389 protein-coding genes, 5 tRNA genes, 1 rRNA gene, 2 pseudogenes and 1 riboswitch (1 of these 398 only partly in view) are annotated in these 461,373 nt (G+C 60.4%); of the genes and pseudogenes, 220 read left to right on the forward strand and 177 right to left on the reverse strand.

What is annotated here, in order from left to right; genetic code table 11:
* Positions 1-144: 144 nt before the first annotated feature.
* A 5S ribosomal RNA gene (gene rrf / locus HFK74_RS12175) occupies positions 145-260 on the forward strand.
* 102 nt (positions 261-362) lie between these two features.
* Here rrf and HFK74_RS12180 read toward each other — a convergent pair.
* Positions 363-1,073 (reverse strand): GntR family transcriptional regulator, encoded by a 711-nt coding sequence (locus HFK74_RS12180; protein WP_180203727.1) that lies wholly within the window; start codon positions 1,071-1,073, stop codon positions 363-365.
* Positions 1,074-1,266: 193 nt separating this feature from the next.
* Here HFK74_RS12180 and lapG point away from each other — a divergent pair, with 193 nt between their 5' ends.
* Positions 1,267-1,959 (forward strand): cysteine protease LapG, encoded by a 693-nt coding sequence (gene lapG / locus HFK74_RS12185; RefSeq protein WP_180203728.1) that lies wholly within the window; start codon positions 1,267-1,269, stop codon positions 1,957-1,959.
* 14 nt (positions 1,960-1,973) lie between these two features.
* A complete protein-coding gene (lapD, locus tag HFK74_RS12190; protein WP_180203729.1) occupies positions 1,974-3,920 on the forward strand; it encodes a cyclic di-GMP receptor LapD in 1,947 nt (648 codons plus the stop codon).
* Positions 3,921-3,995: 75 nt separating this feature from the next.
* Here the strand turns inward: lapD and HFK74_RS12195 are convergent, their stop codons facing one another.
* From HFK74_RS12195 to bcsE, 10 genes are all read right to left on the reverse strand, one after another.
* Entirely contained in the window at positions 3,996-4,361 is a 366-nt protein-coding gene (locus HFK74_RS12195) for a tryptophan synthase subunit beta (protein ID WP_180203730.1), read from the reverse strand.
* Positions 4,362-4,475: 114 nt separating this feature from the next.
* On the reverse strand, positions 4,476-8,030 hold the full coding sequence (gene bcsC / locus HFK74_RS12200) for a cellulose synthase complex outer membrane protein BcsC (RefSeq protein WP_257230309.1): 3,555 nt from the start codon (positions 8,028-8,030) through the stop codon (positions 4,476-4,478).
* Positions 8,018-9,142 carry a cellulose synthase complex periplasmic endoglucanase BcsZ gene (gene bcsZ, locus HFK74_RS12205; RefSeq protein ID WP_180203731.1) on the reverse strand — a complete coding sequence of 375 codons (1,125 nt, stop codon included), beginning with the start codon at positions 9,140-9,142 and terminating at the stop codon, positions 8,018-8,020. The genes bcsC and bcsZ overlap by 13 nt, the downstream gene beginning before the upstream one ends.
* Positions 9,132-11,432, reverse strand: coding sequence for a cellulose biosynthesis cyclic di-GMP-binding regulatory protein BcsB (gene bcsB, locus HFK74_RS12210; RefSeq protein WP_180203732.1), 2,301 nt, complete (start codon positions 11,430-11,432; stop codon positions 9,132-9,134). The genes bcsZ and bcsB overlap by 11 nt, the downstream gene beginning before the upstream one ends.
* On the reverse strand, positions 11,429-14,023 hold the full coding sequence (gene bcsA / locus HFK74_RS12215; RefSeq protein WP_180203733.1) for a UDP-forming cellulose synthase catalytic subunit: 2,595 nt from the start codon (positions 14,021-14,023) through the stop codon (positions 11,429-11,431). The genes bcsB and bcsA overlap by 4 nt, the downstream gene beginning before the upstream one ends.
* A complete protein-coding gene (gene bcsQ / locus HFK74_RS12220; protein ID WP_180203734.1) occupies positions 14,020-14,739 on the reverse strand; it encodes a cellulose biosynthesis protein BcsQ in 720 nt (239 codons plus the stop codon). Before bcsQ ends, bcsA begins: the two co-directional genes overlap by 4 nt.
* The gene (gene bcsR / locus HFK74_RS12225; RefSeq protein ID WP_180203735.1) at positions 14,736-14,999 is read right to left on the reverse strand and encodes a cellulose biosynthesis protein BcsR; all 264 of its coding nucleotides are present in this window, start codon (positions 14,997-14,999) and stop codon (positions 14,736-14,738) included. The genes bcsQ and bcsR overlap by 4 nt, the downstream gene beginning before the upstream one ends.
* Positions 14,969-16,612: a cellulose biosynthesis protein BcsG gene (bcsG, locus tag HFK74_RS12230; protein ID WP_180203736.1), complete on the reverse strand. Its 1,644-nt coding sequence runs from the start codon at positions 16,610-16,612 to the stop codon at positions 14,969-14,971. Before bcsG ends, bcsR begins: the two co-directional genes overlap by 31 nt.
* Positions 16,599-16,799 (reverse strand): cellulose biosynthesis protein BcsF, encoded by a 201-nt coding sequence (bcsF, locus tag HFK74_RS12235; protein WP_180203737.1) that lies wholly within the window; start codon positions 16,797-16,799, stop codon positions 16,599-16,601. The genes bcsG and bcsF overlap by 14 nt, the downstream gene beginning before the upstream one ends.
* Entirely contained in the window at positions 16,796-18,340 is a 1,545-nt protein-coding gene (gene bcsE, locus HFK74_RS12240) for a cellulose biosynthesis protein BcsE (protein ID WP_180203738.1), read from the reverse strand. Before bcsE ends, bcsF begins: the two co-directional genes overlap by 4 nt.
* Before the next feature lie 673 nt (positions 18,341-19,013).
* Between bcsE and HFK74_RS12245 the strand changes: the two genes are divergently transcribed.
* The 4 genes from HFK74_RS12245 to HFK74_RS12260 are packed head-to-tail and all read left to right on the forward strand — an operon-like array spanning position 19,014 to position 22,709.
* On the forward strand, positions 19,014-19,910 hold the full coding sequence (locus tag HFK74_RS12245; RefSeq protein WP_180203739.1) for a TauD/TfdA family dioxygenase: 897 nt from the start codon (positions 19,014-19,016) through the stop codon (positions 19,908-19,910).
* Between the two features lie 18 nt (positions 19,911-19,928).
* On the forward strand, positions 19,929-20,954 hold the full coding sequence (locus tag HFK74_RS12250; RefSeq protein WP_180203740.1) for an ABC transporter substrate-binding protein: 1,026 nt from the start codon (positions 19,929-19,931) through the stop codon (positions 20,952-20,954).
* A gap of 5 nt (positions 20,955-20,959) precedes the next feature.
* Positions 20,960-21,820, forward strand: a complete 861-nt coding sequence (locus HFK74_RS12255; protein ID WP_180203741.1) for an ABC transporter ATP-binding protein — start codon at positions 20,960-20,962, stop codon at positions 21,818-21,820.
* Between the two features lie 22 nt (positions 21,821-21,842).
* Positions 21,843-22,709, forward strand: a complete 867-nt coding sequence (locus HFK74_RS12260) for an ABC transporter permease (protein ID WP_180203742.1) — start codon at positions 21,843-21,845, stop codon at positions 22,707-22,709.
* 83 nt (positions 22,710-22,792) lie between these two features.
* On the opposite strand, the gene HFK74_RS12265 is transcribed toward HFK74_RS12260, so the two are convergent.
* Positions 22,793-23,812 carry an RHS repeat-associated core domain-containing protein gene (locus HFK74_RS12265; protein ID WP_180203743.1) on the reverse strand — a complete coding sequence of 340 codons (1,020 nt, stop codon included), beginning with the start codon at positions 23,810-23,812 and terminating at the stop codon, positions 22,793-22,795.
* 173 nt (positions 23,813-23,985) lie between these two features.
* Between HFK74_RS12265 and HFK74_RS12270 the strand changes: the two genes are divergently transcribed.
* The 4 genes from HFK74_RS12270 (at position 23,986) to HFK74_RS12285 (ending at position 29,317) form a co-directional block, all read left to right on the forward strand.
* Positions 23,986-24,912, forward strand: a complete 927-nt coding sequence (locus HFK74_RS12270; protein ID WP_180203744.1) for a LysR family transcriptional regulator — start codon at positions 23,986-23,988, stop codon at positions 24,910-24,912.
* A gap of 210 nt (positions 24,913-25,122) precedes the next feature.
* Complete coding sequence (locus tag HFK74_RS12275) at positions 25,123-26,658, forward strand: MFS transporter (RefSeq protein ID WP_180203745.1); 1,536 nt, start codon at positions 25,123-25,125, stop codon at positions 26,656-26,658.
* A 26-nt stretch (positions 26,659-26,684) separates the two neighbouring features.
* Positions 26,685-27,749 carry an HlyD family secretion protein gene (locus HFK74_RS12280; RefSeq protein ID WP_180203746.1) on the forward strand — a complete coding sequence of 355 codons (1,065 nt, stop codon included), beginning with the start codon at positions 26,685-26,687 and terminating at the stop codon, positions 27,747-27,749.
* Entirely contained in the window at positions 27,746-29,317 is a 1,572-nt protein-coding gene (locus tag HFK74_RS12285; RefSeq protein WP_180203747.1) for an efflux transporter outer membrane subunit, read from the forward strand. The genes HFK74_RS12280 and HFK74_RS12285 overlap by 4 nt, the downstream gene beginning before the upstream one ends.
* Position 29,318: 1 nt before the next feature.
* Here the strand turns inward: HFK74_RS12285 and HFK74_RS12290 are convergent, their stop codons facing one another.
* Entirely contained in the window at positions 29,319-30,077 is a 759-nt protein-coding gene (locus HFK74_RS12290; RefSeq protein WP_180203748.1) for a slipin family protein, read from the reverse strand.
* Between the two features lie 2 nt (positions 30,078-30,079).
* A complete protein-coding gene (locus tag HFK74_RS12295) occupies positions 30,080-30,613 on the reverse strand; it encodes an NfeD family protein (RefSeq protein ID WP_180203749.1) in 534 nt (177 codons plus the stop codon).
* Between the two features lie 196 nt (positions 30,614-30,809).
* Here HFK74_RS12295 and HFK74_RS12300 point away from each other — a divergent pair, with 196 nt between their 5' ends.
* The 9 genes from HFK74_RS12300 to HFK74_RS12340 all read left to right on the forward strand — a co-directional run bounded on the left by HFK74_RS12300 (position 30,810) and on the right by HFK74_RS12340 (position 39,293).
* Positions 30,810-31,271 carry an aminoacyl-tRNA deacylase gene (locus HFK74_RS12300; RefSeq protein WP_180203750.1) on the forward strand — a complete coding sequence of 154 codons (462 nt, stop codon included), beginning with the start codon at positions 30,810-30,812 and terminating at the stop codon, positions 31,269-31,271.
* 130 nt (positions 31,272-31,401) lie between these two features.
* Positions 31,402-31,647, forward strand: coding sequence for a DUF2789 domain-containing protein (locus HFK74_RS12305; protein ID WP_180203751.1), 246 nt, complete (start codon positions 31,402-31,404; stop codon positions 31,645-31,647).
* Positions 31,648-31,763: 116 nt separating this feature from the next.
* A complete protein-coding gene (locus tag HFK74_RS12310; RefSeq protein ID WP_180203752.1) occupies positions 31,764-32,192 on the forward strand; it encodes a MarR family winged helix-turn-helix transcriptional regulator in 429 nt (142 codons plus the stop codon).
* Positions 32,189-34,261 (forward strand): FUSC family protein, encoded by a 2,073-nt coding sequence (locus HFK74_RS12315; protein WP_180203753.1) that lies wholly within the window; start codon positions 32,189-32,191, stop codon positions 34,259-34,261. The genes HFK74_RS12310 and HFK74_RS12315 overlap by 4 nt, the downstream gene beginning before the upstream one ends.
* Positions 34,258-34,467: a DUF1656 domain-containing protein gene (locus tag HFK74_RS12320; RefSeq protein WP_008059581.1), complete on the forward strand. Its 210-nt coding sequence runs from the start codon at positions 34,258-34,260 to the stop codon at positions 34,465-34,467. The genes HFK74_RS12315 and HFK74_RS12320 overlap by 4 nt, the downstream gene beginning before the upstream one ends.
* The gene (locus tag HFK74_RS12325) at positions 34,464-35,351 is read left to right on the forward strand and encodes an HlyD family secretion protein (RefSeq protein WP_180203754.1); all 888 of its coding nucleotides are present in this window, start codon (positions 34,464-34,466) and stop codon (positions 35,349-35,351) included. Before HFK74_RS12320 ends, HFK74_RS12325 begins: the two co-directional genes overlap by 4 nt.
* Complete coding sequence (locus tag HFK74_RS12330) at positions 35,348-36,796, forward strand: efflux transporter outer membrane subunit (protein ID WP_180203755.1); 1,449 nt, start codon at positions 35,348-35,350, stop codon at positions 36,794-36,796. Before HFK74_RS12325 ends, HFK74_RS12330 begins: the two co-directional genes overlap by 4 nt.
* Before the next feature lie 93 nt (positions 36,797-36,889).
* Positions 36,890-37,528: an NADH:ubiquinone oxidoreductase subunit N gene (locus HFK74_RS12335; RefSeq protein WP_180203756.1), complete on the forward strand. Its 639-nt coding sequence runs from the start codon at positions 36,890-36,892 to the stop codon at positions 37,526-37,528.
* Positions 37,529-37,781: 253 nt separating this feature from the next.
* Entirely contained in the window at positions 37,782-39,293 is a 1,512-nt protein-coding gene (locus HFK74_RS12340; protein ID WP_180203757.1) for a YdgA family protein, read from the forward strand.
* A gap of 103 nt (positions 39,294-39,396) precedes the next feature.
* On the opposite strand, the gene HFK74_RS12345 is transcribed toward HFK74_RS12340, so the two are convergent.
* Positions 39,397-40,920 carry an apoptosis inducing factor family protein gene (locus tag HFK74_RS12345; protein ID WP_180203758.1) on the reverse strand — a complete coding sequence of 508 codons (1,524 nt, stop codon included), beginning with the start codon at positions 40,918-40,920 and terminating at the stop codon, positions 39,397-39,399.
* 140 nt (positions 40,921-41,060) lie between these two features.
* Here HFK74_RS12345 and HFK74_RS12350 point away from each other — a divergent pair, with 140 nt between their 5' ends.
* The 5 genes from HFK74_RS12350 (at position 41,061) to HFK74_RS12370 (ending at position 44,951) form a co-directional block, all read left to right on the forward strand.
* Positions 41,061-41,624, forward strand: coding sequence for a YbhB/YbcL family Raf kinase inhibitor-like protein (locus HFK74_RS12350; RefSeq protein WP_180203759.1), 564 nt, complete (start codon positions 41,061-41,063; stop codon positions 41,622-41,624).
* Between the two features lie 87 nt (positions 41,625-41,711).
* Positions 41,712-43,424 carry a VWA domain-containing protein gene (locus HFK74_RS12355; RefSeq protein WP_180203760.1) on the forward strand — a complete coding sequence of 571 codons (1,713 nt, stop codon included), beginning with the start codon at positions 41,712-41,714 and terminating at the stop codon, positions 43,422-43,424.
* A complete protein-coding gene (locus tag HFK74_RS12360) occupies positions 43,424-44,035 on the forward strand; it encodes an RNA polymerase sigma factor (protein WP_180203761.1) in 612 nt (203 codons plus the stop codon). The genes HFK74_RS12355 and HFK74_RS12360 overlap by 1 nt, the downstream gene beginning before the upstream one ends.
* A complete protein-coding gene (locus HFK74_RS12365; RefSeq protein ID WP_180203762.1) occupies positions 44,032-44,661 on the forward strand; it encodes a hypothetical protein in 630 nt (209 codons plus the stop codon). The genes HFK74_RS12360 and HFK74_RS12365 overlap by 4 nt, the downstream gene beginning before the upstream one ends.
* A gap of 20 nt (positions 44,662-44,681) precedes the next feature.
* On the forward strand, positions 44,682-44,951 hold the full coding sequence (locus HFK74_RS12370; RefSeq protein ID WP_180203763.1) for a hypothetical protein: 270 nt from the start codon (positions 44,682-44,684) through the stop codon (positions 44,949-44,951).
* A gap of 79 nt (positions 44,952-45,030) precedes the next feature.
* Here HFK74_RS12370 and HFK74_RS12375 read toward each other — a convergent pair.
* A tRNA-Arg gene (locus HFK74_RS12375) sits at positions 45,031-45,107 on the reverse strand.
* 347 nt (positions 45,108-45,454) lie between these two features.
* Here HFK74_RS12375 and gabD point away from each other — a divergent pair.
* The 3 genes from gabD to HFK74_RS12390 all read left to right on the forward strand — a co-directional run bounded on the left by gabD (position 45,455) and on the right by HFK74_RS12390 (position 49,713).
* Positions 45,455-46,897 carry an NADP-dependent succinate-semialdehyde dehydrogenase gene (gabD, locus tag HFK74_RS12380; protein ID WP_180203764.1) on the forward strand — a complete coding sequence of 481 codons (1,443 nt, stop codon included), beginning with the start codon at positions 45,455-45,457 and terminating at the stop codon, positions 46,895-46,897.
* Between the two features lie 186 nt (positions 46,898-47,083).
* Positions 47,084-48,361 (forward strand): 4-aminobutyrate--2-oxoglutarate transaminase, encoded by a 1,278-nt coding sequence (gene gabT, locus HFK74_RS12385; RefSeq protein ID WP_008055411.1) that lies wholly within the window; start codon positions 47,084-47,086, stop codon positions 48,359-48,361.
* 137 nt (positions 48,362-48,498) lie between these two features.
* Entirely contained in the window at positions 48,499-49,713 is a 1,215-nt protein-coding gene (locus tag HFK74_RS12390) for a response regulator (RefSeq protein ID WP_180203765.1), read from the forward strand.
* Between the two features lie 116 nt (positions 49,714-49,829).
* Here HFK74_RS12390 and HFK74_RS12395 read toward each other — a convergent pair whose 3' ends face one another.
* Together HFK74_RS12395 and desA are read right to left on the reverse strand one after the other, a co-directional pair.
* The gene (locus tag HFK74_RS12395) at positions 49,830-50,816 is read right to left on the reverse strand and encodes a sensor domain-containing diguanylate cyclase (protein ID WP_180204142.1); all 987 of its coding nucleotides are present in this window, start codon (positions 50,814-50,816) and stop codon (positions 49,830-49,832) included.
* A 148-nt stretch (positions 50,817-50,964) separates the two neighbouring features.
* A complete protein-coding gene (desA, locus tag HFK74_RS12400) occupies positions 50,965-52,149 on the reverse strand; it encodes a delta-9 fatty acid desaturase DesA (protein ID WP_180203766.1) in 1,185 nt (394 codons plus the stop codon).
* A gap of 147 nt (positions 52,150-52,296) precedes the next feature.
* Between desA and dibA the strand changes: the two genes are divergently transcribed.
* The 6 genes from dibA to HFK74_RS12430 all read left to right on the forward strand — a co-directional run bounded on the left by dibA (position 52,297) and on the right by HFK74_RS12430 (position 58,568).
* Positions 52,297-54,201, forward strand: coding sequence for a phosphodiesterase DibA (gene dibA / locus HFK74_RS12405; RefSeq protein ID WP_180203767.1), 1,905 nt, complete (start codon positions 52,297-52,299; stop codon positions 54,199-54,201).
* 259 nt (positions 54,202-54,460) lie between these two features.
* Entirely contained in the window at positions 54,461-54,643 is a 183-nt protein-coding gene (oscA, locus tag HFK74_RS12410; RefSeq protein WP_007975618.1) for a sulfur starvation response protein OscA, read from the forward strand.
* 143 nt (positions 54,644-54,786) lie between these two features.
* Positions 54,787-55,800, forward strand: coding sequence for a sulfate ABC transporter substrate-binding protein (locus HFK74_RS12415; protein ID WP_180203768.1), 1,014 nt, complete (start codon positions 54,787-54,789; stop codon positions 55,798-55,800).
* A 69-nt stretch (positions 55,801-55,869) separates the two neighbouring features.
* The gene (cysT, locus tag HFK74_RS12420) at positions 55,870-56,688 is read left to right on the forward strand and encodes a sulfate ABC transporter permease subunit CysT (RefSeq protein WP_008055402.1); all 819 of its coding nucleotides are present in this window, start codon (positions 55,870-55,872) and stop codon (positions 56,686-56,688) included.
* Between the two features lie 13 nt (positions 56,689-56,701).
* Positions 56,702-57,574, forward strand: a complete 873-nt coding sequence (gene cysW / locus HFK74_RS12425) for a sulfate ABC transporter permease subunit CysW (protein ID WP_008055400.1) — start codon at positions 56,702-56,704, stop codon at positions 57,572-57,574.
* 4 nt (positions 57,575-57,578) lie between these two features.
* Positions 57,579-58,568 carry a sulfate/molybdate ABC transporter ATP-binding protein gene (locus HFK74_RS12430; RefSeq protein WP_008055399.1) on the forward strand — a complete coding sequence of 330 codons (990 nt, stop codon included), beginning with the start codon at positions 57,579-57,581 and terminating at the stop codon, positions 58,566-58,568.
* A gap of 109 nt (positions 58,569-58,677) precedes the next feature.
* On the opposite strand, the gene HFK74_RS12435 is transcribed toward HFK74_RS12430, so the two are convergent.
* Positions 58,678-59,199, reverse strand: coding sequence for a DUF962 domain-containing protein (locus tag HFK74_RS12435; RefSeq protein ID WP_180203769.1), 522 nt, complete (start codon positions 59,197-59,199; stop codon positions 58,678-58,680).
* Between the two features lie 84 nt (positions 59,200-59,283).
* On the opposite strand from HFK74_RS12435, the gene HFK74_RS12440 reads away from it, so the two are divergent.
* Positions 59,284-59,970, forward strand: coding sequence for a Crp/Fnr family transcriptional regulator (locus HFK74_RS12440; protein ID WP_180203770.1), 687 nt, complete (start codon positions 59,284-59,286; stop codon positions 59,968-59,970).
* A 46-nt stretch (positions 59,971-60,016) separates the two neighbouring features.
* On the opposite strand, the gene HFK74_RS12445 is transcribed toward HFK74_RS12440, so the two are convergent.
* Positions 60,017-61,021, reverse strand: a complete 1,005-nt coding sequence (locus HFK74_RS12445; protein ID WP_008055394.1) for an AraC family transcriptional regulator — start codon at positions 61,019-61,021, stop codon at positions 60,017-60,019.
* A gap of 100 nt (positions 61,022-61,121) precedes the next feature.
* On the opposite strand from HFK74_RS12445, the gene HFK74_RS12450 reads away from it, so the two are divergent.
* Entirely contained in the window at positions 61,122-62,195 is a 1,074-nt protein-coding gene (locus HFK74_RS12450; protein WP_180203771.1) for a fatty acid desaturase, read from the forward strand.
* A gap of 90 nt (positions 62,196-62,285) precedes the next feature.
* Here the strand turns inward: HFK74_RS12450 and HFK74_RS12455 are convergent, their stop codons facing one another.
* Genes HFK74_RS12455 through HFK74_RS12465 form a run of 3 tightly spaced genes read right to left on the reverse strand, consistent with a single transcriptional unit; the run spans position 62,286 to position 66,321 of the window.
* Positions 62,286-63,896, reverse strand: a complete 1,611-nt coding sequence (locus HFK74_RS12455; protein WP_180203772.1) for an arylsulfatase — start codon at positions 63,894-63,896, stop codon at positions 62,286-62,288.
* A 14-nt stretch (positions 63,897-63,910) separates the two neighbouring features.
* Positions 63,911-64,726, reverse strand: a complete 816-nt coding sequence (locus HFK74_RS12460) for an ABC transporter ATP-binding protein (protein WP_180203773.1) — start codon at positions 64,724-64,726, stop codon at positions 63,911-63,913.
* Positions 64,723-66,321 carry an ABC transporter permease gene (locus HFK74_RS12465; RefSeq protein ID WP_180203774.1) on the reverse strand — a complete coding sequence of 533 codons (1,599 nt, stop codon included), beginning with the start codon at positions 66,319-66,321 and terminating at the stop codon, positions 64,723-64,725. The genes HFK74_RS12460 and HFK74_RS12465 overlap by 4 nt, the downstream gene beginning before the upstream one ends.
* Positions 66,322-66,635: 314 nt before the next feature.
* Between HFK74_RS12465 and HFK74_RS12470 the strand changes: the two genes are divergently transcribed.
* The gene (locus HFK74_RS12470; RefSeq protein ID WP_180203775.1) at positions 66,636-67,649 is read left to right on the forward strand and encodes an ABC transporter substrate-binding protein; all 1,014 of its coding nucleotides are present in this window, start codon (positions 66,636-66,638) and stop codon (positions 67,647-67,649) included.
* Positions 67,650-67,743: 94 nt separating this feature from the next.
* On the opposite strand, the gene HFK74_RS12475 is transcribed toward HFK74_RS12470, so the two are convergent.
* Complete coding sequence (locus HFK74_RS12475) at positions 67,744-68,664, reverse strand: LysR family transcriptional regulator (RefSeq protein ID WP_008055388.1); 921 nt, start codon at positions 68,662-68,664, stop codon at positions 67,744-67,746.
* Positions 68,665-68,847: 183 nt separating this feature from the next.
* Here HFK74_RS12475 and HFK74_RS12480 point away from each other — a divergent pair, with 183 nt between their 5' ends.
* A complete protein-coding gene (locus HFK74_RS12480; protein ID WP_180203776.1) occupies positions 68,848-69,768 on the forward strand; it encodes a TauD/TfdA family dioxygenase in 921 nt (306 codons plus the stop codon).
* Between the two features lie 90 nt (positions 69,769-69,858).
* Here HFK74_RS12480 and HFK74_RS12485 read toward each other — a convergent pair whose 3' ends face one another.
* On the reverse strand, positions 69,859-71,475 hold the full coding sequence (locus tag HFK74_RS12485) for an alkaline phosphatase family protein (RefSeq protein WP_180203777.1): 1,617 nt from the start codon (positions 71,473-71,475) through the stop codon (positions 69,859-69,861).
* A 196-nt stretch (positions 71,476-71,671) separates the two neighbouring features.
* Positions 71,672-72,616, reverse strand: coding sequence for a LysR family transcriptional regulator (locus HFK74_RS12490; RefSeq protein WP_180203778.1), 945 nt, complete (start codon positions 72,614-72,616; stop codon positions 71,672-71,674).
* 166 nt (positions 72,617-72,782) lie between these two features.
* On the opposite strand from HFK74_RS12490, the gene HFK74_RS12495 reads away from it, so the two are divergent.
* The 6 genes from HFK74_RS12495 to HFK74_RS12520 all read left to right on the forward strand — a co-directional run bounded on the left by HFK74_RS12495 (position 72,783) and on the right by HFK74_RS12520 (position 79,233).
* Complete coding sequence (locus HFK74_RS12495; RefSeq protein ID WP_180203779.1) at positions 72,783-75,155, forward strand: TonB-dependent receptor; 2,373 nt, start codon at positions 72,783-72,785, stop codon at positions 75,153-75,155.
* A gap of 273 nt (positions 75,156-75,428) precedes the next feature.
* Positions 75,429-76,241 (forward strand): energy transducer TonB, encoded by an 813-nt coding sequence (locus HFK74_RS12500; protein WP_180203780.1) that lies wholly within the window; start codon positions 75,429-75,431, stop codon positions 76,239-76,241.
* A 44-nt stretch (positions 76,242-76,285) separates the two neighbouring features.
* A complete protein-coding gene (locus tag HFK74_RS12505; protein ID WP_180203781.1) occupies positions 76,286-77,011 on the forward strand; it encodes a MotA/TolQ/ExbB proton channel family protein in 726 nt (241 codons plus the stop codon).
* A gap of 1 nt (position 77,012) precedes the next feature.
* Positions 77,013-77,414 (forward strand): biopolymer transporter ExbD, encoded by a 402-nt coding sequence (locus HFK74_RS12510; protein ID WP_008055381.1) that lies wholly within the window; start codon positions 77,013-77,015, stop codon positions 77,412-77,414.
* 257 nt (positions 77,415-77,671) lie between these two features.
* Entirely contained in the window at positions 77,672-78,253 is a 582-nt protein-coding gene (locus tag HFK74_RS12515) for an alpha/beta hydrolase (RefSeq protein ID WP_180203782.1), read from the forward strand.
* A 56-nt stretch (positions 78,254-78,309) separates the two neighbouring features.
* Positions 78,310-79,233, forward strand: coding sequence for a sigma 54-interacting transcriptional regulator (locus tag HFK74_RS12520; protein ID WP_180203783.1), 924 nt, complete (start codon positions 78,310-78,312; stop codon positions 79,231-79,233).
* Here HFK74_RS12520 and HFK74_RS33155 read toward each other — a convergent pair.
* Positions 79,229-79,306 (reverse strand): annotated as a pseudogene (locus HFK74_RS33155) (outer membrane lipoprotein carrier protein LolA); the annotation flags it as partial. The gene HFK74_RS12520 and the pseudogene HFK74_RS33155 overlap by 5 nt on opposite strands.
* Before the next feature lie 198 nt (positions 79,307-79,504).
* Between HFK74_RS33155 and HFK74_RS12525 the strand changes: the two are divergent.
* On the forward strand, positions 79,505-80,287 hold the full coding sequence (locus HFK74_RS12525; RefSeq protein ID WP_008057641.1) for a MetQ/NlpA family ABC transporter substrate-binding protein: 783 nt from the start codon (positions 79,505-79,507) through the stop codon (positions 80,285-80,287).
* A 172-nt stretch (positions 80,288-80,459) separates the two neighbouring features.
* Positions 80,460-81,593: an RHS repeat-associated core domain-containing protein gene (locus HFK74_RS12530; protein WP_180203784.1), complete on the forward strand. Its 1,134-nt coding sequence runs from the start codon at positions 80,460-80,462 to the stop codon at positions 81,591-81,593.
* Between the two features lie 18 nt (positions 81,594-81,611).
* Here the strand turns inward: HFK74_RS12530 and HFK74_RS12535 are convergent, their stop codons facing one another.
* Positions 81,612-82,808 (reverse strand): AAA family ATPase, encoded by a 1,197-nt coding sequence (locus HFK74_RS12535; RefSeq protein ID WP_180203785.1) that lies wholly within the window; start codon positions 82,806-82,808, stop codon positions 81,612-81,614.
* A gap of 194 nt (positions 82,809-83,002) precedes the next feature.
* Between HFK74_RS12535 and HFK74_RS12540 the strand changes: the two genes are divergently transcribed.
* The 3 genes from HFK74_RS12540 to HFK74_RS12550 are packed head-to-tail and all read left to right on the forward strand — an operon-like array spanning position 83,003 to position 88,220.
* A complete protein-coding gene (locus tag HFK74_RS12540) occupies positions 83,003-84,106 on the forward strand; it encodes an efflux RND transporter periplasmic adaptor subunit (protein WP_180203786.1) in 1,104 nt (367 codons plus the stop codon).
* A complete protein-coding gene (locus HFK74_RS12545; RefSeq protein ID WP_180203787.1) occupies positions 84,103-85,170 on the forward strand; it encodes an efflux RND transporter periplasmic adaptor subunit in 1,068 nt (355 codons plus the stop codon). Before HFK74_RS12540 ends, HFK74_RS12545 begins: the two co-directional genes overlap by 4 nt.
* Positions 85,167-88,220 carry an efflux RND transporter permease subunit gene (locus HFK74_RS12550; protein ID WP_180203788.1) on the forward strand — a complete coding sequence of 1,018 codons (3,054 nt, stop codon included), beginning with the start codon at positions 85,167-85,169 and terminating at the stop codon, positions 88,218-88,220. Before HFK74_RS12545 ends, HFK74_RS12550 begins: the two co-directional genes overlap by 4 nt.
* Positions 88,221-88,350: 130 nt before the next feature.
* Here HFK74_RS12550 and HFK74_RS12555 read toward each other — a convergent pair whose 3' ends face one another.
* From HFK74_RS12555 to HFK74_RS12615, 13 genes are all read right to left on the reverse strand, one after another.
* Entirely contained in the window at positions 88,351-88,977 is a 627-nt protein-coding gene (locus HFK74_RS12555; RefSeq protein ID WP_180203789.1) for a bifunctional 2-polyprenyl-6-hydroxyphenol methylase/3-demethylubiquinol 3-O-methyltransferase UbiG, read from the reverse strand.
* A 151-nt stretch (positions 88,978-89,128) separates the two neighbouring features.
* On the reverse strand, positions 89,129-89,470 hold the full coding sequence (locus HFK74_RS12560; RefSeq protein ID WP_180203790.1) for a hypothetical protein: 342 nt from the start codon (positions 89,468-89,470) through the stop codon (positions 89,129-89,131).
* A gap of 544 nt (positions 89,471-90,014) precedes the next feature.
* Positions 90,015-90,659, reverse strand: coding sequence for a methionine ABC transporter permease (locus tag HFK74_RS12565; protein WP_008057629.1), 645 nt, complete (start codon positions 90,657-90,659; stop codon positions 90,015-90,017).
* Complete coding sequence (locus HFK74_RS12570; RefSeq protein WP_180203791.1) at positions 90,649-91,770, reverse strand: methionine ABC transporter ATP-binding protein; 1,122 nt, start codon at positions 91,768-91,770, stop codon at positions 90,649-90,651. Before HFK74_RS12570 ends, HFK74_RS12565 begins: the two co-directional genes overlap by 11 nt.
* 2 nt (positions 91,771-91,772) lie before the next feature.
* A complete protein-coding gene (locus HFK74_RS12575) occupies positions 91,773-92,582 on the reverse strand; it encodes a MetQ/NlpA family ABC transporter substrate-binding protein (RefSeq protein ID WP_180203792.1) in 810 nt (269 codons plus the stop codon).
* Positions 92,583-92,709: 127 nt separating this feature from the next.
* Positions 92,710-94,068 carry an LLM class flavin-dependent oxidoreductase gene (locus tag HFK74_RS12580; protein WP_180203793.1) on the reverse strand — a complete coding sequence of 453 codons (1,359 nt, stop codon included), beginning with the start codon at positions 94,066-94,068 and terminating at the stop codon, positions 92,710-92,712.
* Positions 94,068-95,261, reverse strand: coding sequence for an SfnB family sulfur acquisition oxidoreductase (locus HFK74_RS12585; RefSeq protein ID WP_180203794.1), 1,194 nt, complete (start codon positions 95,259-95,261; stop codon positions 94,068-94,070). Before HFK74_RS12585 ends, HFK74_RS12580 begins: the two co-directional genes overlap by 1 nt.
* A 23-nt stretch (positions 95,262-95,284) precedes the next feature.
* Entirely contained in the window at positions 95,285-96,526 is a 1,242-nt protein-coding gene (locus HFK74_RS12590; RefSeq protein WP_180203795.1) for an SfnB family sulfur acquisition oxidoreductase, read from the reverse strand.
* Positions 96,527-96,699: 173 nt separating this feature from the next.
* Entirely contained in the window at positions 96,700-97,434 is a 735-nt protein-coding gene (locus HFK74_RS12595) for a hypothetical protein (protein WP_180203796.1), read from the reverse strand.
* Positions 97,435-97,893: 459 nt separating this feature from the next.
* On the reverse strand, positions 97,894-98,649 hold the full coding sequence (gene tcyN / locus HFK74_RS12600; RefSeq protein ID WP_180203797.1) for an L-cystine ABC transporter ATP-binding protein TcyN: 756 nt from the start codon (positions 98,647-98,649) through the stop codon (positions 97,894-97,896).
* Positions 98,650-98,653: 4 nt separating this feature from the next.
* On the reverse strand, positions 98,654-99,319 hold the full coding sequence (gene tcyL / locus HFK74_RS12605) for a cystine ABC transporter permease (protein ID WP_180203798.1): 666 nt from the start codon (positions 99,317-99,319) through the stop codon (positions 98,654-98,656).
* Positions 99,319-100,119, reverse strand: coding sequence for a cystine ABC transporter substrate-binding protein (tcyJ, locus tag HFK74_RS12610; RefSeq protein ID WP_008057611.1), 801 nt, complete (start codon positions 100,117-100,119; stop codon positions 99,319-99,321). Before tcyJ ends, tcyL begins: the two co-directional genes overlap by 1 nt.
* Positions 100,120-100,332: 213 nt before the next feature.
* Positions 100,333-101,325: a D-cysteine desulfhydrase gene (locus HFK74_RS12615; RefSeq protein WP_180203799.1), complete on the reverse strand. Its 993-nt coding sequence runs from the start codon at positions 101,323-101,325 to the stop codon at positions 100,333-100,335.
* 190 nt (positions 101,326-101,515) lie between these two features.
* Here HFK74_RS12615 and epsC point away from each other — a divergent pair, with 190 nt between their 5' ends.
* Positions 101,516-102,442, forward strand: coding sequence for a serine O-acetyltransferase EpsC (gene epsC / locus HFK74_RS12620; RefSeq protein ID WP_180203800.1), 927 nt, complete (start codon positions 101,516-101,518; stop codon positions 102,440-102,442).
* A 378-nt stretch (positions 102,443-102,820) separates the two neighbouring features.
* Positions 102,821-104,776: a choline transporter BetT gene (gene betT / locus HFK74_RS12625; protein ID WP_180204143.1), complete on the forward strand. Its 1,956-nt coding sequence runs from the start codon at positions 102,821-102,823 to the stop codon at positions 104,774-104,776.
* 8 nt (positions 104,777-104,784) lie between these two features.
* Here the strand turns inward: betT and HFK74_RS12630 are convergent, their stop codons facing one another.
* Together HFK74_RS12630 and HFK74_RS12635 are read right to left on the reverse strand one after the other, a co-directional pair.
* Positions 104,785-105,045, reverse strand: a complete 261-nt coding sequence (locus HFK74_RS12630) for a hypothetical protein (protein ID WP_180203801.1) — start codon at positions 105,043-105,045, stop codon at positions 104,785-104,787.
* Positions 105,046-105,114: 69 nt separating this feature from the next.
* Entirely contained in the window at positions 105,115-105,855 is a 741-nt protein-coding gene (locus HFK74_RS12635; protein ID WP_180203802.1) for an SDR family oxidoreductase, read from the reverse strand.
* A 114-nt stretch (positions 105,856-105,969) separates the two neighbouring features.
* Between HFK74_RS12635 and HFK74_RS12640 the strand changes: the two genes are divergently transcribed.
* From HFK74_RS12640 to HFK74_RS12650, 3 genes are all read left to right on the forward strand, one after another.
* A complete protein-coding gene (locus HFK74_RS12640; protein WP_180203803.1) occupies positions 105,970-106,860 on the forward strand; it encodes a LysR family transcriptional regulator in 891 nt (296 codons plus the stop codon).
* A 129-nt stretch (positions 106,861-106,989) separates the two neighbouring features.
* Positions 106,990-107,172, forward strand: a complete 183-nt coding sequence (locus HFK74_RS12645) for a type II toxin-antitoxin system HicA family toxin (RefSeq protein WP_032831485.1) — start codon at positions 106,990-106,992, stop codon at positions 107,170-107,172.
* A gap of 59 nt (positions 107,173-107,231) precedes the next feature.
* Positions 107,232-107,633, forward strand: a complete 402-nt coding sequence (locus HFK74_RS12650) for a type II toxin-antitoxin system HicB family antitoxin (RefSeq protein ID WP_032831488.1) — start codon at positions 107,232-107,234, stop codon at positions 107,631-107,633.
* 36 nt (positions 107,634-107,669) lie between these two features.
* On the opposite strand, the gene HFK74_RS12655 is transcribed toward HFK74_RS12650, so the two are convergent.
* Positions 107,670-108,710: a LacI family DNA-binding transcriptional regulator gene (locus HFK74_RS12655; protein ID WP_180203804.1), complete on the reverse strand. Its 1,041-nt coding sequence runs from the start codon at positions 108,708-108,710 to the stop codon at positions 107,670-107,672.
* Positions 108,711-108,917: 207 nt separating this feature from the next.
* Between HFK74_RS12655 and HFK74_RS12660 the strand changes: the two genes are divergently transcribed.
* From HFK74_RS12660 to mgrA, 3 genes are read left to right on the forward strand one after another with little or no spacing between them, the layout of a single operon-like run.
* A complete protein-coding gene (locus HFK74_RS12660; RefSeq protein WP_180204144.1) occupies positions 108,918-111,164 on the forward strand; it encodes a TonB-dependent receptor in 2,247 nt (748 codons plus the stop codon).
* 2 nt (positions 111,165-111,166) lie between these two features.
* Positions 111,167-112,510 carry an LLM class flavin-dependent oxidoreductase gene (locus tag HFK74_RS12665; protein ID WP_180203805.1) on the forward strand — a complete coding sequence of 448 codons (1,344 nt, stop codon included), beginning with the start codon at positions 111,167-111,169 and terminating at the stop codon, positions 112,508-112,510.
* Between the two features lie 20 nt (positions 112,511-112,530).
* Positions 112,531-113,568 (forward strand): L-glyceraldehyde 3-phosphate reductase, encoded by a 1,038-nt coding sequence (mgrA, locus tag HFK74_RS12670; RefSeq protein WP_180203806.1) that lies wholly within the window; start codon positions 112,531-112,533, stop codon positions 113,566-113,568.
* A 129-nt stretch (positions 113,569-113,697) separates the two neighbouring features.
* Here the strand turns inward: mgrA and tauD are convergent, their stop codons facing one another.
* The 8 genes and pseudogenes from tauD to HFK74_RS12705 form a co-directional block, all read right to left on the reverse strand.
* Positions 113,698-114,540, reverse strand: coding sequence for a taurine dioxygenase (tauD, locus tag HFK74_RS12675; RefSeq protein WP_180203807.1), 843 nt, complete (start codon positions 114,538-114,540; stop codon positions 113,698-113,700).
* A gap of 145 nt (positions 114,541-114,685) precedes the next feature.
* Positions 114,686-115,519 carry a taurine ABC transporter permease TauC gene (tauC, locus tag HFK74_RS12680; protein ID WP_180203808.1) on the reverse strand — a complete coding sequence of 278 codons (834 nt, stop codon included), beginning with the start codon at positions 115,517-115,519 and terminating at the stop codon, positions 114,686-114,688.
* A complete protein-coding gene (gene tauB / locus HFK74_RS12685; protein ID WP_180203809.1) occupies positions 115,516-116,310 on the reverse strand; it encodes a taurine ABC transporter ATP-binding subunit in 795 nt (264 codons plus the stop codon). Before tauB ends, tauC begins: the two co-directional genes overlap by 4 nt.
* A 16-nt stretch (positions 116,311-116,326) precedes the next feature.
* On the reverse strand, positions 116,327-117,304 hold the full coding sequence (tauA, locus tag HFK74_RS12690; protein ID WP_180203810.1) for a taurine ABC transporter substrate-binding protein: 978 nt from the start codon (positions 117,302-117,304) through the stop codon (positions 116,327-116,329).
* A gap of 166 nt (positions 117,305-117,470) precedes the next feature.
* Positions 117,471-119,054, reverse strand: a complete 1,584-nt coding sequence (gene gshA, locus HFK74_RS12695) for a glutamate--cysteine ligase (RefSeq protein ID WP_180203811.1) — start codon at positions 119,052-119,054, stop codon at positions 117,471-117,473.
* Between the two features lie 125 nt (positions 119,055-119,179).
* A pseudogene (locus HFK74_RS33475) lies at positions 119,180-119,293 on the reverse strand (metal ABC transporter ATP-binding protein); the annotation flags it as partial.
* A gap of 34 nt (positions 119,294-119,327) precedes the next feature.
* The gene (locus tag HFK74_RS12700; protein ID WP_180203812.1) at positions 119,328-119,711 is read right to left on the reverse strand and encodes a PaaI family thioesterase; all 384 of its coding nucleotides are present in this window, start codon (positions 119,709-119,711) and stop codon (positions 119,328-119,330) included.
* On the reverse strand, positions 119,711-122,035 hold the full coding sequence (locus tag HFK74_RS12705) for a Tex family protein (protein ID WP_180203813.1): 2,325 nt from the start codon (positions 122,033-122,035) through the stop codon (positions 119,711-119,713). The genes HFK74_RS12700 and HFK74_RS12705 overlap by 1 nt, the downstream gene beginning before the upstream one ends.
* Positions 122,036-122,396: 361 nt before the next feature.
* Here HFK74_RS12705 and ompR point away from each other — a divergent pair, with 361 nt between their 5' ends.
* Positions 122,397-123,137, forward strand: coding sequence for a two-component system response regulator OmpR (gene ompR / locus HFK74_RS12710; RefSeq protein WP_020795794.1), 741 nt, complete (start codon positions 122,397-122,399; stop codon positions 123,135-123,137).
* A 116-nt stretch (positions 123,138-123,253) separates the two neighbouring features.
* Positions 123,254-124,567: an ATP-binding protein gene (locus HFK74_RS12715; RefSeq protein WP_180203814.1), complete on the forward strand. Its 1,314-nt coding sequence runs from the start codon at positions 123,254-123,256 to the stop codon at positions 124,565-124,567.
* A gap of 154 nt (positions 124,568-124,721) precedes the next feature.
* On the opposite strand, the gene rimK is transcribed toward HFK74_RS12715, so the two are convergent.
* Positions 124,722-125,627, reverse strand: a complete 906-nt coding sequence (gene rimK / locus HFK74_RS12720) for a 30S ribosomal protein S6--L-glutamate ligase (protein ID WP_020795792.1) — start codon at positions 125,625-125,627, stop codon at positions 124,722-124,724.
* The gene (locus HFK74_RS12725) at positions 125,624-126,043 is read right to left on the reverse strand and encodes an ATP-dependent zinc protease (RefSeq protein ID WP_231989933.1); all 420 of its coding nucleotides are present in this window, start codon (positions 126,041-126,043) and stop codon (positions 125,624-125,626) included. Before HFK74_RS12725 ends, rimK begins: the two co-directional genes overlap by 4 nt.
* A gap of 276 nt (positions 126,044-126,319) precedes the next feature.
* On the opposite strand from HFK74_RS12725, the gene HFK74_RS12730 reads away from it, so the two are divergent.
* The 3 genes from HFK74_RS12730 (at position 126,320) to HFK74_RS12740 (ending at position 129,562) form a co-directional block, all read left to right on the forward strand.
* Positions 126,320-126,724 carry an RNA-binding S4 domain-containing protein gene (locus HFK74_RS12730; protein ID WP_046815335.1) on the forward strand — a complete coding sequence of 135 codons (405 nt, stop codon included), beginning with the start codon at positions 126,320-126,322 and terminating at the stop codon, positions 126,722-126,724.
* A gap of 214 nt (positions 126,725-126,938) precedes the next feature.
* The gene (hslO, locus tag HFK74_RS12735) at positions 126,939-127,841 is read left to right on the forward strand and encodes an Hsp33 family molecular chaperone HslO (protein ID WP_008057584.1); all 903 of its coding nucleotides are present in this window, start codon (positions 126,939-126,941) and stop codon (positions 127,839-127,841) included.
* A 179-nt stretch (positions 127,842-128,020) separates the two neighbouring features.
* Positions 128,021-129,562 carry a phosphoenolpyruvate carboxykinase gene (locus HFK74_RS12740; RefSeq protein ID WP_180203815.1) on the forward strand — a complete coding sequence of 514 codons (1,542 nt, stop codon included), beginning with the start codon at positions 128,021-128,023 and terminating at the stop codon, positions 129,560-129,562.
* Between the two features lie 60 nt (positions 129,563-129,622).
* Here the strand turns inward: HFK74_RS12740 and HFK74_RS12745 are convergent, their stop codons facing one another.
* The 6 genes from HFK74_RS12745 to HFK74_RS12770 all read right to left on the reverse strand — a co-directional run bounded on the left by HFK74_RS12745 (position 129,623) and on the right by HFK74_RS12770 (position 134,504).
* Entirely contained in the window at positions 129,623-130,477 is an 855-nt protein-coding gene (locus HFK74_RS12745) for a DMT family transporter (protein ID WP_180204145.1), read from the reverse strand.
* A gap of 45 nt (positions 130,478-130,522) precedes the next feature.
* Positions 130,523-130,876 carry a DUF1493 family protein gene (locus tag HFK74_RS12750; protein ID WP_180203816.1) on the reverse strand — a complete coding sequence of 118 codons (354 nt, stop codon included), beginning with the start codon at positions 130,874-130,876 and terminating at the stop codon, positions 130,523-130,525.
* Positions 130,876-132,150, reverse strand: a complete 1,275-nt coding sequence (locus HFK74_RS12755; protein ID WP_180203817.1) for a type II toxin-antitoxin system HipA family toxin — start codon at positions 132,148-132,150, stop codon at positions 130,876-130,878. Before HFK74_RS12755 ends, HFK74_RS12750 begins: the two co-directional genes overlap by 1 nt.
* Positions 132,147-132,641, reverse strand: a complete 495-nt coding sequence (locus HFK74_RS12760; RefSeq protein WP_180203818.1) for a helix-turn-helix domain-containing protein — start codon at positions 132,639-132,641, stop codon at positions 132,147-132,149. The genes HFK74_RS12755 and HFK74_RS12760 overlap by 4 nt, the downstream gene beginning before the upstream one ends.
* Before the next feature lie 200 nt (positions 132,642-132,841).
* Positions 132,842-133,138 (reverse strand): hypothetical protein, encoded by a 297-nt coding sequence (locus HFK74_RS12765; RefSeq protein ID WP_180203819.1) that lies wholly within the window; start codon positions 133,136-133,138, stop codon positions 132,842-132,844.
* 301 nt (positions 133,139-133,439) lie between these two features.
* Positions 133,440-134,504: a S8 family peptidase gene (locus HFK74_RS12770; RefSeq protein ID WP_180203820.1), complete on the reverse strand. Its 1,065-nt coding sequence runs from the start codon at positions 134,502-134,504 to the stop codon at positions 133,440-133,442.
* Between the two features lie 262 nt (positions 134,505-134,766).
* On the opposite strand from HFK74_RS12770, the gene HFK74_RS12775 reads away from it, so the two are divergent.
* The 3 genes from HFK74_RS12775 to HFK74_RS12785 all read left to right on the forward strand — a co-directional run bounded on the left by HFK74_RS12775 (position 134,767) and on the right by HFK74_RS12785 (position 138,530).
* Entirely contained in the window at positions 134,767-136,695 is a 1,929-nt protein-coding gene (locus HFK74_RS12775; protein ID WP_180203821.1) for an ATP-dependent DNA helicase RecQ, read from the forward strand.
* A 121-nt stretch (positions 136,696-136,816) separates the two neighbouring features.
* Entirely contained in the window at positions 136,817-138,043 is a 1,227-nt protein-coding gene (locus tag HFK74_RS12780) for a 3-hydroxyacyl-CoA dehydrogenase (RefSeq protein ID WP_180203822.1), read from the forward strand.
* A 67-nt stretch (positions 138,044-138,110) separates the two neighbouring features.
* A complete protein-coding gene (locus tag HFK74_RS12785) occupies positions 138,111-138,530 on the forward strand; it encodes a thioesterase family protein (RefSeq protein WP_180203823.1) in 420 nt (139 codons plus the stop codon).
* A 65-nt stretch (positions 138,531-138,595) separates the two neighbouring features.
* Here the strand turns inward: HFK74_RS12785 and HFK74_RS12790 are convergent, their stop codons facing one another.
* From HFK74_RS12790 to HFK74_RS12805, 4 genes are all read right to left on the reverse strand, one after another.
* Positions 138,596-139,078, reverse strand: coding sequence for a glycine zipper domain-containing protein (locus HFK74_RS12790; RefSeq protein ID WP_180203824.1), 483 nt, complete (start codon positions 139,076-139,078; stop codon positions 138,596-138,598).
* A 221-nt stretch (positions 139,079-139,299) separates the two neighbouring features.
* Positions 139,300-141,648 carry an FdhF/YdeP family oxidoreductase gene (locus HFK74_RS12795; protein ID WP_180203825.1) on the reverse strand — a complete coding sequence of 783 codons (2,349 nt, stop codon included), beginning with the start codon at positions 141,646-141,648 and terminating at the stop codon, positions 139,300-139,302.
* On the reverse strand, positions 141,645-142,484 hold the full coding sequence (gene fdhD / locus HFK74_RS12800; protein WP_180203826.1) for a formate dehydrogenase accessory sulfurtransferase FdhD: 840 nt from the start codon (positions 142,482-142,484) through the stop codon (positions 141,645-141,647). Before fdhD ends, HFK74_RS12795 begins: the two co-directional genes overlap by 4 nt.
* Before the next feature lie 92 nt (positions 142,485-142,576).
* Complete coding sequence (locus HFK74_RS12805; RefSeq protein WP_008058421.1) at positions 142,577-143,464, reverse strand: LysR family transcriptional regulator; 888 nt, start codon at positions 143,462-143,464, stop codon at positions 142,577-142,579.
* 129 nt (positions 143,465-143,593) lie between these two features.
* Here HFK74_RS12805 and lysM point away from each other — a divergent pair, with 129 nt between their 5' ends.
* On the forward strand, positions 143,594-144,043 hold the full coding sequence (lysM, locus tag HFK74_RS12810) for a peptidoglycan-binding protein LysM (RefSeq protein WP_180203827.1): 450 nt from the start codon (positions 143,594-143,596) through the stop codon (positions 144,041-144,043).
* Positions 144,044-144,171: 128 nt separating this feature from the next.
* On the opposite strand, the gene yrfG is transcribed toward lysM, so the two are convergent.
* On the reverse strand, positions 144,172-144,834 hold the full coding sequence (yrfG, locus tag HFK74_RS12815; RefSeq protein ID WP_180203828.1) for a GMP/IMP nucleotidase: 663 nt from the start codon (positions 144,832-144,834) through the stop codon (positions 144,172-144,174).
* A 91-nt stretch (positions 144,835-144,925) separates the two neighbouring features.
* Between yrfG and nudE the strand changes: the two genes are divergently transcribed.
* Both nudE and cysQ read left to right on the forward strand, forming a co-directional pair.
* Complete coding sequence (nudE, locus tag HFK74_RS12820) at positions 144,926-145,492, forward strand: ADP compounds hydrolase NudE (protein ID WP_180203829.1); 567 nt, start codon at positions 144,926-144,928, stop codon at positions 145,490-145,492.
* A complete protein-coding gene (gene cysQ, locus HFK74_RS12825) occupies positions 145,489-146,316 on the forward strand; it encodes a 3'(2'),5'-bisphosphate nucleotidase CysQ (protein WP_180203830.1) in 828 nt (275 codons plus the stop codon). Before nudE ends, cysQ begins: the two co-directional genes overlap by 4 nt.
* A gap of 102 nt (positions 146,317-146,418) precedes the next feature.
* On the opposite strand, the gene HFK74_RS12830 is transcribed toward cysQ, so the two are convergent.
* From HFK74_RS12830 to rfbC, 4 genes are all read right to left on the reverse strand, one after another.
* On the reverse strand, positions 146,419-146,874 hold the full coding sequence (locus HFK74_RS12830) for a YiiD C-terminal domain-containing protein (RefSeq protein ID WP_180203831.1): 456 nt from the start codon (positions 146,872-146,874) through the stop codon (positions 146,419-146,421).
* A gap of 40 nt (positions 146,875-146,914) precedes the next feature.
* Complete coding sequence (locus HFK74_RS12835) at positions 146,915-148,309, reverse strand: sigma-54 dependent transcriptional regulator (protein WP_180203832.1); 1,395 nt, start codon at positions 148,307-148,309, stop codon at positions 146,915-146,917.
* Entirely contained in the window at positions 148,306-150,114 is a 1,809-nt protein-coding gene (locus tag HFK74_RS12840) for an ATP-binding protein (RefSeq protein ID WP_180203833.1), read from the reverse strand. The genes HFK74_RS12835 and HFK74_RS12840 overlap by 4 nt, the downstream gene beginning before the upstream one ends.
* Positions 150,115-150,201: 87 nt before the next feature.
* Entirely contained in the window at positions 150,202-150,747 is a 546-nt protein-coding gene (rfbC, locus tag HFK74_RS12845; RefSeq protein ID WP_180203834.1) for a dTDP-4-dehydrorhamnose 3,5-epimerase, read from the reverse strand.
* Positions 150,748-150,947: 200 nt separating this feature from the next.
* Here rfbC and HFK74_RS12850 point away from each other — a divergent pair, with 200 nt between their 5' ends.
* The 4 genes from HFK74_RS12850 (at position 150,948) to HFK74_RS12865 (ending at position 156,545) form a co-directional block, all read left to right on the forward strand.
* Entirely contained in the window at positions 150,948-153,860 is a 2,913-nt protein-coding gene (locus HFK74_RS12850; protein ID WP_180203835.1) for an aminotransferase, read from the forward strand.
* A gap of 266 nt (positions 153,861-154,126) precedes the next feature.
* The gene (gene aguB, locus HFK74_RS12855; RefSeq protein WP_008058457.1) at positions 154,127-155,005 is read left to right on the forward strand and encodes an N-carbamoylputrescine amidase; all 879 of its coding nucleotides are present in this window, start codon (positions 154,127-154,129) and stop codon (positions 155,003-155,005) included.
* A gap of 5 nt (positions 155,006-155,010) precedes the next feature.
* A complete protein-coding gene (gene aguA / locus HFK74_RS12860) occupies positions 155,011-156,117 on the forward strand; it encodes an agmatine deiminase (protein ID WP_180203836.1) in 1,107 nt (368 codons plus the stop codon).
* A gap of 242 nt (positions 156,118-156,359) precedes the next feature.
* A complete protein-coding gene (locus tag HFK74_RS12865) occupies positions 156,360-156,545 on the forward strand; it encodes a hypothetical protein (protein WP_180203837.1) in 186 nt (61 codons plus the stop codon).
* Between the two features lie 191 nt (positions 156,546-156,736).
* On the opposite strand, the gene HFK74_RS12870 is transcribed toward HFK74_RS12865, so the two are convergent.
* Positions 156,737-158,830, reverse strand: a complete 2,094-nt coding sequence (locus HFK74_RS12870; RefSeq protein ID WP_180203838.1) for a TonB-dependent siderophore receptor — start codon at positions 158,828-158,830, stop codon at positions 156,737-156,739.
* Positions 158,831-159,273: 443 nt separating this feature from the next.
* Here HFK74_RS12870 and HFK74_RS12875 point away from each other — a divergent pair, with 443 nt between their 5' ends.
* From HFK74_RS12875 to HFK74_RS12905, 7 genes are all read left to right on the forward strand, one after another.
* Positions 159,274-160,560 (forward strand): OprD family porin, encoded by a 1,287-nt coding sequence (locus tag HFK74_RS12875; RefSeq protein ID WP_008058461.1) that lies wholly within the window; start codon positions 159,274-159,276, stop codon positions 160,558-160,560.
* A 626-nt stretch (positions 160,561-161,186) separates the two neighbouring features.
* Positions 161,187-161,405 (forward strand): 4-oxalocrotonate tautomerase family protein, encoded by a 219-nt coding sequence (locus HFK74_RS12880; protein WP_020795759.1) that lies wholly within the window; start codon positions 161,187-161,189, stop codon positions 161,403-161,405.
* Positions 161,402-162,058 carry a DsbA family oxidoreductase gene (locus HFK74_RS12885; protein WP_180203839.1) on the forward strand — a complete coding sequence of 219 codons (657 nt, stop codon included), beginning with the start codon at positions 161,402-161,404 and terminating at the stop codon, positions 162,056-162,058. Before HFK74_RS12880 ends, HFK74_RS12885 begins: the two co-directional genes overlap by 4 nt.
* A gap of 41 nt (positions 162,059-162,099) precedes the next feature.
* Positions 162,100-162,810, forward strand: coding sequence for an SDR family NAD(P)-dependent oxidoreductase (locus HFK74_RS12890; RefSeq protein WP_180203840.1), 711 nt, complete (start codon positions 162,100-162,102; stop codon positions 162,808-162,810).
* A gap of 270 nt (positions 162,811-163,080) precedes the next feature.
* The gene (locus tag HFK74_RS12895; RefSeq protein ID WP_180203841.1) at positions 163,081-164,490 is read left to right on the forward strand and encodes an integrase family protein; all 1,410 of its coding nucleotides are present in this window, start codon (positions 163,081-163,083) and stop codon (positions 164,488-164,490) included.
* 298 nt (positions 164,491-164,788) lie between these two features.
* Entirely contained in the window at positions 164,789-165,001 is a 213-nt protein-coding gene (locus tag HFK74_RS33480) for a helix-turn-helix domain-containing protein (protein WP_180203842.1), read from the forward strand.
* Positions 164,998-167,724, forward strand: a complete 2,727-nt coding sequence (locus HFK74_RS12905; RefSeq protein ID WP_180203843.1) for a hypothetical protein — start codon at positions 164,998-165,000, stop codon at positions 167,722-167,724. Before HFK74_RS33480 ends, HFK74_RS12905 begins: the two co-directional genes overlap by 4 nt.
* Before the next feature lie 868 nt (positions 167,725-168,592).
* Here the strand turns inward: HFK74_RS12905 and HFK74_RS12910 are convergent.
* The 11 genes from HFK74_RS12910 to HFK74_RS12955 all read right to left on the reverse strand — a co-directional run bounded on the left by HFK74_RS12910 (position 168,593) and on the right by HFK74_RS12955 (position 180,145).
* Positions 168,593-169,906, reverse strand: a complete 1,314-nt coding sequence (locus HFK74_RS12910; RefSeq protein WP_180203844.1) for a DUF2002 family protein — start codon at positions 169,904-169,906, stop codon at positions 168,593-168,595.
* 392 nt (positions 169,907-170,298) lie between these two features.
* On the reverse strand, positions 170,299-172,635 hold the full coding sequence (gene avs5, locus HFK74_RS12915; RefSeq protein ID WP_180203845.1) for an AVAST type 5 anti-phage protein Avs5: 2,337 nt from the start codon (positions 172,633-172,635) through the stop codon (positions 170,299-170,301).
* A gap of 633 nt (positions 172,636-173,268) precedes the next feature.
* Entirely contained in the window at positions 173,269-173,487 is a 219-nt protein-coding gene (locus HFK74_RS33160) for a hypothetical protein (protein WP_257230310.1), read from the reverse strand.
* Positions 173,488-173,891: 404 nt separating this feature from the next.
* Positions 173,892-174,530: a hypothetical protein gene (locus HFK74_RS12920; protein ID WP_180203846.1), complete on the reverse strand. Its 639-nt coding sequence runs from the start codon at positions 174,528-174,530 to the stop codon at positions 173,892-173,894.
* Between the two features lie 200 nt (positions 174,531-174,730).
* Complete coding sequence (locus HFK74_RS12925; protein WP_180203847.1) at positions 174,731-175,303, reverse strand: hypothetical protein; 573 nt, start codon at positions 175,301-175,303, stop codon at positions 174,731-174,733.
* A gap of 173 nt (positions 175,304-175,476) precedes the next feature.
* Positions 175,477-175,552 (reverse strand) — tRNA-Thr (locus tag HFK74_RS12930).
* A gap of 395 nt (positions 175,553-175,947) precedes the next feature.
* Positions 175,948-177,177, reverse strand: a complete 1,230-nt coding sequence (locus HFK74_RS12935; protein ID WP_180203848.1) for a methyltransferase — start codon at positions 177,175-177,177, stop codon at positions 175,948-175,950.
* Positions 177,158-177,847 (reverse strand): ABC transporter permease, encoded by a 690-nt coding sequence (locus HFK74_RS12940; protein WP_180203849.1) that lies wholly within the window; start codon positions 177,845-177,847, stop codon positions 177,158-177,160. The genes HFK74_RS12935 and HFK74_RS12940 overlap by 20 nt, the downstream gene beginning before the upstream one ends.
* The gene (locus HFK74_RS12945; RefSeq protein ID WP_008058481.1) at positions 177,844-178,539 is read right to left on the reverse strand and encodes an ABC transporter permease; all 696 of its coding nucleotides are present in this window, start codon (positions 178,537-178,539) and stop codon (positions 177,844-177,846) included. Before HFK74_RS12945 ends, HFK74_RS12940 begins: the two co-directional genes overlap by 4 nt.
* A 72-nt stretch (positions 178,540-178,611) precedes the next feature.
* Complete coding sequence (locus HFK74_RS12950; RefSeq protein WP_180203850.1) at positions 178,612-179,358, reverse strand: ABC transporter substrate-binding protein; 747 nt, start codon at positions 179,356-179,358, stop codon at positions 178,612-178,614.
* 13 nt (positions 179,359-179,371) lie between these two features.
* Positions 179,372-180,145, reverse strand: a complete 774-nt coding sequence (locus HFK74_RS12955; protein ID WP_007972784.1) for an ABC transporter ATP-binding protein — start codon at positions 180,143-180,145, stop codon at positions 179,372-179,374.
* A 562-nt stretch (positions 180,146-180,707) separates the two neighbouring features.
* Here HFK74_RS12955 and gabP point away from each other — a divergent pair.
* Entirely contained in the window at positions 180,708-182,099 is a 1,392-nt protein-coding gene (gene gabP, locus HFK74_RS12960; RefSeq protein WP_180203851.1) for a GABA permease, read from the forward strand.
* 71 nt (positions 182,100-182,170) lie between these two features.
* Here the strand turns inward: gabP and HFK74_RS12965 are convergent, their stop codons facing one another.
* From HFK74_RS12965 to HFK74_RS12980, 4 genes are all read right to left on the reverse strand, one after another.
* Entirely contained in the window at positions 182,171-182,623 is a 453-nt protein-coding gene (locus tag HFK74_RS12965; RefSeq protein WP_180203852.1) for a hypothetical protein, read from the reverse strand.
* Positions 182,624-182,629: 6 nt separating this feature from the next.
* The gene (locus tag HFK74_RS12970) at positions 182,630-183,046 is read right to left on the reverse strand and encodes a hypothetical protein (protein ID WP_180203853.1); all 417 of its coding nucleotides are present in this window, start codon (positions 183,044-183,046) and stop codon (positions 182,630-182,632) included.
* Between the two features lie 38 nt (positions 183,047-183,084).
* Positions 183,085-184,047 carry an alpha/beta fold hydrolase gene (locus HFK74_RS12975; protein ID WP_180203854.1) on the reverse strand — a complete coding sequence of 321 codons (963 nt, stop codon included), beginning with the start codon at positions 184,045-184,047 and terminating at the stop codon, positions 183,085-183,087.
* Positions 184,048-184,109: 62 nt separating this feature from the next.
* Positions 184,110-185,162: a YhcG family protein gene (locus HFK74_RS12980; protein WP_180203855.1), complete on the reverse strand. Its 1,053-nt coding sequence runs from the start codon at positions 185,160-185,162 to the stop codon at positions 184,110-184,112.
* Between the two features lie 262 nt (positions 185,163-185,424).
* Here HFK74_RS12980 and HFK74_RS12985 point away from each other — a divergent pair, with 262 nt between their 5' ends.
* A complete protein-coding gene (locus HFK74_RS12985) occupies positions 185,425-185,874 on the forward strand; it encodes a carboxypeptidase regulatory-like domain-containing protein (RefSeq protein ID WP_180203856.1) in 450 nt (149 codons plus the stop codon).
* Positions 185,875-185,979: 105 nt separating this feature from the next.
* Here the strand turns inward: HFK74_RS12985 and HFK74_RS12990 are convergent, their stop codons facing one another.
* A complete protein-coding gene (locus tag HFK74_RS12990; RefSeq protein WP_180203857.1) occupies positions 185,980-186,450 on the reverse strand; it encodes a hypothetical protein in 471 nt (156 codons plus the stop codon).
* 323 nt (positions 186,451-186,773) lie between these two features.
* Here HFK74_RS12990 and HFK74_RS12995 point away from each other — a divergent pair, with 323 nt between their 5' ends.
* From HFK74_RS12995 to HFK74_RS13010, 4 genes are all read left to right on the forward strand, one after another.
* The gene (locus HFK74_RS12995) at positions 186,774-188,264 is read left to right on the forward strand and encodes an aldehyde dehydrogenase (protein ID WP_180203858.1); all 1,491 of its coding nucleotides are present in this window, start codon (positions 186,774-186,776) and stop codon (positions 188,262-188,264) included.
* Positions 188,265-188,544: 280 nt separating this feature from the next.
* Complete coding sequence (locus tag HFK74_RS13000) at positions 188,545-189,342, forward strand: helix-turn-helix transcriptional regulator (RefSeq protein WP_050562610.1); 798 nt, start codon at positions 188,545-188,547, stop codon at positions 189,340-189,342.
* Positions 189,343-189,390: 48 nt separating this feature from the next.
* Positions 189,391-190,773, forward strand: coding sequence for an aspartate aminotransferase family protein (locus tag HFK74_RS13005; protein ID WP_180203859.1), 1,383 nt, complete (start codon positions 189,391-189,393; stop codon positions 190,771-190,773).
* A 183-nt stretch (positions 190,774-190,956) separates the two neighbouring features.
* Entirely contained in the window at positions 190,957-192,330 is a 1,374-nt protein-coding gene (locus HFK74_RS13010; protein ID WP_180203860.1) for an APC family permease, read from the forward strand.
* 237 nt (positions 192,331-192,567) lie between these two features.
* Here HFK74_RS13010 and HFK74_RS13015 read toward each other — a convergent pair.
* From HFK74_RS13015 to HFK74_RS13030, 4 genes are all read right to left on the reverse strand, one after another.
* Positions 192,568-192,643: transfer RNA gene (locus HFK74_RS13015), tRNA-Phe, on the reverse strand.
* A gap of 103 nt (positions 192,644-192,746) precedes the next feature.
* Positions 192,747-193,019 carry an oxidative damage protection protein gene (locus HFK74_RS13020; protein ID WP_003220737.1) on the reverse strand — a complete coding sequence of 91 codons (273 nt, stop codon included), beginning with the start codon at positions 193,017-193,019 and terminating at the stop codon, positions 192,747-192,749.
* Positions 193,016-194,083: an A/G-specific adenine glycosylase gene (gene mutY / locus HFK74_RS13025; protein WP_180203861.1), complete on the reverse strand. Its 1,068-nt coding sequence runs from the start codon at positions 194,081-194,083 to the stop codon at positions 193,016-193,018. The genes HFK74_RS13020 and mutY overlap by 4 nt, the downstream gene beginning before the upstream one ends.
* The gene (locus tag HFK74_RS13030) at positions 194,080-196,305 is read right to left on the reverse strand and encodes an AsmA family protein (RefSeq protein ID WP_180203862.1); all 2,226 of its coding nucleotides are present in this window, start codon (positions 196,303-196,305) and stop codon (positions 194,080-194,082) included. The genes mutY and HFK74_RS13030 overlap by 4 nt, the downstream gene beginning before the upstream one ends.
* Before the next feature lie 409 nt (positions 196,306-196,714).
* Between HFK74_RS13030 and HFK74_RS13035 the strand changes: the two genes are divergently transcribed.
* From HFK74_RS13035 to HFK74_RS13065, 7 genes are all read left to right on the forward strand, one after another.
* Entirely contained in the window at positions 196,715-198,379 is a 1,665-nt protein-coding gene (locus HFK74_RS13035; RefSeq protein ID WP_180203863.1) for an OFA family MFS transporter, read from the forward strand.
* Between the two features lie 277 nt (positions 198,380-198,656).
* Positions 198,657-199,253 carry an imidazoleglycerol-phosphate dehydratase HisB gene (hisB, locus tag HFK74_RS13040; RefSeq protein WP_180203864.1) on the forward strand — a complete coding sequence of 199 codons (597 nt, stop codon included), beginning with the start codon at positions 198,657-198,659 and terminating at the stop codon, positions 199,251-199,253.
* Positions 199,253-199,891 carry an imidazole glycerol phosphate synthase subunit HisH gene (gene hisH / locus HFK74_RS13045; RefSeq protein ID WP_020795738.1) on the forward strand — a complete coding sequence of 213 codons (639 nt, stop codon included), beginning with the start codon at positions 199,253-199,255 and terminating at the stop codon, positions 199,889-199,891. The genes hisB and hisH overlap by 1 nt, the downstream gene beginning before the upstream one ends.
* Positions 199,891-200,148, forward strand: coding sequence for a DUF2164 domain-containing protein (locus HFK74_RS13050; protein WP_095077943.1), 258 nt, complete (start codon positions 199,891-199,893; stop codon positions 200,146-200,148). Before hisH ends, HFK74_RS13050 begins: the two co-directional genes overlap by 1 nt.
* A gap of 42 nt (positions 200,149-200,190) precedes the next feature.
* Positions 200,191-200,928 carry a 1-(5-phosphoribosyl)-5-[(5-phosphoribosylamino)methylideneamino]imidazole-4-carboxamide isomerase gene (gene hisA, locus HFK74_RS13055; protein ID WP_007972753.1) on the forward strand — a complete coding sequence of 246 codons (738 nt, stop codon included), beginning with the start codon at positions 200,191-200,193 and terminating at the stop codon, positions 200,926-200,928.
* Positions 200,929-200,937: 9 nt separating this feature from the next.
* Positions 200,938-201,708, forward strand: a complete 771-nt coding sequence (hisF, locus tag HFK74_RS13060) for an imidazole glycerol phosphate synthase subunit HisF (RefSeq protein WP_007897430.1) — start codon at positions 200,938-200,940, stop codon at positions 201,706-201,708.
* A 78-nt stretch (positions 201,709-201,786) separates the two neighbouring features.
* Complete coding sequence (locus HFK74_RS13065) at positions 201,787-202,542, forward strand: ABC transporter substrate-binding protein (RefSeq protein WP_180203865.1); 756 nt, start codon at positions 201,787-201,789, stop codon at positions 202,540-202,542.
* On the opposite strand, the gene HFK74_RS13070 is transcribed toward HFK74_RS13065, so the two are convergent.
* From HFK74_RS13070 to gpmI, 5 genes are all read right to left on the reverse strand, one after another.
* Positions 202,523-203,827: a Vps62-related protein gene (locus HFK74_RS13070; protein ID WP_180203866.1), complete on the reverse strand. Its 1,305-nt coding sequence runs from the start codon at positions 203,825-203,827 to the stop codon at positions 202,523-202,525. The two genes, HFK74_RS13065 and HFK74_RS13070, sit on opposite strands and share 20 nt — an antisense overlap.
* A 122-nt stretch (positions 203,828-203,949) precedes the next feature.
* The gene (locus tag HFK74_RS13075) at positions 203,950-204,717 is read right to left on the reverse strand and encodes a divergent polysaccharide deacetylase family protein (protein WP_180203867.1); all 768 of its coding nucleotides are present in this window, start codon (positions 204,715-204,717) and stop codon (positions 203,950-203,952) included.
* A gap of 1 nt (position 204,718) precedes the next feature.
* A complete protein-coding gene (locus tag HFK74_RS13080; protein WP_180203868.1) occupies positions 204,719-206,038 on the reverse strand; it encodes a S41 family peptidase in 1,320 nt (439 codons plus the stop codon).
* Between the two features lie 34 nt (positions 206,039-206,072).
* On the reverse strand, positions 206,073-207,368 hold the full coding sequence (locus HFK74_RS13085; protein WP_180203869.1) for a murein hydrolase activator EnvC: 1,296 nt from the start codon (positions 207,366-207,368) through the stop codon (positions 206,073-206,075).
* Positions 207,369-207,599: 231 nt separating this feature from the next.
* On the reverse strand, positions 207,600-209,129 hold the full coding sequence (gpmI, locus tag HFK74_RS13090) for a 2,3-bisphosphoglycerate-independent phosphoglycerate mutase (protein ID WP_180203870.1): 1,530 nt from the start codon (positions 209,127-209,129) through the stop codon (positions 207,600-207,602).
* A 151-nt stretch (positions 209,130-209,280) separates the two neighbouring features.
* Between gpmI and HFK74_RS13095 the strand changes: the two genes are divergently transcribed.
* The 3 genes from HFK74_RS13095 to secB are packed head-to-tail and all read left to right on the forward strand — an operon-like array spanning position 209,281 to position 210,478.
* The gene (locus HFK74_RS13095; RefSeq protein ID WP_180203871.1) at positions 209,281-209,694 is read left to right on the forward strand and encodes a rhodanese-like domain-containing protein; all 414 of its coding nucleotides are present in this window, start codon (positions 209,281-209,283) and stop codon (positions 209,692-209,694) included.
* A gap of 1 nt (position 209,695) precedes the next feature.
* Positions 209,696-209,950: a glutaredoxin 3 gene (gene grxC, locus HFK74_RS13100; RefSeq protein ID WP_008058538.1), complete on the forward strand. Its 255-nt coding sequence runs from the start codon at positions 209,696-209,698 to the stop codon at positions 209,948-209,950.
* A 42-nt stretch (positions 209,951-209,992) separates the two neighbouring features.
* Entirely contained in the window at positions 209,993-210,478 is a 486-nt protein-coding gene (gene secB / locus HFK74_RS13105; protein WP_008058540.1) for a protein-export chaperone SecB, read from the forward strand.
* A gap of 171 nt (positions 210,479-210,649) precedes the next feature.
* Here secB and trmL read toward each other — a convergent pair whose 3' ends face one another.
* Positions 210,650-211,105, reverse strand: coding sequence for a tRNA (uridine(34)/cytosine(34)/5-carboxymethylaminomethyluridine(34)-2'-O)-methyltransferase TrmL (gene trmL, locus HFK74_RS13110; protein WP_110965901.1), 456 nt, complete (start codon positions 211,103-211,105; stop codon positions 210,650-210,652).
* Between trmL and HFK74_RS13115 the strand changes: the two genes are divergently transcribed.
* Positions 211,104-211,544, forward strand: a complete 441-nt coding sequence (locus HFK74_RS13115) for a hypothetical protein (RefSeq protein ID WP_180203872.1) — start codon at positions 211,104-211,106, stop codon at positions 211,542-211,544. The two genes, trmL and HFK74_RS13115, sit on opposite strands and share 2 nt — an antisense overlap.
* 570 nt (positions 211,545-212,114) lie before the next feature.
* Here HFK74_RS13115 and ntrC read toward each other — a convergent pair.
* From ntrC to glnA, 5 genes are all read right to left on the reverse strand, one after another.
* On the reverse strand, positions 212,115-213,551 hold the full coding sequence (ntrC, locus tag HFK74_RS13120) for a nitrogen regulation protein NR(I) (RefSeq protein WP_008058546.1): 1,437 nt from the start codon (positions 213,549-213,551) through the stop codon (positions 212,115-212,117).
* Entirely contained in the window at positions 213,548-214,633 is a 1,086-nt protein-coding gene (gene glnL / locus HFK74_RS13125; protein ID WP_180203873.1) for a nitrogen regulation protein NR(II), read from the reverse strand. The genes ntrC and glnL overlap by 4 nt, the downstream gene beginning before the upstream one ends.
* 240 nt (positions 214,634-214,873) lie before the next feature.
* A complete protein-coding gene (locus HFK74_RS13130) occupies positions 214,874-215,389 on the reverse strand; it encodes a DUF4124 domain-containing protein (protein ID WP_180203874.1) in 516 nt (171 codons plus the stop codon).
* A gap of 25 nt (positions 215,390-215,414) precedes the next feature.
* Complete coding sequence (locus HFK74_RS13135; protein ID WP_257230321.1) at positions 215,415-215,825, reverse strand: cupin domain-containing protein; 411 nt, start codon at positions 215,823-215,825, stop codon at positions 215,415-215,417.
* A 187-nt stretch (positions 215,826-216,012) separates the two neighbouring features.
* Positions 216,013-217,419 (reverse strand): type I glutamate--ammonia ligase, encoded by a 1,407-nt coding sequence (glnA, locus tag HFK74_RS13140; RefSeq protein WP_008058552.1) that lies wholly within the window; start codon positions 217,417-217,419, stop codon positions 216,013-216,015.
* 328 nt (positions 217,420-217,747) lie between these two features.
* On the opposite strand from glnA, the gene thiI reads away from it, so the two are divergent.
* Both thiI and typA read left to right on the forward strand, forming a co-directional pair.
* Positions 217,748-219,202, forward strand: coding sequence for a tRNA uracil 4-sulfurtransferase ThiI (gene thiI / locus HFK74_RS13145; RefSeq protein WP_008058553.1), 1,455 nt, complete (start codon positions 217,748-217,750; stop codon positions 219,200-219,202).
* Between the two features lie 139 nt (positions 219,203-219,341).
* Positions 219,342-221,162, forward strand: a complete 1,821-nt coding sequence (gene typA / locus HFK74_RS13150) for a translational GTPase TypA (protein ID WP_096513849.1) — start codon at positions 219,342-219,344, stop codon at positions 221,160-221,162.
* Positions 221,163-221,383: 221 nt separating this feature from the next.
* Here the strand turns inward: typA and HFK74_RS13155 are convergent, their stop codons facing one another.
* Positions 221,384-221,821: a YkgJ family cysteine cluster protein gene (locus tag HFK74_RS13155; protein ID WP_008058557.1), complete on the reverse strand. Its 438-nt coding sequence runs from the start codon at positions 221,819-221,821 to the stop codon at positions 221,384-221,386.
* A gap of 256 nt (positions 221,822-222,077) precedes the next feature.
* On the opposite strand from HFK74_RS13155, the gene HFK74_RS13160 reads away from it, so the two are divergent.
* The 5 genes from HFK74_RS13160 (at position 222,078) to HFK74_RS13180 (ending at position 231,053) form a co-directional block, all read left to right on the forward strand.
* Positions 222,078-224,528 carry a glycogen/starch/alpha-glucan phosphorylase gene (locus HFK74_RS13160; protein ID WP_180203876.1) on the forward strand — a complete coding sequence of 817 codons (2,451 nt, stop codon included), beginning with the start codon at positions 222,078-222,080 and terminating at the stop codon, positions 224,526-224,528.
* A 157-nt stretch (positions 224,529-224,685) separates the two neighbouring features.
* Positions 224,686-227,880, forward strand: coding sequence for a DUF2339 domain-containing protein (locus HFK74_RS13165; protein ID WP_180203877.1), 3,195 nt, complete (start codon positions 224,686-224,688; stop codon positions 227,878-227,880).
* Positions 227,877-229,253, forward strand: a complete 1,377-nt coding sequence (locus HFK74_RS13170; RefSeq protein ID WP_180203878.1) for a DUF3999 domain-containing protein — start codon at positions 227,877-227,879, stop codon at positions 229,251-229,253. The genes HFK74_RS13165 and HFK74_RS13170 overlap by 4 nt, the downstream gene beginning before the upstream one ends.
* 183 nt (positions 229,254-229,436) lie before the next feature.
* Positions 229,437-230,447, forward strand: a complete 1,011-nt coding sequence (locus HFK74_RS13175; protein WP_180203879.1) for a class 1 fructose-bisphosphatase — start codon at positions 229,437-229,439, stop codon at positions 230,445-230,447.
* A gap of 3 nt (positions 230,448-230,450) precedes the next feature.
* Positions 230,451-231,053 carry a DUF924 family protein gene (locus HFK74_RS13180; RefSeq protein ID WP_180203880.1) on the forward strand — a complete coding sequence of 201 codons (603 nt, stop codon included), beginning with the start codon at positions 230,451-230,453 and terminating at the stop codon, positions 231,051-231,053.
* 135 nt (positions 231,054-231,188) lie between these two features.
* Here the strand turns inward: HFK74_RS13180 and HFK74_RS13185 are convergent, their stop codons facing one another.
* A complete protein-coding gene (locus HFK74_RS13185; RefSeq protein ID WP_218953670.1) occupies positions 231,189-233,081 on the reverse strand; it encodes a methyl-accepting chemotaxis protein in 1,893 nt (630 codons plus the stop codon).
* Between the two features lie 107 nt (positions 233,082-233,188).
* Positions 233,189-233,332, reverse strand: a complete 144-nt coding sequence (locus HFK74_RS13190) for a hypothetical protein (protein WP_180203882.1) — start codon at positions 233,330-233,332, stop codon at positions 233,189-233,191.
* A 28-nt stretch (positions 233,333-233,360) separates the two neighbouring features.
* On the opposite strand from HFK74_RS13190, the gene HFK74_RS13195 reads away from it, so the two are divergent.
* Both HFK74_RS13195 and HFK74_RS13200 read left to right on the forward strand, forming a co-directional pair.
* A complete protein-coding gene (locus HFK74_RS13195) occupies positions 233,361-233,615 on the forward strand; it encodes a hypothetical protein (protein WP_180203883.1) in 255 nt (84 codons plus the stop codon).
* 31 nt (positions 233,616-233,646) lie between these two features.
* A complete protein-coding gene (locus tag HFK74_RS13200; protein ID WP_180203884.1) occupies positions 233,647-234,216 on the forward strand; it encodes a lipocalin family protein in 570 nt (189 codons plus the stop codon).
* Positions 234,217-234,350: 134 nt separating this feature from the next.
* On the opposite strand, the gene HFK74_RS13205 is transcribed toward HFK74_RS13200, so the two are convergent.
* Positions 234,351-235,715 (reverse strand): formimidoylglutamate deiminase, encoded by a 1,365-nt coding sequence (locus tag HFK74_RS13205; protein ID WP_180203885.1) that lies wholly within the window; start codon positions 235,713-235,715, stop codon positions 234,351-234,353.
* 146 nt (positions 235,716-235,861) lie between these two features.
* On the opposite strand from HFK74_RS13205, the gene hutC reads away from it, so the two are divergent.
* The 18 genes from hutC (at position 235,862) to HFK74_RS13295 (ending at position 258,389) form a co-directional block, all read left to right on the forward strand.
* Complete coding sequence (hutC, locus tag HFK74_RS13210) at positions 235,862-236,572, forward strand: histidine utilization repressor (protein ID WP_162135916.1); 711 nt, start codon at positions 235,862-235,864, stop codon at positions 236,570-236,572.
* Positions 236,569-237,138 carry a HutD family protein gene (locus tag HFK74_RS13215; RefSeq protein ID WP_180203886.1) on the forward strand — a complete coding sequence of 190 codons (570 nt, stop codon included), beginning with the start codon at positions 236,569-236,571 and terminating at the stop codon, positions 237,136-237,138. Before hutC ends, HFK74_RS13215 begins: the two co-directional genes overlap by 4 nt.
* A 449-nt stretch (positions 237,139-237,587) precedes the next feature.
* Positions 237,588-239,270, forward strand: coding sequence for a urocanate hydratase (gene hutU / locus HFK74_RS13220; RefSeq protein ID WP_180203887.1), 1,683 nt, complete (start codon positions 237,588-237,590; stop codon positions 239,268-239,270).
* A 146-nt stretch (positions 239,271-239,416) separates the two neighbouring features.
* Positions 239,417-240,889: a cytosine permease gene (locus HFK74_RS13225; RefSeq protein WP_180203888.1), complete on the forward strand. Its 1,473-nt coding sequence runs from the start codon at positions 239,417-239,419 to the stop codon at positions 240,887-240,889.
* Positions 240,890-240,958: 69 nt separating this feature from the next.
* Entirely contained in the window at positions 240,959-241,927 is a 969-nt protein-coding gene (locus HFK74_RS13230; protein WP_180203889.1) for an ABC transporter substrate-binding protein, read from the forward strand.
* A gap of 70 nt (positions 241,928-241,997) precedes the next feature.
* Positions 241,998-242,849 carry a proline/glycine betaine ABC transporter permease gene (locus HFK74_RS13235; protein WP_008058061.1) on the forward strand — a complete coding sequence of 284 codons (852 nt, stop codon included), beginning with the start codon at positions 241,998-242,000 and terminating at the stop codon, positions 242,847-242,849.
* Positions 242,846-243,676: a glycine betaine/L-proline ABC transporter ATP-binding protein gene (locus tag HFK74_RS13240; protein ID WP_180203890.1), complete on the forward strand. Its 831-nt coding sequence runs from the start codon at positions 242,846-242,848 to the stop codon at positions 243,674-243,676. The genes HFK74_RS13235 and HFK74_RS13240 overlap by 4 nt, the downstream gene beginning before the upstream one ends.
* A 154-nt stretch (positions 243,677-243,830) precedes the next feature.
* Positions 243,831-245,354 (forward strand): histidine ammonia-lyase, encoded by a 1,524-nt coding sequence (gene hutH, locus HFK74_RS13245; protein WP_180203891.1) that lies wholly within the window; start codon positions 243,831-243,833, stop codon positions 245,352-245,354.
* A 119-nt stretch (positions 245,355-245,473) separates the two neighbouring features.
* The gene (gene hutH / locus HFK74_RS13250) at positions 245,474-247,006 is read left to right on the forward strand and encodes a histidine ammonia-lyase (RefSeq protein ID WP_180203892.1); all 1,533 of its coding nucleotides are present in this window, start codon (positions 245,474-245,476) and stop codon (positions 247,004-247,006) included.
* A gap of 101 nt (positions 247,007-247,107) precedes the next feature.
* Positions 247,108-248,313, forward strand: coding sequence for an imidazolonepropionase (gene hutI / locus HFK74_RS13255; RefSeq protein ID WP_180203893.1), 1,206 nt, complete (start codon positions 247,108-247,110; stop codon positions 248,311-248,313).
* A 10-nt stretch (positions 248,314-248,323) separates the two neighbouring features.
* Positions 248,324-249,127 carry an N-formylglutamate deformylase gene (hutG, locus tag HFK74_RS13260; RefSeq protein ID WP_180203894.1) on the forward strand — a complete coding sequence of 268 codons (804 nt, stop codon included), beginning with the start codon at positions 248,324-248,326 and terminating at the stop codon, positions 249,125-249,127.
* Between the two features lie 225 nt (positions 249,128-249,352).
* Positions 249,353-250,324, forward strand: coding sequence for a prolyl aminopeptidase (gene pip, locus HFK74_RS13265; protein ID WP_008058071.1), 972 nt, complete (start codon positions 249,353-249,355; stop codon positions 250,322-250,324).
* Positions 250,321-250,758 carry a D-aminoacyl-tRNA deacylase gene (gene dtd, locus HFK74_RS13270; protein ID WP_180203895.1) on the forward strand — a complete coding sequence of 146 codons (438 nt, stop codon included), beginning with the start codon at positions 250,321-250,323 and terminating at the stop codon, positions 250,756-250,758. Before pip ends, dtd begins: the two co-directional genes overlap by 4 nt.
* Before the next feature lie 320 nt (positions 250,759-251,078).
* Positions 251,079-252,896, forward strand: coding sequence for a glucan biosynthesis protein G (locus tag HFK74_RS13275; RefSeq protein WP_180203896.1), 1,818 nt, complete (start codon positions 251,079-251,081; stop codon positions 252,894-252,896).
* On the forward strand, positions 252,889-255,459 hold the full coding sequence (gene mdoH, locus HFK74_RS13280) for a glucans biosynthesis glucosyltransferase MdoH (RefSeq protein ID WP_180203897.1): 2,571 nt from the start codon (positions 252,889-252,891) through the stop codon (positions 255,457-255,459). The genes HFK74_RS13275 and mdoH overlap by 8 nt, the downstream gene beginning before the upstream one ends.
* A gap of 314 nt (positions 255,460-255,773) precedes the next feature.
* Complete coding sequence (locus HFK74_RS13285; RefSeq protein WP_060542934.1) at positions 255,774-256,571, forward strand: transporter substrate-binding domain-containing protein; 798 nt, start codon at positions 255,774-255,776, stop codon at positions 256,569-256,571.
* Positions 256,572-256,702: 131 nt separating this feature from the next.
* Positions 256,703-257,662 carry an amino acid ABC transporter permease gene (locus tag HFK74_RS13290; RefSeq protein WP_180203898.1) on the forward strand — a complete coding sequence of 320 codons (960 nt, stop codon included), beginning with the start codon at positions 256,703-256,705 and terminating at the stop codon, positions 257,660-257,662.
* Positions 257,655-258,389, forward strand: coding sequence for an amino acid ABC transporter ATP-binding protein (locus HFK74_RS13295; protein ID WP_180203899.1), 735 nt, complete (start codon positions 257,655-257,657; stop codon positions 258,387-258,389). Before HFK74_RS13290 ends, HFK74_RS13295 begins: the two co-directional genes overlap by 8 nt.
* 143 nt (positions 258,390-258,532) lie before the next feature.
* On the opposite strand, the gene HFK74_RS13300 is transcribed toward HFK74_RS13295, so the two are convergent.
* From HFK74_RS13300 to ubiE, 10 genes are all read right to left on the reverse strand, one after another.
* Positions 258,533-260,449, reverse strand: coding sequence for a methyl-accepting chemotaxis protein (locus tag HFK74_RS13300; RefSeq protein WP_180203900.1), 1,917 nt, complete (start codon positions 260,447-260,449; stop codon positions 258,533-258,535).
* Between the two features lie 181 nt (positions 260,450-260,630).
* Positions 260,631-261,338, reverse strand: a complete 708-nt coding sequence (locus HFK74_RS13305; protein ID WP_180203901.1) for a 16S rRNA (uracil(1498)-N(3))-methyltransferase — start codon at positions 261,336-261,338, stop codon at positions 260,631-260,633.
* Positions 261,335-262,129, reverse strand: coding sequence for a twin-arginine translocase subunit TatC (gene tatC, locus HFK74_RS13310; RefSeq protein WP_008058092.1), 795 nt, complete (start codon positions 262,127-262,129; stop codon positions 261,335-261,337). The genes HFK74_RS13305 and tatC overlap by 4 nt, the downstream gene beginning before the upstream one ends.
* Positions 262,126-262,551: a Sec-independent protein translocase protein TatB gene (gene tatB / locus HFK74_RS13315; RefSeq protein ID WP_180203902.1), complete on the reverse strand. Its 426-nt coding sequence runs from the start codon at positions 262,549-262,551 to the stop codon at positions 262,126-262,128. Before tatB ends, tatC begins: the two co-directional genes overlap by 4 nt.
* 10 nt (positions 262,552-262,561) lie before the next feature.
* The gene (locus HFK74_RS13320; RefSeq protein WP_180203903.1) at positions 262,562-262,834 is read right to left on the reverse strand and encodes a twin-arginine translocase TatA/TatE family subunit; all 273 of its coding nucleotides are present in this window, start codon (positions 262,832-262,834) and stop codon (positions 262,562-262,564) included.
* 25 nt (positions 262,835-262,859) lie between these two features.
* Complete coding sequence (locus HFK74_RS13325; protein WP_007899279.1) at positions 262,860-263,192, reverse strand: phosphoribosyl-ATP diphosphatase; 333 nt, start codon at positions 263,190-263,192, stop codon at positions 262,860-262,862.
* The gene (gene hisI / locus HFK74_RS13330) at positions 263,185-263,586 is read right to left on the reverse strand and encodes a phosphoribosyl-AMP cyclohydrolase (RefSeq protein ID WP_180203904.1); all 402 of its coding nucleotides are present in this window, start codon (positions 263,584-263,586) and stop codon (positions 263,185-263,187) included. Before hisI ends, HFK74_RS13325 begins: the two co-directional genes overlap by 8 nt.
* An 80-nt stretch (positions 263,587-263,666) precedes the next feature.
* Positions 263,667-265,271, reverse strand: a complete 1,605-nt coding sequence (gene ubiB / locus HFK74_RS13335; protein WP_180203905.1) for a ubiquinone biosynthesis regulatory protein kinase UbiB — start codon at positions 265,269-265,271, stop codon at positions 263,667-263,669.
* Positions 265,268-265,891 carry an SCP2 domain-containing protein gene (locus HFK74_RS13340; protein ID WP_180203906.1) on the reverse strand — a complete coding sequence of 208 codons (624 nt, stop codon included), beginning with the start codon at positions 265,889-265,891 and terminating at the stop codon, positions 265,268-265,270. Before HFK74_RS13340 ends, ubiB begins: the two co-directional genes overlap by 4 nt.
* Positions 265,891-266,661, reverse strand: coding sequence for a bifunctional demethylmenaquinone methyltransferase/2-methoxy-6-polyprenyl-1,4-benzoquinol methylase UbiE (gene ubiE, locus HFK74_RS13345; RefSeq protein ID WP_007989286.1), 771 nt, complete (start codon positions 266,659-266,661; stop codon positions 265,891-265,893). Before ubiE ends, HFK74_RS13340 begins: the two co-directional genes overlap by 1 nt.
* A gap of 155 nt (positions 266,662-266,816) precedes the next feature.
* Between ubiE and HFK74_RS13350 the strand changes: the two genes are divergently transcribed.
* The 3 genes from HFK74_RS13350 (at position 266,817) to HFK74_RS13360 (ending at position 268,626) form a co-directional block, all read left to right on the forward strand.
* Positions 266,817-267,092: a polyhydroxyalkanoic acid system family protein gene (locus HFK74_RS13350; RefSeq protein ID WP_008058103.1), complete on the forward strand. Its 276-nt coding sequence runs from the start codon at positions 266,817-266,819 to the stop codon at positions 267,090-267,092.
* Between the two features lie 243 nt (positions 267,093-267,335).
* Positions 267,336-267,758 carry a phasin family protein gene (locus HFK74_RS13355; RefSeq protein WP_180203907.1) on the forward strand — a complete coding sequence of 141 codons (423 nt, stop codon included), beginning with the start codon at positions 267,336-267,338 and terminating at the stop codon, positions 267,756-267,758.
* A gap of 10 nt (positions 267,759-267,768) precedes the next feature.
* Positions 267,769-268,626, forward strand: a complete 858-nt coding sequence (locus HFK74_RS13360; protein ID WP_180203908.1) for a phasin family protein — start codon at positions 267,769-267,771, stop codon at positions 268,624-268,626.
* A gap of 70 nt (positions 268,627-268,696) precedes the next feature.
* On the opposite strand, the gene HFK74_RS13365 is transcribed toward HFK74_RS13360, so the two are convergent.
* The 10 genes from HFK74_RS13365 to HFK74_RS13410 form a co-directional block, all read right to left on the reverse strand.
* A complete protein-coding gene (locus HFK74_RS13365) occupies positions 268,697-269,314 on the reverse strand; it encodes a TetR/AcrR family transcriptional regulator (RefSeq protein ID WP_180203909.1) in 618 nt (205 codons plus the stop codon).
* A gap of 57 nt (positions 269,315-269,371) precedes the next feature.
* On the reverse strand, positions 269,372-271,054 hold the full coding sequence (gene phaC / locus HFK74_RS13370; RefSeq protein ID WP_180203910.1) for a class II poly(R)-hydroxyalkanoic acid synthase: 1,683 nt from the start codon (positions 271,052-271,054) through the stop codon (positions 269,372-269,374).
* 128 nt (positions 271,055-271,182) lie between these two features.
* The gene (gene phaZ / locus HFK74_RS13375; protein WP_180203911.1) at positions 271,183-272,037 is read right to left on the reverse strand and encodes a poly(3-hydroxyalkanoate) depolymerase; all 855 of its coding nucleotides are present in this window, start codon (positions 272,035-272,037) and stop codon (positions 271,183-271,185) included.
* 219 nt (positions 272,038-272,256) lie between these two features.
* Positions 272,257-273,936: a class II poly(R)-hydroxyalkanoic acid synthase gene (gene phaC / locus HFK74_RS13380; protein ID WP_180203912.1), complete on the reverse strand. Its 1,680-nt coding sequence runs from the start codon at positions 273,934-273,936 to the stop codon at positions 272,257-272,259.
* Between the two features lie 257 nt (positions 273,937-274,193).
* Entirely contained in the window at positions 274,194-274,571 is a 378-nt protein-coding gene (locus HFK74_RS13385) for a gamma-butyrobetaine hydroxylase-like domain-containing protein (RefSeq protein WP_008058116.1), read from the reverse strand.
* Positions 274,572-274,688: 117 nt separating this feature from the next.
* Positions 274,689-276,026, reverse strand: a complete 1,338-nt coding sequence (gene hslU, locus HFK74_RS13390; protein WP_008058117.1) for an HslU--HslV peptidase ATPase subunit — start codon at positions 276,024-276,026, stop codon at positions 274,689-274,691.
* 54 nt (positions 276,027-276,080) lie between these two features.
* Positions 276,081-276,611: an ATP-dependent protease subunit HslV gene (gene hslV, locus HFK74_RS13395; protein ID WP_007975582.1), complete on the reverse strand. Its 531-nt coding sequence runs from the start codon at positions 276,609-276,611 to the stop codon at positions 276,081-276,083.
* Between the two features lie 212 nt (positions 276,612-276,823).
* Complete coding sequence (locus HFK74_RS13400; RefSeq protein ID WP_008058118.1) at positions 276,824-277,534, reverse strand: SPOR domain-containing protein; 711 nt, start codon at positions 277,532-277,534, stop codon at positions 276,824-276,826.
* 1 nt (position 277,535) lies between these two features.
* On the reverse strand, positions 277,536-279,272 hold the full coding sequence (gene argS, locus HFK74_RS13405; RefSeq protein WP_180203913.1) for an arginine--tRNA ligase: 1,737 nt from the start codon (positions 279,270-279,272) through the stop codon (positions 277,536-277,538).
* A gap of 228 nt (positions 279,273-279,500) precedes the next feature.
* Complete coding sequence (locus tag HFK74_RS13410; protein ID WP_180203914.1) at positions 279,501-281,720, reverse strand: primosomal protein N'; 2,220 nt, start codon at positions 281,718-281,720, stop codon at positions 279,501-279,503.
* Positions 281,721-282,034: 314 nt separating this feature from the next.
* On the opposite strand from HFK74_RS13410, the gene rpmE reads away from it, so the two are divergent.
* Both rpmE and HFK74_RS13420 read left to right on the forward strand, forming a co-directional pair.
* On the forward strand, positions 282,035-282,253 hold the full coding sequence (gene rpmE / locus HFK74_RS13415; RefSeq protein ID WP_008047849.1) for a 50S ribosomal protein L31: 219 nt from the start codon (positions 282,035-282,037) through the stop codon (positions 282,251-282,253).
* A gap of 286 nt (positions 282,254-282,539) precedes the next feature.
* A complete protein-coding gene (locus HFK74_RS13420) occupies positions 282,540-283,808 on the forward strand; it encodes a malic enzyme-like NAD(P)-binding protein (RefSeq protein WP_180203915.1) in 1,269 nt (422 codons plus the stop codon).
* A gap of 241 nt (positions 283,809-284,049) precedes the next feature.
* Here the strand turns inward: HFK74_RS13420 and HFK74_RS13425 are convergent, their stop codons facing one another.
* Complete coding sequence (locus HFK74_RS13425; protein ID WP_180203916.1) at positions 284,050-286,491, reverse strand: penicillin-binding protein 1A; 2,442 nt, start codon at positions 286,489-286,491, stop codon at positions 284,050-284,052.
* 213 nt (positions 286,492-286,704) lie between these two features.
* On the opposite strand from HFK74_RS13425, the gene HFK74_RS13430 reads away from it, so the two are divergent.
* The 23 genes from HFK74_RS13430 (at position 286,705) to gspM (ending at position 313,678) form a co-directional block, all read left to right on the forward strand.
* Positions 286,705-287,766 (forward strand): pilus assembly protein PilM, encoded by a 1,062-nt coding sequence (locus HFK74_RS13430; protein WP_180203917.1) that lies wholly within the window; start codon positions 286,705-286,707, stop codon positions 287,764-287,766.
* Entirely contained in the window at positions 287,766-288,332 is a 567-nt protein-coding gene (locus tag HFK74_RS13435; protein ID WP_180203918.1) for a PilN domain-containing protein, read from the forward strand. The genes HFK74_RS13430 and HFK74_RS13435 overlap by 1 nt, the downstream gene beginning before the upstream one ends.
* Positions 288,329-288,949: a type 4a pilus biogenesis protein PilO gene (locus tag HFK74_RS13440; protein WP_180203919.1), complete on the forward strand. Its 621-nt coding sequence runs from the start codon at positions 288,329-288,331 to the stop codon at positions 288,947-288,949. The genes HFK74_RS13435 and HFK74_RS13440 overlap by 4 nt, the downstream gene beginning before the upstream one ends.
* Complete coding sequence (locus tag HFK74_RS13445; RefSeq protein WP_180203920.1) at positions 288,949-289,473, forward strand: pilus assembly protein PilP; 525 nt, start codon at positions 288,949-288,951, stop codon at positions 289,471-289,473. Before HFK74_RS13440 ends, HFK74_RS13445 begins: the two co-directional genes overlap by 1 nt.
* Positions 289,474-289,486: 13 nt before the next feature.
* Complete coding sequence (gene pilQ / locus HFK74_RS13450; RefSeq protein WP_180203921.1) at positions 289,487-291,532, forward strand: type IV pilus secretin PilQ; 2,046 nt, start codon at positions 289,487-289,489, stop codon at positions 291,530-291,532.
* Between the two features lie 4 nt (positions 291,533-291,536).
* Complete coding sequence (aroK, locus tag HFK74_RS13455) at positions 291,537-292,055, forward strand: shikimate kinase AroK (protein WP_032831512.1); 519 nt, start codon at positions 291,537-291,539, stop codon at positions 292,053-292,055.
* 151 nt (positions 292,056-292,206) lie between these two features.
* On the forward strand, positions 292,207-293,307 hold the full coding sequence (aroB, locus tag HFK74_RS13460; protein WP_180203922.1) for a 3-dehydroquinate synthase: 1,101 nt from the start codon (positions 292,207-292,209) through the stop codon (positions 293,305-293,307).
* 10 nt (positions 293,308-293,317) lie between these two features.
* On the forward strand, positions 293,318-294,901 hold the full coding sequence (locus HFK74_RS13465) for an AAA family ATPase (RefSeq protein WP_180203923.1): 1,584 nt from the start codon (positions 293,318-293,320) through the stop codon (positions 294,899-294,901).
* Between the two features lie 350 nt (positions 294,902-295,251).
* Positions 295,252-299,697, forward strand: coding sequence for a glutamate synthase large subunit (gltB, locus tag HFK74_RS13470; RefSeq protein ID WP_180203924.1), 4,446 nt, complete (start codon positions 295,252-295,254; stop codon positions 299,695-299,697).
* 32 nt (positions 299,698-299,729) lie between these two features.
* Positions 299,730-301,148 (forward strand): FAD-dependent oxidoreductase, encoded by a 1,419-nt coding sequence (locus HFK74_RS13475; protein ID WP_180203925.1) that lies wholly within the window; start codon positions 299,730-299,732, stop codon positions 301,146-301,148.
* Positions 301,149-301,387: 239 nt separating this feature from the next.
* Positions 301,388-302,455, forward strand: a complete 1,068-nt coding sequence (hemE, locus tag HFK74_RS13480; protein WP_180203926.1) for a uroporphyrinogen decarboxylase — start codon at positions 301,388-301,390, stop codon at positions 302,453-302,455.
* Positions 302,456-302,746: 291 nt separating this feature from the next.
* Complete coding sequence (gbpA, locus tag HFK74_RS13485; protein WP_180203927.1) at positions 302,747-304,213, forward strand: N-acetylglucosamine-binding protein GbpA; 1,467 nt, start codon at positions 302,747-302,749, stop codon at positions 304,211-304,213.
* Between the two features lie 108 nt (positions 304,214-304,321).
* A complete protein-coding gene (locus HFK74_RS13490; protein WP_368738162.1) occupies positions 304,322-304,840 on the forward strand; it encodes a type II secretion system protein N in 519 nt (172 codons plus the stop codon).
* Between the two features lie 8 nt (positions 304,841-304,848).
* A complete protein-coding gene (gene gspD / locus HFK74_RS13495; protein WP_180203928.1) occupies positions 304,849-306,768 on the forward strand; it encodes a type II secretion system secretin GspD in 1,920 nt (639 codons plus the stop codon).
* Positions 306,765-308,243, forward strand: a complete 1,479-nt coding sequence (gene gspE, locus HFK74_RS13500; protein WP_180203929.1) for a type II secretion system ATPase GspE — start codon at positions 306,765-306,767, stop codon at positions 308,241-308,243. The genes gspD and gspE overlap by 4 nt, the downstream gene beginning before the upstream one ends.
* 3 nt (positions 308,244-308,246) lie before the next feature.
* Positions 308,247-309,455 carry a type II secretion system inner membrane protein GspF gene (gspF, locus tag HFK74_RS13505; RefSeq protein WP_180203930.1) on the forward strand — a complete coding sequence of 403 codons (1,209 nt, stop codon included), beginning with the start codon at positions 308,247-308,249 and terminating at the stop codon, positions 309,453-309,455.
* Between the two features lie 3 nt (positions 309,456-309,458).
* A complete protein-coding gene (gene gspG / locus HFK74_RS13510; protein ID WP_180203931.1) occupies positions 309,459-309,908 on the forward strand; it encodes a type II secretion system major pseudopilin GspG in 450 nt (149 codons plus the stop codon).
* A 3-nt stretch (positions 309,909-309,911) separates the two neighbouring features.
* Positions 309,912-310,379, forward strand: coding sequence for a type II secretion system minor pseudopilin GspH (gspH, locus tag HFK74_RS13515; RefSeq protein WP_180203932.1), 468 nt, complete (start codon positions 309,912-309,914; stop codon positions 310,377-310,379).
* A complete protein-coding gene (gene gspI / locus HFK74_RS13520) occupies positions 310,372-310,755 on the forward strand; it encodes a type II secretion system minor pseudopilin GspI (protein WP_180203933.1) in 384 nt (127 codons plus the stop codon). The genes gspH and gspI overlap by 8 nt, the downstream gene beginning before the upstream one ends.
* On the forward strand, positions 310,748-311,290 hold the full coding sequence (locus tag HFK74_RS13525; protein ID WP_180203934.1) for a type II secretion system protein GspJ: 543 nt from the start codon (positions 310,748-310,750) through the stop codon (positions 311,288-311,290). Before gspI ends, HFK74_RS13525 begins: the two co-directional genes overlap by 8 nt.
* Complete coding sequence (locus tag HFK74_RS13530) at positions 311,287-312,117, forward strand: type II secretion system protein GspK (RefSeq protein WP_180203935.1); 831 nt, start codon at positions 311,287-311,289, stop codon at positions 312,115-312,117. Before HFK74_RS13525 ends, HFK74_RS13530 begins: the two co-directional genes overlap by 4 nt.
* A complete protein-coding gene (gene gspL, locus HFK74_RS13535; RefSeq protein ID WP_180203936.1) occupies positions 312,114-313,220 on the forward strand; it encodes a type II secretion system protein GspL in 1,107 nt (368 codons plus the stop codon). Before HFK74_RS13530 ends, gspL begins: the two co-directional genes overlap by 4 nt.
* On the forward strand, positions 313,217-313,678 hold the full coding sequence (gspM, locus tag HFK74_RS13540) for a type II secretion system protein GspM (protein ID WP_180203937.1): 462 nt from the start codon (positions 313,217-313,219) through the stop codon (positions 313,676-313,678). The genes gspL and gspM overlap by 4 nt, the downstream gene beginning before the upstream one ends.
* On the opposite strand, the gene HFK74_RS13545 is transcribed toward gspM, so the two are convergent.
* Positions 313,671-314,951 carry an MFS transporter gene (locus HFK74_RS13545; RefSeq protein WP_180203938.1) on the reverse strand — a complete coding sequence of 427 codons (1,281 nt, stop codon included), beginning with the start codon at positions 314,949-314,951 and terminating at the stop codon, positions 313,671-313,673. The genes gspM and HFK74_RS13545 overlap by 8 nt on opposite strands.
* A 119-nt stretch (positions 314,952-315,070) precedes the next feature.
* Between HFK74_RS13545 and HFK74_RS13550 the strand changes: the two genes are divergently transcribed.
* Entirely contained in the window at positions 315,071-315,973 is a 903-nt protein-coding gene (locus HFK74_RS13550) for a LysR family transcriptional regulator (protein WP_180203939.1), read from the forward strand.
* 221 nt (positions 315,974-316,194) lie between these two features.
* On the opposite strand, the gene HFK74_RS13555 is transcribed toward HFK74_RS13550, so the two are convergent.
* The 19 genes from HFK74_RS13555 to HFK74_RS13645 all read right to left on the reverse strand — a co-directional run bounded on the left by HFK74_RS13555 (position 316,195) and on the right by HFK74_RS13645 (position 333,619).
* Complete coding sequence (locus HFK74_RS13555) at positions 316,195-317,421, reverse strand: beta-ketoacyl-ACP synthase (protein WP_180203940.1); 1,227 nt, start codon at positions 317,419-317,421, stop codon at positions 316,195-316,197.
* Positions 317,421-318,149 (reverse strand): 3-oxoacyl-ACP reductase FabG, encoded by a 729-nt coding sequence (fabG, locus tag HFK74_RS13560; RefSeq protein WP_180203941.1) that lies wholly within the window; start codon positions 318,147-318,149, stop codon positions 317,421-317,423. The genes HFK74_RS13555 and fabG overlap by 1 nt, the downstream gene beginning before the upstream one ends.
* Positions 318,146-318,607, reverse strand: coding sequence for a hotdog family protein (locus HFK74_RS13565; RefSeq protein WP_180203942.1), 462 nt, complete (start codon positions 318,605-318,607; stop codon positions 318,146-318,148). Before HFK74_RS13565 ends, fabG begins: the two co-directional genes overlap by 4 nt.
* Positions 318,604-319,800, reverse strand: coding sequence for a beta-ketoacyl-[acyl-carrier-protein] synthase family protein (locus HFK74_RS13570; RefSeq protein WP_180203943.1), 1,197 nt, complete (start codon positions 319,798-319,800; stop codon positions 318,604-318,606). The genes HFK74_RS13565 and HFK74_RS13570 overlap by 4 nt, the downstream gene beginning before the upstream one ends.
* On the reverse strand, positions 319,797-320,279 hold the full coding sequence (locus tag HFK74_RS13575) for a hypothetical protein (RefSeq protein ID WP_180203944.1): 483 nt from the start codon (positions 320,277-320,279) through the stop codon (positions 319,797-319,799). The genes HFK74_RS13570 and HFK74_RS13575 overlap by 4 nt, the downstream gene beginning before the upstream one ends.
* 46 nt (positions 320,280-320,325) lie before the next feature.
* On the reverse strand, positions 320,326-321,573 hold the full coding sequence (locus tag HFK74_RS13580; RefSeq protein ID WP_180203945.1) for an NAD(P)/FAD-dependent oxidoreductase: 1,248 nt from the start codon (positions 321,571-321,573) through the stop codon (positions 320,326-320,328).
* Entirely contained in the window at positions 321,560-322,720 is a 1,161-nt protein-coding gene (locus HFK74_RS13585; RefSeq protein ID WP_180203946.1) for a sodium:proton antiporter, read from the reverse strand. Before HFK74_RS13585 ends, HFK74_RS13580 begins: the two co-directional genes overlap by 14 nt.
* Positions 322,717-325,056 carry an MMPL family transporter gene (locus HFK74_RS13590; RefSeq protein WP_180203947.1) on the reverse strand — a complete coding sequence of 780 codons (2,340 nt, stop codon included), beginning with the start codon at positions 325,054-325,056 and terminating at the stop codon, positions 322,717-322,719. Before HFK74_RS13590 ends, HFK74_RS13585 begins: the two co-directional genes overlap by 4 nt.
* Entirely contained in the window at positions 325,040-325,642 is a 603-nt protein-coding gene (locus HFK74_RS13595) for an outer membrane lipoprotein carrier protein LolA (RefSeq protein ID WP_180203948.1), read from the reverse strand. Before HFK74_RS13595 ends, HFK74_RS13590 begins: the two co-directional genes overlap by 17 nt.
* A complete protein-coding gene (locus HFK74_RS13600) occupies positions 325,639-326,064 on the reverse strand; it encodes a thioesterase family protein (RefSeq protein WP_008058169.1) in 426 nt (141 codons plus the stop codon). Before HFK74_RS13600 ends, HFK74_RS13595 begins: the two co-directional genes overlap by 4 nt.
* Positions 326,057-327,601: a histidine ammonia-lyase gene (hutH, locus tag HFK74_RS13605; protein ID WP_180203949.1), complete on the reverse strand. Its 1,545-nt coding sequence runs from the start codon at positions 327,599-327,601 to the stop codon at positions 326,057-326,059. The genes HFK74_RS13600 and hutH (HFK74_RS13605) overlap by 8 nt, the downstream gene beginning before the upstream one ends.
* A complete protein-coding gene (locus HFK74_RS13610) occupies positions 327,582-328,523 on the reverse strand; it encodes a glycosyl transferase (RefSeq protein WP_180203950.1) in 942 nt (313 codons plus the stop codon). The genes hutH (HFK74_RS13605) and HFK74_RS13610 overlap by 20 nt, the downstream gene beginning before the upstream one ends.
* The gene (locus HFK74_RS13615) at positions 328,520-329,254 is read right to left on the reverse strand and encodes a glycosyltransferase family 2 protein (protein ID WP_180204147.1); all 735 of its coding nucleotides are present in this window, start codon (positions 329,252-329,254) and stop codon (positions 328,520-328,522) included. The genes HFK74_RS13610 and HFK74_RS13615 overlap by 4 nt, the downstream gene beginning before the upstream one ends.
* Positions 329,255-329,385: 131 nt before the next feature.
* On the reverse strand, positions 329,386-331,065 hold the full coding sequence (locus HFK74_RS13620) for an acyl-CoA synthetase family protein (protein ID WP_180203951.1): 1,680 nt from the start codon (positions 331,063-331,065) through the stop codon (positions 329,386-329,388).
* On the reverse strand, positions 331,062-331,607 hold the full coding sequence (locus tag HFK74_RS13625; RefSeq protein ID WP_180203952.1) for a hypothetical protein: 546 nt from the start codon (positions 331,605-331,607) through the stop codon (positions 331,062-331,064). The genes HFK74_RS13620 and HFK74_RS13625 overlap by 4 nt, the downstream gene beginning before the upstream one ends.
* On the reverse strand, positions 331,604-331,858 hold the full coding sequence (locus HFK74_RS13630; RefSeq protein ID WP_007992314.1) for an acyl carrier protein: 255 nt from the start codon (positions 331,856-331,858) through the stop codon (positions 331,604-331,606). The genes HFK74_RS13625 and HFK74_RS13630 overlap by 4 nt, the downstream gene beginning before the upstream one ends.
* 9 nt (positions 331,859-331,867) lie before the next feature.
* Positions 331,868-332,128 carry a phosphopantetheine-binding protein gene (locus HFK74_RS13635; RefSeq protein ID WP_180203953.1) on the reverse strand — a complete coding sequence of 87 codons (261 nt, stop codon included), beginning with the start codon at positions 332,126-332,128 and terminating at the stop codon, positions 331,868-331,870.
* Complete coding sequence (locus HFK74_RS13640; RefSeq protein WP_180203954.1) at positions 332,109-332,918, reverse strand: 1-acyl-sn-glycerol-3-phosphate acyltransferase; 810 nt, start codon at positions 332,916-332,918, stop codon at positions 332,109-332,111. The genes HFK74_RS13635 and HFK74_RS13640 overlap by 20 nt, the downstream gene beginning before the upstream one ends.
* Complete coding sequence (locus tag HFK74_RS13645; RefSeq protein ID WP_180203955.1) at positions 332,894-333,619, reverse strand: beta-ketoacyl synthase chain length factor; 726 nt, start codon at positions 333,617-333,619, stop codon at positions 332,894-332,896. The genes HFK74_RS13640 and HFK74_RS13645 overlap by 25 nt, the downstream gene beginning before the upstream one ends.
* A gap of 355 nt (positions 333,620-333,974) precedes the next feature.
* On the opposite strand from HFK74_RS13645, the gene HFK74_RS13650 reads away from it, so the two are divergent.
* Positions 333,975-334,745 (forward strand): ParA family protein, encoded by a 771-nt coding sequence (locus HFK74_RS13650; RefSeq protein ID WP_180203956.1) that lies wholly within the window; start codon positions 333,975-333,977, stop codon positions 334,743-334,745.
* A gap of 129 nt (positions 334,746-334,874) precedes the next feature.
* On the opposite strand, the gene trxC is transcribed toward HFK74_RS13650, so the two are convergent.
* The 4 genes from trxC to HFK74_RS13670 all read right to left on the reverse strand — a co-directional run bounded on the left by trxC (position 334,875) and on the right by HFK74_RS13670 (position 342,021).
* Complete coding sequence (gene trxC, locus HFK74_RS13655) at positions 334,875-335,309, reverse strand: thioredoxin TrxC (RefSeq protein WP_008058187.1); 435 nt, start codon at positions 335,307-335,309, stop codon at positions 334,875-334,877.
* Positions 335,310-335,381: 72 nt separating this feature from the next.
* Positions 335,382-336,845 carry a protein adenylyltransferase SelO gene (gene selO / locus HFK74_RS13660; RefSeq protein ID WP_180203957.1) on the reverse strand — a complete coding sequence of 488 codons (1,464 nt, stop codon included), beginning with the start codon at positions 336,843-336,845 and terminating at the stop codon, positions 335,382-335,384.
* Between the two features lie 48 nt (positions 336,846-336,893).
* Complete coding sequence (mscK, locus tag HFK74_RS13665; RefSeq protein ID WP_180203958.1) at positions 336,894-340,244, reverse strand: mechanosensitive channel MscK; 3,351 nt, start codon at positions 340,242-340,244, stop codon at positions 336,894-336,896.
* 34 nt (positions 340,245-340,278) lie between these two features.
* Positions 340,279-342,021, reverse strand: a complete 1,743-nt coding sequence (locus HFK74_RS13670; protein ID WP_008058202.1) for a potassium/proton antiporter — start codon at positions 342,019-342,021, stop codon at positions 340,279-340,281.
* 391 nt (positions 342,022-342,412) lie between these two features.
* Between HFK74_RS13670 and HFK74_RS13675 the strand changes: the two genes are divergently transcribed.
* From HFK74_RS13675 to HFK74_RS13685, 3 genes are all read left to right on the forward strand, one after another.
* The gene (locus HFK74_RS13675; protein ID WP_180203959.1) at positions 342,413-342,643 is read left to right on the forward strand and encodes a hypothetical protein; all 231 of its coding nucleotides are present in this window, start codon (positions 342,413-342,415) and stop codon (positions 342,641-342,643) included.
* Positions 342,640-342,939: a cell division protein ZapA gene (locus HFK74_RS13680; protein ID WP_008058206.1), complete on the forward strand. Its 300-nt coding sequence runs from the start codon at positions 342,640-342,642 to the stop codon at positions 342,937-342,939. The genes HFK74_RS13675 and HFK74_RS13680 overlap by 4 nt, the downstream gene beginning before the upstream one ends.
* Before the next feature lie 100 nt (positions 342,940-343,039).
* The gene (locus HFK74_RS13685) at positions 343,040-344,980 is read left to right on the forward strand and encodes a methyl-accepting chemotaxis protein (RefSeq protein WP_180203960.1); all 1,941 of its coding nucleotides are present in this window, start codon (positions 343,040-343,042) and stop codon (positions 344,978-344,980) included.
* Positions 344,981-345,094: 114 nt separating this feature from the next.
* Here HFK74_RS13685 and HFK74_RS13690 read toward each other — a convergent pair whose 3' ends face one another.
* Both HFK74_RS13690 and putA read right to left on the reverse strand, forming a co-directional pair.
* Positions 345,095-346,897 (reverse strand): acyl-CoA dehydrogenase, encoded by a 1,803-nt coding sequence (locus HFK74_RS13690; RefSeq protein WP_180203961.1) that lies wholly within the window; start codon positions 346,895-346,897, stop codon positions 345,095-345,097.
* Between the two features lie 258 nt (positions 346,898-347,155).
* The gene (gene putA / locus HFK74_RS13695; RefSeq protein WP_180203962.1) at positions 347,156-351,106 is read right to left on the reverse strand and encodes a trifunctional transcriptional regulator/proline dehydrogenase/L-glutamate gamma-semialdehyde dehydrogenase; all 3,951 of its coding nucleotides are present in this window, start codon (positions 351,104-351,106) and stop codon (positions 347,156-347,158) included.
* 452 nt (positions 351,107-351,558) lie between these two features.
* Here putA and putP point away from each other — a divergent pair, with 452 nt between their 5' ends.
* From putP to HFK74_RS13720, 5 genes are all read left to right on the forward strand, one after another.
* Positions 351,559-353,043, forward strand: a complete 1,485-nt coding sequence (putP, locus tag HFK74_RS13700) for a sodium/proline symporter PutP (RefSeq protein WP_180203963.1) — start codon at positions 351,559-351,561, stop codon at positions 353,041-353,043.
* 289 nt (positions 353,044-353,332) lie between these two features.
* Positions 353,333-354,745, forward strand: coding sequence for a PAAR domain-containing protein (locus HFK74_RS13705; protein ID WP_180203964.1), 1,413 nt, complete (start codon positions 353,333-353,335; stop codon positions 354,743-354,745).
* Positions 354,742-355,128 carry a hypothetical protein gene (locus HFK74_RS13710; RefSeq protein WP_180203965.1) on the forward strand — a complete coding sequence of 129 codons (387 nt, stop codon included), beginning with the start codon at positions 354,742-354,744 and terminating at the stop codon, positions 355,126-355,128. The genes HFK74_RS13705 and HFK74_RS13710 overlap by 4 nt, the downstream gene beginning before the upstream one ends.
* Before the next feature lie 204 nt (positions 355,129-355,332).
* Complete coding sequence (locus tag HFK74_RS13715) at positions 355,333-355,794, forward strand: hypothetical protein (protein ID WP_180203966.1); 462 nt, start codon at positions 355,333-355,335, stop codon at positions 355,792-355,794.
* 127 nt (positions 355,795-355,921) lie between these two features.
* A complete protein-coding gene (locus HFK74_RS13720) occupies positions 355,922-356,758 on the forward strand; it encodes a 23S rRNA (adenine(2030)-N(6))-methyltransferase RlmJ (RefSeq protein WP_008058214.1) in 837 nt (278 codons plus the stop codon).
* A gap of 123 nt (positions 356,759-356,881) precedes the next feature.
* Here HFK74_RS13720 and msrA read toward each other — a convergent pair whose 3' ends face one another.
* The 5 genes from msrA to aceE form a co-directional block, all read right to left on the reverse strand.
* Positions 356,882-357,529 carry a peptide-methionine (S)-S-oxide reductase MsrA gene (gene msrA / locus HFK74_RS13725; RefSeq protein ID WP_180203967.1) on the reverse strand — a complete coding sequence of 216 codons (648 nt, stop codon included), beginning with the start codon at positions 357,527-357,529 and terminating at the stop codon, positions 356,882-356,884.
* Positions 357,530-357,694: 165 nt separating this feature from the next.
* Entirely contained in the window at positions 357,695-360,391 is a 2,697-nt protein-coding gene (locus HFK74_RS13730; RefSeq protein WP_180203968.1) for a bifunctional diguanylate cyclase/phosphodiesterase, read from the reverse strand.
* A gap of 169 nt (positions 360,392-360,560) precedes the next feature.
* Positions 360,561-361,967 (reverse strand): alkaline phosphatase D family protein, encoded by a 1,407-nt coding sequence (locus HFK74_RS13735; protein WP_180203969.1) that lies wholly within the window; start codon positions 361,965-361,967, stop codon positions 360,561-360,563.
* A gap of 257 nt (positions 361,968-362,224) precedes the next feature.
* Complete coding sequence (aceF, locus tag HFK74_RS13740; protein WP_180203970.1) at positions 362,225-364,180, reverse strand: dihydrolipoyllysine-residue acetyltransferase; 1,956 nt, start codon at positions 364,178-364,180, stop codon at positions 362,225-362,227.
* Between the two features lie 11 nt (positions 364,181-364,191).
* Positions 364,192-366,837, reverse strand: coding sequence for a pyruvate dehydrogenase (acetyl-transferring), homodimeric type (gene aceE / locus HFK74_RS13745; RefSeq protein ID WP_180203971.1), 2,646 nt, complete (start codon positions 366,835-366,837; stop codon positions 364,192-364,194).
* 383 nt (positions 366,838-367,220) lie between these two features.
* On the opposite strand from aceE, the gene glnE reads away from it, so the two are divergent.
* The 16 genes from glnE to HFK74_RS13825 all read left to right on the forward strand — a co-directional run bounded on the left by glnE (position 367,221) and on the right by HFK74_RS13825 (position 386,192).
* Entirely contained in the window at positions 367,221-370,160 is a 2,940-nt protein-coding gene (glnE, locus tag HFK74_RS13750; RefSeq protein ID WP_180203972.1) for a bifunctional [glutamate--ammonia ligase]-adenylyl-L-tyrosine phosphorylase/[glutamate--ammonia-ligase] adenylyltransferase, read from the forward strand.
* 306 nt (positions 370,161-370,466) lie between these two features.
* A complete protein-coding gene (gene waaF, locus HFK74_RS13755; RefSeq protein WP_180203973.1) occupies positions 370,467-371,501 on the forward strand; it encodes a lipopolysaccharide heptosyltransferase II in 1,035 nt (344 codons plus the stop codon).
* 1 nt (position 371,502) lies between these two features.
* Entirely contained in the window at positions 371,503-372,564 is a 1,062-nt protein-coding gene (gene waaC / locus HFK74_RS13760; RefSeq protein ID WP_180203974.1) for a lipopolysaccharide heptosyltransferase I, read from the forward strand.
* Positions 372,564-373,685, forward strand: a complete 1,122-nt coding sequence (locus HFK74_RS13765) for a glycosyltransferase family 4 protein (RefSeq protein WP_180203975.1) — start codon at positions 372,564-372,566, stop codon at positions 373,683-373,685. The genes waaC and HFK74_RS13765 overlap by 1 nt, the downstream gene beginning before the upstream one ends.
* On the forward strand, positions 373,686-374,492 hold the full coding sequence (gene rfaP, locus HFK74_RS13770) for a lipopolysaccharide core heptose(I) kinase RfaP (RefSeq protein ID WP_180203976.1): 807 nt from the start codon (positions 373,686-373,688) through the stop codon (positions 374,490-374,492).
* Positions 374,492-375,226: a lipopolysaccharide kinase InaA family protein gene (locus HFK74_RS13775; RefSeq protein ID WP_180203977.1), complete on the forward strand. Its 735-nt coding sequence runs from the start codon at positions 374,492-374,494 to the stop codon at positions 375,224-375,226. The genes rfaP and HFK74_RS13775 overlap by 1 nt, the downstream gene beginning before the upstream one ends.
* Positions 375,223-375,975: a lipopolysaccharide kinase InaA family protein gene (locus tag HFK74_RS13780; RefSeq protein ID WP_180203978.1), complete on the forward strand. Its 753-nt coding sequence runs from the start codon at positions 375,223-375,225 to the stop codon at positions 375,973-375,975. The genes HFK74_RS13775 and HFK74_RS13780 overlap by 4 nt, the downstream gene beginning before the upstream one ends.
* Positions 375,975-377,426, forward strand: a complete 1,452-nt coding sequence (locus HFK74_RS13785; protein WP_180203979.1) for a lipopolysaccharide kinase InaA family protein — start codon at positions 375,975-375,977, stop codon at positions 377,424-377,426. Before HFK74_RS13780 ends, HFK74_RS13785 begins: the two co-directional genes overlap by 1 nt.
* A 121-nt stretch (positions 377,427-377,547) precedes the next feature.
* Positions 377,548-377,883, forward strand: coding sequence for a YceK/YidQ family lipoprotein (locus HFK74_RS13790; RefSeq protein ID WP_180203980.1), 336 nt, complete (start codon positions 377,548-377,550; stop codon positions 377,881-377,883).
* Between the two features lie 130 nt (positions 377,884-378,013).
* Positions 378,014-379,771 carry a carbamoyltransferase gene (locus HFK74_RS13795; RefSeq protein ID WP_180203981.1) on the forward strand — a complete coding sequence of 586 codons (1,758 nt, stop codon included), beginning with the start codon at positions 378,014-378,016 and terminating at the stop codon, positions 379,769-379,771.
* Entirely contained in the window at positions 379,755-380,885 is a 1,131-nt protein-coding gene (locus HFK74_RS13800; protein ID WP_180203982.1) for a glycosyltransferase, read from the forward strand. Before HFK74_RS13795 ends, HFK74_RS13800 begins: the two co-directional genes overlap by 17 nt.
* Positions 380,885-381,781: an antimicrobial resistance protein Mig-14 gene (locus tag HFK74_RS13805; RefSeq protein WP_180203983.1), complete on the forward strand. Its 897-nt coding sequence runs from the start codon at positions 380,885-380,887 to the stop codon at positions 381,779-381,781. Before HFK74_RS13800 ends, HFK74_RS13805 begins: the two co-directional genes overlap by 1 nt.
* Before the next feature lie 8 nt (positions 381,782-381,789).
* The gene (locus tag HFK74_RS13810; protein ID WP_180203984.1) at positions 381,790-383,190 is read left to right on the forward strand and encodes a PIG-L deacetylase family protein; all 1,401 of its coding nucleotides are present in this window, start codon (positions 381,790-381,792) and stop codon (positions 383,188-383,190) included.
* Positions 383,191-383,275: 85 nt separating this feature from the next.
* Positions 383,276-384,232 carry a glycosyltransferase gene (locus HFK74_RS13815; RefSeq protein ID WP_180203985.1) on the forward strand — a complete coding sequence of 319 codons (957 nt, stop codon included), beginning with the start codon at positions 383,276-383,278 and terminating at the stop codon, positions 384,230-384,232.
* A 55-nt stretch (positions 384,233-384,287) separates the two neighbouring features.
* A complete protein-coding gene (locus tag HFK74_RS13820; RefSeq protein ID WP_180203986.1) occupies positions 384,288-385,049 on the forward strand; it encodes a glycosyltransferase family 2 protein in 762 nt (253 codons plus the stop codon).
* 48 nt (positions 385,050-385,097) lie between these two features.
* Positions 385,098-386,192, forward strand: a complete 1,095-nt coding sequence (locus HFK74_RS13825; RefSeq protein WP_180203987.1) for a glycosyltransferase — start codon at positions 385,098-385,100, stop codon at positions 386,190-386,192.
* Here HFK74_RS13825 and HFK74_RS13830 read toward each other — a convergent pair.
* The gene (locus HFK74_RS13830) at positions 386,187-386,792 is read right to left on the reverse strand and encodes a serine/threonine-protein kinase (RefSeq protein ID WP_180204148.1); all 606 of its coding nucleotides are present in this window, start codon (positions 386,790-386,792) and stop codon (positions 386,187-386,189) included. The genes HFK74_RS13825 and HFK74_RS13830 overlap by 6 nt on opposite strands.
* Before the next feature lie 110 nt (positions 386,793-386,902).
* Here HFK74_RS13830 and HFK74_RS13835 point away from each other — a divergent pair, with 110 nt between their 5' ends.
* The 3 genes from HFK74_RS13835 (at position 386,903) to hldE (ending at position 391,519) form a co-directional block, all read left to right on the forward strand.
* Positions 386,903-388,075, forward strand: coding sequence for an O-antigen ligase (locus HFK74_RS13835; RefSeq protein ID WP_180203988.1), 1,173 nt, complete (start codon positions 386,903-386,905; stop codon positions 388,073-388,075).
* A 15-nt stretch (positions 388,076-388,090) separates the two neighbouring features.
* Positions 388,091-389,896, forward strand: coding sequence for a lipid A export permease/ATP-binding protein MsbA (gene msbA, locus HFK74_RS13840; protein WP_180203989.1), 1,806 nt, complete (start codon positions 388,091-388,093; stop codon positions 389,894-389,896).
* A gap of 198 nt (positions 389,897-390,094) precedes the next feature.
* Positions 390,095-391,519, forward strand: a complete 1,425-nt coding sequence (hldE, locus tag HFK74_RS13845; protein ID WP_180203990.1) for a bifunctional D-glycero-beta-D-manno-heptose-7-phosphate kinase/D-glycero-beta-D-manno-heptose 1-phosphate adenylyltransferase HldE — start codon at positions 390,095-390,097, stop codon at positions 391,517-391,519.
* A 111-nt stretch (positions 391,520-391,630) separates the two neighbouring features.
* On the opposite strand, the gene HFK74_RS13850 is transcribed toward hldE, so the two are convergent.
* The 4 genes from HFK74_RS13850 to HFK74_RS13865 all read right to left on the reverse strand — a co-directional run bounded on the left by HFK74_RS13850 (position 391,631) and on the right by HFK74_RS13865 (position 395,201).
* Complete coding sequence (locus tag HFK74_RS13850) at positions 391,631-392,599, reverse strand: metal ABC transporter ATPase (RefSeq protein ID WP_180203991.1); 969 nt, start codon at positions 392,597-392,599, stop codon at positions 391,631-391,633.
* Between the two features lie 33 nt (positions 392,600-392,632).
* Positions 392,633-393,445 carry an aldo/keto reductase gene (locus tag HFK74_RS13855; RefSeq protein ID WP_180203992.1) on the reverse strand — a complete coding sequence of 271 codons (813 nt, stop codon included), beginning with the start codon at positions 393,443-393,445 and terminating at the stop codon, positions 392,633-392,635.
* Positions 393,442-394,617 (reverse strand): FAD-binding oxidoreductase, encoded by a 1,176-nt coding sequence (locus HFK74_RS13860; protein ID WP_180203993.1) that lies wholly within the window; start codon positions 394,615-394,617, stop codon positions 393,442-393,444. The genes HFK74_RS13855 and HFK74_RS13860 overlap by 4 nt, the downstream gene beginning before the upstream one ends.
* 251 nt (positions 394,618-394,868) lie before the next feature.
* Positions 394,869-395,201, reverse strand: a complete 333-nt coding sequence (locus tag HFK74_RS13865) for a multidrug efflux SMR transporter (RefSeq protein ID WP_095192165.1) — start codon at positions 395,199-395,201, stop codon at positions 394,869-394,871.
* A 103-nt stretch (positions 395,202-395,304) separates the two neighbouring features.
* Here HFK74_RS13865 and HFK74_RS13870 point away from each other — a divergent pair, with 103 nt between their 5' ends.
* Positions 395,305-396,219 (forward strand): LysR family transcriptional regulator, encoded by a 915-nt coding sequence (locus tag HFK74_RS13870; RefSeq protein ID WP_180203994.1) that lies wholly within the window; start codon positions 395,305-395,307, stop codon positions 396,217-396,219.
* On the forward strand, positions 396,212-397,489 hold the full coding sequence (gene waaA / locus HFK74_RS13875; RefSeq protein ID WP_180203995.1) for a lipid IV(A) 3-deoxy-D-manno-octulosonic acid transferase: 1,278 nt from the start codon (positions 396,212-396,214) through the stop codon (positions 397,487-397,489). The genes HFK74_RS13870 and waaA overlap by 8 nt, the downstream gene beginning before the upstream one ends.
* A 79-nt stretch (positions 397,490-397,568) precedes the next feature.
* On the opposite strand, the gene HFK74_RS13880 is transcribed toward waaA, so the two are convergent.
* Entirely contained in the window at positions 397,569-398,999 is a 1,431-nt protein-coding gene (locus HFK74_RS13880; protein ID WP_180203996.1) for a TolC family outer membrane protein, read from the reverse strand.
* A gap of 205 nt (positions 399,000-399,204) precedes the next feature.
* A riboswitch (TPP riboswitch) is annotated at positions 399,205-399,310 on the forward strand.
* 163 nt (positions 399,311-399,473) lie between these two features.
* Between HFK74_RS13880 and thiC the strand changes: the two genes are divergently transcribed.
* Entirely contained in the window at positions 399,474-401,363 is a 1,890-nt protein-coding gene (gene thiC, locus HFK74_RS13885) for a phosphomethylpyrimidine synthase ThiC (protein WP_008063536.1), read from the forward strand.
* Positions 401,364-401,512: 149 nt separating this feature from the next.
* Positions 401,513-402,805, forward strand: a complete 1,293-nt coding sequence (gene cytX / locus HFK74_RS13890) for a putative hydroxymethylpyrimidine transporter CytX (RefSeq protein WP_180203997.1) — start codon at positions 401,513-401,515, stop codon at positions 402,803-402,805.
* Here the strand turns inward: cytX and HFK74_RS13895 are convergent.
* Positions 402,774-403,520, reverse strand: coding sequence for an RsiV family protein (locus tag HFK74_RS13895; protein WP_180203998.1), 747 nt, complete (start codon positions 403,518-403,520; stop codon positions 402,774-402,776). The two genes, cytX and HFK74_RS13895, sit on opposite strands and share 32 nt — an antisense overlap.
* A 222-nt stretch (positions 403,521-403,742) precedes the next feature.
* On the opposite strand from HFK74_RS13895, the gene HFK74_RS13900 reads away from it, so the two are divergent.
* The 9 genes from HFK74_RS13900 (at position 403,743) to HFK74_RS13940 (ending at position 413,131) form a co-directional block, all read left to right on the forward strand.
* Positions 403,743-404,360 (forward strand): NUDIX domain-containing protein, encoded by a 618-nt coding sequence (locus tag HFK74_RS13900; protein WP_180203999.1) that lies wholly within the window; start codon positions 403,743-403,745, stop codon positions 404,358-404,360.
* A complete protein-coding gene (locus tag HFK74_RS13905) occupies positions 404,351-404,803 on the forward strand; it encodes a DUF1249 domain-containing protein (protein WP_008063540.1) in 453 nt (150 codons plus the stop codon). Before HFK74_RS13900 ends, HFK74_RS13905 begins: the two co-directional genes overlap by 10 nt.
* Positions 404,804-404,901: 98 nt before the next feature.
* Positions 404,902-405,717, forward strand: coding sequence for a 3',5'-cyclic-AMP phosphodiesterase (gene cpdA, locus HFK74_RS13910; protein ID WP_180204000.1), 816 nt, complete (start codon positions 404,902-404,904; stop codon positions 405,715-405,717).
* A gap of 179 nt (positions 405,718-405,896) precedes the next feature.
* Positions 405,897-406,505 (forward strand): YqiA/YcfP family alpha/beta fold hydrolase, encoded by a 609-nt coding sequence (locus HFK74_RS13915; protein WP_180204001.1) that lies wholly within the window; start codon positions 405,897-405,899, stop codon positions 406,503-406,505.
* Positions 406,506-406,548: 43 nt separating this feature from the next.
* The gene (gene parE / locus HFK74_RS13920; RefSeq protein ID WP_180204002.1) at positions 406,549-408,456 is read left to right on the forward strand and encodes a DNA topoisomerase IV subunit B; all 1,908 of its coding nucleotides are present in this window, start codon (positions 406,549-406,551) and stop codon (positions 408,454-408,456) included.
* On the forward strand, positions 408,456-409,445 hold the full coding sequence (locus HFK74_RS13925; RefSeq protein WP_180204003.1) for an esterase-like activity of phytase family protein: 990 nt from the start codon (positions 408,456-408,458) through the stop codon (positions 409,443-409,445). Before parE ends, HFK74_RS13925 begins: the two co-directional genes overlap by 1 nt.
* On the forward strand, positions 409,442-409,966 hold the full coding sequence (locus tag HFK74_RS13930; protein WP_180204004.1) for a TIGR02281 family clan AA aspartic protease: 525 nt from the start codon (positions 409,442-409,444) through the stop codon (positions 409,964-409,966). The genes HFK74_RS13925 and HFK74_RS13930 overlap by 4 nt, the downstream gene beginning before the upstream one ends.
* A gap of 7 nt (positions 409,967-409,973) precedes the next feature.
* Positions 409,974-412,241 carry a DNA topoisomerase IV subunit A gene (gene parC / locus HFK74_RS13935; RefSeq protein WP_180204005.1) on the forward strand — a complete coding sequence of 756 codons (2,268 nt, stop codon included), beginning with the start codon at positions 409,974-409,976 and terminating at the stop codon, positions 412,239-412,241.
* Positions 412,242-412,417: 176 nt separating this feature from the next.
* Positions 412,418-413,131 (forward strand): membrane integrity-associated transporter subunit PqiC, encoded by a 714-nt coding sequence (locus HFK74_RS13940; protein WP_180204006.1) that lies wholly within the window; start codon positions 412,418-412,420, stop codon positions 413,129-413,131.
* Positions 413,132-413,382: 251 nt separating this feature from the next.
* Here the strand turns inward: HFK74_RS13940 and HFK74_RS13945 are convergent, their stop codons facing one another.
* Positions 413,383-414,903, reverse strand: coding sequence for an AhpA/YtjB family protein (locus HFK74_RS13945; protein WP_180204007.1), 1,521 nt, complete (start codon positions 414,901-414,903; stop codon positions 413,383-413,385).
* Between the two features lie 135 nt (positions 414,904-415,038).
* On the opposite strand from HFK74_RS13945, the gene serB reads away from it, so the two are divergent.
* Positions 415,039-416,253, forward strand: coding sequence for a phosphoserine phosphatase SerB (gene serB / locus HFK74_RS13950; RefSeq protein ID WP_034148725.1), 1,215 nt, complete (start codon positions 415,039-415,041; stop codon positions 416,251-416,253).
* 101 nt (positions 416,254-416,354) lie between these two features.
* Here serB and asd read toward each other — a convergent pair whose 3' ends face one another.
* The 3 genes from asd to HFK74_RS13965 are packed head-to-tail and all read right to left on the reverse strand — an operon-like array spanning position 416,355 to position 419,630.
* Positions 416,355-417,215 carry an archaetidylserine decarboxylase gene (asd, locus tag HFK74_RS13955; RefSeq protein ID WP_180204008.1) on the reverse strand — a complete coding sequence of 287 codons (861 nt, stop codon included), beginning with the start codon at positions 417,213-417,215 and terminating at the stop codon, positions 416,355-416,357.
* Positions 417,216-417,224: 9 nt separating this feature from the next.
* Positions 417,225-418,049 (reverse strand): rhodanese-like domain-containing protein, encoded by an 825-nt coding sequence (locus tag HFK74_RS13960; protein ID WP_180204009.1) that lies wholly within the window; start codon positions 418,047-418,049, stop codon positions 417,225-417,227.
* Positions 418,050-418,091: 42 nt separating this feature from the next.
* Positions 418,092-419,630 carry an HDOD domain-containing protein gene (locus HFK74_RS13965; RefSeq protein WP_180204010.1) on the reverse strand — a complete coding sequence of 513 codons (1,539 nt, stop codon included), beginning with the start codon at positions 419,628-419,630 and terminating at the stop codon, positions 418,092-418,094.
* A gap of 166 nt (positions 419,631-419,796) precedes the next feature.
* Here HFK74_RS13965 and motA point away from each other — a divergent pair, with 166 nt between their 5' ends.
* Together motA and motB are read left to right on the forward strand one after the other, a co-directional pair.
* Positions 419,797-420,648 (forward strand): flagellar motor stator protein MotA, encoded by an 852-nt coding sequence (gene motA, locus HFK74_RS13970; protein ID WP_008063575.1) that lies wholly within the window; start codon positions 419,797-419,799, stop codon positions 420,646-420,648.
* Between the two features lie 162 nt (positions 420,649-420,810).
* Positions 420,811-421,839 (forward strand): flagellar motor protein MotB, encoded by a 1,029-nt coding sequence (gene motB / locus HFK74_RS13975; RefSeq protein ID WP_180204011.1) that lies wholly within the window; start codon positions 420,811-420,813, stop codon positions 421,837-421,839.
* Positions 421,840-421,889: 50 nt separating this feature from the next.
* Here motB and HFK74_RS13980 read toward each other — a convergent pair whose 3' ends face one another.
* The 4 genes from HFK74_RS13980 to rsgA form a co-directional block, all read right to left on the reverse strand.
* The gene (locus HFK74_RS13980) at positions 421,890-422,381 is read right to left on the reverse strand and encodes a toll/interleukin-1 receptor domain-containing protein (protein ID WP_180204012.1); all 492 of its coding nucleotides are present in this window, start codon (positions 422,379-422,381) and stop codon (positions 421,890-421,892) included.
* Positions 422,381-423,340 (reverse strand): caspase family protein, encoded by a 960-nt coding sequence (locus HFK74_RS13985; protein WP_180204013.1) that lies wholly within the window; start codon positions 423,338-423,340, stop codon positions 422,381-422,383. The genes HFK74_RS13980 and HFK74_RS13985 overlap by 1 nt, the downstream gene beginning before the upstream one ends.
* A gap of 2 nt (positions 423,341-423,342) precedes the next feature.
* Positions 423,343-423,750, reverse strand: a complete 408-nt coding sequence (locus HFK74_RS13990; RefSeq protein WP_180204014.1) for a TIR domain-containing protein — start codon at positions 423,748-423,750, stop codon at positions 423,343-423,345.
* A 198-nt stretch (positions 423,751-423,948) separates the two neighbouring features.
* A complete protein-coding gene (gene rsgA, locus HFK74_RS13995) occupies positions 423,949-424,980 on the reverse strand; it encodes a small ribosomal subunit biogenesis GTPase RsgA (protein ID WP_008064125.1) in 1,032 nt (343 codons plus the stop codon).
* Positions 424,981-425,087: 107 nt separating this feature from the next.
* On the opposite strand from rsgA, the gene orn reads away from it, so the two are divergent.
* Both orn and HFK74_RS14005 read left to right on the forward strand, forming a co-directional pair.
* Positions 425,088-425,630 carry an oligoribonuclease gene (gene orn, locus HFK74_RS14000; protein ID WP_020798550.1) on the forward strand — a complete coding sequence of 181 codons (543 nt, stop codon included), beginning with the start codon at positions 425,088-425,090 and terminating at the stop codon, positions 425,628-425,630.
* Positions 425,631-425,718: 88 nt separating this feature from the next.
* Positions 425,719-426,330 carry a trimeric intracellular cation channel family protein gene (locus HFK74_RS14005; RefSeq protein WP_008064122.1) on the forward strand — a complete coding sequence of 204 codons (612 nt, stop codon included), beginning with the start codon at positions 425,719-425,721 and terminating at the stop codon, positions 426,328-426,330.
* Here the strand turns inward: HFK74_RS14005 and queG are convergent.
* Complete coding sequence (gene queG / locus HFK74_RS14010; protein WP_180204015.1) at positions 426,312-427,391, reverse strand: tRNA epoxyqueuosine(34) reductase QueG; 1,080 nt, start codon at positions 427,389-427,391, stop codon at positions 426,312-426,314. The genes HFK74_RS14005 and queG overlap by 19 nt on opposite strands.
* A 63-nt stretch (positions 427,392-427,454) precedes the next feature.
* Here queG and HFK74_RS14015 point away from each other — a divergent pair, with 63 nt between their 5' ends.
* The 12 genes from HFK74_RS14015 (at position 427,455) to HFK74_RS14070 (ending at position 442,443) form a co-directional block, all read left to right on the forward strand.
* Positions 427,455-428,954 (forward strand): NAD(P)H-hydrate dehydratase, encoded by a 1,500-nt coding sequence (locus HFK74_RS14015; protein ID WP_180204016.1) that lies wholly within the window; start codon positions 427,455-427,457, stop codon positions 428,952-428,954.
* Positions 428,942-429,412, forward strand: coding sequence for a tRNA (adenosine(37)-N6)-threonylcarbamoyltransferase complex ATPase subunit type 1 TsaE (gene tsaE, locus HFK74_RS14020; protein ID WP_008064119.1), 471 nt, complete (start codon positions 428,942-428,944; stop codon positions 429,410-429,412). Before HFK74_RS14015 ends, tsaE begins: the two co-directional genes overlap by 13 nt.
* A 3-nt stretch (positions 429,413-429,415) precedes the next feature.
* Positions 429,416-430,843, forward strand: a complete 1,428-nt coding sequence (locus HFK74_RS14025) for an N-acetylmuramoyl-L-alanine amidase (protein ID WP_218953697.1) — start codon at positions 429,416-429,418, stop codon at positions 430,841-430,843.
* 8 nt (positions 430,844-430,851) lie between these two features.
* Entirely contained in the window at positions 430,852-432,750 is a 1,899-nt protein-coding gene (gene mutL / locus HFK74_RS14030; protein WP_177325083.1) for a DNA mismatch repair endonuclease MutL, read from the forward strand.
* Entirely contained in the window at positions 432,750-433,721 is a 972-nt protein-coding gene (gene miaA, locus HFK74_RS14035; protein ID WP_180204018.1) for a tRNA (adenosine(37)-N6)-dimethylallyltransferase MiaA, read from the forward strand. The genes mutL and miaA overlap by 1 nt, the downstream gene beginning before the upstream one ends.
* 94 nt (positions 433,722-433,815) lie before the next feature.
* Positions 433,816-434,076, forward strand: coding sequence for an RNA chaperone Hfq (hfq, locus tag HFK74_RS14040; RefSeq protein ID WP_007902656.1), 261 nt, complete (start codon positions 433,816-433,818; stop codon positions 434,074-434,076).
* Positions 434,077-434,088: 12 nt separating this feature from the next.
* On the forward strand, positions 434,089-435,390 hold the full coding sequence (gene hflX / locus HFK74_RS14045; protein WP_008064113.1) for a ribosome rescue GTPase HflX: 1,302 nt from the start codon (positions 434,089-434,091) through the stop codon (positions 435,388-435,390).
* A 96-nt stretch (positions 435,391-435,486) separates the two neighbouring features.
* Entirely contained in the window at positions 435,487-436,659 is a 1,173-nt protein-coding gene (hflK, locus tag HFK74_RS14050; RefSeq protein ID WP_180204019.1) for an FtsH protease activity modulator HflK, read from the forward strand.
* Complete coding sequence (gene hflC / locus HFK74_RS14055; protein WP_008064109.1) at positions 436,659-437,528, forward strand: protease modulator HflC; 870 nt, start codon at positions 436,659-436,661, stop codon at positions 437,526-437,528. Before hflK ends, hflC begins: the two co-directional genes overlap by 1 nt.
* Before the next feature lie 297 nt (positions 437,529-437,825).
* Entirely contained in the window at positions 437,826-439,013 is a 1,188-nt protein-coding gene (locus HFK74_RS14060; protein WP_008064107.1) for an ATP phosphoribosyltransferase regulatory subunit, read from the forward strand.
* Positions 439,014-439,067: 54 nt separating this feature from the next.
* Entirely contained in the window at positions 439,068-440,357 is a 1,290-nt protein-coding gene (locus HFK74_RS14065; RefSeq protein ID WP_180204020.1) for an adenylosuccinate synthase, read from the forward strand.
* 151 nt (positions 440,358-440,508) lie between these two features.
* Positions 440,509-442,443, forward strand: coding sequence for a methyl-accepting chemotaxis protein (locus HFK74_RS14070; RefSeq protein ID WP_180204021.1), 1,935 nt, complete (start codon positions 440,509-440,511; stop codon positions 442,441-442,443).
* 134 nt (positions 442,444-442,577) lie between these two features.
* Here HFK74_RS14070 and HFK74_RS14075 read toward each other — a convergent pair whose 3' ends face one another.
* The 4 genes from HFK74_RS14075 to HFK74_RS14090 all read right to left on the reverse strand — a co-directional run bounded on the left by HFK74_RS14075 (position 442,578) and on the right by HFK74_RS14090 (position 445,796).
* A complete protein-coding gene (locus HFK74_RS14075) occupies positions 442,578-444,143 on the reverse strand; it encodes an iron ABC transporter permease (protein WP_180204022.1) in 1,566 nt (521 codons plus the stop codon).
* A complete protein-coding gene (locus HFK74_RS14080; RefSeq protein ID WP_180204023.1) occupies positions 444,143-445,153 on the reverse strand; it encodes an extracellular solute-binding protein in 1,011 nt (336 codons plus the stop codon). Before HFK74_RS14080 ends, HFK74_RS14075 begins: the two co-directional genes overlap by 1 nt.
* A 280-nt stretch (positions 445,154-445,433) precedes the next feature.
* Positions 445,434-445,520: transfer RNA gene (locus HFK74_RS14085), tRNA-Leu, on the reverse strand.
* Between the two features lie 189 nt (positions 445,521-445,709).
* Positions 445,710-445,796: transfer RNA gene (locus HFK74_RS14090), tRNA-Leu, on the reverse strand.
* Positions 445,797-446,021: 225 nt separating this feature from the next.
* Here HFK74_RS14090 and rnr point away from each other — a divergent pair.
* From rnr to HFK74_RS14140, 10 genes are all read left to right on the forward strand, one after another.
* Positions 446,022-448,646: a ribonuclease R gene (rnr, locus tag HFK74_RS14095; RefSeq protein ID WP_180204024.1), complete on the forward strand. Its 2,625-nt coding sequence runs from the start codon at positions 446,022-446,024 to the stop codon at positions 448,644-448,646.
* Positions 448,643-449,410, forward strand: a complete 768-nt coding sequence (gene rlmB / locus HFK74_RS14100) for a 23S rRNA (guanosine(2251)-2'-O)-methyltransferase RlmB (protein ID WP_008064095.1) — start codon at positions 448,643-448,645, stop codon at positions 449,408-449,410. The genes rnr and rlmB overlap by 4 nt, the downstream gene beginning before the upstream one ends.
* Positions 449,411-449,715: 305 nt before the next feature.
* Positions 449,716-450,138, forward strand: a complete 423-nt coding sequence (gene rpsF, locus HFK74_RS14105) for a 30S ribosomal protein S6 (protein WP_003217491.1) — start codon at positions 449,716-449,718, stop codon at positions 450,136-450,138.
* A gap of 28 nt (positions 450,139-450,166) precedes the next feature.
* Entirely contained in the window at positions 450,167-450,397 is a 231-nt protein-coding gene (gene rpsR / locus HFK74_RS14110; protein ID WP_002551829.1) for a 30S ribosomal protein S18, read from the forward strand.
* A 36-nt stretch (positions 450,398-450,433) separates the two neighbouring features.
* A complete protein-coding gene (locus HFK74_RS14115; protein WP_008058986.1) occupies positions 450,434-451,327 on the forward strand; it encodes a hypothetical protein in 894 nt (297 codons plus the stop codon).
* A gap of 19 nt (positions 451,328-451,346) precedes the next feature.
* Positions 451,347-451,793 (forward strand): 50S ribosomal protein L9, encoded by a 447-nt coding sequence (rplI, locus tag HFK74_RS14120; RefSeq protein WP_008058981.1) that lies wholly within the window; start codon positions 451,347-451,349, stop codon positions 451,791-451,793.
* A 134-nt stretch (positions 451,794-451,927) separates the two neighbouring features.
* Positions 451,928-453,325 (forward strand): replicative DNA helicase, encoded by a 1,398-nt coding sequence (dnaB, locus tag HFK74_RS14125; RefSeq protein WP_008058980.1) that lies wholly within the window; start codon positions 451,928-451,930, stop codon positions 453,323-453,325.
* 202 nt (positions 453,326-453,527) lie between these two features.
* A complete protein-coding gene (locus tag HFK74_RS14130) occupies positions 453,528-455,831 on the forward strand; it encodes a YgiQ family radical SAM protein (protein WP_008058979.1) in 2,304 nt (767 codons plus the stop codon).
* 312 nt (positions 455,832-456,143) lie between these two features.
* Positions 456,144-459,419, forward strand: coding sequence for a transglutaminase family protein (locus HFK74_RS14135; RefSeq protein WP_180204025.1), 3,276 nt, complete (start codon positions 456,144-456,146; stop codon positions 459,417-459,419).
* Between the two features lie 88 nt (positions 459,420-459,507).
* Positions 459,508-461,373, forward strand: partial view of a circularly permuted type 2 ATP-grasp protein gene (locus HFK74_RS14140; RefSeq protein ID WP_180204026.1) — the 5' portion only. It continues 621 nt past the right edge of the window; the window shows 1,866 of its 2,487 coding nt (coding positions 1-1,866); its start codon is at positions 459,508-459,510; its stop codon lies beyond the right edge, outside the window.

Consider the following 461,373-nt stretch of genomic DNA (forward strand, 5'->3'; position numbering starts at 1 on the left):
GGGTTTCCCCATGTGAGAGTAGGTCATCGTCAAGATTAAATTCCAAAACCCCTATCTGCTTTGCAGGTAGGGGTTTTGTCTTTATAGTAGAAACATCAAGAATTCGCTGGCACGTCGTTACAGACGGACCGGCACACAGAATTTCTTGACGACCATAGAGCGTTGGAACCACCTGATCCCATCCCGAACTCAGAAGTGAAACGATGCATCGCCGATGGTAGTGTGGGGTTTCCCCATGTGAGAGTAGGTCATCGTCAAGATTAAATTCCAAAACCCCTGTCTGCTAACGCAGACAGGGGTTTTGTCGTTTCAGAGGGTACCGAAAAGCCCAGTGTCTCTGGCGCGCACTAACGGCCAGCAGGTCACTTCGAGGTTTTGATGCGCTCGGCTTCAGGGGTAGCAAGATACCGAGTGATGACCTCGACCGCACGATTGAGGTGATGCTCAAGCAGCTTCACCGAGGTTTCGACGTCCCGTTCTTCGGCGGCTCGTAACAGAGCGCGGTGATCTTCCTGGGACAATTTGCCCAGGCCCATGGCTTCCAGATTGAATCGCAGGAAGCGCTCTTCCTCGTTCAACCCGTCCTCCACCAATTTCAGCAGTCGACGGTTGGGCGCCTTGCTGTAGAGCGACATATGAAACAGGCGATTGAGCCGACCGATTTCGGTGTAGTCCTGTTCCGTTTCCAATTGGTCGATGTAGCGGCAAGCCTGCTCGACATCCGTGTCTTCAAGCAAAGGCACCGACAAGCGCAGGGCTTCAGACTCCAGCAGGATTCGCAGGGCGTAGGTTTCCGTGGCATCGCCCTGTACCAGTGGCGCGACGACCGCGCCTTTATGGGCGACCACGTTGAGCAACGCCTGGGCTTCGAGTTGGCGTAGGGCTTCGCGCACGGGCATGCGGCTGACGCCAAACAAGTCGGCCAGGTCTTGCTGGCGCAAAGCGGTACCACAGGGAATGCGGCCATCAAGAATGGCTGCGCGCAGGCTTTCTTCTATCACCGAGCGCGCCAAGTGGGCGGGAATCGGCCCGTTGACCTTGATACTGCTGAGCGGGTTGGGCTTTTGTGTCACTACTACGCACCCTGATTGACTAAGTTTTTGGATCCAATTGACACTAGTAACTGCCTGACAGCTTGTCAAACGCCCGACAGAGTGCCTTTCCCTTAGTTTAGCGTGCCGTCAGTGATCTCAGCGTGCCATTGTTTTTTCGCGAGCTAACCTACACCATCAACCCATTCCACCTGACTACCCTGGATGACTCGTATTGGCGGTACGTTCTCCGATCTCCCGGATGTGGCGCTGGTCGTGTGGCGCCCTGCTGCTGGCCGGTGGGTTGCTGGGTGGTGTGCATGCCGATTGGGACTTTTCCCTGATCAGCAATCGGGCGCAGGCATTGTACGGACCTTTGGGCGCAGGCCAGCAGCGCATTGATGCCTGGCAGCACTTGTTGGCGACGCAGAATCGGGTCGACGAACTGGAACAGCTCAACGTCATCAACCGCTTCTTCAACAGACAACTGCGCTACGTCGAAGACATCGACCTGTGGCGCCAGGTCGATTACTGGGAAACCCCCGTCGAAGCCCTGTGGAAAGGTGCCGGTGATTGCGAAGACTACGCGATCGCCAAATATTTCAGCCTGCGTCACCTTGGCGTTTCCAGTGACAAGCTGCGCATTACCTATGTAAAGGCGCTGAACCTGAATCGTGCACACATGGTGCTGACCTACTACTCAAGCCCGGAAGCCGAGCCGCTGGTGCTCGACAGCCTTGTCGACGCGATCAGGCCGGCCAGCCAGAGAAAGGATTTGCTGCCGGTCTACTCTTTCAATGCACAAGGACTGTGGTTGCCGGGGGCCAAGAGCAATCAGAAGGTTGGTGACACCAAGCGTTTGTCCCGTTGGCAGGATGTGCTGAAAAAAATGCAGGCCGAAGGATTCCCGGTCGAGACGACTAACTAGGAGCACGCCCACAGATGTCTTTGTTCAAACAGCTTTTGATCGCGATCTGTCTGTTCCTGGTCGTCGCCTTCACCGGCAGCTTCATGGTCAGCCTGGAAAGCTCGCGTAGCCAGTACGTCAACCAGCTGCGTTCCCACGCCCAGGATGCGGCGACGGCGCTGGCGCTGTCACTGACGCCGAATATCGACGACCCGGCAATGACCGAATTGCTGGTCAGCTCGATCTTTGACAGCGGTTATTACGCCAGCATCCGCGTGGTCGATATCTCCAACGGCCAGACGCTGATCGAGCGTAGCGGCATCCCCGCCGATACCCGGGTGCCTGACTGGTTCGTCAAACTGATTGGCCTGGAGCCCGCCGGTGGCGATGCGATCGTCAGTCGCGGCTGGGAGCAGGCCGCGCGGGTCGAGGTGGTCAGTCACCCGATGTTCGCACTGGCCAAGCTGTGGCAGAGCGCGTTGGGCAGCCTGGGGTGGTTGCTGATCTGTGGCGTGGTCAGCGCGATACTCGGCGCGCTGTTGCTGCGTCGGCAATTGAAGCCCCTCGACTACATGGTTCAGCAGTCCCACGCCATTGCCCGCCGCGAGTTTCTCAGCTTGCCACAATTGCCGCGCACGCCGGAATTGCGTCGCGTGGTACAGGCGATGAACCAGATGGTCGAGAAGCTCAAGGCGCTGTTTCAGGAGCAGGCCGAACGCAGTGAAAAGCTGCGGGTCGAGTCGTATCAGGACAACCTGACCGGCTTGGCCAACCGGCGTTACTTCGAGATGCAACTGAACGCACGGGTGAGCAATTCCGAGCAAGCCAGTTCCGGTTACTTGCTGCTGTTGCGGGTTCAGGATCTGGCCGGGTTGAACCAGCGGCTCGGCGGCCAGCGCACGGATGCGTTACTCCTGGCGGTGGGCCAGCAGCTGTCGCGCGAGTGCGCCAGATACCCGGAAACAAACAATCTAATTACACGAATTCGTGGCGGTGAGTTCGCCGTTCTGGCCCCGGGCCTGGTGCGAGAGGAAGCGGTGCAACTGGCGCAGCGCCTCGGCGTAGCCCTGGCCAGCCTGCACGCGACCGGCGCCACTGATGTCGCTTCCGTGGCGGCGATCGGGCTGGCGCCGTTTATTCATGGCGATGCCCCACAAGCCGTGCTCGGGCTGGCGGATCAGGCACTGGCGCAGGCCGAAGGCCAGACCGATTCGAACTGGGTCTGCCTGGATCACAGTGCCTTGGCCGATGTCGGCGATGACCATCATGCCTGGCACAACCTGTTGGATCGGGCCTTGGAGCAACGACGTTTCAAGCTGTTTTTCCAACCCGTGGTGGCCAGCCAGGACACGCAGTTGGTACTGCACTACAAAGTGCTTTCCCGCCTGATCGACGACCAGGGCCAGAGCATCCCTGCCGGACGCTTCTTGCCGTGGCTGGAGCGGTTCGGTTGGGCGGCGCGACTGGACAGGTTGATGCTGGAGCTGGTACTGGAGCAGATGGGCACGCACGAAGCGCCACTGGCGCTGAACCTGTCCTCGGCCACCCTGGAAAACCCGCAAGCGCTGACTGCGCTCTTCGACACGTTGCGTTCGCACTCCAGTCTGGGGCCGCGACTGACCCTGGAAATCGGCGAAGAGCAATTGCCGGAGCAAGCCCGTCTCGAAGCGCTGACGCGGCGTTTGCGAGAGCTCGGGTTCTCCCTTAGCCTGCAGCATTTCGGTGGCCGCTTCAGCCTGATCGGCAACCTGGCGCGGTTGGGTTTGGCGTACTTGAAGATTGACGGTAGCTACATCCGTGCGATTGATCAGGAGAGCGATAAACGCCTGTTTATCGAAGCCGTCCAGCGTGCGGCCCATAGTATTGACCTGCCATTGATTGCCGAGCGGGTCGAGACACAAGGAGAGTTGGCAGTGATTCGCGAGATGGGGGTATACGGCATTCAGGGGCGGTTGGTGGGGGAGCCCAAGCCTTGGGAATAAGCTAGTCGCTAGGGGGGCAGCCCTCGTACACCTGTAGTTGCCGAAGGCTGCGATCTTTTTGCTGTTTCCCGGATTTCAGATAAACCCTTCCTCATCCTCCTCAACCAGACTGCTCAACCCACCCAACGCCTCACGCGCCTGGAAGCGGTCCATGAGTTTGGTCTGCGCGGGCCCTGGCAGGTCCGTGACGAGGATCACGCCTTTACTGATCAGCACGGCGATCAGGTCGTCGAGTACCCGGATCATTTCCAGGTCGCTCTGGCGCAGTTGTTTGAGCTGTTTGATTTGCAGCAACTGCTTGTGGCTGGTGGCCATGACTTCATTGGCGAACCAGGCCTGGAGGTCAGGGTGGTCGGCTGGCAGCGTTTCCGTGGATTCGGCGTAGGCTTCCGCTTCGACGCGCATCAGTTGGCCGTCTGTACTGCGTTGCACGTAGAACATCAAGCATCCCTCAAAAGTGAACGGCGTCATGCTGTCAGCAGCATAGTCAACATCGCGCCAGTTGAGGGTGTGCTTCCTATCCTGAGCACAAATCAAGCACACATCCCCCCGCCGTCACCGCATATCTGCATAGGGCGTCACCGGTTCGATCGGCATAGGCAGGTTGCCTTGCCATTCATCGAAGGTGTAACGCAGGTACAGCATAGCGCGGCTAGGGGCGTAGCCTTCGCTGTGTTGCAGGGTGATCCCCGAGCCCACAACCATGTGATTCGTCAGGCGTCGTTCGACCAGCGCTTGCAGGCGAATGCTGGCGCCAGTGCTGCTGCTTCCGTTGGTCAGGGCGGTGTCGGGAATGATATCAAACCCCGCCGGGCCGCCCAGCGGATACAAGTCGCTACTGTCGGTTTTTGAGTATGACCAGCCTACCGAGCTTTCCAGCTGTGCCGACCAATTGGCATTGCGCCAGGCATAGCTGAAAGGAACGCCAATCGAGTAATACTGTTGCGGGCTGTAATAACCGCCCTGGCCAAAGGTGTACTCGCTCAAGTCCTTGTCGTAGCCCCAATACATGAGGGTCAAGCCGGTACGCATACGCTCGTCGGCACTGTCCCTCAGTCTGTAGTAGTAACCGGTCATGGCCGAGAGGCGTTGGTTGTCGGCCACGTTCTTGCCGCGCAGCCAATGACTGCCCAAGCTGGCCCACACGCCATCAACGCCACCTTCATCATGGCTCAGGCTCAAGGTTAACCCGTTGCTGGTGACGCCGCCCCAACGTATACCGGTCTGCGGATCGACGGCCCCGGCGTATGACACCACCGAGTTGCTCATGGGCCGACGTGAGGCGGTCAACGTCCAGCCAATGGACTTCCAGTCACTGCTGTAAGCGACGCCACCGAGCCAGTTACCCACTTCGAAACCTTGTGGAGAATGGCCCAGGTCCAGCGCCCACTGAGCGTTCTTCCAGCCCACCGCCAGGCTTGGTCCGCTGGTGCTTTGCGAGGTGCTGCGGCAGCCATCGGGTACCAGCTCTTGTGTGGCCTTGTTGCGCAGCTGGACGGCGCAGGTGCCGAACTGTTCGCGGTGCAAGCCATCGGGGTCAGTGTCGAAGGAGCTGGCGTCGAGGTCTACCTGTTCGGCCTGAACGAAACCCTGCCCCTGGGCGAACGGCGCGTCGATACGCAGAATCGTCAGCTGCGTCGTCAGGTCGGCAATCCCCGGTGCCGTGTCGTCGTTGCGCCAAGTGTAGTCATGATAAAGATTGACGGTCGGGTTCTGCTGTTGATAAAGCTCGTCGACGTCGCTGCGCAGGCTGCGCGGCAGCCAATCATCGCTGTCCTTGGCGCGGCTCGCCTCAGTCATCGCCGCGTTGTCGCGGGGATTGGCCTGGGCAGGTGAAATCAAACCAGCCGCGGCCATGCTGCGGGCGTAGTTATCCAGAGCCTGTTGCGGCTGATCCTTTGCCATAAGACGCGCCGCATCGCGATAGATCAGCGGGTCGGCCTGTGGCGTTTTCAACAGGTTGGCGAATATCGCGCTGGCTTTATCCTTTTCGCCCACGGCAGACCAGGCATTGGCGAGCCGTCGTTGCCAGGGAGCGGGAGCAGAAGGGGCCACGACCATTCGATCCAGGCCGGCACGGGCTTGAGCGATGTGCCCGCTGGCAATCTGCGCTTCGATCAAGCCCAGCTGTGCCTCGGCATTTTGTGGCTGCACGCTGAGCACCTTGCGGTAGTAGCTCTCGGCCCCGGCGTAGTCTCCACGCTGTGCGGCCCAGTCGGCGAGGGTGCCAAGATCATCGACGGTTGGATCACGCTGCAACAAGGCAATGGCCTGAGACTCGTGCCCGGTGTTGCGCAGTTGTTCGACCTGAGCCATCAACTGCCGACGTTTGATCCGGGTGTTCAGTTCACGCATGTTTTCGGTCCAGTCGGCGACCGGGATCTGTCCAAGGGTGGCCAACACTTCGCTGTCGCGGTTCTCATTGGCCAGGTACAGACCATGGGCGTAACGAGCCTCGGGATTGCGGCCTTGCAGGGCAAGCAATTGACTAAACGCCTTGTCAGCCTCCCGCGGTTGCCCCATGGCAATTTCGGCGGTGGCCAGGCGATAGGTCAGCCATGGATTGTCGGGTTCCAACTGGCGGATTTTCTTCAGCAGCGATGCCAACTGAGGCCAGTCCGAACGCTGACTGGCAAGGTCCGCTTGCAGGTTCAGCCGCTCGAGTTCGATGCTCCGGCGCAGGCTGGCAAACTCCGTCTGGTTGCTGGCCGGCAGGGTGTTGAGGAAGGCCTCGGCACGTTCGAGGGACTGACCCCGATACAGCCGCATCAGGGCGCGCACCACGCTGCCATTGCCGGGTTCGACCTTGCGCGCCTGCAACAATAGGGCTTCAGCCGCGATGTCATCGGACTCGGCCATGGCGACATTGGCGAGGCCGATCAACGGGTCGGCGGAGTCGGCTTTGAGTGTTCGCGACTGCTGATACGCCTTGCGCGCCGCCGCGTAGTCCTTACGCTGCAGGGCTTCGTCGCCTTGTTGCAGGATCATCCAGTTGCGAGTAACCGCCTTTAGATCCTGCCATTTGCTGATGTAAGAGGTGTCTTGTTCTTTGCTCAGTGCCGTGGAAAAGGCTTCATGGGCCGCCGAGTATTTGTTTTGGTGCATTAACGCCATACCCAATGCGCCATACAGGCTCGCGTCTTGCGGATAAGCCTTCAGGGCCTTGCGCAACAAGCTCTCGGCAGCCGCACTCTCCCTGGCGTTGTCTTGCTCGAGCATGCGCTTGGCTTTGATGCCGGCCTGCCAGGCAGGGTCGGCCAACAGCCCTTGTTGCATCGCCAGCTGCTTCGTAGCTTCTTTAGCCAACGGCGAATACGGGTAATAGCGAATGAATGCCTGCCACGCCTGCGCCGTCTGCGGGCCCACTGGCAGCTTGATCAGGTAGTTGTATTCCCGTTCGGCGGCATTGGTACTGGCAAGAGGGTCCGCCGCCAGTTGATGCAGCACGGCCAGGGCTTCGTCGTTGCGATCCTCGGCGAACAATAGGCCGACCAGCATCTGGCGCAAGCCAGCGTTGCCCGGGTAATCCCGGTCCAGAGCCTGCACAGGACCGATCGCCGCTGCACGCTGGCCGCTGATGCGACTGCGCGCGTTCCAGTATTCCAGCGCCGACGCGAGGTCCGGCGGCTCTTTGGCAAACAGCTTTTCAAAGGCTTCGCTGGTCTCGTCAAAGCGTCCGGCAGCAGCCAGTAACCGTGCCTGCTGCAGTTGGCGCAGGCCGTCCGGGCTGTGCATTTTGATAAGTGCCTGAGCCTGGCGCAATTGCGCAGAGTCCGGCGCCAGCTGGCGCAGGCGCGTCAATCGCTGCTCGATCCAGGCGCTGTTCTGCGGCTGGGTCTTGTCGGCCAACGCCTGGCGAATGTCGCCCACCAGCACCTGGGGGTTGTCGGGGGCGATCAGTCTCAGTCGTGCCAAAGAGTCGCGGACCAGATCTTCGCGTTGCAAGGCTTCTCCGATACGCATTTGCTGCAGCAGCCATTGCTGTTGCTCCTGTTGAGTAACAGGCGCCGTCGCCGCGAGCGCGGCACCGCTCAAGCAGGACAGCAGCAGGGTGGAGCGCAACATCAAGATCTTGAAGGTGCAGCGGGGGGCTTTGTTCAGTGCGTGCATGGACTCGTCCAGTTCGGTTGCAGCCGCCCATCCTTGTCGAACCGATAGCGGTGTTCGTCCCAACCCTGGCCAAACATCACCAGCGATTGGTTGTAATAGGCATCGGCCAACGGAGGAGATTGACGCAGGTGTTCACGTTGGGCAGACAGTGCGGCAGCAGCCGATGCATCGCTGGCCAATAACGGCAAGAGTGCCGCCGAAAACCCGACAGGGCCTGCGCCCATGCTCTCGCCAGTGGCGGAATCGACGTGTTCCGGCACATATCCCAGGCGCGCGGTCGCTTCAATCATGGGTTTGAAGTGATTGACCAAAACACTGCGCTCGGGGGCGTCGGTGGCCAGCATGCCCAGCCATAGATAGACGCGAATAGCGTCGTAGCTACCCTGCGCGTTTTTCGCGTCGGGAAAAAATCCCTGTCCGGCCTGCCACATCAGCCAATCGGGTGCAAAGCCTTTGGGGGAGCCTTCGATCAGCGCGCGACGGGCGTTTTGCGCTACTTCGGTCCACACCGGTGCTATGAGAGAAAATCTGCTCAACAGTTGCGGCGGCAGATAACTGAGGTTCAGGCGCCAGCCTTGACTGGATTCGAAACCAACATCCCCTGGCAGCAACATCAGGCCAAGCCCCGGCAGCTTGCGCAGCGATTGTGCAGCGCTGCGCCATAGCAGGTGATTACCCAGGGCCAGGTAATCCGGCTTGTGCCACAGGCGACCGGCTTCCAGCAGGCTGTAGGCGATCCACAGGTCGGCGTCGCTGGCGTTATTGCCGTCGAGCACGCCCCATTGGCCATCCTTGTCGCGCCCCCATTGCCAGGCTGGCAGGTGAGCGCCCAGATCGCCGTCCGCCAGATTGTTGCGGGTCCAGGTCAGCAGCCGCTCAAAGCTTTTCCCGTCGTTGGCGACCAGCGCGAAAAACAGCCCATAGCTTTGCCCTTCAGAGGTCGTAATCTGCTGTGGAGTGGACGCGTCTATAACCCGTCCATCATCGCTGATCAGGTGCTGTTTGAAATTCTCCCAGGCCGGCCAGATACATTGGCTCGCTCCCTGTGCAGGCAATGCCAGCAGTGGCAAGAACGCCGCAAGGAGCCGTGACCGGGCCGACTTATTCTTCATGAGCCAGACGACGACGAGCCGCCCATTGCAGGATGCGCCACGTCAGGAATGCACTGAGCAGTACGCCAGACACCGCCATGATTGCGAGCAGGATCGGGTGCTCGGACAACTTGAACCAGAGCAGCAGCCACCACGGCAGGCTACCGACGTAATAGTGGTCGCCGACCATCTGGCCTTGAACGCCACTGCTGCGAATCAACACCACCGAGCCGGCCACTGCATCGAGCTTGCCGCTGTCATTGAGCGTCTCGCGCAATAACTGGTAGCCGGAGTCTTCAGTGGCCAGCAGGGCCACGATGCTGCGCTGTTCGTGGGAAGGCGACTGCATGCCGACGATTGCGGCAATGGGACCGGTGGCCGACACCTCGACACGACTGGCTGCCGGTTTGCCCGCGTCCTTGGTTTGCGACGAGCCAGGCCCCTGCATGTTCGCTTTCAACAACCCGTTTCGGGAGCTGTCCAGAAGCAGATTCATGTCGCGGTTATCGTGGATGTCAGACGGTAGAGCGCCGAGGATCAGCAAGTCGGCATCGCGCTTAGATACCTCGTCCCAGTTATCGCTCAAGGTCAGGTTTATGGCGGGCAGACCCGAGCGGGCGGAAATTCCGGCTACTGCTTCAAGGTAGGTACTCAGCTGCAAGGCGCTGGGCTGCGGCGGCACGATGACCACGGTCTCGGAAAGATCGGCCATGCGGCTGAAGGGAAAGCCGCTGCGGGCGAACGCTGCCAGGTCAGGCATTGCGATGAAATGGTGATAGCCCGACATATCAATCGTCGACTGATCGTCGATAACCGCTTGAGTGTCCACTACTAAAGAAGTCTGGCAACGATCGCGCTGGGAACTGCTGGTCGTCGTGGCGAAGCTGAAATTGAACCGCAAGTTGTTGCGGTCGCCGATTTTCAGCGCCGGGACCGACAGGTTTTCATTGGTGTTCGCCGACTCGCTGGACAACACCGCAAGGCGCAATTCTTCCAGTCGGTCATTGGTGTTGGCCAGCAGTGGCAGGCTGGTGATGAACTGATTGTTGAGGCTGATGTTCAGTCGCGAACCGTCATTGCTGGCCGATGGCGTGTAGCGATATTTGGTTTGCAGCGGAATACCCTGGTTGCGCCAGACAAACAGATCCGGCGGCAAGTTGATATCCAGGCTGATCGGCAGTGGCTGCACGCCGCTGGTACGCAACTGTTCGGGGTATTTGATCAGCTCGGAGAACCGAACGGCCCGATCGGTACGCATCCAGTTCGGTGCGTCATAGGGTTGGCGCGGCTGAATCTGCTGCACCTTGTCGATGACAACCCGCTCACCTCGAAACAGGTCACCCCCCAATACCAACGCTTGCGCGGCGGTGGCCAGGTCGGCCTCGTCCCGGCCCAGCACCAGCAACACCTTGCTGTAGCGGTCAGTCGGGTTGTCGATCATCTGCACCACCGGCGCCTCAACCGGCGGGAACTGCTTCATGTCGGCCAGGAATGCCGGGCGATGATTGTTGGTGGCGAACACAATGGACGCGGTGACTGGCGTAGCGGCTGTCGCTGCGGGCAGTTGATCAAACTGCACCGGGAATTCCGTGCCGCGCCACGCCGCCAGGCTGCCGAAATACGAGGCGAGAATACCCGCCGCACGTTGCTCGCCAAGCGTGGGAGAAGCTGCGAAAACCATGTTCAGAACCGGTTTTTCATAGTCGCGCGCATCGTAAAAAGGCATCGGAAAATAGGCCAGATCGTTCTGCACGATCAACGCCTGCTCTTTCAGGGATACCAGGCTGGCCCGGCTGATATTGACCCACAGCGCGCTATTGGAAGGCTCTTCGCAGATGTCGGTGTAATGGCCGATAAACTCCAACCGTATGCGGTTGAAGTCGCTGATCAGGCGCGGATCAAGATCAACCTGGCGAACAGTCTTTTTGCCCAGTTGCTCCTTGTCGATGGGGATCACATTCATCAACACGTCGTTGAGGTAGACCCGCAGGTGCGACAGCGTTGGCAGGAGTGCCGGCGATGGCGTGTACTCAAGTTGAAGCTTCGCATCGTTGGCGATGCGATCACGCCGCATGGTGAATTCCAGCTGATCGGTGTTATGCGTGCCTAGCAACAGGCTGTCAGCTGCCCGCCCCAGCTCTGTGAAATTACGCGAAACGTCCCAGCTCGGCACGCTGGTCACAGTTTCCGGTACTGACACTGGCACCGGTGGCTGAGCCTTGGAAGTTTGCTCTTTGACGGGCTGCGCCAGGGCACAACCCATTGCCAGCGACAGCAGGCTTGCCAGCGTGAAACTGAAATAGCGACTCATGGTGCGCATTCCGATCGAGAAGTTGGAGAAAGAGGGGACGCTTTGGCGAAGCGCGGCACATAGCTGATCAGCCAGGCGAGCAAACGCACCAACGGTCGGACAAGGGTTCGTGTCCAGGCGGGCAAGTATTGATACAAGCGGTAATAGCCGGTGGCGCCAAGACGCAGCACATCGATGAAACTGTGCAGCGGCCGATCTGGAGCGAAGTCTTCATTCCAGTTCAACCAGGCGTCTGCACGGGAAAAAGTGCATTGCACGTAATCGATTTTCTGTTGTGCAGTCAGCTCGTTGAGCGCGATGCCAATAAAGTCTTTATGGCTGCGGCTGACGATGCCCGAGAAAAGGAACTCCCGTTCCCCGCGCTGCATCATCAGGGAAACCCGCTCGCCGATTGGCAGGGAAAGCTCAACGTCCAGTTGGACGCCGGTACCACCCTCGGAGTAATCCACCAACAGGCAGGGATAGAAGTGGCCGTTTTGCAGGCGTATCGCCGCCGGCAATTTGGCCTGCACACGGTGGGTCTCGCGCACCTGACGTACTTCAGCGGCAATGGCCACGGCAGCGCCCACGATCAACAGGTTGTAAATGACCCACAGGCTGCTGACCAGCGTGGTACCGATTTCATTGGCGGGCCCGTAAATCAAACGCCATACCGCAAAGAACAGGCCGGCTACGTTGAGCACTGCCAGCACCAGATACGGCCTGGCGATACCCCAGTCGAACTGGTTCTCGGTCATCAGGCCGCCTTTGGCGGTCACGTTGAACTTGCCTTTTTTGGGATTGAACAGCGCGACGGTGGTTGGCCGCGCGATGTACCAGGCCAGTACCGTTTCATAGACCTCGCCCCAGAACGTCAAGCGGTGCTCTCCCTGCATGCGTGAGTTGGTCAGGCTGGCGTGAACCATATGCGGAATCACATACAGCATGATCATCAAGGCCGGCGCATAGATGATGTAGGCGTGCATCAGCAGGAACGCCAAGGGCGCGGTAAGGAACACCAGGCGCGGCAGGCCCGCCAGAAAGTGCAGCATGGCGTTGGCGTAGCAAATGCGTTGAAAGATCGTCAGGCCCTTGCCCAGCAACGGGTTGTCGGTGCGGAAAATCTGCGCCATGCCCCGCGCCCAGCGAATCCGCTGACCGATGTGTGCCGACAGGCTTTCAGTGGCCAGCCCTGCGGCCTGGGGAATACGCACATAAGCCGAGTTCCAGCCCTTGCGGTGCAGGCGCAGCGCGGTATGGGCGTCTTCGGTGACGGTTTCCACGGCGAAGCCACCGATTTCATCAATTGCCGAACGCCGCAGCACTGCACAGGAGCCGCAGAAAAACGCGGCATTCCACATGTCGTTGCCATCCTGTACCAGGCCGTAGAACAACTCGCCCTCATTGGGACTCCGACGGAAAGTGTCGAGGTTGCGTTCAAAAGGGTCCGGCGACAGGAAGTGATGCGGTGTTTGCACCAGCGCGAGCTTAGGGTCGCGCAGGAACCAGCCCACCGTGAGTTGCAGGAATGAACGTACCGGCACGTGATCGCAGTCGAAAATTGCAACCAACTCGCCATCAAGCTGCTTCAGTGCCTGATTGAGATTGCCGGCCTTGGCATGTTTGTTGTCGTTACGGGTGATGTAATTCACGCCGGCCTGTTCAGCAAACAAGCGAAACTCTTCGCGCTTGCCGTCGTCAAGTATCGAAATACGCAACTTGTCGTGAGGCCAGTCGATACCCAGGGCGGCATACACCGTGCTGCGTACGATGGACAAGTCTTCGTTGTATGTCGGGATCAGGAGATCGACCGTAGGCCACAAGCGTGTGTCACGCGGCAGTTGCGCCGGGGGGCGATTCAACGGCCAGCAGGTCTGGATGTAACCGAGCAACAGCACCAGCCAGGAGTACGTTTCGGCAATCAGCAACAACACCCCGCAAGCCAGATCCAGCGGACTGTCCCAGTTCAGGGTCGAGGTATAGCGCCACCACAGGTAACGGCAGGAAACGATGATCGACAGCATGATCAGCAGCAGCGTCGGAAACCGGCCCGGCACGCGCCGAATCACCATCGCTACCGCCCACAGCAAAATCACATAAACCAACTGGGATACGTAGTTGAAGGGCTGGGTGATACACACCACCACCAGGACCAGCCCGACTGCAGCGCAGGTAAAATCAAGCCAATGTCTTTGCCGAGTATCAAGGTTGCGCCGCCACCGGGCGCCTTCATGCATGGCCTTGCTCTCACTGGCGTGCTGCGGCAGTTCAGTGAGAAACGCACCAACGCGACTCCACAACCGCTGGTTCGACTGACCTACACGGCGCACCCATTGCGGTGCGGTGCGCCGTCGGGCTTGCGGCCAGGGGCGGAATACCAGCAACCACAAGCTTTGCAGGGCAATACGCAAAGGGTCTCCAACACTTGGCACCTTGCTGGCCAAGTGCGGATACCATCGTTCGCGTTGTTCCATGAGGCGCTGCCAGACCGGCGACTCCAGCCGCAAGAACAACCAGGCCATGGCGGTGAATGAAGCCAGCCATAAAGCGGTCAGTGGGTGGCAGTCGTAACGACGACGCAGTTGCAGGTAAGGGAACCAGTGCTCGATCATGCCATCTCTCGGCGTCGTGCCAGGCACCAGGTCGCCAGACTCAGCGCATCTTGCGCCGCAAGGCTTTGCGGTGCGTGTTGTCCTACTGGCTGCTTGAATGCAAAGGCTTCACGCATGGCCTCGTCGGCGTGCACCGTCAGCGGCAGGAGACGAGCCGCGTAATATTGTCGCCAGATGAGCAGCAAATCGCGTTGCAGCTGGCTGCCCGGATCGAAGCGGTTCACCAGCACGGGATTACCGCCCGCCTGTCGTTGCAGCAGCACATGGCAAGCCGCATCGGCCTCGGCTACCCGGATCGGGAGCAGGCAAGGGCCAATGGTCCCGTGCCCCGGCAAGCGTTGTGGAACATCGAACAGCAGCCAGTCATAGTGGGCCGCCAGGCTCGCCTGACGCCGTGCCCATATCTGCGGGTCATGGAGCAGTTGCTGCTCGATGCCCATGGACTCCTGGGCGCTCAGGCGACCATAAGGCAATAGCTGGAGAGTCGGCGTCAGGCCCCAGGCCTGCTTATACCAGTCCTGGCCATCGAGCATCGCCCGCGCCCAGCCCGACTTCCCGGAGTCCGGCAGATTGAAATGAAGCGACAGCAGATTTTCCGGGGACATGTCGATCAGCAATACCCGCTCACCGAGACTTTCCAGGGCATAGCCGAGCGCCGCCAGCAACGAAGTGGTGCCGACACCCCCGCGTACCCCGCGCATACTCAGCGATGTCACTTAAGCGCTCCGAACTTGCCCTGCTGCACGGGCTGGACAACCGGCAAAGGCACTTGGTCGCCCTGGTCGTCAGTGATCGGGAAATCAGCCAGCAACGGCCAGCGCTTGAGCGCCCGGCTCAATTCAAGCTGTGCCGAAACATCGACGTATTCCAAGCTCGGCAGGCGCAGTTCGACTTTAAGCCGGGCAATATCATCGGCCCGCTCGTTGCGCGAGGGCGCCTGGTTTTTCAATTGGATTTTTGCGGGTAAGGAAGCCATGCTCCATTCTCCTTGATCCGAACGTAAGGCTTGCCGGCGTAGTCGAGGACAACGGTTCCAGCGTTTTCAGAGACCGCCGGGGTTTGCGGCAGATTGGCCAGCAGTGCCTGCCAGTCCGGGCCCAACCCTTCACCTTGCGCAGGCGCGGCGTACAAGCGAGAAATGATTTCCGACAGGGCCAGATAACTGCTCGGCCCTTTGACGAGAATCGGTTCCGATCGCGGATTCTTGCCCATGCCCACCAACTTGATGCCGACCGGCACATGGGTAATCGACGGGCTCGGGATTTCCCGCATGCCGGAAATCTGCATGCGGTCGCCGTGCAAGGCAGCGCCATGCTCAGGCACGATCACCACCGCCACTCGGCGCCCACTCTTCTCCAATTCTTTGAGGAACGCGCTCAGGTCATCGATCAATGTTTGGGCGCGCGCCTTGTAATCGGCACGCTTCGTGCTGCCATCGAGGGTCAGTGTGCGGTTGCCGTCATGCAGCGTCGTGGTGTTGTAGAACAACGCCACCCTCGAATCGCTCTGCCCCTCGCGATGCTGCCACCACTTGTCCAGAACCTCGCGATCACGCCAGATCGACGAACCGTCGAAGGCAACCAGGGCGCGTGGCAGATGGGTGATATTGACCTCCGGCCCCGGCAACGATCCCTGGGCACGAACTTCGTCGATAAATCCTTCGAACTGACCCGTATGGTTGAGCATGACTTCGCTGTTAAAGCCCAGTTTGCGCAGATCGTCCATCAGCAGGCATTGCTCGGGTGCCACGCCGTAAAGCTTGCTGTGCGACTGTTGTCCGCAACTGGCGCGCAGCAACCGAATGGCAGCCGGCCCGCTGTAGGAAGTCGCCGAATTGAAATTCTCGAACACCACATCCATCTGCTGCAACAAGCTGTTGTCCTGCAAGCCAACGGCCTCCAGGTCGTCCCATGCCATCGAACAAATATTGATGAGCAGCAGGTCGAACGGTTGAGCCGCCGATTGCGACGGTTGGAAGACCACTTGCCGACCGGCCTCGGTGTTGTAGAAATTTTGCAGGTAAGCGTCGAGCGTCGGGCTGTCCGGCTCTGCGCTGACAATTGGTGTACCTGCGGATACGGCTGCCGGTGTCGTGTTTTGTTGAACAGGGGCATGCATCGCCATGAGCCCTGCTCCGCCGAGCCAGGCAAAACCAGCCAGGGTCAAGGTTGTCAGGCGCAGCCACTGGTGCACGAAGTAATACGCCACCACCAGCAGCAACAATGCGCCGCAAAGGCTCGGGTCAATGAAACGACCGGCCAGGTCAAGCAGATAATCCCCAGTGAAATTCAGTACGCCTGGCTGGTCCAGCAACCGGCTGAAGGGTGGCAGCCAAGTGTCCTGATAGAACAACGCCACGCTCAACGGTATGGCGATCAACGTGCGCAGTCCCGACAAGTATCGATTGCGCAGTGGCACCAGTAACACGGCGGCGAACACCAGGTTCGGCAAGATCTGCAAGTTCAGGTGGCCGCTCCACAGCAGCGCCAGCTTGATGAGGAAATAAAGATTCCACAGTCCCAGGCCAGGCCAGGTCCAGGCGGTTTTCGTTGATGTCGGGCCTGCTTCGAATCGCTCAGGACTGTTCATGGACATCACTCACAACGGGCGCTGCAGGTTTGCGCCGACGCACACCCCGCGACTGCAGATAACGGGGTTGCATATATCGTTGAAGCCTGCGACTGATGCGCTGCAAGAGACTGCGCAGCACAAGCATTGACGCTACCGTCATGAGGCAACTTGCCGCGATGACTTGTAGCAACTGGGTGAAATTCATGAGCAAGGCTCCGACAGCACCAACGTGATGCGTTGCGGCGCGTAGCCGCTTTGGCTGATGGCGCGTGTCAAATCGGCGGTTACTTGTCCGGAGGCTTGGCGTGATACTTCAAGCGTCTTTGGTGCATTGATGAAAGCCTGGCGTGGCAGGACGTCCGCACCGGAAAGCACCTCGCATTTGCTGAAAATATCCTGCCACGGCAAACGGCAGATATTTCCCAACGCGGGCTCCAGTCCGTCGGCACGGCAAGCGAACAGGAACAGGTAAAACACACCATCAAGAACGCAGGCGACATCGCCGAAGCGGCGCAAGGTGATCTGGCTCAAGTATTGGTCGATGTTCAGGTCGCCCCGTGGGCGCAGTCGCAACAATTGATGCGCAAGTTCGCCCGAAGCACCGCTGTAGACCTCATCCAGCAGGTCGATAAATTCACTGGGCGGCAATATCCCTCGACGCGCAGGAGGACGCAGTCGTGCAAACAGCGACTGGATATCAGCTGTCTGACGATGGCGCCAGATCTGGCCTTGGGCGCTTTCCACCATGCTGAGAAAGTTAGCCAGTGTGGTTTTGGCAGGAACGATCAGGTTGGCTCCGCACGTCAGCAACAGACGCTCGTCGCGATAGCGCAGGCAGGCTTCAATTTCCCGCACGATGATCTTCAGGGCAGCACCGCATTGCTCGCGCAGCTTGTGTAATTGCCGAGCCAGTGGTTCTACGTCCTGGTTGCTTTCCAGCGTGACGATCACGCAAGCCGCACGCGCGTGGGAAGCCTGCTGCAGCAGATCGGCGCGGTGTTCGAAAAGGCGCCACTGCTCTGACAACGGTGCCGTCCCTTCCAGGGCTGAGCGCTCGGTCAGATAAATACGCTGGTCGTCGGTACGGGTTTGCGAGGGGCTCGATAGCTGCGAATCACTCAAGGCAAAACCACTGTCGCTCGCTTGCAGGTCAAATGCCTGAGCGGCGCAAACACCCAATTGGCTGTGCCAGAAGTTCAGTTGGTAATGAATGGCACCGTCCTGGCGATACAGTTGTGCCAGGCCGGCAAGTTGCTCATTGAGACTGGACAGGCGTTCATGTAGCAGGGGCGCCTGGCCGCTGCACAGTACCAGCAGCGTGCAGTCGATGTTCAACAGCCATTCACGGGTACTTTCACACCAGCGTTGTAGCTGATGGGTGCTGAGCGTTTCCAGATGGGCGCAATTGAGCATCAACAGTAGATGACTGCCGCGCGCGATCTTGATTCGCTGTAGATCCGAGGTCAGAGTCTTGAAGGCAAGGTGGGCAGAGGCGTCGTCAGGCATGCCAAACAGGCGCAGCTCCGCGGGACCGCAATCCGCGGCCATGGACTCGACGACAGCTTGAGGATCGGTGCCGCTGCATACCAAAGTGGCAATATGTTCTTGCGACAAGCCCGATAAAAACTGACGAGCTAAAATTTCCGCATCGGTTGCAAGGTCCAGGGTGACCCAATATAACCGCCCCTGGCGCAGCAACATTTGCTCATCCTGCAGATGCCGGATGGCTAACGTGACATGACCCAACGCCTTCTACTCCAACTGTTCGAATGCAGCAAAAACTCAGCCCGAACGGTTAGGTATCGGCAAAATTTGAAGGCCGCTCACTAAGAGACAAAGGTATCCAGGCGTGCTGTCGCTTCGACACCGGTCTCAATAAAATGATGAAAATCACTCTCAGGCGATTAACCGGAAAGAGCTGTCATGGGGCCAGTCAAAATATGGGCCATTTGCAGCGCGCAGATGATGGGATATCGAGCTCTCTGTGTCAATATTTTGTAACTGGCAGTGATCGTGGCGAATGGCTAGCAATAATACGCCATGTTTTTGGCGTATTGAGCGTTGGCCTTGATCAGCGCTTGTAGAGTATTGAATGCTGTGTCAGTCAATTGGCGAATTGGTGAAAGGGCAACCCAGTCTGGTCATAAAGTAGGCGGCGAACACCCAGGAGCACTCCCGTAGGCGTGCACCCATCGGATAGAAGGCGTTTCCGACGATTGAAGGTCTGAAGCGGCAAATAGCAAAAGCCATATGTATATTCGTTAACGGTATTTAAATTTAGTTTCTTATACCTATAAAGTCACATCCCTGCGTACCTGCCGACCAATCGGCGCGCCGCACGACTCGAACCAACACGGGACCTCCGTGAGTTTCTGATCGACGCGCGCGCCCTTGAGCGTGCCGTGCGTGGGAGTGATTTATGTCTGCAGCTACTGCTACCCCAAGCGCCGCGACCATCGCGCCGCAATTATTCGAAATCCGCCCGTTCAGTGGCGCTGTCGGCGCCGAAATCATCGGCCTCGATTTGTCCCGTCCGGTCAATGACCAGGACTTCGCCCGCATTCACCGTGCGCACCTGGATCATCACGTGGTGGTGTTCCGCGACCAGCGCATTACCCCCCAACAACAGATCGATTTCAGCCGCCGTTTCGGCGTGTTGCAGATCCACGTGCTCAAGCAGTTCCTGCTGGCAGGGCATCCGGAAATCCTCATCGTTTCCAACATTGTCGAGAACGGCCAGAACATCGGCCTGGGTGACGCCGGCAAGTTCTGGCACTCCGATCTCTCCTATAAGGAACTGCCAAGCCTGGGCTCGATGCTGCATGCCCAGGAGCTGCCATCGGAAGGTGGCGACACCCTGTTCGCCGACATGCACAAAGCCTGGGACAACCTTCCTGACGCGCTGCGCAAAGCGGTCGAGGGCCGCTCGGCGGCGCATTCCTACACGGCGCGCTACAGCGAGACCAAATTCGAAGGCAACTGGCGCCCGACCCTGACCCCGGAACAGCTGGCCCAGGTCGCCGAAGTCATTCACCCGGTGGTGCGTACCCACCCGGAAAATGGCCGCAAGGCGTTGTTCGTCAGCGAGGGTTTCACCACCCGCATCGTTGGTTTGCCGGAAGACGAGAGCAAGCAATTACTCGACGAGCTCTACGCCCACAGCGTGTTGCCGCAAAACATCTACCGCCATCAGTGGCAGCCCCATGACCTGGTGTTCTGGGACAACCGTTCGCTGATCCACCTGGCCGCGGGATGCCCGAGCTATCTGCGCCGCAAGTTGTTTCGCACCACCATCCAGGGCGACGCGCCTTTCTGATTTGTCGGAGATTTGACCATGTCCAAACGTCTTCCCTTTGCACCGCTGGCCGCGGCCATCGGCCTGGGTTTAAGCCTGATCGCCGGTAGCCTGGTGGCGCCAACCGTGGCCCATGCCGAAGGTGAAATCCGCATCGCCGAACAGTTCGGCATCGTTTACCTGCTGCTCAACGTGGTGCGCGATCAGAACCTGATCGAGAAATACGGCAAGCAGGAAGGCATCGACATCAAGGTCGACTGGACCCAGCTCTCCGGTGGCGCGGCGGTCAACGATGCGCTGCTTTCCGGCTCCATCGATATCGCGGGTGCTGGCGTCGGCCCGCTGCTGACCATCTGGGACCGCACCCACGGCAAGCAGAACGTCAAGGCCGTGGCCTCCCTCGGCAACTTCCCGTACTACCTGGTGAGCAATAATCCGAAGGTCAAGACCATCGCCGATTTCACCGAGAAGGACCGCATCGCGGTGCCGGCGGTGGGCGTGTCGGTGCAGTCGCGCTTCCTGCAATATGCCGCCGCCAAGCAGTGGGGCGACAAGGAGTTCAACCGCCTCGACAAGTACACCATCGCCGTTCCGCACCCCGACGCCACGGCGGCGTTGATCGCTGGCGGCACCGAGCTGACCGGGCACTTCTCCAACCCGCCGTTCCAGGATCAGGCGCTGGAAAACAAGAATGTGCACGTAGTACTGAACACCTATGACCTGCTCGGCCCGAACTCGCCAACTGTGTTGTTCGCCACCGAAAAATTCCGCAACGAAAACCCGAAAACCTACAAAGCCTTCATCGACGCGCTGACTGAAGCCGCCACCTTTGCCCAGAACGATAAAGGCGCTGCGGCGGACACCTACATTCGCGTCACCAAGGCCAAGATCGACCGCGCGGAATTGCTGAAAATCATCGACAACCCGCAGTTCGAATTCAGCGTCACGCCGAAAAATACCTACCCGCTGGCCGAGTTCCTCTTCCGTGTGGGCGCGATCAAAAACAAGCCGGACTCGTGGAAGGACTACTTCTTCCAGGACGCCAAACCGCTGCAAGGGAGCTGACCGACATGAACGCCCCCTTGCAAGGCCACACGGTCAGCAAACCGAACGCAGCAGCCCAAGCGCTGCTGTCGGTCGATAACGTCAGCCTGGAATACCGCACGCCCCAGCGGGTGGTGCGGGCCACCCACCAGGTAAGCTTCGAGGTCGATCCGGCGGACCGCTTTGTCCTGCTCGGGCCATCCGGTTGCGGCAAGTCGACCTTGCTCAAGGCCGCTGCCGGGTTCATCCAGCCGGTGGAAGGCGAGATCCGTCTGCAGGGCCAGCGCGTCGATGCGCCGGGGCCAGACCGGATCGTGGTGTTCCAGGAGTTCGATCAACTGCCACCCTGGAAAACCGTCAAGCAGAACGTGATGTTTCCACTGCTGGCCTCCAAGACCCTCAAGCGCAAAGAGGCCGAAGAGCGGGCTTTGCATTACCTGGATAAGGTTGGTCTGGCGGCGTTTGCCGATGCCTATCCGCATACCCTGTCGGGCGGCATGAAGGCACGGGTCGCCATTGCCCGGGCATTGGCCATGCAGCCGAAAATCCTCCTGATGGACGAACCCTTCGCCGCGCTCGACGCCCTGACCCGACGCAAGATGCAGGAAGAGTTGCTGCTGCTCTGGGAGGAGGTGCGCTTCACGCTGCTGTTCGTCACGCACTCCATCGAAGAGGCGTTGGTGGTGGGTAATCGCATTCTGCTGTTGTCGCCGCACCCGGGACGGGTACGTGCCGAAGTACACAGCCATCAATACGACCTGCACAGCCTGGGCGGCGTGGCATTCCAGGAGTCGGCGCGACGCATCCATCGGTTGTTGTTCGATGAAGGCCAGTCGCCGGAAACCGATCGCGAACTGGATTTCGCCGACATCCGCATCGCTTATTGAGCCAGTTTGAGAGGAGGGCCCGATGAGCCATTTATCATCCCCGCGTGAAGAATTCGAAACCGTTTTGCAGCCACTGACCAGCGTTGCACTGGAACGTGAACTGCCGCTTGGTCAGCGCCTGTGGCAACAAGGCTGGCTGCGCAAAAGCCTGATCCTGATTTTGCTCGCCGTACTCTGGGAAGCCGTTGCCCATTATCAGAACAACGACCTGCTGCTGCCGAGTTTCGTGCAGACCACTCATGCGCTGTACGACGGCCTGCTCAGCGGCGAATTGCTGGGCAAGGTGTGGATTTCCCTGGTGGTGCTGCTCAAGGGCTACCTGATCGGCATCGTCCTGGCGTTCGGCCTGACCACCTTGGCGGTCTCGACCCAGTTCGGCCGCGACCTGCTCAGCACCCTGACCTCCATGTTCAATCCATTGCCGGCAATTGCCCTGCTGCCACTGGCGCTGCTGTGGTTCGGCCTGGGGCAGAACAGCCTGATTTTCGTGCTGGTGCATTCGGTGCTGTGGGCCTTGGCGCTCAATACTTACGCAGGTTTCCTTGGCGTCTCGGAAACCCTGCGCATGGCTGGGCGTAACTACGGCCTCAAGGGCATGCGCTTCGTGCTGTTCATCCTGATCCCGGCGGCGCTGCCGTCGATCCTCGCCGGATTGAAAATCGGTTGGGCCTTTGCCTGGCGTACGTTGATCGCTGCCGAGTTGGTGTTTGGTGCGACCAGTGGCAAGGGCGGGCTGGGGTGGTACATCTTCCAGAACCGTAATGAGCTGTACACGGATAAGGTTTTTGCTGGGTTGGCGGTGGTGATTCTGATTGGGTTGCTGGTGGAGAATCTGGTGTTTGATTCGTTGGAAAGGGTGACGGTGAAGCGGTGGGGGATGTTGCGGTGACTTCAAGTCACCGCGCTAACTTTCTCAGTGTTGCAAAAGTTAGAGGGCGACTATGTCGGCTTTTCAACATTAGAGTTTGACCATTACTGACGCCGCGCTCGTACTCTCGCAGCTGCGGCCTGCAGAGCGCGAGCCTGATCTGGGCCGTCGATTGCGTTTCTACGTACAAGGGGGGCGTGCTGGTTTTCGTTGAGAGGCTGAACATCAGGCTGAGGAGCGCGAAGTTCAAGGTAGTTGCCGCTGTTTGGGACGGCAGCCCTATTCACCACGAATGTCCTACCCTGTTGCGACTGTGCAAAAGTGCCAGCATTCCATAGTGACATTGCTTCGCTATAAGAGGGTGGCGGTCCATCCAAGCGCGGCGCGTCAGGTGTATGGTGGCCGCCGCCACCAGGGATTGAAGTCTGCGGACTCGAACGGGTAGAGCGTCGGGTAAGTCCATCAGCTGCGGCGCCGGCCGCATAGCCTGGGTGTACCCTTGACGTTGTGGTGCCATAGTCAAGCCCCCGTGAATCAGGGTGCGCTCGTGCACCAGGCGCTCCACCAACATAAGTACCTATCTTACCTAGCGTTTGCTGAAGGTTTTCCGATGTGGGACGCATTGGTCCCGCCACATCCTCCACTCTTCTCGTGGCTGTCAGGGCCTTGCTGCGGTTGGGGCCAGTCATTCCTGCGCCGCCAAAGAAGAAGTTGAAGGTGTTTTTAAAGATTTTCTTCACGCTTGGCTCAATCCAGGGGACATGTCCTGTTGGATCAGATCGATTCACTGGATCCCCCACGCAATACATATACGCATTCAACCCGCCCCCACCAAATGGGCTCCAACTGTCCGGGCTATGGAACCGCATCAAGCGCGGGTTGTAAGCACGGTACCCGTTACCCAGCAAATACCAACCAATTTTCCCTTCGCGTAATTGACCGTTGAAGCCCAGCCGGGCCTTGTCTTCCTGCGGTGCGGATTGCTCGCCGTAAGCGGTGTAGGCGATGGGGGTATGCTCGCCATCGACAATCTCGCCAATGATTGATTGGCTATTGTCGGTTGCCAGCAGCGTCGTGCGTTGCCAAGTGGAAGTCTTTTGATCAACAGGTTTGAGTTGAGTCATGCCAATGGCTTCGCCGATGTAGGGTCGATGGACTTTAGTTGTACACCTCAGGTCGTCTGTCGAGAACTATCAGAACTGCTAGGGTCGTCGCACAAGCCTGGGATGAGTTCGGACGTTTTTTGATCTGCTAGCATTGCGCCTGAATCAATCCTGATCAGGTACGAGTGCTCGTCATGCAATTACCAGACATGAACCTCTTGGTCGCCCTCGACGCCCTGCTCGACGAGGGCAGCGTAGTGGGGGCCGCGCGGCGGATGAACCTAAGCCCCGCTGCCATGAGCCGCACGTTGACGCGCATCCGCGAGGCCATCGGGGATCCGATTCTGGTGCGCGCCGGTCGTGGCCTGGTGCCGACCCCCAAGGCGCTGGAATTACGCGAGCAGGTGCGCGATGTGGTGGAGCAGGCCGCGCACTTGTTCCACTCGGCCCGTGTCGTGGATCTGGGCAGCCTGCGTCGACGCTTCAGTATCCGGGCCAACGATTTTTTCATCGGTATCTATGGCGGCAAACTGTTCGACACCATGGAGCGTCAGGCCCCCTATTGTGAGTTGCGCTTTGCGCCAGAGGGCGATGGCGATGATGAGGCCTTGCGCGAGGGGCGTATCGATCTGAGCGTCAGCAACAACCGGCCGCTGATGCCGGAAGTGAAGGTGCAAAATCTGTTTTCCACTCAGTTTGTCGGCCTGGTGCGCGAGGATCATCCCTTGCTCGATCAAGAGATCACCCCTGAACGCTTTGCAGGCTATTCCCATATCAGCATGTCCCGTCGCGGGATCGCCCGCGGGCCGATCGATGCGGCACTCAACGCCCTGGGCCTGGAGCGGCGGGTCGCGGTGATCGCCCCGAGTTTCCACGCGGCGATGTTCGCCTTGCCCGATTCCGACCTGATTCTGCCGGTGCCAAAAGAGACGCTGTTGAGTGTTCGCCGGCTAGGGCTGAAGTTGCGCTCGTTCACCCTGCCCATTCCATTGCCGACTATCGTGCTGAACCAGGCCTGGCACCCTCGCTTCGATAATGACCCCGCTCACCGCTGGCTGCGTGAAACCCTGAAAACCTGTTGTGACGAGACGTGGCTGGCGGCGCAACCGGTCGTGAGTTGAGCGATAAACCTGTAGGAGTGAGCCTGCTCGCGATAGCGGAGTGACAGACAGCTCATTGGTGTCTGACACACCGCTATCGCGAGCAGGCTCACTCCTACAGGGATCTCTATCATTGCGTATAGCGCACTTATAACCTGCCGATAAGTCAGTTTTCGTCAGGTTCCACGCTTCTTAGAATGCTTCGGTCTTCAACTCCCGGAGCTTGCAGCAATGACTTCCCTCACGGTCACGGCGCCTCTCGCCGCGGCCAGCCCGACCGCCGCCGCACCGCCGGTCTTCGGCCCGCGGATCATCATCGGCCTGGTGGGCGTATTGCTCGCAGTGCTGGTGTCGGGCCTGAACGAGATGGTGACCAAGGTGGCCCTGGCCGATATCCGTGGCGGTTTGGCCATCGGTTATGACGAAGGCACCTGGCTGGTCGCCAGCTACGCCGCGACCTCGGTGGCTGCCATGGCGTTTGCGCCATGGTGTGCCGTCACGTTCTCGCTGCGGCGCTTCACCCTCTGCGCCATCAGTGCCTTCACGCTGCTGGGGGTGTTGTGCCCGTGGGCGCCGAACTACGAAAGCCTGCTGGTGCTGCGTACCTTGCAAGGCCTGGCCGGTGGCGCGCTGCCCCCGATGTTGATGACCGTCGCCCTGCGGTTTCTACCGGCCAACGTAAAACTCTACGGCCTGGCCGGTTATGCCCTGACCGCCACTTTCGGTCCGGGGCTGGGCACGCCGCTGGCTGGGCTCTGGACTGAGTATGTCGGCTGGCAGTGGACCTTCTGGCAGATCGTCGTGCCCAGCCTGATGGCGATGGTCGCGGTGAGCTACGGCATTCCTCAGGACCCGCTGCGGCTGGAGCGTCTCAAACAGTTCAACTGGCGTGGTTTGCTGTTGGGTTTTCCGGCGATCTGCATGCTGGTGATCGGCATCCTGCAGGGCAATCGGCTGGACTGGTTCGAATCGAGCCTGATTTGTGCATTGCTGGTGGGCGGTACGCTGTTGCTGGTGCTGTTCCTGATCAACGAGTGGTCGCAGCCGATCCCGTTTTTCAAGCTGCAGATGCTCGGCATCCGCAACCTGTCGTTCGCGTTGGTCACGTTGGCTGGCGTGCTGGTGGTATTGCTGGCGGTGGTGATTATCCCGTCCAGCTATCTGGCGCAGGTCCAGGGTTATCGCCCGGTGCAGACCGCACCCATCACCCTGTTGGCGGCGCTCCCGCAGTTGATCGCACTGCCGTTGGTGGCGGCGCTGTGCAACCTGCGCTGGGTCGATTGCCGCTGGGTATTGGGGATCGGCCTGAGCATGCTGGTGTTGTCCTGTATCGGTGGCTCGCAGCTGACCTCGGTGTGGATTCGCGACGAATTCTATGCCCTGCAACTGCTGCAGATCTTCGGTCAGCCCATGGCGGTCTTGCCGTTGCTGATGCTCTCGACCGGCAGCATCAACCCCATGGACGGACCGTTCGCGTCGTCCTGGTTCAACACCGTGAAAGGCCTGGCGGCGGTGATCGCCACCGGCGTGCTGGAAACCCTGACCACCCAGCGCCTGCACTTTCACTCGACCATGCTGGTGGACCGCCTCGGCAATTCTCCCCTGGTCGACAGCGACACCCCAGGCCTTGCCCACCGGCTGCATGAGCAGGCCGTGGTGCTGGCCGCCTCGGATCTTTACCTGTGCATGGCCGGCGTCGCATTGGCGCTGATCCTGTTGATTTTCTGGCTGCCGACGCGGATCTATCCGCCCCGTGCGCCGACTTGAATGCATCACTGAAACAGAAGGTTTTCATGACGACTCAATCCAAGCAAAAAGTAGCCGTTGGCGTCGCCGTCGTGATCGCGACGGGCGTGCTGATTTATCTGCTGGCGCCCGGTCTGTTCGGCCAGCGCACGCAGCAGAGCACCAACGATGCCTATGTCTCGGCGGACTACACGCTGGTGGTGCCGCGCGTTGCCGGGTTCATCAAGCAAGTCCTGGTGGAAGACAACCAACAGGTCAAGGCCGGGCAGTTGCTGGCCCTGATCGATGACCGCGACCTGCGTGCCGCCGCCGAAGCGGCCGCCGCCGAAGCCCTGGTGGCCCAGGCGCAACTGCAAAATGCCCGGGCGACGCTTGAGCGCCAGGCCTCGGTGATCGCTCAGGCACAGGCACAGGTGGTGTCCGCCAAGGCTGAAATGGCCTTTGCTCAACATGAACTGGACCGCTACGACCACCTGGCCGGTGTCGGTGCTGGCACGGTGCAGAACGCGCAGCAAGCGCGCACGCGCATCGACCAGGCCGGTGCCCGGTTGACCAATGTGACAGCGGTGCTGGCGGCGGAGCGCAAGCAGGTGGACATCCTCACGGCCCAGCGTGACGGGGCCGAAGGTGGTTTGAAGCGGGCCCAGGCGAAGCTGGAAATCGCCAGCTACGAGCTGTCTTACACCCGGATCACCGCGCCGCAGGATGGCATGGTCGGTGAGCGTGCGGTGCGTGTCGGGGCCTATGTCACGCCGGGCAGCAAACTGCTCGCGGTGGTGCCGCTGGCGCAGGCTTATGTGGTGGCCAACTTCCAGGAAACCCAACTGACCAATGTGCAACCGGGTCAGGACGTGCAGGTGCGTGTCGACACCTTTGGCGGCGCCGCGTTGAACGGGCGGGTCGAGAGCATCGCACCGGCTACCGGCGTGACCTTTGCTTCAATCAAGCCGGATAACGCGACTGGCAACTTCACCAAAGTGGTGCAGCGGATTCCGGTGAAGATCGTGCTTGAGCCGGGCCAGCCGTTGGCCGAACGGCTGCGGGTGGGGATGTCGGTGGAGGCGAGTATCGATACGGCTGGTGCTGGCGCGCATGAGGTTGCGCAGCGATGAAGATCTTCGTTGATTGTGTCGACGCCATCGCGAGCAGGCTCGCTCCCACAAGGGGATTGAGGTCTTTTCAAAGTTTCAGTTTCAGCCAAAGTCTACTGTGGGAGCGAGCCTGCTCGCGAAGAGGGCGTTTGCCTCAACTCTCCTTTTGCGCCTTGCTTGTCATGGGCCTGTCAGCCTGCACTGTCGGTCCCGATTTCCACAGCCCTGAGGCGCAACAAATCGCCGAATGGTCAAAACCCGCAAAAGCAGCCGACAGCCAGGCAAGCACCGAAACGATGAACGAACGCTGGTGGCAAGTGTTCAACGACCCGAAACTCTCGGCCCTCACTCAACGTGCCCTGAGCGACAACCTCGACCTGAAACTCGCCAGCAGCCGCTTGCAACAAAGCCGTGCGGTGCGCCAGGTGATCACCGCCGACCGCTATCCGAATACCGCCGCCGCGGGAGGCTACGCCCGTAAACGCAACAGCAGCGAAGGCCTGAGCGACCCATCGGGGCATAACGGCAATTCGGCGTTCAATCTCTGGGATGCCGGCTTTTCCGCCTCCTGGGAACTGGATTTCTGGGGCCGCGTGCGCCGCGAAACCGAAGCTGCCGATGCCACCCTGGAAGTCGCGGAAAACGACCGTCGCGGCGTGCTGTTGTCGGTGCTGGCGGAAACCGCCCAGGACTACATTCAATTGCGCGGAGTGCAGAACACCCGCGCCGTGACCGAACAAAACCTCGACGTTGCCCGGCACAGCCTGAAACTTTCGCAGCTGCGCCTGGCTGACGGTGTCGCAACCGACCTTGATGTCGCCGAAGCCGCCGCCCAGGTCGCGGCCATCGAGTCGCGCCTACCTGCATTGGAACAACGCCAGGCCCAACTGATCAACGCCTTGAGCCTGTTGATGGGCGAACCGCCCCAGGCGCTGGCGGCCGAGTTATCCACCGACGCACCGGTGCCGCAAACCCCGCGCCAGGTCGCCATCGGCCTGCCGTCGCAACTGGCCGAACGCCGCCCGGACATCCGCCAGGCCGAAGCGCGCCTGCATGCCGCGACCGCGAGCATCGGCGTGGCCAAGGGGGATTTTTATCCACGGATTACCCTGTCGGGCAGTGTCGGTTCACAAGCCATGCAACTGGGCGATTTCGGTTCCTGGGGTTCACGCACGTTCGGCATCGGTCCGCAGTTCAGCCTGCCTCTGTTCGACGGCGGCCGCCTGCGCGGTGTGCTGAACCTGCGCGAAGCCCAGCAACAGGAAGCGGCCATCGCCTACCAGCAGACCGTGTTGCGCGCCTGGCATGAAATCGACGACCAATTGAGTGCCTACAACGCCAGCCAACTGCGTCGCGACAGCCTCGCCGAAGCGGTGCGCCAGAACCGGATCGCCCTGCAAACCGCGCAACAGCAATACGTCGAGGGCGTGGTGGACTTCGTCAACGTCCTCACCGTTCAAGGCGCATTGCTGGCGACACAGGAGCAATGGGTGGAGAGTTCCACTGGCGTGTCGCTGGCAGCGGTCGGGTTGTACAAGGCGTTGGGCGGGGGATGGGAGTCGGTTTATCCGGTGACTGCAAAGCGCTGAGTCACGGTTTTGCCGATAAATCCGCCATTCCCTTGAGCAACTCGATCGGCAGCGGAAAGACGATGGTCGAACTCTTGTCGCCCGCGATCGAGCTCAGCGTCTGCATATAGCGCAGTTGCATGGCGCCAGGCTGGCGACCAAGCATTTCGGCGGCCTGCATGAGTTTTTCCGAGGCCTGCAATTCGCCTTCGGCGTGGATCACCTTGGCCCGGCGTTCGCGCTCCGCTTCGGCTTGTTTGGCGATGGCGCGGATCATCGATTCGTTGAGGTCCACGTGCTTGATCTCGACGTTGGCTACCTTGATGCCCCAGGCGTCGGTCTGGGCGTCGAGCACTTGTTGGATATCGATATTCAGCCGTTCGCGCTCGGCCAGCAGTTCATCCAGCTCATGTTTACCAAGCACCGCGCGCAAGGTCGTCTGCGCCAGCTGGCTGGTGGCCATGAGAAAATCTTCGACCTGGATGATTGCCTTCTGCGGATCGAGCACGCGGAAGTACAGCACGGCGTTGACCTTGACCGAGACGTTGTCGCGGGTGATCACATCTTGCGGCGGGACGTCGAGGACAATGGTGCGCAAGTCGACGCGGACCATTTGCTGGATCACCGGAATCAGCAGGATCAGGCCGGGGCCCTTGACCTGCCAGAAGCGTCCGAGCTGGAACACCACCCCACGCTCATACTCGCGCAGGATGCGGAACGTCGCCCCCGCCAATGCGATCAGCAGTAGCAGCAGCGCTACAAAACCGATTTGCAGACCCATGGCTAACCTCCAACCGTTACCGCGTCAGCCGCGGCCACTTCCAGCAACAATCCCTTGCGCGCCACCACCCGGACCTTTTGCCCGATCTGTAATGGCTTGGCGCTCGATACCTGCCAGCGTTCGCCCTGCAAATGCACCCAACCCAGACACGCATCGCCGGCCTGCAACGCCAGCACCGGGGTCACGCTGCCCAGCAGGCCGGCGTCACCGCTGACGGTGTGCCGCGGTCGGGTCTTGAGGGCGCGGATCAGCAGGAATATCAGCAGCAGCGCGCTGATCAGTCCCAGGCCGATCATCAACGGCACGGGCAATTCGGCATTGGTCAGGATCACCGCGCCGATCACGAACATCACGATCCCGCCCAAACCGATCACGCCGTAGTTGGGCAGCGCCGCCTCGGCGATCAAAAATGCGATACCGAAAGTGATCAGCCAGATCCCCGCGGGGTTGGGACCGGGCAGTGCGCCGGTGTCCGCAGCGAGGGCGGCTCCGCTCAAGGCCAACAGCAACGCAAGTGCACAACAGCGAGTGTTCACGTGACCCTCCGGGAGAGTCGCAGGTGGTTCTGTATACAGTCTAGTTGAGGCGCTGGTTGTATGAATTTCGCTCAGTTGTCCACCTGCCCGATGAGCAGATTTCCCGCTGGATTGCCCCGGCGGGCCTAGACTTTTACTACGTACAAAAGCATTAACCATCGTCCGCCAGGCGTTTTTGCGGACACCGAGGTGCATCATGCGTATGGCAAGAACCGTGCAGAAAAGCCTGGACAAGGCTCAATGCGAATATGACATCGTCACCCATCCCCACTCGGCCAGCAGCCTCGAAACCGCACGGTTAGCGGGTATTCCTGCGGAACGGGTGGCCAAGTCGGTCATCCTCGACGACCACCACGGGCATTACCTGATGGCCGTGCTGCCCGCCAGCCGTCACCTGGACTTGAGCAAAGTGCGCAGCACCGGTGAATGGCAGGTCTCCCGGGAAAGCAACCTGCCGCATCTGTTTGAAGACTGCGAACGCGGCGCCGTGCCTGCCCTGGGCGAAGCCTATGGACTGGACGTGGTCATCGACCCGCTGCTGACCCGGCAGAAAGACATCTATCTGGAAGCCGGCAACCACATCAACCTGTTGCACATGGACATGCCGCAATTCCTGAAAATGGTGCCGCATGCGCAGGTGCGGGAGTTGAGTCAGTGAGGATTGTGTCGTCAATGCTACCGTCTTCGCGAGCAGGCTCGCTCCCACAGGGTGAACGCATTTCCCTGTGGGAGTGAGCCTGCTCGCGATTGACCGCGCAGCGGTCACCTAACCCACCAAGGAGCCAGCCATGGAAAACCCAACCCACAGCCTTCCCTCCCTGTTCAAGCAACTCGGACTTGCTGACGACGCCGAGAGCATCGACAAATTCATCGCCACCCATTCACCGCTCAAACCGGATTTGCACTTGGCAGATGCTTTCTTCTGGAACCCGAGCCAGGCGGATCTGTTGCGTAATGAAATTCTGGATGACGCCGATTGGGCGGAGGTGGTTGATCAGTTGGATGTGATGCTGAGGAAGGGGCGGGGGGTGTAAAAAACCGCTAATTTGTTTCAAAACTTGACTGAAAATCCCTTCCAATGTCATATTGATAGTTAGCAAACTAACAGTGTGTATCTTCCTTCGTGCCGAATAACCTCGACGCTCTGCAAATGAACATCAGCAGCACCATGGTGGTGGCCGCCCGGCATTGGCGCAAAATCTGCCAGGCCACCCTGGCCAACTATGGCATTTCCGAAGCCTGTGCCGTGCCGCTGCTGATGATCGGGCGCTTGGGGGAGGGCGTCCGGCAGGTGACGGTGGCGCAGGCGGCGGGGATGGAAAGCCCGTCCCTGGTGCGATTGCTCGATCAGTTGTGCCAGGGCGGCTATGTCTGCCGCACCGAAGACGCCCAGGACCGGCGCGCCAAATGCCTGAGCCTGACCGCGACCGGTCGGACCCTGGTGCAAGCCGTAGAGGTCGAGTTGGTGCGTTTGCGTCATGAGGTCCTCGAAGGCATCGATCAGGGGGATCTTGAAGCGACGCTGCGCGTGTTGAAGGCCTTCGAGTCGGCCAGTCATTTGCCGGTAGCCAACCCTTGAGCGGCTTCTTTTCCGGCATGCCCCCGGCACGGGACTGGTTTTACGGCGTACGCACCTTCGCAGCCTCGATGATCGCGCTGTACATCGCCCTGCTCATGCAAATGCCGCGTCCTTATTGGGCGATGGCCACGGTGTATATCGTTTCCAGCCCATTTGTCGGGCCCACCAGTTCCAAGGCGTTGTACCGTGCGGTCGGCACTTTTCTTGGCGCCGCTGCGGCTGTGCTGTTCGTGCCGATGTTTGTCCAGAGTCCCTATGTGCTGGTGCTGGTCATCGCGCTGTGGACCGGGATCCTGTTGTTTCTGTCCATGCATTTGCGCACCGCTAACAATTACGCCTTGATGCTCGCCGGCTACACCCTGCCGTTGATCGCTCTGCCGGTGGTGAATAACCCGTTGGCCGTGTGGGATGTGGCTGAAGCGCGCACCGAAGAAATCTTCCTCGGCATCGCCGTCGCCGCCGTGGTTGGCGCGATGTTCTGGCCGCGACGGCTGGCCCCGGTGTTCAACGATTCGGTGAGCAAATGGTTTGCCGACGCGTCGACTTATAGCGCGCGCTTTCTCGGCCGCAACGTGCAGCCCGAGGAAGTCAGCGCCTTGCGCGCCTCGATGGTTGCCACCTTCAATACCCTGGAACTGATGATCGGGCAGTTGCCCCACGAAGGCGCGCGCCCACAAACGGTGCGCAACACCAAGGAGTTGCGTGGGCGGATGATTCACCTGTTGCCGGTGATCGATGCCCTCGACGATGCGCTCTACGCGTTGGAGCGGCGCACCCCGGAGCTGGTGGAAAAGTTCGCACCCTTGCTGACCGCCGCCACTGAATGGCTTGACCACAAAACCCCTGACCTGAAGCGCTGGCAGGCACTCAAAGACCAGCTCGAAGCGCTGCAACCCAGCGCCGAAATGCTGGATGATCGCAAGCAACTGCTGTTCTCCAACGCCATTTATCGCCTCGGCGAGTGGGTCGATTTGTGGCAGGACTGCCGCAGCCTGCAGCACGCGATCCAGTGCGATAGCCAGGACAGTTGGCGCGCGGTCTATCGGCATTGGCGCCTGGGGCGCCTGACTCCGTTTCTGGATCATGGCCTGATGCTCTATTCCGCCGCCTCCACTGTCGCGGCGATCATTGTCGCCTCGGTGCTGTGGATTCTACTGGGCTGGACCGATGGCGGCAGTGCGGTGATCCTGGCGGCAGTGGCGTGCAGCTTCTTTGCCTCGATGGACGACCCGGCGCCGCAGATCTACCGATTCTTTTTCTGGACGGCGATGTCGGTGGTGTTCGCCAGCCTTTACCTGTTTCTCGTCCTGCCCAACTTGCATGATTTCCCGATGCTGGTGCTGGCCTTCGCCGTGCCGTTCATTTGCATCGGCACCCTGACGGTCAAGCCGCAGTTTTACCTGGGCATGTTGCTGACCCTGGTCAACACCTCGTCGTTCATCAGCATCCAGGGAGCCTACGACGCGGACTTCCTCAGCTTCGCCAACTCCAACCTGGCCGGTCCGGTGGGGTTGCTGTTCGCGTTCGTCTGGACCCTGATCGCCCGGCCGTTTGGTGCCGAGCTGGCGGCCAAGCGCCTGACCCGTTTCGCCTGGCGCGACATCGTCAGCCTCACCGAGCCGGCCACGCTGGCCGATCACCGGCGCCTGGGGGTGCAGGTACTGGATCGTCTGATGCAGCATTTGCCGCGCCTGGCCGTGACCGGCCAGGACACCGGTATCGCCTTGCGCGAAGTGCGTGTGGCGCTGAACCTGCTCGACCTGCTGGCCTATACGCCGCGGGTTCAGGGCGCACCGCAGGCCTTGCTGCGTCAGGTGGTGGCCGAGGTCGGCGAATACTTCAAGGCCTGCCTCAAGGCTGGCGAACGCCTGCCGGCACCGAGCCCGTTGCTGATGACCCTCGATCGCACCCGCCGGGCGTTGGGCGGTGCGGGTGATGACGAAACCCGCCTGCACCTGCTGCACGCCTTGAGCGGCTTGCGCCTGGCGTTGTTGCCCGGCGTCGAATTCGTCGGTTCTGCCGAGCCCGAAGAACCGCTTCCCCATGGCATCGATGGAGCGCCTTTATGATCGGTGATCTGGATATCAGCGGGGTGTTCCTGCCTACGCTGCTGGTGCTGATGGGCATTACCTATGTGTTGTACCTGTTGGTGCACGGGGTGCTGACGCGCCTGCACTTCTACCGCCTGGTCTGGCACCGGGCATTGTTTAACGTGGCTCTCTACGCCTTGCTGCTTGGCGCCGTGGACTCACTCAGTCGATACCTGATGACATGAAAAAACCGTTCTTAACTCTCGGTCGCGTGGTCCTGACCCTGTTGATCGTGACCTTCGCCGTTGTCGTGGTCTGGCGCATGGTGATGTATTACATGTTCGCGCCCTGGACCCGTGATGGGCACATCCGGGCCGACATCGTGCAGATCGCACCGGACGTGTCAGGGCTGATCCAGCAAGTGCAAGTGCGCGACAACCAGTTGGTCAAGCGCGGCCAGGTGCTGTTCAGCATCGACCAGGACCGTTTCAAGCTGGCCCTGCGCCAGGCGAAAGCGGCGGTCGCGGACCGTGAGGAAACCCTCGCCCAGGCCCAGCGCGAAGCCAAGCGTAACAAGGGCCTTGGCAATCTTGTGCCGGGCGAGCAGCTGGAAGAAAGCCAGTCACGGGTGGCCCGCGCACAAGTGGCGTTGATGGAAGCCCAGGTCGCGGTAGACAGCGCGCAACTGAACCTCGAACGCTCGGTGATCCGCAGCCCGGTGGACGGTTACGTCAACGACCGCGCGCCACGGACCCAGGAATTCGTCAGTGCCGGACGGCCGGTGTTGTCGGTCGTGGACAGCAATTCTTTTCATATCGACGGCTATTTCGAAGAAACCAAACTCAATGGCATCCATATCGGCCAAAGCGTCGACATCCGGGTGATCGGCGACAACGCGCGCCTGCGCGGTCATGTGGAAAGCATCGTGGCCGGTATCGAAGACCGCGACCGCACCAGTGGCAACAACCTGCTGCCCAACGTCAATCCGGCCTTCAGTTGGGTGCGGTTGGCCCAGCGGATTCCGGTGCGTATCGCCTTCGATGAGGTACCTGAAGATTTCCGCATGATCGCCGGGCGAACCGCCACGGTATCAATCATCGACGACCAGAACCGGGAGCTCGCGCAATGAGCAAGGCCTCGGGTTTGGCGATTGCCGGATTAGGCTTGCTGCTGTCGGCGTGTCAGGTGGTCGGTCCGGATTATCACTTGCCGGAAGAAGCCGCCATCCACCGTGAAGACCTGCAGGGCGAATTGGCGGTGGACGGCAAACCGGTGGTCTCGGCGCCGGTGCCTGCCGATTGGTGGCGCCTGTATCAGGACCCGCGCCTCGACCAGTTGGTGCAGCAGGCCCTGGCGTCCAACACTGATTTGCGCGTAGCGGCCGCCAGCCTGCTGCGGGCCCGCGCTCAGGTCGACGCGGCCGAGGCAGCGGGCGGCTGGAGCGGCGGGGTGAAGATGGGCGCCCAGCGTTTGCAGGAGTCCGGTGAAGCGTTCTTGCTACCGGAAAAGGTGCCGGTGGCCAACATTGGCGATATCGGCATCAGCGCCTCCTACCAGTTCGACCTGTTCGGCACCTTGCAACGCGGCATCGAAGCGGCCAAGGCCAATGCCGATGCGACCCAGGCCGCCGCCGATACGGCGCGCATCACCTTGGTCGCCGATGTGGTCCGGGCCTACACCCAGGTGTGCGCAGCCAACGAGGAGCGGGAAATCGCCCAGCATTCCCTCGACCTGCAAGCCCAGAGCACCACGCTCATCCAGCGTTTGCGCGATGCCGGGCGTGGCGACGAAACCCAGGTCACCCGTTCGCAAACCCAATTCAAATCCTTGCGCGCCGACATGCCGCGCTATGAGGCGGCGCGCCAGGCCGGGTTGTTCCGCTTGTCGATGCTGCTGGCCAAGCCGCTGGATCAACTCCCGGCCGGCACCGACAGCTGCGCCGAACTGCCAAAAATTACCCAACTGGTGCCGGTGGGTGACGGTGCATCGCTGCTCAAGCGCCGCCCCGACATCCGGCAGGCCGAACGTCGACTGGCCGCCGCGACCGCCGGTATCGGCATCGCCACTGGTGAGCTGTACCCGGACATCCGCATCGGCGCGACCATCGGCACGGTCGGTATCCTGGAAAATCTTGGCGAGCCATCCACCAACCGCTGGGGCTTCGGCCCGTCGCTGACCTGGAACGTGCCGACCAACGGCGCCCGGGCACGAATTCGCGAGGCTGAAGCGGTGACCCAGGCCACGCTGGCGCATTTCGATGGCGTGGTACTCAACGCCATTCGTGAAACCCAGACCGGCCTGGCCCAGTACACCGCCTTGCTGCAACGCCGTGAGGCCCTGGCGGACGCCGAGCAGTCGGCGAAGCTCGCCGCCGACCAGACCCATCGCTTCTTCCAGGCCGGTCGCGCATCGTTCCTGGCGGACCTGCAGGCGACCCGCACCTACATCGATGTCACCGCGCAACTGGCCGCTGCCAATACCCAGGTGGCCATCAGCCAGATCGATTTGTTCCTCGCCCTGGGCGGCGGCTGGGAAAGCGGACGAACGCAAGCGTCGAACTCCGGCAAACCCTGAGGCCGTTGCTATGCTTTGAAGTGTTGAAAGGGCGTTCGTGCAAAAGCGCCCTGGATTCGCACAAGGCATGCGCAGGTCATGGGGAAACCAATAATGAAAAACCCTTATGCTCTCGGCTTCTGGTGCGCCGTTGTGGCGTTAGTGCTGCTTACGGGCACCTATTTCTACGGCATTATGCTGGCTAACCAGATCGACACAGCGCTGACGTTCCTCGACAGCGTCGCACTGTTGATCGCCGTGATGTCCATTGCGGTGGTGGCCTGGGCCTCGGTCCAGGGCCAGCGAATCAAAAAAAGACAGCTGGAACAAGGCAAGACCCTGGTGATGATCTGGGACACCAAGGTGGCGCTGCGGCGTGTCGAATCGGTCTTCGACCGGTATTTCTGGGGCAGCTACTGGCAACCGGGCCGTACCTTCCAGGAAGTCATGGGCGAGCTCACGGGCACGCCGCTGGAAAAAAGCCTCGAGAGCTTGAAAAAACAATGCCTTGAGCTGGACAAACAAGTGGCCGACGACGGTCGACACTGGCTCAACAATGCCCGCGAGCTGGCTGATGTTGCCACCGCCATGGCCCGCGAGCGCTATCAACTGGACTTCTGCGACCCGCGCGGGGGAGAAGTGACAGGTGGGGCGGTGATCAACCGGGATTTCGAAGTGTTGATCTACACCTGGACGGCGCGTCTGAAAACCTTTGATCACCAGCTTGATGAGATCGAGGTTCAGTACTCCTGATTCAGTGTTGGCACTACCGACGCCTTCGCTGGCAAGCCAGCTCCTACAGGTATGAGGCGAACCTTGTAGGAGCTGGCTTGCCAGCGAAGGCGGTCTTGTGTCCGATGGGACACTTTTTCACCGTTAACCATTGGGCCGCCCGTCGCGCCTGATGCTAATCTGCACCCCACTTTCAGCGCAGTCGTGACCGCAACCCGTCATGGGTTCAGGGAAGACGACCACACCTCAACAACGGACATTGAACGGGTCATTCATGAATAAATCAGCAGGCGTGCTCCTGGGAATCGTCGTCGCCATTGGTGCGATCAGCGCCGGCGGAGCCTGGTTCACCGGCACCAAAATCGAAGGTGTGCTCAACACCTCCCTGGCGGATGCCAACAAGCAATTGCAGGCTGCGATGGTCGGTTACAAAGGCACGGCGTCGTTGGAGCTGGTGTCCCTGGAACGCCATGTGTTCAGCAGCACTGCGCATTACCGCCTCAAGGGTGAAGGCGAAATGTTCGGCGAGGCTCCGGTCGAGCTGCTGTTTACCGACCACATCGAACACGGCCCGCTGCCGTTCTCGCGCCTGGTGTCGCTGAAGTGGTTGCCGGTCATGGCCACCAGTCACTACGAACTGGAAAAGACCCCGCTCACGGAAAAATGGTTCGCCGCCACCAAGGACGCTTCGCCGCTCAAGGGCGTGGTCAACATTGGCTACGACAATTCCACCAACGGCACGCTCGAATTGCTGCCGCTGGAAACTGCACTGGATGACAAGTCCAGCCTGAAATTTTCCGGTCTGAAGGTTGATGTCGCGGCCAGCGCCCAGGCGCAGAAGGTCAAGGCCGACGGCTACATGGACAGCCTCAAGCTGACCACGGTTTCCGAAGACCAGGCACCGGTGCAGGTCGAGTTGAGCGGTCTTACCCTGGCCAGCAACCTGACAAAAAGCACCTACGGCTATTACACCGGCGATAACACCGTTGAGCTGAGCAACAGTAAAACCACCTTTGGTCCCAAACAGTCGGTGCTGGGCCTGAAGAGTTTCGAAATGAAGAACCATACCGAGGAATCAGGTACCAGCGCTTCCGGGCGCGCCGATTACAAAATTGGTGAAGTGTCCCTGAACGGCAAGGCCGTGGGTTCTGCCCAGCTGGCCATGAGCCTGAAGAACCTCGACATCCCGGCGACGTTGTCGCTGATGCAGATCTACCAGACTAAATTGCAGCCCTATGAGCAGGCCGCCGCCGAGGCTGCAGAGGCCGGTCAACCAGTCCCCGAGCTGAACCTGACCCCGGCAGAAGAGGCGCAGCTTAAAACCGGCCTGGAACAATTGCTGGCGGCCGGCCCGCAGGTGGCCCTGGAGAACCTGTCGTTCAACACCGCCAACGGCGAAAGCCGCGCCAACCTGGTGCTCGACCTGACCAAGCCGCAAGCGATCGACCTGCCGGCCGACCAGTTGGTCCGCCAGATGATCGCGCTGCTGGACGTCAACCTGAAAGTGTCCAAGCCGATGCTCGTCGACATCCTCAGCGTGCAGTCGCAAATCGACGGCCAGACCGACGCCAAGCTCATCGCCGACCAGGCCGCTGCCACCGCCGATATGTTCAGCGGCATGGCGGTCGGCTCGCAATTAGCGAAACTGGACGGCAACAACGTCATCTCCCAACTGCATTACGCCAACAACCAGGTGGAATTCAACGGCCAGAAAATGACCGTCGAGGAGTTTGTCGGCTTCCTGATGAGCAAGTTCAGCGGTCCAGGCGTAGTCCAGGAGCCCTAAAGCCCCTTGTAGGAGCTGGCTTGCCAGCGAAGAACGATAACGCGGTGCAACAGGTACACCGCGGCGTCTGGTTCGCCGGCAAGCCGGCTCCTACAGGTCCGCTTTAACCCCGGATCAACCGCCACGCCTCGTCCACCGACAACGGCTGCTTCATTCGTTCCGCAAGCATCGCCATCGTGCGCTCTTCATCGCAGGCCACGGCCGCCGTCACCACGCCATTTTTACCAAACAGACCAATAAACGGCGGGTTGTCAGGATCACCCTTGAACTCGACCTCGTCCCAGGGCTGCGCGTGCCCCAGGTAGTCGTAGTTTTTGCCAAAGTGCCAGGTCCAGAAATACGGCACGTCGAGGTAATGCTCATCGCCACCGAGCATGTTCGCCGCCGCGATTCGCGCCTGTTGTTGCGCCAGGCGCCAGTGTTCGATGCGCTGGGGCTGGCCGTTGAGTGTGAACGTCGCGATATCGCCAGCCGCCCAGAGTCCGTCGGCTACGCGCATCCCGCCGTCGACCAGCAGCGACTGGTCCTTTTCCTTCGGCAGATCGGCAAAGGGCGCAGTGGCGGGGGTGACGCCAATCCCGACCAGCACCAGGTCCGCCGGCACACGCTGATCATTATCCAGGTGCACCGCTTCGACCCGCGTCGTCCCTTCGATCTGCGCTGCCTGTCCCTCGGTCCGGTACACCACGCCGTTGGCCTGGTGCAGGGCCAGGATCGCCTTGCCGACGCTGTCGCCGAACTGTTTGGCAAAAGGCACCGGATGGCGGGCCAGAACCGTGACCTCCAGGCCGTATTGGCGCAGGGAGGACGCGGACTCCATGGCGATGAAACTGTCGCCGATGATCACCGCCCGCTGGCCGGCCTTGGCGGTCTGCAGAATCTGTTGCGCATCCGCCCTGGAACGCAAGACGAACACCTGCGGCAGGTCTGCGCCGGGCAATTGCAGTCGATTGGGGATGCCACCTGTCGCCAGCAATGCGGCGTCGTACTTCAGCGATTGGCCGTCGACCAGTTGCAGCGTTTTGTTGGCGGCATCCAGGCTCGCCACTTCAGCGTTGATTCGCTCGACTCTTTGCTCGCGATAAAAGTCTTCCTCGCGCAGGGGCGGGACTTCTTCCAGCGGCGTCTCACCGGCAATCACGAATTTGCTAAGTACCGTGCGGTCGTACCCGGCGCCGGTTTCGCGGTCGATCAACAGCACCCGTCCACCAAAACCCTTTTCGCGCAGGGCCGATGCCGCCGCTGTACCCGCGGCACCCGCACCGACAATCACAAAGGTGCGCTCGTCATCTGCCGGCGGTGTGTGGGCGTCCTGCAGCGGCTGATCGTCGACCCAGACTTCGTCCCCGCGCACTTCAAGCGGGTAGCGCTTGAGGCTGTCCAAGGCCGGCGGTTCACACAGTCCGCCGTCCTCGATCCGAAACTGGCCCTTGTGCCATGGACACGTCAGCCGCCCATGGCAGAGCGCGCCTTCGACCAGCGGCGCCCCGGCATGCGGGCATTCGCCTTGATAGGCGCGCACTTGATCGCCGACTTTCAGCAGGAGGATTTTGCTGTCCTGGACGCTGACTTCCAGGCCACGGTCTTCGGGTATATCGGCGAGACGGGCAACGCGATGCAGGGTCATGATCGCTCTCCAGACAGGCGTTTCAATTAAGAGTCTGGCGCTTAATTCGAGGTTCAGCCAATTCCCACTGCCACCGCGCGAACGGTCCGGCTATAGTTTGCTCGCCGACCTCGGCCCCACCCGCACCAGGTACTCCCGGTATGACCCGATTGACCTCTCTGACCCCTTGGCTGGCGGCCGTAGCAGTCGCCCTTTGCGTGCAATTTCCGGCGCAGGCGGCCCAGGAGCATTTCACCCTGAACATCCCGGGCGTCTCGGATGACCGATTGTTCACCTCGGCCGCCGCCAGCGACGCCCAGGGTTGTGGCGGACACAACGTTTCGCCGGCGCTGAACTGGAACGCCGGCCCTGCAGGCACGCTCAGCTACGCCATCGTCATGCACGACCCGGATGGCCAAAAAGGCCAGGGCGTCGACAATTGGGTGCATTACGGCATCAAGGCCGGCACTCACCAGATTCCGGCAGGTGTTGGCACAAAATCCGCGCTCGAGGGTGTCGGCGGCACCAACAGCAAAGGCACTACGGGGTACGTCGGTCCTTGCCCGCCCGTTGGCGACAGCGCGCATCATTACATCATCCAGATCTTCGCCCTGGACCTGGCCCCGGATGCCCTGCCAGCCGGCCTGACGCGCACCCAACTGCTGGAAAAAATCAAAGGTCACGTGCTGAAAAACAGCAGCGTGGTCCGGCGCTACCACCGCTAAAAGTTTTTTAGCGTGGGTTTAACCCGAGCCGATCGGGCTGTCCGTCTCACAGGATGAATGGATCAAATTCTTCCTGAGGTCAGCCCCATGTCTCTCCCTCTGCATGTTCTACGTCCGGTCGCCCAGGGTTTCACCGCCGGGCTGTTGCTGGCGATTGCCGGTTGCGGCGTTTCTTCGAAGCCTGAGTCTGCAGCGGTACCGCCACCGGCTCAGGCTGAGCTGAAAAGCGAAGCCTTGGTGCAACATGAAACCGCCATGGCTGATGCCGCGGTGGCCAAACGCAGCGTAGGCGCGGCGCCCATGACCCGTTTCGCGCCGATGCCTGCCGGAGAGGTTTATCCACAGGGCTATCGCGACGAGCAGCGCGAGCAATATCAGGCCCTGGCCGACAGCCCGATCCACAGCGTCGCCCAGGCGCCGGTCTCGACCTTCAGCGCCGACGTCGACACGGGCGCTTACGCCAACGTCCGTCGTTTGCTCAACCAGGGGCGACTGCCACCGGAAGGGGCGGTGCGGCTGGAAGAGATGGTCAATTACTTCCCTTACGACTACGCCTTGCCCACCGACGGCTCGCCCTTCGGCGTGACCACGGAACTGGCAGCGTCACCCTGGAACCCGCACACACGCTTGTTGCGCATCGGCATCAAGGCCTCGGACCGCACGGTCGCGGAACTGGCGCCGGCGAACCTGGTGTTCCTGGTCGACGTGTCCGGTTCGATGGATCGCCGCGAGGGCCTGCCGCTGGTCAAAAGCACCCTGAAATTGCTGGTCGATCAACTGCGTGAACAGGATCGGGTTTCGTTGGTGGTCTACGCCGGGGAATCGCGCGTGGTACTGGAACCCACTTCCGGACGGGAAAAAGCGAAAATTCGTGCAGCTATCGACCAATTGACCGCTGGCGGTTCCACCGCCGGAGCCTCGGGCATCGAATTGGCTTATCAACAGGCGCAACAGGCATTTATCCCCAAGGGCATCAACCGTGTGCTGCTGGCCACGGACGGTGACTTCAATGTCGGCGTCAGCGACTTCGACAGCCTCAAGCAAATGGCTGTGGATAAACGCAAGACGGGCGTATCCCTGACCACCCTGGGTTTCGGTGTGGATAACTACAATGAACACCTGATGGAACAACTGGCCGATGCCGGCGATGGTAACTACGCCTACATCGACAACCTGCGTGAAGCGCGCAAGGTGTTGGTGGATCAACTGGGCTCGACCCTCGCTGTCGTGGCGAAAAACGTCAAGCTGCAAGTGGAATTCAACCCCGCACACGTCAGCGAGTATCGCCTGCTGGGTTATGAAAACCGCGCATTGAAACGTGAGGATTTCAGCAATGACAAGGTCGATGCCGGTGAAATCGGTGCAGGGCATACAGTGACTGCGTTGTATGAAATTGTCCCCAAGGGTGAGAAGGGCTGGCTGGAGCCGCTGCGTTACGCTCAACCGGGCGCCGCTGTTTCCGAAAAACATGGCGAATTGGCGATGCTGAGGGTGCGTTATCAATCGCCGGAAGGTGGCAACAGTCGCCTGATCGAGCGTCCGATCGTTGACTCCCCGACTGGCAAGGCTAGCGATGATCTGCGCTTTGCCGCGGCAGTGGCAGCGTTTTCCCAGCAGCTCAAGGACGGGCGCTACACCGGCGAGTTCAGCCTCAAGGACACCGAAGCGCTGGCCCGTGGCGCACGGGGCGATGACCGCTTCGGCCTGCGCAGCGAGTTCATACAATTGGTGGAACTGGCGCAGAGCTTGCGCACCACCACGGCGTCGAATCCAACTGCCACTGAACGACGGATTGAATAGTGAGCCGATTGAAGGGGTTCATCAGCCAGCTGTTTGCACCGGCAAGCAGCCTTGAGGCCAGCAGCGACGAATCGCTGCTGGCCCGTTATCGCGAGGGCGACGGTGCGGCGTTCGAGATTTTGTACGCGCGCCACCGCCAGGGCTTGTACCGATTTCTGCTGGGGTTGAGTGGCAGGGCTGAACTCGCCGAGGAGGTCTATCAGGAAACCTGGTTGAGCTTGATCCGCAGCGGCAGTCAGCCACAAGGTCGGGCGACTTTTCGTACCTGGCTCTACCAGATTGCCCGCAACCGCTTGATCGATCACTGGCGCAAACACGGCGTCCATCAACCGCTGCACGACAGCTACGACGAACAGGCCCATGCTCTGCCCGACGAGGCGGCCGACCCTGAACAACTGCTGAGCCTGAGCCGCGACAGCCAGCGCCTTGAAGCCGCCCTGCAAGCCTTGCCCGCCGACCAGCGCGAAGTGTTCCTGCTGCGCGCCTACAGCGATCTCGATTTACCGCAGATCGCCACCCTTACCGAAACACCGCTGGAAACGGTCAAGAGCCGCTTGCGTTACGCCCAGCAAAAACTGCGTCGGCTGCTGGCCGAGGAGGTACTGACATGACTGACGCCAAGCACACCACGGAACACCAAACGCTCGAACATTACCGCGAGCAGGCCACCGGCGAACCACCGGCGCATCTCGACGCCTTGATCCTGGCCGCCGCGCGCAACGCCGTCCCCGCGCCGAAGCCAGGGCTGTGGCAACGCTGGATTCGCGCCTGCCAGCAACCCCGCTGGCAAGTGGCATTCGCCAGCCTCGTCGGCATCGCGCTGATGCTCTCGCTGGTGCAACGCACACCTGAGCAAGTGCCAGGCTACGACTACGCGCCTGCGCCCAAAGCCTCGGCCCCGATCGCTAAACAGGAAGCCGAAGCAGCGCCGCCAGCGCTGGCCCGTTCCCTGAAGGCCCCGGTTGGCGCGCTCTCCGCACCTGCACCCGCCGCACCCATGGCGGAGTCGGCAGCCCCGGCGCAAGCAGAATCCTTCAGTGCCAACATGGCGGACGAAGCCAAAGTCAGCAAGCGCGCCGCGGCCCCGGTGAAACCCCTGGATGAACAATTGCGTGAAGTGCTTCGCTTGCAAAAAACCGGGCACAAGCAAGCCGCCGATAAACTGCTGGCCGACTTGCACAAACGCTTCCCCGACGAAAACCTCAGTGCCCGACTGAAGGATCTGCAGAAAAACTGACCGGCATAACGCTCGACAATTTGGCATCAAGGCCCGAAAGCGCGCACTATCGGGCCATAGTCGATGCGTTGGAGGATGCCGTGACAAAAAAAATCGACCGCATCGCCCAAATGCTCAACTGCCCGGAAAAGGGCGAGGAATTACGACGGGCAATTACCGAGAGTCGTAAGGATTTTCTGCTGAACCAGCAGGAAGAGGGTGAAGCTGAGGAAGAAGACGTTCTTGAAGAGGAAGAATTCGAGGACGATGAAGATGATGAGTACGACGAGTTTGACTGGACGACAGAATGAAAAAACCGCTTCGGCGGTTTTTTATGACCCACAAAAAAGCCCCAGACCCTACGGCCTGAGGCTTTCTCGTTTCTACGTATGGTGCACCAGGCGGGATTCGAACCCACGACCCCTGCCTTCGGAGGGCAGTACTCTATCCAGCTGAGCTACTGGTGCAGCGGGCGCCATGATACGCATATGCAATGCGGGCGTCCATGCTGCTGAATCGCATGCGTTTTTTAAAAGCGTAACCTGCGTTTGCTACGTTGATCAGAAAATAGCAGCAAATGCGGCGTTTTCGTTCTTTTTTTCGAACAGGCTATTGTCCTTTACCCCCTTTGATCCTAGGATTCGTTTGAGATTTCAAACGCTCTTGTCTGGGTGCTGAACCGCACGATTTGAATCAGTGCGCTATTTATGTGCTTCAGCCCGGTGAATGATTTCCCTGACGGCAGCCTACTGAGGCGCCTTTCTACAATCATAATTTGCTCCGCGCGTGCGCGGTGCTGTTAAGGAAAGCCGACATGCAGCTTAAAGACACCCAGTTGTTCCGCCAGCAAGCCTTCATTAATGGCGAGTGGGTAGACGCGGACAACGGTCAGACGATCAAGGTCAACAACCCGGCAACGGGCGAAATCCTGGGCACCGTGCCGAAAATGGGTGCTGCCGAAACCCGCCGTGCGATCGAAGCCGCAGACAAAGCGCTGCCGGCCTGGCGTGCACTGACCGCCAAGGAACGTGCGGGCAAACTGCGTCGCTGGTTCGAACTGATGATCGAGAACCAGGACGACCTGGCTCGCCTGATGACCATGGAACAAGGCAAGCCATTGGCCGAAGCCAAGGGCGAAATCGTTTACGCCGCTTCCTTCATCGAGTGGTTCGCCGAAGAAGCCAAGCGCATCTACGGTGACGTGATTCCGGGCCACCAGCCAGACAAGCGCCTGATCGTGATCAAGCAGCCAATCGGCGTGACCGCGGCCATCACCCCGTGGAACTTCCCGGCGGCAATGATCACCCGTAAAGCTGGCCCGGCCCTGGCCGCCGGTTGCACCATGGTGCTCAAGCCTGCTTCGCAAACCCCGTACTCCGCTTTCGCCTTGGCCGAGCTGGCCCAGCGTGCCGGCATCCCGGCTGGCGTGTTCAGCGTTGTTTCCGGCAGCGCCGGCGACATCGGTACCGAGCTGACCAGCAACCCGATCGTGCGCAAGCTGTCCTTCACCGGTTCGACCGAAATCGGTCGTCAACTGATGGCCGAATGCGCCAAGGACATCAAGAAAGTGTCCTTGGAACTGGGCGGCAACGCACCGTTCATCGTGTTCGACGACGCCGACCTGGATAAGGCCGTCGAAGGCGCGATCATTTCCAAATACCGCAACAACGGCCAGACCTGCGTCTGCGCCAACCGCCTGTACATTCAGGACGGTGTCTACGACGCCTTCGCCGAGAAGCTGAAAGTGGCCGTGGCCAAGCTGAAGATCGGTAACGGTCTGGAAGACGGCACCACCACTGGCCCGCTGATCGACGAAAAAGCCGTAGCCAAGGTGCAAGAACACATCGCCGACGCCCTGAGCAAAGGCGCGACCGTACTGGCCGGTGGCAAGCCGATGGAAGGCAACTTCTTCGAACCGACCATCCTGACCAACGTTCCGAACAACGCAGCCGTGGCCAAGGAAGAAACTTTCGGCCCACTGGCTCCACTGTTCCGCTTCAAAGACGAAGCCGATGTGATCGCGATGTCCAACGACACCGAGTTCGGCCTGGCTTCGTACTTCTATGCTCGCGACCTGGGTCGCGTGTTCCGTGTGGCAGAAGCCCTGGAATACGGCATGGTCGGCGTCAACACCGGTCTGATCTCCAACGAAGTCGCGCCATTCGGCGGCATCAAGGCCTCGGGCCTGGGCCGTGAAGGCTCCAAGTACGGCATCGAAGATTACCTGGAAATCAAATACCTCTGCCTGGGTATCTAAGCCCGGTAAGAGATTGCTTCAAACGCAAAGGGCACGAGAGCGCTGTCCCTTTGCGCCGTTTCAAACCGGAATTTTCTCTGTGGCCGGGAACGCTGTAGCAGTCGATCATCGCATGCTGCTGCAGTTGCTTCCCCGCCGCTTAATCCTTGAACCACGCCGACCGATGAGCGGCGAATGAGGAATGTAATGAGCAAGACTAACGCTGATTTGATGGCCCGCCGTACCAATGCAGTTCCACGTGGTGTTGGCCAGATTCACCCGATCTTCGCCGAGTCCGCGAAGAACGCGACCGTGACCGACGTTGAAGGTCGCGAGTTCATCGATTTCGCCGGCGGTATCGCCGTGCTGAACACCGGCCACGTGCACCCGAAAGTCATCGCCGCCGTGACCGAGCAGCTGAACAAGCTGACCCACACCTGCTTCCAGGTACTGGCCTACGAGCCGTACGTAGAAGTGTGCGAAAAAATCAACGCCAAGGTGCCAGGTGATTTCGCCAAGAAAACCCTGCTGGTGACCACCGGCTCCGAAGCCGTGGAAAACTCGATCAAGATCGCCCGTGCCGCCACTGGCCGTGCTGGCGTGATCGCGTTCACCGGCGCTTACCACGGTCGTACCATGATGACCCTGGGCCTGACCGGTAAAGTCGTGCCTTACTCGGCCGGCATGGGCCTGATGCCAGGCGGCGTGTTCCGCGCGCTGTACCCGAACGAACTGCATGGCGTGAGCATCGACGATTCGATCGCCAGCATCGAGCGCATCTTCAAGAACGACGCCGAGCCGCGTGACATCGCTGCCATCATCATCGAGCCGGTTCAGGGCGAAGGTGGTTTCTACGTCGCTCCGAAAGAATTCATGAAGCGTCTGCGTGCCCTGTGCGACCAGCACGGCATCCTGCTGATCGCTGACGAAGTACAAACCGGCGCAGGCCGTACCGGTACTTTCTTCGCCATGGAACAGATGGGCGTTGCTGCCGACCTGACCACCTTCGCCAAATCCATCGCTGGCGGCTTCCCGTTGGCCGGTGTGTGCGGCAAGGCTGAATACATGGACGCCATCGCTCCAGGCGGCCTGGGCGGCACCTACGCCGGTAGCCCGATCGCTTGCGCCGCGGCCCTGGCCGTGATGGAAGTGTTCGAAGAAGAGCACCTGCTGGACCGCTGCAAGGCTGTCGGCGAGCGTCTGGTGACTGGCCTGAAAGCCATCCAGGCCAAGTACCCGGTCATCGGCGAAGTGCGTGCCCTGGGTGCGATGATCGCTGTCGAGCTGTTCGAAGGTGGCGACAGCCACAAGCCGAACCCGACCGCCGTGGCAGCTGTTGTGGCCAAGGCTCGCGACAAGGGTCTGATCCTGCTGTCCTGCGGCACCTACGGCAACGTTCTGCGCGTCCTGGTACCGCTGACTTCGCCGGACGAGCAACTGGATAAAGGCCTGGCGATCATCGAAGAGTGCTTCTCCGAGCTCTGATCACCGAGTGTGACCTGCTTCACAAAAAACCCGCTTCGGCGGGTTTTTTCATGCCCTCTAAAACGTAAAACCGCGTATTAGCGCTGTAACCGATGGCCGGCTTTGGCTAAGGTTCACGCATTGCCAGGGAGAGCTGTATGACAGTCGTCATTTTACCCGCGATTCCGAGAGTGCTGATCGCCGAGGCCGACCCATGGACCCGCGATCTGCTCAAGGAAGTGTTGTTGAACGTTCGCTGCGATGCGCGGCTGGACCTATGTGCCGATGGTCAGCAGGCGTTGGCGTTGCTGGCGTCGAACCCTTACGACCTGGTCATCGCCGACTGGGAGTTGCCAGGCGTCGACGGCCTGAATGTGTTGCGCAGTGTGCGCCAGCGCAAGCGCAATCCACCGTTGCCCTTCATTCTGATGAGCAGCCGCAACGACAGTGCGAGCGTACGTGAGGCCTTGCCGCTGGCTCCCGCCGCGTACCTGACCAAACCCCTGAACATGGCAAGCCTGACCCAGCGCCTGCAGGCTTTGCTGCTGAACGCCGGGGAAGAGGTATCGTGCGAGGTGCCAACGCTGGCGCCGGGCATGACGTTGTCCGTGTTCCTTGAGCGCCGTCGCGAACTGGCGGAAGGCGCGCCGCTGATGACCGACGTGCAAGTGGCGGTCAAGCGAAGCCTCAATCCAAATGGTCTGGATTTGACGGTGCTGGAAGATGAAATCCGCACCGATCCACAGGTCACCGCCGTGCTGATCGCCGCTGCCAACAGCGCCGCCCAGCACCATGGCACCGCCGTGCAGACGCTGTCCCAGGCGCTTCACCGTCTGGGCACCGGGCAGAGCATGAACCTGATCCTGGGCCTGACACTCAAGCGCAATGCGCGGCTCAGCGATCCGCAGCTGGCGGACTATGCCGAGCGTTACTGGGATTTGTCGCTGCACACGGCTGAGTACGCGCGAACGCTGGCGCGCTTGCTGGATCTGGATCAGGCACGTTGCTACTGCGCCGGCATGCTGCATCGGCTGGGCGACCTGGCGTTGCTGCGTTGTTTGCAGGAGTGGAAACAGGCCGGTGGTGACCTGGACGAGCAGGAGCAAGTGGGCGAGGCGTTGGCCGAGTTCGGTGCTGCCTACGGTTCGGCGCTGCGCACCCGCTGGCGTCTGCCGCTGGAGCTGCGGCAGCTGATTGCGGCGGCTTACCAGCTCGGTGGCGGGGTTTACTCCCGCGAGGCCCTGGTGATGAACATGGCGGCGCAACTGGCGCGCCTGACCGAGCATGAGGGCCTTGAGGCGTTGGCCAATAGTCGAACGGCGCGGCTGCTGAAGATCGGCTTGCCGGAGCTGGTGCGGATGCGCAAAAAATAAGGCTTGCGCAGACCTCTGTAGGAGCTGGCTTGCCAGCGAATCCAGACGACTCGGTGAGTCTGATACACCGCCTTCGCTGGCAAGCCAGCTCCTACAGGAGTTATGTGTTGGACGGGTCAGGCCGTGATGATCCGGTTCTTGCCTTGGCGCTTGGCCTCGTACATCGCCGCATCCGCGCGGGCAAACAGGCTTTCCACGCTTTTATCCTCGGCCGTGAGGCTGGTCAGCCCTTGGCTGACGGTGATGCCGAATGTCTGGCCGTCGTGGTTGAAGGTCAACGCCTGGATCTCTCGTTGCAAGCGCTCGGCCACTTGCAGGGCCATCTGCGGCGTGCAGCCGGGGAATACCGCGGCGAATTCCTCGCCGCCAATGCGCCCGAACAGATCGCCGCGGCGCAGTGCAGCGCGGCCGCGGTCGGCAATATGCTGAAGCACGTTATCGCCTTCCTGGTGGCCGTAGGTGTCGTTGATGACCTTGAAGTCATCGATGTCCAGCATGAGAAACGATAGCGGCGTGCACTGTTGTCGTGCCTGTTCGAATTCGTGGTCGGCGCCTTCGAAGAAATGCCGACGGTTGCTGCTGCGGGTCAGGGCGTCGGTGGTCGCCAGCCGATGCAGTTCGGACTCCAGCTGTTTCTTGTCGGTGATGTCTTCCGCGATGCCGACAATAATCACCGGCTGCCCAGGCTCGGTCTGCCGGCTGATGAAGCACTTGTCGCTGAGCCAGCGCAGTTGGCCGTCGGCGTTGATGATTCGGTACTCGCGGTCTTCGACGGCACCTTTGTCCAGTACGTCCGCCAGGCTGCGCTCGGCGTACTCGAGATCGTCGGGGTAAATGCTGTCGCGCCATTGGTTGTAGTCGGCCAACAGCAGGTCGGCGCTGCGGCCGAAAATCCGTTCATAGGCGGGGCTGACATACAGCACCTGGCGGGTTTCCCAATTGAATGCCCACAGTACCGCGTTGACGCTCACCAGCAAGGTGTTAAGCAGCTGTTCGCGTTCGCTCAGGCGCGCCACCTCGCCTTGGGCGTGCATCAGCGCCATCAGGGTTTGCGCGGCCTCTGGCCACTGCGTGAGTGATGAGTCTTGCTGGTTGTTGACCATCGGCACCAAATCTCAAGGGCGTGCACCGTTCAGGGTTCGAAGCGGCCACAGCGAAGCCCGCCTGGATGGCGAAGTGTCATTGAGATAAGGGATTTAGAGCGAAGTTCCGAAGGGTGCGCCCGGGCATTGGGCGCACCGATCAACGGTTTCAGGTAGCGCTTGGGCGCAGGGAATAGGTTTTCAACTGATCGGCGAAGTCGCGCAGCGATTGAATACCGCTGGCTTCGGCTTCGTGTACCCAGTCCTTGATGGCAGCCAGCATGTCGTGGCCATTTGAGCTGGTCTTGACCCAGATCTGCTGCAAGGCCAGGCGTTTCTCGTAGATTACCTTCAGCGCCTGGCTGTGCTCGAGCATGTTCTGGATGCGCACGTGGTGCTTGTCATCCAGCAGGCTGGTTTCGCGCGAGAGCAAGCGCTTGGCGCGGTGGAACTGGTGGCGGACCGAGTGATCGACCTTTTCCAGCTCTTGCTTGACCAGCGGCCCGATCACCAGCTTGCGGTACTGGGCCATGATCTGGAAGCGGTTGTTGAGGATCGCCATGGCGGTGTCCATGTCCAGGTTGCCCTTGCCTTCGACACGGTGGGCAATCGGCGCGACCCGCTGGACCTTGGCCAGGCGCAGGAAGCTGAACACCTGGATCCAGGCCCAGCCCAGATCGAATTCCCACTTCTTCACCGACAGTTTTGCCGAGTTAGGGTAGGTGTGATGGTTGTTATGCAGCTCTTCACCACCGATCAGGATGCCCCAGGGCACCAGGTTGGTCGCCGCATCGCGGCACTCGAAGTTGCGGTAACCGACGGCATGGCCCAGGCCATTGACCACACCGGCGGCCCACACCGGGATCCACATCATCTGGACGGCCCAGATGGTGATGCCGATGGTGCCGAACAGCAGCAGGTCGATAACGGCCATGATCGCCACGCCCAGCAGTGGAAAGCGGGTGTAGACGTTGCGTTCGATCCAGTCGTCCGGGCAGTTCTTGCCGTAGATGCGCAGGGTCTCGGGGTTTTCCGCTTCGGCGCGGTACAGTTCGGCGCCTTTGCGCAGAACGGTGAACAGGCCCTTGATCACCGGGCTGTGCGGGTCATCGACGGTTTCGCATTTGGCGTGATGCTTGCGGTGGATGGCGGTCCACTCGCGGGTGTTCTGCGCCGTGGTCAACCACAGCCAGAAGCGGAAGAAATGTTTCAGGCCAGCATTCAACTCAAGCGAGCGGTGGGCTGAATAACGATGCAGATAGACCGTGACGCCGATAATCGTGACGTGGGTCATCAGCAGGGTGACTGCCACCAGTGACCAGGGCGACAAGCCGAGAAAACCTTCGTACCACATAGGCTATAGGGCCCTCGAAAAAGAAAAAAACAGCCGATGCATTATCACTAAGCGGACAGATAAAACCAGTCGCCCTTTCAGATATGAGTGGCAGGATGTGTCTATAAACTATAATCGCGACTTTTTCGTAGGGACATGGACAGCCTTATGTCTGCCAGCTATCGCGATGCCATGCGTGCAGCGCTGCTTTACCTGCTGATTTCCGTGGTCTGGATGCTGCTCAGTGGCTATTTATTGAGCAGTTTATTCGATAACTCGGCCGAGCGCTTACGCTGGCAACTGATCAACGGTTATGTCTGGGTGGTATTGAGTGCAGGCGTGATCTTCATTGCCCGTGCACGACTGTTGCGTTGCCTGGGCGTCGGCGCGAAATTGCGTGAACGAAGCGAGGACCGTGAGCGTCTGCGCCAGGCCGCCGCCGTGTTCGACTGCACCCGTGAAGGGGTGTTGGTCACCGATCATCAAGGGCTGATCGTGCATGTGAACCGCGCCTTCATGGCGATCACCGGCTATCAGCGTGAAGAAGTGCTGGGGCGCAAGCCCAGCCTGTTCAAGTCGGGGCATCATCCACCCGCGTTCTACCAGGCGATGTTCGCCACGCTCAACAGCGTCGGCGAGTGGAGCGGGGAAATCTGGAACCGCCGCAAAAGCGGCGAAATCTACCCGCAATGGCAAACCATCCGCATCATTCACGATGACCAGGGGCGTTGCAGTCAATTCGTCGCGGTGTTTTCCGACATCAGCGCGATCAAGGACTCGGAACATGAGTTAAGGCACCTGGCTCATCACGATCCGCTCACCGGCCTGCCCAATCGCCTGCTGTTCACCGACCGCGCCACGCAAGCCCTGGCATCGGCGCAGATCCACAAGCGTGGCTGTGCCTTGCTGATGATCGATCTGGATCACTTCGTGATGATCAACGACAGCCTCGGGCACTCGATGGGTGACCAATTGCTCAAGGCGGTGGCCGAACGCTTGAGTGCCATGTTCGACCCTGGGGTCACCCTGGCGCGCCTGGGGGGCGATGAGTTCGCCGTGCTGGCCGAAAGCTGTCCGCAACTGATGCAGGCCGCGGCGCTGGCCCAGCGGATCATCGAGGGCCTCAAGGAGCCTTTCGACATTCATGGGCATCGGCTGTTCATCAACGCCAGTATCGGTATCAGCCAGTTCCCCAGTGATGCATTGAGTGCCGAGCAGTTGTTGCGCAACGCCGACTCGGCGCTGTTCAAGGCCAAGAGCGCCGGGCGCAATGGCTATGCCCTGTACACCGAAGAGTTGACGGCCCATGCCCAGCAGCGGGTCGAGACCGCCTCTGAGCTGCGCAGGGCGCTTGAGCAGGACGAGCTACGGGTGTTTTACCAGCCGGTTCACGATCTCAAGACCCGTCGCCTGGTCGGCGTCGAGGCGCTGGTGCGTTGGGAGCATCCGCTGCGCGGCATGGTGTCACCTGCGCAATTCATTCCGGTTGCCGAGCGGACCGGGCTGATCGCACAGATCGACGCCTGGGTGATGCGCCAGGCCTGTGAGCAGATGTGCCGATGGCAGCAGGCGGGCGTGGCGTTGTCGTTTGTCGCGGTGAATGTGTCATCGCGTCTGTTCGCCGGCCGTGAACTCTACCAACAGGTTGCGCAGGTGCTGCGCGAAACCGGCCTGGACCCGGCCTCCCTGGAGCTGGAAGTTACCGAGAGCGCGGTGATGGAAGATCCAGAGATTGCGCTTGAGCAAATGCACCGGCTGCGTGAATTGGGCGTGCAACTGGCCATCGATGATTTCGGCACCGGTTATTCGTCGCTGTTGCGGCTCAAGCGCCTGCCGGTACAGAAACTCAAGATCGACCAGGGTTTTGTCGCCGGATTGCCGCTGGATGAGGATGACGCGGCCATCGTGCGAGTCATTATCGCCCTGGCGCAGAGCATGGGCATGCAGGTGCAAGCCGAAGGCATCGAGCAAGTCGAGCAGGCGGCGTTCCTGCTCGAACACGGCAGCCATCTAGGGCAGGGTTACTGGTTTGGGCGGCCGGTGCCGGCGATGCAGTTGGATTGGACTCGTTAATCGCTAAAAGATCGTCCGATCGCGGCCCGAGCCTTCGGCAGCTCCTACAGAGGATCGCGTATCTCTGTAGGAGCTGCCGAAGGCTGCGATCTTTTGATCTTCTGCGCCGCAAACCCTTGTCCCATCAAGTAATGTCTTCTGGTTATATAAACATTCTTAAATAGTCTTTTTAAGAATATCAGCGCCTCTCTACTATTGGTCTCACGCCGCAAGCAGTGCCGCCACTGCCAGGCAACCTCTCAGTCGAAGGAGCAGCACCATGAGCGCATCTCTACGTAGCGTTGACGGCCAGGACGAAGCAACCATCCTGCGCGAAATCCAGAGCGCCCTGCGCGACCTGCGGTTTGGTGCGGTGGAAATCACCGTGCACAACGCCCAGGTGGTCCAGATCGAACGCAAGGAAAAATTCCGCTTGCAGCAGCCGGGCAATAAGCCGGGCTGAAGCGAAAGATCAACGGATCGCAACCTGCGCCAACTTCTACAGGGGAGTGCAAGCTGGCGAAGGTTGCGATCTTTGAACCGACACCGCGATTCCAGAAATCCATAAAAACTAGCCAGCACAATAGAATTCCAGGAGCTTTCACCATGTCGTCGATTCGCCATTTCGCTTTGGCCGCCCTGGCCAGCGCCCTGTTTGCCGGTTCCGCCGTTGCCAAGGATTACGAACTGCTCAACGTGTCGTACGATCCTACCCGCGAGCTGTACCAGGATTACAACGCTGAATTCGTCAATTACTGGAAGAAAAGTAATCCCGGCGACAGCGTGAAAATCCAGCAGTCCCACGGTGGCTCGGGCAAGCAGGGCCGGGCGGTGATCGACGGCCTGCGCGCCGATGTGGTGACCTTGGCCCTGGCCGGCGACATCGACGAAATCGCCAAGCTCGGCAAGACCCTTCCGGCCGACTGGCAGAAGCGCCTGCCGGAAGCCAGCACGCCATACACCTCGACCATCGTGTTCCTGGTGCGCAAGGGCAACCCTAAAGGCATCAAGGACTGGGGCGACCTTGTCAAGAACGACGTATCGGTGATCACCCCGAACCCGAAAACCTCCGGCGGTGCGCGCTGGAACTTCCTCGCGGCCTGGGCCTATGGCCTGAAATCCAACGGCGGTGACGAAGCCAAGGCCAAGGAATACGTGCAGACCCTGTTCAAGCACGTGCCGGTACTGGACACCGGTGCTCGTGGTTCGACCATCACCTTCGTCAACAACGGTCAGGGTGACGTGTTGCTGGCCTGGGAAAACGAAGCGTTCCTGGCACTGAAAGAAGATGGCGGCGCCGACAAGTTCGAGATCGTCGTGCCTTCGCTGTCGATCCTTGCCGAGCCCCCAGTGGCCGTGGTCGACAAGAACGCCGAGAAAAAGGGCAACGAGCAGATCGCCGAAGCCTACCTCAAGCACCTTTACAGCCCTGCCGGCCAGGAAATTGCCGCGAAAAACTTCTATCGTCCACGTGACAAGGATGTGGCTGCCAAATACGCCCAGCAGTTCCCGAAACTGGACCTGGTCACCATCGACAAAGACTTCGGCGGCTGGAAAACCGCGCAGCCGAAATTCTTCAACGACGGCGGCGTATTCGACCAGATTTACCAGGCGCAGTAATCTTAAATAGCCATCAAGGAGCCTCGAATCGCGATTCGAGGCTTTGTGCATTCTCAACCAAGGACTTTTATGTCGCGTCGTATCTCCCCCGTCATACCCGGCTTCGGGCTGACGCTGGGCTACACCTTGGTGTACCTCAGCCTGATTGTGCTCATTCCACTGGCGGCGATGTTCGTGCATGCCGCTCAACTCACCTGGGATCAGTTCTGGGCAATCATTTCGGCGCCACGGGTGCTGGCAGCGTTGAAGCTGAGCTTCGGCACCGCCCTGTACGCCGCGATCATCAACGGAATCATCGGCACGCTGCTGGCCTGGGTGCTGGTGCGCTATACCTTCCCTGGACGCAAAGTCATCGATGCGATGATCGACTTGCCCTTCGCATTGCCCACCGCCGTGGCCGGTATTGCGCTGACCGCGCTGTATACCCCCACAGGGTTGGTGGGGCAGTTTGCAGCGGATCTGGGTTTCAAGATTGCCTACACCCCTCTGGGCATCACCCTTGCCCTCACTTTTGTGACACTTCCATTCGTAGTACGTACGGTACAGCCGGTTTTGGCTGATATTCCCCGTGAAGTGGAAGAAGCGGCGGCGTGCCTGGGTGCCAAACCCTGGCAGGTTGCCCGGCATATCCTGTTGCCCGCACTGCTTCCGGCCTGGCTCACCGGTTTCGCCCTGGCCTTTGCCCGCGGGGTCGGCGAGTACGGTTCGGTGATTTTCATCGCCGGCAACATGCCGATGAAAACCGAGATCCTGCCACTGCTGATCATGGTCAAGCTCGACCAATACGATTACACCGGCGCTACCTCCATTGGTGTACTGATGCTGGTGGTTTCCTTCATTCTGTTGCTGCTGATCAACTTGCTGCAGCGGCGCATCGAAACCCCATAAGGAGGCGCGAACAATGTCCCAATCGTCTATTGCTGCCGCCTCTTCGGCCAACGCTGCCCGCCGTGGCAGTGCAACCTCGCGGCGAATCCTGATCGGCCTTGGCTGGCTGATTTTTGCGCTGTTCCTGTTGCTGCCGCTGTTCATCGTGGTGTCCCAGGGTTTGAAAAATGGCCTGGGTGCGTTCTTCACCGCGATCTTCGAACCCGACGCACTGTCGGCGCTGAAACTCACGGTGATTGCCGTATTGATTTCGGTGCCGTTGAACCTGGTGTTCGGCGTCAGCGCCGCGTGGTGCGTGAGCAAGTACTCGTTCCGCGGCAAAAGCATGCTGGTGACCCTGATCGACCTGCCGTTCTCGGTATCGCCGGTTATCGCCGGCCTGGTCTATGTGCTGATGTTCGGCGCCCAGGGGCTGTTCGGCCCGTGGTTGCAGGATCACGACATCCAGATCGTCTTCGCCTTGCCGGGCATCGTGCTGGCGACGATTTTTGTCACCGTGCCGTTCGTGGCCCGCGAGCTGATCCCGCTGATGCAGGAACAGGGCACTCAGGAAGAGGAGGCCGCGCGTTTGCTCGGGGCCAATGGCTGGCAGATGTTCTGGCACGTCACCGTGCCCAACATCAAATGGGGCCTGATCTACGGCGTGGTGCTCTGTACCGCGCGGGCCATGGGTGAATTCGGTGCGGTGTCGGTGGTGTCCGGGCACATTCGCGGGGTGACCAACACCTTGCCGTTGCACGTCGAGATCCTCTACAACGAATACAACCACGTGGCCGCGTTCGCCGTGGCGAGCCTGTTGCTGATCCTGGCGCTCTTCATCCTGCTGCTGAAGCAGTGGAGCGAAAACCGTATTAACCGCCTGCGCGCCAGCGCCGCGGAGGAATGATTTCATGTCGATCGAAGTGCGTAATGTCAGCAAGAATTTCAATGCGTTCAAGGCGCTGAATGACATCAGCCTGGACATTCAGAGCGGTGAGCTGGTGGCGCTGCTTGGCCCATCCGGTTGCGGCAAGACCACGTTGCTGCGGATCATTGCCGGCCTGGAAACCCCGGACCAGGGCAACATCGTGTTCCACGGCGAAGACGTCTCCGGCCACGACGTGCGTGACCGCAACGTCGGTTTCGTGTTCCAGCACTACGCCTTGTTCCGCCACATGACGGTGTTCGACAACGTCGCGTTCGGCCTGCGCATGAAGCCGAAGAACCAGCGCCCGAGCGAAAGCCAGATCGCAACCAAGGTGCACGAACTGCTGAACATGGTGCAGCTGGACTGGTTGTCGGATCGCTACCCGGAACAACTTTCCGGTGGCCAGCGTCAGCGTATCGCCTTGGCCCGCGCCTTGGCGGTGGAACCGAAAGTGCTGCTGCTCGACGAACCCTTCGGCGCCCTCGATGCCAAGGTCCGCAAGGAGCTGCGTCGCTGGCTGGCGCGCCTGCACGAAGACATCAACCTGACTTCGGTGTTCGTGACCCACGACCAGGAAGAGGCGATGGAAGTCGCTGATCGCATCGTGGTGATGAACAAGGGCGTGATCGAGCAGATCGGTTCACCGGGCGACGTCTACGAAAATCCGGCCAGCGATTTCGTCTATCACTTCCTCGGCGATTCGAACCGCCTGCATCTGGGCGAAGACAATCACGTGCTGTTCCGTCCGCACGAAGTGTCGCTGTCGCGGCATGAACTGGAAGATCACCATGCGGCCGAAGTGCGGGATATCCGTCCGCTGGGCGCGACCACTCGCGTGACACTCAAGGTTGAAGGGCAAAGTGATTTGATCGAGGCTGAAGTGGTGAAGGATCACGACAGCCTGATCGGCCTGGCGAAGGGCGAGACCCTGTTCTTCAAACCGAAGGTCTGGCAGAAAGTCGCCAACATCTAACAGCAAGAGCATCGCGAGCAGGCTCACTCCTACAGGGGACCGGTGTTGTACACATGTTATGTGACCGACCGAAAACCCCTGTGGGAGTGAGCCTGCTCGCGATGGCGTCTTACGCCGCAGCGCGATTCGGATTGACCCGCACACCCCCCGCCCGCGCCTCGATCTGCTCTTTCAGGGCATGCCGCAACCCCAGCAAAAACGCCAACTCAGCCACCACAAACAACGGCCCGACAATCAACCCCGTCACATCATCGACAAACGCCGGCTTGCGTCCCTCGTAGTGATGCCCGACAAACTGAATCGCCCAGCCGATCACAAACATCCCGACGCCGCTCGCCAGCCAGACCAGCGTGCTTTGCTGCGCCAGTGCATGACCTGCCCAAACGCACAGCCCCAGCAACACCGTCATCAACAGGCCGAGGCGCAACTCCAGGCGCAGGTAGAACCACGCCGACGCCAAAGACACCAGCACCGCTGGTGAAAGCCAGCCCCCAGCCCATTGTGGACGGGACAGCAATACCGCTACTGCCACGACGATCAATGGAATGCCGATGAAGTGGCTGGCGATGTTGCGCGGGTCGCGGTGGTAGGCGGCGTATTGACTGAGATGGTCAACGAGGCTTTTTTTCATTGTTATTCCTCCTGTAGGGTGACTGATCATGCCTTGGGGCCGTTTCACGCTCTGTCAGCCAGGCGACAATCTCTAGGAGTTTTCATGGATAAGCAGGTCTGGCGTGCTCGCCTGATGCGTGGTCAGTGGTTCAGCCATCTACCTGTGTCCCTACAGGATAGTCTGCTCAATGCTGCGCGGGTGCGGCACCTGTCAGCGGGTCAGTGCCTGTTCCAGCGTGGCGACCCGCCGTGTGGCCTGTACGCGGTGCTTGAAGGCGCGGTACGCGTCGGCGCCGTGAACGAACAGGGCAAGGAGGCATTGCTGGGCCTGGTGGAATCGCCGAACTGGTTTGGCGAAATCTGCCTGTTCGACGGTCAGCCGCGTACCCATGATGCGTTTGGCGTGGGGCAGAGCACGCTGTTGCACATCCCGCAAACCGTGTTGCTCAAGATGCTCGACGAGCAGCCCGGGCACTGGCGGCAACTGGCATTGCTGATGAGCCAGAAACTGCGCATGACCTTCATCAATCTCGAGCAGCTGAGCCTGTTGCCGGCCCCGGCCAGGCTAGCCCATCGCCTGCTGATGATCGCCGAAGGCTACGGCCAGCTCGACGAACCACGGCGCGTCCTGCAACTGCCACAAGAGCAGCTTGCCGCCATGTTGTCGCTGTCGCGCCAGACCACCAACCAGATCCTCAAGGATTTGCAGGGGCAGGGGATTCTGAATCTGGGGTATGGTGAGATCGAGATCCTGGATGCCGAACGCTTGCGGACACTGACCACCCTGTAGGAGCGGGCTTGCCCGCGAAGGGGCAAGAACAGACAGCCTGAGTCTGTCAGCGCAACCCATCCCGAAACTGCCCCGGCGTCATCCCCGTCCAGCGCTTGAACGCGCGGCTGAAGCTGCTGGTATCGGCAAACCCCAGCAAATAGCTGATCTCACTCAATGAGCACTGCGGGTCGCGCAGGTGCAGCAACGCCAGGTTTTCGCGGCTTTCGTTGAGCAGCGTATCGAAGCGGCAACCCTCATCCGCCAGGTGCCGTTGCAGGCTGCGCAGGCTCAGGTGCAGGGCCTTGGCGATGTGTTCGGCGCTGGGTTCGCCTTCCGGCAATTGCTCTTCAATGGCGTCGCGGACCTTGCGCTCCCACGTCAGCGGTTTGAGTTGCGCCAGGGTGCGGTTGAGCACGGTTTCGTTGTGTTCGGCCAGTTCCGGGTTGGCGTCGTCCAGGTGACTGTCGAAATCCGTCAGCGCGAATTCCAGCCGATCCTCGCCGGTGGCGAAATACACCGGTGAGCGAAATACCTTGTGCCATTGGTGCGGGTCCGCGGGCTCAGGGCGACGCAAGTACACCGCCAGCGGCGCATAGTCGCGGCCCAGGCGATTGCGGCAAGTGCGCACATAAATCGCCACGAAGGCGTCGATGGCTTCGAAGGCCGGGGCTGGATTGCCTGGCGGGATTTTCAGATGGAAACAGTAGCGGTCATCGGCGCGGGTCAGTTCCAGCTCCAAAGCGTCGCTGACCACCTGGTGATAGCGCACGATGCGCTCGAAGACTTCCCGCAGGCTGCCGCTGGCCACCAGTGCATAACCGAGCGCGTGGAAGGTCGTGGGGCTGACGAAGCGCGAGACGCGCAGGCCAATCGCCGGGTCGCCGCTGACCTGCACCGCGATTTCCCACAGGCGTGTGGTGCCGGACAACGGATAACGGGCGTTCGGGTCGTCCATCAGTTGCGGGTCGAGCCCGGCCTGCTGGCACAGGGCGGTGCTGTCGAGACCCAAGGCGTCGAGTTGTTTGCGCAGGGCGCGGGTCCAGCTGGCGAGGGAGGTCGGTTCAGTCATGCTGATTGGCGCTTCCGGTCAACAGGTTGGCGTTCTCGGCTACCGCTCCAGGCGAGTGAAGCGGGCAGGATGCGAACATCAATAACCAGAGGATGGAAGCATGCAAGGTACTTCTGCAAGTCCCCAGCGACTGAATGCAGCTGAACGATCAGCACATATTCGCCAAATAGTGCTGGCCAAGGGCGTCGAGCTGCGCGAGCGCTACCCGATTCTCAAGCATCAGGACGCCTTGGGCGCTGGCATCCTGGCCTTTGCGCTTGCCGGCATGATTGGGTCCGCGGCGCTCTACATCGAGGGCTACATGGCCTGGTGGGTGTGCTTGCTGCTCAATGCTTTTTTCGCTTCCCTGACCCACGAACTCGAGCACGACCTGATTCACAGCATGTACTTTCGAAAGCAGCGGGTCCCGCACAACCTGATGATGGGCCTGGTCTGGCTGGCGCGTCCGAGCACGATCAATCCGTGGATTCGTCGTCACCTGCACCTCAACCACCACAAGGTATCCGGCTCAGAAACCGATATGGAAGAGCGTGCCATCACCAACGGCGAGCCTTGGGGTTTCGCGCGGTTGTTGATGATTGGCGACAACATCATGTCGTCGTTCATCCGCATGCTGCGGGCCAAGACCTGGGCGATGAAGTTCAGCATCATCCAGCGCACCCTGAAGGTCTACGCACCGCTGGCGCTGATGCACTGGGGCGCGTGGTACGTGTTTCTCGGCTTCCACGCCGCGAACGGCATCGCGTACCTGATGGGCACGCCGATCGAGTGGTCGGCGACCACGTTGTCGGTGATGAGCGTGATCGATATCGCCGCGGTGGTGATCATCGGCCCGAACGTGCTGCGCACTTTCTGCCTGCACTTCATCAGCTCCAACATGCACTACTACGGTGACATCGAGCCAGGCAACGTGATGCAGCAGTGCCAGGTGCTGAACGCCTGGTGGCTGTGGCCGTTGCAGGCGTTCTGCTTCAACTTCGGTAGCAGCCACGGGATTCATCACTTTGTGGTGAAGGAACCGTTCTACATCCGCCAGATGACCGTGCCGGTGGCGCACAAGGTGATGCGTGAGATGGGGGTGCGGTTCAATGATTTCGGCACGTTTGCGCGGGCGAACCGGTTTGTTCGCAAGCAAGAAGTAGAGGGGCAGGCTGTGGAGGGTGTGCGCGTCTGAGGGCCTCTTCGCTGGCAAGCCAGCTCCTACAAGGATCGCGAAAATCCTGTAGGAGCGGGCTTGCCCGCGAAAGCGGTGGATCAAACAGCATCAATCCGGCTGAAACGGCGACTCACTCAAAATCACCCCGGTCTCATCGACATATTTCTGCCAATGCCCGATCAGCAACTCGAGCTTCTCGGGCTGGCTCAGCGCCAGGTCATGGATCTCCCCCGGATCGCTGCCCAAATCATAAAGCTGCCAGGTCGCCGGCCCCACCGGCCCCGGAATGAACACCGCTTTCCATTGCCCCTGGCGAATCGCCCGCCGCCCGAACAACTCCCAACCCGTCACAGTGTGCTCGTCATGCACCTGCGCCGTTTCGCCCGACAGAAATCCCAGCCATGACTTGCCCCGCAACGGCGCCACGGGCTTGCCCCGCCATTGCTTGCCCGGATGACGCACCCCGGCAAGGTCGAGGATGGTCGGCGTGATGTCCATCACCGTGCCAAAACCATGGCTGATCTGCCCCTTGAGCGGCAGTTGCGGGTAATGCACCAACGCCGGTACCCGAATCCCGCCTTCAGTGGTGAACGCCTTGAACAGCCGCGAAGGCGCGGTCGCCACTTGCGCCCAGTTCGGCCCGTACCAGACGTACGAGTTGGCGCGGCCGATGTTGTCCAGGCTGTTGTCGTAATGCTGGTTGAGGTAGGTCAGCAGCTGCGGGCCGAATTTCGGGAAGGCTTCCAGCAGCGCACCTTCGGCGCCGTTATCGGACATGAACAGGATGAACGTGTTGTCCAACTGCCCCTGGTTGCGCAGGTATTCGACGACGCGACCGATGTTCCAGTCCATGCGCTCGACCATCGCCGCATAGACCTCCATGGCCCGTGCGGAAATCTGCCGTTGTTCGTCGCTCAAGGCATCCCATTGGGCGCTGAGCTGGATCAGCGGATGCGGTTCTACCTCTGCATCGATCAGCCCCAGGGTCTTGAGTTTTTCCAGGCGTTCCAGGCGCAGCACTTCAGGGCCTGCGTCATAGCGGCCGCGATATTTCTCCACCACATCGGCAGGTGCCTGCAACGGCCAGTGCGGCGCGGAAAACGGCAGATAAGCGAAGAACGGCCGGGTCTGATCGCGCTCCTTGAGGTATTGCAGCAGCTTGTCGCCGAAGGCATCGGAGGAGTAGAAATCCTTGGGCAGTTCATCGATGAATTGATCGTCTTCGATGTACAGCGCCGGGGTGGATTTCAGCAGGCCCGGCGTGTGTTCGTCATAGGTCGGTTCGAAACCGTAATGGTTGGCGGCGCCCGGCAGCAGCGAGAACGAACGCTCGAAACCCCGGGCATGGGGCGCCAGTTCAGCGGTCAGGCCCAGATGCCATTTGCCGCTCATCAAGGTCTGGTAACCGGCCTCGCGCAGCAGCTCGGGCAAGGCGACGACGCGGTCGTTCAAGTAACCCTCGTAACCGGGTTTGCCGATCAGCTCCGGCGTCAGTGCTTCGGCCATGGTGCCGATGCCGGCGATGTGGTGATCGGTGCCGGTCAGCAGCATCGAACGCGTCGGCGAGCAGGTGGGCGCGGTGTGGAAATCGGTCAGGCGCAGGCCGTTGTTGGCCAGGGCATCGAGGTTCGGCGTGGCGATCTCGCCGCCGAATGCGCCGAGATCGGAAAAGCCAAGATCATCGGCCAGAATCACCAGAAAGTTGGGGCGTTGCGGCATCAAGAATCTCCTGTTCAGCAGGCAATGAAAGACAACGGCAAGTCACGCACCTGCACCGGTACCGGTGGTTGGTAGTGGTCGTCGCTGGTGAGTTCGTGCAGCAGTTCTTCGCGCAGCTGGTGGAAGTCGAAACTGCTGCGCAGACGCGGATGAGGCAGGGCGATGTCGACCACTTGCTTGATGCGTCCGGGACGCGGCTCCATCACCACTACGCGGTCGGCGAGGAAGATCGCTTCCTCGACATCGTGGGTGACCAGGATCGTGGTGATTTTTGCCCGTGCGCGGATCGCCAGCAGTTCGTCCTGCATCTGTTGACGGGTCAGGGCATCGAGGGCACCGAAGGGTTCGTCCAGCAGCAGGATCCGTGGGCTGGCCACCAGGCCGCGAGCGATCGCCACCCGTTGCGCCATGCCGCCGGAGAGCTGGTGTGGATAGGCGCGGCTGAAGTCGCGCAGGCCCACCAGGTCAATGAAATCACTGATGCGTTTTTGCTTTTCATCAGCGCTCAATGGCTCGTTGACCAAGCCCAGGCCGATGTTGTCCGCCACCGTCAGCCAGGGAAACAGACGGTGCTCCTGAAAGACGATGCCTCGCTCGCCGCCGATGCCGGTGACGGCTTTGCCATCGACACTGATCTGCCCGCGAAACTGCGTATCGAGGCCTACCAGCAGCCGCAGCAAAGTGGATTTTCCACAGCCGCTGGAGCCGACGATGGCGACGAATTCACCCTCGGCGATGTCCAGGTTGAATTCGCGAATGGCCTCCAGTTCAAAACCGTCGACGTCGAAGGTTTTGCCCACGTGGTTGAAGCTGACAATGGGTGCGTTCATGCGTGTCTCCAGCGGGTGGCACGAGTTTCGAGGCGTTGGCCAATGAGGTTGAGCAGGGCGCCGGTCAGGCCGACCAGCAACATGCCGGCCATGATCAGGTCCATGCGCAGCAGTTGTTGGGCGCCGATCATCTGGCTGCCGATGCCGCCGTTGGACGGCATGAAGTATTCGGCGCCGATGGTGCCCAGCCAGGCGTAGATCAGGCTCAACCGAAGCCCGGCGAAAATCCCGGGTGCGGCCCCCGGCAGCACCAGGCGACCGAGGCGTTGCCGCAGATTCAGGCGCAGCACTCGGGCGGCCTCGTTCAATTGCGGCGAGAGATTGGCGACGCTGCGTTGGGTGGCGATGAACAAGGGGAAAAACGCGGCGAGGGCAACGAACACCCATTTGGCCAGTTCGCCCAGGCCGAACCATGCGGTGAGCAGCGGCACCCAGGCGAAAATCGCGATCTGACGCAGGGCGGCGAGGCTCGGGCCGAGTACTCGTTCGCTGGTGCGCGACAGTCCCAGCAACAAGCCCAGGGCAAAGCCGAGGCCGCCGCCGAGCAACAGGCCGCCGAGGGTGCGACCCAGGCTCAGGGCCATGCCGCTGATCAGCGCACCGTCGAGCAAACCGTTCCCGGTGGTTGCCAGCACCGCCAGCGGGCTGACCAGGATGTTGGCGTCGACCCATTGCTGATTCGTCGCCAGTTGCCACACCAACAGCAACGCCAATGGCAGCAACCAGGGTTGCAGGCGCTGCCAGCCTTGATATTTCGGGCCACGGCGGATTTCAGCCGTGGCCGGATGCGGCCAGTGCACCAGCTTCTTGTCCAGCAGGCCGATGCCGCGATCCATGACCACGCCGATCAGGCCGATCACGACGATGCAGACAAACACGATGTCGAGCATGAACAGCTGTCGCGCCCAGACCATCAGGAAACCGATGCCTTCGCTGGAGGCGAGCAGTTCGACGGCGAGCAGTGACGTCCAGCCTGCGGCCAGCGCCAGGCGTACGCCGGCCATGAAGGCGGGCAGTGCGGCGGGCAGCACCAGGCGGCGGATCAGCAATCGTGGCGGAAGGCGCAGCACCGTAGCGACTTCACGCAGCCTGGGTTGTGCATCACGCACACCCACCAGCGTGTGCAGGGTCACCGGCACCACGATGGCCTTGATCAGCACCACCAGTTTCAACACTTCGCCGATGCCGAAAAACACCATGAACAGGGGAATCCACGCCAGCGTCGGGACTTGCGCCAAGCCGGCGAATGTCGGGAACACCAGGCGTTCGAGCGTGCGGTTGAAGCCCAGCGCCGCGCCCAATACCGCGCCCGCGGTGATCCCGGCAAGCAGGCCCCAGAACAGGCGTTGCAGGCTGATCCACAAATGGCTCCACAGTTCGCCATGCGACAGCTCCACCGCACTGTTCCAGACCAGCGACGGTGCCGGCAGGATCTGTTCACTCATCCATTGATTGCGGCTGGCCAGCCACCACAACGCAAACAGGCTGAGTGGCAGCAGCCAGGGCAAAAGCTGCTGGCTCAGGGTTGGCCAAAGCCGCCGACCATTGAGCGGTGGCGCGGCGAGCGGCAGGCTGAGCAGGGAAACACGGGCCATGGGCGAGACCTCCGTTGTCGGGTTGCAATACGGCCTGCCTTTTGTGGGAGCGGGGTGTATGCAAAATAGTTCTATAAAAAATCAAATCAATACTATTGAGAGATAAGCCAGACCATTTAAGGCCTCCAGCCAAAACGCATCCAATGCATTCGAAGAATATTTTCGATGCTGGTTATGCATATCGTTCCGCGGGCCCCGTCGTTGCTTGCTTAGTTCTAAAAGATATAAAAATGTGAATTTATAGTATTTAAGTGTTGATCAAGATTGAGCCTACTTTCTGCTCCTCAACGCCGCCGTCACCAGGAGCCGTACCCATGAGCATCCCCTTCAAACGTGTCATCAGCCTGTTCGCCGTACCGGCTCTGGCGGGCTTGCTGGCGTTCACCGCCCAGGCCGCCGAACTCAAGGAAATCCGCATCGCCGTGCCCGACCTCAGCGCCGGCACGCAACACAGCGCAGGCGGCGTGGTGGACGTGTTGCGCGATCAGCAGATCTACGAAAAGGCCTTTGCCGACCAGGGCATCAAGATTCAGTGGAATTTCTTCAAAGGCGCAGGTCCCGTGATCAACGAAGCCTTTGCCAATGATCAGGTCGATCTGGCGTACCTCGGTGACCTGGCGGCGATCATCGGCAAGTCCAATGGCCTGGATACACGGGTGCTGAGTGCCTCGGCGCGCGGGGTGAAGCACTACCTGGGCGTAGTGCCGGGCTCGGGGATCAAGACCCTGCAGGACCTCAAGGGCAAGCGTGTGGCGATCTTTCGCGGCACTGCCAGCCAGTTGTCGTTCGATGCAGCGCTGGCCAGCCAGGGATTGAGCGAGAAGGACCTGAAGGTCATCAACCTGGATTTCAACGCTGCAGTGGCGGCGCTCGCCGCCAAGCAGATCGATGCGTCGTGGGGCGGTTCCAATTTGACGGCGTTGCAAGCCAAAGGCCTGGCCGAGTTGCCGTTGAACACCAAGGACCTGGGTGGCGCGGGCAGTGTTCAGGCCGTATTGGTGGCCAATGGCAAGTTTGTCGACGAGCACCCGCAGGTGGTGGCGAAGCTGCTCAAGGCCCAACAGCAGGCGGTGCAATGGCTGACCCATGACAGCAACAAGCAAGCGTACATTGAGTTGGTGTCTGGGCTGGCGAGTTATCCGTCGGTGATTCTGACCGAGGACTTGAAGGACCAGAACCTGAGCGAGGTGTTCCCGTCGACCCTGGACCCGGTGTTCCTGGGTAAATTGCAGGATGCCGTGGACCTGGCTTCGCAGCAGAAGCTGATTCGCAAGTCGTTCAAGGTGAGTGATTGGGTGGTGCCGGAGTTGGCGGCGGCGAAACTTTAAATCTTTAGCGCTCTTGCGGGCCTCTTCGCTGGCAAGCCAGCTCCTACAAAGATCACCGCGTCCTTGTAGAAGCTGGCTTGCCAGCGAAGGGGCCCTAAACCGCGACAGCGATCTCCTGCTTGTCCACCGCCACCAATATCTCAATCATCGCCCGCGCCGCCGGCGACAACCTGAACCCTGTGCGACTGACAATCCCGCAGCGGGCATTCATGCTCTCGATGTTCTGCGGCAGATTGCGCCAGTGCAGCAACACCAGCGAACCCTGGGCGATGTCTTCGACAAAGGCCTCTTGCGTCCCCACGCCAATCGCATTCGATTGCAGCACGATTTTCACCAGCGCCGGGAAATGCTCGGTCTCGATGGTCGGGGAAAAGTCCATGCGTCCACTGAGGTTCGCCAGCAGTTTGCGGATGCCCGGCGGAATCAGCGTGGTTGCCAGCGGGTAATCGAACATGTCGTTGGTCGACAGGCTTTCCTTGGCCAGCAACGGATGCCCTGGACGGCAGAAAAACACCCCGCGCCTGGGTGTCAGGGCCTGGGTCTGGAAGTTCGGGTCGGCTTCGAAATGGCGGATGTCGGCGATGAAGAACTCGATCTCTTCGCGACTCAGTGCGCGGCTGAGTTTTTCCCAGTTATCCACTTCGAAACAGGTGCGTACTTTCGGGTGCGCGTTGATGAATTGCGCTACCGCATCCGGCACCAGTTTCACCGCCGGGGCGGGTCCGCAACCGAAGCGTAGCTCACCGGCGTCGAGCTTGGTCATCTGCGTCACTTCGGCGCTGAGCAGGGCCGCGCCTTGCACCAGGCTGCGCGCATGTTGCAATACCACCAGGCCTTCGGGGGTCGGGCGCAAATCCTTGTTGCCACGGTCTACCAGCACGCAGCCGAACTCTTGCTCAAGCCCTTGGATACTGCGGCTGAACGCCGGTTGAGTGATGCCCATGGCGTCCGCCGCACGGACGAAACTGCGGTGTTCGTTGAGGGCGATGAAGTAGCGCAACTGGCGAAGATCCATATGCTTTCCCGGCATCCTAAAAATAGCTCGAAGGCATTTGCGACGAGGGTTGGTTGAGGTTTTAAATGCAAGCTCTTATTCCGTCAACGAAGCATGCGAATATCTATTAGACCTAAATTGAATATAGATAGAGCGTTGTTTCGCTGTCGCTCAACCGTCAGCAGTCCGATCGAGGGTCTACCCATGAGCAATGCCGCTTTAGCTGTAAAACCCGCTGTCCACGCGCTTGAAATCCATCCGGTGGCCGGTCGGATCGGTGCCGAGATCCGTGGCGTGAAGCTCTCCGGTGAACTGGACGCCAACACCGTCGAGGCGATCCAGCAGGCGCTGGTGCAGTACAAGGTGATCTTCTTCCGCGAGCAGGCCCACCTCGACGATCAGAGCCAGGAAGCCTTCGCCCATCTGCTTGGCGAACCCGTGGCGCACCCGACCGTGCCGGTGCGCGACGGCACCCGCTTCCTGCTCGAACTGGACGGTGCCCAAGGCCAGCGCGCCAACTCCTGGCACACCGACGTGACCTTCGTCGATGCGTACCCGAAAGCCTCGATCCTGCGCTCGGTGGTTGCGCCCGCCTTTGGTGGCGACACCCTGTGGGCCAACACCGCCACGGCCTACAACGAACTGACGCCGGAGCTGCGCGAACTGGCGGATAAACTGGTGGCGGTGCACAGCAACGAATATGACTACGCCGGTGCCAAGCCTGACGTGTCGGAAGAGAAGCTGGAGCGCTACCGCAAGATCTTCACCTCGACCATCTACGAGACCGAGCATCCGGTGGTGCGCGTACACCCGATCAGCGGCGAGAAAAGCTTGCTGCTGGGGCATTTCGTCAAGCGCATCAAGGGTTACTCCCAGGGTGATTCGGCGCACCTGTTCAACCTGTTGCAGAGCCACGTCATCCGCCAGGAAAACATTGTGCGCTGGCGCTGGCAGGCCGGTGATGTGGCGATCTGGGACAACCGCTCCACCCAGCATTACGCGGTGGATGACTATGGCACCCAGGACCGCGTGGTGCGGCGCGTGACGCTCAAAGGCGAGGTGCCGGTGGGTGTGGCGGGGCAGCGTAGTCAGACGGTGAAGGGGCCGGATATCGGCGGGGTCTGATCTGACGCCTTCGCGAGCAGGCTCGCTCCCACAGGGATTGTGATCCATGGAAATCCAATGTGGGAGCGAGCCTGCTCGCGATGCTTTTTTCTACCACACGCCGATCTGCACCATTTTCTCGGTTTCCGGCTCTCCGTAGCGAAACCGCTGCCCACGCAAATCAATCTCCTGATGACTGATAGTGGTCCGCCGCTTCAACCCCCGCACCCACTCAAACAAATACCCCGCATGCTCTTCTCGGACCGAGGCATACGCCGGGTCAGCTCCCAGGTCCCGCAGCTCCTGCGGATCATTCAACAGATCGAACAGCTGCGGTCGGAAGCCGTCGTACGCCAGGTATTTCCAGCGCTCGCTGCGCACCATGGTCATGCGGCAGCGGTCGATCGGTTGATGCAAGCGTTCCCGCGCAGGCGCCTGGAAGGCGTAGTCGTATTCGCTGATAGCGAAGCGGCGCCAGTCGGTTTTCACACCGTGCAGCAGGGGAATCAGCGAGCGTCCTTCAAGTCGATGCTCGGCCCCCGGAAACCCCAGCGCCTCAAGGAAAGTCGGCAGCGCGTCGATGGTTTCCACCAGTCGCTCATCCACCGAACCGCGCGTTGCATCTGCCGCCGGACGCGGGTCGCGAACGATCAGCGGAACCCCCACCGCCGGCTCCAGCAGGAACTCTTTTTCCCCCAGGTAGTGATCGCCAAGGAAGTCGCCATGGTCGCTGGTGAACACGATCAGGGTGTCATCCCAACGGCCGCTGCTCTGCAGGAAATCGAACAACCGCCCGAGCTGATCATCGACCTGTTTGATCAGGCCCATGTACGTCGGGATCACGTTCAGTCGTACTTCGTCCCGGGAAAAATTCAGGCTCTCTTCGTGCTGACGAAACGCGTTGTACACCGGGTGATCACTGGTCTCGCCTTCGGCTGCACGCACCGGCTCGATCACCTCTTTTGCGCCATAAAGCGCGTGATACGGCGCCGGAGCGATATAGGGCCAGTGGGGTTTGATGTATGAAAGATGCAGGCACCACGGCTGTTCGCCCTGCTCGGCGATGAAGTCGAGGGCGCGGTCGGTGGTGTAGACGGTTTCCGAATGCTGCTCGGGAACGCGCGCCGGCAGATGGGCGTTGCGCATTTTCCAGCCGCTGAGGATTTCGCCCTGTTCGCTTTCGGCAGCGTTGGCCCAGTCGTGCCAGGGGTTGCGCCCTGCATAACCGAGATCGCGCAGGTAGTGGGTGTAGGGCGCGGATTCGCGTTTGTCATCGAACAGCGGGTCGTCAGGGAAGATGCCGTCATGGCGCAAGTACGGCTCGAATCCGACTTCGTTCAGGCTCTCGGCCTGCTCGCTGCCAGGGTCGATGGCCAGCCGCTGCAACGCATCGAGATTAGGCGTGGCGTGAGTCTTGCCCACCAGTGCGGTGCGAATACCGTGGGGTCGCAGGTAGTCACCGACAGTCAGTTCTTCGAGCGGCAAGGGCACGGCGTTCCAGGCGACTTGATGACTGCTGACATAGCGCCCGGTGTAAGCCGACATCCGCGACGGGCCGCAGATAGTGCCCTGGGTATAGGCACGGCTGAAACGCACGCCAGCGGCGGCCAGGCGATCGATGTTGGGGGTGTGCAAGTGCAGGTGGCCGTAGCACGACAGGTAATCGCGGCGCAGTTGGTCGCACATGATGTACAGCACGTTGCGCACGGGGTTTTGGGTGTTGGGCATGGGGTTCACCGATCGAAAAGACAGGCGAGGTTTTTCGCTGCTGGGGCGGGGTTGAGGCAAGTGCGTTTGGGGAATGGTTTTTATGCAGTGGGTGCATCGCTGCCTGGGGCGACGCCATCGCGAGCAGGCTCACTCCTACAGGGTTTTGTGTACACCGATCCACTGTAGGAGCGAGCCTGCTCGCGATGGCGACAGATCAGACAGCGAAATTCTCCAGCGAACACACCTCTTCATCCTGCCCATCAACCTCCTTGATCTGCGCAATCATCGCCTCGGCCAACGGCGACAACCGATACCCCGCGCGACTGACGATCCCGTAGCGGGTGTACAGCTCTTCCAGGTCATCGGCCAATCCATCGATCTTCAAGCGCACCAATTCACCCTTGGCGTTATGCAGCGCATCTGAATACTCGCCGACGATGCCAATCGCATCCGAACGCAGCACCACACCGAGCAGGCTGTAGCTGTTTTCGCACTCCACGTTGGGCGCGAAATCCGGTCGGCCGCTCAGGTCGACGATGACTTTTCGCAGGTTCGGCGGGCGAATGGTGACGGCCATCGGATAGCTCATCAATTGGGCAGCGCTGACGCTTTCGCGAGTGGCCAGTGGGTGTCCGGCGCGGCAGCAGAAATGCCATTTGCGCGGGCGCAGGCGTTGGGTCAGGTAGTCCGGGTCGGCCTCGAACTGCCGGGTGTCGGCGACGAAAAATTCGAACTCTTCACTCAGCAGGCGCTTGCTCAGGCTTTGCCAGTCATCCACTTGAAATTGCACCCGCGCCTTGGGGTAGCGACCGATAAAACTGCCGATCGCCCGAGGGATCAAACCCGCCGCTGGCGCCGGGCCGCAACCGAAGCGCAGTTCGCCGGCCTCCAGGCCGTTGAATTGGCTGATCTCGTTGGCCATCTGCTGCGCGCCGCTGACCAGCCGCCGCGCGTGTTCGAGCAACACCTGGCCCTGTTTGGTCGGCGCCAGGTCCTTGCGCCCGCGATCCACCAACTGACAGCCGACGCTGTGTTCCAGCGCCTGGATGCTGCGACTGAACGCCGACTGCGACAGGTTCACGGCCATGGCGCCCGCGACGAAGCTGCGCTGGTCGGCGAGGGCGATGAAGTGGCGAAGCTGGCGCAGGTCGATATGCATTTTTCACATTAAAAATATCGGGGAAATGCATTGGATATGCATTAGGTCGACTCCTTATAAAGGCAATCTCTTATGCAGTAAATCTTTGTAAAAACATAAATAAATAACTTTAAAGAATATGCACTGCTGAAAAGTCGCTGTATGTTTTTTGACCAGGAGCCGCTTGATGAGTCCGTTGAACCTTGCGTCACCCCTTACACCCCGACGGCTCAAACGCCTGCCCCTGGCCCTGTTGCTGGCGGGGAGCGCCAGTTGGACCCAAGGCTATGCGGCCGAGACCACCACTGCCCAAGAGGCCCCGGCAAAAACCGCCTCGGGCCAGGCCAAGGCCGATGGCACTCAGCTGGAAACAGTGACCGTCACCACCCGCCGTCGCGAAGAAAGTTCACAGGATGTACCGACCCCGATGAGCGTGGTCAGTGGCCAGGTCCTGGAAACCCAGCGGGTCTATCGCATCCAGGACCTGCAGCAACTGGTACCCAGCGTCAACGTCGCCTACATGCATGCGCGCCAGTCCAGCGTGTCGATCCGTGGCCTGGGCAACAACCCGGCCAGTGATGGCCTGGAAGGCAGCGTTGGGCTGTACATCGACAACGTGTACCTCGGCCGGCCGGGCATGGCGGTGTTCGACCTGATGGACATCGAGCAACTCGAAGTGCTGCGCGGCCCGCAAGGCACGTTGTTCGGCAAGAACACAACGGCTGGCGTGATCAACATCAGCACGCGGGCACCGACATTTACACCGGAACGCAGCATCGAAACCTCGGTGGGCGAGGACGGTTATTTCCAGACCAAGGGCACCATTTCCGGCCCATTGAATGATGAACTCGCGGGACGATTTTCCGCTTACCGCACCCGCAGCGATGGCGACATCAAGAACGAATTCGACGGCCATGACTTGAACGGCGGCTCACGCGATGGCTTTCGTGGCCAGTTGCTGTTCAAGCCCAATGAGGCATTCAATCTGCGCTGGATCGGCGACTACAACGAAGAGGATTCCAGCGCCGGCACCCGCGTGTTGTACAACACCGGGCCGACCATCAATGGTGTCAACCTCTACCAGGCACGGGCCAATGCGGCGGGCGCCACGCTGGTCGATGGTACGCATCGCAAGGTCAACCTGAATAACGATCAACACGTCACCGTGCACCAGGGCGGCACGTCGGTCGAGGCGAACTGGACGCTGCCGAACGACTTCACCCTGACCTCCATCAGCGCCTACCGCTGGTGGAACTTCACCCCGCGCAACGATGACGGCCTGAACGTCTCCGCCTACAACAACGCCGGCGTGTCAGTGGAGGATAAGCAATATTCCCAGGAGTTTCGCCTGGCGTCGCCCACCGGCGGATTCTTCGATTACGTGCTCGGCGCCTATTACTTCGGTTCCGACCTGGACAACAAATCGTTCAGCTTCTATGGCCCGCAAGCGGACATCTGGAACGGTACGCCGGCGGGCGCGCTGGCCAACGTCACCAGCATCGGCAAAGGCCACATCGAAACCGACAGCTTCGCCCTATTTGCCCAAGGCACCTGGCACCTCACCGAACGGCTGGATTTCACCGCTGGTGTGCGTGGCACTTATGAAGAGAAAAGCGCCTGGGTCAACCGCAACGCGCCAGTGGGTGGTGCGGCGGTGGCCGGGGCGGCAGCGGCGGTAAGACAAGGTCGCGCCGGGGCTTACGACTCCGGTGATTTGAATCAATACAGTTCCAGCCCTTCGGGTCTGCTCAACCTCAGCTATCACTTCACCGATGACCTGCTCGGCTACGCCACGCTGTCCCATGGCGAGAAATCCGGTGGGGTCAACCTGGCCGTCGGCACAGCCCCGGTCGCTGGCGCCGACTCGCTGCTGATCGGCACCGAACGCGCAAACAACGCTGAACTCGGTTTCAAAAGCACACTCTGGGACCGTCGCCTGCAACTCAACGCCAACGTGTTCTGGACCCAGGTCAACGGCTATCAAACCAACGCCTACGACGACGTCAACCGCGTGCAATACCTGACCAACGCCGGTTCCGTGCGTTCGCGTGGCGTGGAATTCGACAGCACGCTGATCCCGTTGCGTGGCCTGACGCTGAACATCAACGGCTCCTACAACGACGTCAGCTACCTCTCCTACAAGGATGCGCCGTGCCCACCGGAAGTCAGCCTGGCGCCGGGTGCCCCGGCCTCTTGCGATCTCAGCGGCCATCAGGTGGTTGGCGCTTCGAAATGGATCGGCAACGCCAACGGCGAATACAAATGGAACCTGAGTAACGGCTTCGAAGAGTACGTCACCGCCAGCTACGCGTTCCGCTCCAAAGCGGTGGGCACGGTGGAGGATTCCGATTTCGGCCAGATCCCGAGCTACGCCGTGGTCAACCTGTCGACCGGTCTGCGCGGCGACTTCAAGCAGGGGCAGTGGGACGTCTCGCTGTGGCTGAAAAACGCGTTCGACAAAACCTATTACACCACCCTCTGGACCGCTTCCAACGGCGGTTACGAAGGGTTGCTCGGGACACCGCGAACCTTGGGTGTGACCGGTCGTTACGACTTCTGATCCAGGCGGCGTCTGCAGCGAAAACCATGCCTTGGGGGAATATTTTCAATGCTCCAAAAGCATGTGTTTTTGGCTGCCTCGCCGCAGCCCTTATGGAACAGGGCCTGCAGCGAACTAGGTATTTTTCATATTCGTTTTAGGTCTAGTTTTAACGTTAAAGATTACTTTCAGAGATAAGCGTCTAGCCCAATGATTAACCCTCGATACGTCGTACGGGGGATGTCGGGTTCGGCGTATTGGGTAATTCGCAAAGAGACCGCAGGGAGTAAAGCAATGGGCAATGTCCAGACCGCCGCCGGCGCACACGAGGTGCTTTGGCGCCAGGCGCCAGGTGGCGAGTTGGTCGACCTCGGGAGGGTACACCGCGTGCCCTTGGGCCAGCTGCGTTTGCAGCGTGCACCCAAGGGCATCCTGAGCCGACGCGAAGCGATACTGCTCGGTGTGCTGGCGTTGCTGGTGCACGGTGCGGTGATCTACTGGGTCAATCAACAGCCGACCAAAGAATTGCCAATCGTGCCGCCGGAAATTCCGCCGATGACCATCGAGTTTTCGCGTCCGGCGCCGCCAGTGGTCGAACCGCCGCCACCTCCACCGCCGCCACCACCTGTGGTCGAGCCACCGCCGCCCGTGGTGGACGAACTGGCAGCCAAGCCGGCGCCGCCGAAACCGATTCCCAAGCCAAAACCGATCGTTAAACCGGTGCCTAAACCAGCGCCAAAAGCAGCCCCGCAACCGCCCGCGCCGCCACAACCGGCTGCTCCGGTCGCGGCCCCGGCACCCCCTGCACCGCCCGCGCCGGCACCGGTGACACCCGCCTCGGCCAGCGCCGGGTATTTGAAAAATCCGGCGCCGGAATACCCGTCTCTGGCCCAGCGCCGCGGTTGGGAAGGCACGGTGTTGTTACGTGTTCATGTACTGGCCAGCGGCAAGCCCGGGGAGATCCAGATTCAGAAAAGCAGCGGCCGCGAGGCCCTCGATGAGGCGGCCCTGAGCGCCGTGAAACGCTGGAGTTTCGTGCCTGCCAAGCAGGGTGATGTGGCCCAGGACGGCTGGGTCAGCGTACCCATCGATTTCAAGATTCATTAAACCGACACCTATTTAGCGCGAAACGTTTACACGAGGAATTCACCATGACGTTATTGGCTTCTCCACTCCAATCCATCGAAAGCGCGGTGATCTGGCTGCTGGTGGTTTTTTCCGTTGCCACCTGGGGCCTGGCGTTGCTCAAGGGCGTGCAGTTCGGTCGCCTGAAAGCCCAGGACCGAAAATTTCATAAGCACTTCTGGGCCGCTTCAAGCCTGGATTCGGCCGCAGAGTTAGCCGAAACCCAACCAGGTGCTGCGGCGCGGGTGGCACAGGCCGGTTATGCGGCCATTCAGGTCGGCGAGGCGCCACAGGCGGCGGATTTGAGCCAGGCGATCAATCATCAGGATCGTCTCGAGCGGGCCCTGCGCCAGCAGATCGTGCGTGAACGCCGGTCGCTGGAAACCGGGCTGGCGGTGGTCGCGAGTATCGGTAGCACGTCACCGTTCATTGGTTTGTTCGGCACAGTGTGGGGAATCATGGAGGCGTTGAAGGGCATCAGCGCAGCGGGCTCGGCGAGCCTGGAAACAGTCGCCGGCCCCATCGGTGCAGCGCTGGTTGCCACCGGTGTGGGGATCGCCGTCGCGGTACCGGCGGTGCTGGTCTACAACTACTTTTTGCGTCGCCTGAAGCTGACGGCGGCGGACCTGGACGACTTCGCCCATGACTTCTACAGCCTGGCGCAGAAGAGTGCGTTCCGTGTGTTGATTCACCCAACCGCGCACAAGGTTGCGGCGTCGGGTAATGCACAAAAAGTGAAGGAGGCATCCTGATATGGCCTTCTCCACTCAAGACAGCGATGAGGTGCTGAGCGAGATCAACGTGACACCGCTGGTGGACGTGATGCTGGTGCTGCTGGTGGTGTTCATTGTCACTGCGCCGCTGCTGACCAACGCCATCCCGATCAACCTGCCCAAGACCGAAGCCGTGGCACCGGTGGAGCAGAAGGACCCGCTGGTGGTGAGCATCGACGGTGCGGGCAAGCTGTTTATCAACAAGGATGAAATCCAGCCTGATCTGCTCGAGTTCAAGCTCCAGGCAGCCAAGGCCAAGGACCCGGAAGTGCGGGTGCAATTGCAGGCCGATGACGGGGTGAATTACGGCGAAGTGGCTCGGGCCATGGCGTCGATCGAGCGGGCAGGGATTACCAAGTTATCGGTGATCACCGCGCGCTGACAGCGTTTCAAGTTTTCTGGGGCCGTCTCCTTGGCAGGGTGCGGCCCCTTTTTTTTACCTGTAGGAGCTGGCTTGCCAGCGAAAGCGGTTTGTCAGCGGTAGCTTTTTGGCTGGAAGGACGCCTTCGCTGGCAAGCCAGCTCCTACAATTCCTATATTCAATATAGATCTTAATAAATAGCTTCTTATTCCTTAACGAATATAAATCCCGTCCCTATACTCGATCAGGAACAGACACGCAGCAGGAGAGCTTCCCCCATGCGCAACGAATCAATTCGCTACCTGATTGTGCCGGGCTGGCAAGGATCGCCAGAAGATCATTGGCAAAGCCACTGGCAAAACAGTTTGCCGAACAGCGCACGGGTGGAGCAGGCGGACTGGCTGACGCCGCGCCGTGAAGACTGGGTGGCGGCGCTGGCCGAGGCCATTGCCGCCGACAGCACCCCCGTCATCCTGATCGCCCACAGCCTTGGCTGCATCACCGTCGCGCATTGGGCGGCTACCGCGCCTGTGCAGTTTCTGCGTCAGGTGCGTGGCGCCTTGCTGGTCGCGCCGGCGGACGTCGAGCGACCGGCCTGCGCGCCGGCCCTGCGCAATTTCGCACCGATTCCAACCGACCTTTTGCCGTTTCCCAGCCAGGTCGTCAGCTCCGACAACGACAGCGCCGTCAGCGCGCCGCGGGCCCTGGAGCTGGCGCGTAACTGGGGTGCGGAAGCGGGGATCCTGGGAGGTGCCGGGCACATCAATGTGAAGTCGGGTCATCAGCGTTGGGAGCAGGGTTTTGCCTATCTCTATCGTCTGCAAAACCGCATGGAACACCACGCCCTGCGTCGTGCCTGAACCTTTTGTTTTTTTCAACGCCCCCGTCCGTTGGCGGTTTTGGGCGGGAGTCTGCCATGAGCTTTGAAACCTTCGGTCAGCCGCTGCTGACCTTTCCTGACGCTGAAAAAAGTCCCCTGAGCATCCGCGCCAAGGCGCTGGTATTCGTCGACCCGCGCTCGCGGCAATTGCGCCAGGAGCTGGAACAGCTGGCGCCGCGCTCGATCTCGGTACTGATCCGTGGTGAAACCGGCAGTGGCAAGGAACTGCTGGCCCGGCACATCCATCGCGCCAGTGATCGCGGCGGCTTGTTCGTCTCGGTCAATTGCGGGGCGATCAGCCCCACCTACGCCGACGCCGAATTGTTCGGCTATGCCGCCGGCAGCTACAGCGGTTCTGCCAGCAGTCGCGCCGGTTGGTTCGGTTCGGCCAACGGCGGCACGCTGTACCTGGATGAAATCGGCGACCTGCCGCTGCCGATCCAGATCAAATTGCTCGCCGCCCTGGAAAACCACGAAGTGACCCGCGTCGGCGCGCATCAACCGAGCCCGGTGGACGTGCGCCTGGTCGCCGCCACCAGTATCGACCTGGCCCAGGCGGTCGCCGCCGGGAAATTCCACGAGCGGCTCTACCACTACCTCAGCGAAGGTCAGCTTGAACTGCCAGCACTGCGCGAGCGGGTGGGCGACATCCTGTCGCTGGCCGAATACTTCCTCGGCATCTACAGCCAGCGCCTGGACCTGCCAGTGCCATTGATCAGCGAGGCCGCGCAAGCGGTGCTGGAACGACACAGCTGGCCGGGCAACACTCGGGAGCTGGAAAATGTCATTCACTTTGCGCTGCTGGTGAGTACCGGTGACGAGATTTTGCCGGAGCATTTGAATTTGCCTGATGAAGGCCTGAAGCAGATCGAACAGCAGCTCAAGCAAATTCTCGGTAATGCTTCCGACAGCGAAAAAGATGCCTTGAAACAATTACTTAAGGACGCCGACCTCCTGTAGGAGCGAGCCTGCTCGCGAAAAACCTGAGATCACCTCGGTGTGTCAGGTTTCCAGCGTCATCGTTCACGACCATCGCGAGCAGGCTCGCTCCTACAGGGAATGTGCGGGCTAGAGCTGTATGAATAAAATGGAATATGAAAGTGAATAAAAGATATTGTTCGGGAATAAAAAATCCCGGTATTGTCCGCGTCACGCCAGCGATAGCACTTCACTGGCACCTAAATATCTAGCCGTCGCCACAAGCGACCGTGATTGTCGATAAGGACACTGCATGAAAAAGGTTCTGTTGTTCACCGCACTGGCGGCTGCCCTGACTGCGGGCCTGGCCCAGGCTGGCGAGAAACTGGTGGTAGCGGCAACCCCGATCCCACACGCCGAGATTCTTGAGCTGATCAAGCCAACCCTCGCCAAAGAAGGCGTGGACCTGGAAATCAAAGTCTTCACCGACTACGTTCAGCCGAACGTACAGGTCGACCAGAAGCGTCTGGACGCCAACTACTTCCAGACCCTGCCGTACCTGAAAAGCTTCAACGAAGGCAAAGGCACTCACCTGGAAACCGTGGTCGGTGTTCACGTTGAACCGTTCGGCGGCTACTCGAAGAAAGTCAAAACCCTGGCCGAGCTCAAAGACGGCGCGACCATTGCCATCCCTAACGAAGGCAGCAACAGCGGCCGTGCCCTGATCCTGCTGCAGAAGGCTGGCCTGATCGAGTTGAAAGACCCGAAAAACGCCCTGGCCACGCCGAAAGACATCGCCAAGAACCCGCACAACTTCAAGTTCAAGGAGCTTGAGTCCGCCATGCTGCCGCGTGTGCTGGATCAGGTTGACCTGGACATGATCAACACCAACTACGCGCTGGAAGCGGGTTTGAACCCGGCCAAGGACGCACTGGTGATCGAAGGCGCGGATTCGCCTTACGTGAACTTCCTGGTGGCTCGTCCTGATAACAAGGACAGCGTCGCCATCCAGAAGCTGGCCAAGGCCCTGACCAGCCCGGAAGTGAAAGCATTCATCGAGAAGAAGTACAGCGGCGCAGTTCTGCCAGCGTTCTGATTCGCGAGGTAAACCCCTTCAAGGTTTCGAGCGCCGACGGCTAGTAATAGCGTCGGCGTTTTTTTTGCCTTCGCTTTTTCCGTGGCATATGAGCGGCCTGGACTAGCAGTTCTGCTAGGTGTGCGAACCCCACGACAGGTGCAAGCTAAGCACGGTACGCAGAGGGGGGCTGATGAGCGCGTTTAACACAACGATGTGTCGCTACCGCTACGATGCTCTGGACCAGTTGATTGGGGTTGACCGTGCCGGACAAGAAAGCCTTCAGCGTTTTTTCTGTCGTGACCATCTGGTGAGTGAGCTTCAGGGTGCCTCCAGCCAGAGTGTATTGCGGCACGGCGCGCAACTGCTTGCGCTGCAATCGTGCGAATTCGATGCCCTCAACTGTCAGCTACTGACCACTGACCCACAGCGCTCTGTCTTGCAAGTCACCGAGGCTGCCGGATCGGTGCAGCAGGTCTATGCCCCTTACGGTAACCGGCGGGTTGAAGGTGGTTCTGGCAGTCTGCTGGGGTTTACCGGCGAAATACTTGATCCGGCGACCGGTCATTATTTACTGGGTAATGGCCACCGGGCATTCAACCCGTTTTTGATGCGCTTCAACAGCCCGGACAGGTTGAGTCCGTTTGGGCGGGGTGGGCTTAATCCTTATTCGTATTGTTTGGGCGACCCAGTAAATTTCAGTGATCCGACGGGGCGGATAGCCGAGTTTGGCCGTCTAGTCCAGAGCGTCTTGAGTCTGTGGAACACAGGGCTAGGCATGTCCCGTGTCACCCCCTCCTTTAATTTGGCCAAGGATGCGTTGAGATTGGGAGCATTGAAGAAATTGCCACCCAAACAGTCCTTTGCGGCACTAAGCACGGTCGTGGCCAGTGGCGCGATACTCACTACATCTGTGATTGGGGTTGGCAGTGCTGTTGTGGCAATCACCGAGGACTCTGAAGTGGCCGCAATATTGGGGTACATCGCTTTAGGGCTGACAGCATTGGCGTTTCTATCGAGAGGAAGTGCTTATTGGGCTGCGAAAGCCCCCCGCACTGAGGCTGCCTTGAAGCGTTTTGTAAAGAATAAGGGGCAGGTATTCACCGCGACACCGTCTGGTACACCCCGTCCTTCCACTCTTTTTTTGTCGTCTTTCGAGGCTACGGCCCCGCTACCAACACCAAGCACATTCGGGCCGGTCTCTTTGAAGATAAGTGGTAAACGATCATACGACGAGATGATTGAATCGGCAGTTGATCGGCCAATTTTGACCGCCAAGCGTCGGCACATGACCGTGAACCCGAACAAGAAAATTCGACGGACCTGAGATTTCCATATAGAAGCCTCAATCCGGCCAATACCACGCTGGCTCATCCAGCATCCGCTGCCCGACAATCTCGGTTTGCCCGAGGTTTTTCTCCAGCACGATGCAATTGCACTCCGGGTCCTCTTGCAACGCCGAAATCAATCGCCGCGCATGGGATACCACCCACACCTGACACTCCTCGGACGCGCGGATGATCAAACGCGCCAGTGCCGGCAACAGATCCGGATGCAGACTGGTTTCCGGTTCGTTCAGCACCATCAACGTCGGCGGCCGGGGCGTCAACAGTGCCGCCACCAATAGCAAATAACGCAACGTCCCGTCCGACAACTCAGCCGCCGACAACGGCCGCAGCAACCCTTCCTGATAGAACTCGATAGCAAAACGCCCGCCGGCCAGCGGTTCTATATGCAGTCGTGCACCGGGAAATGCATCGCTGATCGCGTTGCGCAATGCGTCGGGGTCGCCGATTTCGATAATGGTCTGCAACGCCGCCGCCAGGTCTCTGCCGTCGTGGTGCAGCACTGGGGTGCGTGTGCCCAGTTGTGGCTGACGCACGGGGGCGTCGGCGTCGCTGCGAAAGTGATCGTAGAAGCGCCAGCGGCGGATGAACTCGCGGGTCTCCAATACCTCCGGCGACGCACGCAGGCTGCCGACCTGATCGAACAGGCTGTCGAAATTCGGCGTGTGCTGCGCGAGCACGTCCCAACTGCGGTTGGCCCGGGTGCGGATCAGCGGGCCATCGCGATCCACCAGCAGGCTCGCCGGACGGTAGAACGGCCCGGCCCACAGACACTCGCGCTTGATTTGCGGGTCGAGGCTGAAACGCGACGGGATAGGGGTGCTGTGCCCGGGCAGCATGAAATGGCCGTTGGAATCGGGCAGCCCCAGGCTTATCGAGTAACCGAAGTCTTCTCCAGAGAATCCCAGTCGCAGGCGCTTCACGCCCTGTCTCACCGTCGCCTCGACCGGCACCTCGCCATTGCGCATGCGTCGGCTTATGGTTTCCGGGCCGGCCCAGAAGGTCGAGTGGAGCCCACCCTCGCGGGCCAACGCATTGACCACGCCGCCCTGTGCAGTTTCCGCCAACAGGCGTAGCGCGCGGTAGAGATTGGATTTGCCACTGCCGTTGGGGCCAGTAATCAGGTTCAGCCGACCTAGCGGAATGACCAGTTTGTTGATCGAGCGGTAATTGGCCACCGCGAGGGTATTGAGCATGAAGTACGTTCCCTGTGACTCGCGTAGGTAGGCGTTACAAGCCTGCGATTTAACGCTCTTTTATAGATCAAGATCAAAAGATCGCAGCCTTGGGCGGGCTCCTGCAGAGTAAATGCAGAATTTGCGTGGGCGAAGGTTAATCCCTGTTCTAAGCTCACAGACGAATCGCGCCCGTTGAACGCAAAGGAGTCTGCATGGCTGGTCCCGGATTGAAAATAGCACTTGGCTTGAGCCTCTTGGCTTTGCTGAGCGCTTGCGACAAAGAGAAGCCGGTCGAGAAGGACCGGCCCCGGGTTTTCGTGCAAGAGGTCAAGCTGGCCGACTATGCCGTCAACATCACGTTGACCGGCGACGTCCAGGCCCGGGTGCAGACCGAGCTGTCGTTCCGTGTCGGGGGCAAGATCATCCAGCGTATGGTGGATGTCGGTGACCGGGTTTCGGCCAAGCAGGTGCTCGCCAGGCTCGATCCCAAGGACCTGCAGACCAACGTGGACTCGGCCCAGGCCCAGGTCGTCGCCGAGCAGGCCAAGGTCACTCAGAACTCCGCGTCCTTTGTGCGCCAGCAAAAGCTGTTGCCCAAGGGCTATACCAGCCAAAGTGAATACGACTCCGCCCAGGCTGCCTTGCGCAGCTCCCAAAGTTCGTTGGCGGCAGCCCAGGCGGAACTGGCCAACGCCCGTGAACAATTGAGCTACACCGCGTTGATCGCCGATGCGCCGGGCGTGATCACGGCGCGCCAGGCCGAAGTCGGCCAGGTGGTGCAGGCCACGGTACCGATTTTCAGCCTGGCCCGGGACGGGGATCGGGATGCGGTATTCAACGTCTTCGAATCGCTGCTGGCGGAGCCACCGTCGGATAGGTCCGTGGTGGTCAGCCTGCTGGATAATCCGCAGATCAAGACCACCGGGACCGTGCGGGAAGTCACCCCGGCCGTCTCCGAGCAAACGGGTACGGTGCAAGTCAAAGTCACGCTCGGCGCCTTGCCGCCAGGGATGCAGTTGGGTTCGGTGGTGAGTGCCACCGCCAATACCCGGGGCAAATCCGCCGTCGAACTACCGTGGTCGGCGCTGACCAAAAACATCAGCGAGCCGGCGGTGTGGCTGGTGGATGGCGAGGGCAAGGCGCAATTGCACAACGTCAAGGTTGGTCGCTACCTGACCGGTAAAGTCATCATCAGCGCCGGACTCACCGGCGGTGAAAAAGTCGTCATCGCCGGCGGCCAGCTGCTGCACCCCGGCGTGAAGGTGGAAGTCGCCGAAAACACCTACAAGGACTTATCCGTGGGGGCTGCACCATGAAGCGTCTGTTACTGGTGTTCGCCGGTGTGATGCTGGTGGCCTGCTCGAAAGAAGAGCCCGCCCCGGAAATGGTGCGTCCGGTGCTGTCGATCATGGTGAAGGCGCTGGATGAGGAAAATCTCGGGCGTTTCGCCGGCAGCATCCAGGCCCGTTATGAAAGCAATATCGGCTTCCGTGTGCCGGGGCGCATTGCCAGTCGCAGCGTCGATGTCGGTGCCGAAGTCGACAAAGGGGCCTTGCTCGCCACGCTCGATCCCACCGACCAGCAGAACCAGTTGCGTTCGGCCGAGGGCAACTTGGCGAGTGTCCAGGCTCAACTCATCAACGCCCAGGCCAACGCCCGGCGGCAGCAGCAATTGTTCGATCGCGGGGTGGGCTCACAGGCGCAGCTCGACAGTGCAATCACCGACCTGAAAACCACCCAGGCCTCGCTCGACCAGGCCAAGGCTGCGGTCAGCCAGGCCAGGGACCAGCTCAACTATGTCGAGTTGCGCGCCGACCATAAGGCCGTGGTCACGGCGTGGAGTGCCGAAGCCGGGCAGGTCGTCACCGCGGGCCAGCAGGTGGTCACCCTCGCGCAACCGGACATCAAGGAAGCGGTGATCGACCTGCCTGACACCCTGGTCGACCAGTTGCCCGCCGACGTGGTGTTTCAAGTCGCGGCGCAACTGAGCCCGAGTATTGCCACCACGGCTATTGTGCGTGAAATCGAACCCCAGGCCGAAAGTGCGACCCGCACCCGGCGCGCGCGCCTGACGCTGGCCGAGACACCGCCCGCGTTTCGCCTCGGGACGGCGATCAGCGTGACCTTGAAAAGCGCGGTCAAGCCGCGCATCGAGCTGCCCCTGAGCGCATTGCAGGAGGTCGACGGCAAAAACCGCGTCTGGGTCATCGATGCGCAGACGCAAACGGTGTCCCCGCGAGATGTCAGCATTATCAGCCGCACGGACAGCACCGTGGTGTTGGCTGACGATATCAAGGCTGGCGACCGAGTCGTCAGTGCCGGTGTGAACAGCCTCAAACCGGGGCAAAAAGTGAAAGTCGACGAGGGCAGCCCACAATGAAAGGGAGTTTCAACTTATCCGAATGGGCCCTCAAGCATCAGTCGTTCGTCTGGTATTTGATGTTCGTCTCGCTATTGATGGGCGTGTTCTCGTACCTGAACCTGGGTCGTGAGGAAGACCCGTCGTTCACCATCAAGACCATGGTGATCCAGACCCGCTGGCCGGGCGCGACCCAGGAAGAAACCCTCAAGCAGGTCACCGACCGTATCGAGAAAAAACTCGAAGAGCTTGATTCCCTCGACTACGTGAAAAGCTACACCCGCCCCGGCGAATCCACGGTCTACGTGTACTTGCGCGACACCACCAAGGCCAAGGACATTCCGGAAATCTGGTACCAGGTACGCAAGAAGATCGGCGATATTCGCTACTCGTTTCCCCAGGGTATTCAGGGCCCGTCGTTCAACGACGAGTTCGGTGACGTGTTCGGTTCGATCTACGCCTTTACCGCCGACGGCCTGTCGTTGCGCCAGTTGCGCGACTACGTCGAGCAGGCGCGCGCCGATATCCGGGGTGTGCCGGGGCTGGGCAAGATCGAGATGGTCGGCCAGCAGGACGAAGTGCTTTACCTGAATTTCTCGACACGCAAACTGGCGGCACTGGGCATCGACCAACAGCAAGTCGTACAAAGCCTGCAGACCCAGAACGCCGTGACTCCGGCCGGGGTGATCGAAGCCGGTCCCGAGCGGATCTCCGTGCGCACCTCCGGGCAGTTCATTTCCGAACAGGACCTGGCCAACGTCAACTTGCGGCTCAATGACCGCTTCTATCGCCTGGCCGACATTGCCGACATCCGCCGGGGTTACGTCGACCCGTCGACCCCGGAATTTCGCTTCAATGGCCAGCAAGCCATTGGCCTGGCCATTGCCATGCAGACAGGCGGCAACATCCAGGACTTCGGCAAAGCCCTGCACCAGCGCATGAGCGAATTGACGGCCGATCTGCCGGTTGGCGTCGGCGTGCACAACGTGTCCGATCAGTCTGTCGTGGTGGAAGCGGCCGTTGGCGGGTTCACCAGTGCGCTGTTCGAAGCCGTCGTGATCGTGTTGGTGGTCAGCTTCATCAGCCTCGGCGTGCGCGCGGGTCTGGTGGTGGCGTGCTCGATCCCGCTGGTGCTGGCGATGGTGTTTGTGTTCATGGAATACAGCGGCATCACCATGCAGCGGATCTCCCTCGGCGCATTGATCATCGCCCTCGGACTTTTGGTGGATGATGCGATGATCACCGTCGAGATGATGGTCTCGCGCCTGGAACTGGGCGAAACCAAGGACCAGGCCGCGACCTTCGCCTACACCTCGACCGCCTTCCCGATGCTCACCGGTACACTGGTGACGGTGGCGGGTTTCGTACCTATTGGTCTCAATGGCAGCTCGGCCGGTGAATACACCTTCACCCTGTTTGCGGTGATTGCCGTGGCCATGATGGTCTCGTGGGTTGTCGCGGTGTTGTTCGCCCCGGTGATTGGCGTGCATATCCTGAGCACCAATGTGAAGCCGCACTCGGCAGAGCCTGGGCGCCTCGGGCGGGCCTTCAATGGCGGCCTGCTGTGGAGCATGCGCAACCGTTGGTGGGCGATCGGTATTACGATGCTGCTGTTCGGGTTATCGGTGGTCGGCATGCGCTTTGTGCAGAACCAGTTCTTCCCGGCCTCGGATCGCCCGGAAATCCTGGTGGATCTGAACCTGCCGCAAAACGCCTCCATCGATGAAACCCGCAAAGCCGTGGACAAGCTCGAAGCGACGCTCAAGGGTGACCCGGACATCGTGCGCTGGAGCACCTACGTCGGCCAGGGCGCGATTCGTTTCTACCTGCCCCTCGATCAGCAACTGCAGAACCCTTACTACGCACAACTCGTGATTGTGAGTAAAGACTTCGAGACGCGTGCGGCCCTCAGTGACCGCCTGCGTGAGCGCCTGCGCAAGGACTTCGTCGGCATCGGCAGTTTCGTCCAGGCGCTGGAGATGGGTCCACCCGTGGGGCGGCCGATCCAATACCGCGTCAGCGGCCCGGACATCGACCAGGTGCGCAAGCACGCCATCGATCTGGCCAGCCAACTGGACAAGAACCCGCACATCGGCGAAATCATTTTCGACTGGAACGAGCCCGGCAAGGTGCTGCGCGTCGACATCGCCCAGGACAAGGCGCGCCAGCTCGGCTTGTCGTCCGAAGACGTGGCGAACCTGATGAACAGCATCGTCAGCGGCTCGACGGTGACCCAGGTCGACGACGACATTTACCTGATCAACGTGGTCGGCCGTGCCGTGGACGCCGAGCGGGGTACACCGGATACACTGCAGAACCTGCAGATCCTCTCTCCGGGCGGCACCTCGATCCCACTGCTGGCGTTTGCCTCCGTGCGCTACGAACTCGAGCAACCACTGGTGTGGCGTCGTGATCGAAAACCGACGATTACCATCAAGACGGCGGTCATCGGTGATATCCAGCCAACGGACCTGGTGACACAGCTCAAGCCGGACATCGTCAAATTCGCCGCCTCATTGCCCGCCGGTTACAAGGTCGCCACGGGCGGTACGGTGGAGGAAAGCGCCAAGGCCCAAGGGCCGATCAACAAGGTCGTGCCATTGATGGTGTTCCTGATGGCCACCTTCCTGATGATCCAGCTGCACAGCGTGCAGAAAATGTTCCTGGTGGCCAGCGTCGCGCCGCTGGGCTTGATTGGCGTGGTGCTGGCGCTGGTGCCGACCGGAACGCCGATGGGCTTCGTGGCGATCCTCGGCATCCTGGCGCTGATCGGCATCATCATCCGCAACTCGGTCATCCTGGTGACCCAGATCGACGCATTCATAGCCGAAGGCTCTTCACCCTGGGATGCCGTGGTGGAAGCCACTGAACATCGTCGGCGACCGATCCTGCTGACCGCGGCGGCGGCGAGCCTGGGCATGATCCCGATTGCCCGGGAGGTGTTCTGGGGACCGATGGCCTACGCGATGATCGGCGGGATCATCGTCGCTACCTTGCTGACACTGCTGTTTTTGCCGGCGCTGTATGTGGCCTGGTACAGGATTCGCGAGCCGAAGAAAGAAGGGCGGTAGGGCGAGCGCTGCGCGCTCATCGCCAGCAGGCTGGCTCCCACAGTTGACCGCGTTGGTACACACAACGCGATCCCTGTGGGAGCCAGCCTGCTGGCGATGGCGTCAGTTCGGACAGCACAAATTCAAGGCTTTATACCTTGCGCCAGACACTCGCCAACCAAGGCTGCTGCTCGCGCGGCAACCCCGCCGGCCGGTAGTAATGCTCCAGCTCCACAAACCCCGCTTCAGTCAGCAACTGCTGCCACGTGTGAAGATCGTGATACGCCCCATACCGCGGCCCGTTCCAGCCTTCCTGGTTTTCGCCACGAGGATTGGAACTGAACAGCACACCGCCGGGCTTCAATGCCGCGCGCAGTTCCTTCAATACCCGGGGCAGCTCCTGGCGCGGGACGTGGAACAACACCGCATTGGCAAAAATCCCGTCGAAGCGCTCGTCCGGCAAGTCCAGCTTGAGAAAATCCTGCTGCCAGACCTCGCAGCCACTGTCCTCCCGGGCCATCTGCGCAAACTTCTGCGAACCATCGAGGCCGACTGCCGTGTGGCCCATGCGCGTAAAGGTCTGCAGGTCACGACCGGGACCACAGCCAAAATCGAGAATATCGAACGGTGGCTGACCTTGAATGTGGCGCAACAGGGCGTCGATATTCTGGCTGACATCGTGATCGCGGGTGCCTTCGCGGAAACCTTCGGCCACCGAGTCGTAATGCCCCAGAGTCGTGGAGGTGATCTGCTCGAGGTCGGCGGGAGTCTGTTTCATGGTCGGCTGCGCGTCTGATGTGAGTCCGCCAAATATACGCCATCAAGCCAGCCCTGGGGCTGCTGCGCAGCCTTCGCGGGCAAGCCTCGCTCCTACAGATCACGTTAATCCTGTAGGAGCGAGGCTTGCCCGCGAAGGCGATTTCACTGACTCAACCCTTTTTCATCCCCAGGCACTCTATGGAGTGATCCACCATCGCCTTGGCAATCTCCAGCAAATGCCACACCGAGAACACCATTGCACGGTCGGCGCCTTTGAGGTGGTCGCCACATTGATATGCCATGACCGAGGCGCAGCGCAGCAGGTCGGCGATGTAGAGTTGGGTGTCTTCGAAGCTCACGTCTTTGCTGACGTTGTAGAACCGCAGTTCGTCGGGCGGGGAGGGTTGATCGCCGGTGAGGTAGAAATCAATGGCGCGGTAGAGCGCTGATCGATCCCTGAGTGGGTCTTCGGTGGAGGTTTCGGGGGGTGGATCGGGGACTGATCTTTCCATGTGTTGCTCCTATTGCTGCATGGGAGCCGACACTTCTCGCCTACTAAACGATTGGGTGGCGGCTGTACGCAGGTTAGTAGGCCGGTCAATAGGAGAAACCGGTGCACCCGAAGGTACCCCACGCACAGCCACCATATTCTGCATGCGGCAAAAAATGCCGAACATGAGCATGGAATTGCTATGCGCCTATTGTTCCGGGCTACTAAACCCGATCACTGATGAGCAGTGACGGTCCGAGACTAGCCACGGATTTTGGCAGGCGCAAGCGAGCGGAATAATCTAGGAAATGTCCTGCAAAGGAAAGAGATCAGGCGCGTAGGAACGCTGATTTCTCTGTGAGAAAATTCCCCAAAAGCAACGGAATTTACCTTTGGATAAGAAGCTCCCGTGGCGAGGGGATTTATCCCCGTTCGGCTGCGCCGCAGACGCAGAACCTGCAGCCCTGATTTTCCTGACACACCTCGTTGAATGTTTTGGGGGTCGCTGCGCGACCCAACGGGGATAAATCCCCTCGCCACGAAAAACATCACAACGCCTATTGTGCTTAGCGTTTGTTGAGGCCACGAGCCAACCGATCTCCACCTAGTTGAATCACCGCCACCAACGCCACCAGCAACACAATCACCGTCAACATGATTTGGCTATCAAAGCGCTGGTACCCGTACCGATAGGCAATGTCCCCCAATCCACCCGCGCCAATCGCCCCGGCCATGGCCGATGAGTTGATCATCGTCACCAGCGTGATCGTGAATCCCCCGACAATCCCCGGCAGCGCCTCAGGCAACAACACATGCCAGACGATATGCCCGCGCCGGCAGCCCATGGCTTGTGCCGCTTCAATCAAGCCGTGATCCACCTCACGCAAGCTGACTTCAGCGATGCGTGCAAAGAACGGCGTGGCAGCGATAGTCAACGGCACCACGGCCGCCCACACGCCGTACGTGGTACCGACGATCAACCGGGTGAACGGAATCAACGCCACCATCAGGATCAGGAACGGAATCGAGCGAAACAGGTTCACGAAGGCCCCCAACGCACGGTTCAGCGCCGGGGCTTCGTAGATTCCACCCTTGGAGCTGGTGACCAGGATCACCGCCAGCGGAATGCCCGCCAGCAGTGCGATCAACGACGACACACCGACCATCAGAAAGGTGTCGATGAAGCCTTGCAGCAAGCGATCAAACCACATAACCCAACACCTCTACCTGTTGCGCCCAGTGGCCGGCGCGTTGACGCAATTCTTCGACGCCCAGGGATGAGCCCGTCACAGCCAGCAGCAACTGCCCAAGCGCATGCCCCTGAATCCGTTCCACGCCGCCCTGCAACAAGCGCACGCGACCACCGAGTGCACTGAACAGCGCGGCAAGGTCCGGTTCGGCGTGGGCCGTTCCGGTGAACTGCAGGCGCAGTACCACCGCGTCTTCCGCGGACTGCGGTTGTGGATGCAAGCGGCTTTGCAGTTCTGGCGGCAGGGCGTGCTGCAAGGGCGCTAGCAAGGTCTTGCTGACCTCATGCTGCGGGTTGCCGAAGACTTCCCAGACGGGCCCCTGTTCAACGATTCGTCCGTGTTCAAGGACCACGACGCGATCACAGATCTCGCGGATCACCGCCATTTCATGGGTGATCAGGATGATCGTCAGGCCCAGGCGCCGATTGATCTCGCGTAGCAGGCCGAGGATCGATTGCGTGGTCTCCGGGTCCAGTGCCGAAGTGGCTTCGTCGCACAGCAGGATCGCCGGGTCGTGAACCAGCGCACGGGCGATGCCGACGCGCTGTTTCTGACCGCCCGACAGTTGCGCCGGGTACGCCTTGTGCTTGGCTTGCAGGCCAACCAGTTCCAGCAGTTCACGAACCTTTTGCTCGCGCTTTTCCTTGGGTACGCCGGCGACTTTCAGCGGCAACTCGACGTTCTGCCAAACCGTCTTGGCAGACATCAAGTTGAAGTGCTGGAAGATCATGCCTATGCGCCGACGCAGTGCCACCAGACGGTCTTCATCGAACTCGCCGATGTCCACTTGATCGATCAGCACTCGACCCGACGTCGGTTGCTCGAGGCGGTTGATGGTGCGGATCAGCGACGACTTGCCGGCGCCGCTGCGGCCGATGATGCCGAATACTTCACCGCGCTGGATCGACAGGTCGATGCCTTGCAGCGCCGCCACCGGCCCTTGCTTGCCGTCGTAGGTTTTGCCCAGGCCGATGAAGCGCACGTGCGCACGGTTCAGCTCTGGGTGCAGTTCGGTCTGTTCGGCTTTCTGAGGCTCTGGAATATCCAGTCGCCGTTGGATCGCGGCCGTCATGCTCAGCTCTCCCAACCGGCTTGGTAGAGCTTGCCGTGGGCTTTATCCAGAGCGGCGCGAACGGCCGGCGAGTGCTGGTAGATGTCGACAAACTTGATCAGGCGCGGGTCGGTTTTGCTTTTCGGCTGGATCACGAACTGGATCACATATTCCTTGTGGTCGAGGCCGTCGAACAGCAGGGCAGAACCGGCGTCGAAGGTTTTCGCCAGGCGGATGTAAGCCGGGTAGCCCTGGACAAGATCGGCGTCGTCATAGGCCCGTACCAGCTGCACGGCTTCGACTTGGAGGATTTTGATTTTTTTCGGGTTGGCGATGATGTCTTCTTCGGTGGCCTTGTAGCCGACGCCTGTTTTGAGGGTGATCAAGCCGGCCTTGGCCAACAGCTGCAAGCCACGACCGCTGTTGATCGGATCGTTGGCGATGGCCACGCTGGCGCCTTGGGGCAGTTCGTCGAAGCTTTTGTATTTCTTCGAGTAGAGACCGACGTTGTTGATGATCCCTGGTGCGAAGGGCACGAGGTCAAACCCGGAGGCATTCTTGGCGTTTTCCAGGAACGGGATGTGCTGGAAGTAGTTCACGTCGATGTCGCCGGCGGCGAGGCTGACGTTGGGCGCGATCCAGTCGGTGAACTCCACCAGTTCCACTTTCAGGCCTTGTTTGCCGGCCTCTTCTACGGCCGCTTCCAGGGGAATGGCGAAGGCGGCGGTGGTGCCGATTTTCAGGGGCGCGTCGGCGGCGAACACCGCAGAGCTGAACAGGCCGAGGGCCAGGGCCAGTGCTTTGACTGGGTGGGTCAGGAGTTTCTTGGTCATGTTGGTTTTTCCAGTCAGTGCATAAATTTAGGGTGTTCGGGCGGGCCTCTTCGCTGGCAAGCCAGCTCCTACAGTGGGTTTATGGCATTCACAAAACCTTGTAGGAGCTGGCTTGCCAGCGAAGCTTTTAGCGGCGGTAAGCCGATCCCGTATGTTGCTCAGGCAAGTGCGCCTCACCGTGAAACAGCTTTTCGCGCAACGAGCCATTGTCGTAAGCGGTCTTGTACGACCCACGCCGCTGCAACTCCGGAATCACCAGCTCGATGAAATCCACATAGCTTTCCGGCGTAACGATGCGCGTCAGGTTGAAGCCGTCCAGGCCGGTTTCGGCGATCCACGATTCCAGTTCGTCGGCCACCTGCCCAGGCGAACCGACCACGGTGATGTAGCGCCCACCGAGGGCGTGTTGCTCGAGCAATTTGCGTCGGGTCCAGTCGTTGTTCTGCAGGTTTTTGGTCGCCGACTGGATCGCGTTGCTCTTGACGTACTGGATCGGTTCGTCGATGGCGTATTCGGAAAAATCGATACCGGTAGACGCCGAAAAATGCGCCACGCCGGCCTCGGCGCTGGCGTAGCTCAGGTATTCGGCGTGCTTGGCCCAGGCCAGTTCTTCAGTGGCGCCGACGACCACGTTCAGCCCCATGAACACCTTGATGTCCTCAGGATTACGCCCGGCCTCGACAGCGCTGGCGCGGACCTTGTCCACCTGAATCTTGGTCGACGACTTGTTCGAACCGCTGATGAACACGCACTCGGCGTGGCGCCCGGCGAACAGCAAACCGCGATCGGAGCTGCCCGCCTGGAACAGCACCGGCGTGCGTTGCGGTGACGGCTCGCACAGGTGGTAACCCTCGACCTGATAGAACTCGCCTTTGTGCTCGACCTTGTGCACTTTTTCTGGCGCAGCGTAGATGCGCTGCTGCGGATCGTTGAGTACCGCGCTGTTTTCCCAACTGCCTTCCCAGAGTTTGTAGAGCACCTCCAGGTATTCATCGGCCTGGTCGTAGCGGCGGTCATGCTCGACTTGTTCGCTCAGGCCCATGGCCTTGGCCGCGCTGTCGAGGTAGCCGGTGACAATGTTCCAGCCCACGCGACCGCGACTCAGGTGATCCAGCGTCGACATGCGCCGGGCGAACAGGTACGGCGGCTCGTAGGTGAGGTTGGCGGTGAGGCCGAAGCCCAGGTTTTTCGTCACCGCAGCCATCGCCGAAACCAGCAGCAACGGGTCGTTGACCGGTAACTGGATCGACTCTTTGAGCGGCACGTCCACCGAGTTCTGGTACACGTCATAGACGCCGACGATGTCGGCGATGAACAAACCGTCGAACAGCCCGCGTTCCAGCAACTGTGCCAGGTCGGTCCAGTATTCGATCGTCTTGTACTGGGTCGAGGTGTCCCGTGGATGCGTCCACAAGCCATGGTTGATGTGCCCGATGCAGTTCATGTTGAACGCGTTGAGCAGGATCTTCTTTTTCGCGTCGGCCATCAGATGGTCCCCCGCAGTGGCGGGTTTTCATCGTTGAGGTAGTAGTTGCCGACCGCGTGGTATTTCCAGCGAACCGGGTCGTGCAGGGTATGCACCCGGGCGTTGCGCCAATGGCGATCCAGGCCGTGCTCGATCAGGGTGGCCTGGCTGCCGGCCAGTTCGAACAAGGTGGTGCCGGCGGCGAGGGAGACTTCGGTGCTGATAGCGCGGGCTTCGGCGACGGCGATCGACGCGGCGGCAACGCTCTCGGCGCTGGTGTCGGCCTGGGCCTTGTCGAGGAATTCACCGGCGCGTTCGAGCATGGCTTCAGTGGCGTGCAGGCGAATGCTCAAGTGGCCGAAACTCTTGAGGGTCAGTGGGTCGTCGGTGGCTTTTTCATGGGTGGCGTCGATCCACGGCCGGGTTTTGGTGCGCACGAAATGCAGCGCATCTTCATAGGCCGCGCGGGCGATGCCGGTGTCGATGGCGGCATGGAGAATCTGCGCCAGCGGGCCAACCGGTGTTGGACGCTCGAAGGCTGTCTGGAACGGGATCACGTCTTCGGCGGCCACAAAGACATCTTCGAACACCACCGAACCGCTGCCGGTGGTGCGCTGGCCGAAGCCGCTCCAGTCGTCGATCACCGTCAGGCCCTTGCTGTCGCGCGGGACGAAGGCCAGTTGCTGCACACCGTTTTCATCGATCACCGAGGTCGGAATGCGCTGGGCGTAAATCGCCCCGGTGGCGTAGAACTTGCGGCCGTTGATGCGATAGCCGTCACCATCGCTCGTCAGGCTGGTGACGCGATCATGGGCTGTTTTGGTTCCGAGCTCTGCCAGCGCATTACCGAAGCGCTGACCGGCCAGTACTTCGGCGTACAGGCGCTTTTTCTGCGCTTCGCTGCCGTTCACGCGCAGCACTTCCAGCGCGTAGAAATGGTTCTGTGGGATTTGCCCGAGGGAGCCATCCGCCTGGGCAATCAGTGCGATGACCTTGGCCAGCGTGACGTTGGAAACGCCCGCGCCGCCGTATTCCTTCGGCACGCTGATGCCCCACAGGCCCGAGCGGGAAAACACTTCCAGCTCCGGGTGCGGCAAACGGCGTTCACGGTCGCGCAGGGCGCTGTCGCGTTTGAAATCTTCGGCCAGGTCGCTGGCGACGATCAGGGCTTGCTCATCGCTGGTGATGACCGCGACGGGGTGAGAAAGAGTCATAAGTTTCTCCAGATGTCTGGTCGTTAAATCCAGGAATGACGAGCGGGCAAAGTGCCGTTCAGGTGATAGGCGCCAACCGCGTGATATTTCCAGCGCACCGGGTCGTGCAGGGTGTGCACCCGGGCGTTGCGCCAGTGACGGTCGAGGTTGAATTCGGCAAGGGTGGCGCGGCTGCCGGCCAGCTCGAACAGCTTTTCGCTGGCCAGCAACGAGATCTCGGTGGTCAACACTTTGGCTTCGGCGACGGCAATCGAAGCGCGGGCGGCGGACTCGGCGGTGAGCGGCGCGGCGCTCACCTGGTCGAGCACCTGCCCGGCCTTGCGCAGCAATGCTTCGGCAGCGTGCAATTCGATTTTCAGCTTGCCGATATCGGCGATGACGTACAGGTCGTCGCTGGCCCGTTCAACGTTGGCGTCGACCCAAGGCCGTGCGCGGGTTTTCACGAACTCGATGGCGTCATCAAGGGCGCCCCGGGCGATGCCGGCATCGATGGCGGCCTGGATCAACTGCGAAACCGCACCCTGAGTATTGGGCGTGTCGTTGATCTTCCAGTTATCCACCACCAGCTCGGCGTCGACCCGCACGTTGTTGAGCAAGATGGTGCCGCTGGCGGTGGTGCGCTGGCCGAAACCGGACCAGTCATCGACGATGCGCAGCCCCGGCGTACCGCGACGAACGAAGGCCAGCACTTGCTTGCCGTCGTCATTGAGCGCCTTGACCGCGACCCAGTGCGCGAACAGCGCGCCGGTGGAATAGAACTTCTGCCCGTTGAGGACGAAACCATCGCCGTCGGCGGTGATGCGCGCCTTGAGTTCCAGAGTGTTTTTAGCGCCGCGTTCCGGTCCGGCATTGCCGATTCGCCAGCCTTCCAGAACGCTCTTGAACAGCTGTTTTTTCTGCGCCTCGGTGGCGCTGCCGAGTACCAGGTTGAGGATGCCGAACTGGTTCTGTGGAATCTGCCCCAGGGCCGGGTCCGCCGCGGAAATGATCGCGAAGACTTCGGCCAGGGTGACGAATGAAACCTGCGGGCCACCGTACTCGCGGGGAATGGCGATACTGCCCAGGCCACTTCGGGTGAATTGTTCGATTTCCGACCACGGCAGCTTGCGCTGCCGGTCGCGCCTGGCTGCTTGCAGGCGCGCGACCTGCGCCAGCTCAAAGGCGGCCTTGATGGCTTGAGCGTCGTTGCGCAGCACTTGCGCGGGCAACAACAATGGGGCGATGTCCAGGTCACTCTGGACGATTGCATCAGCCAGACTGGACATCAGTGCCACTCCTTGGCTACACGCAATGCCCTGGCGATCTGCACTGGGGTGATTGTGTTCCGGACCATACCTACCTCACATCTCATGAAAACGCCGCAGGGTGCGGCGAACGAAAACAAGAATGTCCGGTGGTCCGGTTTATATACCCTAAACGTGTATAAATGTTTTTTGAACTAACTTTTAGGAATATGTATAGAAGGTCGATTGGCACAGCCAATCTTCAACGTCCGTGCTGGCGCCCAGCGCGAATTGTTGCCTACGCGATCGAGGATGCAGTAAGTCACCTCCAGTCGCAGGTCTTCGCCGGCTTCAAGAATGATCGCCGGTGGCACCCAGACCTGAACCGGCTGGCCCACATCACTTTCCTTGAGTGGGGGCAAATCCATGCGGGCGTCGCCCCAGCGCAGGGTGATCTCGTCATCGACAGCCATGTTCAGGTACGGCTCGATGGTCACTGGCACGCCGCGCTTGACCTGGTTGGGGTTCACCCCCTGGCGGCGAATCGTTCCGGGAATGTTTACCGGGGCCAGGCTCTGGTTCTCGTCGCCACTGAGCGCAGACACCTGGCCGCCGGGACACTCGAGTTTGGACTGCACGCGCCTGGCAGGCGATACGATCGGTGCTTGCCCTATCTGCATGATTCGATAGTGGACGCGAGAGGAGCCACTGGCGATAAAGCTCTCGGGTACCCGAAGCAGGACGGGGCGGCCAATCTCATCGGCCATCAGGACCCTGGAGGCGACGTAGCAGTTGTCCCAGAACAGTTCGATCAGGTCGCCTTCGTCCATCGCGGGGTAGGGCGGCACCTCGATCAGCAAGTGCGTCGCCGAGGCGAGGTTGATTCCGGCCTTGTGCGATTGCGCCAGCATCGGGGCGGCAAGTCCGGTTTTATTTGAGGTGCTTGTCATGGAGGTCTCCTTGATGTTTTGCATTGAAGTCCGTTTCGGAAAAATAAAACGTGAGCTCGAACAGCAAAACCGTTCATTACTTTGATTTTTAAATAATGATTGAGCGTGATGGGTGCCGCTGGAAGGAGACTAGATAAGAGTGAGTCGGAGTAGGTGTCAATAGAGCAAGTTGGTTAAGTGGGAAGTTGGGTGTTATTCAGAATAATCCTACGCATTGAAGTTAATAAACTGTCCCGGCGCGTCGAATCTACCTGCTCTGAGCGCCATTTTTTGAGGGTTTGGCGCAGATTGGGTGCGACTGATGTTCAGTCGGTAAATCTGTTGCGCAATACATATATGTATCGATGGTGCTGACAAAGTGTGCTTGTCATGCACGTATATTTAATTATGTAAGAGTAGGAGGTTTTACGATGAGGGTGTCACTTCCATCCATGGAAGTTGACAGGTGTTACAAGGGGTTTAGTTGTGTGCGTTGTTCAGGAACTTGCTGAGGAACTGCTTGGTGCGCTCTTCCTTGGGATTCGCAAATAATGCCTTTGCTTCGCCTTGTTCGACGATCACACCCTTGTCGAAAAACACCACGCGATTGGCCACGTCACGGGCGAAAGCCATTTCGTGGGTGACGATGACCATGGTGCGGTTCTCGTCGGCCAGGCCGCGGATGGTCGCCAGCACTTCACCCACCAGCTCGGGGTCGAGCGCCGAGGTCGGTTCGTCGAACAGAATCACTTCCGGTTCCATCGCCAGCGCGCGGGCTATCGCCACACGCTGTTGCTGACCCCCTGAAAGGCGACGCGGGTAAGCGTCCTCCTTGCCTGCCAGGCCAACCTTGGCCAACAGTTTTTTACCCAGGGCAACGGCGTCGGCGTGCGCGATCTTCTTGACGATGATCGGGCCTTCGATAACGTTTTCCAGGGCGGTGCGATGGGGGAACAGGTTGAAGTTCTGGAACACGAAGCCCACGTGCTGGCGCAAACGGCGCACCAGGCTCTGTTGCTGGTTCAACGGGCGGCTGGTATCGACTTCGATGTCGCCGACCTTGATCCGGCCGCTGGTGGGTTCTTCAAGGAAGTTCAGGCAACGCAGGAAGGTGGTCTTGCCCGAGCCGCTAGGCCCGATGATCGCCACCACCTCACCTTCCTTCACTTGCAGATCGATGCCGTTGAGCACGACTTGACCCTTGAACTGCTTTGTCAGTTTTTCCACGACAATCATGGGGTCAGGACTCCTGGTCGTGCCGGTTGACCCGTGCTTCCAGCTGGTTCTGCAGGTGCGACAGCACCGTGGCCAGGACCCAGTAGATCAGCGCGGCGGCAAGGTACATGGTGAACACTTCGAAGGTGCGGGCGGTAATCAGTTGCGCCTGGCGGAACAGCTCCGGCACCTGGATGGTAGCGGCCAGCGCGGTATCCTTGACCAGCGAGATGAAGCTGTTGCCCAGTGGCGGCAATGCGGTACGCATCGCCTGCGGCAGGATGGCCCGTCGCAGGGTTTGCGCACGGGTCATGCCGATACTGGCAGCGGCTTCCCACTGACCGCGCTCGATGGAGCTGATCGCGGAACGCAGGATTTCGCAGGCGTAGGCCGCCATGTTCAGCGAGAAGCCGATCAGGGCCGCCGGCAGTGGATCGAGTTCCATGCCCAATTGCGGCAAGCCGTAATAGATCACGAACAGTTGCACCAGCAACGGCGTGCCGCGAAAGAACGACACGTAGATGCGGGCGATCCAGCTCACCAGCTTGAAGCGTGAAAGGCGCATCAGTGCCAGGCCGAAGCCCATCACCAGGCCGAAGAACATCCCGCCCAGGCTCAAGACGACCGTGTAGTACGCCCCCTTGAGCAGAAAGGGCAGGGAGTCCAGTGCGAGTTGAAAAGCTTCTTCCATTATTGGGTGACGTCAGCGCTGAAGTATTTTTCCGAAAGCTTTTTCAGCGTGCCGTCGGCGCGCAGCTTGTCGATGGCCTTGTTCACGGCTGCCAGCAGTTCAGGCTCGCCTTTGCGCAGGGCAATACCGGCTTCCTGACGGGAGAACGCATCGCCGGCAGCGGTGGTGTCCTTGGCTTTCTTGGCGTATTCCAGCGCGGCCAGGCGGTCGATCAGGATGGCGTCGATACGGCCGACACGCAGGTCCTGGAACTTGGTCGGATCATCTTCGTAGGTGCGCACGTCAGCGGTTGGGACATTGGCTTTGACCCACTGCTCGTAGTTGGTGCCCAGGCCTACGCCGACTTTCTTGCCACCCAGGTCGGCAGCCGACTTGATGTTCAGTTCGGCGGCTTTCTTGGTCAATACCAGCGCCTGAATCCCGGAGACGGTGTAGGGCTCGGAGAAGTCATACTTCTTCTTGCGCTCTTCGGAGATGGTCACCTGGTTGACCACGGCGTCCAGACGCTTGGATTCCAGTGCCGCGAGGATGCCGTCCCATTTGGTCGGTTGCAGTTTGACCTTCACACCCAGCTCTTTGGCCAGGGCTTCGGAGAATTCGACTTCGAAGCCGGTCAGCTTGCCGTCGGCGTCGACGAAACTGAACGGTGGGTAGGTGCCTTCCAGGCCGACGTTGATCACGCCTTTGTCCTTGATTTGTTGCAGTTGCTCACCGGCCACTGCCTGGCCGATCAGGCCGGCACTGAGTGCCAGGCCCAGCGAACCCACCAGCAGATTTCGACGTAGTGCGGAAAAATTCATGACAAGCCCCTGTGTTTTCTTATGGAAGACGCTTAAGGAAAGTTGGCAAATTCGGGATTTTGATGACTGCGTTATCCTGCCTTAAAGCAACGTACGCGTCGCGTTACAAATTCGCCTGCGGCGAGACTATATGATGACGCTTTTAGATTAGAAAATAATAAATTCTATTTTTGTTATGCTTTTAATGAATATATGATTTTCTAACGTCTGGCCCTACAAAAAGCTTGTATAGGCAAACAACGCCGGAGCCCCACCGGTGTGCAGGAAGATGATCGGTCCCTCATCGAAACGCTGGCGTCCAATCCCGTCCAGCAATCCCGCCATGGCCTTGCCAGTGTAGACCGGGTCCAGCAACAGGCCTTCCTGACCGGCCACCAGCTTCACCGCGGCCAGCGTCCCGGCATTGGGCTCGCCATAGCGCGGCGCGAAATATTCGTCCCACAACTCAACCTTGAAGCTCGCCGGCAATGGCACCCCCAACAACTCGGCGGTACGCTCGGCCAGGCCCTGTACTTTTGGCCGTTGATCTTCATCGCTGCGCGAAACCGTGACGCCGATGACTGGCAAATCCGGCAACGCTTCGCTCAACGCCAATGCCAGGCCGCTGTGTGTCCCGGCGCTGCCCGAGGCCAGGACGACCGCGGCAAAGTTCAGTCCGGTGTCCTTGATCTGCTCGGCCAGTTCCAACCCGGCTCGCACATAACCCAGGGCGCCCAGCGCATTCGAGCCACCGATAGGCACCAGGTACGGCTTCTTGCCGTTGCTGCGCAGACGGGCTGCCAGGGCTTGCAGTTGCTCGTCGGCGTTATCCAGGTTTTCTACCAGTTCGACCTTGGCATCGAACAGGTCCAGCAACAACCGATTGCCATTGCCGACATAGTTGGCGTCGTCGGTGCCCAGCGGGTTTTCCAGCAGGGCCACGCAGCCAAGACCCAGCTTGGCTGCAATGGCAGCGGTCTGGCGCACATGGTTGGACTGCAGCGCGCCGGCCGTGATCAATGTATCGGCGCCCTGGGCCAGGGCATCGGCTGCCAGGAATTCAAGTTTGCGCAGCTTGTTGCCGCCCATGGCCAGTGGGGTCAGGTCGTCGCGTTTGACGTAGACGTCGCGCCCCAGCCAGGCCGACAGGCGTTCGAGTTTTTCCAGGGCGGTGGGCTGACCGAGCAGGTCGAGACGATTAAAGCGGGCAAGCTGTTGTTTGATCATGGGTCCGTACTGGCGGTGAAAGGTCTCTGGACTATAGGCACGCCACTTTGTCGGGGCAACCGCCAATCGCTTATAGCCGATTGTGCTTACGACAGCACAATTGGTTCTTAATTTGGCTTGCGGGCCTTGCCGTAAAGTAATCGCCGTCAGTGCGGCCCGACAGTCCGGCCGCCCGTGAGGAGTTTTTACCGTGAGTGAGCGTTCCAGCCATTGGCAATTGCAAACCATCGTCAGCCAACTGCGCACGGCGCGTGAGCAGTGGCGTGCACAAAACGGCCGCGCCAGCGGTGAGCAGGGTGGTCGCGAGTTGCCGTCGCGGGCGGCCATGGCGGACATTCTCGAAGCGCTCTGCGGTGCGCTGTTCCCCATGCGCCTGGGGCCGGTGGACTTGCGCGAAGAGAGTGAAGATTTCTACGTTGGCCACACCCTCGATGTGGCGTTGAATGCGTTGCTGGCTCAGGCGCGACTTGAGTTGCGCTACGCCGCCCGACACAGCGCCCAGGCCGACACTGAAGTAGAGGCCAAGACCATTCAGATCATCCAGGACTTCGCCCTCGCGTTGCCGGCGCTGCGCAGCCTTTTGGACACCGACGTTCTGGCGGCCTATCACGGTGACCCGGCGGCACGTAGCGTCGATGAAGTGCTGCTGTGCTATCCCGGTATTCTGGCGGTGATCCACCATCGCCTCGCCCACCATCTATATCGCGCCGGGCTGCCGTTGCTGGCCCGGATCAGTGCGGAAATCGCCCACTCGGCCACGGGTATCGACATCCATCCGGGCGCGCAGATCGGCCGCAGTTTTTTCATCGACCACGGGACCGGTGTGGTAATCGGCGAGACCGCGATCATCGGCGAGCGGGTGCGGATTTATCAGGCGGTGACCTTGGGTGCCAAGCGCTTTCCAGCGGACGAAGACGGCCAGTTGCAGAAGGGCCAGCCGCGGCATCCGATCGTCGAGGATGACGTGGTGATTTACGCCGGCGCGACCATTCTGGGGCGGATCACCATCGGCAAGGGCTCGACCGTTGGCGGCAATGTCTGGCTGACCCGCAGCGTACCGGCGGGCAGCAACCTGACCCAGGCGAATTTGCAGCTGGATGATGGGGCGCAGAAGTAAGCTGCTGAATCTTCACTGACGACTCCGGCCTCTTCGCGGGCAAGCCTCGCTCCTACAGAGCTGCGTCGTTCGCATGTTCGACGCAAACCTGTAGGAGCGAGGCTTGCCCGCGAAGAGCTACACGACAATCCCCCCAGTTCCCGTGTCCTACCCATCTTTGAGCTAGCGTAAATCCACAACCGCCGAGCCCTGCGATTAGTCCTTAGCACCCTATTCATGTTTAACTTGAACGTTCATTCAAGTTAAACCGGTGGTTCGCTGCCCGCTCACAACAGGAGGCTTGCCTTTGCTGAGTCCGATTTCTACAGCCACGTTCGACCCCTCCGAGGTGCACCTTCAATGAGTGCATCGTCCATTCCCCCAAGCGGCCTGATCCGCATGAATCCGCCGGTGTTCTATTTCTCGGCGACCTTCATTCTGTTGTTCGGTGTCGTGGTCATGGCCATGCCCGAGCAGGCCGGCGCCTGGTTGCTGGCGGCGCAAAACTGGGCAGCCAACACGGTTGGCTGGTACTACATGCTGGCGATGACCCTGTATCTGGTCTTCGTGGTGGTCACCGCGTTATCGGGCTACGGCAAGATCAAACTCGGTGCCGACCACGACGAGCCCGAATTCAGTTATCTGTCCTGGGCCGGCATGCTGTTCGCCGCCGGGATCAGCATTACGCTGTTTTTCTTTTGCGTGTCCGAACCCCTGACCCACATGCTGCAACCGCCTCAGGGCGAGGCGGGCACGGCGGATGCGGCGCGGCAGGCGATGCAAATTCTGTTCCTGCACTGGGGCCTGCATGGCTGGGGCGTGTTCGCCTTTGTCGGCATGGCGCTGGCCTATTTCGCCTACCGGCATAACCTGCCGCTGGCCTTGCGCTCGGCGCTGTACCCGCTGATCGGCAAGCGCATCAACGGCCCCATTGGCTATGCGGTAGACGGCTTCGGCATCATCGCCACGGTCTTCGGTCTCGGTGCCGACATGGGCTTTGGCGTGTTGCACCTCAACTCGGGCCTGGACTACCTGTTCGGCATCGCTCATACCCAGTGGATTCAGGTCGGCCTGATCACGTTGATGATGGGCGCGGCGATCATCGTGGCGGTGTCCGGCGTCGACAAGGGCGTGCGGGTGATGTCCGACATCAACATGCTGCTGGCCTGTGCGCTGCTGCTGTTCGTGTTGTTCGCCGGGCCCACCCAGCATCTGCTCAATACCCTGATCCAGAACGTTGGCGACTACCTTGGCGCCTTGCCGATGAAGAGTTTTGACCTCTACGCCTACGACAAGCCCAGCGACTGGCTGGGTGGCTGGACGGTGTTCTACTGGGCCTGGTGGATCGCCTGGTCGCCGTTCGTGGGCCTGTTCATTGCGCGGATTTCCCGTGGCCGGACCATCCGCGAGTTCGTCTTCGGCGTGCTGTTGATTCCGCTGGGTTTCACCCTGGCGTGGATGTCGATCTTCGGCAACAGCGCCATCGACCAAGTGCTCAACCACGGCATGTCGGCGCTGGGCCTGTCGGCCATCCAGAATCCGTCGATGACCCTCTACCTGCTGCTGGAAACCTACCCTTGGAGCAAAACCGTGATCGCGGTCACGGTGTTCATCAGCTTCGTGTTCTTCGTCACCTCCGCCGACTCCGGCACCGTGGTGTTGTCGACGCTGTCCGCCAAGGGCGGCAACCCCGATGAAGACGGACCGAAATGGCTGCGGGTGTTCTGGGGCGCGATGACCGCGCTGGTGACCAGCGCGTTGCTGTTTTCCGGCAGCATCGATGCGTTGAAGTCAGCCGTGGTCCTGACTTCGCTGCCGTTCTCGCTGATTTTGCTGTTGATGATGTGGGGGCTACATAAAGCGTTTTATCTGGAATCGCAGAAGCAGATCGCACAGATGCATTCCCTGGCGCCAGTGTCCGGCTCGCGGCGCGGTGGTTGGCGTCAGCGCTTGAGCCAGGCGGTGCATTTCCCGTCGCGGGACGAGGTCTATCGCTTCCTCGATTCGACGGTGCGCCCGGCCATCGAAGAGGTGTCGGCGGTGTTTATCGAAAAGGGTCTGAGCGTCGTGACTCACCCGGAGCCGGTCAATGACAGCGTCAGCCTGGAAATCGGTCACGGCGACGAGCACCCATTCATCTATCAGGTGCAAATGCGCGGTTACTTTACGCCGTCGTTTGCCCGGGGTGGCATGGGTGCCAAGGAGCTCAATAATCGTCGTTATTACCGGGCCGAAGTGCATTTGAGCGAGGGCAGCCAGAACTACGACCTGGTGGGATACACCAAGGAGCAGATCATCAACGACATCCTTGATCAGTACGAAAGGCACATGCAGTTCTTGCACCTGGTGCGTTGAGCGGGCCTTCAGGTCTCGGTGGTCAACACCATGAACAACACCAGCGCCGCCACCGGGATACCGAACACGGCGCTGCCGACCATCACCTCCGTTCCCAATGGCTGGCCGGCATGCACGATGCCCACCGCGCCATTGATCAGCGTCAGGGCCAGCCACAGCACGATAAAGCTGTAGGCGAGGACCTGGCGGGGAAAGCCGATTTTTTCGCCGATGTACAGCATCATGGCGAGCAGGATCAGGCCGAACGTGATGATGATGGTGGTGTGCATGGTGTGTGCCTCCCTGTAGGAGCGAGCTTGCTCGCGATCGGCGCCGCCGCGGTTTCAATGTGAGCTTAGTTAAACCAGCCCGCCATTCACCCGCAGAATCTGCCCATTGACCCACGCCGAGTCCGGCCCGACCAAAAACGACACGACACGGGCAATATCCTCTGGTTGCCCGAGCCGCTCAAGCGGCGCCATTTTGGCGAAGTTCTGGATCTGCTCTTCGCTCTTGCCGTGCAGGAACAAGTCAGTCGCCACCGGCCCCGGCGCCACGGCATTGACCGTGATATTGCGCCCGCGCATTTCCTTGGCAAACACTTGGGTCAACGATTCCACCGCTGCCTTGCTGGCAATGTACACGGCGTAGCCCGGCAGGTTCAGGCCCACGGTACTGCTGGAGAAATTGATGATCCGGCCGCCGCTATTCAAGCGAGTGGCGGCTTCGCGCAGGGTGTTGAAAGTACCGCGCGCATGGATGTTGAAGTTCTGTTCGAACAATTCGTCGCTGTGTTGCGCCAGCGGCATGACCTTGAGAATGCCGGCGTTGTTCACCAGCACGTCGACCTTGCCCAACTGGGTCTCGGTCTCATCGAACATCCGGCGCACGTCGTCGGCACTGGCCACGTCCGCCTTGATCGCTATGGCTTGATGGCCAGCCGGACGTAACTCCACGACCAGTTTCGAAGCTTCGCTGGCGCTGTTGGCATAGTTGATCGCGACGGCGAAACCTTCGTTGGCCAGTTGCCTGGCAATGACCGCGCCTATACCGCGGGAGGCGCCGGTTACGAGGGCAACCCTGGAGGTTTGAGTAGTCATGGCGATGTTCCTGTCGATGGGGTGTGGGGCCAATTTCACATGTTTACCCAGGCCGATAAATGCAGCAGAGTTGCCTTGACTGTTCAATAATCGCCAACAATCAAGGAGCCCGCCGTGGATCAGGTCAAAGCGATGAAGGTGTTCGTCCGGATCTATGAGCGCAGCAGCTTTACCCTGGCTGCGAATGACCTGGATCTGCCACGCGCGACGCTGACCCACGCCCTGAACCAGTTCGAAGCCTGGCTCGGCACACGCTTGCTCGAGCGCAGCACACGCAAGGTGCGTCCCACGCTGGACGGCGAGGCGTATTACCTGCGTTGTGTGCAACTGCTGGCAGAGCTGGAAGAGGCCGAACTGGCGTTTCGCGGCGTGGCGCCAAAAGGGCGTCTGCGGGTCGACTTGCACGGAACCTTGGCCAAACATTTCGTGATCCCGGCCTTGCCGCAATTCATGGCGCGCTACCCGGACATCGAACTGTCCATCAGCGAGGCCGACCGCCATGTTGACCTCATTACCGAAGGTGTCGATTGCGTGCTACGCGCTGGCGCTCTTGGCGATTCCACGCTGATCGGCAAGCGTGTTGCGAACCTGCGCCAGATTACCTGCGCCAGTCCGGCCTACCTGCGTAAATACGGCGAGCCGAAAAGCCTCGACGACCTGAAAAATCACCGCGCGGTGAACTACGTTTCACGTACGACGGCCAAGTTGTTTCCGTTCGAATTCATGGACGATGGCGAGCTCAAGGAGGTGGCCATCGAGGGCGCCGTTTCGGTGTTTGGTGCGGAGATATATGCAGCCTCGGCGATTGCCGGGTTGGGTCTGATCCAGTGCCCGCACTACCGGATGGAAACGCAGATCGCCCAAGGGCAGATAAAGGAAGTCCTTATCGAAACACCGCCGCCACCGATGCCGGTTTCAGTGCTTTATCCACACAACCGACACATGTCGCCACGGGTTCGGGTGTTTGTAGATTGGTTGGGGGAGGTGTTTGCGGGGGCGCAGTAGCCGCTGGTCTGGGCGAGAAATCGGCGTAGCAAAATCGACTAATATTTTGCATAGTGTGTATGGTGTGTATTAAATCCCTGCTCCACCGCCTACATTACGTCGCAGTTGCTGACGAACAGGGCGAAGGGAATGCGGAGTCGGGAGATGATCAGGATGATCGAGGAGGATGGTTGGTATCTGGTGGCTGTGAAAGGCAGTCACCATCAATACAAGCATTCGCACAAGCCAGGTAGGGTGACGATCAAGCACCCGGACTCTGATCTTCCAAAGGGAACGATCAACAGCATATTGAAACAGGCGGGTCTGAAATGAGGCCTGTCATTGGATACGAGAGTCCCGATGCGGACTTGTCACAGGAAGGATTCATCCAAATGAAATTCCCGGTCGTTCTGCACAAGGATGCCGACTCAGACTACGGAGTGATCATCCCGGACGTACCGGGTTGTTTCTCCGCAGGCACGACAGTTGCCGAGGCATTCGAAAATGTGAAAGAGGCATTGTCCCTGCACTATGAAGGTCTGGTTGCCGATGGCGATCCACTGCCTCAGGTTCGCGAGATCGACGTCCATATCGATAACCCCGATTACGCTGGCGGCGTGTGGGGTGTGGTGGAGTTCGATGTCACGCCGTACTTCGGCAAGTCGGTGCGCTTCAACGCCACGCTACCTGAGCAATTGCTTGAGCGCATTGATCAGACTGTCAGGCGGGACCGGCGCTACAGCTCAAGGTCGGGTTTTTTGGCGGCTGCAGCTCTGCGCGAGTTATCGGCCTGACAGGAGCGTGGCAGATCCGTAAAGGATGCCTGTCGCTCAAGCACTCTCGCGCTCGATCACCCGACACGCCAGCAGATTCAAGCGCTTGACCTCATCCTCCACCGGCAGCACGCCCAGACTCTCCAGCACCCGGGTTGCCGCAAGTACGCCGATCTCCAGCGCCGGTGGCTTGATGGTGCTCAAGCTTGGCAGGAGCATTTCGGCGAAGGGGTAATCTCCGAAGCCGAGTACCGCGCAGTCCTGGGGGATGTTCAGGCCGGCGCGTTGCCCGGCCAGCAAGCCGCCGGCGGCGAGGTTGTCGTTGGCGAAGATGATGGCGTCGGGTCGTGGTGAGGCGTTCATCAAAGCCTGCATGGCTTGCTTGCCGGCTTCGAACGGGGCGTGATCGGCATTCGGGGCGAACACCCAGGGCTCAAGCCCAAACTCACGCACGGTGGCCGCATAGCCGTCACGTCGTTCCAGCGCACTGAAGTCTCCCGGTGCGCTGTTCTGTACGAATGCAATGCGCCGATAACCCTTGCCATGCAGGTAACGCGCGGCTGTCACGCCCACCTCGAAATGCGAAAAACCGATTTGCAGCGGCTCGCGCTCGGGTTGGTAGTCCCAGGTTTCGATCACTGGAATATCCGCTTCGGCGATCAGCTTTTCGGTGCCGGCACTATGGAAGTGGCTGGTCAGCACCAACGCTGCCGGCGACCAGCCAAGAAACGCCCGCACCGCGCTTTCTTCCTGTGTGGCGTCGAAGTAACTCGATGCCAATAGTAGCTGGTAACCGTGGCGGCTGAGGGTGTCGCTGAAGCCCTGGATGGTGTTGGCGAAGATCGGCCCGGAGATGTTCGGGATCACCATGCCGACGATCTTGCCGCGGGCCGACGCTAGCCCCCCGGCCACCAGGTTGGGTACGTAACCCAGCGCCGCGACCACGGAGGCGATGCGCTCGCGGCGTTCCGGTGACACCTGGTCTGGCTGATTGAAGTAGCGCGACACCGTAATCGCCGAAACACCCGCCTGGCGAGCCACGGCGTCCAGGGTGACGCGGCCGGCGCCACGGCGTTTGCGGGGCTTGTCTTCACTCAACGGACGATCCCTCTTAAAAAACAAAAAGGCATATAAAAGTAATTTTTCAGTATTGGACGCTCTATGTGGCCGCCGCCAATACTGATGATGTTAGCGCTAACAAGGCGTTCTGTCTGCTACTCGCTCGAGCGAATGCCCAAGACAACTTCACTCGCACTGTCGTCGCAGAACGGCAGCGGTTCAGGGCAATTTTCGAGCGGGCAGACCATGCACTTCACCTCTGGGGAATCACAAAAACTGGCGCAATCGATTCGCGCCGCCACACCACGTCGCACGCACCTTGGCTGGCTGTTCGCCGGATTGGCGGCGCTGCCCGTGCCGGGTGCTTTCGCCGCCGACAACGCCGAACAGGAGCCCACCCTCAAGTCCGTGACGGTCACCGCCACTCGCCGCGAAGAGTCGCTGCAGAAAATCCCGGTGGCGGTAACCGTGCTCGATGGCGAGCAACTGGAGCGCGACAACCGCACCAGCGTGTCTAGCATCGTCCAGCAAGTGCCATCGCTGAATTTCCGTACCGGCGCGTCGAACAAGGACACTTCGCTGTTCGTTCGCGGCGTCGGGACCATTTCCACCTCGCCGGGCGTCGAGCCGACCGTGGCCACGGTGATCGACGGCGTGGTCTATGCCCGTCCGGGCCAGTCGACCCTGGACCTGCTGGATCTGGAGCGCGTCGAAGTGCTGCGCGGGCCGCAGGGCACTCTGTTCGGCAAGAACGCCTCGGCCGGCGTGCTCAACATCACCAGCCGCGCCCCGACCGCCGAAACCCAAGGCTACATCGATCAGTCGTACTACAGCGGCAACGAAAGCCGTACCCGCTTCGGCCTCGGCGGCAGCCTGGTTCCGGGTACGCTCATAGGCTCGATCACCACGCTGTTCGGCACCTACGACGGCAACGTCGATAACCGCTACAACGGCCAGGAGGTCAACGGTTACAACCACAAGGGCGCGCGCGGCAAACTGCAATTCACCCCGAATGAAGACCTCACCTTTACGCTGATTGCCGACTACATGCAGTCCCACGACGATGCGCCCAATGGCGTGGTCAGCAAATCCCTGACGCCTGCGTTCGCCAATGCCTTGAGCCCGGTGCGGGCGTCCAGTGACAACCGCGACATCAACACCCAAACCCGCACCCACGTCGAAGACATCAACAAAGGCCTGTCTGGCCAACTCGACTGGCAGCTGGGCGATTTCACCCTGACTTCGATCACCGCCTGGCGTGGTTGGGACAACACCCAGTATCAGGACGGAGACCGCTTGAGCACGGTAACCGCGGCGTTCCCCGGCACCGCCGACAAGGGCGACCTGGCCTTCGACCAATACTCGCAAGAGCTGCGCCTGGCTTCACCGACAGGCGAATTCCTCGAATACGTGGGTGGTCTGTTCTACATGCACGGCAAGGACGACGAGACTTATCAGCGCACCTTGACCACGCCCACCAGCGTCAACCGTGGGGTCGCCGATTACAGCACCAGCAGCGACAGCTACGCGGTGTTCGGTGAAAGTACCCTCAATTTCACCCCGGATTTTCGCGGCATCGCCGGCCTGCGCTACACCCACGATGAACTGGAATACAATCACCGCCGGGTATCGACGTCGGCCACCGCCGTCAGCGGCATTCAGCCAGGCACCAGCAGCTCCGGTTCGGTGGATGAAGATGGCTGGTCCGGACGTCTTGGCGTGCAGTACGACTTGAGTGATGCCGTCACCACGTACCTGACCTACTCGCGTGGCTACAAAGGCCCGGCCTACAACGTGTTCTTCAACATGCAGCCACGGGACACCGAGGCGCTCAAGCCGGAAACCTCCAACACCTGGGAAGTCGGTATCAAGGCCACGAGCTGGAACAATCGCCTGACCACCAACGTCGCGGTGTTCCACAGTGATTACGACAACTACCAGGCGAACTTCTTCGATACCGTGGCAGGGCAAGTGGTGACCCGCCTGATCAACGCCGGCAGTGTCAGCACCGAAGGCGTCGAACTCGATTACGCCTTGCAGGCCACCCAACAACTGAAGTTCTCCGGCGCCCTGGCCTACACCCGCGCACGCATCGACGAATTCGCCTGCCCGGCAGGTGCGGCAGCGTCGTGCAACGTCAACGGCAAGCCACTGCCGTTCAGCCCGGACTGGAAAAGCTATGTGCGTGCCGACTACAGCATCCCCCTGGATAACGGCCTGGATATTGAGCTGGGCACCGACTTCAGCTGGCAGAGCGAAGTGCAATACGACATCAGCCAGAACGTCGACACCAAGCAGGGCGCCTACGGCATCTGGAACGCCAGCGTCGCCCTGGCCGACTACAACAATGGCTGGCGCGTGGCCCTGCTGGGCAAGAATCTCGCGGACAAGTCCTACTCACCGCTGCTGGCCAGTGGCGGCAACTACATCTACCGCGCCGTGCCACGGGACGACGAGCGCTACTTCGGCGTGCAACTGCGCAAGGATTTCTGACCATGACCCGACAGCTCAAGCTTGGCGCTTTCCTGATGGCGACCGGACACCACGTCGCCGCCTGGCGCCATCCGCAAGTGCCGGCCGATGCCGGCCTGGACTTCGCCCACTACAAGCGCCTGGCGCAGATCGCCGAAGCGGCGAAATTCGATGCCTTGTTCATCGCCGACAGCGTGGCGGCAGCGACTGGGGCCATCGCCAGTCGCATGGCCCGTTCCGACCATTTTGAACCGCTGACGCTGCTCTCGGCGTTGAGCGTGGTGACCGAGCATATCGGGCTGATTGCCACGGCCACCACCAGCTACAACGAGCCGTACCATGTCGCGCGCAAGTTCGCTTCCCTGGATCATCTCTCAGGAGGACGCGCGGGGTGGAATCTGGTGACGTCCGACAATTCCGCCGAAGCGCTGAACTTTGGCCGCACCGAGCATCTTGGGCATGCCGAGCGCTACAGCCGGGCGCGAGAGTTTCATCAGGTGGTCACCGGGCTTTGGGACAGTTGGGAAGACGACGCCTTTATCCGAGACAAGGCCAGTGGTGCGTACTACCAGCCGGAAAAAGTCCACACGCTGGATCATCTCGGCGAACACTTCCGGGTCAAAGGCCCGCTGAACGTAGCGCGTTCCCCTCAGGGCCAACCGGTGATCGTGCAGGCCGGTTCTTCCGAGGCCGGTCGTGAGCTGGCGGCGCAGACGGCCGAAGTGGTGTTTACCGCGCAGACGTCGCTGACCAGTGCCCAGGCGTTTTATCGCGACCTGAAAGGGCGTTTGAGTCGATACGGTCGCAGCGACGACTCGCTGAAGATCATGCCCGGTGTTTTCGTGGTCGTCGGGCAAACTGAAAGCGAAGCCCGGGAAAAATATGAAACGTTTCAGCAATTAGTCGAACCGGAGGTTGGCGTGGCCTTGCTTGGGCGTATGCTGGGCAACTTCGATTTGTCGAAGTACCCGCTGGACGGGCCGTTGCCCGACTTGCCGCTGACTGAAAGCGGACAGCAAAGCCGACAAAAGTTGCTGACGGAGCTGGCGGGCCAGGAGCACCTCAGCCTCGCCGAACTGGGGCGCAGGATTGCTGGCGGTCGCGGGCATTACAGCCTGGTGGGAACGCCGGTGCAGATTGCCGATCGCCTGCAGGAGTGGTTCGAGCAGGGCGCGGCGGATGGCTTCAATGTGCTGGTGCCGCACTTGCCCGACGGTCTGGAGGATTTTGCCCGCGGCGTTGTACCGGAGCTGCAACGGCGCGGATTGTTCAGAGCCGAATACGAAGGTCGCACGCTGCGTCAGAACCTTGGACTGGCGAGGCCTTCCAACAGATTTGCGACAAAACCGGTTGAAGATTTCAGATAAAACAGACAAGAGAGGATTCGATGACTTACACCGCTGCCGAAAACCGCTACGACTACATCCCTTACCGCCGCGTGGGCCGCAGCGGGTTGGTGCTGCCGGCGCTGTCCCTGGGCCTGTGGCACAACTTCGGCGACAGCACGCCGATCGACACCCAGCGTGCGCTGTTGCGCACGGCGTTCGACCTGGGCATCAACCATTTCGACCTGGCCAACAACTACGGCCCGCCGTATGGCAGTGCTGAAACCAACTTCGGGCGTTTGCTGCGTGAGGACTTCAAGCAGTACCGCGACGAGTTGATCATTTCCAGCAAGGCCGGTTGGGACATGTGGCCCGGTCCTTACGGTCAGGGCGGCGGATCACGCAAGTATGTGCTCGCCAGCCTTGACCAGAGCCTGCAGCGCCTGGGCCTCGACTATGTGGACATCTTCTATTCCCACCGTTTCGACCCGGACACCCCGCTGGAAGAAACCGCCAGCGCGCTGGCCAGCGCCGTACAACAGGGCAAGGCGTTGTATATCGGTATCTCGTCTTATTCCGGGGTGAAAACCCGCGAAATAGCGGCGTTGCTCAAAGAGTGGAAAGTCCCGTTGTTGATTCACCAACCGGCCTACAACCTGCTCAATCGCTGGGTGGAAAAGGACCTGCTGGACACCACCGACGAGCTCGGCACCGGCGTGATTGCCTTTACGCCGCTGGCTCAGGGGCTGCTGACGGACAAATACCTCAACGGCGTGCCGGCCGATGCGCGAGTCAACCGTCCGGGCGGTGGTTCGCTGCAGGCCGCGCATTTGTCCGAGAGCAACATTGCCCAGGTGCGCGCGCTCAATGAGATCGCCAAGCGTCGCGGTCAGAGCCTGGCACAACTGGCGCTGGCCTGGACCCTGCGCGACCCTCGGGTGACCTCTGCGCTGATTGGCGCGAGCCGGCCGGAGCAGATCATCGAGAACGTCGGGGCGTTGAAGAATTTGAGCTTCAGTGCAGAAGAGTTGGCGGAGATTGACCGGTTTGCCCAGGAGGGGGGGATCAATCTTTGGGAGAAGCCTTCGACGGCTGAGTAAGCATTCAGGCTTGATCGTTCCCACGCTCTGCGTGGGAATGCCTCAACGGACGCTCCGCGTTCGGCTCTCGATGGGACGCGGAGCGTCCCGGGCTGCATTCCCACGCAGAGCGTGGGAACGATCAGTGTGTTACTTGAAAAACGGCACATCCCCCAACACCGTCGCCCGCTGCATCACCCGCCGCGCCGGGCGGTAATCATCCACCGCGTAATGCTGGGTCACGCGGTTGTCCCAGAACGCGATGTCGTCTTTCTGCCAGCGCCAGCGAATGGTGAATTCCGGCCGGGTCGTATGGGCGAACAGGAACTTCAGGATCGCCTCGCTCTCGGTTTCCGACAACTCGTTGATCTTCGAGGTGAAGCCCTCGTTGACGAACAGTGAGCGTCGTCCGCTCACCGGGTGTGTGCGGATCACCGGGTGTGACAGCGGCGGATTCTTGCGCCGTGTCTCTTCCCATTGGGTCAACGCTTCAGGCGTGTTGCCATAGCGCTCCAGCGGGAACGAACGGGTGAAGTCGTGGGTGGCGGTCAACCCTTCGAGCAGGCTTTTCAAGGGCGCCGACAACGCTTCATAGGCTGCGATGCCGCTGGCCCACAGGGTATCGCCACCAAACTCCGGCAGCAGCTTGGCACTGAGCACCGCGCCCATGGCCGGGGTCGGCAGGAAGGTCACGTCGGTGTGCCAGATCGCGTTGTCACGCACGTCGGTGACGGCGGTGTCGAGGATCAGGACCTCCGGTTGTTCCGGCACGTTGGGGTAGATCGGGTGGATGTGCAGGTCGCCGAAATTGGCGGCGAATCGCGCCTGCTGTTGCGGGGTGATCGGCTGGTCTCGGAAGAACAGCACCTGGTGCTTGAGCAGCGCCTGCTCGATGGCGTCGCGTTGTTCCAGGTTCAGCGGCTGGCTGACGTCGACGCCGCTGATCTGTGCGCCGAGGGCTGAACTCAAAGGGACGATGGTCAGATTACTCATGGTCTTTCTCTTCAATTCGGGGCGCCGATTTGTCGGCGTAGTCAGTCTGTAGGAGCCGAGCTTGCTCGCGATGGCGATAGGTCAGGCAGATTTGCTCTGACAGATACACCGCAATCGCGAGCAAGCTCAGCTCCTACATTGATTCTTAGTGAGCCTGGCCGTGCCATGGCACCAGTTTGCGTTGCAGGGCACGCAGGCCCATCTCCATGGCGAAGGCAATCAGCGCAATCACCAGAATCCCCAGCACCACCACGTCGGTGACCAGGAACTGCGCAGCCGACTGCACCATGAAACCCAGGCCGCTGGTGGCGGCAATCAATTCGGCAGCCACCAGCGTCGACCAACCCACGCCCAGGCCAATGCGCACACCGGTCAAGATGTCCGGCAAGGCGCTCGGCAGAATCACGTGGCGGATCAGTTGTGCGCGGGTCGCGCCCAGTGACTGCGCGGCGCGCAATTTGGCCGGGTCGACGGTTCGCACACCAGTGGCGGTGGCGATGGCTATCGGGGCGAAAATGGCCAGGTAGATCAACAGCACTTTCGACAACTCGCCGATACCGCACCAGATCACGATCAGCGGCAGGTAAGCCAGCGGTGGAATAGGGCGGTAGAACTCGATCAACGGATCCAGCACGCCTCGGGCAATACGGTTGGCACCGATGGCAATGCCAACCGGCACGGCGGTCAGCACCGCGAAGCCTAGGCCCAGGCCAATGCGGCTGAGGCTCGCGCCCAAGTGCTGCCACAAGGTCGAATCCATGTAGCCACTGGTGACCAGCAGCCAGCCTTTTTGCAGCACGGCGGACGGTGGCGGCAGGAACAGCGGTTCGATCAAGCCAGTGGCCGTGACGGCCCACCAAATGGCTATCAGCGCGATCAATGTCAGCACACTGATCCAGCGAGTGCTCAAACTGCGGCGCAGTGGAATGACCGTAGAACCTGGTTTAACCGCCGCGGCGGGAACTTCGTAGCTACTCATGCGCGCTCCTGCCGCTGGGCGGCGCTGCGTTGGGAGAACACTTTGGCGAGCACGTGTTCGCGGGTTTCGATAAAGCGCGGATCGGACTTGATCGACCGTGCCGATTCACCGGCGGCATAACGCTGGCCGAAATCCAGGTGCAGACGCTCGACGATCTGCCCAGGATTGGGTGCCAGCAGAATCAGATCCGTGGCGAGAAACACCGCTTCTTCAATGTCGTGGGTAATCAGGAAGACTGGTTTGGCGGTGCGCCGCCAGACTTGCAGCAGCAGCTCTTGCATCTGTTCGCGGGTGAAGGCGTCGAGGGCCCCGAAGGGTTCGTCCATCAGCAATACACGCGGATCGGCAGCGAGCGCGCGGGCCAGGCCGACACGCTGTTTCTGGCCGCCCGAGAGTTGCCAGATCCGGCGGCTTTCAAAGCCGGCAAGGTCCACCAGTGCAAGCATTTCCCTTGCGCGGATTTCGCGTTTGTTCCGAGCAACGCCGGCCAGTTCCAGGCCAAAGCCGACGTTAGCCAACACGTCCTGCCAGGGCAGCAGGGCGTCGTCCTGGAACACCACGCCGCGCTCGGCGCTCGGGCCTTTGACCGGCACGCCGTCGAGGGTAATGCGCCCGGCGCTGGGCTCGACAAAACCTGCAATCAGGTTCAACAGCGAGGTCTTGCCACTGCCGGACGGGCCGAGGGCAACCAGCAACTGCTGGGGCCCGAGGGTCAGGGAAATATCCGCCAGTACCGGTTCCGGGCTGCCGGGATACTGTGCGCTGATGCGCTCCAGCTGTAGCAAAGCCATCGCCATTAACTCCCTATCAATCCGTGATGAACTTGGCGCTGACGTATGGCGCGTAGTCCGGCAGTACAGCATCAACCTTGCCTTGCTCCTTGAGGAACACGGCGGTGTCGGTGATGGCCTTGGTGGTCGGTGCGCCCAGCGTGATCACTTGATCGGCTGCCAGCGGGTAGACGTTGCCCTGCAGCAGCAGCGGAATGTCGCTGACCTTGGCGCCGGACAGTTTTACCAGCTTGTCGACGTTGCCTTGATTGGCGAGCCAGGCTTGTGGGTCTTTGCGGTAATCGGCGTAGGCATCCAGGGTCACTTTGGCGAACGCGGTGACGATTTCCGGGTGCTTCTCGGCAAAATCCTTGCGCACGATCCAGGCATCGAAGGTCGGCGCACCGAACTTGGCCAGTTCGCCGGAGGTGATCAGCACTTTGCCGTTTTCCTTGGCTACACCGAGTGCCGGGTCCCAGACGTAGGTGGCGTCGATGTCACCGCGTTTCCAGGCGGCAATGATCGCTGGCGGCGCCAGGTTCAGCACAGTGACTTTCGAAGGGTCGATGTTCCAGTGCTTCAGCGCGGCCAGCAGGCTGTAGTGGCCGGTGGAAACGAAAGGTACGGCGATTTTCTTGCCGATCAGGTCTTGCGGGGTCTTGATCCCGGAACCGTCGCGGGCCACCAGGGCTTCCGCGGCGCCAATCTGGGTCGCGATCAGGAAGGTTTCCACCGGCACCTTGCGGGTGATCGCCGCTGTCAGCGGGCTGGAACCGAGGTAGCCGATCTGCACGTCACCCGAGGCGATGGCGGCGATGATGTCGGCACCGTTATCGAATTTGCGCCAGTTGATGTCGGCCTTGGTGGCTTTTTCATACGCGCCGTCGGCCTGGGCGACTTTCGCCGGGTCTACGGTGGTCTGGTAAGCGACAGTCACGTCGGCTGCCTGGGCAAGAAAGCTCGCCGCCGCCAGGGAGGCGGCCGCCAGCAAACGAAGGGGGAAATTCAGTTTCATCGAGAAGCTCCTTGTCAGGCGACCGAGAGTCGGCGTGAAAGGAGACTAAATGATATAAGAATGCGAAAATAAATAACTTTTTCGAATTAGCTTATGAGCGGAAAATTCTAAGCTCGCACACAGATCGTTCCCACGCAGAGCGTGGGAACGATCAGTGCGCTGGAGGTTAGTTGCTGATCGCCAGAATGCTCGCCTGGTACGCCCCGACAAACACATCGAAATCACCAACTTCGTTCTGCTCAAGCTCAGCCTGTTGGGCCAGCGACGAACGCGCGAGCTCTTCAAACCTGGCCTGTTGCTCCGCCGGCAATGGCTCGCTGCGGAAAAACTCCGCGTGTACCCGGCTCTGACGCAGGGAGAATTGAGCAAAGCTTTCCTTGTGCTCGGCCATTGCCGCCAGTACCTGGGCCGATGGCGTCAGGGCAGGGTTCTGGACCTTGGCCATCTGCGCGTCCAGCGCTTTGCTATGGGCATCGCCGCCATGGCTCTGATCAAGCAGCGCGGCCAGTGGGGCAATGTGCTCCAGCAATTGGCCAGCCCACTCTTTCAGGTCGACCGGGTGCCCGTCGCGTTGCAATTGCAGGCCTGGGCGACGCCCTTCCTTGACCACGCTGAGGAAGTTGGAGGTTGCATTGGTGCAGCTGGTGTTGGTCAGCAACGGGCTGTCGTTCAGCGCGCAGTACAGGAGGAAGGCGTCGAGGAAGCGCGATTCGGTGAGGTCGATGCCCATCGGCAGGAACGGGTTGATGTCCAGGCAGCGCACTTCGACGTACTGGATGCCGCGCGCCATCAACGCCTGGATCGGCCGCTCGCCGGTGTAGGTCACGCGTTTCGGGCGGATGTTGGAGTAGTACTCGTTTTCGATCTGCAGGATGTTGGTATTGAGCTGGACCCACTCACCGTCCTGGTGGGTGCCGACTTCGACATACGGCGCATAGGGTGTCGCCACCGCTTTGCGCAGGCTATCGGTGTAGCTGTTCAGGTCGTTGTAGCACGGCGTCAGGCCGGCCTGGGCGTTGCTCTGGTAACCCAGGTCGCTCATGCGCAGGCTGGTGGCGTACGGCAAATAGAGGGTGTCCGGGTCCAGCTGTTCCAACTGGTGCGAACGACCGCGCAGGAAGCCGGCGTCCAGCGCCGGCGATGCGCCGAACAGGTACATCAATAGCCAGCTGTAGCGGCGGAAGTTACGGATCAGCGCGATATAGGCCGATGACTGATAGTCACGGTCGGTGCCGGTAAAGCCTTCGGCCTGCTTGAGCAGTGGCCAGAGTTTTTCCGGCAGGGAAAAATTGTAGTGAATGCCGGCGATGCACTGCATGGTCTTGCCGTAGCGCAGCGCCAGGCCCTTGCGATAAACGTACTTGAGCTGACCGATGTTGGACGTGCCGTAGTAGGCGATCGGGATGTCTTCCTCGGCCGGCAACGGGCATGGCATCGAAGGGCTCCACAGGTACTCGGTGCCGAGTTTGCTGTAGGCGAAACGGTGAATGCTGTCCAGGCTCGCCAGCGTATCCGCCGGGTCGGGCAGGGCCGGGGTGATGAACTCCAGCAGCGACTCGGAATAGTCGGTGGTGATCTGTTCGTTGGTCAGCGCGGAACCCAATTCTTCCGGGTGCGGCGTTTGCGCCAGGCGACCTTCATCGGTCACGCGCAGGCATTCACGTTCGATGCCGTGAAGGCACTGTTCGAGCAGAGAGAGGTTAGCGCGCTCGCCGAGCAGGGCCAGGCGGCGGTTGAGAAGTTCGCTCAAGTTGGATTCCTTCACGCGTCAGTCGCCCCAATATGGGGGTGGGCAAGACGGTCTACAAGGGTGAAGTTAAAACTGGCGTTTTCGCCTGGTTTTGGAGCCGTGCACGTACTGATCGTCGCAATCCCCTGTGGGAGCGAGCTTGCTCGCGAAGAGGGAGTCTCAGTCGACATTGAAGTCGCCTGATACACCGCCTTCGCGAGCAGGCTCGCTCCCACAGGAAACTCCGGCGCTGCGGTCACAGCGCCGAAATTACCTCAAATCGATGACATCTAGCTACAGGACAGCGAACGTGCCTTGTGCTTTTGCGACCAGTTTGTCGCCTTGCATCACGTCGGCCTCGACCACCAGCGTGCGGCGGCCCGGGTGGATCACCCGCGCCGTGCACATCACCTCGCCGCCTTCGACGGCGCGGATGTAGTTGATCTTGCACTCGATGGTCGCGCTCTGCTGGTCAAAGCCGTGGGTGCTGGAACAGGCCAGCCCCATGGCAATGTCCACCAGGCTGAACAAGGCCCCGCCGTGCAGCTTGTTGGCGCGATTGCGCAGTTGCGGCTCAAGCGCCAGGGCGACTTGCGCCACCCCGGTTTCCAGGCTGTGCAGACGGCAGCCCAGCAGCTTGAAAAACGCGCTTTCGGTCAGCCCGGCCGGGATGTCCATCAGCGTTTCTTCAACTGCTTGGCGTTGGCGAACAGTGACGCCATGGCGTTATTGCTCGGCGCCGCCGCCGTGGTTTCCTTGCGCGGTGCGGTGTTCTGGGATTGGCGTGGCGCCGAACCCGGACGCGCACCACGGGCACCGTCGATTTTCTCGCCCGGGGTGTCGCTCATGCGCATCGACAGGCCCACGCGTTTACGCGGGATGTCGACTTCCATGACCTTCACTTTCACCACGTCGCCGGCCTTGACCGCTTCGCGAGGATCCTTGATGAACTTCTCCGAAAGTGCGGAGATGTGCACCAAACCGTCCTGATGCACGCCGATATCGACGAACGCACCAAAGTTGGTCACGTTGGTCACCACGCCTTCGAGGATCATGCCCAATTCCAGGTCCTTGAGGTCTTCGACGCCTTCCTGGAACTCGGCGGTCTTGAACTCGGGGCGCGGGTCGCGGCCGGGTTTTTCCAGCTCTTGCAAGATATCGGTGACTGTTGGCAGGCCGAAGGTTTCGTCGGTGTATTTTTTCGGGTCCAGACGCTTGAGGAACGCGGCATCGCCGATCAGTGAGCGGATGTCACGGTCGGTCTCGGCGGCAATTCGCTGTACCAGCGGATAGGCTTCCGGGTGCACCGCCGACGAATCCAGCGGGTTTTCACCGTTCATGACGCGCAGGAAACCGGCGGCCTGTTCGAAGGTTTTTTCGCCAAGACGTGCGACTTTCTTCAGCGCAGCGCGAGTCTTGAACGCGCCGTGTTCGTCGCGGTGGCTGACGATATTCTGCGCCAGGGTCGCGTTGAGGCCGGAGATCCGCGCCAACAGCGCCACGGAGGCAGTGTTGACGTCGACGCCCACGGCGTTCACGCAGTCTTCGACCACAGCGTCCAGGCCGCGCGCCAGTTTCAGCTGCGACACGTCGTGCTGGTACTGGCCGACACCGATGGATTTCGGATCGATCTTCACCAGCTCGGCCAATGGGTCCTGCAGGCGACGGGCAATGGACACCGCGCCACGGATCGACACATCCAGGTCCGGGAACTCCTTGGAAGCCAGTTCCGACGCCGAATAAACCGATGCACCGGCCTCGGAAACCATGACCTTGGTCATCTTCATGGCTGGGTATTTTTTGATCAGTTCGGCAGCCAGCTTGTCGGTTTCACGGCTGGCGGTGCCGTTGCCGATGGCGATCAGGTCCACCGAATGCTTGGCGCACAGGGCCGCGAGAATCGCGATGGTCTGGTCCCACTTGTTGTGCGGCACGTGCGGGTAAACCGTGGCGTGATCGAGCAGCTTGCCGGTGGAGTCGACCACCGCAACCTTGCACCCGGTGCGCAGGCCCGGGTCGAGGCCCAGGGTCGCGCGCGGGCCGGCCGGGGCCGACAGCAGCAGGTCGTGCAGGTTGTGGGCGAACACGTTGATCGCCTCGGTTTCCGCGCCGTCGCGCAGCTCGCCCAGCAGGTCGGTTTCCAGGTGGGTGTAGAGCTTGACCTTCCAGGTCCAGCGCACCACTTCGCCCAGCCATTTATCGGCGGCGCGGTTCTGGTTCTGGATGCCGAACTGCTGGCCGATCATGCCCTCGCACGGGTGCATGGTGCCCGGCAGTTCATCGCCGACCTTCAGCGCGGAGCTGAGAATGCCTTCGTTGCGGCCACGGAAAATCGCCAGCGCGCGGTGCGACGGCATGCTCTTGAGCGGTTCGTCGTGTTCGAAGTAGTCGCGGAACTTGGCGCCTTCCTCTTCCTTGCCGGCAATCACGCGGGCACTGAGGGTGGCTTCCTGCTTCAGGTAATTGCGCAGCTTGTCCAGGAGGCCGGCGTCTTCGGCGAAGCGCTCCATCAGAATGTACTTGGCGCCTTCGAGGGCGGCCTTCACATCGGCCACGCCTTTTTCGGCGTCGATGAAGCGGGCGGCTTCGGTTTCCGGGCTCAGGGTCGGGTCGTTGAACAGACCGTCAGCCAACTCGCCGAGGCCGGCTTCCAGGGCGATCTGGCCCTTGGTGCGGCGCTTCTGCTTGTACGGCAGGTACAAGTCTTCGAGGCGGGTCTTGGTGTCGGCGAGCTTGATGTCGCGTTCCAACTGCGGGGTCAGCTTGCCTTGCTCTGTAATGCTGGCAAGGATGCTGATGCGCCGTTCGTCGAGTTCACGCAGGTAGCGCAGACGCTCTTCCAGGTGACGCAGTTGAGTGTCATCGAGGCTGCCGGTCACTTCTTTCCGGTAACGGGCGATGAAGGGAACGGTAGAACCTTCATCGAGTAGCGCGACGGCCGCTTCGACCTGTTGTGGGCGTACACCGAGTTCCTCGGCGATGCGGCTGTTGATGCTGTCCATAAAACCACCTGACAAATTGTGAAAGCAGGCTCGCAGGCGCAACGATGAGGCCTTGGCGAGTCTGGTTGAGCGGCCTGGCCTGCGCCGCTACCTGGATCAAAGGTATCCCGTTGACCCGTGAAATCGAACAATTACTGCCGGCGCCATGAAAATAAAAAGCGGCCAACCGGTGTAACGATCAGACGTTGCCTGACACAAAAGGCCGCGCATTATAACCAGCGTTGCGCGCTTCGGGGGGCATCGCAGGTTGTAGGCATAATCCCCGGATTCCTGGCGGTGAAGGAAAAATCTGCTAACAATGCACACGGTACGTATATCGGCAGCTACGCCATAATGCGTGCCGAGATCAAAGGAGCATCCAATGAGCAGCACTGCAAACATTGCTGAAGGCGAGAAAATTCTTATTGTTGACGACGATCCGGGCCTCAGCAGCCTGCTGGAGCGTTTTTTCGTCAGCAAGGGCTACCGTGCCCGCGCCGTACCGAACACTGAACAAATGGACCGCCTGCTGGCGCGTGAAGTGTTCAACCTGGTCGTTCTCGACCTGATGCTGCCTGGCGAAGACGGCCTGACCGCCTGTCGCCGCCTGCGTGGCGCAAACAACCAGATTCCAATCATCATGCTGACGGCCAAGGGCGACGAGCTGAGCCGGATCAAGGGCCTTGAACTGGGCGCCGACGATTACCTGGCCAAGCCGTTCAACCCGGACGAACTGATGGCCCGCGTAAAAGCCGTGCTGCGTCGTCAGTCGGCTCCAGTGCCTGGCGCACCTGGCAGCGAAGACGAAAGCGTGACCTTCGGTGACTACGAGTTGTCCCTGGCCACCCGCGAACTCAAGCGTGGCGAAGAAGTGCACATGCTCACCACCGGCGAGTTCGCGGTGCTCAAGGCGTTGGTGATGAACGCCCGTCAGCCACTGACCCGGGACAAACTGATGAACCTGGCCCGTGGTCGTGAGTGGGATGCCCTGGAGCGCTCCATCGACGTGCAGATTTCCCGTCTGCGCCGGATGATCGAACCCGATCCGTCCAAGCCGCGTTACATCCAGACTGTCTGGGGTGTGGGCTACGTATTTGTTCCGGATGGCGCCGCCACCAAGTGATCGGCGATTTGTAGGCGCGGGTTTGTGCGGGTAAAGGGCCAGATGGCCTTGCCCGCAGACTCGCGGCCGGCAATGTGCGAGCATCGCTCGCTCCTGCACGTGTTTAACGGTTACCCATGAAAACCCCGGTTTGGTTCCCCCAGAGTTTCTTCTCCCGCACCCTTTGGCTGGTGCTGATCGTTGTCCTGTTTTCCAAGGCGCTGACCCTGGTTTATCTGCTGATGAACGAAGACGTGCTGGTGGACCGCCAGTACAGCCACGGCGTCGCCCTGACGCTGCGCGCCTACTGGGCTGCCGATGAAAACAATCGCGAAAAGATCGCCGAGGCGGCAACCCTGATCCGGGTAGTGGGCACCGGTGTGCCTGAGGGCGAACAACACTGGCCCTACAGCGAGATCTATCAGCGGCAGATGCAAGCCGAGCTGGGGGCCGATACCGAGGTGCGCTTGCGCATGCACTCGCCACCGGCGTTGTGGGTCCGGGCGCCCAGCCTGGGCGACGGATGGCTGAAAGTGCCACTGTATCCGCACCCGTTGCGTGGCCAGAAAATCTGGAATGTGCTCGGCTGGTTTCTCGCCATCGGCCTGCTGTCCACTGCCTCGGCGTGGATCTTCGTCAGCCAGCTCAACCAGCCCCTCAAGCGCCTGGTTTATGCCGCACGACAACTCGGCCAGGGCCGCAGCGTGCGCTTGCCGATCAGTGATACGCCCAGCGAAATGACCGAGGTTTATCGCGCCTTCAACCAGATGGCCGAAGACGTCGAGCAGGCCGGCCGCGAACGCGAACTGATGCTGGCCGGGGTTTCCCATGACCTGCGCACGCCGCTGACGCGGTTGCGCCTGTCGCTGGAGCTGATGGGCGACCATAACGACCTGACGGACGCCATGGTGCGCGATATCGAGGACATGGACGCCATTCTCGATCAGTTCCTGGCGTTCATTCGCGATGGGCGTGACGAGTCGGTGGAGGAGGTGGACCTGAGCGATCTCGTCCGTGAAGTCGCCGCGCCGTACAACCAGAACGAAGAAAAGGTGCGCTTGCGTCTTGAACCGATTCAACCCTTCCCGTTGCGTCGGGTGTCGATGAAACGGCTGTTGAACAATCTGATTGGCAACGCGTTGAATCACGCGGGGAGCGGGGTTGAAGTGGCGGCGTATGTGTCGGGGGATACCAGTGCGCCTTATGTCGTCCTGAGTGTCATGGACCGTGGCGCCGGGATTGATCCATCGGAGCTGGAAGCGATTTTCAACCCGTTCACCCGGGGCGACCGCGCTCGGGGCGGTAAGGGCACGGGGCTGGGTTTGGCGATCGTGAAGCGAATTGCGTCGATGCATGGTGGCAATGTTGAATTGCGCAACCGTACTGGCGGCGGCCTGGAGGCGCGGGTGCGCTTGCCGTTGGGGTTGATGCTGCCGCGGGATGCTGTGTAGGAATTGGCAGCTTCGCTGGGGCGGATGGCCCCTTCGCGGGCAAGCCCGCTCCCACAGTGTTTTTGTGCTGGACAGGTTTCTGCGGCCAACCGTAAACCTGTGGGAGCGGGCTTGCCCGCGAAGGCGGCCTTCCAGCCGCCAAATAGTTCAGGGTTTAACCCTTGCCTTTGGTCCGCGTCATGTTCGGCCCGCCATTCTTCTCCAGGTGCTCGATGATGATCCCCGCCACGTTCTTGCTGGTAGTGGTCTCGATCCCTTCCAGGCCTGGCGACGAGTTCACCTCCATCACCAGCGGCCCGTGATTGGAGCGCAGGATATCCACCCCTGCAACGGCCAACCCCATGACCTTCGCCGCGCGCAGTGCGGTCATGCGTTCTTCCGGGGTGATCTTGATCAGGCTGGCGCTGCCACCGCGATGCAGGTTGGAGCGAAACTCCCCGGGTTTGGCCTGGCGCTTCATGGCTGCAATGACTTTGTCACCCACCACGAAGCAGCGAATGTCGGCGCCGCCAGCCTCCTTGATGTACTCCTGAACCATGATGTTCTGCTTGAGGCCCATGAATGCCTCGATCACCGACTCCGCCGCCGTGGCGGTTTCGCACAGCACCACGCCGATACCCTGGGTGCCTTCCAGCACCTTGATCACCAGGGGTGCACCGTTGACCATTTCGATCAGGTCGGGAATATCGTCCGGCGAGTGGGCAAAGCCGGTGACCGGCAAACCGATGCCCCGACGTGAGAGCAATTGCAGTGAGCGCAGTTTGTCCCGCGAGCGAGCAATGGCCACCGATTCGTTGAGCGGAAAAACCCCCATCATTTCGAACTGGCGCAACACCGCGCAGCCATAAAAAGTAACCGAAGCACCGATTCGCGGGATCACCGCGTCGAAGCCTTCCAGTGGCTTGCCGCGGTAGTGGATCTGCGGCTTGTGACTGGCAATGTTCATGTAGGCGCGCAGGGTATCGACCACCACCATTTCATGGCCGCGTTCGGTACCGGCTTCGACCAGGCGGCGGGTGGAATACAGACGCGGGTTACGCGACAGCACAGCGATCTTCATGCAACACCTGTGGAGGAGGTAGATACCGGGAACACCGGCTTGTCTTGTACATATTTGATACCCGGATTGACGACCAACTGGCCATCAATCAGGGCTTTGGAACCAAGTAGCAGGCGATAACGCATGGATTTGCGGCAGGCGAGCGTGAACTCGACCCGCCAGACCCGATCGCCGAGGGCCAGGGTGGTGCTGATCACGTATCGCACCTGCGCATGACCGTTGGAGCTCTTAATGGTTTTTCGCGTCACCAGCGGTGCTTCGCAGCGCCGGTGACGCAGCTGCACCACCGTGCCCAGGTGCGCAGTGAAGCGCACCCACTGCTCGCCGTCGCGGTCGAAAGTCTCGATGTCGGTGGCATGCAGGCTGGAGGTGCTGGCGCCGGTGTCGATTTTTGCCCGAAGGCCCGCGACTCCCAAATCAGGGAGCGCCACCCACTCGCGCAGACCGACAACGGTCAAATGGTCAAATGTCTTCAAAGTTGCTCAACCGGTAGAAACCGCTCTGGCCGCAAGCGGCCGAATTCGCGGTATTCACGCAGAATAATGGTTAAAAGGCGACAGATATCTACGGCCCGGATTTCCAGCCCCACGGGGAGGTTCTGGAATGCCTGCATTGTAATCCGAGACGGCGTAATTCTTGGTACGAGAGAAACGGTAGTACAGTTCATCAATATTTCAGAACGAGGAAATCCCATGGCACAAAAAAACGACGAGGATGACAAAGTCCGGCTGGATAAATGGTTGTGGGCGGCGCGCTTTTACAAGACCCGTGCCCTGGCCAAGGCGGCAATCGAAAGCGGCAAGGTGCACTGCCGGGGTGAACGCTGCAAGCCCGGTAAGGAGCCGCGCATTGGTGATGAATTCGTGATTCGCACCGGTTTCGAGGAGCGCACGGTGGTGGTCCAGGCGCTGTCGATCGTACGCCGTGGTGCTCCCGAAGCGCAGACACTGTATGCCGAAACCGAAGCCAGCATCGCCAAGCGCGAAAACGCCGCAGCCGAGCGCAAGGCAGGTGCCCTGGGCGTGAGCACCGATGGCAAGCCGAGCAAGAAACAGCGACGGGATCTGTTCAAGTTCCGTGGCAGCAGCAACGAATGATTGACCGGCGCCACCGATCGCGCCTGTCGGGCCAGGACTTGTAATTGCGTCGGTGCGTAGCCATATGAGGTAATTAGTCTGCCGTGCATGTGCCGTTCGTCGTAAAGCGCACACAGCCACCGGGCTTCAGGCCACAACCCGGCAGCCATACGCTATAGCCAAGGCGTAACCTCGTTCTGTAACCACTTTTGTCACCCATTCAGATACCAGACTTATGACCGACTTACCGGATAACGACTTCACCCAACGCTTCATCTTCGATGACAGCGACACCCGTGGCGAGATGGTTTCGCTGGAACTCAGCTACGCTGAAGTCCTGGCCAAACACGCCTATCCGGAGCCGGTTGCGCAACTGCTCGGCGAACTGATGGCGGCCGCGGCATTGCTGGTCGGCACCTTGAAGTTCGATGGCTTGCTGATCCTTCAGGCCCGTTCCGAAGGCCCGATTCCGTTGCTGATGATCGAGTGCTCCAGCGAGCGCGACATCCGTGGCCTGGCCCGTTACGAGGCTGACCGGATTGCCCCCGACGCCACCCTGGCCGACCTGATGCCGGACGGCTCGCTGACATTGACCATCGACCCCAAGCAGGGTCAGCGCTACCAGGGCGTCGTCGATCTGGACGGCGAAACCTTGTCCGATTGCTTCACCAACTACTTCGTCATGTCCCAGCAGATTGGTACTCGCATCAAGCTCTGCGCCGACGGCCGCCGTGCCCGTGGCCTGTTGCTGCAGCAGTTGCCCGCCGATCGCCTGAAAGACGAGGAAGAGCGCGCCGCCAGCTGGCAACACCTCACTGCGCTGGCCACCACCCTGACAACCGATGAATTGCTGGGCCTGGACAACGAAACCGTGCTCCATCGCCTCTATCACGAAGAGCAGGTCCGTCTGTTCGACGTGCAGAAACTGCGCTTCCGTTGCAGCTGCTCGCGCGAACGTTCAGCCAATGCGCTGGTCAGTCTGGGTATGGAAGACGCGCAAAATCTGGTGCTCGAACACGGTGGTAACATCGAGATCGATTGCCAGTTCTGCAACCAGCAGTACCTGTTCGACGCCGCCGATGTCACCCAATTGTTCGCCGGAGCGGGTGTCGAGACGCCGTCAGATACCCGGCACTAAAACGGTTCAGCGCAGGTAAATTCACTGGAAAGTACCGCAATAGCGCCGTTACGACGGGAGGGCCCTACTCTTTTTGGGCTTTTCTGGCATAATCCGGCCCACTTTTTTCGCGGTAGTAGTGCACGACTTTCTACTACAAAACGTTTGGAGCACTCGGCCACTGGCCGACGGGGAACCTCATGACGCAAGCCAATAACGCCGTGTACACCGATCTGAGTGTTGATGATCTGGTTAAAGAAGCCCTCAACCGCGGTGAAGGCGAGCTTGCCGATACCGGCGCACTGGTTGTTCGCACCGGTCACCGTACCGGCCGTTCGCCAGTCGATCGTTTCATCGTTGATGAGCCAACCACCACAGGCGCCATCGCCTGGGGCCCGATCAACCGCAAGTTCCCGGCCGACAAGTTCGATGCCCTGTGGAACCGCGTTGAGGCGTTCAACAACGCGCAAGAGCACTTCGTTTCCCACGTGCATGTAGGTGCGGCTTCCGAGCACTACCTGGCCGTGAAGATGACCACCCAGACTGCCTGGCAGAACCTGTTCGGCCGTTGCCTGTTCATCAACCCGGCCCAGTACAACCCGGCTGGCCGTGAAGAGTGGCAAGTGCTCAACGTTGCCAACTTCGAATGTGATCCAGAGCGTGACGGCACCAACTCCGACGGTTGCGTGATCATCAACTTCGCGCAGAAGAAAGTGCTGATCGCCGGCATGCGTTACGCCGGTGAAATGAAGAAAGCCATGTTCTCGGTGCAGAACTTCCTGCTGCCGGCCGCCGACGTACTGCCAATGCACTGCGCTGCCAACATCGGCGAAGAAGGCGACGTGACCCTGTTCTTCGGTCTGTCCGGCACTGGCAAGACCACCCTGTCCGCCGATGAAAGCCGTTACCTGATCGGTGACGACGAGCACGGCTGGGGCGAGGGCGTGGTGTTCAACATCGAAGGCGGTTGCTATGCCAAGTGCATCGACCTGTCCGAGAAGAACGAGCCGGTTATCTGGAAAGCCATCAAGCACGGCGCGGTCCTGGAAAACGTCGTGATCGACGATGCCAAGCACGCCGACTACGCCGATGTCAGCCTGACCCAGAACAGCCGCGCCGCGTACCCGCTGGAGCACGTTGCCAAGCGTTCCGAAAAGAACCTGGGTGGCGAGCCTAACGCTGTAATCTTCCTGACCTGCGACCTGACCGGCGTACTGCCGCCAGTGTCGATCCTCAACGAAGAGCAAGCGGCCTACCACTTCCTGTCCGGCTACACCGCTCTGGTGGGCTCGACTGAAATGGGTTCGGGCAGCGGCATCAAGTCGACCTTCTCCACCTGCTTCGGCGCACCGTTCTTCCCGCGTCCGGCTGGCGAATACGCAGAGCTGCTGATCAAGCGCATCCGCGGCTTCGGCTCCAAGGTCTACCTGGTCAACACCGGTTGGACCGGCGGTGGCTACGGCGTCGGCAAGCGCTTCAACATCCCGACCACCCGTGCGGTGATCGCGGCGATCCAGAGCGGCGCGCTGATCGGCACCGAAACCGAGCACCTGGACACCATCAACCTCGACGTGCCAGTGGCCGTACCGGGCGTTGAAACTGGCCTGCTGAACCCACGCAACACCTGGGCTGACAAAGCCGCCTACGACGAAGCCGCCAAAGCACTGGCCGGCCTGTTCATCGAGAACTTCAAGAAGTTCGAAGTGAGCGACGCGATCAAGGCTGCGGGTCCTAAGCTGTAAGCGCTGGATTGAAGCCATGAAAAAGCCGCCCTTCGGGGCGGCTTTTTTGTGCGTGGCATTTCAGGTTTTCAGATGCAGGACAAACGCCCCGACCAACACCAGCACAACCCCCAGCACCTGCACCTTGCCTAGGCGCTCCTTGAAAAACACATACCCCAGAATCGCCGCAATCCCGCCTGACAACGTGCTGATCACCGTCACCACCGAAACCGATCCCGCCACCGCACCCCAGGCAAAGGATGAAAACCCGCCGAGGTTCATCAGGCTGGCACCGGTCAGTGTCAGGCAATTTTTCAGCGGTGGGAATTTCAGGCCGTCGTCGATCCTGAGCACGATTGCCACCAGCACGATCAGCCCGACAAGGTACGCGAGCCAGAGCATCGTCACCGGCCCCAGCACGGGTAACACGAAGCGACCTTGCAGCCAGAAACTGGTGCCGTAGAACACCGCCGCCAGCAGCGCATAGGCAATGGAACTGCTCGCCTGCGTGGTGTGTGGCACCTTCGGGTCGGAATGAATGCTGGAGAGGACCACGCCAATGACGCAGAGCGCGATGCACAGCAACTGGAGCAGGCTGATCTGCTCACCGCCAGCCCAGGACAACAACGTGGTCACTACGCCGTAGGAGGTCACCAGCGGCGCCACAATGGAGGCTTTACCCAGGGCGAAGGCCTTGGATAAGGCCAGGGCGCCAGACACGGTCAGCACAGCGGCAGCGACGCCGATCAACCAGACATCAAGCGGTGCGGCCATGGACCGGAGAATGAACACGGGGAAGGCGATCAGCAGCAGGCTCATGATGCTAAAGCCCAGCGCCTGACCAAAATATACGGCACGTTTGACGCCAACCGCGCGGGCGTTCAAACCCACCAGGAAATCCGTGCCGCCCCACAGCAAGGCGGCCAGCAAGCCCATCAATACGTCCACGCAATTTCCTTATTGTTATGCGCCGCGGACGCGCTACAGGCCTTCGAGCTCCCGGGTGTCCCAGCGTTGAGCCTTGATCGCTCGGTAGAGCATGCCGATGGTCAATGGTTCCTTGGCGCCGCGACCCTTGGCTTTGCGTTTGAGAAATACATCGTAGCCTTCGGGGTGAAAATAGCGATAACTGTCGTAATCCACGAAATCGATGGCGAAGTGATCTTCCAGGGTTTCGATCAAGTGTTGTGCATCGACACCGTTGCAGTTCAGGTCGAAATTGATCGAGGTATTGAGGCTGATGGTTTTTCGTTCGGGGAGGCCGAGTTCTTCGTGTAATAGCTGGATGAGCAAGTGCAGGGTGGGGTCGTCGGGGAGGTTGGAGGCGAGGATCATTAAGTAAGTCCTGCTAATTGAAATGCTGGTGCCATATTGTCCTGTTCACGTCTCGATAGCCCCAGTGCACCTGCTAGCGTTGGCCATTGGCTGACAACTTCCTTGAAGCGGTCAATGATGTTTTCTGCATCTGCACGGCTGACCCTGAAATACTCCGCCACTTCTCGAGCAAGCTCCAGATCCAGGGCATTGTCAGTATCGGTGATGTTGAGCTTCAAGCCATCCCCGTGGGCCACCGGGTTCATGTCATAGGCAGCAGACAATCGCCATCCCCGACCTGGATCAAGGATGAAGCCATGGTTACGCAGGTGATCGTCGGTGTTGGAGACCAGGATGTTGAAGACAATTCGAGACCATAACTCTCTTAGGTCCGCGTTGGTTTGCGAGCCATGTTCCATGAGAACTTCGGCCATCTCAAGGTAGCTTGCGCCGACTGACGCATCGTCACCGTCAACGCGATCAGTCATGGTCATGGCCGAAGCAAAATGCAGTCGGCCACCTCGTTCGGTGCGATCGAAGCGTTTCACCATGAAACAGTGATGATCGCTGGCGTAGCGTCGGGCAATACCGGTTGCAACTCGTATGCCGCAGTGATTGGCCAAGGCATTCACCACCAGTTCCCAAGCGCCAATGTCATAGTCATCGCGGGTGCTGGGGAACTTGGCAATCCACAAGTGACCGTGCTCGTCTGCAACGCTGGCCTTGGGGCGGGCACCACCCAGTGAACCTCCGGGTGCGATCAGCATTCTTAGCCATTCACGACCGTCGAGGGAGGTGTTGTCCGGATCATTTTCCAGAGAACGGCTTGCCTGTTCCAGTGCCCGCAACTCAATGAACGGCGGGGCGGGCACCCCATCACGATCATCGAGAAAGTTACCTTCGTCATTGAGCTTGTAGCGGATCGCACCGACCCGATAGAGGTCATGTACGCCTAACAGGAAGTCTGACTCGAAGAGCTTGCTGGCTTTGGCAACCAAACCGTCGCGAATATCTCGCTCCAGTCGCCGCTTCATCAGCAGTTGACCCCAGCGATCCGGGCTTGAATCAGCGAATATGCCGAATCGGCTTTGATGCTGGCCGGGGAACTGACGACCTTCATAGAGCCCGATTCGAGGGTCCAGCGGTGTGAAGTTCAACTCGGGGTCTGCCAGCGCCGAAGTGTCGTACTCAAACTCGAAAATGTCCGTGGAACGGGCTTTCCGGGCATGCAGGAAACCGAGGCGTCTCGGGCCATTCAAGGATTCCCAATCGGCATACACCGCAATCCGGGTCATTTTTCACCTGTTGTGGGCTTGGTTTTTTTCTTGGTCAACAGATTGGAAAGTGAGTGGGTATTGAAGGGGAAGTCGGTAGATAGATCTGCTGTCTGGGGCGCACTTTCAATCACTTCAGAGTCCTTTCCATGAGTTGGAGATGATTTTTTTGTTGGGCTTATCCTGCGTACTCGCCGGTTCGTGCCTGCGGTGGAGGTTGATCCGGGTTTCAGTTGTGCATCCTGCAGTTGGCGGCCCACTTCATCGGTTGCCGCGAGGCTGTTCAAGTCTTTTTCCAGACCTAGAATTTGCATGACGGACAGATACGCTCCGATGGTCACCCCTGACCCACCTGATTCCAGAGAGCGTAAGGTTGTTAATGACATGCCCGCCCTCTCGGCCACTTGTTTAGCTGTGAGCTTGCGGCGTAGGCGAGCGAGTTTCAGTCGTTCGCCGAACTCGGAAAGTAGCCGGGAAGTGGCTGGCAAAAGTGGGGCTGTCTTCTTTGCCATGTGCCAATATTCCTTCATCTTTAATTGCTAATTGCCAGAATAATAGCACTTATAGGATGGGTGTCGCTTTCGTCAACGCCTATTGAAGGTTTTGTGGAGGGTCACATTTAAGCTGCCATTATTCCAGCTGAATGGCAGGAAAATAGCCAGAATAATGCCAGTTTGTTCTGGTGTGAGGCCCTGTGATGGGCCATTTGAACTCAGATCGGGGCTTTCCAGTTGAGCAACCGTTGCCGAGCGATGTCGAGCAGGTCGTTGCCGTCCTGGGTCAGCAGGTACAGCGCGTTGACGATGTTGGGGATGTCGCTGGCGTCGGCCTGTTTGAAGCACAGGCAGTACAAGGTTTCCAGCAGGCCGCTGGCGGCGCGGATGCGCTGGCGGGCGGCGTCGAGGATTTCCAGGGGGTCGGCCTCGGTGTCGATCACCAGCACTGGGGTTTCGCTGTTACTGGACTTGAGCAGGTGATAGCGGTCGGTCAGTAGATCGGCGTTGTTCATCGAGGTGGGTCCTGTGCGAAATCGGCAAGTGCGCCCGGCATTCAGAGACACTTTTTCAGCTGCGCCGGAAACTATAGAGGCGCGTGCTGCCGTGCGACAAGACGGCTGTGATGGACAGGTTTTGTAGGGCTTTTATTGTTTTTGAGGACGTGCCCTACAGATTGTTTGAGTTTTTTGCTGTGGACCTGCTGCTGGTAAAAAAGCCTACAGAGATGTTGGCTACGGCGAGGCAGACTTCGACAGAGGGCGTGTCATAAACCGTAGGGCGTTTCGCTATTGCGTGCTGAACAACCCATACGACTTACTTGACCAAAACCTTTGGCACCTGGCGCGATGCCGCATCGAGATCCATTAATCCTCTACCGTACGCCTCACTGTTGGCATAGATGCCAGTCCGGTTTGCCGTCGACAGCAGACGCTCGCGTACTTGCTGCGCGGTGAGTTCGGGATAACGGCTTTGCAATGCCGCCAATGCACCGCTGACCAGTGCGGCAGCAGGTGAGGTGCCTGCCGTCTGGGTGTATTTGCCATCCTTGCTGGTGGTTAGCAAGCCTTGCCCTGCACCGGAGTCGCCGCCCGGTACGGCGATGCACCAGTCTGCCGCCAGGCCACAATAATTGGATTTGGCATTGATGGCGCTGCCGTCGTTTTTCAACGCAACCACCGCAATCCAGCCTTTCTCCAGTTCGGGTATGGCGACAGGTAAGCCGGGTTCAGCCAAGGGTTCTCGTTTCAGTTCATTGCCGGTAGGGAAAACAAATACGGCACCGTTCTCAACCAGTTTTCGCGCGGTAATGAGTGATTGCGGCATGACTTGCTTGTAGCGTGCCTCGTTGATTTCGGTCGCCGGAATGGCGTTGGCCCACGAGTTGTTGAGGATGCGCGTGCCCTTTTCGAAAGCTGCCTGCCAGGACTGTGCGATTTCACTGTCGAAGAAAAATGGTTCGTTGTCGTCACCAAAGCGATAGGGAATAAGCTGTGCATTGAACGCAACGCCGTGCATGCCTTGGTCATTCTTGTTAGCTGCGAGAATGCCTGCCATCTGGGTGCCATGGCCGACCCGGTCAATGGTGCCGACCTGATTCTCGACATAGTCAAAACCCGGATCACGGAGCCGTCCTTGAAACTCCGGCAAGCTGCTGTTCAGGCCCGAGTCGATCAGTGCGACAGCCACACCCTGGCCGGTTCCGCCGCGGGCATAAAGACTTGATGCTTTGACAATCGCCAGACCTTTTTGGGCTTGATACTCCGGCGTTTCGAATGCAGCAGTGTCAGGGGAAGGTCGTTCCGGGACGGTCAGGCATCCGCTCAACAGCACGGGAAACGCCAGGACGAGGGCGAATGGTGAACGGGATGTTTGGGACATGATCGTTCCTTGATATAGATCCGCGTATCTCAGGCTTTCCGCATGATGAACACCTGACGGAGGTTGATGGAGATCAACCATACCGGCTGAGGGAAGCTTGGCGTCAGTTGGCAAAGTGCCTCGTGTGTTTCAACCTGTGGCCAAGGATCGGTGGATGGAACGCTGTATCATCCCGTATCGTTTTTGCCCCCGACCTTTTCTCGACTCGCTGCGATCGCCGGCTAGGCTTTGCTCATCGCAGCAGTCAACGGAGTGACAGCTTATGCACAACACCCTGGAACAGGTTTTCGGTTATCCACAGTTTCGGTCCGGTCAGGAGGCGGTGGTCAGCGCGGTGCTGGCGGGGCGCTCGGCGGCGGCGATTTTTCCCACCGGTTCCGGCAAGTCCCTTTGCTATCAGCTGTCGGCGGTATTGCTGCCGCACCTGACACTGGTGGTCTCGCCATTGCTGGCGCTGATGCAGGATCAGTTGGCGTTCCTGGAGCGGCACGGCATTGCCGCGGGCAGTATCGATTCGACCCAGGGTCGTGACGACGCGAGCGATGTCATGGCCCGCGCCAGGTCCGGCGAACTGAAAATCCTGATGGTCTCCGTGGAGCGCCTGAAGAACGAGCGTTTTCGTAATTTCCTGCAGCAGGTGCCCATCTCGCTGCTGGTGGTGGATGAGGCGCATTGCATTTCGGAATGGGGGCATAACTTTCGCCCGGACTACCTCAAGCTTCCGGACTATCAGCGCCAGTTCAACATCCCCCAGGCGTTATTGCTGACCGCCACCGCGACTCCGAAAGTGATCGCCGACATGCAGGCGAAATTCGCCATCGAACCTGGCGACGTGGTGACCACCGGTTTCTATCGGCCGAACCTCAATTTGTGGGTGGAGCCGGTTCGCGGCCAGGACAAGCGCCGACGCCTGGTGGAGTGGATGAGCCAGCGGCCCGGCCAGCCGAGCATTGTCTACGTCACCCTGCAGAAAAGCGCCGAGCACATAGCTGAGCATCTACAGCGCAATGGCATTCAGGCCGAGGCTTATCACGCCGGTTTGCCCCACGAGCAGCGCGACGGCATCCAGAAGCGTTTCATGGGCGGGCAGTCCAATTGCATCGTCGCCACCATCGCCTTCGGCATGGGCATCGACAAGAGCGACATCCGTAACGTGGTGCATTTCGACCTGCCCAAATCCATCGAAAACTACAGCCAGGAAATCGGCCGTGCCGGGCGAGACGGACAGCCATCGGACTGCCTGGTGCTGGCCAATCGCGACAGCCTCAACGTGCTGGAAAACTTCGTCTACGGCGACACGCCTGAACGGGACGGTATCCGCTACGTGCTCGACGAGATGCAGGCCGCCGCGCCCGAGGGGCAATGGGAGTTTCTGCTGGGGCCTCTGGCGGACCAGAGCAACATCCGCCAGCTGCCGCTCAAGACCTTGCTGGTTCAACTGGAGCTTCGTGGCTTGATCGCTCCGCGTTATGCCTATTACGCCGATTACCGGTTCAAATACCTGCAGGAGCCAGAGGCATTGCTGGCCCGCTTCGAGGGCGAGCGCAGGGATTTCGTCGCGGCGATCATCCAGACGTCCAGCCGTGCACGTACCTGGGCCACGGTGAATTTCGATGCGCTCTATGAGCAGCACCGGGCCGAGCGCAGTCGGGTGGTCAAGGCGCTGGATTATTTCCAGGAAAAGGGCTGGGTCGAGCTGGAAAGCAAGCAGATGACCGAGGTCTACAGCCTGCTGCAAAGCGGTTTCGACAGTGCCGCGTTGAGTGAAGAGCTGCACGCCGGTTTCACTCGGCATGAACAGACCGAGGTTGCGCGGATTCACGCCATGCTGGATCTGTTCGCCACTGATCGCTGCCTGGGCTATCGCCTGGCCGAGTACTTCGGTGACGAAAATGTGCCTCGCCAGTGCGGGCATTGCTCGGTTTGCCACGGGCAGGTGGCGCGGCTGCCTGCACCGCCGGCATTACCGGCGCTTGTGGATAAAAACTTCGAGGCATTGTGTAGCGGTTTTATCCACAGGCATCAACAACACACTGGGGAGGTGCCGTCGGCGGAGCGCGTGACGCGGTTTCTGTGCGGAATCAGTGTGCCGCTGTTTACCAAGCTCAAGGTGCGGACTATTTCGGGGTTTGCGGTCTTGGAGGATTATCCGTATGCCGAGGTGCGAGGGTGGGCCCAGGCACACCTCTAATCGGAGTCTGGCGGAGCGCATCCATCCGCTGAATGTTGCTCATCACAGGAATAAATTTCAAAAAGGCGCGGCGGCTGACTATGGTGAGGGCTGTCTTCGGATCGCCAACAAGAGAACAATCATGAGCCAGACACCATTCAATATTCAGCGCGCAGCCGTCATCGGCGCGGGCACCATGGGTCGAGGTATCGTCATGTGCCTGGCCAACGCCGGGGTGGCGGTTCAATGGGTCGATAACAATCCGCAGATGCTTGAACAGGCACTGGTTACCGTGGCGGACACCTATGCCCACAGTGTTCGGCAGGAACGCATCGACCAGGTCGAGGCCGACACCCGCATCGCGCGGATCACGGCGGCCGCCGATTATGCGGCTATTGCCAATGTCGATCTGGTTATCGAAGCCGTCTACGAAAACCTCGAACTCAAGCAAGCCATTTTCCGGGAACTGGACGGTTTGCTCAAACCTGAAGCCATTCTGGCCAGTAACACCTCGGCACTGGACATCGACGCCATCGCCGCAGTGACTGGCCGCCCACAACAGGTCCTTGGCCTGCACTTCTTCAGCCCGGCGCACATCATGAAACTGCTGGAAATCGTCCGGGGCGCCAAGACTGCACCGGCGGTCATCGATGCGGCACTGGCGCTGGGCAAGCGCATGGGCAAGGTCAGCGTAGTGTCGGGCAATTGCGACGGCTTCATCGGCAATCGCATGCTCAATACCTACGTGCTGGAAGCCCGCAAGATGCTCCTGGAAGGCGCCTACCCCTATCAGGTCGATGCGGCGCTGCAAGGCTTCGGTTTCGCCATGGGGCCATTCCGTATGTTCGACGTGGTTGGCGTCGATCTGCAATGGCGCGCCCGGCAACTGTCCGGGGTGGGGCAGGATGCACCAGAGGTGCAGGTGGATAACCATCTGTGTGAACAGGGCCGTTTTGGTCAGAAGAGCGGCAACGGCTACTACCACTATGAACCGGGCAGTCGTCAGGCTGAACACGATCCGCAGGTGGATGCGCTGGTGCTGGAAGTCAGCGAAGGGCTTGGCTTTCATCGCCGCGAGATTAGCCCGGAGGAGATTCTGGAGCGCTGCCTGCTGGCATTGGTTAACGAGGGCGCGAAGATTCTTCAGGAGGGGATCGCCGGATCGGCTCACGACATCGACCTGGTGTACCTCAACGGCTACGGGTTCCCGGTGGACAAGGGCGGGCCGATGGCCTGGGCGGATCAGCAGGGGTTGGCGGATATTCATCAACGCCTGATGGCGCTGGAGACCCGCCAGGGTGATCACTGGAGCCCGGCGCGGTTGATTGGGGATTTGGCGGCGGTTGGGAAAGGGTTTGCTGACAAGTGATTTGATGTGGCGCCTGTCCGGCGCCTTTCACTCTAGACTACCAACTCAACCCTAGGAACCAACACTGATGCCCCAACGCTCCGAATTCCCGCACTTCCAACCCATCACCACGCGCTGGCACGACAACGACGCCTACGGTCACGTCAACAACGTCACCTATTACAGCTTCTTCGACACGGCGGTGAACACCTACCTGATCGAAGTGGGCGGCCTGGATATCCACGATGGTGAGGTGGTGGGTTTCGTGGTGAGTTCGGCCTGCGATTACTTTGCTTCCATCGCGTTCCCGGACCGGATCGAGATCGGCCTGCGAGTGGGGAAATTGGGCAACAGCTCGGTGCAGTACGAGCTGGCGGTGTTCAAGGTCGGGGAAGATGAGGCCTGTGCAGCCGGGCGCTTTGTGCATGTGTTTGTCGACCGGGCGTCGAATCAGCCAGTGGCGATTCCGGCCGGTTTGCGCAGTGCGATGGAGCACCTGCTGGTTTAAAGCAGGCAAAAAAAATCGCAGCCCTCGGGCTGCGATTTTTATCTGTCACTTAAACCTTTCCGGTATCAGTGACGATGGCGATGCTTGCGATGGCCATAGGCATGACCGCGCCCCGGGTGGCCGTCACGGTAGTAGCGACGGTCGTGGTCACGATAGGAACGACGGTGATCATCATCGTCGTCATCATCAGCTTTGTTGCCCATGTAGTTACCCAGCGCGCCACCGGCGCCGCCGCCTGCCGCGGAGCCGATCAGGCTGCCGGTGGTGCCGCCCATGCTGCGGCCGACCACGTTACCGCCGGCTGCGCCCAGCGCACCACCAATGGCGGCTTCGCCACGGCTGTGTTTGTCTGCGCCGACCGCGCTACCACCCGCGCCGCCCAGGGCCGCGCCGATGGTGGAACCTGTACTGCCGCCAAGCGATTGGCCGACGACCGAGCCCAGAACCCCGCCCAATGCGCCGCCCACACCTGCTTCGGTGGTGCCGCCAGCAGAGGCCATGCCACTGACCAGGCCAAGGGACAACAAGAGAATCGAGGAGAACTTCATGGAGGAACCTCAAGGGGATGACGACGCGATCCTGAGGCTGTGCCATGGACGTGACAATCGAAATCCGACGAATAACACGACTTGAGCACATTTCTATAAGTTGCTGTTTTTTGGGCGGAACTTAATGCTTTTTCGCCGGTCTTTTACTACTTCGGATAGGCCGTTTTCATGAGAAAACGGCCTTTTTTGTGGGCGATTAGAAACTGTCGCAAGCTGCGATCTTAAGCCGACTTCGCCAGGATCAACCCTGTCTCACTCGCCGCTTCCAACCGGATCGCCACGAACTTCGACGTTGGCGTGTGGCTGCCATCCCCAGTGCTTTCCAGCGGCACCAGCGGATTCACTTCCGGATAGTACGCTGCCGCTTGCCCAGCCGGAATATCAAACGCCAACAATGTGAAGCCTTTCACCCGACGCACAAGCCCGTCATCCCAGATCGACACGATGTCAGCCTTCTGCCCCGGCTTGAAGCCCAGGCGAATGATGTCGGCTTCGTTGACGAACAGCACGTCACGTTGCCCCTTCACCCCGCGATAACGGTCATCAAGGCCATAGATCGTGGTGTTGTACTGATCGTGGGAGCGCATCGATTGCATGATCAGGTCGGGCAACACACCGGTTGCGCGCGTGCGTTCGTGCACCAGGTCCTTGGGCAGCGCGTTAGCACGGAAATTGGCGCGCCCGGAGGCGGTGTTCCACTTGCGCGCACCGGCGCTGCTGCCCAGGTAGAAGCCGCCTGGGTGCTTGACCCTCTCGTTGAAGTCCTTGAAGCCTGGAATGGTATCGGCAATCAGGTCGCGGATGCGGTCATAGTCGGCCACCAGCCAGTTCCAGTCCACCGGATGGCTGCCCAGTGTCGCCGCGGCGATGCCCGCCAGGATCGCCGGTTCCGAGCGCATCTGGTTCGACTGCGGCTGTAACTGGCCGTTGGAGGCGTGGACCATGCTGAACGAGTCTTCGACGGTCACCGCTTGCGCGCCTTCGGTCTGGATGTCGATGTCGGTGCGGCCCAGGCACGGCAGGATCAGGGCGTCTTTCCCGTGAGTCAGGTGGCTGCGGTTGAGCTTGGTGCTGATCTGCACGGTCAGGTCGCAGTTGCGCAGGGCCTGGAAGGTGCGCGGGCTGTCCGGGGTGGCTTGAGCGAAGTTGCCGCCCAGGCCGATGAAAACCTTGGCCCGACCTTCGGCCATGGCATGAATCGCCTCGACTACGTTGTGGCCATTTTCGCGCGGTACCTTGAACTGGAAGCGACGTTCCAGGGCATCGAGGAATGCCACGGGTGGCCGCTCGTTGATGCCCATGGTCCGGTCACCCTGCACGTTGCTGTGGCCCCGCACCGGGCACAGGCCGGCACCTGGCCGCCCGATGTTGCCACGCAGCAACATCAGGTTGGCGATTTCCTGGATGGTGGCTACCGAATGGCGATGTTGGGTGATGCCCATGGCCCAGCACATGATGACGTTCTTGCCCTTGGCATACATGCGCGCCGCTTGCTCGATTTCCACCAGGGACAGGCCGGACTGCTCGACGATCTGTTGCCATGGGGTTTCGTCGATGGCGGCCAGGTAGTCCAGGACATTGACGCTGTGCTCATTGAGGAAGGCGTGATCGAACACCGCAGGCTCGCCCGCTTTCTGGGCGTCGCGCTCCCATTGCAGCAGGAACTTGGCCATGCCACGCATGATCGCCATGTCGCCGCCCAGTGCCGGCCGGAAGTACGCGGTGTTGGTCGGTTTGTCGCCGTTGGTGAGCATTTCGATCGGGTGTTGCGGGTGCTGGAAGCGCTCCAGGCCGCGCTCTTTCAACGGGTTGATGCACACCACTTGGGCGCCGCGCTTCACTGCTTCACGCAGCGGTTCGAGCATCCGTGGATGGTTGGTGCCGGGGTTCTGGCCCCAGACGAAAATCGCATCGGCATGTTCGAAGTCGTCGAAGGTCACGGTGCCTTTGCCGACGCCGACACTTTGTGCCAATGCCACGCCGCTGGCCTCGTGGCACATGTTCGAACAGTCGGGGAAATTGTTGGTGCCGTAGGCGCGCACGAACAGCTGGTACAAGAAAGCCGCTTCGTTACTGGCCCGGCCCGAGGTGTAGAACTCGGCCTGATTCGGGCTCGACAAGCCGTTCAGGTGTTTGGCGATCAGCGCAAAGGCAGCGTCCCAACTGATCGGCTTGTAGCGATCGGTCTCGGCGTCATAGCTCATCGGCTCGGTCAGCCGGCCCTGATACTCAAGCCAGTAGTCGCTTTGCTCCAGCAGTGAAGTGACGCTGTGCCTGGCGAAAAATTTGGCGTCGACGCGGCGTTTAGTCGCCTCCCAGTTCACCGCCTTGGCGCCGTTCTCACAGAACATCACCATGCCGCCTTCCTTGGAATCGCCCCAGGCGCAACCGGGGCAGTCGAAGCCGCCGTTCTTGTTGGTCTTGAGCATCATGCGCAGGTTTTTCAGCGCGTTGTCGCTGGTCAACCAGGCTTGGGCGACGCTGATCAGTGCGCCCCAGCCTCCGGCCGCGCCTTTGTAGGGCTTGTAGCGAGGGACGGGTTTCTGGTCGGCTTGACGGTGTTGACTCACGCTTGGTTCTCCAACGCTGGGCTGTAGACCCGCGGCGCATTCTTTTGAGGCAGATGAATGAGATTGAGGTTGTGGCGACGGGCCCATTGCACGGCAAGCCCGGTAGGCGACGACAGGCTGACCAGGGTCTGGATGCCGGCGCGCAAGACTTTCTGGATCAATTCGAGGCTGCATCGGCTGGTGACAATCGCCAGCCCGCCAGACGTCGAAATGTTTTGCCGGATCAAGCCGCCGATCAATTTGTCGAGGGCGTTGTGCCGGCCGATATCTTCCCGACCCAGCAACAGTTGGCCTTGGTCGTTCATGAACACGGCCGCGTGCACCGCCCCGCTGTGCTGGCCAAGCGGCTGGAACGCGCCGATGCGCTGACGCAGGCCCTCGAGCCATTCGGCCGGTGGAAGGGGCGCGCCGGGCAATACCTTGAGCTCGGGCAATGCCTGCTCGACCGCTTCCACGCCGCAAAGCCCGCAACCGCTGGTGCCAGCCAGTTGCCGACGCTGTTGCTTGAGGTTCCAGAACGCGCGATTGGCGATCGTCACTTGCGCGTACTGCGCCGAGCCCGAGCCGCTGAGTTGCAGGTCATAGATGTCCGAGGCGTCCTGGATAATGCCGCTGCCCAGGCTGAAGCCGACGATGAAGTCCTCCAGGTCTGTGGGCGTCACCAGCATCACCGCCTGGCTGATGCCGTTATAGGCAATCGCCAGCGCGACTTCCTCGGCCAGCGCGGTGCTGGCTGACTCCGAGTGCTCAAGGTTGCTGTAGCTGTATATCTGACTGGCGTCGGGCGCAGGCGTTTCGAGGGCAGGCGCCGCGCAGGCTGGGCGCTTGGTGTTCATGGCATCACCGAGGGTTTGATCAGCTTTAAGACTAGGCGTGACAACTTGTCACGTCTAATCGCTATTACTGATCTACCGATAGATGCCGTCGATCAGGCACCGGTCAATGATTGTTGGTAGATCGCGAAACAAGCTTCCGCCAAGGCCGAACGTGGTGCGCTGCGACGCATGATCAGCCCCAGCCGACCGAGGGTCTGGGCGTTTTCGATCGGTTGCAGGCGCAAATGATCGGTCAGTTCTTCCAGGCCGCCGTCCAGTGGCATTACGGCGCAGCACAGGCCGCCGTGCACAGCTTGTAACAGTTGATGGACGGCATCGGTTTGCAACAAAGGCTGGGGGTTGAGGCCGCGGCTATGGAAGTTGTGGTCGATGGACTGGCGAAAGTGCATGCCACTGGTAAGCATGCCCAGCGGCAATTCGATCAACGATTCCCAACTCAGCGGCGCTTCGCCGAAGCTGAAGAATCGCTGATCGTAGAGCAGGCCCATGCGGGTTTCACTGAAGGCCAGGGAATCGAAGCGCTCGGCATCCAGGCGTTCGAGGTAGGACACGCCGAGGTCCAGGCGGTTGTTTGCCAGCTGTTCGAGGATCTGCTCGGAACTCAGCGCCGAGAGTTCGAATCGCAGGTTCGGGTGCTCCGCGTGCAGGCGTTGCAGCAGCGGCAAGGGGTCGAAGCTCGACAGCGGCACCACGCCCAGGCGCAAGGTGCCGACCAGGTTGCCGCGACAGGCGGCCGCCTCGGCGTACAAGCCGTCATAGGCCGCCAGGACGGTGCGCGCCCAGGCCAGCACCCGCTCGCCAGGCGCAGTAAAGCCTTCGAAGCGCTGGCCGCGATTGACCAGCGGCAGATCGAGTTCTTCTTCGAGGCTGCGCAGGCGCATGGACAAGGTCGGCTGGGTAATGTGGCAGCGTGCGGCGGCTTGGCCGAAATGGCGGGTTTCATCCAGTGCGATGAGGAATTTCAGCTGCTTGATGTCCATCTTCGCTCCTGGGTGCGGGAAGGGACAGATTCTATCGCAAGCGGCGTCATTGGTCGGGTTGGATTGGCAAATGACTGCCGTGGTCTAGGCTTTTGCGTCTGGAACCCGAAACCCAAGGAGAGCGAAACGATGAGCCTGTTCAGTTTTCTCAAAGAAGCCGGTGAAAAAATCCTCGACGCGTTGACGCCGGACAAGGCCGAAGCCAACAGCGAAACGCTGACCAAGCATGTGCAGAGTGCGTTGACGGGGATCGATACGTCCAAGATTCAGGTGAAGGTCGAGGGCGATAAGGTCATCGCAAGCGGCGAAGCGAATACGCAAGAAGAGAAGGAGAAAATTCTCTTGGCCCTGGGCAATGTGGCGGGTGTCAGCGGTGTTGAAGACCAGATCACCGTCACTGGCCCCGTGGCCGTGGCCGCGAAATTTGTCGTGGTCGAGAAGGGCGACACCCTGAGCGCCATTTCCCTGCGCGTGTATGGCAATGCCAACCTGTACAACAAGATCTTCGAAGCTAACAAACCGATGCTAAAGGATGTGAACAAGATCTATCCGGGGCAATCGCTGCGGATTCCCGAGTAATCCTTAAGTCCGTGTGATGGCCTTCGCGGGCAAGCCTCGCTCCTACAGGACCTGTGTCGTTCACACATGATGCGAACGACATAAATCCTGTAGGAGCGAGGCTTGCCCGCGAAGCAGTCAACACGATCTCAAAGCCCGGTAATCAAATCCCGATAATCCTCGACCGCCGCAAACTCCGCCGTGTCCTTGGGCCCTTTGCGGCTGTCCGGCTCTTTGACCGCCAACAAATGCGCCACCCCGAATTCCCTGGCACTGCGCAGGATCGGCAGGGTGTCGTCGATAAACAGGCTGCGCGCCGGGTCAAAGTCGATGTCGGCCTGCAAGGCCTCCCAGAACTGCGGGTTTTCCTTGGGGAAACCGTAATCGTGGGAGCTGATCAATCGTTCGAAATACGGTGCCAGCTCGATTCGTTCCAGCTTCAATGACAGCGAATCGCGGTGCGCGTTGGTGATCAGCACCACGCGTTTGCCTGCACGCTTGATCGCTGCCAGAAAGGTGTCCGCATCCGGGCGCAGGGCGATCAGGTGAGCGGTTTCCAGTTTCAGTTCGCGCACGGGCAGCTTCAGTTCGGCACTCCAGAAATCCAGGCAGTACCACTGAAGCTGACCGGCATTGCGTTCAAACAGGGGATGCAACTCCATCTTGGCCATGGCCCGGCTCACCCCGTGCAGCTCGGCGTAGCGCTGGGGCAGGTGCTCCAGCCAGAAATGGTTGTCGAAGTGCAAGTCCAGCAGCGTGCCGTCCATGTCCAGCAGAACGGTATCGATGTCGTGCCAGGGCAGCAGGGACATAAAAAACTTCTCCAGCGGTAAAAAAAGGTATCCAAGGACAACAAGCAGGATAGGCCGGGTATAGTAACCCGCTATCGCCCAGGAGCCGCTCATGCGCCAGAAACCCACCATCCTCGCCCGCGAGATTGTCGCCACCAGTCGTTTGTTCTGCGTCGAGGAGCTGAAGTTGCGTTTCTCCAACGGCGTGGAGCGCACCTATGAGCGGTTGGTCGGCAAGGGCGCAGGCTATGGCGCCGTGATGATCGTGGCAATGCTCGATGCCGACCATGCCGTATTGGTCGAAGAATACTGCGGTGGTACCGATGAATACGAACTCTCACTGCCCAAAGGCTTGATCGAGCCGGGCGAGGACGTTTTGGCGGCCGCCGAACGCGAGCTCAAGGAAGAGGCCGGTTTTGGCGCGCGGCAGTTGGAACATCTGACCGAGCTGTCGTTGTCACCCGGTTACATGAGCCAGAAGATCCAGGTGGTGTTGGCGACTGACCTGTACGAAGAGCGCCTGGAAGGTGACGAACCGGAGCCGATGGGCATGGACAAGGTCAACCTGCGCGAGTTGTCGGCGCTGGCGCAGAACCCGAAGTTCACCGAAGGCCGTGCCTTGGCGGCCTTGTACCTGGCCCGTGACCTGCTGATTCAGCGCGGAGTGTTCCAGCCATGAATTTTCCCCATCCATTGATGGCGCCGGTGGTCGAGCTGGCATTGAAGGCCGGCGAGGCGATCCTGCCGTTCTGGCGCGTTGGCACTGCCGTGACCGCCAAGGCCGACGATTCTCCGGTCACCGCCGCCGACCTCGCCGCCCACCATGTGATCCTGGCCGGGCTCACCGCACTGGACTCGAGCATTCCGGTGTTGTCCGAAGAAGACGCCAACATCCCGCAGAGCGTACGCGCCGGATGGCAGCGCTGGTGGTTGGTCGACCCGCTGGACGGCACCAAGGAGTTTATTTCCGGCAGCGAAGAGTTCACCGTCAACATCGCGCTGATCGAGCAGGGGCGCGTGGTATTTGGCGTGGTGTCGATGCCGACTAACGGGCGTTTCTATGTCGGTGGCACCGGTCTCGGCGCGTGGCGTTGCGATCAGGGTGGTACGCCTGTGGCGATTCAGGTGCGTGAGGTGCCGAGCCCCGGTCAATCGTTCATCGTGGTTGCCAGTCGTCGCCATTCCAGTCCGGAACAGGAACGCTTGCTGGCTGGGTTGAGCGCCAGCCTGGGTGATCTGGAACTGGCCAATATCGGCAGCTCCCTGAAGTTCTGCCTGTTGGCCGAAGGGGCGGCGGATTGTTATCCGCGGCTGGCGCCGACTTCGCAGTGGGACACTGCGGCGGCGCAAGGTGTGCTGGAAGGGGCGGGTGGCGAGGTGCTGGACCTGAATGGCAAGCCGTTCTGTTACCCGGCCCGGGAATCGCTGCTGAACGAATTTTTCCTGGCGTTGCCGGCCAAGGCTGCGTGGCGGGAACAATTGTTGGCGTTGGCTACCCTGTAGGAGCTGGCTTGTCGGGTCGCCGCATCGCAGCGAAGGCGGCCTGCCTGACACACCGCATCGCCTGGTTCGCCGGCAAGCCGGCTCCTACAGGAGCCAAAACACTTACCGGTGCAACACGTATTGCCCGACAAACTTCACTGCATCCTCATCGCTACCCGCGTTCACCACCCGCGTGTGCAGGACCAACCGCGCCCGCCCGTAGCGCTGATACATCGCCAGGAATTTCTTCCACACCTGCGCACTCGGCGCCTGGCAAATGGCATGTGCATCGCCTGTCACTGGCAACGGGTAGTTGATCTGCCCTTCCTGGATAACGATGTGTCCATCGGTTATCCCTTCTTCTTTCAGGCGCAGATGCAGCCAGCCCCAACCGGCCAGCACCGCGCCGCAATACAGGCTGCCGCCGAACATGGTGCTCTTGTGGTTGACGTTGGCGTCCAGGGGCAAGTACAGGCGCAGTTGTTGATCGTGCCAGTCGAGCACCTTGAGGCCCATGTCCCGGGTGAGGGGAATGTCGTGATGGAGGACGGATTCCAGTTGACGACTGTCGCGGCTCATTCAGCGGCCTCTTGTTTGAAGTGGATGAGTGGGCGGCGGCTCAATCGAGGTCGTCGCCGTGGGTGGAGGCGCCGCTGTCGGCGAAGCTCAGGCCGTGCTTGCGCAATTTGTCATGCAAGGTCTTGCGTGGAATGCCCAGCGCTTCTGCGACGCTGCGCACCGAGCTGTGCGAGCGCGCCAGTTCGGCGGCAATCAGGGTTTTTTCGAAGTTTTCCACTTGCTCGCTCAACCCGCCGCTGACCATTTCTACTGTTGTGCCAGCCGTGCCTTGCACCTCGTTGTTGTCCAGTGCCAGCTCCAGGCCCAGGGCGAAGCGTTCGGCGGCATTCTGCAGCTCGCGCACGTTGCCGGGCCAGGTGTGGCGCAACAGCAGGGCGCGTTGCCCGGGTTGCAGTTCATGGGGCGGCAAGCCGTGGCGGGCGCTGGCTTCATCGGCGAAATGCTGGAACAGCACCAGCGCATCTTCACCGCGTTCGCGCAGCGGCGGAATGCGCAATGGCGCGACGTTCAGGCGATAGTACAAGTCGGCGCGGAATCGGCCCTGATCGGCGGCCTGGCGCAGATCTTCCTTGGTGGCGGCGATGATGCGGATGTCCAGCGGGATCAGTTGATTGCCGCCCAGGCGTTCGACCACACGCTCCTGCAGCAAGCGTAGCAATTTCACCTGGACGTCCAGGCTCATGCTTTCGATCTCATCGAGAAACAACGTGCCACCGTTGGCAAATTCGAACTTGCCGATGCGGCGTTTCTGCGCGCCCGTGAAGGCGCCTGGCTCATGGCCGAACAACTCGCTTTCGACCACCGATTCGGCCAGTGCCCCGGCGTTGATCGCCACGAACGGACCACTGCGCCGACTCGACAGGTCATGCAGCGCCCGGGCGACCACTTCTTTACCGGCCCCGGTCTCCCCGAGGATCAGCACGTCCGCCCGGGTCGCCGCCAGGGCGCCGATTTGTTCGCGCAGGCGCAGCATCGAGGGCGACTGCCCGACCAGGCGTGTGCTCAATTCATTGCGATCGCTCAGGGCCAGGCGCAGGCTGCGGTTGTCCAGCACCAGTCGGCGCAAGGCCAGGGCGCGGCGCACGCTGTCGAGCAGCGCGTCGCTGGCGAAGGGTTTTTCCAGAAAATCATAGGCCCCGGCGCGCATGGCTTGCACCGCCAGCGGCACATCGCCGTGGCCGGTAATCAGCAGCACCGGCAGTTCCGGGTCCTGGGCGTGGAGTTCGGTGAGCAGTTCGATGCCGTCCATGCCCGGCATGCGGATATCGCTGACGACCACGCCCGGCCAGTCGCGCTCCAGTTGCGCGGCCAGGCCCTTGGCTTCGGCCAGCGGCAGAATCTTCAGGCCGGCCAGGTCCAGGGTCTGGCTCAAGGCCTGGCGCAGGTGGGGATCGTCGTCGATCAACACGACCTGGATGCGGTTGTCGATGGTCATGCACTTCGGTCCTCGGACGGTTGCAGGCTCACACCCGGTGCGCCTGCGCGTAGCTTCAGGGTAATCAGGGCGCCGCCCTCCTTGTGGTTGGCGAATGACAGTTCGCCGCCGAAGGCGCGCATCAGGGTCTCGCAGATCGCCAGCCCCAATCCAAGGCCCTGGGTGCGGGTCTTGGTGGTGTAGAAGGGCTCGCTGGCGCGGCCGAGGGCCTCCAGGCAGAAACCGGGGCCGTTGTCGCGAATGTACAGGTTGACGCCCTCGGCCGTGGATTGGGCACTGAGCCAGAGTTTACGTGGCGGGCCTTTTTCCGTCAGGGCATCCAGAGCGTTGGCCAGCAGGTTGCCCAGCACCTGGCGCAGGCGGGTTTCTCCGGCCTCGACCCACAACGTGGCGGCGGGCAAGTCGCGGATCAGCTCGACCTCCATGCTGCGCCGACGCTTGGCCAGCAAGGCCAGGGCATCGTCCAGCGCCGGCTGCAGGGCGACGCTTTCCGGGGCATGGCGGTCGCGCCGGGCAAAGGCGCGCAGGTGAGCGATGATCGACGCCATGCGCCCGGTCAATTCGCTGATCAGCTTGAGGTTGCCACGGGCATCGTCGGTGCGCTGGTGGTCGAGCAGCACTTCGGCGTTTTCCGCGTAGCTGCGGATCGCTGCCAGCGGTTGGTTGAGTTCGTGGCTGATGCTCGCCGACATCGTTCCCAGGGCGGAGAGCTTGCCAGCCTGCACCAGGTCATCCTGGGCGCGAACCAGCTCTTGCTGGGCCTGTTCGCGCTCCAGCACTTCCTGCTTGAGCCGGCGGTTGAGGCCCTCAAGATCACTGGTACGCTCGGCTACCCGGCCCTCCAGTTCGCGTCGGGCCTTCGCTTCGAAGGCGATCCGTTCCAGGTAGTGACGGCGGCGTTGCATCATCAGGCCGAGCAACAGCATCAACACTAACAGCGTCGCGCCACCGATGGCGACCACGGTGCGCACCGGGCGATCAATCAGGGTACGAGGGGCGAGGATGCTGACGTTCCAGCCGGTTTCCGCGATCGCCTGGGTCTGGGTCAGCCAGGCGTTGGGGTTGAGCTTCAGCGGCTTGGGCTCGCGGGTGGGGTAGGGCTGGATCGCGGTGATGGCCTTGCGCTCCTCTTCGCTCAACTCCCGGGTTGAACGAAAACGCCATTCCGGCCGCGAGGTGAGGATGACCACGCCGTTGTGATCGGTCAGCAGTAATTGCTCCGGGGTTTTACCCCACAGGCTCTCGGTGTGGTCGAGGTCGACCTTGACCACCAGCACGCCGGTGATTTTCTCCCCCTCTCGTACGGCGGCGGCGAAGAAGTAACCACGTTTGGCAGACGTGGTGCCCAGCCCGAAAAATCGCCCGAGCCGGCCGGCCATGGCTTCGCTGAAGTACGGCCGGAAGGCAAAGTTGCGGCCTACGAAACTGTCGTGCTTGTCCCAGTTGGAGGCGGCCAGGGTCTTGCCCGTGGTGTCCATCAGGTACATGACTTCGGCGCCGGTCTGGGTGCTGATGTTTTTCAGCAGGCGATTGGCGTTGCCCTGGGTGACGCCATCGTCCGGCGCGCCAAGCACGGCGCGCAGGGCCGGCAGGTCGCCGAGGATCTGCGGCAGTACTTCATAGCGGTGCAGGGTGCCCAGCAGGTTGGCGACGTAGAGATCGAGGGTCTGGCGATTCTGGCCAGCCAGTTCGCTGCGGTAATAGCGCTCGGCTAGGTGCTCCAATGGCCACAGCAAAGGCGCCAGGCACAGCGCGAGCAGGGCCAGGCTGCGCCAGCGGGGTCTGCGGGGAAGGGTCGGAGTCATGAGCATCGAGCGCCTGTGGGTACAGGTGCATTATGCCTAGGCTTGCCGACGCAGTCTGCGCACCTTGGGGCCGGTGCGAGCGGTGTTTCAGTCGAAGACGTCGGCGTCCTTGAAAAAGGCCGCGGCCTGGTCCCTGGCCGACAGTTGCGGCGCGGTATCCAGCGGCCAGTCGATGGCCAGGTCCGGGTCGTCCCAGCGAATGCTGCGTTCGGCCGACGGGTTGTAGTACTCAGTGGTTTTGTAGAGAACTTCGGCGAAATCACTCAACACCAGGAAACCGTGGGCGAAACCCTTGGGGATCCACAGCTGGCGATTATTCTGGGCAGAAAGGCGTACGGCCACCGATTTGCCGAAATGCGGCGAGCTGCGCCGCACGTCAACGGCGACATCAAGGATTTCCCCGGAGCAGACCCGGACCAGTTTGTCCTGGGTATTCTCCAATTGGTAATGCAGCCCGCGCAGCACGCCTTTTTGCGAGCGCGAATGGTTGTCCTGAATGAACTGGGTGTTCAGGCCGGTGGCTTCCTGGAAAACCTTCGCGTTGAAACTTTCGAAGAAAAAACCACGTTCGTCACCGAAAACCTTGGGCTCGATGATCAAAACACCGGGCAGGTCGGTGGTCACAACATTCATGGGTTTCTCCAACGATGGGCATTGATGGTGGCCATTCTTGCCCAGAGTGCCGGTTTAGGGCGAGCGTCATGTGTTTTTTTCTTCGTGGTTGGCCGATCCAGCCGCTTGCCGGCCGGCTGAAGGGGGGTTGCGTATCGGCTCGTGCAGTGGCGATATAGGCGCCTAATAAATTTAACACCTTCATTGAAGAGGTCTGTTTCATGCCGCTCGCCACGTTGATTCATCGCGCCAGTTTGCCCAGCCCGCAAGTGTCTGCGGAGCAAGCGCTTGAGCTGTTGCAGGAGCATTACGGGCTGAGCGGCAGGTTGCAGGCCCTGGGCAGCCAGCAGGATTTGAACTACCGCGTCGACAGCGACCAAGGCCGTTTTGTCCTGAAAATCTGCCGGGGCGACTATTCGGCGCTGGAGTTGCAAGCCCAGCATGCCGGGCTCAAGCATCTGGCTGAACATCCGGGCGTGCACGTGCCGCGTGTGATGGCGGCGAAAAACGGTGCGGACCTGTTGTCCCTGAACGTCGCTGGCCAAGCGGTGCATGTGCGCCTGCTGGATTACATCGAGGGCCAGTCCCTGACGCACCTCGAATACTTCAATCGCACGGTGGTGGCCGGTTTCGGGCGGCTGTGCGGTGAAATGGACCTGGCGCTGGCGGATTTTGATCATCCGGGCCTGGTGCGAACCCTGCAGTGGGACGCGCGCCACGCCCACGCATTGATCGCGCACTTGCTGCCGGTCATCAAGGATGAAACCCAGCGTCGGCTGATCGTTGAAGCATCCGGGCAGGCCGAACGCCATTTGTTGCCACTGCAAGACAAGTTGCCGGTGCAGGCCATTCACATGGACATCACCGACGACAACGTGGTCTGGCAGCGAGATGCGCAACGCCATTGGCAACTGCAAGGTGTGATCGATTTCGGCGACTTGGTTCGCACCTGGCGCATTACCGACCTGTCGGTGACCTGTGCAGCGCTGCTGCACCATGGTGAAGGCGATCCGTTCTGCATTTTGCCTGCGGTGCAGGCGTATCACGCGGTCAATCCGTTACAGCATGAAGAACTGCTGGCGCTGTGGCCGCTGATCGTCGCCCGCGCGGCGGTGTTGGTGCTCAGTGGCGAACAGCAGGTCAGCATCGACCCGGGAAATACCTATAGCCGCGATAATCTCGTCCACGAGTGGGAAATCTTCCGGGTGGCCACATCGGTGCCGTTGGCGCTGATGGAAGCGGCCATCCTGTCGGCCGTCGGGCAGAATCTGCCTGGCATTGGCGGCGAAGGCTTTGCGCCGCTGCTGCCGAGCCTGGTGGGGCGAGAGTTCGCGTTGATCGACATGGGCGTGCTCAGCCCGCATTTCGAGGCCGGTAACTGGGAGCAGGAAGGCATTGATCAGCGCCTCCTGGACGAAGCCGCCGCCGTCCACGGCCTGGCGGCCAGTCGTTATGGGCAATACCGTTTGTCCCGCACACGCCCGGACACTGCCGGCGAGCCGGACACCTGTCCCTTGCACGTCGAATTGCGCGTGCCCCACGGCACGGCAGTCGAAGCGCCGTTTGCCGGGGTGGTGCACCAGCCGATGCCCGGGTTGCTGCAACTGGACGGTCCGCAACTGAGCGTGCGGTTGTGGGGTGTCACGCCATCGCTGCACACCGGCGCTGCACTGGTCAAAGGCCAGGTGCTGGGCTCGGTCAGCGGGCCGTTGATCGTGCAGCTGTGCCGAGGGGCGTCGTTTACCGCACCGTTGTTTTGCACGCCTTCACGTGCAGGCGCCTGGCAAGCATTGTGCCCGTCGCCAGCGGCGCTGCTGGGGCTGGCCTGCGATGCGCAGGAGGAGCTCGATTCACAGACCTTGCTGGCCCGCCGCGACGCCAGTTTCGCCCGCACGCAAAAACACTATTACGTCGACCCGCCGCGTATCGAGCGCGGCTGGCGCAACCACCTGATCGACATGCAGGGCCGCTCCTACCTCGACATGCTCAACAACGTCGCGGTACTCGGCCATGGCCATCCGCGCATGGCGGCGGTCGCCAGCCGTCAGTGGTCGTTGCTCAACACCAATTCGCGGTTCAACTATGCGGCCGTGGCCGAGTTCTCCGAGCGCCTGCTGAAATTGTCACCAGAGGGCATGGATCGGGTGTTCCTGGTCAACAGCGGCAGCGAGGCCAACGATCTGGCCATTCGCCTGGCGTGGGCCTACAGCGGCGGACGCGACATGCTCAGCGTACTGGAGGCCTATCACGGCTGGACAGTCGGCGCGGATGCGGTATCGACTTCGATCGCCGACAACCCCAAGGCCCTGAGCAGCCGCCCGGACTGGGTGCACCCGGTGACCGCGCCGAACACCTATCGCGGCGAATTCCGCGGCCCTGACAGCACGCCGGACTACGTGCGCAGCGTCGAACACAACCTGGCGAAAATCGCCGGTCAAAAACGCCAACTGGCCGGTTTCATTTGCGAGCCGGTGTACGGCAATGCCGGTGGCATCTCGCTGCCGCCGGGTTACTTGCAGCAGGTTTACGCCATGGTCCGCGCCCAAGGTGGCGTGTGCATCGCCGACGAAGTGCAGGTGGGTTACGGGCGCATGGGGCATTTCTTCTGGGGCTTTGAAGAGCAGGGCGTGGTACCGGACATCATCACCATGGCCAAGGGCATGGGTAACGGCCAGCCACTGGGCGCGGTGATCACCCGCCGGGAAATCGCCGAAGCGCTGGAGGCCGAGGGGTATTTCTTCTCGTCCGCCGGTGGCAGCCCGGTCAGTTGCCAGATCGGCATGACGGTGCTGGATGTGATGGAAGAGGAAAAACTCTGGGAAAACGCCCAGGTCGTCGGCGGGTACTTCAAGGAGCGCCTTGAAGCGCTGATCGATATTCATCCGTTGGTCGGCGCCGTGCATGGTTCCGGGTTTTATCTGGGGGTGGAGTTGATCCGCAACCGTGAAACCCTGGAGCCGGCCACCGAAGAAACCACCGCATTGTGCGATCGCTTGCGCGAACTGGGGATTTTTATGCAACCGACAGGCGATTACCTGAACGTGCTCAAGATCAAGCCGCCGATGGTGACGTCGCGCCAGAGCGTGGATTTCTTTGTGGACATGCTCTCGAAGGTGCTCGCGGAGGGTCTGTAAACACATCACCCCTGTAGGAGCGAGCCTGCTCGCGATTGCGGCCGAACAGACACTATTGATGTTGACTGATCCACCGCCATCGCGAGCAGGCTCGCTCCCACAGGAATAGGGGTGTTAATTCGATTGTTATCGGGATTTTAAGTGCTTGTTTAGACGAAATGCATTTTTTTAGCTTCAAAAGCCGATTTTTATCGGATATAAAGTCGCCAATGCTAGGGCGTGGATGAACCATGCCCGACCGTCACGCACTTGCCCGGAGATGCTTCATGAGCCGTAACGTTACTGTCGCTGCCACGCAAATGGCCTGTTCCTGGGACCTGGAAGGCAACATCGAGGTCGCTGAAAGACTGGTCCGCGAAGCCGCCGCCAAAGGCGCACAGATCATCCTGATCCAGGAATTGTTCGAGGCACCGTACTTCTGCCAGAAGCCAAACCCGGATTACCTGCAACTGGCGACAACGGTGGAAGACAACGTCGCCATCAAGCATTTCCAGAAAGTCGCCAAGGAGCTGCAAGTCGTATTGCCGATCAGCTTCTACGAACTGGCAGGCCGCGCACGTTTCAACAGCATCGCGATCATCGATGCCGACGGCAGCAACCTCGGGATTTATCGTAAAAGCCACATCCCGGATGGCCCTGGCTACCACGAGAAGTACTACTTCAACCCGGGCGATACCGGCTTCAAGGTGTGGAACACCCGATACGCGAAGATCGGCGTGGGCATCTGCTGGGACCAGTGGTTCCCCGAGGCCGCTCGCAGCATGGCGCTGCAAGGCGCGGAAATCCTGTTCTACCCGACTGCCATAGGCAGCGAGCCGCACGACAAGACCATTTCGTCCCGCGATCACTGGCAGCGCGTACAACAGGGCCACGCCGGCGCTAACCTGATGCCGCTGATCGCCAGTAACCGCATCGGCAACGAAGAACAAGACGGCTACGACATCACCTTCTATGGTTCTTCCTTCATCGCCAACCAGTTCGGCGAGAAGGTGCAGGAACTCAACGAAACCGAAGAAGGGATCCTGGTTCACACCTTCGACCTCGACAAACTCGAACACACACGCAGTGCATGGGGCTCCTTCCGCGATCGCCGTCCGAACCTGTATGGTGCTATCAAAACCCTCGACGGATCCCTGGAGTCCTGACTGCCATGACCACTTTGAACAGCTCCCCTCGCGCAGACGGCTTCTACATGCCGGCCGAGTGGGCACCCCAAACCCAGACCTGGATGATCTGGCCCGAGCGTCCGGACAACTGGCGCCTGGGCGGCAAACCGGCGCAAGCCGCACACGTGGCGGTGGCCAAGGCCATCGCCCGTTTCGAACCGGTCACCGTGGCGGTGTCCGCCGGCCAATACGAAAACGCCCGTGCGCGCCTGGACGTGCCGAATATCCGCGTGGTCGAGATGTCCAGCGACGACGCCTGGGTTCGGGACACCGGCCCGACGTTCGTCATCAACAACAGCGGCGAAGTCCGGGGTGTGAACTGGGACTTCAACTCGTGGGGTGGTTTCGACGGCGGCCTGTATTCGCCGTGGAACCGCGACTCGCAGGTGGGCGGCAAGATCCTCGAGATCGAACGCAGCTCGCGTTATCGCACCGAGGGCTTCGTGCTCGAAGGCGGTTCGATCCATGTCGATGGCGAAGGCACGCTGATCACCACCGAAGAATGCCTGCTCAACCGCAATCGCAACCCGCACCTGAACCGTGCGGAAATCGAAGCGGTGCTGAAAGACAATCTGGCTGTGGATAAGATCATCTGGCTGCCGGATGGCTTGTTCAACGACGAAACCGATGGCCATGTGGATAACTTCTGCTGCTACGTGCGCCCGGGTGAAGTGCTGTTGGCCTGGACAGACGACCCACAGGACCCGAACTACCCACGCTGCCAGGCGGCCATGAAGGTGCTGCAAAGCAGCACCGACGCCAAGGGGCGCCCGTTCACGGTGCACAAGATGCCGATCCCGGGGCCGCTGTATGCCACTGAGGAAGAATGTGCCGGTGTCGATCCGGTCGACGGGACTCAGGAGCGTAACCCGAGCGTTCGCCTGGCTGGCTCTTATGTGAACTTCCTGATCGTCAACGGCGGCATCATTGCCCCGAGTTTCGACGACCCGCTGGATGGTCCGGCAAAGGAGATCTTGCAGACACTGTTCCCGCAGCACGAAGTGGTCATGGTGCCTGGCCGTGAACTGTTACTGGGAGGCGGTAACATTCACTGCCTTACCCAACAACAGCCAGCACCGCACAAAGAGTGAGTGCAGTTGTAACAGCTTGAGTTAACAGCATAAAAATTCAGGCTGGCACTTTCACACGCCGCGCCATGCAAAGCCCGCAGTCCTTGAGGATTGCGGGCTTTTTTGTATCCGTCGGTCGGCAAATGAAAAACGTTGGCATAGCTCTTGTATCTGCCAGGGGGTAAGGGGGAGGGGAGAGCTTCGACGTTCTGTCATAAACCTTGGATAAGTTAGCCGCTCAAAAACCAGGAGAGAGCGTTGAAATGAACGCCGAAGTGAATGTGGCAAGCGACAGCGAATCGCTGCAGGTCCTGGCGCACTGGTTCAAGTCCAATGGAACGTGTCAGATCAGCCAGACTGATCCGCGCCGGACAATGATCGAGCGTTACCCTGCTGGTTTATTCAGCGAGGCGGAACTGGATGCGTTGTGGGATGTGATGGAAGGATAAGAAGAAAAACAACGGATTGAAAAAGAAAAAGCGCTGCCGGGATGGCAGCGCTTTTTTTATGCACGAAGGTCCCGCTGCACCGCACCCTGTAGGAGCTGGCTTGCCAGCGAAGGGGCCATCACATTCAACATTGATGTTGGATGAAATACCGCCTTCGCTGGCAAGCCAGCTCCTACAAAGGGTTATCGTGTTTAGAAACTGTAGGTTCCGGTCACCACCACGCTACGCGGCTCCCCCGGTTGAATCTGCGCCGCACTGGTGGCCGACTCGTAGTACGTCTTGTCACTGATGTTATTCAGCGCCGCGCGCACATCCCAATCCTTATGCCTGAAGCCGGCCAAGGCAACCCAGCGGCCATAACCCGGCAGCACGGTGGTGTTGAGGTTGTCGGCATAACGATCGCCGACCAGGGTCACACCGGTTTCGGCGTACCAGCCCATTTCCGGTTTCCAGGTCAGGAACAGACTGCCGTTACGCTTGGCCACGTTGCTGATGCGATTGCCTTCAAAGCCGTTGTTGTCTTTCTCGATCGTTGCGTCCTGAAGGCCTACGCCGCCGCGCACATACCAGTTGCCGGTCACCTTGCCGGAGGCGGTCAGCTCGATCCCGCGCGAACGTTGCATACCGGTCAGCAAGGTAATCGTCGGGTTGTTCGGATCGCTGGTACGGCGGTTGTAGAGTTCCAGCTCGTAGATCGCCAGCGTGGTGCTCAGGCGATCGTCCAGCCAGTCGCTTTTTACGCCGATTTCTTTCTGCCTGGTCAGCTCCGGGCTCAGGTCGTTGGTGTTGCCGGCCGCACCTGGGGTAATGCCGATCAAACCACCACCGACTGGCGAAAATGTCTTCGACCAGGAAGCATAGAAGGAATGATTTTGCAGGGGTGTCCACACCAGCCCTACGCGAGGGCTGGTGCTGTGACTGTCACGGTCTTCGGAAATGTCCCGCAGCTTGTTGGTCGACTCGATGTCGAACCTGTCGTAACGCAAACCGGCGAGCAGTTGCCATTGATCGTTCAATTGCAGCTGGTCCTGCACATACACGGCACGGCTTTCGACTTCGGTGTGCGAGCTGCTGGAAACCTGCATGCGTCCGGTGTGGCGCAAGTCCCGATTGGGGTTGTTCAGGTCCAGCGACGGCACCGGTGAACTGCCCGGCCCCGAAGTGGCGGCCGTGTACAAGGTTGGATCGCGGCGCTGGCTGCCGATCTCGATGCCGGTCAGCAGGCGATGCTCCAGGCCGAAGGTATCGAACCCGCCTTCCAGTTCGAGGTTGTTGTAGACGTTGCGGGTGGTCAGGTCCTGTTGCCAGTGCTGGCGTGTGACCTGGTTGGTGCTCGGGTTGTAGCCGGTCAGGTAGGTGTTGTCGAAATCACTGTTGAGCTTGAACACGCCCAGGGTCTGGCGCAGTTGCCAGTTATCGCTGAGCTCATAGGTGAGTTTGGAGCGCAGGGATTGCGACTTGTCGTCGATGAAATCGTGCTCGCTGCCGTAGGTGGTATCGCGTCCGACGTCTGCCGGGCGGCCGTTGACCCCGGGGATGCCGCGATCCGGCGTACGGTTGTAACGGCTGTATTCGTACTGCACCAGCCAGTTCAGGTCCGGTGCCAGTTGCCAGCTCATCGAGGGCGCGAACAATTGGCGATTGCCACTCACGCCATCGCGGAAACTGTTCTGGTCCATATTGCCCATGTTCAGGCGAAGGCTGATGTTTTCGGATGGATCGGTGCTTAGGTCGGCATACAGGCTGCGCAGATCATCGCTGCCGCCCTGGGCTTCGAGGGTCGAGCGGCGGCCGAACTCCGGCAGTTTGCTCACCCGGTTGACGATCCCGCCCTGGCTGCCACGGCCGTATAGCACGGCGGCCGGGCCTTTGAGTACGTCGATGCGTTCGATGTTGTGCAAGTCGCGCACGTATTGGCTGTCGTCACGGATGCCATCGAGATAGAAGTCGTTGCTGGCGTCGAAGCCACGGATGCGCAGGCTGTCGAAGCGGGTGTCGGCACCGCTGCTGACGTTGGGGATGCCACTGAGTGCGGTGCCCAGATCGTTGGTGCCGTAGTCGACAACGTTGGCGGTCTTGATCGAGTCGATGGCTTGAGGCACGTAGCGCACCGGTGTGTTGGTGCGGGTCGCGGTGTTGGTCTCCTTCACTCGCGGGTCATCGGCCTCGGCTTCGGCACTGATGGACGTGGCAGGTAAGGTGGTAGGAGCAGCGTAGGAAAAACCGGCAGATATCAGTGCAGAAAGCCCAAGGCTGAAGGGCGTAAGGCGAAAAGGGGCAGGCATTGAAGAACGCATCCGTAGGATTTTTAGGGGTGCAACGAGAGCGGCGCGAATGATAATGCTTGCTATTTACTTGTGTTAATTATTCTTGAGAGTGTTACCTGATGGATTGTTTCCAATTGTGTCGTAAATGTTACTTTCAGGTTTTCGGCGTCATTGGATGACGTCAATCCTGCACGTGAGTTGAATTTTCCTGCCAAGTAAATTCATTTCTTAGACGAATTTCGCCTGGTTACAGACGATTCATGAAATTGACACACCATTAAAGGCGCGGCTACGATCCGTCCAACGCCTGTGGCAGACCGCCATGACCCAAAAATAATTAAAAGGCCCGCCGCGAGCGATCGTGCGCGGGCCTTTTTGTTTGCGGAATGAAAAAAGAGCGCGATAGTGCCGTTTCAGCCGTTCGGACACAGCGCGTTTCAACCCGTAATAAGGAAAACAACATGTTGAACAAGCGAATCAGCCTGATCGCTCTGGGGATTTTGAGCGCTACGCAGGCCATGGCTAACGACCAGGCCGAATCCAAGGGATTTGTTGAAGACAGCAGCCTCAAAGTGCTGCTGCGCAACGCCTACATGAACCGTGACTTCAAAGACGGCAACCCGGACAAATCCGAGTGGGGCCAAGCGGCCATCGGTACATTCTCGTCCGGCTTCACCCAGGGCACCATCGGTGTGGGGGTGGATGCCTTTGGTCTGTACGCGCTCAACCTGGAGCGCAATGAAGACCGCAGCGGCGCCCAAGGCATCGATTTTTTCAAAAAAGGTGCCAGTGGCGAGCCAGCTGACGACCTGGCCAAGGCTGGCGCAGCGGTCAAATTCCGCCTGTCCAGCACCACGCTGACCTACGGCGACCAAATGCCGGTCCTGCCGGTACTGAGCTACGACAACGGTCGTCTGCTGCCGGAAAGCTACACCGGTACCCTGATCACCTCCAAGGAGATCAAGGGCCTGGAACTGAACGCCGGTCGCTTCACCGCCGAATCGCGCAAAAGCGCCGAAGGCCACGACAGCGGTGGCCTGAAGTCGATCAACGTGTTGGGTGGTAGCTACCAGTTCACCGAACAATTCAAGGCCGCGTTGTACGCTTCCGACGTCGAAGACGTGCTGAAGAAGCAATACGTGAACGCCAACTACGTGTTCCCGATCGACAAGGATCAGTCCCTGACCCTGGACTTCAACGGCTATCGCACCAAGCTGGAAGATTCCTACGTTCGCGACAACAACGTCACCGGCGACGACAACAAGATCTGGAGCCTGGCAGCCACCTTCGCCACCGGCCCACACTCGTTCACCCTGGCGCACCAGCGCAGCACCGGCGACAGCAACCTGGGCTACGCCTACGGCGGCTACCAGAAGGATCAAGGTCGCGTTGGTGACGGTGGCAACACCATCTACCTGGCCAACTCGTACTGGTCCGACTTCAACGCCGAAGACGAACGCAGCTGGCAACTGGGCTACGGCCTGGACTTCAGCACCTTCGGTGTCCCGGGCCTGAGCTACAACTTCGCCTACGTACGCGGTGACAACATCACCACCTCCACCAGCGAAGGCGGCACCGAGCGCGAAATCTTCAACCAGTTCAAGTACGTCGTGCAAAGCGGCCCGGCCAAAGACCTGAGCATCAAGCTGCGCAGCTCGATCCTGCGCGTGTCGCAGAAGTCGAGCGAGTACAACGTCAGCGGTAACGAAGTGCGTGTGTTCGTGGATTACCCGATCAACGTTTTCTGATGATGGGTTGCGGTATCGAGGCCTGATTCAAGGCCGAAAAGAAGAAGCCCCGACTGGTTCGGGGTTTTTTTTGCGCGTTCGAATAGTACATGTCGCCAAAAATTGATTTCCGGTGCACGTGTTGGGAACGTGTCGTCCGCGGCGACATGTTCTGAGGACGTGTTGCAAAAACTGAAAAATTTCGACACGTTAAGGCGTCATGTCTAGATCGGCATGGAAAGCAGGCACATCACCGATATCCCATCCCAAAATAAAAAAGCAGCTTAGACAGGCTGCTTTTTCTGAAAAGGTCGCTTGATCTTATGCTCCCTCAAGCGGGGGAGAAGAGGTCTCACCCGAGCGCTGATTTTCAGGTAATCAACGGGGTTCCTAACGCCGACTATTGCCACCTGAAGGCAGTCGGTTTCGCGCTCTTGGGCCGATACTCGGCCACTGATGGTGCTTATGTCAACCTGGTTAAGGTACCGCACCTACGTGGAAAAAACGGCAAAGTAACCGCGCAAGTAATTACACCACGTAACTAATGATGTTCCCGTCCCCACCTTTATCCCCTCCAGCGAACTCCCTACATTGAGCTCCAACGCCTCTCCCATCATCCCGACGGGAAGGTCACTGGAGTTTCCCTCATGCCTTTTGTAAGCGTACGCATCACCCGCGATGGCGTTACCACTGAGCAGAAAGCTCAGGTGATTGCCGAGATCACTGAAACACTGGAGCGCGTCCTCAACAAACGCCCTGACCTGACCCACATCGTGATCGAGGAAGTCGACACCGATAACTGGGGTTACGCCGGCATCACCACCACCCAGTACCGCAAGCAACTGGCGGACGAGGGGCAGTCATGACGACGTCGGTGACCATAGATTTCGTCTCCGATGTGGTGTGCCCATGGTGCGCACTGGGGGCGACGGCACTGGAGCAGGCGATCGAGAACGTGGCGGGTGAGGTTGCGGTCGAGCTGACCTACAAGCCTTTCGAGCTGAACCCGAACATGCCGGCCGAAGGCGAGAAAGCCGTCGAGCACTTGATGCGCAAATACGGGCGCACTGCCGCGGACGTCGCCGCCGGCAAAAAGATGCAGATCGAACGCGGCGAAGCCATCGGCTTCAAGTTCGACCTGGAGAAGCGTACTCACTTCTACAACACCTTCGACGCCCACCGTTTGTTGCTTTGGGCGCTGGAAGAAGGACGCCAGGTGGCGCTGAAGAAGATCTTGCTCCGCGCTTACTTCAGCGAAGGCCAGAACCCGAGTGATCAGCAGACGCTGGTGCGGTTGGCGAGTGAAGCAGGATTGGACGAGGCCCGTGCACGTGAGGTGTTGGTGTCGGGTGCGTTTGCCGAGGAAGTGCGCGAGCTTCAGGTTTTTTACCAGCAGCACGGCATCAATTCAGTCCCGGCCATGGTGTTGAACGGCCGACACCTGGTGTCCGGTTCGCAATCGGTCGAGTACTACGAACAGATGTTGAGACAAATGGCGACGGCGCCTGCTGAAGCCTGATTTATCGAATTCAAATCCCATCATTGTTAGAGGTATACATCATGAGCAATTCGAAAAAAGTCATCGTAATCACTGGGGCATCCCAAGGTCTCGGCGACGGCATGGTCAAGGCCTTCCGCGAGCTCGGCTACCAGATCGTCGCCACCTCGCGCTCGATCAAGCCTTCCACCGATCCGGACATCCTCACCGTGGCCGGCGACATCGGCGAGCCGGAGACTGCACAGCGCGTGATCCGCGAAGCGATCGCCCGTTTTGGCCGTATCGACACCCTGGTCAACAACGCCGGGATCTTCATCGCCAAGCCGTTCACCCAGTACACCGCTGAAGACTACGACAATGTGCTGTCGGTGAACGTAAACGGCTTCTTCTATATCACTCAACTGGCCATCGCCGAGATGGAAAAACAGGGCAGCGGTCACGTCGTCAACATCACCACCAGCCTGGTTGACCACGCGATTGATGGCGTGCCTTCGGTACTGGCTTCGCTGACCAAAGGTGGCCTGAATGCGGCGACCCGCTCCCTGGCCATCGAATACGCCAAACGCGGCATTCGGGTCAACGCAGTGAGCCCTGGCATCATCAAGACCCCAATGCACGGCGAAGAAACCCACGCCGCACTGGGCGCTCTGCACCCGGTCGGTCACATGGGCGACATTGACGACATCGCCAACGCGGTTGTGTACCTGGACGGCGCGAAGTTTGTAACTGGCGAAATCCTGCACGTTGACGGTGGGCAGAGCGCGGGTCACTAAGATCCGGGTTTTCAAACGGCAGAAACAACAAAGCCCTCGTATTGCTACGAGGGCTTTGTTTTGTATGGTGCCGGCACCAGGAATCGAACCCGGGACCTACTGATTACAAGTCCCGCATTATTCTGTGCAGCAGTGTGCGTAGCGTTTTAAAGTCTAATGAATACCCTTCTAAATCAATGAATCCAGCCTATCCTTTGTTTGTACCTGTTCACTTATGTATGCCAGTGACCGAGGCTTATATAGATTTTTACAGACACGGGAGAAAAGGCCATGAGCGTTTTCACCAACAAGACGGTTGACGCGGCGAGCAGCCGGGCCAAGCAGCTTGGCAACGATGTATGGGAAACCGAGGGTGGTGCACGTGGTGAAGGTCGGCTGCGCCTGCGCGCCTCGCCGCATGGCGGCATCGCCTACTTCTTTCGCTACAGCCGAGGCGGCAAGCAGTACCAGCTCCGTATCAATGAAGAAGGATTGGCTGAGGCCCGCGCCGAGGGTGACAGGCTTTCTCTGCTATACCGCCAAGGCATCCATGATCTGCATCAGCACGCTAGGATGGAAGCGCAGGCGGCACAAGCGCGGCTGGCAGTGGAAGCAGCACAGCTCGATGTGCTCAGGCAGGCAGAAGAAGCAAAGGCCCGGCAAGGAACGTTTGCCCAATTGCTGGAAGCCTACACCGCCGACATGGACCGGCGCGGCAAGAGCAGCGTCAGGGACGTACGCGGTGCGTTTCGGATAGATGTGCTGAACGCCTTCCCCGATCTGGTAGCCAAACCGGCGAAGGAGGTTGCCGTGAGCGACATCACTGCCGTTCTGCGGCACTGTCGGACCCGCCCCGTCGCCTTCAAAGGACGCGGTTCAAGGCTAACCCCAGCCAGCGCCAGCAATGGAAAGCTGCGGCAGACTGCCAAGCTCAGGAGTTATCTGGCGGCTGCGTTCACCTTTGGCCTGACCGCCGACAACGACTCACAGCAGGACGCCGGCACGGCAGTTTTCGGCTTGAGCGCTAACCCGGTGCTGGGCGTCAAAGCAATCGAAGGCGCCAACCGTGCCGAGACGTGGGCGTTGACCAAGGATGAACTAAAAGAGGTACTGCTAGCCCTCGAGGATCTACCCGAGCGCCACCGTGTCATTGCCAAGACGATGCTATATGCAGCCGGGCAGCGGGTAGAAATGTTGTGCCGAATGACCTGGGCGGACCTGTACGATGACGGCGAGCATGGGGCGGTCATGCGCATGTGGGATCTGAAAGGTGGTAAGGGTACGCCGGCACGTATACATCTATTGCCTATGACCGCACGCTTGAGCGAAGTCATGGCACCACTGCTGGTGCTGCGAGAAGCCCCCGGTCCATTCTCTCTACGCGGTGAAAGGGTAGCCACCCCCGGCACGCTACAGAAGATCTTCAGCGCAATGGGTAATCAACTGGCAGAGCAGGGCAAAACCCGACGCTTCACTTGGAGGCATATGCGCGCAACCATCGAGACTCATCTTGCATCCTTGGGGGTGAATCAGGAGCGCCGTGCATGGCTGCTGTCACACGGGCGGTCGGGTGTTCAAGCTAAGCACTACGACAGATACAGCTATCTGCCCGAGAAGCGCCAGGACTTGGAGAAATGGGCGCGATATCTGGATCAACTGGTATCAGGTGAAGCGGCCAAGGTAGTGCAGTTGCACGCGTAATTAGACGAGCGGTTAAGCAGAGGTATTTACTACAAATACACGGTATTGGCAGTTAGTTCTTCTGTTTTTTGTTTTTTATCCAGTCAAGTTGACTGCTTGAAGGTCTATTATTTTGATTGAATTAAAAAGAAACCAGTAGTGATTATCGCCGGCCATACATGGCTTGACCTGATTCGAAATGGGGACTAGCGTTAGACCAAAGGTACTGCACTTCCTGGGAACGGGAAGCCTTACAAAAGCAGATCGGAACCCGGCAATATTCGAGGCGGGCTTTTACTTCCTTATCGGAGTTTAAGCCATGTCATCGACCACCTTCGAAACAACCTCCTTCTTGTTGTCCCCCAATAGTGTCGCGAAAGCCCTCGATATAAGCCGTAGTAGCGTTTACGCATTAATGCGCAATGGCGATCTGGCATGGATTCCTTTCGGCTCTGATCGGCGTATTCATATTAGCGAAGTTCAGCGTCTGGCCACTGAAGGTATCCCCACCACTGTTAAGCGGGGGGAATGATCGTGAGCAAGCAAGCCCGCGGGGGGTATGGATTCCAGATCACTCGGTTTACCGCCCATAATCCTACACGTTTGTCCAAGCGCTTCCTGCTCGCGGACAACGACGAACTGATAAAAGAATCGGGCGGAGTGCTGATCGAGGGTGAGGCCGAGCGCCTGTGCCTAACTGGCATCGCCGAGTTTGCACAGCTGCTCACCGACCTCACCCCCAACCGCGCCTTGAGCTACGGGATCAACGACCACGACTTTGCTCGCGTGGTCACCAAAGGCAAAGTGGAAGCCGCGGCGAAGGACAGTCCTTTGCCGGTGATCGCTCGCGACCGGAAGCATATGAGGTGGCCTGAAGGTGCGGGGATTTTGTTGGGTGATTACGATCCTGCTGATGATGGAGACAGTCTAAGTCCCGACGCTCTGCTGTCCCTTCTATATAGTGTGTGTCCGGCCATAGCCACTGCACCGCATCTGCATCGCCCTTCATCAGGCTCCTGCATCGTCAACGTGGATACGCTTGAGGTACTGCGCGGCGTTCAAGGCCAGCGCGTCTACATCGTCGTAAAGGATGCCAATGATCTAGCCCGCGCCGGGCAAAACCTCTATGACCGTCTGTGGCTGGCCGGTAAGGGTAGGATTCAAATCTCCGCCAGTGGCGGCATGCTACTACGCGCGCCCATCGACGCCTCAGTGTTTCAGCCTGAACGGCTGGACTTCGCTGGAGGCGCGGAGTGTATTGCTCCATTGGCGCAGAAGCTGCCCAAACCTCTGGTAATGAACCCTGACGCGGCGCCCCTGGATACAGCAGTCAGTCTGCCGGACCTGACCAAAACCGAGCAGGCCCAGATACTCCTGCTGCAAACGGACGCGAAGGCAGCCTGCGCAGCAGACGCGGCAGCAGTGCGAGCCCAGTGGATGAATGGCCGGTTGAAAGAGCTGGTCAAACAGCACCCGGACACCCCCAAGGCGCGCTTGCGCGAGGTGCTGAAGCAGGCAGCTGAAGGTGGCGTACTCGGGCCTGAGTTCATCCTGTATACCTCCGATATGCAGCCAGTCACGGTCGCTGAACTGCTGGCCGCTCCAGAGCAGTGGCATGGTCGTTACCTGCGCGATCCTCTGGAGCCTGAGTACGGGAGTTCGACGGCGTGGGTCAACCTCAAGGGTGCCCCCTACATCTATTCCCATGCCCACGGCCTGAATGCACGCTACGAATTAAGCCTGGCGCGGGCGGCCATCGAGCTCAAGGCTGGAGAACTGCCGAAGATCGTCGATAGCGCCATCCAGGTCATGCGCGAGGATGGTCTGCTCTTCGAGCACGGCGGTGAGCTGGTCCGTCTGGTCAATGACGGCGTGGAGCCGGTCGATGCTGAATGGCTGCGCATCTACCTGGGGCGCCTCATTCGCTTTACCAAATATGACAAGCGCCAGAAGGCTACGGTCGTGGTCGATTGTCCAGTAGATCTGCCGCGACTGGTACTTGCTCAACATGGTGCCTGGGATCTGCCAGTGCTGCGCGGCGTCATCAGTGCGCCTATCTTGCGCCCGGACGGTAGCATATTGGAGACGAAGGGCTTTGACCGGGATACCGGACTCTACCTGGACCGTCAAGCCGAGGTACACATCGAGGCAAGGCCGAGTAAGGCGGCAGTCGCCTTAGCACTAGGGCGACTCTGGAAACCATTCGAGAAGTTTCCCTTTGTCAGTGCAGTGGATCGTGGGGTGATGCTGGCTGCCCTGTTCACTGCCTGTCAACGCCCGATCCTGCCGACGGCTCCAGGTTTCGGCTTCGACGCGCCCACTGCTGGTAGCGGCAAGACGTTGCTGACCAAGTGCCTGGCGCTAATCGCTGGGGTGAGTGACCCTGTGATGATGCCGCCGGTCACGCAGGAAGACGAATTGCGGAAAAGGTTGCTGTCGGCGTTGCGTCGGGGCAAGGGAGCGCTCGTTCTCGACAACCAGGTCGGTATGCTCGACAGCCCGTCGCTCTGCACATTCCTGACCAGTCCCGTGTATGGCGACAGGGTGCTGGGGCAGTCTGCCGTACTGGATTTTCCCAATACCGCACTCTTCATTATCAATGGCAACAATTTCCAGCCGATGGGCGATCTGGCCCGGCGTGTTCTGACGAGCCGCCTCGATGCGCAGATGGAACGCCCAGATAAGCGTAGCTTCGGCTTGGATCCGGCCGCTTGGGTGAGGGCTAATCGTCAGGAGATGGTCCGCGATGCCCTCACTGTTTTGCGGGGATACCAGCTCGACCTGATCGGCAGTCGTCGCGGAGCGGGAAGGATGGCTTCCTTTGAAGCCTGGGACGATGCAGTGCGGCAGGCGGTGTTATGGGGCGGGTCGTTGGGCGTGATCGAGCTTGGTGATCCACTCGATGCTATTGATACCGCCTATGGACAGGATCCCGACAGGGCGAAGCTGGCGGCGCTGCTGCATGGTTGGTATGAGATCTATGGCGATAAGCCGACGAAGGTAGCAACGGTCATCGATGGAACGAAGGTTCCATGGTCCGCCTTCACCCAGCAAGGTACGACGAACGAGAATGAAGATGCACGGGTTGGGTTGCGCGCAGCATTGGAAGAAATCGCTGGTGAGGGGCATGTGATCAATCCCCGTTTGCTGGGTAGATGGATCGAAAAACATGCGGGATGCGTCGTCGGTGGTCTTCGGTTCAGGCGTGGAAAAAACCTTAATGGGACCGCCACATGGTCGGTGAGCCAAATTTAGGTGGAGTAGGTGGAGTAGGGTGATCTTTATCCCCACGTACGGAAAATGGCAGATAGGAATATATCGTATTTGCCATTCATGGGGGGAGCGCTGGGAAATCCCTCCTACTCCACCTACTCCACCTTGACTGCCAGGAACGGTCACTTTCAGGAGGTAGTGAGATATGCGGCCGAAAATGTTGGTACACGGTAGCTACGCCAGGACAATCAGCGACCCCAAGGAGGTGGAACGCTTGTTAACGATGGGTTGGCTGCTGGCCAAACCCAAACCGCGAACCAAGACGGCGAAGACCATGCGTACGCTGCGCGCTCGCCGAAGGGCTGAGGGGTGGCAAACGCTTTTACTATGGTTGGCACCTGAAGATGCCGCAGCTGTTAAGGGAGCATTACTCCCCGGAGAAAGTTACGCCGAACTGCTAATTCGTTTGATAAAAAAACAATGTTTACTTTAGTGAAATCTGGGACAACTGGGACACAATTGGAAAGTTCTTCAGATTCCCGTATGGAAGGCCGAACGCCCTCGCTACGGCAGCGTAGCAGGATCGAAGCTACGGCGCTGGTGCAGGAAACGCATTTCGGACCCTGACCACCAACGGACCTTTGATCCGCTGATAACTGGCATGAAAACTAAAACATGGGATTGCTAATCCCTAGGTATACGGCGCAAGAATGCGGCTTTTCAGAGGGTTTTGTAGTGGATTGAGGATTTTGTGCCTATACCGTACCTGTTGAGTGCTACAGCGGGTCGAGAAATGGAAGACGAATCGATGCTCGCTTTTTACAAAACACAGATTTGCTTCGACTCTTCGGCCAACACCAAATGGTGCATATGGTGCGCAGAACACGACATATCGGATGCACTACTCGCATCAATCAGTCTTGAGACACCACTCTCTATGTGCCCGGATCGCATCTATAGACGGACCTGGAGAGCCAACTGCTGTATCCCTGATTTTTTTACCTGCGAGAGGAGCATACTCAGAGGGGGCCAGAGTCGGTTTGAGATGTAATTTGAGACCATCACAAAGATAGATCAAGCCTCTGTCCCACAACGTATGTAGATCGCTGCGGAGTAAAAGCCCGTTGCTTATGTGATTGGTTTTTGGCCCCAAATATGGGGTGATATGCGCAGCTTCTAGCACTTCTTCAACTGCGTAATTTGTGATGGCGCAGCGTCCCTCGTAGGCGGTTAGCAATCCACTTCGAAACGATCCCTGCCCCTGACGCTGAGCGATCTCCCTCAGTGTGCGTTTACGGTTATCCTCGACTCCATTCGGCGAATATGTTGTCGAATGGCCGGGAGTGAGGTTTGCAGTGATGTCATTTTCTGACAACGTGGTGCTCTCCAGGGTAAAAACCCCGTCCTTCCACGAGACAACCTTGGCCAGACCTAGCATTCGGTATTTCGTCACTTCAGGTTTTTTCGAAAGTTGCACCAGAACCGCTACCGGCACTCCATCGTCCATGCATTTCTTCAGACCTTGATTGGTGAAAAGGTCAGCCGAGTTACCGCGCGGGTTCTCCTCTTGAGCATAGGAGTAGTGCCAACTTCCGTTCTCTTGATAATCGAGCTGTTGATCACTGTAGGGGCTGTCTAACGTCTGGCGAATCGACAGCGCATACATGAGTTCCTTTGGCTTGTAGATACCCTTGGCCGAAATCGTGACGGTACTGGGAGCTTGCTGGAGCTGCTCCCAAGTTAGCTCCTTCCCTGTGTGTCGTGAAAGCCAACCCAGTAACTTAGAATGGCTGATGGATCGACTTTCATGCAGAGGCGTTTCGCTCGCAGATACTGAACTCACAGGCCCAGTCCGCTTAGCATCAAGCCCTGGGTATAGAACTCCCAGAAGGTCAAGCAGCGAACTATCATCTCTTAGTGTTAAAGGTAAGCCGTAATGAGTCGGTTTGCCCCCTTTATTCAAACGCTTTGGAAAAACGTTCATATTGCTATGGTAAACGTGCTTGGCCCCGGGGATCACACCTCGAATTCCCTGGAGCTCCGAAACTCGCTCCATCCAGCCTGGGTCAATGACTAGGGCAGATTTCCCCGTGTGATTCTCCATATTCACAAAAATTGGTTCACCTCCTTTATAGCGCCAGATGTGTTTTTTTACATTATTGCTGACGACGGTAAAACCTATTTTTTCAAGGAGCGCGTTGATCTGCAGAGGGGTCAATTTCATAATCGATTAGCACTTAGTAGATTGTAGAAAAGCCCATTGCCAAAGGGCTAAAAAGTACAATGGCGACGACATAGAAACACCTCCTGAATAAATTAGCAATTTACTATTGTGAGTCGTTCCGCATTATCTAGATACATCCGACTGACACATTTTGGCCGATTGTGTTAAAAAAGTCGCTCTGGCCTGAGCCGTCATGCATTTAACGGTGAAACACCTATTTTGCACGCTGCCACGTCAAATTTGAGTCGGGAGCCTATTGTGCAAAACGCGGATTTCAATTTCGGACGCGTAGTTTTCTGTCGTGGTAACCGAGGCCGAATTTGTCAACAGAGTCGGCCGATAGCGGTCAGTAGTAAATGACCGCTAGTAATCCAGACGGTTGTCTTTTGCAATCAGCCTTTCTTATGTCTTAACCGATGGTTTCCGTTATTAACCCGGAAAAGATTTACAAGGGGGGCTACATCAGCGCGACGCGGAAGAAATACTGGATCAGTAACGGACTCAAGCGCGGCCACAGCATTTAGTATGTCTGGCTTTGCATTTTTTAACAGTCTATCAATGTGGATTTTGTTGTTTTGATAGTTTTGGGCGGATTCGTGCATATTGTCAAAGAACGAGAATAAGTCTGACGTCTTGCCGCTGACCGTATAAGCTCTGGCGTGCAATTGTGCTTTAACAAGCGTTGCACTATAGTAGGTTTTATTTTTCAGTCCTTCCGTCTCAACCCGAACCTTACTAACCCATAGCATGCCGTTCTCAAAGTCTTCCGCTGTGCTTCCTGAGATAAGTTCACACTTTGCTCGCTGAATCCAATAGTGTGTATCATCCTTGAAGTTTGAGTGCACCAAGCTATAAATCTCTCTGATAAACTTGTGAAAGCTTTTTCCTCCCCCTGATATTTCGTTAAGCTTGTCAAAGCTTATGAGGTTTTCTGCAGTGCCTTTATATCCGTCGTTTGAGAGTGACGATATTATTTCAGCAATGATTTTTGCTACCTGAGGTTTATTAAAATAGGTTTGGACTTCACGGAGTAACCAAGAGCTAGAGTTGCAGACGATAACTTCCGATGCGGACGGACCTTCGTTTGAAATTACCTCTAACAGCCGGTCGTTTTCTGCAATGAAAGACTTTATGTCGAAGTTGTTGCATATCACACGCACTTGATGGCAGTCCGCCTTGCCAAGCGCGACTATGAGTATGAGTACCTTGATTTCGCTGTCGTTGAATGTCTTTTTAAAGAGGCTTGATGTCGTGAGTTGCGACTCGTACTCTCGAAAGTACTTATAGGAGAAATTGAGTAGGGCTTCATTGTTTTTATACTTTGGTAAGCCTAGTTCTGAAAGTGCTTCGTTGAATTTGGTGACTTCCGTGCCATGGAGTTTGTTGTTGGTGTTAATTTCACAGTACTTCGCTTTTTTGTATTCTAATTTCATTCGTATAAGGTCTGCATCACCATATCCTGTACAGATAATTATACGATTTGAGGGGTCAATTTTTTCGAGAGGAAGTGAGTCTAACGCTTGGGCATTGAGGTAGTTAGAGTCGAATGCAAAGATATGATTTCGTCTGTTTTTGAGAAGTTCTATTATTTCAGGGCTAAAGTTGTCTGATGATGAAAAGTAAGATGATCCATAGTCCAGGATGTTCGAAAGTGCCTGGAAAATCAACGTCGTTTTACCACTGAATCTGCGACCAACGATAAGTAAAATATCATGCGAGCGGATATTTCTTGCTATATCATTAACTGTGTGTCGGTTTGGGAATGTTGAAGGGCATAGAGCGGAGCGGCTATTTGCCTCGGTTTTTGAAAGCGGGCCGCCGTTAGAGATAATCTCAATAGCTTGCTTGGGGGAGAGGGGGGAGTCGTCAATACTTAATGTACGATAAGGTACCGCGATATCAACATCCTTCAATATTTTTACTAACCATGAAGAAATTTCATCATAGTCGTCAAAGTAGATTACCTGCTCAATTCCATAGTCCTTGAGGGCAAGCTTTTCTTCAAAAGATACTTTTCCGCGTTTTAATAATATCGATTTAGAAAAAGGTGTTTCTTGGGCCAAACTAAGTAGATCGAGTTCAGTATCTAATGAGCATCCAACAAAAAGAAAAGTAGAGCTTTCCGCATGCTGCTGTATGAACGATAGCATGCTCTTGTTTTCGTTTATGCTACGGGCATACTGAGACCACGTGAAAATAGTTCTTTGATCAGTATAAGCGCATAGGTCCTCTACATCCCCATGTACTTTGAATAAGCATTTGTTAGAAGCAATATACTCTTTTGCAACTTCTTTGTTTGGTAATAATTTTTTGTAGCCGCTGGTTGTGGATTCAATAGCGTCGTCAATATTGAATGTGAATATGTGAGGCCAGTCTAGCTTGAGAAGTTTTGATTTGTTGGTGTCGGAAACTGTAACATCAGAGAACACATTGCTTAAATAAGTTCTGGCCTGCGCAGGTGTCACGTATTCCGAGTTGAACAAAAGGTTGAAAGCTTTTTTCAGATCGGTAATTTTTCGTATTTCTTGAGATTCCGAAGGATCAATGCAATTGGAGCTAGCTATCTCCGTTATTTTCTCAGTAAGCTGCCTCGCATCCGGGACCCGGGATGATTTTGACTTTAGTCCTTTCGTAAAACCGCTTCCGAAGAAGGGTAGCAATCTCGAACTCTCGTAGAGTCTTCGAAGATCCGTTGCGGCGGAAGGATCCATGAAGTGCTTCTGGTCCATATATTTCTCATCCTTGTATGGAATGCTTGAGTGGAATGCAATAATAGTGGCAAACGCAGGTATTGTTGTCCAGATGCTAAGCAACGCCAGCTCTCTTTTTGTTATTTTTTTATGTCTAAATGAGCTTTCGTTTATCTAATCCCCGTATCACGGCTAGGGAAAAGTATGAAACAGCGTCTTCCGTCTATATTCTGTGTTCAGGCACAAAGCCGCGAGGTCATTGTGGGGGGCTGACGGCCTGCATTTGGCCGATTCTGTTGGAAAAGTCGTTTTTTTCAAATTGCCAGAAGACTGATCGGTGGAAGCGCCTTATTACCACGCTACTACGTGAAATTTGAGTCCGAATGCCTCTGCGACGCTTCAAGATTTCAATTTCAGACACGTACTTTTTTGGCCATGCAAACTAGGACCGACTTTTTCAACAGAATCGGCCGTTCTCTGTCAGTCGTCACTAGAGCGCCTGCTGGTCAAGCGAATGCAAACTGTTGGTCAGCACGGGTGCAATTGACTGGTCAGTGGCAAAGCAAATGGTTGTCCAGCGGGACACACTTTCCATTATCCACAGAGTCTCATTTTTTTCTCGCATTAAATCGGGATTCGCTCATGCAAGAGGAAGAGGTCGTTTGATAATGCCTACAACTGTCGAAGCCGCATGATGGCGTCTGTGATGCCTTGAGCATTTGTATCCAGCCTTTCCATGGCCCCTAAAGCGTTAGCAGAAACACTTCCCACACCATTTTCTGAGAGCCACTTTGTGATCTCCTCTATGGCAGCACATATGGCGTGCTGGTTGTGTAGGAGCAACGTGAGTGCGTCCGCTGTGGCAATCTTGGCTTCTGAGTTATCTGGCATGGTTATCGTCACTGAGCGATGTTGAGGAAATCCTAGTACATCTCGCCGCTGGCCGGCTATAAAAAGGCCGCCTCGCGACGGTCAACTCTCCTATCCCTCATCAACTGGGCTTTCCATTCAGACCAGCATACTGACTTCCAGCAGCAGGCTTTCATCGAACAAGTCAGAATCATCGAGCAGTTCGAAGGCGACGTGGCCGTATTGCCCCAGGACGCGCAGTAGCGCACCATCGGGCAGTTCGATTGTTTGTCAAGCTTTGCTTTCTTGGACGCTGTCGAGGATTACCTGGACGATCTTCGACTGGGTTTGCGAGTCGATGCGCATGATGTGTACTCCGCACTTAGCAGGAATTTGGCGAGCGCCCCTGCAAATGGGAAATCGGCGCTGAGTGTAGCGCAGCCTATCTAGAACGATAGGTCGAGCGGGTTTTCTAAAGCCTGGCGTCGATAAGCCTCTCGCTTATCATCAATGTATTTGATGACATCTCGTAAACCTTGCTCGCGGCTCCATTCGCTTGGTTTAGGTTCTTCAATCGGCAAACCGGAATGCTTACGGAGCTTTTGTGCCAGGCCAATCGCCTGAAGGCCTAGGTCAGCATGCTCCCTTCTCCTGACCCAAAAATATTCGGTGTGATCGGGATAGTCGCATTCATACTTCGTGATTCCTGCAAGCCTGCTCTGGAGTTGGTCTAGCTGATCGGGAAGCCGAAGAATGGGGTACAGGAGATCTCTCGGAAGCAACTTCCAATCGACACTGATATCCAGAGGCCGGAACTCAGGGGGTGCGGTAGTAGGCACATATTGCTCCCCATTCGATCCTGCGGGCTGACCGTACTCGGTACCGTCGTCTTCGGCAACATCCAAGCAATCATTGGCGAGTCGGTCTAAATGGGAAACGACCAAGATCGCCAGATACACCGTGTCTTTCTTACGTGTGCGTCGACCGACGACATACTCTTTAACAGCGACGGATAAGTTCCCGAGTATCACCCCGCTTATGACAGCCGCAGCAGAAATGATTGCAGAAATGTTTCCAGCATCCATGTTTTTCGCTCTCTCAACCTTGCGATTAGACTATTGGTTAGGCCGAAGCCCCTTGCCTGGGCTATATCCTCCGCTGCCCTGATTAGAGAACTTGCATCGCTCCCTTGGCTACTGGACGAGCGCGACCCGATACATCACCTGCCGTTAGGCAGGGCCGCTATCGCAAAGCAGCCTTTCACGTTTAGCAAACCTAGGGTAATTCAAAACATGGCACTGTAGCTTCTGTACAGAGCGTCATAGCGTTCCCATGACGTGGCATGAGTGGGTCTGTATTTCTTGATGAGAGAGCCTTTCGAGACAGCCTTACCCTTAAATAGCAGTTTGTTCGCCATTGCCCAATAATCCAGCATCATCTGATCGTCTGCTTTGAGTGGGATAGGGTAGCGGCCAGCCCATTGAATCGAGGCTTGGTAGAAATTCAGGATCTGCTTCTGTGGCGGGCTCCGTTTCACACCAAGTAAGTGAGCCAGGAGATTGAGATCGTGATGCTCTGGTGGAGTTTCGCCTTTATTGACAAGCACGGCTTTCATTAGGACTTCTAGCGAAAGCCCACAAAGCATGTGGTACACAGGGAAGCACGCTAGATGCATGTTGAACCCATCACCCAATCCCAATGCTTCGGCAGACTCCTTGGATCGTCCACCAGTCATTGAAAGCCATATTGCACCAGCAGAAGCGTATAGGTCGTGTGAACGGTTACGCCAGTGGTTCGGGTGGCTTCGATCCTGCACGATGGATGGGGGTACGTATGAGCCGTGGCCGTCGTATTCCATGAAATGTTCCTTTTTTCAATATTATTACGGACACACCTGGACAACAGAAACCAAAAAGCCTTGCGATCCTGCAAGGCTTTTTGTGCTCAATGCCATATAGGCATTAAATAGACACGAAAGACCCAGAAACGAAAAAGGCCCACCTTTCGGTGAGCCTAAGTCGTTGTTTCGTATGGTGCCGGCACCAGGAATCGAACCCGGGACCTACTGATTACAAGTCAGTTGCTCTACCATCTGAGCTATACCGGCATGTCAGGGCGACGATTATAGCGATTGGGAAGGTTCTGTAAACCCCTGAATTCAGACTATTTTTGCGTGGGTCTCGGTTGAGGTGTTTCGACGTGCGTTGGTCGTCATCGCGTGGTGTAAAACGAGGTCCCAGAGCTGGTTTTTTTCTGTGTGTGCCGATCTGGATCCGTCTTTGGTTATGTCCTTTGATCAAACGCTTATGCACAACGCGAATTGCGCTTCACCCGGTTAACACTGTTTTTGTGGATCCGTTCTCATTAGTGCGCAAATGCCTGTTTTTCGGGTTTTTTATTCAGTGTACGAAATCTGCGCAGTGCCGTTTCAGGGCTGCAACAGCTGTAAAGATTGGATCCATGAATATTTCATCAACAGAGTTATCCACAGGCTGTAGGACGTTAAGGACGTTCCGCCAGCAGCAGGATATTACGTGGTGTGAGCGAGGATTCGCAGAAGGTGCCGAGGCGAACGGTGTAACCCTGTTCTTGTAGGAATAGCGCCCGATCGAGCACCAGCCATAGCTCCAGTGGGCGTCGGAAAAGCCCGCGTAGAAGCTCTAGATTGCGTACTTGGGCGAGGCGCAGCCATCCGGCGGCCTCAAGTTTCGGCCAATTTTGTGCGCCGATTGTGGATAACTCTTTGAGCTCGGCCAGGTGCTGGCAGTATTCGGCAAAGGGTTTTTCCAGCCAGGCGCTGGGTAGGGAGGGGGTCGGCAGGTACTCGTCAACGCCGCGTAGTTGCCTTTGCAGCAAGTCGAAGCCCAGGCGTCGGGCCATCGATGTGTCGCGTTGGCGTCGCACGCGAGCGCCGGCGGTAACGGTTTCACTCATCGGCAGCCCCAGGTCGTCGAGGGACAGTTGCAGGTCAGAACTTTGGGCGGCCGAGGACATTGGCGAATACCAGGCCTGGCTGGTCCGGTTATAGCAGCAGGGGGCGACGGCCAGTTGCTTGCAGCCAGCCGTGCTGGCGTGCCGGATCAGTCGCACGTGCAAATCGCCGCAGGCATGCAGGGCGACGGGTGTGTGTCGAGCTTCCAATAATGCTGCCGCATCGGCTGCCAGTACGTCCTGTTCGACATGCAGCGCGTGCAGTCGATGCCGCTGGCTGAGGGCCTGGCCGCTGGCAACCAGCGCTGGATCGTATTCCAGGCAGGTCAGTTGTTGACCGGGTTGTAGCAGGCGTCGACCCAGGTGTCCCTTGCCCGAGCACCAGTCCAGCCAATGCCTGGCGGCATCGGCAAACTGCAATCGGCCGGCAAAGGCTTCAATTTGCTGCCACTTGCGCCCCGGTACATCCACATTCAATCGATGAGCTGGCGCCAGGAGCGCCTGTGCGGGCAATTGATCCAGCGCACTTAGCGCCAAAGACTTGGCCGCCAGCGAAGCAAAAGGCTGCGGCGCATCCACAAGGGCAGGGTGGTTGTGAGCGCTTTCCGCTTCTTCCAGCGACCGCCCGCGCAGCCAGGTGGCCAGCTCGGGGTAGGTGGTTTCCCAGGGCAGTTGCAGGTGCGTGAAGGGTCTTGGTTTCCACAGCGCCTGATGCGCTGTCAGAAAAGTGTCCAGCGCGGTGAAACGGGCGAGCAGTTCCGCGCCCGTCAGCACCCGAGGATCAACGCCCTTGGCAGGCATCGACGCGCAACCAGCGCTCCAGCAGCTTGAAGCCGCGTACCAGCACGTAGGCCATCAACAGATAGAACATGCCGGCGGCGAAGAAGATCTCCACCGGCAGGTAGGTCCGGGCGATGATGGTACGGGCCATACCGGTCAGTTCCAGCAGGGTCACGGTGCTGGCCAGGGCGCTGGCCTTGAGCATCAGGATCACTTCGTTGCTGTAGGCCGGCAGGCCGATGCGCGCCGCGCGCGGCAGCATGATGTAGATCAGCGCCTTGGTTTTCGACATGCCCAGCGCCCGTGCCGCTTCGATCTCACCCGGCGGAATCGCCTGGATCGCGCCGCGCAGGATTTCAGCGATGTAGGCGGCGGTGTGCAGGGTCATGGTCGCCGTGGCGCACCAGAACGGATCGCGCAGGTAGGGCCACATCGAGCTGTTACGGATCACGTCGAACTGCGCCAGCCCGTAATAGACCAGGAACAGTTGAACCAGCAACGGCGTACCGCGGAAAAAGAAGATGTAAGCGTAGGGAAACGCCCGCACCCACCACAGGCGGGATGAGCGCGCGATACCCAGCGGAATCGCCAGCAGCAGGCCTGCGATCACGGCAATGGCGACCAGTTCCAGGGTCAGGGTTGCGCCCTGGGCCAGTTTTGGCAGCCACTTGATGATGACTTCCCAGTTCATTGGGTGCTCCTCGCGAAGCCGCGAGCGGCGCGTTTTTCCAGGAAGTGCATGCCGGTCATGGCCAGGATCGTCAGGCTCAGGTACATGAACGCCGCGACCATATAGAAGGTGAACGGTTGCTTGGACACGGTCACGCCGATTTGTGCGTGACGCATGATTTCTTCCAGGCCGATCACCGACACCAGCGCGGTGTCCTTCATCAGGATCATGAACAGGTTGCCCAAGCCTGGCAGGGCGATGCGCCACATCTGCGGCATGATCAAGCGGGTGAAGATGCGCCATTTCGACAGGCCCAGGGCCACGCCGGCCTCACGATGGCCTTTGGGGATGGCGAGGATCGCGCCGCGAAACACTTCCGTGGCGTAGGCGCCAAAGCACAGGCCCAGGGCGATCACGCCCGCGGCGAAGGCATTGAGCTCAAGGTCAGGGTTACCGAAAAACTCGCCCAGGGCGCGCATCAGGTTAACCGTACCGAAGTAGATCAACAGCACCCAGAGCAATTCCGGGATGCCGCGAACCAGTGTCGAATAAGTGCCGCCAAGCCATTGCAGCGGCTTGTACGGGGAAGTCTTGGCCAAGGCGCCGAGCAGACCGAGCACCAGCCCCAGGCACAGGGCCGAGAGTGCCAGTTTCACAGTCATCAGCGCGCCAGCGGCGAGCGCCGGGCCGAATCCGTAGAGGTCGATAATCATGGATTTCTTTTCAAATCGCGGCAGGCAATACCGTGAACCGGCGCCATCAGGCGCCGGCCAGGCAGGTCAGTATCAATAGATGCTGAACGGGAAGTACTTGTCGTTGATCTTCTTGTAGGTGCCGTCGGCAACGATTTCTTTCAGCGCGATGTTCAGCTTCTCGCGGATCGGGTCGTTTTTACGCACAGCAATACCGATCTTATCGCTTTCTTCCACTGGGTCGCCCTTGAATTCATAGGACTTGCCAGCGTCGCTTTTCAGCCACTCGTAGTTGACGTATTTGTCGGCCAGGATGCCGTCCAGACGACCGGAAGTCAGGTCGAGGTAAGCGTTTTCCTGGGTGTCGTAGAGTTTGACTTCAACGCCTTCCATGTTGTCTTCCAGCCAGGTGCCGGCCAGGGTTGCACGCTGGGCGCCGATCACTTTGCCCTTCAACGAATCCTTGTCGGTCTTGAAGTCGACGTCTTTCTTGGCGATGAACTGCAGCTTGTTGGAGTAGTACGGGTCGGTGAAGTCCACCGCTTGCTTGCGCTCGTCGGTGATCGACATCGAGGAGATCAGGAAGTCGAATTTCTTGGCATTCAGGGCCGGGATGATGCCGTCCCAGTCGGAGGTCACGACGGTGCACTCGACTTTCATCTTGGCGCACAGGGCGTCGCCGATTTCCTTGTCGAAGCCGACGACATTGCCACTGGCATCTTTATTGTTGAACGGCGGGTAGGCCGCTTCGATGCCCATCTTCAGGGTTTCGGCCATGGCACCGGCGCTGAACGCCAGGGTAACGGCGGCGGCCAGGAAGACCTTCTTGTAATTGCGCATGCGGTTAGCTCCGTTAGCGGTTGCTGGACATGAATTGTTTGCAGCGCGCCGAAAGCGGGTTTTCAAACACCTGCTGAGGCGATCCTTGCTCTTCTACCAGGCCCTGGTGGAGGAACACCACTTCGCTGGAGACCTGACGGGCGAAGCCCATCTCATGGGTGACCAGCAGCATGGTGCGACCTTCTTCGGCCAGTGCGCGGATGACATTAAGTACTTCCTGGACCATTTCCGGGTCAAGCGCGGAAGTGGGCTCGTCAAACAGGATGACTTTAGGCTGCATGGCCAGGGTGCGGGCGATGGCCGCGCGTTGCTGCTGGCCGCCGGACAATTGCGCCGGGTAGGCGTGGCGCTTGTCGGCGATACCGACCTTGGCCAGCAGGGCTTCGGCGACTTCGATGGCTTCGGCCTTGCTCTGGCCGAGCACACGGCGCGGGGCCTCGATGATGTTGTCGAGCACGCTCATGTGCGGCCACAGGTTAAAGTTTTGAAACACAAAACCGATTTCGCTGCGCAGGCGATTGATCTGCTTGCCGTCGGCAGCGACCAGTTCGCCGTTTTTCGCGGCCTTGAGCTTGAGTTCTTCGCCGGCCACCAGGATCTGGCCCTGGTGCGGGTTTTCCAGCAGGTTGATGCAGCGCAGGAACGTGGACTTGCCGGAACCGGAGGAGCCGAGGATCGAGATCACGTCGCCATCGCGGGCGGTCAGCGAGATACCTTTAAGTACCTCCAGCGAGCCGTAGCGTTTGTGCAAGTTGCGGATTTCAAGCGCGGGCGTGGCCTCAGCCATGTGCGTTCCTCATTGTGTATTCGCTCCTGCTGTTGGTGGCCTTCCTGGCGAGGCGGCCAAGCTAGCATAGCGTTTCAAGGGCAGCCAACAGCGTAACGGGCAGTAAACGGGTGGCATGTGAAAGGTTGTCGCATCGGCACAGCAGACTGTCGCCCCATCAACAACCGAACAGCCGTTTGAACCCTGCTTTCAGATGAAAGCCGGTGGCTGTCGCGTAAAAAAGGGCGCGATGTTGCCAGCTTTGGCGGGGGGTGGGAAGCGCTAACGGGCCAAAGGTGGCGGATCTGCCCTTTTATCGTGCGTCGAGGGATTTTTGTGTGTGTTTCCGGGGCGCTGGTTCGTTCATAAAGTGAGTCGCAGGGTAACGCTCTGGCAAAGTGCCATTAATATCAATGGCTTGCGATCTCTGTCCTGGCGGAGCGAAATTCCCGAGCTAGACGGTTTTGAAACATTTTGGCGCAAATATTGCGTGCAGATTCCGGAACGCTCCGTTTGTTTCTTTTTACAAGAAGGAACACAAGCGGGTTGCACGCTTTCGCTTTTCCTTACAAAGGTAGTTTCAATGAGCAGTACCCAAAGCTCCAACGGCCTCGAACAGGGGCTCAAACCACGGCATGTCACCATGCTGTCGATCGCCGGGGTTATCGGCGCCGGCCTGTTCGTTGGCTCGGGCCACGCCATCGCTGCAGCAGGCCCGGCCGTGCTCCTGGCTTACGCCGCCGCCGGCATGCTGGTGGTGTTGGTAATGCGCATGCTCGGTGAAATGGCTATTGCCTCGCCGGACACTGGCTCCTTCTCGACATACGCCGATCGCGCGATCGGTCACTGGGCCGGCTTCACCATCGGCTGGCTGTACTGGTGGTTCTGGGTGCTCGTCATCCCGTTGGAAGCCAACGCCGCCGCAACCATCCTGCATGCCTGGTTCCCTGGCGTGGACATCTGGGCCTTCGCCCTTGTGATCACCATGCTGCTGACCGTGACCAACCTGTTCAGCGTGAAGAACTACGGTGAATTCGAGTTCTGGTTCGCACTGGTCAAAGTGTTGGCGATCATCGGCTTCATTGTTCTGGGCGTCATGGCCATTTTCGGCTTCCTGCCGGGCAGCCAGGTCAGCGGCGTTTCGCACCTGTTCGACACTCAGGGCTTCCTGCCAAACGGCATGGGCGCGGTACTGGGTGCCATCCTGACCACCATGTTCTCCTTCATGGGCACCGAGATCGTGACCATCGCGGCCGCGGAATCGAAGAACCCTGGCAAGCAAATCTCCAAGGCCACCAACTCGGTGATCTGGCGGATCGGCTTGTTCTACCTCGTTTCGATCTTCATCGTCGTGGCCCTGGTGCCTTGGAACGATCCTGTCCTGGCCAGCCTGGGTTCCTACCAGACCGTGCTTGAGCGCATGGGCATCCCTAACGCCAAGATGATTGTCGACATCGTGGTTCTGGTTGCTGTTACCAGCTGCCTGAACTCGGCGCTCTACACCTCGTCGCGCATGTTGTTCTCCCTGGGCAAGCGCGGTGATGCACCGGCCATGTCCACCCGCACCAACAAAAGTGGCACGCCTTACTGGGCGGTAATGCTGTCCACTGGCGCAGCGTTCCTGGCAACTTTCGCCAACTACGTGGCTCCGGCTGCGGTGTTCGAGTTCCTGCTGGCCAGCTCTGGCGCCATTGCACTGCTGGTGTACCTGGTGATTGCGATCTCGCAACTGCGCATGCGCAAGCAGCGTATGGCTCGCGGTGAGAAAATCGTCTTCAGCATGTGGTTGTTCCCGGGCCTGACCTACGCGGTGATCGTGTTCATCGTCGGTGCCCTGACCATCATGCTGTTCCAGGAAGCTCATCGCGTGGAAATCCTCGCGACTGGCCTGCTCAGTGTGTTGGTGGTGGCTGCTGGCTTGCTGGTGGCTCGCCGTCGCAAGCTGGAAAAAAGTGGCGCGGTGGTGTTGAACTGATTCATACCGCGTAACGCAAAACGGCCGCTGTCAGTGATGACAAGCGGCCGTTTTTATTTGAGTCGTAACCCTTACTCGGCTTTTTCTTCCGGCGTGTCCAGCGTCTGGCGGTAGACGTCCAGCGCATCGCCGAAGTCGGTAATGAATTGCGGGTCGGTCAGCCATTCCTGGGCGGTCTCGCGGTCCATGCCGTCGGCCCACATGCGGTAGTCGATCAGCATGTCGGCGGCCAGGTGGGTGGCGGCCATGCCTTCGTCGTCGGCGTTTTCCATGTCCAGCAGTTCTGGATGGTCGATGATGATGAAGGCGAGATTCGTCAGCAGCACGGAGAGCATTTCGCTGCGGCTGATGGCTTCCGCTTCGCGCATTTTGCTGAACATCGCCAGGGTGTATTCCGGGATCGGCTCGCCGATTTCGCCCAGGTCATCGTCCAGTGCGGCGGGTTTTCTGCCGTGGATATTGATCTGCTTGGCTTTGGCTTTTGCGCGTTTGGCGCGTTTCTGTTGCTTGTTCAGGGAGGCCATGGGAACTCAGTTCGGTTTCTGTTGGGTTTGTGCCGCGATGGCGTCGGACGCCGCCACGTAGTCAGCCTGGAAGGCTGGTGATTCGATCCACGCCAGGGCGCCGGATTCATCCGTTTCGGTGGACCATTGGCGATATTCGATCAGCGCCGCGAGGATGAAGTCCATCGCGCCTTCTTCGCCTTCCTGCTCGTAGACCAGCTCCAGTAGCGGGTCTTCGAGGAACGCCGTGCACATGGCTTGCTGGCTGATCTTCTCGGCGTCGATCATTTTCTTGAACAGTTCGGTCAGGTCCACTGACTCGAAGTCGATGCGATCGTCGTTCGGGTCCAGCTCCACCGGCGCGGCGGCCCGCTGCGTGCGGTTCTGCTTGGCCTTGGCCTTGGCGCGGGAGGCGCGTTTTTGCTGTTTGTTGGCGGAGGCCATGGGCGTCGTTCCGTATTTCGTTGAAAAGGGCTGGTGGCTCAGTGGCGTGGCACTGTGCGCCCAGGTGTGTCGGGAGCCAGCTCGCCGTTTTGCAGCCAGGACAGTGCAATGGGCCATAGTGTGGCTTGGTATGCGCTGCGAAAAAAGGCGAAATGTCCAACTTCTTGTTCGCCGATGTCTTCGGGGGTAATGCGCAGGTGGGTGTTTGTGCTACCGGTGAAGTAGCCAAGCAGGCGTTCGATGGCCGGGACTGTGCCGTAGGGATCGTCGCTGATGCTGATCGCCAGGGTATTCGCGGTGACCGCGGCGAAGTTCCTGACATGGCTGTCCTGGCCGCTGGGGCGCTTCTCGTAACGAGCGGTGGGCGTGCTCCAGTCGTGGACGACACCGGCTGGGGTGTCTTCCAGCCAGCCGAAGCGTTTGCCGGGAAAGTAGCCGCACAGCCTCGTCACCAGCGGCATTACCACGTGCCACTTGCCAAACATCCTCCAGCGCTGGGCGGGGTCATAGTCGCGCCAGTAAGCGAACTGCGCACCGACCGTTACCAGGTGTCGGATGAGTTGTCCGGACGCTCCCAGGCCCGCTGCACAACCGCCAAAACTGTGACCGACCACGTCGATCGGCTGGCCGGGAAATTCACGCTGTGCGCGCGTGAGCATCGCCTCGAAGTCCAGGGCCCCCCAGTCGGACCATGACGCCTGCAATCCTTTGATCGATGCCGGGCGCGACTCACCGATACCGCGATAGTCATAGGTGATGACATCGAAGCCGTTGGTAAACAGGTAATCGGCGAAGCGCGAGTAGTGTCGGCAGCGGACCGATGTGGCGGCGTTGATGATGACCACTGCCCGGGAAGTGTCCTGCCGCGCATGCCGCCAGCTGAAGCCGCCGAGGATGAAGCCGTCGGGGGCTGGTTGCTTGAATGGTTCGCCGGAGGTGCCAGCTGTCAGCGGCAGTTCGATTTGAGCCGGGGCGAGTGAGGGGCTGTCCTGCAAATTCATTGGCGTCGGACCTTTGCGGGTAGCTGCCTACAATAGTCCTGGCGCCGCGTATGAACAATCCATCACGGGTCCTGATGAAGCCGCGCTTCAAGTACCGCCCGCTCTCGATCCAGTTCTGCACGTAACTCTTCCTCGCTCGGCAGTACCAGTTGGTATTTGCTGGCGAATAATTGTTCGTTGCCCTCCAGTACTGAGTAACGCACAACTGACTCATCCTTTTGCGCGCAGAGAATGATGCCAACGGTGGGGCTGTCTTCTTCTCCGCGCTTGAGGTCGTCGTACATACGTACGTACATGTCCATCTGGCCCACATCCTGATGGGTCAGTTCACCACGCTTGATATCGAAGATGACGAAGCATTTGAGCAGGTAGTTGTAAAAGACCAGATCGATGTAGAAGTCCTTGCTGTCGGTGCTGATGCGCTGCTGACGGGCGATGAAGGCAAAGCCTTTGCCCAGTTCGAGCAGGAAACCCTGCAATTGTTCGATCAGTGCCTGTTCTATCTCGCTTTCCTGAAGCCTGCTGGCGCTGGGCAAACCAAGGAATTCCAGCACAACCGGGTCTCGGATGAAATCCCGAGGGCTGGCCTTCATTTGCTGGATATTGGTGGTTGCTTCCTGCTGAACGGCACAGCGGTCGCGGCTCGTCAAAAGGCGTTCGTAGTACAGGGTGTTTATCTGGCGCTCCAGCGCTCGGCTTGACCAGTTCTGGGTAGCAGACTCGTTCATGTACCAGAGGCGTGCGTTTTCGTTGTCGACTCTTAACAGCTTGCGGTAATGGGTCCAGCTCAATTCGTGACGCAGTGCGTCACAAATTGGGAACGCTTGATAGAACAGGCGCATGTAACGAAGGTTGGAGGCGTCAAAGCCCTTGCCAAATTCCGCGGTCAGTACCTTGGCCAAGGTCGAAAGCAATTGTTTTCCATAGCCCGCACGCCGAGCCCCTTCCTGCTCGAACTCGACAATATACCGACCAATCTGCCAGCAGGTTTGCACTTGAATGGTATCGACCGCGCGCAACACCTTCTGTCGTGCCTGGCGAATCAATTCACCCAGATCGCCAAGCAGTGAGGTGATATGTGGGTCTTGCGTGTCATCGGGTATCAGGGCGCTCATGAAGTCTTCCGCAGCAGGTTGAACAGGCAGAAGAGAATGGCAAGAGACTATGGGTTGATGATGCAGGGCCCCTCTGAGATATCCGAAGGACCTTCCGGTTTAGTGGGCAGGACCTGGCTGATAGCGGTGAAGGGCCATGGAGCGATACATGTGGTACGTTTCGTAGTGCCTTCAAGTACAAATCGTTCTAAAACATGACGCCCGCGCCCGAAATCAAAAGTTAAGTAACGATTGGGTTCCGCGGAGCCCGGGAGGCGTCATCATGAAGTATGTGCAGACACTGTTCCTGCCCTTTGTTGTCGCTATCGGCGTGTCGATATTTCCGGTTATGGGGCAGGCTGCCAGCCTCGAGCCGATCGACAATTCGGGTGTGCAGGTCCAACGACAAGAACAAAACGGAATTACCTACCTGTCCGGCGGTATCGGTGAGGATGAGGCCAAGGCAATCCAGCAAACCACGGGTTACAACCTGCATATGACATTCTCCGTCGGCGGCGGGAACGAATACATTCCGGATGTCGATGTAGCCATTCATAACGCGCAGGGGAAAAGCGTGTTGACGCTGACTGAGGCGGGTCCGCTGGTTTACGTCCAGCTACCTCCTGGCAAGTACACGGTCATTGCAACGCGTGCTGGTCAGGAGCGGCGTGATACCGCGGATGTCGGCATGGGTGCTGCGCGCAATCTGGTATTTCACTGGAGCGATAGTTAGCCGTGTCATAAGGCGCGAGGCGATTTCGTCAGCTCTCAAGTCCGCAAACAGCTGCCTTCACTGCTGTTTGCGGAGTACCGCTGAACAAACACCTGGGGGGATGAGTTAGCGGATGCTGCGGATATTGCCTTTGTTGCCTTTTACCGTGACGGAGACTTTCTTGAAGATGAAGTAGTTTTCTTCATTCACTTCATAGCGAGGAGCGACGATCAGGTCGGCACCCGAAGATTTGACTGCTTTGTAGGCCGCAGCAGATTTGACCGCGCTAACGGGATCCAGGCCAAGGCCGCTCAAGGCGCCGCTCTGGCCGCCATAGCTGACGCCATCTGCAAACTGGGAATCGCCACCAAATTTGAGGAAGCCGAACAGTACGTTGACCGAAGACTGGCCGGAGATCGCGTCACCGACGGCAATGTCCGCTTTCAGGTCTGCCTTGACGGTGCTGTCGATAGGCGAAGACGGCTGGCTGTTGTTGTAACTGACACAGCCGCTGGCGGTGGCAATGATTGTCGATAGGGCGAGGAGTTTCAGTAGCGTGTTCAAGAGCTGCTTCCTTACGTTGAAACGTGAATGCATGCAGGCAGATTTGCTGCTGCAATAGTTTCAATGAGGTAAGCGTTTGCCCTCTATGAGAAGGATCTTGAAGTGCTGTATGAAGAGCGGGCACAAGTGGAAGGAAGGAGTGCCTTATGGGTGTAGGAGTTTTCGGCGGCGGTGGGTTTGTTAAATTCCAGGCGTAAAAACTTAAGCTTGCCTACTGCTCCAGCCCCTCGGCACTACCCAGTTTTTTCTTGGGAACCGAGCACATTTTTACTATTTTTCCTCGCCGCGAGAGTAGAGCACCATCCTGCGAAACCAATAAAAACTGACCGTATCAGCGGTCGGCATGGGAGTAGCGTGTGCTCGATCTCAACTACTGGCAGCAGCGGGCTGCCCGCCAAACATTCATTGAAAATGCCTTGATCGAAGGGCAGCAGGTCGCGTGCGCCTCGGGCGCGACGTTCGAGGTGATCAACCCGGCGACCAACCAGCGGTTGGCCTGTGTCGCCGCATGCGGTGAGGAGGAAGTGAACCTCGCGGTACGCTCGGCTCGCCAGGCGTTCGAAGAAGGGACGTGGGCCCGCATGGCCCCGGTGGAGCGCAAGAAGATCCTGATCAGGCTCTCCGAACTGCTCCTGGCCAATCGTGAGGAGCTGGCATTGCTCGACTCGCTGAGCATGGGCAAGCCGGTCATGGATGCCTACAACATCGATGTGCCTGGCGCGGCCGGTGTGTTCGCCTGGTACGGTGAAGCCCTGGACAAAGTCTACGACCAGGTCGCGCCTACCGCGCGCAATGCCCTCGCCACCATCACTCGCGAGGCCCTGGGAGTGGTTGCCGCCGTGGTGCCCTGGAATTTCCCGCTGGACATGGCGGCCTGGAAGCTCGCCCCGGCATTGGCCGCGGGTAATAGCGTGGTCCTCAAGCCCGCCGAGCAGTCGCCATTTTCTGCCTTGCGCCTGGGTCAACTGGCGCTCGAAGCCGGCATTCCGAAAGGGGTGTTGAATGTTGTCCCGGGCCTGGGTGAAAGCGCCGGCAAGGCCCTTGGGCTGCATCCTGATGTGGACTGCCTGGTGTTCACCGGCTCGACCCAGGTCGGCAAGTACTTCATGCAGTACTCGGCGCAGTCCAACCTCAAGCAGGTCTGGCTGGAGTGCGGCGGCAAGAGCCCGAACCTGGTTTTCGAAGATTGCCAGGACCTGGATCTGGCTGCGGAAAAAGCCGCGTTCGGCATTTTCTTCAACCAGGGCGAGGTCTGCTCGGCCAACTCCCGGCTCTACGTGCAACGTTCTATCCACGACGAGTTCGTCGAGCGCCTGATCGCCAAGGCTCGGGACTGGCTGCCCGGTGATCCGCTGAACCCTGAAAGCAGGGCCGGTGCGATCGTGGACAGCGAGCAAGCCGCCCGCATCATGCAGGCGATCGAGCAAGCACGGGGTGAAGGCGCGAAACTCCTGGCAGGTGGCGACAGTGTGACGATCAATGGCTCTTCGAACTTCATCCAGCCGACGATTTTCGCTGGCGTGGATAGAGATATGCGCCTGGCGCGTGATGAGATTTTCGGTCCAGTGTTAGCCATTAGTGTCTTCGACTCCGAAGAGGAGGCTATCCAGTTGGCCAACGACAGCATCTACGGTCTCGCCGCGTCAGTGTGGAGCGATGATCTGAACCGCGCTCATCGTGTGGCCCGGGCATTGAAGGCCGGAACTGTCTCGGTCAACACCATGGATGCACTGGATGTCGCCATTCCTTTCGGTGGCGGCAAGCAGTCCGGTTTCGGGCGCGATCTTTCCCTCCATGCGTTCGACAAGTACACGCAACTTAAAACCACCTGGTTCCAGCTCCGTTAACGTCGCTTCCATCGGCCACGTCGCAAGGCGTGGCAGGGAAAAAACCATCTGCACGCACTCCCCGGAGTGGCGTGCTTTTCCTGTTTGTGGGGCAGTTGGGGCGGTCATCCGACACCCTTTGGTCGACTCACCCTAACGGGTGATATCGGCACTTTTGCGAGCGTGGGAACATCATTTCAACCCCGGCACCAGTCAACCTTGTGTCGCTCCCAACCGTTCTTTTTGGCGAGTCTTTGAAGTGGAAAACGATCGGTTTGTTTCTGCGCAATGGTTCGAACAGATGGCCAAGGTGACCGAGAGTATCGGTCAACCGGGATTCACCGCGACGCTGTTCGAAACCCTGGGCTGTATCTGGCCCATCCAGGCGACGACGCTGTACCAGTATCCGCATGGCGGCATGCCCAGCGCGCTGTTCGAGCTTGATGGGCCGTGGCTGCCGCAAGGCAATGTGCGCCAGTACCTGTCCGGGTTCTATCTGCTCGACCCGTTCTACGGTGCCTGTGTGGAAGGCTTCAGCTCCGGTTGCTACGACCTCGCCGAGGTGGCTCCCGACCACTTCGAACTCAGCGAGTACTACCAGTCGTTCTATCGCCACTCGCACCTGCAGGATGAGTTGAACTACATCCTGCAGTTGTCTCCCGGGCTGAGCCTGGCGGTCTCTCTGGCGTTCACGGAAAAACTGGACGCCGCCACGACGCAGCAGTTCAAGTGCATCGCCCCCTGGGTCCTGACCTTGCTGAAAAAGCATTTTGTCGGCCTGGACACGCGCGGCGTCCGCTTCGAAAACCTGCTGGAGCAGCGCATCCACTCGGCACTGGATAACTTCGGCTCGTCGATCCTGACCGAGCGCGAATGCCGAATCGCCCAACTGATCCTGCGTGGCCATTCGACCCGCTCCCTGGCCGAGCGCCTCGGGGTATCGGAGGACACCATCAAGTCTCACCGCAAGAACGTCTACTGCAAGCTCGACATCGGTACGCAATCGGAGTTGTTCTCACTGTTCATCGATTCGTTGGCCGAAGCCCAGGGCGTGCTCAGCAAAGACCCGCTTGAAAGCTACATGAGCAAGAGCCGCTGAGCGCACTTGCTACCCCTCGCGTGACTACCAACAAAAGAGAAAAAAGCCATGAATGCACCCTTCGAACCGAAACGGCAGACTCAGGATTATCAGAAGTCCGATGCAGCCCACCATATCCACGCGTTCGTGGATCAAAAGGCGCTCAATGCCGAAGGTCCTCGAGTGATGGTACGCGGCGAGAGACTGTATCTCTGGGACAACGACGACAAGCGTTACCTGGACGGCATGTCGGGGCTGTGGTGCACCCAGCTCGGCTATGGTCGCAAGGACCTGACCGCGGCGGCTGCTGCGCAGATGGACCAGTTGCCGTACTACAACATGTTCTTCCACACCACCCACCCGGCGGTGATCGAGCTGTCCGAGCTGCTGTTCAGCCTCCTGCCAGGCCACTACAGCCACGTCATTTACACCAACTCCGGCTCCGAAGCGAACGAGGTGCTGATCCGTACCGTTCGCCGTTACTGGCAGGTCGTCGGCAAGCCACAGAAGAAGATCATGATCGGCCGCTGGAACGGCTATCACGGCTCGACCCTGGCGGCCACTGCGCTGGGCGGGATGAAGTTCATGCACGAGATGGGCGGCCCCATTCCGGACGTCGCGCACATCGATGAGCCTTACTGGTTCGCCCAGGGCGGCGAGCTGACCCCGGCCGAGTTCGGTCGTCGCTGTGCCTTGCAACTGGAAGAGAAAATTCTTGAACTGGGCGCGGAAAATGTCGCGGGCTTTATCGCCGAGCCTTTCCAGGGCGCTGGTGGCATGATCTTCCCGCCTGAAAGCTACTGGCCGGAAATCCAGCGCATCTGCCGCCAATACGATGTGCTGCTGTGTGCCGATGAAGTGATCGGTGGCTTCGGTCGCACGGGCGAGTGGTTCGCCCACCAATACTTCGGTTTCGAGCCGGACACCCTGTCGATCGCCAAGGGCCTGACCTCCGGGTACGTGCCGATGGGTGGCCTGGTGCTGGGCAAGCGCATTGCCGATGCGCTGGTGGAGCAGGGCGGCGTCTTCGCCCACGGCCTGACCTATTCCGGGCACCCGGTGGCGGCCGCGGTGGCGCTCGCCAACCTCAAGGCGCTGCGTGATGAAGGCATCGTGCGCCAGGTGAAGGAGGATACCGGGCCGTACTTGCAGCAGATTCTGCGCGAGGTGTTCGGCAACCACCCGATGATCGGCGAGATCCAGGGCGCGGGCCTGGTCGCGGCCTTGCAGTTCGCCGAGGACAAGGCTACGCGCAAACGCTTCGCCAATGAAAACGACCTGGCCTGGCAGTGCCGCACCTTTGGTTTTGAAGAGGGTGTGATCATTCGCTCGACCCTGGGCCGCATGATCATGGCGCCGGCGCTTGTGGCAACGCGCGCTGAGCTGGACGAGCTGGTTGAAAAGACCCGCATCGCGGTCGACCGCACTGCACGGATCGCGGGAAAGCTCTGAAGTCATCTGTGGGCCAACCCATGCACGGGGTGGTGATCGACAGCGTTACATCGCCCTGCATGCATATCGATTGAACTGAGGCTGCCGTAAATCGGGCAGCCCACCCTTCAGCAGATCATTCACTAACGGTGTCCGTTCTTCGGATACCGCAGCGTCCTGCATTCAAATTTTCAGGAGTCAGCAATGATTACAACAACAAGCGTGGCCGATACTCCTTCCCATCATTCCCCGGCGGATTCGCCTGGCAAGTTTCGACAATCCCTCGGGCTTACCGGGCTGGTCCTCTTCGGCCTGGCGTACATGGTTCCGCTGGCGGTGTTTACCACCTATGGCCTGGTGACCCAGATGACCAAGGGCCACCTGCCTACCGCCTACCTGCTGACCCTCGCCGCCATGCTGCTGACCGCCTACAGCTACGGGCGTATGGTGCAGGCGCATCCGTATTCGGGATCGGTGTACTCCTATACGCGCAAGGCGTTCGGGACCTACTTTGGCTTTATGGCCGGCTGGACCTTGTTGCTGGACTATATCTTCCTGCCGCTGCTCAGTTATCTGCTGATCGGCATCTACATGTCCGAGTACTTCCCCTCGGTTCCCGCTGCGGTGTGGGTGGTCGGCTCCATTGCGCTGGTGACCTTCCTCAATTTGATCGGCATCGAATCCATCACCCGGGTCAACTTGCTGCTCGTGGTTGTCCAGTTGGTCTTCATCGTGGTGTTCGTTGCCTTGTCGATCCACAACCTGGGGGATCAGTCCGAGCCGGTTTCGCTACTCGCACCCTTTCACCATGAGGGCTTCAGCGTCCCGTTGATCATGACCGGCGCGGCGGTCCTGTGTCTGTCCTTCCTCGGCTTTGACGCCGTGTCGACCATGGCCGAAGAGACACCCAACCCGCGGCGTCTCATCCCCCTCGCGATCATGGTGGTGAGCCTGCTCGGTGGCCTGCTGTTTGTGCTCGTTTCGTATTTCGCCCAAATGGTTTATCCGGAATGGAACACCTTTGCCGACCCGGACTCGGCCTCGCTGGACGTTATGCGCCGTGTTGGGGGTGAACTGCTGGTGACCGCTTTTACCGCCACCTACGTAGCCGGATGTTTTGCCTCGGCGATGGTCTCCCAGGCCAGCGTCTCCCGGGTGCTGTTCGCCATGGGCCGCGACGGCGCGCTGCCCCGGGTGTTCGGCAGGCTGGTCTCGAAGAAGCGGGTGCCGGCTACCGCGATCATGCTGGTCAGCCTGTTCTCCCTGATTGCCCTGTTCATCACCCTGGATACCGTCGCCAACATGATCAGCTTCGGTGCGCTCTTCGCGTTCTCGGCGGTGAATCTGGCGGTCATCAAGCATTACCTGGTCGACCAGAAGCTGCGTGGCCTGCGCAATGGCCTGATCTACGGCGCGGTGCCGGCCCTGGGATTTCTCAGCACCATTTGGCTGTGGACCAGCTTGTCCAGCATGTCATTCATGATTGGCCTGTGCTGGATGGGCCTGGGGCTCGTTTGTTTGCTGGGTGTTACGCGTGGGTTCCGAATGAAGCTGCCGGAGTTGCAGATGGCGGAGTGATCAATGGTATGAAGCTGTGCAGTGTTTCCCGTCGCTGAGGCGGGACGCCCCTCGTGATCGCCCACCAGGCTTTCACGGGGGGGGCTTATCGCGGGCAAGCAGATTTCCAGATCGAGCGGGATCTGCTCACATGGGTTTGGGCTTGGAAGGAAACGAACCGTAGAAAGCAAAAAACCCGCACTAGGCGGGTTTTTTGTGTGCTTTCAGGTGTGCTTGGCATCACCTGAAAACGAAAGGTGGTGCCCAGAGACGGAATCGAACCGCCGACACGGGGATTTTCAATCCCCTGCTCTACCGACTGAGCTATCTGGGCAACGGGGCGCATTAAACGGGTTTTTCAGGGGGTCGTCAAGCAAGTTATCAAAAAAAATTTAATTATTACCGTCGCTTACGATCCGACCCCCGGTTTTACGGGCTTACTCGGCAGGCGGCACGTAGCCTTCGGCCTTGGCGTAATCTTCGCCGGAGAAGTACTTGTCCATCTCGCCCTGAAGATATTTACGGTCTTCGGCGTTCATCATGTTCAAGCGCTTTTCATTGATCAGCAGGGTCTGGTGTTTTTGCCAGTCGGCCCAGGCCTTGGCCGAGACGTGGTCAAAAATGTCCTGGCCTTTGGCACCCGGGAATGGAGCGCGCTCCAGGGCGGGCAATTCTTCTTTGTACTTGCGGCACATGATGGTGCGGGTCATGACGACTCTCCTGCGTTCAATACGGCGGCCGCGCGTTCGAGCAAGGTCTTGACCGGGGCGGCAAGGCCCAGGCGCGGCGGGGTGGCGAGGTTATACCAGAGCCAGTCGGCCTCGGCCACGTGATGGCCGGCTTCCTGGACCTTAACCAGCCAGGGTTCGATGGATAACTGGAAATGGCTGAAGGTGTGCACCAGGCTCGGCAGTGCCTGCGGGTTGCCCAGTTCCAGCGAGTGCTGCGAGGCGAGGTGTTGCAGATCGTCGAGGTCATCGAGTTCCGGCAAGCTCCATAAACCGCCCCACAGGCCCGTGGAAGGGCGGCGGTAAAGCAGGATCGCGCCTTCAGCATTGGCGAGCATCGGCATCAGCGTGCGCTTCTGCGGGATGGCCTTGCGCGGCTTGGGAATCGGGTAGCGGGTTTCCAGGCCGAGCATGTGCGCTTCACAGCCCTTTTCCAGCGGGCAGAGCAGGCAGCTCGGCTTGCTGCGGGTGCAGAGCGTCGCGCCCAGGTCCATCATCGCCTGGGTGTAGGCGTTGACCCGATCGTGCGGGGTAAAGCGCTCAGCGTTCGCCCAAAGCTGTTTGGCGACCTTCGGCTCGCCTGGGTAGCCCTCTTGTGCGGTAAAGCGCGCCAGCACGCGCTTGACGTTGCCGTCGAGGATGGGCGCGCGCAGGCCCATGCTGATGCTGGCGATCGCGCCGGCGGTGGACAGGCCGATGCCGGGCAGGTCGGTGAGTTTTTCCACGTCCCGGGGAAACTCACCGCCGTACTGCTCGACGACGATCTTCGCGGTCTTCTGCAAATTGCGCGCGCGGGTGTAGTACCCCAGGCCCGTCCACAGGTGCAGCACTTCGTCCTCGGGCGCCGCCGCCAGGGCCTCGACCGTCGGCAGCGAAGCCATGAACCGGTCGAAGTAATTCAGCACGGTGCTGACCTGGGTTTGCTGCAACATGATTTCAGAAACCCACACCCGATAGGGGGTGATGCCTTGTTGCCAGGGCAAGTCGTGGCGGCCGTGGCGGTCGAACCAATCCAGCACCGCCGTTGAAAACTGCTCGGCTTTCATCGCTTGAACAGCCCCTTGAGTGCGTCCTTGAGTTCCGGGCTGACTTTATCGCCCAGTTTCTCGTCGATTTTTTCGCTGATGCGCTCGCCCGCCAGTTTGCTCGCGACCTGGCCCATGCGTTCGTTGTCCAGGCGACAGGCCTTGGCGCCCAGCTCCAGCGGACCGCGGCAACGCAACGGCCACTGGATGCCGACAAATTTCTCGCCCACCTGGCAGGCCGGGTCCGGCATGTCGCTCTTGTCGCCTTCGACAATGATGCCCACGCGGTAATCCATGCCCAGGACCCGCAGGTCTACGTCGCCGTCACCGTTGACGGTCATGCCGGGGATGCGCACTTTCAGGTCCGGGTTGCTCGCGACACCGTTACGGAAGGTCAGGTTGCCCTTGAGCTCCTGGAACGGTGTGTCCTTGCCCCGCGGCTCGCCGCTGAGCTCCTTGCGGTTGAGCGTGGCGATGCCTTTGCACAACTGTTGTTCGAGGTTGGCATTGAGCAGCACGCCATTGTTGATGACGAAACTGGCGTTGCCGTTCAGGGTTTCGATCAGCGCTTTCTGGCTGTTGCCGCTACCGGTGAGGGTGCTGTTGAGTGTTACCAGGCCCTTGACCGGTGGTTCTTTGCCCTGGCTTTCGAGGATTTTTTCCGCGGGCACCCGGCTGATCTGCGTCTGCATGTTCAACACCGGTGCCTGCTGGCGCACATCGAGAGTGCCTTTGGCTTCGAAGTTGCCCTCGTACAGGTCACCGCGCAGGCTGGACAGCGTCAACAAGCCACCCTGGCCGTTGGCCTTGAGTACGGCGTTCTGGATCGGCAGTTTTTCCAGGGTCAACTGGCCGAAGGTCAGGTCGGCGTCTACATCCAGCTTGTTCAGGCGTTCCACCGGCAGCAGGCGTTCGTTGCTCCAGGCTTCCTTGGTTGGGGATTGCGGCAGCGGTGTGCTGCCGGCGCCGGCCATGGCATCGGCTTCGGTGCTGGCGACTTCGGCCTGGCGAACTTGCTTGGCGCTGTTGGCCTCGGCTGACTTCGGCGCCAGGTAACGGTCGACGTTGAAGGTGTCAGCCTTGAGGGTGGCGCGCAGCGATTGCTTGGCAAAGTCCTCGACGGCGATGCGACCGGTGAAGGTGCTGTCATCGACTTTCAGGTTGATGTCTTCGAGCGTGAGGCTGGAAGGCGTGCCGGCCAGGCGCGTGGCCAGTTCGACCTTGCTCAGGCTGCCCTCGGCCATCGCCGGGAGTTTCTGGCCGATGCTGTCGACGAACTTCGCCAGGTCGAACTGGGCAATCGACAGGCCGCCGTTAACCTGCGGGGTCTTGTCCAGGTCGTTGACCTTCAGCTCACCCAGCGCTCGCAGTTGGTTGGCGGAGACCTTGATCCCGGTCCATTCGGCGACGTTGGCAGCCTTGTCCAGCAGCAACTGCCCCTGGGCGGCAAACGTCACGGTCTTGCCTTGCAGTGGATCGCCGGCGACTTCACCGGACAGCTTCATGTCTTCGAGCTTGTAGCGCTGCAACGCGCGCTCGAAGCGCAATTCGCCGTTGAGCTCGGTGCGCACTCGCAGAACTGGCTGGTTGGTGCCCAGGAATGCGGTGAGCTTGACCGGGATATTGGTGGAGTCGTGCACCGGGCCAGTACTGAGCTGGATGCTTTCGGCGCTGAATTGCTTGCCGGTTTTTTCGTCGCTGTATTCAACGCGGGCGTTGTTGACGGTCAGGCTGTCGATGTCCAGGCGAATAGGCTGGGCCGGTTTTTCCGCCTGGGCGGTGGTTGTCGGCTCGGGTTCACTGGTGGCATCGGCCGGCGTGGCCATGGTTGCAGGCTTGGGCACCTTGCCGATGTCTTCCCAGTTGCCGTGGCCGTCCTTGTCGCGGTTCAGGCGCAGGTTCAGGCCTTCGACGCGCACATCGCTCATTTGCACCTCACGGCGCAGCAACGGCAGCACACGAACCGACAGGCCGAGCATCTGCAGGTCGGCGAACGGTTCGGCGGGCTTGGCCAGGGTGGCGACTGCCGCGTCGTGCAGTTCCAGGCCCAGCCAAGGGAACAGGCTCCAGCCGATATCGCCATTGAGCGTCAGCTCGATGTGGGCCTTGTCGCGGGCAATCTGGCGTATCTCGTCTTTGTAGTCGTTGGGATCGAAGAGGTGGGTCAGGGCAAAGCCCAGCGCCACTACGATCAGCAACAGCCCGAGAAGTACCAGACCCAGGATTTTGCCGAACGCTTTCATGGGCGAGTCCTTGTAGTTAGTCGAATTCGAAATTTAGCCGGGGAGTATAGCGCTCCGCGGCGACCGACCGGGCAGATCACAAGGGCAGAGCATCGAGCATCCAGGCAAAAAGGGATTTTTCCTACGTGTAATCAGGATCTGTACGGAAGAAGAAGTTGTTAAGGAGTTCGACAATGATCGGAACGGAGGTTCCTTTGGGTGGTACGAAAACAGACAACTTCGAAAACGTGATGTCAGTTTGGTTTTTCGGCTGCTGGCAAATGCTACCCTGCACCCGTTCGTCCGTCCCTCTGTGACGTGATGTCGCAGGAAAAACCAGCTTTTCCCTAAAAAACAGTCATGTCTGCGTGCATTAAGGCTGAGGGTGAAGAGTGGCTGGCGAACACTACTGACAATTGGGGGATAAACAATGACCACGAGCATCACGGCGGACGGCCTTCAAGCCGGCCAGCCCGCGTTCCTTTCCAAGGAGCGCATCATCGCCAGGCCCGGTTTCAACCGCTGGCTGGTGCCACCGGCCGCGCTGGCCATCCATCTGTGCATCGGCATGGCGTACGGCTTCTCGGTGTTCTGGTTGCCACTGTCCAAAGCGCTGGGCATCACCGCGCCAGTGGCTTGTGCGCCGGACATGAGCTTCATCGCCCAAGTCTTTTCTTCGCAATGCGACTGGCCGATTTCGATGCTCGGCTGGATCTACACCCTGTTCTTCATCTTCCTGGGTTGCTCGGCCGCCATCTGGGGTGGCTGGCTGGAGCATGCCGGGCCACGCAAGGCGGGTGTCGTCTCGGCGCTGTGCTGGTGCGGCGGCCTGCTGATTTCCGCGCTGGGGGTCTATACCCACCAGATCTGGCTGATGTGGATAGGCTCCGGGGTCATTGGCGGTATCGGCTTGGGCCTGGGCTACATCTCGCCGGTGTCGACCCTGATCAAGTGGTTCCCGGACAAGCGCGGCATGGCGACCGGCATGGCGATCATGGGGTTCGGCGGGGGCGCGATGGTCGGTGCGCCACTGGCGGCGGCGTTGATGAGCCATTTTGGCTCGCCAACCAGTGTCGGCGTGTGGCAGAGCTTCCTGGTCATGGCCGCGATCTACTTCGTGTTCATGATCGGCGGCGCGTTGTCCTATCGTGTGCCGCCGACGGGCTGGAAACCTGAAGGCTGGATGGCACCGGCGAAAAAAGCCTCGAATGCGATGATCACCCACCGTCACGTGCACGTGAACGTGGCGTGGAAAACGCCGCAATTCCGCCTGGTATGGCTGGTGTTGTGCCTGAACGTTTCGGCGGGTATCGGCATCCTCGGCATGGCATCGCCACTGTTGCAGGAAGTGTTTGCCGGCAAGTTGCTGGGCAATGACCTGAAATTTGGTCAACTGGACGCCGCGCAACTGGCTTCGATTGCCGCCATCGCAGCAGGGTTCACTGGTTTGCTGAGCCTGTTCAACATCGGCGGGCGGTTCTTCTGGGCTTCGTTCTCGGATTACCTGGGCCGCAAAAACACTTACTTCGTGTTCTTCGCCCTGGGCTTTGCCCTGTACGGACTGATTCCGAACCTTGGGCATCTGGGCAGTGTCGCGCTGTTCGTGGCGGCGTTCTGCATCATCCTGTCGATGTATGGCGGTGGTTTTGCGACGGTCCCCGCTTACCTGGCGGACCTGTTCGGCACGCAAATGGTTGGCGCGATCCACGGTCGCCTGCTGACGGCGTGGGCGGCGGCGGGTGTATTGGGCCCGGTGCTGGTGAACTATCTGCGTGAATATCAGCTGAGCATCGGCGTTGAACGTGCGGCGGCTTACGACATCACGCTGTACATCCTGGCGGGCCTGCTGGTGCTGGGCTTTATCTGCAACCTGCTGGTGCGCCCGGTGGCGGACAAGTACTTCATGACCGACGCCGAACTGGCTGCCGAACAGGCGCTGGGACACGACAAGGGGGCTGACAGCAGCACCGTGCTGGAGTGGAAAGCCGATGCCGGCACCAAGCCGCTGGCGGTGGCTGCCTGGCTGGTGGTGGGTATTCCGTTGGCGTGGGGTGTCTGGGTGACCTTGCAGAAGACTGCAGTACTCTTTCACTAAGTAAACGCTTTACCCCTGTGGGAGCGAGCCGGCTCCGGGCGGCGTTCCGACGATAGCGGTGTGACAGCCAGCAGAGATGTTGGATGTTATGGCGACATCGCGAGCAGGCTCGCTCCCACATTTGTTTTGTATTCCATTCAAATGGCTTGTATGGACATGTCTATCCCCGACGACTGGGGATTCTATCCGTCAGCGATATCACCTCCCGTGTTTCTGTTTCGCGCCCGCGCCCCTATAATGGTTGCCTTTTTCGCCCAATGATTTTGCGGAGCTGGTGATGGCCGAACGTATGGCGTCAGTCGAGCGCGACACTCTGGAAACCCAGATCAAAGCCTCGATCAACCTGGATGGCACCGGAAAGGCCCGATTCGATATCGGTGTTCCTTTTCTTGAGCACATGCTGGACCAGATCGCCCGTCACGGGCTGATCGACCTGGATATCGTCGGCAAGGGCGACCTGCACATCGACGACCACCACATGGTGGAAGACGTGGGTATCACCCTCGGTCAGGCATTTGCCAAGGCCATCGGCGACAAGAAAGGCATCCGTCGCTACGGCCATGCCTATGTCCCGTTGGACGAAGCGCTGTCCCGGGTGGTCATCGACTTCTCCGGCCGCCCAGGCCTGCAGATGCACGTACCCTACACCCGCGCCAACGTGGGCCGCGGCTTTGACGTCGACCTTTTCCAGGAATTCTTCCAGGGCTTCGTCAACCACGCACTCGTCAGCCTGCACATCGACAACCTGCGCGGCACCAATACCCACCACCAGATCGAAACCGTGTTCAAGGCTTTCGGCCGCGCGCTGCGCATGGCTGTGGAGCTCGATGACCGCATGGCCGGGCAAATGCCATCGACCAAGGGCGTCCTGTAATGCAGACAGTCGCGGTTATCGATTACGGCATGGGCAACCTGCACTCGGTGGCCAAGGCCCTCGAGCACGTCGGTGCCGGCAAGGTCCTGATCACTAGCGATGCGAACGTGATTCGCGAAGCCGACCGGGTGGTTTTCCCCGGTGTCGGCGCGATCCGCGATTGCATGGCGGAGATCCGTCGCCTGGGTTTCGATTCGCTGGTGCGTGAAGTCAGCCAGGATCGTCCGTTCCTCGGCATCTGCGTAGGCATGCAAGCGTTGCTCGAGCACAGCGAAGAGAACGACGGCGTCGACTGCATCGGCCTGTTCCCGGGCCAGGTGAAGTTCTTCGGCAAGGACCTTGTCGAGGATGGCGAACATCTGAAAGTCCCGCACATGGGCTGGAACGAAGTGAAGCAGAAGGTGAGTCACCCGCTGTGGCACGATATTCCGGACATGGCGCGGTTCTACTTCGTGCACAGCTACTACATCGCCGCCGGCAATGCGCGGCAGGTGGTCGGTGGCGGTCACTATGGGGTCGATTTTGCCGCAGCGCTGGCTGAAGGCTCGCGTTTCGCGGTGCAGTTCCATCCGGAGAAAAGCCATACCCATGGCCTGCAGTTGCTGCAGAACTTCGCCGCGTGGGACGGTCGCTGGTAATGGCCGTCAAGAAGAAGCCGCCGATCCTGACCCTCACGCCTGAACAGGAGAGTGAGGCCAATCGCAAGATCAAGCGCTTCATGGAGGATCGCTTCGAACTGGACCTGGGTTCGTTCGAAGCGGCCGAAATTCTTGAGCTTTTTACCCGCGAAATTGCTCCGCACTATTACAACAGGGCGATTTTCGATGTGCAGACGCACCTCAAGGAGAGGTTCGAAAGCATCGAAAGCGACCTGTGGGCGCTCGAGAAAAACTGATTTCCGAGCCAAGCTGAACATTCGAATTTGAAGGTTTGCCAGATGCTGATTATTCCCGCTATCGATCTTAAAGACGGTGCCTGTGTTCGTCTGCGCCAGGGCCGCATGGAAGATTCCACAGTGTTCTCCGATGACCCGGTGAGCATGGCAGCCAAGTGGGTGGAGGGCGGTTGCCGTCGTCTGCATCTGGTCGACCTGAACGGCGCGTTCGAAGGCCAGCCGGTCAACGGCGAAGTGGTCACCGCGATCGCCAAGCGCTACCCGAACCTGCCGATCCAGATCGGTGGCGGTATCCGTTCCCTGGAAACCATCGAGCACTACGTGAAAGCGGGCGTGAGCTACGTGATCATCGGCACCAAGGCCGTGAAAGATCCGGCCTTCGTCGCCGAAGCCTGCCGCGCGTTCCCGGGCAAGGTGATCGTCGGCCTGGATGCCAAGGACGGTTTCGTCGCCACCGACGGCTGGGCTGAAATCAGCACCATCCAGGTGATTGACCTGGCCAAGCAGTTCGAAGCCGACGGCGTGTCCGCCATCGTTTATACCGACATCGCCAAAGATGGCATGATGCAGGGTTGCAACGTACCGTTCACCGCCGCGCTGGCTGCTGCCACGAAGATCCCGGTGATCGCTTCCGGTGGCATCCACAACCTGGGCGACATCAAGACGCTGCTCGACGCCAAGGCTCCAGGCATCATCGGTGCGATCACCGGTCGCGCGATCTACGAAGGCACCCTCGACGTCGCTGAAGCGCAAGCTTTCTGCGATTCGTACAAAGGCTGAGGACTGACCATGGCGCTGGCCAAACGCATCATCCCTTGCCTGGACGTGGACAACGGCCGGGTCGTCAAAGGTGTGAAGTTCGAGAACATCCGCGATGCAGGCGACCCTGTGGAGATTGCCCGTCGCTATGACGAGCAAGGTGCCGACGAGATTACTTTCCTCGACATCACCGCCAGCGTCGACGGTCGCGATACCACGCTGCATACCGTCGAGCGCATGGCCAGCCAGGTGTTCATCCCGCTGACCGTGGGCGGTGGCGTGCGCACCGTGCAGGACATTCGCAACCTTCTCAATGCCGGTGCGGACAAGGTCTCGATCAACACCGCGGCGGTGTTCAACCCGGAATTCGTCGGCGAAGCGGCGCAGCATTTCGGCTCGCAATGCATCGTGGTTGCCATCGATGCGAAGAAGGTCTCCGGCCCTGGCGAAACCCCGCGCTGGGAAATCTTCACCCACGGCGGTCGCAAGCCAACCGGCCTCGACGCGGTCGAATGGGCGAAGAAGATGGAAGGCCTGGGTGCCGGTGAAATCCTCCTGACCAGCATGGACCAGGACGGCATGAAAAACGGCTTCGACCTCGGCGTAACCCGCGCCATCAGCGACGCACTGGGTATTCCGGTGATCGCTTCCGGCGGAGTCGGTAACCTGCAGCACTTGGCCGATGGCATTCTCGAAGGCCACGCCAGCGCGGTGTTGGCGGCGAGTATTTTCCACTTTGGCGAATACACCGTGCAGGAAGCCAAAGCCTACATGGCCCATCGCGGAATTGTGATGCGCTGAACAAACCAGTGCAGGCCAGTGGACATCATGGCGGGCTCAGGGCACTCTTGAGTACGCCATGGATTTCGGTAGCCAGACATGTTTAAACGCATTCTTCTTGTCCTCGCCAGCGCTTCCTTGTTGCTCATCAGTAGCGCACGCGCCGCAGACAGCTCCGCCACGGAACTGGTGTTGCTGACGGAAAACTTCCCGCCATACAACATGGCCAAGAACGGCAAGAACTTCGCTCAGGACGAGAACATCAATGGCATCGCTGTTGATATCGTCCGCGAGATGTTCAAGCGCGCCAACGTCACCTATAGCCTGACCCTGCGTTTCCCTTGGGAGCGTGTCTACAAACTCGCCCTGGAAAACCCCGGTTATGGAGCATTCGTGATGGCGCGTTTGCCGGACCGCGAGCGGCTTTTCAAGTGGGTCGGGCCGATCGGGCCGGACGACTGGATCATGCTGGCCAAGGCTGACAGCAAAATCTCCCTCGATACCCTGGAGGACGCGCGCACGTACAGGATTGGTGCCTACAAGGGCGATGCGATTGCCGAGACGCTCGCCAAGCAGGGCCTGAAGCCAATCGTGGTGCTGCGTGATCAGGATAATGCGAAGAAACTGGTCAATGGCCAGATCGACCTGTGGGCCACCGGCGACCCCGCCGGGCGCTATCTGGCGCGCCAGGACGGGGTAAACGGGCTCAAGACCGTGCTGCGTTTCAACAGCGCCGAACTGTACCTGGCGCTGAACAAGGACGTGCCGCAGGCGACCGTCGCCAAGCTACAGGCTGCGCTGGATCAGATGCGCAAGGACGGTATGGTCGACGAGATCATGGGGCGGTATCTGTAGGCGTCGGCGAGTCCGTTTCCGGCACGGAGGGCGTGATGACTTCAGGCTCCTGGTCCGGTGGATATTGAGTCAAGTGCAGGCTGTTACCATCGATGTAATAGAGTTCGCTCGGCACTTGCGTTTTGTCTTCGCGCAGAAGCCTGAAGGTACTCTGCACTTCATAAGCCGCGACGGTTTTGTGTTTTGCAACGATAGTTGCCACTTGCACGTGTGCAGGACCTCCCCACCCATTGGATGAATCGACGAGAGAAAAGCTATTGCTCAGTCTTGCAGAGAACAGCGAGGGTGTTCCGCTGGGCCACTGGCCGTCGATCACGATAGAGGTGATGCGAGTGAATACATCCTGGCTGCCCATGCTCTGTGGTCGACGTGCTGCCCATCTGAAAGCCTGGCTCTCGGCGCTTTCGTTTTTGCCATATCCGACAAGTACATACTGGTCTGTTCTTTCCAGAAAATAGGACGGTGACGTCCGTAATTGCTCGAGAGGTCTCAGTTTGGGATCTTTTATTACGAACCAGGGGAGTTTGGCAGTTTGAGTCACCCTGGCCGGCTCGAAAAGTGGTGGCTGTTCATCTCCTGGAAGTTCCGGAGCTATAGGAGGGGGCTTGATCTCAAGAGGGATCGGCATCCGCAGTGAGTAGGCGGTGACGTGTGTCTGCGGCTTGTTGTAGGTGGTGACACCAATAAAGGTGCCGGGTACGCAATTGATTTCCCCGGCCATTGCAGTCGGTGGAAAAATTCCCCAGGCACTGAAGGCCTGTCTTGCGCCGCTGCCCTTGTCGTTCCAGATCAGATCACTGATGTATGAAGGGATTACCAGGTCCGCCCGGACGCAACGAACGTCGCTTGGCAAAGGCTTGTCGCGCCCGTTGGAACACAATAGCCCAAGGGCGACGTAACCACTGGGAGGGATCGGGCGCCATATGCTGCAGTCGGTCCTCGTTCCTGAGCCTGCATCGCTCCAGACTTGCTCAAAGTCGACGGGGGCACGCAGAGCTGGCCCGTTGCTTGTCTCGCCGCTGGGTAGTTCACCCTCGCAGACGACCATTACCATCCGCTTCTCGTTGATGTTGTCATGTCCGGCGGCGAGGACATCACCTAGCGGGAAATAACCTGGAAGCAAATCAGGCGCAGGAGACGGGCGCCAAAAGGCTGCGGATTTCGCGTTTGAGCCATTGGTGTCCCAGATACGGCGGAACTCTGTCGTAAAGTTGATGAGCAGATTGTCGTGCTTTATAGGCTCGATTCGCCGTGCGGCCAATGGGGCGTTGTTTTGGGGGTTCATAATCTATCCAGATAGTTGAGAGAGCGACTCGGGAGGAGTCGCTCGTGACCTGTTTCAGGTCTCACTATCCGGAATGGGGGAAGGTATCTGGCGGTAATTATTTATAGGTATGCAACTGCGTATTATCGATAAACACCGTCTTTTCCATGGGCGACCATGGCGCGATTGCCGCGCACGCTGATCATCTGCCTGATATCGATCCACTCGACTCCCTGAGCCTTGAGCTTGGGCAATTCCCGCTCCAGCACTGCCAGTGTCTGCGGATACGGATGCCCGATCATCACCGCCGAGCCCTGCTTTCGCGCCAGGCTGATTGCCGTCTGCAGTTGCGCGAAGATGGCTGCTTCAGTGCGCTCGTCATCCAAAAATACATCCCGGGAAACACTGGCCAGTGCGGTCTTCTGGGCTTGCTGCGCGGCCACGGTCTGGGCACTGGTGCGGCTGTCGACGAAGAATTTGTGTCGACGCTGCAAGTCCGCCATCAACCAGGCCATCGCGGCCGGTTGAGCGGTCATGCGGCTGCCCATGTGGTTATTGATGCCGGCGGTGTAGGGCACGACCTTGAACGCCGCGTTCAGGCGTTTCTCGAGCTCTTCGATGGGCAAGTCGGGATGCCAGGCGAACGGTCCGGTGGCCGGGTCCATGGGCATGTGCAGGATGACGATCTTGCCGGCACGATGGGCTTCGCGGGCGAATTCGGTGGCGTGAGGGGTGTCGGGCATGATCGCCGTGGTCACTGGCCCGGGCAGGGCCAGCACCTGGCGATCCCGGGGCAGGCTCTGCCCCAGGTCATCGATGATCAGGCTTATATAGGCCTTTTGAGGGGCGGGCGCTGCGTGCACAACACCCGCCAGGCAGCACAACAGCCCCAGGACTACCCGCAAAAGCATCTCAGCGGCCGGACGTGATGCTCAGCCCTTTGAGCAGGCTCAGGGCCTGGGCCAGTTGGTAATCGTCGTCCTGCGGCATCGGCTTGGTCTTGCCGCCGGAACTGGTCGGTTTGTCGGCGCCGCCGTTGCCGTTGCCAAGGTGACCCTGCAGATCGGCTTCCTTGAAATAGTCGCCGTCCTGCTCGTTGGTGATCTTGGCCTTGCGCACTTCGATGTCCGGGACGATGCCCTGGGCCTGGATCGAGCGGCCGTTTGGCGTGTAGTACAGCGCCGTGGTGATCTTCAGGGCGCGGTCGTTGTTCAGTGGCAGCACGGTTTGCACCGAGCCTTTGCCGAAACTCGGCGTCCCCATGACCACCGCGCGTTTCTGGTCTTGCAGGGCGCCGGCGACGATTTCCGAGGCCGAGGCGCTGCCGCCGTTGATCAGCGTGACCATTGGCACGGCTTCGCTTTCGTCCTTGCCGGTGGCAGAGAAGCGCAGTTCGGAGTTGGCGATGCGGCCCTTGGTGTAGACGATCAGGCCCTTGGTGATGAAGTGGTCGACCACTTCCACCGCCGCTTGCAGCACGCCGCCCGGGTTGTTGCGCAGGTCGAGGATGATGCCGTTGAGTTTCTTGCCGTTGTCTTTGCGCAGCTTCGCCAGGGCCTTGGACACTTCTTCGCCGGTCTTGACCTGGAACTGGGTGATGCGGATGTAGCCATAGCCGGACTCGAGCAGCTGGCTCTTCACGCTCTTCACCTGAATGATGGCGCGGGCCAGGGTCACATCGAACGGCGTGCCACCGTCACGTACCAGGGTCAGGGTGATTTTCTGGCCGATCTTGCCGCGCATCTTGTCCACGGCTTCGGTCATGCTCTGGCCGCGGGTGGGTTGGCCGTTGATCTTGACGATGAAGTCGCCCGCCTGGATGCCAGCCTTGGAGGCCGGTGTGTCATCGATCGGCGACACCACCTTGATGAAGCCGTCCTCGGCGCCGACTTCGATGCCCAGGCCGCCAAATTCGCCGCTGGTGCTTTCCTGCAGTTCAGCGAAGTCTTCAGGTCCCAGGTACGCGGAGTGCGGGTCAAGGTTGCTGAGCATGCCCTTGATCGCGTTTTCCAGCAGGGTCTTGTCGTCTACCGGCTCGACATACGCGGCCTTGATCCGATCCATGACCTCGGCAAAGGTGCGCAACTCTTCCAGCGGCAATGGCGCCCTGGTGGTCGCGGCAGTACCCGCAGGCGCGACTGCCGGGGCCGGTTGAGCGGCAAACGCCAGAGGCGCGCCGATCACCAGGGCAATCGTCAGGGCCAGCGAGGTAAGGCGGGACAAATGCAGCATGTCGAACGAACTCCTAATGTAGGTGACTCAGCGCCTATCCTTGCGCGCGGCACCATTGCGCCGGATCACTCGGGTGACCCTGCTGACGAATAGCAAAGTACAGCGCTGGTGTGTCCTGCCCGCCACTGTTACCGACAGTGGAGATGGATTCACCGGCTTTTACCACGTCACCCGCAGACTTGAGCAGTGTCTGGTTGTGACCATAAAGACTCAAAAAGCCGTTGCCGTGGTCGAGAATCACCAGCAGCCCGGCGCCGCGCAACCAGTCGGCGAACACCACTCGACCGCCATGCACCGCATGCACCGCACTGCCGGCAGAAGCGCCGATCATCACGCCGTCCCACTTGGTCCGGGCGTCGTCGCCACGGCTTTCACCGAAGCGCGCCAACAGTCGACCATCGACAGGCCAGGGAAGTTTGCCGCGAGTTGACGCAAATGCGCCGCCAAAGGTTTCGCCTGAACTTGAAACCATTGGGCCGGGTGTCGATTTAACCGGTTTGCGTGGGGCGTCATCGTTGGCTTCTGCCAGCGCCTGGGCCTCACGTAAACGCTTTTTTTCGGCTTCCTGCTGGGCGATCAGCGCTTTTTGCCGCGCTTCTTCTGCCTCACGGGCCTGGCGGGCCAAGGTTTCTTCAATGGTTTTAAGGACTTTAGACAGGTCAGCCTGATCCTGCTCGCGGGCTGCCAGTTTCTGGTCGCGGGCCTTCACGTCGTCGTTGAGCTTGGCCAGGACTTGCTGGCGCTCCTGGCGAACCTTCTCGAGTTCGCCGCGCTGGGTTTCGAGGCTGCTTTGCTGTACCAGCAATTGCGCCTGCTGCAGGCCGATGTCTTTTTCGACATTGGCCAGCTGGCGCAGGGTTTCGTTGAAGTTCTTCAGCTGTTCCAGGCGGGCCTGGCTCAGGTAGTCGTAATAGGTGAGCGTGCGGGCGAACTTCTCGGGATTCTGCTGGTTGAGCAGCAGTTTCAAGTACTCCTGGCGGCCGTTCTGGTAAGCCGCGCGGGCCTGGATGGCGATCAGTCGCTGCTGTTCAGTGCGCGCGCTCTGGAGTTTTTTTTTCTCCGCATCGAGTCGCTGCAACTCGGTTTCGCTTTTCTTCAGCTCTTTTTGCAGGGCGTCGACCTGCTTCTCGAGCTTGCCCATCTCGGTCTCGGTGCCCTTGAGGTCCTTCTGCACGCCGGATTTTTCTTCCTGCAGCTTGCCCAGCAGTTTTTTCAACTCGGCAATGTCCTGACGCGTGGCGTCCAACTGTTGCTGGGTTTGCGCTCGCTCATCGGCGAAGGCCGGTTGGAGCAGGCAAGTCAGGGCAAGGGCTATCAGGACGCGGAGCATAGAGGCGGGCGACACCAGGGAAAGGGACGCCCTAGTATGCCCGCCCCACGCTGCAAAAAAAACGCCCAATTGGGGCTGTGTGATAACTGGCCCGAAAAACCACGCAAACCCCCTGTAGGAGCGAGCCTGCTCGCGATGGCGTCCTCACATTCAACATCGATATTGACTGTTGGATTGCTATCGCGAGCAGGCTCGCTCCTACAGGGGGTTGCGGTGTTTGGTGTAGCTCGATTAGACCAGAATCGAAGTCCCGGTCATTTCCGCCGGTTGTTCCAGGCCCAGCAGCTTCAGCATGGTCGGTGCCACATCCGCCAGCACGCCGCCTTCACGCACCTTCAGGTCGCGCTTGCCGACATAGATGAACGGCACCGGCTCGGTGGTGTGCGCGGTGTGCGCCTGACCCGTGGTCTCGTCGGACATTTGCTCGACGTTGCCGTGGTCTGCGGTGATCAGGGCTTCGCCGCCAACTTTCTCCAGCGCTTCGACAATGCGGCCGACGCACTGGTCAAGGCACTCAACGGCCTTGACCGCCGCTTCGAACACGCCGCTGTGGCCGACCATGTCGCCGTTGGCGTAGTTGACCACGATCACGTCGTAACGCTGGTTGTCGATGGCGTCGACGATGCGGTCGGTGACTTCCGGTGCGCTCATCTCCGGCTGCAAGTCGTAGGTGGCGACTTTCGGCGACGGGATCAGGATGCGCTCTTCGCCCGGAAACGGTTCTTCACGACCGCCAGAGAAGAAGAAGGTCACGTGGGCGTATTTTTCGGTTTCGGCGATGCGCAGCTGGGTCTTGCCGTTTTTCGCCAGGTAGTCGCCCAGCACGTTTTCCAGGCTGCCGGCGGCGAAGGCCGATGGCGCGGGAATGCTGGCGGCGTATTGGGTCAGCATGACGAAACCGGCCAATTTTGGCTGACGAGCACGCTCGAAGTCGTTGAAGTCGTCCTCGACGAAGACGCGGGTCAGTTCCCGGGCGCGGTCGGCGCGGAAGTTCATGAACACCACGGCGTCGCCGTCTTCTACTTTAACGGGTTCACCGATGGAGGTGGCCTTGACGAATTCGTCGCTCTCGCCACGCTCGTACGCGGCTTGCAGGCCTTCCTGGGCGGTGGCGGCGTTGAATTCGCCATGGCCGTCGACGATCAGGTTGTAGGCCTGGGATACGCGGTCCCAACGGTTGTCGCGATCCATGGCGAAATAACGACCGATGAGGCTGGCGATGCGGCCTTTGCCCAGCGCCTGGAAGGTGGCGTCCAGCAACTCGATCGAAGATTGCGCGCTTTTCGGCGGGGTATCGCGGCCGTCGAGGAAGGCGTGCAGGTAGATTTTTTCGGCGCCGCGCTTGGCAGCCAGCTCAGCCATGGCGACCAGGTGATCCTGGTGGCTGTGTACGCCACCATCGGACAGCAGGCCCATGAAGTGCACGGCTTTGCCGGCAGCGACGGCTTTGTCCACCGCGGCGCAGATGGTTGGGTTCTCGAAGAATTCGCCGTCGCGGATCGATTTGGTCACGCGGGTGAAATCCTGATACACCACACGGCCGGCACCGAGGTTCATGTGGCCGACTTCGGAGTTACCCATCTGGCCGTCAGGCAGGCCGACGTCCATGCCGCTGCCCGAAATCAGGCCGTTGGGCACGGTGGCCCACAAACGGTCCAGTACGGGCTTCTTGGCCGCGAAGATGGCATTGGATTCAGGGCTCTCACTGTGACCGAAGCCGTCGAGAATGATCAGGACCAAAGGTTTAGGCGTGGTAGTCATGGAGTCCACTCGTGGCTGAGAAAAGAGGGCGATGGAAAAGGGAGTGGCAGTTTAATGCGAAGTTCCGGCCACGTCACCGCCGGACGGGGTTTGGCCCACCATAGTGGCTGTGTATACTGGCCGACATTTTAACGCCCTGGAACCTCCTTCGATGGTTGCTCACCTGATTGAATTTGCCACTAACCACTACATCCTCGTCGGTATCTTCGTCGTACTGCTGGCGTTGCTGATTGCCTATCAGATGCAGGGCGGCGGCCGTAGCCTGAGCACCGGCGAACTGACTGGCCTGGTCAACAAAGACGCTGGCGTGGTGATCGACATTCGTCCGACCAAGGACTTCGCCGCCGGCCACATTGTAGGCGCGTTGAACATTCCTCACGACAAACTGGCTGCTCGCGTTGGCGAACTGGAAAAGCACAAGGCCAAGACCATCATCCTGGTCGATGCCATGGGCCAGACCGCCGGTACCCACGCTCGCGAACTGGTAAAGGCTGGCTTCACCGCCGCCAAGCTGTCCGGTGGCGTTTCCAGCTGGAAAGCCGACAATCTGCCGCTGGTGAAGTGATATGAGTAACGTCGTCGTCTATTCCAGCGATTACTGCCCTTATTGCTCCCGAGCCAAGTACCTGCTCGAGAACAAAGGCGTGGCCTTCGAAGAGATCAAGGTCGATGGCAAGCCGCAGGTGCGTGCCGCAATGGCTCAGAAGGCCGGACGCACGTCCGTGCCGCAGATCTGGATCGGCAGCACTCACGTTGGCGGTTGTGATGATTTGTTTGCCCTGGAGCGCGCCGGCAAGCTCGACGCGCTGCTCAAGGCCTGAATTCCATACCCTATAAAAGCCCAAGATCAGAAAGGATCTGAGATGACTGACCAACAGAACACTGCAGCTAGCGAAGAAGAAACCGCACCGCAATTCTCCTTGCAGCGCATCTACGTACGTGACTTGTCCTTCGAAGCCCCGAAAAGCCCGGCGATCTTCCGCCAGCAGTGGGAGCCGAGTGTCGGTCTGGATCTGAACACCCGTCAAAAGGCGCTGGAAGGCGATTTTCACGAAGTCGTACTGACCCTGTCGGTCACCGTGAAAAACGGTGAAGAAGTGGCGTTCATCGCCGAAGTGCAGCAGGCCGGTATCTTCCTGATCAAGAACCTGGACGACGCTTCGATGAGCCACACCCTGGGCGCGTTCTGCCCGAACATCCTGTTCCCGTACGCTCGCGAAGCGCTGGACAGCCTGGTGACCCGCGGCTCGTTCCCGGCCCTGATGCTGGCACCGGTGAACTTCGACGCCCTGTACGCGCAAGAGCTGCAACGCATGCAAGCGGCGGGCGAGACTCCGACCGTTCAATAAAAGAAAGCTTCGTTTGCTCCATGAAAAAAGCGCCTGTTAAAGGCGCTTTTTTCATGGAGCAAACGAAACCTGTAGGAGCTGGCTTGCCAGCGAAGGGGTCATCACACTCAACCTCTGTGTGGCTGTTGCACCGCCTTCGCTGGCAAGCCAGCTCCTACAAGGGCCGCGGTGTTATTTGAAGTCGTTCTGCCGCCAAGCCTCGTATACGGCGACAGCCACGGTGTTGGACAGATTCAGGCTGCGGCAGCCTTCGCGCATCGGCAGGCGCAGGCGTTGTTCGCCGGGCAGGGCGTCGAGCACCTCGGCTGGCAGGCCACGGCTTTCCGGGCCGAACAGGAACGCATCGCCAGGGGCGAAGCTGACGTCGTGAAACGGCCGCGAGCCCTTGGTGGTGAAGGCGAACAACCGCGGATGACCGAGGCTTTCCAGGCAGCTGGCCAGGTCCGCATGGCGTTGCAGAGTGGCATACTCGTGGTAGTCGAGGCCCGCCCGGCGCAGGCGCTTGTCGTCCATCTCGAAGCCCAGCGGTTCGATCAAATGCAGGTGGCAGCCACTGTTGGCGCACAGCCTGATAACGTTGCCGGTGTTCGGCGGAATTTCTGGTTGGAAAAGGATGACGTGAAACATGCACGGCTCCGAAGGTAGAGATGAGCGGCATTCTACGCCGCAAGCCGACCCTCGTTCGAAACTATTCCCGCGTGTGATGGCTTCGCTGGCAATTGTGGGGGTGATGGTAGGGTTGATGATCGGTCGCCTGACCACCCCCGACCCCAGCGAATTGCAGCAGATCGAAGTGACTGGTGACGGGTTGGTGGTGTGGTTCAACAATGAACCCAAGACCCACGGCGAGATCGTGGAAGGCAGTGTTGCACTGTTGTTCGAAGCTCAAGGCCAGGCGCAGAAAGGCCAGCTCAAGCTCAACGGCAAGGACGTGAACTGGAGAGCGCGATTGAGTGACGGGGGATTGTTGCTGACGCTGGTGGCGGCCCGTCCTCTTCAGGGGGAGTGGGCCGGTAGTGAGGTCGATGACCGCTGGCGGCTGGAGATCCATCTCCAGGAGCAATAAAAGAGGGAATCCCCGGCCTGCCTGTACCAAGGTCCCCAAAACGGGAGGGTTCGCGCATAGCGCCTGAACCCGGTGTAAAGAGGGAATCCCCGGCCTGCCTGTACCAAGGACCCCAAAACGGGAGGGCTCGTCGCTTGTGCGGTGTGAGCCCGGTGTAAAGAGGGGAATCCCCGGCCTGCCTGTACCAAGGTCCCCGAAACTGGGTAGTGATCTGAATCACTGATGGGACTATTGCAGGGGACGTGCCAGGTTTTAACAAGTTGAAATAGAAAGTCGTGTAGAAAAGCTGAAAGCCCCGTAATCCGGGGCTTTCGTGTTTTTTCGATAGGGGTTCGATTGCGAATAAAAGTGGGGTTTCGGATCAGTTACCGTGCGCGATTGCGGTTCACGGTGCCTTCAGGCGGTGCACGGGAGCCCAAAAAGCTTCGCGAGCAGGCTCCCACAGGGCTTTTGATCGTTCCCACGCTCTGCGTGGGAACGCCTCAATGGACGCTCTGCGTCCGCTCTTGGGACGCGGAGCGTCCCGGGCTGCATTCCCACGCGGAGCATGGGAACGATCGGGTTAAGGGTTTAGCCCTCATCCCCCTCATCATCATCCCCACCATCTACCTTCATCCCCAGCTCCTTGATCTTGCGAGTCAGGGTATTACGCCCCCAGCCCAGCAACACGGCGGCATCGCGGCGGCGGCCGGCGGTGTGCTTGAGGGCGGTCTCGATCATGATCCGCTCGAAGGTCGGCACGGCGCTGTCCAGCAGGCTGGACTGCCCGCGAGCCAGTGCCTGGTCGGCCCATTGGCGCAGCGCCTGTTCCCAGTTGGTTACCGGGGCCGAATCCTGCGGAAGGCTCAGCAGCTCCGGTGGCAGGTCGCCGATATGCACTTCGCGACCCGACGCCATCACGGTGATCCAACGGCACGTGTTCTCCAGTTGGCGCACGTTGCCGGGCCATGGCAGGTTTTTCAGGTATTCCTCGGTTTCGTTTTTCAGCAGCTTCGGCTCGACCGCCAGCTCCTGCGCTGCACGGCCAAGGAAGTGCTTGGCCAGGGTCGGGATGTCTTCGCGGCGGTCTGACAGGCGCGGTATGTGGATGCGGATCACGTTGAGACGGTGGAACAAGTCTTCACGGAATTTCCCGGCATTCACCAGGGTTTCCAGGTTCTGGTGCGTGGCGGCGATGATCCGCACATCGACCTTGACCGGGACGTGGCCACCGACACGGTAGAACTCGCCATCAGCCAAAACCCGCAGCAAACGAGTCTGGGTGTCAGCCGGCATGTCGCCGATTTCATCGAGGAACAGCGTGCCCCCATCCGCCTGCTCGAATCGCCCGCGACGCAGGTTGGCGGCCCCGGTGAACGCGCCTTTTTCGTGGCCGAACAACTCGGATTCCATCAGGTCCTTGGGGATCGCTGCCATGTTCAGTGCAATGAATGGTGAAGCTGCGCGCGGGCTGTGGCGGTGCAGGGCGTGGGCCACCAGTTCTTTACCGGTGCCGGATTCGCCGTTGATCAGCACGGTGATGTTGGAGTGGCTCAAGCGCCCGATGGCGCGAAACACTTCCTGCATCGCTGGCGCTTCGCCGATGATTTCCGGCGTGCGGGTCAGTGCGACCGGGACTTCCAGGCCTTGTTGCTCCTGGGCGTGCTGGTTCGCGCGCTTGACCAGGGAGACCGCTTCGTCGACATCGAACGGCTTGGGCAGGTATTCAAAGGCGCCGCCCTGATAGGACGCGACAGCGCTGTCCAGATCCGAGTGCGCGGTCATGATGATCACCGGCAGCCGTGGGTGCTGCTCGCGAATCCGCGCCAGAAGGTCCAGGCCGCTGGCGCCGGGCATGCGGATGTCGGAGATGATCACGTCCGGCTGCTGGCGCGCCAGGCGGCTCATTACGCCATCGGCGCTGTCGAAGCTTTGCGTGGTCATGCCTTCCTGCTGCAAGGCTTTTTCCAGGACCCAACGGATAGAACGGTCGTCATCGACGATCCACACGGTTTCACTACGGCTCATGTCGATGTGGCTCCTTGTTCCAGTGGCAGAAAGATCGAGAAGGTGGTGTGGCCGGGGTGGCTGTCACATTCGATCAAGCCCTGGTGCTGGCTGATGATGTTCTGGGTAATGGCCAGGCCCAGCCCGGTACCGTCCGGACGTCCGCTGACCATGGGGAAAAAGATGGTTTCCTGAAGATCCGCAGGAATGCCCGGTCCGTTGTCGATGATTTCGATCTTGGTCACCAGGCGATGGCGCACGTGGCCGATGGTGAACTGGCGCATGGCGCGGGTGCGCAGGCTGATGCGGCCCAGGCGCAGCTCATTCTGGCTACTGATGGCCTGCATCGCATTGCGCACGATGTTCAGCACGGCCTGGATCATTTGTTCACGATCGATCAGGACGTCTGGAATGCTCGGGTCGTAGTCACGCACCAAAGTGATGCAGCCCTGGCTTTCGGCCTCGACCAGATGGCAGACGCGCTCCAGCACTTCGTGGATGTTGCACATGGCCAGCGATGGCAGCTTGTTCGAGCCGAGCATGCGATCGACCAGGTTGCGCAGGCGGTCGGCCTCTTCAATGATGACATTGGTGTAGTCGCGCAGGCTTTCTTCCGGCAGCTCGCGGGCCAGCAGCTGTGCCGCGCCGCGAATACCGCCCAGCGGATTCTTGATTTCATGGGCCAGGCCCCGCACCAGCATCTTGCTGGTTTCCTGCTTTGAAAGCTGCGCCTCTTCCTTGGTGATGCGCAGCAAGCGGTCGCGGGGGTGGACTTCGAGCAGCAGCAACGTGTCGCCACCTGAAAGGATCGGCGTTACCGCGTAATCGACCGTGAGGGTCTGGCCGGTAAGGGCGGTAAGCATCGCTTCGCGCTTGGTAAAGGGGTGCGCCTGCTGTACCGCCTGGCGCAACGAATTCAGCGCCTCGGTGGATTCGGTAAACAGCTCGCTGATGAACTGCCCATGGCTGCGCTGGCCGCTGATGGCCAGGAGCATCTCCGCCGCGGGGTTCATGTACTCAAGGCGCAGTTCGGCGTTGAGCAGGATGGTGGCGGTGGTCAGGTTGTCGAGCAGCAAGCGGTGTAGTGCGTCGCTGATGGTCATTCAGGACCTCTTTTGGCGCATGAATAAAGAGCTGATGCGAGCAAACTGCAAAAACCAAACCAAGGCTCTGAAAAGAAGCGTTTAAGCGCTGAAACGGGCGTTTGACGCTCGATTGCGTGGCGCTTTGCCAGATCGTTCGGGTACTTTCGAACCAAAATGGGTTGGAATTTGAACGCGGTGCAACCAATCGCACCAATATAGTGCGAAAACTCAAGCGAGGCTAAAACAAGCCCAAGGTCTTCAGCGCTTGTGCACTCGCTGCAAGGTAAAGGTCACGGTGGGGCTCTGCTGTACGACTGTTTCGCCGTCGATCACTTGCACGGCGACGGTGTGCAAGCCGCGATCGATGTTCACCAGTTGCAGGATCGGTACGTTGCCTGGCTGGCCATAGGGTTGCCCATCCAGTAACAACCTGAACCGATGCGAGCCTTGGAGGCGCGGTTTGATCAGCACGTTGACGGTGAAGGTACCGTTGTTGGCGCGCAAGGACCCTTCGTTGGGCAGGCCGGTCAGCTCAAGAACCTCGTAAGTACTGTTTATCTGCTCGCGGTTATTGATGGGGACGGGCGGAGCAGGTTCGCTGGGCGGTTGACGCTCGATACGGTTCAGCGGTGGCAAATCAACCGCCTGAGCGCTAACACCATCGGGTGGTTGATTGCTGTAGGCCGTGTTGCCGGCAGCATCGGTGTACTTGTAGATCTGGGCCATTGCAGGAAAGCCTGATAACAGCCCCAGGAACAATAAGAGTGGCCGCATTCAGGCTCCCTGTGAGCAGCAAAAATTACTCCGACAAAGGAATACCCTCGCTGCCAGCATAGAACACGATAAGTTCTACCGGTTCCTCACCGGTGACTCCGCGATGAGTGATATTGACCATTTCGGCGACAGCATCCCCTTGTTTGACGCGCCGGATCTGGCCACTGTCCTTGCTCTCTATCGTCAGCTCGCCGCTGAGGATATACGCCGCATTTGGCATGGCGTGGGTATGCCATGGAAGTTGCGTATTGGCCGGGATCTTCAGTTTAAGCACTGACAGTTCAGGTTCGGCGTAAGGGTAGTGAGTGTAAGGCGTGTCGTCCCAGGATCTGCTGCTTTGCAACAGGACTTTGCGTTCCATCGCTGTTGGGGGCGCGGAGTTGCTACAGCCCTGCAGGGCGAGGGCGACGAGGGCAGTAAATAGGGGGGTGAGCATGGATCGCTTCATGTTTCCGTCCTTTGAGTTCAAGACGGTACAGGCTACGGGTCGCTCATATTTTTTTAAGCCGGACGTTGCCGGGAATGCCCGGGGAAACATGGACTCCTTGCGTGAGACGTTGCCTACAAAAAAGGCCTCCCGAAGGAGGCCTCTTTGTCACGCCGCTTGCGCAGGCGCTACCGGATTAGCAGCTGTAGTACAGCTCGTATTCCAGTGGGTGTACGAAGGTACGTACCTTGATTTCTTCTTCGCTTTTCAGGGCGATGTAAGCGTCGATGAAGTCGTCGCTGAAAACGCCGCCTTTGGTCAGGAACGCACGACCTTTGTCCAGCTCTTCCAGGGCTTCTTTCAGGCTGCCGCAAACTTGTGGGATCTCTTTCGCCTCTTCAGGCGGCAGGTCGTACAGGTTTTTGTCAGCTGCGTCGCCAGGGTGGATCTTGTTCTGGATGCCGTCCAGGCCAGCCATCAGCAGTGCGGCGAAGCACAGGTACGGGTTGGCAGCCGGATCCGGGAAGCGTGCTTCGATACGGCGGGCTTTCGGGCTCGACACGTAAGGAATACGGATCGAAGCCGAGCGGTTGCGAGCCGAGTAGGCCAGCATTACCGGCGCTTCGAAGCCTGGAACCAGACGCTTGTAGGAGTTGGTCGCCGGGTTGGTGAAGCCGTTCAGGGCCTTACCGTGCTTGATGATGCCGCCGATGAAGTACAGGGCGGTATCGGACAGGCCGGCATAACCTTCGCCAGCGAAGGTGTTCTTGCCTTCTTTCCAGATCGACATGTGTACGTGCATACCCGAGCCGTTGTCGCCGTACAGAGGCTTAGGCATGAAGGTAGCAGTACGGCCGTAGGCATCTGCAACGTTGTGCACGACGTACTTCAGGGTTTGGGTCTCGTCGGCTTTCTTCACCAGGGTGTTGAACTTGACGCCGATTTCGTTCTGGCCGGCAGTTGCCACTTCGTGGTGGTGAACTTCGACGGTCAGGCCCATTTCTTCCAGTGCGTTGCACATGGAGGTACGGATTTCGTGGTCGTGGTCGAACGGCGGAACCGGGAAGTAGCCACCTTTGACGCCTGGACGGTGGCCTTTGTTGCCGCCTTCGATGTCCTGGTCGGACATCCAAGAACCTTGTTCGGAGTAGATCTTGAACATGGAGCCGGAAATGTCGGACTTGAACTTCACTTGGTCGAAGATGAAGAACTCTGGCTCTGGACCGGCGAACACGGTGTCACCGATACCGGTGGATTTCAGGTGCTCTTCGGCGCGCTTGGCGATCGCACGTGGGTCGCGGTCGTAGCCTTGCATGCTCGAAGGTTCGATGATGTCGCAGACCAGGATCAGGGTCGGCTCTTCGGTGAACGGGTCCAGAACAGCGGTGGAGTCGTCCGGCAGCAGGATCATGTCGGAGGCTTCGATGCCTTTCCAGCCAGCGATGGAGGAGCCGTCGAACATTTTGCCGACTTCAAAGAAGTCATCGTCCAGCGCATCGCGAGCCGGCATGGTCACGTGGTGCTGAGTGCCCTTGGTGTCTGTGAAGCGCAGATCAATCCACTTGACGTCATGATCTTTGATGAGTTGAACCGACTTCGACATAGTGTCCTCCGGGTGGATTAGGGCTGGTAGTGGATGCCCTTAAATGTTTGTGATGCCGGCGCGAATACTCTGCCAAGGCAACCTGCCTCACAAGGGAGCAAATTGCATGCCAGTGCCCCACCATGGGTTTTTTGCCCCAAATTCACGCTTATAAGGTGGGAAAGCACCTTAAAGCGGAAAATCTCGCCCTACAATGTGGCGCTCATTTCAATAAATGACCTGTTTTGGTGCATGTAAAACCTTCTGCACATTATCTGGTTAAACCTTGAGCAATTTCCGCTATAATCCGCGCCCCCCTTTTTCGGCAGGCCTCGCGCGCGCTGTTTCCATGAAATTAATCGTAAAAGTCTTTCCAGAGATCACCATCAAGAGCCGCCCGGTACGGATGCGTTTCATCCGCCAGTTGGCCAAGAACATCCGTGCCGTGCTCCGTGACCTGGACCCGGCTGTGGTGGTGAACGGTGTGTGGGACAATCTCGAGCTGGAGACCCGCGTCAGCGATCCCAAGGCCCTGAAGGAGATGGGCGAGCGCCTGAGCTGCATGCCGGGCATCGCGCACTTCCTGCAGATCGACGAGTACCCGTTGGGTGACTTCGATGACATCGTCGAGAAGTGCAAGCAGCACTACGGTGATGCACTGGCCGGGAAGATCTTCTCGGTACGTTGCAAACGCGCCGGCAAGCACCCATTTAGCTCCATAGACATCGAGAAATATGTCGGCAGCCAGTTGCGCCGTCAGTGCGGTGCCGCCGGAATCGACCTGAAAAAGCCTGAAATCGAAGTTCGCATCGAAGTTCGCGACCAACGGTTGTTCGTGATCCACAGCCAGCACAACGGTATCGGCGGTTATCCGCTGGGTGCGCTGGAACAGACGCTGGTGCTGATGTCCGGTGGCTTCGATTCCACCGTTGCGGCCTACCAGATCATGCGCCGCGGCCTGATGGCGCATTTCTGCTTCTTCAACCTGGGTGGACGTGCCCACGAACTGGGCGTCATGGAAGTCGCGCATTTCATCTGGAAGAAGTACGGCAGCTCCCAACGCGTGTTATTTGTCAGTGTGCCGTTCGAAGAAGTGCTGGGAGAAATTCTCGGCAAAGTCGATAACAGTCATATGGGCGTAGTATTGAAGCGTATGATGTTGCGCGCTTCCTCCCAAATTGCCGATCGACTGCACATCGAAGCGCTGGTGACCGGTGAGGCGATCTCCCAGGTGTCGAGCCAGACGTTGCCGAACCTGTCGGTGATCGATTGCGTGACCGACAAACTGGTCTTGCGCCCGCTGATTGCCAGCCACAAGCAGGACATCATCGACACGGCCAACGAAATCGGCACCGCCGACTTCGCCAGGCACATGCCGGAGTACTGCGGGGTCATCTCGGTGAACCCCAAGACCGCTGCCAAGCGCCATCGCGTGGAGCACGAAGAGAAAGAATTCGACATGGCAGTCCTTGAGCGTGCGCTCGAGAACGCCAAACTGGTACCGATCGATCGCGTGATCGACGAATTGGGCCAGGACTTGCAAATTGAAGAAGTCAGCGAAGCGCTGGCCGGTCAGATCGTGATCGACATCCGTCACCCGGATGCCGCTGAAGACGACCCGCTGGACCTTGCTGGCATCGAGGTACAAACGATGCCGTTTTATGCACTGAACGCTCGTTTCAAGGAACTGGACCCTACTCGCCAGTACCTGCTTTATTGCGACAAAGGCGTGATGAGTCGCCTGCATGCCCACCATTTGCTCAGTGAGGGACATGCCAATGTGCGCGTTTATCGACCGAGCTAAGTGCCCGGGGCTGTTTGCCTGTGGCTTGCGTCACCGGCCCCCCGACGCCGCCGTCAAGCTGTAACGGCAAGGCCTGACTCTACTGTAAATCGCTGCCAAGACTTGTCAGCACACCGAATCCTCTGATCGAGATACACAAGTGATCGAAAATCTACGCAACATCGCCATCATTGCCCACGTTGACCATGGTAAAACCACCCTGGTAGACAAACTCCTGCGTCAATCCGGCACCCTGGAGCGCAACGAGCTCAACGACGAGCGCGTGATGGACTCCAACGACCAGGAGAAAGAGCGCGGTATTACCATCCTGGCGAAAAACACCGCCATCAACTGGAACGGCTACCACATCAACATCGTGGACACCCCGGGCCACGCCGACTTCGGCGGCGAAGTAGAACGCGTAATGTCGATGGTTGACTCCGTTCTGCTGCTGGTTGACGCTCAAGACGGCCCTATGCCGCAGACCCGATTCGTGACCAAGAAGGCGTTCGAAGCCGGCCTGCGTCCGATCGTGTGCATCAACAAGGTTGACCGTCCAGGCGCGCGTCCGGACTGGGTTCTGGACCAGATCTTCGACCTGTTCGACAACCTGGGTGCCACCGAAGAACAGCTGGACTTCAAAGTCGTCTACGCCTCGGCCCTGAACGGTATTGCCGGTCTGGACCACAACGAAATGGCTGACGACATGACCCCGCTGTACCAGTCGATCGTCGACAACGTACCGGCGCCGGCTGTTGACCGTGACGGTCCGTTCCAGATGCAGATCTCCGCACTGGACTACAACAGCTTCCTGGGTGTTATCGGCGTTGGCCGTATCGCTCGTGGTCGCGTCAAGCCGAACACCCCGGTTGTCGCTATCAGCGCCGACGGCAAGAAGCGCAACGGTCGTATCCTGAAGCTGATGGGTCACCACGGTCTGCACCGTGTAGACGTTGAAGAAGCTGCAGCAGGCGACATCGTGTGCATCAGCGGTATGGACGAGCTGTTCATCTCCGACACCCTGTGCCAGCAGGACACCCCGGAGGCGATGAAGCCTCTGACCGTTGACGAGCCAACCGTTTCCATGACCTTCCAGGTAAACGACTCGCCATTCTGCGGTAAAGAAGGCAAGTTCGTGACTTCCCGTAACATCAAGGAACGTCTGGACAAAGAGCTGCTGTACAACGTTGCACTGCGCGTTGAAGAAGGCGACTCGGCTGACAAGTTCAAGGTTTCCGGCCGTGGTGAGCTGCACCTCTCCGTTCTGATCGAAACCATGCGTCGCGAAGGCTTCGAAATGGCTGTAGGCCGTCCGGAAGTGATCATCCGTCTGGTTGACGGCGTGAAGCACGAACCGTACGAAAACGTGACCATCGACCTGCCGGAAGAATCCCAAGGCAAGGTGATGGAAGAGATGGGCCTGCGTAAGGGCGACCTGACCAACATGGTGCCGGATGGCAAAGGCCGTGTACGTCTGGAATACAACATCCCTGCTCGTGGTCTGATCGGTTTCCGTAACCAGTTCCTGACCCTGACCAACGGTGCTGGCATCCTGACTTCGATCTTCGACCGTTACGACGTGATGAAGTCCGGCGACATGTCCGGCCGTCAGAACGGCGTTCTGGTTTCGGTTGAAACCGGCAAGGCTCTGACCTACTCCCTGGAAACCCTGCAGGCGCGTGGCAAGCTGTTCGTTGAACACGGTCAGGAAATCTACAACGGTCAGATCGTTGGCCTGAACAGCCGTGACAACGACCTGGGCGTCAACCCTACCAAGGGCAAGAAGCTCGACAACATGCGTGCTTCGGGTAAAGACGAAACCATCGCCCTGGTTCCACCTGTTCGCTTCACCCTGGAACAGGCTCTGGAATTCATCCAGGACGACGAGCTGTGCGAAGTGACTCCTAAGTCCATCCGTCTTCGCAAGAAGATCCTGGACGAAAGCGAGCGTACCCGCGCTGCGAAGAAAGCCAAGGCATAAGATTTAGCCCAGGCTGAAAAAAAAACGCCCCCGGTCGAAAGGCCGGGGGCGTTTTTGTTTGCCTGCGATTAATGCGGTACTTGTGCTGGCCCCATCGCGAGCAGGCTCGCTCCCACATTGGATCTTCAGTGAACAGCTGATTTGTGTGCACCAAAGATCCCCTGTGGGAGCGAGCCTGCTCGCGATGGCGGCCGCTCAGACGCCACCAATATCAGAGATGATCAGAAGCGCTCGATACTCCGCGAATTGGTCTCGCGCACCACTTCTTTTGGCTTGTACGCGCAATACCCTGGCCGAGGGCCGATTTTCGGGTGGTTGCGGCACGTATCCGGGCGTTTTTCATAAATAGTGCACAGACGGCTCTTACGATCCAGGTACAGGCAATCGTTGTTGCTCATGCGCTGGAGGGTGAAGATCTCGGATTTCTGGTTGTAGCGCTCGACGATCCCTTCCTTCTGCAGGCGCTTGGCGATGTTCTTTGGCGGGTCGCCGCGTTCGAACTCGTCGACGATGCCGATGCGGATCAGGTCCTTGATCTTGACCTCGACCGGCAGGGTGCAACAGCTCGATAGGCAGGAGCCGCACATTGGGGCAGAGTACTTGGCCCAGGTATCGAGTCGGTCGATCTCCGCGGCGGCGATCAGGTTCGGCTTCATCATCGGTTGTTACCAGCGTGTGCATCAGGGCGCGCGATCATACCGGGACTGGTGGATTTTTGAACAACCTTTCGCCAGTTTTTTTCACGGACATGCAGCAGCACGGCTAATCCGGCACGGCCCCTGCATTGATTCAGGTACATGACAATGCATTGCCAGCTTGACGCGCATTAACAGGAAAAACTGCCGAACCAGAGGCTATACCGTCTGTCAGACCGTCTAGTCTCAGACAATTCCAAGCTCGCTCGAGGTCCAATCGATGACTCAAGAACCACTTGTTCGCGAAGCAGAGGTGGCCGCATTCCGCGACGCCGTCTTGACCAAACTCACCTACGCGGTGGGCAAAGACCCGGATCACGCCTTTGACCATGACTGGTTCGAAGCCATTGCCCTGGCAGCGCGCGATCACATGGTCGAGCACTGGATGGACCACACCCGGCAGATTTACCGCAAAGGACAGAAACGGGTTTATTACCTCTCCCTGGAATTCCTGATCGGTCGGCTGCTCTACGACAGCCTGAGCAATCTCGGCCTGCTCGACGTGGCACGCGAAGCCCTGACCGAGCTGGGCGTCGACCTTGAACGCATCCGCCTGCTGGAGCCCGATGCGGCGTTGGGGAACGGTGGTCTCGGACGACTGGCGGCGTGCTTCATGGAAAGCATGTCGACCTTAGGGATCGCGGGCCATGGCTACGGCATTCGTTATGAGCACGGCTTGTTCCGTCAGGCCGTCGTCGACGGTTGGCAGCAGGAGCAGACCGAACACTGGCTGGATTTCGGTAACCCCTGGGAGTTCGAGCGGCCGGAAGTGGTTTATCCGATCGGCTTTGGCGGCAGCGTCGAGACCGTGACCGATGAAAACGGCAAGTCCAAGCAAGTCTGGCATCCGGCGGAAACCGTGCGGGCCATTGCCTATGATACGCCGGTGGTCGGTTGGCGCGGGGCTAGCGTGAACACTCTGCGGCTGTGGCGCGCACGGGCCATGGAAGATTTGCACCTGGAACGCTTCAACGCCGGTGACCACCTGGGGGCGGTGGCCGAAGTGGCCCGGGCCGAAAGTATCTCGCGGGTTCTGTACCCGGCGGACAGCACCGAGGCCGGCCAGGAGCTGCGGTTGCGCCAGGAATACTTCTTCGTCGCCGCATCCCTGCAGGATTTGCTGCGCCGCCATCGCAACATGCACACCTCGGTGCTGACCCTGGGCGATCACGCAGCGATCCAGCTCAACGACACCCACCCCTCGATTGCCGTGGCCGAGTTGATGCGCCAGTTGGTCGATGTCTACGACGTGGCATGGGATGCGGCGTGGCAGGTCACGGTCGACACGCTTTCCTACACCAACCACACCCTGCTGCCCGAGGCGCTGGAAACCTGGCCGGTGGGCCTGATGGAGCGCATGCTGCCACGGCACATGCAGATCATTTACCTGATCAATGCCCAGCACATCGACTCGCTGCGGGCCAAGGGCATCCACGATTTCGACGTGTTGCGCGCGGTGTCCTTGATCGAGGAAGACAACGGTCGACGCGTGCGCATGGGTAACCTGGCGTTCCTCGGCTCGCACAGTGTCAACGGTGTATCCGGCCTGCACACGCAACTGATGCGCAAGACGGTGTTCTCCGAGCTGCACAAGCTTTATCCGCAGCGGATCAACAACAAGACCAACGGCATCACGTTCCGCCGCTGGCTGTACCAGGCCAACCCGGAGCTGACCTCGATGCTGGTCGATGCACTCGGCCAGGACCTGCTGGACAAGCCCGAGGAGCGCTTGCTCGAGCTGCAGCCGTTCGCCGATAAGGCGGCGTTCCGTAAAGCGTTCGCCGAACAACGCCTGCACAGCAAAAAGGCCCTGGCCTACCTGATTCATGAGCGATTGGGCGTGGCGGTCAACCCGGCGGCGATGTTCGACGTGCAGGTCAAGCGGATCCACGAATACAAGCGCCAGCTGCTCAACCTGATGCACACCGTGGCGTTGTACCAGGCGATTCGTGCGGAACCGGAAATCGACTGGGTACCACGGGTGAAGATCTTCGCCGGTAAAGCGGCGGCCAGTTATCACCAGGCCAAGTTGATCATCAAGCTGACCAACGACATTGCCCGGGTGGTGAACAACGACCCGACTGTACGCGGCTTGCTCAAAGTGGTGTTCCTGCCCAACTACAACGTCAGCCTGGCGGAGAGCATCATTCCGGCGGCGGACCTGTCCGAGCAGATCTCCACGGCCGGCTTTGAAGCCTCGGGCACCAGCAACATGAAATTCGGCCTCAACGGTGCATTGACCATCGGCACGCTGGACGGTGCCAACGTGGAGATGTCCGAGCGCATCGGCGTCGAGAACATGTTCATCTTTGGCCTCAGTGCCCAGCAGGTTGAAGCGCGCAAGCAGAACCACGAGTTCAGCGCGGTGCCGGACATTGCCGCGTCCCATCGACTCAACGATGTATTGCAAGCCATCCGCGGTGGGGTGTTCTCGCCGGATGATCCTTCCCGTTACGCCGGGCTGATCGATTCGTTGGTGGACTACGACCGCTTCCTGGTCTGCGCCGATTTCGATTCCTACTGGAATGCGCAAATGCGCGTCGAAGCCCTTTGGCACGATTCCGAGCAATGGTGGCGCTCGGCGGTGTTGAACACCTCGCGCATGGGCTGGTTTTCGTCCGACCGGACGATTCGCGAGTACGCCACGGAGATCTGGAAGGCGTTGGAGTAACGCTTTCAGCGGATCGATAGACTGGCAGCCGTAAAAGATCTCAGCCTCCGGCAGCGCCTACAGGGATTTGTATGCCCTTGTAAGGGCTGCCGGAGGCTGCGATCTTTTTGGAGCTGGCTGCGCTAATCTTCCTGGATTGCGCTTAGGGATATCGACCATGCAATGGATGTTCATGCTTGTGGGCCTGGTGCTGGGCTGGATACTCGACGAGTCGTTCAGTGATGCGTTGCTGGGCGCCTTGCTCGGGCTGGGCATCGGACAGGCCATTCACATCGGCAGGCTGGGATCGCAAGCTAGCGAGCAGCGTCGCCTGCTTGAACAGGCGCAGGTTTCACTGCGGGAGGTCGAGCAACGGCTGGCTGTGCTGGAGGGGCCTGGGATCAAGGCGCCTGAAGCTAGCCCTGCCGTTCCGGTTGCGGACATCGCGGTCACTCAAGCCACTGTAGAAACCCCGGAGCTGATCTGGGAACTGCCGCCCGAACTGGAACCGGTCGCCGCAGCGGTTAACCAAACAAGGCATGCGCAGCCCCTGGACGCGTGGAAACCCGCGCCAACCGACCGCGAACGCGCCAATCCCCCTGAACCAAACCTCGTCGAGCGCGCCATCAACGCTGCGCGTGCCTGGCTATTGGGTGGCAACACCGTGCTGCGGGTGGGTGTGGTGCTGTTGTTCCTCGGCCTGGCCTTCCTGCTGCGCTACGCCACCGAGGGCATGGTGGTGCCGATCGAGTTGCGCTACGCCGGTGTCGCGGCGGTTGCATTGGGGTTGCTCGGCCTTGGCTGGTGGCTGCGGACGCGTAATAACGATTACGCCTTGATACTACAAGGCGCCGCAATCGCCGTGCTGTACCTGACGGTGTTTGCCGCGATGCGCCTGCATCCGTTGCTCGATCCCTCGGCGGCGTTTGGCCTGTTGGTGGCGGTGACGGTGTTTTCGGCGATCCTGGCCATTACCCAGGATGCACTGGGCCTGGCTGCCGCCGCCGCGCTGGGCGGATTCGCCGCGCCCTTGCTGGCTTCCACAGGTGCGGGCAGTCACGTCGCGCTGTTCAGTTACTTCGCCCTGCTCAACGCCGGCATCCTCGTTATCGCCTGGTTCAAGGCCTGGCGCTTGCTTAACGTCATCGGTTTTACCGGCACCTTCGGTATCGGGCTCGCCTGGGGTTTGCGCTCCTATACGCCAGAGTTGCTGTGGAGCACCGAGCCCTTCCTGATTCTGTTCTTCGTGATGTACCTGGCCATCGGCTTGTTGTTCGCCCGACGTAAATTGCTGCAAATGGGTGACGCGCCCGAGGATGAAAGCCGTGAAGCGCTGTTGCGCTGGTCCGCGCGCAAGGGTGATTACGTCGACGGGACGCTGCTGTTCGGTCCGCCGTTGGTTGGCTTTGGATTGCAATTCGCCCTGGTTCAGCATCTGGAGTTCGCTGCCGCCTTCAGCGCCCTGGCGCTTGGTATGATCTACATGGGGCTAGCTCGTTTGCTGATGGGCGGACGCGCATTGCTGTTGGCGGAAACCTGCCTGGCGCTGGGTGTGATTTTCACCAGCCTGGCGATTCCCCTGGGGCTGGATGCGCGATGGACGAGCGCGGCATGGGCGGTGGAAGGCGCGGGGATTTTCTGGTTGGGTCTGCGCCAGCAACGTCCGCTCGCCCGAGCGTTTGCCTTGTTGTTGCAGGCGGGCGCGGCGCTGGTGTTTCTCAGTGAACTGCGCACCGGCGAGAGCAGCCTGCTTGAGGGCACGCCGCTGGGGGCGTTGATGCTGGGCGGCGCACTGCTGTTCAGTTTCCATCAGCTGCACAAGGCCTTGCCTGGGCAGATTTCCTCTTGGGAACGGCATGTCCCGCCGGTCCTTGCCGCTCTCGGCCTGACGTTTGTCTACTTGCTGGCGCCGATGTTCTTTTTCGCCCATGGCACGTCAATCAGTTGGGCATTGGCCGGGCTGCTGACGTTGTTCGTCGCTCTGCGGCTGCCCTCGGCCACCTTCCTGCTGGGTGCATTGGTCGTTCAGGTGCTGGGCGGCGTGTTGTTCCTGGTGGCTGAACCGCTGGCCAGCGAAGGCTTGCGCCCTTTGGCCCATGCCGGATTCTGGTCGCCGCTGATGCTGGGCCTGGTCGCGTTGATCGGGGCGTGGCGTTTGCACATCGGCGTTGCTGTCACGGTGATCGATCGCGTGAACCTGCAGCGCTTGTCCTGGGCGTTGCTGGCGTGGGGCGCGGGGTGGTGGGCCCTGGCTTGGGTCAGTGAAGTGCTGCTGTTTGCACCGTTGCCCCTGCAGGCCACGTTGATGCTGGCGGCCGCGGCAATCAGCGTGGCGCTCTGGGCCGTGTTGGCGCTGCGCCTGGCGTGGCCCGCGCTGGGTGTGCTCTGCACCTTGCTGATCCCGGCCGCCGGCCTGGTGTTGCTCGCCGCCTGGCATCCGCGTTTTCATCCGGCGGCCAACGTCGGTTGGCTGCTGTGGGCCGTGGTGTTCGTCGTGCATTTCGTCTCCCTGCGGCGCTTGGCGCCCATGCTGCCGAGCGCTGTCCTGAGCAGTGCCCACGTAATCGGATGCTGGCTGCTGATCGGTGTGCTGGCGCTTGAGCTGCGTTATGGCTTGCTGCTGTTGTCCGAGCAGTACAACGCCTGGCGCTGGCTGGGCTGGGCGCTACTGCCGAGCCTGTACCTGGTGCTGATGGCGGCGCCCCGTGCCTGGCCCTGGCCGGTGTCGGCCTACGCTCGCGAATACCGCGTGTATGCCGCCGCGCCTTTGGCATTGTTGATGCTGGGCTGGTTATGGCTGGCCAATATCGTCAGTGATGGCAAGGCTGAGCCCTTGCCCTATGTACCGCTGGTCAACCCGCTGGATTTGGGCCTGCTATTTGCGTTGTTCGGCGTCTACACCTGGTCCCGCTCCGAGATGGCGCAACTGGCGGTCCGCAGGCGCTATGCCGCTGCTGTGCAACTGATCGTCGGTGTTTCGCTGTTCCTGTTCTTCACGGCCCTGGTGATGCGCACGGCTCACCATTGGGGCGGCGTGCCGTTCGAGTTGGAGGCCTTGCTCGAATCCATGCGGGTCCAGGCCGGCCTGTCCATCGTCTGGACCTTGATGGCGCTGGGTTTGATGATTGGTGGCCATTTGCGTCACCGGCGTGAGGTCTGGTTGGTCGGTGCGGCCCTGATCGGCGTGGTGGTGGCGAAATTGTTCTTTGTGGAATTGAGCAACCGTGGCGGGCTGGCGCGTATCGTGTCGTTTATCGGCGTTGGCGTGTTGCTGCTGGTAGTGGGCTATTTCGCCCCGTTGCCACCCAGGCGCGTCGAAACCGTGGCGGATCCCGAGAAACCGGCACCGCAAACCCAAGGAGTGTCGTCTTGAGTCAGAAGCTGAACCTGGTCTGGTTGGGTATCGCAATGGGCTTGGCACTGACTGTCTCTGCCCAGGAAACACGGGCCCAGGAAACACCGGCGGACTTCGCCACGCAAGTGCCATTGGCCGTGAGCGGTGAAGGTCCATGGTATCGCCTTGAGCTACCCCTGGCCGCGCAGTTGAGCGCACGGCAGGCCGACCTCAGTGATGTGCGCGTGTTCAACGCCGTTGGCGCACCGCAAGCCTATGCCCTGTCCCAGGCCAGCGCACAAGCTGACGACAACCGCACGCTGACTGACGTCAAATGGTTCCCGCTGTACGACTCGGCGGACGCCACCGAACATGCCCCGAACGTGCGGGTGCAAGCGAATGCCAACGGCACCCTGGTCCAGGTGCAGCCTTCCACTGAGCTGGAGGTGGGGGAGGAAGCGTTACGTGGCTGGCTGCTGGATGCCAGCGCCATCAAGGCGCCGTTGCAGCAGCTGATACTCGACTGGACCAGCGAGCGCGATGGCTTCCAGCGGTTCAGCATCGAGGCCAGCGACGATTTGCAGCATTGGCAGTCCTGGGGCGAGGGGCAACTGGCGCGGCTGACGTTTGCCGATGAACGGGTCGAGCAGCATGAGGTCAGCCTGCCGGGGCAGTCGGCACGCTATCTGCGCTTGCTGTGGGACACGCCGCAATCGGCACCGACACTGACATCGGCGCAGCTGCAAAGCGTGCGCAGCTTGCCGCTGCCGTTGGTCTGGTCCCATGCGTTGGATGGCAGTAGCGTGAAGGCAGGGGAATACACCTGGCAGTTACCGAGGGTGTTGAACGTCGAGCGTGTGCAGGTTGAGTTGAGTCAACCCAACAGCCTGGCACCGGTCATCCTGTCTGGGCGTCGCGACAGCAGCTTGCCGTGGCAACCATTGAACAATGGCTTGCTCTATCGCCTGACCCAGAGTGGCGAGGACGTGGTGCAGAACCAATTGCAGTTGCCGGGGCAAGCGGTGCAACAGTTGAAACTGACCGTGGACGAGCGCGGCGGTGGCTTGGGCGCTCAAGCGCCAACGCTGAAGTTTGCCGTGCGGGCAACGCAATTGGTGTTTCTGGCACGGGGGCCTGGGCCTTTCAGGTTGGCGTTGGGCAATGCGACGGTGAAGGCGGCGAGCCTGCCGTTATCGACGCTGATTCCGGATTACAGCGCGGCGAAGCTGGCGACGTTGGGCCAGGCGTCGGTTGATGGTGGGGCGTCGGAGCCCCCGATGGTGTCGACCGTGCCGGTATCGGAGGGCATCGACTGGAAGAAGTTTGGCTTGTGGGCGGTGTTGTTGCTTGGCGTGTTGTTCCTGGCGGCAATGGCGTTCAGTCTGCTGCGCAAGCCGCCAGCCAATACCTGAGAATGGCTGGCGCTGCGCGCCAGTTCGCGGGCAAGCCCGCTCCTACAAAAGGAGGCAATTTCCGACTACGCTGACCCCCGCGCATGAACTCTCTTGAGCCGATCACGTCTGATAGGAGGAAATGCGCCCCGACTCGCGTTAAACTGCGCGGGTTTTTAGTCCCCCATTCCTCCGGAGCCTTCCATGTCCCGCGTTACCTTGAGTCGCTATTTGATTGAGCAGACCCGCAGCAACAACACTCCTGCCGATCTGCGCTTCCTGATCGAAGTGGTGGCGCGTGCCTGCAAGGAGATCAACCACGCCGTGTCCAAAGGCGCCCTCGGTGGCGTTCTGGGCAGCATGGGCACTGAAAACGTCCAGGGCGAAGTGCAGAAGAAGCTCGACGTGATCTCCAACGAGATCCTGCTCGAAGCCAACGAATGGGGCGGTCACCTGGCCGGCATGGCGTCCGAAGAAATGGACAATGCCTACCAGATCCCGGGCAAATACCCGAAAGGCGCGTACCTGTTGGTATTCGACCCGCTGGACGGTTCGTCGAACATCGACATCAACGCCCCGGTTGGTACCATCTTCTCGGTACTGCGTTGCCCGAACGAATACCTGAGCCAGAACGAGCCTTTGAATGAAAAGGCGTTCCTGCAGCCAGGTACCCAGCAAGTCGCCGCCGGTTACGCGATCTACGGTCCACAGACCATGCTGATCCTGACCCTGGGCCACGGCGTGAAAGGTTTCACCCTGGATCGTGAAATGGGCAGTTTCGTACTGACCCACGAAAACATCACCATTCCTGAAACCACCCAGGAATTCGCGATCAACGCGTCCAACCAGCGTCACTGGGAAGCTCCGGTTCAGCGCTACGTTGGCGAACTGCTGGCAGGCGATGAAGGCCCGCTGAAAAAGAACTACAACATGCGTTGGGTGGCCGCGATGGTCGCCGACGTGCATCGCATCCTGACCCGTGGTGGCTTGTTCATGTACCCACGCGACAGCCGCGAGCCGTCGAAGCCGGGCAAACTGCGCCTGATGTACGAAGCCAACCCGATGTCGTTCCTGGTGGAACAGGCGGGCGGCGCGTCCACCAATGGTCACCAGCGCATTCTCGACATCCAGCCTGAAGGCCTGCACCAGCGCGTAGCGGTGTTCCTCGGCTCGAAAGAAGAAGTTGCACGCGTTACGGCTTACCACAAGGAGTAAACCATGAACGCGCCCTGGCAGCCGTTGCTCGATTGGTGGTTCGGTACAGCCGAAACAGCCAGGGCAATCGCGGCTGACAAGGGCAAGTTGTGGTTTGGCAAGCGTGACAGCCAGGACCTCGAGGCGCGCGAGCGTTTCGGGGACCAGGTCGAGCAGGCACTGGCCGGCGGATTGACCGAGTGGATGCAACGTCCCGAAGGTTGGCTGGCGCTGGTACTGTTGCTCGATCAACTCCCGCGCATGATCTTTCGCGACACCCCCAAAGCCTTCTCCGGTGATCTGCGGGCCCAGAAGCTCGTCGCCCAAGGCATTGCCGCGGATTTTGATCGGCAGTTATCACCGATTCAGCAGGTGTTTATCCTCCTGGTGTTCGAACACAGCGAGAACCTCGCGGTGCAGAACGAAGGCGTCTCGCGCTATATCGATCTGGTGGCGCAACAACCGGAGAGTGATCGGGCATTGTTTGCCGATTATTTGGATTTTGCCGAGCGGCATCAGAAAGTGATCGCGCAGTTTGGACGGTTTCCCCATCGCAATGCGGTGTTGGGGCGCAAATCTACGACTGAAGAGTTGGAGTTTCTGGCGAAACCGGGTTCACGGTTCTGAATATTCGTTGCGGTTGATGCCGTCATCGCGAGCAGGCTCGCTCCCACATTGGATCGCCGCCGGACACAAATTTTGTGACCGGCGCAGATTCCCTGTGGGAGCGAGCCTGCTCGCGATGAGGTCGGTTAGAGCGCCTTAGATCCTGAAACTGCCGACCAGCTGCTTCAAGCGCGCCGCCTGTTGCTCCAGGTCAGCGCACGCACGCAAGGTCGACTGCAGGTTCTCCACACCCTCCTGGTTCAACGTGTTGATCTCGGTGATGTCGACGTTGATCGATTCCACCACGGCCGTCTGCTCTTCCGTTGCCGTCGCCACGGATTGGTTCATGCCGTCGATCTCGCCGATGCGCTGGGTCACGCTGCCCAGGCGCTCGCCGGCCTGGTTGGCGATGCCAACGCTGCTTTCGCTCTGGCGCTGGCTGTCGGTCATGATGGTTACCGCTTCCCGGGCGCCGACTTGCAGTTCCTCGATCATCTTCTGCACTTGCTGCGCCGAATCCTGGGTGCGGTGGGCGAGGTTGCGCACTTCGTCGGCGACCACCGCAAAACCACGTCCGGCTTCACCGGCGCGCGCGGCTTCGATCGCCGCGTTGAGCGCCAGCAGGTTGGTCTGCTGGGAGATGCTGGTGATCACTTCCAGAATCTGCCCGATGTTGACGGTATTGCTGTTGAGCGTCTCGATGTTGCCGCACGAGTCGCTGATCTTTGCTGACAGCTGGTGCATCGCCGAGATGGTTTTATCCACAACCTGCTGGCCCTCTTCGGCCAACGTGCGCGCATCGCTCGAGTGCTGCGAGGCGAGGGCGGCGTTCTGGGCGATTTCCTGGGCGGCGGCGCCAAGCTGATTGATCGCGGCGGCCACGCTGCTGGTGCGCGAGGCTTGCTGGTCGGAGTTGAACATCGAAGAATTGGATGCGGCGACCACGCGCAGGGCCACTTCGTTGACCTGGCCCGTGGCCGAGGACACTTCGCTGATCGAGGTGTGGATGCGTTCGACGAAACGGTTGAACGACAGCCCCAGTGCGCCGAATTCGTCGTGGCCGTGGATGGTCAGGCGTTTGGTCAGGTCACCTTCGCCTTCGGCGATGTCGTGCATGGCACGGCCCATGGTCAGCAACGGCTGCATCAGGACACTGATCAGCATGCCCAGCAACGTGATGATGATCACCACTGCAATCACCATGGCGATGATCGCCGAGGTGCGGAATTCGCTCAGCATCGAGAACGCGGTGTCCTGGTCCAGCACCAGCGCCACGTACCAATCCGCCGACGGCACGCCGTTGACATGGGTGAAGGAAATGAACTGGCTTTTACCATCGATCTCGACCTCTTTCATGCCCGGGCTGACTTTCGGCGCACCATTGGGGTATGCGTCGGTGAGATTTTTGAGCACCCATTTGCTGTCCGGGTGAATCAGGATCTTGCCGTCGGCGCCTACGATGAAGGCATGGCCGTGGCCGCCGAAGTTCAGCGAGTTGATGATCGCACTGACGCTGGACAGGTCGATGTCGGCGCCTGCAACACCAATCATCTGGCCCTGGCGCTGAACCGGAGTTGCCACCGTGATCACCAGCTTGCCGGAAGATGCGGCGATGTACGGTTCAGTGACGACGGTCTGTTGTGCGCTGTTGGCAGCTTTGTACCAGCCGCGGGCGCGCGGGTCGTAGTCTGCCGCGCGATTACCCGCCGGGACCGAGAACATCACGCCATCGGCGCCCCCGAAGTAACTCAGCTGGAAATTGCCGGTGTAGGCGGGCAGGTCGATGATGCGTTTCAGGCTGGCAGGGGCGTTGCCGTCGGCGCTGACCTGCTGGGCCATGGATTGCAGCAACTGCATGCGGCTTTCCAGCCAGGTCTGGATGTTGCTGGTGGTCAGGCTGCCAAGTTCCTGCATCGAGGCTTCGGTGCTGCTACGCAAGGTCTGGCGCTGGCGATAGTCGTTGAACAGGATGAAACAAGCGAATGCGACGGCCACCACGAGGGCGGCAGCCAACAAGATCTTGTGGCTGAATTTCATGTTTCTGGTCATTGGATGAGCTACCGCAGGAGAACTGGTCAACAAAAGGGAGGCAAATGTCACGGGCGTGGCTTTGCGTTGCCTGTATGTCGACTGGACGGCGCCAAAGATTAGGCGCTTCATGCAAAAAACGACGAAATACCCGGCAGCAGGACGAAGTGCTTGAAAATTCGCGCAAAGGCAGACGAGCGGCCTGATAAATAGCCCGTCGGGAAGGGAACCAGACTGGGGTTTTCTCTTCTAAGGTTCAGCTTGGCAGTCATGCCAATACCCTCGTCCGTGGAGTTTCACATGTCGCTGCGATCCATCGCCCTGCTGTCGTTTTGCGTGTTGTTGGCTGCGTGCAGCAAGGTCAATCAGGAAAACTACTCCAAGCTGGAGTCAGGAATGGCCAAGGCCGAAGTTGAGACCCTGCTGGGCAAACCCACCGATTGCTCGGGCGCGCTCGGCATGTCCAGTTGCACATGGGGCGACAAGAACAGCTTTATCAGCGTGCAGTTCGCCGGTGACAAAGTGTTGATGTTTTCCGGCCAAGGCCTGAAGTAAACCGGGGCCACGGGCCCGCGGGAGAAAAACAATGAAGCGGTTATTGATCATGCTTTTTGCCGGCCTGGTGTTGGCCGGCTGTGCCAGTTCTGGCCAGGATCCGTTGGCGCCCAAAACCGCCAACAGTGTCAATCTCAAGCGCTATCAAGGTACCTGGTACGAGTTGGCGCGAATGCCGATGTACTTCCAGCGCGACTGCGCGCAATCCGAAGCCCACTACACGCTCAAGCCTGACGGTAACGTCGCGGTGTTGAATCGCTGCCTGACGGCACAGTGGCAATGGGAAGAGGTCAAGGGCACGGCGTATCCACAAGTGCCAGGCAAGAGCGACAAATTGTGGGTCGAATTCGATACCTGGTTTTCAAGGTTGATACCGGGCGTGGCGAAGGGCGAATACTGGGTGTTGTACGTCAGCGATGACTACAAGACGGCCATCGTTGGCGACCCGAGTCGTCGTTACCTGTGGTTGCTGGCGCGCACCCCGACCGTCAATGGTGTAGTGCGTGAAGAGTTGCTGAGCAAGGCGCGTCAGCAGGGTTATGACACCACGCGGCTGATCTGGCGGGCAACGGATACGCAGATGGCGAAGACCTCGGACTGAGGTATTAGATGATCGTTCCCATGCTCTGCGTGGGAATGCCTCTTGTGACGCTCCGTGTCACGCTTTGGGACCCGGAGCGTCCCCGGCTGCGTCCCCACGCAGAGCGTGGGAACGATCAGTAGCAGGGTTTTGGGTCAGCCAAGGAGTTCGCGCAGGACCTGAGTGAAGGCGCGATTGCTTTCCTCTTCCCCGGCATGCCGCCCGTCACGCACCACCCACTGGCCATTGACCAGCACATCACGCACCTGACGATCGCCACCGGCAAACAGCCAGCGATTCAGGATTCCATCGCCGCTCGCCGTGGCCAGGTATGGATCGTTGCCATCCAGCACCAGCCAATCCGCGCGTTTACCCACTTCCAGCGCACCAATCGGTTGCCCCAACGCCTGCGCGCCGCCGTCCAGTGCCGCGTCGAACAGCGTGCGACCGACCATCGGCTGGTCCGCGCCATACAACCGGTTACGCCGCTGATCGCGCAGACGCTGCCCGTATTCCAGCCAACGCAGTTCTTCCACCACGCTCAACGACACATGGCTGTCGGAACCGATGCCCATGCGCCCGCCCTGGGCGAGAAAATCCACTGCCGGGAAAATCCCGTCGCCCAGGTTGGCTTCGGTGGTCAGGCACAGGCCGGCGATGGCGCGACTCTTCGCCATCAGCGTGACTTCTTCCGGGTTGGCGTGAGTGGCATGGACCAGGCACCAGCGCTGATCGACCTCGGTATTTTCATACAGCCATTGCAGAGGACGGCGACCGCTCCAGCTCAGGCAGTCGTCGACTTCCTTCTGCTGTTCGGCGATGTGAATGTGCACCGGGCATTGCTTGTCGCTGGCCGCCAGCACTTCGCTGATCTGTTGCGGTGTGACCGCGCGCAATGAGTGGAAACACAAACCCAGGGACTGGGCCTTCTGCTGAGCCAGCAGGGGTTGCAGGCGCGATTGCAGCTTCAGGTAATTCTCGGTGCTGTTGATGAAGCGGCGCTGGCCGTCGTTCGGGCTCTGGCCACCGAAACCGGAATGACTGTAGAGCACCGGCAGCAAGGTCAGGCCAATACCGGCTTCGCTGGCGGCCTGGCTGATGCGCAGGGCCAGTTCGGCCGGGTCGGCATAAGGCTGGCCGTTGTGGTCATGGTGCACATAATGAAATTCTGCGACCGAGGTGTAACCGGCCTTGAGCATTTCGATGTACAGCTGGCGGGCAATGACGCCGAGTTGCTCCGGGCTGATTTTTCCGACGAGGCGATACATCAGGTCGCGCCAGGTCCAGAAACTATCATTCGGGTTACCTGCCACTTCCGCCAGCCCGGCCATGGCCCGTTGGAAGGCGTGGGAGTGCAGGTTCGGCATGCCTGGCAGCAGCGGACCGCTCAACCGTTCGGCGTCATCTGCATGGGAATCGGCCTGGATATGGGTCAGGACGCCATCGGCGCTGACCTCAAGACGTACATTGTTGGCCCATCCGTTAGGCAGCAGCGCGCGTTCGGCAAAGAAGGCGGACATGGTTCAGCACCCCATCGTGTGTTATTTGTATATACATATACAGACGTTTGCCTGCCCGGTAAACTCCGGCAAGCTAGCGACATCAACCAAATGACCAAGGATTAACCGTGCCGACTCCGCCTCCAGTCTCTCCGTTGGCCGCGAACATGGGCGACAGTCCGGCGCCCTTGTACGCCCGCGTCAAACAGATGATCACCCAGCAAATCGACAGCGGTAACTGGCCACCGCACTACCGCGTTCCGTCGGAAAGCGAGCTGGTCAGCCAGCTGGGTTTCAGCCGCATGACCATCAACCGTGCCTTGCGCGAAATGACCGCCGACGGTCTGTTGGTGCGCATGCAGGGCGTCGGGACCTTCGTCGCCGAGCCGAAAAGCCAGTCCGCCCTGTTCGAAGTGCACAACATCGCCGACGAAATCGCTTCCCGTGGCCATCGCCACACCTGCAAGGTGATCACCCTTGAAGAAGAGGCTGCCGGCTCCGAGCGCGCCCTGGCGCTGGACATGCGCGAAGGGCAGAAAGTGTTCCACTCGCTGATCGTGCATTTCGAAAACGACATTCCGGTGCAAATCGAAGACCGTTTCGTCAACGCACTGGTGGCGCCCGACTACCTCAAGCAGGACTTCACCCTGCAAACGCCATACGCCTATCTGAACCAGGTCGCGCCGCTGACCGAAGGCGAGCACGTGGTCGAGGCGATTCTGGCCGAGCCGTCCGAATGCAAGTTGCTGCAGATTGAAAAAGGCGAGCCGTGCCTGCTGATCCGTCGCCGCACCTGGTCGGGGCGTCAGCCGGTGACCGCTGCTCGCTTGATTCACCCGGGTTCCCGTCATCGTCTGGAAGGTCGGTTCCACAAATGAATGAGCTGAAAGTTTTACGCGCCAAAGATTACCCGCGCATGCCGTGGAAAAACGGCGGCGGCAGTACCGAAGAAATCACTCGCGACGCCGGCACTGGCCTCGATGGTTTCGGCTGGCGCCTGTCGATTGCCGACATCGGCGAGTCGGGCGGGTTTTCCACCTTCGCCGGTTACGAACGGATCATCACTGTGCTGCAGGGCGACGGCATGACTTTGTCGGTGGACGGTCAGGTCACGCGGCCGTTGTTACCCATCGATCCATTTGCCTTCAGCGGCGAGAGCCAGGTGTCCTGCACTTTGCTGGGTGGACCGATCCGCGATTTCAACCTGATTTATGCGCCACAGCGTTACAGCGCGCGGTTGCAATGGTTGAGCGGTGAACAGCGGTTTTTCAGTGAGGCTGGGATTGTTCTGGTGTTCAGCGTGAGCGATGCGCTGGAAGTGAAGGTCGGTAACAGTGCTTCGCAGCTTGGTCGTCATGATTGTTTGCAACTTGTCGGTAACACCGGGTTGCTGGAAGTCGCCAGCAATGGTGCCTGCTGTGTGATTGAGCTGTCTGCACGCTGATCCAATACCGAGTCGTTCCCTTCGCGGGCAAGCCTCGCTCCTACAGATACCACCGTCCGTAGGAGCGAGGCTTGCCCGCGAAGCTTTTTCCACCATCAAATACGTTCCCGAACGCGCACCACTTTGTTACCGAACGCCCCAGCGTGGCGCAAAACCACGCTCAAGTAACAGCACGCCCACTCTTCAAAAAATCCCCTCGAAAAATTTCATCTACGCCGGAACCCTTGATCCAGGCGCTCTCCAGCCATTTCAGAATTTTTCTTGAATGCCCATCCAACAAGTTGGCCGCTTGATTGCATATGCTTGTATGTACAAGTAAAGACGTATGCGTATGAGTCGATCGAGACTCCCCGCAACGTCCACTGATTCGCTTGTTGCGCGTTGACGCGCACAGGCTGGCTTACCCACCGCCAGGGTTGGTTTGGATTGATCGCTGAGGAGTCTTTTTCGTGACTGACAATAAAACTACCAAGTTTCGTGACGTTGAAATCCGCGCTGCCCGCGGTAACAAGCTGACCGCCAAGAGCTGGCTGACCGAAGCGCCGCTGCGCATGCTGATGAACAACCTCGATCCGGAAGTCGCCGAGAACCCTAAAGAGCTGGTGGTTTACGGTGGTATCGGTCGTGCGGCACGTAACTGGGAATGCTACGACAAGATCGTCGAGAGCCTGACCAACCTGAACGACGACGAGACCCTGCTGGTGCAATCCGGCAAGCCGGTCGGCGTGTTCAAGACCCACGCCAATGCCCCGCGCGTACTGATCGCCAACTCCAACTTGGTGCCAAAATGGGCCAACTGGGAACACTTCAACGAGCTCGACGCCAAAGGCCTGGCCATGTACGGCCAGATGACTGCCGGCAGCTGGATCTACATCGGCAGCCAGGGCATCGTCCAGGGCACCTACGAAACCTTCGTCGAAGCGGGTCGCCAGCACTACAACGATGACCTGAAAGGTCGTTGGGTCCTGACCGCAGGCCTGGGTGGCATGGGTGGCGCTCAACCTCTGGCTGCAACCCTGGCCGGCGCTTGCTCGCTGAACATCGAATGCCAGCAGGTCAGCATCGATTTCCGTTTGACCAGCCGCTACGTCGACGAGCAAGCCAAAGACCTCGACGACGCTCTGGCGCGCATCGCCAAATACACCAAGGAAGGCAAGGCGATCTCCATCGCCCTGCTGGGTAATGCCGCTGAAATCCTGCCGGAACTGGTCCGTCGCGGTGTGCGTCCGGACATGGTCACCGACCAGACCAGCGCCCACGACCCACTGAACGGCTACCTGCCAGCGGGCTGGACCTGGGAAGAGTACCGCGCTCGCGCCAAGACCGAGCCTGCTGCCGTGGTCAAGGCCGCCAAGCAATCGATGGCCGTACACGTTAAAGCGATGCTGGATTTCCAGAAAATGGGCATCCCGACTTTCGACTACGGTAACAACATCCGTCAGATGGCCCAGGAAGAAGGCGTGGAAAACGCATTCGACTTCCCAGGCTTCGTACCGGCCTACATCCGCCCACTGTTCTGCCGTGGCATCGGCCCGTTCCGCTGGGCTGCGCTGTCGGGCAACGCTGAAGACATCTACAAGACCGACGCCAAGGTAAAAGAGCTGATTCCGGACGACGCCCACCTGCACAACTGGCTGGACATGGCGCGCGAGCGCATCAGCTTCCAGGGTCTGCCGGCGCGTATCTGCTGGGTTGGCCTGGGCCTGCGCGCCAAACTGGGCCTGGCGTTCAACGAAATGGTACGCAGCGGTGAGTTGTCCGCGCCAATCGTGATCGGTCGCGACCACCTGGACTCCGGTTCTGTTTCCAGCCCGAACCGCGAAACCGAATCGATGCAGGACGGTTCCGATGCCGTTTCCGACTGGCCACTGCTCAACGCCCTGCTCAACACCGCAAGCGGCGCGACCTGGGTGTCCCTGCACCACGGCGGCGGCGTCGGCATGGGCTTCTCCCAGCACTCGGGCATGGTGATTGTCTGCGACGGTACCGATGAAGCGGCCGAGCGTATCGCTCGCGTCCTGCACAACGACCCGGCGACTGGTGTCATGCGCCACGCCGATGCGGGTTACCAGATCGCGATCGACTGCGCCAAGGAACAAGGGCTGAACTTGCCGATGATCACCGGTAAATAAAAAGCCGGCTTTGGCCGACGCAAACTTGTAGGAGCTGGCTCGCCAGCGAATGACGCACCTCGGTGTGTCAGGAAAGGCGCCTTCGCGGGCAAGCCCGCTCCTACAGGGGATCACCACCCAGAATAACAATCCACAGAGGTTGAACCATGGCTGTCAGCAACGAACGTGCAGGCAACAAACCGTTGATCGAGAAACGTTCGATCGACTACATCCCGGAAGCGGAAAGACACGGTCGTCTGTTCAGCCAGTTCACCCTGTGGATGGGTGCCAACCTGCAAATCACCGCGATTGTCACTGGGGCCCTGGCCGTGGTGTTGGGCGGTGACGTGTTCTGGTCGTTGATCGGCCTGCTGATCGGTCAACTGCTCGGCGGCGGCGTCATGGCGCTGCATGCTGCGCAAGGGCCCAAGCTTGGCCTGCCGCAGATGATCTCCAGCCGTGTGCAGTTCGGCGTATATGGCGCGGCCATCCCGATCGTGCTGGTCTGCCTGATGTACCTCGGCTTCACCGCAACGGGCACCGTGCTGTCCGGACAGGCACTGGGCCAGTTGTTTGGCGTCAGTGACACCGTCGGTATCCTCATCTTCGCCAGTGTCATCGTTCTGGTCACGGTACTCGGTTATCGGGTGATCCACTGGATTGGCCGTGTTGCCAGCGTCATTGGTGTGATTGCCTTCGTTTACCTGTTCAGCCGTCTGATGAGCCAGACTGACGTTGGCGCACTGCTGGAAATCCGCCACTTCAGCTGGAGCAGCTTCCTGCTTGCGGTGTCGCTCGCGGCGTCCTGGCAGATCGCCTTCGGCCCTTACGTGGCTGACTATTCACGCTACCTGCCGAGCAAGACTTCCTCGGTGAAAACCTTTTTCGCCGCTGGCGCAGGTTCGGTGATTGGCGCACAGGTGGCGATGATCCTCGGCGTGCTTGCCGCTGCCTCGGCCAACGGACAATTCGCCGGCCACGAAGTGGCCTACATCGTTGGTTTGGGCGGTACCGGTGCCACCGCTGCGCTGCTGTATTTCAGCATTGCGTTCGGCAAGGTCACCATCTCCACGCTCAACTCCTACGGCAGCTTCATGTGCATTGCGACCATCATCAGCGGTTTCCGTGGTGACCTGAAGGTAACGCACTTGCAGCGTCTGGTGTTCGTGCTGGTCATCGTCGGTGCTGCGACCCTGATGGCGTTGCTCGGTCAGCACTCGTTCCTCGGCGCGTTCAAGTCTTTCATCCTGTTCCTACTGGCGTTCTTTACTCCTTGGAGTGCGATCAACCTGGTGGACTACTACTGCATCACCCGCGAGCGCTATGACGTGCCGGCGCTGGCCGATCCGAACGGTCGCTACGGCCGTTGGAACACCCTCGGTATCAGCGTCTATGTTTTCGGTGTGCTGGTGCAGCTGCCGTTCATCGCCACCAAGTTCTATACCGGTCCGCTGGTGAATGCCCTGGGTGGTGTGGATATTTCCTGGATCATCGGTCTGGTGATTCCCGCAGCCCTGTATTACGTGTGTGCGAAAAAATGGCACGGAGCAGTACCTGATCACCTGATTCTGCCGGTCGAGCAGGACAGCGTTGTACAACCTAAAACAAGCGGGGCCGGTCGCGCTGCGGCGCAGGCCTGATTGGACGTGGACAGGGCTGGATGCCTCTTGACTGCCGTAAGCCAATTCATGATTAGGAGCGTCACTACAATGAAATCGAACAAGACCCTGCTGACCACATTGCTTTCCATGGGCCTGCTGGCCAGTGCCGGCGCCACTCAGGCGGCGGGTTGGTGCGAGTCGGGCAAACCGGTGAAATTCGCTGGCCTGAACTGGGAAAGCGCCATGCTGCTGACCGACGTGATGCAAGTCGTGTTGGAAAAAGGCTACGACTGCAAGACCGACAGCCTGCCGGGTAACTCCATCACCATGGAAAACGCCCTGAGCAGTAACGATATCCAGGTATTCGCCGAAGAGTGGGTCGGCCGCAGCGAGGTCTGGAACAAGGCCGAGAAGGCCGGCAAGGTCGTCGGTGTTGGCGCTCCGGTCGTCGGTGCGATCGAAGGCTGGTATGTGCCGCGCTACGTGATCGAAGGCGATGCCAAGCGTAAGCTGGAACCCAAGGCCCCGGACCTGAAGAACATCGCTGACCTGGGCAAATACTCTGCCGTGTTCAAGGACGCCGAAGAGCCATCCAAAGGGCGTTTCTATAACTGCCCGGCCGGCTGGACCTGTGAGCTGGACAACAGCGAAATGCTGAAAAGCTACGGCCTGGAAAGCACCTACACCAACTTCCGCCCAGGCACCGGCCCGGCGCTGGATGCCGCGGTGCTGTCGAGCTACAAGCGTGGCGAGCCGATCCTGTTCTACTACTGGTCGCCAACGCCGTTGATGGGCCAGGTCGACGTGGTGAAACTCGAAGAGAAACCGGGTGTGAACAAGACCGTGACCATCAAGGTCGGCCTGTCCAAGACTTTCCACGAACAAGCACCGGAACTGGTGGCCGTGCTGGAAAAGGTCAACGTGCCAATCGACCTGCTGAACCAGAACCTGGGCCGCATGACCAAAGAGCGGATCGAGTCGCCAAAACTGGCCAAGATCTTCCTGAAGGAACATCCTGAAGTCTGGCACGCCTGGGTAAGTGAAGACGCAGCCAAGAAAATCGACGCGGCCTTGTAGGTTGGGCTTCTCCGGCTGTCGGCAGCGGCAGTCGGATGCTTGATCGCAACCCCTTGATTGAGAGTCTCTTATGTTTCCCGAAAGCTTTACCTTTTCCATCGCCGACTGGGTCAACGGTTGGGTCGATTCGCTGGTCACCAACTACGGCGATGTGTTCCGCAGCATCTCCGACACCCTGTTGTGGGCCATCGTCAATCTTGAAGGGCTGCTGCGTGCGGCGCCCTGGTGGCTGATGCTGGCGATCGTGGCGGGCGTTGCCTGGCACGCGACCCGCAAAGTGGTGACCACGGCGGTCATCGTCGGCTTGCTGTTCCTGGTGGGCGCCGTCGGCCTCTGGGACAAGCTGATGCAGACCCTGGCGCTGATGATGGTGGCCACGGTCATTTCGGTGCTGATCGGCATCCCGTTGGGCATCCTCTCGGCCCGCAGCAATCGCCTGCGTTCGGTGCTGATGCCGTTGCTGGACATCATGCAGACCATGCCGAGCTTCGTGTACCTGATCCCGGTGCTGATGCTGTTCGGCCTGGGCAAGGTCCCGGCGATTTTCGCCACCGTGATCTACGCCGCGCCACCGCTGATCCGCCTGACCGACCTGGGTATTCGCCAGGTTGACGGCGAGGTGATGGAAGCCATCAACGCCTTCGGTGCCAACCGTTGGCAGCAACTGTTCGGTGTGCAATTGCCGCTGGCCCTGCCAAGCATCATGGCCGGGATCAACCAGACCACCATGATGGCCCTGTCGATGGTGGTGATCGCCTCGATGATCGGTGCCCGTGGCCTGGGTGAAGACGTGCTGGTGGGGATTCAGACCCTCAACGTCGGACGCGGCCTGGAAGCCGGCCTGGCGATCGTGATTCTGGCAGTGGTGATCGACCGCATTACACAGGCGTACGGTCGCGCACGGCATGAGGTGAGCAAATGAACAACGCAACCGTGAGCAAGATCGAAGTCAAGAACGTCTTCAAGATTTTCGGCAACCGCGCCAAGGATGCCTTGGCGATGGTTGGCCAGGGCAAGACCAAGGATCAGGTGCTGTCCGAAACCGGCTGCGTGGTCGGCGTGAACGATCTGTCCCTGAGCATTGGCAGCGGCGAGATCTTCGTGATCATGGGCTTGTCCGGTTCGGGCAAATCCACCTTGGTGCGCCACTTCAATCGCCTGATCGACCCGACCAGCGGCGCGATCCTGGTGGATGGCGTGGACATCCTGCAATACGACATGGAAGCCCTGCGCGAATTTCGCCGGCGCAAGATCAGCATGGTGTTCCAGAGCTTCGGCCTGTTGCCGCACAAGAGCGTGCTGGACAACGTCGCCTACGGCTTGAAAATCCGTGGCGAGAGTAAGCAGATGTGCGCCGAGCGCGCGCTGCACTGGATCAACACCGTGGGCCTCAAGGGCTACGAAAACAAATACCCGCACCAGCTCTCCGGCGGCATGCGTCAGCGTGTAGGTTTGGCCCGGGCGTTGGCGGCGGACACCGACATCATCCTGATGGACGAAGCGTTCAGTGCCCTCGACCCGTTGATTCGCGCCGAAATGCAGGACCAGTTGCTGGAACTGCAAAAGACCCTGCACAAGACCATCGTCTTCATCACCCACGACCTCGACGAGGCCGTGCGCATCGGCAACCGCATCGCGATCCTCAAGGACGGGCGCCTGATTCAGGTCGGCACGCCGAAAGAGATCCTGCATTCGCCGGCGGATGAGTATGTCGACCGGTTCGTGCAGCGTCGGGCGGCGGTGGTGTGATGATCGTTCCCACGCTCTGCGTGGGCACGCATCCCGTGACGCTCTGCGTCACCCATGCGCAGGGCTCGAGCCTTGTGTTGATATCGGGACGCGGAGCGTCCCAGGCGGCATTCCCACGCAGAGCGTGGGAACGATCAAGCTCAAGAGGTTAATGATGTCCCAGGCTGAAAAAATCGTTATCGCCAATGCCCCGTTGCGTTGGCAGGATGTGGTTGCCGTAGCCCGTCATGGCGCACAGCTTGAGCTGTCGACGCAGGCCTGGGCACGAATCGAAAATGCGCAGGCGATCGTCCAGCGCATCGTCGCCAGCGGCGAACGCGCCTATGGCGTGAACACTGGCCTGGGCGCCTTGTGCAACGTTTCGCTCAAAGACGAACAACTGAGCCAGCTGTCGCGCAATACCCTGCTCAGCCACGCCTGTGGCGTTGGCGCACCGTTGGCCGACGAGCAGACCCGCGCCATCATGTGCGCTGCGATCCTCAACTTCACCCAAGGCAAATCCGGCGTGCATCGTCGGGTGGTCGAAGCCCTGCTGGAGCTGCTCAATCGCGGCATCACCCCGCAAGTGCCGTCCCAGGGTTCGGTCGGTTACCTGACCCACATGGCCCACATCAGCATCGCCCTGCTGGGTGTCGGCAACGTCAGCTATCGTGGGCAAGTCGTGCCTTCGCAACAGGCATTGGCCGAAGAAGGCCTGCAACCGGTTCAACTCGGCGCCAAGGACGGTCTGTGCCTGGTCAACGGCACGCCGTGCATGAGCGGCCTCAGCTGCCTGGCCATTGCCGACGCCACGCGCCTGCTGCAATGGGCCGACGTGATCAGCGCCATGAGCTTCGAGGCCCAGCGTGGGCAGATTGCTGCGTTCGATGCCGAGATCATTGCGCTCAAGCCGCACCCGGGCATGCAACAGGTCGGGATCAACCTGCGCGCGCTGCTCGATGGCAGTGAAGTGATCGCCCAGAGCAAAGGCATTCGTACCCAGGATGCATTGAGCATCCGCTCGATTCCACAGGTGCACGGCGCCGCTCGCGATCAGCTCGATCACGCCATCAAGCAAGTCGAAACCGAACTCAACGGCTGCACCGATAACCCGTTGCTGCTGGGTACGCCGGACAACTTCCGGGTCATGTCCCAGGCCAACCCTCACGGCCAGTCGGTGGCGCTGGCGGCGGACCTGCTGGCCATCGCCATGGCGGAAATCGGCTCCATTGCCGAGCGCCGCCTGGACCGTCTGATCAACCCGCACGTCAGCGGTCTGCCGGCATTCCTGGTGGCCAATCCGGGGGTGAACTCCGGGATGATGATCGTGCAGTACGTCGCCGCTTCACTGTGCGCGGAAAACCGTCAACTGGCGCAGCCGGCAGTGCTCGATAACTACGTGACTTCAGGCTTGCAGGAAGACCACTTGAGCATGGGCACCAACGCCGCGCTGAAGCTGCATCGCGCGCTGGAAAACTGCACGCAGATTCTCGCCATCGAGTACCTGCTGGCAGCCCAGGCCTTTGAATTCCTCAAAGAGCAACGCTTCGGCGCCGGCACCGATGCCGCATGGCACCTGCTGCGCGAGCGTGTCCCGGCCTACGATCAGGACCGCTGGTTGGCGCCGGACATCGCCGCCGCCGCCAGCATTTTGAAAGACCCGGCTTTGTTGCAAAAGGCGTTACCGAATCTGAACTGATTTCCATACAAAACCAGCGTGCCAAGGCGCCAGCCCCCTCACAAAAGGGGGAAGCGACGGACAACGGAATTATCCGGAGCGTCTGGTAGTTAATAACAAACTCTCAAAAGGAGCATGAAATGACTGCGCTTAATTTGATTCCTGGCCAACTGAGCCTTGCCCAACTGCGTGATGTTTATCAGCAACCGGTCAAAATCACCCTCGACCACAGCGCCGCGGCCCAGATCGAAGCCAGCGTTGCCTGCGTGGAGCAGATTCTTGCCGAGAACCGCACCGCCTACGGCATCAACACCGGTTTCGGCCTGCTGGCTTCGACCCGCATCGCCAGCGAAGACCTGGAAAACCTGCAACGCTCGCTGGTGCTGTCCCACGCCGCCGGTGTCGGCGAGCCGATCAGCGACGCACTGGTGCGCCTGGTCATGGTACTCAAGGTCAACAGCCTGAGCCGTGGTTTCTCCGGCATCCGCCGCGTTGTCATCGACGCACTGATCGCCCTGATCAACGCCGAGGTTTACCCACACATTCCGTTGAAAGGCTCGGTTGGTGCCTCCGGCGACCTGGCACCGTTGGCGCACATGTCGCTGGTACTGCTGGGCGAAGGCAAGGCGCGCTACAAGGGCGAGTGGATGGAAGCCACCGAAGCGCTGAAAGTCGCTGGCCTGACCCCGCTGACCCTGGCCGCGAAAGAAGGCCTGGCGCTGCTCAACGGCACGCAAGTGTCCACCGCGTTTGCCCTGCGTGGCCTGTTTGAAGGCGAAGACCTGTTCGCTGGCGCCCTGGCCCTGGGTGGCCTGACCGTCGAAGCCGTGCTGGGCTCGCGCTCGCCGTTCGACGCGCGCATCCACGCCGCTCGTGGCCAGAAAGGCCAGATCGACGCTGCAGCCGCTTATCGTGATCTGCTGGGTGAGCGCAGTGAAGTCTCCGATTCGCACGAAAACTGCGAGAAGGTCCAGGACCCGTACTCCCTGCGTTGCCAGCCGCAAGTCATGGGCGCCTGCCTGACCCAGTTCCGCCAGGCTGCCGAAGTGCTGGCGATCGAAGCCAACGCCGTCTCCGACAACCCGCTGGTGTTCGCCGCTGAAGGTGACGTGATTTCCGGCGGTAACTTCCACGCCGAACCGGTGGCCATGGCCGCTGACAACATGGCTTTGGCCATCGCTGAAATCGGCTCCCTGAGCGAGCGTCGCATCTCGCTGATGATGGACAAGCACATGTCGCAACTGCCGCCGTTCCTGGTGGCCAATGGCGGTGTGAACTCCGGCTTCATGATCGCCCAGGTGACCGCCGCGGCGCTGGCCAGCGAGAACAAGGCGCTGTCCCATCCGCATTCGGTGGACAGCCTGCCGACGTCCGCCAACCAGGAGGACCACGTGTCCATGGCCCCGGCTGCGGGCAAGCGTCTGTGGGAGATGGCCGAGAACACCCGTGGCATCCTGGCTGTGGAATGGCTTGCCGCCGCTCAGGGCCTGGACCTGCGCAATGGCCTGAAGACTTCGCCGAAGCTGGAAAAGGCCCGCGCCATCCTGCGTAACGAAGTGCCGTTCTATGAGAAGGACCGTTTCTTCGCGCCAGACATCAATGCGGCGACTGAGCTGTTGGCGTCGCGTTGCCTGAACGAGCTGATCACTACCAAGCTTTTACCTAGCCTGTGATGGACTCATCGCCAGCAGGCTGGCTCCCACAGTTGTAATACGTACTTCTGTGGGAGCCAGCCTGCTGGCGATTCGATTTTGAATACTGTGGAGACTAAGGGATGAAAACCCTCTGGCAACACTGCCACGTCGCAACCATGGCCCAAGGCGTCTACTCGATCATCGAGGATGCCGCCATCGTGACGTCCGGTGCACACATCGAGTGGGTCGGCCCGCGCAGTGAGCTGCCGTCCGGCGAGTACCCGGCGGTCAATGATTTGAACGGGGCCTGGGTCACGCCCGGCCTGATCGACTGCCACACCCACACGGTGTTCGGCGGCAATCGCAGTGGCGAATTCGAGCAGCGCCTGCAAGGCGTCAGCTACGCGGAAATTGCAGCAAGCGGTGGCGGCATCGCCAGCACCGTTCGGGCTACTCGCGCGGCCAGCGAAGACGAACTGTTCGCCAGCGCTGCCAAGCGCCTGAAAAGCCTTATGCGCGATGGCGTCACCAGCATCGAAATCAAATCCGGCTATGGCCTGGACCTGGCCAACGAACGCAAGATGCTGCGGGTAGCCCGTCGCCTCGGCGTCGAACTGCCGGTCAGCGTGCGCAGCACCTGCCTCGCGGCTCACGCCTTGCCGCCGGAGTACACCGATCGCGCCGACGATTACATCGATCACATCTGCAGCGAAATGCTCCCGGCCCTGGCCGCCGAAGGGCTGGTGGACGCGGTGGATGCCTTTTGCGAATACCTGGCGTTTTCCCCTGCACAGGTTGAACGCGTATTCATCACTGCCCAGGAGCTGGGTCTGCCGGTGAAGCTGCACGCCGAGCAGCTCTCGTCCCTGCATGGATCGAGCCTCGCGGCGCGTTACCACGCACTGTCGGCCGATCATCTGGAATTCATGACCGAAGACGACGCTATCGCCATGGCCAAATCCGGCACGGTGGCCGTGTTGCTGCCCGGCGCCTTCTACTTCCTGCGCGAGACCCAATTGCCACCGATGGAGGCCTTGCGCAAACACGGCGTGAAAATCGCCATTGCCAGCGACCTCAACCCCGGCACCTCGCCGGCGCTGTCGTTGCGCCTGATGCTGAACATGGCCTGCACCTGTTTCCGCATGACCCCGGAGGAAGCCCTGGCTGGCGCGACGATTCATGCCGCCACGGCATTGGGCATGTCCGCTACCCACGGATCGCTGGAGGCGGGCAAGGTCGCGGATTTCGTTGCCTGGCAAATCGATCGCCCGGCCGACCTGTGCTACTGGCTGGGCGGCGACTTGGAAAAACGCGTCGTGCGTCACGGCGTCGAAACAAGTCTGTAGGAGAACAGTTGTGGATAAGGTTCTGAACTTCAAGCAAGGCCGCGTACCGCTGCTGATCAGCATGCCTCATGCCGGTGTGCGCCTGACTCCGGCAGTCGAAGCCGGGTTGATCCCCGACGCGAAAAGCCTGCCGGACACCGACTGGCACATCCCGCAGCTGTACGATTTCGCCGCCGAACTGGGTGCCAGCACCCTCGCCGCCGAATACTCGCGGTTCGTCATCGACCTGAACCGGCCGTCCGACGATAAGCCTTTGTACGTCGGCGCTACCACCGGCCTGTACCCGGCGACCCTGTTCGACGGCATTCCGTTGTTCCGCGAAGGGCTGGAGCCTTCCAAGGAGGAGCGTGCAACCTATCTGGAACAGATCTGGACCCCATACCACAGCACCTTGCAGAACGAACTGGCGCGACTGAGAGCCGAGTTCGGCTACGCGCTGTTGTTCGATGCGCACTCGATTCGCTCGATCATCCCGCACCTGTTCGACGGCAAATTGCCGGACTTCAACCTCGGTACCTTCAACGGCGCCAGTTGTGATCCGCAGCTGGCTTCGCAACTGGAAGCGATCTGCGCCGGTCACCCGGACTACAGCCATGTGCTGAACGGGCGCTTCAAGGGCGGGCACATCACCCGTCACTACGGCAATCCGGCAGAAAACATTCATGCCGTGCAACTGGAACTGGGCCAGTGCACCTACATGGAAGAGTTCGAGCCGTTCCGCTATCGGCCGGATCTGGCCGAGCCGACGCGGGTGGTGTTGAAGGAATTGCTGCAAGGCCTGCTGGCCTGGGGCGAAAAGCATTACAACGTGTAACCCTGCAACTGATCGTTCCCACGCTCTGCGTGGGAATGCCGCCATGGACGCTCCGCGTCCACTGTGACGCAGAGCGTCACGGGATGCATTCCCACGCAGAGCGTGGGAACGATAACTCTGACTCTACATGTGCATGCTCAATGACGTAATTCGGGTTTATGATGCCCAACGGCAGAATAATAGAAGTCCCCCCAGGGATGACCTCGACCCCTTACGGAGTGCGCAATGCAGACTTTGTACCCGCAGATCAAACCCCACGCCCGGCACGATCTGGCCGTCGACGAGACCCACACGCTGTATGTCGACGAAAGCGGTTCACCGCAAGGTTTGCCGGTGGTGTTCATTCACGGTGGTCCCGGCGCCGGGTGCGATGCGGCGAGCCGCTGCTACTTCGATCCCAACCTGTACCGCATTGTCACCTTCGATCAGCGTGGTTGCGGCCGCTCCACGCCCCACGCCAGCCTCGAAAACAACACGACCTGGGACCTGGTCGCCGACCTTGAGCGAATCCGCGAGCACCTGGGCATCGACAAGTGGGTGTTGTTTGGCGGCTCCTGGGGTTCGACCCTGGCGCTGGCCTACGCGCAAACCCATCCGGAGCGTGTGCACGGGTTGATCCTGCGCGGGATTTTTCTCTGCCGCCCGCAGGAAATCGAATGGTTTTATCAGGCGGGCGCCAGCCGTCTGTTCCCCGATTACTGGCAGGACTACATCGCGCCTATCCCGCAGGACGAGCGCCACGATTTGCTTACCGCGTTCCACAAACGCCTGACCGGCAACGATCAGATCGCCCAGATGCACGCGGCCAAGGCCTGGTCCACGTGGGAAGGCCGGACCGCGACCCTGCGGCCGAACCCCTTGGTGGTCGATCGTTTTTCCGAGCCCCAGCGCGCGCTCTCCATTGCTCGTATCGAATGCCACTACTTCACCAACAATGCGTTCCTTGAAGCCAATCAGTTGATTCGCGACATGGACAAAATCGCTCATTTGCCTGGCGTGATCATCCATGGTCGCTATGACGTGATTTGCCCGCTGGATAACGCCTGGGAGCTGCACCAGGCCTGGCCGAACAGCGAACTGCAAATCATCCGTGACGCGGGCCATGCCGCCGCTGAGCCGGGGATTACCGATGCCTTGGTGCGCGCCGCCGATCGGATGGCGCGACGCTTGCTCGATCTGGCCCCCGACGAAGCATGAAAGGGCTGCTGCAGCGCGTGCGCGGCGCGCGAGTCGAGGTGGCGGGGCAGGTGGTCGGCGCGGTCGATCAGGGGTTGCTGGTGCTGGTCGCCATAGAACCGGACGACACGCGGGCCAGCGCCGACAAACTTCTCAATAAGCTGCTTAACTATCGTGTGTTCAGCGACGCTGAGGGCAAGATGAACCTGTCCCTGGCGGATGTGGGTGGCGGGTTGCTGCTGGTCTCGCAGTTCACCCTGGCCGCCGATACCAAGAGCGGCTTGCGCCCGAGTTTCTCGACCGCGGCCCCTCCGGCCTTGGGCGAGGAGCTTTTCGACTATCTATTAAGCAAAGCGAAACAGGTGCATGGCACTGTGGCATCAGGTAGATTCGGCGCGGATATGCAGGTGCACCTGGTCAACGACGGCCCGGTAACCTTCCTGTTACAGACCTGAAAGCGCTTGAAACATCTTTTTAAGCGCATTTCGACTGAAAACAGGCGTTTTTCCCGATAAATACTTTGTTACCCCTGATGCGTTGTAACGCGGCCTACTAGATAATCGCGCGCTACGGGGATCAGCGTTCGTTGGTCCATTTTGACTTAGGTAGAGACTTGTCCGGATCCGATTGGGGAATCATTTTGCCCCAGCGGAGTCGGAACAATGCTCGCCAACTTGGCAAGAGTGGTCTGCGGGACCGGTTTTTTTGTACCGGATACCTGCTGGCCCTTTAACTGGCCGTTGGTTTTTTGATCTGTTTTCGGCGAGGGTTGCTCGTGATTGTTAGTCCCTGTAACGCACCAAAATTGACTGCCAAACGGTTTCGTAGCGCATTGGTAGCGGGCTCGGCACTGCTGTGCCTGCTCAGCGCCGGCCAGCTTTGGGCATTCAGTCTGGATGATGTATCGGTCAAGGCAAAAGAGCTGGCCGGGCAAAAGTACGAAGCTCCGCGCAGTAACCTGCCGAACGAATTTCGCGAGATGAAATTCGCCGACTATCAGAAAATTCGTTTCCTGACTGAAAAAGCCGAATGGGCCGATCAGAAGACCCCGTTCAAGCTGTCGTTCTATCACCAGGGCATGCATTTCGATACGCCGGTGAAAATCAACGAAATCACGGCGAACACCGTCGAAGAGATCAAGTACGACCCAAGTCGTTTCGATTTCGGCGACGTCAAGTTCGACCCCAAGGCCACCGAACAACTCGGTTACGCCGGTTTCCGTGTCCTGTACCCGGTCAACAAGGCTGACAAGCAAGACGAAATCATGACCATGCTGGGCGCGAGTTACTTCCGCGTGGTTGGCAAGGGGCACGTCTACGGTTTGTCCGCTCGCGGCATGGCGATCGATACCGCACTGCCGTCCGGTGAAGAATTCCCGCGTTTTCGCGAGTTCTGGATTCAACAGCCGAAGCCGGGCGACAAGCACCTGGTGATCTTCGCCCTGCTGGATTCGCCACGGGCGACCGGTGCCTATCGCCTGACCCTGCGTCCGGGCAGCGACACCATTGTCGACGTCAAGGCGCAGATGTTCCTGCGTGACAAGGTCGGCAAACTGGGCATCGCGCCACTGACCAGCATGTTCCTGTTCGGCGCCAACCAGCCGTCGAAAGTCCTCAACTACCGTCGTGAGCTGCACGATTCCAGCGGCCTGGCGATCCATGCCGGCAACGGCGAGTGGATCTGGCGTCCGCTGAACAATCCGAAACACCTGGCGGTGAGCAACTTCTCGGTCGAGAACCCGCGTGGCTTCGGCTTGCTGCAACGTGGCCGTGACTTCAGCCACTACGAAGACCTCGACGACCGCTACGACAAGCGTCCAAGCGCCTGGATTGAACCGAAAGGCGACTGGGGCAAGGGCACCGTCGATCTGGTCGAGATTCCGACCGCCGACGAAACCAACGACAATATCGTGGCTTTCTGGAGCCCGGAAAAAATGCCGGAGCCAGGCCAGCCGCTGGACTTCGCCTATCGCATGCACTGGACCATGGACGAAGCGGCGCTGCACGCACCGGACAGTGCGTGGGTCAGTCAGACCCTGAAATCCACCGGTGACGTGAAACAGTCCAACCTGATTCGTCAGCCGGATGGCAGCGTTGCCTATCTGGTGGACTTTGAAGGTCCGTCCCTGGCGGCATTGGCACCGGATACAGACGTGCGCAGCCAGGTCAGCGTCGGCGATAACGCCGAGCTGGTCGAGAACAGCGTGCGCTACAACCCTGAAACCAAGGGCTGGCGCCTGACGTTGCGCATGAAGATCAAGGACCCGAGCAAGTCCACCGAGATGCGTGCGGCACTTGTGCAGAACATCGTACCTGCCGATCTGGCCAAGACTTCGATTCCAGCCTCCACTTCTTCCGTAGCCAAGGCCGACAAAGTGGCGGCCAAGCAAGCGGAGAAAGCTGACAAGGAAGCGAAGGCCGCCGAGGCCAAACAGGCCGAAGCCAAGCCAGTTGCAGATGCCAAGGACAAGGCGAACAACAATGACGTCAAGCAGCCTGCTGCTGCCGACGCGGTCCCAGCCACACCGGAATCGGCACCGACTGAAGAAGTCCTGACCGAGACCTGGAGCTACCAGTTGCCTGCCGATGAGTAATTCTCAAGTACAGCCAGAGACTCTATCCGAGTACCTGGCACATCTGCCGATGACCGACCAGCAGCGCGCGGAACTCGCGGGCTGCAGGTCTTTCAGTGAACTGCATGAACGTCTGTCGTCTTCGACGTTCGACGCGCCGACCGAGGCCGCCCAGGCCTCGGTTGGCACGCGCCTGACCCTGAGCACTGCCGAAGAGTTGCAGGACGCTGAAATGCTGGCGCTCGACGCCAGCGGTCGCGTTTGCCTGAAGGCGACCCCGCCGATTCGTCGGACCAAGGTCGTGCCGGAGCCGTGGCGTACCAATATTCTGGTGCGCGGCTGGCGCCGTATGACCGGTCGCACCAACCCGCCGAAGCCGCCAAAGGATGAGAACGTGCTGCCGGCGGCGCGCTGGCGCACGGTCGGTTCGATCCGTCGCTACATTCTGCTGGTACTGATGCTCGGCCAGACCGTCGTCGCCGGCTGGTACATGAAAGGCATCATGCCGTACCAGGGCTGGTCGTTCGTCGATCTTGACGAAGTCCTGCACCAACCGCTGCTGCAAACCGCCACGCAAGTGCTGCCGTATGCCTTGCAGACCAGCATCCTGATCCTGTTCGGGATTCTGTTCTGCTGGGTCTCGGCCGGTTTCTGGACCGCGCTGATGGGCTTCCTCGAGTTGCTCACCGGTCACGATAAATACCGCATCTCCGGCAAAAGTGCCGGCAACGAGCCGATTCCGAAGGATGCGCGCACCGCACTGGTGATGCCGATCTGTAACGAAGACGTGCCTCGGGTGTTCGCTGGTCTGCGTGCAACGTTCGAGTCGGTAGCCGCCACGGGTGACCTGGATCGCTTTGACTTCTTCGTCCTCAGCGACAGTAACGACGCCGACATCTGCGTCGCCGAACAGCAGGCCTGGCTGGACGTCTGCCGCGAAGCCGGTGGCTTCGGCAAGATCTTCTATCGTCGTCGCCGTCGCCGTGTGAAACGTAAAAGCGGCAACCTCGACGACTTCTGCCGTCGTTGGGGTGGTGACTACAAGTACATGGTCGTGCTCGACGCCGACTCGGTAATGAGCGGCGAGTGCCTGACCAGTCTGGTCCGCCTGATGGAAGCCACGCCGGACGCCGGGATCATCCAGACCGCGCCACGTGCGTCGGGCATGGACACCCTGTATGCGCGCATGCAGCAGTTCGCCACCCGCGTGTACGGTCCGCTGTTCACCGCTGGCCTGCACTTCTGGCAGTTGGGCGAATCCCACTACTGGGGCCACAACGCGATCATCCGCATGAAGCCGTTCATCGAGCACTGCGCCCTGGCGCCGTTGCCGGGCAAAGGCGCGTTCGCCGGTGCGATCCTGTCCCACGACTTCGTCGAAGCCGCGCTGATGCGCCGAGCCGGTTGGGGTGTGTGGATTGCCTACGATCTGCCGGGCAGCTATGAAGAGCTGCCGCCGAACCTGCTGGACGAACTCAAGCGTGACCGTCGCTGGTGCCACGGTAACCTGATGAACTTCCGCCTGTTCCTGGTCAAGGGCATGCACCCGGTGCACCGTGCGGTGTTCCTGACCGGCGTGATGTCCTACTTGTCGGCGCCGCTGTGGTTCTTCTTCCTCGTGTTGTCGACGGCGCTGTTGGCGGTTAACACGTTGATGGAGCCGCAATACTTCCTCGAACCGCGCCAGCTCTATCCGCTGTGGCCACAATGGCACCCGGACAAGGCGATCGCGCTGTTCTCGACCACGATCGTGTTGCTGTTCCTGCCTAAGCTGTTGAGCATCATCCTGATCTGGGCCAAGGGCGCGAAAGAGTTCGGTGGCAAGTTCAAGGTGACGCTGTCGATGCTGCTGGAGATGCTGTTCTCCATGCTGCTGGCGCCGGTGCGGATGATTTTCCACACCCGTTTCGTGCTCGCCGCGTTCCTGGGCTGGGCTGCGACCTGGAACTCGCCGCAGCGTGACGACGACTCCACGCCATGGAGCGAAGCGGTCAAGCGCCACGGTCCGCAGACCTTGCTGGGTTTCTTCTGGGCCCTGCTGGTGATCTGGCTGAACCCGAGCTTCCTGTGGTGGTTGGTTCCGATTGTCGGTTCGCTGATGCTGTCGATCCCGGTGTCGGTGATTTCCAGCCGTGTCGGCCTGGGCCTCAAGTCCCGTGACGAGAGCCTGTTCCTGATCCCTGAGGAATACAATCCGCCGCAGGCGTTGTTGGCGACTGATCAGTACACCCACGAAAACCGTTGGCATGCGCTGAACGACGGCTTCGTCCGTTCGGTGGTCGATCCGCAGCAGAACGCCCTGGCGTGTTCGCTGGCGACTTCGCGTCACCGTGAGGCCGAGCCGATCGAATGGCTGCGGGTCGAGCGGGTGCGGCACGCCATGAAAGTCGGGCCTGAAGGCCTGACCAACAATGAGCGCGTGCAACTGCTGAGCGACCCGGTGGCATTGGCTCGCTTGCACGAGCAGGTGTGGAGCGAAGGTCACCCCGAGTGGCTGGGCGCATGGCGCAAGTCGGTGCAGGCCGATCCTCATGCACCGCTGTTGCCGCTCAGGCCGCTGAGCGTGCAGCCGCAGTTGGCGTGATGAAGAGCCCTGCTGGCTGGCGCTGATCGTTCCCACGCTCTGCGTGGGAATGTCTCAACGGACGCTCCACGTTCGGCTTTGGATTGGGACGCAGAGCGTCCCTGGCTGCATTCCCACGCAGAGCGTGGGAACGATCAATCAAGACCCGCGAAAGCGGGTTTTTTATTGCCCAAAAAACTTGTGCAATTGAGCAGGTGCGTTAGCATCCGTCCCCGAATTGGTGCGCCCGGACCGCTTTGTGTCCGTATCTGTCTGTTTTCCTTGGAAAACTGTCGATTTCGCGCCGCAAACGCAATGGTTTTGGGGACTTGAAGATGAAGAAGTATCTGTCGATGCTGCTGGTCGGCGTCACGGCATTGGTTGCAGTCAGCGCGGCGCAGGCCGGTGCCATTGATGACGCGGTCAAGCGCGGCACGTTGAAAGTCGGCATGGACCCGACCTACATGCCGTTCGAAATGACCAACAAACGCGGCGAGATCATCGGTTTCGAAGTCGACATCCTCAAGGCCATGACCAAGGCCATGGGCGTCAAGCTGGAGCTGGTGTCCACCGGCTACGACGGCATCATCCCGGCCCTGCTGACCGACAAGTTCGACATGATCGGCAGCGGCATGACCCTGACCCAGGAGCGTAACCTGCGCCTGAACTTCAGCGAACCGTTCATCGTGGTTGGCCAGACCCTGCTGATCCGCAAGGAGCTGGAAGGCACGATCAAGTCCTACAAAGACCTGAACACCGCTGACTACCGCATCACCTCCAAGCTCGGCACCACCGGCGAAATGGTCGCTAAAAAGCTGATCTCCAAAGCCAAGTACCACGGTTATGACAACGAGCAGGAAGCCGTGCTCGATGTAGTCAACGGCAAGGCCGACGCCTTCATCTACGACGCGCCTTACAACGTCGTGGCTGTGAACAAGGTCGGCAACGGCAAGCTGGTATTCCTCGACAAGCCGTTCACCTACGAGCCGCTGGCGTTCGGGCTGAAGAAGGGTGACTACGACAGCATCAACTTCATCAACAACTTCCTGCACCAGATCCACGAAGACGGAACCTACGATCGCATCCATGACAAGTGGTTCAAAGACACCGCTTGGCAGAAGGACATGGAGTAAGGCCCGGTCAGATAGACCGCGTCGCGCGCAATCGCCAGCAGGCTGGCTCCCACAATGAAATGCATTCCCCTGTGGGAGCCAGCCTGCTGGCGATGACGGCCTCCAAGGCAACACAAATCCCGGAACCTGTAATGAAACAGAAAAAAGCCCAATGGCCCTGGCACGTGCTGACCGTGCTGGTGCTGATCGGCCTGGCTAGCGCGTTGTATTACGCCACCTCGCTGATGTCCTACGAATGGCGTTGGAACCGCGTACCGCAGTACTTTGCCTACCAAGCCGAAGAGTCCCAGCGCGCCGCCGACATCTCTACCGTCAGCGAACTGGTGCGCAAGGGCGGCAAGGCAGAAGTCACCCTGCGCAATGACGCCGGCGACGAGCAACACCTGACTGTCGATGACAACAGCCTGCAAGTCGCCCAAGGCGATGACGTGGCCGAAGGCGATGTGATTGGCGTCACCCGTCACTGGGCCGCTGGGCCGTTGTTGTGGGGGCTGTGGACCACGCTGTGGCTGTCGGTGGTGTCTGGCGTGCTCGGCCTGTTGATCGGCCTGGCGACAGGCCTGTGCCGGCTGTCGAACAACCCGACCCTGCGCGACCTTTCGACTATTTACGTCGAGCTGGTGCGCGGTACGCCGCTGCTGGTACAGATCTTCATTTTCTACTTCTTTATCGGCACCGTGATGAACCTGTCCCGGGAGTTCGCCGGGATCGCCGCACTGTCGCTGTTCACCGGCGCCTACGTGGCGGAAATCATCCGCTCCGGCGTGCAGTCGATTGCCCGTGGCCAGAACGAAGCCGCGCGTTCCCTGGGCTTGAGCGCGGGGCAGTCGATGCGTCATGTGGTGTTGCCGCAGGCGTTCAAACGCGTATTGCCGCCGCTGGCTGGGCAGTTCATCAGCCTGGTGAAAGACACGTCGCTGGTGTCGGTGATCGCGATTACCGAACTGCTCAAAAGCGGCCGCGAAGTCATCACCACCTCGTTCTCGCCGTTCGAAATCCTGTTCTGCGTCGCCGGCCTGTACCTGTTGATCAACCTGCCGCTGTCGAAAATCGCCAGCCGGCTTGAGCGGAGGCTCGCGCAAAGTGATTGAAGTCCGCGATCTGGTAAAAGTCTACGACACCCGTGGCCAGGTGGTGCGTGCCGTCGATAACGTCTCCACCAATGTGGCCAAGGGCGAAGTGCTGGTAGTGATCGGTCCGTCCGGTTCCGGCAAGTCGACCTTCCTGCGCTGCCTCAATGGCCTTGAAGAGTTCGACTCGGGCTCGGTGAGTATCGATGGCCTGCAACTGGCTGACCCGAAGACTGACGTGAACGCCTATCGCCGCGAAGTCGGCATGGTGTTCCAGCACTTCAACCTGTTCCCGCACATGACCGTGCTGGAAAACCTCTGCCTCGCACAGAAAGTCGTGCGCAAGCGCGGCAAGAAAGAGCGCGAGGCCAAGGCCATGGCGCTGCTGGAAAAGGTCGGTATTGCCCAGAAGGCCAATGAGTTTCCGTCGCGCCTGTCCGGCGGTCAGCAACAGCGTGTGGCCATTGCCCGGGCTTTGGCGATGGAGCCGAAGGTCATGCTGTTCGATGAGCCGACTTCGGCGCTGGACCCGGAAATGGTCGGGGAAGTGCTGGATGTGATGAAAAACCTGGCCGTGGAAGGCATGACCATGGTCTGCGTCACCCATGAAATGGGCTTTGCCCGGGAAGTGGCGGATCGGGTGTTGTTCTTCGATCACGGGAAGTTGCTGGAAGATGCTTCGCCGGCGGAGTTCTTTGATGCACCGAAGGATCCGCGGGCTCAGGCGTTCCTGCGGCAGGTCCTCTAAATGCAGCGGCCTTGGGGGCCGCTAATCGCCAGCAGGCTGGCTCCCACAGGGTTTGGTGTGAACACCACAAATCCACTGTGGGAGCCAGCCTGCTGGCGATTGCATCACCTCGGTCCCATGCGAACCGAGGCCCTCGCATCACCTCAAACCCTGAACTTGCCCACCAGCATCTGCAAATGCGTCCCCAACCGCGCCAGCTCGATGCTGGACGCCGCCGTCTCTTCACTCGCAGCCGACGTCTGGTCCGACACATCGCGTACGTTCAGCACGCTACGGTTGATCTCTTCGGCGACAGCGCTCTGCTGTTCCGCAGCGGCGGCAATCTGCTGGTTCATCGCCTGGATCGCCGACACCGTGCGGGTGATGTTCTCCAGTGAGCCGCCGGCGCGACGGGTCAGCTCCACGCTGCTGTCGGTCAGGGCGCGGCTGTTGTCCATGATGCTTGCCACTTGCTGCGTACCGTTTTGCAGGCCGACGATCAGCTCTTCGATCTCTTCGGTGGACTTCTGGGTGCGTTGCGCCAGGCTGCGTACTTCATCGGCGACCACCGCGAAACCACGTCCGGCTTCACCGGCACGGGCGGCTTCAATGGCCGCGTTGAGCGCCAGCAGGTTGGTTTGCTGGGCAACGGACTTGATCACGTCGAGCACGCTGCCGATCTTGTCGCTTTCGCGCTTGAGCTCGCCCATGGCCTCGGTGGAGTGACTCACTTCCAGGGCCAGGCGCTCGATCTGTGCGATGGCTTCGCCCACCACCTTGTCCCCTTCGCGGGCCTGTTGATCGGCGGCGACGGCGGCCTCGGAGGCTTCCTCGGCGTTGCGCGCGACTTCCTGCACCGTGGCGGTCATTTCATTCATGGCGGTGGCCACCTGGTCGGTTTCGACCTTCTGGTTGGTGACACCGGCGCTGGTTTGTTCGGTAACGGCGGACAGTTCCTCGGCGGCGCTGGCAATTTGTGTAACGCCGTCGCTGATGCCGCCGATCAGTTCACGCAGGCCTTGGGTCATGCTCTGGATGGCCCGTTGCAGCTGGCCAAGTTCGTCCTGGCGCTTGGACAGCAGGTTGTGGGTCAGGTCGCCGGCAGCGATGCGCTCGGCCGCCTTGAGGGTCTGGTTCAGCGGAATCACGATCTGCCGGGTGATGGCCCAGGCGGCAAACAGGCCAAAGACCAGCGCCAGGACGGTGGCCAGCAACAGCATGTTCTTGGCGTGCGCTACGTCGGTATCGCGCACCAGCGTTTGTGAGACGGTGAGCTTCTGGCTGACCTGGAGCAGGATTTCCCCTTGCGCGGCCATGTGTTTGAACGCTTCGGCGCTGGCGGTCTGGGAATCACGGTACTGGCTGACCGCGGCGCGGTAGGCTTTGAGTGAGTCGGTCGCCTGCTGCAGGTTACCGATGTGTTGTTCCGGCAGCTTCGATGGCAGGCTTTGCAGGTATTTCAGGGCGTTGTCGATGGCATCCAGCGCCGGTTGCTCGGCCTCGGCCTTACCGCTGTAGGTGTAGCCACGCACCTGGAAGCGCGCTTGCTGGATCAGTTTGCTCAGGTCGATCACGCTGTTTAACTGCGCCACGCTGTCGCCTTGCAGCATGGATTGTTCGACTTCAGCGACTTTGGCCACGGCATTGTCGGCGGTGGCGCCCAGTTTGCTGCGGGCGTCTTCGCGGCTGGCGCTAATCTGGGTCATGGACGCGAAGGCTTGCTTGTATTGGCTCACGGCGGCCAATTGCTGGTCGACCATGGCCACGTCGGCGGGTTGCTCGATCATCCGGCGAGCCGCTTGCAGGTTGGTGTCGAGCTTGTTCAGCAAATCATTCACGGCGCCGGGGCCTTGTTCGCCGCGGCGCATTTCGTAGTCCATGCGGGCGATACGCAGGTCTTTGGTCATCCCGTTGATATCGGAAATGAACCCCAGCGTATCACCGCGACGGGTGACGTCGCTCAGGCCGGTCCAGCCGGTGAAGGTGATCAGCATCGTCAGCAGCAGCACAAGACCGAAGCCAACGCCCAGCTTGCGGTTTACGCTTACGTTCCCCAGTTTATCGGCTAGCGATTGGTACATGCTGCAGCTCCCTTGGACCACACATTGGTTTCATGGGAGGTATATCGGCAGGCGGTGAACATTCTGTAGGAGCCGAGCTTGCTCGCGATGGACGTTAACGAAGACGAGGGCTGTCTGGATGACTGCGGCGCCTTCACGTCTTTCGCGAGCAGGCTCGCTCCTACAGGGGGGCGGTGTTGGGTTAGAAGAGGCGTGCCAGCAGGGCAGTGACGGCGGTTTCCACGCGCAGGATGCGCTCACCCAGCTGCACCGGTTGCAGGCCGGATTTGCCCAGCAAGTCGATCTCATACGGGATCCAGCCACCCTCCGGGCCAATGGCCAGGGTCACAGGCTCGGTCAGGGCGCGGGGGCAGGGCGGGTACTGACCCGGATGGCCAACCAGGCCGAGGGTGCCCTCGGTGATGGCAGGCAGGCGATCTTCGACGAACGGCTTGAAGCGTTTCTCGATCACGACTTGCGGCAGCACGCTGTCCCTGGCCTGTTCTAGGCCAAGGATCAATTGCTCGCGAATGGCCTCGGGCTCCAGGAACGGGGTCTGCCAGAAGCTCTTCTCGACGCGATAGCTGTTCACCAGCACGACCCGTGGCACACCCATGGCCGCGACGGTCTGGAACACCCTGCGCAGCATCTTGGGCCGCGGCAGGGCCAGGACCAGGGTCAATGGCAGCTTGGCGGGTGGAGGCTGGTCGAGGGTGACGCGCAGTTCCGCCTCGCTGGCGTCCAGGCGCAGGACCTCGGCCGACCCCATCAGGCCGCCGATGCGGCCGACCCGCATGCTGTCACCGACTTCACAGCGGTGGACTTCCTGCATGTGGGTCAACCGCCGATCACGCAGCACAACCCGGTCGGCCGCAATGAAGTCGGCCTCTTCAAGGAGCAGCAGGTTCACGGTTGGGTCGCTGGCGGCTGGTCGTTGTTATCGTCGGCAGGCTGGTCGTCCGGATGCTCGCCACGCTTGCTGATCAGGCTGCCGAACAGGATGCCGATTTCAAACAGCAGCCACATCGGTACGGCCAACAGGGTCTGCGAGAAAATGTCCGGCGGGGTCAGGATCATGCCGACCACGAAGCAGCCGATGATCACGTACGGGCGGATTTTCTTCAGGTACTTGACGTCGACCACGCCGATCCACACCAGCAGCACCACGGCCACCGGGATTTCGAACGCCACGCCGAAGGCGAAGAACAGCGTCATGACGAAATCGAGGTAGCTGGTGATGTCGGTCATCATTTCCACACCGGCCGGGGTGGCGGCGGCGAAGAATTTGAAGATCAACGGGAACACCAGGAAATAGGCGAATGCCATGCCGGCGTAGAACAGCACGATGCTCGAGCACAGCAAGGGAACGGCGATGCGCTTCTCGTGCTTGTACAGGCCTGGCGCGATGAAGCCCCAGATCTGGTGCAGGATCACCGGGATCGCCAGGAACAGCGACACCATCATGGTCAGCTTCAGTGGCGTCAGGAACGGCGACGACACATCCGTGGCAATCATCGTCGCACCGGCTGGCAGGTAGGCCCGCAGCGGGGTCGAGACGAAGGTGTAGATCTGCTGGGTAAAGGCGAACAGCCCGGCAAAAATGATGAAGATCGCCGCTACGCAGCGCAGCAGGCGGGTACGCAACTCGGTGAGGTGCGAAACCAGCGGCATGTGCTGGTCGTTTTCAGGAAGATCGCTCATGGGGCTCGCGGCGGCAGTGTTGGGTCATGAGGGGCCGGCGCAACGGGCGCAGCCGCAGGTGCAACGGGGGCGGCCGGCGTCGCTGCAACAGGTGCAGCGGCGACCGGCGCAGGTTCAACGACAGGCGCATCAATCGTCTGCGTCGCCACAGGCTCGACGGGTGTCGGCTGCTGTTGGGTCGGCGAGAAGATCTTGCGGGCCTCCTGCTCAAGCGACAGGATGTGCTCGTTGTGCAGTTGCCGACGAATCTCGTCGGCACCGATTTCACGTTCAACTTCCTGTTTGATTGCATTGAAGCTGCGCTTGAGGCGCCCAACCCACAGGCCGGCGGTGCGCGCAGCGCCCGGCAGGCGCTCGGGGCCCAGCACCAGCAGGGCGACGAGACCAACGAGCAGCAGTTCAGAGAAGCTGATACCAAACATTAGTCAGTGCTCACGAGTCTTTGCGGATCGGCTCTTCGACTTTCTGTGCCTGCACGTCGATGGTGTGCGGCTGGTTCACAGAGGCCTGTGGCTGAACCGGTGGCACCGGTTGGGCCGGAGTCGCTGTCGGATCGGCCGGTTTTTCGTCGTCGTTCATGGCTTTCTTGAAGCCCTTGATCGACTCGCCGACGTCGGTGCCGAGGTTTTTCAGTTTCTTGGTGCCGAATACCAGTACCACGACAACCAGGATGACGATCCAGTGTTTCCAGTCAAAAATGCCCATGCTGCTGCTCCTCTCTAATAGTTATTCAGGCGGACGGGCGCGAGGCTTTCTCGGCGTGCCCGGACAGACCGAAGCGACGGTCCAGTTCATCGAGTACAGCCTGGGGATGCTGCCCCAATTGGGCGAGCATGACCATGCTGTGGAACCACAAATCGGCGGTTTCGTAGATCACATCGCTGCAGTCGCCGCTGATGGCGGCGTCCTTGGCGGCAATGATGGTCTCGACCGACTCTTCACCGACTTTTTCCAGAATCTTGTTCAAGCCCTTGTGGTACAGGCTGGCAACGTACGAGCTGTCGGCGGCGGCGCCTTTGCGCTCTTCCAGCACCTGGGCCAGACGGGTCAACGTGTCACTCATGTTTGTGTCCTGCGGAGTAGATGGCGTGCGGATCTTTCAGGACCGGGTCGACAGTCGTCCAGTCGCCGTTCTCGAAAACACGGTAGAAGCAACTCTGGCGGCCGGTATGGCAGGCGATGTCGCCGATTTGCTCGACCATCAGGATGATCACGTCGGCGTCGCAGTCCAGGCGCATCTCATGCAGCTTCTGCACGTGGCCGGACTCTTCGCCCTTGCGCCACAGCTTGCCACGCGAGCGCGACCAGTAGATGGCGCGGTTCTCGGCAGCCGTCAGTTCCAATGCTTCGCGGTTCATCCAGGCCATCATCAGGACGCGCCCGGTCTTGTGGTCCTGGGCAATCGCCGGCACCAGGCCGTCGGCATCCCATTTGATCTCGTCCAGCCAGTTGTTCATCTTCGACTCCGACAGCGAGCCCGACACATCATTAGTCAGGCTCAACGTTGAAACAGTGTGCCAGTGCGCAGCACAACTGGCTATCGGCGAACGACCAGATACAAGCCGACCGCCATCATGATGCCCGCCGGCCAGTAGGCCAGGTCGTTCAATGGCCCGCCCACGGCGAGGATCGCGCCACCGGCCAGATGGGCCGTACCGAGCAGGCGCAGGAACCAGTCATCGCGGCGACGGTGCCACGGCGGTGGCGGATCGCTGGCGTGGGGCTGGGACAGGCGTTCGAGCAGGTCGCGGGTCATGTTGGCCAGGTGCGGGATCTGTTCGATCTGGCTCTGCACGTTGCCAAACAAGGCTTTAGGACTGACGCGCTCACGCATCCAGCGCTCGAGGAAGGGCTGCGCGGTGTTCCACAGGTCGAGGTCCGGGTACAGCTGACGGCCCAGGCCTTCGATGTTCAGCAGGGTCTTCTGCAACAGGACAAGCTGCGGCTGTACTTCCATGTTGAAGCGCCGGGCGGTCTGGAACAGGCGCATCAGCACCTGGCCGAAGGAAATATCTTTTAATGGTTTTTCGAAGATCGGCTCGCACACAGTACGGATCGCCGCTTCGAATTCGTTGAGTTTGGTTTCCGCCGGCACCCAGCCCGAATCGATGTGCAGCTGGGCCACACGCCGGTAATCACGCTTGAAGAACGCGAACAGGTTACGCGCCAGGTAATCCTGGTCCTCCGGGGTCAGGCTGCCGACGATGCCGCAGTCGATCGCAATGTACTGCGGGCTCCACGGGTTGACGGTGCTGACGAAGATGTTGCCGGGGTGCATGTCGGCATGGAAGAAGCTGTCGCGGAACACCTGGGTGAAGAAAATCTCCACGCCACGTTCGGCGAGCATTTTCATGTCGGTGCGCTGGTCAGCCAGGGTTGCCAGGTCAGTGACCTGGATGCCGTATATGCGCTCCATCACCAGCACTTTCGGCCGGCACCAGTCCCAATAGACTTGTGGCACATAGAGCAGCGGCGAACCGTCGAAGTTGCGCTTCAGCTGGCTGGCGTTGGCCGCCTCGCGCAGCAGGTCGAGTTCGTCATAGATGGTTTTTTCGTAGTCCTGGACCACGTCCACCGGGTGCAGCAGGCGCGCATCGGCCGAGAGTTTTTCCGCGGCGCGGGCGAGGATGAACAGCCACGCCAGATCTTGCGCGATCACCGGCTTGAGGCCCGGCCGGATCACCTTGACCACAACCTCCTCACCGGTTTTCAGTTGCGCGGCGTGCACCTGGGCCACCGACGCCGAGGCCAGCGGTTCGACGTCGAAGCGGCTGAATACTTCACTGATTTTCTTGCCGAGCTGCTCTTCGATCAGCTTGACCGACACTTGCGAGTCGAACGGCGGCACGCGGTCCTGCAGCATCATCAGCTCATCGGCGATGTCTTCGGGCAGCAGGTCGCGGCGGGTGGACAGGATCTGCCCGAACTTGATGAAAATCGGCCCCAGGTCCTGCAACGCCAGGCGCAGTCGTGCGCCACGGCTCAGGTCCAGGGTCTTGCGCGGAAACCAGCGCCACGGCAAGGCGTAACGCAGCACCAGCAGGAACCAGGGCAGCGGCAGGGCGAACAGCAGGTCATCGAGGCGGTAGCGGATCACGACGCGCTGGATGCGCAACAAACGGCGGACGGCAAGCAGCTTCATGCGTTATCGCTTGGGTCGAGGGATCGGGAAAGGCGCTCGAAACGCGCCTCGAGACGTTCCAGATCGAGTTTGATCTGGTCCAGTTCACTGAATCGGGCTTCGGCTTCGCGCTGACCGACGAGGGTGCGTGATTCTTCGGCCAGGTATTCGCCCAGGTTCTGGCCGAGGCTGGCGAACCCTTGCTGATACCAGCGGGCGCGGCTGCGCAGGTGACCGCCGACCAGTTGCGTGGCGACGGGGCCGAGCCAGCGTGAGAGTTCGTACTCCCAGTCCAGCTCAAGGTCCTGGAGGATGGCTGCCAGTTCCAGCAGCACCCCGCTATCGCCGTCGAGCTCGACTTCTGGTGCGTGCAGTACCGCCGTCTTGTCCTTGCTCATCGCCAGCTTCAGCAGGCTGGAGGCCGGCGCACGCAAGGTGCAGTCGGCGCCGGTTTCCCAATGGGACGCAAGCATCAGGCCCTCATCGCTGGGCATGATGAACACTTGCAACGCCGGGCTGCGGCAATCGACGGCAATCACTTTGCCAGCCAAATGCGCCAGCCGCGGCAGCGCCGTGCTGTCGAGACGAAGCACCCGGTTCAGGCCAAGCTCAACGCTGGCGAGCACGCCGGCGAGCAGCATCAGGGCTTGATGCCACGGTGCAGGGCGACGATGCCTGCGGTCATGTTGTGATAGGTCACGCGGTCGAAACCGGCCTCGACCATCATCGACTTCAGGGTTTCCTGGTTCGGGTGCATGCGGATCGATTCGGCCAGGTAGCGGTAGCTTTCCGAGTCATTGGTGATCAGCTTGCCCATCAACGGCATGAAGGCGAACGAGTAGGCGTCGTAGGCCTTGGACATCAGCGCGTTGGTCGGCTTGGAGAACTCCAGCACCAGCAGGCGACCACCAGGCTTGAGCACGCGCAACATGGAGCGCAGGGCGTCTTCCTTGTGCGTGACGTTGCGCAGGCCGAAGGCGATGGTCACGCAGTCGAAATGGTTGTCCGGGAACGGCAGTTTTTCCGCATCGGCCTGTACGAATTCGACGTTGCCGGCCACACCCAGGTCCAGCAGGCGGTCACGGCCGACCTTGAGCATGGATTCGTTGATGTCGGCCAGCACCACCTGGCCAGTCGGGCCAACGAGGTGCGAGAACTTGCGGGTCAGGTCGCCCGTGCCGCCAGCGATGTCCAGCACCCGGTTACCGGTGCGCACGCCCGACAATTCGATCGCGAATCGCTTCCACAGACGGTGCATGCCGCCCGACAGGAGGTCGTTCATCAGGTCGTACTTGGCGGCTACCGAGTGGAAAACCTCAGCGACTTTTTCCGCTTTCTGGCTTTCCGGAACGTTTTTGAAGCCGAAGTGAGTGGTGGGTTCGGCATCGCTGCCTTTGCGCTGATCAGTCATATCGCTGTCACCAAAAGAGAATGCGCGACATTCTAATCCCCAAGGGATGCTTTGTCTTGGCAAGGCTGCAGGTAAGATGGATCACCCTCGGGACGTTTTGCCGCAGCAGCGGTCAAGATTCAATGAACAAGCATTCATAAAGCAGGAGTCATTCAATGGCCCATTTTAGTGTTGAGCGTGCCCACGGCCTGGGTAAGGAAGCGGCCCGCGAGAAGGCCGACAAGCTGGCGCAAAAACTTTCCGATCAATATGGCCTGGAGCCGCAGTGGTCCGGTGACACCCTGAACCTCAAGCGCTCCGGTGTGAAAGGCGCGGTGCATGTCACTGACGACTCGATCAAGGTCGATGTGGAGTTGGGCCTGATGATGTCGGCCATGAGCGGCATGATCAAGGCGGAAATCGAAAAGGCGTTGGATAAAGCGCTCGTCTGATTCCCGAGTCGAACCACATCCCCTGTAGGAGTGAGCCTGCTCGCGATGACGGAGTGTCAGCCGACATAAATGTTGACTGACACTCCGTCATCGCGAGCAGGCTCACTCCTACATTTTTTTGTGGTGCGGCCAATGAATCATGTCGGTTGTTAGGGTGCCGTTTCTAATTTTTCTCCCTACTTTGTGCCAGAGCCCGACACTTATCCGGGCAGTTCCTCAAACCTTCTGCGCGTGAGGTGCACCATGGCAAAAGTTATTTTGAAGAAAAAAATCGACGCATCGACGACCGCTCTGCATGACGTCAAATCGTATGCCCGCAAGATCTGGCTGGCAGGCCTGGGTGCCTACACCAAGGTCGGCCAAGAGGGTAGCGAGTACTTTCAAGAGTTGATCAAGGCCGGGCAAGCAGTTGAAACCAAAGGCAAAAAAGTAGTTGCCGAGAAGCTTGAAGCGGCCAATGCCGAGATCGATGAAGCCAAGAGTGAAGTGAGCACTTTCAAAGGCAAGGTCGAACTGCAACTCGACAAAGTCGAGAGAGCGTTCGACACGCGTGTCGCAAGTACCTTGAATCGTATCGGCATTCCGTCTAAACATGACGTTGAGGCACTCTCTGCCAAGCTCGATGAGCTCACGGCACTGCTCGAACGCGTCGAGCGTAAATCTTAAGGAGAACGGGATGGCTGGTAAAAAGAATACTGACAAAGAAGGCAGCTCGTGGATCGGGAAAGTCGAAGACTACTCCCGCAAGATCTGGCTGGCTGGTTTGGGCGTGTACTCGAAGATCGACACTGACGGCAGCAAACTCTTCGACTCGCTGGTCAAGGACGGCGAGAAAGCCGAGAAGCTCACCAAGAGCGCTGTTGGCAAGACTGTCGACGCCGCCAAGGACTCCGCTTCGTCGGCCAAGTCGCGCATCAGTGGCGTGAAAGATCGTGCACTGGGCAAGTGGGATGAGCTCGAAGGTGCTTTCGACAAGCGCCTGAACAGCGCCATTTCGCGCCTGGGCGTGCCGAGCCGCAATGAAGTCAAGGCGCTGCACAGCAAGGTCGATACCCTGACCAAGCAAATCGAAAAACTCACCGGTGCCAAGGTTGCGCCTGTTGCGGCGAAAACCGCGGCAGCTAAACCTGCCGCCAAAACCGCAGCCAAGCCATTGGCCAAAGCGGCAGCCAAACCTGCTGCTAAAGCAGCTGCTAAACCGGCTGCAAAAACTGCCGCTGCCAAGCCAGCCGCCGCCAAACCTGCGGCCAAACCGGCAGCTGCTAAAGCCGCCGCCAAGCCTGCAGCGAAAACCGCTGCCGCCAAACCGGCAGCCAAGCCAGCAGCAAAACCTGCTGCTGCGAAAAAACCAGCAGTGAAAAAACCGGCCGCTCCAAAAGCTGCCGCCGCCAAACCAGCAGAGGCTCCAGCCAAACCGGCAACGCCGGTTGCTTCGGCCGCTCCGGCCAGCGCTGCGAACTCCGCTGCCGCGCCGACCCCTGCTGTAACCCAGACTGCCGCGCCAGCTCCATCGACGCCAACCAGTCAGTCCTGATCGTTCAGGGCTCTAAAAAAACGCCCGGCCTGCCAAGGTCGGGCGTTTTTGTTTGAGGCTTGAAAAGATCTTAATGCTCTTCCAGGTACTGCAGCGCCATTTGCTCAGTCGCCGCTTTGATCGGTGGCAGCAAGTGCGGTGCCACCAGCATCATGATCTGGTAGACCACCAATCGCACTTCGCCTGCGCGGCCGAGTATCCGCTGATAGTCCAGTGAGAACAGCAGTGTCAGGGTGATCTGCTCCACCAGTTGCCCCAGCGCCTGGGTGTCGCTGACCAGTTGCCCCAGGGCCTTCAATCGGGCCAGCAGCGACGCCAGTGTGCGCTTGAGCGCATTGAGCAGGTTGCGAATACCCTTGGCCAGTTTCGGCAGGCGCCCGGCCAGGTTCGACAGGTCCTGGAACAGAAAGCGATAGTGGGACAGGCGTTCGACGATCAGGTGCAGGAACAGCCAGTAATCTTCAGGGGCCAGCTCGACGTCGGCCGGGGGATCGAGCAACGGGGCCAGTTCGGTCTGGAAACGTTCGAACAAGCCGAGAATCAGCGGTTCCTTGCCGTGGAAGTGGTAGTACAGATTGCCCGGGCTGATGCCCATTTCGTTGGCAACTTCCATGGTGGAAACATTCGGTTCGCCCTTCTCATTGAACAACTGCAGGGCACATTCGAGGATCCGTTCGCGGGTTTTCATCCAGTCTTCTTATGATCGGGTCATGCCACGGCCGGTAGAGACCGTGGTCGTTGAACATCAGCGCACGCGCACGTAAGTCCCGGGCGCCGCCTCCATCGGTGGATAATCCTGATTGCCGAGGGCCATGTGTGTTTCTTTTTTCGCGCCCGAGCGTTCCTGAATCCAGCCCAGCCATTGCGTCCACCAGCTGCCTTCTACGGGCTTGGCATCGTAGTACCAGGCCCTGGGGTCGCTGCTCAGTTTTGCACCTTCGAGGTAGTTGGCTTTCGGATTGTTCGGCGGGTTGAGAATGCTCTGCACATGACCGCTGTTGGACAGGACGAAACGGCGCTCGCCACCGAGCAGCAGGGTTGAGCGATACACCGCGTCCCACGGCGTGATGTGGTCGTTGATGCCGGCCACGCTGAAACTGTCGACGGTGACCTTCTGCAGGTCGATCGCGGTGCCGCACACTTCCAGGCCGCCGGGATGGCTCAGCGGGTTGTGCTTGAAGAAGTCCAGCAAGTCGCCATGCAGGGCAGCCGGCAGGCGTGTGTTGTCGTTGTTCCAGTAGAGAATGTCGAACGCCGGCGGCTCCTTGCCCATCAGGTAGTTGTTGACGAAGTAGCTCCAGATCAAATCGTTGGGGCGCATCCAGGCGAAGACCTTGGCCATATCGCGGCCGTCCAGCACACCTTTCTGGTAGGAGCGGCGCTTGGCGGCTTCCAGGGTCTGTTCGTCGGCGAAGAGCGTGGCCGGGCTGTCCAGTTGACTGTCGAGCAGGCTCACCAGGTACGTCGCGCTGGAAACGCGGCGCAACTGGCGCTTGGCTTGCAGGTGACCCTGCAGGGCGGCAATGGTCAGCCCGCCGGCGCAGGCACCCATCAGGTTGACTTCGCGGGCGCCGGTGATCGCCCGGCAGACGTTCATGGCTTCTTCTACCGCTTCAACGTAGGTCGACAGGCCCCATTCGCGGTGGCGTATATCCGGATTGCGCCAACTGATGACGAAGGTTTGCAGACCGTTCTTGAGCGCGAACTGGACGAAGCTGTTGTGGGGGCTGAGGTCGAAAATGTAGTACTTGTTGATCTGTGGCGGCACCACCAGCAGCGGTTTGGAATACTGCTTCTCGCTCATCGGCTTGTACTGGATCAGCTCCAGCAATTCGTTGCGAAACACCACGGCGCCGGTGGTGGTGGCGACGGTCTTGCCGACCTCGAATGCGTGCTTGGTGACTTGCCGGGGCAAGCCGTCGTTATGCAGGAGGTCATCGACCAGGTGGCCGATCCCGCGCACCAGGCTGTTGCCGCCGGAGTTGAAGATTTCCTTGATCGCCAGCGGATTGAGCAGGCTGTTGGACGGCGACACGGCATCGTTGAGCAGGGCGAACGCGAAGTGCGCGCGGGCGCGGTCATCCGGGGTCATGTTGCTTTCGTCGATCCAGCTTTTGACCTGTTTCTGCCAGCTCAGGTAGGCCTGCAGGCTGCGGCGATAAAAGGGGTTGAGACTCCACGCCGGGTCGTCGAAACGACGGTCTTGCGGGTTGGTGGGATGCAGGGTGTCGCCCAGCAGCACGCGACCCAGTTGGCCACCCAGTTTCAAGGCGTGTCGCGCGGTATGCACGGGGTGGCGCAGGCCATGGGCGGCAACACTGCGCAAAGTCGAAACCAGATCCCGGCCGCGCAGGCCGGTAATCGCACTTTGTGCATTGATGAACTTGGCGGGAGTGGGTAGTGACTCCCTCGCAGGTTTATCGCGCATGACTCAACACTCCTTCGTCTTCAGGCCAAATACAAAACACCGAACCAGAACACCATAGACGCTGTAACGGGTTGTTGCGCGGTGCGATGTCCTGCCGCCCCCTCTTTGCCATACAAAAAATGGGCCGGTCAGCCACCCGATGGCGCCGGATGCGGGTGCATCACCGCACGCTGGCGCTCCTCCTCGAGGAACTTCATGATGATCGGTGCCACCGCTTCGGCCCGGGTAATCAGGAACAGATGGCCGTCATCGATGATGTGCAACTGGGCATTGGGAATCCGCCAGGCCAGCAATCGCATGTTGACCAGCGGGATCAAGGGATCGTCGTCGCCGGCCAGGACCAGGGTCGGCTGGTTGATCTTGTGCAGCCAGTGAATGCTGGTCCAGCCGAGGCCGGCGAACAGTTGCCAGTAGTAACCGAGCTTGCCCGCCGAACGCACCTTTGCCGCATGGCTCGCGGCTAACGTCGGGTCGCGACGGAACGCGCCGCCGTAGATCATTGGCGCAATGCGGATCACATGGGAGGGCTGGATGTAACGCCGTGGGCTGGCCATCATCCACAAGACTTTCGGCTTGCCCGGCACCATCACCGCGCCCGCTGCCGTCGCTGCCAGGACAAGCTTCTTGCAACGCTCTGGATAGTCATAGGCGAACTGTTGCGCAAGGGCGCCACCCCAGGACACGCCGATCACATTGACTTGCCCGTAATCGAGGTAGTCGAGCATGCGTGCTGTGAGTTTGGCCAGGCTTGGAAAGCGATACGGAAGATTCGGCGTGGACGAACCGCCGACACCGGGCACGTCGAAGGCGATGACTTCCAGGTCCGGGTCCAGCGCGGCGACGAATGGAAACACCAGCTCCAGGTTGGCGCCGATGCCGTTGAAAATCAGCAGTGGCGTCAAGTGAGGCTTGCCGGGGCGCACCGCCGTGCGGAGGGTCTGGCCATCCAGGTCGACGGTGCGGAATATGAACGGTTGCGGCATGCTTCTGGCCCTGTGGGTTAATTCATCCCTGAACCCTTGCAGGAGCGAGCTTTTGTGGTGAGGGGATTTATCCCCGTTGGGTGGCGAAGCCGCCCCAAAACCTGCAACCTCGGTGTATCAGGTACACCAGGTGCATTGATTTTACGACTGCTTCGCAGTCGAACGGGGATGAATCCCCTCGCCACAGCTCGCTCCCACACGGGGAGCTGGGTGTGTCAGTTACCGTTCGTGCACGTACGTGCCTGGCGCCGCTTCACCCGGCGGATAGGCCTTGTTGCCCAGTTTTGCCGGGGCCTTTTTCAGCTCGCCCGAGCGTTGGGCCTGCCAGGCCTGCCAGTGCAGCCACCAGGAATCGGTGTGCTTGGTGGCGTTCGCTTGCCACTCATCGGCATTGTTCGCCACTTCAGTGCTGGTCATGTAACGGGATTTCGGATTGCCCGGTGGGTTCAGGATGCTCTGGATATGCCCACTGCTCGACAGCACGAACTCAACGTTGCCGCCAAACAGCTGCGCCGACTTGTAGCAGGACTTCCACGGGGTGATGTGGTCGTTGGTGCCGGCCAGGGAAAAGATGTCGGCCGTCACTTGCTTGAGGTCGATGGCGGTGCCGCACACTTCCAGTGCATTCGGGCGAATCAGTGGGTTGTTTTTGAACAGCTCGATCAGGTCGCCGTGGAACGCCGCGGGCAACCGGGTGGTGTCGTTGTTCCAGAACAGGATGTCGAACACCGGCGGTTCGTTGCCCAGCAGGTAATTGTTTACCCAGTAGTTCCAGATCAGGTCGTTGGGGCGCATCCAGGCGAAGACCTTCGCCATGTCGCGGCCTTCCAGGACGCCGGCCTGGTACGAGTGGCGCTTGGCGGCTTCAAGGGTCTGTTCATTGACGAACAGGGCGACGTCGCTTTCGAGGGTGGTATCGAGCACGCTCACCAGCAAGGTCAGGGCGTTGACTTTGTTCTCGCCGATTGCTGCGTAATGACCCAGCAGCGCGGTGCAGGTGATGCCGCCGGAGCAGGCTCCGAGCATGTTCACGTCTTTGCTGCCGGTGATCGCGGTAACGACATCAACCGCTTCCTTGAGGGCTTCGATGTAGGTCGACAGGCCCCATTCGCGCTGTTCCTTGGTCGGGTTGCGCCAGCTGACGATGAAGGTCTGCACGTTGTTGCGCAGGCAGAACCGCGCCAGGCTCTTGTCCGGGCTCAGGTCGAAAACGTAGAACTTGTTGATCTGTGGCGGCACCACCAATAGCGGGCGTTCGTGCACCTGCTCGGTGGTCGGCTTGTACTGGATCAGTTCCAGCACATCGTTGCGGAACACCACCGCGCCTTCGGTCACGCCCAGGCTCTTGCCGACCTCGAACGCGCCCATGTTGACCTGGCTCGGCATGCCGCCGTTGTGTACCAGATCCTTGGCCAGGTGCGAGAGGCCATCGAGTAGGCTCTTGCCGCCGGTTTCGAAAAAGCGTTTGACCGCCGCCGGGTTGGCCGCAGTATTGGTCGGCGCCATGGCTTCGGTCATGAGGTTGATCACGAAGTGCCCGCGTGCCACATCGCTGGGGCCGAGGTTGCTTTCGTCGATCCAGGCGTGGAGTTCCTTGCGCCACGCCAGGTAGGTTTGCAAATAGCGTTTGTAGAGCGGGTTCTGGCTCCAGGCCGGATCGGCGAAGCGACGGTCATCGCTGGTCGGTTGCAGCCCGGATTTACCAAACAGCACGTTCTTGAGTTCAAGACCAAAGTGCGCGACATGTTTGACGCTATGCACCGGTTGCTTGATGGCCTGCCTAAGCACCATTCGAGCAGAAGCCAGTAGATCCTTTCCACGCAGCCCAACGACAGGATTGAGCCCCAGGGTGTTTTCCGAGGCTTGATACTTCAACTCATCGTTACTCTTGTCACTCATCTACGACGCTCCATTGCCCTGAGACGAGTACCTTGGTCCCACTGTGTAGTCACACAGCCAATGCCAGGTACTACGCTCGGGTGACCGTTAATTCTGCATCACTGCTTTTCAGTTCAGAGAGCACTGCAGGGAACTTGCCAGCTCCATTGGTTACCCGAGTTTAATTTTTTTCGCAAGCGGGCCAGGCGTCGACCCTGAAGCCGAGCATTCAAACAGATGGAATTAGAAAATGCCCTCTAAAGAGCAAGAGGTGCGGGCTAGAGCATCAGCTTGACGACGGATTCGTTCGGGTCGCGGGTTTTTCCTGCGGCCTTGAGCTCGGCAAGATAATCGTCCCAGAGTGCGTCATGGCGCCGCCCCAGTTCGTAGAGGTATTCCCAGGTGAACAGGCCGCTGTCGTGGCCATCGTCGAAGGTCAGCTTCAATGCGTACTGACCGGCAGGTTCTATCTTGCTCAGTCCTACGTTGATCTTGCCAAATTGCAGGATGGGTTTGCCGTGGCCCTGGACCTCGGCAGAGGGAGAGTGTACTCGCAGGAATTCGGCGGGCAGGGTGTATTCCTCGCCGGACGCGTATTTGAGCGTCAGGGTTTTCGAGGCTTTGTGCAGCTTGATGTCGGTGGGAAGTTGGGTCATGACCGGATGTCCGTTTGTATGCATGGTCTGACCCTTGTAGGAGCACGGCGTGCCGGCGATGGCGATCTCAGGTGCGCCATCGCCGGCAAGCCGTGCTCCTACAAGGAATCACATGACCTACAGGATATAACGGGACAGGTCTTCGTTCTGCGCCAATTCACCCAGGTGGCCGTTGACGTAGTCGGCGTCGATTTGGATCACCTTGTCGTCATGCACGCTGGCCAGGTCGCCGGCGCTGAAAGACACTTCTTCGAGCAGGCGTTCAAGCAAGGTGTGCAGGCGGCGGGCGCCGATGTTTTCGGTTTTCTCGTTGACCTGCCAGGCGATCTCGGCAATGCGCTTGATACCGCTCGGCAGGAACTCGATGCCCAGGCCTTCGGTTTTCAGCAGTGCGCAATATTGCTCGGTGAGCGAGGCGTGGGGTTCGCTGAGGATGCGCTCGAAATCTTCCGGGCTCAGGGCCTTGAGTTCGACACGGATCGGCAGTCGACCTTGCAGCTCGGGCACCAGGTCGCTTGGCTTGCTCAGGTGGAAGGCGCCGGAGGCGATGAACAGGATGTGGTCGGTCTTGACCATGCCCAGCTTGGTGTTGACGGTGCAGCCTTCGATCAGCGGCAGCAAGTCGCGCTGCACGCCTTCGCGGGACACATCGACGCCGCCGGAGTTGCCGCGCTTGGCGACCTTGTCGATTTCGTCGATGAACACGATGCCATGCTGCTCGACCGCTTCCAGGGCCTTGGCCTTCAACTCTTCATCGTTGACCAGGCGGCTGGCTTCTTCGTCGCGCACCAGCTTCAGCGCTTCCTTGACCTTGAGCTTGCGGGCTTTCTTCTTGCCCTTGCCCATATTGGCGAACAGGCTCTGCAACTGGTTGGTCATTTCTTCCATGCCCGGTGGCGCGGAGATGTCGACGCCGGCCATTTCGGCGACTTCGATTTCGATCTCCTTGTCGTCCAGCTGGCCTTCGCGCAGGCGCTTGCGGAACAGCTGACGGGTGTTGGAATCCTGGGTTGGGGCATCGTCGCTGCTGAAGCCCATGCGTGCCGGTGGCAGCAGGGCGTCGAGAATGCGCTCTTCCGCAGCGTCCTCGGCGCGGTGGCGTACCTTGACGATTTCCTGTTCGCGCAGCAGCTTGATCGCGGCATCGGCCAGGTCACGAATGATCGATTCGACGTCACGGCCGACGTAGCCGACTTCGGTGAACTTGGTGGCTTCGACCTTGATGAAAGGCGCGTTGGCCAGTTTCGCCAGGCGACGGGCGATCTCGGTTTTACCGACACCGGTCGGGCCGATCATCAGGATGTTCTTTGGCGTTACTTCAACACGCAGCTCTTCAGGCAGCTGCATGCGGCGCCAGCGATTGCGCAGGGCAATGGCGACGGCGCGCTTGGCATCGTCCTGGCCGATGATATGGCGATTGAGTTCGTGGACGATTTCACGGGGAGTCATGGACATAATATTCAAAGGACCTCAAGCAAGAATGAGCCGTGGCACGGGGCCGAATCAGGCTTACTCGGCGCAGTCCTGCTCCTCAATGGTCTGGGTGTGGTTGGTGAATACGCAGATGTCGCCGGCAATGCCGAGGGCGGTTTCGACGATTTCCCGGGCCGACAGATCGGTTTTTTTCAGCAGTGCACTGGCCGCGGCTTGTGCATAGGCGCCGCCGGAGCCCATGGCGATCAGGCCGTCTTCTGGCTCGACCACGTCACCGTTGCCGGTGATGATCAGCGAGGCGTCCTTGTTGGCAACGGCGAGCATGGCTTCGAGGCGGCTCAGGGAACGGTCGGTACGCCATTCCTTGGCGAGCTCGACAGCTGCGCGTACCAGGTGACCCTGATGCTTTTCAAGTTGGCCTTCGAAGCGTTCGAAGAGGGTAAAGGCGTCAGCGGTGGCACCGGCAAAACCGGCAATGACCTGGCCGTGGTACAGGCGACGAACTTTTTTCGCGTTGCCTTTCATCACGGTATTGCCAAGGGAAACCTGGCCGTCGCCGCCCATGACGACTTTGCCGTGGCGGCGAACTGAAACGATGGTGGTCAAGGGAAGAGTCTCCACGCTGCGGGGCGAAAATGCCGTATGCCCATTCATATGGGGGTGGTGGAGTGGATTTCAACTGTGGGTGGCGGTGGGGGACGAATGGCGTGTGATGACTGTGGCGAGGGGATTTATCCCCGCTGGACTGCGCAGCAGGCCAATTTTGGGGGCCGCTACGCAGCCCGGCGGGGATAAATCCCCTCGCCACAGGGTGTGGATCAGCGGTTTTGGCGTTGTTGTAACAACAGATTGCTGAAGCCGGCGCCGGCCAGTTGTTTCTGTGCCGTGGTCAGCTGCTCACGGTTACTGAACGGACCCACCAATACCCGATACCAGGTCTCGTCCTTGACCGTCCCTGATTCAACCGCCACCGCCTGACCCAGCAGAATGATCTGCGCCCGCACCTTGTCGGCGTCAGCCTCCTTGCGGAACGATCCGGCCTGCAGGAAGAACTTGGTCACCGGTGCGGCCTTGGCCACGGGTGGCGCTGGCGGCGGCGTAATGCCAGCCAGGGCGGCCTGGGCGCGGGCGGTATCGATCTTCGCCGCTTCCGCTGGGGTAACCGGCGTGGTCGGAATGGCCGGCACTTGTGGTGTCGGCAGGGTTTTTTCCGGCACCGCATCCGGCGGCACGATGACTTCCGATTCCGGCAGCAGGGTGTAGAAGTCGTACTTCGGCTTCACCGGCTGTGTCGGGCTCGGCGGGGTCTTGTTGGCCTCGGCGATCTTGGTGGCTTTCTGTTGCTGCTCGACTTTCTCGCGCTTGACCGTGTCACTGCCTTTACCCGGCTCCAGCTTCATCAGGAATACGATGAAAGCACCGACCGTCAGGCCGATGGCCATCCACAGCCAACCCGGGATCGGTTGCTTTGCTGGAGCTTGGTAACGGCTGGCGCCACGCTTGGGTGCAGGTTTTTTCTTGGCAGCCAACTTACATACGCTCCAGAGTTTCCAGGCCCAAGAGTTCCAGGCCTTGCTTGAGAGTGCGTCCGGTCAGCGCGGCGAGGCGCAGACGGCTCTGCATTTGTTCCGGGGTGTCGGCAGCGAGGATCGGGCAGTTCTCGTAGAAGCTGGAGAACAGGCCGGCGACGTCGTACAGGTAGGTGCAGAGGATGTGCGGCGTGCCTTTCTCGGACACGTTGTTCAGCACTTCGCCGAACTGCGCGAGTTTCGCCGCCAGTTCGTGCTCGTGCGCTGCTTCGAGAACGATCTGGCCCTCGACTTCGCTGAAGTCCTTGCCCAGTTTGCGGAACACACCAGCCACGCGGGTGTAGGCGTACAGCAGGTACGGCGCGGTGTTGCCTTCGAAGTTCAGCATCAGGTCGAAGTTGAAGCTGTAGTCGCTGGTGCGGTGTTTGGACAGGTCGGCGTATTTCACCGCACCGATGCCCACCACCTTGGCGATGTTGCGCAGCTCGGCTTCGGCCAGCTCCGGGTTCTTGTCCTTGACCAGGGTGTAGGCGCGTTCCTGGGCTTCGGTCAGCAGGTCGATCAGCTTCACGGTGCCGCCATCACGGGTCTTGAACGGGCGACCGTCGGCGCCGTTCATGGTGCCGAAGCCCATGTGTTCCATTTCCATCGGGTGCGTCACGAAGCCGGCCTTGCGGGCGACTGCGAACACTTGCTGGAAGTGCAGGGCCTGACGCTGGTCGACGAAGTACAGGGCGCGGTCGGCCTTGAGCTTGCCGCTGCGGTAGCGCACGGCGGCCAGGTCGGTGGTGGCGTAGAGGTAGCCGCCGTCAGCCTTGACGATGATCACCGGCAGCGGGTCGCCGTCGGCGTTCTTGAACTCGTCGAGGAACACGCACTGGGCGCCGTTGCTCTCGACCAGCATGCCGGCGGCCTTCAGGTCGTTGACCACATTGATCAGGTCGTCGTTGTAGGCGCTTTCGCCCATCACGTCGGCCATGGTCAGTTTGACGTTCAGCAGCTCGTAGATCTTCTGGCAGTGGGACAGCGAGATGTCCTTGAACTTGGTCCACAGCGCCAGGCAATCGGGATCGCCAGCCTGCAGCTTGACCACCAGGCCACGGGCGCGGTCGGCGAACTCTTCGGATTCGTCAAAGCGGCCCTTGGCGGCGCGGTAGAAGTTTTCCAGGTCCGACAGCTCGTCGCTGGTGATCGGGTTTTCCTGCAGGTAAGCCATCAGCATGCCGAACTGGGTGCCCCAGTCGCCGACGTGGTTCTGCCGGATCACTTCGTCACCGAGGAATTCCAGCACGCGGGCTACGCCATCGCCAATGATGGTCGAGCGCAAGTGGCCGACGTGCATCTCTTTGGCCAGGTTCGGTGCCGACAGGTCGACCACGGTGCGCTGTACCGGGCCGGCCTTGCGCACGCCGATGTGGGCGTCGGCCAGGGCGGCGTCCAGGCGCGCGGCCAGGGCGTCGGTGTTCTGGAAGAAGTTCAGGAAGCCAGGGCCGGCGATTTCGGTCTTGGAGACGTTTTCGTCAGCTGGCAGGGCTGCGATGATTTTTTCCGCCAGGTCGCGCGGCTTCATGCCCGCAGGCTTGGCCAGCATCATGGCGATGTTGCTGGCGAAGTCGCCGTTCTTTTTGTCGCGGGAGTTTTCAACCTGGATCGCCGGCGACAGGCCTTCAGGCAACACACCTTCGTTGACGAGTTGGGTGATGGCTTGTTGGATCAGCTGGCGAATGGTGTCTTTCATGGTCTTCTCTTTCGACCGCTGGCGCGGCGGCGCATCAATGCGCTGGTGGAAAAACTGGGCATTATCCGTTGCCGAGGCGGCCTTGCCAACTATAGCGGGCAGGTTATGGATATGCGGTGACAAATCGGGCCCCTTCGCGGGCAAGCCTCGCTCCTACAGGTCCAGTGCGGGCAGGAGGTCACCCAAACCCTGTAGGAGCGAGGCTTGCCCGCGAAGGCGATCTTGCGGTCAATACAAATCGACTGGATCAACGTCCAGCGACCAACGCACCGCCCGCCCGCTGGGCATCTGCTCCAGCACCAGCAACCAGCTGGCGAGCAACCGGTGCAGCGGCGCCCGTGCTGACGCCTGCAACAACAACTGTGCGCGATAACGCCCGGCCCGACGTTCCATCGGTGCCGGCACCGGCCCCAGCAGTTCGATTCCGCTCAAGTTCTGTTCAGCGAGCAAGCGCTCGGCCTCGCTGCAGGCCTCATCTAGAAACCCTTCGGCTTGGCCGGGCTTGTGCGCCTCGGCCCGCAGCAATGCCAAATGCGCAAACGGCGGCAGGCCGGCTGCGCGACGTTCGCTCAAGGCCTGCTCGGCAAAGGCGAAGTAACCCTGCTCGGTCAACTGTACCAGCAGCGGATGGTCGGCCAGGTGCGTCTGGATGATCACCTTGCCCGGCTCTTCCGCCCGGCCTGCCCGACCGGCGACCTGGACGATAAGTTGCGCCATGCGCTCACTGGCGCGGAAGTCGCCGGAGAACAGCCCGCCGTCTGCATCCAGGATCGAGACCAGGGTTACCCGTGGAAAGTGGTGGCCCTTGGCGAGCATCTGCGTGCCGACCAGGATGCATGGCTGGCCTTTCTGGATGGTGGCGAACAACTGGTTCATCGCGTCCTTGCGCGAGGTGCTGTCGCGGTCGACCCGCAGCACCGGATAGTCCGGAAAGAGGATCCCCAGGCGTTCCTCGGCCCGTTCGGTGCCGGCCCCCACGGGGCGCAAGTCGACCTTGTTGCACTTGGGGCACTGGCGCGGCACACGCTCGACATAGCCGCAATGATGGCAGCGCAGTTCGCCATAGCGCTGGTGCACGGTCATGCGCGCATCGCAGCGTTGGCACTCGGACATCCAGCCGCAGTCATGACACAGCAGTGTCGGGGCAAAGCCTCGGCGGTTGAGGAATATCAGCACCTGCTGGCCGGCGGCGAGGGTCTGGCCGATGGCTTGTTGCATGGGGCCGGAAATACCGCTGTCCAGAGGCCGGCTTTTCACATCCAGGCGCAGGAATCGTGGTTGCTTGGCCCCGCCAGCGCGCTCGTTCAGCCGCAGCAGGCCATAGCGGCCGGTGTAGGCGTTGTGCAGGCTTTCCAGAGAGGGCGTGGCAGAGCCCAGGACAATCGGGATGTTTTCCTGGCGAGCCCTGACCAGCGCCAGATCGCGTGCGTGATAACGCAAGCCTTCCTGCTGTTTATAGGAACCATCGTGCTCTTCATCGATGATGATCAGGCCCGGGTTTTTCATTGGTGTGAACAGTGCCGAGCGGGTGCCGATAATGATGTCGGCTTCACCATCGCGGGCGGCGAGCCAGGCCTCGAGACGTTCGCGATCATTGACCGCCGAGTGAATCAGCGCGATGCGCGCGTTGAAACGTTGCTCGAAACGCGCCAGGGTCTGCGGGCCCAGGTTGATTTCCGGGATCAGCACCAGTGCCTGCTTGCCGGCCTCCAGGGTTTCGCGAATCAGTTGCAGATAGACTTCGGTCTTGCCGCTGCCGGTAACGCCAGCGAGCAGGAACGCATGGTAACTGTCGAATCCGGAGCGAATGGCTTCATAGGCTGCCCGCTGCTCCGGGTTGAGTGGCAGTTCGGGTTGGGCCAGCCAGTGGTCGTGTCGGGCGCCGGGGGCGTGTCTGCGGATTTCGACCTGGACCAATTCCTTGGCCAGCAACAGGTCGAGGCTGTCCTTGCTCAGCATCAGCTTGCTCAGCAACTGATGCGCCACGCCGTGGGGGTGCTGGGCGAGCGTTGCCAGGGCTTCGCGCTGGCGCGGGGCGCGGGCGATACGCGGGTCATCGAGGCTGGCGCCCGGCGCGGCGGACCAGAAACGCTCCTGGCGCGCTTCGGCCAGTTCGCCCTGGCGCAGCAATACCGGCAGTGCCCAGCTCAAGGTGTCGCCGAGGCTGTGCTGGTAGTACTGCGAGGTCCACAGGCACAGCTTGAACAGCGTGGGCGGCAACGGCGGCGTAGCGTCAAGCAGGGCGAGGGCTGGTTTGAGTTTTTCCGCCGGCACTTCGCTGGTATCGGTGACCTCCACCAGAATCCCGATCATCTCCCGCCGGCCGAACGGTACCCGCAAACGCATGCCGGGGTGCAACTGCGCACGCAGCACGCCAGCCGGTGCCCGGTAGTCGAACAGGCGGCGCAGGGGCGAAGGCAGGGCGAGGCGCAGAATGGCGTCGGGCACGCGGGGGATTCTCTAAGCAGGCAATAAAGGGCTTGATACATAACCTGTGGGAGCGGGCTGTGGCGAGGGGATTCATCCCCCGTTGGACTGCGTAGCAGTCCCATTTTCAGGGCCGCTTCGCGCCCCAACGGGGATGAATCCCCTCGCCACAGCCCGCTCCCACAAGGATCGCGCATTGGGCCGGGAGCCTAGCAGACGACCGGTTTGAGGGACAGCTTGCGTGATTGGCATTGTCTGGTAGAATCCGCGGCCTAATTACGTGCGGTATTCAACAATAGTGTTGGGTGGCGGCACGCTAGCCCGAGGAAGACACCATGAAAGCTGATATCCATCCAGAATACCCAGCAGTTGCTGTTACCTGCAGCTGCGGCAACAAGTTCGAAACCCGTTCGACCTTCGGCAAAGCCCTGGCGATCGACGTTTGCAACGAATGCCACCCGTTCTACACCGGTAAGCAGAAGACTCTGGACACTGGCGGCCGCGTTCAGCGCTTCGCAGACCGTTTCGGTGCTTTCGGTGCGAAAAAGGCCTAAGGCCGATCATCCTGGGGAAACGCGACAGTTTTTCCATGCTGATGAAAAAGGCGTCCCCCGGGACGCCTTTTTTGTGCCTGTGATTTGGCTGCAATGGCTATTTTCAAATTATTGTAGACATTTTTTACTTGGATTGTGAACAGTCTATCCCTTGTGTTCCGCGGCTCTTGGGCCAAAGTCGTAGGGTGGGGCGCTTGACAGGGGTGACCGGTCAGTCTTGTGGGGATTTTGTCAGGCGCGTATCCTCGCTGACCAGTCTGTCCAACAGTAAAAGCGGAATGCCAAAATGTCTGATCTGAAAACTGCCGCTCTCGAATATCACGCCAATCCTCGTCCAGGGAAGCTGAGTGTCGAGCTCACCAAGGCCACTGCTACTGCCCGCGACCTTTCGCTGGCCTACAGCCCGGGCGTAGCTGAACCAGTACGCGAGATCGCCCGCGATCCTGAGCTGGCCTACAAGTACACCGGCAAAGGCAACCTGGTTGCAGTTATTTCCGATGGCACCGCGATTCTGGGCCTGGGTAACCTCGGCCCATTGGCCTCCAAGCCAGTAATGGAAGGTAAAGGCGTGCTGTTCAAGCGCTTCGCCGGCATCGACGTTTTCGACATCGAAGTCGACTCCGAAAGCCCGCAAGCCTTCATCGACACCGTCAAGCGCATCTCCATCACTTTCGGTGGCATCAACCTGGAAGACATCAAGGCGCCTGAGTGCTTTGAGATCGAACGTGCCCTGATCGAGCAGTGCGACATCCCGGTATTCCACGACGACCAGCACGGCACCGCAATCGTGACTGCGGCCGGCATGATCAATGCCCTGGAAATCGCTGGCAAAACCCTGCCGCAAGCCAAGATCGTGTGCCTGGGTGCCGGTGCTGCCGCCATCTCCTGCATGAAATTGCTGGTGAGCATGGGTGCCAACATCGAAAACATCTACATGGTTGACCGTACCGGTGTGATCCACTCTGGCCGTGACGACCTGAACCAGTACAAAGCTGTCTTCGCCCACGCGACCGACAAGCGCACCCTGGCAGATGCCCTGCAAGGCGCAGACGTGTTCGTCGGCCTGTCCGGCCCGAACCTGCTGAGTGCTGAAGGCCTGCTGTCGATGGCGCCGAACCCGATCGTGTTCGCTTGCTCGAACCCGGATCCGGAAATCTCCCCGGAGCTGGCGCACGCCACCCGTGACGACGTGATCATGGCCACCGGCCGTTCGGACTACCCGAACCAGGTCAACAACGTTCTGGGCTTCCCGTTCATCTTCCGTGGTGCCCTGGACGTTCGCGCCAAGCGCATCAACGAAGAAATGAAAGTGGCTGCGGCCAACGCCCTGCGCGAACTGGCCAAGCTGCCAGTGCCTCAGGAAGTGTGCGACGCCTACGGCGGCATCAAGCTGGAATTCGGTCGTGAGTACATCATTCCGAAACCAATGGACGCCCGCCTGATCACCGTGATCTCCGATGCCGTGGCCAAGGCTGCGATCGAGACCGGCGTGGCAACCCTGCCGTATCCGAAGAACTACCCGCTGAAAAGCGTGGATGACGTGTTCAACGGCTAAACCGTTGTAGCGCTTCAACCGAAAGCCCCGGCTCGTTTTGAGTCGGGGTTTTTTTATATCTGTGATTTTTGCATCGATTGTGCGGGGCCTCTTCGCGGGCAAGCCCGCTCCCACAGGGTTTATGCGATTCCTGTGGGAGCGGGCTTGCCCGCGAAGGCGGTAGTTAAATGAATGCAAATCTGGCAGGCAATAAAAAGCCCTGCACTTCTCACGAGGGCAGGGCTTTTTGATGTGGCTGCGATCAGAACAAATCGATCGGCGCGCCCTCATCCGCCGGTAGCGGGCTGCCTGGCGCATTGCCGTTGCCCAGCTCATTGCCCGTCGGAGGCGTATCTTCGACCTTGAACAGTTCGAAGTAGGCCCCTGGCGTGCCTGGAGTGGCTGCACGGCCGCTGATCGGGTCTACCCGCAGGCTCAGGATGCCTTCCGGCTCTGGCTGGGTGTGTGGTGGCAGGCCTTTGAGCGCAGCGCCCATGTAGTTCATCCAGATCGGCAGGGCGACGGTGCCGCCAAACTCCTTGCGACCCAGGCTTTCAGGCTGGTCGAAGCCGGTCCAGACGGTGGTGACGTAATCGGCGTTGTAGCCGGAGAACCAGGCGTCCTTGGATTCGTTGGTGGTGCCGGTCTTGCCGGCAATATCGCCGCGGCCCAGGGCCAGGGCGCGACGGCCGGTACCGAGCTTGATCACGTCCTCCAGCATGCTGTTGAGGATGTATGTCGTACGTCCATCGACAATGCGTTCAGCCACGGCAGGTGCTTGCGGGGCTGCTTGCGCGCCCGGTACCTGGCCAGGCGTTGCATTGACCGTAAAGGCTTCGGCAACGGGTGCGGCGATACCGTCGGTTGCGGCGCCGCCCTTCGGCACGCTGGGCGGGTTGGCAACGAACAGCGTGTCGCCGTTGCGGCTTTCGATCTTGTCGATGATGTACGGGGTGATCTTGTAGCCGCCGTTGGCGAAGGTGCTCCAGCCCGTGGCGATTTCCATTGGCGTCAGGGTCGCGGTGCCCAGGGCCAGGGACAGGTTGGGCGGCAGGTCCTGCTTGTTGAAGCCAAAGCGGCTGATGTAGTCGATGGTTTTGCCGACGCCCATCGCTTGCAGCAGGCGGATCGAAACCAGGTTGCGCGACTTGTAGAGCGCTTCACGCAGGCGGATCGGGCCGAGGAAGGTGTTGGTGTCGTTTTTCGGACGCCAGACCTTGTCCAGGTATTCGTCGACAAACACGATCGGTGCGTCGTTCACCAGGCTGGAGGCGGTATAGCCGTTATCCAGTGCGGCGCTGTAGACGAAAGGCTTGAAGCTCGAACCCGGCTGGCGCTTGGCCTGGAGGGCGCGGTTATAGTTGCTCTGCTCAAAGGCGAAACCGCCAACCAGCGAGCGGATGGCGCCGTTTTGCGGATCAAGGGAAACCAGGGCGCCCTGAGCCTGCGGGATCTGGCTGAACTTCAGCGAATTGTCCGCCTGGCGCTGCACCCGAATCAGATCGCCGACCTGGGCCACATCCGAAGGCTGCTTCGGATTGGCGCCCATGCTGTTGGTGTTCAGGAATGGGCGAGCCCATTTCATGCTGTCCCAGCCAACGTGTTCGCTGCCGGTGCGGGTCAGCACCTGCAGGCCGCTCTTGTCGACCTGGGTAACGATGGCCGGTTCAAGGCTGCTGATGGTGCGTTGCTTGGTCAGCTCGGTCGCCCATGCCTCGCGCGTCTTGCCCGGCAGGCGGGACTCGGGGCCCCGGTAGCCGTGACGCTGGTCATAGGTCATCAAGCCTTCGTGGAGGGCGGTGTTGGCCATTTCCTGAAGGTTGCTTGGCACCGTAGTGGTGACGCGGAAACCTTCCGTGTACGCATCGCTGCCATAGCGGCCAACCATTTCGGCGCGGGCCATCTCGGCGATGTAGGGCGCGTTCACTTCCGGGGTCGGCACGTGATAGCTGGCGTTCAGTGGCTCGTTGATGGCGGTGGTGTAGTCGGCTTCGCTGATTTTGCCCAGCTTGTACATGCGCCCCAGGATCCAGTCACGGCGCTCCTTGCTGCGCGCCGGGTTGGCCAGCGGGTTGAATCGCGAAGGCGCCTTGGGCAGGCCGGCGATCATCGCCATTTGCGCCAGGCTGATGTCGCGAATCGACTTGCCGTAATACACCTGCGCCGCCGCTTCGATGCCGTAGGCGCGGTTACCCAGATAGATCTTGTTGACATACAGCTCAAGGATTTCGTCCTTGGTCAGTTGCCGTTCGATCTGCAGGGCCAGGAGGATTTCGGTGGTTTTGCGCGAGAAGCTGCGTTCGCTGGTCAGGAAGAAGTTCTTCGCCACCTGCATGGTGATGGTGCTGCCGCCGGACTGGATATGGCCGCTTTTGACCAGTTGAGTGGCGGCGCGCATCAGGCTGCTGGGATCGACGCCGTAGTGGTTGGCGAAGTTATCGTCTTCAGCACTTAGTAACGCATTAATGAAATTGGGGGGAATGTCGGCGAAACGGATCGGTGTGCGGCGCATTTCGCCAAATTCTGCGATCAACTTGTTGTCGCTGCTGTACACCCGCAAAGGAATCTGCAACTGGATGCTTCTCAGTGCCTCAACGGACGGCAATCCGGGACTAAGGTAAAGAAACGCCCCACTCAGACCCAGAAGCAGTCCGCAGAATACGGCGACGATGGACCAACCGAAAAATTTCAGCAGACGAATCAAGGCTTTTGGACATCCAGGGCAAAAAATGAATTTGGCATCAGGGTTCAGGCTAAGGAGAACGACCCGCGCTTGAGAAAAAAGCGGAAAAAACGCTGGGCATTATAAGCATTTTTCCGTTCAAGGCGTTATTTGCGCTAGCTGTCAAGACGGGTGGATTGAACGCAACACCCGTTATGGAGTCCGTAACTCACGGAAAGTCATAGGGAATTGGTAGTGCTAGGACTCTTCAATAAAAAGGCCAGGTCGCTTCTGGGGATCGATATCAGCTCCACTTCGGTGAAGCTGCTGGAGCTGAGCCGCCAGGGCAATGGCTATCGGGTCGAAGCTTACGCGGTCGAGCCGCTGCCCCCCAGTGCAGTCGTCGAGAAAAATATCGCCGAGCCCGATGGCGTGGGTCAGGCACTGTCGCGTGTGCTGGTCAAGGCCAGGACCAACCTCAAGAACGTGGCGGTGGCCGTGGCCGGTTCGGCGGTGATCACCAAGACCATCGAGATGGATGCCGGCCTTACCGATGACGAGATGGAAGACCAGCTGAAGATCGAGGCCGATCAGTACATCCCATATCCGTTGGACGAGGTCGCCATCGATTTCGAAGTCCAGGGTGCGTCAACGCGCAATCCTGGGCGGGTCAATGTGCTGCTCGCCGCCTGTCGCAAGGAAAACGTCGAGGTCCGTGAGGCCGCCCTGGCCCTGGCGGGTTTGACCGCGCGCGTGGTCGACGTCGAAGCCTATGCCCTGGAGCGTTCTTTTGGTTTGCTCAAGAACCAGCAGGGCGGCGCTCAAGGGCGTCTGGTGGCAATGGTCGATGTCGGAGCAACCATGACCACCCTGAGCGTGCTGCATGACGGGCGGATCATCTACACCCGCGAGCAATTGTTTGGTGGCCGTCAACTCACGGAGGAGATTCAGCGCCGATATGGCCTGACCGCCGATCAGGCCGGCCTGGCGAAGAAGCAGGGCGGTCTGCCGGATGGCTATGTCAGCGAGGTGTTGCAGCCGTTTCGTGAGGCGCTGGTGCAGCAAGTGTCGCGTTCATTGCAATTCTTCTTCGCTTCGGGCCAATACAACGCGGTCGACCATATTCTGCTGGCGGGCGGTACCGCGTCAGTCCCCGGCCTGGACCGGTTGATCGAGCAGCAATTGGGCACGCCAACCCAGGTGGCCAATCCGTTTTGCGACATGACGCTGGGTAGCAAGGTCAACGCGGCGGCCCTGGCCAGCGATGCACCGGCGTTGATGATCGCCTGCGGGCTGGCCCTCAGGGGTGTCGACTGATGGCGCGGATCAATCTATTACCCTGGCGCGAAGAGCGGCGTGAAGAGCGGCGCAAGCGCTTTCTACTGGTGCTGGCGGGTGTGCTGGTGGGGTCGGCAGGTGCATTGCTCGTCGCCAACCAGCTCATCAGCAACGCTATCGAGCGGCAAATTGCACGTAACGACTACATCGGCAAACAGATCGCCGTGGTCGACGAACGGATCAAGCAGATCAGCGATCTCAAGGCTCGTCGTCAAGAATTGGTCGAGCGCATGCGCATCATCCAGGACCTGCAGGGCAATCGCCCGAACAGCGGGCGAATTTTTGATCAGCTGGCGCGGACCTTGCCTGATGGGGTGTATTTCACCGAAGTCAAAATGGTGGGCAAGACCTTGTCCATCACCGGTGCGGCGCAATCGAACAACCGTGTTTCAGACCTGATGCGCAACCTGGATGCATCCGACTGGTTCGACGCGCCCAGCCTGACTGAAGTCAAGGCGACAACCGCGGGCCAACTGGATCAGGCCAACGTTTTTCAGTTGACCGTTCGTCAGGCCCAGGCTGCGGCCGTGGAGGATGGCGAGTGAGTCCGTCCGAATGGTTCGAAGGGTTGCGCAGGATCGACATCAACGATCTGGACACCAGCAACATGGGCGCCTGGCCACCCGCGATCAAAGTCCTGATGGGCGTTGTAGTCGCGATTTTGGTGTTGTCGATTGGCTACAACTTTTCCACGAGCGAGCTTGCGAATCAGCTCGAACTCAAGCGCGAGGAGGAGTCGGCCCTCAAGGAGCAATTTGCCAGTAAATCCCGTATGGCGGCGAATCTGGAGCTCTACACCCAGCAGATGAAGGCGATGGAGAACTCCTTCGGCGTGCTGCTACGGCAACTGCCTAGCGACACCGAAGTCCCCGGCCTGCTGGAAGACATCACGCGCACTGGGCTGGGCAGCGGCCTGGAGTTCGAAGAGATCAAGCTGTTGCCGGAGGTCGCCCAGCCGTTCTACATCGAATTGCCGATCCAGATCACTGTCACCGGCGCCTATCACGACCTGGCCACTTTCGTCAGTGGCGTGGCCGGGTTGCCGCGTATCGTCACCCTGCATGATTTCGACCTGGCGCCGGTCAATCCCGACGACGGACCGAAATTGCGCATGAGCATCCTGGCCAGGACTTACCGCTACAACGACAAGGGGCTGCAGTGATGAGCCCGCAACGTGGTTTTTCAATCGTGGTATTGGTTGCCGTATTGGCAGGTTGTGGTGGTGGCGATGATTTCAGCGACCTGGACGCCTACATGAACGAAATGCGCCTGCGGGCGCCGGGCAAGATTGAACCAACGCCGACATTCCGGTCTTACCCGACATTCACCTATAACGCCGCCAACTTGCGCAGCCCGTTTTCCCCGCAGGTCAAAGTCGATCTGGCACATCAGCAGGGGGCGCGCAACGTCAAGCCTGACCCCGGCCGGGTGAAGCAGTACCTCGAGGGTTTCAATATCGAGCAGTTTGAAATGGTCGGCACCCTTTCCAATGCGACAGGCTCCTTTGCGTTGCTGCGCGGCGCCGGTGGGGTGCATCGGCTGAAAGTCGGTGATTACCTGGGGCGTAACGACGGTCGGATAGTCGCCATCAGTGGCTCGCAAGTCGAGGTGGTCGAAATCGTTCCCGACGGCGAAGGTGCCTGGCTGGAGCGGCCGCGGACCCTTCCTTTGAAAGAGCATTCATAGTGGAACTCGTACAATGAACAGGATTTTCTCCGCCCTCGGAGTATCGCTATGGATAGCGTTGCTGTCGCCGATGGTGCACGCGGCCAACCTCAAGGCGCTGGATGTCGCGGCGCTGCCGGGGGACCGCGTCGAGTTGAAGCTGGTGTTCGACGAGCCGCCACCGACGCCCCGTGGCTACACCACGGAGTCTCCCGCCAGGATTGCCCTTGATCTGCCCGGTGTCGTCAGTCAGCTGGCGAGCAAGACCCGCGACCTGGGCAGTGGCAATGCCCGCAGCGCGACCGTGGTGGAGGCCAAGGATCGTGCGCGGCTGATCATCAATCTGACCCAGTTGAGCCCCTACGACTTCCGGGTCGAAGGCAATAACCTGTTTGTGGTCGTCGGGCAGGGCGGCAAAAGCCCGGCACCAAGAGCGGCTGCCGCTGTTATACCGGCCCCGGCCCATGCACGCGCGGTTGCGCCGGCAGGCAAGGCGATTCGTGCGGTGGATTTCCAGCGGGGTACCCAGGGGGAAGGCAATGTCGTGATCGACTTGTCGGATCCGTCCATTGCGCCCGATATTCAAGAGCGCGAAGGCAAGATCATTCTCGGCTTCACCAGGACCCGATTGCCCGAGCCATTGCGCGTGCGCCTGGACGTGAAGGATTTCGCCACGCCGGTGCAGTTCGTCAATGCCAGTGCCACGGGGGACAGGGCGACCATCACAATCGAACCCAATGGTGCCTTCGACTATTCGACCTACCAGACCGACAACAAGCTGACCGTCAGCGTCCGCCCGATGACGGTCGATGACCTGCATAAGCGCAATGCCGACCGCTACACCTACAGCGGTGAAAAGCTCTCGCTGAATTTCCAGGACATCGACGTGCGCTCGGTGCTGCAGTTGATCGCCGATTTCACCAACCTCAATCTGGTCGCCAGTGACACGGTGCAGGGGGGCATTACCCTGCGCCTGCAGAATGTACCTTGGGACCAGGCGCTGGACCTGGTGTTGAAAACCAAGGGCCTGGACAAGCGCATGGTCGGGAATGTGCTGCTCGTCGCCCCGGCCGACGAAATTGCCGCCCGTGAACGCCAGGAGCTGGAGTCACAGAAGCAGATTGCCGACTTGGCACCATTGCGTCGGGAACTGTTGCAGGTCAATTACGCCAAGGCGGCCGATATCGCCAAACTGTTCCAGTCGGTGACCAATGCCGAGGCGAAAGCCGACGAACGGGGGTCGATCACCGTCGATGAGCGCACCAACAACATCATTGCCTACCAGACCCAGGAGCGGCTCGACGAACTGCGGCGAATCGTTACGCAACTGGATATTCCGGTGCGTCAGGTGATGATCGAGGCGCGTATCGTCGAAGCCAACGTCGACTACGACAAGAGCCTGGGCGTGCGTTGGGGTGGCTCGATACAGAACAAAGGCAACTGGAGTGCCTCGGGAGTAGGTAACGGCACCAGCGACGGCGGCAGCTCGCCGTTCGTCGACTTGGGGGTCGCCAACAACACTTCGGGCATCGGCATTGCCTTCATCACGGACAACGTCTTGCTGGACCTTGAATTGTCGGCCATGGAAAAGACCGGCAACGGAGAAATCGTCTCGCAACCCAAGGTGGTCACCTCCGACAAGGAGACCGCAAAAATCCTCAAGGGCACCGAGATTCCCTACCAGGAAGCCAGTTCCAGCGGCGCTACGTCGGTCTCGTTCAAGGAGGCTTCGCTGTCGCTGGAGGTGACGCCGCAGATCACGCCGGACAACCGGATCATCATGGAGGTCAAGGTCACCAAGGACGAGCCGGACTACCTGAACAAGGTCCAGGATGTGCCACCGATCAAGAAAAACGAGGTCAATGCCAAGGTCCTGGTCAACGATGGCGAGACCATCGTCATTGGCGGTGTTTTCTCAAATACTCAAAGCAAGGTTGTAGATAAGGTGCCATTTCTTGGCGATGTGCCGTATCTTGGCCGCCTTTTCCGGCGTGACGTGGTTTCGGAGAAAAAATCCGAGCTGTTGGTGTTTCTCACACCGCGTATCATGAATAACCAGGCGATTGCTGTGAGTCGTTGATTCTGTGCGAAATTTGATACTTGTAGGACCGATGGGGGCTGGAAAAAGCACCATCGGCCGATTGCTGGCCAAAGAGCTGCGCTTGCCATTCAAAGATTCCGATAAGGAAATTGAATTACGCACGGGCGCCAATATCCCATGGATTTTCGACAAGGAAGGCGAACCGGGCTTTCGTGAGCGCGAACAGGCAATGATTGCCGAGCTGTGCGATTACGACGGCGTGGTGCTGGCGACGGGCGGTGGCGCGGTCATGCGCGAAGCCAATCGTCGGGCGCTGCGCGCCGGCGGACGGGTGGTCTATCTGCATGCCTCCGTCGAGCAGCAGGTCGGCCGCACGTCCCGCGACCGCAATCGGCCATTGTTGCGCACAGCCGATCCGGCCAAGACCCTCCGGGATCTGCTGGCGATCCGCGATCCCCTTTATCGGGAAATCGCCGATCTGGTGGTGGAAACCGATGAGCGCCCGCCGCGAATGGTCGTGCTCGACATCCTGGAGCGCTTGCAGCAATTGCCGCCCCGTTAAAGCGTCGCACGAAATGCGCTATCCTCGGCGTCCTGCCATGACCGCTCCAGGTTGTGGCGAGCGGCCGACGAACGGCGTCATACCAGCGGTGGCCGTAGACATTCGTTAACTCAAGGCAGGTTGCCTGATTCCATCTTCACTGTGGGGACACATGCAGACACTCAAGGTCGATCTAGGCGAGCGCAGCTACCCGATTCATATTGGCGAAGGTTTGTTGGACCAGCCTGAGCTGCTGGCCCCGCATATTCGCGGACGGCAAGTGGCGATCATTTCCAATGAAACCGTCGCGCCGCTCTATCTCGAACGCCTGACCCGCAGCCTTGCGCAGTTCTCGGTGATTTCCGTGGTGCTGCCAGACGGCGAGGCCTTCAAGACCTGGGAAACCCTGCAGCTGATTTTCGACGGTCTGCTGACCGCGCGGCACGATCGGCGCACCACGGTGATTGCCCTGGGCGGCGGCGTGATTGGCGACATGGCTGGCTTTGCGGCTGCCTGCTACCAGCGCGGTGTCGATTTCATCCAGGTTCCGACCACGCTGCTGTCGCAGGTTGACTCTTCGGTGGGCGGCAAGACCGGGATCAACCATCCGCTGGGCAAGAACATGGTCGGCGCCTTCTATCAGCCGAACGTCGTGCTGATCGACACCACGTCCCTCAACACCCTGCCAGCCCGCGAGCTGTCCGCCGGCCTGGCCGAAGTCATCAAGTACGGGCTGATCTGCGATGAGCCGTTCCTGACCTGGCTGGAAGACAACGTCGACCGCCTGCGCAATCTGGATCAGCAAGCCCTGACCTATGCCATCGAGCGCTCCTGTGCAGCCAAGGCGGCCGTGGTCGGTGCCGACGAGAAGGAGACCGGTGTACGTGCAACGCTCAACCTGGGTCATACCTTCGGTCACGCCATCGAGACCCACATGGGCTATGGTGTCTGGCTGCATGGTGAAGCGGTCGCTGCTGGCACTGTAATGGCTCTGGAAATGTCCGCGCGCCTGGGCTGGATCAGCGAACAGGAGCGCGATCGCGGCATTCGCCTGTTCCAGCGCGCCGGCCTGCCGGTTGTTCCGCCTGAAGAGATGACGCCAGCCGATTTCCTCGAACACATGGCAATTGACAAGAAAGTGATCGACGGTCGTTTGCGCCTGGTGCTGCTGCGCCACATGGGCGAAGCGGTAGTGACCGACGATTATCCGAAAGAGGTTCTACAGGCCACGCTGGGAGCGGATTACCGCGCCTTGGCTCAGCTTAAAGGTTAATAAGAACGCGATGACTAGTTTGCATGCCGACGAGGCTTTCCTCGGCCACTACCAGTTGAATCATGACCCTTTTGCTCCACGGGTCCCTGGCTTCAAGTTTTTCCCTGCCCAGCGCAAGCCGGTGCTGGGGCAGTTGCACCATCTGGCGCGGTACAGCCAGTTGCTGTTGGTAGTCACAGGTCCGCACGGCAGTGGCAAGACCCTGCTGCGTCAGGCTCTGGTGGCCAGTACCAACAAGCAGACCGTGCAAAGCGTGGTGGTTTCCGCCCGTGGTGCGGGTGATTCGGCTGGCGTGTTGCGCCAGGTTGCCCAGGCGCTGGACGTTGCCCAGGCCGAGGTCGGTGCAATCCTGAAACAGGTGGTGCAGCTTGCTCTCACGGGGCAGGAAGTCTATCTACTGGTCGATGACGCCGAGCAGCTCGACGAGTCCGCGCTTGAAGCCTTGATGGCCCTTGGTGCGGGTGCGCCGGAAGGCCGTCCGCATGTGTTCCTGTTCGGCGAGTCGTCGATGATCGCTCAACTTGAGGCTTTGCAACTCGAGGAAGAACGCTTCCACGTCATCGAGTTGCAGCCTTACACCGAAGAGGAAACGCGTGAATACCTGGAGCAGCGGCTCGAAGGCGCCGGCCGGGGTATCGAACTTTTCACCGCAAATCAGATCTCTGATATTCACGAAAGCTCCGAGGGTTGGCCTGGCAATATCAACCAGGTTGCCCGCGATGCGATGATCGAAGCCATGATTGCCAGCCGCTCAGCGGTGAAGCGTCCAAGTATGGGGTTCAATATGCCGAAGAAACACGTATTGGCGATTTCCGCCGTCGTTGTGGTCGCGGTAGCCGCGGCCTGGTTGATGCCCGGTCGCAGCAAGGCACCGACCACGGGTGCGCCTGCCAACGAACAGGCGCAACTACCGCTCGGCCAGGGTTCGCAAGGCGGTGCTCCGGCCGTCGAATTCGCCGGCAACTCGCAGCCAACGCCATTGCCGTTGGTCGGCAATTCGCAACCGGTCATGCGGGCTCCATTGGCCGAAGCGGCGGGTGGCATTACCGAGGGCGATGACGGCGTGCCGGTCGAGGGTTCCAGCGCCACACCGCCGACTGTGACCACCATTGCACCGCCAGCCGGCGTTCCAGCCGGTCCTGCGCCAACGCCGGCAGCCAAGCCGACGCCCGCACCGACCCAGGTCGCCACCGCCAAGCCAGCGCCTACTCCGGTTGCCAAGCCGGCTCCAGCCCAGGCGCCAGCCAAGCCAGCCGCCGTTGCCGCCAAGCCGGCCGATAAGCCAGCGACCGTCGCCAAGGCTGCCGGTGGCACCTGGTACGCAGATCAGGCGCCAGGTAACTACGTGGTGCAGATCCTCGGCACCAGCTCCGAAACGGCCGCGCAAAACTTCGTCAAGGAGCAGGGCGGCGAGTACCGTTATTTCAAGAAGGTCCTCAACGGCAAGCCGCTCTACGTGATCACCTACGGCAACTTCGCCAATCGTGATGCAGCCGTTTCCGCCATCAAGGCCTTGCCAGCGAAGGTTCAGGCTGGTAAACCTTGGCCACGCTCTGTCGCCAGCGTCCAACAGGAACTGGCAACAGCTCGCTGAAGATTCGGCGGCCTTACCCAGGCCGCCTCTCCAAGCACCTCAAAATTTCTGCACGGCATGCCGCCTCTACAGGCCGCGTGCCTTGTGGTGTCTGCGTCACAGTAGTCTTTGAGTCGTTGCGGTCAAAATTAAAAAAAGTTTTGACTAGCACAGCAGATCGCTTTAAACCTTTCACAAATGCGACATAGATTTGCGACATTTCGTCGCCAAATTTGTGAGGCCAAGTGTCGGTGTGTACAATGACCTCCCTTTTGCCCCCGCAAAGCTGGCGTACGTTCGGCGCGGATGGTAAGTGGTTGAATTGAAAAGAAATTTGCCTCGATGAGAGGCAGCCTGGTGAGAAAGTGTCTATGAAAGCAGGTCTGTACCAACCAGATGAATTCAAGGATAACTGCGGTTTCGGCCTGATTGCCCATATGCAGGGCGAGCCCAGTCATACCCTTTTGCAAACGGCCATCGAGGCCCTGACCTGCATGACCCACCGCGGTGGGATTAATGCTGACGGCAAGACCGGTGACGGTTGCGGTCTGCTGATTCAAAAGCCGGACGTGTTCCTGCGAGCCATCGCCCAGGAAACCTTCGGCGTCGAATTGCCCAAGCAATACGCCGTGGGCATGGTTTTCTTTAACCAGGACCCGGTCAAAGCCGAAGCCGCTCGCGAGAACATGAACCGCGAGATCGTGGCTGCCGGCCTGCAGTTGGTCGGCTGGCGCAAAGTGCCGATCGACACCAGCGTCCTCGGCCGCCTGGCCCTTGAGCGCCTGCCACAGATCGAGCAGGTGTTCATCGGTGGCGAAGGCCTGAGCGACCAGGACATGGCCGTCAAGCTGTTCACCTCCCGTCGTCGCTCATCGGTGTCCAACGCCGCCGATACCGACCACTACGTCTGCAGCTTTTCGCACAAGACCATTATCTACAAAGGCCTGATGATGCCGGCGGACCTGACCGCCTTCTATCCAGACCTGAGCGATGAGCGCCTGCAAACCTCGATTTGCGTGTTCCACCAGCGCTTCTCCACCAACACCCTGCCGAAATGGCCGCTGGCCCAACCGTTCCGCTTCCTGGCGCACAACGGCGAGATCAACACCATCACCGGCAACCGCAACTGGGCCGTGGCCCGTCGCACCAAGTTCACCAACGATCTGATGGACCTGGAAGAGCTCGGCCCGCTGGTCAACCGCGTCGGTTCCGACTCCTCGAGCATGGACAACATGCTCGAGCTGATGGTCACTGGCGGCATCGACCTGTTCCGTGGCGTGCGGATGATCATTCCGCCTGCGTGGCAGAACGTCGAGACCATGGACCCGGACCTGCGCGCGTTCTACGAATACAACTCGATGCACATGGAGCCGTGGGACGGCCCGGCCGGCGTGGTAATGACCGATGGTCGCTACGCGGTGTGCCTGCTCGACCGTAACGGTCTGCGTCCGGCGCGTTGGGTCACCACCAAGAACGGTTTCATCACCCTGGCTTCGGAAATCGGTGTCTGGAACTACCAGCCTGAAGACGTGATCGCCAAGGGCCGCGTTGGCCCGGGCCAGATCTTTGCCGTGGACACCGAGACCGGTCAGATCCTCGACACCGATGCCATCGACAACCGCCTCAAGTCGCGTCATCCGTACAAGCAATGGCTGCGCAAGAATGCCCTGCGCATCCAGGCGACCATGGAAGACAACGACCACGGTTCGGCCTTCTACGACGTCGATCAGCTCAAGCAATACATGAAGATGTACCAGGTCACGTTCGAAGAGCGCGACCAGGTGCTGCGTCCGCTCGGCGAACAAGGCTACGAAGCCGTGGGCTCGATGGGCGACGATACGCCGATGGCCGTGCTGTCCCAGCGCGTGCGCACGCCGTACGACTATTTCCGCCAGCAGTTCGCGCAGGTCACCAACCCGCCGATCGACCCGCTGCGTGAAGCCATCGTCATGTCGCTGGAGATCTGCCTAGGTGCCGAGCGCAACATCTTCCAGGAGTCGCCGGAACACGCTTCGCGCGTGATCCTCAGCTCGCCGGTCATTTCCCCGGCCAAGTGGCGCTCGCTGATGAACCTCGATCGTCCGGGCTTCGAACGCCAGAAAATCGACCTCAACTACGATGAAAGCATCGGTCTGGAAGCAGCGATCCGTAACGTCGCCGATCAGGCTGAAGAAGCCGTGCGCGCCGGTCGTACGCAGATCGTCCTGAGTGACCGTCACATTGCCCCGGGCAAGTTGCCGATCCACGCCTCCCTGGCCACCGGCGCGGTACACCACCGCCTGACCGAGAAGGGCCTGCGTTGCGACTCCAACATCCTGGTGGAAACCGCGACCGCTCGCGATCCGCATCACTTCGCCGTGTTGATCGGTTTCGGTGCTTCTGCCGTTTATCCGTTCCTGGCCTATGAAGTGCTGGGCGACCTGATCCGCACCGGTGAAGTACTGGGCGACCTCTACGAGGTGTTCAAGAACTACCGTAAAGGCATCACCAAGGGCCTGCTCAAGATCCTGTCGAAGATGGGTATCTCGACCATCACTTCGTACCGCGGTGCGCAGTTGTTCGAGGCGATTGGCCTGTCCGAGGAAGTCTGCAACCTGAGCTTCAAGGGCGTGCCAAGCCGCATCAAGGGCGCGCGTTTCGTCGACATCGAAGCCGAGCAGAAAGCCCTGGCTACCGAAGCCTGGAGCGCGCGCAAGCCGATCCAGCAAGGTGGCCTGCTGAAATTCGTCCACGGCGGCGAATATCACGCCTACAACCCGGACGTGGTCAATACCCTGCAAGCCGCTGTGCAACAGGGCGACTACAGCAAGTTCAAGGAATACACCTCGCTGGTGGACAACCGCCCGGTGTCGATGATCCGTGACCTGCTGAAGGTGAAAACCCTCGACACGCCGCTGGACATCAGCGAAATCGAACCACTGGAATCGGTGCTCAAGCGCTTCGACTCCGCCGGTATCTCCCTGGGCGCCCTGTCGCCTGAGGCTCACGAAGCCCTGGCCGAAGCCATGAACCGCCTCGGTGCGCGTTCCAACTCCGGCGAAGGCGGCGAAGACCCGGCGCGCTACGGCACCATCAAGAGCTCGAAAATCAAGCAGGTTGCTACCGGTCGTTTCGGTGTGACCCCGGAATACCTGGTCAATGCCGAAGTGCTGCAGATCAAGGTTGCCCAGGGCGCCAAGCCGGGCGAGGGTGGTCAATTGCCAGGCGGCAAGGTCAACGGCCTGATCGCCAAGCTGCGTTACGCAGTGCCAGGCGTGACCCTGATTTCGCCACCACCGCACCACGACATCTATTCGATCGAAGACTTGTCGCAGCTGATTTTTGACCTCAAGCAGGTCAACCCGAAGGCGCTGGTCTCGGTGAAGCTGGTAGCGGAAGCAGGCGTCGGTACCATCGCCGCCGGTGTGGCCAAGGCCTATGCCGACCTGATCACCATCTCCGGCTACGACGGCGGTACCGGCGCATCGCCGCTGACCTCGATCAAATACGCGGGCGCACCGTGGGAGCTCGGCCTGGCCGAAACCCACCAGACCCTGCGCGGCAACGACCTGCGCGGCAAAGTCCGGGTACAGACCGACGGCGGCTTGAAAACCGGCCTCGACGTGATCAAGGCAGCCATCCTCGGCGCTGAAAGCTTCGGCTTCGGCACCGCGCCGATGATCGCCCTGGGCTGCAAATACCTGCGCATCTGCCACCTGAACAACTGCGCCACCGGCGTCGCGACCCAGAACGAGAAGCTGCGCAAGGATCACTACATCGGTACCGTCGACATGGTGGTGAACTTCTTCACCTACGTCGCCGAAGAAACCCGTGAGTGGCTGGCCAAGCTGGGCGTGCGTTCCCTCGAAGAGTTGATCGGTCGTACCGATCTGCTGGAAGTGCTCGAAGGCCAGACCGCCAAGCAGCATCACCTGGACCTGACCCCATTGCTGGGCAGCGACCACGTGCCGGCGGACAAGCCGCAGTTCTGCGGCGTTGAGCGCAACCCGCCGTTCGACAAAGGCCTGCTGGCCGAGAAAATGGTCGACATGGCCACCTCGGCGATCAACGACAAGAGCGGCGCGGAATTCGAGCTGGATATCTGCAACTGCGACCGTTCCATCGGCGCGCGGATCTCCGGCGACATCGCCCGCAAGCACGGCAACCAGGGCATGGCCAACGCGCCGATCACCTTCCGCTTCAAGGGCACGGCTGGCCAGAGCTTCGGTGTGTGGAACGCCGGCGGCCTGAACATGTACCTGGAAGGCGACGCCAACGACTACGTCGGCAAGGGCATGACCGGCGGCAAGCTGGTGATCGTTCCGCCAAAAGGCAGCATCTACAAGACCCAGGACAGTGCCATCATCGGCAACACCTGCCTGTACGGCGCCACTGGCGGCAAGCTGTTCGCCGCCGGTACCGCGGGTGAGCGTTTCGCCGTGCGTAACTCCGGTGCCCACACCGTCGTGGAAGGCACTGGTGATCACTGCTGCGAGTACATGACCGGTGGTTTCGTCTGCGTCCTGGGCAAGACCGGTTACAACTTCGGTTCTGGCATGACCGGCGGTTTCGCCTACGTGCTCGACCAGGACAACACATTCGTTGACCGGGTCAACCACGAACTGGTGGAAATCCAGCGGATCAGCGGTGAGGCGATGGAAGCCTACCGCAGCCATTTGCAACGCGTGCTGAACGAGTACGTCGAGGAAACCGACAGCGAGTGGGGTCGTGAACTCGCCGAGAACCTCGACGATTACGTGCGCCGTTTCTGGTTGGTCAAGCCCAAGGCTGCCTCCCTGAAATCGTTGCTTTCCAGCACCCGTGCCAACCCGCAGTGATATGCGCCTGAAGAGTTTGATGAGGTTTTAAAATGGCTGAACGTCTGAATAATGACTTCCAGTTCATCGAGGTCGGGCGCAAGGATCCGAAGAAGAAACTGTTGCGTCAACGCAAGAAAGAGTTCGTGGAAATCTACGAACCCTTCAAACCCCAGCAGTCGGCCGACCAGGCCCACCGCTGCCTGGGTTGCGGTAACCCGTATTGCGAATGGAAGTGCCCGGTGCACAACTTCATTCCCAACTGGCTGAAACTGGTGGCCGAGGGCAACATCCTCGCCGCCGCCGAGCTGTCGCACCAGACCAACACCCTGCCGGAAGTCTGCGGCCGGGTGTGCCCGCAGGACCGTCTGTGCGAGGGTGCCTGCACCCTCAACGACGGCTTCGGCGCGGTGACCATCGGTTCGGTGGAGAAGTACATCACCGACACCGCGTTCGCCATGGGCTGGCGCCCGGACATGTCCAAGGTCAAGCCGACTGGCAAGCGTGTCGCGATCATCGGTGCGGGCCCCGCGGGCCTGGGCTGTGCCGACGTGCTGGTGCGTGGCGGCGTGACCCCGGTGGTGTTCGACAAGAACCCGGAAATCGGTGGCCTGCTGACCTTCGGCATCCCCGAGTTCAAGCTGGAAAAGACCGTGCTGAGCAATCGTCGCGAAGTCTTCAGCGGCATGGGCATCCAGTTCCGCCTCAATACCGAGGTGGGCAAGGACGTGACCATGGAGCAACTGCTCGAAGAATACGATGCCGTATTCATGGGCATGGGCACCTACACCTACATGAAAGGCGGCTTCGCCGGTGAAGACCTGCCGGGCGTGTACGACGCGCTGGACTTCCTGATCGCCAACGTCAACCGCAACCTGGGCTTTGAAAAGTCGCCGGAAGATTTCGTCGACATGAAGGGCAAGAAGGTCGTGGTACTCGGCGGTGGCGACACCGCGATGGACTGCAACCGTACTTCGATTCGCCAGGGTGCCAAGTCGGTGACCTGTGCTTATCGTCGTGACGAAGCGAACATGCCGGGCTCGCGCAAAGAGGTGAAGAACGCCAAGGAAGAAGGCGTGAAGTTCCTCTACAACCGCCAGCCGATCGCGATTGTCGGTGAAGACCGGGTCGAAGGCGTCAAGGTGGTCGAGACCCGTCTCGGCGAGCCGGACGCCCGTGGCCGTCGCAGCCCCGAGCCGATCCCGGGCTCCGAAGAGATCATCCCGGCCGACGCCGTGGTCATCGCCTTCGGTTTCCGTCCAAGCCCGGCGCCGTGGTTCGAACAGTTCAGCATCCAGACCGACAGCCAGGGCCGCGTCGTGGCACCCGAGCAAGGTCAGTACAAGCACCAGACCAGCAACCCGAAAATCTTCGCCGGTGGCGATATGGTTCGCGGTTCTGACCTGGTGGTGACGGCGATCTTCGAAGGCCGTAATGCGGCGGAAGGGATCCTGGATTACCTGGGCGTCTGATCAGGCGGCACAAAACCTGTAGGAGCGAGCCTGCTCGCGATGGCGGTGAATCAGTCACCAGATGTATTGACTGACACTCAGCTATCGCGAGCAGGCTCGCTCCTACAGTTGTTTTGTGGTGTTGCGAAGATCGTGTCCCCCCGCGACAAATTGACCCGATAGACAAAAGGCTGACCTGCATTCGTGCCTTTTGCGTCCGGCTCTGAGAAAATGCCCGCACTTTTTTTCCGGATGCCGACATGACTGCCCTGAAGAACGACCGTTTCCTGCGCGCCCTGCTCAAGCAACCCGTAGACGTCACCCCTGTGTGGATGATGCGTCAAGCCGGTCGCTACCTGCCTGAATACCGCGCCAGCCGCGCCAAGGCCGGCGATTTCATGAGCCTGTGCATGAACCCGGCGTTCGCTTGCGAAGTCACGCTGCAGCCGCTCGACCGCTATCCGCAGCTGGACGCGGCGATCCTCTTCTCCGACATCCTGACCATCCCCGATGCCATGGGCCAAGGCCTGTACTTCGAAACCGGCGAAGGCCCGCGCTTCAGGAAAGTCGTCAGCACCCTGGCCGACATCGAAGCCCTGCCGATTCCTGATCCACAGAAAGACCTGGGTTACGTGATGGACGCGGTCAGCACCATTCGCCGTGAACTGAACGGCCGCGTGCCGTTGATCGGCTTCGCCGGCAGCCCATGGACACTGGCCACCTACATGGTCGAAGGCGGCTCGTCGAAAGACTACCGCAAGACCAAAACCATGCTGTACGACAACCCGCAAGCCTTGCACCTGCTTCTGGACAAGCTCGCGCAGACGGTCACCAGCTACCTCAACGGCCAGATCCTGGCCGGCGCGCAAGCAGTTCAGATCTTCGACAGCTGGGGCGGCAGCCTCTCGGCGGCGGCGTACCAGGAGTTCTCCCTGGCTTATATGCGCAAAATCGTCAGCGGCCTGATCCGCGAGCACGAAGGCCGCAAGGTTCCGGTCATTCTGTTCACCAAGAACGGCGGCCTGTGGCTGGAAAGCATTGCTGATGCTGGCGCTGATGCCCTCGGCCTGGACTGGACGTGCGACATCGGCAGCGCCCGCGCCCGTGTCGGCGACAAGGTTGCCCTGCAAGGCAACATGGACCCGACCGTGCTCTACGCCAAACCTGAAGCGATCCGTGCCGAAGTGGGCCGTATCCTCGCCAGCTACGGCAAGGGCAGCGGCCACGTGTTCAACCTCGGCCATGGCATCACCCCGGAAGTCGATCCGGAGCACGCCGGCGCCTTCCTGCGCGCGGTGCATGACTTGTCGGCGCAGTATCACGAATAACAGCGTTTCAGTTGTTTAAAGCCCGTCCGGCCTGGTGCCGAACGGGCTTTTTTTAAGTTTGGTTTTTCATGTCCAACTCAAGTGTTACCTCTTGTAAGATCTTTTTCATTTTGTGTTGGGTATATGAATGGGTCGAATAATCCTGCTGTAAGTGGAGATTTTCCCTACATATAAAGTTATTTCATCCAAGTAAATTTATCGACCCGTGCTCCCCTGTGGTGAGCAGAATTGCAATTAACGGCGTCTGCATTGCACGCCTTGATTCTCGATAAGCAGTCTGGAATTTATTGGATGAAAAATACTTATTACAAAGGAAGTGCGCTGGCCGCCTGCACTTCTTCAATGATCCTGTTATCGGCAATGTTGGCGTCACAAAGTGTGTCCGCGCATGGCTATCTGGAAGTTCCGCCTTCCCGTGCACTGCTTTGCCAGAAAGGAGTGAACACCAACTGTGGCGCTGCGCAATACGAGCCACAAAGCGTGGGCGAAACCTTCAAGGGATTCCCGGCAGGCAGTGGCGGAGCGCCCTTGCAGGGACCGATCGACGGCAAGATCCCCAGCGGTGCCCATCCTAGCTTTTCTGCCATGGACGCCCAGTCGGCAACCCGATGGAGCCTGACTGAAATCCGCGACCGTAACATCGATTTCCAATGGCGCTACACGCAAGCACACCCAGCCACCAAGCATGAGTATTTCATCACTCGCAACGGTTGGAATCCTAACGAGCCCCTCAAGCGCGCCTCGTTCGAAAGCACGCCGTTCTGTTCCGTCGACGGCGGACATCAACTGCCGGTCTCCGGCGCCAAGCACAACTGCACCATCCCTGATGACAAATCCGGGCAGCACATCATCCTGGGTATATGGACCGTGGGTGACACTGATGCTGCGTTCTATAACGCGGCCGATGTGAACATTCTTGCCGAGCCGGCGCTGCCGGGTGGCTGGTCTTCAGTAGGCAGCATTTCTGCCGGGACCCCGTTGCTGGTTGGCGACAAGGTCAAGGCTCGCGCATTCTCGGCCAATGGTGAGAGCCCGGAATACAGCGTGGAAGTTTCCATTGATACCGTAGAAGAAGGTTCGCCGAACAACTGGTCGTTCAAGTTGGCAGAGAAAATCAACAAGACTCACACGGTTATCCGCGCTGGTATTCGTAACGAAAATGGCGACATCGAGCCGATCCGTGGCAACAACACCTTGTACGCACAAAAACAAAGCGGCGTAACCCGCTACGAAGTGCAATTGAACATGCAGGAAGATGCAACGGCTCGCCTGTCGGTGGCTTCCCGGCAAGATGAGTATGTGTTGGACAAAGGCTTGGCCAAGATTGATTTCAACATCCTGTCCAATCGCAAGATGAATGTCGAAGCGACGCTGTTCGATGAGAGCAACAAGCTGGTCGGCTCCACTTCCGCACAAGTGGACAGCGGGCCGACCTCGATGGCCATTGATGTTCGCAGCAACCCCGGCAAACACACCCTGACGCTGGTCGGCACGACTCTGGATGGCCGGACCACTCGCCAGGATACCCAGGTGACCCAGTTGACCGGTGAGGGTGCTGGCGCCGACTACGACTTCGTGTTCCCGCAAAACCTTGGCGAGTACACCGCCGGTACCAAGGTGCTGCAGCCGAAGACCAATGAAGTCTTTGAGTGCAAGCCATTCCCTGAGTCTGGTTATTGCAAGCAGTTCAGCCCGTCCGCCAATGGTTTTGAACCAGGTGTCGGTGCGCATTGGCACATGGCCTGGAACAAGCTCTAAGTCCCTCGCAGTACTTCAAGTGACCTGTAAAGGTCGCTTGAAGGTTCTCTTTTTAATTGAGTTGCAAATGACGGTTTCGGGTTATCGAACGGCTCGAGTGAACTACTCGTGAAGAAATCATGGATGGTGGTGAGCCGTTTAGGCCTGCTGGTCTTGCCAGTGGGTTATGCATTGCTGCTGATCTGGCAGGAATGGCACTTTCGTGAACGCCTCGCCTCGCCGCCGCTCCCAGTGGCGGCGCCAACCTCTGTACCCGTCCATGTACCGCTGGATGCTACTGCAGTGGCGTCGGTGCTGGGCCTGACCCAGGGAACCTCGTTGCTTGCCAGTGCCGAGCCGCTGACCTTGCAGGCCAGCTTTGTCCTGAGCAGCGGTTTGTCCCGCGCTTTGCTTGCCGATGCTCAAGGCCCGCGCATGTACCAGGTGGGCGAACGTTTGCCCGGTGGCAGCGTGCTGCGTCGCGTCGAGGCCAATCAGGTGGTGCTGTGGAACAAGGGGCGGGAAGAGCGATTAGCGCTGCAACCGTCTGCTGCGCGTTTCCTGCGCAAACTTGAGTCACCAGGCGACACACAGGCTCCCGCTATTTCTACGCGTTACCTACGCCCGGTTTCCGGGCCGTCAGAGTGATCGACATCATGAACAGTTTCATTGGCGCGCAGGCTTTGCGCTCCATGCTTTTCCTTATCGTATTGGCGAGTCTGGCTGTGCCAGGCGCGTTGCAGGCAGCCCAGGAAAAGTGGGAGTTGGCGATGAACAATGCTGAGCTGCGCGACATCGTTGAGGAAATCTCCGGCATTCTGGGGACCACCGTGGTGCTGGATCCCAGGGTCTCCGGACGCATCACGGTAATGTCTCAACAAGCCCTTGATCGCGAAGGCGTGCGCCGCTTGTTCTACGGGGTGCTCGACGCCCACAACTTCACGGTGATCGATGAGGGTGACCGCATCCTGATCACGCCAGTGACCGAAGCCAAGACACGCGCCGGCACCAGCCCTGCAAAAAACGCTACACCCTCGCAATTTGTCACCCGGGTGATCGAGCTGAACAACAGCAGTGCCGCCGACATCGCCGGGCTGGTCCGGCCATTGGTCTCGGCCAACGGCTATGTCGGGCCGTCCGTGTCGGCCAATGCGGTGGTGGTCACGGAGACGGCATCCAATGCGCAGCGCATCGTCCAGGTCATCCGCCAGCTGGATTCCGGACAAGGCAACATGCACGCCGTGGTGCAGTTGCGCCACGCCCGCGCCAGTGAGGTGGTCCCCGTAATGGAAGCCTCCCTGGGCAAGCGCACGGCCGAGAACGCGATCCAGGTATTGGCCGACAGCAGGACCAATCGCCTGATCCTGATTGGCCCGGCAGCCGTACGCCAACGCCTTGCCGAGTTGGCGCGCGGCCTCGATGTTCCTGCCACGGCGACGGAGGACAATGCCCGGGTGATCCGCTTGCGTCACAGCAACGCCAAACAGTTGGCCGAGATTCTGGAAAGCATAGGGCAGGGCCGAAAAGCGGCTCCGGCCCTTGGCAACAGCAAGGACACAGCGCCAGGCACTGCCTTCATGATCAAGGCCGACGAAAGCCAGAATGCGCTGGTGCTGATCGCCGAGCCGGAGCAGGTCAGGACCATCGAAAGCATTGTGCGTCAGTTGGACCAGCCCCGCGCCCAGGTGCTGATCCATGCTGCCATCGTCGAGATTTCCGGGGATATCGCTGAAGCGGTCGGCGTGCAATGGGGCATCAGCACGGGGGATGCGAAAGGCTTCATCAACTTTCCCGGCACCGATATCCCGATTGTCGGCGGCCTGGACTTCAACGAGAAAAAGTCCGCACCCGAAGGCGCGTTGTTGCGCCTGGGCAGTGATCGCTTTGGCGCATTGATTTCGGCCTTGGCCAGCAACACCCACAGCAACCTGCTCTCTACGCCAAGCCTGTTGACGCTGGACAACCAGGAAGCCCACATCATCGTCGGCCAGAACGTCCCGTTCAAGACCGGCTCCTATGCCACAAACAGCAACGGTGCAGACAATCCGTTCACCACCGTCGAACGCAAGGACGTGGGCATCAGCCTGAAGATCAAGCCTTACATCAACGAAGGCTCGACGCTGCGCCTGGAGGTCGAACAGGAGGTGTCGGACATAGCGCCCTCGGTATCGGGCATCGACTCTTCGGACCTGATCACCAACAAGCGCGCCCTCAAGAGCACCATCCTGGCCGACGATGGTGAAATCATTGTGATTGGCGGGTTGATCAGAGACAGCGTCAGAACCCAGAAAAGCGGGGTGCCGTTACTGCGTGATATTCCTTATTTGGGCGCACTGTTTCGCTGGAACCGGGACACCCAGAGCAAAAGCAATCTCATGGTGTTCCTGCGGCCCACCATCGTGCGCAGCAAGGAAGACCTGAGCGGCATCAGCCAGCAGCGGTACAACGCGCTGCGTGACTTGAGCCAGTCGGGGGCACGGGATAACAACTCGTTGCTGCTGCCGGCCGATTCGCGTCAGCTGTTCGAACCGGTTTCCGATGCGCCCGTGTTCGATCTGCGCAAGCCTGCGCCATGACTCGTTCAATCGGTGATTGCCAGCCACTTCCCTTCGGTTTTGCCCGTCGATTCGGCGTGCTGCTGGAGTGCGAAGGTGACCAGCCAAGACTTGCGGTGCGTGCCGATACGCCGCTCACCGCCGTGGCGGAAGCTCGCCGGGCATGCGCTCGCGAGCTGCCGCTGCGGGTGCTAAACCCCGAGATTTTTGCAGCACGCCTGGCAGCCGCCTACCGCGAAGGCCAGAGCGCCGCCGAGCAGGTGGCCCAAGGGCTGGACGAAGAACTGGACTTGCTGAGCCTGGTGGACAAGGTGCCGCAAACCGCCGATTTGCTGGAGCAGCAAGGCGATGCGCCGATCATCCGCTTGATCAATGCGTTACTCAGCGAGGCCATGCGCGAGCAAGCCTCAGATGTGCATCTGGAAACCTTCGAGCAGTACCTGTCGGTGCGCATGCGGGTCGACGGGCAGTTGCGTGAAATGCTTCGGCCTCGACGTGAATTGGCGACGCTGCTGGTGTCGCGCATCAAGGTCATGGCGCGCCTGGATATCGCTGAAAAACGCGTGCCCCAGGATGGGCGGATGGCCTTGCGCCTTGCCGGGCATGAAGTCGATGTGCGGGTCTCGACCCTGCCTTCGGCACACGGCGAACGGGTGGTACTGCGCTTGCTCGACAAGCAGGCCGGGCGCCTTGAACTGTCGCGCCTGGGCATGCCGCAGGACATCCTCCGGGACCTGCGCCACCTCCTGGGAAAACCCCACGGCATCCTGCTGGTGACCGGGCCTACCGGCTCAGGCAAGACCACCAGCCTGTACGCCGCGCTGAACAGCCTGAACGACCAGACCCGCAATATCCTCACCGTCGAAGATCCCATCGAATACCACCTGCCGGGTGTGGGGCAGATGCCGGTCAACCCGAAAGTGGACATGACCTTTGCCCGGGGGTTGCGAGCGATCCTGCGCCAGGACCCGGACGTGGTGATGGTCGGCGAAATCCGTGACCGCGAGACCGCCGAAATTGCCGTCCAGGCTTCCCTGACCGGTCATCTGGTGCTCTCGACGCTGCACACCAACAGTGCGGTCGGTGCGGTGACGCGCCTGGCGGACATGGGTGTCGATGCCTACCTGCTGGCATCGTCGCTGGTGGGCATTCTGGCCCAGCGATTACTGCGCACGCTGTGCCCTCATTGCAAGGCGCCTTATGACGCGGATGCGACGGCATGCCAGCGTCTGGGGCTTGGCGCCGCACCGCTGCAGCTGTTCCGGGCCGTGGGCTGTGAGCAGTGCCAGCACGGTTATCGCGGGCGCGTCGGCATCTATGAACTGATCAGCGTCACACCGGCTATGGCTGCGCTGATTCACCGGGGAGCCAGTGAACAGGCCTTGGCCAACGAGGCCCGCCAGCAGTCGCGCAGTCTGTTCCAGGACGGCCGCCAACGGGTGCTGGACGGGCTGACCAGTCTCGACGAGCTACTGCGCGTGACGCGGGAGGACTAGGTCATGCCGACATTCGATTACCGGGCCGATGACGTCCAGGGCAGCCAGCGCAAGGGGCGGCTGGAGGCGGACAGCCCCCGTCATGCGCGGCAACTGTTGCGTGAGCGCGGGTTGTGGCCGCGGGACTTGAAGGAAATCCGGGTCGTTGCTGGCGCAAACAAGCCCGGCAGTGCAGGTCGATTGAGTGCCGCCGACCTGGCACTGCTGACGCTGCAATTGTCCACACTGGTCCAGGCCGGCTTGCCCTTGGAGGAGTCCCTTGAGGCCGTGGCGAAACAGAGTGCCAAGCGCCGGGTTGCCAGTTTGCTGTCGGCGGTCCGCAGCCGGGTCATGGAAGGCCATGCCCTGGCCGCTGCGCTGGCGCAGTTTCCCAAGGCGTTCCCCGAACTGTTCCGCGCCACGGTGGCCGCCGGAGAACGTTCCGGCCATCTGGGCCAGGTGCTGGAGCAATTGGCTGCGTACACCCAGGCTCGCCAGGCCTCACGGCAAAAAATCCAGATGGCGCTGGTGTACCCCTTGATCCTGATGTTGGCCAGCGTGGTCATCGTCGGCTTTCTGCTCGGTTACGTGGTGCCGGACGTGGTGAAGATTTTTGTCGACAGCGGCCAACCGTTGCCATGGTTGACGCGGGCGTTGATTGGTACCAGTGACGGGTTGCGCAACCATGGCCTACTGGTGATCGTCGCGCTGGCGCTGCTGATCGCCCTTTGGCGCTGGAGCTTGCGTCAACGGGTCTGGCGCCTGCGCTGGCATCGCCTGGTGTTGAACCTGCCGGTCTGTGGTGACGTGCTGCGTGCGATGGAAGCTGCACGATTTGCCAGCACCCTGGCGATCCTAGGCAAAAGCGCCGTGCCCTTGGTCGACGCTCTGGAAATTGCCGCTGCCGTGATCGGCAACCTGACCATCCGTGCGCGGATGACCGATGTCGCCCGCTCGGTTCGCGAAGGTGGAACCCTGACCCATGGCCTGGAACTGAGCGGCGACATCCCGCCGATGATGCTGCACATGATCGCCAGTGGCGAGCGTGCGGGAGAACTCGATCGCATGCTGGCCCGTGCCGCCGAACAACAGGAGAGCAGCCTGGCGGCGCGTATTGCCTTGGTGGTGAGCCTGTTCGAGCCGGCCATGCTCGTGATGATGGGCGGTGTGGTGCTGCTGATCGTCCTGGCCATTCTGCTTCCGATTCTCAGCCTCAACCAATTGGTGAATTGACCCATGAACGCTTTACGTCACAGAACTTCCCAGCACGGTTTTACCCTGATCGAGATCATGGTGGTGGTCGTCATCATCGGCATCCTGGGGGCAATCGTGGTGCCGCAGTTCATGAGCCGTCCCGACCAGGCCAAAGTCACCGCTGCCAACGTCGATCTGCAGGCTATCGCCACCGCCCTGGAAATGTATCGCCTCGACAACTTCCACTACCCCTCCACGCAGCAGGGGCTGGAGGCCTTGAGCAAGCATCCTTCCGGGGTGCCGGCGCCGCGGAACTGGAACCCACAGGGTTACCTGAAAAGTTTGCCCGTCGATCCGTGGGGCACGCCGTATCAGTACCTCAATCCCGGTGTTAAATCGGTCGATGGCGGCTACGACTTGTATTCCCTCGGCTCTGATGGCGTAGCGGGTGGCGAAGGGCACGCGGCGGAAATCGGCAATTGGGGTGGTTGAAGCATGCCGCGCCGTTGTCGGGGATTTACCTTGCTGGAAATGATGATAGTGATCGTCTTGATCGGCGTGCTGGTGGGCATGGTGAGTCTTGCCACCGGCGTTAACCCGGTACAGCAAGCTCGGCAGGAAGCGGGCGCCTTGGCTGGCGTCATCCGCCAACTGCGGGAACAGGCAGTGCTCGAAGGGCGGGAATACGGCCTGCGGCTGAGCGCCGAAGGGTACCGGGCAATGCGCCTCGATGGGCGTAGCTGGGAACCACTGGCAGCCTTCTACCGATGGCCCGAGAGCATGCGGCTGAGCCTTGAGCAGGAGGGATATTCCATGCGGCTGGGCGCTGACGCCGGCCCTCCCCAGATTCTGCTGTACAGCAGCGATGAAACCAGCAGTTTCACACTGGCGTTCGCAGGCCAGGACAGGATCTGGGCGACGGTGACCGGCGATGGCATCGGTGAGGTGATGGTCGATGACTGAGCCGTCGTTCATGTCTCGCATGGGCGGATTCACCTTGCTTGAAGTCATGGTGGCCCTGGCGATTTTCGCGACCCTGGCGACGGCGGTGCTGTCCGCCAGCCAATACGTGGTGAAGCAGGCAGGCACTGCCGAAGAGCGCCTTCTCGCGGCCTGGGTGGCAGACAACCAGCTGAACGAGATGCGCCTGCAATCATTCCCCGTGAGTGCACAGTCACAACAGGTGGTGAGCATGGGGAGTCGCGACTGGGTGGTGCGTCAATACGTCGGCGTGGCGAGCGATCCGCATGGGGTGCCGGTCGAGGTCGAAGTCGGCCTCGCCGGTCGTGACCAGACCCTGTTCCGCACCAGTGGCTGGATAGCCAATCGTCATGAATGAGCAAGGCGGATTCACCCTGCTGGAACTGGTGATTGCCATCTCGATTTTCGCCTTGTTGGGGCTGGCCAGCTGGACGCTGTTCGACGGTGTGGTGCGTGTGCAGCAAGGCACGCAGAGCCACGAACGTGAGTTTCGAAACCTGCAACGCGCCGTGGCCGTGATCGAGCGCGACCTGCTGCACATCGCGCAACAGCCGGTCGTGCTTGAGCCGTCGCAGTTGCAGCTGTTGCGCGGCAATTGGCGCAATCCGCTGGACTTGCCGCGCAGTGAGCGACAGCTGCTGACCTATCGACTCGACAACGGCGTGCTATGGCGCGACAGTCGGGCAGAAGGCGCCCAGAGCGTGCAGCGGCAAAAACTCCTCGGCGATGTCCGAGACCTGCGCTGGCGTTTGTACGACAGCCAGGTCGGCTGGCGCGGTGATTGGCCGTCCGGTCAGAACCTGAGAGCGCCCCTGGCGGTGGAAATGCAGATGTCGGCAGGGCGTTTCGAAGCGATCCGCCGGGTGCTGTTATTACCGCAGGCACTGCCATGAGGACAGGTCAACGTGGCGTCGCCTTGATCAGTGTGTTGCTGGTCATGAGCCTGGCGCTGTTAATCGTCGGCGGCATGCTGCGCAGCCATCGCGCATTGCTGCAAAGCACGGGGCAGCAGTTACAGCAGATGCACCTGCGGCAACTCGGTGTCGCCGGGGAAAGCTGGGGCCTGGGAGTGCTCAAGGCTCAGCAAAAAGACAGCGAGCCGATTGCTGAACCGTCCAGTACTTTCGCCGTTGAAGACGCGCAGATACGCGTCGACATCGAGGACCTGGCCGGGCGTTTCAACCTCAATGCCCTGTTGATTCAGGGCCAGATCGATCAAGTCACGCTAAATCGCTGGGCGCGTTTGCTGACGCTGCTTGAACTGCCGTCGTTGCAACTTGAGCAAGTGGGGGCGCTGCGCGAGCTCAGCCAGCTGCGACTGCTTCCCGGCGTCGACGCTGAGCTGTTGCGTCGCCTGGCGCCCTGGGTCGCGTTGTTACCGGTAGAGGCGGCGACGAACATCAACACGGCACCGGCGCTGGTGTTGCGCACGCTCGACGGTGTCGAGCGCACAACGGCCGAAGCCCTGGTACGCCAACGTTCCGCAGCAGGCTGGCCAAGCGTTCAAGCCTTTACCCAGGACCCGCTGTTGTCAGGTCTGGGCTTGAACAGTCATGGCCTGGGTGTTGACAGCCGCTGGTACCGCATCACCGTTCAAGTGACCCAGGGGCAGGCTCATCTGCGGCTGGCCACCGATGTCGAACGCGACCCAAAGACGCGTCAGTTGAAGATCCTGCAACGGCGTGTCCTCCCCTCGAACGCAAGCGAGATACCGCAATGAAAACCTGGCTTTACCTGACCGCCGAAGGCTTGGCCCGGCCCACGCTCGCCTGGCCATGTTGCCGATGGACTTCGACCGGCGAACGGCAGCGCCTGCGATTGGATCAAGCGGCACAGGTACTGGCTGGGCAGGCGGTCGATGTGCTGTTGCCCATGGAATTGTGCAGCTGGTTGCGCAGTGATCCATGGCCGTCCAGGCGCCAGCCCGGTGCCCAGGCCATCGCCTTCGCCGTCGAAGAGCAACTGAGCGAGGCACTGGAAAAGCTGCACCTGAGCATCGGTGCGCGCGACTCGCAAGGTCGCTATCCGGTGATGGTGATCGACCGCGAACGATTTGCCGCGGTGCTCGCGCTCTTGGCCGAAGCAGGTATTGAAGTGCGATCCGTATTTGTCGATGCCGATGTGTTGCCTCCTGGCCAGGCGCTCGGTATCTGGTGGTGTGGCCGCTGGCTGCTCGGTGGTGGCTTGCCTGCGCGCCTGACCTTGTCGGATGACGGTTTGCTGGCGCTCAAGCCAGGCTTGCCCATGGACATGCAGTGGCGCGACGAGCGTCAAGACGCCACTGATATCGATCAGTGGCTGACCTCAGAGCATGGACAGCCGATCAATCTGTTGCACGGTGATTTCGCTGCGCCTCGAAAGCGTCTGCCCTGGCGTCTCGGCGGGCTGGTCGTGCTGGCGCTGGTGCTTCTCGACTGGGGCGCCAGCGAGGCGCGGATCGGCTTTGTCCAAAGCCAGGCCCGTCAGCTATACAGCCGCAACGAGCAGCAATTCAAGGCGCTTTATCCGGACCAGACCCGCATCGTTGACCTGGCGCTGCAACTCAAGGCGTTGCAAAGCCAGAATGCGGCCCCCCGGGACGGTCATATTGCCGGGCTGGTCAAACTCGTCGAGCAAGTCATTGGCGCCAGCAACGTCGATGTCCAGCGCATTGAATTTCGCGAAAGCGATGGTTGGAAAGTCCGGCTGACCGCCAGTAGTTTTACCGAACTGGAATTATTGCGTGAACGTGGCCGCCAGCAAGGTTTGCCTGTGCGACTCGACAGCGCGAGCAAGGAAGGCGATCGGGTGCAGGCGACCCTGACCCTGGAGCAAGGCGCATGAAGTTGAGCGGGTTGATCACATGGCTGGCGCTGCTGCAGCGCTGGCAACGTCTGTCGCTGCGCGAACGGCGGTTGTTACTGATGTTGGGCACGTTTGCTTTTGGCGTGGGGGCATTCGTTCTGGTCTGGCAACCGACGCAGCAACGCCTTGCGACGGCCGAGCGTCAGTATCAGCAGCAGCTGGCACTGGCGGCGCAATTGCAACTGGCGCGCCCACGCAATACGCGCGAGCCTGTCACCCAGCCGCTATCGCTTCACGTCAGTGAAAGCGCGACCGAGGCGGGGCTCGAATTGCATCAGGTCAACACCGACGGCGATCAATTGCGCCTGAGCCTCAGCGGTGACGCCAAGGCATTGCTGGCATGGCTGGACCGCATCGAACGCAATGGCACCGCGCTGCAATCCTTGACCCTGGAAAAGCGCAACGCGGTGCTGGAGGCACGTGTGGTGCTCAGATAGTCGCGCCGGCTCCCGGCAGCGGCGGCAACTTCGCCAGCTTCAAGGCCACCAGCAACGCCACCACCAGCAATGCGCCAATGAACAAGCCGATCCCGTTCCAGCCGCCCAGGTGCCAGAACACGCCGCCCGCCGTACCGGCAATGCTTCCCCCGGCGTAGTAGCTGAACAGGTACAAGGACGATGCCTGGCCCTTGGCCTTGAGGGCACGGCGGCCGATCCAGCTGCTGGCGACCGAGTGGGCACCGAAGAAGCCGAACGTGAAGACCAGCATGCCGAGGATGACCAGCGGCAATGGCGTAAACATCGTCAGGGCGAGGCCGCTGATCATCAGCGCGATAGTGCTCCAGAGCACTTTGCGGCGACCGATTTTGTCCGCCAGCGAGCCGATTTTCGCCGAGCTGTAGATACCCGACAGGTACACCACGGAAAGCAGCCCCACAAACACCTGATCCATGTGATACGGCTCGGCCAGCAAGCGGTAGCCGATGTAGTTGAACAAGGTGACGAACGCACCCATCAGCACGAAGGCTTCGAGGAACAGCAGCGGCAGGCCGGCGTCGCGAAAGTGCATGGTGAACCCGTCGACCAGGCTGCGCGGGTGCAGCGAGCGGGGGCGGAAGTTGCGCGACTCAGGGAGGATTTTCCAGAACACCGCTGCCGCAATCAGCGCCAGGCCGCCGATCACCAGCATTGCCGTGTGCCAGCTTACGAAGTCGATCAATACACCGGTGATAAGACGCCCGCTCATCCCGCCGATGGCATTGCCGCCGATGTACAAGCCCATGGCGAGGCCGATGTGCTGCGGGTGAATCTCTTCGCTCAGGTAGGTCATCGCAACCGCCGCCAGGCCGCTCAACGACAACCCAATCAGCGCGCGCATCGCCAGCACGCCATGCCAGCTCGGCATCATCGCGCTGGCCATGGTGCACAGTGCGGCGGCAAACAGCGCCGCGACCATCACCGGTTTGCGGCCGACACGGTCGGAGATCGGGCCGGTGATCAGCAGGCCGATGGCAAGCATGCCCGTGGCCACGGACAGGATCAGGCTGCTCTGTGCCGCGTTGATGGAGTATTCATGGGACAGCAACGGCATCATCGGTTGCACGCAGTAGAGCAAGGCGAACGTCGCGAAGCCGCCGCAGAACAGCGCCAGCACGGTGCGCATGAAGGCTGGCGTGCCTTTTTCGATGTAGATCTCTTTCAGCTCGACAGCCACATCGTCCAGTGCGGCGGGAGGAATTTCATGGGTAAGTGGAGCGACAGCAGTTTTCACGGTGGACCTCGGAGGAACGCAGCCGGTCAGGCAATGAAAAAAGCATATAGCTGGCTAATGATTCAATCCAATATATTGTTCGACCTGTTTGATAGCTTTAACGACCTAATGGGGTTTTCATGGAATTGCGTCATCTGCGCTACTTCATCGCCGTCGCCGAAGAACTGCATTTCGGCCGCGCCGCACAGGTGCTGGGCATCTCCCAACCACCGCTGAGCCAGCAGATCCAGGCGCTGGAACAGGAGGTCGGCGCGCGCTTGTTCGAGCGTACCAATCGTCGTGTCGAACTGAGCGAGGCCGGTCGACTGTTCCTGGAAGAGGCGCGCCTGGTGCTGGCGCAGGTCGATAAGGCGGCGGATGTCGCGCGGCGGGCGCAGTTGGGCGAACTGGGGGAGCTGAAAATCGGCTTCACTTCGTCGGCACCGTTCAACTCAACGATTCCCCAGGCGATTTTTTCGTTTCGCCAGCGTTTTCCGGCGGTGCATTTGAACCTGCGGGAAATGAGCAGCACCCAGGTCGCCGATGCACTCGTGGATGAGTCGATCGAAGTCGGCATCATGCGCCCCCTCGGGCTGCCGGACTGCCTCAGTGTCGTCGAGTTGATGCGCGAGCCGTTGGTCGCCGTGCTCAGCGCCAAACATCCATTGGCCCATGGCAGTGAAGAGGGATTGTTCCTGTCAGCGTTGGCCCTCGAGCCCTTCGTGTTTTTCCCGCGCAGCTACGGCAGTGGCCTGTACGCGCAATTACTCAGCCTGGCCCGTGATGCCGGCTTCAGCCCGCACTTCGCCCAGGAGGCCGGCGAGGCGATGACCATTATCGGTTTGGTGGCCGCGGGGTTGGGTGTGTCGGTGCTGCCGGCGTCTTATCAGCGGATGCGCATTGACGGCGTGGTCTATCGAGCGCTGCTCGATCCGGCAGCGGTGTCGGCGGTGTGGCTGGTGCAGCGCAAGGACCAGAAGTCGCCGATGGCCAGGGCGTTTGTGGAGTTGTTGACGAGGAAGGTTGAGCCGTTGAAGCCGTAACAGGATTGCCGCTACCACCACCCCTTTGTAGGAGCTGGCTTGCCAGCGAAGGCACCCGCAAGACCACCGTAATGCTCAAGGACGCCTTCGCCGGCAAGCCAGCTCCTACAGAGGGGGCGGCGCTTGAAACAGACGAGTTTTTTGCGATCAAAGTCGCGGTGCGCAACAAGCCGACCTGTTTGTGAAGGGGCGCCGAAAGGCGCCCTTTGTCGTTGTGCGCCTTACGACCAGCGCTTGAATATCAGCGACGTATTAACCCCACCAAACGCAAAATTGTTGTTCATCACATACTGGTTACTCATCTGCCGAAACTCACCACGCAGGTAATCCAGCTTGCCGCAATGTGGGTCGACTTCGTCGAGGTTCAGGGTATGGGCGTACAGGTCGCGGTTCATCATTTCGATGCTGAACCAGGACTCCAGCGCGCCACAGGCGCCAAGGGTGTGGCCGAGGAAGCTCTTTTGCGAACTGATCGGCATGTGTTGGCCGAACAGGCTGCTGGTGGCCAGGGTTTCGGCGATGTCGCCCTGTTCGGTGGCCGTGCCGTGGCCGTTGACATAGCCGATGTCGGCAGGGCTCAAGCCCGCGTCTTCCAGGGCCAGCTCCATGGCCCGGCGCATGGTGACTTGTTCCGGGCGGGTGGTGTGCTGGCCGTCGGCATTGCTGCCGAAACCGACGAGTTCGGCATGAATACGGGCACCCCGCGCCAGGGCGTGTTCCAGTTCTTCGAGTACCAGCATGCCGCCGCCTTCGCCGATCACCAGGCCGTCGCGCCCTTTGTCGTAGGGGCGCGGGGTGGTGTGCGGGGCATTGTTTTTCAGGCTGGTGGCGTAGAGCGCATCGAACACCATGGCTTCGGTCGGGCACAGTTCCTCGGCACCGCCGGCGAGCATCAGCGGCAGACGGCCGAACTTGATGGCTTCGTAGGCATAGCCGATGCCCTGGCTGCCGCTGGTGCAGGCGCTTGAGGTGGGGATCAGGCGGCCGGTGAGGCCGAAGAAGATGCTGATGTTGGCCGCGGTGGTGTGCGGCATCATGCGCACGTAGGAATTGGCGTTCAGGCCTTCGGCCACCGAGTTGAGCAGCATGTTGCCGAACGCCTTGATCTCGTCGGTGCTACCGGTGGAGGAGCCGCAGGCAACGCCCATGCGCCCGTCCTTGATCGACTCGTCGCCAAGCAATCCGGCATCGGCCAGCGCCCGCTCCGCTGCGCCGACGGCCAGCCGTGAAACGCGGCCCATGCTGCGCAGTTGTTTGCGCGTCCAGTGGCTTGGCACGATGAAGTCATCGATGGGCCCGGCCAGGCGCGTATTGAGTTCGGTAAAGCGGTCCCATTCATCCATGCGGCGGATGCCGCTGCGGTTGGCTGCGAAGTGGTCGGCGATGGATTCCCAATCGCTGCCCAGCGAGGTGATGCCGGCCATGCCGGTGACGACGACGCGCTTCATCAGCACAGGCCTCCATTGACGGCCAGAACCTGCCGGGTGATGTACGAGGCTTCCGCCGACATCAGGAAATTCACTGCGCCGGCCACCTCTTCAGGGGTGCCCATGCGCTGTGCGGGGATCATCTTCATCATTTCTTCCACCGGCACGTTTTCATCGAGCATGGCTGTGTCGATCAGGCCGGGTGCGACACAGTTGACGGTGATCTTGCGCTTGCCCAGCTCGATCGCCAACGCCTTCGCCGCACCGATCAGTCCGGCCTTCGAAGCGCTGTAGTTGACCTGGCCGCGATTGCCGATCAAGCCGGACACCGAGGTGATGCAAACAATCCGCCCGGCGGCACGCCGACGGATCATCGGCATCATCACCGGGTGCAGCACGTTGTAGAAACCGTCGAGGTTGGTGCGCATCACCACATCCCAATCATCCTCGCTCAGCGCCGGAAAAGCACCGTCACGCGTCAGCCCGGCGTTGAGCACCACGCCGTAATAGGCGCCATGGGTTTCGACGTCGGCCTCGAGAATGGCTTTGCAGCCTGCGCGGTCGGACACATCGAATTGCAGGATGCGCGCAGTGCGCCCCAGGGCCTCGATTTCGCCTTGCACGGCTTGGGCATCCGCCAGGCCACTGCGGCAATGCAGCACGATGTCGTGCCCGGCTTGGGCCAGGCGCAGGGCGATGGCGCGGCCGATGCCACGGCTGGAACCGGTGACCAGTACGAATTCAGTCATGACTGGACTCCTTCGGATTCATGAAGATATTGAGCCGCCTGGGGCGGGCGGTACACGTTCAGGCGGGCGCTGGCGTGAATGCCGGGTGCGTTGATGTGGCATTCGAACACGCCCATGCCGTTGTCATCTTCCAGCGAGCGGATGCCATGCAGGGTCAGCTCGGTGCCGGCGGGAAAACGGTCGACGTTGCATTCGAACTTGCGGGAACCGAGCAAAAAACCCAGCTCCACGGCATCGCCACGCTGGCGCGCCTGGCAACCGGCGAAGGCCGCGACGCTCTGGGCCATCAGTTCAATCCCGACCCAGGCCGGCAGGCTGCCGTCGGGGAGGTTGAACAGGCCGTCGGGCTTGACCCTCATGCGGGTATGAATCTGTTCTTCATCGAATGCCAGGATCTCGTCGATGAGAATCATGTCGCCAGCATGGGGCAGCAGTTCGGCGAGCGGCCAGTCAATCATGGGGCGTCTCCGATAATCAGGCTGACGTTGTTGCCACCGAAGGCGAAGGAATTGCTCATCAGGTAGCGAGGTCCAGTGGACGCCAGGCGATCGGCGGGAGTCACCCATTTCAGGGCGGGCAGTTCGGGATCGGCTTGGCCGTCCCAGACATGGGGCGCCAGGCTGTGCTCGCGGTTGTCGTCACTCAGGCTCAACCAGCAGAACGCGGCTTCCAGCGCGCCAGCCGCACCAAGGGTATGACCGGTCATGGGTTTGGTCGAAGAACAGGGCACGCCGGCCGGGAACAAGGCCGCCACCGCGTGGCTTTCCATGGCGTCGTTGTGCGGGGTGGCGGTGCCATGCAGGTTCAGGTAGGCGATCTGCCCGGGTTGCAGGCTGGCCCGGCTCAACGCCTTGCGCATCGCCTGTTGGGCGCCGCGGCCGGTAGGTTCCGGCGCGGAAATGTGGTGTGCATCGGAACTGGCGCCACTGCCCAGCAGGGCAATCGGCTGGCTGTCGCCAGGCTGTTTGCTCATCAGGAACAACACGGCGGCTTCGCCGATATTGATGCCGTTGCGGTTCACCGAAAAAGGATTGCAGCGTTGCCCGGACACCGCTTCGAGTGCCGAGAACCCGTTGAGGGTCAGCTTGCACAGGGTGTCGACACCCCCGCACAGCACCACGTCGCACACGCCCAGGTCGAGCAGGCGCTGGGCACTCATCAAAGCGCGTGCGCTGGAAGTGCAGGCGGTGGAAATCACATAGGCCGGGCCGCTCAATTGCAGCCAGTCGGCAAGAAAGTTCGCCGGAGCGCCGAGTTCCTGTTGCTGGTAATCGTATTCGGCCGGGAATTGCTGTTCGCGCACATAACGGGCCAGGCCCTGGCTGGCTTCCTCGATGCCCGACGTACTGGTGCCCAGTACGATACCTATGCGGTCGCTGCCGTAGGCCTGGATGGCCTGATCGATGTCACCGCGAATTTGCAGCACGGCCTCCATCAGCAATTGATTGTTGCGGCTGCGTTGGCAGGTCAGCTCCGCGGGAATCGGCACGAGTGCGCCCTGGACCGCGCCCACCGGCAATGACCGCTCGGGCACCCAGCCAGCTTCGCTGCGCATGCCGGAGCAATCGCCGGCGAACAGGTTGCGGGCAACTTCGTGCTTGTCGCGGCCCAGGGCGCAGACGACCCCGAGGGCATTGAGATAAGCCGTCATGGTGCGTCACCGCTCAGGGGCGTGATTTGATATGTCGGGCCTTTGGGCAAATTCAATTCGAAGCTCAATGGTTGTGAGTAACGGACGTCCCAGCGCGCCGGCAGCGAGCGTTGCGCCCCGTGTTGCCACGCCTGCGGATAGTTGCCAGGCAGTTCATCCCTGGGGGTTAGCGCAAACAGCAACGCGGCGAACAGCTCCCGGGCTTCCGGGTTGGGCGGCAACAGGCCATCGGCGTGCCAATGGCCATCGATCAGCTTCTGACGGGCCTGGGGAATGCCCAGCAAGTCCATCATCGACCAGCGAATGGCAGGGCCTTCACGCTGGATGACCAGTACCCAATCCAGTCGCTGTTGGTCTTGCAGGCGCTGGATGTGCAATTGCAGCGGCAACGCCACGTTTGGGGTCTGTTCGGGCAGCGGCGCCTGGCTGGCGCAGGCGCACAGCAACAGGATGCAACCGAGCAGCAGGCATCGAATCATCAGGCACACCCTTCAACGGGCTTGCGCACTACGTAGCGCTTGTCAGTCATGTCGCATCCCGTGCACAGAGTTCTGACAACATTCGCAGTCGACGTTTCGGTTCGGCGACGAATGGATTGCGTTCGTCCCAGGCATAACCGGCGAGGATCGAGCTGATCATGCGCCGAATCTCCGCAGTGCCATCAGGGTAGTAAATCACGTCCTGGAACGTCCCGGCGTACCAGCCCTCGACGTAGCAGCGGAACGTATCGACCCCGCGCTTGAGCGGTTCGGCGAATTCACGCTGCCAGTCAACGGCCTCGCCTTGCAGCTGGCGGTGCAGCACCCCGGCGGCCATGCTCGCCGAGCGCATGGCGATGGTCACGCCGGAGGAAAACACTGGGTCGAGAAATTCCGCCGCATTGCCCAGCAACGCAAAACCCGGCCCGTGCAGGGTTTTCACATTGGCGGAGTATCCGCCGATGGTGCGTGCCGGCGTGTCCCACACAGCGTTGTCCAGTACCCCGGCGAGGCTGGGGGTCTCGGCAATGAAGCCGCGCAGGCAATCGTCGAGGTTGTCGCTGCGGCCCTCGAAGTGTTCCGCCGCGGCCACCACGCCGACCGAGCAGCGGCCATTGCTGAACGGAATGGTCCAGAACCAGACGTCACGCTGCACAGGGTGGGTGGTGATGAGGATTTTGGTGCGATCGAAGTTCGGGTGGTCGATATGGTCTTCGACATGGGTGAACACCGCCTGGCGTACCGGGAAATTCGACGGTGCTTCAAGGTCGAGCAGGCGCGGGAGGACGCGGCCGTATCCGCTGGCGTCGAGCATGAAGTCAGCCTCGATGCGGTACTCGCTGCCGTCTTCGCGCCGTACGCCGAGCAACGGCCTGGCCTGATCGATATCGACGCTGACGATGGTTTCGCCATAGCGGATTTCCACGCCTTGCAGTGCGGCCTGATCAGCCAGCAGTTTGTCGAAGTCCGCGCGCTGGACCTGGAAAGTCGTCGGCTTGCCCGGCGTGAATGTGTCGCCGAAATCGAAGGTGCTGTAACGCTCGCCCCAGGCAAACGCGGCCCCGGTTTTCAGTTGGAAACCCGCGGCGTTGACGGCGTCGAGCATGCCCGCTTCCTCGACGAAATCCAGGCAGTGGGACAACAGGCTTTCGCCGATGGAAAATCGTGGGAAATGCTGGCGCTCGATCACCAGTACGTCATGTCCCTTGCGCTTGAGCAGCGCGGCGGCGATGGCCCCTGAGGGACCCGCGCCGATCACCACGATCTGACGACGTTGCGTTTCAACGATTGGCATGGGGGCTCCTTGCCGGGGCGGCAGCTATCATTGGGACTTTATGCATGCCGGCCAGTGCTGGCAGCAGGGTCGCGATCAGGCCCATCAGCATCAACGCAAAGTACAGCGCCGGGCTGATGAGCTGTTGTTGCAGCAGCAGGTTGAGAAAGACGATTTCGCTCAAGCCGCGAATGTTCAGCAGCACGCTTTCGCGCCAGCGGCTGGCGCCCTGGAACGAGGCGCCGGCCCAGCCCAGGCCGAGCCAGTTGCCCAGCAACTTGCTGGCAATCGGCAACAGCAGCAGGGCCGCAAGCTGCACCCAGCCCAGGCTGTCCATTGCGCTGTGCACGTTGATCTGCACGATACCGAACGTGAGGATCAGTGGAATGGCGATGTAGGTCTGCAAGCGGCTCATCCAGATCGCCGGCAACGGCAGGATCAGCGGTGCCTTGAGGGCCGCCATGATCAGTACATAACCGATGCCGAAAATCAGGGCATTGAGCTTGTAGTGTTCGGCGACCACCAGCAACGTGAAAAAGCCCAGGCTGTAGAGCCACGTTTGCCGCAGGCCCAGCAAGCGCAGGAGCACGGGCAGGCACGCGCCGGCCAGGGGCAGCAGCAGGCTGCTCAGGTGCAGGCTGCCCTGGGCGAGGGCGAACAGGGTCCAGCAAGCCAGGTCGATGATGATCGCGGTTTGCACCAGGCGCCGGGTGGCGGTGTGCGGGTAGGCGATGTGCCGCAGGTACAGGTACAACACCGGGATCGCGGTAATGGCGAACAGCAGGCCGACCGCCAGCGAACTGATCCAGGGTTGCGGCGGCAGCAGCCAGATGGCCGTGGCCAGGCCGCAGGCGAACGGAACGCAGAAACTCGGCAGGGCGATTTTCAGGCTCTGGCGGTCCAGTTGCAGGTCGATCACATCGCTGAGGATATAGCCCAGTAGCAGCGCGAAACTCAGGCTGTAGAGGTTCTTCAGCCAGCCGGGTGACACCAGCGCCGCGCCGCTCAGCTGCCATTGCGGTTCGATCCAGAAGTACATCAGCAGGGGCAGGCCGAGGGTCGCCAGCAACAACTGGCTGACGATTGGAATCAGGCCGAAATGCCGACCGAGCCGGGTCGCAAGGGCGAACAGTACCAAGGCCATGGCCCAGAACAGCGCAATCATCATGTTGTCGGTTCCGTGAGGCTGGCGGCATGCACCTGGCGACCGGCCCAGGGCGCGAGCAGGAAGCTGAAGATCAGGCCCAGGCTCACTGACAGGCCGAAGTTGCTCACCGCCGGTGTGCTCGACACCGCCAGTAGGCCAAACGACAGCCAGGTGGTCAGTGCGGCCAGCAAGGTGCCCAGCAGGCTCACGGCGGCGCCACCGACCTGTTCGCGCATGAGGATGGCGTAGTCGACGCTGATCGCCGTCACCAGCAGCAGGCCGAACAGGCTGAACAGGGTCAACGGCTGCCCCAGCCAGCCGAGACTGGCCAAGCTGCACAAGGCCGCCAGCAACGGCAGGGACACAATACGCAGTGCGCCGCCAGGACCGAACGGCAGGATAAGCACCAGCACGATCAGCACGCAGGAAGCGAGTTTCAGTTCTGCGGCACTGATCTGGGTGGCGGCGAATACACTGTTCAATTCGCCCAATCGATCCACCAGTTTCACACCTGGCAGATCCTCGGCTTGTACCCGCAACAGGGCAGGATTGTTCAGGCCCTGCAAGCTGACCATCGCTGCCACGCCGTCAGCGGTCGGCCCCAGCCACAACAGGCGATAAGGCTCGGCCAACGGACCGGCCAGCGCGCTGTCGATGTCTTCGACGGGCAATGCCAGCAACTGGCTCAGCTCCGCTTGCAGCGCCTGTGCGGGTACGCCGACATCGAGCAACGGCTGCCAGAACGGCGGCAATTTGCTCAACGCTTCGCGCACCTTGCGCTGTTCGCTGGGCGGGCTGACCAGTTGATTGAGCGACAGGTAACCCTGGAGTTTCTCCAGGCTGACCAACTGGTCCAGACGTTCAATCAGGGCGCCCTGACGTTCGAGCAATTGCTGTTGGTCGGCCGCCTGCACCAGGAAGAACTGGCTGGTGGGTTGGTAGCCGGTGATTCGTGCAATGGTCTGCGCTTCGTCAGTCAACTGTTGCGGGGCACCCACCCACTGGCGGATGTCGTTTCGGGTCTGCAGTTGCAGCAGGCCGCCGGCACAAAAAGCGATCAGCAGCGCCAGCAACACCGGGGTGCTCAAATACCTGAGCAGCGCTTCGCGGCGTCCCAGTAAAAACTCGCAAAGCCGCAGTGGCCATTGCGCCGGGCGCAGCTCGACACTCTTGAGCAGTGCCGGCAGCAGGCACACCGCGGACAAATAGGCACCCAGCAGCCCCGCCGCCGAGAACACGGCAATCTGGGTCAGCGCCGGGAATGGCGTCCAGGCCAGGGCCAGGTAGCCGATGGCGCTGGTGATCAGGCTCAGGGTCAGGCCCGGCAAGGTCAGCCGTAGCGCCGGCCAGCTGTGCCAGGGTTTCAGGCTCCAGCTCTTGGACAGGTAATGCAGCGGGTAATCGACGGCGACGCCGATCAGGCTCGAACCCAACACCAGCGTCATCACATGCATGTGGCCGAACAGTGCCACGCAGGCCACCGCGCCGAACAGCATGCCCACCAGCACCGGGACAAACGCCAGCAAGACACGCCAGCGACGGAAGGCCAGCAATAGCAACAACAGGATTCCGACCGTGGCACCGCCACCGACCCAGGTCATCTCGCGGGACGCCTGGCGCTGGCCATTGGCGGCGTACAACAAACCACTCGCGGCCAGCAGTTGCACATCGGCCCGGGCGGCCTCCTCACGGCTGTGCGCGAGCAGGTCGGCCACCTGCAGTGGCAGGTTCATGTCGAAAGCATTGCCGGTGGTCCGCGCCCGCAGCAGTACCCAGTGCTTGCCATCCGCCTCGGCGATAAGGGCGCCACTGCCGATGTCCAGTTGCACGGCACCGTGCTGTGGCTGGCTGTTCTGGATGCGCCCGGTCAGGCCCAGCCAGTCGTCCTGGCTCGGCACCAGGCTGAAGCCGCTGAACGGGTCAAACAGCGCCTGCACCCGTTGCTGGATAAAGGCCTCGGGGTGCTCGATCAACTGCTCGCGATCTTCTGCCGCGAGCATGGCCAGGCGGCCTTGCAGCAGTTGCGTGCGCAGGGCCGGCAGGTCCGCCTGCAGGTTCCACTGGACCTTTTCGAACAGGCCGCTGGCTTGCCACTGATCTCCCAATGTCTGCGCCATGGCAATGGCTTGCTGGCGCTCGGTGTGACCAACCAGCACCAGCATTTCGCGGTTCAGCGGTTCCTGCATGCGTTGTTCTGCGCGCAGTTCCAGCGCATCCGGTGCGGTGCCGGGTACCAGTTCCATCAGGTTGGCCGACAGCGGGGCGCCATCGCGCCATTGCCAGCCGGCGAGCGCCAGCACCGCCAGCAGCAGGACCAGGAACAGCCACGGCAGCCTGCGTTCACTCGGCAAAGTCATGTTGCTCCGTGTCGCTCAAGGGTTGCGCGCTGGTGCTGTCCTGCATGCGCAACAGCGTGCTGTCGCCCTGGGTTTCCAGCAGTTCGATGCTGTTTACCAGTTCGCCGCCGGTGATGTTGATCTGGTTGAACACCTGCTTGAGCAGCATCGAGCGTGGCGTCAACTTCAGTGCCCAGTCCTGTGCATCGCCACTGAGCGACAGCTCGAAATCGCGCTGCAGTCCGCTGCTGTCACCTTGCAGAACGGCCAGGAACAAGCGGTTCTGCTCAGCCCCGGCGCTCTTGCCCGGCAACATCTGCCAGCCGCTGGCATCACGCCGGGCAATGCCGGTGGCGGTGATGCGGTAGTCCTGTTGCAACGGCGTCTTGAGTAGCCACAACAGGCCGTGATTTTTCGCCAGGACGAAAGTGCCCTTGCTGGTCAGTGGCTGGGGCAGGGCACGCAGGCGTTTTTCCTGGATGAATTGGCCGTGGATGACATCGGGCCTGGCCAGTTGCGCGCTGAGCTGTTGCAGGTCGAAGGCATTGGCCATCGAGCACAAGCCGAGCAGCAGCAAAGTGCCCAGGCATTTGCCGAGCGCGTTCATGCCAGCACCCTCGCCACGGCGTCGGTGAACACCTTCGGCGAGGCCAATTGCATTTCGCGATTGCTCATGTCGACGGCGACCTGTACGGAAACCCCACGGGTCAGGCGTTCGCCGGTTTCCAGGTCGCTGATCAGGTAGTTGATCTTCAACCGGTTCTCCCATTCCACCAGATTGGCGCGCACGTTAAGCGTCTGGCCGAACTGCGCGCCGCGTATGTAGCGCAATTGCAGGTCGATCACCGGCCACGCATAGCCCGACTCGGACATCGCCAAATAGTTGTGGCCGATCTTGTCCAGCAATGCGCAGCGGGCGATTTCCAGGTATTTGACGTAATGGCCGTGCCAGACGACGTTCATCCTGTCGACGTCGAAGAACGGCACGAGGATTTGCGTATCGGTGTAGAGCACTCCCTTGCTACGCATGCAGCCTCCAGTGTTGTGCGGCGATACGCTGCAGGCACAGGCGCAATTCGCCTTCCAGCGCGCGGTCTTCGATGACCGGCGGGAAATCCTGGCCCAAAGCTTCATGCATGGCCGCGAGGGCCGGTGGCAGCGGTCGCGCATCCTCGGCTTGAGCGCGCAGCCATACGCCCTGGTTGGCGGCCAGCAAGGTGGCGGCGGCGACCTGTTCGGTCAGCTCCAGCACGCGGATCGCATCACGGGCCGCGATGGTGCCCATGCTCACCTTGTCCTGGTTGTGGCACTCGGTGGAACGCGAGAAAACGCTGGCGGGCATGGTGTTTTTCAGCGCTTCGGCGGTCCAGGCGCTGGCACCGATCTGCACCGCCTTGAAGCCGTGGTTGAGCATGGCGCGATCGGCTGTGGCACCGGACAGGTTGCTGGGCAACCCGTGGTTGTAGCGTTCATCCACCAACAGGGCGAGTTGTCGATCCAGCAGGTCGGCGACGTTGGCCACGAGGTTCTTCAAGCTGTCCATGGCGAACGCGATGTGCCCGCCGTAGAAGTGCCCGCCGTGCAGCACGCGTTCGGCTTCGGCATCGATGATCGGATTGTCGTTGGCGCTGTTGAGTTCGATTTCAATGAACGAGCGCAGCCAGCTCAGGCTGTCGGCCAGCACCCCGAGGACATGGGGAGCGCAACGCAGCGAGTAGCGGTCTTGCAGGCGATGCAGCGGCGCAGTTGGCGCGTCGATGGCCAGATCCTTGCGCAGCCAGGCGGCGACCTGCATCTGCCCCGGGTGCGGCTTGGCGGCGAACAGGCGCTCGTCGAAATGCTCCGGGTTGCCTTGCAGCGCAACCACGTTCAACGCGGTGATGCGCGTGGCCAGTTGCAGCAGGTAATCGGCGCGGGCGTAGGCCAGGCAGGCGAGCCCGGTCATCACGGCGGTACCGTTCATCAGTGCCAGCGCTTCCTTGGGACGCAGCACCAGCGGCTGCCAGCCGAGTTCGCGGTGAACATCGGCGGCTTGCCGGCGCTCGCCGCGATACATCACTTCACGCTCGCCGGACAGTGTAGCGGCGACGTACGACAACGGCGTCAGATCACCGCTGGCGCCGACCGAACCTTCTTCCGGAATCAGTGGCAGGATGTCGTGTTCAAGGAATGCTTGCAGGCGTTCCAGCAGCTCCACGCGCACCCCGGACACACCCTGGCACAGCGACTGCAAGCGTGCCGCCAGCACCGCGCGGGTGGCCTGCGCGTCAAGCAGCTTGCCCAGGCCGCAGCCGTGGAAAGTGTACAGATGACGCGGCAAGGCCTCGACGTGATGCAGCGGCACCGCGACCACACAGGAATCGCCATAGCCGGTGGTCACGCCGTAGATCACGCCTTCCTTGTCCAGCAGGGAATCGAGGAACTGCGCGCCTTTGGCGATGCGCTGGCGGAACGTTGGGTCGCCCTGCAGCTGCGTCGGCGCCTGGCGGTTGGCCAGGGCCAGCACATCGTCGATGCGCAAAGGGCGTTCGCCGAAGATTACAGGCTCAAGCGTTGGCGTCGTCATCGGTCTTCCAGAAAGGGTAAAAGTTGAACCATTGTCGAGGTGCTTCGAGGCAATAGTGACTCAGGCGCTCGGCATAGCGGGTGGCCCACTGATGAATGACCTGTTCACGGTCGCTGCGTTTCCAGGTGATCGCGTCAGCGAAGGGCTCGAGGGTCAGGCGATAATCGCCATCGGGTTTCTTCAGGCACAGCAGCAGGTTGACCCGGCATTTCAGCAGGCCGGCCAGCAGCCACGGCCCTTGCGGGAATTTTGCCGGGTGACCGAGAAAATCCACGGTCACGCTGCGCCCGCCGTGCAGTGGTACACGATCGCCGGCAATCGCCAGCCATTCGCCGCGTTCCAGGCGTTCGTGCAGTTGCAGCATGATCACCGGGTCCAGTTCACTGACCTGGATCAGCCGCAGATTGGTCGCACCGGCTTCGCCGAGCAAACGGTTGAAGCGCTCGGCGTGCTTGGTGTGCACCAGCACGTTCATGGTGACCTTTTCGCCGATCTCCGCCAGTGCGCGGCAGACTTCGAGGTTACCCAGGTGGGCGCCTACCAGCATTTGCCCGCGTGTGCCGCGTAGCTGGTTACGCAACAACGCCGGGTCGATGATTTCGATTTGCTCGATGCCCAGCTTGCCGTTCCACACGTCGAGCTTGTCGAGCAGGGAGTCGGCGAAGGCCATGAACTGGCTGAATACCCGCCAATGGCTCGGCCGCAATTCGTCGCGACCGCTCCAGTCGGCGAGCCGTTGCTGGTACTGCCAGGCGCTATGACGGGCGCTGCGACCGAACAGGAAAAAGTACAACACGATGCCGTATAGCAGTGGGCTCAGCAGTCGACGACCCAGCAATCTGGCGGCGACCGCGGTGAATTTCATCAGCCAGAAACTGCCGCGCTCCTCGCGGTCGGCCCAGTGTTGCTTGTCGACGGTCATGGGCGCCACCGTCGCCAGAGGATCATCGGCGAGCGCAGCAGCATGCCGAAGAACAGCCGGGTGTGCATGCTCGTAATCAATACGTTGTCGTGGAACATGCGGAAATGCGAAACACCGTCCAGCGGGTAATGGACGCTGGTTTGCAGCCATTGCATCGGCTGTCCGCGCCAGGCCAGGCGGACCAGGATGTCCGAGTCGAAGTCCATGCGCTTGCCGATCTTCGCCGCGTCGATCAACGCCAGGACCGGAGTTAGGGGGTAGAGGCGATAGCCGCACATGGAGTCGCGAATCTGCAGCGACAGGGTGTTGATCCAGACCATCACGTGGGTCAGGTAGCGGGCGTACAAACGACCCTTCGGCACGCTGTCGTCATACAGCGGATAGCCGCAGATTACGGCCTTGGGATGGGCACGTGAGTGTTCGACAAAGCGTTCTACATCCTGCAGGTCGTGCTGGCCGTCGGCGTCCACCTGCAAGGCGTGGCTGAAGCCCAGGCGCGAGGCTTCACGCAGACCGGTCATCACCGCGCCGCCCTTGCCCTGGTTGGCGGCGAGGCGGATCAGATGCACGTTGTCACGCAGCGCCAATTGATCGAGCACCCTGGCACAGGCCGGGCTGCTGGCGTCGTCCACCAGAATGCACGGCAGGTGATTGGCGAGCAGTGCATCAACCACAGTGGTGATCGCGGTCTCGTGGTTGTAGACCGGCACGACGGCGCAGGGGTTATGCATAGTTGTACGCATCCGTGGCACCGAGGTGAGCCCATCGCGAGCAGGCTCGCTCCCACAGGGGTTTTAGGTGTGGCGCAAGTCCAATGTGGGAGCGAGCCTGCTCGCGATTGAGTGCGCAGCACTCACCTGACTTAAGCATGCGTCGCCTCCAGCAAAATCCGCCCACTGGAACAGGTGGCGGTTTCGTTGCGATAGGCGAAATACAGTTTGCCGCGGGTTGGGTCGAAGCGCAGGTGCAGCTGGACTTCGTCGCCGGGACGCACCAGTTGCTGGAACTTCAGCACTTCCATGCCGGCGAATTTCTCCGGCAGGTTCATCAGTTGCTGGCCCAAGTGCATCGCCCACTCCACCTGCACCACGCCGGGCAACACGGGAGCTGTGGGAAAGTGCCCGCTGAAATAGGCAAGGTCCGGCGGCACGGCCAATTGCAGGCTCCACTCACCGTTGGTTTCGACCTGTTCCAGCACTTGTGGTGCCTTGGGGCGCGGAGCCAGCAGCAGGGCTTCGACGTCGGCCTGGGGCAGTTTGCCCTGGGCGTTCAGCGGCAATTGTTGCAGCAGGCGCCAGCGCCTTGGCAAAGCCAGGGCTTCACAGTGCAGGCTCAGGTGTTGACGCAGTTGTTCGGTGAGTGTGCGTCGACCCTGATTGCGCAGCACATGCAAGCCCGCGTCACTCAGGACCAGCAGCGCGCCCAGCGAGGCACGGTTTTCCTGGACGACACCCAGGCGTGCCTCGGCAACCCAGTCGTGGGCCATCAGCGCCTGCTCCAGCATCGGCAACGAGACCCGTTTCTCTTCCAGCTTGACGATCCGGTCCAGTCGTCCGAGCAGTTCGAACCGGCCGTCAGCTGCGATCCGCGCCGCATCGGCCGTGTGTTCGATATGGCCGTCAGGCAAGTAGGGCGAAGCGATGAGCAAGGCACCCTCATTGTCCTGGCTCAACTGGACGTCGGCAAAGGGCTGCCACAGTGACTGGCCCTGACGCCAGGCGATGCCGCCCGTTTCCGAACTGCCGAAAATTTCCGTGGGCCATTGCTGCAGGCGCTGGTGCAGTCGCTGCGCGGCCTCGGCGGGCAGCGCGCCACCGGAAGAAAACACTCGACGTACCGCGCTCAGCGCCGGCCAGTCGAGGTTGTCGCCCATGCGCTTGAGCAGGGCCGGGCTGGCGACCCAGGCGAAGTCCGGGTGCTCGCGACTGGCACGCTGCAAGTCTTCGGGGAAGGCCAACTGTCTGCGAACGAACGGGCGCCCCGCGCACAGTGGCCACAGCACCCGGAACAGCAGGCCATAGATGTGCTGGGTGGCGACGCTGCCAATGATGCACGCCGGGCCCAGGTCGGCGCCCCACAGCTGTTCCAGGGCCTGGACTTCATTAACCAGCTGGCGCAGGGTTTTTTCGATGCGCTTGGGTTCGCCGCTGGAGCCGGAGGTGCACAGGCTCAGCGTGCAGCCGTCAAGATCGAGCGCAGCGGCGCCAAGGGGCTGATCCTGAAAATCGCCCAGGTGTGCATCGTCGGGCTGATCGGTGAGCCATGCATCCACCTCGCCGGACCAGCGCTGGCGGGTCTGTGGTTGCAAGTCGGCCGGCAGCAGCACGCTGACCCCGGCACGCCAGGCGCCCAGCAGGGCAATCGCCAGGTCGGCGGCGTCTTCAAGGTGCACGGCAATGCGCCGCACACCACGGGTTTGCAGGCCGGCGGCCAGGCGCAGGGCCTGCTCGCGCAATTGTGCGTGATCGAGCTGCGGCTCGGCCGTCACGGCGCGCTCCGGCTCGGCCTTGAGCAGCAGGTGCTCAAGTTTTATCCAGTTCATGGGCGGCCTCGTACCCGTTGTCGTATTAGCCATTCAATGGCAAACATCAGGCCTATCAATCCGTAGGAGATCAGGCCGGTGTACAGCATCCACCAGCTCAGCGGCGCCCACAGTGTCAGGACTGCAGCGCAGATCCCGTTGCACAGGAAAAATACGCACCAGGCGATGGTTACCTGGCGGGTATAGCGGATGGCCTTGGCTGGCAAATGCGCTTCGCGCAGGCGCGCCAGGCGTTCGACCATCGGCGGGCCGTATTTCAGGCTCAGTCCGAACAGCCCCAGCATGAATCCGCTGATCAATACCGGGTACCAACGCAGCAGCAGCGGACTGTCGAATAGCGCCAGCAACAGGCAGAACAGGATGGCCACGCCGGCCATCCACGAACTGCCGGGCCGCCGCTTCCCAGTCAGCGCGCGGGCCAGCCACAGGCTGCCCAGCAGCAGCCCGAACTGCCACGGCGCGAAATGCTCCATGCCGAAATACACCGCAAAGGGGTATAGCAAGCCCGCCAGCAGCAGGCCGAGGCCGATCAGTCGACTCATGCGGCCGGTTGAACCAGACGGTAGACCGCCTCGACCACGTCGCTGACAGTGCGCACCGACTTGAATTCTTCGGCGGCAATTTTCTTGCCGGTCTGGCGCTTGATGTGATCGATCAAGTCGACCGCGTCGATGCTGTCGATTTCCAGGTCCTGGTACAGGTTGGATTCGAGGCTCACCCGTTCGGGGTCCAGTTCGAACAGCTCGACCAAGGCATCGCGCAAGGTGTTGAAAATGTCGTCACGAGTTTGCATGGTCCGGTCTCAAGCTGCCTGTTTTGCAGTGACGAAGGCCGCAAGGCTCGCCACGTTACTGAAGTGGTTGCGCGTGTCCTTGGCGTCGGCATCGATCTTGATGCCGTACTTTTTCTGGATGGCCAGGCCCAGTTCCAGGGCGTCTACCGAATCCAGGCCCAGGCCTTCGCCGAACAGGGTCTGTTCGTCTCCTATGTCCTCGGCACTGATGTCTTCGAGGCCAAGGGCGTCGATGATCAGGTTCTTTATGTCACGGTGCAGATCGCTCATCTTCGGCGAGCTCCTTGATAAAGTAAGAATGCAAATAATCGTTGAGCTTGCGCGAGGCCTGGGGGGGCGGGCCTAGCGCTGCGAAGGCCTGGGGGTCTATATCGGGCCCGACACGGAAACTGAAGTGTACGCGGCGCCTGGGGATCCGATACCAGGGTTCGGCCTTGGTCAGTGTGGTCGGGCTGACCCTGATCACTACGGGGGTGAGGATTTTCGCACCACGCACGGCAATTGCCGCGCCCCCCCGATGAAAGGCGGGCGCCTGGCCCGGCTGGGTGCGCGTGCCTTCGGGAAAGATGATCAGGGTCTGGCCTTGTTTCAGCGCATCGGCGGCAGCATCGAGCATGTCCATGCTGCCGTCGTTGCTGATGTATTCGGTGCGACGTAGCGGCGTGCGGGTGAACGGGTTGTCCCAAAGGCTTTGCTTGACCACGCAGTTGGCATGGCGAACCAGACCGATCAGGAATACCACGTCGATCAGTGATGGGTGATTGGCAATGATCATCTGGCCCGGCCGACCGAGTTTTTCCGCGCCTTGAATCTCGTAGGTCAGCACGCCGGCGCGGGCCATGAAGCGGACGAACAACCAGAAACAGCGGCTGACAGTTTGACGCGCCCGCAACCGGTGGGTTTGGGCATCACCTGGCAGGCAGGCCAGCAACGGGAAAATCACCAGGCGCAGGCACAGGCCGCCCAACCCGAACAGGGCAAAGCTCGCGGCAGTGGCCAGCAGGCGCCAGTAATAGGCGTCGCGGTTTTTTTCAGTCACAGGTTGCGTTGCCAGGTCCATACACGATTTTTCCAGGCATGTTGGCAGGTGGTTTGCGAGCCCAGCAGCGTGCACAAAAGGTTCAACGCGTGCGGCCAGCGAGCGTTGGACAACGCATCCGTGGCGCTGTTCAGGGACAACTGCCAGTCATTGCCCGGGGTAATCAGCAGGCCGACGGCATATGGGAAGGGCACATCGTCGATCCAGGCCGAATAGGCCTGCGGCGGTTGCTCTTCGGTGACCACCAGCAATACCGCGGGTGAGCCTTCAGCCAGCAGGGCCGCAGCTTCCAGCATGCCGTATTCAAGGCCGTCGCCAGCGGCGGCCAGGGCGGTCATTTCGCTGGTTTCACCCCGCATGATCGACCACAGGCCGATGATCGCGTTATGCACCGACAGGCTGAACTGGGTCGGCGACAGTGGCTGGTCGACGGCCAGGTCGCTGAGAATGTCGAAGGTGCGCGGGGTTTCGCCGTGACGGGAAACAAAGACCAATGGGAGGTCCTGACGACCTTCGGCCAATGGCCAACCGACACTGAATGCCATTCGCGCCAGACGGCTGAGCCGCCGACGCTGCATGGCCGGCAGGAACGAAACATCGGGTGCGGCATCGCTGGCCGGCAACATCAACGGTTGCCGGCACCAGGCCTGCCAGTCATCCACACTTTCAAGCCCCGGGGCCCAAGCGCGCCACTGGGCGATGTTGAAATTGATCACAGACATTCAATCCCGCCCTTGCAGGCTTCCTGACGCGGTGAGTGGCGCAACGGCACGGCACACCCTGCGTGGCGCTTGGCGCCAAGTGGTGCGCATTATCCCGGTGCGACGAACGTGTAGCAAATACTGGTTACGTTTTGCTCAGCGAGATGTACCGGTCAGTTCGCAAAAACTGAACGTTTGGCAATTATTCACATTTTCATCGGGCCGTCTGTCGGCTTTGGTCTCTGTTCACAGAGGCGCCAGCGGCATTTTCGGCAGGAAAAAGCCGCTGACTGTGTAGTCCCTGTGACTGCGAGGTAGCGAAGCCATGCCGTGCACCACTACACTCGGTCATTCTTTGATACACGGAGGTTTTGCAATGCGGCGCGTGGTGTTCAATCAGAAAGGTGGCGTGGGCAAATCCAGTATTGCCTGCAATCTGGCGGCGGTCAGCGCCAGCGAGGGTTATCGCACCCTGTTGGTCGATCTCGATGCCCAGGCCAATTCCACTCAGTACCTGACGGGACTCACCGGTGACGATATCCCGATGGGGATTGCCGATTTCTTCAAGCAGACCTTGTCCTCCGGGCCTTTCTCCAAGAAAAACCAGGTCGACATCTACGAAACGCCGTTCGACAACCTCCATGTCGTGACCGCTACCGCCGAGTTGGCAGACTTGCAACCCAAGCTTGAGGCCAAGCACAAGATCAACAAGCTGCGAAAATTGCTTGAAGAGCTGGGCGAGGACTACGACCGGATTTACCTCGATACGCCTCCTGCCTTGAATTTTTATGCGGTTTCGGCGTTGATTGCCGCTGATCGTGTGCTCATTCCCTTTGATTGCGACAGTTTCTCGCGTCAAGCACTGTACGGCGTGCTGGCGGAAATCGAAGAGTTGAAGGAAGACCATAACGAAGGCCTGGAAGTCGAAGGCATCGTGGTCAACCAGTTCCAGGCCCGTGCCAGCCTGCCCCAGCAAATCCTCGACGAATTGATCGCCGAAGGCCTGCCGGTGCTGCCGGTTTACCTTGGCAGCTCGGTGCGCATGCGCGAATCCCACCAGGCCAACACGCCACTGATCCATCTCGACCCGCGGCACAAGCTGACGCAACAGTTTGTCGAGTTGCACAATCTGCTGGAAAACACCTGATCTTTGCTGTCTGCACAATACACTGTGGGAGCGAGCCTGCTCGCGATGGCGGTAGATCAGTCAACTGAGATGTTGAATGTAAAGCCCTCATCGCGAGCAGGCTCGCTGCTACAGTGGTTCCGAATACCTTCAGATCCCTTGGCTACGCAACCAGCTCATAAGCTGCGGTAACGGGAAAGCCCCGCTCTGACGCGCAACTTCCCGGCCGTTCTTGAACAGAATCAGGCTCGGAATCGAGCGAATCCCCAACTGCGCCGACAATTGCTGGTTCGCCTCGCTGTCCAGCTTGGCCAGCCGACACTTGCCCGCCAATTGTCCCGCCGCCTGCTCGAACACCGGCGCAAACGACTTGCACGGCCCGCACCAGTCCGCCCACACATCCACCAAAAGCGGCAGATCGCCCTTGATCTGACTGGCGTAATCACCTTGCTTGAGTTCGAAGGGCTTGTTCAGCAGGACCTCGGCCTTGCACCGTCCGCATTTCGGATGGTCGCCCAGGCGCTCGGCGGGAATGCGGTTGAGGCCGTTGCAGTGGGGGCAGGGGATGAGGAGTGGTTCAGTCATGAGGTATATCCAGTGAGAAGCGAGTAGTCCCTATCTGGAGCCACCCGCTCGGATTTTCAATCGCGTGGCACCTCACGACGAACAACTGATCTCCAGATGCTTGCCCCACTCCGGCGGCCTCTCGGCGTAGTTTTCCATCCCCGGTTGTTCCTCGAACGGCTTGCTCAGCACCGCATGCAGTCGTCGAACCTCTGAGTAGTCACCACTTTCCGCTGCATCGATAGCCTTCTGCGCCAGGTAGTTGCGCAGGATGTACAGCGGATTGACCGCATGCATTCGGGAGCGCCGCTGCTCCTGATCCACCTCGCCTTCTCGGGCCACGCGGGCGACGTAAAGCTCGCCCCAGGCATCGAAACCCTTGAGGTCGACGAAGTCATCGCGCAAACGACCGACGGCCGCCTCGGGTGATTCTTCCCCCAGGCGCCGGAAGAACAGGCTGTAATCGACGCCGCTGTTCTGCATCAGTTGCAGCAGTTGTTCCAGCAGTTTCTGGTCGTCCTCTTCGGCGGTGGTCAGGCCGAGGCGGCGACGCATCAGGTCCAGGTAATGGGCCTGGAACAGCGGCAGGTACAAGCCGAGGGTTTCGCGCAGGGCCTCGACGCTGATGAACGGCGTCAGGGCCTGGGCCAGGGCGCTGAGGTTCCACTGGCCAATGGGCACCTGGTTGCTGAATGAATAGCGGCCCTGGTCATCGGAGTGGTTGCAGATGAAATTGGCGTCGAAGTCGTCAAGGAATGCGAATGGGCCGAAGTCGAAGGTAATGCCGAGAATCGACATGTTGTCGGTGTTCATCACGCCATGGCAGAAACCGTAGGCCTGCCACTTGGCGATCAGTTCGGCATTGCGCTCGACCACTTCACGGAACATTGCCAGGTAGGGTTCCGGTTGTTCCAGGCACTGCGGGAAGTGCATGGCCAGGACGTGGTCACCCAGTACTTTCTGCTGCTCGGGGCGTTTGGTGTAGTAGAAGTATTCGAAATGCCCAAAGCGCACATGGCTCGGTGCCAGGCGCAGGACCATGGCCGCGCGCTCCTGTTTTTCGCGCCAGACCGGGGTGTCGGAACCAATCACGCACAACGCCCGGGTGGTCGGGATGTTCAGCGCCTGCAAGGCTTCGGAGGCGAGGAACTCGCGGATCGAGGAGCGCAGCACCGCGCGCCCATCGCCCATGCGCGAAAAGGGCGTTTGACCGGCGCCCTTGAGGTGCAGGTCCCAATGCTCGCCAGCCTCGTTGTACACCTCGCCCAGCAACAGGCCGCGGCCATCGCCCAATTGCGGGTTGTAGGAACCGAACTGGTGACCGGAATAGACCATGGCCCTGGGAATCGCGTCAGCCCAGAGTTTGTGGCCGCTGAACAGCTCGGCGAACTCTTGGGTTTCGGCCACTTCGGGGTCTAGGTCGAGTAACGCCATGGCAGCCGGGCTCGCGACTACCAGGCGCGGGTTATCGATAGGTTCGGGCAGCACGTGGGCAGAAAACGCATCGCCCAGGCGGTCGAAGCGATTGTCGAAGGTCAGTTCGTCGAGGGCTTTCAAGGGCCGGCTCCAGCAGAATGTCCGAGCATTCTGCTGGGGAATGGCCGGTTAGTCGAGTTTGGCGGCAGGCGGTTCTTGCGCCGGTTTGCCGTCGACCAGTGGCACGATGGTTTTCGCTTCCGGCTCGATCGGGACCATCTTGTATTCCTGGCCGTGGAGATTCTTGAGATAGACCTCCATCTGGCGGAACGAGATGTTGATGTGCTGCTTCTTGAACTCGCGGTTGATGAAGCGGTTGACCTCGTCGAGCACCGGGTTGCGGTCGCCGAGGTCGCGCACATGCATGCGCAACTCGTGGTCGAGGGTGCTTTCGCCGAAGTTGAGGAAGTACACGTGCGGCTCGGGTTCCTTGAGGACCCGCGGGTTTTCCCGTGCGGCTTTCAACAGCAGCTCTTTCACCAGATCCAGGTCCGAGCCGTAATCGACCCCGAGCTTGAGCGTCACGCGGGTGATGGTGTCGGTCAGCGACCAGTTGATCAGTTGCCCGGTAATGAACGTCTTGTTCGGGACAATGATGTCCTTGCGGTCGAAGTCGGTGATGGTGGTGGCGCGGATGCGGATCTTGCTCACCGTGCCCGACAGGTTGCCGATGGTGATGGTGTCGCCGATGCGCACCGGGCGTTCGAACAGGATCATGATGCCGGAGATGAAGTTGGCGAAGATCTCCTGCATCCCGAAGCCGAGGCCGACCGATAGCGCCGCGACCAGCCATTGCAACTTGTCCCAGCTCACGCCGAGGGTCGACAGGGTCGAGACGAAACCGATACCGGCGATCACGTAGGACAGCAACGTGGTGGTGGCGTAGGCGCTGCCCTGGGCCAGGTTCAGCTTCGACAGCACGAACACTTCCAGCAGGCCGGGCAAGTTACGCGCCAGGGCAAAGGTGATACCGATGATGATCAGCGCGCCGAGCATGTCGCCGATGCTGATCGGCACCATGCTCATGTTGGCGCCGGTGCCGCTGGTGTATTCGTAGAGGGTGACGTTGTCCAGGTACGAGAACACCGTGATCAAGTCGGCCCAGACCCAGTACAGGGCAGCGATGAAGCCGCCCAGCAGCGCCAGGCGAATCAGGCGCAGGGATTGTTCATTGACCTTTTCGATGTCCATCGTCGGTTCTTCGATGACCGCTTCGCCGTCGCCGGCCTCTTTCGCCGCCTGGCGTTTGGCCAGGGCGCGCTGGTAAGCCAGGCGGCGTGCCGCCACGCTCAGGCCGCGCACGAAGGTCGCTTCGATCACCAGCCAGAACATCAGCAGGTAAAGGGTGTTGATCAGCCGGTCACTGAGTTTGAGCGCGGTGTAGTAGTAGCCGAAGCATACGGCCACGAACAACGCGATAGGCAGCGCGGTAAACACAATCCCCAGGGCCTTGCGGAACAACGAGGCGTTTTCGTGGGTCGGGCTGCTGATCAGCAAGCGACTGAGCAGCCAGGTCATCAAGGCGTAGCAGATCAGTACCACCGGCATGCCGAGCACGTCATCGGCCAGTGCCGCCGGTTGCAGTTCCGCCACCGCCACCACGGTGACCAGCGCCATCACCACCATGCCAAGGCGACGGACCCAGCCGCGCAGGAATTCCACCTGGGGTTTTTCCCAGCGGAAGTGCAGTTCCGCCACGCCAGCCGGCGCAAGGATTCGGTAGGCGGTGTAGAACACCAGCCAGGCCCCGGCCATTTGCAGCAATGCCGCGCCCATGCTCGCGTTCTGCCCGCGGGCGTCGATTTGCAGGGCCAGGCCACACAAGGCGAGGCCCAGGGACACCGGCATTGCCAGCAGGATGTTGATCAAAATCGCCTGGGGCGTGTGCCACTGGCTGTCACGCTTGAAATGGCCGATGTCCTGGTGGACCTTGTTCAGGCGGGCATACAGCTGCTTGCGCCGCCATAGCAGTGCGCCAATCAACAGCGCCAGAGGCAGGAACAACAGTGGGCGTTGGGTCAGGCCGTCGACCAATTCGCTCAGGCTCGAAGCCCAGGGCAGGCTATCGACCTGACGGCTCAGGCGCTCCGGCACAGTACGAAACCACTCCACATCCAGCGGCTTGTTGCTGGGAATCCAGAACATCTGCTCATCAAGTGTCGCTCGCAGGCTTTGCGCAGTGCTGAGCAGTTGTTTCTGGTTCAGTTGCAGGGTGATGGATTCGTTGAGAACCGCGCTCAGTTCACGGTTAAGCCGTTCCAGCAGATCGGCACGGGTGGTGGCCAGTTCCAACAGGGTTTTGCGCAGCTGTGGCGTGACCTGCTCGGGCGGCTGGGTCGACAGCAGGTTGTCGACGTAGGTCGCCGGGTTGCTGAGCAGCTCCCGTTGCTGGCTGACCTCGAATTGATACAGGCGAATATCGGCGATCTGGTCCGCCAGGTCGCGGTCGACCCGAAGGCGTGGCAAGGCCTGTTTCTGCTTGTAGAGAATCTTGGAGAGCAGCAGGCTGCCCTTGAGCACGTTGATCTGCTCGTCCAGGGCTGAATCGCTCTGGGTCAGGCTGTCCAGTTGTTGCTTGGTTTGCAGGTTCTTCTGCGTGACTTCGTTGAGGCGGTCGGTGCTTTTGAGCAGATAGTCCGAGAGCTTCAGGTTGGCTGTACTTTCGACGGCCAGCAGGCTGCTGCCACCGGCCTTCTGTGCTTCGATCGATTGCTGGGTGACCGTTTCCTGGGACTGTGCGAGGCGCTTCTGGTTGATCAGGTTCTGGAGTTCTTGAATTTCCTGATCCAGGCGATCGGACTTTTCCGTCAACAGATCATGCTGGCTGTTACCCAGGTCTTGCAGCTGGGTATTGCCCGCCAGTTCCTGGCGGCGCAGCGGGATCAGGGCGTTCAATGCCGTGAGCTCGGCATTGAGCTGGTCGCGCTGCTCGGCACTCAGGGTCTTGCCGGCGTCTTTGCCGGCCTTGAGGATGTTGTTGATCTGCTGGATGCGCGTCTGGCTGGCGGAAATTTCCGCTTGGGCGCGTTCGGGGCGAGTCTGGGCGGTAATGATCAGGCTGTTGGCGTCGCCCAGGGCTTTCTGCAGATCGCTTTGCTGGGTGGCGCGTTCGGTGAGCATTTGCTCAAGTTGCTGAATCGACTCTTTGGCAAAACGTTGCGCGACCGGCACCACGCTGCTGGCCTTCAGGCGGGCCAGTTCACGCTGGTTCTCGATGGTCAGTTTGGGCGCGCTGGCCAGTTGTTGCTTGAGGTCGACCAGCTTCTGCTCGTAATCACGCTTGTTGTTGAGCTGTGTCAGCGTGCTTTGCAGGACGGACTGCAGGGCCTTTTGATCGGCCTCCGGCAGTTTGCGGTCGGCGATTTTGTCCAGGCTCGCCTGCACGGATTCACGGGTGGGTGGCTCGGCGGCTTGCAGCGTGCCGACGGAGAGGCTCAGGCCCAACAGGACCATGACGAAAAAGGTGCGCAGGCTTGACATAAAGACCGATCAAATACGAGGCGAAGAGTGGAGTTTAGAGGAAGAGTCCCGGGCCGGGGCGACTTCCTTCGGGGAATCTGACGCCCACTTTGCCGATCTTGTTCCCCTCCATGACCGCAACGGTCCAGATGGTGTTGTTCCATTCCACCTGGTCACCGACCACAGGTGCACCCCCGACCTTCTGGGCAATGAAGTGCCCCAGGGACATGTCCGGATCGATGCCTTCGACCTTCAACCCGTACAGGGCGGCAACCGCGGCCAGCTGGGCGTCTCCTTCGAGTACGAAGTCACCGAAGAAGCGCAAATCGAGGCCCCGTTGCGGTGCCTGGCTGAACAGTTTTCCAAGGGCTGGCAGGTTGTGTTCATGGCCGATAACACACAGCAAATCATCGACTTCGAGCACCGTACTACCCGACGGATGGAGCAGTTGTTCGCCACGAAACAGGGCGGCGATCCGGGTGCCTTCGGGCATTTTCAGCTCGCGAAGGTGCGAGCCGATGCACCATTTTTCGGCGCCGAGGCGATAAACGAACAGCTCCCATTCGCTGGTGACGTGCACTTCCAGGGCCGAGCGGGAGATTGGCGCAGGCTCCGGTGGCACCGTCACCTTCAACAATTTGGCGATCCATGGCAGGCTCGTGCCTTGCACCAGCAGCGATACCAGCACGATGAAGAAGGCGAGGTTGAAGTACAGCTGGGCGTTGGGCAGGCCAGCCATCAGCGGGAACACCGCCAGAATGATCGGCACCGCGCCGCGCAGGCCTACCCAGGAAATGAACGCCTTCTCGCGCCCGTGGAACGCCTTGAACGGTAGCAGGCCAACCATCACCGACAACGGCCGGGCAAACAGGATCATCCACAGCGCCAGTCCCAGCGCCGGCAGGGCAATTGGCAACAGATCGTGGGGCGTGACCAGCAGCCCCAGCACCAGGAACATGCCGATCTGCGCCAGCCAGGCCATGCCGTCGAGCATGTGCAGGATGCCGTGGCGGCTGCGCACCGGCCTGTTACCGATAACCAGGCCGCACAGGTAAACGGCCAGAAAGCCGCTGCCATGCAGGGCGTTGGTCAGGGCAAACACCACCAGCCCACCGGCAATGACCAGGATGGGATAGAGGCCGGTGGCCAGGTTGATCCGGTTGACCAGTTGCAGCATCAGCCAACCACCGCCCAGGCCGATGACACCGCCGATGCCGAACTCGCGCAGCAGGTGGGTCAGCAGGCTCCAGTGCAGGCCGGTCTGGCCACTGGCGAGCATGTCGATCAGGGTCACGGTGAGGAACACCGCCATCGGGTCGTTGCTGCCGGATTCGATTTCCAGGCTGGCGGTTACCCGTTCGTTCAGGCCTTTGCCGCCCAGCAGCGAAAACACCGCCGCGGCGTCGGTGGAGCCGACAATGGCGCCGATCAGCAGGCCCTGGATCAGGTTCAGGTCGAACAGCCAGGCAGCGGCCATGCCGGTCAACCCGGTGGTGATCAACACCCCGACCGTGGCAAGCGATAGCGCCGGCCATAACGCCACGCGGAAACTCGATACGCGGGTACGCAAGCCACCGTCCAGCAGGATCACCGCCAATGCCAGGTTGCCGACCAGATAAGCGGTGGGGTAGTTGTCGAAGATAATGCCGCCGCCATCGACGCCGGCGGCCATGCCCACGGCCAGGATGATCACCAGGATCGGGATGCCGAGGCGCGACGACAGTGAACTCACCAGAATGCTCGCACCTACCAGCAACGCGCCGATCAAGAACAGGCTGTTGATGGTCGTCGCATTCAAAGGCAGTACTCCGGAAAGGCTGAAAGGCGGGCACAAACTGACCATGCAGTCTGCGTGCCAGCGATTCTAACCTGTTGAAATGTGATGCTGTCAAAAAGCTTTTGTGGGAGCGAGCCTGCTCGCGATGGACGTCAACGATGACGGGTCCTATCTGGTTCAACGCGTCTTGATTGATCATCGCGCAATCGAGGGTCAACCGGTTGTTCCTGATTTTACCAAACATGCGCCACGGCGACGAAGTGCAGGAACCAGATCGGCCAATCACAGTCTCTACAGTTCGCGAGAATGGTCACTGGTCAGGAAAATCAAGGCCTTGCGCCCGTATAACCCTGGCATCCACCGTGACTTTTCTTTATCGTACGCGCCCTTTGAAAATGCCCGGAATATCAAAATGTTGGAAGCATCCCTAAGCCAATTGGAACAACTGGTCAGCGATCTGGTGCAACAGAACCAGGCCTTGGTCAGCACTAACCAGACCCTGAGCGCCGAACTGGCCCAGGCCAAGGATGAAAACGAAAGCCTGCAACTGAGCCTGATGGAACAGGAAGAGAAACAAGGCGCCACCGTGGCACGCATCCAGGCTCTGGTTGAGCGCGTCAGCGCTGGCCCTGTCGGCGCATGAGTTACGGCGCAGGGGTAAAAGTCGTCTCGATCCTGGGGGAGGACTATTCGATCAGGGCTCCGGCCGGGGAAGAACAGACCCTGCTGGACGCCGCATTGATGTTGAAGGCCGCCCTGGCCGACACCAAGAAGAAGTACCCGACCCTGATCGGTGACCGACTGCTGGTGCTGGCGGCAATGAATCTGTGTTCCCAGCAGATCGAAATGCAAAAGCGCCACAAGCAGGAACTCGACCGTTACCAAGAGCAAGTCAGCGCCACGGTTGAAGTGATCTCCAAGACGATCAATCAGGCCTGATCGGCTTTGCGCACAACCAAAGAATAAATTGTCGGTTTAGTTGTATACAATCGGCACGGCTGTTGCAGTATTTCAGCCTCTTATTCTTTGGGGGTGCTCCATGCAGTTCTGGCGACGCAGTATTCAGTGGCAGTTGATCCTGAGCATGGGCACCGCCCTGCTGGTCAGTATTCTGATCGTGGTTGGCATTTATACCCTCGTGGTCAACCGCCTTGCTCAAAGCTATCTGGTCGAGCAAGCCTTGCCGTCGAGCATCGAAGCGATGCGCAACGACATCGAGCGCATCCTCGTGCAACCCCTCACCGCCGCCAAGGACATCGCCAGCAACAGCATGGTGCGCGACTGGCTGGCCGCGGGTGAAGACAGCGCCCAGACCGGCACTTTCACCACTTACCTTGAAGGCGTGCGCGCCGAACACAAAGCCTTTACCGCGTTGATGGTCGGCACGGCGTCCAACCATTACTTCAACGAAAAAGGCCTGGACCGGACCCTCAGTCGCTCCAATCCCAAAGACGCCTGGTTCTATACGTTCCTCGACAGCGACCAGCCGCGCACCCTCAATATCGACAACGACACGGCCACCGGAGAATTGGCGCTTTTCATCGACCTTAAAGTCGAGAAGGCCGGGAAGGTCGTGGGCGTGGCCGGATTGGGCCTGAGCATGAAAGAGCTGTCCGAGCTGATCCACAACTTCAGCTTCGGTGAGCGTGGCAAGGTCTATCTTGTGCGTTCCGATGGTTTGATCCAGGTCCATCCCGAGGCGCAACTCAGCGGCAAGCGTACCCTGGCAGAACAGATCGGCGAGCCGGCCGCGCAAGCGGTGATGGGCCAGCTGTCTACCTCCAGGACGTCTGCGTTTGTGCGCGATGACGAAGATTTCCTGGCATTGAGCCTGCCCCTTCGCGATCTGGGCTGGACCCTGGTGGCCGAAGTGCCACAGTCGCAGATCTACGCCGAAGCCCGTCGCGCCATGTGGATGAGTGGCGCAATTGGCCTGGCGGTGGCCCTGGTGTGCCTGTTGCTGGTGGTATTGCTGGCCCGTGGGCTGGTACGACCGATTCGTCAGGTAACAGCGGCGCTGGTAGCTATCGGTAGCGGTGGTGGAGATTTGACCCACCGGTTAGATTCCAGCCGCGCCGATGAACTCGGTGATCTGGCACGCGGCTTCAATCGATTCCTCGACAGTCAGCGCGAGATGATCGGCGAAGTGCTGGCCACCAGCGAACGCTTGCGTACCGCGGTCGGCCAGGTGGCGCGGGTGGTGGACAATACCGCAGAGCGTTCCGGGCGCCAGCAGGAGATGACGGACATGGTCGCCACTGCTGTCCATGAAATGGGCCTGACCGTGCAGGAAATTGCGCAAAACGCTGGCAACGCGGCAGTCGCTTCGCAAAATGCCCGGGATGAAGCCATGCAGGCGCGTGAGGTGGTCGGCGGTTCGATCCGTCACATTGAAAGCATGTCCGACGAAATCGGTGTCGCCGCCAGTGCCGTGGCCGAGCTGGCAGATCAGGTGGCATCGATCGACCAGGTGCTGGCGGTGATTCGCGGGATTTCCGAACAGACCAACCTGCTGGCCCTCAACGCTGCCATTGAGGCTGCGCGGGCCGGGGATATGGGGCGCGGGTTTGCGGTGGTTGCCGATGAAGTGCGCACCTTGGCTCGACGTACACAGGCTTCCACCGATGAGATCCAGCAGATGATCGGCAGCCTCAAGCAGGGCGCGGAGAATGCGGTGTCGTCGATGCACACCGGGCAAGCGGCGACGGGCACGGGGGTGGAGTCGAGCCAGCGCACCGGTGCTTCATTGGCGGCGATTACCGGGCAGGTCGAACACATCAGCGACATGAACCACCAGGTGGCGACGGCAACTGAAGAGCAGTCGGCGGTGACCGAGGAGATCAACCGTAACGTGCAGGGGATTTCCGATCTGGCGCGGGCGACGGCGGGGGAGGTCAGGGCTTGTCGGGAGGATTGCCAGATGTTGCAGCGGTTGGCGGATGATCTGGCGCGGCAGATGGGTGGGTTCAAACTCCGCTGATGTGTTGTCAGTGATGCCCTCTTCGCGAGCAGGCTCGCTCCCACAGTGTTAAGCGTTCAACTGTGGGAGCGAGCCTGCTCGCGAATGGATTTCAGCAGCACCGCAAGACTTGAATCAGAACCACTCATCCTGCATGCCCAGGCAAACATCATCCCGAGTCTCAAGAATCGCCAGCTCATGATGGCAAGCCGGCACTTCCCACGTCAGGAAGTATCGCGCTGCCTGCAGCTTGCCTTTATAGAAGCCCGCATCCGCCGCATTCCCTTTGGCCAACCCTTCCTCGGCGCGAATCGCCTGTTCCAGCCAGCGCCAGCCAATTACCGTGTGGCCGAACACTTTCAGGTACAGCGCCGAGTTCGCCAGGCTGCTGTTGACCTTGCCTTGGGCCAGGTCCGTCAGCAGACCGATGGTCACGGTTTGCAGGCGCGCCACCAGTTTCTCCAGCGGTTCACGTAATGCGGTCAGCGATTCATGGGCCTGTGCACGCTCGGCGGTGTCGGCGATCAGGCGGATCAATTGCTTCAGTCCCGCGCCGCCGTTTTGCGCCAGTTTGCGCCCCAGCAGGTCCAGCGACTGGATGCCATGGGTGCCTTCGTGGATCGGGTTCAGGCGGTTGTCGCGGTAGTACTGTTCCACCGGGTACTCGCGGGTATAGCCGTGACCACCGAGGATCTGGATCGCCAGTTCGTTGGCCTTCAGGCAGAACTCAGACGGCCAGGACTTGACGATCGGGGTTAGCAAGTCCAGCAGTTCATGGGCCTGCTTGCGTTCGGCTTCGGTCGCAAGTGTGGTGGTGTCATCGAACAGCCGCGCCGCGTACAGGCCAAGGTCGAAGGAGCCTTCGACGTAGGCTTTTTGTGTCAGCAACATGCGCTTGACGTCGGCGTGCTGGATGATCGCCACCGGCGCGGTGTTCGGGTCTTTGCTGTCGGGTACGCGCCCCTGGGGACGTTCGCGGGCATAGTCCAGCGAGTAGAGGTAGCCGGCGTAACCGAGCATCACCGCGCCCATGCCGACGCCGATCCGCGCCTCGTTCATCATCTGGAACATGTAGCTCAAGCCGTGGTGCGGCTTGCCCACCAGGTAACCGACGCACTCGCCGTTATCGCCGAAATTCAGTGCGGTGGAGGTGGTGCCGCGCCAGCCCATCTTGTGGAACAGCCCGGCCAGCAGCACGTCGTTGCGCTTGCCGAGGCTGCCGTCATCGTTGACCAGGAACTTGGGCACGATGAACAGCGAAATACCCTTCACGCCGGCGGGTGCATCCGGCAGCTTGGCCAGAACCATGTGCACGATGTTTTCCGACAGCGGATGGTCGCCGCCGGAGATGAAGATCTTGTTGCCCTTGAGTCGATAGGTGCCGTCGGATGCAGGCTCGGCCCGTGTACGAATATCCGACAGTGACGAGCCCGCGTGGGGTTCGGTCAGGGCCATGGTGCCAAAGAAACGGCCGTCGATCATCGGCTGCAGGAAGCGGCGTTTCTGCTCCTCGGTACCGAAGCTTTCAATCAGGTTTGCCGCGCCCATGGTCAGGAACGGGTAGGAGGTCGACGCCGCGTTGGCCGATTGAAAGTGTGCGAAGCAGGCTTGCGACAGCAGTGTAGGCAGTTGCATGCCACCGGCATCGAAACTGCGTGCGGCGTTGAGGAAGCCGGCTTCGAGGAAAGCGTCCACCGCCGGTTTGACTTCTGGAATCAGGATCGCCTGGCCGTCCTCATAGCGCGGCTCGTTCTCGTCGCCCTTGCGGTTGTGCGGGGCGAAGAATTTCTCGGCGATGTTGCGGGCGGTGCCGAGGGCGGCATCGAAGGTTTCGCGATTGTGTTCGGCGAAACGCTCACGCTGGGTCAGGCCCTCGGCATCGAGGACTTCGTACAGCTCGAAAGCCAGATTGCGGGAACTGAGCAACGTCTCGGACATGGCGGCCTACCTTTTATTGGGATGGGCCGAGTCTAAGGCGGGGAATAGAGGCTGGATAGGATGATTGATAAGGGTGATGTTGGAGCCGCGCAGAAACTTAGCAAACACCCCAAACCACTGTGGGAGCGAGCCTGCTCGCGATGGCGGCAGATCAGTCAATATTGAAGGTGACTGAGAGACCGCTATCGCGAGCAGGCTCGCTCCCACAGGGATTGTTGCTGAACCGGGCACCTGTTGCAGGTACCCGGTTTATCGGTTTTAGCCGATGGTCATCAGGCTGGCATTACCACCCGCAGCAGCGGTGTTGACGCTCAACGCACGCTCGATCACCAGGCGCTCCAACGCAATGTTGGTCTCGCCTTGCGACAAGCCCTGAACCCCGACAATGGCGCCGGCACGCTTGGCAACCTGCTGGCAAACCGCGCGCAACTGGTCGGAATGGCCGTGATGCAGAACCGCATCGATCACCACGTCGTCCTTGTTCCAGTCGCTAACCAGCTTGATGCGTGCCTGAATGTCTTTCGGCAGGCGGGCGAGCAAGGCCTTGGTCAGTTCAGCTTCCGGCCATACCGCCGAACCGCCGACAGCCAGTACCGCAGCCAGCTGCGTCAGCAGGTCGCCTTCGACTTCCGCCAGGCACAGCACGTGCTCGCGCGGCAGGATCGCGTAGCTGTTGCGCTCGCCGGTCGGGCCGGCCAGCAAACGGGTGATACCGCTTTGCGATTGTGCGGCGAACTGCACGCACAGGGTGCTCAGGTCGGCAAACTTGTTGCTGTCAGCCCAAGCTTTCAGGGCGTTCAGCGGTTTGCTCATGGCGTCACGCAGGCGAACGTCCGGTGCGGCAAGGGCATCGCCACGGGCGAAGGATTGTTCGATCGCATCAGTAGGGCGAGTCGACAGCAGGCGGTACAGGTACAGCGGACCACCGGCTTTCGGGCCGGTACCCGACAGGCCTTCGCCGCCGAACGGCTGTACGCCGACCACGGCACCCACGATGTTGCGGTTCACGTAGACGTTACCGGCATTGACGTTGTCGATCACCTTGGCGATGGTCTCGTCGATACGGGTGTGCACGCCCAGCGTCAGGCCGTAGCCGGAAGCGTTGATCTGGCCGATCAGTTGATCGATGTCCTTGCGCTTGTAGCGCACCACGTGCAGCACCGGGCCGAAGATCTCCCGTTGCAGTTCGTCGAAGCTTTCCAGCTCGATCAGCGTTGGCATCACGAAGGTGCCGCGTTTCACTTCTTCGGCGTCGGCGATGGCCACCTGGTACACGCTGCGACCTTTGTCGCGCATGGCCTGGATGTGCTTCTCGATGCCAGCCTTGGCTTCGGCGTCGATCACCGGGCCGATGTCCACGGACAGGCGCTCAGGGTTGCCGAGGCGGCTTTCAGCCATGGCGCCCTTGAGCATTTCGATGACGCGGTCGGCGGAATCTTCCTGCAGGCACAGCACGCGCAGGGCCGAGCAACGCTGGCCGGCACTGTCGAAGGCCGACGAAACCACGTCGATTACCACTTGTTCGGTCAGTGCCGAAGAGTCGACGATCATCGCGTTCTGGCCACCGGTTTCGGCGATCAGCGGAATCGGGCGGCCCTGGCTGTCCAGGCGGCCGGCAATGTTGCGTTGCAGCAGGCGCGCAACTTCGGTGGAGCCGGTGAACATCACGCCTTTGACGCGATCGTCGCCCACCAGGCCAGCGCCGACGGTTTCGCCACGGCCCGGCAGCAGTTGCAGAACGCCTTGCGGAATCCCGGCTTCGAGCAGCAGGCGCACGGCTTGAGCAGCCACCAGCGGCGTTTGTTCCGCGGGCTTGGCCAATACCGGGTTACCGGCAGCCAGTGCCGCAGCCACTTGGCCGCTGAAGATCGCCAGCGGGAAGTTCCACGGGCTGATGCACACCACAGGGCCCAGAGGGCGGTGGGCATCATTGGTGAAATCGTTGCGTGCCTGCACTGCGTAGTAACGCAGGAAGTCCACGGCTTCACGCACTTCGGCGATGGCGTTGGCAAAGGTCTTGCCGGCTTCGCGAGCCAGCAGGCCCATCAGCGGCTGGATCTCGGCTTCCATCAGGTCGGCGGCGCGTTCCAGGATCGCAGCGCGTTCGGCCGGCGGGGTGGCCTGCCAGATCGGTGCGGCGTTCAGGGCGCACTGGATCGCGTTGTCGACGTCTTCGACGGTCGCTTCCTGTACATGGCCAACCACGTCACGCAGGTCGGACGGGTTCAGCACTGGCGCAGGGGTTTCAGTGCTGGAAGCACAGCCGAGCATCGGCGCGGCCTTCCAGTTGTTGTGCGCGGTGGCCAGCAAGGCACACGACAGCGAAGCCAGGCGATGTTCGTTGGCCATGTCGATGCCGCTGGAGTTGGCGCGCTCGGAACCGTACAGGTCACGCGGCAGCGGAATGCGCGGATGCGGCAGGCCGAAGCCACCTTCCACGGTCGCCATCTGCTCGATGCTGGCAACCGGGTCGGCCACCAGTTCCTGGATCGAAATCGACTGGTCGGCAATACGGTTGACGAACGAGGTGTTCGCGCCGTTTTCCAGCAGGCGGCGTACCAGGTAAGCCAGCAGGGTTTCGTGGGTGCCAACCGGTGCGTACACGCGGCACGGACGGTTCAGCTTGCCTTCGGAAACCTTGCCTACCACTTGTTCGTACAGCGGTTCACCCATGCCGTGCAGGCACTGGAACTCGTATTGCCCCGGGTAATAGTTCTGACCGGCGATGTGATAAATGGCCGACAGGGTGTGGGCGTTGTGCGTGGCGAACTGCGGGTAGATGACTTCCGGCACCGACAGCAGTTTGCGCGCGCAAGCGATGTAGGACACGTCGGTGTACACCTTGCGGGTGTAGACCGGATAGCCTTCCAGGCCTTCGACCTGGGCGCGCTTGATTTCGCTGTCCCAGTAAGCGCCTTTCACCAGGCGGATCATCAGGCGATGACGGCTGCGGCGAGCCAGGTCGATCACGTAGTCGATCACGTACGGGCAACGCTTCTGATAAGCCTGGATCACGAAACCGATGCCGTTCCAGCCAGTCAGTTGCGGCTCGAAGCACAGGCGCTCGAGCAGGTCCAGCGACAGCTCCAGGCGGTCGGCTTCTTCGGCGTCAATGTTCAGGCCGATGTCGTAGTGCTTGGCCAGCAGGGTCAGCGACAGCAGGCGCGGGTACAGCTCGTCCATCACGCGCTCGTACTGGGCGCGGCTGTAGCGCGGGTGCAGGGCGGACAGCTTGATCGAAATGCCCGGGCCTTCATAAATCCCACGACCGTGGGACGCTTTGCCGATCGAGTGGATGGCTTGTTCGTACGAGGCCAGGTACTTCTGCGCGTCGTGTTCGGTGAGTGCGGCTTCACCGAGCATGTCGTAGGAATAGCGGAAACCCTTGGTTTCGAACTTGCTGGCGTTGGCCAGGGCTTCGGCGATGGTTTCGCCAGTGACGAACTGCTCGCCCATCAGGCGCATGGCCATGTCGACGCCCTTGCGGATCATCGGCTCGCCGCTCTTGCCGATGATGCGGCTCAGGGACGAAGTCAGGCCGGCTTCGTTGTGCGTGGACACCAGCTTGCCGGTCAGCAGCAGGCCCCAGGTCGCGGCGTTGACAAACAGCGACGGGCTGTTGCCCAGGTGCGGCTGCCAGTTGCCGGTACTGATCTTGTCGCGGATCAGGGCGTCACGGGTGCCTTTGTCCGGAATGCGCAGCAGCGCCTCGGCCAGGCACATCAGCGCCACGCCTTCCTGGGACGACAGGGAGAATTCCTGCAGCAGACCTTGAACGATACCGGCACGGCCGCCGGCGCTCTTCTGGTTGCGCAGTTTTTCCGCGATCGAAGCAGCGAGTTTGTTGGTGGCTTCAGCCATTGGCGCCGGCAGGCGGGCCTGCTCGATCAGCATCGGCACCACTTCGGGTTCCGGGCGACGGTAAGCGGCGGTGATCGAAGCGCGCAGGACCGATTGCGGCAGGATGCTCTCGGCGAATTCGAGGAAGCACTGGTGCGCGTGGTCGACATGGAGTTCGCCCGCTTCGTCAATTTCCCGGGCCATGCCGTTGAGCTCGGACAGGGTTGCACCACCCTCGAGTTTTTCCAGGTAATTGAAAATTGCCTGCTTGATCAGCCAGTGCGGCGTGCGATCAATCGAGGTCGCGGCAGCCTTGAGGCGTTCGCGGGTCGGGTCGTCGAGTTTGACCCCAAGGGTGGTGGTAGCCATGTTTTTATCCTCATGTTTGCCACGACTGCGTGGCATCAGCTGGCGCAAAGATTAGCCGTGGGATGGCAGAGGTGCAACCGGGTGCAACCCTTTTTTTCCTGGATTAATTGGCAGTTCGTCAGGAAGTAAATTCCGCTACGTTGCTCGATGCATCGCCTTGGTGCTTTTTTGATGGGTTGGGGTTCGTTTTTGCTCCGAAAAGGAGCAAAAAAACAAATTTGCACCTAGGTGCAACTTATTCTCAAGAAATGGGTTGCACCTTATTTGCTTTGTTGAATAGCATTCGCGCCCCAAGGTGCAACCAGTCATAAGGCTGGTGTGCCGGCTGATGGCTTTCCTGGGGAAACATCAGTCATAAATGCGCGGGATCCCGGATCGTCCGTCAAACGTTAGCGTTTGCGTGCGGTTCACCAGCCGCAGCTACATAAAAACAAAGCCAGGGCATCACTTAAATGAGCGTAAGCAATCCAACCCTGATCACGTTCGTGATCTACATTGCAGCAATGGTGCTGATCGGCTTCATGGCCTATCGCTCCACCAACAACCTTTCCGACTACATCCTGGGCGGCCGTAGCCTGGGCAGCGTCGTGACCGCGTTGTCCGCCGGTGCTTCCGACATGAGCGGCTGGTTGTTGATGGGCCTGCCGGGCGCCATCTACATGTCCGGCCTGTCCGAAAGCTGGATCGCCATTGGCCTGATCGTCGGTGCCTACCTGAACTGGCTGTTCGTCGCTGGCCGCCTGCGCGTGCAGACCGAGCACAACGGCGATGCACTGACCCTGCCGGACTACTTCTCCAGCCGCTTCGAAGACAAAAGTGGCCTGCTGCGGATTATCTCCGCCGTCGTGATCCTGGTGTTCTTCACTATCTACTGCGCTTCGGGCATCGTGGCCGGCGCCCGTCTGTTCGAAAGCACCTTCGGCATGTCCTACGAGACTGCGCTGTGGGCCGGTGCTGCGGCGACGATTGCCTACACATTCGTCGGCGGTTTCCTGGCGGTCAGCTGGACTGACACCGTGCAAGCGACCCTGATGATCTTCGCCCTGTTGCTGACGCCGATCATCGTGCTGCTGGCCACCGGTGGCGTAGACACCACGTTCCTGGCCATCGAAGCGCAAGACCCTGCGAACTTCGACATGCTGAAAAACACCACCTTCATCGGCATCATTTCGCTGATGGGCTGGGGCCTGGGCTACTTCGGCCAACCGCACATCCTGGCGCGTTTCATGGCGGCGGATTCGGTGAAGTCGATCGCCAACGCCCGTCGCATCTCCATGACCTGGATGATCCTGTGCCTGGGCGGCACCGTGGCTGTCGGTTTCTTCGGTATCGCCTACTTCTCGGCCAACCCGGCCGTGGCCATGCCGGTCAGCGAAAACCACGAGCGTGTGTTCATCGAGCTGGCGAAGATCCTGTTCAATCCGTGGATTGCCGGTGTACTGCTGTCGGCCATCCTGGCTGCCGTCATGAGCACCCTGAGCTGCCAGCTGCTGGTGTGCTCGAGCGCCCTGACCGAAGACTTCTACAAGACCTTCCTGCGTAAATCCGCTTCCCAGGTTGAACTGGTCTGGGTCGGCCGCGCCATGGTGCTGCTGGTTGCCCTGATCGCCATCGCCATGGCGGCCAACCCGGAAAACCGCGTACTGGGCCTGGTGAGCTACGCCTGGGCTGGTTTCGGTGCCGCGTTCGGTCCGGTGGTGCTGATCTCCGTGATCTGGAAAGACATGACCCGCAACGGCGCACTGGCCGGTATCCTGGTTGGCGCGATCACCGTGATCGTCTGGAAACACTTCGAACTGCTGGGCCTGTACGAAATCATCCCTGGATTCATCTTCGCCAGCCTGGCGATCTACATCGTCAGCAAGCTGGGCACGCCGACTGCCGGCATGCTGCAGCGCTTTGCTGCTGCCGAGGCAGATTTCCGTTTGAACAAGTAAAAATTGATGGGGTGAGTTTTTCCCATCGCTGATAAAAGAACGGCTCGCAACCTTAAGGTGCGGGCCGTTTTTTTTTGGCAAATCAGAGCCGAAAACAGGTATTGCTCCCCCAATATCCGTGGTCCTTTTCAGTACTGGTCGTAAGACATTTCCTGATTTTCTCGGCCATCTTGAGTTTCCTCTCTGTCCACGTACTTTGCGTTAAGCCACTCATCCCGAGTCGGCTTATCGATCGTTAACAATGGCGCGCTTTCCATGACTGGGGCGCTTTTCGAGAGGGAGATCAGCAATGGCACAAGGACATTTCATTCGCCTGGGTGACAAGACCACTTGCGGTGGCCAGGTTTTGGAAGCCGACACACGGGTCATGATGTTCGGTATCGCCCATGCCCGTGAAGGCGATCGCGTTTCCTGCGGCAAAAACGACGAAACCTACACCATCGTGGGAGGCGTCTCCTACATCAACAGTCATGGCAGGATCGTGGCGGGCTCGCTGGACAGCTTCAGCACCTGCCCGTGCAGAGCCAGGTTGATCCCGTCGGTGTTTACCGCCACTTATGAGTCGCGCAGCAGCGCCGCGCCCCAGCCCACAAGGGCCGCATCCCAGCCCGCCACACCTCTCGCCAGCAATCCGGCAGCGCCACGCTCAGCCGGTTTCGCGTCTGCGTCGAGCACTCCCAAACCAGTGTCCTTAGGCAGTGCAGCAGCCCAGGAACCAGGCTTCTACATCGTGCCCAAGAGCACCACCCGCGAACAGCTCGAAGCCTCCTTGTTCACCCTGCGTGACCCGGCGGTGATGGGTAAATTCAAGCTGCTCAATCCTAACCTGCGCGATATCAAAGCCGGTTCGATGATCGTGCTGAGCGACCCCAACAACTACCAGTGCACTCGTGAAGAAGCCCTGCTCATGGATGTGGCGGCCAGGACTAACCAAATCATTGAAACGCTCAGTCCGGAAGAAGCGGATTTCATGGTGCAGCACCGTGATGCCATCCAGACTTTTTTGGGCCATGGCTCGACCGCAATCGGAGTTGGCGCGAGTGTTCTCAAAAACAATCTGGATAACGTCAGCGACACCCTGAAAAAAATCGAAGCGCTGCATCAGCATTCATTCCTGCGCGATGGTCACCTGAGCTCACCGACGTTTCTGGCAGAGCGCCAAAACCTGCTCGCGACACTCGATATTCACCTGACAAGCCTGACGCGCAAAGGTATCGGCTTCCCCGACCACCCCAATTTGAATCGTGCAATGTTCCTTTCTCCTCCCACTCTGGTTCATCGCTGGACAGCAGCTGGCGGCGTAGGGCAGATGCCGGGATACGCCACTCATCTGGAGGGTGTGGCCAGGGCTTCCAAATACCTTAAGTACGGCGGCTGGGTCGGGACGGCCGTTGGTGGTGGGGCATCTGCCCTCAAGGTTCAGGATGTGTGTTCCGCGGGAAATACCGAAGCTTGCGAGCGAGTCAAGTTCACTGAGGCGGGGAGCTTTGCTGGAGGTCTTGCCGGTGGCTGGGCCTCCGGTATTGTGTTGACTGCCCCTATAGTTGGAGGGCTCTGCGTGGGCCTTGGTGGCCTTAGCAGAGGTGTATCTGTATTGGCTTGTGGAATTTTGGTGGCTGGAGGAGCGTCCTTTTCTGCAGGTCAAGTGGGTGAAAAGGTCGGTGAAAATATTGCTGAGAAAATTTATGAGTCAGTGAAGTGACTTTGAGCACTGCTGATAAATTATTTCTTGCAGTCGGACTGATTGACTTCGGAGGGCTCATTGCGTGCATTGGATTTACACTGTACTTGGCGTATACAAAAATGAAGGTCTTGCTGGGTTATTTTCACAATAGCCCTGCCGTTATAACTCTTGCTCATCTAAGCTGCGGTGGGCCTTGGGGGAAACTAATGGTGGTAGGGGGGATCTCCGGGTTTGTGACATTCCCCGATTTCTACATAAAACGTGGTCGTATCAGTGCCGATGATATAAAAAAACTACCTTTATCTCTTAGGTATAAGCTGATTGTGTTGCAGTGGACTTCGATCGTTCTTCTATTAATTATGTTTTGCCTTGCCGCGATGATTGAAATGGAGATTTTCTAGTCGGCCTCTGCGGTTTCCAGCGACTGCAGAGGGCGCTGCATTCCAGTGGGGGCTTGTGGTGGATTGGGAATTAATTCAAAAAACCCCTGATCTTCCTCCCATGCACCGTGCCAGCACTTACGAGTCAGCGCGACACCCTGAAGTACTGCGATGACGCGCAAGGTCTGTGCAACCCCTCTATATGAATAGATGGATCGTGAATAAATGAAGCCTAGAGTAAAACAGTGCAAAAAATGTGGAGAGTTGGATGAAGATGGGTCGTCGCGAATAGAAGGAGGGCGTTATCTTTCATGCAGGCTTAAAATATACGATGCAGGAAATTTCAATATTTTGAAGGAGGCGCCACTACGATTGAAACTACTGCTTGGTGGCACTTCTTTGCTTTTTTTAGCACTTTCAATTTATGCGATCTCACATCAGCATCTTGTGTTGCCCGGCGGCGCTCGGACTCGGGATTGGCGGGTAGAATTTTCAGGGCTTGGAGCTCTGGTGCCAGCGTTTTCTTTGATATTATTTTCAGTTAGTTTTCTATCTTTAATTATTTCCAATTATCTTCGTGATCCCAATGAAGAAGTACTTAAAAAAATAATAAAAAATTGCTTTTACGCCGGTTGGGTTTTGTATTTTATTTCGATATTCTTTTTTGGAAAAGAATATCGCAGATAACGGCTTGCGACTTACAAATACCTCGAAAGCCTTACAGTAGGAAGCGGGGCGGGTTCGCCACTCAGCCGCGAGCTCCTGACTTGCCGCCCAGTAAAAGGTAAACTTGCCGGCCTTCGCAGGAGCAACCATGAATTATCGCCACGCCTTCCATGCCGGCAATCACGCCGATGTGTTCAAACACCTGACCTTGACCCGCCTCATCGCCCTGATGTCGCGCAAGGAGCAGCCGTTTGCCTATCTCGATACGCACGCCGGCATTGGCCTGTACGACCTTCAGGGCGATCAGGCCAGCCGGACCGGTGAGTATCTGGAAGGCATTGCGCGGTTGTGGGATCAGCCGGATCTGCCGATCCTGACCGCTGATTACATGCAGGTGCTGCACGAGATGAACCCGGATGGCCAGTTGCGCTATTACCCGGGGTCGCCGGAGTTGGCGCGGCGTCTGACTCGCCCGCAGGACCGCGTATTGCTCAACGAGAAGCACCCGGAAGACGGCTTGCTGCTCAAGGACAACATGGCCGGTGATCGTCGGGTCAAGGTGCATCTTGGCGAAGGCTGGCATGTGCCGCGGGCGTTGCTGCCGGTACCGGAGAAGCGTGCGGTGATGTTGATTGATCCGCCATTCGAGAAGCTGGACGAGATGCAGCGCTGCGCGGCGTCCTTGAAAGAGGCGGTTGGGCGGATGCGCCAGACCGTGGCGGCGATCTGGTACCCGGTTAAGGATCAGCGTGCGTTGCGTCGTTTCTATCAGGATCTGGCCGGTACCGGTGCGCCGAAGTTGTTGCGGGTCGAGTTGCTGGTGCATCCGCTGGATACGCCGAACAGCCTGAACGGCTCCGGTCTGGCCATTGCCAATCCGCCGTGGGGGCTGGAGGAAGAGTTGCGTGAGTTGCTGCCGTGGTTGTCCGAGAAGCTTGGGCAGACCCAGGGTGGGTGGCGGATGGATTGGTTGATTGCCGAATGAGGCGATGATCGTTCCCACGCTCTGCGTGGGAATGCCTCATGTGACGCGCTGCGTCACGCTTTTGGGACGCGGAGCGTCCCGGGCTGCATCCCCACGCAGAGCGTGGGAACGATCGGGCAGTGGTCAGATAGGGCAGGTCACGCCGGTACCGCCGATCCCGCAGTAGCCTTCCGGATTTTTCGCCAGGTACTGCTGGTGGTACGCCTCGGCGAAGAAGAACGTCGGCGCTTCGTCGATTTCGGTGGTGATGATGCCCTTGCCGGCCTTGGTCAGTTCGACCTGGAACACCTGCGCGCTTTTTTTCGCGGCTTCCAGTTGGGACGGGTTGGTGGCGTAGATCACCGAGCGGTACTGGGTGCCCAGGTCATTGCCCTGGCGCATGCCCTGGGTCGGGTTGTGCAGTTCCCAGAACATCTTCAGCAGCGCTTCGTAGCTGACCTTTGCCGGCTCGTAGACCACCAGCACGACTTCGCTGTGGCCGGTCAGGCCAGAGCAGACTTCTTCGTAAGTCGGGTTCGGCGTGAAGCCGCCAGCGTAACCCACGGCGGTGCTGACCACGCCTTCGCGCTGCCAGAACCTGCGTTCCGCGCCCCAGAAGCAGCCGAGGCCGAAGATCGCGAAATCCACGTCCATCGAGAATGGGCCCAGCAGCGGGGCGTCGTGGACGAAGTGTTTTTCTGGCACGGTCATTGGGGTTTCGCGGCCAGGCAAAGCTTGTTCTTTAGTAGGGAGCACGTTTTTGTTCACCAGAATTTCCGAGCGCAGAACCATCGTCAGTCCTCTCAGTCAGGTAGGGATGTAAATAAACAGACTGCCAGTGTGCCCAATACCCGTCATATAAGCACTATCCAGGTGGGAGCGAGCCTGCTCGCGAAAGCGTTGGCTCAGTAGAAATCAGTGCTGAATGTAAGGCCCTCTTCGCGAGCAAGCTCGCTCCTACAAAGCGATCGGGCCGCGCGGGTAGCGTTTGAGCTTGTCGATCAGATCGAGGCCCGGGATCGGTTGGTCGAACAGGTAGCCCTGGCCAACGTCGCAACGGTGGCGGCGCAGGAAGGCCAGTTGCTCGGCCGTCTCGATGCCTTCAGCCACGACCTTGAGTTTCAGGTTGTGGGCCATGGCGATCACCGCGGAGGTGATTTCCATGTCGTCCTGGTTATCCGGGATTTCGTGAATGAAGCTTCGATCAATCTTGATGATGTCGATGGGGAATTTTTTCAAGTAGCTGAGCGACGAGTAACCGGTGCCGAAGTCGTCCATCGCCAGGGTCAGGCCCAGGCGCTTGAGTTGGTCGAGCTGTAGATGAGTGTCTTCGGTGGCTTCCAGCAGCAGGCCTTCGGTCAGTTCCAGCTCCAGCAGGCGCGCGGGCAACGCTTCCTCCTTGAGGATGTTGGCGATGGACGCCACCAGGTCCGGGTCGGAGAACTGCTTGGGTGACAGGTTGATCGCCACCTGCAGGTTGCCCAGGCCGGCGGCGGTCAGTGCTTTGCTCATGCGGCAGGCCTGGCGCGCGATCCATTTGCCGATCGGAATGATCAGTCCGGTTTCTTCCGCGACACTGATGAACTGGTCCGGGCGGATCATGCCTTTTTCCGGGTGATTCCAGCGCAGCAGCGCTTCCATCCCCAGCAAACGCCCGCTGCGCAGGCAGAGCTTGGGTTGGTAGAACACGTCCAGTTCGTTCTGGGTCAGGGCGCGGCGCAGGTTGTTCTCGACGAACAGCTTGTAGCTGGCCTCGGCGTTCAGGGCTTCGGTGAAGACCTGCACCTGATGTTTGCCATTGGCCTTGGCCTTGTGCAGGGCCAGCCCGGCGTTACGCATCAGGGTCTGCGGGTCGCGCCCATGCAAGGGGGCGCAGGCCAGGCCGACCGAGCCGGTCACGCTGATCAGTTGGTTGTCGACGAACATCGGTTTGTCGAGGGTCGTGAGCAACTGGTTGGCAACCTGCTGCCCGAGTTCAAGGCCTGTGTTGTCCAGCAACACCGCGAACTCGTTGCTGGCAAACCGCGCCAGGCTGCCACCCGGGTTGAGGCTGTTGCGCAGGCGCCGGGCCAGGCTGATCAGCAGCTTGTCGCCGGTCTGGTGGCCGAGGCTGTCGTTGATCCGCTTGAAGTTGTCGATGTCCACCAGCAACAGGCTGATCGGCGCGTCGCTGTCGCGGGCGAAGCGTTCATCGAGGTTGCGGATGAAGGCTGGGCGGTTGCCGAGGTTGGTCAGGTTGTCGGTGTAGGCCAGGCGCTCGATGCGTTGCTGGGCGAGCTTGGTCTGCGTGATGTCTTCGTAGATGCCGATGTAATGGGTCAACTCGCGGTTGTCGCCATAGACCTTGGATATCGACAGTTGGCCCCAGTAGGGTTCGAGGTTTTTGCGACGGCTCTTGAACTCGCCCTGCCAACTGTTGCTCTTGGCCAGTGCGGAGGGGGCGTCGAAAAGCAGTTCACTGAGGTTCTCCAGCGCCGGCAGTTGCGCCAGGCTCTGGCCGTGGACTTCTTCGGTGGTGTACTGGGTGATCGCCGTGAAGCTGGGGTTGACGTACTCCACGATGCCATCGCAATTGACCAGCAAAAAGGCGTTGGCGCTTTGCTCGACCGCCCGCTGGAACAGATGCAGGGCGCTGGTGGCGGTGCGTCGATTGTGATTGCTGATGACCTGGGCGAACTGATCCGCCAGCTCGCCGGCGAAGGCGATCTCGTCCTGCTGCCAGGCGCGGGTCGCCCCGGTTTGTTCCAGGCACAACACGCCGACCACCTGGCCGTCGACGCGAATGCTGGCATCTAGCATTGCGTTAACATCACGCGGGCGCAGGCTTTCGGCCATTTCCCGGGTGCGCGGGTCGCGCATGGCGTTGTGGGCATCGATGGCGCGGCCGGTATGCAGGGCATCGAGATAATCGGGAAACACGCTGGCGTCGATCGGTGCCGGCAGCAGGTGTTCCTGGGTTGAGCGGTGGTAGGCCGAGATGGGCACCAGCGTCGAGCCTTCCAGGTGCCACAGGCTGGCGCAGTCGATCTGGTAAATCTCGCAGGCGCTGCGCGTGATCAGTTCGGCGGCTTCTTGCAGGGAGTTGTTGCTGCTGTAGCGCTGGCGAGTCAGCAGCAGGATCAGGTCCTGCTGGGCACGCACCCGGTCCAGATGCTGCAGTTGTTCCTGCTGGGCACGCTGATTGAGCTCCAGGGCGATTTGCAGGCGCGAGTTCTGGGTTTCGAGATCCAGCGCCGGCAGCAGCGGGTCATCCTCGAACAGGCCGTCGACGACCAACAGGTAGCCGCGCAACAGGTGTCGATTGTGCTGTTTATAGGCTTCGCCCAGTTCCAGCAGGCTCAGTGAGCCGGAGGCTGTGTGCAGGGTGTAGCGGATCAGATAATGGGTGCTCTCGCTCAACTGCGCCTGAATCGCATCATGCAGCTCATAGCGTGCTTGCGGTTCCATCAGGCTGGCGTAGGGTGAGCCAACCAGGGCGCACAGTTCCACGGCCGGCAGGCCGAACTGGCGCTCGCAATTGGGATCGAGAAACAGCAGTGCCCAGCTTGGTTCGTTCAGCCGTTCGAAACGCAGCATGCCGAGCCGCGAGGGCACAGGCAACTGCGTCACTACCTCGGCCACCATACGGCTGGCGGCATCGGGTTGGCTTTTCATGGGGGGGAACTCGCTTCGAATATGCTGATCGCGCCGGGCTCTCGCCCTCTTTACTGTTGCCTGCGGCAAGGTTGCATCATTGCGACACTGACTGACAAGAGACATGAAGGCCAAGTGCTATAAGAATATGTCGGCAGCAGTGAAGATTTCTCCAGTTAAATGCAAAAAGTCATGCTATTTGCTCACGCAATTTTATATTGATCGATTGCAGCAGGTTGCCCTCCCGATCGTGATAACGCACCTGGACCTGTTCGGAATCGACAATCAGGTGTGCGAAGTTGTCCTGGCTGATCACCTCGCTCGTCAGTTCGTGTCGATAATCGCCAGCAGCCGTGCGGGCCAAGGGCTGATCGAGGATGAAGGTGGAGGCCTTGGCGTAGGGCAGCAGTCGGCTGTTGCACAGCGGCGACGAGACGATCGTGTGGATTTCGAAGTCCGGGTCTGCGCTGTGGGTCAAGCGACTGGTCAGGGAGCCGTGGACATCACCGGATATGAAGAAGACATTCCTGACGCCGTGGGTACGAATGGTTTCCAGCAGCCGTAGTCGTTGTTCGGGAAAGCCCTGCCAGGCGTCATCGCCCTGGCGTTTGCTGTCGGGGTAGAACATGACGCTGGTGACCACGAATTTAACCCGGGCCGAACTGTTGATCAGCCATGCACTCACGGCCTGCTCCTGCTCGATATCGAGGATGCGCCGGTCTTTGGCGGCAAGATTGCGTCGGGTCCGGCTATCGGTAACGAACCACTCGATATCGCCGTCGGTGAACAGGTACCAGTACTTGTCCAGCTTCCTGTCGATTTGTCCATCGACGCAGAGTTCGTGTGCCGGGCCATGGCTGGCCTGGTACACCTCATAGGCATTTATTGCATTGGCATACAGAAAATCGTCGGACTTGTTTTTGTTGGCCGGCCAATTGTCTTCGATCTCATGATCATCGAGGATCATGTAGGTTGGCAGGGTCGACATTAACTTTGCAATGTTTGGCTGGGAAAAGGCCACGCGATACTTGAGAAGAATATCCTTGAGTTCGCGGTCCGGGGCGATGAGGTTCAGATCATCGACGTAGATCTGGTCCCCAGTCATCAGCATGGCGCTGACAGGTGGGTCGGCCTGCTCGGCCAGTGTTGTTATTGTCGCGAACATCCTGTCACCCAGATGCGGTTCGGCGGCAATGCCTGCTGTGAGCCGTAGATAGCGGCAAGAGCCCACGACATAGGCTCTAGGCTCCCCGGTTTTGTTCGAGCGGGTACGCAGGCTATGGATCTTCCCTGGCCATTTCAAGGGCAGTTCCCGCATTGCCTCGGCAGAGCGCACAGGCTGCGTCGCGCTGAACCAGCCTGCTTGATATTCATGCACGGTGTCAGCCGCCAAGTCGTTGAGAACCAGGACGGCGGACATGTCGCGGGCTTTCTCGAGCTCAGCGAAAATTCCGTTTGACCAGTGTTCATCTCCAAGTCGCCGATAGCGAATACCGGCGAATGCATGGGTATCTTTACTTGGTTCTCCACGCAAAAAAATACGTGCATGGTTAGTTGTGGTGTGGCCAATAATTGGCCCGACAGTTGGTTTGAACATATTCGAATCCATTCGGTGTTTAATCAATCGGCTTTAAATGGCCTTACAGGCAGGCTAGTTATTTGGCCTTGAAAAATACCGGGCGGAAATGGACTCGACTTGTGGGGGATATCAGCCACAAATGTAGGAAATTATCTGTCGAGGTTAAAACGGCGGGCAAAAAAAGCCCCGCCAAATTGGCGGGGTTGAGGTACGAGCGTGGCGCTCGGAAAACGTGAAACGCGACAGGCCCTCCCGCGAAGGAGGGCCGGCCGGTGTTACAGCAGGATGGTGCGGATGTCCGCCAGCAGATCGCTCAAACGCTTGGTGAAGCGTGCAGCAGCAGCGCCGTTGATCACACGGTGATCGTAGGACAGCGACAGTGGCAGCATCAGTTTCGGCTGGAAGGCTTTGCCGTCCCAGACTGGCTGGATGGTTGCCTTGGAAACACCGAGGATCGCCACTTCCGGCGCGTTGACGATCGGCGTGAAGCCGGTGCCGCCAATGTGGCCGAGGCTGGAAATGGTGAAGCAGGCGCCTTGCATCTCGTCCGACGAGAGCTTCTTGGTCCGGGCTTTTTCAGCCAGGGAAGCGGCCTCGGCGGCCAGTTGCAGCAGGCTCTTCTGGTCGACGTTCTTGATGACCGGTACCAGCAGGCCATCCGGAGTGTCGACAGCGAAGCCGATGTTCACGTATTTCTTGCGGATGATCGCTTTGCCGCTTGGCGCCAGCGAGCTGTTGAAGTCCGGCAGTTCCTTGAGCAGGTGTGCGCAGGACTTGAGCAGCAACGGCAGGATGGTCAGCTTGACGCCGGCCTTCTCTGCAACAGCTTTCTGCGCGTTACGGAACGCTTCCAGCTCGGTGATATCCGCCGAGTCGAATTGCGTCACGTGCGGCACGTTCAACCAGCTGCGATGCAGGTTGGCGGCGCCGACCTGCATCAGGCGAGTCATCGGCACTTCTTCGATTTCACCGAAGCGGCTGAAGTCTACGACCGGAATCGGCGGGATGCCCGCGCCACCGGTTGCGCCAGCAGCAGCGGCCGGTGCTTCCTTGGCCTTCTGCATCATGGCCTTGACGTAAACCTGCACGTCTTCCTTCAGGATGCGACCGTGCGGACCGCTGGCGCCGACCGCGCTCAGCTCGACACCGAATTCACGAGCCAGTTGGCGTACTGCCGGGCCTGCGTGAACCTTGGCGCCAGGCTTGGCTGGAGCAGCAACCGGTGCGGCAGCAGCAGGTGCGGCGGCAGCAGGAGCAGCGGCGGCTGGCGCCGGAGCGCTCGCAGCGGCGGCAGCCGGTGCCGGGGCAGCAGCAGGTGCCGCGCCTTTGACTTTCAGCTTGAGGATCAGGTCGCCAGTACCGACTTCGTCGTCCAGCTTGATGGAAACGCTTTCCACCACGCCAGCGGCAGGCGATGGGATTTCCATGCTCGCCTTGTCGGATTCCAGGGTAATCAGCGACTGGTCGGCTTCAACGCTGTCGCCGGCCTTGACCAGCACTTCGATGATCTTGGCCTTGCCCGCCGAACCGATGTCCGGAACGTGGATGTCCTGAACGCTGTCGGCAACTGGAGCCGCTGGAGCAGCTGCCGGAGCAGGCGCAGCAGCGGGTGCAGGCGCTGCTGCCTGGGCCGGAGCGGCGGCAGGTGCAGCGGCACCTGCTACTTCCAGGTCCAGGATCAGGTCGCCAGTACCGACTTCGTCGTTGAGCTTGACGCTGATGGCCTTGACCACGCCAGCGGCAGGCGAAGGGATTTCCATGCTCGCCTTGTCGGATTCCAGGGTGATCAGCGACTGATCAGCCTCGACGGTGTCGCCGACCTTGACCTGGATCTCGATGATCTGGGCCTTGCCCGACGAGCCGATGTCCGGCACGTGCACTTGCTGAACCGAAGCGGCAGCAGGCGCAGCAGCAGGAGCGGCGGCGGCAGGAGCCGCAGCCGGTTTGGCTTCAGCCTTGGCGGCTGGCGCAGCAGCCGCAGGAGCCGCGGCAGCGGCACCTTCGACTTCCAGCTCCAGCAGTTCGTCGCCTTCTTTCAGGCGATCGCCCAGCTTCACTTTCAGGCTCTTGATGATACCGGCCTTCGGCGCAGGCACTTCCATGCTCGCCTTGTCCGATTCCAGCGTCAGGATGCTCTGGTCGGCTTCGATACGGTCGCCGACCTTCACAAACAGTTCAATTACTTCACCTTCACCGCTGCCGATGTCAGGTACGCGAATGAGTTCGCTCACAGAATCTCTCCTCAGCAGTCCAGTGGGTTGCGTTTTTCCGGGTTGATACCGAACTTGGCGATGGCTTCAGCCACGACCTTAGGTTCGATGTCACCACGGTCAGCCAGTGCTTCCAGGGCTGCCAACACCACGAAATGACGGTCAACTTCGAAGAAATGACGCAGTTTCTTGCGGCTGTCGCTGCGGCCGAAACCGTCGGTGCCCAGGACTTTGAATTCCTTGGACGGTACCCACTGACGGATCTGCTCGGCGAACAGTTTCATGTAGTCGGTAGAGGCAATGACCGGACCTTTACGGCCGTTCAGGCACTCTTCCACATAGCTCAGCTTAGGCTTCTGGCCAGGGTGCAGACGGTTGGTGCGTTCAACGGCCAGGCCGTCGCGACGCAGTTCGTTGAAGCTGGTAACGCTCCACACGTCGGCGCCGACGTTGAACTCTTCACGCAGGATCTTCGCTGCTTCACGGACTTCACGCAGGATGGTGCCGGAGCCCATCAGCTGAACGTGGTGCGCCGCTTCGCGGTTGTCTTCCTCGAGCAGGTACATGCCTTTCTTGATGCCTTCTTCGGCACCGGCCGGCATGGCTGGCTGTTGGTAGGACTCGTTCATAACGGTGATGTAGTAGAAGACGTCCTGTTGCTCTTCGGTCATCTTCTTCATGCCGTCCTGGATGATCACCGCCAGCTCGTAGCCGTAGGTTGGATCATAGGTGCGGCAGTTCGGGATGGTGGCAGCCAGCAGGTGGCTGTGACCGTCTTCGTGTTGCAGGCCTTCACCGTTGAGGGTGGTACGGCCGGCGGTACCGCCGATCAGGAAGCCACGGGTACGGCTGTCGCCAGCGGCCCAGGCAAGGTCGCCGATACGCTGGAAGCCGAACATCGAGTAGAAGATGTAGAACGGCAGCATTGGCTGGTTGTGGCTGGAGTACGAAGTACCGGCAGCGATGAAGGAGCTCATGGCGCCCGCTTCGTTGATGCCCTCTTCGAGGATCTGGCCCTTCTGGTCTTCCTTGTAGAACATCACCTGGTCTTTATCGACTGGCTCGTAGAGCTGGCCGACGGAGGAGTAGATGCCCAACTGACGGAACATGCCTTCCATACCGAAGGTACGGGCTTCGTCCGGGATGATCGGGACGATGCGCGGGCCGATTTCCTTGTCCTTGACCAGCTGCGCGAGGATCCGCACGAAGGCCATGGTGGTGGAGATTTCACGGTCGCCCGAGCCGTCGAGGATCGCCTTGAGGGTGTCCAGCGGTGGCGTCGGGATGTTGAAGCTTTGAGCGCGACGCTGTGGTACGAAACCACCCAGCGCATTGCGACGCTCGGCCAGGTAACGGGCTTCGGCGCTGCCTTCTTCCGGTTTGAAGAACGGCAGGTTTTCCAGCTCTTCGTCCTTGACCGGGATGTCGAAACGATCGCGGAACAACTTCAGGCTGTCGACGTCGACTTTCTTGGTGTTGTGCGCAGTGTTTTTCGCTTCGCCGGCACCGGTGCCATAACCCTTGATGGTCTTGGCCAGGATGACGGTCGGTTGCTCTTTGTGGTTGACCGCTTCGTGGTACGCCGCGTAGACCTTGTACGGGTCGTGGCCGCCACGGTTGAGCTTCCAGATCTCGTCGTCGGACAGATCGGCAACCATCGCCTTGAGTTCCGGCGTGTTGAAGAAGTGTTCACGCACGAACGCGCCGTCTTTGGCTTTGTAGTTCTGGTACTCGCCGTCGATGACTTCGTCCATGCGGCGTTGCAGGATACCGTCGACGTCCTTGGCCAGCAGTGGGTCCCAGAAACGGCCCCAGATGACTTTGGTCACGTTCCACTGAGCACCGCGGAACACGCCTTCGAGTTCCTGGATGATCTTGCCGTTGCCGCGAACCGGGCCGTCGAGGCGCTGCAGGTTGCAGTTGATGACGAAGATCAGGTTGTCGAGCTTCTCGCGGCCGGCCAGGGAGATGGCGCCCAGGGATTCCGGCTCGTCGCACTCGCCGTCGCCCAGGAAGCACCAGACTTTCTGTTTGCCTGGCTGGATGAAGCCGCGGTGTTCCAGGTACTTCATGAAGCGTGCCTGGTAGATCGCCTGGATCGGACCCAGACCCATGGATACGGTCGGGAACTGCCAGAAGTCAGGCATCAGCCAAGGGTGCGGGTAGGACGACAGGCCCTGACCGTCGACTTCCTGGCGGAAGTTGTTCATCTGGTCTTCGGTGATGCGGCCTTCCATGAACGCACGGGCGTAGACGCCTGGCGAGGTGTGGCCCTGGAAGTAGATCAGGTCGCCGCCGTGTTCGTCGGTCGGGGCCTGGAAGAAGTAGTTGAAGCCGATGTCATACAGGGTCGCGCTGGAAGCGAAGCTGGAGATGTGACCGCCGAGGTCAGAATCTTTCAGGTTCGTACGCATTACCATGGCCATCGCGTTCCAGCGCACCAGCGAGCGAATGCGGCGTTCCATGAACAGGTCGCCAGGCATGCGTGCTTCGTGGGTTACCGGGATGGTGTTGCGGTAAGGCGTAGTGATGGCGTAAGGCAACTGCGAACCACTGCGGGTCGCGAGTTCACCCATACGGGTCATCAGATAGTGAGCACGGTCTTCGCCTTCTTTGTCGAGAACCGATTCCAGGGCGTCCAGCCATTCCTGGGTTTCGACGGGATCGAGGTCTTGCATGGCTTGCTCCAGGGCGGAAAGGCTACCAGAATCGGTTGCCTGAGTTAGCGACTGGCCTTGTGGGCAGACGTTATGAATTCTTGGATTGCCGATAGGTTGTTCCGGCGGTGTGTAGTTTTACTACAAATCATCCGGCATTTCAGCCTTGCTAATGTATATACGAGTAGTAAAACTACAGATGAGCGGCTTGTGGCCCCCGGCTGCGTTGTGAGAATAATCGTTAAGGTTGGTCTTTTACCAACCGAAAAAGGTGGAAGCTTGATGTTGGCTGCCAATAAAAAAGAATTTTCAGCTATTTCTAACTTTTGTTCGACACTCCTTCAGGTAGTGGGTTTGCGAGATTCACTACATGCAGCCCGTTACACGCCGATCAAGGATAGACCATGAGCCTGCCTCCGCTTGCCGACCTGCCTGCCATACTGTTGCCGTTGGTCACCCGCGCCGAGCAGTCGTTCCGTGCTGCCGTCAGCGCGTTGGACGACGACCACGGGCTGTCCACCTGGACCGCTGAACGCTGGGCGCAATTTGCCCGTGTCACCGCAGCCAGCGACTTTGTCATCGAACAAAGTGTGCGCGACCCACTGCTGTTGCTGGCGCTGGTGCAGTCCGGCGAACTCGACCGCAGCCTCGCCCCCGGTGAGATGCGCGCGCAAATTGCCGCCACCGTGGACGCCGCCGAAACGGACGATCAACTCGCTCGTGCCTTGCGCCGCCAGCGCGCGCGCCACCAGGTGCGAATCATCTGGCGCGACCTGACCCGCCAGGCTGATCTGGTCCAGACCTGCCGCGACCTCTCGGACATGGCCGATGCCAGCATCGACCTGGCCTATCAGTGGCTGTACACCCGGCATTGCCAGCAGTTCGGCGTGCCGACCGGCCGGCGCAGCGGCGAGCCGCAGCAGATGGTTGTCCTCGGCATGGGCAAGCTGGGAGCGGTGGAACTCAATCTGTCGTCGGACATCGACCTGATCTTTGCCTACCCCGAAGGTGGCGAAACCGTCGGGGTCAAGCGCCCGCTGGATAACCAGGAATTTTTCATTCGTCTCGGCCAGCGCCTGATCAAGGCCCTGGACCCGATGACCGTCGACGGTTTCGTGTTTCGCGTCGACATGCGCCTGCGCCCTTACGGCTCGTCGGGTGCGCTGGTGTTGAGTTTCAACGCGCTGGAGCAGTACTACCAGGACCAGGGTCGCGACTGGGAGCGCTACGCGATGATCAAGTCACGCGTGGTCGCCGGCGACCAAGTGGCCGGTGCGCAACTGCAGGACATGCTGCGACCGTTCGTTTACCGGCGTTATCTGGACTTCTCGGCCATCGAAGCGCTGCGCACCATGAAGCAGCTGATCCAGCAGGAAGTGCGGCGCAAGGGCATGGCCGACAACATCAAGCTTGGCTCCGGCGGAATCCGTGAGGTGGAGTTTATCGCCCAGGCCTTCCAGCTGATTCATGGCGGTCGCGACCTGAGCCTGCAACAGCGTCCATTATTAAAAGTGCTGGGCACGCTGGAAGGTCAGGGTTATTTGCCGCCAGCGGTGATCAGTGAACTGCGCGAAGGCTACGAATTCCTGCGCTACACCGAGCACGCGATCCAGGCGATTGCCGATCGCCAGACGCAAATGCTGCCCGACGGCGCTCAGGACCAGGCGCGCATTGCCTTCATGCTGGGCTTCGCCGATTGGCCGGCGTTTCATGAGCGCCTGATGTACTGGCGCGGCCGCGTGGCCTGGCACTTCGCTCAGGTGATCGCTGATCCTGACGAGGAGCAGGGCGCCGAAAGCGAAGTGGTGGTCGGTGGTGAATGGCTGCCGCTGTGGGAAGAGGCTCAAGATGAAGAAGCGGCCTGCCGACAGTTGCAAGAAGGCGGTTTCGCCGATGCCACCAAAGCCCTGAAAGCCCTGGCTAGCCTGCGTGGCAGCCCGCAATTGCGCGCCATGCAGCGTCTGGGGCGCGAACGTCTCGATGCTTTTATTCCGCGCTTGCTGGCTCAAGCCGTAGAGCATGCCAATCCGGATCTGGTGCTGGAGCGGGTGTTGCCACTGGTTGAAGCCGTGGCGCGTCGATCTGCCTATCTGGTGCTCCTGACCGAAAACCCCGGTGCCTTGCGACGCTTGCTGACCTTGTGCGCGGCCAGTCCCTGGATCGCCGAACAGATCACCCGCTTTCCGCTGCTGCTCGATGAGTTGCTCAACGAAGGCCGGCTGTTCAAGCCGCCGTTGGCGCCAGAGCTGGCCGCCGAGTTGCGCGAGCGCCTGACCCGGATTCCCGAGGACGACCTCGAGCAGCAAATGGAAGCCTTGCGCCATTTCAAGCTGGCGCACCGCCTGCGGGTCGCCGCTTCGGAAATCGCTGGCAGCCTGCCGTTGATGAAAGTCAGTGATTACCTGACCTGGCTCGCCGAAGCGATTCTGGAGCAAGTGCTGGCCCTGGCCTGGCGGCAAACGGTCGCCAAGTACGGTACGCCGCTGCGCACCGACGGCACCTTGTGCGATCCCGGCTTCATCATTGTCGGTTATGGGAAAGTCGGTGGCCTGGAATTGGGGCATGGTTCGGATCTGGACCTGGTGTTCATCCATGATGGCGATCCACAGGCGGAAACCGACGGGCCGAAGTCGATCGACGGCGCGCAGTTTTTCACCCGGCTGGGGCAGCGGATCATTCACTTGCTGACGGCGCAGACCAACTCCGGCCAGCTCTATGAAGTCGACATGCGCCTGCGGCCGTCCGGTGCCTCGGGGTTGCTGGTGAGTTCGCTGGGGGCATTTGCCCGCTATCAGGAAAATGAAGCCTGGACCTGGGAACATCAGGCGTTGGTGAGGGCGCGGGTGTTGGTCGGCAGCGAGGATGTCGGCCGGGCGTTCGAGCAGGTTCGCGCGGCGATCCTGGGCAAGGCCCGCGACCTGCCGACCCTGCGCCAGGAAGTCAGCGAGATGCGCGCCAAGATGCGCGACAACCTGGGCAGCAAGAGTACGGCGGCCGGCACCGGGGCAAATGCCTTCGACGCCACGGCGCCCTTCGACCTCAAGCAGGACGCCGGAGGTATCGTCGATATTGAATTTATGGTGCAATACGCGGCTCTGGCCTGGTCCGAAACACATCCGCCACTGCTGCGCTGGACGGACAACATCCGCATTCTGGAGGAGCTGGAGAAAGCGGGGTTGATGCCCGTAGAGGACGCCAGCCTGTTGCGTGAAGCCTATAAAGCTTACCGCTCCGCCGCCCACCGGCAGGCCTTGCAGAAGAATGCCGGGGTGATTCCGGGCGACCAGTTCGCGGACGAACGGCGACAGGTCATGCGGATCTGGCGTGAGTTGGGGCTAGGCTGAACGGAATAGTTGAAACATCCGGCACTCATTGTGGGAGCGAGCCTGCTCGCGAAGGCGGAATGTCAGCCAACATCACTGTTGGAAGAAATGGCCCCTTCGCGAGCAGGCTCGCTCCCACAATAGATCTGCGCTTTTCGGCGGATCGATGTACACCAAGACCCAATGTAGGAGCGAGCCTGCTCGCGATAGCGGAGTGACAGTCGACAGTAATGTTGAAGGTAATGACCCATCGCAAGCATGCATGCCCCTGCAGAAATTCTCGAGGCGGGGAGGCATAAGCCTCCCCGGTTCGTTTATGGAAACCACATGAAAATTCTGATCGTTGGGCCCAGTTGGGTCGGTGACATGGTGATGGCGCAGACACTGTTTCAGTGTCTCAAGCAACGCCACCCGCAATGCGAAATCGACGTGCTGGCCCCCGAGTGGAGCCGGCCGATTCTTGAGCGCATGCCCGAAGTTCGCCAGGCCTTGAGCTTCCCGCTCGGCCACGGCGCACTGGAGCTGGCGACGCGTCGGCGTATCGGCAAATCCCTGGCTGGCCAGTACGACCAGGCGATCCTGTTGCCCAATTCCCTGAAGTCGGCCCTGGTGCCGTTCTTTGCCGGCATTCCCAAGCGCACCGGTTGGCGTGGCGAGTTCCGCTACGGCCTGCTCAACGACGTGCGCACGCTGGATAAAGAACGTTACCCGTTGATGATCGAGCGCTTCATGGCCCTGGCCTACGAGCCTGGCGTTGAACTGCCCACGCCTTACCCGCGCCCGAGCCTGCGAATCGACCCGGTGACGCGCGAGGCAGCCTTGGCCAAGTTTGGCCTGGCCCTTGATCGCCCGGTGTTGGCCCTGTGCCCCGGTGCCGAGTTCGGCGAGTCCAAGCGCTGGCCGTCCGAGCATTACGCCAAGGTGGCCGAAACGAAGATTCGCGAGGGCTGGCAGGTCTGGCTGTTCGGTTCGAAAAACGATCACGCCGTGGGTGAAGACATCCGTTCGCGGCTGATTCCCGGCTTGCGTGAAGAGTCGGTGAACCTCAGCGGCGGCACCTCGTTGGCCGAGGCCATCGATTTGCTCTCCTGCGCCGATTCGGTGGTGTCCAACGACTCCGGCCTGATGCACGTCGCCGCCGCTCTGAACCGCCCGTTGGTGGCCGTCTACGGCTCGACGTCGCCGGGCTTCACGCCACCCTTGGCCGAACATGTCGAGATCGTGCGCCTGGGCATCGAATGCAGCCCATGCTTCGACCGCACATGCCGTTTCGGCCATTACAACTGCCTGCGCCAGCTGATGCCGCAGGCGGTGAACGACGCCTTGGAGCGTTTGCAGGGCACTGTGGTCGAGGTCAAATAGTTTGCGGGTACTGCTGATCAAGACTTCATCGCTGGGCGACGTGATTCATGCGCTGCCGGCGCTGACCGACGCCTCACGGGCCATCCCCGGCATCACGTTCGACTGGGTGGTGGAGGAAGGCTTCGCCGAAATTCCGACCTGGCACCCGGCGGTGGGCAAGGTGATTCCGGTGGCGATCCGTCGCTGGCGCAAGAACCTCTGGCAGACCATCAAGAGTGGCGAGTGGAAGCGCTTCAAACAAAGCCTTCGCGCCACGAAATACGATCTGGTCATCGATGCCCAGGGCCTGCTCAAAAGCGCTTTGCTGACCCGGTATGTGAAAGCCCCGGTGGCCGGACTTGATAAAAGTTCGGCACGCGAGCCCGTCGCCGCGCGTTTCTATAACCGGCGCTTGGCGGTTGCCCGTGGCCAGCATGCGGTAGAGCGGGTGCGCCAGCTGTTCGCCATCGCCCTGGGCTATGACTTGCCCAAGGGGCTGGGCGACTACGGCCTGAGCGTCGAACGCCTGGTGGAACTGCCGCGCAAGAATCCGTACGTGGTGTTCCTGCATGGCACCACCTGGGACACCAAGCACTGGCCCGAAGCCTACTGGCGCGAGCTGACCGAACGGGTCGGTTATCTCGGCGTGGGCGTGAAGCTGCCGTGGGGCAACGCCGCGGAGAAGGCCCGTGCCGAGCGCATCGCTGCCGGCTTCAAGCACGCCGAGGTACTGCCCAAGCTGAATCTGGCGGGGGTCGGCAAGGTGCTGGCCGGCGCGCAAGCCTGCGTGGCGGTGGACACCGGCCTCGGTCATCTGGCCGCAGCCCTCGATGTGCCGACACTGTCGCTGTTTGGCCCGACCAACCCGGGCCTGACCGGGGCCTACGGCAAGTCGCAGATTCACCTGGCCAGCGACTTCCCTTGCGCGCCGTGCCTGCAAAAGAAATGCACTTATCAACCGACGGCCGAAGATGCCAGTCGGTTTGACCTGAAACGCGAGTGGCCATTGTGCTTCACGCGTCTGAATCCCGAGCGTGTCGCGAGCCGACTGAGCACGTTATTACTGGCTGAGGAGCTGCGCTGATGCAATTGGCATTCGTCCTGTACAAATACTTTCCCTTTGGTGGCCTGCAGCGCGATTTCATGCGCATCGCCCTGGAGTGCCAGAAGCGCGGCCACCAGATCCGCGTCTACACGCTGATCTGGGAAGGCGAGGTACCGCCGGGTTTCGAAGTGCTGGTGGCGCCGGTCAAGGCATTCTTCAACCATCGGCGCAACGAAAAGCTCAGCGAGTGGATGGAAGCCGACCTGGCCAAGCGCCCGGTGGATCGCTTGATCGGCTTCAACAAGATGCCGGGCCTGGATGTCTACTACGCCGCGGACGGCTGTTTCGAAGACAAGGCGCAGAACCTGCGTAATTCGCTGTACCGGCGCTGGGGGCGCTACCGCCATTTTGCCGAGTACGAGCGCGCGGTGTTCGCCAAGGATGCCAAGACTGAAGTGCTGATGATTTCCGAGGTCCAGCAACCGCTGTTCATCAAGCATTACGGCACGCCGCTGGAGCGCTTCCACCTGCTGCCGCCAGGCATTGCCCAGGATCGTCGTCGGCCGGCGGATGCGGACGAAATTCGTGCCGGGTTCCGCGCCGAATTCAATCTGCAGGACAATGACTTGCTGCTGGTGCAGATCGGCTCCGGGTTCAAGACCAAGGGCGTGGATCGCAGCCTCAAGGCCTTGGCCGCGTTACCCGCTGATCTGAAGAAACGCACCCGGCTGTTTGTAATTGGCCAGGACGACCCCAAGTTATTCCAGATGCAGAGCGCCACGCTGGGGCTCGGCGACAACGTGACGTTCCTCAAGGGCCGCAGCGATATTCCGCGTTTCCTGTTGGGCGCCGATCTGTTGATCCACCCGGCCTACAACGAAAATACCGGTACCGTGCTGCTCGAAGCGCTGGTGGCCGGGTTGCCGGTGCTGGTGACTGCGGTATGCGGGTACGCCCATTACATCGCCGAGGCCGATGCCGGCCTGGTGCTGGACGAGCCGTTCGATCAAGCCCAGCTGACCCAGTACCTGACCGGTATGTTGAACGACGCTCAAGCAAGGGCGGCCTGGAGTCGCAACGGTGTGGCCTTCGCCGAGACGGCCGACCTCTACAGCATGCCGCAGCACGCGGCCGATGTGATTCTGGCGGAGCACGCTTAAATGAAGTTGATGCTGGCTGAACCGTTCAAGAGCCTCTGGGCCGGACGCGACCCGTTCGCCGAAGTCGAGGGCTTGCAGGGCGAGGTGTACCGTGAGCTCGAAGCTCGCCGAACCCTGCGTACCGAGGTGAATGGAAACGGGTTCTTCGTGAAGATCCACCGCGGCATCGGCTGGGGCGAGATCTTCAAGAACCTGCTCACCGCCAAGCTGCCGGTCCTGGGGGCCGGCCAGGAGTGGAAGGCCATACAACGCCTGCAGGAAGTCGGCGTGCCAACCATGACCGCCGTCGCTTATGGCGAGAAGGGCAGCAATCCGGCGGACCAGCATTCGTTCATCGTCACCGAAGAACTGGCACCGACGGTCAGCCTTGAGGATTACAGTATCAACTGGATCAAGCAGCCGCCCGAGCCCAGGCTCAAGCGTGCGCTGATCGCTGAAGTGGCGCGCATGACCGGCATGATGCACCGTGCCGGGGTCAACCATCGTGACTGTTATATCTGCCACTTCCTGCTGCACACCGACAAGCCGGTGACCGCGGACGATTTCAAACTCTCGGTGATCGACCTGCACCGCGCCCAGACCCGCCCGGCGATCAACGCGCGCTGGCGTAACAAGGATCTGGCGGCGCTGTATTTTTCCGCCCTGGATATCGGCCTGACCCGGCGCGACAAGCTGCGCTTCCTCAAAGGCTATTTCCAGCAGCCTCTGCGACAGGTCTTGAGCGAAGAAGCCGGGCTGCTGAGCTGGCTCGAAGGCAAGGCCAACAAGCTTTACGAGCGTAAACAGCGATACGGAGACGCGCTCTGATGGCGGGGTGGACACTGGAGCCTGCTTACAGCGACCTGGCAGAAGACTTCGGCAGTCTCGATGCGGTGTTCGCGCTGCAAGGCGAGCGCCTGACCCGCGATCTGCTGTCGGAGGTCATTCGCGTCCAGCGCAATGGCGTCAACTATTACGTCAAGCGCTACGTGGGCGCTGGCAAAGGCTTGCGCCGCTACCTGGGCAAGCCGCGCGTGAAAATGGAGTGGCAGAACCTCAAGCGCTTCGCCAAGTGGGGGATTCCCACTGCCGAAGTGGTGGCCTGGGGGCTGGAGCGTCGCGGTGCGGCCTATGATCGTGGGGCGATGATCACGCGCGAACTGCCACGTACAGAAGATTTGTATGCACTGGCCGAGCGGCACGATGCCAAACTGGCGGACCGCGCCTGGGTCGACTGCATCAGTCGGCAACTGGCCAGTTACACCCGCACGATGCACGAGCATCGCTTTACCCATAACGATTTGAAGTGGCGCAACCTGCTGGTTGACGATCAGGCCCGGCTGTTCCTGATCGACTGCCCAAATGGTGATTTCTGGAGCGGTTTCTGGCTCAAATACCGAATCACCAAGGACCTGGCCTGCCTGGACAAAGTCGCCAAGTATCAACTGTCGGCTACCCAGCGCCTGCGCTTTTACCTGCAATACCGCCAATGTAGCCGGCTCAATGCCGCCGATAAAAAGCGCATCCGGCACGTGGTGAGATTTTTCGAGGGACGCGAATGACTGATTTTCTGGCCGCTGAAGACCGTGCGCTGCTTGAGCGCCATGGCCTCGGCACTTTCGATGCGCTCTGGGCCCGGCAACTCGATGCCGTGGACGAACCCAACACCGTGCGTGGTGGCTGGAGCAGCGTGTTCAGGCTGGATCTGGAGGGTCAGGGTTTCTACCTCAAGCGTCAGAGCAACTACCAGATGTACACCTTGCATGCACCTTTTGGCGAACCGAGTTTTGCTCGTGAGTTTCGTAACATCAGCCGCTACGAAAAGCTCGGTATACCGGCACTGAAAGCGGCGTTCTTCGGTGAGCGCAAGGTCGACGGCGAAGTCCGGGCGATTCTCCTGACGCGCGCCCTGGACGGCTGGGATGACCTGGACTCGCTGCTGCAGCGCTGGTCGGATCTCGGCGAGGCGCAACATGTCGCGATACTTCAAGCCTGCGGAAAACTGGCGCAGCGCCTGCACGGCAAGCGTCAGGTGCATGGCTGTTTTTACCCCAAGCATATTTTTCTGTGCGCCACCGGTGACGGCTACCAGGCGCAACTGATCGATCTGGAAAAGACCCGGCCGCTCCTGTTCGGTCAGCGGGATCGGGTCAAGGATCTGGAGCCGCTGCTGCGTCGGGCGCCGGAATGGAGCGAGGCGCAGCTGCGCATTTTGCTGGCCGCCTATCTCGATCAGCCACAGGACAGCACGCTGATCGATAGCTGGCTGACGCGCCTGACTGCGCGGCGCAGCCATAAGGAGAAGCGCTGATGCGTTTGTCCGAGCTGAAAAACGCTGGCCGTCACCCGAACCTGCCACTAAGCCTTTCACTGGCCGACGCGGCCGGGCCGGCGCAGTTGCAATTGCTGACCCTGTTGCGGGTGTTGCCCGGGCAGCGTTATGTCGGTGCCGGTGTCTGGCGCGGTCGGCCAGTGCTGGCCAAGTTGCTGGTTGGCAGCAAGGCGGCGCGGCATTTCCAGCGCGAACTGGACGGCGTGCGATTGCTCGCCGCCCAAGGCCTGACCACGCCATTGCTGTTGGCTGACGGCCTGAAGGACGGCGAGGGTGGTTGGCTGCTGTTTGAATTCCTTGAAGGTGCCCAGAGCCTGGGTGATGCCTGGCAACAGGTGGAAGGCCTGCCGGTGCTGGCCGATGAGCAGTCGGCCGTACTGGCGCAAGCCTTGGGCGCGATCGGTCAGATGCATCGCAAGGGTTTGTGGCAGGAAGACCTGCACCTGGACAACCTGCTGCGCCAGGGCAATCGACTGTACTTGATCGATGGCGCGGGGATCTGCAGCGAAACGGCGGGCCAGCCACTCTCTCGGCAGAAGGTCCTGGAAAACCTCGGGGTGTTTTTCGCCCAGTTGCCCAAGTCGCTGGAACCGTTCACCGAAGAATTGCTGGTGTACTACCTGCTGAGCAATGGCGAGCATGCCCTGCCCATGGAGGCGCTGCAGAAGCAGGTCGACAAGGTTCGCAGCTGGCGCCTCAAGGACTTCCTGATCAAGATCGGTCGCGAGTGCACGCTGTTCAGCGTCCAGCGCGGCGCGTTCGGCTTGTGGGCGATTCGTCGCGAGGAAGAAGCAGCGATGCTGCCGGTATTGGCTCAGGCCGACGCCTTGCTGGATCAGGGGTATCTGTACAAGACGGGCGGCGCGGCGAGCGTCGGCAAGGTCGAAGTGGACGGTCGTACGCTGGTGATCAAGCGCTACAACATCAAGGGATTCGCCCACTGGCTCAAGCGCTTCTGGCGCCCGAGCCGTGCCTGGCACTCCTGGCGCGAGGGCAATCGCCTGGCATTTCTCGGCATCGCCACGCCCAAGCCGCTGGCGGTGCTGGAGAAGCGTTTTCTCTGGCTGCGCAGCCGTGCCTACCTGATCACCGAGCATCTAGCGGGGCCAGACATCATCGAGCGTTTCGCGCCATACATCGATAGCGGCGATGCGCCTGAAGCGGAGTTGCTGGCGCTTGATCACCTGTTCGCCGAATTGATTCGCGAGCGCATCAGTCACGGCGACTTCAAGGGCCACAATCTGTTCTGGCAGCAGGATCGTTGGGCGCTGATCGATCTGGATTCGATGTGCCAGCACGGCTCGCTCGCCAGCTTCGCACCTGCGTATGCGCGGGATCGGGCGCGGTTCATGCGTAATTGGCCCGAGAGTAGTGCTCTGTATCAGGTCATCGATCAGCGTCTTCCCAAGGGCATCTCTGGCGCTACCTGAGTCCCTTCGAAAGATTAGCGGACAAGTCCCTGCGAACGGTCCTACACGATTTTGAGACGCCATGAACTGTGGCCTGAATGACCGCGATGCTAGTTTGCCTGACGCTAACGGAGGGCAAGCTTTGACGATCAAAACGCTAGTCGTATCAGGTTTCATCTCACTGGCCTTGACAGGGTGCGGGACCGTCGCAACGGTCTTTCAGGACGATGCCGACGCGGCCCGGGAGCTTCGACGGCAAAAAACCTATTGCCAGTCCATTCCTCGGGTCTACAGCGGCCTGGCCTACTATTTTTGCATGTTGAATGCGCCCCCTGAGCCTGCGGGGATGTTCGTTTCGTTCGTTTTGATGGACCTGCTGCTGTCTGGGGCGCTGGATACCGTTGCCTTGCCGTATACGATTTACCGGCAGGGCATGGATGGCAACATCCGTATTTACTGGCGGCCTGCGCCAGGCTGATAACCGAAGGGTCATTCCCGGCATGTTTAAGCTATAATCCCGCCCTTTAGCTGTCTCTCGCCCGTGGCGAGGGCACATTAATTTTTGAGGCGCATTGCGCCTGCACGCAGACTAAAGAGGCTAGACCCCTGTGGCATTGACGATTCTTGGCCTGTCCGGCGCCCTTAGCCATGATCCTTCCGCAGCCTTGTACATCGACGGCAAGCTGGTCGCGGCGGCGGAAGAAGAGCGCTTCGTACGCGATAAACATGCAAAGAACCGCATGCCCTACGAATCGGCGAAATTCTGCCTGGAACAGGCCGGCATCAAGCCTTCCGACGTTGACGTGGTAGCGATTCCATTCGCACCGATCAGCTTGTTCGGCAAGGCGCGCTGGCAGTACGCCAAGCGTTACTGGTACGCCCCGGACCGCGCCCTCGACGCGATCCTGATGGGCAACCGTCGCTACAAGCGCTATCGCAACAAGATCGTCTGGTGCCTGGAGCAACTGGGTTTTGATCCGAAGAAGATCAAGATCGAGCCGGTCGAACACCATCTGGCCCACGCCTCCAGCGCTTATCACTGCTCCGGTTTCAAAGAGAAAACCGCGATCCTGGGCATCGACGGCAAGGGCGAGTACGCCACGACCTTCTTCGGTTATGGCGAAAACGGCAAGATCCACAAGATCAAGGAATTCTTCGATCCGGACTCCCTTGGCGGCCTGTACGGTGCGATCACCGAGTTCCTCGGTTTCGACATGCTCGACGGTGAGTTCAAGGTCATGGGCATGGCGCCGTACGGCGACGCCAGCAAATACGATTTCTCACGCCTGGCTTCGTTCGAAAACGGCGAGCTGGTGATCAACACCGACTACGCCAACGTCATCGGCCTGCGTCGTTACAAAGAGAAGGGCAAGGGTTACTACTTCTCGCCGAAGCTGATCGAATGGCTGGGTCCGAAGCGCGAAGGCGACATCGCCGACGAGCCTTACATTCACTACGCCGCCAGCATTCAAGCGCTGTTCGAAAAAATTGCGTTGCAGATGATCGACCACTACCTGGGCGACGTGCTCAAGGAAACCGGCAAGCTGGCCTACGCCGGCGGCTGTGCGTTGAACGTCAAGCTCAACCAGAAAATCATCGCTCGCGACGACGTCAAGGAGCTGTTCGTACAGCCGGCGTCCGGCGACGCCGGCACCGCGGTGGGCGCGGCAGCCTATGTGTCCAACGCCCGTGGCGTGCCGGTCGAGAAGATGGAACACGTCTACCTCGGCCCGTCGTACAGCAACGAAGACGTGATCGCCGCCTGTGCTCGTCACGAGAACAAGCCAACCTGGCGCAAGCTCGACAACATGCCGGAGCAGATCGCCAAGATCATGGTCGACGGCAACCCGGTGGCCTGGTTCCAGGGGCGCATGGAGTTCGGTCCGCGTGCACTGGGTGGTCGCTCGATCATCGGTTGCCCGAGCGTGGCCGGCGTGGCCGATCGCATCAACCACCAGATCAAGTTCCGCGAGCGCTGGAGGCCTTTCTGCCCGTCGATGCTCGACACCGTGGCGCCACAGATGATCAAGATCGATCACCCGGCGCCGTTCATGACCTTCACCTTCGAAGTGGCGGAAGAGTGGAAAACCCGCGTGCCGGAAGTGGTTCACGAAGACGGCACGTCCCGGGCCCAGGTGCTCAAGCGCGAATACAACCCGCGCTACTACGACATGATGAAGGCGCTGGAAGTCCTGACCGGCAACGGCGTGTCGCTGAACACCTCGCTCAACCGTCGTGGCGAACCGATGATCTGCTCGCCGACGGACGCCTTGAACATGTTCTTCGGTTCGGATCTACAGTATCTGATCATGGAAGACATCCTGGTGGTCAAAGAGGGCGCGAACGCCTATGACACGTTCGGCTGAACGCCATGTGCTGCAGTTCTGTCACGGCTATGACGGGCCGTTCCTGGACTGCGCCCGGCAGTACGCCAGCCTGTTCGCGGGCACCGGCTATCGCGTGACCACGGTGTTTCTGACCGGGGTCGCCGACGCCGAGGTGGCCGCCGGTTGCGCTTCGGATGAAGTGTTGTTCATGGAGTACAGCTCCAAGGCCATTCGTGGCCTGAAGCTGGGCGCCATCGGCGATCTGCGCAAGATCGCCGCTTCGCGCAATTTCAGTTTCTGCATCGCCCATCGCTTCAAGCCGATCTACATCGCCTTGCTCGGCACCTCGTTGCCGGTGATTGGCGTGCACCATGCGTTTGACGATTACAAGCGCGGCACACGCAAGCTCTTCGCGCATATTTTCCGCAAGCGCCTGAGCCTGCTCGGGGTGTCCGATGCCGTGCGCGATGACATGCGCCAATGCCTGCCGAAGTGGCCGGCGGCAAGGATCCAGACACTGTACAACCGGATCGACGTGCCGGCTTTGCAGGCTAGCCAAGTGTCGGTTCGCGAGGCGCGGGAGACCCTCGGCCTGGCCGCGGATGCCTGGATTGTCGGCAACGTCGGCCGCCTGCATCCGGACAAGGACCAGGCCACGTTGCTGGACGGTTTTGCCACGGCGCTGCCCGGTTTGCCGGCCAACAGCCAGCTGGTGATTCTCGGCAGCGGCCGCCTGGAGCAGGATCTCAAGGCCCAGGCTCGCGAGCTGGGCATTGGCAACCGGGTGCTGTTCCTCGGTCAGGTCCCCGAGGCCCGGCGGTATTTCAGCGCTTTCGATGTGTTTGCCCTGAGTTCAGATCATGAACCATTCGGCATGGTGCTGCTCGAAGCCATGGCGGCGGGCGTGCCGTTGCTCGCCACGGCCTGTGGCGGAGCGAAGGAAGTGGTCGAAGGCGTAGGTATCCTGTTTCCCCTGGGCGATGCCGAGCACCTGGCTCAAGGCCTGCAGCATCTGGCCGCAATGGACGAGCAGCAACGTCGGCAGTGCGCCGAGCTGATGCTCGAGCGCCTGCGTGAACGCTTCTCCGACCGCGCGGTGCGCGATGCTTTCTGGCACTTGCCGCACGTTACCGAACTGGCACAGAGGGGCTGATGCTCAACCGATTTCAAGGCTGGCGCGAACGCGGCTGGTCGCTATCCGATGCCTCGACCTATGCCGAGGCCTGGCAGCGTTATGGCGGCAGCGTCGCCACCCATCCACTGGTGGTCGAGCGCCTGGCGCGGCTGGCCGGCATCCCCGTGCGATACCTGGCCTGGGAGCAAGACGGCGAAATCAAGGCCGCGATTCCGACCTGGGGGCGCGATCTCGCCTTGTCCAAGGACGTGCTCAAGCGTTACGGCAAGAAGGGCCTGTTCGACCTTGGCAATGCCGAGATCATCCTGCCGGCCGCCGCCAATGCCCAGGCACCTTTGCGCCATCGTGGGCGCTACTTGTCGGCGCTGAACGAAAATCGGTTCTCCGGCATCAGGCTGCAGGCGGAACAACTGGCCATGGCCCGCACGCCCGAAGAGTTGTCGAAGAAGTTTCGCTACAACCAGCGCCGCGAACTCCGGTTGCTGGAAGAGGCGGGTGGCGTGGTGCGACCGGTTTCCGAGTTTTCCAGCCAGGAGCTGGGGGCGATCTATTGCGATTTGTTCCTGCGCCGCTGGGGTTTCCCGGCGACCGGTGCCGAGCGCATGGCCGAGGTCATCGAGTTGTTGCGCGAGTTTCTGATCGGCTCGGTGATTTTCCTCAATGAGGCTGCCATTGCCATTCAGCTGGTGTATCGCGTCGAGACGCCGCAATGGATCAGCGTCGAATACATCAATGGCGGTGTCGATCCCGAGACCCGCGAGTTCAGCCCCGGTAGCGTGCTGAGTTTTCTCAACACCCAAAGCGCCTGGGAGCACGCCAGGGCACTGGACAAGCCCCTGCGCTTTTCCTTTGGCCGCGCCGACCGGGAATACAAGGATCGCTGGTGCAACCCTGTGCCGGTCTACACCGTATGAGTCAAGCCATGAGCCGCAAACAGCACTTGCTCAAGCGCCATCGGCGCAACAAACGCATCGGCCTGCTGGTCGCGCTGGTGTTGTTGATCCTGTCCGGCTTCCTGGTGGCGTGGTGGTTGCCGCTGGTGCTTGCGTTGGTGGGCTGGGTGGTCCACGAAGCCTGGTTTGCCGATCACCTGTTCTATTCGGCCAAAGACGACTATCAGTACACCTTCGTCCCCTACACGCCGCAGCCCAAAGTGCACCTGAGCGGGGAGCACCTGCGTCTGGATGAGGGCGTCATGCTGGTCGACGACGCGACGCTGGTTCTGGCCCTGAAGGTAAAAAGCACGTGGCTGGGACGCTTCTTCGACCCTGTGGTCGAGTTGGCGGGTGGCGACAACCCTGACCGGCAGACCTTCGAGCGGGGTGTGAACGGCCTGCGTTACCTCAACCTCAGTGGCCAGGCCCAGGTGCTGTCGCGCGGCGAGTTGCGTCTGCGCGGGCGATTCTGTCGGCTACAGGGCGAGCCTGTGTTGTGGGCTTTCGAGCATCCGGACTTTCGCCGCCAACGGGTGATGGTCATCGCCCCGCATGCCGATGATGCCGAACTGGCGGCTTACGGTTTGTATAGCCAGGCGGACGAGACCTGGATCGTGACGCTCACCGCCGGTGAAATCGAAGCCGAACATTATCAGCGCATGGGCATGAACAAGGTCGAGGCGGCGCGTCTAAAAGGCCGTTTGCGTGCCTGGGACAGCATTGCCGTGCCGCGCTGGGCGGGCGTACCACAAGCCCATTGCGTGCAGTTGGGCTATTTCTGCCTGCAACTGGCGACCATGCAGGCATCACCCGCCAAGTCGATAGGCTCGCGGGAAGCGGATCTGCACGACACCCGATTGTTTCGCCAGTTGAACCCGTTCGGCCTGCCGGGCGATGTCGATGGCGCGCCCACCTGGAACAACCTGCTGGCTGATCTGCAAGCCCTGCTGCTGCGGGCGCGGCCTGAGGTGATCGTGTTGCCGCACCCGACCCTCGACCCCCATCCCGATCACATCTGTGCGCATGCCGCTGTGCTCGAAGCGCTCAAGGGTCTTGACTGGCAACCGACGCTGTTGGGCTATGCCAATCACCTGCATGACAACGATCGCTGGCCGATGGGTGATACCGGGGCCGGTATTGCGCTGCCTCCCGTGTTCGATCTTGATCAGCAGATGCATCCTTACTGCCTGCAGCTTTCCCTGGCTCAGCAGCGGGACAAGGCCATGGCCTTGGCCATGATGCACGACCTGCAACCACCGGCTCCATTCAAGCGTCGCTTGCGGCGTGGGTTGCAGCGGTTGCTGGCGGGGCGGGCCGGTTCGCCTTACGGCGAAAATGAATTTTTTCGCAAGGCTGTGCGACGCCAGGAGCTGTTTTGGCGTTTGTAAGGTGTCACGGGCCTGAAGGTCGGCTGCCTGAGGGCAGGTTCGGCTTCGGGTGTTGCTCCATTTGCCTGTTGTGGCAAGGAAGACGATGAAAGTTCTATTTCTGGTGCAGAAAGATCAGCGGGCCATCCTGGACCGTCTGTACGACGGGGTGGCGGCGCATTGCGAGTGCGACTTGCGGTGGTTGAGCAGTAAGGAACAGCGCAACCTGCGCAGTTATTTCCGGCGTGAAGTCGATGTGTCCCGGTACGACCGGATCGTGTTTTTCCTGCGTTTCAAGCAGGAGATCCGCCAGGTCGGGTTTATCCGCACAATCCCCAACCTGGTCATCCTCGAGCACGATGCCTACCAGAATTACATTCCTTGCAAGTACACCGGCAAGTTCAGTGCGCACTACCGTCGACTGCCGTGGGCGCGCGTCATCAGTTCCGGTTTCGTTGTCACCGAACGCCTGCGTGCGGAGGGTTTCGATGCGGTGTTCGTGCCCAAGGGCTACGACCAGACGCAGCTTGAGGATCAGGGGCGCGAACGGGATATCGAGCTGGCGTTCGTCGGCAGTACCAACAGCGTCGCCTACAGCGGTCGCAAGGCCCTGCTCGATGAGCTGGCGACCGTCGAACCCCTGGTCGTGACGCGCACCAAGTCCGGCGAGGAGTACCGCGATACGCTCAACCGCATTCGCTTTTTCGTCAGTGCCGACGTTGGCATGGGCGAGTTCATGATCAAGAATTTCGAGGCCATGGCCTGTGGCTGTGTCTTGCTGGCCTATGATCAGGGCGCAGCGGAATGCCAGGCGCTGGGTTTGCAGGATATGCACAACGTGGTGTTGTATCAGGACATTGCGCAGCTTCAGGAAAAGCTGGCCAGGTTGCGCAGCGACCCGCAACTGGCGCAACGTATCGCGCGCAACGGCCAGGAGTTGGCGGTCAGCCAGTTCAGCTTTGCACGTATCGGCCAGCGTATCGTCGAGGAACTTGAGCCTGCACTGCGTACTCGTGCGCCGCTGAGTCTGTTGGAAAGAATTCGACTCAATTTGGGTGTTTGACAAGCGTAGGCCGGCCATTGATATTGCTGGCCACTTTTACTCTGTCGAGACAACCGTGCATTTTTCCCACGAGAGTGACATCACGCTAGTGGTCACGAGCTGTGGTCGCCTGGATCTGCTCAAGACCACGCTCGAGAGCTTCGACCGTTTCAATACGGCCCCCATCCGTGAAGTGTTCATCACTGAGGATGCGGGTGACGAAGGGGTTCACGCGGTCATTCCAGCCCACTGGAAGGAACACTGCACGGTGTTCGTCAATCGACCCAAGCTGGGGCAACTGGCGTCGATCGACCTGGCATACGAACACGTCAGCACGAGCTACATCTTCCATTGCGAGGATGACTGGGAATTCTATCGCCCAGGGTTTGTGGAAGACTCCATGAAGATTCTCCAGGCCCGCCCGCAAATCCTGCAAGTGTGGCTGCGTAGCTATACTCATGATCTGCGGGTTCACAGCCCCTACATTCATCTAGGGCCGCGTGAGGTCGTTGGTGGAGTGGCTTGCCACCCACTGATGTCCGACAAGCCGGAGTGGCAGGGGTTCTCGCTGAACCCGGGCCTGCGCCGGGTAAAGGAATATCGACTGTGCGCGCCTTTTTCCGGGCACGGTGGCGAGAAAGCGCTGTCACAGCGATATTCACAGTTGAATCTGACTGCCCTGACGCTAGAAGCGGACGCAGTCATGCACACCGGGTTTGGCCTGCACGTGCAAACGCCTATCGAGCGACAGCGCAAGGCGCGTCGCAGTCGGCGTGAACAGATCAAGTTTGTTTTGTTTTTGTTGTTGGGAGTCTGCATTGGCTGGACCATCGATTAGCTACACCGCAGCTTATCCCCATAACCTTTTGTATTGGCTGCTTGCCCTATGAGTATTCTCAACGTGATGTGGGCCGGTGGTGCTCCGTTTGCCTCGATCCACAAGGTGCATCAGCAGATACTGTCTCAGGCCTTGCCTTCGGCTCCGGTGAAAACCTGGTTGCTGCAGGGAGGCGCCCGCGAATGTGGAGTGAACGTTGGTGAGATTCGGGAGTGGGGGTTGTCGTCTGCCCGTTTGAAAGGGCGGCATTTCTGGCGATTGACCAAACCCTGGATGCGAGCCCGGTTTCACCGCGCCCTCAAGGACAGCGATGCGAGTCTGGTGTTGCTCGACGGGTTGGGGGTAGCGCGCACGCTGTTGCCGGTACTCAAGGGTTTGCCGCATATCCGCGTCGTGGTCATTTTTCATGGGGCGACGCGCCTGCATGCGGGTGATCGAGCGCTCTTCCAGCAGCTCCCGTCTTCCCAGCTGGCATTGGCTGCAGTGTCCAATACCCTCGCAACCTCATTGAGCCGTGACTTGCAGCTACCCGTTGTGACATTGCGCAGTGCCTTTGAACCTGCCGCTTTTCATCGCGCTCTGCTTCCTCGGGAAGAGGCGCGGACTCGCCTGGGCCTGGTTGCAGGCGGTGGGCCGGTATTGGGAGCGGTGGGGCGCCTGGTTTCGGAAAAGGGCTTCAGTTGCTTGCTCGATGCTTTTGCGGCGGCATTGCAGGACCGTCCCGACCTGAGACTGGTCATTGTCGGGGAGGGCAGCACCCGTGCGACGCTGCAAGCGCGTATCGATGAGTTGGGGCTGCGTGAGCAAGTTTTGCTACCGGGCCATCTCAATGATGCGGCGCGTCTTTATCGTGCCTTCGATTGGGTCGCGATCCCTTCGCGGGAAGAAGGCCTGGGGCTGATCATGCAGGAGGCGGTCATGGCGGGCGTTCCTGTATTGTGCAGTGAATTGCCGGTATTTCGCGAACAGTTGGCCGATACCGGTTGGTATGCCCCGGTTGGTGACGTAAGCGCGTGGCGCGAAGCGATCGTGCGAGCGCTCAGTGTCTCTGCCGAAGCGGTTGCCGCTGATCAGTTCCAGGCGTTAGCGCCGGACCAAGCCTGGCTGAGCTTCAGCCAGACCGCCCGTGCGCTACTCTCATGAGGGCAGCACTGCCTGCTCCAATGCTTGCATCGGAAAGGTGTCGTTCAGGTTCTCGCGCGCAATATAGCGCGCGAAGTGCTGCAGGTTGCGTTTGATCAAATGGCGAGGCAGTGGGGCTCGCAAGAAGCGCATGTCAGCCACATCAATCAGGCCCATGCGATTGTCGGGTGTGATCACGATGTTGCCCAGATGCAGCGACCGGAAGTAGATCCCCGACTGGTGAAGGCTGCGTATCAGCCCGGCCAGTTCCGGCAAGGCTTGCGGCCAATTGAAACCGTCCTTGTTGGCGATCTGGCGCAGGGTTTCGCCTGGCAGTGGCTGGTACAGCACGGCAGTCATGCCCGGCGCCTGCAGTCGGTAATACTGAAGGACCTGCAAGGTCGGCACGCCGAGCCTTTGCAGTTCGACGGCATTGTCGATGAAGCGTTTCGAGTAAGGCCGAAACAAGGCGGATGAAAAAATACGCTTGCGGCGAAACAGTTTGAGGATATTCCCATCCGGCAACAGGTAGACTTTTGGCCCGAAACTGTCGGCCTCCAATACTTTGGCACCGTCAATCATTTGATTCAGGGCGGCTTGAGGGAGCCGGGAACATTGCATCGTAGAAAGCCTTGTTGGAAGAACGGGGCGCCATGGCGGGCAATGATGCCGAAAAATTTCAGCTTTAACCATGTCGGGTTGGGTAGGCGAACGCTTACAGGAGCAATTTGATGCAAGAAACTCGTTGGGCGCAAGCATGGATGGCAACAGGTCTTTTGTGGTTTTTGTTGGCCATCGCCATTGCGCCTACCAACAAGCTCTATCAGCAAGGCTTGGTGGTGTTTCTCTGGTTGCCTGCAATGATGCTGTGCTGGCCCGCACGGGCCCGGCTTCGGGAGTTGTTCCATGATCAGCGCTGGATCTACCTGCCGATGCTCGGGCTGGTGATCTGGTCACTGCTCAGTATTTCGTGGTCGAACACCCCTGACCCGGATCGCGCAGCCAAGCGCGTGCTGTACATCGTGGTATTCCTGTTGTTTTTTCCGGTTTTCGCCAATGCCAGACCCGAACGCGTGATCCGTATCATGCAATGGGGGGGCGTAGGACTGGCTGTCACCGCGTTGGTGGCGATCGTCAAGTTTTATGGAATGCATGGCAACGTCTGGAGTTCGCGTGTAGAAGGGCTGGGCGAATTGGCCCATCCGATTCTGGGCGGCTACGTTATCGGGCTGGCAGCGGTGTGGCTGGTGCTCTGGGCACCGCGCAGTGGCGTGATGCAGGCGGTTTGTGCCGTTGCATTGGGTTTCCTGGGGGTATTCGTTCTACTCAGCCAGAGCCGTGGCGCTGCCTTGGCACTGTTTCTCACGATACTGGCCATGCCGATCTGGTGCCGTGACCGGCGCAGTCGCATCGTCGCGGCACTCGCATTGATCATTGCCATGCTGGCGTTCTGGCTTTTCGAATCACTTGTCCTGGCGCGCGGGGCTTCCTATCGCCCGCAGATCATGATGGCCAGTTTGCAAATGATCGCTGAACACCCATGGCGGGGCCTGGGCCTTGGCAGTAGCTACAGGGTGTTCGCCGATGGGCAGTCTTTTGACCATGCCCATAACCTGTTCACCCATGTGGCCATCGAGTTGGGGCTGCCAGGATTATTGTTGTGGGCTGCGACATGGATCGCAGTACTGCGCCAAGCGTGGAAGGTTCGGGAAACACTCTATGCCAAGGGGATCATCGGCATATGGTTGTTCTCTACATTGGCGATGCAATTCGACGCCGCCAGCCTGAACGGCACGCCAAGGGCCGAATGGTTTATCAGCTGGTTGCCCATTGGCCTGGCCAGTGTTTTGGTATGGGCGCGGGCCAATCCCGACGCTTGTGATAAAATTTCGCGTTCTTCCTAACCAGTGAGCTCTACGATGAGTGACGCACCGCCCAAAGCGGGACAGGACTCCAGCCTGAAAATCTATTTTCGGCTGTTGGGGTATGTAAAACCTTATCTTGGCCTTTTCCTGCTGAGTATCGTGGGCTTCGTGATCTTTGCCTCCACACAGCCGATGCTGGCGGGGATTCTCAAGTATTTCGTCGATGGCCTGAGTAATCCTGAAGCGGTGCTCTTCCCCGATGTCCCCTACCTGAAGGACTTGCAGCTGCTGATGGCCGTGCCATTGCTGATCATCCTGATCGCGGCGTGGCAAGGCCTGGGCTCCTTCCTCGGCAACTATTACCTGGCGAAGGTTTCATTGGGGTTGGTGCATGACCTGCGGGTGGAGTTGTTCAATAAATTGCTGGTCCTGCCAAACCGCTATTTCGATACCCACAATTCCGGGCATCTGATCTCGCGCATCACGTTCAACGTGACCATGGTGACCGGTGCTGCCACCGATGCCATCAAGGTGGTGATCCGCGAAGGCCTTACCGTGGTCTTCCTGTTTGCCTACTTGCTGTGGATGAACTGGAAGCTGACCATCGTGATGCTGGCAATCCTGCCGCTGATTGCACTCATGGTGGGTAATACCAGCAAGAAATTCCGCAAGCAGAGCAAGAAGATCCAGGTGGCCATGGGCGACGTGACCCATGTGGCGTCCGAGACCATCCAGGGGTATCGCGTAGTACGCAGCTTCGGTGGCGAAAGCTACGAAGAACGACGTTTTGCCGAAGCCAGCCAGGGCAATACCGACAAGCAATTGCGCATGACCAAGACCGGTGCGGTCTACACGCCGATGTTGCAGCTGGTGATCTACACCGCCATGGCCATACTGATGTTCCTGGTGCTGTTCCTGCGCGGTGATGCAACCGCCGGTGACCTGGTGGCCTACATCACTGCCGCTGGTCTGTTGCCCAAGCCGATCCGGCAGCTGTCGGAAGTCAGTTCGACCATTCAGAAAGGTGTCGCCGGTGCCGAAAGCATTTTCGAGCAACTGGACGTCGAGCCGGAAGTCGACCACGGTACCGTCGAGCGTGATCGCGTCAATGGCTACCTGGAGGTGCGCAACCTGAGCTTCACCTATCCCGGGACAGAGCGTGAGGTGCTGAAGAACATCAGCTTCACCGCGGCGCCGGGGCAGATGATCGCTCTGGTGGGGCGCTCTGGCAGCGGCAAATCGACACTCGCCAGCCTGATACCGCGTTTCTACCATCATGAAATCGGTGAGATCCTGCTCGACGATGTCGAAATCGAAGACTATCGCCTGCGTAATCTGCGTCGGCACGTGGCGCAGGTCACACAACATGTGACCCTGTTCAATGACACCATCGCCAACAATATCGCCTACGGTGATCTGGCGGGCGCACCTCGCGCCGACATTGAAAAGGCCGCAGCGGACGCCTATGCGATGGACTTCATTGCGCAGATGCCGCAAGGCCTGGATACCCAGGTCGGGGAAAACGGCGTACTGCTGTCCGGCGGTCAGCGCCAGCGCCTGGCGATTGCCCGGGCCCTGCTGAAAAATGCTCCGTTGCTGATTCTTGACGAAGCAACCTCGGCACTCGATACCGAGTCCGAGCGCCACATCCAGGCAGCGCTGGATCAAGTCATGAAAGGGCGTACCACGCTGGTCATCGCCCACCGGTTGTCGACGATCGAAAAGGCCGACCTGATTCTGGTGATGGATCAAGGCGAAATCGTCGAGCGTGGCACCCACACTCAATTGCTGGCGCAGAATGGCTACTATTCGCGCCTGCATGCGATGGGGCTCGATACGCCGGCCGAAGACATCGCCTGACTTCGACATCAGGGTGAGCCTGGCTCACCCTGATGCTCTAGCGGTGTGCAATGCGCCCAACGAGTGAGTCCGTGCGCCGATTTGCTCAATAATTGATCAAAAAGCCTTGTCGCAAGATCCCGTTGCAGCCGTCACACAAGCCGGCGCCCACCCTGTGTTAATATCGCGCCCCTGTTCATTTTGTATGTGGGTTGCTCCATGAAGTTGTCCATGCCGCGATTCGATCAAGCCCCTGTCTTGGTGGTCGGCGATGTCATGCTCGACCGTTACTGGCATGGTGGTACCTCACGGATTTCCCCTGAGGCGCCAGTACCGGTAGTCAAGGTCGATCACATCGAGGACCGCCCGGGCGGTGCCGCCAACGTTGCGTTGAACATTGCCGCCCTCGGCGCGCCAGCCTCCCTGGTCGGCGTGACCGGCGACGATGAAGCCGCCGACAGCCTGGTCAATAGCCTCAAGGGTGCCGGTGTGCGCGCATTGTTCCAGCGCATTGCCCACCAGCCGACCATCGTCAAGCTGCGGGTCATGAGCCGTCACCAGCAACTGCTGCGCATCGACTTCGAAGAACCGTTCGCCACCGACTCCCTGGCGTTGTCCGTGCAAGTCGACGAACTGCTCGAAGGCATCAAGGTGCTGGTGCTGTCCGACTACGGCAAAGGCGCGCTGAAAAACCATCAAGTGCTGATCCAGGCCGCCCGTGCCCGTGGCATTCCGGTGCTGGCGGATCCCAAGGGCAAGGATTTTTCGATCTACCGTGGCGCGAGCCTGATCACGCCGAACCTTAGCGAATTCGAAACCATCGTCGGTGGTTGCGCCGACGAGCATGATTTGGTGAATAAGGGCGCGCAGTTGATGCACGACCTGGACCTTGGCGCCTTGCTGGTGACCCGTGGTGAACACGGCATGACCTTGCTGCGCCCGGATCATCCGGCATTGCACCTGCCGGCACGCGCCCGTGAAGTGTTCGACGTGACCGGTGCTGGCGATACGGTGATTTCCACCCTGGCCGCGGCGATTGCCGCCGGTGAAGAACTGCCGCACGCGGTGGGCCTGGCCAACCTGGCGGCAGGCATCGTGGTCGGCAAGCTCGGTACGGCGGCCATCAGTGCGCCGGAGTTGCGTCGTGCCATCCAGCGCGATCAGGGTTCAGAGCGCGGCGTGCTGGGCCTTGAACAGTTGCTGCTGGCAGTCGACGACGCCCGTGCGCATAACGAGAAAATCGTCTTTACCAACGGTTGCTTCGACATCCTGCATGCCGGGCACGTGACGTACCTGGAGCAGGCGCGGGCACAAGGCGATCGCCTGATCGTTGCGGTCAACGACGATGCGTCGGTCAGCCGCCTGAAAGGGCCTGGCCGTCCAATCAACAGTGTCGACCGACGCATGGCGGTGCTGGCAGGCCTGGGCGCCGTCGATTGGGTGATCAGCTTCGCTGAAGGCACGCCGGAGAACCTGCTGCGCGAGGTCAAGCCGGACGTACTGGTCAAGGGTGGAGACTACGGTATTGACCAGGTGGTTGGTGCGGACATCGTGACCGCTTACGGCGGGACGGTGAAAGTGCTGGGCTTGGTGGAAAACAGTTCCACGACTGCCATTGTCGAGAAGATCCGCCAGTCTGAATGATGCACTGATCGTTCCCATGCGCAGCAAAGGAATGCAGCCGGGGACGCTCCGTGTTCCAAAGCGTGACGCAGAGCGTCACAAGAGGCATTCCCACGCAGAGCGTGGGAACGATCAGGGGCGTGCAGCCTTGCGCGGTACGATCTTCTTCAGCAGTTGCCTGGCCTTCCCACGTAACAGCGCCAACCCCGAATCCTTCCCCGGCGGCGTCAAACCCTGCTGCCGCACCCAGTCCTTCCAGCGAATCCGCTCATCCTTCACCAGCCAGCCTTCCTGCCGGGCAAAACTTTCGGCCAGGTACAGCCCACGGGTGCTCGCCGGGTGCAACTGATCCTTTTTCAAGGTGTAGAGCTCGGCCGTGGGGTGGCCGTCCCGCAAAGGCATCAGATACAGGTCGGGGCGTTTTCGATCCAGGCGGGCCACCAGCTGATCACCTTCCAGTCGTTCGTCGACGTGAAACAGGCTCAGGGACTTGGCTTCCTTGGGGACCTCCAGGCGCAAGTCATAGATCAATTGCAGCGATGCGGTCGGCAAGTGCACGTAAGCCCGTGGCCGTTCGATCAGTGGCAGCTTGGCGCAGCGCACCGGGCGCGCCGAACCGGACAGGGGCGACAGGCGAAACGGCAGGGCTTCGCGGTAGTGCAGAGCGCTGGAGTAGGGGGCGGGTAGCCAAGTGTCGTTGAAGCGCCCGCCGAGCCAGCCTTCCGGGGTTTCCAGCAGGCACTCTTCGGCAATTTCCTGGATTGCCGTGTGCAGCGGCAGGTTCAGCTCATGGGCGGGCACGTAGCCGGAAATCAGCTTGAGCACCACGTCGCCGCGATCCTGCCGCCGTTGACGCACCAGCACCCAGTAATCGCGATTCTGCCAATGCAGTGTCAGGCGTACCGAAACCCCGAGGTTGGCCAATTCAAGGGAAAATCGTTCTGTATCCGCAACGGTCACCGGACGCCGACGTTGCAGGATCTGGGCGAAATTCAACGGCCTGCCGACGCTCTGATAACTCAGGCCTTCGGGAGTTGCTTCGACGAATAACGGCAGGGTCTTGAAGTTGCTCGGATTCTTTCTAATGAGCGTACGCGGCATGTCGGCTCCTGCTTAAGGCCGCGTGGGGCGGCATCAGTTGCTACGTAGGACCTGGGCAACGGTCGCCACGTTATGGGCGAGGTGCAGCGGATTGATCGTTCCGACAATAGCGCTGGCCACACCGGGATGTTCGAACAGCAATTGGAAACTGGCGCGCACCGGGTCCACGCCCGGACTCAGGCACACATGACCGCTGGCGAGGGCTTTTTTGACCAGAATGGCTTTGCCATGAGCAGCAGCATAGTCAATGACTGCCTTTTCGCTTTGCTCGTTCAGATTGTAGGTGACCATTGCGCAATCACCTTGCTCCAGTGCCTTCAAGCCGCCTTCGACGGTCTTGCCGGAAAAGCCGAAGCCACGGATCTTGCCTTCGGCCTTGAGCGCGGCAAGCGTGGCATAGACTTCGCTGTCATCGAGGATCGCCAGGTCGTTGCCGTCGGAGTGCACCAGCACCAGGTCGATGAAATCAGTCTCGAGGCGTTGCAGGCTGCGTTCGACAGAGAAGCGGGTGTGCGCGGCGCTGAAATCGTGGCGGGACTGACCGTCGGCGAACTCCTCGCCGACTTTGCTGACGATCACCCAATCCTGACGCTGACCACGCAGCAGCGGGCCAAGGCGCTCTTCGCTGCGCCCATAGGCGGGAGCGGTGTCGATCAGGTTGATACCCAGGTCGCGCGTGAGCTTGAGCAGCATCCGCGCTTCATTGTCGTCGGGGATCTGGAAGCCATTGGGGTACTTCACGCCTTGGTCGCGGCCGAGTTTTACCGTGCCCAGGCCCAGAGGCGATACCAGCAGGCCGGTGCTGCCCAGGGGGCGATGCAAGTCGTGCAGGGTCGGTTGGCTCATGGCAGCAGTTGCTCCCAGGCCGGGACGGCCATCGGCGGTTTTGGCAGTGGCGGCAACTCGGTGACTGGGCCTGGTTGAATGCCATCGCGGGCAAGGCTGGCGATCACCCGATCGGCGAAGTCCGGCGCCAGAGCCAGTTTGGTTGGCCAGCCCACCAGCAGGCGACCTTCTTCAGCTACAAAGGCATTGTCGGGACGGGTCAGTCCCGATTGCAGTGGCTCCGCGCGGTCTACGCGCAAGGTTGCCCAGCGCGCCGTGCTGAGGTCGATCCATGGCAGCAACTGGCCAAGCTCTTTCTGTGCGGTGGCGATTTGTTCGGCGGGCTCGCGAGTCACGCCTTCGGTCTCAGCGATATCGCCGCCCAGGTACCAGACCCACTGACCATCGGCTGCCGGGTGCGTGGTCACGGTAATACGTGGTTTGGTTCCACCGCCCAGGCAATGGGCGTACAGCGGCTTGAGGCCTGGGCCTTTGGCGATGATCATGTGCAACGGACGGCGTTGCATGGCGGGCTGGGTCAGCCCCAGCGTTTCAAGCAATGCCGCCGTTCCGCCTCCTGCGCTCAAGACGATGCGTTGGGCGCGGATCTCGCGTTGGTCCACCTTCAGACCGACCAGCACGCCACCCTCCAGCAGGGGCTCGATCTTCTGCCCGGCAAGCAGGCCGTCGCCCGCGAGGTCCGCCAGGCGCTGGATCAGGCTCGGTACGTCGATCACCAGCTCCGCCAGGCGATAAACCTTGCCCTTGAAGCGTTTGTCTTGCAGCGCCGGTGGCAGTTGGTCGCCCTTGACCTGATCGACGCGACCGCGCACGGCTTTGCTGGCGAAGAAGCTGGTGAGGTTGCCGGCGATCGTGCCCGGGGACCAGAGGTAGTGGGCTTCGGACAGCAGGCGCACGCCCGACAGGTCCAGTTCGCCGTCCCCGGCCAGGGCTTCACGCCAGCGGCGCGGCATGTCGGCGATGGCTTCCGAGGCGCCGGTCAGGGCGCCATGCAATGCATACTTGGCCCCGCCATGGATGATGCCCTGGGACTTCACGCTTTGTCCGCCGCCGAGGCTGGCGCTTTCCACCAGTACGGTCGAGAAGCCCTGGCGACGCAGGCGCGCATTCAGCCAGAGGCCGGCGACACCAGCGCCGACAATGAGAACGTCGGTGGAAATAACGGATGGCATGCAGCGACCTCAGTGTTCAAGACGAGGACGCAGTATACAGACTCGATGATTGGAGGGTCTGCTGCACCTGTGGGAGCCTGTGTGGCGAGGGGATTTAGCGAAGCGTCGCACCGCCCCGTTGGGGCGCGAAGCGGCCCCAGAATTCCTTCAGGCACACCGAGTTGTCTGGCTTTGCGACTGCTTCGCAGCCGAGCGGGGATAAATCCCCTCGCCACACAGGCTCGCTCCCACAAAGGATGGTGGTTCGGATTTTAGTGGCCGGCGGTTTTCGAGAACAGCTGGATCACCACAACCCCCAGCACAATCAACGCCATCCCCATCATCGCCGGCACATCCAGCTTCTGCCCATAGATGAACAGTGCCGCGACGCTGACCATCACGATGCCCATGCCGGCCCATACCGCGTAGGCCACGCCCACCGGTACGCTGCGCACCACCAGGGTCAACATCCAGAAGGCGATGCCGTAGCCGACGATCACCAGCAGCAGTGGCAACGGCGTGCTGAAGCCTTTGACCGCTTTCATCGAAACAGTGGCAATCACTTCGGCGCAGATGGCAATGGCCAGGTAGTAGTAAGCGGTCATGGGTCAATCCTCGTGTGAAGTGTTGCTTGCTAAGTTCGGCATTCTAGAGGTTCTCCAGATGCGGTAAAGTCATTACCTATCTGTTTTGAAGATGGGTTTGCTCATGCAATGGAATCTTGAACAACTTCGTTTATTCGTCGGTGTGGCGGAGCAACGTTCGTTTTCTGCCGTGGCACGGGACCAGCGCAAAGCCCAGTCGGCGATCAGCAGTGCGATTGCATTGCTGGAGGAAGACCTGGGCGTGAGCCTGTTCGACCGCAGCAGTGGCCGCCAGCCGAAACTCACCGAGGCCGGCAATGCCTTGCTCGAAGAAGCGCGGGAAGTGCTGCGCCAATGCGAGCGCCTCAATGGCCGGGCGCTGGCGATGATGCGCGGCCAGGAAGCTCGCTTGCGTCTGGCTCAGGACGAGGCCATGCCGTACCAACCGGTCATCGAAAGCTTTGAAGCTTTGGCGGAAAAGTTTCCCAGCCTTGAAGTGCAACTGACCAGCGCCGCCCAAGGCGATGTGGCGCGCAAACTGGTGGAGCGTCGGGCCGATCTGGGGTTGTTGTTTTATCACGATCAAATTCCTGAAGCCCTGGAACGGCGGGTGCTGGGTAGCGTCGAGATGGTGACCGTGTGTGGCGTCGGGCATCCGTTGGCGGCAAAGGCTGAAGTGAACTATCAGGAACTGGCGCAGCATCGCCAGCTGTTGATGTCCACGCAGTCCAGCATCTACCCCGGCAGCGAACCGGCCAGCCCGCAGGTCTGGCGGGCCGACAGTTTCTACGTGATGGCTGAATGGCTGGTGCGCGGCCTCGGCTGGGCCTGGCTGCCGCGTCACGTGGTGCAGTACTCGGCGTATCAGGGCTTGATGGTCGAATTGGCCAGCGAATGGACCCCGCCGGCCCTGGTGGTTGAGCTGGTGTGGCGCCGCGATGAGCCACTCGGGCCGGCCGCGCGCTGGTTGGCGGAGCGTTTTGCCGTGCATTTGCAGGCGATCGGTGAAAAAACCGATAAACTCCGCCGCCATGAATAGAACTCTCTACACCGCGCTGTTTTACCTGGGGCTGCCATTGGTGGCGATTCGGCTGTGGCTGCGCTCGCGCAAGGCGCCGGCCTATGCCAAGCGCATCGGCGAGCGTTTTTCGTACGGGATGCCGACGATGAAGCCCGGCGGTATCTGGGTACACGCCGTGTCTGTGGGCGAAAGCATTGCCGCCGCGCCGATGATTCGGGCCTTGCTGCAACGTTATCCGACACTTCCGATCACCGTGACCTGCATGACGCCGACCGGCTCGGAACGCATCCAGGCATTGTTCGCCAACGAGCCACGTATCCAGCACTGCTATTTGCCCTATGACTTGCCGTGCGCCGCCAGGCGTTTCCTTGATCGGGTCCAGCCGAAACTGGCGGTGATCATGGAAACCGAACTCTGGCCCAACCATATCCATCAATGCGCCAAGCGCGGGATTCCCGTGGCCCTGGCCAATGCACGATTGTCCGAGCGTTCGGCCAGGGGCTATGGCCGCTTCGCCAAGCTGACCGGGCCGATGCTGGCCGAGATGAGTCTGTTCGCGGTGCAGACCGAAGCTGAGGCCAAGCGTTTTCGTGAGTTGGGCGCGCGGGCGCAAACCGTCGAAGTCACCGGCTCGATCAAGTTCGACCTGACCATCGACCCGCAACTGTTGCAGCGTGCCGCCGAGTTGCGCGGGCAATGGCAGGCACAGGAGCGCCCGGTGTGGATCGCCGCCAGTACCCATGATGGCGAAGACGAGGTGGTACTGGCGGCCCATCGCGAGTTGCTGGCGAGCCATCCCGATGCCTTGCTGATACTGGTGCCGCGCCATCCCGAGCGTTTCACTCCGGTGTTCGAATTGTGCCGCCAGCAGGGTTTCGCCACGGTACGGCGCTCCAACGAAGAGGCCGTCACCGCCGCCACATCGGTGCTGTTGGGCGACACCATGGGTGAACTGTTGTTTCTCTATGCCTTGGCCGACAGTGCGTTCGTCGGCGGCAGCCTGGTGCCCAATGGCGGGCATAACCTGCTTGAGCCGGCGGCCTTGGCCAAGCCGGTGCTCAGTGGCCCGCACCTGTTCAACTTCCTTGAGATCGCCGCGCAGTTGCGCAGTGCGGGGGCGCTGCAGGAGGTTGAGGATGCGCAAGGGCTGGCGGTGGCGGTGCAGCGGTTGTTCGAATTGCCCCGGGACGCGCAGCGCATGGCCGAGGCGGGCTTGAAGGTGATGCGCACCAATCAGGGGGCGCTGCAGCGCTTGCTCGATGGGCTTGGTCGGCTGATCGAACGCTGACCTGTAGGAGCCCGGCTTGCCGGCGAAGGCGATTTCAAGGACGCCATCGCCGGCAAGCCGGGCTCCTACAGGTTCTGTGTCAAGGTCGGGCTTTGAGCTGTTCAGCCGCAGCCTTCGCCAGGTCCGGCGGCAGGAAGTCCTTGTCCGGGTTGTAGTTGGGATTGAGCCAGCGGGCCAGGTCCTGCAAATCCCCCGGGTTCAGCGTACCGGCCTGCTGCTTCAAGCGCAGGTTGTCGAGGATGTAGTCGTAGCGGGTGTTGTTGTAGTCGCGTACCGACGTGTACAGCGAGCGCTGCGCATCCAGCACATCGACGATGTTGCGCGTACCCACCTGATAACCGATTTCGGTCGCTTCCACCGCGCTCTGGTTGGAGATGATCGACTGCTTGCGCGCCTGGACCTGCTCGACGTCGGTATTCACCGCGCGGTGCAGGTCACGGGTGTTTTCCACGATAGAGCGACGCAGGGATTCGCGTTGCTGCTCGGTCTGGTCCAGCTGTGCGTAGGATTGGCGCACCTGGGAGTTGATCAGGCCGCCGCTGTAGATCGGGATGTTCAGTTGCAGTCCGATCGAGGATTGCTCGACGTCACCCTTGTACGGCTGGCCGAATGCGCTCGGGTTGCTGAAACCCAGTGCATCGTTGTCGCCTTTTGTGTATTGCGCCACCGCATCGACGGTCGGCGCATGGCCGGCCTTGCGCTGCTTGAGGGTTTGCTCGGCGGCGCTGACGGCGTAGTTGCTGGCCAGCAGATTGAGGTTCTGTTTGGCCGCCGTTTCGACCCAGGCCTTGGCATCGTTAGGAGCTGGCGGCAGGATCGGCAAGTTATGGGAGATGCCCCAGATGGCGTTGTACTGTCGGTTGGTCAGGGTGATCAGGGCTTCGAACGCATCATCCACCTGGCGCTGCGCGACGATCCGGTTGGCGCGTGCGGTGTCGTAGCTCGCCTGTGAGTTCAAGACGTCAGTCTTGTCCGAAAGGCCGACATCGAAGCGCTCGTTGGACTGATCGAGCTGACGCTTGAACGCGGCTTCTTCGGCCTTGGTCGAGGCCAGGTTGTCCTGGCTGCGCAGCACGTTGAAGTAGCTGTCGGCGGTTTGCAGGATCAGGTTTTGCTGGGTCGCCGAGAGTTGCAGGGCGGCCTGTTCGTTGACGTCCTTGGCGGCCTGGAACTGGAACCAGCGATCGGCGCGGAACAGTGGCTGCGCCAGGGTCGCCTGGTACGAATGGGCATTGCGGTTGGCCGTGGCCGCCGGCTGATCGATCGAGGTGCGCACGCTGGAAACATCGGCACCGCCCGAAAGATTGGGCAGCAATCCGGCGCGGGCCTGGGGCACGACTTCTTTCTGGGCGCCATATTGGGCGATGGCCGCAGCGAGGTCGGCGTTGTTGTTCACCGCTTCCTGATAGACGCTGACCAGATCGTTCTTGGTCGATAAGGGCGCTTCTGCCCAGGCCATTCCATTGGACGCACAAGACACGGCAACGGCCAGTGAGAGTTTGCGCAGCATAGGCGATCCCTAGTAAAAATATTACACAAGTAATTTGAGCGCCAAGGCTAAGGCGCTGCCTGTGCAACGTCAATGCGCAGCTTGGCGTAGCGAGTGTAGTTGTGCATTCGAGCGGCAACAATCCTGCCGATCCCGTTAATTACGCCATTCATCATGGTGTTTGCAGCGGTGTTGGCGTTCTGTGTCAGTTGTGTCTAGACTGGCCGGGTTCTTGTCGGGGTGCCTTGCTATGAGGCTGAGATCGAATAATTTCGGATCCCGTTGAACCTGATCAGGTTAGCGCCTGCGTAGGGAACAAGATTTCTCGTCACCCGGCGAGTCCTCTTGTGCTTCGTCCGGGATGTTGTTCGACAATCGAACACCCCTCGAGCACTGAGCACAGCACAGCTGGTTTTCCAGCGCCCGTGCGTCCATTCGTTTACAGGTTCGCTCCGACAAAATTCCACTGCCTGGATGCTGTCTGGAGAGCCCGTGATGACTACAAAAGCAAAAATCGCCACCAACCTGAGTGACTCGGCCAAGGTCGATCAACAATCGGTGCAGCCGTTTACCCGCTCGCAAAAAATCTATGTCCAGGGCACTCGCCCGGACATCCTCGTGCCGATGCGTGAAATCAGCCTGGACGTGACGCCGACCGACTTCGGTGGCGAGGTCAACGCGCCGGTGGTGGTGTACGACACCTCGGGCCCCTACACCGACCCCAACGTGATCATCGATGTGCGCAAAGGCCTGGCCGATGTGCGTTCGCCGTGGATCGAATCCCGCGGCGACACCGAGCGCCTGAGCGGCCTGAGCTCCAACTTCGGCCAGGAACGCCTCGCCGACCCGGAACTGACCAAGCTGCGTTTCGCTCACGTCAACAACCCGCGTCGCGCCAAGCCGGGCGCAAACGTCAGCCAGATGCACTACGCGCGCAAAGGCATCATCACCGCCGAGATGGAATACGTCGCCATTCGCGAAAACATGAAGCTGGAAGTGGCCCGTGCCGCCGGCCTGCTGGACCAGCAACACGCCGGCCACAGCTTCGGCGCCAGCGTGCCGAAAATCATCACCCCGGAATTCGTCCGTGACGAAATCGCCCGTGGCCGCGCGATCATTCCGGCCAACATCAACCACACCGAACTGGAACCGATGATCATCGGCCGTAACTTCCTGGTGAAGATCAACGGCAACATCGGTAACAGTGCACTGGGTTCGTCCATCGAAGAAGAAGTGGCGAAACTGACCTGGGGCATTCGCTGGGGTTCGGACACGGTCATGGACCTGTCCACGGGCAAGCACATCCACGAAACCCGCGAGTGGATCATCCGTAACTCGCCGGTGCCGATCGGTACGGTGCCGATCTACCAGGCCCTGGAAAAAGTCGGCGGCGTGGCCGAAGACCTGACCTGGGAACTGTTCCGCGACACGCTGATCGAGCAGGCCGAGCAGGGCGTCGACTACTTCACCATCCACGCCGGTGTGTTGCTGCGCTACGTGCCGATGACCGCCAAACGCGTCACCGGCATCGTTTCCCGTGGCGGTTCGATCATGGCCAAGTGGTGCCTGGCGCACCACAAAGAGAACTTCCTCTACACCCATTTCGAAGACATCTGCGAAATCATGAAGGCCTACGACGTCAGCTTCTCGCTGGGCGATGGCCTGCGTCCGGGCTCGATTGCCGACGCCAACGACGAAGCGCAGTTCGGCGAGCTGGAAACCCTCGGCGAGCTGACCAAGATCGCCTGGAAGCACGACGTGCAGTGCATGATCGAAGGCCCAGGCCACGTGCCGATGCAGTTGATCAAGGAGAACATGGACAAGCAGCTGGAGTGCTGCGACGAGGCGCCGTTCTACACCCTCGGCCCGCTGACCACTGACATTGCGCCGGGCTACGACCACATTACCTCAGGTATCGGTGCGGCGATGATCGGCTGGTTCGGCTGCGCCATGCTCTGCTACGTGACGCCGAAAGAGCACTTGGGCCTGCCGAACAAGGATGACGTGAAGACCGGGATCATCACCTACAAGATCGCCGCGCACGCCGCCGATCTGGCCAAGGGGCATCCTGGCGCGCAGATCCGCGACAATGCCCTTAGCAAGGCGCGCTTCGAATTCCGTTGGGAAGACCAGTTCAACCTGGGCCTGGATCCGGACACCGCTCGTTCGTATCACGATGAGACGTTGCCGAAGGATTCGGCCAAGGTCGCGCACTTCTGCTCCATGTGCGGGCCGAAATTCTGCTCGATGAAAATCACCCAGGAAGTCCGTGAGTATGCGGCCAACCAACGGATCGAAGCGGTAGACGTGGACGTCGCCCAAGGCATGGCCGAACAGGCCGAGCGATTCAAGCAGGAAGGCAGTCAGCTTTACCAGAAAGTTTGATCTGACCCGCTGCGCCTGCTGGCGCAGTCCCTTGTAGGAGCGAGGCTTGCCCGCGAAAGCGGTGTACCTGATACACCGCCTTCGCGGGCAAGCCTCGCTCCTACAAGGGCTGATTACACAACAACAAGTGTCCCTCTGAGATAACACCCTTGAGCATTCAACCCAGCACTTACTCCCCTGACATCGCGGTGCCAATCGACAAACGAGTCTTTGGCGGTCGCGACCTGTTTTCCCTGTGGTTCTCCCTCGGCATCGGCCTGATGGTGCTGCAGACCGGTGCTCTGCTCGCGCCCGGCCTGGGCCTGTCCGGCTCGTTGCTGGCGATTTTCCTCGGCACCCTGGTCGGCGTTCTGCTGCTGGCTGCCGTTGGCGTGATCGGCAGCGACACCGGCCTGTCGTCGATGGCCGCACTCAAGCTCAGCCTCGGCAAACGTGGCGCGAGCCTGCCGGCCGTGCTGAACCTGCTGCAGCTGATCGGTTGGGGCTCGTTCGAGATCATCGTCATGCGCGATGCCGCCAGCTTGTTGGGCGCAAAGGCCTTCAGCGATGGCAGTGCAATGTCCAACCCGGTGCTGTGGACGCTGTTCTTCGGCGCGCTGGCGACCCTGTTGGCCGTGAGCGGTCCTTTGACCTTCGTGCGCCAGATCCTGCGCAAATGGGGCATCTGGCTGCTGCTGGCCGCGTGCATCTGGCTGACCTGGAACCTGTTCGCCAAGGCCGACCTGGCCGCCTTGTGGGCCCAGGCCGGCGACGGTTCGATGCCGTTTGCCGTGGGTTTTGACATTGCCATCGCCATGCCGCTGTCGTGGCTGCCGCTGATCGCCGACTACTCGCGTTTCGGCAAGCGGGCGAAAAACGTTTTCGGTGGTACTGCAATCGGCTTCTTTATCGGCAATTTCTGGCTGATGAGCCTGGGCGTGGCCTACACCCTGGCGTTCGCGCCGAGCGGTGAAGTCAATGCCTTGTTGCTGGCATTGGCGGGCGCGGGCCTGGGCATTCCGCTGTTGCTGATTCTGCTGGACGAGTCGGAAAACGCCTTTGCCGACATTCACTCGGCAGCGGTTTCCAGCGGGATTCTGTTGCGCCTGAAAGTCGAGCACCTGGCCTTGGCCATCGGCGTGGTCTGCACCCTGATCGCCTTGCTGGCGCCCCTGGCCCAGTACCAGAACTTCCTGCTGTTGATCGGTTCGGTGTTCGCGCCGCTGTTCGGCGTGGTGCTGGTGGATCACTTCATCCTGCGCAAACGCAGTGGCCAGGTCGCCTCAGCTGCACTGCGCTGGCCGGCGCTGCTCGCCTGGTTGGGCGGAGTCAGCACCTATCACCTGCTGGCCAATCTGTATCCGGATATTGGTGCAACCCTGCCGGCGTTGATCCTCGCAGGGCTGCTGCAGCTGGTGCTGGGCCGGGCCTTCAGTTACGGCCGGGAAACAGCTCGGGCTTGATGATGCCGTTCAGGCGAGGGTAGGGGATCTTCAGTTCGACATGGCCCAGCGCGTAAGGCGCGATGCTGCTGGTTTCGTACTTGAGGATCACCCCGCCGTAGGTCAGCGCCACGTTCTGGGTTTTCTGGAACGGCCAGCTCTTGACGAACTCCGGTTCCTGATCGAGCTTGGTGCTGATCAACCAGCTGTTGTGCGCCACCTGCGCCGCTTTCCAGAATGCTTCTTCCTGACCCGGCACCAGCATGTCCGACAGCGTCAGCACTTTTTGCTGTTGGCGCGAATAGTTGATGAAGCCTCGACCCGGCGTGCCATGGGCGCCGCCGGTGTCCAGGTAACTGGACAACTCGATGATCACCAGTCCGTCATGCTGCTCACGTACCTTGGCTTGCAGATAGCTGCTGTTGCGCGGGCCGGCGGTGCGCAAAAACTGTTCGCGATAGGCCGCCAGCGTCGGCGCCACCGGGGCCTCGGGCGAGGTGCGGGTCATTTGCAGCAGGCGTTTTTCGATGATGTCGTCAAGCGCAGGTTCGGTGGGGAAGTGCAGGGTGTCGATGTTCACCAGCGGGCAGTCCTGGTCGCTGCAACCTGGCTTGAGCTGCTCGGTGGCGTCGCGGGTGGTTTCCAGCGGCGCGCGATAGTTGGGCTGGAACAGGCTCTGGCAAGCGCCCAGGGTCAGGGCGAGAGCGGCCACGGAGGCAATTTTAAAAAGTGACATGGGTGTCCTTCATAAAACAGGGAAAGGCAAAAAGTTACCCGCTTCGACTGTCAACGAAGCAATCAGTTCGCCACTAAGCTAATTAGAGTGGGTTTCGCCCTCACCGTCTATCTCGCTGAAGGTAAAGGGGCTGCATCAAACCTCATGGGCGCGTTAGGATGGCGCGAAGTCGAGGTTCCAGGAAGAACGAACCTCGTATCGGTTTGAAGTAAGAGGATAGTCATGACTGATTTTGCCAAAGCCATTCCGACCGCCGTGGATATCGTTCGGCGCGAAAAGTGCTTCGAGGGTTTCTACAAGCTCGATCGCGTGCACTTGCGCCACGAATTGTTCGCCGGCGGCATGAGTCGCGAAATCAGCCGTGAACTGTTCGTGCGCCACGATGCGGTGTGTGTGCTGCCCTACGACCCGCAGCGCGACGAAGTGGTGCTGATCGAGCAGTTTCGCGTCGGCGCCGTGGGCAAGACCGGCAATCCATGGCTGATCGAACTGGTCGCTGGTCTGATCGACAAGGATGAGCAACCGGAAGAAGTTGCTCACCGCGAAGCGCAGGAGGAAGCTGGGCTTGTGATCGGGGCGCTGTGGCCGATGACCCAATATTTTCCATCGCCGGGCGGCAGCAACGAATTCGTGCATTTGTACCTTGGACGTTGCGACAGTAGTGGGGTAGGCGGCCTGCATGGGCTGGAGGAAGAGGCTGAAGATATCCGCGTCACGGTGTGGGCTTTCGAAGATGCCCTGCAAGCCGTACGCGACGGACGTATTGCCAACGCGGCCAGCATCATTGCCTTGCAATGGCTGGCACTGAATCGCGTTGAAGTGAGGGGGCTATGGTCGTAAACAAACTGCGCGATCGCTATCGGGTGGACCTCGTGGGGCTGCAGGCGTCCTGTGAGGCGAACTACGCGCGCCTGATGCGGCTGTTGCCGGACATGCGCAGCGAGCCGGCAGCGCGTCGTATCGCCGTGACCCACGGAGACCAGATGCTCGGCGTGCTGGCGCTGGAGGTGCTGCAGGTCTGTCCTTACACCACCACCCTGCAGGTGCGCCAGGAACACAGCCTGCCTTGGCTGCCGGTGCCGCAACTGGAAGTGCAGGTCTATCACGACGCGTGCATGGCTGAAGTGGTCAGCGCCGAACATGCGCGACGCTTTCGCGGCATCTATCCTTACCCGAACGCCTCGATGCACCAGCCCGACGAAAAGGCCCAGCTGAACATGTTCCTGGGCGAGTGGCTGAGCCATTGCCTGGCGCTGGGGCATGAGTACGAAGTCGTCCGTTAGTTGTGAACTGCGTCAGGTTCACAGGTTTCCCCTTTCGATCGTCTCCCAGCATAATTGCGACTCTCACCCAATCCGTGTTCACGCCCTGGGAGAACACCTTGCCGAGTGTATCCACACTGACCAGCGCCGATCCGGCATTGCTGGTGCAACTCTCCGACAGTCATCTGTTTGCCGAAGCGGACAGGACGCTGCTGGGCATGAATACCCGCGATAGCCTGCAAAAAGTCATTGAATTGGTGCGTGTGCAGCAGCCGCGGATCGATCTGCTCCTGGCGACTGGCGATCTGTCCCAGGACGGCACGCTTGAGTCCTACCAGCAGTTTCGTGAGTTGACCCGGCAGCTCGACGCGCCGGCCCGCTGGATTCCCGGCAACCACGACGAACCGCAAATCATGGCCGAGGCCGCGGTGCAAAGTGCTTTGCTGGACTCGGTGGTGGATATCGGCAACTGGCGGGTCACACTGCTCGATTCGGCTGTGCCCGGCTCGGTGCCGGGGTATTTGCAGGACGAACAGCTGCAACTGCTGGCCCGCTCGTTGAGTGAAGCACCAGAGCGGCATCATCTGGTGTGCCTGCACCACCATCCGGTATCGATCGGCTGTGCGTGGATGGAGCCAATCGGGCTGCGTAATCCCGAAGCGTTTTTTGAGGTTCTGGATCGTTTTCCACAGGTACGCGCCGTGCTGTGGGGGCATGTGCACCAGGAAATCGATCAATTGCGTAACAACGTGCGTCTGATCGCCTCGCCATCGACCTGCATTCAGTTCGAACCGGGCAGCGAGGATTTCAAGGTCGGGGAGCAGGCGCCGGGGTATCGCTGGTTGCGGTTGTTGCCGGATGGGCGGCTTGAAACAGGGGTGGAGCGTGTGACCGGGTTCGACTTTCAGGTCGATTACAACTCCGACGGCTACTGACACGCCCCACTGTAGGAGCTGGCTTGCCAGCGAAGGGGCCATCACATTCAACATTGATGTTGGATGAAATACCGCCTTCGCTGGCAAGCCAGCTCCTACAGGGATCGTATTTCATCGGCACCCAACGCTCCAAAGTCCCTGTAAACTCCGCCTCTTTACCCGACGCTCAGGGAGTTTAAATGTCCGGCTCGATCCTTTATATCCACGGCTTCAACAGCGCGCCTGCGTCGAAAAAGGCCACACAGTTGAGCGAAGTGATGGAGCGCCTGGGCTTGAGCGGTCAACTGCTTGTGCCGGCGCTGCATCACCATCCCCGCGAGGCCATTGGCCAGCTGGAGCAGGCGATTGAAACACTCGGACGGCCGCTGCTGGTCGGAAGCTCGCTCGGCGGCTACTATGCGACTCACCTGGCCGAGCGCCATGGCTTGAAAGCCCTGTTGATCAACCCTGCCGTCAGCCCGCACCGGATGTTCGACGGGTTCCTGGGGACACAGAAAAACCTGTATACCGAACAGACTTGGGAAATGACCCTCGACCACGTGACGGCCCTCGCCGAGCTGGAAGTGCCGGCACCCCAGGATCCGCAGCGCTATCAGGTATGGTTGCAGACCGGTGACGAAACGCTGGACTATCGCCATGCCCAGCAGTATTACCGGGCCTGTGCCTTGCGCATCCAGGCGGGTGGCGACCATGGTTACCAGGGTTTTGCCGAGCAGCTTCCGGCGATGCTGAGTTTTGCCGGCATTGGCGCAGATTTGTATCAGGCGATTGATTTCACCGCGCTGTGAAACCTTGCCCCTATTTTCAATGAAAGACTGACGACGAGACCCCATGGCCACTCCCAGCGCTAGCTCTTATAACGCCGACGCCATCGAAGTCCTCTCGGGCCTCGACCCGGTGCGCAAACGCCCCGGCATGTACACCGACACCAGTCGGCCGAACCACCTTGCCCAGGAAGTCATCGACAACAGCGTCGACGAAGCCTTGGCCGGGCATGCCAAGTCGGTACAGGTCATCCTCCACGCCGATCACTCGCTGGAAGTCAGCGATGACGGCCGTGGCATGCCGGTGGACATTCACCCCGAAGAGGGTGTTTCGGGCGTCGAACTGATCCTGACCAAGCTTCATGCGGGCGGCAAGTTTTCCAACAAGAACTACCAGTTCTCCGGCGGTCTGCACGGGGTGGGTATTTCGGTGGTCAACGCCTTGTCGACCGAAGTCCGGGTGCGTGTAAAACGTGACGGCAACGAATACCAGATGACCTTCGCCGACGGTTACAAGAAAACCGAGCTGGAAATCCTCGGTACGGTTGGCAAGCGCAACACCGGGACCAGCGTGTTTTTCGCCCCGGATCCGAAATATTTCGATTCACCAAAATTTTCCATCAGCCGCCTCAAGCACGTGCTCAAGGCCAAGGCCGTACTGTGCCCGGGGCTGCTGGTCAGTTTTGAAGACAAGGCCACCGGCGAGAAAGTCGAATGGCACTACGAAGATGGCCTGCGTTCCTACCTGGTCGATGCCGTCAGCGAATTCGAACGTCTACCGGACGAGCCGTTCTGCGGTGCCTTCGCCGGCAACAAGGAAGCGGTCGACTGGGCACTGCTGTGGCTGCCGGAAGGTGGCGATGCGGTACAGGAAAGCTACGTCAACCTGATCCCGACGGCCCAGGGCGGAACTCACGTCAACGGCCTGCGTCAGGGCCTGCTCGACGCCATGCGCGAGTTCTGTGAATTCCGCAGCCTGTTGCCGCGCGGTGTGAAGCTGGCGCCGGAAGACGTCTGGGAGCGTATTGCTTTCGTTCTGTCGATGAAAATGCAGGAGCCGCAATTCTCCGGCCAGACCAAAGAGCGTCTATCGTCCCGTGAGGCGGCGGCGTTTGTTTCCGGTGTGGTCAAGGATGCATTCAGCCTGTGGCTCAACGCCAACCCGGAAACCGGTCTGGCGCTGGCGGAACTGGCGATCAACAACGCCGGCCGACGCCTCAAGGCGAGCAAGAAAGTCGAGCGCAAACGCGTGACTCAGGGGCCGGCATTGCCGGGCAAACTGGCTGACTGCGCCGGGCAGGATCCGATGCGTTCCGAGCTGTTCCTGGTCGAAGGTGATTCCGCCGGCGGCTCTGCCAAACAAGCACGAGATAAGGAATTTCAGGCGATCCTGCCGTTGCGCGGCAAGATCCTCAATACCTGGGAAGTCGACGGCAGCGAAGTGCTGGCCAGCCAGGAAGTGCACAACATTGCCGTGGCCATCGGCGTCGATCCGGGCGCCGCGGACATGAGCCAGTTGCGCTACGGCAAGATCTGCATCCTCGCCGACGCCGACTCCGACGGCCTGCACATCGCAACCCTGCTCTGCGCGTTGTTCGTCCAGCATTTCCGCCCGTTGGTGGATGCCGGTCACGTTTACGTCGCGATGCCGCCGCTGTACCGCATCGACCTGGGCAAAGAGATCTACTACGCCCTGGATGAGGCCGAGCGCGACGGCATTCTCGATCGCCTGGTGGCCGAGAAGAAGCGTGGCAAGCCGCAGGTCACTCGATTCAAAGGCCTGGGTGAGATGAACCCGCCGCAGCTGCGCGAAACCACCATGGATCCGAACACCCGGCGCCTGGTGCAGTTGACCCTCGGTGAGGATTTCGCCGCGACATCGGAAATGATGGACATGCTGCTGGCGAAAAAACGCGCCGGTGACCGCAAGAACTGGCTGGAGTCCAAGGGCAACCTGGCGGAGGTGCTGGGCTGATGCGGCTGGGCTTTGCCCTGGCGTGTGCGTTGCTGCTGACCTCGATGACGGTGTCTGCCAAGCCGACACCGCAGCTGCGCCTGTTGTCCGAACATGCCGTGGACGGCATGCGCGGTGGCAACCTGTCCGGGCTGGCCCAGTGCGGCAATGAGCTGTGGACGGTCTCCGACCGTGATGACGACCAGATCTACCGCCTCGAGACGGGCGAGGGTGTCTGGCACGCGGAAGCGGTGGGCATCGGCGTTCCTCCCGTGCCCGACAGTGGCTTGCCCTGGGGTTTGCGTTCCCGGGCCTGGGTGTCGTCGTTCGTGCGTGGCGGTGACCTGGATTTTGAAGGGATCACCTGCGACAGCGCCGGAAATCGCTACGTGGTCAGCGAATCCCATGCGGGGGTGTTGCAAATTCCGCCCACCGGGCCGGCCTCTTGGCTGAAAATTTCGCCGCTCATGGTTCGCGAAGCGCGGGCCAGCGGTATGTTGCTGCGCTTCAATGCATTGTTCGAAGGCTTGGCGATCAATCCGCAAGGTGACCAATTGTGGTTGGCTGCCGAGCGCGAGAGTCGCGGGTTGCTGTTGGTCAAGCGCAAGCAGACCGTGTGGGACTGCGATGGCGGTTGCGTGCTGCTGAGCGAAGGGGGAAAGGAAATGCAACCTGCACAATTTCCCCGCGCCCGGGCGATGCCCCGGGATTTTGCCGATCTGTCATGGTTCAACGGCAAGCTGTTTACCCTTGAGCGCAACGCGTTCGAGATTTGCCGCCGTGATGCGGTGACGGCCAAGGTCGAACGCTGCTGGTCGTTTGCCGATGAGGCGCTACAGGAAAATCGTCGTTATCCCCAGGAATTTGCACTGACCGAAGCATTGATCGTGGACGCCGAGGGGGCCTGGATCGGGGTCGACAACAACACCGGTGCCCGCGCCGATGGCGAGGTACGTCCGATCGTCTGGCGCTTTGCTGCACCTGAAGGTGGCTGGAGTGCCAAGCCATGAGCCAGCAAACGCCGGGCAAGCGCGCCGGTCGGGTCTTGATGGTCCTGGCCTGGTGCGCCGCGTTGTTCCTGGCGACGCGGTTCTTCGGCCAGTGGGAAGAGCGCCAGCAAAACCCGAATGTGGTCGTGAGCTCGGAGCTCGGCGATGGTTTCGTCGAAGTGAAGCTGGTCAGCAACGGCCAGGGGCATTTCGTTGCCAGCGGCCATATCAATGGCCAGCCGGTGAATTTCATGCTCGATACCGGGTCGACCGATGTGGCGATCCCGGCGCAATTGGCGCAGCGACTGAAACTGGAACAAGGCTTCGGGGTGACCCTGAGCACCGCCAACGGTCGCACCGAGGGGTACCGAACCCGCGTTGACCGACTGCAACTGGGCGACATTGTGCTGCGTGATGTGCGCGCCCTCGTCGTGCCTGGCCTGGATGGCGATCAAGTGCTGCTCGGTATGAGCGCGCTGAACAAACTTGAATTTACCCAGCGCGGTGGCACCATGCTGCTGCGCCAGACAACGAACCGATGAGGCCCGCATGAGCGACTCCCTTGATCTCAGCCTGGACGGTGTAGAACGCCGATCACTGGCTGACTTCACCGAAAATGCCTACCTCAACTACTCCATGTACGTGATCATGGACCGTGCCTTGCCGCATATCGGCGACGGCCTGAAACCGGTACAGCGGCGTATCGTCTACGCCATGAGCGAGTTGGGGCTGGACGCCGATTCCAAGCACAAGAAATCGGCGCGTACCGTCGGTGACGTGCTCGGCAAGTTCCACCCCCATGGCGACTCGGCCTGCTACGAAGCCATGGTGCTGATGGCCCAGCCGTTCAGCTACCGCTACACGCTGGTCGACGGCCAGGGTAACTGGGGTGCGCCGGACGATCCCAAGTCCTTCGCCGCCATGCGTTACACCGAAGCACGGCTGTCGCGTTATTCCGAAGTGCTGCTCAGCGAACTGGGCCAGGGCACTGCGGATTGGGGGCCGAACTTCGACGGTACACTCGACGAGCCGCTGGTGCTGCCCGCACGTTTGCCGAATATCCTGCTGAACGGCACCACCGGCATTGCCGTGGGCATGGCTACAGACGTGCCGCCGCACAACCTGCGCGAAGTCGCCAGCGCCTGCGTGCGCTTGCTCGATGAGCCCAAGGCAACGGTCGAACAGCTCTGTGAGCACATTCAAGGCCCGGATTATCCGACCGAAGCGGAAATCATCACGCCGCGCGCCGACCTGCTGAAGATCTACGAAACAGGTCGCGGATCGGTGCGTATGCGCGCCGTTTATCACATCGAAGACGGCGACATCATCGTCACCGCGCTGCCGCATCAGGTTTCGGGTGCCAAGGTGCTGGAACAGATCGCGGCGATGATGCAGGCCAAACCGTCGAAAGCCCCGCAAATCGCCGACTTGCGCGACGAGTCGGACCACGAGAACCCGTGCCGGATCGTGATCATTCCGGGTGCCCGGAAAAACTTCGACCACGATGCCTTGATGCAGCACTTGTTCGCCAGCACCGAGCTGGAGTCGAGCTACCGGGTCAACATCAACATCATCGGGCTGGACGGCAAGCCGCAGCTGAAGAATCTGCGGGCGCTGCTGGTCGAGTGGTTGGAGTTCCGGGTGCAGACCGTGCGTCGTCGCCTGCAATTCCGCCTGGACAAGGTCGAGCGTCGCCTGCACCTGTTGGACGGTTTGTTGATCGCCTACCTCAACCTGGATGAAGTGATTCACATCATCCGCACCGAGGAGCAGCCCAAGGCCGCGCTGATCGAGCGTTTCGCCCTGAGCGAAATCCAGGCCGACTACATTCTGGACACGCGTTTGCGTCAATTGGCGCGCCTGGAAGAAATGAAGCTGCGTTCCGAGCAGGATGAACTGCTCAAGGAACAAGCCAAGCTGCAAGCGCTGCTGAGCAGCGAAGCCAAGTTGAAAAAACTGGTGCGCAGCGAGCTGATCAAGGACGCCGAGACCTATGGCGACGATCGTCGCTCGCCAATCGTCGAGCGTGCTGAAGCGAAAGCACTGACCGAGCATGATTTGCTGCCGAACGAAAAAGTCACCGTCGTGCTCTCGGAAAAAGGCTGGGTTCGCTCCGCCAAGGGTCATGACATCGACGCCACCGGGCTTTCGTACAAGGCTGGGGATGGTTTCAAGGCCTTGGCGGCAGGGCGTTCCAACCAGTTTGCGGTGTTTATCGATTCCACCGGTCGCAGCTACTCGGTCGCCGCGCACACCTTGCCATCGGCCCGTGGCCAGGGCGAACCGCTGACCGGCCGTCTGACGCCGCCGCCAGGGGCGAGTTTCGAATGCGTGCTGATGCCCGAAGACGATGCGCTGTACGTCATCGCCTCGGACGCCGGTTACGGTTTCGTGGTCAAGGGTGAAGACCTGCAGGCCAAGAACAAGGCGGGCAAGGCCCTGCTGAGCCTGCCGAACAACGCCAAGGTGATCCTGCCGCGTCCGGTGGCCGATCGTGAGCAGAACTGGCTGGCATCGGTGACCACCGAAGGTCGCCTGCTGATCTTCAAGATCAGCGATCTGCCACAATTAGGTAAGGGCAAAGGCAACAAGATCATCGGGATTTCCGGTGAGCGCGTGGCCAGTCGCGAAGAGTATGTAACGGACATCGCCGTTGTGCCGGATGGTGCCACTTTGGTGCTGCAGGCCGGAAAACGTACCTTGTCACTGAAAGCAGACGACCTTGAACACTACAAAGGTGAGCGTGGGCGTCGTGGTAACAAACTGCCACGTGGCTTCCAGAGGGTGGATGCGCTGCTCGTCGAAAACCTCAATTAAGCGTCCTAGAGCGCCTGATCTGCGATTTAACGCGTAGATCGGCGCTTTGGCGCTGGAGTCGGAACGCATATTCACGGATGATATGGCCTTTCAAGCGCCGGCGTGGCCGAGCGTTCTTCATATTTATTGAGTATTTTCACTGTGATTAGCCTTGTGGCAATCACCTGGATGGGACGATGACTGCTCTGCGCCTTCCTTTTATTTTGATGCTCGCCGGCGTTCTTGGCCTGGCGGGTTGCAGCGTTCACCAGCCGGTGTCGCTGTATCAACTGGACAGCGGAAGTCCGGTTCAGCCTGCGCAAAGCGCGGGCATGGCGGTTTTGTTGGGCCCGGTAACCGTGGCGGACTACCTGCAGCGCGAAACCCTGCTGCAGCGTCAGCCTGACGGCAGCCTGCAAGCCTCGGCCGATGGCCGTTGGGCTGGCAGCCTGTCTTCCGACATCGATCAGCTGTTGCTGCGTCAGGTGGCGGGTCACCTGGACAGCCAGCGCGTAGTGCTGGCGCCTGCGACAACCGGGTTCACTCCGGATGTACAGGTGCTGTTGACCATCACGCGCCTGGATTCGGGGGCCTCGCAACCGGCGATCCTCGATGCGCAATGGCGTTTGATCGACCGTCGTGGCCAGGTGCGCGATAACCGCATCATCCACCTGCAGGAACAGCACGCCGGCAGCACCGCGGCTCAGGTTCAGGCACAGGGTGCGTTGCTGCAGAAGCTCGCTGAACAGCTGTCGGTGGCGCTCAAGCCGCTGGCCAACCAGCCGCCGATTGCCGAAGCCCCGAAAAAGCCGGCAGCCAAGCCTGTGGCGCCTGCGGCGGAACAGGAAAAACAGCCGAAGATACCGATGGCTGCACCGATCCGTACGGATATGGAAGTGTTTCGCTTCTAGGTCCGGACTGATTCAACACAAAGCCCGCCTCGTGCGGGCTTTGTTGTTTCTGCAGGTTGGCGATCTCTAGCGCCTGTGCCGGCCTCTTCGCGGGCAAGCCTCGCTCCTACAGGGGCCGAGTCGTACCTGTGTCGCGCGAACGACGCCATCACTGTAGGAGCGAGGCTTGCCCGCGAAGGCGTCGGGACAGGCAACAAAAAAGCCCGCAGACGATCACTCATCTGCGGGCTTTTTCACATCAGGGCCAAAACCTATGCCCGGCGTTCGTGCATCCGCGCCAGTTGCCGCTCCAGCATCGATGGATAAGGCTCCATCAACCGCTCCACGCAGCAGGCGCCCTCAGGGCTGGCGATCGGGCGGATCCGTGCGCGTTGGCGGATCAGGGCATCGTCACTGATCTTGCGCTCCACCAGCAGCAGGTTGCGGCTGTGTTGCGACAGGGCCAGGGCATCCTGCGCGGCATCGGTCAGCAACAGGTCGATCTGGCTCAGGCCGAACAGCTCGTCGCCCAGGGTCAGGCCAAGCTGCAATTGCAAGGTGATGCCGCTGTCGGCGACTTCGATCTGCAGTTGATGGCCCAGCGCCCGCAGCAGCTCGCCGCAGCAGATGGCGTTGGTCAGGTAATCGTCGCCGCTGTCTTCGTTGTGGAACAGCATCAGCGTGCTGCCATCGTTCAGGGTGTGCATTTCGCTCTGGTAGAGCGAGGCCGCCTGGTCGAGGCAGTCGCGATAGCGTTTGGTCAGTTCTTCCAGGCGTGTCCGCGGCAGGCGTCGCAGTTGTTCCTGTGAGCCCAACTGGACGGCCAGCACGGCGCTGTGCTGCGGCACGCTGGAGGCCACGGGTTTGCTCAACGGTTTTGCCGTGCTTGCGGGCACATCATCGAGCAAATCGGCGAACGCCTCATCGTCATCATCTTCAACGGTGCTGACGACACGCCGTGGCGCGGCTTTCATCGCGGCCATCGGGCGGCTTTCATCGAAGCTTGGATCGCGCAGGTTACGCACTTCGAAACCCGGTTCGGCATCGTCGTCATCGATGTCGTCCAATTCGGGTTCCGGCACGGGCTCTGGTTCGGCCGGTTCCGGCGCGAAGTCGGCGTGCAGCTGGCGCGCCAGGTCGCCGATTTCGTCGTTACGCTCGGTGGCCGGGGTGTATTCGTCGATGTTGCGCAGCCACAACCGCAATTGCAGCAGTGGCGTGGAGAGGTATCGCCCCATGCGCAGGCTCAAGGCCAGGGACAGGGCCAGCAGGATCGCGCTCAAGATACCCATGCTTTGCAGGCTGATGGTCATCGGCTGCTGGAACTGATCCATGTCCAGGCTGATGCGCAGCTGACCGGCGGTCACGTCCTGGAAGGTGATCTTGCTCTGGTAGATGCCTTCGGCCTCGCCCAGCAGGCCGTGCTTGGGGCGCTGGCCGGCCTCGGCAAGGATCCGGTTATCCATGCTGTAGATGGCGGCGTGGGCCACCAGCTTGTTCTTGGTCAGGTTATTGAGCAGGACGTTGAGGCTGAGGATGTCGTTGGACACCAACAGCTCCGTGGCGGACGTCGCCGTTTGCATGGTCAGGCTTTCACCCAACGCATCGGCTTGCTCGTGCATGGCCTGCTTGAACTGCAAACCCATCACGCAGGCGTAGATCACCAGGGCCAGGGCGACCAGGATCACGTTATGGCTGGCAATGCGCAATGCAATCGGTACACGGCGGTGGCGCAGTGCACGGAAGATCAGCAGAAAGAAGTTATCGGTTTTTACTGGCGTGGGCCGGTTCACTTGAGCTCGGCTCTTTTGTCCGTGAAGTTGACGCGCAGTATAGCGACAGGCCCTAGACCGTCAAAGCGCTCACGGTGCCCGATGGTCACTGAATGTGGGTAGAATGCGGTTTTTTTCCACTTGCGGGGGTGCGCCTTGCGCGAAATCGTCCTGATAAACATCACGGGAGTCGACCGTCCGGGTCTGACTGCGGCCATTACCGGTGTTCTGGCCCAGGGTGGTGTGAACATTCTCGACATTGGTCAGGCGGTGATCCACGACACCCTGTCGTTTGGCATCCTGGTTGAAATTCCTGATACCGAACAAGGCAAGTCGGTGCTCAAGGACATCCTGTTCAAGGGCTATGAGCTTGATCAACAGGTGCGGTTCACACCGGTGTCCGAAGAGGATTACCAACAGTGGGTCGGTAACCAGGGCAAAAAACGCCACATCGTGACCCTGCTGACTCGCAAGGTCACCGCCGGGCAATTGCAGGCCGTGAGCTCGATCACCGCCAAATATGGCCTGAACATCGACCACATCGATCGCCTGTCCGGGCGCATGCCTTTGGATACCCCGGCCGATAAAGGCAAGGGTTGCATCGAGTTCTCCGTCCGTGGCGAGGCTGCTGATCCGCAGGCTCTGCGGGCCGAATTCCTCAGCGTCGCCCAGGAACTGAACGTCGACATCGCTTTCCAGGAAGATTCGCTGTTCCGTCGCAACCGCCGCCTGGCGGTGTTCGACATGGACTCGACCCTGATCGAAGCCGAGGTCATCGATGAGCTGGCCAAGGCGGCAGGCGTGGGTGACAAGGTGTCGGAAATCACCGAGCGGGCGATGGCCGGTGAACTGGACTTCCGCGCCAGCTTCAAAGAGCGCCTGGCGTTGCTCAAAGGACTGGATGTGGGCGTGCTGGACTCGATCGGGGCCTCGCTGCGCCTGACCGAGGGCGCTGAAACCCTGTTCGCCGAACTCAAGCGCCTCGGTTACAAGACTGCCATCCTGTCGGGTGGTTTCACCTACTTCGCCAAGCAATTGCAGGCCAAGTTGGGCATCGACTACGTGTTCGCCAACGAACTGGAAGTGGTCGACGGCAAGGTGACCGGCGTGGCGATCGAGCCGATTGTCGATGCACAGCGCAAGGCTGATTTGCTCAAGGAACTGGCACACAAGGAAGGCTTGCGCCTGGAGCAGACCATTGCAGTCGGCGACGGTGCCAATGACTTGCCGATGCTGGCGATTGCCGGGTTGGGCGTGGCATTCCGCGCCAAGCCGCTGGTCAAGCAGTCGGCGAAGCAGGCGATTTCCACCCTGGGGCTGGATGGCGTGCTGTATCTACTGGGCTTCCGCGACCGCGACGGCCAGCTGTAAAGCGTAAACCCACTGTAGGAGCTGGCTTGCCAGCGAAAGCGGTGTATCAGGTACACCGCGTTGCCGCGTTCGCCGGCAAGCCGGCTCCTACAGGTTCAGGCTTATGCCTTGGGCAGGCCCATACCCTGACCCATCCGCACCGGCGAACCCGCCACCAGTTCTTCAGCCCACTTCACCTGATCCGGCCCGAATAGCACGACAGCGGTCGAACCCAGCTTGAAGCGACCCAGCTCTGCACCTTTTTCCAGATGGATCGGCGCGCGTGCGGCTTCGTCGTAGCGGAAGGTTTTCAGCTCGCGTTTTGGCGGTGTCACCAGGCCGGCCCACACGGTTTCGATCGATGCCACGATCATCGCGCCCACCAGCACCACGGCCATCGGCCCGCGCTCGGTGTCGAAAATGCACGCCACGCGCTCGTTGCGGGCAAACAATTCCGGAACATTTTCAGCGGTGGTCTGGTTGACCGAGAACAGGCGGCCCGGGATGTAGACCATCTCGCGCAGGGTGCCGGCCAGTGGCATGTGCACACGGTGGTAATCCTTGGGCGACAGGTAAATGGTCGCGAAATCACCGCCCATGAACGGCGCAGCGTTCGCCGCGTCGCCACCCAACAGTTCCAGCACGCTGAAGCTGTGGCCCTTGGCCTGGAACACACGACCGTGCTCGATCGGGCCGAGCTGGCTGACGGCGCCGTCCGCCGGGCTGAGGATTGAGCCAGGTGTTTCGTCCAGCGGGCGCGCGCCGTCTTTCAAGGCACGGGTGAAGAACGCGTTGAAGTGCTCGTAGGCGGTCAGGTCTTCGACCAGTGCCTCGGACATGTTCACCTGGTAACGCTTGGCGAACCACGCGGTGAACGCATTCTTGAACCAGCGCACGCGGCATTCGGCGATGCAGCCGGCCAGTCGCGAGAGCAGGTTGTGGGGCAGCAGGTATTGGCTGACGATAAACAGACGCTTGTTCATTAACTGTCCTTAAAAACCTTGAATCTCTACGGGCGTATCGGGATGGTTACCCCATTCGCCCCAGGAGCCGGCGTAGCCCTTGACCCGCGGATAACCGAGGGACTTGGCCACCAGATAGGTGAAGCCAGATCGATGGTGAGTCTGGCAGTGGGTAATCACTTCTTTGTCAGCAGTAATGCCGAGCTGTTCGAGGATCTGCGGCATGTCGGTACGGATGCGCAGGTTACGCGCCTTGTCCATGCCCGCGGTCCATTCGAAGTTCACGGCGCCAGGGATGTGGCCGCCCTTGGCCGCCAGGACTTTCTCGCCGGAATACTCCAGCGGCCCGCGTGCGTCCCAGATCGCCAGGTCGGCAGCGCCGAGACGGCTTTGCAGGTATTCGCGGGTGGCGGTGGGTTCGTCGTGCAGGGTCAGCGCAACCGGGCCGCCAGCGGATGGCTGGATCTGGATCGACATGGGCATGCCTTCTGCCAGCCAGGCCGTCAGGCCGCCGTCGACATAGTGATACTTGCTGTGACCAATGACGTCCAGCAGCCAGATGAAGCGCCCGGCCCAACCGCCGCCTTCGTCGTCATAGACGACATAGACGGCATCGGGGTTGTGCCCCAGCTCTCCAAACAAGGTTTCGAGTGCTGCCTGCGGCGGCATCAGTCCCGGGGCGGGCGCCTGCCCCAGTTGCGTGCGTTTAGGATCGACAAAGCGCGCGCCGGGTATGTGCCCTTCGGCGTAGCGGGCGGGGCTGGTCAAGTCCACCAGGATCAGTTCGCGGGCGTCGAGACGAGGGAGCAAGTCGCTCGGCTCGATCACCAGCGGCAAGCCAGAGAAGTCAGACATGTGAGGTCTCCAGAGCACAAAAGGGGGGATTGTAGCGCAGCCTTATTGGCCGCGCTGGCTAAAGCTGTGCAGCGCTTTTTCGATGCATTGTGCGGTTTTGCCGAAGGCTTGCACGGTGATGTCCGAGAACGGCCCGCCACCCTGGTCTGCCACGACGATCATGATCACCCGCCCATTGTTGAGCAGCGAGCGCAGCAACAGGTGTTCACCGCTGAACTGGCTGCGCAGGTTGTTGGGCAGCAACGCGGAAAATTGCGCGTTGTTCAGGGGCGTCAGGCGTACCTGGGCCTGTTGCGAGAGCAGGCGTTGCAGCACGGCGCTTTGACTGACGACAAAGTTCAGGCCGGCCACTTCGTCAGGCAAGCCGGCGGTCTGGTGCACGCGCAGCTGTGAGTGGGTGCGGTCGGCCATCAGGATCATCACCCTGCGCATGCCACAGGCAACCAGTGCGTCACGGGCAGAGGTGGTCAGGTGGATGGCATTGGTGAAGCGACTCGGCTCGACCAGCAACTCGGCGCATTGTTTGCGCCACTTCGCCAGGTCTTCGGCGGTCGGGGCCGGGGCTGGCAGCAAGCCGGCATGCACAGGGTTAGTGCCCCATGGCCAGATCAGCGCGACAGCGGGGTGCCAGAGGTCGGGCATGGCGTGGTTACGCGCGCTGTTGGCGGCTTGCTGGTGCAGTTGTTGTTGCACCTGGTCCATCGGTATTTGCAAATAGAGGCTGGTCAGGTACTGCCAGCGCTCGCTGTGCGGACTGTCCCAGGCCTGGTGCGCCGAGAGCGCCAGGCCGTTGGCCAGCAGCACCGTGTTGGCCGGTTGATTGAGCCAGCGGCGCAGGGTCGGGTCGTCATCCAGGCGGTTCTGCTGGCGTAGCGGATGCTCGCTGTCACGGGCAATGCGCAGGACTTTCACGAGCTCCCGTTGCTCGGTGAGCAGCAGTCGATACCCCTGTTGCACCCAGATCGGCAGGTGCCACAGGTTTACCAGGGCCTGGCCGATTTCCAGCAGGCGAGCGCCAAACAGTTGCTTTTCGACGGAGTGCGCCGATTCGCCTTTATGAATGACCCGCAGCTCCCAATCTTCGAGCAGGTGCGGATGCGTCAGGGCCAGGGGCCAAAGTGGTGACAGAAACAGCAGGCTGCCCCAGTGGATGTCCTGCCACAGGCGGGCCAGGCGGCTGGCAAAAAAACCGTTGGCCTGTTGGCTGGCGTGCTGGCTGATCAACTGCAACTGGCGCAAGGCTTTCGGGATCTCGCCCTGGGGCACGGCGGGCAGTCGCGCGAGCAGCTCCTCGGTGCGTTTCAAGCCGAGGCGATTGATGGCAACTTCAAGATTTTCCGCAGGCTCGGTCATGCCACCCTGGTTGTACCGGTTGGCCTCGCGAATCACGCTCAAGGCCAGGGCCGGACTGTCCTGCATCAGGTCGGCGATCTTGCGCACAGAGCTGCGACTGTCGCGCAGTGCCCGGCAGACACGGTCGTGACTGGCCTGCGGAACCGGCAGGCGTACGCCGTCGAGAAGCTTGGTCCAGCCTTCGAGCGTGGTCGGTGTTGGCGTCGGGGCGTTCGTTTGTCTAGCCATGTCTGGAGGCGATCATCGTCAACAATACCTGTGCCCGGAGGGGGTCAAATTAGCTTTTCGCCTGAACTGGCTATAGTCTGGCGCAGTTTTGCCGATAAGTAGAAGAAGAGATTTTTTAACTTCCGAATATGACCTTGAACCAGACTCAGTAAGTGCTCTCCTACCTATGGCTAAAATTATCGGCATCATCGTCGTATTCGCGAGCGTGCTCGGCGGATACGTGCTCTCCCATGGCAAGATTGCCGCCCTGATCCAGCCTTTCGAGGTCATGATCATCGGTGGTGCGGCCCTCGGTGCATTCCTGCAGGCCAACCCCGGCTACATGACCATGCACGTGCTCAAGAAGTCCCTGAGCATGTTCGGTTCGCGTTTCAGCCATGCCTTCTATCTTGAAGTGCTGGGCCTGATCTACGAGATTCTCAACAAGAGCCGCCGCGAAGGCATGATGGCCATCGAAGCGGACATCGAAGATGCCGCGGCCAGCCCGATCTTCGCCAAGTACCCGACGGTCCTCAAGGATGAGCGCATGACCGCGTTCATCTGTGATTACCTGCGCATCATGTCCTCCGGCAACATGGCGCCCCATGAGCTGGAGGGCCTGTTCGACATGGAGCTCTACAGCCTCAAGGAAGACCTGGAGCACCCGTCCCACGCGGTGAACGGTATCGCCGACGCCATGCCCGGTTTCGGTATCGTCGCGGCGGTCCTGGGTATCGTGGTCACCATGGCCTCGCTGGGTGAAGGCGACCAGAAGTCCATCGGCCTGCACGTCGGTGCGGCACTGGTGGGTACCTTCTTCGGTATTCTCGCGGCCTACGGCTTCTTCGGCCCGCTGGCGCATTCCCTGGCCCACGATGCCAAGGAAGAACTGAACGTCTACGAAGCCATCAAGGCCTCGCTGGTGGCGTCCGCTTCCGGCATGCCGCCTTCGCTGGCCGTGGAGTTCGGGCGCAAGGTCCTGTACCCGGCGCACCGTCCTAGCTTCGCCGAGCTGGAACAAGCGGTTCGCGGTCGATAGTGCTTTGTTTCGCAAATACGTTCCTTTTTTGGCGAGTGACTGTTGTTGCCAGACAAGGCGCCGCGACGAGTCATAGCCCGCTATGGCGAGGAGCGGCAACGCCGTATGGCGACAACAGGCACCGTCAAAAAGGAACAGTATTTGTGAGACAGAGCACTCTCCATGGAAAATAATCAGCCGATAATCATCAAGCGCGTCAAGCGCATCGCCGGCGGGCATCACGGGGGCGCCTGGAAAATCGCCTTCGCCGACTTCGCCACGGCGATGATGGCGTTCTTCCTGGTGTTGTGGCTGCTGTCCACCGCCACCCCGGAACAGAAGATCGCCATCGCCGGGTACTTCAAGGACCCGATCGGCTTTTCCGAAAGTGGCACGCCGTACATCATCGATCTGGGCGGTACGCCGACCATGGCGCCGGAAAATACCCTCAACCCCGAGATGAAGACCCAGCCACAGCCGGACAAGGTGACGGTCGACGTCGAACAGGTCGAAGGCATGGCCGAGATGGTGGAGAAGGAGCGCCTGGAACTGCTGTTGCAAGAGCTGCAGAACAAGGTCGAAGAGAACCCGCAACTGCAGAAATTCAAAGACCAGATCCTGTTCGAGATCACCCCGGACGGTTTGCGTATCCAGATCGTGGACGCCGAGAACCGGCCGATGTTCGACTCAGGCTCAGCACGCCTGAAACCGTATTTCGAAGACATCCTGCTGGCCATGGCCGACACCATCAAGGCCGTGCCGAACAAGATCAGCATCAGCGGACATACCGATGCCAAGCCGTACAGCGGCACCGGTGAGTTCGGTAACTGGGAGCTTTCGGCCAACCGTGCCAACGCCGCGCGCCGTGCGTTGGTGGCGGGCAGCTATCCCGATTCGCAAGTGGCGCGCGTGGTCGGTTATGCCTCGTCGGCCCTGTTCGATCGCGAGCATCCGTTCAACCCGGTCAACCGTCGTATCGACATTATCGTGCTGACCAAGAAGGCCCAGCGTGCCATCGAAGGTTCGCAAGGCGCGGAACCTGCTCCGGATGCACCGCAAGGTTCGGCCGCTCCGGGAGCCGCACCGGCTGCACCGGTCGATCCGAACGCATTGCCGGCGGACAAGGAGCCGCTGCCGGCCCACGAACTGCGTGAGCGCTTGAACCTGTTCGATGACCCAGCACCGAAGCCGGGTGAATCGCCGAAGCAGTGATCTACGAAAAAGCCGACAGTGATGTCGGCTTTTTTGTGGGCGTTTTTGCATTAAAAGCCGCGGGTGATTCGGGTCTTGAGGTCGGCGTGAAAGCGGTCCGCATTGGATTTGTTGACACTGCGGACCGACTCGGTACCGGTCACTGACTCCAGTGACATCGAGCGCTTGAGCGTCGATTCGCTGCGATAAGCATCAATAAAGAACTCAATATCCTTTTCGCTGGTCAGCTTCGGCCATTTGTCCAGGTACAGCGGCAGCTCTGTCGGGCCGGTCTTGAACGAGCAGATACGCCGATTGGTGATGGTCGCCTCGCCGATTTCGAAGGGTACCCACCAGGACAGCGCGGTTTTCTCCGACACCACCGCCAGAAGGTGCGTGCATTCGCTGATGTTGCGGGTGATCACCCCGGTGATGTCGTCGGTGGTCTGGGATTCGGCATCCAGTACGTCGAGGTAGGTCTTGATATTGGCCTGTATCAGGCGCGTGTTGATGTGGATCGCGTGGGCGCGGTCCATGTGGCGGTAGCTGATAAACACTGGCATCAGAAATGTCCCTTGATTGCGAGTTCGCGGTAATAGGCGCCGAGGGCGGTGAGGCGACAGCCCGTGGAGTGGATGGCGGCGTAGTACATGTGTTCGGCGTCCACCGGTTCGACCAGGCTGTGGCGGTTGCACTTTTGCAGCTGGGCGAAGACCTCGCCCTGTTCCGGGTTGAACTCGGGTTCGGTGGGCTCGAAGCTGGGGGCGAGGGGGTACGTTGATTCCGCTTCGGCAAACCATTCGGGGAGTTTGCGCAGGATTTCCTTGGGGATCAGCGGCGACACTTCGCGCAGGGAGATGAACTGCGAGACGTTGGTCTTGAACACCGGACGCTGCTCCCAGGCATCGAGCGCGTTGTCGACAAACGCATACAGGCTGCCGGGGGTGATCTTGCCCAGGATGTTCGCCGCTCCGCCGTGCAGGGCCTGGAGCAACAAGCCGGTGAACACGCCGTGCTGTGCGCCCTCCATCGCCGGTTCTTCCTTTTTGCAGGCGGTCAGAATGGTCATGCCTTCGCCGACCACGCTGCCTTCGCTGCGCAAGGCACGCAGTTCGCCGGCCGAGCCGCTCTGGCAGCAATCGAGAATGATCACTTTGTTCTTGATCTTCGTGGCCTTGCTGGCCCAGTTCAGAATGTCGCTGAGGCGAATCCCGTCCTTGGCGCTCTTGTAATCCTGCGGGATCAACATGCCTTCGTCGGTGTCGGTGTCGAAGCTGCCGTGGCCGGCGAAATACAGCAGGGCGACATTGCAGTCCCCGGAAAACAGCTCGCGGATCTGGTCTTCGAGTTTTCCCCGGCCCAGGTAGTCCTCGGCGGAGGTCAGCACGATGTTCTTGAAGTTCGGATCGCCGTTGGCGTCGGTCTTCAGCACCGAGGCCATGGCCATGGCGTCGTTGCTGCAGCCTTTCAGGCTCGACACATGGGTGTAGTCGTTGATGCCGATAAACAGTCCCTTGCGCATGGTTACACCGCCGTATGCTGGCGAATCGCATTGATGATGCTGTTGGTGTTCCACGCGCATTCGGCATGTGCCGCGTCACGGACCACCGTGGAAATACGCTCGGCACCGAACGGCTTGATCGCAATGATCACCTTGCCCATGCGCTTGGCGATCTCGATTTCCTTGTTGATCCACTTGCTGTAGGTGGAATACATCCCGGCCATGATCAGTACCGCCGAACACGGGCGGATCTTGTTTTCGATAGCATCCTCGAGCTGTTTGTCGGTTTGTGCGCCGACAATCGGGTTGTGCGGTGGCACCGAAAAATTCTTGAAGGTGAAATCCGGCTTGGCGTTGAGCAGGCGCACGAGGCTGTCGTGGGCGTCGGAGTAGTTCCACGAGTGGCTGATGAACAGATGGTAGGTTTGCATGGGTGTCCCTCGGTGTCGCAGGAGTGCGAAGAGGGCTTGAAGTTAGGCGATTGCAGGGCAGCCACAAGGGGGCGGCGCCGAAAGAGAAATGCCCTACAAGTGAGGGTTTGCAAGTCTTACAGAAAGGTCTGACGTTTAAGTGGGGCGGGAACCAGCCGCCGATCGCCCCGCTGAAGTCAGGGCGGTCGGCATGTCTGTTTAGTAGCCGTTTTCCGGCAGGCTGGCGATGATCGAGCGGTAGCTGTTCATCCGTTGCTGTTGCACACGACCGTCTTCCAGGGCCTTGAGCAGGGCGCAACCGGGTTCGCGGTCGTGCTTGCAGTCGCGGAAGCGGCAGGTGCCGAGCAAGTCGTTGAACTCGATGAAGCCGGCCTCGACATCGGCACGGCTGACGTGGCCCAGGCCGAATTCGCGGATACCCGGGGAGTCGATCAGCTCGCCGCCACCGGGGAAGTGGAACAGGCGCGCGGTGGTCGTGGTATGGGTGCCCTGGCCGGACAACTCGGACAACGGGCCGACGCGGGTTTCGACTTCCGGCAGCAGGCTGTTGACCAGCGACGATTTGCCGACGCCGGACTGGCCGACGAACACGCTGATGCGCCCGTCCAATTGCTTCTGCAATTGCTCCATGCCGTTGCCGTGGTGGGCCGACACTTCCAGCACCGGATAACCCAGGGTGCGGTAGACCGCGAGCAAGGCATTCAGCGCCGGGGCGTTGTGCTCGTCGATCAGGTCGAACTTGTTCAGCAACAGCAGCGGCTTGATGCCGGCGTGTTCGGCGGCTACAAGGTAGCGGTCGATCAGGTTGGCATGGGGCTCAGGCAGTGGCGCGAACACGATGACAATCATGTCGACGTTCGCCGCTACCGGTTTGAGCTGGCCGCGGCTGTCCGGGCGGCAGAGTTCGGTATTGCGTGGCAACTGCGCCACAATGACGCCGATACCCTGGTTGCCGGCACGCCAGACCACCTGGTCGCCAGTCACCAGTGCGGGCAGGTTCGCCCGCAGGTGGCAGCGGAACACCTGGCCGGCCAGTTCGCCATCGCGGGCCTCGACTTCGACCTGCACACCGAAGTGCGCGATCACCAGGCCGTGCTGTTCCGGGCCCAGGTCGCCGCCCTCAAGTGCCTCGACGGCCGAGGACTCGCGTTTGGCGGCGCGGGCAGCGCGTTCGCCCTGAATCTTTTCGATGCGCCAGTTTTGACGACGATTGAGTTGGCGTTTGGCCATGGGTGTTCCGTAGTAATAATGCAGCGATTAGGTAAAACGGCCGCGAGTTTAGCACGCCCGGCCACTGGCCTAGGCTAAACTGCGCAGCATTGCCTAGGAGCCGACACATGCAAAACCCGCAGAACCTGATCTGGATCGACCTGGAAATGACCGGTCTGAACCCGGATACCGATGTCATCATCGAAATGGCCACCATTGTCACCGACAGCGACCTGAACACCCTGGCCGAAGGTCCGGTGATCGCGATCCACCACAGCGACGAAATCCTCGCTGGCATGGACGAGTGGAACACTCGGCAACACGGCGGTTCGGGTCTGACCCAGCGCGTGCGCGACAGTCGCATCAGCATGGCCGAAGCTGAAGCGCAAACCATCGCCTTCCTGGAGAAGTGGGTGCCCAAGGGCAAGTCGCCGATCTGCGGCAACAGCATTTGCCAGGATCGTCGCTTCCTTTATACGCACATGAAATCCCTGGAAAGCTATTTCCACTACCGCAACCTTGACGTTTCGACCCTCAAGGAGCTGGCCGCTCGCTGGGCGCCGGACGTTCGCGACAGCTTCAAGAAGGGCAGCACTCACCTGGCGCTGGACGACATTCGCGAGTCGATCGCCGAGCTGCAGCACTATCGCCAGCATTTCATCAAGGTTTGATCGGGTGGCATAAACGCTGACACTTTGCCCCCTTTTGGTGCTTCAGCGAAGTGCGTAGACTGCGCGCCTTTTCGCAAGGATCGCCACCATGTTGCTGATGCTTTACCTGATCGCCATTACCGCTGAAGCCATGACCGGCGCGCTGTCTGCCGGGCGTCGCGGCATGGACTGGTTCGGCGTGGTGCTGATCGCGTGCGTCACGGCGCTGGGCGGCGGTTCGGTGCGCGACGTGCTGCTCGGCCACTACCCGCTGACCTGGGTCAAACACCCGGAATACCTGGTGCTGACCACCATTGCAGCCATGATCACGGTGTTCACCGCACGCTGGATGCGCCATTTGCGTTCATTGTTCCTGGTGCTCGACGCCGTCGGCCTGGTGGCGTTCACGCTGATCGGCTGCATGACCGCGCTGGAAATGGGACATGGCATGCTGGTCGCGTCGGTCAGCGGTGTGATCACTGGGGTGTTTGGTGGCATCTTGCGGGACATCTTCTGCAACGATATTCCGCTGATCTTTCGGCGCGAACTGTACGCCAGCGTCTCCTTCGCGGCGGCGTGGTGCTACATGCTCTGTCTGTACCTGAATCTGCCTGGGGAGCAGGCGATCCTGATCACGCTGTTCGGCGGCTTCCTGCTGCGCCTGCTGGCGATCCGCTTCCATTGGGAAATGCCCAAGTTCGTCTACAACGACGAGGCCTGACGGTCGGCGTGCTGCTGCAACGCCCACTCGACATGCTCGCGCACCACTTCGGACGGATGTTCGCGTCGTGCCTTCAGCGCTTCCAGTACCGGAATAGTTGAAGGCGCATTCCCCAGGCCCACTGCCAGGTTGCGCAGCCAGTTTTCGTAACCGGTCCGGCGCAAGGGCGAGCCTTCGGTGCTGCTCAGGAATTTATCCTCGTCCCACATGAACAGCTCGGCCAGCTCGGCGTTGTCCAGGTTGTGCCGTGGCTTGAAGTCGCTTTCGCCGGACGGGCGGGCGAAGCGGTTCCAAGGGCAGACGATCTGGCAGTCATCGCAGCCGAACACCCGATTGCCGATCAGCGGTCGCAGCTCTTCGGGGATGGCGCCCTTGAGTTCGATGGTCAAATAGGAAATGCAGCGCCGGGCGTCCAGCACATAGGGGCCAACGAAGGCATTGGTCGGGCAGATGTCGAGGCAGGCGCTGCAGCGGCCGCAGTGTTCGGTGGCATGGGGTGGGTCCACTGGCAGCGGCAGGTCGACGAACAGTTCGGCGAGGAAGAAGTAACTGCCGGCCTTGCGATTCAGGACCAGGGTGTTTTTACCGATCCAGCCCAGGCCTGCTTTCTCCGCGATGGCTTTTTCCAGGACGGGAGCGCTGTCGACGAACGCGCGATAGCCAAACGGGCCAATCTGGGCCTGAATTTTCTCCGCCAGATGTTGCACGCGTTTGCGGATCAGTTTGTGGTAATCGCGGCCCAACGCATAACGCGAGACGTAGGCTTTTTCTGGTTGGGCGAGCAATTGCGCCATTCTGGTATCGCCCGACAGGTAGTCCATGCGCAGCGACACCACGCGCAAGGTGCCCGGCACCAGTTCTTCGGGGTGCGAGCGTTTGCTGCCGTGGGCGCCCATGTATTCCATTTCGCCGTGGTAGCCGGCGGCAAGCCAGCGTTCCAGGTGCTGCTCATGCTCGGCGAGGTCCAGGCCGCTGATGCCGACTTGTTGAAAGCCCAGCTCGCGGCCCCAGTCCTTGATGGATTGGGCGAGGGCAGGCAGGTCTGTGGTAATAGCGGGCATGAGGCGAGAGAAACCGGAGCTGAGGTGCGTATAATTCTGCCAGACATCGGAGCCCGTAGACGCATGCCGCACACTAAAGATGATTTACCCGACGCGCTGTACAGCGCCGCACAAGTGCGAGGGCTTGATGCGAGCCTGATCGCGGCCGGCACGCCGGGCTTCGAATTGATGCAGCGCGCCGCACGCGCGACCTGGCGGGCGCTGGTCCGACACTGGCCGACGGCGAATGAATTGACGGTGGTCGCAGGTCACGGCAATAACGCTGGCGACGGTTATCTGGTTGCGATGCTGGCCAAGCGCGGCGGCTGGACGGTTCGGGTGCTGGCGGCGGGCGATCCCCGACAGCTGCGCGGTGATGCGGCTTCGGCCCATGCCGAAGCGGTGGGCGAAAACGTTGTCATCGAGGCGTGGAGCGCGCAATCGGAATACCGTGGCATTGTCCTGGATGCGTTGCTCGGCACCGGCCTGACCGGTGATGTGCGCGAGCCGTACGCCAGTGCCATCGCCGCGATCAACGCCAGCGGCCTTCCGGTGGCGGCGGTGGACATCCCCTCCGGCCTCTGCGCCGATACCGGTCGCATCCTCGGTTGTGCCGTGCGAGCCGATCTGACGGTGACCTTCATCGGTTTGAAGCTGGGGTTGTTCAACGGCGACGCGGCCAATGTGGTGGGCGAGTGGGTGTTTAACGACCTGCACGCCGATCCCCGGCTGCTTGAGGGCGCGCCGATGACCGCCCGACGCCTGACGGCCGCCAATCTGCCGCGCCTGGCCGCCCGCAAGGGCGCTTCCCATAAGGGCCAGTTCGGTCATGTACTGCTGATCGGTGGCGATCGCGGAATGGGCGGGGCGATCCTGTTGAGCGCGCAAAGTGCATTGCGCAGCGGCGCGGGCATGGTGTCACTGGCGACCCGCCCCGAGCATGTGCCTGCTGCGCTAGCCCGGATCCCCGAGGCGATGGCGTTGGGCGCTGCGTCGGCCAATCAGCTGATGGATTTGCTTCAAAAAGTGTCCGTTTTGGTGGTTGGCCCTGGACTGGGTCAGGGCGCCTGGGGGCGAAGCCTGTTGTCGGCCGCCGCCAACGCACCCCTGCCGCAAGTCTGGGATGCCGATGCGCTGAACCTGCTGGCCGAAGGCCGGGTGAGCTTGCCCAAGGGGTGCGTGATCACGCCGCATCCGGGGGAAGCTGCGCGGCTGCTGGGGCTCAGCACTGCCCAGGTTCAGGCGGATCGCCCTGCGGCAGCCCATGCGTTGAGCAAAAAATACACAGCAGTGGTGGTGCTCAAGGGCGCCGGTAGTCTGATCGCCTGTCCTGACGGGCGGCTTGCCGTGTGTCATCAGGGCCATCCGGCGATGGCCGCCGCCGGGCTGGGCGACGTGCTGGCCGGTCTGGTCGGTGCGCTGCTGGCACAGGGCCTTGCGGCGTTCGACGCGGCGTGCCTGGCGGTCTGGCTGCACGCCAATGCGGGTGAGTACCAAGGTAAATTCGGTCGCGGGCTGGCGGCCAGTGATCTGATACCAGCCATTCGTCAGTTGTTGGAGGAGCAAGCACCGTGTCTGAAGTAACCCTGTACCTGGCCGATGAGCAGGCCATGAGCGACTTTGGCGCACGTATCGCCCGTATCACCGAGGGGCATGGCCTGATCTTCCTTGAAGGTAATCTCGGCATGGGGAAAACCACCTTGTCCCGGGGTATCATCCGTGGCCTGGGGCATGTGGGGGCGGTCAAGAGCCCGACCTTCACCCTGGTCGAACCCTATGAGATCGGCGACGTTCGCGCCTTCCATTTCGACCTGTATCGCCTGGTCGATCCGGAGGAGCTGGAGTTTCTCGGCATCCGCGACTATTTCGAGGACGATGCGTTGTGCCTGATCGAGTGGCCCGATAAAGGTGCAGGCTTTTTGCCAAAGCCCGACCTGACCATTACCATTAGCCCGCAAGACAGCGGGCGTTCGCTGAAAATTTTACCCAGGGGCTCGCGCGGCGAGGCCTGGTGTGCCGCTTTGGCATTGGAATCCAAATAGATGATGGGGTTAGGTATGCGCTTTCGCGCGTTGGTTGCTGCCGTAGGGGTGTTGTTTCTGGCGGTGACCGTCGACGCTGTGGCCGAGACGAAGGTCAACAGCGTTCGCCTGTGGCGGGCTCCGGACAACACTCGGCTGGTGTTTGACCTGACCGGCCCGGTGCAGCATAGCGTCTTTACGCTGACAGCCCCGGATCGCCTGGTCATCGACATCAATGGCGCGAGCCTCGGTGCGCCGTTGAACGTCAACTCGTCCAACACCCCGATTACCGCGATGCGCTCGGCACAACGTACACCGACCGACTTGCGGGTGGTCATCGACCTGAAAAAGGCGGTAACGCCGAAAAGCTTCTCCCTGGCGCCCAACGCGCAGTATGGCAATCGCCTGGTGGTCGATCTGTTCGATAACCCGGCCGATGCCGCGCCGCCCCCAGCGCCGACGCCATCGGTGGCCACGGTGCCGGCCGTTCCGGTCACGCCTGCCGAACCTGCGATCAAGCTGCCTCCGGCACCGGCCGGCAAACGCGACATCGTCGTGGTGATCGACGCCGGTCACGGCGGTGAAGACCCGGGCGCCTCCGGCTCCCGTGGTCAGCGCGAGAAAGACGTGGTGCTGCAAATCGCCCGCGAGACGCAACGCCAGGTCAATGGCATGAAAGGCTTCCGTGCGGAATTGACCCGCACCGGCGACTACTTCATTCCCCTGCGTGGCCGTACGGAAATTGCCCGCAAGAAAGGCGCCGACCTGTTCGTCTCGATTCACGCCGACGCCGCGCCTTCTGCCGCGGCATTCGGTGCCTCGGTGTTTGCCTTGTCCGATCGTGGTGCCACTTCGGAAACCGCGCGCTGGCTGGCCGACAGTGAAAACCGTTCCGACCTGATCGGTGGTGCCGGCAACGTCAGCCTCGACGACAAGGACCGCATGCTGGCTGGTGTATTGCTCGACCTGTCGATGACGGCGTCCCTGACCTCCAGCCTGAACGTCGGCCAGAAAGTACTGAGCAACATCGGCCGGGTCACGCCGTTGCACAAGCAGCGAGTCGAGCAGGCCGGGTTCATGGTGCTGAAGTCGCCGGATATTCCGTCGATCCTGGTCGAAACCGGGTTTATCTCCAACGCCAACGAAGCATCGAAGCTGGCAGCATCGAGCCACCAGCAGGCGCTGGCGCGATCCATCAGCAGCGGCGTGCGCCAGTTCTTCCAGCAAAATCCACCACCGGGCACTTACATCGCTTGGCTGCGTGATTCCGGAAAAATCGCTCAAGGCCCGCGTGACCATCGGGTGAACCCGGGCGAGACGCTGGCGATGATCGCGGTGCGCTATCAGGTGTCGCCGGCGACCCTGCGCAGCGCCAACAATCTGTCGAGCGATGAGCTCAAGATAGGTCAGCACCTGACCATCCCGGGCACCGAACTGGCGGCCAAGGAATGAACGAGGTCGTGAACAACAGCGCTCGTATCGAGCTGCTCAGCCCGCGGTTGGCGAACCAGATCGCCGCTGGCGAGGTGGTTGAGCGTCCGGCTTCGGTGATCAAGGAGCTGCTGGAAAACAGCCTCGATTCCGGCGCCAAGCGCATCGATGTCGATGTGGAGCAGGGCGGCGTCAAGTTGCTGCGGGTTCGCGACGATGGCAGCGGCATTTCTGCCGATGACCTGCCGCTGGCCCTGGCGCGACACGCCACCAGCAAGATCCGCAATCTGGAAGATCTTGAACAGGTCATGAGCCTGGGCTTTCGCGGTGAGGCCCTGGCATCGATCAGTTCGGTGGCGCGCCTGACCCTGACGTCGCGCACCCGAGATGCCGAGCAGGCCTGGCAAGTCGAAACCGAAGGCCGTGACATGGCTCCACGGGTGCAGCCTGCGGCGCATCCGGTGGGTACGTCGGTCGAAGTGCGCGACCTGTTCTTCAATACCCCGGCACGCCGCAAGTTTCTCAAGACCGAAAAAACCGAATTCGATCACCTGCAGGAAGTCATCAGGCGCCTGGCCCTGGCGCGGTTCGACGTGGCCTTTCATCTGCGCCATAACGGCAAGACCATCCTCAGCCTGCACGAAGCCCGCGACGATGCGGCTCGCGCCCGACGCGTAGCGGCCATCTGCGGGCCAGGTTTCCTGGAGCAGGCGCTGCCGATCGAAATCGAGCGCAATGGCCTGCATCTGTGGGGCTGGGTAGGGTTGCCGACCTTCAATCGCAGCCAGGCGGACTTGCAGTATTTCTTCGTCAATGGCCGTGCCGTGCGCGACAAGCTGGTGGCACACGCCGTGCGCCAGGCTTATCGCGACGTCCTGTTCAACGGCCGGCATCCGACGTTCGTGCTGTTCTTCGAGGTCGATCCGACGGGCGTCGACGTCAACGTGCACCCCACCAAGCACGAAGTGCGCTTCCGTGAAGGGCGCATGGTTCACGATTTTCTCTATGGCACCTTGCACCGTGCCTTGGGCGATGTGCGACCGGATGATCATCTGGCGGCCCCGGTTGCGACAGCCGTAGTGCGGCCTACGGGCCTCGAGGCCGGTGAGTTCGGCCCGCAGGGTGAAATGCGCCTGGCTGCCAATGCGCTGCTGGAGCAGCCTCAGGCCCAGCCTTCGTTCAATGCGCCGGCCGGTTCGGGTGCTGGGGCCGGATACCAGTATCAATACACCCCGCGCCCACAGTCGGCTGTTCCGGCTGCCGAGGCACAGGCCGCCTATCGCGAGTTTTTCGCGCCGTTGCCCGAGGCCAACGCGGTAGCGCTGCCAGCCGGCCAGGACGACATCCCGCCGCTGGGCTATGCACTGGCGCAGCTCAAAGGCATCTACATCCTTTCGGAAAACGCCCAGGGGTTGGTGCTGGTGGACATGCATGCCGCTCACGAGCGGATCATGTATGAACGCCTGAAAGTCGCCATGGCCAGCGAAGGCTTGAGCGGGCAACCGCTGCTGGTGCCGGAAACCCTGGCGCTCAGCCAGCGTGAAGCCGATTGCGCCGAAGAGCACGTCGCCTGGTTCCAGCGCCTGGGCTTCGAGCTGCAGCGCCTGGGCCCGGAAACCCTGGCCATTCGGCAGATACCGGCCCTGCTCAAGCAGGCTGAGGCCAATCGCCTGGTGGGTGACGTATTGGCCGACTTGATGGAATATGGCACCAGCGACCGGATTCAGGCGCATCTGAACGAACTGCTCGGCACCATGGCCTGCCACGGTGCGGTCCGGGCCAATCGGCGCCTGGCCCTGCCGGAAATGAACGGTCTGCTGCGTGACATGGAAAACACCGAACGCAGCGGTCAATGCAACCATGGCCGACCGACCTGGACCCAATTGGGCCTGGACGATCTGGACAAACTGTTCTTGCGCGGTCGTTGATGAGCCAGTTCCCCCCTGCGATTTTCCTGATGGGCCCGACCGCCGCCGGCAAGACCGACCTGGCCATCGAGCTCACCAAAGTCCTGCCTTGCGAGCTGATCAGTGTCGATTCGGCGTTGGTCTACCGCGGCATGGACATCGGCACCGCCAAGCCGTCAAAAGCGCTGTTGGCAGAGTTTCCGCACCGTTTGATCGATATTCTCGACCCGGCGGAGGCTTATTCGGCCGCGGATTTCCGTCGCGATGCCCTGCAAGCCATGGCCGACATCACCGCACGGGGCAAGATTCCGCTGCTGGTCGGCGGCACAATGCTCTATTACAAGGCCTTGGTCGAAGGGCTTGCGGATATGCCGGCCGCCGACCCGGAGGTCCGCGCGCAGATCGAGGAAGAGGCTGCGCGCCTTGGCTGGCAGGCGTTACATGACCAATTGGCGGTCATTGACCCGGTTTCCGCGGCACGTATTCATCCGAACGATCCGCAGCGTTTGAGTCGTGCGCTGGAAGTTTATCGTGTCAGCGGTCAGAGCATGACTGAGCTTCGCTTGCAACAATCTGCGCAAAGTACTGAAGCAGCCGCTTCGGGACGGCAACAATTGCCCTATACTGTCGCGAACTTGGCCATTGCTCCGGCGAATCGCCAGGTACTGCACGAGCGAATTAAACAAAGATTCACCTTAATGTTGGAACAGGGATTCATCGACGAGGTCCTAGCCCTGCGTAATAGAAGTGACCTGCATACCGGGTTGCCGTCTATACGTGCGGTGGGCTACCGCCAAGTCTGGGATTACCTGGATGGCAAGCTGACGTCAGCCGAGATGCAGGAGCGTGGAATCATTGCCACGCGCCAATTGGCGAAGCGCCAGTTCACCTGGCTTCGCAGTTGGGCTGATTTACACTGGTTGGACAGTCTCGATTGCGACAATCTGCCGCGCGCCTTGAAATACCTTGGGACCATCTCCATATTGAGCTGAGTCCTTGCAATTGCCGTCTATCCTTGGGGGTGGGGCGGCCAAAGCCATCTGATTACCTATTTTTTTATATTGAATCCTTAAAGGAGTGCGGCACATGTCAAAAGGGCATTCGCTACAAGACCCTTACTTGAATACTTTACGTAAAGAGAAAGTTGGGGTGTCTATCTACCTGGTCAACGGGATCAAACTGCAAGGTACGATCGAGTCTTTCGACCAATTCGTTATCCTGCTGAAAAACACCGTCAGCCAAATGGTCTACAAACACGCTATCTCTACAGTAGTGCCGGTTCGTCCAATTCGTCTGCCTAGCGCAACCGAATCCGAAGCAGGTGATGCTGAGCCAGGTAACGCCTGATAGGAGTCTCCTTTGTTCTTTGAGCGCCACGGTGGTGGTGAACGGGCCATTCTCGTTCACTTGGATGGACAGGACCCTGAGGCGCGCGAAGATCCGCAGGAGTTTCAGGAGTTGGCAATTTCGGCTGGCGCCGAGACCGTCGCGTTTTTCAACGTGCCGCGTCATCGGCCATCCGCCAAATACCTGATTGGCAGCGGCAAGGTCGAAGAATTACGCGACCTGGTCAAAGCCGAGCAGGTAGATCTGGTGATTTTCAATCACACCCTCACGCCCAGTCAGGAGCGTAACCTCGAACGCGCTTTCGAGTGTCGCGTGATCGACCGCACGGGCCTGATTCTCGATATCTTCGCCCAACGCGCCCGTACCCATGAAGGCAAGCTCCAGGTTGAACTGGCCCAGCTTGAGTACATGAGCACGCGGCTGGTTCGCGGCTGGACTCACCTTGAGCGGCAGAAGGGCGGTATCGGCTTGCGCGGCCCGGGTGAAACCCAGCTGGAAACCGACCGGCGTCTGTTGCGGGTTCGCCTGCGGCAGATCAAGGGGCGCCTGGAAAAGGTCCGCAGCCAGCGCGAGCAGTCGCGTCGGGGCCGCAAACGGGCTGACATACCGACGGTTTCACTGGTGGGCTACACCAACGCCGGCAAATCGACGCTGTTCAACTCGGTGACCGATTCCGAGGTTTTCGCCGCCGACCAACTCTTCGCCACCCTCGACCCGACCCTGCGTCGACTCGAACTCGATGACCTCGGGCCGATCGTGCTGGCCGACACCGTGGGTTTCATCCGTCACCTGCCGCACAAACTGGTCGAGGCATTTCGGGCTACGCTCGAAGAGTCGAGCAATTCCGACCTGCTGCTGCATGTGATCGACTCCCATGAACCCGAGCGCATGGCCCAGATTGAACAGGTCATGGTGGTGCTTGGGGAGATCGGGGCCCAGGACTTGCCGATCCTTGAGGTATACAACAAACTCGATTTGCTCGAGGGCGTGGAGCCGCAGATCCAGCGCGATGCCGATGGCAAGCCGCAACGGGTCTGGTTGTCGGCCAAGGACGGTACAGGTCTGGACCTGCTCAGGCAGGCCGTGGCTGAACTGCTTGGGGATGATTTGTTTGTTGGCACCTTGCGCTTGCCGAACCGATTTGCTCGACTGCGTGCGCAGTTCTTCGAACTCGGTGCGGTACAGAAGGAAGAACATGACGATGAAGGCATCAGTTTGCTGGCCGTTCGTTTGCCACGCGCCGAGTTGAATCGGCTGGTGAGCCGCGAAGGTTTGCAACCGGTGGAATTCATCGAGCAACACACTTTGCAATAAAAGCCTGAGAAAGCGGTTGTGCCGTGGTGACAGGCATTCTGTAGCATTGGTCGGCGCGCCGTGGGTGCGTCTTTGCTTTATCAGATGGAGAGCGCTATGGCTTGGAATGAGCCGGGTGGCAACTCGAATAATCAGGATCCTTGGGGTGGTAAACGCCGTAATAACGGCGATCGCAAGGGGCCGCCAGATCTCGACGAGGCCTTCCGAAAGCTGCAGGAAAGCCTGAACGGGTTGTTCGGTGGTGGTAAGAAACGTGGTGATGACGGTGGTGGTTCGGGCAAGAGCGGCGGCTTCGGCGGTTTGCTCGGCATCGGCCTGGTCGTGTTGGCAGCCGTGTGGCTGTACAGCGCGGTCTACGTAGTCGACGAGCAGGAGCAAGCCGTGGTGCTGCGCTTCGGCAAGTACTACGAAACTGTCGGCCCGGGCTTGAATATCTACTTCCCGCCGATCGACAAGAAGTACATGGAAAACGTCACGCGTGAGCGGGCGTACACCAAGCAGGGTCAAATGCTGACTGAAGACGAGAACATCGTCGAAGTGCCGCTGACCGTGCAGTACAAGATCAGCAACCTGCAGGACTTCGTGCTCAGCGTCGATCAGCCGGAAATCAGCCTGCAACACGCGACCGACAGCGCCCTGCGCCATGTGGTGGGTTCCACCGCGATGGACCAGGTGCTGACCGAAGGTCGTGAATTGATGGCCAGCGAAATCAAGGAGCGCCTGCAACGCTTCATGGATACCTATCGCACCGGTATCACCGTCACCCAGGTCAACGTACAGAGCGCAGCGGCACCGCGTGAAGTGCAGGAAGCCTTCGATGACGTGATCCGCGCCCGTGAAGACGAGCAGCGTTCGCGCAACCAGGCTGAAACCTATGCCAACGGCGTCGTGCCGGAAGCCCGTGGTCAGGCCCAGCGCATCCTTGAAGATGCCAATGGCTACCGTGACGAAACCGTCTCGCGCGCCAAGGGTGAAGCCGATCGCTTCACCAAGCTGGTTGCCGAGTACCGCAAGGCACCTGAAGTCACCCGCCAGCGTCTGTACCTGGACACCATGCAGGAAGTCTTCAGTAACACCAGCAAGGTTCTCGTGACCGGCAACAAGAATGGCCAGAGCAACCTGCTGTACCTGCCGCTGGACAAAATGGTCGAAAGTGGTCGCAGCACCGGCACTCAGGTGACCGGCGCGGCAGCCACCAGCAATGAAGCGAATGCGCGTGCGGCAGCTGATCTGCAGCAACAGCAAGCACGTACCAGGGAGAGTCGCTGATGAGCAATAAATCGCTGATCGCCCTTATTGTCGGCGTCGTCGTGGCGATCGCTGCCTGGAACTGCTTCTACATCGTGGCTCAGACCGAGCGCGCGGTGTTGCTGCAGTTCGGTCGCGTGGTCCAGACCGATGTTCAGCCAGGCCTGCATGTGAAGGTGCCTTACGTTAACCAGGTGCGTAAATTCGACGCACGCCTGATGACGCTGGATGCACCGACGCAACGCTTCCTGACGCTGGAAAAGAAAGCCGTGATGGTCGATGCCTACGCCAAGTGGCGGGTGAAGGATGCCGAGCGTTTCTACACCGCGACTTCCGGTCTTAAGCAGATTGCCGACGAGCGTCTGTCCCGTCGTCTGGAGTCGGGCCTGCGTGACCAGTTCGGTAAGCGCACCTTGCACGAAGTGGTGTCCGGTGAGCGTGATGCGCTGATGGCGGATATCACTGCTTCGCTGAACAAGATGGCTGAAAAGGAGCTGGGCATCGAGGTTGTCGATGTTCGGGTCAAGACCATCGACCTGCCGAAGGAAGTGAACCGCAGCGTGTTCGAACGTATGAGCACCGAGCGGGAGCGTGAAGCTCGCGAGCACCGCGCCAAGGGTAACGAACTGGCTGAAGGCATCCGTGCCGACGCCGATCGTCAACGTCGCGTGCTGTTGGCTGAAGCCTATCGTGAATCCGAAGAGATTCGCGGTGACGGTGATGCCCAGGCCGCTTCGATCTACTCCAAGGCCTACGGTCAGGATCAGGAGTTCTACGCGTTCTACCGTAGCCTGCGCGCCTACCGTGAAAGCTTCGCGAACAAATCCGACGTCATGGTCCTGGACCCAAGCAGTGACTTCTTCCATTACCTGGAAAAAGCCAAGCCTTGATACAACGTTGACCTGATTCATCCCGCCGGGCGGCTAAAACCTCTGGCGGGGTGATCCTTTGGGAAAACGTGTGTATGATGCGGCAGCCGGGAAATTCCCGGCTTTTTTGCGTCTGCATGTTTGAATGCTGTTTTGTGCAGGTGCCCGAGCTGAATGCTCGACAGGTTTTTCGAGGAAAGTGATTGGCGAAGCCGGTAGCAGGCGTTTCGCTTCGTTGTTCCTGCGCGGAACAATCATTTTCTGCTTCACTCAAGGGCTCGGCCCAGGGCTGGCCGCCCGGATACAGGGGAAGGCGTAATGGCAACGGTAGACCGCTGGCTACTGCCAGATGGCATCGAAGAAGTACTGCCACCGGAAGCGGCGCGTATTGAAGTTGCGCGTCGCCAGGTGTTGGATCTGTTCCAGAGCTGGGGTTACGAGTTTGTCGTGACTCCCCATATCGAGTACCTGGAATCCCTGCTGACCGGCGCGGGCCAGGACCTGGATCTGCGTACCTTCAAGGTCATCGACCCGCAATCGGGCCGGCAGATGGGTTTCCGTGCCGACATCACGCCGCAGGTGGCGCGCATCGATGCGCATACCCTGCGCCGCGAAGGCCCTAGCCGCCTGTGCTACGCCGGCAGTGTGCTGCATGCCCAGCCGCGTGCCTTGTCGTCCTCGCGCAGCCCGATCCAGCTGGGCGCCGAGTTGTATGGCGATGCCAGCCCGAGCAGCGACGTGGAAGTCATCAGCCTGATGCTCGCCATGCTGCAACTGGCCGATGTGCCGGATGTGCACATGGACCTGGGGCATGTCGGTATCTACCGCGGCCTGGCCCGCGCTGCCGGTCTGTCCGGTGAAGTTGAACAACAGTTGTTCGATGCATTGCAACGTAAAGCCATCGATGAGGTCATTACCTTGACCGAAGGCTTGCCGGCTGACCTGTCGGGCATGCTGCGCGCGTTGGTCGACCTGTGTGGCGGCCGTGAAGTGCTGGCGGCTGCGCGTGAGCGTCTGGCCAAGGCCCCGGCTGCAGTATTGGCGGCATTGGATGACTTGCTGGCAATTGCCGAGCGTTTGTCCGTGCGCTTCCCGGAGCTGCCGCTGTACTTCGACCTGGGCGAGCTGCGCGGTTATCACTACCACACCGGTGTGGTGTTCGCCGTGTTCGTGCCGGGTGTTGGCCAGTCCATTGCCCAGGGCGGTCGTTACGACGACATCGGCGCCGACTTCGGTCGCGCTCGTCCGGCAACCGGCTTCTCTACCGATTTGAAAACCCTGGTGACCCTGGGGCGTGCTGAGATCGAGCTACCGTCTGGCGGTATCTGGATGCCTGACAGTACGGATGCGGCACTCTGGCAGCAGGTTTGCCAGTTGCGCAGTGAGGGTCAGCGTGTCGTCCAGGCCTTGCCTGGACAACCTTTGGCCGCCGCCCGTGAAGCGGACTGCGACCGGCAATTGATTCAGCAGAACGGGCTTTGGCAAGTATCGCCACTGGCTTCTTGAGTTTTCCTGCCGGCTGCCGCCGGCACCAAGTTTGCGCGAATGAGGACAAGTGTTATGGGTAAGAATGTCGTAGTCCTGGGCACCCAGTGGGGTGATGAGGGCAAAGGCAAGATCGTTGATCTGCTGACCGAACATGCTGCCGCCGTAGTGCGCTACCAGGGCGGCCACAACGCTGGCCACACCCTGGTGATCGACGGTGAAAAAACCGTCTTGCACCTGATCCCGTCGGGCGTACTGCGCGAAGGCGTGCAGTGCCTGATCGGCAACGGCGTGGTGGTTGCACCTGACGCCCTGATGCGTGAAATCGTCAAGCTGGAAGAGAAAGGCGTACCGGTGCGCGAGCGCCTGCGTATCAGCCCTTCCTGCCCGCTGATCCTGTCCTTCCACGTTGCACTGGATCAGGCCCGTGAAAAGGCTCGTGGCGAGCTGAAGATCGGTACCACCGGTCGCGGCATCGGTCCGGCCTACGAAGACAAGGTTGCACGTCGTGGTCTGCGTGTGGGCGACCTGCTCAACATGCCGCGCTTTGAAGACAAGCTGCGTGAGCTGGTGGATTACCACAACTTCATGCTGGTGGGTTACTACAAAGAGCCAGCCATCGAATTCGAAAAGACCCTGGCCGAATGCAAAGAATACGCTGAGCTGCTCAAGCCGCTGATGCTGGACGTGACTGCCGAGCTGCACGGCCTGCGTCGCGCTGGCAAGGACATCATGTTCGAAGGCGCCCAAGGCTCCCTGCTGGACATCGACCATGGTACCTACCCGTACGTGACCAGCTCTAACACCACGGCTGGCGGCGTTGCTACCGGTTCGGGTGTTGGCCCTATGTTCCTGGACTACATCCTGGGCATCACCAAGGCTTACACCACGCGTGTAGGTTCGGGTCCTTTCCCGACTGAGCTGTTCGACGAAGTCGGCGCTCACCTGGCCAAGCAGGGTCACGAGTTCGGCGCAACCACCGGTCGTGCTCGTCGTTGCGGCTGGTTTGACGCCGTTATCCTGCGTCGCGCTATCGATGTAAACAGCATCTCGGGCATCTGCCTGACCAAGCTGGACGTACTCGACGGTCTGGAAACCATCAATATCTGCGTCGGCTACAAAGACGCAAACGGCAATGACGTTGCCCCAACCGACGCCGACAGCTACGTAGGCCTGCAGCCTGTGTACGAAGAAGTGCCGGGCTGGACCGAATCGACCGTGGGCGCCAAGACTCTGGAAGAGCTGCCGGCCAACGCCCGTGCCTACATCAAGCGTGTTGAAGAGCTGATCGGCGCGCCGATCGACATTATTTCGACGGGCCCGGACCGCAACGAGACCATCGTTCTGCGTCATCCGTTCGCTTGATAAGCTGTTGATGTAAAACACAAAGGCTCCTTGATAGGGGCCTTTGTCGTTTATGCCTGTCGTACGGCATGACCTTTGCTATTAGCTTTGCCTAACGTGTCACTTTCGGGCGTGCCATCAATTTAATGGCGCTAATGCAGAGGGATTTCAAGTGTCGGCCGTTCTCTCATTGTTACAAAGCCGTTTGTTGCGGCCCGTGTTCGTTACCCTTGGTATCGCCCTTTTGGTGCAGGTACTGGTGGCGGTCGCGCTGACTCGCAGCACCGTGACGGCGCTGGAAGCCGATCTTGCTCAGCGCCTGGGCGCGGACAGTCAAAAACTTTCCGGTGAGCTCGAGCAGGCGGGACGTGAAGTCACGTCGAGCCTCGACAGCCTGTCCGCCAGTACGCGTCAACGCCTTACGGCTGGCTTGTCTACGCGACTGAAGGATGAGCAGGCGCAGTTGCGTTCGACCCTGGAAAAAGACCTGAAGGACTCCGCCAGCGACATGGCGCAGCTTCTGGCTTCGGTGGCGCCGCGCGCCATGTGGGACAACGACGTGCCGACCTTGTCCGAGTTCGCTCGTCGGGCCCAGCGCAACCCCAACGTCCTGTTCGTGGTGTATGACGACGCCACGGGCCAGCATCTGACGCGCTACCTCAACCGGGAAAACCCGATCAACAAGGCCCTTTTGGAAAAAGGCCAGGGCGAGCGCGCGCTGGACAAGGTGCTGGATGCGGCGAAGAACGATCCGTCGGTCTTCTACATCGAGGCCTCGATCAACCCGAATGGCGTGGAAATCGGCAAGGTCCTGATGGGCGTCTCGACGGCGTCGGTAGAGGCCGACCTGGCGGCGTTGGATAAGCGCTTCTCGGCGTTGATCGCCAGTGGCGACCAGCTGGTGGGTGACAGCCTCAAAGGTGCGGCGGCTGACAGCGCAGCAGCCATGGGTGCACGTCTGCAATCGGCCCAGGCAACGGCCGCTGAAATGAAAGCCAATACCACTGCTACCGTGCAGGAGGCTGCGACTACCCTGCGCTGGCGTATTGGTGTGAGTCTGGCGGTGGTGGGTTTTGGTGTCCTGCTGTTGCTGGCGGTCGTGCTCGGGCGTCGAGTCGTCAACCGTCTGAGGATGCTGATTGTCGCCATGGATGACCTGGCGGCGGGTGAGGGCGACCTGACCAAGCGCGTGCAGATCAGCAGCAAGGACGAAATCGGCGACATGGCGTCGGCGGTCAATCGCTTTGTCGACAAGTTGCAGCCGATCGTGCGCGAGGCGGGTGATGTCGCTCAGCGTACCGGTGTGGAAATCGGTGCCATGACGTTGCGTAACGCGGGGGCCGATGCGGCGGCAGGCATGCAGCGCGATGAGGTGGCTGAAAGCCTGCGGGCCTTGTCGCGAATGGCCGATGAGGCGCAGTCTGAAAGCCAGGCCATGCAAGCGGCCTTGAAGCAGGTGGTGGATATTCGTCAGGCCACTGACGAAAACACCCGGACTTCGGCGAAAGTCGGCAACCTGATTGAAGCGTTGGCTGGCCAGGTTGAAACCGGGGCGCAAGTGATCGAGCGCCTGGCGCAGCAGAGTGAGCAGATCGAGGTGGTCCTGACGGTGATTCACGGGATTGCCGAACAAACCAACCTGCTGGCGCTGAACGCGGCCATTGAAGCGGCGCGCGCCGGCGAAACCGGGCGCGGGTTTGCGGTGGTGGCGGACGAAGTGCGCGCGTTGGCAAGCAAGACGCAAAGCTCCACCGGCGATATCCAGGCGCATATCGTGGCGTTGCAGCAAGGCGCACGGGAAGCCGTGGCCGCAATCGGCCAGGCCGGGCGTCAGGCCAGTGAGGGGCTGTTGGTTCTACGTGACAGCGCGCGGTTGCAGCAATCGGTGCAGGCTTCGGTTGAACAGGTGCACACGGCGATCGGCCTGGCGACCCAGGCCGCCGAGCATCAGGCCCGGGGAGCCCAGGCGGTGCGCGGTCGGGTCGAGACCATTCATGTGCAAGCCGAGAAGGCGGCCCAGGCGGTGGTGGAAACCACGGCCAGTGGCAAGGTGCTGGATGGCCTGGCAGCGCAATTGAAAGCGAGCTTGGGGCAGTTCAGGGCGTAATGTGTTGCCAGGGCTGGCCCCATCGTCGGAACGCCGCCCGGAGCCGGCTCGCTCCCACAGTTGATTCACGGCGTTCACAAATTTTGTATTCGCCACTGATCCCTGTGGGAGCGAGCCTGCTCGCGAAAGCGGTCTCAGCGGCTCAAATACATCCGGGTCGTTAACAGGTAGACGGGCAACCCCGACACCAATATCAACAACGCCGCATAAGGCGCCGCCGCTGCAAACTCCACATTCGCGGTATGCGCCCACACTTCGGTGGCCAGTGTGTTGAGCCCGGTCGGGCTCAGCAGCAGGGTCGCCGTCAGTTCCTTCATCGCATCCAGAAACACCAGCGCAAACGCCGCCCCCAGCGCCGGGAAAATGATCGGCAGCGTTATCCGGCAAAACGCACTGAACGAAGACGCCCCCAGCGTGCGTGCCGCCTCTTCCAGTTGCGGTGCCGCCTTGTTCAGCGCTGTGCGAATCGGCGCCTGGGCCAGCGGCAGAAACAGCAGCGCATAAGCAATCAGCAGCAGCGTCGAAGTCTGGTACAGCACCGGCACATAGTGCAGCGCGAAATACACCAGGGTCAGCGCGATCACCAGCCCTGGCAGCGCGTGCAGCAGATACGGCAAGCGCTCGGCCCAGATTGCCAGCAGCCCTTTATAGCGCACCACCAGCAGCCCCACCGGCAGCGCCAGCACCAGGCAAAACGCCGCGCCGCCCAGGGACAGGGCCAGGGAGGACAGCAGTGCCTCGCTGATCGCGGCGATCGGGAACGCGGCCGACGAGCCCACGGCCAGCCAGTACGCCAGCATCCCCAGCGGAATGCCGCTGCCAATGATCGCCAGCAACAGGCAGTAAAGCTGTCCCGCAAACACCCACGGTCCCAGGCGAACCTGTTCTGCCTGTCGCGCCGCGCCCTGGCCTGTGCGCACGTGCCGGCCTTTGCCGCGAACACGCAGTTCCAGCCACAGCAACATCAAGCACAGCGCCAGCAGCACCGCCGAGAGCATCGCGGCGTTGGCGTTGCTGAACTCCAGCTCGAACTGTTGATAGATCGCGGTGGTGAAGGTTTGCAGGCCGATGATCGACAGCGCGCCGAATTCCACCAGCATGTGCAGGGCAATCAGCAGCGACCCCGCCAGCAGCGAAGGCCAGAGCAGCGGCAGGGTGACGCGGAAAAACACCCCCCAGCGATTCAGCCCCAGGGTGCGGGCAGACTCTTCCAGCGAGGGGTCGAGATTGCGCAGGGTGGCGGCCACCGGTAGAAAGATCAGCGGGTATTTGGACAGGCTCATCACCAGGATCGCCCCGCCGAGCCCTTCGAAATGTGCGCTCAGCGACACCCAGGTAAAACTGCTGACAAACGCCGGTACGGCGAACGGCAAGCACAGAATCACGCCCCACAGGCGCCGACCTGGCAGATTGCTGCGTTCCAGCAGCCATGCCAGCGACAGGCCAATCACGCCGCACGCCAGCGTCACGCCGATCATCAGCGCCAGGGTGTTGCGCAGCAGGCCAAACACATAGGGCCGCCACAGCAAGTGCAGCGCTTGGGCCCAGCCGGCTTGCCAGGCTTTCAGGCCGACGTACGCCAGGGGTAGCACGCTGAGCACGACCAGCAGTAGAACCGGCAGTACGAGCCAGATGGAAGGCCGCTTACGCCCTGGCACATACCGGCCATGCGTGGCGGAGGCGGATAGCGATGCGCTCATCAGTTCAGGCCAACCTCGCGTTCCAGGTCCAGGGCTTCTTCGGCATTGCCCAGGTCGGCGGGCGTGACATTCGGCGCTTGCAGTTCACTGAACGGTTTGAGGCCGCGATCCGACTCCATACCTTTGTGCAGCGGGTATTCGGCGGTGGTCTGGGTGATCACGCGCTGGCCTTCTTCGCTGGCCATGTAGGCAAGCAATTGCTGGGCTTCTTTTGGATGTTTGCTGGATTTCAGCACGGCCGCGCTCGATACGGTAATCAGGCCGCCGACATCACCGCCGGTGAAGTAATGCAGTTTCGAGTCGAGCTGGCCCTTTTCACGTTGCAGGGCGAACCAGTAGTAGTTGTTCACCAGCACCGTCGCCACTTCGCCGTTTTCCACGGCTTTGAGGGCAACCATGTTGTTGCTGTAGGTCTTGCCGAAGGCGCGCAGGCCGGTCAGCCATTCTTCCGCAGCCTCCATGCCATGCACCTTGATGATCGCCACGGCTTGTTCCTGGAACGCGCCGCTGGTGGGGACGAAGCCGACCTTGCCCTGCCATTTTGGATCGGAGAATTCCATCACCGATTTCGGCAGGTCTTTTTCGTCGACCAGTTTCGGGTTGAACGCGACGACGCGCACCCTCGCGGTGACGCCAATCCAGGTGCCGTCGGCGGCGACATAGTCCTTGGGCAGGACTGCCAGCGTGGTGTCATCGGCCTTGGCCAGGAAGCCTTGCTCACCGAGTTTGTTCAGTGGCGGCGATTCTTCGGCGTAGATCACGTCGGCGGGGGAGCGATCGCCTTCTTCGACGACCTGGCTGGCGAGCTGGTTGCTGCTGCCTTTGCGCACATTGACGTGAATGCCTGTTTTGGCTTCGAAGGCTTTGGCGACCGCATCGCCGACTTCCTTGTGTTGGCCGTTATAGAGCGTCAGGGAGACTGGGTCGGCAGCCTGGGTGAGGGGAGTGGCGAGTGCCAGGCCGAGAAGGGTGGTGGTCAGGCCGCGGCGCAGGGTATTTCGAAACATCATTCGCAGGGTTCCTCACTGTCGCATTGCAAAATCTTGCAACAATGATAAACGATATTGTTTCTCAAATGCGCTTGCTGGACGTGTAAATCCTGTAGGAGCGAGCCTGCTCGCGATGGACGTGAACGATGATGCGGGCTAGCTGGAAAAATGCGTCGTCTGGAAATTTATCGCGAGCAGGCTCGCTCCTACAGGGTGCGAGTCATTTTCTGAAGGCCAGAAACGCAAAAACCCGCTTTCGCGGGTTTTTTTGAAATTCAAGGCCGTAACCTTGAATTTGAATTGGTGCCCAGAAGAAGACTCGAACTTCCACGACCTTGCGGTCACCAGCACCTGAAGCTGGCGTGTCTACCAATTTCACCATCTGGGCATTTCATCGCTAGCGTTGCCGCTGTTGATGTGGCGCACTATACGGAGCGCAATTTGATCTGTAAACCCCTGATTTGAAATTAATAAATCAGAACCTCAGAAATGCAGATCAGAACCCCGGAAATGCAAAAACCCGCTTTCGCGGGTTTTTGTGTGAGCCTTGAAATTGAACTAATCTCAAGCTCGAAATTGGTGCCCAGAAGAAGACTCGAACTTCCACGACCTTGCGGTCACCAGCACCTGAAGCTGGCGTGTCTACCAATTTCACCATCTGGGCAGTATCGGCAACGTTGTCCGTCGTCGATGGCGCGCACTATACGGAGCGTCTTTTTAACTGTAAACCCCTGACACCAAAAAAACCTGAAAAATTTCACCAGCGGTCTTCAAGTCAGCCTACTGGTGTCGATAAAGGGCTTTAGATGAGGCGTCTTAGCCTGAAATTTCCCGTTTCATTACGCCTATGCCAAACTAACCCGCATATAGACAAGGTGAAAACTCTCTAATGGCCGATTGGCAGTCCCTCGATCCCGAGGCCGCTCGTGAAGCGGAAAAATATGAAAACCCCATTCCTAGCCGCGAACTGATCCTTCAGCACCTTGCTGATCGAGGTTCGCCCGCTAACCGCGAGCAACTGGTCGAAGAGTTTGGTCTGACCACGGAAGACCAGATCGAAGCCCTGCGCCGCCGCCTGCGCGCCATGGAGCGCGATGCTCAACTCATCTATACCCGTCGCGGCACTTATGCGCCGGTGGACAAGCTCGACCTGATCCTGGGCCGCATCAGCGGTCACCGCGACGGCTTCGGTTTCCTGGTGCCGGACGACGGCAGTGACGACCTGTTCATGAGCCCGGCACAAATGCGCCTGGTGTTTGACGGCGACCGTGCACTGGCGCGTGTTTCCGGGCTGGATCGCCGCGGTCGCCGCGAAGGTATGATCGTCGAGGTGGTGTCACGTGCTCACGAGACCATCGTCGGCCGCTACTTCGAAGAGGGCGGTATCGGTTTCGTTGTCGCGGATAACCCGAAGATCCAGCAGGAAGTGCTGGTGACGCCGGGCCGTAACGCGAACGCGCAGATCGGTCAGTTCGTCGAAGTGAAGATCACTCACTGGCCGACACCACGCTTCCAGCCGCAAGGCGATGTGGTCGAAGTCGTGGGCAACTACATGGCGCCGGGCATGGAGATCGACGTTGCCCTGCGTACCTACGACATTCCTCACGTCTGGCCTGAGGCCGTGCTCAAGGAAGCCGGCAAGCTCAAGCCGGAAGTCGAAGAGAAAGACAAAGAGAAACGCATCGACCTGCGTCATCTGCCGTTCGTCACCATCGACGGCGAAGATGCCCGCGACTTCGATGACGCGGTCTACTGCGAAGCCCGCCCGGGCAAGCTGCGGCTGTTCTCCGGTGGCTGGAAGTTGTACGTGGCGATTGCCGACGTATCCAGCTACGTGAAGCTCGGTTCGGCGCTGGACGCCGAGGCGCAGGTTCGCGGCAACTCGGTGTACTTCCCCGAGCGCGTGATCCCGATGCTGCCTGAGCAGTTGTCCAACGGTTTGTGCTCGCTGAACCCGCAAGTCGATCGCCTGGCCATGGTTTGCGAGATGACCATCTCCAAATCTGGCGAAATGACCGACTACTGCTTCTACGAAGCGGTGATCCACTCCCACGCCCGCCTGACCTACAACAAGGTCAGCGCGATGCTGGAAACGCCGAAAGCCACCGAAGCGCGCAAGCTGCGTGGCGAATACACCGACGTCGTGCCACACCTCAAGCAGCTGTATTCGCTGTACAAGGTGTTGCTGGCCGCTCGTCACGTGCGCGGCGCGATCGATTTTGAAACCCAGGAAACCCGGATCATCTTCGGCTCCGAGCGCAAGATCGCGGAAATCCGTCCGACCGTGCGCAACGATGCGCACAAGCTGATCGAGGAATGCATGCTGGCGGCCAACGTGGCCACCGCCGAATTCCTGAAGAAGCACGAGATTCCTGCGTTGTATCGCGTTCACGACGGCCCGCCGCCGGAGCGCCTGGAAAAACTGCGCGCCTTCCTCGGCGAGCTCGGCCTGTCCCTGCACAAAGGCAAGGACGGCCCGTCGCCGAAGGATTACCAGGCGTTGCTGGCCGGCATCAAGGATCGTCCGGATTTCCACCTGATCCAGACCGTGATGCTGCGTTCGTTGAGCCAGGCGGTGTACAGCGCCGATAACCAGGGCCACTTCGGCCTGAATTACGAGGCTTACACCCACTTCACCTCGCCGATCCGCCGCTACCCGGACTTGCTCACGCATCGGGCGATCCGCAGCGTGATCCATTCGAAGCAGGATACCCCGCACGTTCGCCGTGCCGGTGCGATGACTATTCCGAAGGCGCGCATCTATCCGTACGACGAGGCGGCCCTGGAGCAACTCGGCGAGCAGTGCTCGATGAGCGAGCGCCGTGCCGACGAAGCAACCCGCGACGTGGTGAACTGGCTCAAGTGCGAGTTCATGAAAGATCGCGTGGGCGAGTCGTTCCCGGGCGTGATCACTGCAGTGACCGGTTTTGGCCTGTTCGTCGAGCTGACCGACATCTACGTCGAAGGCCTGGTGCACGTCACCGCGCTGCCGGGCGATTACTACCACTTCGATCCTGTGCACCACCGCCTGGCCGGTGAGCGTACCGGTCGTAGCTTCCGCCTTGGCGACACGGTTGAAGTGCGGGTGATGCGCGTCGACCTCGACGAGCGCAAGATCGACTTCGAGATGGCCGAAAAAACCATCAGCGCGCCGATCGGTCGCAAAAAACGTGGTACCGAAGCAGCTCCTGCGGCTAAGGCCGAAGCAGAACCGGCCCCGGCGAAAACCGGCCGTCGTCCTGCCAAGGAAAAGGCTGTCGAGGCCTATCGCCCAAGCGATGCCGCGGCGAAAAACGCCGAAGTGCGCAAGAGCCGTGAAATGAAGCAGGCGTTGCTCGCCGGCGCGAAAAGCGGCGGTAAAGCGGCGTCTGGGGGAAAGACCAGCCGGTCGGCGCCTGAAAAGGCTGCCGGCGGCAAGCCAGCCAAACCGACTAAACATCGTAAAGGTCCGCCGAAAGCGGGCTCGGCTCCAGCCAAGACTGGCGGGGCGCGTAAACCTAAGGCCAAGTCATGAGTCAGTTGGAAAAGATCTATGGCGTACACGCTGTAGAAGCGTTGTTGCGTCATCACCCGAAACGCGTGAAGCAGATCTGGCTGGCCGAAGGTCGGAATGACCCTCGGGTCCAGACGCTGATTGAGCTGGCCAACGAAAACCGGGTTCAGGTCGGTCAGGCCGAGCGCCGCGAAATGGACGCCTGGGTTGAAGGTGTGCACCAGGGTGTGGTCGCGGACGTCAGTCCGAGCCAGGTCTGGGGCGAGGCGATGCTCGACGAGTTGCTCGATCGCACCGAAGGCGCACCGTTGCTGCTGGTGCTCGACGGCGTGACCGATCCGCACAACCTCGGCGCCTGCCTGCGCTCCGCCGATGCGGCTGGTGCGCTGGCAGTGATCGTACCGAAGGACAAGTCGGCGACCCTGACGCCGGTTGTACGAAAAATCGCCTGCGGTGCGGCGGAAGTGATTCCGCTGGTGGCCGTGACCAACCTGGCGCGCACCCTGGAAAAACTCCAGCAGCGTGGCCTGTGGGTCGTGGGCACGGCAGGGGAGGCCGAGGTCAGTCTTTATGACCAGGACCTGACTGGCCCGACCATCCTGATCATGGGTGCCGAAGGCAAAGGTATGCGTCGCCTGACGCGTGAACATTGCGACTACCTGGTGAACCTGCCGATGGCCGGTAGCGTCAGCAGTCTCAACGTGTCCGTGGCAACGGGTGTGTGCCTGTTTGAAGCGCAGCGTCAGCGCAGTGTCAAAGCCAAGGCTGCCGCCAAAAAAGCTTAAGTCGGTAGTAGCCCCTGTGGGAGCAAGCTTGCTCGCGATAGCGGTGTAACATTCGGCATCAATGTCGAATGTTACACCGCTATCGCGAGCAGGCTCGCTCCCACAGTGTTTTGTGGTGTGGCATGAATTGAGGACTGTTCAAATAATCACCAATTCCCTTGCGCCTCCCACGCCCCTTCTCTACAATTGCGCCCCTTGCTGTGATGGCAGGCACCAACGTGTCTAGCGTCCACAAGTCCATAAGTGTCATTCACTCCTTGTCTGACCGCTTTTGAGCGGCAGGCTACAACCCGTAAGGAGCATTCATGCGTCATTACGAAATCATCTTTTTGGTCCACCCGGATCAAAGCGAGCAAGTCGGCGGCATGGTTGAGCGTTACACCAAGCTGATCGAAGAAGACGGCGGCAAAATCCACCGTCTGGAAGATTGGGGCCGTCGTCAACTGGCCTACGCAATCAACAATGTTCACAAGGCTCACTACGTGATGCTGAACGTTGAGTGCACTGGCAAGGCCCTGGCCGAGCTGGAAGACAACTTCCGCTACAACGATGCAGTGATCCGTAACCTGGTCATCCGTCGCGAAGAAGCCGTTACCGGCCAATCCGAGATGCTCAAGGCTGAAGAAAACCGCAGTGAGCGCCGTGAGCGTCGCGACCGTCCTGAGCACGAAGGCGCTGAAAGCGCTGATAGTGATGACAGCGACAACAGCGATAACGCTGACGAGTAATCCACGGACCTTTTAAGGAGCCTATCAAATGGCACGTTTCTTCCGTCGTCGTAAATTCTGCCGCTTCACCGCTGAAGACGTGAAAGAGATCGATTACAAAGATCTCAACACTCTGAAAGCCTACGTATCCGAGACCGGCAAAATCGTTCCAAGCCGCATCACCGGTACCAAAGCTCGTTATCAGCGTCAGCTGGCCACCGCTATCAAGCGCGCCCGCTTCCTGGCCCTGCTGGCCTACACCGACAGCCACGGCCGCTGAGACCGGGCAGTCGACACGTAGCAAAGGATTGAATGTATGCGTGCCTTAGCTGAGTTCATCATGCGGGGCCGTATGCAGGCCACTCTCGTAGTGGCTGGATGCGCGGCATTGCCGTTGTTGTATTGGTTGGGTGCTGCCGCCGGATGCCTTGTGCTCCTGCGGCGCGGATTGAGGGACGCCCTGGGCGTTCTTGCTCTGGGACTGCTGCCGGCGTTGATCTGGTGGCTTTACTCCGACGACCCACGGGCACTTCTGGTGCTGCTGGGGTCTGCGAGCCTTGCGTTGGTTTTGCGCGCAAGCGAGTCCTGGAACCGCGTGCTGCTGGTCAGCATAGCGATGGGAGTGGTGTTTTCAGTGGTGCTGGGGGCGGTTTTCGGTCCCCAGATCGAGATGCTGGCGCAGGCCTTGATAAAGGTCATGCCGTCGCTACTCGGTGAGGTCTACCAGCAAATGTCGGTAGACGAGCAAGCGCGTTTCGCGTCCCTGATTACACCGATCCTGACTGGCCTGATTGCGGCCTTGTTGCAAATCGTCAGTGTGCTGAGCCTGATTGTCGGGCGCTACTGGCAGGCGTTGTTGTACAACCCCGGTGGTTTCGGTCGCGAGTTTCGCGCCGTCCGAATCCCGCTGGGTCCCGCGATGTTGCTGCTGGCGGGCATGGTTGTGACACCGAACCTCGGTGTCCAGATGTCCATGCTTGTACCGCTGTGCAGCGTACCGCTGGTTTTCGCCGGGCTGGCCCTGATTCACGGGCTGGTGGCGCAAAAGCGACTGGCCAGGTTCTGGCTGGTGGGGTTGTACGTCACGCTGTTGCTGTTCATGCAGCTGATCTATCCGTTGCTGGTGGTCTTGGCCATCGTCGACAGCCTGATTGATTTTCGCGGTCGTCTGGCGCCGAAAGACGCCGATGACGCGAACGGTGAAGGTTAAAAGTTAAGAGGATTTTCACATGCAACTGATCCTTCTGGAAAAAGTCACCAACCTGGGCAACCTGGGTGACAAAGTGAACGTTAAGGCTGGTTACGGTCGTAACTACCTGCTGCCTTACGGCAAAGCTACCGCTGCGACCCCAGCCAACCTGGCTGCGTTCGAAGAGCGTCGTGCTGAGCTGGAAAAAGCCGCAGCAGATCGTAAATCGTCGGCTGAAAGCCGCGCTGCCCAACTGGCCGAGCTGGAAGTGACCATCACTGCCACCGCTGGCGACGAAGGCAAGCTGTTCGGTTCGATCGGTACTCACGACATCGCTGACGCACTGACCGCCTCCGGCGTTGAAGTAGCGAAAAGCGAAGTTCGTCTGCCGAACGGCACCATCCGCAACGTAGGTGAATTCGACGTAGCCGTGCACCTGCACGCCGAAGTTGAAGCCACCGTACGCGTTGTCGTGGTAGCAGCTTAAGCAGCACTTGTCGGCTGGCACCCTCGGGTGCTTGCCGGTAACATCGGGCACGATCCTGTTTACAGGTCGTGCCCTTTGTCTTTCTGGTAACACCCGTTTTCAAACCCCTGCTTTTCTTAAAAAACCAAGTGGCCATGAACGAAATCTCTGCTCCCGAGCAATACGATCTGCAAACCGCCGCGCTGAAGGTGCCGCCGCATTCCATCGAAGCCGAACAGGCTGTACTCGGTGGTCTGATGCTGGACAACAACGCCTGGGAACGCGTGCTCGATCAAGTCTCCGACGGCGATTTCTATCGACATGACCACCGTCTGATTTTCCGTGCGATCGCCAAACTGGCCGATCAGAACATGCCGATCGACGTCGTGACCCTGTCCGAGCAACTGGACAAGGAAGGTCAGACCTCGCAGGTCGGCGGCCTGGGTTACCTGGGCGAACTGGCGAAAAACACGCCGTCCGTCGCCAACATCAAGGCCTATGCGCAAATCGTTCGTGAGCGGGCGACCCTGCGCCAGCTGATTGGCATCAGCACCGAGATCGCCGACAGCGCCTTCAACCCGGAAGGCCGTACCGCCGCCGAGATTCTCGACGAAGCTGAACGGCAGATCTTCCAGATCGCCGAGGCCCGGCCTAAAACCGGCGGCCCGGTGGGTGTGAATGACCTGCTGACCAAGGCCATCGACCGCATCGACACCCTGTTCAACACCGACAACGCCATCACCGGCCTGTCCACCGGTTATACCGACCTCGACGAGAAGACCAGCGGCCTGCAGCCGGCCGACTTGATCATCGTCGCCGGCCGTCCGTCCATGGGTAAGACCACCTTTGCGATGAACCTGGTGGAAAACGCCGTGTTGCGCAGCGAGAAGGCGGTTCTGGTTTACTCGCTGGAGATGCCAGGTGAATCGCTGATCATGCGTATGTTGTCGTCGCTGGGGCGCATCGACCAGACCAAGGTGCGTTCCGGCCAGCTGGAAGATGACGATTGGCCACGCCTGACCTCGGCGGTCAACCTGCTCAACGATCGCAAGCTGTTCATCGACGATACCGCCGGTATCAGCCCGTCGGAAATGCGTGCGCGGACCCGCCGTCTGGTGCGTGAGCATGGCGAAGTCGGCCTGATCATGATCGACTACCTGCAACTCATGCAGATCCCGGGCTCCAGCGGTGACAACCGGACCAACGAGATTTCCGAGATCTCCCGATCCCTGAAAGCCCTGGCCAAGGAATTCAACTGCCCGGTCGTTGCGCTGTCACAGCTCAACCGTTCCCTGGAACAACGCCCGAACAAACGCCCGGTGAACTCCGACTTGCGGGAATCCGGAGCGATCGAGCAGGACGCCGACGTGATCATGTTCGTGTACCGCGACGAGGTGTATCACCCGGAGACTGAGCACAAAGGCATTGCCGAGATCATCATCGGCAAGCAGCGGAACGGGCCGATCGGCTTTATCCGCCTGGCCTTTATCGGTAAGTACACGCGATTCGAGAACCTGGCGCCGGGTAGCTACAACTTCGACGACGACGAGTGATTTGTAGCGTCTGATCGGGCCTCTTCGCGGGCAAGCCTCGCTCCTACGGGTCTATGTGAGCTGTAGGAGCGAGCGGGCGGCGATCCGACTTGCCCGCGAATGGGTCGACACCAATTTCCGACCACAGCCGTCGGAATTGGTCAAAATTTGTGCTATATTCCGCGCCCGCGAAATTCAATGAAAGCCAACACCGGTTATCGACATGCAAGCAGCCAAGCCGTTATTTGACTATCCCAAGTACTGGGCCGAATGTTTCGGACCAGCGCCATTCCTGCCAATGAGCAGGGAGGAGATGGATCAGCTTGGCTGGGATTCCTGCGACATCATCATCGTCACCGGTGATGCCTACGTCGATCACCCGTCGTTCGGCATGGCGATCATCGGCCGGCTGCTGGAGTCCCAGGGCTTCCGCGTCGGGATCATCGCCCAACCGAACTGGCAGTCCAAAGACGACTTCATGAAGCTTGGCGAGCCGAACCTGTTCTTCGGTGTCGCGGCCGGCAACATGGACTCGATGATCAATCGCTACACCGCCGACAAGAAAATCCGGTCCGACGACGCCTACACCCCGGGTGGCCTGGCGGGCAAGCGTCCGGATCGCGCGAGCCTGGTCTACAGCCAGCGCTGCAAGGAAGCCTACAAGCACGTGCCGATCGTGCTCGGTGGCATCGAAGCGTCCCTGCGCCGCATCGCCCACTACGATTACTGGCAGGACCGGGTGCGTAACTCGATCCTGATCGACGCCTGCGCCGACATCCTGCTCTACGGCAACGCCGAGCGTGCGATCGTCGAAGTCGCCCAGCGCCTGTCCTACGGTCACAAGATCGAAGACATCACCGATGTGCGCGGCACCGCGTTCATCCGTCGCGACACACCCAAAGACTGGTACGAAGTCGACTCCACGCGAATCGACCGTCCGGGCAAGATCGACAAGATCATCAACCCGTACGTGAACACCCAGGACACCCAGGCCTGCGCCATCGAGCAGGAAAAGGGGCCGGTTGAAGACCCGCAGGAAGCCAAGGTCGTACAGATCCTGGCCAGCCCGAAGATGACCCGCGACAAGACCGTGATCCGCCTGCCGTCGGTGGAAAAGGTCCGTAACGACGCGGTGCTCTACGCCCACGCCAACCGCGTGCTGCACCTGGAAACCAACCCGGGCAACGCCCGTGCCCTGGTGCAGAAGCACGGTGAAGTCGACGTCTGGTTCAACCCGCCACCGATTCCGATGACCACCGAAGAGATGGACTACGTCTTCGGCATGCCTTACGCCCGCATTCCGCACCCGGCGTATGGCAAGGAGAAGATCCCGGCCTACGACATGATCCGCTTCTCGGTGAACATCATGCGTGGCTGCTTCGGCGGCTGTACCTTCTGCTCGATCACCGAGCACGAAGGCCGGATCATCCAGAACCGCTCCCACGAGTCGATCATTCGCGAGATCGAAGAAATTCGTGACAAGGTTCCCGGTTTTACCGGCGTGATCTCCGACCTGGGCGGCCCGACCGCGAACATGTACCGCATCGCCTGCAAGACCCCGGAAATCGAATCCGCGTGCCGCAAGCCGTCCTGCGTGTTCCCCGGCATCTGCCCGAACCTGAACACCGACCACTCGGCGCTGATCCAGTTGTACCGCAGCGCCCGTGAATTGCCGGGTGTGAAGAAGATCCTGATCGCTTCCGGCCTGCGTTATGACCTCGCGGTCGAGTCGCCGGAATACGTTAAAGAGCTGGTGACCCACCACGTCGGTGGCTACCTGAAGATCGCCCCGGAACATACCGAGGAAGGTCCGCTCAACCAGATGATGAAACCGGGCATCGGCAGCTATGACAAGTTCAAGCGCATGTTCGAGAAGTATTCGAAGGAAGCCGGGAAAGAGCAGTACCTGATTCCGTACTTCATCGCGGCCCACCCGGGCACCACCGACGAAGACATGATGAACCTGGCGCTGTGGCTCAAGGGCAACGGTTTCCGTGCTGACCAGGTGCAGGCGTTCTACCCGTCGCCGATGGCTACCGCCACCGCGATGTACCACTCGGGCAAGAACCCGCTGCGCAAGGTTACGTACAAGAGTGACGCGGTCACCATCGTCAAGAGCGAGGAGCAGCGTCGCCTGCACAAGGCTTTCCTGCGTTATCACGATCCGAAAGGCTGGCCGATGCTGCGTGAGGCGCTGACCCGCATGGGCCGTGCCGATCTGATCGGGCCGGGCAAGAACCAGTTGATCCCGCTGCACCAGCCGTCCACCGACAGCTACCAGAGCGCCCGTCGCAAGAACTCGACGCCGGCCGGTAGCCACAAGGTTGCAGGGGAAAAGACCACCAAGATCCTGACCCAGCACACCGGCCTGCCACCACGCGCCAGCGATGGCGGCAACCCGTGGGACAAGCGTGAGCAAGCCAAGGCAGCAGCATTCGCCCGCAACCAGCAGGCGGCCAAGGAGCGCAAGGAGGCGGCCAAAGGCAAGGGACCCAAGCCTGCGCGCAAGCCGGTCGTGCCGCGCTAAGCCTCGCTTGAGCTGAACAAAACGCCAACCTTCGGGTTGGCGTTTTGCATTCCGCTGTGAAACGGAAAATGGACCTCTGTAGGAGCTGGCTTGCCAGCGAAGGCGCCCTCCCTGTCGCCAAAAGCTTCGCTGGCAAGCCAGCTCCCACAGGGAGCACCGCCACATTTACGTGCAACTCTCTCCAACCAATTTCCCGCATCGCCCGATTTTGGTGCTGTACTGCCTCCTGCAACGGGAGAAAGCGCCAGCACTGCTGGATGGCATAAGTCTTGCGCGCTTTCCAATACGCTTAGGGCTCGCAGGAGGCACGCCGTGTCGATTCATGTCGCATTGCACCATGTCACACATTACCGCTATGACCGCGCTGTCGAGTTGGGCCCGCAGATCGTTCGACTGCGTCCCGCCGCCCACAGCCGCACGCGGATACTTTCCTATGCGCTGAAAGTCTCGCCCGAGCAGCACTTCATCAACTGGCAGCAGGACCCCCAGGGTAATTACCTGGCGCGGCTGGTGTTCCCGGAGAAAACCGACGAGCTGCGGATCGAAGTCGATCTGCTGGCGGAAATGGCGGTGTTCAATCCGTTCGACTTTTTCCTTGAGCCTTACGCCGAAAAAATCCCATTCGCCTACGCGACCGACGAGCGCAAGGAGCTGGCGCCGTACCTGGAAACCTTGCCCCTGACGCCGAAGTTCAAGGCCTATCTGGACAGCATCGACCTTACGCCATTGCCGGCTGTGGATTTCCTCGTCGCGCTCAACCAGCGTCTGAGCGAAGACATCAACTACCTGATCCGCATGGAGCCGGGGGTGCAAACCCCCGAGCACACCCTGGAGCAGGCCTCCGGTTCCTGCCGCGATTCGGCGTGGTTGCTGGTGCAACTGCTGCGTCACCTGGGACTGGCCGCGCGTTTCGTGTCGGGTTACCTGATTCAATTGACCGCCGACCTGAAAAGCCTCGACGGTCCTTCCGGTACCGAAGTGGACTTCACCGACTTGCACGCCTGGTGCGAGGTCTATCTGCCCGGTGCCGGCTGGATCGGCCTGGATGCAACCTCCGGGCTGTTTGCCGGTGAAGGACACATTCCGTTGGCCTGTAGTCCCGATCCATCCTCTGCGGCACCGATCAGTGGCTTGGTGGAACCGTGCGAATGCGAATTCAGCCACGAAATGTCGGTGGAGCGGATCTGGGAGGCGCCAAGGGTCACGAAGCCCTACACCGAAGACCAGTGGCTGGCGATCCAGGCCCTGGGCCGGCAGATCGATGCCGACCTGCTCGAAGGCGACGTGCGCCTGACCATGGGCGGTGAGCCGACTTTTGTGTCCATCGATGACCCGGACGGTGCCGAGTGGAACACTGCGGCGCTGGGGCCGAACAAGCGCCGACTGTCCGCCGAACTGTTCCAGCGCATGCGCCAGCGCTATGCCCCGCAAGGTCTGGTGCATTTTGGCCAGGGTAAATGGTATCCCGGCGAACAACTGCCGCGCTGGTCGCTCAATTGCTATTGGCGCCGCGACGGTGTGCCGATCTGGCACGACAGCGCGCTGATCGCCGACGAGCAGCAGGATTACGGCGCCAATGGCGAGTTGGCCGGGCGTTTTCTGGCGAGTGTCGCCGAGCGCTTGAACATTCCTACGCGCTTTGTGTTTCCAGCCTACGAAGACAATTTCTATTACCTCTGGCGCGAAGGCACTTTGCCGCAGAACGTCAGCGCCGAAGACTCGCGACTCGAAGAGCCCCTGGAACGTGCGCGTTTGCGCAAAGTCTTCAGTCAGGGCCTGGACAAGGTGATTGGCCAGGTCCTGCCCTTGGCGCGCACCGCCAAGGGCGATCAATGGCAAAGCGGCCGTTGGTACCTGCGTGACGAGCACTGCCGCCTGGTGCCGGGGGACTCGCCACTGGGGTATCGTCTGCCGCTGGGTTCACAGCCGTGGGTGAAGGCGGCGGAGTATCCGTTCATTCACCCCCAAGATCCCAATCAGGATTTCCCGGCGCTACCTGGTACAGAACAACTGCAGCGTCAGGGCGCGGCGGCACTGATTGAAGATCGGGCACCCAAGGTCGATGAGTCCGCTGACTGGCTGACCCGCACCGCCTTCTGCGCCGAAGCACGTGAAGGCCGGTTGTACCTGTTCATGCCGCCGCTGGAGCGGGTCGAGGATTATCTGGAGTTAGTGACAGCCATCGAGGCCACGGCCCGGGAGCTCAATTGCCCGGTATTGCTGGAAGGTTACGAGCCGCCGAGCGATCCGCGCCTGAGCAACTTTCGCATCACCCCTGATCCCGGCGTGATCGAAGTCAACGTGCAGCCATCCGCGACCTGGGACGAGTTGGTTGAGCGCACTGAATTTCTTTACGAAGAAGCGCGCCAGACCCGACTCACCACCGAGAAATTCCTGATCGACGGCCGGCACACCGGCACCGGTGGCGGCAACCACTTCGTACTGGGGGGCGCGACACCGGCGGACTCACCGTTTCTGCGGCGTCCGGATTTGCTGCGCAGCCTGATCAGCTACTGGCATAACCATCCGTCCTTGTCCTACCTGTTTTCCGGACTGTTCATCGGCCCGACGTCCCAGGCCCCACGCGTCGACGAAGCGCGCAACGACACCTTGTATGAACTGGAAATCGCCTTCGCCCAGATGCCTGCGCCGGGCGAAGAGTGCGCGCCGTGGCTGGTGGATCGCCTGCTGCGCAACCTGTTGATCGACGTGACCGGCAACACCCATCGCGCCGAGTTCTGCATCGACAAACTCTATTCACCGGATGGCGCGACCGGTCGCCTTGGCTTGCTGGAGTTGCGCGCTTTTGAAATGCCACCCCATGCGCGCATGAGCCTGGCCCAGCAGCTATTGCTGCGGGCATTGGTTGCCCGGTTCTGGCGTGAGCCTTATGCACCGCCAAAACTGGCGCGCTGGGGCACCGAACTGCATGACCGGTTCCTGTTGCCGCACTTTATCGAACAGGATTTCGCTGACGTCGTCGCCGATCTCAACGACGCCGGTTATCCGGTGCGGGCAGAGTGGTTTGCGGCGCACCTGCAGTTTCGCTTTCCCAAGGTCGGCGACTACGCCGTCAATGGCATCGCGCTGGAACTGCGCCAGGCACTTGAGCCCTGGCATGTACTGGGCGAGGAGGGCGCGGTCGGTGGCACGGTGCGTTACGTCGACTCGTCCCTGGAGCGCCTGCAGGTCAAGCTCAGCGGATTGCCGCCGCAACGCTATGTGCTGACCTGCAACGGCATACCTGTGCCGTTGCAGCCCACTGGGCGGGTCGGCGAGTTCGTTGCCGGTGTGCGCTTCCGTGCCTGGCAGCCTGCCAACTGCCTGCAGCCGACCATCCCGGTCCATGCGCCGCTGGTGTTCGACCTGCTCGACACCTGGATGGGCCGTTCGCTGGGCGGTTGCCAGTATCACGTCGCCCATCCGGGTGGGCGCAACTACGAGACATTGCCAGTGAACGCCAATGAAGCCGAGAGCCGGCGAATGGCGCGTTTCTTCCGAATCGGACACACGCCGGGGAAACTTCCGATACCCAATATGGAAATTAACGACGAGCTGCCGATGACGCTCGATTTACGACGTTTCTAATTCGTACGCGACGCCCGGATTTTTCGTCTATCCGGGCGTCATGAGCGTGCGTTAGTCTGACCGATCACTGCTGTCTGCCGAGCTTTCCATGCCTGACCTGCTAGACCGCTACCCGCTGACGGCGGGCACCTATCACGAATTGCTCGACGACAGCGGTGCCATACGGCCGCACTGGCGCCGGCTGTTCGACCAGTTGCAGCGCAGCACACCCGCGCAATTGGTGCAGCGCCAGGCATTGTTGACCCGGCAGATCCAGGAAAACGGCGTCACCTATAACGTCTACGCCGATCCCAAGGGCGCCGATCGGCCATGGGAGCTGGACTTGCTGCCCCATGTGATTGCTGCCGATGAGTGGGAGCAATTGTCCGCCGGCATCGCCCAGCGTGCGCGTTTGCTCAATGCCGTACTGGCCGATCTCTATGGCCCGCAACGCTTGATCGCCGAAGGCCTGCTGCCGGCGGAGCTGGTATTTGGTCACAACAATTTCCTCTGGCCCTGTCAGGGCATCAAGCCGCCTGACGGAGCCTATTTGCATCTGTACGCCGTGGATCTGGCGCGCACGCCCGATGGCCGCTGGTGGGTAACGGCCGATCGCACTCAGGCGCCGTCCGGGGCTGGCTACGCCCTGGAGAACCGCACCATCGTGTCCCGGGCCTTTCCCGAGTTGTACCGTGATTTGAAGGTGCAGCACCTGGCGGGATTCTTCCGCACCCTCCAGGAGACACTGGCCCGCCAGGCGCCAAGCGACGCAGAGGCGCCGCTGGTGGTCCTGCTGACGCCGGGGCGTTTCAACGAAAGCTATTTCGAACACCTGTACCTGGCTCGCCAGCTTGGCTATCCGCTGGTGGAAGGTGGTGACCTCACGGTGCGCGATGCCACGGTCTACCTGAAGACCCTGAGTGGCCTGCGTCGGGTCCACGCGATCATGCGCCGGCTCGACGACGACTTCTGCGACCCGCTGGAATTGCGCACCGACTCGGCCCTGGGCGTACCGGGCCTGCTCGAAGCCGTGCGCCAGGGTCGGGTGCTGGTGGCCAACGCCCTCGGCAGTGGCGTACTGGAGTCGCCGGGCTTGCTGGGTTTCCTGCCGAAGATCAACCAGTTCCTGTTTGGCGAAGAACTAATCCTGCCGTCCATTGCCACCTGGTGGTGCGGTGAGGCGCCGGTGCTGGCCCAGGCCCTGGAAAAACTGCCCGAGCTGCTGATCAAGCCGGCATTTCCGTCCCAGAGTTTCGCCCCGCTATTCGGTCGAGATTTGAGTGAAAAACAGCGCCAGGAGCTCGCCGAGCGCATGCAGGCGCGGCCTTATGCTTATGTTGCGCAAGAACTCGCGCAATTGTCCCAGGCGCCGATATGGCAGGCCGAGGACGGTCAACTGCAACCGCGGGCCATCGGCATGCGCGTGTATGCGGTGGCCAGTCGCGACGGCTATCGGGTGTTGCCCGGTGGCTTGACCCGTGTGGCCGCGCAGGCGGATGCCGAGGTGGTATCGATGCAGCGCGGCGGCGCCAGCAAGGACACCTGGGTGCTGGGTGAACGTTCACCGAGCGGCGAACAGTGGAAAGCCCAGCGCAATATCGGCGTGCATGATCTGGTGCGTCGCGATCCTTACCTGCCGTCGCGGGTGGTGGAAAACCTGTTCTGGTTCGGCCGTTACTGCGAGCGCTGCGATGACAGCGCCCGATTGCTGCGAATCATGCTGGCGCGTTATGTCGACGGCGATGACCCGCAGGCCCTGCAGGCGGCGGTGGATCTTGGCGAGCGACTGATGCTGTTGCCCGATGAAGGCGAACTGCCGGAGCGCTTGCTGGCGGCGATACTCGGCGATGACTGGCCATTCAGCCTGCGTTCCAACCTGCAGCGTTTGCAATGGGCGGCCTCGCAGGTGCGTGGCAAGCTGTCGCGGGAGAACTGGCAGGCGCTGGTGGAGTTGCAACGTGAAGCGATGGAGCTC

The organism is Pseudomonas sp. SbOxS1 (genome assembly GCF_013416725.1).
Classification (GTDB): domain Bacteria; phylum Pseudomonadota; class Gammaproteobacteria; order Pseudomonadales; family Pseudomonadaceae; genus Aquipseudomonas.

What these genes read in the sequence shown, in the direction of transcription:
- HFK74_RS12595 (WP_180203796.1), bottom strand. Translation starts at nt 97,434, where the DNA reads ATGACAAGCACCTCAAATAAAACCGGACTTGCCGCCCCGATGCTGGCG.
- tauB (WP_180203809.1), bottom strand. Translation starts at nt 116,310, where the DNA reads ATGGCTTTGCTACAGCTGGAGCGCATCAGCGCACAGTATCCCGGCAGC.
- hslO (WP_008057584.1), top strand. Translation starts at nt 126,939, where the DNA reads ATGACCGACTTACCGGATAACGACTTCACCCAACGCTTCATCTTCGAT.
- HFK74_RS13465 (WP_180203923.1), top strand. Translation starts at nt 293,318, where the DNA reads ATGACTAGTTTGCATGCCGACGAGGCTTTCCTCGGCCACTACCAGTTG.
- waaF (WP_180203973.1), top strand. Translation starts at nt 370,467, where the DNA reads ATGAAAATTCTGATCGTTGGGCCCAGTTGGGTCGGTGACATGGTGATG.
- HFK74_RS13715 (WP_180203966.1), top strand. Translation starts at nt 355,333, where the DNA reads ATGAAGCCTAGAGTAAAACAGTGCAAAAAATGTGGAGAGTTGGATGAA.
- asd (WP_180204008.1), bottom strand. Translation starts at nt 417,215, where the DNA reads ATGAACAAGCGTCTGTTTATCGTCAGCCAATACCTGCTGCCCCACAAC.
- HFK74_RS14060 (WP_008064107.1), top strand. Translation starts at nt 437,826, where the DNA reads ATGGCAACGGTAGACCGCTGGCTACTGCCAGATGGCATCGAAGAAGTA.
- HFK74_RS13825 (WP_180203987.1), top strand. Translation starts at nt 385,098, where the DNA reads ATGAGTATTCTCAACGTGATGTGGGCCGGTGGTGCTCCGTTTGCCTCG.
- gspM (WP_180203937.1), top strand. Translation starts at nt 313,217, where the DNA reads ATGAAGTTGAGCGGGTTGATCACATGGCTGGCGCTGCTGCAGCGCTGG.
- HFK74_RS12955 (WP_007972784.1), bottom strand. Translation starts at nt 180,145, where the DNA reads ATGGCTGAGGCCACGCCCGCGCTTGAAATCCGCAACTTGCACAAACGC.
- HFK74_RS12530 (WP_180203784.1), top strand. Translation starts at nt 80,460, where the DNA reads ATGAGCGCGTTTAACACAACGATGTGTCGCTACCGCTACGATGCTCTG.
- HFK74_RS12260 (WP_180203742.1), top strand. Translation starts at nt 21,843, where the DNA reads ATGAGCCATTTATCATCCCCGCGTGAAGAATTCGAAACCGTTTTGCAG.
- glnL (WP_180203873.1), bottom strand. Translation starts at nt 214,633, where the DNA reads ATGACCATCAGCGACGCACTACACCGCTTGCTGCTCGACAACCTGACC.
- HFK74_RS12510 (WP_008055381.1), top strand. Translation starts at nt 77,013, where the DNA reads ATGGCCTTCTCCACTCAAGACAGCGATGAGGTGCTGAGCGAGATCAAC.
- HFK74_RS13350 (WP_008058103.1), top strand. Translation starts at nt 266,817, where the DNA reads ATGGCCCATTTTAGTGTTGAGCGTGCCCACGGCCTGGGTAAGGAAGCG.
- HFK74_RS13475 (WP_180203925.1), top strand. Translation starts at nt 299,730, where the DNA reads ATGGCTGAACGTCTGAATAATGACTTCCAGTTCATCGAGGTCGGGCGC.
- HFK74_RS12570 (WP_180203791.1), bottom strand. Translation starts at nt 91,770, where the DNA reads ATGACGGCCGCGATCCAACGGCGACTGGATATTCCAGAGCCTCAGAAA.
- gabP (WP_180203851.1), top strand. Translation starts at nt 180,708, where the DNA reads ATGAGCAGTACCCAAAGCTCCAACGGCCTCGAACAGGGGCTCAAACCA.
- HFK74_RS12555 (WP_180203789.1), bottom strand. Translation starts at nt 88,977, where the DNA reads ATGAAACAGACTCCCGCCGACCTCGAGCAGATCACCTCCACGACTCTG.
- HFK74_RS13420 (WP_180203915.1), top strand. Translation starts at nt 282,540, where the DNA reads ATGTCTGATCTGAAAACTGCCGCTCTCGAATATCACGCCAATCCTCGT.
- HFK74_RS12755 (WP_180203817.1), bottom strand. Translation starts at nt 132,150, where the DNA reads ATGACCCGGATTGCGGTGTATGCCGATTGGGAATCCTTGAATGGCCCG.
- HFK74_RS13225 (WP_180203888.1), top strand. Translation starts at nt 239,417, where the DNA reads ATGGCTGTCAGCAACGAACGTGCAGGCAACAAACCGTTGATCGAGAAA.
- waaA (WP_180203995.1), top strand. Translation starts at nt 396,212, where the DNA reads ATGAATAGAACTCTCTACACCGCGCTGTTTTACCTGGGGCTGCCATTG.
- HFK74_RS12830 (WP_180203831.1), bottom strand. Translation starts at nt 146,874, where the DNA reads ATGAGCCGCGACAGTCGTCAACTGGAATCCGTCCTCCATCACGACATT.
- HFK74_RS13240 (WP_180203890.1), top strand. Translation starts at nt 242,846, where the DNA reads ATGAACAACGCAACCGTGAGCAAGATCGAAGTCAAGAACGTCTTCAAG.
- cysQ (WP_180203830.1), top strand. Translation starts at nt 145,489, where the DNA reads ATGAATTTTCCCCATCCATTGATGGCGCCGGTGGTCGAGCTGGCATTG.
- HFK74_RS12345 (WP_180203758.1), bottom strand. Translation starts at nt 40,920, where the DNA reads ATGACCCTGCATCGCGTTGCCCGTCTCGCCGATATACCCGAAGACCGT.
- hisF (WP_007897430.1), top strand. Translation starts at nt 200,938, where the DNA reads ATGGCGCTGGCCAAACGCATCATCCCTTGCCTGGACGTGGACAACGGC.
- HFK74_RS12920 (WP_180203846.1), bottom strand. Translation starts at nt 174,530, where the DNA reads ATGGATGCTGGAAACATTTCTGCAATCATTTCTGCTGCGGCTGTCATA.
- HFK74_RS12990 (WP_180203857.1), bottom strand. Translation starts at nt 186,450, where the DNA reads ATGCATTCACGTTTCAACGTAAGGAAGCAGCTCTTGAACACGCTACTG.
- HFK74_RS13595 (WP_180203948.1), bottom strand. Translation starts at nt 325,642, where the DNA reads ATGAACGCGCTCGGCAAATGCCTGGGCACTTTGCTGCTGCTCGGCTTG.
- bcsC (WP_257230309.1), bottom strand. Translation starts at nt 8,030, where the DNA reads ATGCACGCACTGAACAAAGCCCCCCGCTGCACCTTCAAGATCTTGATG.
- HFK74_RS13870 (WP_180203994.1), top strand. Translation starts at nt 395,305, where the DNA reads ATGCAATGGAATCTTGAACAACTTCGTTTATTCGTCGGTGTGGCGGAG.
- HFK74_RS12925 (WP_180203847.1), bottom strand. Translation starts at nt 175,303, where the DNA reads ATGGAATACGACGGCCACGGCTCATACGTACCCCCATCCATCGTGCAG.
- HFK74_RS12535 (WP_180203785.1), bottom strand. Translation starts at nt 82,808, where the DNA reads ATGCTCAATACCCTCGCGGTGGCCAATTACCGCTCGATCAACAAACTG.
- tcyN (WP_180203797.1), bottom strand. Translation starts at nt 98,649, where the DNA reads ATGATTGTCGTGGAAAAACTGACAAAGCAGTTCAAGGGTCAAGTCGTG.
- HFK74_RS12715 (WP_180203814.1), top strand. Translation starts at nt 123,254, where the DNA reads ATGAAAACCCCGGTTTGGTTCCCCCAGAGTTTCTTCTCCCGCACCCTT.
- bcsF (WP_180203737.1), bottom strand. Translation starts at nt 16,799, where the DNA reads ATGAATTTCACCCAGTTGCTACAAGTCATCGCGGCAAGTTGCCTCATG.
- parE (WP_180204002.1), top strand. Translation starts at nt 406,549, where the DNA reads ATGGCCACTCCCAGCGCTAGCTCTTATAACGCCGACGCCATCGAAGTC.
- gspH (WP_180203932.1), top strand. Translation starts at nt 309,912, where the DNA reads ATGCCGCGCCGTTGTCGGGGATTTACCTTGCTGGAAATGATGATAGTG.
- hutH (WP_180203949.1), bottom strand. Translation starts at nt 327,601, where the DNA reads ATGACGACGCCAACGCTTGAGCCTGTAATCTTCGGCGAACGCCCTTTG.
- HFK74_RS12320 (WP_008059581.1), top strand. Translation starts at nt 34,258, where the DNA reads ATGATCGGTGATCTGGATATCAGCGGGGTGTTCCTGCCTACGCTGCTG.
- nudE (WP_180203829.1), top strand. Translation starts at nt 144,926, where the DNA reads ATGCGCCAGAAACCCACCATCCTCGCCCGCGAGATTGTCGCCACCAGT.
- yrfG (WP_180203828.1), bottom strand. Translation starts at nt 144,834, where the DNA reads ATGTCCCTGCTGCCCTGGCACGACATCGATACCGTTCTGCTGGACATG.
- HFK74_RS13155 (WP_008058557.1), bottom strand. Translation starts at nt 221,821, where the DNA reads ATGATGAAGCCGAACCTGATCGCCGCCGCGGAGATCGACCGACTCGAT.
- HFK74_RS13070 (WP_180203866.1), bottom strand. Translation starts at nt 203,827, where the DNA reads ATGAACCCCCAAAACAACGCCCCATTGGCCGCACGGCGAATCGAGCCT.
- HFK74_RS13385 (WP_008058116.1), bottom strand. Translation starts at nt 274,571, where the DNA reads ATGACCCAACTTCCCACCGACATCAAGCTGCACAAAGCCTCGAAAACC.
- HFK74_RS12255 (WP_180203741.1), top strand. Translation starts at nt 20,960, where the DNA reads ATGAACGCCCCCTTGCAAGGCCACACGGTCAGCAAACCGAACGCAGCA.
- hutH (WP_180203892.1), top strand. Translation starts at nt 245,474, where the DNA reads ATGACTGCGCTTAATTTGATTCCTGGCCAACTGAGCCTTGCCCAACTG.
- HFK74_RS13135 (WP_257230321.1), bottom strand. Translation starts at nt 215,825, where the DNA reads ATGCTCACCCCCCTATTTACTGCCCTCGTCGCCCTCGCCCTGCAGGGC.
- HFK74_RS13900 (WP_180203999.1), top strand. Translation starts at nt 403,743, where the DNA reads ATGACTGATTTTGCCAAAGCCATTCCGACCGCCGTGGATATCGTTCGG.
- HFK74_RS12430 (WP_008055399.1), top strand. Translation starts at nt 57,579, where the DNA reads ATGTCGATCGAAGTGCGTAATGTCAGCAAGAATTTCAATGCGTTCAAG.
- lysM (WP_180203827.1), top strand. Translation starts at nt 143,594, where the DNA reads ATGAGCCTGTTCAGTTTTCTCAAAGAAGCCGGTGAAAAAATCCTCGAC.
- HFK74_RS12890 (WP_180203840.1), top strand. Translation starts at nt 162,100, where the DNA reads ATGAGCAATTCGAAAAAAGTCATCGTAATCACTGGGGCATCCCAAGGT.
- HFK74_RS13810 (WP_180203984.1), top strand. Translation starts at nt 381,790, where the DNA reads ATGAGCCGCAAACAGCACTTGCTCAAGCGCCATCGGCGCAACAAACGC.
- HFK74_RS33160 (WP_257230310.1), bottom strand. Translation starts at nt 173,487, where the DNA reads ATGCCAGATAACTCAGAAGCCAAGATTGCCACAGCGGACGCACTCACG.
- HFK74_RS12305 (WP_180203751.1), top strand. Translation starts at nt 31,402, where the DNA reads ATGGAAAACCCAACCCACAGCCTTCCCTCCCTGTTCAAGCAACTCGGA.
- HFK74_RS12290 (WP_180203748.1), bottom strand. Translation starts at nt 30,077, where the DNA reads ATGGGTCTGCAAATCGGTTTTGTAGCGCTGCTGCTACTGCTGATCGCA.
- HFK74_RS12515 (WP_180203782.1), top strand. Translation starts at nt 77,672, where the DNA reads ATGCGCAACGAATCAATTCGCTACCTGATTGTGCCGGGCTGGCAAGGA.
- cysW (WP_008055400.1), top strand. Translation starts at nt 56,702, where the DNA reads ATGTCCCAATCGTCTATTGCTGCCGCCTCTTCGGCCAACGCTGCCCGC.
- HFK74_RS13590 (WP_180203947.1), bottom strand. Translation starts at nt 325,056, where the DNA reads ATGACTTTGCCGAGTGAACGCAGGCTGCCGTGGCTGTTCCTGGTCCTG.
- HFK74_RS12520 (WP_180203783.1), top strand. Translation starts at nt 78,310, where the DNA reads ATGAGCTTTGAAACCTTCGGTCAGCCGCTGCTGACCTTTCCTGACGCT.
- HFK74_RS13765 (WP_180203975.1), top strand. Translation starts at nt 372,564, where the DNA reads ATGCAATTGGCATTCGTCCTGTACAAATACTTTCCCTTTGGTGGCCTG.
- queG (WP_180204015.1), bottom strand. Translation starts at nt 427,391, where the DNA reads ATGCCCGCTATTACCACAGACCTGCCTGCCCTCGCCCAATCCATCAAG.
- HFK74_RS13165 (WP_180203877.1), top strand. Translation starts at nt 224,686, where the DNA reads ATGCAATGGATGTTCATGCTTGTGGGCCTGGTGCTGGGCTGGATACTC.
- gbpA (WP_180203927.1), top strand. Translation starts at nt 302,747, where the DNA reads ATGAAAAATACTTATTACAAAGGAAGTGCGCTGGCCGCCTGCACTTCT.
- HFK74_RS13550 (WP_180203939.1), top strand. Translation starts at nt 315,071, where the DNA reads ATGGAATTGCGTCATCTGCGCTACTTCATCGCCGTCGCCGAAGAACTG.
- HFK74_RS12325 (WP_180203754.1), top strand. Translation starts at nt 34,464, where the DNA reads ATGAAAAAACCGTTCTTAACTCTCGGTCGCGTGGTCCTGACCCTGTTG.
- HFK74_RS13530 (WP_180203935.1), top strand. Translation starts at nt 311,287, where the DNA reads ATGAGGACAGGTCAACGTGGCGTCGCCTTGATCAGTGTGTTGCTGGTC.
- aguB (WP_008058457.1), top strand. Translation starts at nt 154,127, where the DNA reads ATGAGCCGTAACGTTACTGTCGCTGCCACGCAAATGGCCTGTTCCTGG.
- HFK74_RS12970 (WP_180203853.1), bottom strand. Translation starts at nt 183,046, where the DNA reads ATGGCCTCCGCCAACAAACAGCAAAAACGCGCCTCCCGCGCCAAGGCC.
- HFK74_RS12650 (WP_032831488.1), top strand. Translation starts at nt 107,232, where the DNA reads ATGAAATTCCCGGTCGTTCTGCACAAGGATGCCGACTCAGACTACGGA.
- HFK74_RS12350 (WP_180203759.1), top strand. Translation starts at nt 41,061, where the DNA reads ATGACCCGATTGACCTCTCTGACCCCTTGGCTGGCGGCCGTAGCAGTC.
- HFK74_RS13175 (WP_180203879.1), top strand. Translation starts at nt 229,437, where the DNA reads ATGTCCCGCGTTACCTTGAGTCGCTATTTGATTGAGCAGACCCGCAGC.
- betT (WP_180204143.1), top strand. Translation starts at nt 102,821, where the DNA reads ATGAATCCGCCGGTGTTCTATTTCTCGGCGACCTTCATTCTGTTGTTC.
- HFK74_RS13325 (WP_007899279.1), bottom strand. Translation starts at nt 263,192, where the DNA reads ATGAGTGACACGTTGACCCGTCTGGCCCAGGTGCTGGAAGAGCGCAAA.
- HFK74_RS12480 (WP_180203776.1), top strand. Translation starts at nt 68,848, where the DNA reads ATGAGCAATGCCGCTTTAGCTGTAAAACCCGCTGTCCACGCGCTTGAA.
- tauD (WP_180203807.1), bottom strand. Translation starts at nt 114,540, where the DNA reads ATGAGTAATCTGACCATCGTCCCTTTGAGTTCAGCCCTCGGCGCACAG.
- HFK74_RS13690 (WP_180203961.1), bottom strand. Translation starts at nt 346,897, where the DNA reads ATGTCCGAGACGTTGCTCAGTTCCCGCAATCTGGCTTTCGAGCTGTAC.
- HFK74_RS14065 (WP_180204020.1), top strand. Translation starts at nt 439,068, where the DNA reads ATGGGTAAGAATGTCGTAGTCCTGGGCACCCAGTGGGGTGATGAGGGC.
- HFK74_RS14075 (WP_180204022.1), bottom strand. Translation starts at nt 444,143, where the DNA reads ATGAGCGCATCGCTATCCGCCTCCGCCACGCATGGCCGGTATGTGCCA.
- HFK74_RS12465 (WP_180203774.1), bottom strand. Translation starts at nt 66,321, where the DNA reads ATGGCCCGTGTTTCCCTGCTCAGCCTGCCGCTCGCCGCGCCACCGCTC.
- hisB (WP_180203864.1), top strand. Translation starts at nt 198,657, where the DNA reads ATGGCCGAACGTATGGCGTCAGTCGAGCGCGACACTCTGGAAACCCAG.
- HFK74_RS13050 (WP_095077943.1), top strand. Translation starts at nt 199,891, where the DNA reads ATGGCCGTCAAGAAGAAGCCGCCGATCCTGACCCTCACGCCTGAACAG.
- HFK74_RS14080 (WP_180204023.1), bottom strand. Translation starts at nt 445,153, where the DNA reads ATGATGTTTCGAAATACCCTGCGCCGCGGCCTGACCACCACCCTTCTC.
- HFK74_RS13815 (WP_180203985.1), top strand. Translation starts at nt 383,276, where the DNA reads ATGAAAGTTCTATTTCTGGTGCAGAAAGATCAGCGGGCCATCCTGGAC.
- mscK (WP_180203958.1), bottom strand. Translation starts at nt 340,244, where the DNA reads ATGTCAAGCCTGCGCACCTTTTTCGTCATGGTCCTGTTGGGCCTGAGC.
- HFK74_RS13675 (WP_180203959.1), top strand. Translation starts at nt 342,413, where the DNA reads ATGTTGGAAGCATCCCTAAGCCAATTGGAACAACTGGTCAGCGATCTG.
- bcsA (WP_180203733.1), bottom strand. Translation starts at nt 14,023, where the DNA reads ATGATCGAGCACTGGTTCCCTTACCTGCAACTGCGTCGTCGTTACGAC.
- HFK74_RS13340 (WP_180203906.1), bottom strand. Translation starts at nt 265,891, where the DNA reads ATGCTGCTCGCCGGCGTGCTCGCCAGCGTTGAGCTTGGCCTGAACCGG.
- HFK74_RS12445 (WP_008055394.1), bottom strand. Translation starts at nt 61,021, where the DNA reads ATGACTGAACCGACCTCCCTCGCCAGCTGGACCCGCGCCCTGCGCAAA.
- HFK74_RS12985 (WP_180203856.1), top strand. Translation starts at nt 185,425, where the DNA reads ATGAAGTATGTGCAGACACTGTTCCTGCCCTTTGTTGTCGCTATCGGC.
- HFK74_RS12560 (WP_180203790.1), bottom strand. Translation starts at nt 89,470, where the DNA reads ATGGAAAGATCAGTCCCCGATCCACCCCCCGAAACCTCCACCGAAGAC.
- HFK74_RS13785 (WP_180203979.1), top strand. Translation starts at nt 375,975, where the DNA reads ATGCGTTTGTCCGAGCTGAAAAACGCTGGCCGTCACCCGAACCTGCCA.
- HFK74_RS13735 (WP_180203969.1), bottom strand. Translation starts at nt 361,967, where the DNA reads ATGTTCAAACCAACTGTCGGGCCAATTATTGGCCACACCACAACTAAC.
- HFK74_RS13835 (WP_180203988.1), top strand. Translation starts at nt 386,903, where the DNA reads ATGCAAGAAACTCGTTGGGCGCAAGCATGGATGGCAACAGGTCTTTTG.
- HFK74_RS13570 (WP_180203943.1), bottom strand. Translation starts at nt 319,800, where the DNA reads ATGACGGCTTATCTCAATGCCCTCGGGGTCGTCTGCGCCCTGGGCCGC.
- HFK74_RS13630 (WP_007992314.1), bottom strand. Translation starts at nt 331,858, where the DNA reads ATGCAAACTCGTGACGACATTTTCAACACCTTGCGCGATGCCTTGGTC.
- HFK74_RS13685 (WP_180203960.1), top strand. Translation starts at nt 343,040, where the DNA reads ATGCAGTTCTGGCGACGCAGTATTCAGTGGCAGTTGATCCTGAGCATG.
- tcyL (WP_180203798.1), bottom strand. Translation starts at nt 99,319, where the DNA reads ATGGAAGAAGCTTTTCAACTCGCACTGGACTCCCTGCCCTTTCTGCTC.
- phaZ (WP_180203911.1), bottom strand. Translation starts at nt 272,037, where the DNA reads ATGCCGCAACCGTTCATATTCCGCACCGTCGACCTGGATGGCCAGACC.
- HFK74_RS13030 (WP_180203862.1), bottom strand. Translation starts at nt 196,305, where the DNA reads ATGAAAGCGTTCGGCAAAATCCTGGGTCTGGTACTTCTCGGGCTGTTG.
- HFK74_RS13300 (WP_180203900.1), bottom strand. Translation starts at nt 260,449, where the DNA reads ATGTACCAATCGCTAGCCGATAAACTGGGGAACGTAAGCGTAAACCGC.
- gltB (WP_180203924.1), top strand. Translation starts at nt 295,252, where the DNA reads ATGAAAGCAGGTCTGTACCAACCAGATGAATTCAAGGATAACTGCGGT.
- thiI (WP_008058553.1), top strand. Translation starts at nt 217,748, where the DNA reads ATGAAATTAATCGTAAAAGTCTTTCCAGAGATCACCATCAAGAGCCGC.
- HFK74_RS12790 (WP_180203824.1), bottom strand. Translation starts at nt 139,078, where the DNA reads ATGAAGTTCTCCTCGATTCTCTTGTTGTCCCTTGGCCTGGTCAGTGGC.
- HFK74_RS12475 (WP_008055388.1), bottom strand. Translation starts at nt 68,664, where the DNA reads ATGGATCTTCGCCAGTTGCGCTACTTCATCGCCCTCAACGAACACCGC.
- HFK74_RS13780 (WP_180203978.1), top strand. Translation starts at nt 375,223, where the DNA reads ATGACTGATTTTCTGGCCGCTGAAGACCGTGCGCTGCTTGAGCGCCAT.
- mdoH (WP_180203897.1), top strand. Translation starts at nt 252,889, where the DNA reads ATGAGTAATTCTCAAGTACAGCCAGAGACTCTATCCGAGTACCTGGCA.
- rpmE (WP_008047849.1), top strand. Translation starts at nt 282,035, where the DNA reads ATGAAAGCTGATATCCATCCAGAATACCCAGCAGTTGCTGTTACCTGC.
- fdhD (WP_180203826.1), bottom strand. Translation starts at nt 142,484, where the DNA reads ATGAACACCAAGCGCCCAGCCTGCGCGGCGCCTGCCCTCGAAACGCCT.
- HFK74_RS12275 (WP_180203745.1), top strand. Translation starts at nt 25,123, where the DNA reads ATGACTTCCCTCACGGTCACGGCGCCTCTCGCCGCGGCCAGCCCGACC.
- HFK74_RS13065 (WP_180203865.1), top strand. Translation starts at nt 201,787, where the DNA reads ATGTTTAAACGCATTCTTCTTGTCCTCGCCAGCGCTTCCTTGTTGCTC.
- HFK74_RS12195 (WP_180203730.1), bottom strand. Translation starts at nt 4,361, where the DNA reads ATGTTCTACGTGCAACGCAGTACAGACGGCCAACTGATGCGCGTCGAA.
- HFK74_RS13980 (WP_180204012.1), bottom strand. Translation starts at nt 422,381, where the DNA reads ATGCCAGTGTTTATCAGCTACCGCCACATGGACCGCGCCCACGCGATC.
- hutH (WP_180203891.1), top strand. Translation starts at nt 243,831, where the DNA reads ATGTCCCAGGCTGAAAAAATCGTTATCGCCAATGCCCCGTTGCGTTGG.
- HFK74_RS12965 (WP_180203852.1), bottom strand. Translation starts at nt 182,623, where the DNA reads ATGGCCTCCCTGAACAAGCAACAGAAACGCGCCAAACGCGCAAAAGCC.
- HFK74_RS12895 (WP_180203841.1), top strand. Translation starts at nt 163,081, where the DNA reads ATGAGCGTTTTCACCAACAAGACGGTTGACGCGGCGAGCAGCCGGGCC.
- HFK74_RS13010 (WP_180203860.1), top strand. Translation starts at nt 190,957, where the DNA reads ATGATTACAACAACAAGCGTGGCCGATACTCCTTCCCATCATTCCCCG.
- ubiE (WP_007989286.1), bottom strand. Translation starts at nt 266,661, where the DNA reads ATGACTGATCAGCGCAAAGGCAGCGATGCCGAACCCACCACTCACTTC.
- HFK74_RS12730 (WP_046815335.1), top strand. Translation starts at nt 126,320, where the DNA reads ATGGCACAAAAAAACGACGAGGATGACAAAGTCCGGCTGGATAAATGG.
- HFK74_RS12485 (WP_180203777.1), bottom strand. Translation starts at nt 71,475, where the DNA reads ATGCCCAACACCCAAAACCCCGTGCGCAACGTGCTGTACATCATGTGC.
- HFK74_RS13930 (WP_180204004.1), top strand. Translation starts at nt 409,442, where the DNA reads ATGAGCCAGCAAACGCCGGGCAAGCGCGCCGGTCGGGTCTTGATGGTC.
- HFK74_RS12840 (WP_180203833.1), bottom strand. Translation starts at nt 150,114, where the DNA reads ATGACTCCGACCCTTCCCCGCAGACCCCGCTGGCGCAGCCTGGCCCTG.
- HFK74_RS13580 (WP_180203945.1), bottom strand. Translation starts at nt 321,573, where the DNA reads ATGCCAATCGTTGAAACGCAACGTCGTCAGATCGTGGTGATCGGCGCG.
- argS (WP_180203913.1), bottom strand. Translation starts at nt 279,272, where the DNA reads ATGAAAGACACCATTCGCCAGCTGATCCAACAAGCCATCACCCAACTC.
- gabD (WP_180203764.1), top strand. Translation starts at nt 45,455, where the DNA reads ATGCAGCTTAAAGACACCCAGTTGTTCCGCCAGCAAGCCTTCATTAAT.
- fabG (WP_180203941.1), bottom strand. Translation starts at nt 318,149, where the DNA reads ATGACTGAATTCGTACTGGTCACCGGTTCCAGCCGTGGCATCGGCCGC.
- oscA (WP_007975618.1), top strand. Translation starts at nt 54,461, where the DNA reads ATGAGCGCATCTCTACGTAGCGTTGACGGCCAGGACGAAGCAACCATC.
- grxC (WP_008058538.1), top strand. Translation starts at nt 209,696, where the DNA reads ATGAGTAACGTCGTCGTCTATTCCAGCGATTACTGCCCTTATTGCTCC.
- msrA (WP_180203967.1), bottom strand. Translation starts at nt 357,529, where the DNA reads ATGGTTCTGCGCTCGGAAATTCTGGTGAACAAAAACGTGCTCCCTACT.
- gspI (WP_180203933.1), top strand. Translation starts at nt 310,372, where the DNA reads ATGACTGAGCCGTCGTTCATGTCTCGCATGGGCGGATTCACCTTGCTT.
- ntrC (WP_008058546.1), bottom strand. Translation starts at nt 213,551, where the DNA reads ATGAGCCGTAGTGAAACCGTGTGGATCGTCGATGACGACCGTTCTATC.
- HFK74_RS13180 (WP_180203880.1), top strand. Translation starts at nt 230,451, where the DNA reads ATGAACGCGCCCTGGCAGCCGTTGCTCGATTGGTGGTTCGGTACAGCC.
- desA (WP_180203766.1), bottom strand. Translation starts at nt 52,149, where the DNA reads ATGTGGTACGAAGGTTTTCTCGGCTTGTCGCCCTGGTCACTGGTGGCA.
- thiC (WP_008063536.1), top strand. Translation starts at nt 399,474, where the DNA reads ATGACTACAAAAGCAAAAATCGCCACCAACCTGAGTGACTCGGCCAAG.
- HFK74_RS13775 (WP_180203977.1), top strand. Translation starts at nt 374,492, where the DNA reads ATGGCGGGGTGGACACTGGAGCCTGCTTACAGCGACCTGGCAGAAGAC.
- HFK74_RS13965 (WP_180204010.1), bottom strand. Translation starts at nt 419,630, where the DNA reads ATGGCTAGACAAACGAACGCCCCGACGCCAACACCGACCACGCTCGAA.
- gspG (WP_180203931.1), top strand. Translation starts at nt 309,459, where the DNA reads ATGAACGCTTTACGTCACAGAACTTCCCAGCACGGTTTTACCCTGATC.
- HFK74_RS12310 (WP_180203752.1), top strand. Translation starts at nt 31,764, where the DNA reads ATGAACATCAGCAGCACCATGGTGGTGGCCGCCCGGCATTGGCGCAAA.
- pilQ (WP_180203921.1), top strand. Translation starts at nt 289,487, where the DNA reads ATGAACAGGATTTTCTCCGCCCTCGGAGTATCGCTATGGATAGCGTTG.
- bcsR (WP_180203735.1), bottom strand. Translation starts at nt 14,999, where the DNA reads ATGGCTTCCTTACCCGCAAAAATCCAATTGAAAAACCAGGCGCCCTCG.
- trxC (WP_008058187.1), bottom strand. Translation starts at nt 335,309, where the DNA reads ATGACTGAACCACTCCTCATCCCCTGCCCCCACTGCAACGGCCTCAAC.
- HFK74_RS12805 (WP_008058421.1), bottom strand. Translation starts at nt 143,464, where the DNA reads ATGGACATCAAGCAGCTGAAATTCCTCATCGCACTGGATGAAACCCGC.
- glnE (WP_180203972.1), top strand. Translation starts at nt 367,221, where the DNA reads ATGAGCCTGCCTCCGCTTGCCGACCTGCCTGCCATACTGTTGCCGTTG.
- HFK74_RS12740 (WP_180203815.1), top strand. Translation starts at nt 128,021, where the DNA reads ATGACGCAAGCCAATAACGCCGTGTACACCGATCTGAGTGTTGATGAT.
- lapD (WP_180203729.1), top strand. Translation starts at nt 1,974, where the DNA reads ATGTCTTTGTTCAAACAGCTTTTGATCGCGATCTGTCTGTTCCTGGTC.
- HFK74_RS12460 (WP_180203773.1), bottom strand. Translation starts at nt 64,726, where the DNA reads ATGAACGCACCCATTGTCAGCTTCAACCACGTGGGCAAAACCTTCGAC.
- HFK74_RS12905 (WP_180203843.1), top strand. Translation starts at nt 164,998, where the DNA reads ATGATCGTGAGCAAGCAAGCCCGCGGGGGGTATGGATTCCAGATCACT.
- HFK74_RS12390 (WP_180203765.1), top strand. Translation starts at nt 48,499, where the DNA reads ATGACAGTCGTCATTTTACCCGCGATTCCGAGAGTGCTGATCGCCGAG.
- HFK74_RS13620 (WP_180203951.1), bottom strand. Translation starts at nt 331,065, where the DNA reads ATGAACTGGATAAAACTTGAGCACCTGCTGCTCAAGGCCGAGCCGGAG.
- HFK74_RS13640 (WP_180203954.1), bottom strand. Translation starts at nt 332,918, where the DNA reads ATGGACCTGGCAACGCAACCTGTGACTGAAAAAAACCGCGACGCCTAT.
- mgrA (WP_180203806.1), top strand. Translation starts at nt 112,531, where the DNA reads ATGACTTACACCGCTGCCGAAAACCGCTACGACTACATCCCTTACCGC.
- HFK74_RS13035 (WP_180203863.1), top strand. Translation starts at nt 196,715, where the DNA reads ATGACCACGAGCATCACGGCGGACGGCCTTCAAGCCGGCCAGCCCGCG.
- HFK74_RS12950 (WP_180203850.1), bottom strand. Translation starts at nt 179,358, where the DNA reads ATGCGCAATTACAAGAAGGTCTTCCTGGCCGCCGCCGTTACCCTGGCG.
- HFK74_RS13190 (WP_180203882.1), bottom strand. Translation starts at nt 233,332, where the DNA reads ATGACTGCCAAGCTGAACCTTAGAAGAGAAAACCCCAGTCTGGTTCCC.
- tauC (WP_180203808.1), bottom strand. Translation starts at nt 115,519, where the DNA reads ATGAGTAGCTACGAAGTTCCCGCCGCGGCGGTTAAACCAGGTTCTACG.
- HFK74_RS12660 (WP_180204144.1), top strand. Translation starts at nt 108,918, where the DNA reads ATGCACTTCACCTCTGGGGAATCACAAAAACTGGCGCAATCGATTCGC.
- hslU (WP_008058117.1), bottom strand. Translation starts at nt 276,026, where the DNA reads ATGTCCATGACTCCCCGTGAAATCGTCCACGAACTCAATCGCCATATC.
- HFK74_RS13565 (WP_180203942.1), bottom strand. Translation starts at nt 318,607, where the DNA reads ATGATTGACTGGCCGCTCGCCGAACTGCTGCCCCATGCTGGCGACATG.
- HFK74_RS13855 (WP_180203992.1), bottom strand. Translation starts at nt 393,445, where the DNA reads ATGAGCCAACCGACCCTGCACGACTTGCATCGCCCCCTGGGCAGCACC.
- aguA (WP_180203836.1), top strand. Translation starts at nt 155,011, where the DNA reads ATGACCACTTTGAACAGCTCCCCTCGCGCAGACGGCTTCTACATGCCG.
- HFK74_RS12975 (WP_180203854.1), bottom strand. Translation starts at nt 184,047, where the DNA reads ATGAATTTGCAGGACAGCCCCTCACTCGCCCCGGCTCAAATCGAACTG.
- HFK74_RS13320 (WP_180203903.1), bottom strand. Translation starts at nt 262,834, where the DNA reads ATGGGCATTTTTGACTGGAAACACTGGATCGTCATCCTGGTTGTCGTG.
- HFK74_RS13985 (WP_180204013.1), bottom strand. Translation starts at nt 423,340, where the DNA reads ATGCGCAAGGGACTGTTTATCGGCATCAACGACTACACCCATGTGTCG.
- gspE (WP_180203929.1), top strand. Translation starts at nt 306,765, where the DNA reads ATGACTCGTTCAATCGGTGATTGCCAGCCACTTCCCTTCGGTTTTGCC.
- glnA (WP_008058552.1), bottom strand. Translation starts at nt 217,419, where the DNA reads ATGTCGAAGTCGGTTCAACTCATCAAAGATCATGACGTCAAGTGGATT.
- rplI (WP_008058981.1), top strand. Translation starts at nt 451,347, where the DNA reads ATGCAACTGATCCTTCTGGAAAAAGTCACCAACCTGGGCAACCTGGGT.
- hflK (WP_180204019.1), top strand. Translation starts at nt 435,487, where the DNA reads ATGGCTTGGAATGAGCCGGGTGGCAACTCGAATAATCAGGATCCTTGG.
- miaA (WP_180204018.1), top strand. Translation starts at nt 432,750, where the DNA reads ATGAGCCAGTTCCCCCCTGCGATTTTCCTGATGGGCCCGACCGCCGCC.
- hisI (WP_180203904.1), bottom strand. Translation starts at nt 263,586, where the DNA reads ATGAACAACTGGCTGGACGAGATCAAATGGGATGCCGACGGCCTGGTG.
- HFK74_RS13830 (WP_180204148.1), bottom strand. Translation starts at nt 386,792, where the DNA reads ATGCAATGTTCCCGGCTCCCTCAAGCCGCCCTGAATCAAATGATTGAC.
- rsgA (WP_008064125.1), bottom strand. Translation starts at nt 424,980, where the DNA reads ATGGCCAAACGCCAACTCAATCGTCGTCAAAACTGGCGCATCGAAAAG.
- HFK74_RS13705 (WP_180203964.1), top strand. Translation starts at nt 353,333, where the DNA reads ATGGCACAAGGACATTTCATTCGCCTGGGTGACAAGACCACTTGCGGT.
- HFK74_RS13555 (WP_180203940.1), bottom strand. Translation starts at nt 317,421, where the DNA reads ATGAAGCGCGTCGTCGTCACCGGCATGGCCGGCATCACCTCGCTGGGC.
- HFK74_RS12865 (WP_180203837.1), top strand. Translation starts at nt 156,360, where the DNA reads ATGAACGCCGAAGTGAATGTGGCAAGCGACAGCGAATCGCTGCAGGTC.
- HFK74_RS13730 (WP_180203968.1), bottom strand. Translation starts at nt 360,391, where the DNA reads ATGAAAAGCCAACCCGATGCCGCCAGCCGTATGGTGGCCGAGGTAGTG.
- HFK74_RS14130 (WP_008058979.1), top strand. Translation starts at nt 453,528, where the DNA reads ATGCAAGCAGCCAAGCCGTTATTTGACTATCCCAAGTACTGGGCCGAA.
- tatC (WP_008058092.1), bottom strand. Translation starts at nt 262,129, where the DNA reads ATGAGCGATCTTCCTGAAAACGACCAGCACATGCCGCTGGTTTCGCAC.
- HFK74_RS12540 (WP_180203786.1), top strand. Translation starts at nt 83,003, where the DNA reads ATGGCTGGTCCCGGATTGAAAATAGCACTTGGCTTGAGCCTCTTGGCT.
- HFK74_RS13355 (WP_180203907.1), top strand. Translation starts at nt 267,336, where the DNA reads ATGGCAAAAGTTATTTTGAAGAAAAAAATCGACGCATCGACGACCGCT.
- HFK74_RS12335 (WP_180203756.1), top strand. Translation starts at nt 36,890, where the DNA reads ATGAAAAACCCTTATGCTCTCGGCTTCTGGTGCGCCGTTGTGGCGTTA.
- HFK74_RS12885 (WP_180203839.1), top strand. Translation starts at nt 161,402, where the DNA reads ATGACGACGTCGGTGACCATAGATTTCGTCTCCGATGTGGTGTGCCCA.
- motA (WP_008063575.1), top strand. Translation starts at nt 419,797, where the DNA reads ATGGCTAAAATTATCGGCATCATCGTCGTATTCGCGAGCGTGCTCGGC.
- HFK74_RS12340 (WP_180203757.1), top strand. Translation starts at nt 37,782, where the DNA reads ATGAATAAATCAGCAGGCGTGCTCCTGGGAATCGTCGTCGCCATTGGT.
- HFK74_RS13290 (WP_180203898.1), top strand. Translation starts at nt 256,703, where the DNA reads ATGAAACAGAAAAAAGCCCAATGGCCCTGGCACGTGCTGACCGTGCTG.
- msbA (WP_180203989.1), top strand. Translation starts at nt 388,091, where the DNA reads ATGAGTGACGCACCGCCCAAAGCGGGACAGGACTCCAGCCTGAAAATC.
- HFK74_RS12440 (WP_180203770.1), top strand. Translation starts at nt 59,284, where the DNA reads ATGGATAAGCAGGTCTGGCGTGCTCGCCTGATGCGTGGTCAGTGGTTC.
- HFK74_RS12300 (WP_180203750.1), top strand. Translation starts at nt 30,810, where the DNA reads ATGCGTATGGCAAGAACCGTGCAGAAAAGCCTGGACAAGGCTCAATGC.
- HFK74_RS12760 (WP_180203818.1), bottom strand. Translation starts at nt 132,641, where the DNA reads ATGGCAAAGAAGACAGCCCCACTTTTGCCAGCCACTTCCCGGCTACTT.
- HFK74_RS13865 (WP_095192165.1), bottom strand. Translation starts at nt 395,201, where the DNA reads ATGACCGCTTACTACTACCTGGCCATTGCCATCTGCGCCGAAGTGATT.
- bcsB (WP_180203732.1), bottom strand. Translation starts at nt 11,432, where the DNA reads ATGAGTCGCTATTTCAGTTTCACGCTGGCAAGCCTGCTGTCGCTGGCA.
- putA (WP_180203962.1), bottom strand. Translation starts at nt 351,106, where the DNA reads ATGGCTACCACCACCCTTGGGGTCAAACTCGACGACCCGACCCGCGAA.
- HFK74_RS12785 (WP_180203823.1), top strand. Translation starts at nt 138,111, where the DNA reads ATGCCCCAACGCTCCGAATTCCCGCACTTCCAACCCATCACCACGCGC.
- hldE (WP_180203990.1), top strand. Translation starts at nt 390,095, where the DNA reads ATGAAGTTGTCCATGCCGCGATTCGATCAAGCCCCTGTCTTGGTGGTC.
- rfaP (WP_180203976.1), top strand. Translation starts at nt 373,686, where the DNA reads ATGAAGTTGATGCTGGCTGAACCGTTCAAGAGCCTCTGGGCCGGACGC.
- HFK74_RS13445 (WP_180203920.1), top strand. Translation starts at nt 288,949, where the DNA reads ATGAGCCCGCAACGTGGTTTTTCAATCGTGGTATTGGTTGCCGTATTG.
- HFK74_RS13960 (WP_180204009.1), bottom strand. Translation starts at nt 418,049, where the DNA reads ATGTCTGACTTCTCTGGCTTGCCGCTGGTGATCGAGCCGAGCGACTTG.
- HFK74_RS13625 (WP_180203952.1), bottom strand. Translation starts at nt 331,607, where the DNA reads ATGAGTCGACTGATCGGCCTCGGCCTGCTGCTGGCGGGCTTGCTATAC.
- ubiB (WP_180203905.1), bottom strand. Translation starts at nt 265,271, where the DNA reads ATGAAGCTGCTTGCCGTCCGCCGTTTGTTGCGCATCCAGCGCGTCGTG.
- parC (WP_180204005.1), top strand. Translation starts at nt 409,974, where the DNA reads ATGAGCGACTCCCTTGATCTCAGCCTGGACGGTGTAGAACGCCGATCA.
- bcsG (WP_180203736.1), bottom strand. Translation starts at nt 16,612, where the DNA reads ATGAACAGTCCTGAGCGATTCGAAGCAGGCCCGACATCAACGAAAACC.
- HFK74_RS14015 (WP_180204016.1), top strand. Translation starts at nt 427,455, where the DNA reads ATGCCGCACACTAAAGATGATTTACCCGACGCGCTGTACAGCGCCGCA.
- HFK74_RS12545 (WP_180203787.1), top strand. Translation starts at nt 84,103, where the DNA reads ATGAAGCGTCTGTTACTGGTGTTCGCCGGTGTGATGCTGGTGGCCTGC.
- HFK74_RS12745 (WP_180204145.1), bottom strand. Translation starts at nt 130,477, where the DNA reads ATGGGCTTGCTGGCCGCCTTGCTGTGGGGCGGCACGGATTTCCTGGTG.
- cysT (WP_008055402.1), top strand. Translation starts at nt 55,870, where the DNA reads ATGTCGCGTCGTATCTCCCCCGTCATACCCGGCTTCGGGCTGACGCTG.
- HFK74_RS13895 (WP_180203998.1), bottom strand. Translation starts at nt 403,520, where the DNA reads ATGTCACTTTTTAAAATTGCCTCCGTGGCCGCTCTCGCCCTGACCCTG.
- gspL (WP_180203936.1), top strand. Translation starts at nt 312,114, where the DNA reads ATGAAAACCTGGCTTTACCTGACCGCCGAAGGCTTGGCCCGGCCCACG.
- HFK74_RS13860 (WP_180203993.1), bottom strand. Translation starts at nt 394,617, where the DNA reads ATGCCATCCGTTATTTCCACCGACGTTCTCATTGTCGGCGCTGGTGTC.
- HFK74_RS13925 (WP_180204003.1), top strand. Translation starts at nt 408,456, where the DNA reads ATGCGGCTGGGCTTTGCCCTGGCGTGTGCGTTGCTGCTGACCTCGATG.
- HFK74_RS12525 (WP_008057641.1), top strand. Translation starts at nt 79,505, where the DNA reads ATGAAAAAGGTTCTGTTGTTCACCGCACTGGCGGCTGCCCTGACTGCG.
- HFK74_RS12495 (WP_180203779.1), top strand. Translation starts at nt 72,783, where the DNA reads ATGAGTCCGTTGAACCTTGCGTCACCCCTTACACCCCGACGGCTCAAA.
- HFK74_RS12630 (WP_180203801.1), bottom strand. Translation starts at nt 105,045, where the DNA reads ATGCACACCACCATCATCATCACGTTCGGCCTGATCCTGCTCGCCATG.
- rfbC (WP_180203834.1), bottom strand. Translation starts at nt 150,747, where the DNA reads ATGAATGTTGTGACCACCGACCTGCCCGGTGTTTTGATCATCGAGCCC.
- HFK74_RS13000 (WP_050562610.1), top strand. Translation starts at nt 188,545, where the DNA reads ATGGCCAAGGTGACCGAGAGTATCGGTCAACCGGGATTCACCGCGACG.
- HFK74_RS13285 (WP_060542934.1), top strand. Translation starts at nt 255,774, where the DNA reads ATGAAGAAGTATCTGTCGATGCTGCTGGTCGGCGTCACGGCATTGGTT.
- HFK74_RS13160 (WP_180203876.1), top strand. Translation starts at nt 222,078, where the DNA reads ATGACTCAAGAACCACTTGTTCGCGAAGCAGAGGTGGCCGCATTCCGC.
- HFK74_RS12705 (WP_180203813.1), bottom strand. Translation starts at nt 122,035, where the DNA reads ATGGACAGCATCAACAGCCGCATCGCCGAGGAACTCGGTGTACGCCCA.
- HFK74_RS14005 (WP_008064122.1), top strand. Translation starts at nt 425,719, where the DNA reads ATGTTGCTGATGCTTTACCTGATCGCCATTACCGCTGAAGCCATGACC.
- hutI (WP_180203893.1), top strand. Translation starts at nt 247,108, where the DNA reads ATGAAAACCCTCTGGCAACACTGCCACGTCGCAACCATGGCCCAAGGC.
- HFK74_RS12875 (WP_008058461.1), top strand. Translation starts at nt 159,274, where the DNA reads ATGTTGAACAAGCGAATCAGCCTGATCGCTCTGGGGATTTTGAGCGCT.
- HFK74_RS13575 (WP_180203944.1), bottom strand. Translation starts at nt 320,279, where the DNA reads ATGATTCGATGCCTGCTGCTCGGTTGCATCCTGTTGCTGTGCGCCTGC.
- putP (WP_180203963.1), top strand. Translation starts at nt 351,559, where the DNA reads ATGAGCGTAAGCAATCCAACCCTGATCACGTTCGTGATCTACATTGCA.
- HFK74_RS12575 (WP_180203792.1), bottom strand. Translation starts at nt 92,582, where the DNA reads ATGACCAAGAAACTCCTGACCCACCCAGTCAAAGCACTGGCCCTGGCC.
- orn (WP_020798550.1), top strand. Translation starts at nt 425,088, where the DNA reads ATGCAAAACCCGCAGAACCTGATCTGGATCGACCTGGAAATGACCGGT.
- HFK74_RS13085 (WP_180203869.1), bottom strand. Translation starts at nt 207,368, where the DNA reads ATGCTCCGCGTCCTGATAGCCCTTGCCCTGACTTGCCTGCTCCAACCG.
- HFK74_RS12270 (WP_180203744.1), top strand. Translation starts at nt 23,986, where the DNA reads ATGCAATTACCAGACATGAACCTCTTGGTCGCCCTCGACGCCCTGCTC.
- HFK74_RS13435 (WP_180203918.1), top strand. Translation starts at nt 287,766, where the DNA reads ATGGCGCGGATCAATCTATTACCCTGGCGCGAAGAGCGGCGTGAAGAG.
- HFK74_RS13235 (WP_008058061.1), top strand. Translation starts at nt 241,998, where the DNA reads ATGTTTCCCGAAAGCTTTACCTTTTCCATCGCCGACTGGGTCAACGGT.
- HFK74_RS12500 (WP_180203780.1), top strand. Translation starts at nt 75,429, where the DNA reads ATGGGCAATGTCCAGACCGCCGCCGGCGCACACGAGGTGCTTTGGCGC.
- HFK74_RS13680 (WP_008058206.1), top strand. Translation starts at nt 342,640, where the DNA reads ATGAGTTACGGCGCAGGGGTAAAAGTCGTCTCGATCCTGGGGGAGGAC.
- HFK74_RS13200 (WP_180203884.1), top strand. Translation starts at nt 233,647, where the DNA reads ATGAAGCGGTTATTGATCATGCTTTTTGCCGGCCTGGTGTTGGCCGGC.
- gpmI (WP_180203870.1), bottom strand. Translation starts at nt 209,129, where the DNA reads ATGACTACCACGCCTAAACCTTTGGTCCTGATCATTCTCGACGGCTTC.
- phaC (WP_180203912.1), bottom strand. Translation starts at nt 273,936, where the DNA reads ATGAGTGACAAGAGTAACGATGAGTTGAAGTATCAAGCCTCGGAAAAC.
- tcyJ (WP_008057611.1), bottom strand. Translation starts at nt 100,119, where the DNA reads ATGAATTTTTCCGCACTACGTCGAAATCTGCTGGTGGGTTCGCTGGGC.
- HFK74_RS12835 (WP_180203832.1), bottom strand. Translation starts at nt 148,309, where the DNA reads ATGACCATCGACAACCGCATCCAGGTCGTGTTGATCGACGACGATCCC.
- HFK74_RS12265 (WP_180203743.1), bottom strand. Translation starts at nt 23,812, where the DNA reads ATGACTCAACTCAAACCTGTTGATCAAAAGACTTCCACTTGGCAACGC.
- hutC (WP_162135916.1), top strand. Translation starts at nt 235,862, where the DNA reads ATGGGCGACAGTCCGGCGCCCTTGTACGCCCGCGTCAAACAGATGATC.
- HFK74_RS12250 (WP_180203740.1), top strand. Translation starts at nt 19,929, where the DNA reads ATGTCCAAACGTCTTCCCTTTGCACCGCTGGCCGCGGCCATCGGCCTG.
- hisH (WP_020795738.1), top strand. Translation starts at nt 199,253, where the DNA reads ATGCAGACAGTCGCGGTTATCGATTACGGCATGGGCAACCTGCACTCG.
- HFK74_RS12330 (WP_180203755.1), top strand. Translation starts at nt 35,348, where the DNA reads ATGAGCAAGGCCTCGGGTTTGGCGATTGCCGGATTAGGCTTGCTGCTG.
- gabT (WP_008055411.1), top strand. Translation starts at nt 47,084, where the DNA reads ATGAGCAAGACTAACGCTGATTTGATGGCCCGCCGTACCAATGCAGTT.
- tatB (WP_180203902.1), bottom strand. Translation starts at nt 262,551, where the DNA reads ATGTTTGGTATCAGCTTCTCTGAACTGCTGCTCGTTGGTCTCGTCGCC.
- HFK74_RS12285 (WP_180203747.1), top strand. Translation starts at nt 27,746, where the DNA reads ATGAAGATCTTCGTTGATTGTGTCGACGCCATCGCGAGCAGGCTCGCT.
- rimK (WP_020795792.1), bottom strand. Translation starts at nt 125,627, where the DNA reads ATGAAGATCGCTGTGCTGTCGCGTAACCCGCGTCTGTATTCCACCCGC.
- HFK74_RS13230 (WP_180203889.1), top strand. Translation starts at nt 240,959, where the DNA reads ATGAAATCGAACAAGACCCTGCTGACCACATTGCTTTCCATGGGCCTG.
- HFK74_RS13365 (WP_180203909.1), bottom strand. Translation starts at nt 269,314, where the DNA reads ATGAAAACCCGCGAACGGATCCTCGAATGTGCCCTGCAGTTGTTCAAT.
- HFK74_RS12910 (WP_180203844.1), bottom strand. Translation starts at nt 169,906, where the DNA reads ATGAAATTGACCCCTCTGCAGATCAACGCGCTCCTTGAAAAAATAGGT.
- HFK74_RS13610 (WP_180203950.1), bottom strand. Translation starts at nt 328,523, where the DNA reads ATGACCGTCGACAAGCAACACTGGGCCGACCGCGAGGAGCGCGGCAGT.
- HFK74_RS12780 (WP_180203822.1), top strand. Translation starts at nt 136,817, where the DNA reads ATGAGCCAGACACCATTCAATATTCAGCGCGCAGCCGTCATCGGCGCG.
- HFK74_RS12550 (WP_180203788.1), top strand. Translation starts at nt 85,167, where the DNA reads ATGAAAGGGAGTTTCAACTTATCCGAATGGGCCCTCAAGCATCAGTCG.
- HFK74_RS12280 (WP_180203746.1), top strand. Translation starts at nt 26,685, where the DNA reads ATGACGACTCAATCCAAGCAAAAAGTAGCCGTTGGCGTCGCCGTCGTG.
- HFK74_RS13600 (WP_008058169.1), bottom strand. Translation starts at nt 326,064, where the DNA reads ATGCGTAGCAAGGGAGTGCTCTACACCGATACGCAAATCCTCGTGCCG.
- HFK74_RS12665 (WP_180203805.1), top strand. Translation starts at nt 111,167, where the DNA reads ATGACCCGACAGCTCAAGCTTGGCGCTTTCCTGATGGCGACCGGACAC.
- hfq (WP_007902656.1), top strand. Translation starts at nt 433,816, where the DNA reads ATGTCAAAAGGGCATTCGCTACAAGACCCTTACTTGAATACTTTACGT.
- HFK74_RS13005 (WP_180203859.1), top strand. Translation starts at nt 189,391, where the DNA reads ATGAATGCACCCTTCGAACCGAAACGGCAGACTCAGGATTATCAGAAG.
- tauA (WP_180203810.1), bottom strand. Translation starts at nt 117,304, where the DNA reads ATGAAACTGAATTTCCCCCTTCGTTTGCTGGCGGCCGCCTCCCTGGCG.
- HFK74_RS12580 (WP_180203793.1), bottom strand. Translation starts at nt 94,068, where the DNA reads ATGGCCGACGCGAAAAAGAAGATCCTGCTCAACGCGTTCAACATGAAC.
- HFK74_RS12945 (WP_008058481.1), bottom strand. Translation starts at nt 178,539, where the DNA reads ATGATTATCGACCTCTACGGATTCGGCCCGGCGCTCGCCGCTGGCGCG.
- HFK74_RS13650 (WP_180203956.1), top strand. Translation starts at nt 333,975, where the DNA reads ATGCGGCGCGTGGTGTTCAATCAGAAAGGTGGCGTGGGCAAATCCAGT.
- HFK74_RS12590 (WP_180203795.1), bottom strand. Translation starts at nt 96,526, where the DNA reads ATGTCCAGTCTGGCTGATGCAATCGTCCAGAGTGACCTGGACATCGCC.
- HFK74_RS12565 (WP_008057629.1), bottom strand. Translation starts at nt 90,659, where the DNA reads ATGTGGTTTGATCGCTTGCTGCAAGGCTTCATCGACACCTTTCTGATG.
- rpsR (WP_002551829.1), top strand. Translation starts at nt 450,167, where the DNA reads ATGGCACGTTTCTTCCGTCGTCGTAAATTCTGCCGCTTCACCGCTGAA.
- HFK74_RS12765 (WP_180203819.1), bottom strand. Translation starts at nt 133,138, where the DNA reads ATGAACAACGCCGATCTACTGACCGACCGCTATCACCTGCTCAAGTCC.
- HFK74_RS12935 (WP_180203848.1), bottom strand. Translation starts at nt 177,177, where the DNA reads ATGCCTGCCAAGGGCGTTGATCCTCGGGTGCTGACGGGCGCGGAACTG.
- HFK74_RS12635 (WP_180203802.1), bottom strand. Translation starts at nt 105,855, where the DNA reads ATGACTACTCAAACCTCCAGGGTTGCCCTCGTAACCGGCGCCTCCCGC.
- HFK74_RS13805 (WP_180203983.1), top strand. Translation starts at nt 380,885, where the DNA reads ATGCTCAACCGATTTCAAGGCTGGCGCGAACGCGGCTGGTCGCTATCC.
- HFK74_RS13905 (WP_008063540.1), top strand. Translation starts at nt 404,351, where the DNA reads ATGGTCGTAAACAAACTGCGCGATCGCTATCGGGTGGACCTCGTGGGG.
- dnaB (WP_008058980.1), top strand. Translation starts at nt 451,928, where the DNA reads ATGAACGAAATCTCTGCTCCCGAGCAATACGATCTGCAAACCGCCGCG.
- HFK74_RS12980 (WP_180203855.1), bottom strand. Translation starts at nt 185,162, where the DNA reads ATGAGCGCCCTGATACCCGATGACACGCAAGACCCACATATCACCTCA.
- HFK74_RS13915 (WP_180204001.1), top strand. Translation starts at nt 405,897, where the DNA reads ATGTCCGGCTCGATCCTTTATATCCACGGCTTCAACAGCGCGCCTGCG.
- HFK74_RS13115 (WP_180203872.1), top strand. Translation starts at nt 211,104, where the DNA reads ATGCACGGCTCCGAAGGTAGAGATGAGCGGCATTCTACGCCGCAAGCC.
- rpsF (WP_003217491.1), top strand. Translation starts at nt 449,716, where the DNA reads ATGCGTCATTACGAAATCATCTTTTTGGTCCACCCGGATCAAAGCGAG.
- HFK74_RS13020 (WP_003220737.1), bottom strand. Translation starts at nt 193,019, where the DNA reads ATGACCCGCACCATCATGTGCCGCAAGTACAAAGAAGAATTGCCCGCC.
- avs5 (WP_180203845.1), bottom strand. Translation starts at nt 172,635, where the DNA reads ATGGACCAGAAGCACTTCATGGATCCTTCCGCCGCAACGGATCTTCGA.
- pip (WP_008058071.1), top strand. Translation starts at nt 249,353, where the DNA reads ATGCAGACTTTGTACCCGCAGATCAAACCCCACGCCCGGCACGATCTG.
- HFK74_RS13130 (WP_180203874.1), bottom strand. Translation starts at nt 215,389, where the DNA reads ATGCGGCCACTCTTATTGTTCCTGGGGCTGTTATCAGGCTTTCCTGCA.
- aceE (WP_180203971.1), bottom strand. Translation starts at nt 366,837, where the DNA reads ATGCAAGACCTCGATCCCGTCGAAACCCAGGAATGGCTGGACGCCCTG.
- HFK74_RS12450 (WP_180203771.1), top strand. Translation starts at nt 61,122, where the DNA reads ATGCAAGGTACTTCTGCAAGTCCCCAGCGACTGAATGCAGCTGAACGA.
- HFK74_RS14025 (WP_218953697.1), top strand. Translation starts at nt 429,416, where the DNA reads ATGGGGTTAGGTATGCGCTTTCGCGCGTTGGTTGCTGCCGTAGGGGTG.
- trmL (WP_110965901.1), bottom strand. Translation starts at nt 211,105, where the DNA reads ATGTTTCACGTCATCCTTTTCCAACCAGAAATTCCGCCGAACACCGGC.
- motB (WP_180204011.1), top strand. Translation starts at nt 420,811, where the DNA reads ATGGAAAATAATCAGCCGATAATCATCAAGCGCGTCAAGCGCATCGCC.
- ompR (WP_020795794.1), top strand. Translation starts at nt 122,397, where the DNA reads ATGAGCAGCACTGCAAACATTGCTGAAGGCGAGAAAATTCTTATTGTT.
- hisA (WP_007972753.1), top strand. Translation starts at nt 200,191, where the DNA reads ATGCTGATTATTCCCGCTATCGATCTTAAAGACGGTGCCTGTGTTCGT.
- HFK74_RS14115 (WP_008058986.1), top strand. Translation starts at nt 450,434, where the DNA reads ATGCGTGCCTTAGCTGAGTTCATCATGCGGGGCCGTATGCAGGCCACT.
- HFK74_RS13635 (WP_180203953.1), bottom strand. Translation starts at nt 332,128, where the DNA reads ATGAGCGATCTGCACCGTGACATAAAGAACCTGATCATCGACGCCCTT.
- HFK74_RS13095 (WP_180203871.1), top strand. Translation starts at nt 209,281, where the DNA reads ATGGTTGCTCACCTGATTGAATTTGCCACTAACCACTACATCCTCGTC.
- HFK74_RS13645 (WP_180203955.1), bottom strand. Translation starts at nt 333,619, where the DNA reads ATGTCTGTGATCAATTTCAACATCGCCCAGTGGCGCGCTTGGGCCCCG.
- HFK74_RS13585 (WP_180203946.1), bottom strand. Translation starts at nt 322,720, where the DNA reads ATGATGATTGCGCTGTTCTGGGCCATGGCCTTGGTACTGTTCGCCCTT.
- HFK74_RS12395 (WP_180204142.1), bottom strand. Translation starts at nt 50,816, where the DNA reads ATGGTCAACAACCAGCAAGACTCATCACTCACGCAGTGGCCAGAGGCC.
- HFK74_RS12750 (WP_180203816.1), bottom strand. Translation starts at nt 130,876, where the DNA reads ATGATCCTCGCCTCCAACCTCCCCGACGACCCCACCCTGCACTTGCTC.
- secB (WP_008058540.1), top strand. Translation starts at nt 209,993, where the DNA reads ATGACTGACCAACAGAACACTGCAGCTAGCGAAGAAGAAACCGCACCG.
- HFK74_RS13075 (WP_180203867.1), bottom strand. Translation starts at nt 204,717, where the DNA reads ATGCTTTTGCGGGTAGTCCTGGGGCTGTTGTGCTGCCTGGCGGGTGTT.
- rlmB (WP_008064095.1), top strand. Translation starts at nt 448,643, where the DNA reads ATGAGTCAGTTGGAAAAGATCTATGGCGTACACGCTGTAGAAGCGTTG.
- bcsZ (WP_180203731.1), bottom strand. Translation starts at nt 9,142, where the DNA reads ATGAAGAATAAGTCGGCCCGGTCACGGCTCCTTGCGGCGTTCTTGCCA.
- HFK74_RS13990 (WP_180204014.1), bottom strand. Translation starts at nt 423,750, where the DNA reads ATGCAAACCTACCATCTGTTCATCAGCCACTCGTGGAACTACTCCGAC.
- mutY (WP_180203861.1), bottom strand. Translation starts at nt 194,083, where the DNA reads ATGAAAGCCGAGCAGTTTTCAACGGCGGTGCTGGATTGGTTCGACCGC.
- HFK74_RS12700 (WP_180203812.1), bottom strand. Translation starts at nt 119,711, where the DNA reads ATGGACATCCCGGCCGGGCTGACCGAAAGCGCGTTTTTCAAGCTGCTG.
- HFK74_RS12415 (WP_180203768.1), top strand. Translation starts at nt 54,787, where the DNA reads ATGTCGTCGATTCGCCATTTCGCTTTGGCCGCCCTGGCCAGCGCCCTG.
- HFK74_RS13800 (WP_180203982.1), top strand. Translation starts at nt 379,755, where the DNA reads ATGACACGTTCGGCTGAACGCCATGTGCTGCAGTTCTGTCACGGCTAT.
- HFK74_RS12940 (WP_180203849.1), bottom strand. Translation starts at nt 177,847, where the DNA reads ATGAACTGGGAAGTCATCATCAAGTGGCTGCCAAAACTGGCCCAGGGC.
- HFK74_RS13720 (WP_008058214.1), top strand. Translation starts at nt 355,922, where the DNA reads ATGAATTATCGCCACGCCTTCCATGCCGGCAATCACGCCGATGTGTTC.
- HFK74_RS13185 (WP_218953670.1), bottom strand. Translation starts at nt 233,081, where the DNA reads ATGACCAGAAACATGAAATTCAGCCACAAGATCTTGTTGGCTGCCGCC.
- HFK74_RS12245 (WP_180203739.1), top strand. Translation starts at nt 19,014, where the DNA reads ATGTCTGCAGCTACTGCTACCCCAAGCGCCGCGACCATCGCGCCGCAA.
- hemE (WP_180203926.1), top strand. Translation starts at nt 301,388, where the DNA reads ATGACTGCCCTGAAGAACGACCGTTTCCTGCGCGCCCTGCTCAAGCAA.
- HFK74_RS12505 (WP_180203781.1), top strand. Translation starts at nt 76,286, where the DNA reads ATGACGTTATTGGCTTCTCCACTCCAATCCATCGAAAGCGCGGTGATC.
- HFK74_RS12470 (WP_180203775.1), top strand. Translation starts at nt 66,636, where the DNA reads ATGAGCATCCCCTTCAAACGTGTCATCAGCCTGTTCGCCGTACCGGCT.
- HFK74_RS12490 (WP_180203778.1), bottom strand. Translation starts at nt 72,616, where the DNA reads ATGCATATCGACCTGCGCCAGCTTCGCCACTTCATCGCCCTCGCCGAC.
- phaC (WP_180203910.1), bottom strand. Translation starts at nt 271,054, where the DNA reads ATGCGCGATAAACCTGCGAGGGAGTCACTACCCACTCCCGCCAAGTTC.
- HFK74_RS33480 (WP_180203842.1), top strand. Translation starts at nt 164,789, where the DNA reads ATGTCATCGACCACCTTCGAAACAACCTCCTTCTTGTTGTCCCCCAAT.
- hflC (WP_008064109.1), top strand. Translation starts at nt 436,659, where the DNA reads ATGAGCAATAAATCGCTGATCGCCCTTATTGTCGGCGTCGTCGTGGCG.
- HFK74_RS12870 (WP_180203838.1), bottom strand. Translation starts at nt 158,830, where the DNA reads ATGCCTGCCCCTTTTCGCCTTACGCCCTTCAGCCTTGGGCTTTCTGCA.
- HFK74_RS13850 (WP_180203991.1), bottom strand. Translation starts at nt 392,599, where the DNA reads ATGCCGCGTACGCTCATTAGAAAGAATCCGAGCAACTTCAAGACCCTG.
- rnr (WP_180204024.1), top strand. Translation starts at nt 446,022, where the DNA reads ATGGCCGATTGGCAGTCCCTCGATCCCGAGGCCGCTCGTGAAGCGGAA.
- HFK74_RS13080 (WP_180203868.1), bottom strand. Translation starts at nt 206,038, where the DNA reads ATGCTGCATTTGTCCCGCCTTACCTCGCTGGCCCTGACGATTGCCCTG.
- dibA (WP_180203767.1), top strand. Translation starts at nt 52,297, where the DNA reads ATGTCTGCCAGCTATCGCGATGCCATGCGTGCAGCGCTGCTTTACCTG.
- HFK74_RS13205 (WP_180203885.1), bottom strand. Translation starts at nt 235,715, where the DNA reads ATGTCCGCCTTCTTTGCCGAACGCGCGCTGCTGCCTAACGGATGGGCC.
- HFK74_RS12365 (WP_180203762.1), top strand. Translation starts at nt 44,032, where the DNA reads ATGACTGACGCCAAGCACACCACGGAACACCAAACGCTCGAACATTAC.
- HFK74_RS12775 (WP_180203821.1), top strand. Translation starts at nt 134,767, where the DNA reads ATGCACAACACCCTGGAACAGGTTTTCGGTTATCCACAGTTTCGGTCC.
- HFK74_RS13940 (WP_180204006.1), top strand. Translation starts at nt 412,418, where the DNA reads ATGACTGCTCTGCGCCTTCCTTTTATTTTGATGCTCGCCGGCGTTCTT.
- HFK74_RS12645 (WP_032831485.1), top strand. Translation starts at nt 106,990, where the DNA reads ATGCGGAGTCGGGAGATGATCAGGATGATCGAGGAGGATGGTTGGTAT.
- HFK74_RS13525 (WP_180203934.1), top strand. Translation starts at nt 310,748, where the DNA reads ATGAATGAGCAAGGCGGATTCACCCTGCTGGAACTGGTGATTGCCATC.
- gspF (WP_180203930.1), top strand. Translation starts at nt 308,247, where the DNA reads ATGCCGACATTCGATTACCGGGCCGATGACGTCCAGGGCAGCCAGCGC.
- dtd (WP_180203895.1), top strand. Translation starts at nt 250,321, where the DNA reads ATGAAAGGGCTGCTGCAGCGCGTGCGCGGCGCGCGAGTCGAGGTGGCG.
- HFK74_RS13880 (WP_180203996.1), bottom strand. Translation starts at nt 398,999, where the DNA reads ATGCTGCGCAAACTCTCACTGGCCGTTGCCGTGTCTTGTGCGTCCAAT.
- HFK74_RS12585 (WP_180203794.1), bottom strand. Translation starts at nt 95,261, where the DNA reads ATGACTCTTTCTCACCCCGTCGCGGTCATCACCAGCGATGAGCAAGCC.
- HFK74_RS12435 (WP_180203769.1), bottom strand. Translation starts at nt 59,199, where the DNA reads ATGAAAAAAAGCCTCGTTGACCATCTCAGTCAATACGCCGCCTACCAC.
- HFK74_RS13215 (WP_180203886.1), top strand. Translation starts at nt 236,569, where the DNA reads ATGAATGAGCTGAAAGTTTTACGCGCCAAAGATTACCCGCGCATGCCG.
- aroB (WP_180203922.1), top strand. Translation starts at nt 292,207, where the DNA reads ATGCAGACACTCAAGGTCGATCTAGGCGAGCGCAGCTACCCGATTCAT.
- HFK74_RS12770 (WP_180203820.1), bottom strand. Translation starts at nt 134,504, where the DNA reads ATGTCCCAAACATCCCGTTCACCATTCGCCCTCGTCCTGGCGTTTCCC.
- HFK74_RS13360 (WP_180203908.1), top strand. Translation starts at nt 267,769, where the DNA reads ATGGCTGGTAAAAAGAATACTGACAAAGAAGGCAGCTCGTGGATCGGG.
- HFK74_RS12880 (WP_020795759.1), top strand. Translation starts at nt 161,187, where the DNA reads ATGCCTTTTGTAAGCGTACGCATCACCCGCGATGGCGTTACCACTGAG.
- HFK74_RS12455 (WP_180203772.1), bottom strand. Translation starts at nt 63,896, where the DNA reads ATGCCGCAACGCCCCAACTTTCTGGTGATTCTGGCCGATGATCTTGGC.
- gspD (WP_180203928.1), top strand. Translation starts at nt 304,849, where the DNA reads ATGAACAGTTTCATTGGCGCGCAGGCTTTGCGCTCCATGCTTTTCCTT.
- HFK74_RS12355 (WP_180203760.1), top strand. Translation starts at nt 41,712, where the DNA reads ATGTCTCTCCCTCTGCATGTTCTACGTCCGGTCGCCCAGGGTTTCACC.
- HFK74_RS13195 (WP_180203883.1), top strand. Translation starts at nt 233,361, where the DNA reads ATGTCGCTGCGATCCATCGCCCTGCTGTCGTTTTGCGTGTTGTTGGCT.
- HFK74_RS13615 (WP_180204147.1), bottom strand. Translation starts at nt 329,254, where the DNA reads ATGCATAACCCCTGCGCCGTCGTGCCGGTCTACAACCACGAGACCGCG.
- HFK74_RS12850 (WP_180203835.1), top strand. Translation starts at nt 150,948, where the DNA reads ATGCCGCTCGCCACGTTGATTCATCGCGCCAGTTTGCCCAGCCCGCAA.
- HFK74_RS12615 (WP_180203799.1), bottom strand. Translation starts at nt 101,325, where the DNA reads ATGATCAAACAACAGCTTGCCCGCTTTAATCGTCTCGACCTGCTCGGT.